398 protein-coding genes, 5 tRNA genes, 4 pseudogenes and 1 riboswitch (2 of these 408 running past the window's edge) are annotated in these 461373 nt (G+C 68.6%); of the genes and pseudogenes, 203 read left to right on the top strand and 204 right to left on the bottom strand.

Features of this window, described 5'->3' with window-relative positions:
• Window positions 1–10, bottom strand: the beginning of a protein-coding gene (locus CRP45_RS20985) for an NAD(P)-dependent oxidoreductase (protein ID WP_097246466.1). Its footprint begins 872 nt before the window's first position; 10 of the gene's 882 nt are visible here — the first part of the coding sequence; the start codon lies at window positions 8–10; its stop codon lies beyond the left edge, outside the window.
• A 138-nt stretch (window positions 11–148) separates the two neighbouring features.
• Here CRP45_RS20985 and CRP45_RS20980 point away from each other — a divergent pair, with 138 nt between their 5' ends.
• Window positions 149–502, top strand: a complete 354-nt coding sequence (locus CRP45_RS20980; protein WP_067786908.1) for a winged helix-turn-helix transcriptional regulator — start codon at window positions 149–151, stop codon at window positions 500–502.
• A 66-nt stretch (window positions 503–568) separates the two neighbouring features.
• Window positions 569–1666, top strand: coding sequence for a glycerate kinase (locus CRP45_RS20975; RefSeq protein WP_097246711.1), 1098 nt, complete (start codon window positions 569–571; stop codon window positions 1664–1666).
• Window positions 1667–1771: 105 nt separating this feature from the next.
• Here CRP45_RS20975 and CRP45_RS20970 read toward each other — a convergent pair whose 3' ends face one another.
• A complete protein-coding gene (locus CRP45_RS20970; protein ID WP_097246465.1) occupies window positions 1772–3358 on the bottom strand; it encodes an alpha/beta hydrolase in 1587 nt (528 codons plus the stop codon).
• A 160-nt stretch (window positions 3359–3518) separates the two neighbouring features.
• Between CRP45_RS20970 and CRP45_RS20965 the strand changes: the two genes are divergently transcribed.
• On the top strand, window positions 3519–3830 hold the full coding sequence (locus CRP45_RS20965; RefSeq protein WP_067786903.1) for a GNAT family N-acetyltransferase: 312 nt from the start codon (window positions 3519–3521) through the stop codon (window positions 3828–3830).
• A 91-nt stretch (window positions 3831–3921) separates the two neighbouring features.
• Here the strand turns inward: CRP45_RS20965 and CRP45_RS20960 are convergent, their stop codons facing one another.
• Window positions 3922–4683: a lysophospholipid acyltransferase family protein gene (locus CRP45_RS20960; protein WP_097246464.1), complete on the bottom strand. Its 762-nt coding sequence runs from the start codon at window positions 4681–4683 to the stop codon at window positions 3922–3924.
• Window positions 4684–4857: 174 nt separating this feature from the next.
• On the opposite strand from CRP45_RS20960, the gene CRP45_RS20955 reads away from it, so the two are divergent.
• From CRP45_RS20955 to CRP45_RS20945, 3 genes are all read left to right on the top strand, one after another.
• Window positions 4858–5502, top strand: coding sequence for a YqgE/AlgH family protein (locus tag CRP45_RS20955; RefSeq protein ID WP_097246463.1), 645 nt, complete (start codon window positions 4858–4860; stop codon window positions 5500–5502).
• A 66-nt stretch (window positions 5503–5568) separates the two neighbouring features.
• Entirely contained in the window at window positions 5569–6153 is a 585-nt protein-coding gene (locus CRP45_RS20950) for a sigma-70 family RNA polymerase sigma factor (protein WP_084483049.1), read from the top strand.
• Complete coding sequence (locus tag CRP45_RS20945) at window positions 6150–6854, top strand: anti-sigma factor family protein (RefSeq protein WP_097246462.1); 705 nt, start codon at window positions 6150–6152, stop codon at window positions 6852–6854. The genes CRP45_RS20950 and CRP45_RS20945 overlap by 4 nt, the downstream gene beginning before the upstream one ends.
• Here CRP45_RS20945 and CRP45_RS20940 read toward each other — a convergent pair.
• The 4 genes from CRP45_RS20940 to CRP45_RS20925 form a co-directional block, all read right to left on the bottom strand.
• Window positions 6838–8031 (bottom strand): Cmx/CmrA family chloramphenicol efflux MFS transporter, encoded by a 1194-nt coding sequence (locus tag CRP45_RS20940; protein WP_143861492.1) that lies wholly within the window; start codon window positions 8029–8031, stop codon window positions 6838–6840. The two genes, CRP45_RS20945 and CRP45_RS20940, sit on opposite strands and share 17 nt — an antisense overlap.
• A gap of 343 nt (window positions 8032–8374) precedes the next feature.
• Window positions 8375–9145 (bottom strand): ABC transporter permease, encoded by a 771-nt coding sequence (locus tag CRP45_RS20935; protein ID WP_067786896.1) that lies wholly within the window; start codon window positions 9143–9145, stop codon window positions 8375–8377.
• Window positions 9142–10119, bottom strand: coding sequence for an ATP-binding cassette domain-containing protein (locus CRP45_RS20930; protein ID WP_097246460.1), 978 nt, complete (start codon window positions 10117–10119; stop codon window positions 9142–9144). The genes CRP45_RS20935 and CRP45_RS20930 overlap by 4 nt, the downstream gene beginning before the upstream one ends.
• A gap of 132 nt (window positions 10120–10251) precedes the next feature.
• Window positions 10252–10767, bottom strand: a complete 516-nt coding sequence (locus CRP45_RS20925) for an EXLDI protein (RefSeq protein WP_097246459.1) — start codon at window positions 10765–10767, stop codon at window positions 10252–10254.
• Between the two features lie 152 nt (window positions 10768–10919).
• Here CRP45_RS20925 and CRP45_RS20920 point away from each other — a divergent pair, with 152 nt between their 5' ends.
• From CRP45_RS20920 to CRP45_RS20900, 5 genes are all read left to right on the top strand, one after another.
• On the top strand, window positions 10920–12587 hold the full coding sequence (locus CRP45_RS20920) for a thiamine pyrophosphate-binding protein (protein ID WP_097246458.1): 1668 nt from the start codon (window positions 10920–10922) through the stop codon (window positions 12585–12587).
• On the top strand, window positions 12584–13243 hold the full coding sequence (locus tag CRP45_RS20915) for an SRPBCC family protein (protein WP_097246457.1): 660 nt from the start codon (window positions 12584–12586) through the stop codon (window positions 13241–13243). The genes CRP45_RS20920 and CRP45_RS20915 overlap by 4 nt, the downstream gene beginning before the upstream one ends.
• A gap of 8 nt (window positions 13244–13251) precedes the next feature.
• On the top strand, window positions 13252–14295 hold the full coding sequence (locus CRP45_RS20910) for a 3-oxoacyl-[acyl-carrier-protein] synthase III C-terminal domain-containing protein (RefSeq protein ID WP_097246456.1): 1044 nt from the start codon (window positions 13252–13254) through the stop codon (window positions 14293–14295).
• Window positions 14292–15329 (top strand): aminotransferase class I/II-fold pyridoxal phosphate-dependent enzyme, encoded by a 1038-nt coding sequence (locus CRP45_RS20905; protein ID WP_097246455.1) that lies wholly within the window; start codon window positions 14292–14294, stop codon window positions 15327–15329. The genes CRP45_RS20910 and CRP45_RS20905 overlap by 4 nt, the downstream gene beginning before the upstream one ends.
• 234 nt (window positions 15330–15563) lie before the next feature.
• Window positions 15564–15950: a cupin domain-containing protein gene (locus CRP45_RS20900; RefSeq protein ID WP_097246454.1), complete on the top strand. Its 387-nt coding sequence runs from the start codon at window positions 15564–15566 to the stop codon at window positions 15948–15950.
• A 17-nt stretch (window positions 15951–15967) separates the two neighbouring features.
• Here CRP45_RS20900 and CRP45_RS20895 read toward each other — a convergent pair whose 3' ends face one another.
• Together CRP45_RS20895 and CRP45_RS20885 are read right to left on the bottom strand one after the other, a co-directional pair.
• On the bottom strand, window positions 15968–16306 hold the full coding sequence (locus tag CRP45_RS20895) for a hypothetical protein (RefSeq protein WP_097246453.1): 339 nt from the start codon (window positions 16304–16306) through the stop codon (window positions 15968–15970).
• 549 nt (window positions 16307–16855) lie between these two features.
• Window positions 16856–17263, bottom strand: coding sequence for an SdpI family protein (locus tag CRP45_RS20885; protein ID WP_097246452.1), 408 nt, complete (start codon window positions 17261–17263; stop codon window positions 16856–16858).
• A gap of 114 nt (window positions 17264–17377) precedes the next feature.
• Here CRP45_RS20885 and leuS point away from each other — a divergent pair, with 114 nt between their 5' ends.
• A complete protein-coding gene (gene leuS, locus CRP45_RS20880) occupies window positions 17378–20224 on the top strand; it encodes a leucine--tRNA ligase (protein ID WP_097246451.1) in 2847 nt (948 codons plus the stop codon).
• Window positions 20225–20266: 42 nt separating this feature from the next.
• On the opposite strand, the gene CRP45_RS20875 is transcribed toward leuS, so the two are convergent.
• Both CRP45_RS20875 and CRP45_RS20870 read right to left on the bottom strand, forming a co-directional pair.
• Complete coding sequence (locus tag CRP45_RS20875) at window positions 20267–20752, bottom strand: DUF4189 domain-containing protein (RefSeq protein WP_179830944.1); 486 nt, start codon at window positions 20750–20752, stop codon at window positions 20267–20269.
• 117 nt (window positions 20753–20869) lie between these two features.
• Window positions 20870–21571: an SDR family oxidoreductase gene (locus tag CRP45_RS20870; RefSeq protein ID WP_097246708.1), complete on the bottom strand. Its 702-nt coding sequence runs from the start codon at window positions 21569–21571 to the stop codon at window positions 20870–20872.
• Between the two features lie 207 nt (window positions 21572–21778).
• Here CRP45_RS20870 and ggh point away from each other — a divergent pair, with 207 nt between their 5' ends.
• Together ggh and CRP45_RS20860 are read left to right on the top strand one after the other, a co-directional pair.
• Window positions 21779–23116, top strand: coding sequence for a glucosylglycerate hydrolase (gene ggh, locus CRP45_RS20865; RefSeq protein WP_097246449.1), 1338 nt, complete (start codon window positions 21779–21781; stop codon window positions 23114–23116).
• Window positions 23117–23190: 74 nt separating this feature from the next.
• On the top strand, window positions 23191–23913 hold the full coding sequence (locus CRP45_RS20860) for a glycoside hydrolase family 25 protein (RefSeq protein WP_097246448.1): 723 nt from the start codon (window positions 23191–23193) through the stop codon (window positions 23911–23913).
• Between the two features lie 52 nt (window positions 23914–23965).
• Here CRP45_RS20860 and CRP45_RS20855 read toward each other — a convergent pair whose 3' ends face one another.
• The 3 genes from CRP45_RS20855 to CRP45_RS20845 all read right to left on the bottom strand — a co-directional run bounded on the left by CRP45_RS20855 (window position 23966) and on the right by CRP45_RS20845 (window position 27583).
• On the bottom strand, window positions 23966–26032 hold the full coding sequence (locus CRP45_RS20855) for a PhoX family protein (RefSeq protein ID WP_097246707.1): 2067 nt from the start codon (window positions 26030–26032) through the stop codon (window positions 23966–23968).
• Between the two features lie 86 nt (window positions 26033–26118).
• Window positions 26119–26922: a hypothetical protein gene (locus tag CRP45_RS20850; RefSeq protein WP_067786875.1), complete on the bottom strand. Its 804-nt coding sequence runs from the start codon at window positions 26920–26922 to the stop codon at window positions 26119–26121.
• Between the two features lie 124 nt (window positions 26923–27046).
• On the bottom strand, window positions 27047–27583 hold the full coding sequence (locus tag CRP45_RS20845; RefSeq protein WP_097246447.1) for a lipoprotein LpqH: 537 nt from the start codon (window positions 27581–27583) through the stop codon (window positions 27047–27049).
• Window positions 27584–27735: 152 nt separating this feature from the next.
• On the opposite strand from CRP45_RS20845, the pseudogene CRP45_RS20840 reads away from it, so the two are divergent.
• The 5 genes and pseudogenes from CRP45_RS20840 to CRP45_RS20820 all read left to right on the top strand — a co-directional run.
• A pseudogene (locus CRP45_RS20840) lies at window positions 27736–28674 on the top strand (hypothetical protein); the annotation flags it as partial.
• Between the two features lie 606 nt (window positions 28675–29280).
• Window positions 29281–29649, top strand: a pseudogene (locus CRP45_RS20835) (hypothetical protein); the annotation flags it as partial.
• Window positions 29649–30641, top strand: coding sequence for a hypothetical protein (locus tag CRP45_RS20830; RefSeq protein WP_097246446.1), 993 nt, complete (start codon window positions 29649–29651; stop codon window positions 30639–30641). The pseudogene CRP45_RS20835 and the gene CRP45_RS20830, both read left to right, overlap by 1 nt.
• Window positions 30641–32155: a tetratricopeptide repeat protein gene (locus CRP45_RS20825; RefSeq protein ID WP_097246445.1), complete on the top strand. Its 1515-nt coding sequence runs from the start codon at window positions 30641–30643 to the stop codon at window positions 32153–32155. The genes CRP45_RS20830 and CRP45_RS20825 overlap by 1 nt, the downstream gene beginning before the upstream one ends.
• Complete coding sequence (locus CRP45_RS20820) at window positions 32152–33423, top strand: CHAT domain-containing protein (protein WP_097246444.1); 1272 nt, start codon at window positions 32152–32154, stop codon at window positions 33421–33423. Before CRP45_RS20825 ends, CRP45_RS20820 begins: the two co-directional genes overlap by 4 nt.
• A 71-nt stretch (window positions 33424–33494) precedes the next feature.
• On the opposite strand, the gene CRP45_RS33940 is transcribed toward CRP45_RS20820, so the two are convergent.
• From CRP45_RS33940 to CRP45_RS20805, 3 genes are all read right to left on the bottom strand, one after another.
• Window positions 33495–33794, bottom strand: a complete 300-nt coding sequence (locus CRP45_RS33940; RefSeq protein ID WP_097246706.1) for a hypothetical protein — start codon at window positions 33792–33794, stop codon at window positions 33495–33497.
• A gap of 303 nt (window positions 33795–34097) precedes the next feature.
• Window positions 34098–34823 (bottom strand): amino acid ABC transporter ATP-binding protein, encoded by a 726-nt coding sequence (locus tag CRP45_RS20810; RefSeq protein WP_097246443.1) that lies wholly within the window; start codon window positions 34821–34823, stop codon window positions 34098–34100.
• Window positions 34824–34826: 3 nt separating this feature from the next.
• On the bottom strand, window positions 34827–36620 hold the full coding sequence (locus CRP45_RS20805) for an ABC transporter substrate-binding protein/permease (RefSeq protein WP_097246442.1): 1794 nt from the start codon (window positions 36618–36620) through the stop codon (window positions 34827–34829).
• 383 nt (window positions 36621–37003) lie between these two features.
• On the opposite strand from CRP45_RS20805, the gene CRP45_RS20800 reads away from it, so the two are divergent.
• Window positions 37004–38260 (top strand): cytochrome P450 family protein, encoded by a 1257-nt coding sequence (locus CRP45_RS20800; RefSeq protein WP_097246441.1) that lies wholly within the window; start codon window positions 37004–37006, stop codon window positions 38258–38260.
• An 18-nt stretch (window positions 38261–38278) separates the two neighbouring features.
• Here the strand turns inward: CRP45_RS20800 and CRP45_RS20795 are convergent, their stop codons facing one another.
• Window positions 38279–39073 carry an LLM class F420-dependent oxidoreductase gene (locus tag CRP45_RS20795; RefSeq protein WP_097246440.1) on the bottom strand — a complete coding sequence of 265 codons (795 nt, stop codon included), beginning with the start codon at window positions 39071–39073 and terminating at the stop codon, window positions 38279–38281.
• 217 nt (window positions 39074–39290) lie between these two features.
• Between CRP45_RS20795 and CRP45_RS20790 the strand changes: the two genes are divergently transcribed.
• Window positions 39291–40385: an ABC transporter ATP-binding protein gene (locus tag CRP45_RS20790; RefSeq protein WP_097246439.1), complete on the top strand. Its 1095-nt coding sequence runs from the start codon at window positions 39291–39293 to the stop codon at window positions 40383–40385.
• Window positions 40386–40585: 200 nt separating this feature from the next.
• Here CRP45_RS20790 and CRP45_RS20785 read toward each other — a convergent pair whose 3' ends face one another.
• The gene (locus CRP45_RS20785) at window positions 40586–41104 is read right to left on the bottom strand and encodes a winged helix-turn-helix transcriptional regulator (protein WP_179830942.1); all 519 of its coding nucleotides are present in this window, start codon (window positions 41102–41104) and stop codon (window positions 40586–40588) included.
• A 98-nt stretch (window positions 41105–41202) separates the two neighbouring features.
• Between CRP45_RS20785 and CRP45_RS20780 the strand changes: the two genes are divergently transcribed.
• Window positions 41203–42372 carry a thiolase family protein gene (locus CRP45_RS20780; RefSeq protein ID WP_097246437.1) on the top strand — a complete coding sequence of 390 codons (1170 nt, stop codon included), beginning with the start codon at window positions 41203–41205 and terminating at the stop codon, window positions 42370–42372.
• Window positions 42373–42476: 104 nt separating this feature from the next.
• Here the strand turns inward: CRP45_RS20780 and CRP45_RS20775 are convergent, their stop codons facing one another.
• Window positions 42477–42782: a hypothetical protein gene (locus CRP45_RS20775; protein WP_143861490.1), complete on the bottom strand. Its 306-nt coding sequence runs from the start codon at window positions 42780–42782 to the stop codon at window positions 42477–42479.
• Between the two features lie 482 nt (window positions 42783–43264).
• Here CRP45_RS20775 and CRP45_RS20770 point away from each other — a divergent pair, with 482 nt between their 5' ends.
• The gene (locus tag CRP45_RS20770) at window positions 43265–44236 is read left to right on the top strand and encodes an o-succinylbenzoate synthase (RefSeq protein WP_097246435.1); all 972 of its coding nucleotides are present in this window, start codon (window positions 43265–43267) and stop codon (window positions 44234–44236) included.
• 484 nt (window positions 44237–44720) lie between these two features.
• On the opposite strand, the gene CRP45_RS20765 is transcribed toward CRP45_RS20770, so the two are convergent.
• Both CRP45_RS20765 and CRP45_RS20760 read right to left on the bottom strand, forming a co-directional pair.
• A complete protein-coding gene (locus CRP45_RS20765) occupies window positions 44721–45233 on the bottom strand; it encodes a TIGR04338 family metallohydrolase (RefSeq protein ID WP_281256207.1) in 513 nt (170 codons plus the stop codon).
• A 311-nt stretch (window positions 45234–45544) separates the two neighbouring features.
• On the bottom strand, window positions 45545–46387 hold the full coding sequence (locus CRP45_RS20760) for a DUF2786 domain-containing protein (protein ID WP_097246433.1): 843 nt from the start codon (window positions 46385–46387) through the stop codon (window positions 45545–45547).
• 315 nt (window positions 46388–46702) lie between these two features.
• Between CRP45_RS20760 and CRP45_RS20755 the strand changes: the two genes are divergently transcribed.
• From CRP45_RS20755 to CRP45_RS20720, 8 genes are all read left to right on the top strand, one after another.
• Entirely contained in the window at window positions 46703–48004 is a 1302-nt protein-coding gene (locus CRP45_RS20755) for an ABC transporter substrate-binding protein (protein WP_097246705.1), read from the top strand.
• Window positions 48005–48049: 45 nt separating this feature from the next.
• Window positions 48050–49084 (top strand): carbohydrate ABC transporter permease, encoded by a 1035-nt coding sequence (locus tag CRP45_RS20750; RefSeq protein ID WP_097246432.1) that lies wholly within the window; start codon window positions 48050–48052, stop codon window positions 49082–49084.
• A gap of 44 nt (window positions 49085–49128) precedes the next feature.
• The gene (locus CRP45_RS20745; RefSeq protein ID WP_097246703.1) at window positions 49129–49998 is read left to right on the top strand and encodes a carbohydrate ABC transporter permease; all 870 of its coding nucleotides are present in this window, start codon (window positions 49129–49131) and stop codon (window positions 49996–49998) included.
• A gap of 183 nt (window positions 49999–50181) precedes the next feature.
• A complete protein-coding gene (locus CRP45_RS20740) occupies window positions 50182–52461 on the top strand; it encodes a transglycosylase domain-containing protein (protein ID WP_097246431.1) in 2280 nt (759 codons plus the stop codon).
• Window positions 52462–52760: 299 nt separating this feature from the next.
• Window positions 52761–53219: a GyrI-like domain-containing protein gene (locus tag CRP45_RS20735; protein ID WP_067786843.1), complete on the top strand. Its 459-nt coding sequence runs from the start codon at window positions 52761–52763 to the stop codon at window positions 53217–53219.
• Between the two features lie 10 nt (window positions 53220–53229).
• Window positions 53230–53655, top strand: a complete 426-nt coding sequence (locus tag CRP45_RS20730) for a GyrI-like domain-containing protein (RefSeq protein ID WP_067786841.1) — start codon at window positions 53230–53232, stop codon at window positions 53653–53655.
• Window positions 53656–53698: 43 nt separating this feature from the next.
• On the top strand, window positions 53699–53956 hold the full coding sequence (locus CRP45_RS20725; protein WP_097246430.1) for a type II toxin-antitoxin system Phd/YefM family antitoxin: 258 nt from the start codon (window positions 53699–53701) through the stop codon (window positions 53954–53956).
• Window positions 53953–54222 (top strand): type II toxin-antitoxin system RelE family toxin, encoded by a 270-nt coding sequence (locus CRP45_RS20720; protein ID WP_097246429.1) that lies wholly within the window; start codon window positions 53953–53955, stop codon window positions 54220–54222. The genes CRP45_RS20725 and CRP45_RS20720 overlap by 4 nt, the downstream gene beginning before the upstream one ends.
• A 71-nt stretch (window positions 54223–54293) precedes the next feature.
• On the opposite strand, the gene CRP45_RS20715 is transcribed toward CRP45_RS20720, so the two are convergent.
• From CRP45_RS20715 to CRP45_RS33935, 4 genes are all read right to left on the bottom strand, one after another.
• On the bottom strand, window positions 54294–55394 hold the full coding sequence (locus CRP45_RS20715) for an inositol-3-phosphate synthase (protein WP_067786839.1): 1101 nt from the start codon (window positions 55392–55394) through the stop codon (window positions 54294–54296).
• Window positions 55387–55944 carry a PadR family transcriptional regulator gene (locus tag CRP45_RS20710; protein ID WP_067786837.1) on the bottom strand — a complete coding sequence of 186 codons (558 nt, stop codon included), beginning with the start codon at window positions 55942–55944 and terminating at the stop codon, window positions 55387–55389. Before CRP45_RS20710 ends, CRP45_RS20715 begins: the two co-directional genes overlap by 8 nt.
• Window positions 55945–56058: 114 nt before the next feature.
• Window positions 56059–56832 carry a DUF1707 SHOCT-like domain-containing protein gene (locus CRP45_RS20705; RefSeq protein WP_097246428.1) on the bottom strand — a complete coding sequence of 258 codons (774 nt, stop codon included), beginning with the start codon at window positions 56830–56832 and terminating at the stop codon, window positions 56059–56061.
• A 16-nt stretch (window positions 56833–56848) separates the two neighbouring features.
• Complete coding sequence (locus tag CRP45_RS33935) at window positions 56849–57925, bottom strand: DUF1707 SHOCT-like domain-containing protein (protein ID WP_179830941.1); 1077 nt, start codon at window positions 57923–57925, stop codon at window positions 56849–56851.
• 100 nt (window positions 57926–58025) lie between these two features.
• Here CRP45_RS33935 and CRP45_RS20695 point away from each other — a divergent pair, with 100 nt between their 5' ends.
• From CRP45_RS20695 to CRP45_RS20685, 3 genes are all read left to right on the top strand, one after another.
• On the top strand, window positions 58026–58505 hold the full coding sequence (locus tag CRP45_RS20695) for a DUF5318 domain-containing protein (RefSeq protein WP_245910269.1): 480 nt from the start codon (window positions 58026–58028) through the stop codon (window positions 58503–58505).
• A 637-nt stretch (window positions 58506–59142) separates the two neighbouring features.
• Window positions 59143–61482, top strand: coding sequence for a transglycosylase domain-containing protein (locus CRP45_RS20690; protein ID WP_281256208.1), 2340 nt, complete (start codon window positions 59143–59145; stop codon window positions 61480–61482).
• A 106-nt stretch (window positions 61483–61588) separates the two neighbouring features.
• A complete protein-coding gene (locus tag CRP45_RS20685; RefSeq protein ID WP_245910303.1) occupies window positions 61589–63298 on the top strand; it encodes a glycosyltransferase family 87 protein in 1710 nt (569 codons plus the stop codon).
• Between the two features lie 86 nt (window positions 63299–63384).
• Here CRP45_RS20685 and CRP45_RS20680 read toward each other — a convergent pair whose 3' ends face one another.
• Both CRP45_RS20680 and CRP45_RS20675 read right to left on the bottom strand, forming a co-directional pair.
• Entirely contained in the window at window positions 63385–64959 is a 1575-nt protein-coding gene (locus CRP45_RS20680; protein WP_097246698.1) for a TerD family protein, read from the bottom strand.
• A gap of 43 nt (window positions 64960–65002) precedes the next feature.
• The gene (locus tag CRP45_RS20675) at window positions 65003–66295 is read right to left on the bottom strand and encodes a TerD family protein (RefSeq protein ID WP_097246426.1); all 1293 of its coding nucleotides are present in this window, start codon (window positions 66293–66295) and stop codon (window positions 65003–65005) included.
• A 180-nt stretch (window positions 66296–66475) separates the two neighbouring features.
• On the opposite strand from CRP45_RS20675, the gene CRP45_RS20670 reads away from it, so the two are divergent.
• The 3 genes from CRP45_RS20670 to CRP45_RS20660 are packed head-to-tail and all read left to right on the top strand — an operon-like array spanning window position 66476 to window position 68573.
• Entirely contained in the window at window positions 66476–67099 is a 624-nt protein-coding gene (locus CRP45_RS20670; RefSeq protein ID WP_097246425.1) for an AIM24 family protein, read from the top strand.
• Between the two features lie 11 nt (window positions 67100–67110).
• Window positions 67111–67806: an AIM24 family protein gene (locus tag CRP45_RS20665; protein WP_097246424.1), complete on the top strand. Its 696-nt coding sequence runs from the start codon at window positions 67111–67113 to the stop codon at window positions 67804–67806.
• Window positions 67807–67808: 2 nt separating this feature from the next.
• On the top strand, window positions 67809–68573 hold the full coding sequence (locus CRP45_RS20660; RefSeq protein ID WP_067786822.1) for an AIM24 family protein: 765 nt from the start codon (window positions 67809–67811) through the stop codon (window positions 68571–68573).
• Between the two features lie 124 nt (window positions 68574–68697).
• On the opposite strand, the gene CRP45_RS20655 is transcribed toward CRP45_RS20660, so the two are convergent.
• From CRP45_RS20655 to CRP45_RS20640, 4 genes are read right to left on the bottom strand one after another with little or no spacing between them, the layout of a single operon-like run.
• Window positions 68698–69540, bottom strand: coding sequence for an HAD family hydrolase (locus CRP45_RS20655; protein WP_097246423.1), 843 nt, complete (start codon window positions 69538–69540; stop codon window positions 68698–68700).
• Window positions 69541–72162, bottom strand: coding sequence for a phosphoribosyltransferase domain-containing protein (locus CRP45_RS20650; protein WP_097246422.1), 2622 nt, complete (start codon window positions 72160–72162; stop codon window positions 69541–69543).
• The gene (locus tag CRP45_RS20645) at window positions 72159–73370 is read right to left on the bottom strand and encodes an HpcH/HpaI aldolase/citrate lyase family protein (RefSeq protein ID WP_097246421.1); all 1212 of its coding nucleotides are present in this window, start codon (window positions 73368–73370) and stop codon (window positions 72159–72161) included. Before CRP45_RS20645 ends, CRP45_RS20650 begins: the two co-directional genes overlap by 4 nt.
• Before the next feature lie 13 nt (window positions 73371–73383).
• Window positions 73384–74601, bottom strand: coding sequence for a hypothetical protein (locus CRP45_RS20640; RefSeq protein WP_245910268.1), 1218 nt, complete (start codon window positions 74599–74601; stop codon window positions 73384–73386).
• A 144-nt stretch (window positions 74602–74745) separates the two neighbouring features.
• On the opposite strand from CRP45_RS20640, the gene CRP45_RS20635 reads away from it, so the two are divergent.
• The 3 genes from CRP45_RS20635 (at window position 74746) to CRP45_RS20625 (ending at window position 77302) form a co-directional block, all read left to right on the top strand.
• Entirely contained in the window at window positions 74746–75321 is a 576-nt protein-coding gene (locus CRP45_RS20635; protein ID WP_067786815.1) for a TerD family protein, read from the top strand.
• 160 nt (window positions 75322–75481) lie between these two features.
• Window positions 75482–76585, top strand: coding sequence for a DUF475 domain-containing protein (locus tag CRP45_RS20630; RefSeq protein ID WP_097246419.1), 1104 nt, complete (start codon window positions 75482–75484; stop codon window positions 76583–76585).
• Window positions 76586–76678: 93 nt separating this feature from the next.
• Window positions 76679–77302, top strand: coding sequence for a TerD family protein (locus CRP45_RS20625; RefSeq protein WP_097246418.1), 624 nt, complete (start codon window positions 76679–76681; stop codon window positions 77300–77302).
• Window positions 77303–77305: 3 nt separating this feature from the next.
• Here the strand turns inward: CRP45_RS20625 and CRP45_RS20620 are convergent, their stop codons facing one another.
• Window positions 77306–78268: a DUF389 domain-containing protein gene (locus CRP45_RS20620; RefSeq protein WP_097246417.1), complete on the bottom strand. Its 963-nt coding sequence runs from the start codon at window positions 78266–78268 to the stop codon at window positions 77306–77308.
• 361 nt (window positions 78269–78629) lie between these two features.
• Window positions 78630–80012 (bottom strand): glycosyltransferase family 87 protein, encoded by a 1383-nt coding sequence (locus CRP45_RS20615; protein WP_097246416.1) that lies wholly within the window; start codon window positions 80010–80012, stop codon window positions 78630–78632.
• Between the two features lie 366 nt (window positions 80013–80378).
• Between CRP45_RS20615 and rpsF the strand changes: the two genes are divergently transcribed.
• The 5 genes from rpsF to CRP45_RS20590 all read left to right on the top strand — a co-directional run bounded on the left by rpsF (window position 80379) and on the right by CRP45_RS20590 (window position 85860).
• Complete coding sequence (rpsF, locus tag CRP45_RS20610) at window positions 80379–80666, top strand: 30S ribosomal protein S6 (RefSeq protein WP_067786805.1); 288 nt, start codon at window positions 80379–80381, stop codon at window positions 80664–80666.
• 92 nt (window positions 80667–80758) lie between these two features.
• Window positions 80759–81310: a single-stranded DNA-binding protein gene (locus CRP45_RS20605; protein WP_097246415.1), complete on the top strand. Its 552-nt coding sequence runs from the start codon at window positions 80759–80761 to the stop codon at window positions 81308–81310.
• A 56-nt stretch (window positions 81311–81366) separates the two neighbouring features.
• Window positions 81367–81618: a 30S ribosomal protein S18 gene (gene rpsR / locus CRP45_RS20600; protein WP_067786801.1), complete on the top strand. Its 252-nt coding sequence runs from the start codon at window positions 81367–81369 to the stop codon at window positions 81616–81618.
• A gap of 17 nt (window positions 81619–81635) precedes the next feature.
• Window positions 81636–82091, top strand: coding sequence for a 50S ribosomal protein L9 (rplI, locus tag CRP45_RS20595; RefSeq protein ID WP_067786799.1), 456 nt, complete (start codon window positions 81636–81638; stop codon window positions 82089–82091).
• A gap of 673 nt (window positions 82092–82764) precedes the next feature.
• Complete coding sequence (locus CRP45_RS20590; RefSeq protein WP_179830939.1) at window positions 82765–85860, top strand: replicative DNA helicase; 3096 nt, start codon at window positions 82765–82767, stop codon at window positions 85858–85860.
• A gap of 217 nt (window positions 85861–86077) precedes the next feature.
• On the opposite strand, the gene CRP45_RS20585 is transcribed toward CRP45_RS20590, so the two are convergent.
• A complete protein-coding gene (locus CRP45_RS20585; RefSeq protein ID WP_097246414.1) occupies window positions 86078–87169 on the bottom strand; it encodes an alpha/beta fold hydrolase in 1092 nt (363 codons plus the stop codon).
• Window positions 87170–87256: 87 nt separating this feature from the next.
• On the opposite strand from CRP45_RS20585, the gene CRP45_RS20580 reads away from it, so the two are divergent.
• Window positions 87257–87877: a helix-turn-helix domain-containing protein gene (locus CRP45_RS20580; RefSeq protein ID WP_097246413.1), complete on the top strand. Its 621-nt coding sequence runs from the start codon at window positions 87257–87259 to the stop codon at window positions 87875–87877.
• A gap of 38 nt (window positions 87878–87915) precedes the next feature.
• On the opposite strand, the gene CRP45_RS20575 is transcribed toward CRP45_RS20580, so the two are convergent.
• Together CRP45_RS20575 and CRP45_RS20570 are read right to left on the bottom strand one after the other, a co-directional pair.
• Window positions 87916–88638 carry a MerR family transcriptional regulator gene (locus tag CRP45_RS20575; protein WP_097246695.1) on the bottom strand — a complete coding sequence of 241 codons (723 nt, stop codon included), beginning with the start codon at window positions 88636–88638 and terminating at the stop codon, window positions 87916–87918.
• 31 nt (window positions 88639–88669) lie between these two features.
• Entirely contained in the window at window positions 88670–90088 is a 1419-nt protein-coding gene (locus CRP45_RS20570) for a serine hydrolase domain-containing protein (RefSeq protein WP_245910267.1), read from the bottom strand.
• 178 nt (window positions 90089–90266) lie between these two features.
• Here CRP45_RS20570 and CRP45_RS20565 point away from each other — a divergent pair, with 178 nt between their 5' ends.
• Window positions 90267–90674: a YciI family protein gene (locus CRP45_RS20565; RefSeq protein ID WP_067786788.1), complete on the top strand. Its 408-nt coding sequence runs from the start codon at window positions 90267–90269 to the stop codon at window positions 90672–90674.
• A complete protein-coding gene (locus CRP45_RS20560) occupies window positions 90674–91840 on the top strand; it encodes an RNA polymerase sigma factor (protein WP_097246411.1) in 1167 nt (388 codons plus the stop codon). The genes CRP45_RS20565 and CRP45_RS20560 overlap by 1 nt, the downstream gene beginning before the upstream one ends.
• Before the next feature lie 14 nt (window positions 91841–91854).
• Here CRP45_RS20560 and CRP45_RS20555 read toward each other — a convergent pair whose 3' ends face one another.
• Genes CRP45_RS20555 through CRP45_RS20535 form a run of 5 tightly spaced genes read right to left on the bottom strand, consistent with a single transcriptional unit; the run spans window position 91855 to window position 97054 of the window.
• A complete protein-coding gene (locus CRP45_RS20555) occupies window positions 91855–92766 on the bottom strand; it encodes an STM4011 family radical SAM protein (protein WP_097246410.1) in 912 nt (303 codons plus the stop codon).
• Between the two features lie 6 nt (window positions 92767–92772).
• On the bottom strand, window positions 92773–94113 hold the full coding sequence (locus tag CRP45_RS20550; protein ID WP_097246409.1) for an STM4012 family radical SAM protein: 1341 nt from the start codon (window positions 94111–94113) through the stop codon (window positions 92773–92775).
• A complete protein-coding gene (locus CRP45_RS20545) occupies window positions 94110–94940 on the bottom strand; it encodes an STM4013/SEN3800 family hydrolase (RefSeq protein ID WP_245910266.1) in 831 nt (276 codons plus the stop codon). The genes CRP45_RS20550 and CRP45_RS20545 overlap by 4 nt, the downstream gene beginning before the upstream one ends.
• Entirely contained in the window at window positions 94937–96061 is a 1125-nt protein-coding gene (locus CRP45_RS20540) for an STM4014 family protein (RefSeq protein WP_097246408.1), read from the bottom strand. Before CRP45_RS20540 ends, CRP45_RS20545 begins: the two co-directional genes overlap by 4 nt.
• Window positions 96062–96064: 3 nt before the next feature.
• Window positions 96065–97054, bottom strand: coding sequence for an STM4015 family protein (locus tag CRP45_RS20535; protein WP_097246407.1), 990 nt, complete (start codon window positions 97052–97054; stop codon window positions 96065–96067).
• A 231-nt stretch (window positions 97055–97285) separates the two neighbouring features.
• Here CRP45_RS20535 and CRP45_RS20530 point away from each other — a divergent pair, with 231 nt between their 5' ends.
• From CRP45_RS20530 to CRP45_RS20520, 3 genes are all read left to right on the top strand, one after another.
• Window positions 97286–97534: a hypothetical protein gene (locus tag CRP45_RS20530; RefSeq protein WP_245910265.1), complete on the top strand. Its 249-nt coding sequence runs from the start codon at window positions 97286–97288 to the stop codon at window positions 97532–97534.
• A gap of 43 nt (window positions 97535–97577) precedes the next feature.
• Complete coding sequence (locus tag CRP45_RS20525) at window positions 97578–98582, top strand: DUF6745 domain-containing protein (RefSeq protein WP_097246405.1); 1005 nt, start codon at window positions 97578–97580, stop codon at window positions 98580–98582.
• A gap of 112 nt (window positions 98583–98694) precedes the next feature.
• Window positions 98695–99042, top strand: coding sequence for a DUF1330 domain-containing protein (locus tag CRP45_RS20520; RefSeq protein WP_097246404.1), 348 nt, complete (start codon window positions 98695–98697; stop codon window positions 99040–99042).
• 201 nt (window positions 99043–99243) lie between these two features.
• On the opposite strand, the gene CRP45_RS33930 is transcribed toward CRP45_RS20520, so the two are convergent.
• The gene (locus CRP45_RS33930; RefSeq protein WP_179830938.1) at window positions 99244–99447 is read right to left on the bottom strand and encodes an EF-hand domain-containing protein; all 204 of its coding nucleotides are present in this window, start codon (window positions 99445–99447) and stop codon (window positions 99244–99246) included.
• 272 nt (window positions 99448–99719) lie between these two features.
• On the opposite strand from CRP45_RS33930, the gene CRP45_RS20510 reads away from it, so the two are divergent.
• On the top strand, window positions 99720–101423 hold the full coding sequence (locus CRP45_RS20510) for a cutinase family protein (protein WP_097246402.1): 1704 nt from the start codon (window positions 99720–99722) through the stop codon (window positions 101421–101423).
• A gap of 189 nt (window positions 101424–101612) precedes the next feature.
• On the opposite strand, the gene CRP45_RS20505 is transcribed toward CRP45_RS20510, so the two are convergent.
• The 3 genes from CRP45_RS20505 to CRP45_RS20495 all read right to left on the bottom strand — a co-directional run bounded on the left by CRP45_RS20505 (window position 101613) and on the right by CRP45_RS20495 (window position 105353).
• Window positions 101613–102389 carry an acyl-CoA thioesterase domain-containing protein gene (locus CRP45_RS20505; RefSeq protein WP_245910264.1) on the bottom strand — a complete coding sequence of 259 codons (777 nt, stop codon included), beginning with the start codon at window positions 102387–102389 and terminating at the stop codon, window positions 101613–101615.
• Window positions 102390–102783: 394 nt separating this feature from the next.
• Complete coding sequence (locus tag CRP45_RS20500; RefSeq protein ID WP_097246400.1) at window positions 102784–104430, bottom strand: ABC transporter permease; 1647 nt, start codon at window positions 104428–104430, stop codon at window positions 102784–102786.
• Window positions 104431–104432: 2 nt separating this feature from the next.
• Window positions 104433–105353 (bottom strand): ABC transporter ATP-binding protein, encoded by a 921-nt coding sequence (locus tag CRP45_RS20495; protein WP_097246399.1) that lies wholly within the window; start codon window positions 105351–105353, stop codon window positions 104433–104435.
• 82 nt (window positions 105354–105435) lie between these two features.
• On the opposite strand from CRP45_RS20495, the gene CRP45_RS20490 reads away from it, so the two are divergent.
• The 5 genes from CRP45_RS20490 to CRP45_RS20470 all read left to right on the top strand — a co-directional run bounded on the left by CRP45_RS20490 (window position 105436) and on the right by CRP45_RS20470 (window position 110684).
• Window positions 105436–106017, top strand: a complete 582-nt coding sequence (locus CRP45_RS20490) for a TetR/AcrR family transcriptional regulator (RefSeq protein ID WP_097246398.1) — start codon at window positions 105436–105438, stop codon at window positions 106015–106017.
• Between the two features lie 256 nt (window positions 106018–106273).
• Window positions 106274–107164 carry a DMT family transporter gene (locus tag CRP45_RS20485; protein ID WP_097246397.1) on the top strand — a complete coding sequence of 297 codons (891 nt, stop codon included), beginning with the start codon at window positions 106274–106276 and terminating at the stop codon, window positions 107162–107164.
• A gap of 28 nt (window positions 107165–107192) precedes the next feature.
• Window positions 107193–107834 (top strand): class I SAM-dependent DNA methyltransferase, encoded by a 642-nt coding sequence (locus CRP45_RS20480; RefSeq protein ID WP_097246396.1) that lies wholly within the window; start codon window positions 107193–107195, stop codon window positions 107832–107834.
• Between the two features lie 134 nt (window positions 107835–107968).
• Window positions 107969–109318 carry a WS/DGAT/MGAT family O-acyltransferase gene (locus CRP45_RS20475; protein ID WP_097246395.1) on the top strand — a complete coding sequence of 450 codons (1350 nt, stop codon included), beginning with the start codon at window positions 107969–107971 and terminating at the stop codon, window positions 109316–109318.
• A 247-nt stretch (window positions 109319–109565) separates the two neighbouring features.
• Window positions 109566–110684, top strand: a complete 1119-nt coding sequence (locus tag CRP45_RS20470; RefSeq protein WP_067786751.1) for an NAD(P)H-dependent flavin oxidoreductase — start codon at window positions 109566–109568, stop codon at window positions 110682–110684.
• Here CRP45_RS20470 and CRP45_RS20465 read toward each other — a convergent pair whose 3' ends face one another.
• Both CRP45_RS20465 and CRP45_RS20460 read right to left on the bottom strand, forming a co-directional pair.
• Window positions 110685–111662, bottom strand: a complete 978-nt coding sequence (locus tag CRP45_RS20465) for a DUF5996 family protein (protein ID WP_097246394.1) — start codon at window positions 111660–111662, stop codon at window positions 110685–110687.
• Window positions 111663–112136: 474 nt separating this feature from the next.
• Window positions 112137–112913 (bottom strand): FadR/GntR family transcriptional regulator, encoded by a 777-nt coding sequence (locus CRP45_RS20460; protein WP_097246393.1) that lies wholly within the window; start codon window positions 112911–112913, stop codon window positions 112137–112139.
• A 251-nt stretch (window positions 112914–113164) separates the two neighbouring features.
• Here CRP45_RS20460 and CRP45_RS34675 point away from each other — a divergent pair.
• The 3 genes and pseudogenes from CRP45_RS34675 to CRP45_RS20450 form a co-directional block, all read left to right on the top strand.
• Window positions 113165–113380: pseudogene (locus tag CRP45_RS34675) on the top strand (AarF/UbiB family protein); the annotation flags it as partial.
• Between the two features lie 119 nt (window positions 113381–113499).
• Complete coding sequence (locus CRP45_RS34670; RefSeq protein ID WP_245910263.1) at window positions 113500–113778, top strand: hypothetical protein; 279 nt, start codon at window positions 113500–113502, stop codon at window positions 113776–113778.
• A gap of 155 nt (window positions 113779–113933) precedes the next feature.
• Window positions 113934–114560, top strand: coding sequence for an NAD(P)-binding protein (locus tag CRP45_RS20450; protein WP_143861488.1), 627 nt, complete (start codon window positions 113934–113936; stop codon window positions 114558–114560).
• Here CRP45_RS20450 and CRP45_RS20445 read toward each other — a convergent pair.
• Window positions 114526–115113, bottom strand: coding sequence for a DUF459 domain-containing protein (locus CRP45_RS20445; RefSeq protein WP_097246392.1), 588 nt, complete (start codon window positions 115111–115113; stop codon window positions 114526–114528). The genes CRP45_RS20450 and CRP45_RS20445 overlap by 35 nt on opposite strands.
• Before the next feature lie 118 nt (window positions 115114–115231).
• Between CRP45_RS20445 and CRP45_RS20440 the strand changes: the two genes are divergently transcribed.
• Genes CRP45_RS20440 through CRP45_RS20430 form a run of 3 tightly spaced genes read left to right on the top strand, consistent with a single transcriptional unit; the run spans window position 115232 to window position 119118 of the window.
• Window positions 115232–115990 carry a 2OG-Fe(II) oxygenase gene (locus CRP45_RS20440; protein ID WP_245910262.1) on the top strand — a complete coding sequence of 253 codons (759 nt, stop codon included), beginning with the start codon at window positions 115232–115234 and terminating at the stop codon, window positions 115988–115990.
• Window positions 115977–116702 carry an SDR family NAD(P)-dependent oxidoreductase gene (locus CRP45_RS20435; protein WP_067786739.1) on the top strand — a complete coding sequence of 242 codons (726 nt, stop codon included), beginning with the start codon at window positions 115977–115979 and terminating at the stop codon, window positions 116700–116702. Before CRP45_RS20440 ends, CRP45_RS20435 begins: the two co-directional genes overlap by 14 nt.
• A gap of 43 nt (window positions 116703–116745) precedes the next feature.
• A complete protein-coding gene (locus CRP45_RS20430; protein ID WP_097246390.1) occupies window positions 116746–119118 on the top strand; it encodes a lysylphosphatidylglycerol synthase transmembrane domain-containing protein in 2373 nt (790 codons plus the stop codon).
• 82 nt (window positions 119119–119200) lie between these two features.
• Here CRP45_RS20430 and CRP45_RS20425 read toward each other — a convergent pair whose 3' ends face one another.
• Window positions 119201–119887 (bottom strand): methyltransferase domain-containing protein, encoded by a 687-nt coding sequence (locus CRP45_RS20425; RefSeq protein WP_097246692.1) that lies wholly within the window; start codon window positions 119885–119887, stop codon window positions 119201–119203.
• Between the two features lie 107 nt (window positions 119888–119994).
• Here CRP45_RS20425 and CRP45_RS20420 point away from each other — a divergent pair, with 107 nt between their 5' ends.
• On the top strand, window positions 119995–120588 hold the full coding sequence (locus tag CRP45_RS20420) for a TetR/AcrR family transcriptional regulator (RefSeq protein WP_097246389.1): 594 nt from the start codon (window positions 119995–119997) through the stop codon (window positions 120586–120588).
• Window positions 120589–120671: 83 nt separating this feature from the next.
• Here the strand turns inward: CRP45_RS20420 and CRP45_RS20415 are convergent, their stop codons facing one another.
• Together CRP45_RS20415 and fadD5 are read right to left on the bottom strand one after the other, a co-directional pair.
• Window positions 120672–121274, bottom strand: coding sequence for a cysteine hydrolase family protein (locus CRP45_RS20415; RefSeq protein ID WP_097246388.1), 603 nt, complete (start codon window positions 121272–121274; stop codon window positions 120672–120674).
• An 81-nt stretch (window positions 121275–121355) separates the two neighbouring features.
• Window positions 121356–122927, bottom strand: coding sequence for a fatty-acid--CoA ligase FadD5 (gene fadD5 / locus CRP45_RS20410; RefSeq protein ID WP_097246387.1), 1572 nt, complete (start codon window positions 122925–122927; stop codon window positions 121356–121358).
• A gap of 408 nt (window positions 122928–123335) precedes the next feature.
• Between fadD5 and CRP45_RS20405 the strand changes: the two genes are divergently transcribed.
• A complete protein-coding gene (locus tag CRP45_RS20405; protein ID WP_179830937.1) occupies window positions 123336–124307 on the top strand; it encodes an NAD(P)H-dependent flavin oxidoreductase in 972 nt (323 codons plus the stop codon).
• A gap of 1114 nt (window positions 124308–125421) precedes the next feature.
• Here CRP45_RS20405 and CRP45_RS20400 read toward each other — a convergent pair.
• Complete coding sequence (locus CRP45_RS20400; RefSeq protein WP_245910261.1) at window positions 125422–126399, bottom strand: MBL fold metallo-hydrolase; 978 nt, start codon at window positions 126397–126399, stop codon at window positions 125422–125424.
• Between the two features lie 199 nt (window positions 126400–126598).
• Here CRP45_RS20400 and CRP45_RS20395 point away from each other — a divergent pair, with 199 nt between their 5' ends.
• From CRP45_RS20395 to CRP45_RS20385, 3 genes are all read left to right on the top strand, one after another.
• The gene (locus CRP45_RS20395; RefSeq protein WP_084483039.1) at window positions 126599–126895 is read left to right on the top strand and encodes an acyl carrier protein; all 297 of its coding nucleotides are present in this window, start codon (window positions 126599–126601) and stop codon (window positions 126893–126895) included.
• A complete protein-coding gene (locus CRP45_RS20390) occupies window positions 126892–133074 on the top strand; it encodes a type I polyketide synthase (protein ID WP_097246386.1) in 6183 nt (2060 codons plus the stop codon). Before CRP45_RS20395 ends, CRP45_RS20390 begins: the two co-directional genes overlap by 4 nt.
• A 120-nt stretch (window positions 133075–133194) precedes the next feature.
• A complete protein-coding gene (locus tag CRP45_RS20385) occupies window positions 133195–134907 on the top strand; it encodes a fatty acyl-AMP ligase (RefSeq protein WP_097246385.1) in 1713 nt (570 codons plus the stop codon).
• A 3-nt stretch (window positions 134908–134910) separates the two neighbouring features.
• Here the strand turns inward: CRP45_RS20385 and CRP45_RS20380 are convergent, their stop codons facing one another.
• From CRP45_RS20380 to CRP45_RS20370, 3 genes are all read right to left on the bottom strand, one after another.
• Window positions 134911–135282, bottom strand: coding sequence for an RNA-binding S4 domain-containing protein (locus tag CRP45_RS20380; protein ID WP_097246384.1), 372 nt, complete (start codon window positions 135280–135282; stop codon window positions 134911–134913).
• Between the two features lie 182 nt (window positions 135283–135464).
• On the bottom strand, window positions 135465–136121 hold the full coding sequence (locus CRP45_RS20375) for a C40 family peptidase (protein ID WP_245910260.1): 657 nt from the start codon (window positions 136119–136121) through the stop codon (window positions 135465–135467).
• Window positions 136122–136136: 15 nt separating this feature from the next.
• Window positions 136137–136306: riboswitch (cyclic di-AMP (ydaO/yuaA leader) on the bottom strand.
• A 204-nt stretch (window positions 136307–136510) separates the two neighbouring features.
• Complete coding sequence (locus CRP45_RS20370) at window positions 136511–136774, bottom strand: hypothetical protein (protein ID WP_097246383.1); 264 nt, start codon at window positions 136772–136774, stop codon at window positions 136511–136513.
• A 148-nt stretch (window positions 136775–136922) separates the two neighbouring features.
• On the opposite strand from CRP45_RS20370, the gene CRP45_RS20365 reads away from it, so the two are divergent.
• From CRP45_RS20365 to CRP45_RS20335, 7 genes are all read left to right on the top strand, one after another.
• Window positions 136923–138104: an AAA family ATPase gene (locus CRP45_RS20365; RefSeq protein WP_067792562.1), complete on the top strand. Its 1182-nt coding sequence runs from the start codon at window positions 136923–136925 to the stop codon at window positions 138102–138104.
• A 149-nt stretch (window positions 138105–138253) separates the two neighbouring features.
• Complete coding sequence (locus CRP45_RS20360) at window positions 138254–140209, top strand: acyl-CoA dehydrogenase family protein (RefSeq protein WP_097246687.1); 1956 nt, start codon at window positions 138254–138256, stop codon at window positions 140207–140209.
• A gap of 501 nt (window positions 140210–140710) precedes the next feature.
• Window positions 140711–141673, top strand: coding sequence for an alpha/beta fold hydrolase (locus tag CRP45_RS20355; RefSeq protein ID WP_097246382.1), 963 nt, complete (start codon window positions 140711–140713; stop codon window positions 141671–141673).
• A 265-nt stretch (window positions 141674–141938) separates the two neighbouring features.
• Window positions 141939–142226, top strand: a complete 288-nt coding sequence (locus CRP45_RS20350) for a hypothetical protein (protein ID WP_067792555.1) — start codon at window positions 141939–141941, stop codon at window positions 142224–142226.
• 422 nt (window positions 142227–142648) lie between these two features.
• Window positions 142649–143479, top strand: a complete 831-nt coding sequence (locus CRP45_RS20345; RefSeq protein WP_097246381.1) for a hypothetical protein — start codon at window positions 142649–142651, stop codon at window positions 143477–143479.
• Between the two features lie 27 nt (window positions 143480–143506).
• A complete protein-coding gene (locus tag CRP45_RS20340; protein ID WP_097246380.1) occupies window positions 143507–145447 on the top strand; it encodes a fumarate reductase/succinate dehydrogenase flavoprotein subunit in 1941 nt (646 codons plus the stop codon).
• A gap of 2 nt (window positions 145448–145449) precedes the next feature.
• Entirely contained in the window at window positions 145450–146196 is a 747-nt protein-coding gene (locus CRP45_RS20335) for a succinate dehydrogenase/fumarate reductase iron-sulfur subunit (RefSeq protein ID WP_097246379.1), read from the top strand.
• Window positions 146197–146270: 74 nt separating this feature from the next.
• Here CRP45_RS20335 and CRP45_RS20330 read toward each other — a convergent pair whose 3' ends face one another.
• The 4 genes from CRP45_RS20330 to CRP45_RS20315 form a co-directional block, all read right to left on the bottom strand.
• Window positions 146271–146468, bottom strand: a complete 198-nt coding sequence (locus CRP45_RS20330) for a hypothetical protein (RefSeq protein WP_067792544.1) — start codon at window positions 146466–146468, stop codon at window positions 146271–146273.
• Between the two features lie 175 nt (window positions 146469–146643).
• Entirely contained in the window at window positions 146644–146883 is a 240-nt protein-coding gene (locus tag CRP45_RS20325; RefSeq protein ID WP_245910259.1) for a DUF397 domain-containing protein, read from the bottom strand.
• Entirely contained in the window at window positions 146880–147083 is a 204-nt protein-coding gene (locus CRP45_RS20320) for a DUF397 domain-containing protein (protein WP_067792543.1), read from the bottom strand. Before CRP45_RS20320 ends, CRP45_RS20325 begins: the two co-directional genes overlap by 4 nt.
• Complete coding sequence (locus tag CRP45_RS20315) at window positions 147080–148009, bottom strand: helix-turn-helix domain-containing protein (RefSeq protein ID WP_097246378.1); 930 nt, start codon at window positions 148007–148009, stop codon at window positions 147080–147082. The genes CRP45_RS20320 and CRP45_RS20315 overlap by 4 nt, the downstream gene beginning before the upstream one ends.
• A 317-nt stretch (window positions 148010–148326) precedes the next feature.
• Here CRP45_RS20315 and CRP45_RS20310 point away from each other — a divergent pair, with 317 nt between their 5' ends.
• Together CRP45_RS20310 and CRP45_RS20305 are read left to right on the top strand one after the other, a co-directional pair.
• On the top strand, window positions 148327–148647 hold the full coding sequence (locus tag CRP45_RS20310; RefSeq protein WP_067792540.1) for a hypothetical protein: 321 nt from the start codon (window positions 148327–148329) through the stop codon (window positions 148645–148647).
• Window positions 148647–148853: a hypothetical protein gene (locus CRP45_RS20305; protein WP_067792538.1), complete on the top strand. Its 207-nt coding sequence runs from the start codon at window positions 148647–148649 to the stop codon at window positions 148851–148853. The genes CRP45_RS20310 and CRP45_RS20305 overlap by 1 nt, the downstream gene beginning before the upstream one ends.
• Before the next feature lie 49 nt (window positions 148854–148902).
• Here the strand turns inward: CRP45_RS20305 and CRP45_RS20300 are convergent, their stop codons facing one another.
• On the bottom strand, window positions 148903–149832 hold the full coding sequence (locus tag CRP45_RS20300) for a DNA-3-methyladenine glycosylase family protein (RefSeq protein WP_097246684.1): 930 nt from the start codon (window positions 149830–149832) through the stop codon (window positions 148903–148905).
• 357 nt (window positions 149833–150189) lie between these two features.
• On the opposite strand from CRP45_RS20300, the gene CRP45_RS20295 reads away from it, so the two are divergent.
• The gene (locus CRP45_RS20295; RefSeq protein ID WP_097246377.1) at window positions 150190–150630 is read left to right on the top strand and encodes a hypothetical protein; all 441 of its coding nucleotides are present in this window, start codon (window positions 150190–150192) and stop codon (window positions 150628–150630) included.
• Window positions 150631–150712: 82 nt separating this feature from the next.
• On the opposite strand, the gene CRP45_RS20290 is transcribed toward CRP45_RS20295, so the two are convergent.
• Complete coding sequence (locus CRP45_RS20290) at window positions 150713–153475, bottom strand: FAD-binding and (Fe-S)-binding domain-containing protein (protein ID WP_097246682.1); 2763 nt, start codon at window positions 153473–153475, stop codon at window positions 150713–150715.
• Between the two features lie 153 nt (window positions 153476–153628).
• Between CRP45_RS20290 and CRP45_RS20285 the strand changes: the two genes are divergently transcribed.
• The gene (locus CRP45_RS20285; RefSeq protein WP_097246376.1) at window positions 153629–155509 is read left to right on the top strand and encodes an ABC transporter ATP-binding protein; all 1881 of its coding nucleotides are present in this window, start codon (window positions 153629–153631) and stop codon (window positions 155507–155509) included.
• 57 nt (window positions 155510–155566) lie between these two features.
• On the opposite strand, the gene CRP45_RS20280 is transcribed toward CRP45_RS20285, so the two are convergent.
• On the bottom strand, window positions 155567–156562 hold the full coding sequence (locus CRP45_RS20280) for an oxidoreductase (protein ID WP_067792578.1): 996 nt from the start codon (window positions 156560–156562) through the stop codon (window positions 155567–155569).
• Window positions 156563–156704: 142 nt separating this feature from the next.
• Window positions 156705–157772 carry a DNA polymerase IV gene (locus CRP45_RS20275; protein WP_179830935.1) on the bottom strand — a complete coding sequence of 356 codons (1068 nt, stop codon included), beginning with the start codon at window positions 157770–157772 and terminating at the stop codon, window positions 156705–156707.
• Window positions 157773–157956: 184 nt separating this feature from the next.
• On the opposite strand from CRP45_RS20275, the gene CRP45_RS20270 reads away from it, so the two are divergent.
• Together CRP45_RS20270 and CRP45_RS20265 are read left to right on the top strand one after the other, a co-directional pair.
• Window positions 157957–158538, top strand: coding sequence for a TetR/AcrR family transcriptional regulator (locus tag CRP45_RS20270; RefSeq protein ID WP_097246375.1), 582 nt, complete (start codon window positions 157957–157959; stop codon window positions 158536–158538).
• On the top strand, window positions 158535–158978 hold the full coding sequence (locus CRP45_RS20265; RefSeq protein ID WP_067792526.1) for a PaaI family thioesterase: 444 nt from the start codon (window positions 158535–158537) through the stop codon (window positions 158976–158978). The genes CRP45_RS20270 and CRP45_RS20265 overlap by 4 nt, the downstream gene beginning before the upstream one ends.
• Window positions 158979–159475: 497 nt before the next feature.
• Here the strand turns inward: CRP45_RS20265 and lon are convergent, their stop codons facing one another.
• On the bottom strand, window positions 159476–161830 hold the full coding sequence (lon, locus tag CRP45_RS20260; protein WP_245910301.1) for an endopeptidase La: 2355 nt from the start codon (window positions 161828–161830) through the stop codon (window positions 159476–159478).
• A 267-nt stretch (window positions 161831–162097) separates the two neighbouring features.
• Here lon and CRP45_RS20255 point away from each other — a divergent pair, with 267 nt between their 5' ends.
• The 3 genes from CRP45_RS20255 to CRP45_RS33925 all read left to right on the top strand — a co-directional run bounded on the left by CRP45_RS20255 (window position 162098) and on the right by CRP45_RS33925 (window position 165393).
• Window positions 162098–163453 carry a DUF445 domain-containing protein gene (locus CRP45_RS20255; RefSeq protein WP_067786240.1) on the top strand — a complete coding sequence of 452 codons (1356 nt, stop codon included), beginning with the start codon at window positions 162098–162100 and terminating at the stop codon, window positions 163451–163453.
• A 107-nt stretch (window positions 163454–163560) separates the two neighbouring features.
• Window positions 163561–164352 carry a TIGR03084 family metal-binding protein gene (locus CRP45_RS20250; protein ID WP_097246373.1) on the top strand — a complete coding sequence of 264 codons (792 nt, stop codon included), beginning with the start codon at window positions 163561–163563 and terminating at the stop codon, window positions 164350–164352.
• Window positions 164353–164706: 354 nt separating this feature from the next.
• Window positions 164707–165393, top strand: coding sequence for a hypothetical protein (locus CRP45_RS33925; protein ID WP_179830934.1), 687 nt, complete (start codon window positions 164707–164709; stop codon window positions 165391–165393).
• A gap of 6 nt (window positions 165394–165399) precedes the next feature.
• Here CRP45_RS33925 and CRP45_RS20240 read toward each other — a convergent pair whose 3' ends face one another.
• On the bottom strand, window positions 165400–166137 hold the full coding sequence (locus CRP45_RS20240) for a PIN domain-containing protein (protein WP_097246371.1): 738 nt from the start codon (window positions 166135–166137) through the stop codon (window positions 165400–165402).
• 185 nt (window positions 166138–166322) lie between these two features.
• Here CRP45_RS20240 and lhgO point away from each other — a divergent pair, with 185 nt between their 5' ends.
• From lhgO to CRP45_RS20225, 3 genes are all read left to right on the top strand, one after another.
• Window positions 166323–167486 (top strand): L-2-hydroxyglutarate oxidase, encoded by a 1164-nt coding sequence (gene lhgO / locus CRP45_RS20235; protein WP_245910257.1) that lies wholly within the window; start codon window positions 166323–166325, stop codon window positions 167484–167486.
• A 160-nt stretch (window positions 167487–167646) separates the two neighbouring features.
• Window positions 167647–168117 carry an SRPBCC family protein gene (locus CRP45_RS20230; RefSeq protein WP_067786248.1) on the top strand — a complete coding sequence of 157 codons (471 nt, stop codon included), beginning with the start codon at window positions 167647–167649 and terminating at the stop codon, window positions 168115–168117.
• 10 nt (window positions 168118–168127) lie between these two features.
• Entirely contained in the window at window positions 168128–168778 is a 651-nt protein-coding gene (locus tag CRP45_RS20225) for a ribonuclease H family protein (RefSeq protein ID WP_097246370.1), read from the top strand.
• A gap of 94 nt (window positions 168779–168872) precedes the next feature.
• On the opposite strand, the gene CRP45_RS20220 is transcribed toward CRP45_RS20225, so the two are convergent.
• From CRP45_RS20220 to CRP45_RS20180, 9 genes are all read right to left on the bottom strand, one after another.
• The gene (locus tag CRP45_RS20220; protein ID WP_097246369.1) at window positions 168873–169640 is read right to left on the bottom strand and encodes a hypothetical protein; all 768 of its coding nucleotides are present in this window, start codon (window positions 169638–169640) and stop codon (window positions 168873–168875) included.
• Between the two features lie 126 nt (window positions 169641–169766).
• Window positions 169767–170945 carry an MlaD family protein gene (locus CRP45_RS20215; RefSeq protein WP_067786254.1) on the bottom strand — a complete coding sequence of 393 codons (1179 nt, stop codon included), beginning with the start codon at window positions 170943–170945 and terminating at the stop codon, window positions 169767–169769.
• Window positions 170942–172033 (bottom strand): MlaD family protein, encoded by a 1092-nt coding sequence (locus CRP45_RS20210; RefSeq protein ID WP_097246675.1) that lies wholly within the window; start codon window positions 172031–172033, stop codon window positions 170942–170944. Before CRP45_RS20210 ends, CRP45_RS20215 begins: the two co-directional genes overlap by 4 nt.
• An 8-nt stretch (window positions 172034–172041) precedes the next feature.
• A complete protein-coding gene (locus tag CRP45_RS20205; RefSeq protein WP_067786256.1) occupies window positions 172042–173151 on the bottom strand; it encodes an MlaD family protein in 1110 nt (369 codons plus the stop codon).
• On the bottom strand, window positions 173151–174137 hold the full coding sequence (locus CRP45_RS20200; RefSeq protein ID WP_301315501.1) for an MCE family protein: 987 nt from the start codon (window positions 174135–174137) through the stop codon (window positions 173151–173153). The genes CRP45_RS20205 and CRP45_RS20200 overlap by 1 nt, the downstream gene beginning before the upstream one ends.
• Window positions 174138–174145: 8 nt before the next feature.
• The gene (locus tag CRP45_RS20195) at window positions 174146–175189 is read right to left on the bottom strand and encodes an MCE family protein (RefSeq protein WP_067786259.1); all 1044 of its coding nucleotides are present in this window, start codon (window positions 175187–175189) and stop codon (window positions 174146–174148) included.
• A 73-nt stretch (window positions 175190–175262) separates the two neighbouring features.
• On the bottom strand, window positions 175263–176741 hold the full coding sequence (locus CRP45_RS20190) for an MCE family protein (protein ID WP_097246368.1): 1479 nt from the start codon (window positions 176739–176741) through the stop codon (window positions 175263–175265).
• A 7-nt stretch (window positions 176742–176748) separates the two neighbouring features.
• A complete protein-coding gene (locus CRP45_RS20185) occupies window positions 176749–177612 on the bottom strand; it encodes an ABC transporter permease (RefSeq protein ID WP_097246367.1) in 864 nt (287 codons plus the stop codon).
• 4 nt (window positions 177613–177616) lie between these two features.
• Window positions 177617–178435 carry an MlaE family ABC transporter permease gene (locus CRP45_RS20180; RefSeq protein ID WP_245910298.1) on the bottom strand — a complete coding sequence of 273 codons (819 nt, stop codon included), beginning with the start codon at window positions 178433–178435 and terminating at the stop codon, window positions 177617–177619.
• Between the two features lie 526 nt (window positions 178436–178961).
• On the opposite strand from CRP45_RS20180, the gene CRP45_RS20175 reads away from it, so the two are divergent.
• The gene (locus tag CRP45_RS20175; protein WP_097246671.1) at window positions 178962–179636 is read left to right on the top strand and encodes a S1 family peptidase; all 675 of its coding nucleotides are present in this window, start codon (window positions 178962–178964) and stop codon (window positions 179634–179636) included.
• Between the two features lie 52 nt (window positions 179637–179688).
• Here the strand turns inward: CRP45_RS20175 and CRP45_RS20170 are convergent, their stop codons facing one another.
• Window positions 179689–181146, bottom strand: a complete 1458-nt coding sequence (locus tag CRP45_RS20170; RefSeq protein WP_097246365.1) for an MFS transporter — start codon at window positions 181144–181146, stop codon at window positions 179689–179691.
• A gap of 16 nt (window positions 181147–181162) precedes the next feature.
• Window positions 181163–181780, bottom strand: a complete 618-nt coding sequence (gene lppU / locus CRP45_RS20165) for an LppU family putative lipoprotein (protein ID WP_179830933.1) — start codon at window positions 181778–181780, stop codon at window positions 181163–181165.
• Between the two features lie 210 nt (window positions 181781–181990).
• Here lppU and CRP45_RS33440 point away from each other — a divergent pair, with 210 nt between their 5' ends.
• From CRP45_RS33440 to CRP45_RS20145, 4 genes are all read left to right on the top strand, one after another.
• Window positions 181991–182509 carry a DUF6764 family protein gene (locus CRP45_RS33440; RefSeq protein ID WP_097246364.1) on the top strand — a complete coding sequence of 173 codons (519 nt, stop codon included), beginning with the start codon at window positions 181991–181993 and terminating at the stop codon, window positions 182507–182509.
• A 50-nt stretch (window positions 182510–182559) separates the two neighbouring features.
• A complete protein-coding gene (locus CRP45_RS20155; RefSeq protein WP_097246363.1) occupies window positions 182560–183903 on the top strand; it encodes a cytochrome P450 in 1344 nt (447 codons plus the stop codon).
• A 370-nt stretch (window positions 183904–184273) separates the two neighbouring features.
• Window positions 184274–185176: a L,D-transpeptidase gene (locus tag CRP45_RS20150; protein WP_097246362.1), complete on the top strand. Its 903-nt coding sequence runs from the start codon at window positions 184274–184276 to the stop codon at window positions 185174–185176.
• 236 nt (window positions 185177–185412) lie between these two features.
• Complete coding sequence (locus CRP45_RS20145; RefSeq protein WP_097246361.1) at window positions 185413–186495, top strand: ABC transporter ATP-binding protein; 1083 nt, start codon at window positions 185413–185415, stop codon at window positions 186493–186495.
• 13 nt (window positions 186496–186508) lie between these two features.
• Here the strand turns inward: CRP45_RS20145 and CRP45_RS20140 are convergent, their stop codons facing one another.
• The 3 genes from CRP45_RS20140 to CRP45_RS20130 all read right to left on the bottom strand — a co-directional run bounded on the left by CRP45_RS20140 (window position 186509) and on the right by CRP45_RS20130 (window position 189873).
• Window positions 186509–188533: a M13 family metallopeptidase gene (locus CRP45_RS20140; protein WP_425436954.1), complete on the bottom strand. Its 2025-nt coding sequence runs from the start codon at window positions 188531–188533 to the stop codon at window positions 186509–186511.
• Between the two features lie 100 nt (window positions 188534–188633).
• The gene (locus CRP45_RS20135; protein WP_067786283.1) at window positions 188634–189011 is read right to left on the bottom strand and encodes a DUF397 domain-containing protein; all 378 of its coding nucleotides are present in this window, start codon (window positions 189009–189011) and stop codon (window positions 188634–188636) included.
• 10 nt (window positions 189012–189021) lie between these two features.
• Window positions 189022–189873, bottom strand: a complete 852-nt coding sequence (locus CRP45_RS20130; protein ID WP_067786285.1) for a Scr1 family TA system antitoxin-like transcriptional regulator — start codon at window positions 189871–189873, stop codon at window positions 189022–189024.
• Window positions 189874–190002: 129 nt separating this feature from the next.
• Here CRP45_RS20130 and CRP45_RS20125 point away from each other — a divergent pair, with 129 nt between their 5' ends.
• Window positions 190003–190545 carry a hypothetical protein gene (locus CRP45_RS20125; RefSeq protein ID WP_067786287.1) on the top strand — a complete coding sequence of 181 codons (543 nt, stop codon included), beginning with the start codon at window positions 190003–190005 and terminating at the stop codon, window positions 190543–190545.
• A gap of 6 nt (window positions 190546–190551) precedes the next feature.
• On the opposite strand, the gene CRP45_RS20120 is transcribed toward CRP45_RS20125, so the two are convergent.
• Both CRP45_RS20120 and CRP45_RS20115 read right to left on the bottom strand, forming a co-directional pair.
• A complete protein-coding gene (locus CRP45_RS20120; protein WP_067786289.1) occupies window positions 190552–191043 on the bottom strand; it encodes a DUF4190 domain-containing protein in 492 nt (163 codons plus the stop codon).
• A 138-nt stretch (window positions 191044–191181) separates the two neighbouring features.
• A complete protein-coding gene (locus CRP45_RS20115) occupies window positions 191182–191970 on the bottom strand; it encodes a pirin family protein (protein ID WP_067786291.1) in 789 nt (262 codons plus the stop codon).
• Window positions 191971–192232: 262 nt separating this feature from the next.
• On the opposite strand from CRP45_RS20115, the gene CRP45_RS20110 reads away from it, so the two are divergent.
• Together CRP45_RS20110 and CRP45_RS20105 are read left to right on the top strand one after the other, a co-directional pair.
• Window positions 192233–192694 carry an NUDIX hydrolase gene (locus CRP45_RS20110; protein WP_097246359.1) on the top strand — a complete coding sequence of 154 codons (462 nt, stop codon included), beginning with the start codon at window positions 192233–192235 and terminating at the stop codon, window positions 192692–192694.
• A 24-nt stretch (window positions 192695–192718) separates the two neighbouring features.
• On the top strand, window positions 192719–194065 hold the full coding sequence (locus tag CRP45_RS20105; RefSeq protein WP_245910256.1) for an MFS transporter: 1347 nt from the start codon (window positions 192719–192721) through the stop codon (window positions 194063–194065).
• 171 nt (window positions 194066–194236) lie between these two features.
• Here the strand turns inward: CRP45_RS20105 and CRP45_RS20100 are convergent, their stop codons facing one another.
• Window positions 194237–194818 carry a hypothetical protein gene (locus CRP45_RS20100; protein WP_097246358.1) on the bottom strand — a complete coding sequence of 194 codons (582 nt, stop codon included), beginning with the start codon at window positions 194816–194818 and terminating at the stop codon, window positions 194237–194239.
• 134 nt (window positions 194819–194952) lie between these two features.
• Between CRP45_RS20100 and CRP45_RS20095 the strand changes: the two genes are divergently transcribed.
• Complete coding sequence (locus CRP45_RS20095; RefSeq protein ID WP_097246357.1) at window positions 194953–196587, top strand: glycoside hydrolase family 183 protein; 1635 nt, start codon at window positions 194953–194955, stop codon at window positions 196585–196587.
• Window position 196588: 1 nt separating this feature from the next.
• Here CRP45_RS20095 and CRP45_RS20090 read toward each other — a convergent pair whose 3' ends face one another.
• The 3 genes from CRP45_RS20090 to CRP45_RS20080 are packed head-to-tail and all read right to left on the bottom strand — an operon-like array spanning window position 196589 to window position 198885.
• On the bottom strand, window positions 196589–197446 hold the full coding sequence (locus CRP45_RS20090; RefSeq protein WP_097246356.1) for a 5-oxoprolinase subunit C family protein: 858 nt from the start codon (window positions 197444–197446) through the stop codon (window positions 196589–196591).
• A complete protein-coding gene (locus CRP45_RS20085; protein WP_097246355.1) occupies window positions 197443–198120 on the bottom strand; it encodes a 5-oxoprolinase subunit B family protein in 678 nt (225 codons plus the stop codon). The genes CRP45_RS20090 and CRP45_RS20085 overlap by 4 nt, the downstream gene beginning before the upstream one ends.
• 12 nt (window positions 198121–198132) lie before the next feature.
• Window positions 198133–198885 carry a LamB/YcsF family protein gene (locus CRP45_RS20080; RefSeq protein ID WP_097246354.1) on the bottom strand — a complete coding sequence of 251 codons (753 nt, stop codon included), beginning with the start codon at window positions 198883–198885 and terminating at the stop codon, window positions 198133–198135.
• Window positions 198886–199023: 138 nt separating this feature from the next.
• Between CRP45_RS20080 and CRP45_RS20075 the strand changes: the two genes are divergently transcribed.
• Window positions 199024–199839: a hypothetical protein gene (locus tag CRP45_RS20075; RefSeq protein WP_097246353.1), complete on the top strand. Its 816-nt coding sequence runs from the start codon at window positions 199024–199026 to the stop codon at window positions 199837–199839.
• A 15-nt stretch (window positions 199840–199854) separates the two neighbouring features.
• On the opposite strand, the gene CRP45_RS20070 is transcribed toward CRP45_RS20075, so the two are convergent.
• Window positions 199855–201312 (bottom strand): CCA tRNA nucleotidyltransferase, encoded by a 1458-nt coding sequence (locus tag CRP45_RS20070; protein ID WP_097246352.1) that lies wholly within the window; start codon window positions 201310–201312, stop codon window positions 199855–199857.
• A 501-nt stretch (window positions 201313–201813) separates the two neighbouring features.
• Here CRP45_RS20070 and CRP45_RS20065 point away from each other — a divergent pair.
• The 8 genes from CRP45_RS20065 to CRP45_RS20030 all read left to right on the top strand — a co-directional run bounded on the left by CRP45_RS20065 (window position 201814) and on the right by CRP45_RS20030 (window position 214096).
• Window positions 201814–202350, top strand: a complete 537-nt coding sequence (locus tag CRP45_RS20065; protein WP_067786306.1) for an NUDIX hydrolase — start codon at window positions 201814–201816, stop codon at window positions 202348–202350.
• Window positions 202347–204938, top strand: coding sequence for a DUF6049 family protein (locus CRP45_RS20060; RefSeq protein ID WP_245910255.1), 2592 nt, complete (start codon window positions 202347–202349; stop codon window positions 204936–204938). The genes CRP45_RS20065 and CRP45_RS20060 overlap by 4 nt, the downstream gene beginning before the upstream one ends.
• Before the next feature lie 288 nt (window positions 204939–205226).
• On the top strand, window positions 205227–209483 hold the full coding sequence (locus CRP45_RS20055; RefSeq protein ID WP_245910254.1) for a murein biosynthesis integral membrane protein MurJ: 4257 nt from the start codon (window positions 205227–205229) through the stop codon (window positions 209481–209483).
• Between the two features lie 316 nt (window positions 209484–209799).
• On the top strand, window positions 209800–210348 hold the full coding sequence (gene sigM, locus CRP45_RS20050) for an RNA polymerase sigma factor SigM (RefSeq protein WP_067786414.1): 549 nt from the start codon (window positions 209800–209802) through the stop codon (window positions 210346–210348).
• 119 nt (window positions 210349–210467) lie between these two features.
• Window positions 210468–211304 carry a hypothetical protein gene (locus CRP45_RS20045; protein WP_097246351.1) on the top strand — a complete coding sequence of 279 codons (837 nt, stop codon included), beginning with the start codon at window positions 210468–210470 and terminating at the stop codon, window positions 211302–211304.
• Window positions 211305–211392: 88 nt separating this feature from the next.
• Window positions 211393–212379: a thioredoxin-disulfide reductase gene (gene trxB / locus CRP45_RS20040; protein ID WP_067786315.1), complete on the top strand. Its 987-nt coding sequence runs from the start codon at window positions 211393–211395 to the stop codon at window positions 212377–212379.
• A gap of 32 nt (window positions 212380–212411) precedes the next feature.
• Window positions 212412–212738: a thioredoxin gene (gene trxA, locus CRP45_RS20035; protein WP_067786317.1), complete on the top strand. Its 327-nt coding sequence runs from the start codon at window positions 212412–212414 to the stop codon at window positions 212736–212738.
• A 161-nt stretch (window positions 212739–212899) separates the two neighbouring features.
• A complete protein-coding gene (locus tag CRP45_RS20030; protein ID WP_067786319.1) occupies window positions 212900–214096 on the top strand; it encodes an N-acetylmuramoyl-L-alanine amidase in 1197 nt (398 codons plus the stop codon).
• 58 nt (window positions 214097–214154) lie between these two features.
• Here the strand turns inward: CRP45_RS20030 and CRP45_RS20025 are convergent, their stop codons facing one another.
• From CRP45_RS20025 to rpmH, 10 genes are all read right to left on the bottom strand, one after another.
• Window positions 214155–214883, bottom strand: coding sequence for a hypothetical protein (locus CRP45_RS20025; protein ID WP_097246663.1), 729 nt, complete (start codon window positions 214881–214883; stop codon window positions 214155–214157).
• Between the two features lie 250 nt (window positions 214884–215133).
• Window positions 215134–216153, bottom strand: a complete 1020-nt coding sequence (locus tag CRP45_RS20020; RefSeq protein WP_097246350.1) for a ParB/RepB/Spo0J family partition protein — start codon at window positions 216151–216153, stop codon at window positions 215134–215136.
• A gap of 70 nt (window positions 216154–216223) precedes the next feature.
• Window positions 216224–217174 carry a ParA family protein gene (locus CRP45_RS20015; RefSeq protein WP_245910253.1) on the bottom strand — a complete coding sequence of 317 codons (951 nt, stop codon included), beginning with the start codon at window positions 217172–217174 and terminating at the stop codon, window positions 216224–216226.
• 1116 nt (window positions 217175–218290) lie between these two features.
• On the bottom strand, window positions 218291–219061 hold the full coding sequence (locus CRP45_RS20010; RefSeq protein WP_245910297.1) for a DUF5984 family protein: 771 nt from the start codon (window positions 219059–219061) through the stop codon (window positions 218291–218293).
• Between the two features lie 1441 nt (window positions 219062–220502).
• Window positions 220503–221297: a 16S rRNA (guanine(527)-N(7))-methyltransferase RsmG gene (rsmG, locus tag CRP45_RS20005; RefSeq protein ID WP_097246348.1), complete on the bottom strand. Its 795-nt coding sequence runs from the start codon at window positions 221295–221297 to the stop codon at window positions 220503–220505.
• A 232-nt stretch (window positions 221298–221529) separates the two neighbouring features.
• Window positions 221530–222036 carry a Jag family protein gene (locus tag CRP45_RS20000; RefSeq protein ID WP_245910296.1) on the bottom strand — a complete coding sequence of 169 codons (507 nt, stop codon included), beginning with the start codon at window positions 222034–222036 and terminating at the stop codon, window positions 221530–221532.
• Between the two features lie 124 nt (window positions 222037–222160).
• Window positions 222161–223237, bottom strand: a complete 1077-nt coding sequence (yidC, locus tag CRP45_RS19995; RefSeq protein WP_097246347.1) for a membrane protein insertase YidC — start codon at window positions 223235–223237, stop codon at window positions 222161–222163.
• 4 nt (window positions 223238–223241) lie between these two features.
• A complete protein-coding gene (yidD, locus tag CRP45_RS19990) occupies window positions 223242–223595 on the bottom strand; it encodes a membrane protein insertion efficiency factor YidD (protein WP_097246346.1) in 354 nt (117 codons plus the stop codon).
• Entirely contained in the window at window positions 223592–224056 is a 465-nt protein-coding gene (gene rnpA / locus CRP45_RS19985) for a ribonuclease P protein component (protein WP_097246345.1), read from the bottom strand. Before rnpA ends, yidD begins: the two co-directional genes overlap by 4 nt.
• Window positions 224057–224077: 21 nt before the next feature.
• Window positions 224078–224221, bottom strand: a complete 144-nt coding sequence (rpmH, locus tag CRP45_RS19980; RefSeq protein WP_006550910.1) for a 50S ribosomal protein L34 — start codon at window positions 224219–224221, stop codon at window positions 224078–224080.
• Between the two features lie 606 nt (window positions 224222–224827).
• Here rpmH and dnaA point away from each other — a divergent pair.
• From dnaA to CRP45_RS19930, 11 genes are all read left to right on the top strand, one after another.
• Window positions 224828–226831, top strand: a complete 2004-nt coding sequence (dnaA, locus tag CRP45_RS19975; RefSeq protein WP_097246344.1) for a chromosomal replication initiator protein DnaA — start codon at window positions 224828–224830, stop codon at window positions 226829–226831.
• A gap of 843 nt (window positions 226832–227674) precedes the next feature.
• Window positions 227675–228850 (top strand): DNA polymerase III subunit beta, encoded by a 1176-nt coding sequence (gene dnaN / locus CRP45_RS19970; RefSeq protein WP_067786332.1) that lies wholly within the window; start codon window positions 227675–227677, stop codon window positions 228848–228850.
• A gap of 54 nt (window positions 228851–228904) precedes the next feature.
• Entirely contained in the window at window positions 228905–230086 is a 1182-nt protein-coding gene (gene recF / locus CRP45_RS19965; protein ID WP_097246343.1) for a DNA replication/repair protein RecF, read from the top strand.
• A 365-nt stretch (window positions 230087–230451) separates the two neighbouring features.
• Complete coding sequence (locus CRP45_RS19960) at window positions 230452–231015, top strand: DUF721 family protein (RefSeq protein ID WP_097246342.1); 564 nt, start codon at window positions 230452–230454, stop codon at window positions 231013–231015.
• A gap of 185 nt (window positions 231016–231200) precedes the next feature.
• Window positions 231201–232106: an alpha/beta fold hydrolase gene (locus CRP45_RS19955; protein ID WP_097246341.1), complete on the top strand. Its 906-nt coding sequence runs from the start codon at window positions 231201–231203 to the stop codon at window positions 232104–232106.
• A 303-nt stretch (window positions 232107–232409) separates the two neighbouring features.
• Window positions 232410–234455: a DNA topoisomerase (ATP-hydrolyzing) subunit B gene (gene gyrB, locus CRP45_RS19950; protein ID WP_067786340.1), complete on the top strand. Its 2046-nt coding sequence runs from the start codon at window positions 232410–232412 to the stop codon at window positions 234453–234455.
• A 55-nt stretch (window positions 234456–234510) separates the two neighbouring features.
• Window positions 234511–237024: a DNA gyrase subunit A gene (gene gyrA, locus CRP45_RS19945; RefSeq protein ID WP_067786342.1), complete on the top strand. Its 2514-nt coding sequence runs from the start codon at window positions 234511–234513 to the stop codon at window positions 237022–237024.
• A 41-nt stretch (window positions 237025–237065) separates the two neighbouring features.
• Window positions 237066–238169 carry a DUF3566 domain-containing protein gene (locus CRP45_RS19940; protein WP_097246340.1) on the top strand — a complete coding sequence of 368 codons (1104 nt, stop codon included), beginning with the start codon at window positions 237066–237068 and terminating at the stop codon, window positions 238167–238169.
• Window positions 238170–238580: 411 nt separating this feature from the next.
• Window positions 238581–238654 (top strand) — tRNA-Ile (locus CRP45_RS19935).
• Between the two features lie 29 nt (window positions 238655–238683).
• Entirely contained in the window at window positions 238684–238791 is a 108-nt protein-coding gene (locus CRP45_RS34280) for a DLW-39 family protein (protein WP_218018413.1), read from the top strand.
• A gap of 24 nt (window positions 238792–238815) precedes the next feature.
• A tRNA-Ala gene (locus CRP45_RS19930) sits at window positions 238816–238888 on the top strand.
• A 50-nt stretch (window positions 238889–238938) separates the two neighbouring features.
• On the opposite strand, the gene CRP45_RS19925 is transcribed toward CRP45_RS19930, so the two are convergent.
• The 3 genes from CRP45_RS19925 to CRP45_RS19915 form a co-directional block, all read right to left on the bottom strand.
• A complete protein-coding gene (locus CRP45_RS19925; protein WP_097246339.1) occupies window positions 238939–240126 on the bottom strand; it encodes a DUF1444 domain-containing protein in 1188 nt (395 codons plus the stop codon).
• A gap of 45 nt (window positions 240127–240171) precedes the next feature.
• Window positions 240172–241485, bottom strand: coding sequence for a cryptochrome/photolyase family protein (locus CRP45_RS19920; protein ID WP_097246338.1), 1314 nt, complete (start codon window positions 241483–241485; stop codon window positions 240172–240174).
• A 103-nt stretch (window positions 241486–241588) separates the two neighbouring features.
• A complete protein-coding gene (locus CRP45_RS19915) occupies window positions 241589–242188 on the bottom strand; it encodes a lipocalin family protein (protein WP_097246337.1) in 600 nt (199 codons plus the stop codon).
• A 136-nt stretch (window positions 242189–242324) separates the two neighbouring features.
• Between CRP45_RS19915 and CRP45_RS19910 the strand changes: the two genes are divergently transcribed.
• The gene (locus tag CRP45_RS19910; RefSeq protein WP_097246336.1) at window positions 242325–243161 is read left to right on the top strand and encodes a MerR family transcriptional regulator; all 837 of its coding nucleotides are present in this window, start codon (window positions 242325–242327) and stop codon (window positions 243159–243161) included.
• A gap of 8 nt (window positions 243162–243169) precedes the next feature.
• Here CRP45_RS19910 and CRP45_RS19905 read toward each other — a convergent pair whose 3' ends face one another.
• The 3 genes from CRP45_RS19905 to CRP45_RS19895 all read right to left on the bottom strand — a co-directional run bounded on the left by CRP45_RS19905 (window position 243170) and on the right by CRP45_RS19895 (window position 245914).
• Window positions 243170–244522, bottom strand: coding sequence for a TIGR01777 family oxidoreductase (locus CRP45_RS19905; protein ID WP_097246335.1), 1353 nt, complete (start codon window positions 244520–244522; stop codon window positions 243170–243172).
• Window positions 244523–244559: 37 nt separating this feature from the next.
• Window positions 244560–245285, bottom strand: coding sequence for a YoaK family protein (locus CRP45_RS19900; RefSeq protein WP_097246334.1), 726 nt, complete (start codon window positions 245283–245285; stop codon window positions 244560–244562).
• Between the two features lie 203 nt (window positions 245286–245488).
• Window positions 245489–245914, bottom strand: coding sequence for a winged helix-turn-helix transcriptional regulator (locus CRP45_RS19895; RefSeq protein ID WP_097246333.1), 426 nt, complete (start codon window positions 245912–245914; stop codon window positions 245489–245491).
• 79 nt (window positions 245915–245993) lie between these two features.
• Here CRP45_RS19895 and CRP45_RS19890 point away from each other — a divergent pair, with 79 nt between their 5' ends.
• The 4 genes from CRP45_RS19890 (at window position 245994) to CRP45_RS19875 (ending at window position 250203) form a co-directional block, all read left to right on the top strand.
• Complete coding sequence (locus CRP45_RS19890) at window positions 245994–246491, top strand: pyridoxamine 5'-phosphate oxidase family protein (RefSeq protein ID WP_097246332.1); 498 nt, start codon at window positions 245994–245996, stop codon at window positions 246489–246491.
• A gap of 48 nt (window positions 246492–246539) precedes the next feature.
• Window positions 246540–247466 (top strand): acyl-CoA dehydrogenase family protein, encoded by a 927-nt coding sequence (locus tag CRP45_RS19885; RefSeq protein WP_097246331.1) that lies wholly within the window; start codon window positions 246540–246542, stop codon window positions 247464–247466.
• Window positions 247467–248296: 830 nt separating this feature from the next.
• Window positions 248297–249349, top strand: coding sequence for an ATP-binding cassette domain-containing protein (locus CRP45_RS19880; RefSeq protein ID WP_067786362.1), 1053 nt, complete (start codon window positions 248297–248299; stop codon window positions 249347–249349).
• A gap of 35 nt (window positions 249350–249384) precedes the next feature.
• Window positions 249385–250203, top strand: coding sequence for an ABC transporter permease (locus CRP45_RS19875; RefSeq protein ID WP_067786427.1), 819 nt, complete (start codon window positions 249385–249387; stop codon window positions 250201–250203).
• A gap of 6 nt (window positions 250204–250209) precedes the next feature.
• Here CRP45_RS19875 and CRP45_RS19870 read toward each other — a convergent pair whose 3' ends face one another.
• Window positions 250210–250422, bottom strand: a complete 213-nt coding sequence (locus CRP45_RS19870; RefSeq protein ID WP_097246330.1) for a hypothetical protein — start codon at window positions 250420–250422, stop codon at window positions 250210–250212.
• Window positions 250423–250591: 169 nt separating this feature from the next.
• On the opposite strand from CRP45_RS19870, the gene CRP45_RS19865 reads away from it, so the two are divergent.
• Together CRP45_RS19865 and CRP45_RS19860 are read left to right on the top strand one after the other, a co-directional pair.
• Window positions 250592–251119 carry a peptidylprolyl isomerase gene (locus tag CRP45_RS19865; protein ID WP_067786429.1) on the top strand — a complete coding sequence of 176 codons (528 nt, stop codon included), beginning with the start codon at window positions 250592–250594 and terminating at the stop codon, window positions 251117–251119.
• Window positions 251120–251123: 4 nt separating this feature from the next.
• Window positions 251124–251993, top strand: a complete 870-nt coding sequence (locus CRP45_RS19860; protein ID WP_097246329.1) for a rhomboid family intramembrane serine protease — start codon at window positions 251124–251126, stop codon at window positions 251991–251993.
• 260 nt (window positions 251994–252253) lie between these two features.
• Here the strand turns inward: CRP45_RS19860 and CRP45_RS19855 are convergent, their stop codons facing one another.
• Window positions 252254–252718 (bottom strand): PH domain-containing protein, encoded by a 465-nt coding sequence (locus tag CRP45_RS19855; RefSeq protein WP_067786369.1) that lies wholly within the window; start codon window positions 252716–252718, stop codon window positions 252254–252256.
• Window positions 252719–252809: 91 nt separating this feature from the next.
• The gene (gene crgA / locus CRP45_RS19850) at window positions 252810–253073 is read right to left on the bottom strand and encodes a cell division protein CrgA (RefSeq protein ID WP_067786371.1); all 264 of its coding nucleotides are present in this window, start codon (window positions 253071–253073) and stop codon (window positions 252810–252812) included.
• 198 nt (window positions 253074–253271) lie between these two features.
• Between crgA and CRP45_RS19845 the strand changes: the two genes are divergently transcribed.
• The 3 genes from CRP45_RS19845 to CRP45_RS19835 are packed head-to-tail and all read left to right on the top strand — an operon-like array spanning window position 253272 to window position 255106.
• Window positions 253272–253916, top strand: coding sequence for an aminodeoxychorismate/anthranilate synthase component II (locus tag CRP45_RS19845; RefSeq protein WP_097246328.1), 645 nt, complete (start codon window positions 253272–253274; stop codon window positions 253914–253916).
• Entirely contained in the window at window positions 253913–254602 is a 690-nt protein-coding gene (locus CRP45_RS19840; protein WP_097246327.1) for a RibD family protein, read from the top strand. Before CRP45_RS19845 ends, CRP45_RS19840 begins: the two co-directional genes overlap by 4 nt.
• Before the next feature lie 30 nt (window positions 254603–254632).
• Complete coding sequence (locus tag CRP45_RS19835) at window positions 254633–255106, top strand: deaminase (protein ID WP_245910252.1); 474 nt, start codon at window positions 254633–254635, stop codon at window positions 255104–255106.
• Between the two features lie 111 nt (window positions 255107–255217).
• Here the strand turns inward: CRP45_RS19835 and CRP45_RS19830 are convergent, their stop codons facing one another.
• From CRP45_RS19830 to CRP45_RS19795, 8 genes are all read right to left on the bottom strand, one after another.
• On the bottom strand, window positions 255218–255637 hold the full coding sequence (locus tag CRP45_RS19830; RefSeq protein WP_067786378.1) for a CBS domain-containing protein: 420 nt from the start codon (window positions 255635–255637) through the stop codon (window positions 255218–255220).
• A gap of 131 nt (window positions 255638–255768) precedes the next feature.
• Complete coding sequence (gene pknB / locus CRP45_RS19825) at window positions 255769–257673, bottom strand: Stk1 family PASTA domain-containing Ser/Thr kinase (RefSeq protein ID WP_097246326.1); 1905 nt, start codon at window positions 257671–257673, stop codon at window positions 255769–255771.
• On the bottom strand, window positions 257670–259178 hold the full coding sequence (locus CRP45_RS19820) for a protein kinase domain-containing protein (protein ID WP_097246325.1): 1509 nt from the start codon (window positions 259176–259178) through the stop codon (window positions 257670–257672). The genes pknB and CRP45_RS19820 overlap by 4 nt, the downstream gene beginning before the upstream one ends.
• Before the next feature lie 37 nt (window positions 259179–259215).
• Window positions 259216–260682 carry a peptidoglycan D,D-transpeptidase FtsI family protein gene (locus CRP45_RS19815; RefSeq protein WP_097246324.1) on the bottom strand — a complete coding sequence of 489 codons (1467 nt, stop codon included), beginning with the start codon at window positions 260680–260682 and terminating at the stop codon, window positions 259216–259218.
• Window positions 260679–262151, bottom strand: a complete 1473-nt coding sequence (locus CRP45_RS19810; RefSeq protein ID WP_097246323.1) for an FtsW/RodA/SpoVE family cell cycle protein — start codon at window positions 262149–262151, stop codon at window positions 260679–260681. Before CRP45_RS19810 ends, CRP45_RS19815 begins: the two co-directional genes overlap by 4 nt.
• On the bottom strand, window positions 262151–263653 hold the full coding sequence (locus CRP45_RS19805; protein ID WP_097246322.1) for a PP2C family protein-serine/threonine phosphatase: 1503 nt from the start codon (window positions 263651–263653) through the stop codon (window positions 262151–262153). Before CRP45_RS19805 ends, CRP45_RS19810 begins: the two co-directional genes overlap by 1 nt.
• Complete coding sequence (locus tag CRP45_RS19800; protein WP_067786390.1) at window positions 263650–264117, bottom strand: FHA domain-containing protein FhaB/FipA; 468 nt, start codon at window positions 264115–264117, stop codon at window positions 263650–263652. Before CRP45_RS19800 ends, CRP45_RS19805 begins: the two co-directional genes overlap by 4 nt.
• Window positions 264118–264321: 204 nt before the next feature.
• Window positions 264322–265737, bottom strand: coding sequence for an FHA domain-containing protein (locus CRP45_RS19795; RefSeq protein WP_097246321.1), 1416 nt, complete (start codon window positions 265735–265737; stop codon window positions 264322–264324).
• Between the two features lie 236 nt (window positions 265738–265973).
• Here CRP45_RS19795 and CRP45_RS19790 point away from each other — a divergent pair.
• Both CRP45_RS19790 and CRP45_RS19785 read left to right on the top strand, forming a co-directional pair.
• A tRNA-Leu gene (locus tag CRP45_RS19790) sits at window positions 265974–266056 on the top strand.
• A 483-nt stretch (window positions 266057–266539) separates the two neighbouring features.
• The gene (locus tag CRP45_RS19785) at window positions 266540–267307 is read left to right on the top strand and encodes an SDR family NAD(P)-dependent oxidoreductase (protein ID WP_067786394.1); all 768 of its coding nucleotides are present in this window, start codon (window positions 266540–266542) and stop codon (window positions 267305–267307) included.
• A gap of 324 nt (window positions 267308–267631) precedes the next feature.
• On the opposite strand, the gene CRP45_RS19780 is transcribed toward CRP45_RS19785, so the two are convergent.
• Entirely contained in the window at window positions 267632–268300 is a 669-nt protein-coding gene (locus tag CRP45_RS19780; protein WP_097246320.1) for a TetR/AcrR family transcriptional regulator, read from the bottom strand.
• A 67-nt stretch (window positions 268301–268367) separates the two neighbouring features.
• Between CRP45_RS19780 and CRP45_RS19775 the strand changes: the two genes are divergently transcribed.
• Window positions 268368–270548, top strand: coding sequence for an MMPL family transporter (locus CRP45_RS19775; RefSeq protein ID WP_245910251.1), 2181 nt, complete (start codon window positions 268368–268370; stop codon window positions 270546–270548).
• Window positions 270545–270973 (top strand): hypothetical protein, encoded by a 429-nt coding sequence (locus CRP45_RS33435; protein ID WP_143861487.1) that lies wholly within the window; start codon window positions 270545–270547, stop codon window positions 270971–270973. The genes CRP45_RS19775 and CRP45_RS33435 overlap by 4 nt, the downstream gene beginning before the upstream one ends.
• Before the next feature lie 330 nt (window positions 270974–271303).
• On the opposite strand, the gene CRP45_RS19770 is transcribed toward CRP45_RS33435, so the two are convergent.
• A complete protein-coding gene (locus tag CRP45_RS19770) occupies window positions 271304–272323 on the bottom strand; it encodes a stage II sporulation protein M (protein ID WP_067786400.1) in 1020 nt (339 codons plus the stop codon).
• A gap of 44 nt (window positions 272324–272367) precedes the next feature.
• Here CRP45_RS19770 and CRP45_RS19765 point away from each other — a divergent pair, with 44 nt between their 5' ends.
• A complete protein-coding gene (locus CRP45_RS19765; protein WP_067786402.1) occupies window positions 272368–273144 on the top strand; it encodes an RDD family protein in 777 nt (258 codons plus the stop codon).
• Window positions 273145–273546: 402 nt separating this feature from the next.
• Here the strand turns inward: CRP45_RS19765 and CRP45_RS19760 are convergent, their stop codons facing one another.
• The 5 genes from CRP45_RS19760 to CRP45_RS19740 all read right to left on the bottom strand — a co-directional run bounded on the left by CRP45_RS19760 (window position 273547) and on the right by CRP45_RS19740 (window position 278461).
• Window positions 273547–274833: a DUF58 domain-containing protein gene (locus tag CRP45_RS19760; protein ID WP_097246319.1), complete on the bottom strand. Its 1287-nt coding sequence runs from the start codon at window positions 274831–274833 to the stop codon at window positions 273547–273549.
• A gap of 2 nt (window positions 274834–274835) precedes the next feature.
• Window positions 274836–275816: an AAA family ATPase gene (locus CRP45_RS19755; RefSeq protein WP_097246318.1), complete on the bottom strand. Its 981-nt coding sequence runs from the start codon at window positions 275814–275816 to the stop codon at window positions 274836–274838.
• Window positions 275813–276835 (bottom strand): DUF4129 domain-containing protein, encoded by a 1023-nt coding sequence (locus tag CRP45_RS19750; RefSeq protein WP_097246317.1) that lies wholly within the window; start codon window positions 276833–276835, stop codon window positions 275813–275815. The genes CRP45_RS19755 and CRP45_RS19750 overlap by 4 nt, the downstream gene beginning before the upstream one ends.
• A complete protein-coding gene (locus CRP45_RS19745; protein WP_218841173.1) occupies window positions 276832–277770 on the bottom strand; it encodes a hypothetical protein in 939 nt (312 codons plus the stop codon). The genes CRP45_RS19750 and CRP45_RS19745 overlap by 4 nt, the downstream gene beginning before the upstream one ends.
• Before the next feature lie 145 nt (window positions 277771–277915).
• Window positions 277916–278461: a TetR/AcrR family transcriptional regulator gene (locus CRP45_RS19740; RefSeq protein ID WP_067786441.1), complete on the bottom strand. Its 546-nt coding sequence runs from the start codon at window positions 278459–278461 to the stop codon at window positions 277916–277918.
• Between the two features lie 90 nt (window positions 278462–278551).
• On the opposite strand from CRP45_RS19740, the gene CRP45_RS19735 reads away from it, so the two are divergent.
• On the top strand, window positions 278552–280087 hold the full coding sequence (locus tag CRP45_RS19735) for an MFS transporter (protein WP_097246316.1): 1536 nt from the start codon (window positions 278552–278554) through the stop codon (window positions 280085–280087).
• A 23-nt stretch (window positions 280088–280110) separates the two neighbouring features.
• Here CRP45_RS19735 and CRP45_RS19730 read toward each other — a convergent pair whose 3' ends face one another.
• Together CRP45_RS19730 and CRP45_RS19725 are read right to left on the bottom strand one after the other, a co-directional pair.
• Window positions 280111–281664, bottom strand: coding sequence for an adenylate/guanylate cyclase domain-containing protein (locus tag CRP45_RS19730; RefSeq protein ID WP_067786444.1), 1554 nt, complete (start codon window positions 281662–281664; stop codon window positions 280111–280113).
• 185 nt (window positions 281665–281849) lie between these two features.
• A complete protein-coding gene (locus tag CRP45_RS19725; RefSeq protein ID WP_097246315.1) occupies window positions 281850–283640 on the bottom strand; it encodes a DUF4407 domain-containing protein in 1791 nt (596 codons plus the stop codon).
• A 246-nt stretch (window positions 283641–283886) separates the two neighbouring features.
• On the opposite strand from CRP45_RS19725, the gene CRP45_RS19720 reads away from it, so the two are divergent.
• From CRP45_RS19720 to CRP45_RS19705, 4 genes are all read left to right on the top strand, one after another.
• Complete coding sequence (locus tag CRP45_RS19720) at window positions 283887–284534, top strand: chorismate mutase (protein WP_097246314.1); 648 nt, start codon at window positions 283887–283889, stop codon at window positions 284532–284534.
• A gap of 758 nt (window positions 284535–285292) precedes the next feature.
• The gene (gene gltB, locus CRP45_RS19715) at window positions 285293–289939 is read left to right on the top strand and encodes a glutamate synthase large subunit (RefSeq protein WP_097246313.1); all 4647 of its coding nucleotides are present in this window, start codon (window positions 285293–285295) and stop codon (window positions 289937–289939) included.
• Complete coding sequence (locus CRP45_RS19710; RefSeq protein ID WP_097246312.1) at window positions 289932–291401, top strand: glutamate synthase subunit beta; 1470 nt, start codon at window positions 289932–289934, stop codon at window positions 291399–291401. The genes gltB and CRP45_RS19710 overlap by 8 nt, the downstream gene beginning before the upstream one ends.
• Window positions 291402–291747: 346 nt before the next feature.
• The gene (locus tag CRP45_RS19705) at window positions 291748–292647 is read left to right on the top strand and encodes a cutinase family protein (protein WP_097246659.1); all 900 of its coding nucleotides are present in this window, start codon (window positions 291748–291750) and stop codon (window positions 292645–292647) included.
• Window positions 292648–293352: 705 nt separating this feature from the next.
• On the opposite strand, the gene CRP45_RS19695 is transcribed toward CRP45_RS19705, so the two are convergent.
• The 4 genes from CRP45_RS19695 to lysX all read right to left on the bottom strand — a co-directional run bounded on the left by CRP45_RS19695 (window position 293353) and on the right by lysX (window position 298533).
• The gene (locus CRP45_RS19695; RefSeq protein WP_097246310.1) at window positions 293353–293679 is read right to left on the bottom strand and encodes a hypothetical protein; all 327 of its coding nucleotides are present in this window, start codon (window positions 293677–293679) and stop codon (window positions 293353–293355) included.
• A 125-nt stretch (window positions 293680–293804) separates the two neighbouring features.
• Window positions 293805–294416 (bottom strand): histidine phosphatase family protein, encoded by a 612-nt coding sequence (locus CRP45_RS19690; RefSeq protein ID WP_097246309.1) that lies wholly within the window; start codon window positions 294414–294416, stop codon window positions 293805–293807.
• Window positions 294417–294771: 355 nt separating this feature from the next.
• Window positions 294772–295047: a hypothetical protein gene (locus CRP45_RS19685; protein WP_245910250.1), complete on the bottom strand. Its 276-nt coding sequence runs from the start codon at window positions 295045–295047 to the stop codon at window positions 294772–294774.
• A gap of 162 nt (window positions 295048–295209) precedes the next feature.
• Window positions 295210–298533 (bottom strand): bifunctional lysylphosphatidylglycerol synthetase/lysine--tRNA ligase LysX, encoded by a 3324-nt coding sequence (lysX, locus tag CRP45_RS19680; protein WP_097246307.1) that lies wholly within the window; start codon window positions 298531–298533, stop codon window positions 295210–295212.
• 116 nt (window positions 298534–298649) lie between these two features.
• On the opposite strand from lysX, the gene CRP45_RS19675 reads away from it, so the two are divergent.
• Window positions 298650–298871, top strand: coding sequence for an RNA-binding S4 domain-containing protein (locus tag CRP45_RS19675; RefSeq protein WP_068066219.1), 222 nt, complete (start codon window positions 298650–298652; stop codon window positions 298869–298871).
• Window positions 298872–298879: 8 nt separating this feature from the next.
• On the opposite strand, the gene rraA is transcribed toward CRP45_RS19675, so the two are convergent.
• The 8 genes from rraA to CRP45_RS19635 all read right to left on the bottom strand — a co-directional run bounded on the left by rraA (window position 298880) and on the right by CRP45_RS19635 (window position 303867).
• On the bottom strand, window positions 298880–299365 hold the full coding sequence (gene rraA, locus CRP45_RS19670; RefSeq protein ID WP_067786464.1) for a ribonuclease E activity regulator RraA: 486 nt from the start codon (window positions 299363–299365) through the stop codon (window positions 298880–298882).
• Window positions 299366–299520: 155 nt separating this feature from the next.
• Window positions 299521–299886 (bottom strand): DUF5313 family protein, encoded by a 366-nt coding sequence (locus CRP45_RS19665; protein ID WP_067786466.1) that lies wholly within the window; start codon window positions 299884–299886, stop codon window positions 299521–299523.
• 83 nt (window positions 299887–299969) lie between these two features.
• The gene (locus CRP45_RS19660) at window positions 299970–300425 is read right to left on the bottom strand and encodes an SRPBCC family protein (RefSeq protein ID WP_067786468.1); all 456 of its coding nucleotides are present in this window, start codon (window positions 300423–300425) and stop codon (window positions 299970–299972) included.
• Between the two features lie 38 nt (window positions 300426–300463).
• The gene (locus CRP45_RS19655) at window positions 300464–301393 is read right to left on the bottom strand and encodes a copper resistance D family protein (RefSeq protein ID WP_097246306.1); all 930 of its coding nucleotides are present in this window, start codon (window positions 301391–301393) and stop codon (window positions 300464–300466) included.
• A 7-nt stretch (window positions 301394–301400) separates the two neighbouring features.
• Window positions 301401–301970 (bottom strand): copper resistance CopC family protein, encoded by a 570-nt coding sequence (locus tag CRP45_RS19650; RefSeq protein ID WP_097246305.1) that lies wholly within the window; start codon window positions 301968–301970, stop codon window positions 301401–301403.
• On the bottom strand, window positions 301967–302617 hold the full coding sequence (locus CRP45_RS19645) for a YcnI family copper-binding membrane protein (protein WP_097246304.1): 651 nt from the start codon (window positions 302615–302617) through the stop codon (window positions 301967–301969). Before CRP45_RS19645 ends, CRP45_RS19650 begins: the two co-directional genes overlap by 4 nt.
• A 39-nt stretch (window positions 302618–302656) precedes the next feature.
• Window positions 302657–303220 (bottom strand): hypothetical protein, encoded by a 564-nt coding sequence (locus tag CRP45_RS19640; protein ID WP_097246303.1) that lies wholly within the window; start codon window positions 303218–303220, stop codon window positions 302657–302659.
• Between the two features lie 14 nt (window positions 303221–303234).
• Window positions 303235–303867 (bottom strand): DUF6474 family protein, encoded by a 633-nt coding sequence (locus CRP45_RS19635; RefSeq protein ID WP_067786476.1) that lies wholly within the window; start codon window positions 303865–303867, stop codon window positions 303235–303237.
• 324 nt (window positions 303868–304191) lie between these two features.
• On the opposite strand from CRP45_RS19635, the gene CRP45_RS19630 reads away from it, so the two are divergent.
• The 3 genes from CRP45_RS19630 to CRP45_RS19620 all read left to right on the top strand — a co-directional run bounded on the left by CRP45_RS19630 (window position 304192) and on the right by CRP45_RS19620 (window position 309040).
• On the top strand, window positions 304192–305874 hold the full coding sequence (locus CRP45_RS19630; protein WP_097246657.1) for a TM0106 family RecB-like putative nuclease: 1683 nt from the start codon (window positions 304192–304194) through the stop codon (window positions 305872–305874).
• A gap of 84 nt (window positions 305875–305958) precedes the next feature.
• Complete coding sequence (gene htpG, locus CRP45_RS19625) at window positions 305959–307917, top strand: molecular chaperone HtpG (protein WP_097246302.1); 1959 nt, start codon at window positions 305959–305961, stop codon at window positions 307915–307917.
• A 403-nt stretch (window positions 307918–308320) separates the two neighbouring features.
• Window positions 308321–309040 carry a TMEM165/GDT1 family protein gene (locus CRP45_RS19620; RefSeq protein ID WP_097246301.1) on the top strand — a complete coding sequence of 240 codons (720 nt, stop codon included), beginning with the start codon at window positions 308321–308323 and terminating at the stop codon, window positions 309038–309040.
• A 40-nt stretch (window positions 309041–309080) separates the two neighbouring features.
• Here the strand turns inward: CRP45_RS19620 and CRP45_RS19615 are convergent, their stop codons facing one another.
• Together CRP45_RS19615 and CRP45_RS19610 are read right to left on the bottom strand one after the other, a co-directional pair.
• Window positions 309081–309752, bottom strand: coding sequence for a TetR/AcrR family transcriptional regulator (locus CRP45_RS19615; RefSeq protein WP_067786482.1), 672 nt, complete (start codon window positions 309750–309752; stop codon window positions 309081–309083).
• Window positions 309753–309818: 66 nt separating this feature from the next.
• Window positions 309819–310697 (bottom strand): SDR family NAD(P)-dependent oxidoreductase, encoded by an 879-nt coding sequence (locus tag CRP45_RS19610; RefSeq protein WP_097246300.1) that lies wholly within the window; start codon window positions 310695–310697, stop codon window positions 309819–309821.
• 152 nt (window positions 310698–310849) lie between these two features.
• Between CRP45_RS19610 and CRP45_RS19605 the strand changes: the two genes are divergently transcribed.
• Window positions 310850–311617, top strand: coding sequence for an SDR family NAD(P)-dependent oxidoreductase (locus tag CRP45_RS19605; protein ID WP_067786688.1), 768 nt, complete (start codon window positions 310850–310852; stop codon window positions 311615–311617).
• Window positions 311618–311685: 68 nt separating this feature from the next.
• On the opposite strand, the gene CRP45_RS19600 is transcribed toward CRP45_RS19605, so the two are convergent.
• From CRP45_RS19600 to CRP45_RS19590, 3 genes are all read right to left on the bottom strand, one after another.
• Entirely contained in the window at window positions 311686–312504 is an 819-nt protein-coding gene (locus tag CRP45_RS19600; RefSeq protein ID WP_067786486.1) for a class I SAM-dependent methyltransferase, read from the bottom strand.
• A 209-nt stretch (window positions 312505–312713) separates the two neighbouring features.
• On the bottom strand, window positions 312714–313241 hold the full coding sequence (locus CRP45_RS19595) for a peptidase (RefSeq protein ID WP_067786690.1): 528 nt from the start codon (window positions 313239–313241) through the stop codon (window positions 312714–312716).
• Window positions 313242–313577: 336 nt separating this feature from the next.
• On the bottom strand, window positions 313578–314201 hold the full coding sequence (locus tag CRP45_RS19590; protein ID WP_067786488.1) for a superoxide dismutase: 624 nt from the start codon (window positions 314199–314201) through the stop codon (window positions 313578–313580).
• Between the two features lie 193 nt (window positions 314202–314394).
• On the opposite strand from CRP45_RS19590, the gene msrA reads away from it, so the two are divergent.
• A complete protein-coding gene (msrA, locus tag CRP45_RS19585; protein ID WP_097246299.1) occupies window positions 314395–315102 on the top strand; it encodes a peptide-methionine (S)-S-oxide reductase MsrA in 708 nt (235 codons plus the stop codon).
• Between the two features lie 148 nt (window positions 315103–315250).
• Here msrA and CRP45_RS19580 read toward each other — a convergent pair whose 3' ends face one another.
• Complete coding sequence (locus CRP45_RS19580; protein WP_097246298.1) at window positions 315251–315862, bottom strand: hypothetical protein; 612 nt, start codon at window positions 315860–315862, stop codon at window positions 315251–315253.
• Between the two features lie 455 nt (window positions 315863–316317).
• Here CRP45_RS19580 and CRP45_RS19575 point away from each other — a divergent pair, with 455 nt between their 5' ends.
• From CRP45_RS19575 to CRP45_RS19560, 4 genes are all read left to right on the top strand, one after another.
• Complete coding sequence (locus CRP45_RS19575) at window positions 316318–316683, top strand: rhodanese-like domain-containing protein (RefSeq protein WP_097246297.1); 366 nt, start codon at window positions 316318–316320, stop codon at window positions 316681–316683.
• 94 nt (window positions 316684–316777) lie between these two features.
• Window positions 316778–317827, top strand: a complete 1050-nt coding sequence (locus CRP45_RS19570) for a DUF4328 domain-containing protein (protein WP_245910292.1) — start codon at window positions 316778–316780, stop codon at window positions 317825–317827.
• The gene (locus CRP45_RS19565; RefSeq protein ID WP_067786493.1) at window positions 317824–318591 is read left to right on the top strand and encodes a glycerophosphodiester phosphodiesterase; all 768 of its coding nucleotides are present in this window, start codon (window positions 317824–317826) and stop codon (window positions 318589–318591) included. The genes CRP45_RS19570 and CRP45_RS19565 overlap by 4 nt, the downstream gene beginning before the upstream one ends.
• 65 nt (window positions 318592–318656) lie before the next feature.
• The gene (locus tag CRP45_RS19560; RefSeq protein WP_097246295.1) at window positions 318657–319577 is read left to right on the top strand and encodes a DUF5926 family protein; all 921 of its coding nucleotides are present in this window, start codon (window positions 318657–318659) and stop codon (window positions 319575–319577) included.
• Window positions 319578–319837: 260 nt separating this feature from the next.
• Here the strand turns inward: CRP45_RS19560 and CRP45_RS19555 are convergent, their stop codons facing one another.
• From CRP45_RS19555 to CRP45_RS19535, 5 genes are all read right to left on the bottom strand, one after another.
• A complete protein-coding gene (locus CRP45_RS19555) occupies window positions 319838–320386 on the bottom strand; it encodes a ferritin (RefSeq protein WP_067786497.1) in 549 nt (182 codons plus the stop codon).
• A 70-nt stretch (window positions 320387–320456) separates the two neighbouring features.
• On the bottom strand, window positions 320457–321002 hold the full coding sequence (locus CRP45_RS19550; RefSeq protein WP_097246294.1) for a ferritin: 546 nt from the start codon (window positions 321000–321002) through the stop codon (window positions 320457–320459).
• A 9-nt stretch (window positions 321003–321011) separates the two neighbouring features.
• Window positions 321012–322199 (bottom strand): LCP family protein, encoded by a 1188-nt coding sequence (locus CRP45_RS19545; RefSeq protein ID WP_097246656.1) that lies wholly within the window; start codon window positions 322197–322199, stop codon window positions 321012–321014.
• Between the two features lie 652 nt (window positions 322200–322851).
• Entirely contained in the window at window positions 322852–323640 is a 789-nt protein-coding gene (locus CRP45_RS19540) for a CPBP family intramembrane glutamic endopeptidase (protein WP_097246293.1), read from the bottom strand.
• Between the two features lie 60 nt (window positions 323641–323700).
• On the bottom strand, window positions 323701–324462 hold the full coding sequence (locus CRP45_RS19535; protein ID WP_097246292.1) for a DUF2470 domain-containing protein: 762 nt from the start codon (window positions 324460–324462) through the stop codon (window positions 323701–323703).
• Between the two features lie 122 nt (window positions 324463–324584).
• Here CRP45_RS19535 and CRP45_RS19530 point away from each other — a divergent pair, with 122 nt between their 5' ends.
• The 3 genes from CRP45_RS19530 (at window position 324585) to CRP45_RS19520 (ending at window position 326681) form a co-directional block, all read left to right on the top strand.
• Entirely contained in the window at window positions 324585–325010 is a 426-nt protein-coding gene (locus tag CRP45_RS19530; protein WP_097246291.1) for a hypothetical protein, read from the top strand.
• An 85-nt stretch (window positions 325011–325095) separates the two neighbouring features.
• Window positions 325096–326010 (top strand): prephenate dehydratase, encoded by a 915-nt coding sequence (gene pheA / locus CRP45_RS19525; RefSeq protein ID WP_097246290.1) that lies wholly within the window; start codon window positions 325096–325098, stop codon window positions 326008–326010.
• Between the two features lie 5 nt (window positions 326011–326015).
• Complete coding sequence (locus CRP45_RS19520) at window positions 326016–326681, top strand: histidine phosphatase family protein (protein ID WP_097246654.1); 666 nt, start codon at window positions 326016–326018, stop codon at window positions 326679–326681.
• 147 nt (window positions 326682–326828) lie between these two features.
• Here the strand turns inward: CRP45_RS19520 and CRP45_RS19515 are convergent, their stop codons facing one another.
• The 6 genes from CRP45_RS19515 to CRP45_RS19490 form a co-directional block, all read right to left on the bottom strand.
• On the bottom strand, window positions 326829–327656 hold the full coding sequence (locus CRP45_RS19515; protein WP_169810865.1) for an ESX secretion-associated protein EspG: 828 nt from the start codon (window positions 327654–327656) through the stop codon (window positions 326829–326831).
• Window positions 327653–328807 (bottom strand): PPE domain-containing protein, encoded by a 1155-nt coding sequence (locus CRP45_RS19510; protein WP_067786507.1) that lies wholly within the window; start codon window positions 328805–328807, stop codon window positions 327653–327655. Before CRP45_RS19510 ends, CRP45_RS19515 begins: the two co-directional genes overlap by 4 nt.
• 34 nt (window positions 328808–328841) lie before the next feature.
• Window positions 328842–329165: a PE domain-containing protein gene (locus tag CRP45_RS19505; RefSeq protein WP_067786509.1), complete on the bottom strand. Its 324-nt coding sequence runs from the start codon at window positions 329163–329165 to the stop codon at window positions 328842–328844.
• 192 nt (window positions 329166–329357) lie between these two features.
• Complete coding sequence (locus CRP45_RS19500; RefSeq protein ID WP_067786511.1) at window positions 329358–329708, bottom strand: metallopeptidase family protein; 351 nt, start codon at window positions 329706–329708, stop codon at window positions 329358–329360.
• Window positions 329709–329721: 13 nt separating this feature from the next.
• A complete protein-coding gene (locus CRP45_RS19495; protein ID WP_084483020.1) occupies window positions 329722–330864 on the bottom strand; it encodes a septum formation family protein in 1143 nt (380 codons plus the stop codon).
• 59 nt (window positions 330865–330923) lie between these two features.
• Window positions 330924–332672 carry an aldehyde dehydrogenase family protein gene (locus tag CRP45_RS19490; RefSeq protein WP_179830931.1) on the bottom strand — a complete coding sequence of 583 codons (1749 nt, stop codon included), beginning with the start codon at window positions 332670–332672 and terminating at the stop codon, window positions 330924–330926.
• Window positions 332673–332819: 147 nt separating this feature from the next.
• Here CRP45_RS19490 and serS point away from each other — a divergent pair, with 147 nt between their 5' ends.
• The 7 genes from serS (at window position 332820) to CRP45_RS19455 (ending at window position 342015) form a co-directional block, all read left to right on the top strand.
• On the top strand, window positions 332820–334082 hold the full coding sequence (serS, locus tag CRP45_RS19485; protein ID WP_067786517.1) for a serine--tRNA ligase: 1263 nt from the start codon (window positions 332820–332822) through the stop codon (window positions 334080–334082).
• A gap of 84 nt (window positions 334083–334166) precedes the next feature.
• Window positions 334167–336017, top strand: a complete 1851-nt coding sequence (locus tag CRP45_RS19480; RefSeq protein WP_245910249.1) for a putative bifunctional diguanylate cyclase/phosphodiesterase — start codon at window positions 334167–334169, stop codon at window positions 336015–336017.
• Window positions 336018–336162: 145 nt separating this feature from the next.
• The gene (locus CRP45_RS19475; RefSeq protein ID WP_097246288.1) at window positions 336163–337479 is read left to right on the top strand and encodes an MFS transporter; all 1317 of its coding nucleotides are present in this window, start codon (window positions 336163–336165) and stop codon (window positions 337477–337479) included.
• 170 nt (window positions 337480–337649) lie between these two features.
• Window positions 337650–338909 carry an oxygenase MpaB family protein gene (locus tag CRP45_RS19470; protein WP_097246287.1) on the top strand — a complete coding sequence of 420 codons (1260 nt, stop codon included), beginning with the start codon at window positions 337650–337652 and terminating at the stop codon, window positions 338907–338909.
• Between the two features lie 337 nt (window positions 338910–339246).
• Complete coding sequence (locus CRP45_RS19465; RefSeq protein ID WP_097246286.1) at window positions 339247–340242, top strand: DMT family transporter; 996 nt, start codon at window positions 339247–339249, stop codon at window positions 340240–340242.
• Between the two features lie 243 nt (window positions 340243–340485).
• Window positions 340486–341517, top strand: a complete 1032-nt coding sequence (locus CRP45_RS19460; protein WP_097246285.1) for a MauE/DoxX family redox-associated membrane protein — start codon at window positions 340486–340488, stop codon at window positions 341515–341517.
• Between the two features lie 162 nt (window positions 341518–341679).
• Entirely contained in the window at window positions 341680–342015 is a 336-nt protein-coding gene (locus CRP45_RS19455; protein WP_097246284.1) for a BP74-related protein, read from the top strand.
• A 66-nt stretch (window positions 342016–342081) separates the two neighbouring features.
• Here the strand turns inward: CRP45_RS19455 and CRP45_RS19450 are convergent, their stop codons facing one another.
• On the bottom strand, window positions 342082–343617 hold the full coding sequence (locus CRP45_RS19450; RefSeq protein ID WP_097246283.1) for a Rieske 2Fe-2S domain-containing protein: 1536 nt from the start codon (window positions 343615–343617) through the stop codon (window positions 342082–342084).
• A gap of 83 nt (window positions 343618–343700) precedes the next feature.
• A complete protein-coding gene (locus tag CRP45_RS19445; protein ID WP_245910248.1) occupies window positions 343701–344501 on the bottom strand; it encodes a hypothetical protein in 801 nt (266 codons plus the stop codon).
• 246 nt (window positions 344502–344747) lie between these two features.
• Between CRP45_RS19445 and CRP45_RS19440 the strand changes: the two genes are divergently transcribed.
• Window positions 344748–345497 carry a lysophospholipid acyltransferase family protein gene (locus CRP45_RS19440; RefSeq protein WP_097246282.1) on the top strand — a complete coding sequence of 250 codons (750 nt, stop codon included), beginning with the start codon at window positions 344748–344750 and terminating at the stop codon, window positions 345495–345497.
• Between the two features lie 10 nt (window positions 345498–345507).
• Here the strand turns inward: CRP45_RS19440 and CRP45_RS19435 are convergent, their stop codons facing one another.
• On the bottom strand, window positions 345508–346326 hold the full coding sequence (locus CRP45_RS19435) for an AraC family transcriptional regulator (protein ID WP_218841171.1): 819 nt from the start codon (window positions 346324–346326) through the stop codon (window positions 345508–345510).
• 86 nt (window positions 346327–346412) lie between these two features.
• Here CRP45_RS19435 and CRP45_RS19430 point away from each other — a divergent pair, with 86 nt between their 5' ends.
• From CRP45_RS19430 to CRP45_RS19410, 5 genes are all read left to right on the top strand, one after another.
• Entirely contained in the window at window positions 346413–347282 is an 870-nt protein-coding gene (locus CRP45_RS19430; RefSeq protein WP_097246649.1) for an NAD(P)H-binding protein, read from the top strand.
• 123 nt (window positions 347283–347405) lie between these two features.
• Window positions 347406–347478, top strand: a tRNA-Gly gene (locus tag CRP45_RS19425).
• A 248-nt stretch (window positions 347479–347726) separates the two neighbouring features.
• Window positions 347727–348887, top strand: coding sequence for a PP2C family protein-serine/threonine phosphatase (locus CRP45_RS19420; RefSeq protein ID WP_097246647.1), 1161 nt, complete (start codon window positions 347727–347729; stop codon window positions 348885–348887).
• Window positions 348884–350488 carry a sensor histidine kinase gene (locus tag CRP45_RS19415; protein ID WP_097246281.1) on the top strand — a complete coding sequence of 535 codons (1605 nt, stop codon included), beginning with the start codon at window positions 348884–348886 and terminating at the stop codon, window positions 350486–350488. The genes CRP45_RS19420 and CRP45_RS19415 overlap by 4 nt, the downstream gene beginning before the upstream one ends.
• On the top strand, window positions 350485–350928 hold the full coding sequence (locus CRP45_RS19410) for a response regulator (protein WP_097246280.1): 444 nt from the start codon (window positions 350485–350487) through the stop codon (window positions 350926–350928). Before CRP45_RS19415 ends, CRP45_RS19410 begins: the two co-directional genes overlap by 4 nt.
• 51 nt (window positions 350929–350979) lie before the next feature.
• Here the strand turns inward: CRP45_RS19410 and CRP45_RS19405 are convergent, their stop codons facing one another.
• On the bottom strand, window positions 350980–351342 hold the full coding sequence (locus tag CRP45_RS19405; RefSeq protein WP_097246279.1) for an STAS domain-containing protein: 363 nt from the start codon (window positions 351340–351342) through the stop codon (window positions 350980–350982).
• A 258-nt stretch (window positions 351343–351600) separates the two neighbouring features.
• Here CRP45_RS19405 and CRP45_RS19400 point away from each other — a divergent pair, with 258 nt between their 5' ends.
• Entirely contained in the window at window positions 351601–352020 is a 420-nt protein-coding gene (locus CRP45_RS19400) for an ATP-binding protein (RefSeq protein WP_179830930.1), read from the top strand.
• 50 nt (window positions 352021–352070) lie between these two features.
• A complete protein-coding gene (locus CRP45_RS19395; protein ID WP_097246277.1) occupies window positions 352071–352760 on the top strand; it encodes a PAS and ANTAR domain-containing protein in 690 nt (229 codons plus the stop codon).
• A gap of 163 nt (window positions 352761–352923) precedes the next feature.
• Here CRP45_RS19395 and CRP45_RS19390 read toward each other — a convergent pair whose 3' ends face one another.
• The 15 genes and pseudogenes from CRP45_RS19390 to CRP45_RS19320 form a co-directional block, all read right to left on the bottom strand.
• Window positions 352924–354357 carry a lipase maturation factor family protein gene (locus tag CRP45_RS19390; RefSeq protein WP_097246276.1) on the bottom strand — a complete coding sequence of 478 codons (1434 nt, stop codon included), beginning with the start codon at window positions 354355–354357 and terminating at the stop codon, window positions 352924–352926.
• Window positions 354358–354618: 261 nt separating this feature from the next.
• Window positions 354619–355800 carry an elongation factor Tu gene (tuf, locus tag CRP45_RS19385; protein ID WP_097246275.1) on the bottom strand — a complete coding sequence of 394 codons (1182 nt, stop codon included), beginning with the start codon at window positions 355798–355800 and terminating at the stop codon, window positions 354619–354621.
• Window positions 355801–356192: 392 nt separating this feature from the next.
• On the bottom strand, window positions 356193–358514 hold the full coding sequence (locus CRP45_RS19380) for a heavy metal translocating P-type ATPase (RefSeq protein WP_097246274.1): 2322 nt from the start codon (window positions 358512–358514) through the stop codon (window positions 356193–356195).
• A gap of 30 nt (window positions 358515–358544) precedes the next feature.
• Entirely contained in the window at window positions 358545–359474 is a 930-nt protein-coding gene (locus tag CRP45_RS19375) for a hypothetical protein (protein ID WP_097246273.1), read from the bottom strand.
• Between the two features lie 33 nt (window positions 359475–359507).
• Window positions 359508–359729 carry a heavy-metal-associated domain-containing protein gene (locus CRP45_RS19370; protein ID WP_097246272.1) on the bottom strand — a complete coding sequence of 74 codons (222 nt, stop codon included), beginning with the start codon at window positions 359727–359729 and terminating at the stop codon, window positions 359508–359510.
• 54 nt (window positions 359730–359783) lie between these two features.
• Window positions 359784–361082 (bottom strand): annotated as a pseudogene (locus CRP45_RS19365) (MFS transporter); the annotation flags it as partial.
• Between the two features lie 162 nt (window positions 361083–361244).
• Window positions 361245–361904: a sterol desaturase family protein gene (locus CRP45_RS19360; protein WP_097246271.1), complete on the bottom strand. Its 660-nt coding sequence runs from the start codon at window positions 361902–361904 to the stop codon at window positions 361245–361247.
• A gap of 24 nt (window positions 361905–361928) precedes the next feature.
• Window positions 361929–362897, bottom strand: a complete 969-nt coding sequence (locus CRP45_RS19355) for a FadR/GntR family transcriptional regulator (protein WP_097246270.1) — start codon at window positions 362895–362897, stop codon at window positions 361929–361931.
• Between the two features lie 249 nt (window positions 362898–363146).
• Entirely contained in the window at window positions 363147–363803 is a 657-nt protein-coding gene (locus CRP45_RS19350) for a hypothetical protein (RefSeq protein WP_245910247.1), read from the bottom strand.
• A complete protein-coding gene (locus CRP45_RS19345) occupies window positions 363800–365470 on the bottom strand; it encodes an ABC transporter family substrate-binding protein (RefSeq protein ID WP_097246268.1) in 1671 nt (556 codons plus the stop codon). Before CRP45_RS19345 ends, CRP45_RS19350 begins: the two co-directional genes overlap by 4 nt.
• A 35-nt stretch (window positions 365471–365505) precedes the next feature.
• Window positions 365506–367188, bottom strand: a complete 1683-nt coding sequence (locus CRP45_RS19340) for an ABC transporter family substrate-binding protein (protein ID WP_245910246.1) — start codon at window positions 367186–367188, stop codon at window positions 365506–365508.
• Window positions 367185–368852, bottom strand: a complete 1668-nt coding sequence (locus CRP45_RS19335; protein ID WP_097246266.1) for an ABC transporter family substrate-binding protein — start codon at window positions 368850–368852, stop codon at window positions 367185–367187. The genes CRP45_RS19340 and CRP45_RS19335 overlap by 4 nt, the downstream gene beginning before the upstream one ends.
• 13 nt (window positions 368853–368865) lie before the next feature.
• Complete coding sequence (locus CRP45_RS19330) at window positions 368866–370725, bottom strand: ABC transporter ATP-binding protein (RefSeq protein ID WP_097246265.1); 1860 nt, start codon at window positions 370723–370725, stop codon at window positions 368866–368868.
• Entirely contained in the window at window positions 370722–371648 is a 927-nt protein-coding gene (locus CRP45_RS19325) for an ABC transporter permease (protein ID WP_097246264.1), read from the bottom strand. The genes CRP45_RS19330 and CRP45_RS19325 overlap by 4 nt, the downstream gene beginning before the upstream one ends.
• A gap of 40 nt (window positions 371649–371688) precedes the next feature.
• The gene (locus tag CRP45_RS19320) at window positions 371689–372666 is read right to left on the bottom strand and encodes an ABC transporter permease (RefSeq protein WP_067786576.1); all 978 of its coding nucleotides are present in this window, start codon (window positions 372664–372666) and stop codon (window positions 371689–371691) included.
• Between the two features lie 153 nt (window positions 372667–372819).
• On the opposite strand from CRP45_RS19320, the gene CRP45_RS19315 reads away from it, so the two are divergent.
• Window positions 372820–373659, top strand: a complete 840-nt coding sequence (locus CRP45_RS19315) for a Cof-type HAD-IIB family hydrolase (RefSeq protein ID WP_067786578.1) — start codon at window positions 372820–372822, stop codon at window positions 373657–373659.
• A gap of 7 nt (window positions 373660–373666) precedes the next feature.
• Here the strand turns inward: CRP45_RS19315 and CRP45_RS19310 are convergent, their stop codons facing one another.
• Window positions 373667–376138 carry an N-acetylmuramoyl-L-alanine amidase gene (locus CRP45_RS19310; RefSeq protein ID WP_245910245.1) on the bottom strand — a complete coding sequence of 824 codons (2472 nt, stop codon included), beginning with the start codon at window positions 376136–376138 and terminating at the stop codon, window positions 373667–373669.
• A gap of 377 nt (window positions 376139–376515) precedes the next feature.
• Between CRP45_RS19310 and CRP45_RS19305 the strand changes: the two genes are divergently transcribed.
• Window positions 376516–377937 carry a SpoIID/LytB domain-containing protein gene (locus CRP45_RS19305; protein WP_245910244.1) on the top strand — a complete coding sequence of 474 codons (1422 nt, stop codon included), beginning with the start codon at window positions 376516–376518 and terminating at the stop codon, window positions 377935–377937.
• Between the two features lie 246 nt (window positions 377938–378183).
• Here CRP45_RS19305 and CRP45_RS19300 read toward each other — a convergent pair whose 3' ends face one another.
• Window positions 378184–378684 (bottom strand): MarR family winged helix-turn-helix transcriptional regulator, encoded by a 501-nt coding sequence (locus CRP45_RS19300; RefSeq protein WP_097246261.1) that lies wholly within the window; start codon window positions 378682–378684, stop codon window positions 378184–378186.
• 108 nt (window positions 378685–378792) lie between these two features.
• Between CRP45_RS19300 and CRP45_RS19295 the strand changes: the two genes are divergently transcribed.
• The 5 genes from CRP45_RS19295 to CRP45_RS19275 all read left to right on the top strand — a co-directional run bounded on the left by CRP45_RS19295 (window position 378793) and on the right by CRP45_RS19275 (window position 383184).
• Window positions 378793–379998 (top strand): DMT family transporter, encoded by a 1206-nt coding sequence (locus tag CRP45_RS19295; protein ID WP_245910243.1) that lies wholly within the window; start codon window positions 378793–378795, stop codon window positions 379996–379998.
• Window positions 379999–380073: 75 nt separating this feature from the next.
• Window positions 380074–380847, top strand: a complete 774-nt coding sequence (locus CRP45_RS19290; RefSeq protein WP_097246260.1) for a MerR family transcriptional regulator — start codon at window positions 380074–380076, stop codon at window positions 380845–380847.
• Between the two features lie 285 nt (window positions 380848–381132).
• Window positions 381133–381666: a hypothetical protein gene (locus CRP45_RS19285; protein WP_097246259.1), complete on the top strand. Its 534-nt coding sequence runs from the start codon at window positions 381133–381135 to the stop codon at window positions 381664–381666.
• 140 nt (window positions 381667–381806) lie between these two features.
• On the top strand, window positions 381807–382295 hold the full coding sequence (locus CRP45_RS19280) for a hypothetical protein (protein WP_097246258.1): 489 nt from the start codon (window positions 381807–381809) through the stop codon (window positions 382293–382295).
• A 109-nt stretch (window positions 382296–382404) separates the two neighbouring features.
• Window positions 382405–383184: a VOC family protein gene (locus CRP45_RS19275; protein WP_174554819.1), complete on the top strand. Its 780-nt coding sequence runs from the start codon at window positions 382405–382407 to the stop codon at window positions 383182–383184.
• A 112-nt stretch (window positions 383185–383296) separates the two neighbouring features.
• Here CRP45_RS19275 and CRP45_RS19270 read toward each other — a convergent pair whose 3' ends face one another.
• Window positions 383297–383923, bottom strand: a complete 627-nt coding sequence (locus tag CRP45_RS19270; protein ID WP_097246257.1) for a TetR/AcrR family transcriptional regulator — start codon at window positions 383921–383923, stop codon at window positions 383297–383299.
• A gap of 104 nt (window positions 383924–384027) precedes the next feature.
• Between CRP45_RS19270 and CRP45_RS19265 the strand changes: the two genes are divergently transcribed.
• Window positions 384028–384750, top strand: coding sequence for an SDR family NAD(P)-dependent oxidoreductase (locus CRP45_RS19265; protein WP_179830929.1), 723 nt, complete (start codon window positions 384028–384030; stop codon window positions 384748–384750).
• A gap of 98 nt (window positions 384751–384848) precedes the next feature.
• Here CRP45_RS19265 and CRP45_RS19260 read toward each other — a convergent pair whose 3' ends face one another.
• Window positions 384849–385073 carry a hypothetical protein gene (locus CRP45_RS19260; protein WP_097246255.1) on the bottom strand — a complete coding sequence of 75 codons (225 nt, stop codon included), beginning with the start codon at window positions 385071–385073 and terminating at the stop codon, window positions 384849–384851.
• Complete coding sequence (locus tag CRP45_RS19255) at window positions 385022–386014, bottom strand: hypothetical protein (protein WP_097246254.1); 993 nt, start codon at window positions 386012–386014, stop codon at window positions 385022–385024. Before CRP45_RS19255 ends, CRP45_RS19260 begins: the two co-directional genes overlap by 52 nt.
• A gap of 130 nt (window positions 386015–386144) precedes the next feature.
• On the opposite strand from CRP45_RS19255, the gene glf reads away from it, so the two are divergent.
• The 16 genes from glf to CRP45_RS19175 all read left to right on the top strand — a co-directional run bounded on the left by glf (window position 386145) and on the right by CRP45_RS19175 (window position 412229).
• Window positions 386145–387368 carry a UDP-galactopyranose mutase gene (gene glf / locus CRP45_RS19250; protein ID WP_067786599.1) on the top strand — a complete coding sequence of 408 codons (1224 nt, stop codon included), beginning with the start codon at window positions 386145–386147 and terminating at the stop codon, window positions 387366–387368.
• A complete protein-coding gene (locus tag CRP45_RS19245) occupies window positions 387365–389296 on the top strand; it encodes a glycosyltransferase (RefSeq protein ID WP_097246253.1) in 1932 nt (643 codons plus the stop codon). The genes glf and CRP45_RS19245 overlap by 4 nt, the downstream gene beginning before the upstream one ends.
• A gap of 8 nt (window positions 389297–389304) precedes the next feature.
• On the top strand, window positions 389305–389868 hold the full coding sequence (locus CRP45_RS19240; RefSeq protein WP_097246646.1) for a phosphatase PAP2 family protein: 564 nt from the start codon (window positions 389305–389307) through the stop codon (window positions 389866–389868).
• 77 nt (window positions 389869–389945) lie between these two features.
• Window positions 389946–390872, top strand: a complete 927-nt coding sequence (locus tag CRP45_RS19235; protein WP_097246252.1) for a decaprenyl-phosphate phosphoribosyltransferase — start codon at window positions 389946–389948, stop codon at window positions 390870–390872.
• A 4-nt stretch (window positions 390873–390876) separates the two neighbouring features.
• Window positions 390877–392799 (top strand): arabinofuranosyltransferase AftB family protein, encoded by a 1923-nt coding sequence (locus CRP45_RS19230; RefSeq protein WP_425436949.1) that lies wholly within the window; start codon window positions 390877–390879, stop codon window positions 392797–392799.
• 248 nt (window positions 392800–393047) lie between these two features.
• Window positions 393048–394121 carry an alpha/beta hydrolase gene (locus tag CRP45_RS19225; RefSeq protein WP_067786605.1) on the top strand — a complete coding sequence of 358 codons (1074 nt, stop codon included), beginning with the start codon at window positions 393048–393050 and terminating at the stop codon, window positions 394119–394121.
• A gap of 404 nt (window positions 394122–394525) precedes the next feature.
• Complete coding sequence (locus CRP45_RS19220; RefSeq protein ID WP_097246251.1) at window positions 394526–395578, top strand: alpha/beta hydrolase; 1053 nt, start codon at window positions 394526–394528, stop codon at window positions 395576–395578.
• Between the two features lie 431 nt (window positions 395579–396009).
• Complete coding sequence (locus CRP45_RS19215; RefSeq protein WP_097246250.1) at window positions 396010–396999, top strand: alpha/beta hydrolase; 990 nt, start codon at window positions 396010–396012, stop codon at window positions 396997–396999.
• A 298-nt stretch (window positions 397000–397297) separates the two neighbouring features.
• Window positions 397298–398335, top strand: a complete 1038-nt coding sequence (locus tag CRP45_RS19210) for an alpha/beta hydrolase (RefSeq protein ID WP_245910240.1) — start codon at window positions 397298–397300, stop codon at window positions 398333–398335.
• A gap of 161 nt (window positions 398336–398496) precedes the next feature.
• Window positions 398497–400371: an alpha/beta hydrolase-fold protein gene (locus CRP45_RS19205; protein WP_097246249.1), complete on the top strand. Its 1875-nt coding sequence runs from the start codon at window positions 398497–398499 to the stop codon at window positions 400369–400371.
• A 102-nt stretch (window positions 400372–400473) separates the two neighbouring features.
• Complete coding sequence (locus CRP45_RS19200) at window positions 400474–401022, top strand: DUF732 domain-containing protein (protein ID WP_067786611.1); 549 nt, start codon at window positions 400474–400476, stop codon at window positions 401020–401022.
• Window positions 401013–401999, top strand: coding sequence for a cutinase family protein (locus CRP45_RS19195; RefSeq protein ID WP_097246248.1), 987 nt, complete (start codon window positions 401013–401015; stop codon window positions 401997–401999). Before CRP45_RS19200 ends, CRP45_RS19195 begins: the two co-directional genes overlap by 10 nt.
• Window positions 402000–402167: 168 nt before the next feature.
• Complete coding sequence (locus tag CRP45_RS19190) at window positions 402168–403187, top strand: LLM class F420-dependent oxidoreductase (RefSeq protein WP_067786615.1); 1020 nt, start codon at window positions 402168–402170, stop codon at window positions 403185–403187.
• A 193-nt stretch (window positions 403188–403380) separates the two neighbouring features.
• The gene (gene fadD32, locus CRP45_RS19185; protein ID WP_097246247.1) at window positions 403381–405300 is read left to right on the top strand and encodes a long-chain-fatty-acid--AMP ligase FadD32; all 1920 of its coding nucleotides are present in this window, start codon (window positions 403381–403383) and stop codon (window positions 405298–405300) included.
• 111 nt (window positions 405301–405411) lie between these two features.
• Entirely contained in the window at window positions 405412–410688 is a 5277-nt protein-coding gene (gene pks13 / locus CRP45_RS19180; protein WP_097246246.1) for a polyketide synthase Pks13, read from the top strand.
• Window positions 410685–412229, top strand: coding sequence for an acyl-CoA carboxylase subunit beta (locus CRP45_RS19175; protein WP_067786621.1), 1545 nt, complete (start codon window positions 410685–410687; stop codon window positions 412227–412229). The genes pks13 and CRP45_RS19175 overlap by 4 nt, the downstream gene beginning before the upstream one ends.
• 71 nt (window positions 412230–412300) lie before the next feature.
• Here CRP45_RS19175 and CRP45_RS19170 read toward each other — a convergent pair whose 3' ends face one another.
• Window positions 412301–412798, bottom strand: coding sequence for a peptidylprolyl isomerase (locus CRP45_RS19170; RefSeq protein WP_067786623.1), 498 nt, complete (start codon window positions 412796–412798; stop codon window positions 412301–412303).
• A gap of 145 nt (window positions 412799–412943) precedes the next feature.
• Here CRP45_RS19170 and CRP45_RS19165 point away from each other — a divergent pair, with 145 nt between their 5' ends.
• Complete coding sequence (locus CRP45_RS19165) at window positions 412944–416273, top strand: arabinosyltransferase domain-containing protein (protein ID WP_097246245.1); 3330 nt, start codon at window positions 412944–412946, stop codon at window positions 416271–416273.
• Window positions 416274–416434: 161 nt separating this feature from the next.
• Here the strand turns inward: CRP45_RS19165 and CRP45_RS33920 are convergent, their stop codons facing one another.
• The 8 genes from CRP45_RS33920 to dprE1 all read right to left on the bottom strand — a co-directional run bounded on the left by CRP45_RS33920 (window position 416435) and on the right by dprE1 (window position 427842).
• Window positions 416435–416596 (bottom strand): hypothetical protein, encoded by a 162-nt coding sequence (locus tag CRP45_RS33920; RefSeq protein ID WP_169810867.1) that lies wholly within the window; start codon window positions 416594–416596, stop codon window positions 416435–416437.
• Window positions 416597–416847: 251 nt separating this feature from the next.
• Window positions 416848–420102, bottom strand: a complete 3255-nt coding sequence (locus CRP45_RS19160; RefSeq protein WP_097246244.1) for an arabinosyltransferase domain-containing protein — start codon at window positions 420100–420102, stop codon at window positions 416848–416850.
• 192 nt (window positions 420103–420294) lie between these two features.
• Window positions 420295–422241 (bottom strand): glycosyltransferase family protein, encoded by a 1947-nt coding sequence (locus CRP45_RS19155; protein ID WP_245910238.1) that lies wholly within the window; start codon window positions 422239–422241, stop codon window positions 420295–420297.
• Between the two features lie 167 nt (window positions 422242–422408).
• On the bottom strand, window positions 422409–424526 hold the full coding sequence (locus tag CRP45_RS19150) for a galactan 5-O-arabinofuranosyltransferase (protein WP_097246243.1): 2118 nt from the start codon (window positions 424524–424526) through the stop codon (window positions 422409–422411).
• A 268-nt stretch (window positions 424527–424794) separates the two neighbouring features.
• On the bottom strand, window positions 424795–425229 hold the full coding sequence (locus CRP45_RS19145; protein ID WP_097246242.1) for a PIN domain-containing protein: 435 nt from the start codon (window positions 425227–425229) through the stop codon (window positions 424795–424797).
• Entirely contained in the window at window positions 425226–425450 is a 225-nt protein-coding gene (locus CRP45_RS19140; RefSeq protein WP_097246241.1) for a type II toxin-antitoxin system VapB family antitoxin, read from the bottom strand. The genes CRP45_RS19145 and CRP45_RS19140 overlap by 4 nt, the downstream gene beginning before the upstream one ends.
• A 128-nt stretch (window positions 425451–425578) precedes the next feature.
• Complete coding sequence (gene dprE2, locus CRP45_RS19135) at window positions 425579–426358, bottom strand: decaprenylphospho-beta-D-erythro-pentofuranosid-2-ulose 2-reductase (protein ID WP_097246240.1); 780 nt, start codon at window positions 426356–426358, stop codon at window positions 425579–425581.
• Complete coding sequence (gene dprE1 / locus CRP45_RS19130; RefSeq protein ID WP_245910237.1) at window positions 426355–427842, bottom strand: decaprenylphosphoryl-beta-D-ribose oxidase; 1488 nt, start codon at window positions 427840–427842, stop codon at window positions 426355–426357. The genes dprE2 and dprE1 overlap by 4 nt, the downstream gene beginning before the upstream one ends.
• A gap of 184 nt (window positions 427843–428026) precedes the next feature.
• On the opposite strand from dprE1, the gene CRP45_RS19125 reads away from it, so the two are divergent.
• Window positions 428027–428482 (top strand): GtrA family protein, encoded by a 456-nt coding sequence (locus CRP45_RS19125; RefSeq protein WP_097246640.1) that lies wholly within the window; start codon window positions 428027–428029, stop codon window positions 428480–428482.
• A gap of 333 nt (window positions 428483–428815) precedes the next feature.
• On the opposite strand, the gene CRP45_RS19120 is transcribed toward CRP45_RS19125, so the two are convergent.
• From CRP45_RS19120 to CRP45_RS19110, 3 genes are all read right to left on the bottom strand, one after another.
• A complete protein-coding gene (locus tag CRP45_RS19120) occupies window positions 428816–429460 on the bottom strand; it encodes a pyridoxamine 5'-phosphate oxidase family protein (RefSeq protein ID WP_097246239.1) in 645 nt (214 codons plus the stop codon).
• A gap of 230 nt (window positions 429461–429690) precedes the next feature.
• Window positions 429691–431880 carry a molybdopterin oxidoreductase family protein gene (locus tag CRP45_RS19115; RefSeq protein ID WP_097246238.1) on the bottom strand — a complete coding sequence of 730 codons (2190 nt, stop codon included), beginning with the start codon at window positions 431878–431880 and terminating at the stop codon, window positions 429691–429693.
• A gap of 171 nt (window positions 431881–432051) precedes the next feature.
• Entirely contained in the window at window positions 432052–432534 is a 483-nt protein-coding gene (locus tag CRP45_RS19110; protein WP_067786722.1) for a hypothetical protein, read from the bottom strand.
• A 448-nt stretch (window positions 432535–432982) separates the two neighbouring features.
• Here CRP45_RS19110 and CRP45_RS19105 point away from each other — a divergent pair, with 448 nt between their 5' ends.
• Entirely contained in the window at window positions 432983–433345 is a 363-nt protein-coding gene (locus CRP45_RS19105) for a DUF4282 domain-containing protein (RefSeq protein WP_245910236.1), read from the top strand.
• Window positions 433346–433568: 223 nt separating this feature from the next.
• Window positions 433569–434447 carry a helix-turn-helix domain-containing protein gene (locus CRP45_RS19100; protein ID WP_097246237.1) on the top strand — a complete coding sequence of 293 codons (879 nt, stop codon included), beginning with the start codon at window positions 433569–433571 and terminating at the stop codon, window positions 434445–434447.
• Window positions 434448–434488: 41 nt separating this feature from the next.
• Here CRP45_RS19100 and CRP45_RS19095 read toward each other — a convergent pair whose 3' ends face one another.
• Window positions 434489–434893: a MarR family winged helix-turn-helix transcriptional regulator gene (locus tag CRP45_RS19095; protein WP_097246236.1), complete on the bottom strand. Its 405-nt coding sequence runs from the start codon at window positions 434891–434893 to the stop codon at window positions 434489–434491.
• Between the two features lie 85 nt (window positions 434894–434978).
• On the opposite strand from CRP45_RS19095, the gene CRP45_RS19090 reads away from it, so the two are divergent.
• On the top strand, window positions 434979–436442 hold the full coding sequence (locus tag CRP45_RS19090) for an MFS transporter (protein ID WP_097246235.1): 1464 nt from the start codon (window positions 434979–434981) through the stop codon (window positions 436440–436442).
• A 78-nt stretch (window positions 436443–436520) separates the two neighbouring features.
• Here the strand turns inward: CRP45_RS19090 and CRP45_RS19085 are convergent, their stop codons facing one another.
• Both CRP45_RS19085 and rfbA read right to left on the bottom strand, forming a co-directional pair.
• Window positions 436521–437069, bottom strand: a complete 549-nt coding sequence (locus CRP45_RS19085) for a dTDP-4-dehydrorhamnose 3,5-epimerase family protein (protein WP_097246234.1) — start codon at window positions 437067–437069, stop codon at window positions 436521–436523.
• A gap of 2 nt (window positions 437070–437071) precedes the next feature.
• On the bottom strand, window positions 437072–437944 hold the full coding sequence (gene rfbA / locus CRP45_RS19080; RefSeq protein WP_097246233.1) for a glucose-1-phosphate thymidylyltransferase RfbA: 873 nt from the start codon (window positions 437942–437944) through the stop codon (window positions 437072–437074).
• 241 nt (window positions 437945–438185) lie between these two features.
• Between rfbA and CRP45_RS19075 the strand changes: the two genes are divergently transcribed.
• Window positions 438186–439178, top strand: a complete 993-nt coding sequence (locus CRP45_RS19075; protein WP_097246232.1) for an alpha/beta hydrolase — start codon at window positions 438186–438188, stop codon at window positions 439176–439178.
• Window positions 439179–439292: 114 nt separating this feature from the next.
• On the top strand, window positions 439293–439703 hold the full coding sequence (locus CRP45_RS19070; protein ID WP_097246231.1) for a hypothetical protein: 411 nt from the start codon (window positions 439293–439295) through the stop codon (window positions 439701–439703).
• On the opposite strand, the gene CRP45_RS19065 is transcribed toward CRP45_RS19070, so the two are convergent.
• The gene (locus CRP45_RS19065) at window positions 439678–440532 is read right to left on the bottom strand and encodes a DUF8020 domain-containing protein (protein ID WP_342747029.1); all 855 of its coding nucleotides are present in this window, start codon (window positions 440530–440532) and stop codon (window positions 439678–439680) included. The genes CRP45_RS19070 and CRP45_RS19065 overlap by 26 nt on opposite strands.
• Before the next feature lie 364 nt (window positions 440533–440896).
• On the bottom strand, window positions 440897–441607 hold the full coding sequence (locus CRP45_RS19060) for a DUF8020 domain-containing protein (RefSeq protein ID WP_097246230.1): 711 nt from the start codon (window positions 441605–441607) through the stop codon (window positions 440897–440899).
• A 306-nt stretch (window positions 441608–441913) separates the two neighbouring features.
• Between CRP45_RS19060 and rfbB the strand changes: the two genes are divergently transcribed.
• On the top strand, window positions 441914–442924 hold the full coding sequence (gene rfbB / locus CRP45_RS19055; RefSeq protein ID WP_097246229.1) for a dTDP-glucose 4,6-dehydratase: 1011 nt from the start codon (window positions 441914–441916) through the stop codon (window positions 442922–442924).
• A 368-nt stretch (window positions 442925–443292) separates the two neighbouring features.
• Here rfbB and CRP45_RS19050 read toward each other — a convergent pair whose 3' ends face one another.
• Window positions 443293–445167, bottom strand: coding sequence for a DUF2142 domain-containing protein (locus CRP45_RS19050; RefSeq protein ID WP_245910235.1), 1875 nt, complete (start codon window positions 445165–445167; stop codon window positions 443293–443295).
• On the bottom strand, window positions 445164–446153 hold the full coding sequence (locus CRP45_RS19045; RefSeq protein ID WP_097246228.1) for a glycosyltransferase: 990 nt from the start codon (window positions 446151–446153) through the stop codon (window positions 445164–445166). Before CRP45_RS19045 ends, CRP45_RS19050 begins: the two co-directional genes overlap by 4 nt.
• Window positions 446154–446263: 110 nt before the next feature.
• On the opposite strand from CRP45_RS19045, the gene CRP45_RS19040 reads away from it, so the two are divergent.
• The gene (locus tag CRP45_RS19040; RefSeq protein ID WP_245910234.1) at window positions 446264–446797 is read left to right on the top strand and encodes a GtrA family protein; all 534 of its coding nucleotides are present in this window, start codon (window positions 446264–446266) and stop codon (window positions 446795–446797) included.
• Window positions 446798–446924: 127 nt separating this feature from the next.
• Window positions 446925–448823 (top strand): glycosyltransferase, encoded by a 1899-nt coding sequence (locus tag CRP45_RS19035; RefSeq protein ID WP_097246226.1) that lies wholly within the window; start codon window positions 446925–446927, stop codon window positions 448821–448823.
• 42 nt (window positions 448824–448865) lie between these two features.
• Here CRP45_RS19035 and CRP45_RS19030 read toward each other — a convergent pair whose 3' ends face one another.
• The 7 genes from CRP45_RS19030 to CRP45_RS19000 form a co-directional block, all read right to left on the bottom strand.
• Entirely contained in the window at window positions 448866–449486 is a 621-nt protein-coding gene (locus CRP45_RS19030; RefSeq protein WP_179830961.1) for an antibiotic biosynthesis monooxygenase, read from the bottom strand.
• Between the two features lie 250 nt (window positions 449487–449736).
• Window positions 449737–450588, bottom strand: coding sequence for an SDR family oxidoreductase (locus CRP45_RS19025; protein ID WP_067786674.1), 852 nt, complete (start codon window positions 450586–450588; stop codon window positions 449737–449739).
• A 188-nt stretch (window positions 450589–450776) separates the two neighbouring features.
• Entirely contained in the window at window positions 450777–451823 is a 1047-nt protein-coding gene (gene rsgA, locus CRP45_RS19020) for a ribosome small subunit-dependent GTPase A (protein WP_097246636.1), read from the bottom strand.
• 244 nt (window positions 451824–452067) lie between these two features.
• Window positions 452068–453063: a galactofuranosyltransferase GlfT1 gene (glfT1, locus tag CRP45_RS19015; RefSeq protein ID WP_245910233.1), complete on the bottom strand. Its 996-nt coding sequence runs from the start codon at window positions 453061–453063 to the stop codon at window positions 452068–452070.
• The gene (gene wzt / locus CRP45_RS19010) at window positions 453060–453911 is read right to left on the bottom strand and encodes a galactan export ABC transporter ATP-binding subunit Wzt/RfbE (protein WP_067789612.1); all 852 of its coding nucleotides are present in this window, start codon (window positions 453909–453911) and stop codon (window positions 453060–453062) included. The genes glfT1 and wzt overlap by 4 nt, the downstream gene beginning before the upstream one ends.
• A gap of 11 nt (window positions 453912–453922) precedes the next feature.
• The gene (wzm, locus tag CRP45_RS19005; RefSeq protein WP_067789851.1) at window positions 453923–454759 is read right to left on the bottom strand and encodes a galactan export ABC transporter permease subunit Wzm/RfbD; all 837 of its coding nucleotides are present in this window, start codon (window positions 454757–454759) and stop codon (window positions 453923–453925) included.
• A gap of 252 nt (window positions 454760–455011) precedes the next feature.
• Entirely contained in the window at window positions 455012–455614 is a 603-nt protein-coding gene (locus CRP45_RS19000) for a bacterial proteasome activator family protein (RefSeq protein WP_097246225.1), read from the bottom strand.
• 291 nt (window positions 455615–455905) lie between these two features.
• On the opposite strand from CRP45_RS19000, the gene CRP45_RS18995 reads away from it, so the two are divergent.
• Window positions 455906–457108 (top strand): cysteine desulfurase-like protein, encoded by a 1203-nt coding sequence (locus tag CRP45_RS18995; protein ID WP_067789854.1) that lies wholly within the window; start codon window positions 455906–455908, stop codon window positions 457106–457108.
• Between the two features lie 7 nt (window positions 457109–457115).
• On the opposite strand, the gene CRP45_RS18990 is transcribed toward CRP45_RS18995, so the two are convergent.
• On the bottom strand, window positions 457116–458126 hold the full coding sequence (locus CRP45_RS18990; protein WP_097246224.1) for a zinc-binding dehydrogenase: 1011 nt from the start codon (window positions 458124–458126) through the stop codon (window positions 457116–457118).
• 398 nt (window positions 458127–458524) lie between these two features.
• Here CRP45_RS18990 and CRP45_RS18985 point away from each other — a divergent pair, with 398 nt between their 5' ends.
• From CRP45_RS18985 to CRP45_RS18970, 4 genes are all read left to right on the top strand, one after another.
• Window positions 458525–459700: an alpha-hydroxy-acid oxidizing protein gene (locus tag CRP45_RS18985; protein WP_097246223.1), complete on the top strand. Its 1176-nt coding sequence runs from the start codon at window positions 458525–458527 to the stop codon at window positions 459698–459700.
• 123 nt (window positions 459701–459823) lie between these two features.
• Complete coding sequence (locus tag CRP45_RS18980) at window positions 459824–460234, top strand: MarR family winged helix-turn-helix transcriptional regulator (protein WP_084483304.1); 411 nt, start codon at window positions 459824–459826, stop codon at window positions 460232–460234.
• 24 nt (window positions 460235–460258) lie between these two features.
• Window positions 460259–460346, top strand: a tRNA-Ser gene (locus tag CRP45_RS18975).
• A gap of 77 nt (window positions 460347–460423) precedes the next feature.
• Window positions 460424–461365, top strand: coding sequence for an RDD family protein (locus CRP45_RS18970; protein ID WP_179830927.1), 942 nt, complete (start codon window positions 460424–460426; stop codon window positions 461363–461365).
• Here the strand turns inward: CRP45_RS18970 and CRP45_RS18965 are convergent.
• Window positions 461362–461373: the end of a phosphatase PAP2 family protein gene (locus tag CRP45_RS18965; protein WP_097246221.1), read on the bottom strand. It continues 825 nt past the right edge of the window; only the last 12 of its 837 coding nucleotides appear in the window; its start codon lies off the right edge, out of view — the gene reads right to left on this strand; it ends in the stop codon at window positions 461362–461364. The two genes, CRP45_RS18970 and CRP45_RS18965, sit on opposite strands and share 4 nt — an antisense overlap.

Raw genomic sequence — 461373 nt, 5'->3', positions numbered from 1 at the left:
GCTCGGACATTGTGTGCCCCTTCGGTTCTGGTTCTGCTGGTTCGCGGCGCCGGTACCGATGGTCGTCTGTGCAGGTAGAGTCGACAAGACCGTACGTCGAGGTGGGGATACTTACCTCGAGGTCCGAAATATGGTCAGGAGGTCGGCGATGAACGGCAACAGTGGCGTAGATCACGATGCGTGCGGCATGTCGGTCGCCATCGACGTCGTCGGCGGGAAGTGGAAGCTGCACCTGATGTGGGTGCTCGGCGCGGGACCGCAGCGCTTCGGCGAGATCAGGCGGCTGCTCCAGGGTGTGAGCGAGAAGGTCCTCGCCGAGAATCTGCGGCAGATGGAGGCCAGCGGTGTCGTGCATCGCGAGGTGTTCCCGGAGATTCCCCCGCGCGTCGAGTACTCGCTGACCCCGATCGGCCACGAGCTCGCGGTGGCGCTGCGGCCACTCGAGGAGTGGGGCGACAAGCACCGGGTGGAACTGCTGGGGAACCTGGCGTCGGTCGGGTGAGGGGTGAATCAGCCCGGCTTACCAGTGCGAACCGATATCGGTACCGGCAGCGGACGAAACGGCCACGTGCTGCTCGCGCCTGACAAGTTCAAGGGTTCGCTGACCGCGTCCGAGGTAGCGGCCGCGTTGGCCGCTGGGATCGCCTCGGTGCGGCCGGATGCGGAGATACGACGGGTTCCGGTCGCCGACGGTGGTGACGGAACCGTTGACGCGTTCGTCGCCGCGGGGTGGGAACGGGTCGAGACGATCGCGCCGGGGCCGACGGGAGTGCCCGCGGCCGCCGCCTACGCGAGGCGAGGGGATACGGCGGTCGTGGAGCTGGCCGAGGTCGTCGGACTGGTGAAACTTCCCGGCGGGCGATTCGATCCGCTCGGCGCGGGGACGGAGGGGCTCGGCGTCGTCATCGCGGACGCGCTCGACCGCGGTGCGACGCACATCGTGCTCGGCTTGGGCGGCAGCGCATCCACCGACGGCGGCGCGGGTCTGCTGCGCACTCTCGGCGTCCGGGTGCTCGATGGCGACGGACACGAATTACCCTCGGGCGGAGGCAGTTTGGTGCGCGCCGCGCATGTCGATCGCGCCGCCCTGCACCCGAAAGCCGCCGCGGCTCGATTCACACTCGCCTGCGACGTGGACAATCCGCTCCTCGGCCCGAAGGGCGCGGTCGCGGTATATGGCCCGCAAAAGGGCGCCGACGCGGATCAGCAGACGATTCTCGAAGCGGCGCTGACCAATTGGGCGAACCTCGTCGGCCCTGAGTTCGCCGAACTTCCGGGGGCGGGCGCGGCGGGCGGCACCGGCTTCGGCGCCCTCGCCGTACTCGGCGCCGAGGTGCGCAGCGGTATCGAGGTACTACTCGAACTCCTCGACTTCCCGGCCCTGCTCCGCGACGCGTCCCTAGTCGTGACGGGCGAAGGCTCCCTCGACGCCCAAAGCCTGCACGGCAAGGCGCCCATCGGCGTCTGCCGCGCGGCGCGCGCCGCTGGAGTGCCGGTCGTCGCGGTAGCCGGTCGCGTCGAACTGTCCCCGGAAGCCCTCCGGGCCGCGGGCTTCACCACCTGCTACCCGCTGAGCGACCTCCAACCCGACCCGGCGCGTTCCATAGCGGACGCCGCCCAGCTGCTCGAACGAATCGGCGCACGCATCGCAGAACACGAACTCTGAGATCGGCGATCGACCCCGGTCCTCACAGAGGGTCCACACGCTTCACAAGGCTCACAACCTCTCCGAAGCGTGTGGAGGGGTTGCGAAGGGGCGCTGCTCGGCGCGTCATCGGGTCGGCAACGGGGCTTGGTCGGCGTGGGTGACGGTGACCTGGCCGGTGCGCAAGTAGGTGAGCACCGCGTCGTCGACCGCGGGGTTTCCGCGGCCGAAGGTGCCGTGGTCGCCGCCCTCGACCGTGACCAGCGAACCCTGGAGCGCTCGCGCCATCGCCGGTCCGCCTTCGTACGGCGTGAGTGCGTCGTGGCGGCTTTGCAGCACAAGGGGTTTGGTGCGCAGGCCGATGCCGGTGAGCGGGACGGGGTCGGCGATCGGGCGCCACGATCCGCAGCTGAGGCCGGCGCGGACCAGGTCGGCGCGGGCGTCCATGGCGTTGCCGCCGGAGGCGATGGTGCCGATGGCGGCGCCGATCAGTTCCGGGCGGCCGGGCACCGCGTTCTCGTTGCAGGTGATGGCGGAGAAGACGAAGCGGCCGGTCGGGTCGGTGGCGGTGGCGCCCTCGATGGCGAGCAGCCGCTGCACGTTCGCCGGATCGCCGTTGGCGTCGGACATCGCCCGCGCGAAGGTCGGCCAGAAGGAGCGGGTGTAGGTAGCCACCGCGGTCGCACCGACCAGCGGAACCTGGGCGGAGCCGCCGCCGGATATCAAGGTGCGCACCAGGTTTTGCAGTTTGCCGCCCTGCTCCATCGTGCCGTTGTAACCGTCGCGGGCGAGCTCGGCCAGCGGTTCGGGCAGTTCGCCGGGCAGATCGGCCACACTCGCGGGCGGCGGTGTCAGGTTGGCGTACCAGCCGCCGCCCTGCGCGGAGACCAGCCGCACCCAGTTCTGGTAGACGCGCAAAGCCGTGTCACCGAGCCGGTATTCGCCGTTGTGCTCGGCGATCCAGGCGAACAGGTCGTCGAGGCGCTGCTTGCCCGCGGCTTGCTGCTGGGCGAACTCCTCGGTCCACACCCAGTCGGGGTGCACATTCGAGTCAAGCACCATCCGCTCCACGCGGTCCGGGAACAGCGAGGCGTAGACGGCGCCGAGATAGGTCCCGTACGAGGTGCCGAGGTAGCTGATCCGCTCGATGCCGAGCGCGGCGCGCACCGCCTCCATGTCGCGGGCGGTGTTCTCGGTGGTGATCGTGTCCAGATAGCCGGGCTGTGCCGCGTCGCAGGCCTTCTTGATTTCGTCGCGGCTGCCGCCGCCGATCGAAACCTGTTGGCCCTCTGCGTTTTCCGTTTTCGACACGCAGCGCAGCGGAGTAGCCCAGCGCAGGCCGCGCGGCTGCACCGCGATGCGGTCGTAGTGGGCGTTCAGCTCGGCGGGCATCACCTCGATCCGCTGCGCCCAGTAGGCGAGACTGTCCGCGCCGGGACCGCCGGGGTTGGTGAAGACGACGCCGTGTCGTTCACCGGTGGCGGCGATCCGGCTGACGGTGAGATCGATACGCGCGCCGTCGGGTTCGGCGTGGTTCATCGGCACACTGATCACCGCGCACTGCACACCGGCGCCTTCGGGCACCGAGCCGTCCGGGCAGGAGCCGAAAGCCGGTGTGGGAGCGGCGTCGGCGAGACCCGTCAGCACCGAACCGCCGAGCATGCCCGCCGCGGCGAGGGCCGTGGCCACCCGTGAAATACGCGTCCTCATCATGTTTTCGCACCTCCGCCGGGCCACGGCTCTCGGGGAGCGCGCGACGCGACCAAGAGCATTCTGCTCAGGCCGCGACCGGGTAGACAAGTCGAACAGGCTATTTCACACCGGGATCCGCTGCGATGTCTCGCTATGGGGCGCACCGGAGTAGCGTCGAACCATGTCGACCGAGGTCCGCAACAACACCGCCATGGAACGATTCGAGATCTACGTCGACGGTGCGATCGCCGGGTACGCCGAGTATCAGGACACCGCGTCCGAGCGCGCGTTCGTGCACACCGAGATCTACCCCAGCTACGAACGCCAGGGCTACGCCACGCAACTGGTCGGCACCGCGCTGGCGGGCACCCGCCGCGAGGGCTTCGGCGTACTGCCGATGTGCCCGCGGGTGCAGCACTTCGTGCAGACGCATCCCGAGTACATCGCTGCGGTACCGCACTGGGCCAGACAGCGCTTGGGCTTGCCGCAGTAGGCGAAGCGACTCCGGTCCAACGAACACGCAGGCAGCTAACCCCCGCACCGATGCGCGATGCAGGCCCCGGCCTCGCGCTCACACGGGCACGTCAGTAATTCGCGACCGCCCCATCGAGCGCCAGTTGCAGATCCGCGCGCACCAGCCGCGCGATGTCGGCGGGCTTGTTCGGCAGATCGGTGATCGGCGGCTGGAAGTAGAAGCTGGCCGACTTGGCCTCTTCCCTGGTCGGCTCGATCTTCGGATCGGGGCGGGGACCGTAGCTGAGGCCGAGGCTGACCAGCGTCGGATGCACGCCGAGCTTCATGGCGCGGAACGCGATGTGCCCGATGCCGCTGCCGACGGCCTGCACCTGGGTGGGGTCGACGTCGTTGCACGTGCCCTCGGGGAAGACGGCGATGTGGTCGCCGCGCGCCAGCCGTTCGGCGCAGATGTCCATCATCCGCTGACCCGCGGCGTTCACCGCCCTGATGCCGTGGTCCTTGCCGCGGAACACCGGGATGCCGCCCATCATGTCCACCTTGCGCCGCTGGTCGGGATCGATGAACAGCTCGTCCTTGGCCAGCACCCGCACCTTGCCGATGACCGAGCGCAGCGGACTACGCCAGGCCGCCGCCGCCACGGTGTACGGATCGTTCTGCGACAGGTGGTTGATCGCGAAGATGATCGGCTTTCCGCTCTTGGTCAGCGCCCGCACCGCGTCCTTCGCGCGCTCGGCGTAGCTGATCCTCGGATGGTAACGGCGTCCCAGAAGGGCGTACGCGGCCATCGCTTTCAGCCGGTTCTGCCGGTGATCGCGGTAGTAGTCGTAGACGCTGTCACAGTTCTCGAGGACGACCTCGGGCGGTTCCATACCGCCGACTCTACGACGTCGCCGGGTATGCGACACATCGGGCGGGAGAGAGATAGCGCACGCGGGCAAACCGACTCAGACAGTCGCATCGCCGAACGTCGCCGAGTGAACTTCGGCCGAAATCCAGGGGCCTGGAAACGAGCACTCGGGCGCACAAACTGCGATGATGTCCGGGTGGCACGCGGAGACGACCCGGATGATCGGAAAACTCACGGCGGGCACGGTGACCGTCGCCGGCGCGATTTCCGGCGCGGCGAGCAGGCGGTGCGCGCGGGCACCCTACTGCTGGCTGCGACGGACCTGGTCGAGCCGACCTTCCGAAGAACCGTCGTATACATCATCGAGCACAACGACTCCGGAAGTCTCGGGGTCGTGCTCAACCGCCCCACCGACACCGCGGTGCACGACGTGCTGCCGCGCTGGGCGGACCTGGCGACCACACCGCGCACGCTGTTCAGCGGCGGACCGGTGAAACGCGACGCCGCCCTGTGCCTCGGCACCCTGAAGGCGGGCGCCACCACCGCCGGGGTACCCGGTCTGCGCCGCATCGACGGCCGCGTGGTGCTCGTCGATCTCGACGCCGACCCCGATCGCATCGGACCGCTCGTCGAGGGCCTGCGCATCTTCGCGGGCTATTCCGGCTGGACCTTCGGACAGCTCGAGGGCGAACTGGAGAACGAGGACTGGATCGTCCTTTCGGCGCTCTCCTCCGACCCGATCAGCACCGGCCGCTCCGATCTCTGGGCGCACGTTCTGCGCCGCCAGCCGCTCCCGCTCTCGCTGCTGGCCACGCACCCGATTGAACTGGAACGCAACTGAGCACGTGTACTCCTCGAACGAGAAGGAGTCCGCACCGTGAAACGCACGAACTGACCCGGTGAGCGCATGGGTATCCCACCGGGCACGCCGGATCAGCCCCGGCCCACCGACGCGTCCGCCGCGCAGCGCGGCGCCGCGGGCGGGCCGGACGACCAGGCCGAGCTGATGCGCGTGCTGTATCAGGAGCACGCGCCCGCGCTCTGGCGCTACACCCTCGGCCTGGTGCACGACGCAGGACGCGCCGAGGACATCGTGCAGGAAACGCTGCTACGGGCGTGGCAGCGCCCGAACGTGCTCGATCAGCAGACGATGTCGGCGCGCGCGTGGCTGTTCACGGTCGCCCGCAACCTGGTCGTCGACGAGCACCGCAGCGCACGCAATCGCCGGGAGTTCCGCACCGACAACCCGCCCGAACAACCCGCACCCGATCAGGCCGATCGGACGCTGGACGGCTGGCTGGTCGCCGACGCGCTTGCTCGGCTGAGTACCGATCACCGCGAGGTGATCGTGCGGGCCTACTATCGCGGCCTTTCGACCCACCAGATCGCGGCCGAACTGGAGATTCCCCCCGGCACGGTGAAATCGCGCATGCATTACGGTATGCGGGCGCTGCGGCTTGCGTTGCACGAAATGGGGGTGACGAACCGATGATGGACATCGCCGACGACTACACGACGTGGGACGCGCCCTACGTGCTCGGCTCCCTCACCGGCAGCGAGCGCCGCGAATACGAGGAGCATCTGGCGCGCTGCGCCGACTGCCGCGCCTCCGTCGCCGAGCTCGCCGGACTGCCCGGCATGCTCGCGCTGGTGCCGACCGACACCGCGCTCGGCATGATCGGCGACGGTGCCGCACCCGAGGCGCCACCTTCGGTGCCCGACCTGCTGCCGAAACTGGCCGCCGCGGAACAGCGGCGCAGGCGACGCGGCCGGTGGGCGGCGTTCGGCGGAGCGGTCGCTGCCGCCGCCGCGGCCGTCGCGATCGCCATCCCGGTGCTCGACACCTCGACCGTGACGGAGCCGCCGGTGGCCGAGCAGGTGATCGCCGAGCGGTCGATGTCCCCGCTGGAGCCGACCCCGATCTCGGCCGATTTCAAGCTGATGGCCGACGGCGACCGCGCCCGCATCGTGATGAGCTGCACCTACGGACCGAGCGACCTGCGCTACACCTACAAGTACACGCTGCTCGTGACCGGCACCGACGGCAAGCAACTCGAGCTCGACGAGTGGCCCGCGGGGCCCGGCACCGTGCTGACCGTGGACCGCACCATCGACATGGCGCCCGAACAGGTGCAGCGGGTGGAGATCAAGTCGTCCGCGACCAACAAGGTGATTCTCACCGGGACGGTGTGAGCGCGTCGACCGAGGTTGCGCTTTCGCGGTTCCGGCCGACCGAGACAACGGCCGCCGCGGCGATGACGAAAGCCGTGCTGCACCACAGGGCCCCGGTCGGCTGCTCGGTGCGGTCGACGATCAGACCGGCCGTGACCGGCCCGAGTACCGCGCCCATGTTGAAGGCCGTCGTCGCCAGCGCGCCCGCTATGCGTGGCGCGCGCGGTGCGGCCGTCTGCACGATCGTCGCGATCAAGGTCGACCCGACACCGAACGCGACCGCGCCCGCCACGACCGACATGATCACGATGCCGGTCAGCGTGTGTGCGGTCAGGGCGGCGAGCAGCCAGACTCCCACGAGAACGACCGTGCCGGTGGTGACGATCCGCGTGCGGTGCCGGTCGCTGTAGCGGCCGGTGAGCGTCACCCCGGCGAACGAGCCGATGCCGAACAAGGCCAGCACGACCGGAATCCACCGCCCACCGGTCTCGGTGACATCGGCGGTGATCGTGCCCAAATAGGTGAATCCGGCGAAAGTGGCGGCGTTGACCAGGATTCCGGTCAGAACGGCCGCGCCGACCGTTCGGCTGCCCATCACCGTCCACTCGCGGCGCATGAACTGCCCTCGCACCTCGGACCGGTCGCCGTCCCGTACGTCGCGCGGGATCATCGCCCAGACCGGCGCGATCGTCGCCGCGCCGACGATGGCGACGGCCCAGAACGCCGAACGCCACCCCCACGCCTGGCCGAGCAGCGTGCCCGCGGGCACACCTGCGATGCAGGCCACCGTCACCCCCGACACCACCACCGAGGTCGCGCGCCCGATCATCGCCGGACCGACCCACCGCGGCAGCGCGGCCAGCACCACGGCCAGGAATCCCGCATTGGCGACCGCCGCGAGAACCCGCGTCACCAGCAGCACCGCGAAATCCGTCGTGACCGCACCGACGACATGGACGACACAGAACAGACCCACGAACGCGGTGACCGAGTACCGGACGGGCAACCGTCCGATCACCATCGCCATTGTCGGCGCCCCGAGCACCATCCCCGCGGCGTACAGCGAGGTCAGCAAGCCTGCGGAACCGAGCGAGACGCCGACGTCGGCGGCGATCTGCTCCAGCAACCCCGAAACCATGAACTCGGACGTGCCCTGCGCGAAAACCGCGACGGCCAGCACGAAAATCACAATCGGCATGAAGAGACAACTCCCCGGATACAGGGCGCCACAGCCACGGCGCCCGAGATGGTTGCCGAATCGGGCGACACCCGTCGGCAGGAAACCAACGTCATCCGGCGTCGCGAGATAACCGAATCCGCCGGTCGCCCAGCGGAACAACACTCACAACGCCGCCCAGCCCACAGGCCGGGCGGCTACCGTTCGGAGGCCTCCGGGGAATTCACGCCGTCACCATAACAATCGCGTTCGCTAGCGCACGAATGAATTTCCTCGCAGACGCGCACCACGCCTCGCGGAGGTGGCAACTCCGCGAGGCGTGGAGACGGTCTGTTCGAGTCGGCGACTTTGCCGCGCGGTCGGTTCAGGCGGACTGTTTGCGGAACAGCGACGTCGACCAGAGGTAGCCGACCAGGCCGAGGCCGACGCACCAGGCGAGCGCGATGATGCCGTTGTTGCCGATCTCGGTGCCCATCAGCAGGCCGCGCAGCGTCTCGGTCAGCGGGGTGAACGGCTGGTACTCGGCGAACTGGCGCATGCCGACCGGCATGGTGTCGGTGGCGACCAGACCGCTGCCCAGGAACGGCATCATCACCAGTGGGAACGGCAGGTTGCTCGCGCTCTCCGGATTGGGCGCGATCAGGCCGAGCGCCACCCCGAGCCAGGAGAACGCGAACATCACCAGCGCGAACAGGCCGAACACGGCCACCCATTCCACCGGGTTGGCGTTGGGCCGGAAACCGATGAGCAGCGCTACCGCGACCATGATCACGACGCCGATGAGCGCCTGGATCAGCGCGCCGATGACATGCCCCGCCAGCATCGAGGGCTGGAAGATCGCCATGGTGCGAAGGCGATTCACGATGCCCTTGGTTTTGTCGGATGCGACGGAGACAGACACCGCGACCGTCAGATACGCCGGGAGCATCAGCATCATGCCCGGGGTCAGGTAATCGATGTAGTTGCCGCCCGAGGACTTCTCCAGCGCGCCGCCGAACACGAAGTTGAACACCAGCATGAGGATCACCGGCATGACAACAACGCTGAAGGTCATGCTGGGATAGCGCTTGGCGTGCAGCAGGTTTCGGCGCAGCATGGTCACCGAATCGGTGAGCGCGAACGAGGTTGTGCTCATCGCACGATCTCCTTCTCGGCGGTCGGGTGCCCGGTGAGGGCGAGGAAGACGTCGTCCAGGTTGGGGGTGTGCACGGAGAGGCCTTCGACCTCGATGCGCGCGTCGTCGAGCAGATCCAGTACGGAGCGCAGCGATTTCACGCCGCCGTCGCTCGGCACGGCGAGGGTCAGCTCCTCGTCGCCGAGGCCGTCCAGCACGCGCGCGGTCTCGCCGAGCACGTCCGCCGCAGCGGAAAGCTCAGCGGCGGTGACGAATTCGAGACGGATGTGTCCGCCGGGCACCAGCTTCTTCAGTTCGGCGGCGGTGCCCTCGGCGACGATGCGGCCGCCGTCCAGCACGGCGATCCGGTCGGCGAGCTGATCGGCCTCCTCCAGGTACTGGGTGGTGAGGAAGACGGTCACGCTGTAGTCGTCGACCAGCGCGCGAATGATCTCCCACATCGAGCGCCTGCTGCGCGGGTCGAGACCGGTGGTCGGTTCGTCGAGGAAGATGACGCGCGGGTCGCCGACCAGCGTCATCGCCAGGTCGAGTCGCCGCACCATGCCGCCGGAGTAGGTCGCGGCCGTCTTGTCGGCGGCCTCCACCAGGTCGAAGCGAGCCAGCAGGTCGTCGGCGAGGCGCTTGCCGTCCCGCCGCGGCAGATGGTGCAGATCCGCCATGAGCAGCAGGTTCTCCCGGCCGGTCAGTAGTTCGTCCACCGCAGAGAACTGTCCGGTCACGCCGATCACCGACCGCACGTCGTCGCGCTCGGCGGCGAGATCGTGACCGCCGACCCGGATTTCACCGGAGTCGGCGCCGATCAGCGTGGTGAGGATCTGCACGGTCGTGGTCTTGCCCGCGCCGTTCGGCCCGAGCAGCGAGAAGATGGTCCCTTCCGGCACGGTGAGATCGATGCCGTCGAGCACCACGTGCTCACCGTACGATTTGCACAGGCCGAACGCCGAGATCGCCGGCGCACGATGACCGTTGATCATGGTGGTCCTTCCGTCCGTAACTAATTACTTGATGCGAATAAATGCATGTTTCACCCGCACCGCCGCCCAATAGCGGTGCGGTGTTGCTTTTGGAACGCTCTGTTCGGTTGTCGCTGAGCGCTTTTCGTGCGACTAGATGTCGAGGTCCTCGATCCGCGGACGGTCGGCAACGTAGGTCACACGCTCGTAGAGCTTGGGGGGCATCTTGTCCTTCAACTCTTCGAGCGAGTCGGCGACCTCCATGGTGAAATCACCCCAGTCCTGATCACCGAAGCCAGTGAGCCGCCGCCAGTGCCTCCAGTCCTTGAAAATGTTGGTGTCGGAGGGGAATTCGGACCAGTTCGAGTACTGCGCGTGCAGCACGAACTTGCCCTTGCGAGACCGGAAGACCCGCACGTGCTCGGTGCGCTCGTCGTTGAGGTCCCGCCATTCGCCGAGCAGAGCCCCGGCGAAACGCACCTGCCGGACGCCGTTGTGGCCGACCCGAAGGACCACTTCCTCGTACCCTTCCTGACGCCCCTCCTCCAGCTCGATGAAACGGCGCAACGCCGTGGTCACCGCGCCGGACAGATTGCCGCCCACCAGCTCCTGAGCACGCTGGAACAGCGGTAGATCGTCGTCGGCTACATAGATGGTCTTGTTGGGCATGAACTCACTATACGTAGATGTATACGTACACGCAAGCGACTCGACCATTCGAGGTTGAACCGCCGGGCGGGGCATCTCGTATTCCTCGTGTACGAGGTATGCGATCGGGCCGGGCGCACGCGCTGTCGGCGGTATCCGGGAAAGGAGCGTCCATGCCTGACAGGGTCGTGGATTATCTGGTTCGGGCGGTTTCGACACTCGGTGTGCGGCATATCTTCGGCGTCGACGGCGCCAATATCGAAGACCTCTACGACGCACTGTTCGATTCCGAGGTCACCGGTGTGGTGGCCAAGCACGAATTCTCCGCGGCCACCATGGCCGACGGCTACGCCAGGGTCACCGCAGGCCTCGGTGTCGTCGCCGCGACATCCGGCGGCGGGGCGATAAATCTCGTTGCCGGACTTGCCGAATCGTATACGTCCCGGGTGCCCGTGCTGGCGCTCGTCGGCCAGCCGCCGACGGCGCTGGAGGGGCGAGGGGCGTTCCAGGACTCCAGCGGGCGCGCGGGCTCGATCGATGCGGTCCGCCTGTTCGGCTCCGTCAGCCGGTACTGCGCCCGTGTGGAAACGGCGGCCCAACTGCCCGACAGCGTGGTCAGGGCAGTCGCCGCCGCCCGGCGCGGTGGGCCCGCGGTCCTGCTGCTGCCCAAGGATGTGCAGCAGGCCGGGGTCGACACGGTCCCGCCGTTCCGGTTGCCGCCACGCTCGCACCGTCGCGATGCGAGCGGGCTCACCGCGGTGCGCGCCGCGCTTTCCGCGGCGCGCAGCACGGGAAAGATCGTGATCATCGCGGGCGATCAGGTCGCCCGCGACGACGCGCGAGACGAATTGGCGCGTCTCGCAACGGCTCTGGACGCCGCTGTCGGCGTCGCGCCGGACGCCACGGACGTCTACGACAACTTCGACCCCGGCTTCTGCGGCGTCGCGGGCAGCATGGGGCATCCCGAACTCACCGCGGACCTCCGATCGGCCGCGCTCTGCCTGGTGATCGGCACCCGCCTGCCCGTCACCGCGCGCGCCGGGCTCGACGACCTGCTCGCCGAACTCTCCGTCGCCAGCATCGGCATCGCCCCGCCGTACCCGCCGACGATCCACGCGACGAGCACCGATCTGTCGATCACGCTCGGCGAGCTCGCCGACGAATTCGCGAGCACCGCAATCGAAACACGCGCGGCGCTCGCAGCGGCCCTGACACCGCTCCAGGTACCCGCCGCCGACGGGCCGGGACTGCGTTACCGAGAACTCGTCGAGACCATCGGCGCGGCGCTCCCCGACGGCACCGACGTCTTCGCCGACGCGGGCAACACAGGCGCCGCGGTGGTGCACCACCTGCGAGTGCCGCGCGGCGGACGGTTCGTCGTCGCCCTCGGCATGGGCGGAATGGGCTACGCCTTCGGCGCGGGCATCGGCGCCGCGTTCGCCCGGCGCGGGCCAGGTCGCACCGTGGTGATCGCGGGCGACGGTGCGTTCTACATGCACGGCATGGAGGTGCACACCGCCGTCGAACACCGGCTGCCGATCACCTTCGTCGTGCTGAACAACAACGCGCACGCCATGTGCGTCACGCGCGAACAGCTCTACTACCGAGATCGGTACAGCTTCAACAGGTTCCGGCCCGCGTTCCTCGGCGACGGTATCGCCGCCATGTTTCCCGACCTGCCCGCGTACACCGTGCGCACACCCACCGAGCTCGCCGACGCGCTCGGACGCTGCCTGGACACACCGGGTCCGTCGTTCCTCGCTGTCGACTGCGATCCCGACGAGATCCCCCCGTTCACACCGTTTCTCACCACCCTCGAGAGCTCCAGGAGGACCCCGTGACGACCAGCGCCCTGCCCGCGCTCAGCGACATCCCGGAAGACGTCGTACCCGGCGTGCTGCGGATCGAGAACTCCGACAAGGACGCGACCACCCCGATCATCATGGACATGCTGCGGTCGGTGTATCCGCACGACCAGATCTTCGGTGACTTCTGCCCGGTTCAGGGCTATGTCGCCGCGCCGCCCCGCGAGGTGTACGAGTACCTGGCCGATACCAGGTCGCTGGAGGAATGGACCTACAGCCTGCGCGGATTCACCGAAACCGAGGAACCTGGCCTGTGGCTGGCCCACGACCGGCTCGGCGACGCAACGAAGATCTACACCCGGACGGTGGCCAATCCGGACGCGATGACCGTCGACTACCACTGCGCGTGGGACCAGGGGCGGCACCTGTGGATGGTCTACCTGATGCGGGTCGTCGACGCGCAAGTGGTGCTGAACAAGCCGGGTTCGGTTGTGCTGTGGACGAATTGCCGTCACCCGTTCTACGACGAGAACCCCTATCCGGAGACCGCGCCCGCCGGGCGTCCGGTGTGGGTCGGCGACTTCTGGGAGATGTTCTCCGCCGGTCACCAGCTCGAGCTGGACAACCTCAGGGCGATCTGCGAATACCGTGCCGCGCACGGCTTGCCGATCAAGCCCGACTGGATGAAGTGAGGACGCGCATGTACGTGACCGATCCGGACGCCTCGCCGCTGCCCACCGTCAGCCTGGTCGACGTGTCGTCCTACCTGCCCGGCGCGCCCGTCGACACCGAGTACTTCACCCAGTTCGCGCGCTCGGACCGGATGGCGAAGAACGTGATGTTCCGCGCCCCGCGTGGTCGTCACCACGTGGCGCGAGACGAGACGGCCGTCGACATGATCGAGCGCGCGGTCGCGCCGATGCGGGAACGTCGAGGGGCACAGTTACTTTCGAGTGTCCACGTGCTGATCACGCACACGCAGCTGCCGGACAATCCGGTGCTCGGCAGCGGGCCCGAGGTCGCCAAGCGGCTCGGTATGCGGCCGCGCGTCGTCTACGACATCCACAACGGCGGCTGCGCGGCCTTCGTGCACATGATGGCGTTGGCCCGAATGATCTTGCAGACCACCGACGCTCGCACCGCGCTCATCGCGGTGGCGCAGAACTGCGCGGGACCGGTGTTCACCCAGACCGAGATTCGCAAACTCGCGCAGGCGCCGGTGCCCGGCGACGGTTGCGGCGTCGGACTGCTGGTGAAGGACGACAGCGCGCCGATCCTCGACATCGAATGCCGCACCTACCCGGAATTCGCCGGGGACATGGATTTCACGACCAACGGCGAGCGCAAGTACTGGGAACCCGGTTCCGGCCAGGCCTGTGTGAGCTTCACCGAATCCAAGGTCACCAAGGTGTTCGCGCGCGGCAACCGGCTGGTGCCGGAAGTGGCGCTCGCGGTGTGCGATCGGATCGGCGTGAAGGGGCGCGACATCGACACGTTCGTCACCAACCAGCCGAACCGGCTGTTCCTGCGCAACTGGCACGACGCGCTCGAGCTGCCAGCGGAACGACATCCCGACACCTTCGACCGGTGCGGAAACCTGTTCGCCGCGGGCATTCCGGTCACCTTGGACGTGGAGAATCAGGCCGGTCGGCTGCGCAACGGATCGGTGGTACTGATGTCCGCGTTCGCGCACGCGGGCGATTTCGCCGCCGCCGCCGCGGTGCGCTGGGGCGCGGCGGGATGAACATCGGGTCCGCCGAGGACACCCGGTCCTCGCGACACCACCGTCGGCGGGCTTCGCGGCCGATTCGGTTCGATCTGTCGCTGAGCGAGAATCCGTTTCCACCATTACCTTCCGTACTTCGTGCGGTGAATCAGGCGCTTGCGCAGGCGAATCGGTATCCCGAGTTCCTGCCTCGGCAGTTACCCGAGATCATCGCGCGACACGTCGGCGTGCGGGGCGACCAGGTGGTCGTCGGGTCAGGGGCGACCGGAGTCGCCATGCAGATCATCCAGGCCGTCACCGGCGGCGGCGCGGAGATCGTTACCGGCACACCGACCTTCGATGGATATCCGATCATCGCGGGGATGGTCGGGGTGAATCTGGTTCCGGTGCCGTTGGACGCCTCGGGCGATCAGGATCTTCCCGCGATGGGGCGGGCGATCGACAAGCGGACGGCGTTGGTCGTGGTGTGCCGTCCACACAATCCCACCGGAACCGTCGTGTCCGCCGGCGAGCTGAAATCCTTCCTCGGCGCCGTGCCGAACCGGGTGACCGTCGTACTCGACGAGGCGTACGCCGAGTTCCTCGGGCCCGCCGAACGGCTCGACACCCTCGCGCTGCTCCGGAGATATTCGAATCTCCTTGTGCTGCGGACTTTCTCGAAGGCATACGGACTCGCGGGGTTACGCATCGGATACGCGTTCGGTCGGAGCGAACTCGTCGAACGAGTGCGACGCCTGCAACTCCCCTTCGGCATCTCCACCTCCGCCGTCGCCGCCGTGTCCGCCTCCTACGCCGCCGAACCCGAACTCCAGACCCGAATCCGGCTGATCACCGCCGAACGCGAGGGTTTGCGCAATGCCCTACTCGCCTGCGGCCACCCCATCCCCCGCAGCCACGCCAACTTCCTCTACCTCCCCGGACCGGGGGTCGCGACGGCCCTGCGTCGGGCGGGTATCGCGGCGAAGTTCTACCCGGACGGGAGCGCACGCATCGCCGTCGGCGATCGAGCGGCGGGACGAGCGGTGCTGGCGGCCGTCGCGGGTTTGCGCTGAACCATCCACCCGATACTCGTGACAGCCCGGGAGCCAACAACGAGGACAGGCCACGCAAGTCGGCGGCGCTGCGACCTCCCGCCAATCCGGGAAGCCCGCAACTCGGACAGCGCCACACGAGTCGGCAGCGCTGCGAACTCCCGCCATCCGCACTACGCCAGTGGAGGCGGGCAGCGCATCGGCATCGAACCAAAGGGTTCGGAACGCCTCCCGAGCGGATGGTTCGATGGGTGGGTGCGAATCCCACGTCTGCCCGCTCTCGTGGCCAATGCCGCGCCCGCGTCGGGGACCGCGAGCCGAGTACTCGCGCGCTTCACCATCGCAGGGCGCGACATCCTGCTGCGCCAGACGGTTATCGATCCCGGCGGCACCAGCGGGTGGCACTTTCACGACGGCACCCTCTTCGTCTTGGTCGCACGCGGAACACTCGACCACCCCGGCCCCGACGGCGCCCCCGTCACCTACCACCGCGGCCGAGTGTTCCGCGAACCGAGCGGCCCGCGATACCCCCACGTCGCCCGCAACCTCGGCCCCGCCCCGGTCACCCTTTTCGTCCTCTACCTCAACCCGAAGGGCAGCCCGCTCTCCCGCAGCATCCCACCACCTCCGGGCACCGACTGACCCGCGTGGGCGGGATGTCAGCCGCCGCCGCAACCTCCGCCGCCGCAGCCGCCCCCTCCGCCACCGCTACAGCTGCTGCCGCCGCCACCGCAGCCGCCGTTCCGGCCGTCACTGCCGCCGCCATCGCCGAAGAAGGTGAAGCCGCCCGCGCTCGCGGCCGCGCCCCAACCGGCGGCTCCCCTGCCCTTGCCGCGGTGTCGCGGCGAGGTGGGTAAGGGTGCGCGGCCGAGCCGGACGAGCCCAACGACGAGCAGCACGGCGGTCAACGCGAAGAACACCGCGCTCACGCCGTATCCGAATGGCGCGCCCACGGCCAACCCCGCGACGAAGGCCACCAACGCGAACCCGAAGTACATCCGAACCTCCCCCGGATAGAGCCGCCGAGCGGCGAGCTTTCCCCAAGCCTACCGACGACCACCGACAAGAACCCGCCGTTTTCCAGGGGCGATGCCGAGGTGCCGCCGCAGCACCGCACTATCCGCGGCCACCCGAATCCCGTCGGGCAGCCCCACGCTCAACCACCACCGCCGCCACAGCCCCCGCCGCCCCCACAACCGCCGCCGCCACAACCGCCGCCCCCGCCACAGCCTCCGCCGCTGTCGGCCCCTTCGCCACCCTCGGACCCTCCCGCACCACCGGCGCCCCCGCCAGCACCGAGGGAGGTCCCCCACGCCGCACGCCGCGGGGGCACCGCCCCGCCGCTTTGTCTATGTGTGATGCCGTACCAGACGACACCCACCGCCGACGCGAAGACGGGAACGGACACTACGACGCCGTAGACGTCGAGGATGGCGGCGGCGAACATGGCGACGACCAACGCCATGACGAAAATCATGAGCCCCTCCGAAGGCGAATCGCCCACTGATGAACTCAGGGTACGCGCGGGGAGGGGCTCGGGAAGTGGATCAGTTCGCGGGCTGGCAGGCGTCGCGCAGGGAGCACGCGCCGCAGGACTGGCCGCAGCCGCCGATCTCTTTCGCCGGCACGAGCGCGGCGATCGCCTCGCCAGCGGCGTTCGCGCCCGCACCCAGGGTGAACAGGGCGATGACGGCGGCGGCGCCGCCCACGACGAGAGCAACGACACCGCCCGCGGCGAAGGCGACCAGACCACCGGCGAACAGCAGCGCACCGGCGGCGACCGAGGTCGGAGCGGCGACGCGGTTCGCGATGCGGAAGGTCTCTTCGGAGGTGAGGGCGGCTTCGGTGTGCACACCGACGAAGCGGTTGGGCGGGAGTTTGCCGATCAGTCCGAGCACGCCGGTCGCGATGGCTACGGCGGCCAACACGAAAAGGACGAGAGCGACTACGAACACCTATGCAGGCTAGCGCACGGACGCGCGCGGCCCGATTTTCGGTCCCTCGGACCGGACGTTCTACCCTGTAATACGAAGTTTGTCCAGGATCGGCGAGAACAAGAAGGCAGGACCGTGCAGGACAGTCGTGCAACCGAGAGCGATGTACCCCAGCACCGGTACAACGCTGACCTCGCGGGCCGCATCGAGCGCCGGTGGCAGCAGAACTGGGTGGAGCGTGGCACCTTCCACGCGCCGAACCCGACCGGCCCGCTCGCCGGGGACACTCCCGCGGACAAGCTGTTCGTCCAGGACATGTTCCCGTACCCGTCGGGCGCGGGCCTGCACGTCGGCCACCCGCTGGGCTACATCGCGACCGACGTGTTCGCCCGCTACCACCGCATGCACGGGCGCAACGTGCTGCACGCGCTGGGCTACGACGCCTTCGGCCTGCCCGCCGAGCAGTACGCGGTGCAGACCGGCGCGCACCCGCGCGACACCACCGAGTCCAACATCGCCACCATGCAGCGCCAGCTGGACCGGCTGGGTCTCGGCCACGACCGGCGTCGCTCGTTCGCGACCACCGACCCGGAGTACTACCGCTGGACGCAGTGGATCTTCCTGCGCATCTACAACGCCTGGTACGACCTGGAGACCGGTCGCGCCCGTCCGATCGCCGACCTGGAAGAGCAGTTCGCCTCCGGCGCGCGTCCCGCGCCCGACGGCAAGGACTGGAACACCATGTCGGCCGCCGAGCGCGCGGCGGTGATCGACTCGTATCGCCTGGTGTACCAGACCGATTCGATGGTCAACTGGTGCCCCGGTCTTGGCACCGTGCTGTCCAACGAGGAGGTCACCGCGGAGGGCCGCAGCGAGCGCGGCAACTTCCCGGTCTTCCGTAAGCGCCTGTGGCAGTGGATGATGCGCATCACCGCCTACTCGGACCGCCTGGTCGACGACCTGGATCTGCTGGACTGGCCGGAGAACGTGAAGGCCATGCAGCGCAACTGGATCGGGCGTTCGCGCGGCGCGCAGGTGAAGTTCGATTCGGGCGCGGGCCAGATCGAGGTGTTCACCACCCGTCCCGACACCCTGTTCGGCGCGACCTACATGGTGCTGGCCCCCGAACACGAGCTGGTCGACCGGCTGGCCGCGGCGCAGTGGCCGGAGGGCACCGACCCCCGCTGGACCTACGAGGGTTCGGCCTCGCCCACCGACGCCGTCGCCGCCTACCGCAAGGCCATCGCGGCCAAGTCGGATCTGGAGCGCCAGGAGAACAAGGAGAAGACCGGCGTCTTCCTCGGCGCGTACGCCACGAATCCGGTGAACGGACAACGGATTCCGATCTTCATCGCCGACTACGTGCTGATCGGCTACGGCACCGGCGCGATCATGGCGGTGCCCGGCCACGATCACCGCGACCACGAATTCGCCACCGCGTTCGGACTGCCGATCGTGGAGGTCATCTCCGGCGGCGACGTCGCCAACGGCGCCCATTCGGGCGAGGGCGAACTGGTGAATTCCGACTACCTGAACGGTCTTTCGGTCGAGGAGGCCAAGGCGACCGTCATCGGCAGGCTGGAGGCCGACGGGCACGGCACCGGAACCATCCAGTACAAGCTGCGCGACTGGCTGTTCGCCCGCCAGCGCTACTGGGGCGAGCCGTTCCCGATCGTCTACGACGAGCATGGCGCACCGCACGCGCTGCCGGAATCCATGCTGCCCGTGCGGCTTCCCGAGCTGGACGACTTCGCACCGGTGACCTTCGACCCGGACGACGCGAACTCCGAGCCCTCCCCGCCGCTGGCCAAGGCCACCGACTGGGTGCACGTCGAGCTGGATCTTGGCGACGGGCCGAAGAAGTACCGGCGCGACACCAACGTCATGCCGAACTGGGCGGGCAGCTCCTGGTACCAGCTGCGCTACGCCGACCCGACCAACCCGGATGCGTTCTGCGCCAAGGAGAACGAGCAGTACTGGCTGGGTCCGCGCACCGCGGAACACGGGCCGAACGATCCGGGCGGCGTCGATCTGTACGTCGGCGGCGTGGAGCACGCCGTGCTGCACCTGCTGTACGCGCGCTTCTGGCAGAAGGTGCTCTTCGACCTGGGCGACGTGAGCAGCAGCGAGCCGTACCGGCGGCTGTTCAACCAGGGCTACATCCAGGCGCACGCCTACACCGACGAGCGCGGCGCGTACGTGCCCGCGGCCGAGATCGTCGAGCGGGCGGGCAAGTTCTTCTGGACGGACGCGACCGGCGTCGAGATCGAGGTGTTCCAGGAGTACGGCAAGATCGGAAAGTCGTTGAAGAACGCCATCTCTCCGGACGAGATGTGCGATCTGTACGGCGCAGACACCTTCCGCTTCTACGAGATGTCGATGGGGCCGCTGGACACCTCGCGGCCGTGGGCGACCAAGGACGTCGTCGGCGCGCACCGCTTCCTGCAGCGGGTCTGGCGTCTGGTGGTCGACGAGGAGACGGGCGCGCTGCGCGTCACCGAGGACGCGCCGTCGGAGGAGACGCTGCGCCTGACGCACAAGACGATCGCGGGCGTCGACGAGGATTTCGCCGCGCTGCGTGACAACACGGCGGGCGCGAAGCTCATCGAGCTGACCAACCACCTGACCAAGAACTACCCGAACGGCGCACCGCGCTCGGTGGTGGAACCGCTGGTGCTGATGCTGGCCCCGCTCTCCCCGCACATCGCCGAGGAGCTGTGGGAACGGTTGGGCCACAGCGTTTCCCTGGCGCACGGACCGTTCCCGGTCGCGGATCCCGCGCTGCTCGTCGAGGACACGGTGGAGTACCCGATCCAGGTGAACGGCAAGGTGCGCAGCCGGATTCAGGTCCCCGCCGACGCCGACAACGCCGCCATCGAGGCAGCCGCGCTGGCCGACGAGAAGATCGCCGCTCTCCTGAACGGCGCCGCACCACGCAAGCTGATCGTGGTGCCGGGCCGTTTGGTCAACATCGTCGCCTGACAACGAGAAAGGCGCCCACCATTGTGGTGGGCGCCTTTTCGCTCAGTCCTGACAGACCGACTCCAGGATCTGGGTTCGGTACCCCGTGCCGATCTGGATGGCGTTGTAGGTGGCTTCCTCGCGGGTGCGCCCGCTGCCGGTGGTGTACTCGACCGAGCCCCAACTCTCGGTCTTGGCGTCATAGTTGGTCGATTGCACGAGCGCGACGCAATATCCGCTCGGCGTCCAGATCTGCCATGCGCAGTCACCTCCGGTGGTGTAGGGGCCGGAGGAGCCCGTCGGCGGGTGGTGCACCACGGGAACCCTGCTGTTGCAGGCGCCGACGGCGGCGTCGACGGCCTCCACGGCGGACGGATAGTTCCACGCGGCTCCGGTCTCGCCCGTCGACGCCGAGAGGGCGATCGCCGCGTAACGCGTGCTGTCCGCCGAGGCGGTGGCCTGCGAGAAGGTCAGGGCCACACCGAACGTCGCAGCGATGATGCCCAATCGAGCCAGCCGGGCGGCGGACCACGATGCCAAGTTCTTCATGGCCGCAACCTTGTCGGACGGCACTTGCCGAAAACTTAAGGAGCACTTGGGCATACCATCGCTCCGGAGCGGACTGCCGCCATCTACCTTTGGTGCAGACAGGACGTTCCACGAGCCTCAGCGGGCGATGGGCCGCAGCACGATCTCCGTCGGGTGCGCGTCGCGCGGCGTCTCGATGGCGTGCCGCACCGCCGCCGCGACCGTCTCGGGGGTCAGGAACTCCTCCGGCCGGTACTCGCGACCCTCGTTGGCGGTGATCTCCCGCTGCATGTCGGTATCGATGCGGCCGGGGAAGATCGAGGTCACGCGCAGCGCGGGTTCCTCGAGCCGCAGCGCGTCGGCGAAGGCGCGCAACCCGAACTTGCTCGCCGCGTAGGCGGCCCAGCCCGCGTTGGCCCGCAGCCCGGCGCCCGAATTGATCAGCACCACATGGCCGTTCGACGCGCGCAACGCGGGCAGCAGCAGCCTGGTCAGTTCGGCGACGGCGATGAGGTTGGCCTCCAACGTGTTTCGCCACTGGTCCACCGACGACTCCGCGATGGTGCCGAGATCGGCGATCCCGGCATTGTGCACGAGCACGTCAAGCCGCTCGACCGCGCCGATCGCCGCGGCGACTTCCGCGTAATCGGTGAGCTCCACCGGCCACGGCGTCGCCTCCGGCAGCTCGGCGCGGATGTCGCGCAGCGCGTCTTGCGAGCGCGCGCCGAGCAGCAGCTCGTGGCCGGGCGCGAGTTCGCGGGCGATGGCCGCGCCGAGCCCGCGGCTGGCTCCGGTGATCAACGCGGTCGGCTTCGGTGTGCTGGTGACGGCGGTGTTCATGCGCCCCACCGTAGTCGGCACGCCGGAAGCGACCTCGAATCCGTAGCACTGCGCCGATTCGTAGCGATGCACGCATACGTCGGTAACCAATCTCCACGGACGGGGCATGCGAGAGTGAGATCCGCCGAACACCTGGTGCGCCGCGCTGCGACGCAACCCACCGCCGCTGATCGGGCATATTTGCGCGTCGGATCGCAGAATAGGGGGATGGCACATCCGGGTTTCACCCCAACTCAGCTCGCGGCGCGCGCCGCCTACCTGCTGCGGGGCAACGACCTGGGCACCATGACCAGCGCAGCGCCTCGGCTGTATCCGCACATGTGGAGCTGGGACGCGGCGTTCGTGGCCGTCGGTCTCGCACCGCTCAGCGTGGAGCGCGCCGTCGTCGAGCTGGACACGCTGCTCTCGGCGCAGTGGAAGAACGGGATGATCCCGCACATCGTGTTCGCCAACGGCGTGGACGGCTACTTCCCCGGCCCGGCCCGCTGGGAGTGCCGCAAGCTGGCCGCCAACGCGCCCGACGGTCCGGACACCTCGGGCATCACCCAGCCGCCGGTGCACGCCATCGCCGTGCAGCGCATTCTCGATCACTCCCGCCGTCATGGGCGCAGCACCAGGGCCGTCGCCGAGGAGTTCCTGAATCGCCGCTGGCCGGACCTGGTGCGCTGGCATCGCTGGCTCGCGCACGCGCGAGATCCGAAGGAGAACGGCCGGATCACGCTCTACCACGGCTGGGAATCCGGCATGGACAACTCGCCACGCTGGGACCGCGCCTACGAGCACGTGATCCCCGGCGATCTGCCTCCGTACCGCCGCGAGGACGTGCTGGTCATCGATGATCCGACGCAGCGCCCCACCGACCGCGAGTACGACAGGTACCTCTGGCTGGTCGAGCAGATGCGGCGGGCCGGATACGACGACTACCAACTCGCCTCCACCATGAGCTTCGCCGTGCAGGACGTGTTCGTCACCGCGGTCTTCGCCCTGGCCTGCGAGGTGCTCGCCAACATCGGCGAGGAGTACAAGCAGCCGCACGCCGACGTGCGCGACCTCTACGCGTGGGCCGAGCGCTTCCGCGCGGGCGTCGTCGCTACCACCGACGCGCGGACCGGCGCGGCCCGCGACTACGACGTGCGTCTCCAGCGCTGGATCGATACCGAGACCCTCGCCGTCTTCGCCCCGCTGCTGTGCGGCGGCCTGCCCCGCGACACCGAACGCAGCCTGCTTCGCCTGTTCGAGGGCCCGCGCTACTGCGGCCACCCGGACCTGCGCTACGCGCTACCGCCCTCGACCTCCCCCGTCTCCAGGGACTTCCGCCAGCGCGAATACTGGCGCGGACCGGTGTGGCCGGTGATGAGCTGGCTGTTCTCCTGGGTCTTCGCCCGCCGCGGCTGGGCCGAACGCGCCTTCATGCTGCGCGCCGAGGGCTTGCGACAAGCCAGCGACGGCAGCTTCGCCGAGTACTACGAACCCTTCACCGGCGAACCCCTCGGCAGCATGCAGCAGTCCTGGACCGCCGCCTCGGTCCTCGACTGGCTCGGCTGACGACACCCGCGGCGCGCTTGGTGCTCGGCGCGGCGGGGGAGTGAAGGCGGGGCGGGGGCCTAAGGTCGAAGGGCATGGATAGCACTCGTTGGAGAGCGACTCGCAGTGTTGCGTTGTCCGCGATCGTGGTGGGCAGCATCCTTTCGGCGACCGGTCAGAGCTCGGCGGCGCCGGTCGGGCCGGACGTCTCGTCCTGGCAGCACATCGACGGCCGGTTGATCGACTGGTTCGCGGTCAAACGGTCCGGCCACGACTTCGCCATGGTCAAGGCCACCGAGGGCCTGAGCTACATCAATCCCTACTTCGTGCCGGACAGCCTGTTGATGCGCGCGGCGGGCATCGCGCGCGGCACGTACCACTACGCGCGCCCGCAGCTGCCGCCCGAACCACAGGCGGCGCTCTACGCCGCGACGGTGCTCGGCCAGAACGGTCCGCTGGACCTGCCGCCCGTGCTCGATCTGGAGCACTCCGGCGGTCTCGACCCTGCCGCGCTGATCAACTGGACGCACCGCTACCTGAACACGGTGCAAGCGCTGACCGGCCGGGTGCCGATCATCTACACGTACCCGAACTTCTGGAAGACGGCGATGGCGAACACCAGCGAGTTCACCCGCTATCCGCTGTGGATCGCCGACTACCGCGGCAACGCCCAACCGGAGGTGCCCGGCGGCTGGCCGACCTGGACGTTCTGGCAGACCACCGACAGCGGCAGCATCCCCGGCATCGCGGGCCGCACCGATCTCAACGTATACAGCGGCGCCCAAGGCGATTTCGCCACATTCGCCAATATGGGTTAGTTGAGCGAGCGCCCCCAGCCGGGCGAACCGGCTGGGGGCGAACGATCTTCAGCTACACGCCGATCCGCCCACCGTCCTTCTTCCACACCACCGCCACGGACGGCCTCGGCTGCGCGGAACCACCGTCGGGCCAGTGCGAGAACGGGTTGTCGGGAGTGGCGTCGTCGGTCTCACCCGGGTGCTGCACGCACACGATCACCCGCGACTCGGTGACGATCGGACCGCAGGTCTCCGCACCGCGCGGCACGGTCAAGAACTGTTTGGTCTCACCGCGATTCGCGCCGTCCAGCACCACCGAGAAGAGGCCGTCGTTGGACTTCAGCGCGTTGCCGTCGGTGGAGATCCACAGGTTGCCGTACGGGTCGAAGGCCAGGTTGTCCGGGCAGGAGATCGGGCTCACCTTGGTCTTGTCGAACCCGGCGTAGTAGGTGTCCGCCGCGTTCGGATCACCGCAGACCAGCAGCAGCGACCAGGTGAACTCGGTGCCGGTGTGGTCGTCGTCGATCTCCAGGACCTGGCCGTTCTTGTTGAGGTTGCGTGGGTTCGCCTCGTCGGCGCCCGCCTTTCCCTCCTTGCCGCGGTTGTCGTTGTTGGTCAGCGCCACGTACACCTTGCCGGTGTAGGGATTGGCCTCGAAGTCCTCCGGGCGGTCCATCTTCGTCGCGCCGACCTTGTCGGCCGCGAGCCGGGTGAACACCGCGACCTCTTCCGCGGTCATGCCGTCGACCAGCGACTTGCCCTTGCCCTCGGCGTTCGTCTCCAACAGCGGAATCCACTGTCCCTTACCGGTGAAGCCCTTGTCCGACGGCTTGGCTCCGGTGCCGTCGATCTTGTCCGCGTGGTCGCCGGTGAGCTTGGCGACGTACAGCGTGCCCGCGTCGAGGATGGTCATGTTGTGCCGCCTGCTCGCCGCGCCGGTACCGGACTGCACCTTGCGGGACGACACGAATTTGTACATGTAGTCGAACTTCTCGTCGTCGCCGGTGTAGGAGACGACGTCGCCGCCCTTGGTGACGTAGATGTTCGCGCCCTCGTGCTTGAGCCTGCCCATGGCCGAGTGCTTGACCGGCGTGGAGTTCGGGTCCCACGGGTCGACCTCGATGACATAGCCGAATCGGTTGGCCTCGTTGGGTTCCTGCGCCAGATCGAAGCGCTTGTCCGCGCGCTCCCAGAGGTTGGCCGTCGCGCCCGCGGTGAAGCCGTAGCGCTTGGCCCGCGCCACGGCCGTGTCACCGCCGACGGGCTTGTCGCCGTTGGCGAAGTAGCCGTGGAAGTTCTCCTCGCCGGAAAGCACGGTGCCCCACGGGGTTACGCCGCCCGCGCAGTTGGCGAAGGTGCCGAGCACCTTGGTGCCCGTCGGATCGGCGGAGGTCTTCACGAAGTCGCTGCCCGCCGCGGGACCGGTGAGGGTGAACTCGGTGGTGGCGGTGATGCGGCGGTTGTACTTGCCGAAGACGGGCGTCAGCTTGCCGGTGCCTGGCTCGCCCTTGACCTCGACGACGGTCAGGCCGTGCGCCGCCATGGTGATGGCGAGCTGCTCGGGCGTCGGGTTCGCTTTGTCGTAGCCGCGGAACATCTGTGGCGCGGTGGTGTACTCGTGGTTGACCACGAGCAGGTAACTGTTGGCCTGGCCCTCGATGGGCAGCAAGGCGGCGAAGTCGTTGTTGTAGCCGAACTGCTTGGCTTGCGCGGCGGCGGACTGCCGGTCGAAGTCGAAGGCCGGAGCGTCGGCGAAAAGCGGGTCGCCCCACCGGATCACGACCGACTGCTCGTAGCCCTCCGGGATGACGACGGCGTCTTCTTTGTTGGGCGCGACCGCGGTGAAGTTGGTTCCGGTTCCGGGCGGGCCCGCCGGGGTGCTTCCGGTGGAGCCGGTGGCCTCGTCGTCGCCGCAGGCCGCGAGCGCGGAGGCGGCGCCGACCGCGAGAACCGCGGCCGCGCCGCCCTTGATCAGTCCACGCCGGTTCAGGGAGCTGACGATGTCGCCGAAGTACTCGCCGCCCGAGGTGTTGGGCGTCTCGTGGAAGCACGCGTTGGCGCATTTGTATTCGCAGGTCACGGCGGCGCGCGCGGAGCGGCCGTCGTGCTGCACGAAGAGGGCGAGTGGTTTCAAGGTCACGATCACTCCTGCTTTGGGCTGTCGGCCGCACGCTAAACGCCGCAGGCTATTCCCAGGAAACACCCAGGTGAACAGCCGACCAAGTCTCAGGCGTTCACCGGAATCGCGATGACCACCTCCTGCTCGTTCTCCGGCAGGTAGTGCACCTGCACGATCCTGCCCACCTGCACGTTACCCACGCTCGCGGGCGGCAGGAACTTCTCGGCGCCGGTGCGGAAGGTGCTGCCGTCGGGCCGCGTGACGGCAAGCCCGATGACCACCTTGGAGTAGCCGTCGCGGATCTCCCCGGGCACCGACAGCGACTGCACCACAGCCTGCGCCGCGATGCCGCGCGCGGCGATGTCCAGCTTGGCCTTGGTGGTGAAGCCCTTGCGGATCATGGACTCGTTCATCACCCGCTGCGCCTCGACGCTGTCGCCGGAGAGGTCGACCTCCACCTTGTCGGTGCGATCCGGCAGGTAGCGCACGGGAAGCACCACGCCGGGACGCAGCAACGCCAGTTCGGTGAGCGGCACGATCATCTTCGCGGCGGAGTCGAAGACCTTGCCGTCCACGCCCTCGACGCTGAATTCGATGCGGATCTGCGGCTGGTCGTTGACGGTCAGCCCGGTCTGCCGGAACGACTTCACGGTGCCGATGCCGAGCAGGCCGCCGCGGAATTCCGTGGTGTTCAGTCCGGTGAAGGCGGACATGATGCCCTCGCCGGTGAAGGCGAAGACCAGCACCACCATGGTGAAGGCGACGATCGGCAGGGCCATGAAGCCGTTGAGCCAGGCGGTGAAGCCGGGCTCCCACGGGCTGCTCGGTTCGTAGGTGAGGCCGTTCCAGAGATAGAGGCCGATCGCGGCCAGGCCGAAGACGATCGCGGCGGCGCGCAGTTTGGTTGCCATGTTGTGCTCCTTGGGTTTTGTCGGTCGGACGTTCCGAGTTCCGGGCCACCCCGTCGTCCCGTCCTGGCGCACCCCTCGGTGGCGCCGGGCTCGCGGGACGACGGGGAGCCGAGCAGTCGGACCGTCAGGCGCCGACGATGGTCGAGCAGGCGAAGGTGATGTCGAAGGTCGAGGTCGAGGGGCCCGCCAGCGGGTTGCTCAGGTCGGGCGCGCCGACGCCCTCGCCGGTGACCTTGTAGGTGTTGCCGTCCTTCACGAGCTTCGCCGAGCCGCCCGGCTGGCCGTTGCCGTAGCCGACCGCGTAGGGCAGGCCCGAGGAGCCGCCCTGGCTGCCCGCGATGCCGACGGCCTGCACGGTGTCGCCGGTGATGGTGGCGCTGACCGACAGCTGGCCGTAGGTGGCGTTGTTGTTGTCGGTCAGCGCGAGGGCCAGGGTGTCGCCCTGCTTGGCGCAGGTGGTGTCGAACGTGCCGTTCAGCGCCTTGCCGTCGACCAGCGCCGCGGACTTGCCGGAGGCCGGGCCCGCGGGCGCGGCGGCGGTGGTCTGCTGCGAGGTCGCGGGGGAGCTCTTCGGGGAGTCGTCGCCGCAGGCGGTGAGGAAGCCGGTGAGCGCGACGGCGGCGAGGGCGGCGGTGCCGATGCGGAAGTGCTTGGCGTTCATGGTGATCTGTTCCTGTCTGTCTCGGTTGGTCCGGCCCCTGGTGGGCCGTTGTGAGAAAGGTAGGAATCGCGCGCCGCCTACCGATCCCAGGTTTCGGCGGCCCGAACCGGCCAAAGGTCCGTTAACCTGGTCGAATGCGACGACCGCGCGCCATGGTGCTCGACGAGGTGTGGCGCAAGCTCGACGGTGTCGAAGCACTCAGCGGCCCACAGGGCGGACCGCTGCGCCGGACCGTCAAACTCGTGCTCGACCCGCTGGTCATCCGGCCCGTGCAGCACCCGAGTTGTGCGGGCGCGATCCTCACCGCGGACGGCGCGACGCTGCTCGCCACCCGGATCTACGCCGCCGCAGACGTACTGCGCGCCACCGCGGCCTGGTTCACGCTGCTCAAACAGGTTCGTCGGGCGTTGCGCATCACCGAGGGAAATCCGCAGGATCTCTATTTCCAGCGCTGCTTCGAGCTCGCGACGACAGCGGGACACCCGGATCCGGTGCGGGACAAGCAGACCGCGGAGGCGGCGCTGCGCGATATCCACGAATTCGCCGCGGGCCGAACGACGCAGGCGCTCAAGGAACACCTGACCGACGCGGAGGTGGCGCGGAAGCTGGGCGGATTGATCGAGATCGCCTGGCGACGACGTCCTTCGGCGGTGCGCGGCGATCACACCGCGGGGTTCGAAAAGCTCCTCGACGCGTGCGCGAACAGTCGGGTGACCGGCGACGGGCAGCCCGAACTGGACCGGCTGGTCGCGGCGCACGCTGGCACGCATTCCGGTATCGACCTCTGGCACCGGGCATCCGGCGGCAGCGCGAACGAACTCGGGCTCACCGCACATCCCCTGCCGCACCCGCCCGCGCTCGGTACGTCGGCGTCCAAGGCGGACCTGGGACTGCCGTTCGACCGCACGATCTACGAACGGGTCTTCACGGTGTTGCAGGCATCGAGCGAACGCGCTGAGCTACCGCCGATTCCGGAGCTGGTCACCGACGAGATCGCCCGCAGTTGCGCGCCGTGGGCGCTGCTGGACGAGACGCTGCGGGTGGCCGCCGCTACCGGAGCCGCACTGGCCGTGGGTCTTTCGCCGTTCGGTGTGATGCGGGGCGAGAGCGTTGGTGTGGGGCGGGTGCGTCACCTGGCCGATGCGGGGCGGACGGATCGCGGTGGTACCGCGGGCAACGCACAGTCGGGGACCGGTGCGACGGACACCGGGCGGGCGGCACTCGACAGCGTCGCACCGGGGAATCGTGGCAGCGCCGTCCACATCCCGCACGCGGACCGCAGCGATGGCGCCAGCAGCGCACTTGGGGATCGCGGCGACACGGCGGAGGTTGGACGGTCGAATCGCTCTGGCGCGGCGGACGTCCTGCGGCCGGATCACGGAGGTGCAGGCGAGGTCCGGCAGACAGATCGCGGCGGCGCGGCGGGCGCCGCACGGGCGGACCGTGTCAGCGCGGCAGAGGGCGCAGCCGTAGAACGCGGCAGTGCTGCGAACCTCGCGCGGCCGGGTCGCGGCGGCGCGGCGGACGCGGATCGCCTCAGCGCGGCAGAGGCCGCAACGGCAGAACGCGGCAGCGCGGCGAACCTCACGCGGCCGGATCGCAGCGGCGCAGCGGACGCGGATCGCCTCAGCGCGGCGGACGGCGCCCGACCGCGTCGCGATGACGCGGCGGATACCACGTGGGCGGCTCGGCGAGCAGCCGCGCCGTACGGTGTCGCGCGCGAAACCGCTGCGCACCAGGCGATCAACAACCGATGGCGGCGCGAAGCCTATGTGCTGCAAGCGCGGCGGCTCGCGGTGCACGAGGCCGAGGAGGCGAGCGGTCCGCTCGCGCAGATCGCCGCGGAACTCCGCACACCATGGCGGCCCTACCTGCGGCGGCTCTGGGTTCGGTTGCACGGGCGCGATGTTCGCGCGGTCCCCGTCGGCGAGCCAGAGGAGCTGTGGGATCTGCTGGACGGTGTGGCCCGGTCGGTCATCCTCGATCACCGCACCAAGGTGAAGAACGCGCTCAGCGCGAGCGCGGTCGCGGGTGAGTTCGGTTCGACGGAATCGAGGGCGAGCTGATGAACGCGGTGCTCGTGCGCGAACACGCGGACGGACTCTGGACCGTCGTCCCCAGCGGCGCGCCAACGGTTTTGGATGACGCGCCCGCACTGGACACCCTGGTGTTGGAGGTGATCGGCGGTCATCTCAGCTGGAGTCTGTCTGCCGACGAACACGTTCCGGCCGCCGTGCTGCACGACCTCGACGACGCGCAGGAATGGTTGTGGGCCGTGTACGGCGAACGCGTCGCACTGGCCGTCGCCGACAAGCGAACCGGCGAATTCCCGACCGACCCCGCGCTACCCACTCTTGTGACGCGGGCCAGGCGGCTGGCCTACGCGCACTGGGCGGCCCGCTGGTGGCCCGCGTCCACCATCGACGGCATTCCGGCGCTGGATCAGAGCCTGCTCGACACCGAGATCGCCACGCTCACCGAGGAATGCGAGTCGCTGGTGGACGGCGTCGACGCGCACCTCGAGCCGATGACCGCGCCCTCCGCCGCACTCGGCCGGGCGGAGGATTACGCGCTGGCCGCCGGTCCCGGCGCAAGGCACGGCGAGCTGGTCTTGGGACGCGGCAGCGGCGGATGGGATTGGCGGCGTTGCCCGCCCGGGCTGGTCGACGCCTCCGAACGCGCGGTGTCCTGGGAGTTGACCAGGGCCGAGGGGGCAACGCTCGTGCGGGTGCGAGCGGTGGCCGCGCCCCAATTGGTCGCCGCGCCCGCGCATTTGCGACCACGTGCGCTACTCGACACCGCAGGTGGCGCTGTCGACACCGAACTCGAGCTGTTCGGCGATACCTGGCAGGGTGTGGCGTCGGTGTGGTCGGACGAAGTCGCCGCAGTGCGGGTTTACGTTCCCGGCGTGGGTCCGACCGAGCTGAACGCTGCTGAACGGGAAGAGCGGCAACGTATTCGGGATTTCGCGGTCGCTCGGCTCGGCCGTGCCGCTGCGGGCGACGACGACCTACTGCTCGCCGAGATCGCCGCCGCAGCGATGGATTCGGACTTCTGATGGTCGACGAAGCGCCACCCGGCCTGGAACTGCTCTACGAGGGGGCCGCCGCCTATCAGCGCGGCGAGGTCGCGGAGGCGCTGCGCATCTTCGAGCACGCGGTCGACACCACCTCCGGCGGCGTGCGGGTCAGCGCGCTGGTGAACGCGGCGAGCATGTGCGACGAACTCGGTGACCACGCGGGCGCTGTCGTCCGGTTCCGTTCGGCGCTGGCGGAGATCCCCGAGGACGCCGTCGAGAAGCGCGCGTCCACGCTCGTCAACTACTCGCAGGCACTCCAGCACCTCGGCGAACTCGACGACGCGCAAGCGGCGCTCGAGCAGGCCAGGGCGCTGCTCGCGGACAATCCCGAGTTCGGTGCGCTGCGCGTGCCGTGCCTGCTCTCGCTGACGGCGGTCGCGTTCCACCGCGCCCAATGGGTGCGCGTCATCGAACTCGCTACCGAAACACTGGACGTCGCACAGCGTTTCGCGCCACACCTGGCCGGTCATCCGCTGATGAACCTGGCGGGCGCCTACTTCGAGACCGGACGCAGGGAACTCGGCATCGACTTCGCCGAACAAGCACTGGCCGCGTTCGAGGCGGCGGGCGACCGCAACGCGGTGGCCGAAACCCAGCAGAATCTCGCGACGCTGTACACCAGGGTCGACCGGTTCGAGGCGGCGGAGGAACCGCTGCGGGCGAGTCAGGAGTACTTCGAACAGGCGGGACTCGAGTATCGCGCCGGAGTCGGGCTCAGGATCATGGGATTCGTCGCCGAGCACCGCGACGACGTCGAACAGGCCGAGGTGCTGTACCGGCGCAGCCTCTCCTACTTCGAAGCGTCCGGCGCGGCGCTGGACGTCGCCGCCGTGCAGACTCGCCTCGCGACGGTGGCCTTCAAAGGGTTTCGTGTCGAGGAGGGGCAGCAACTGCTCGCCGCCGCGTTCGACGCGTACGCCTCACGCGGTCTCGGATTGCACTGCGCGCAGGTCGATTTCTGGCACGCCGTGCTGCTGGAGGCGCTGATCGACACCATCGACTCGCCGACGCCCGAGCTGTTGGCGCTGGCCCGCGATGTCGCGGTGCCCGCGGCGATCGCCATCGACGCCGTGCGGTACACGCTGCCGAACGGCAACCAGCGCGCCCAGTGGAACCGCGAGATCGCCGACCCGGCCATGCGTTTGGCGTTCCGATTCGCCTACCTCTGCGGCGACGGGCCGCTCGTCGCCGACCTCATCGAAACGCAGTGCGCTGGAACTACGTTGGACGTCGACGCGACCGATCATCAACCGCTCCCGCAGCTGCCGCTCGAACCTCTGTCACCGATCGAGACGCCCGCCTCCGCCGGAGAATCCGCCCTACAACTCGGATCGGCGTTGGCCAAGGTCGCCGCCGCCGCGGGATTGCGAGTAGCGCCGCCGCCGCGCTTGGCGGTCGCGCCCGACGGGCACATCGCGCTGGCCGATTACATCGCCGCCGCCGAACGGCGTTATGGGCGCGCGGTGCGCGAGGAACGGGTGCTGACGGTATGAGCGAACACGCACCGTCCGAGCAACCGACGGTCGTCGTTCGGATGGCCGACGCCGGTGACCTCTACATATCCTGGCGGTGGGACGACGATCTAGCCCCGCGCGGCGCCGCCATGCTGCCGGGAGATCCGATCGAGGCGGCCGTGCGGGCGCTCGCCGACGCACTACCGAACCCCAATGTGCCCGGCGGGCTCGAGCGAGCGTTGACAACCGGTGCTTTCGCCTCGCCCGATGCGGAATACGCTCTGGCTCAGTCCCTTTCGCGCGCTCTGCTGCCTCACGGCCTTGCGGTGCAGTTGCACGATCTGTACACGCGCGGAATCCGTCCGCATATCAGGCTGCAACCCTCGCCGCGGGTGGCGCAGGTGCCGTGGGAGATCATCGCGCCCGACCCCGACTTGCGGCTCGTCGATTTCGCCGATGTCAGCCTGCTCGCGCCCGCGGGTGTCGTGCAGGCACCCGATCGTCGCGCGCGTTCCTGGGCAGCCGACCGTGAGCTGCCCGTTGTGGCGGTCCTCGATCCGCGGGTGCCGGGTTTTCGCGCCGACTCCGCCCTCGGTTCGGTCCTCGGGCGAATGGACGGCACCGGACCGCTCGCCGAACGAGTCGCCGAACTCATTGCGGGGCAACGCCTCCGGCCTGCCGTTGCCGATCCCGTCGAAGTCTTCCGCCGCACCGACCTGGATCGCACGTGGCTCTCCGAAACGCTCCGCGCGGGAGCATCGCGGCTGATCTACGTCGGTCACGTCACGGCCGCAGCCCCGGAATCCGGTCAGAGCGAGAACGCCGAACTACACCTGACCTGCACCGCCGACACCACCGGCTTCGCCGAACCGCTGCGCGCGCACCGCCCGCTCTCGGCCAAGGACCTCCTGCTCGGCACGCACACGCTTGCTCCCGAACCCATTGCGGGTCCGGACCTTTGGCCGATTCCGAGCCGCGTCGCCCTCATCGCCTGCGAAAGCGGCGGCGATCTCCGCTTCACCGAAGCACTCGGCCTCATCGCCGCCATGATCAACGGCGGCGCCGAACTCGTCACCGCCACCCGCTGGCCCCTCCCCACCGACCTGGCCTTCCAACGCCTCGCCAGCGCCACCACCGCCACGCCGCTGCAAGACCTCATCCACTCCATCGACACCGCCCACGACCACCCCACCCCCCTCCTCCCCCTCACCGCCTGGCACCGCACCCGCCTCACCACTTGGCGCGAAACCGGCGCCATCGAACACTCCCCCCTCCTCTGGTCCGCCATAGCCACCTTCCACACCTGACCTCGCCCGCCCGAAGCGATCTTCGAGCGGGTATGCGGAGGCGTTGGGGTTGCGGCTGAAGTGCGGAGGGCTCAGTGTTCGTCGTAGTGGCCGTCGTGGGCCGCGTGGCGGTGGCCGTCGTGGATGTAGTCGACGTGGTCGCCGTGTGGGACGGCGACGTGGCCGCAGCCCTCACCGTGCTTGTGGTCGTGTGCGGTGCACTCGGTGTGGCCGGAGGGCTCGCATTCGTCGAAGTGGCCTTCGTGGGCGCGGTGCAGGTGGCCGTCGTGGACGTAGTCGACGTGGTCGCCGTGCGGGACGGCGACATGGCCGCAGCCCTCGCCGTGGACGTGCTGCCCGTGGTCGGTGTGCTCGACGTGTGCTGTGGTCATCAGAATGCCTTCTTCCATGAGGATGGACAGGTGTATCTGTGAACAACAACACATTAACACTCACGCATGAATAGATTGCCAAAGATTCGCTTGCCGCTCGGGCGCCTGCTGTGGTTGCTGACCACCTCCGCGTCGGCGCCCGCGTCCACCAGGCGAGCGTCGTCGGGAGCGCGAGCGCCCGAATGACCCGTGGTGACGGAGGACGACGGCCCGGCGAGCGTCGAGAACGACAGCAGCGGGGGACTGGCAGGTTTCGGTGGCGGTGCCGAGCGCGCTGGTAACCGCAGCGGTGAAAATCCGTTCTCAGAGCACCTGCGACAAAAACTTCCGCAACCGCGGCGTCTCGGCCGCGTCGAACAGCGCCTCCGGCGTACCGGTCTCCACCACCTGCCCCTGGTCCATGAACACCACGTTGTCCGAGACGCTGCGCGCGAACCCCATCTCGTGCGTCACCACGATCATCGACATGCCGCCCGACGCCAGCTCGCTCATCAGCCCGAGCACGCCCTTCACCAGCTCGGGATCCAGCGCCGAGGTGGCCTCGTCGAAGAACATGATCTCGGGCCGCATGGCCAGCGCGCGGGCGATCGCGACCCGCTGCTGTTGGCCGCCGGAGAGATTGCCGGGACGCGCGTCGGCCTTGTCGGCCAGCCCGACGATCTCCAGCTGCTCGATCGCCAGCGCCCGCGCCGCGTCCTTCGACAGACCGCGCAGCTTGCGCGGCCCGAGCGCGATGTTGTCCGCGACGGTCTTGTGCGGGAACAGGTTGAAGTGCTGGAACACCATGCCGATGCGCTGACGCAGCCGGTCCGGGTCCTCGCGCAACACGGATTTTCCGTCCAACAGCACGTCACCGCGGTCGGGCTCGTGCAACCGGTTGAGCACCCGAAGCAGGGTCGATTTGCCGGAGCCCGACGGTCCGATGACGGTGGTGGTCGTACCCGCGTCGACGTGGATGTCGATACCGCGCAGCACGTGGTTGCGGCCGAGGGTCAGGTGCAGGCCGGTTCCGGTCAGAGATGCACTCATGGTTCAGCGCCCTTCGGTGATGGTGGCCTGCTCGAGCTCGTCGATCGGCTGGTCCGGCCGTCCGGTGCGCATCCGGTGGTCGATGTAGTTGACCAGGTGCGTGAGGGGGATGGTCAGCACCAGGTACATCAGGCCCGCGGCGACGAGCGGCGAGAGATTTCCGGTCTGCGCGTTGAGATCTCGGCCCACCGCGAACAGTTCACGCTGGCTGGCCAGCAGGCCGAGGAAGTAGATCAGCGAGGAATCCTTGATGAGCGCGATGAATTGGTTCATCAGCGCGGGCAGCACCCGGCGCACGCCCTGCGGGATCACCACCAGCGTCATCGCCTGCCGGTACCCGAAACCGATCGCGCGCGCCGCCTCCAGCTGCCCGGCTTCCACGGATTGGATTCCGGAACGGAAGATTTCGCCGATATAGGCCGAGGCGAGCAGCGCCAGCGCGACCGCGCCGAGCCAGTACGGATTGTTGCCGGTGATGTTGCGCGCCACCGGCCCGATGCCGAGACCGATGAGCAGGATGATCACCACGGCGGGCAGGCCGCGGAAGATATCGGTGTAAACCCGTGCGGGCCAACGCAACCAGCGCGTGCGGGAGATTCCGCCGACGGCGAGCAGCATGCCGATCACAGTGCCGAGCGCGCCCGAAACAAGCGCCAGGATCAGGGTATTCGGCAGACCGGTCTTGATCAGGTCGGGAAAAGCCTTGCGGTACAGCGACCAATCGAAGAACGTCTCCCGCAGCTGCTGCAGGGTCGACTTCGGCGCGTTCTGCTCCTGGCTCTCTTCTGTCCGGTTCTCGGCGGCGAGCGCGGCGAAGTCGGGCAGCTGCGGCGTCGGCGCGGCCTTGGAACCCGGCTTCCAACCCGGCGGCAGCTGCCTCGGCACCCAGTCGCCGTAGAGGCGGGCGTAGGTGCCGTCGGCGATCACCGCGTCGAGGCCGCTGTTGAGCGCGTCGGTCAGCGGTTTGTTGTTCTTGTTCACCGCCCAAGCCGCGAAATTGTCCAGGCTGAAAGCGTTCTGGACCACCGAGGTGCCGTCGCCCGGCTTGATCGCGCCTTCGGCCTGCGCCGAGGGCGCGACCCAGGCGTCGACCTGACCGGTCTTCAGATTGGCGTAGGCGGTGTTGTAGTCCGGGAACTTCACCGGGTCAAGGCGCAGGGTGTTGACCACGTAGTCGTCCTGCACCGTGCCCTGCACGACGGCGATCCGGGTGCCCGGCCCCAGATCCGCGAAGCCTTTGATCGGACTGCCGTTGGCCACCACGAGGGCGAAGTAGCCGAAGTCGTACCCGTTGGTGAAGCCGACCAGCTCACGGCGCGCGTCGGTGGTGGTGATGTTGGACGAGCCGACGTCGAAACGCCCGCCCGCCACTTGCGCGAGCAGTCCGGAGAACTCGGTGCCCGAGAACTGCACTTGCAGACCGAGTTTCGCGGCCACCGCGCGCAGCAGCTCGTTGTCGAATCCGGTGAAGGTGCCAGCCGAGTTCACGCAGATGCTCGGCGGCGCGTCCGAGAGGGTGCCGACGCTGAGCGTGCCCGGCGTGATCAGCCCGAGCTTGGTCACATCGATGGATTCCAGCGGGACCGTGTTCGCGGTGGTGTAGCGGTCCGGTCCCGCGGTGGCGGGTGAAGCGAGGTTCGTCGGCGCCGCGGACGCCGCGCTCAGTCCCGGCGGCGCGCACAGGTCTCTGGTGTCTGCGGAATCGTCGCCCGAACCACAGCCCGCCGCGGTGCAGCCGACGGCGAGCAGGAGCAAGAGGATCAGGGCACGACGCCGCGCGGCGGACAGACCAGCCATGTTCCCGACCCTAGCGGGGGAATGCCGCAAACCCACAGCTACGCGCGGCCGACGCGACGAGGGTCACTCCGAGCCGAGCGGCGCGGTTGTGCGAGAATCCCTCGGGAATTTGCCCCGGGTACGCGGACATTTCGTCGATGCACTTGGCCCCGTGGCTTGTTCAAGGTTCACACCGATCGAAACTGCTCGACGTTCCACCGATGCAGCAGGCGGCCGACTTCGCCTCGGCACCACCACGATCGGACAGCGAGCGATCACTGCTGTCACCGCTTCTCGAGACTGCGTCGGGACTGAATCAGAACCGTTCGACCTCGAAAGGACACAGGGCTAGTGACCTACCTGGATTCACGTTCGGCCTCCGCGTCGAGGACCGGGGGCGCTGCGTGACGGCCGCCAACGAGATCATCGAGCTGACCGACGACGACTTCTACCAGGATCCGCACGCCGTCTACCGGAGGTTGCGCGAACGCGGTCCCATCCATCGCGTCCGCTTGGACGGAGTGCTGAGCTGGCTGGTCGTCGATCAGGACGTGGCCAAACAGGCCTTCGTCGAGCCGAATATCAGCAAGCGGGTGACCTCGCCCGAAGGCCAGGCGGCCATCGCCAAGAACGGCGGAGCCGAGAAGTTCGCGGGCGCCGTCAACGAGAACATGCTCTTCGCCGATCCGCCGCAGCACACCCGGCTGCGCAGCCTGGTGGCCAAGGCGTTCGCCAGCCGCGCGGTGCGTGACCTCGGCCCCCGCATCACCGCGATCGCCGACTCGCTGCTCGACGAGTTGAGCGCCAAGGAGTCCGCCGACCTCCTCGACGACTACGCGTTCCCGTTGCCGATCATGGTGATCTGCGAGCTGCTCGGCGTCGCGGACGACGACAAGGACGACTTCCGCGCGTGGACGGAGATCGTGGTGAACGAGTCGGCCAGCGTCGAGGAACGCACCAGCGCCGGTATCAGCTTCTTCACCTACCTCACCGAACTGATCGCCGTGCGCACCGCCGACCCGCGCGAAGACCTGCTCTCGGCGCTGATCGTCGCCAAGGACGACGGCGATCGGCTCGATCAACAAGAGCTCATCTCGATGCTGTTCCTGCTGCTTGCCGCCGGACACGAGACCACCGTCAACCTGATCGGCAACGCGGTGCTCGAGCTGCTGCGCGATCCGGACAGCGCCGAGCGGCTGCGCGCGGACCCCACCGGCGTCCCCGCCTACGTCGAGGAGATCCTGCGCTGCCAGGGTCCGGTGCACCTGGCGACGGCCAGGTTCACCACCGCGCCGATCACGTTGGGCGGTCAGTACATCGACGCGGGCGAGTTCGTCATGATCTCCCTCGCGGCGGCCAACCGCGACCCGCAGCGGTACCCGGATCCGGACGGCGTCCAGCCCGCCCGCACCGACAACCGGCACATCGCCTTCGGCCACGGCATCCACTACTGCGTCGGCGCCGCGCTGGCCAGGATGGAGGCCACCATCGCGCTCACCCGGCTGCTCGACCGGATCCCCGCGATGTCGCTCGACGGCGATATAGATGGGCTCAGCTGGCGCAAGAGCCTGCTGATCCGCGGCCTCGCCGCACTGCCGGTCCGCCTGTCGCCGCCCGTCGAGGGGGCAGCGGCAGGCGAGCTTCAGTACTCGGCGAACTGATCGCGGTGGAACCCGGACTCAGGCCAGTCCGCTGACCTGTTCCGGGTTCACCTCGTCGCGCCAGCGGATGGCCTGCTCGAGCTCGCCGAGGTCGTAGCCGGGGCCGCTCACACCGACGGTGAACAACCCGACCCCGGCCTCGACGAACTTCGGCGCGAGCTCCGCGCCGGGCCACGGCACCGAGCGCTCGATGCGGGACGCGTCGGCACCGACGGCGGCGGCGTGCTGCGCGAGCACCTCGTTCTTGTGCCGGAGCCCCTCCAGGTCGGCGAAGCTGTGCCAGATGTCGGCGTACTCGGCGACCAAGCGCAACGTCTTCCGCTCGCCACCGCCGCCGATCAGAATCGGGATCTCCCGGACGGGCTGCGGGTTCAGCTTCTTCAGCCGCGCGGTGAGCCGGGCCATGCTCTCCTTCAGCAGATCCAAACGGCTTCCCGCCGTGCCGAATTCGTAGCCGTACTCGTCGTAGTCGTGCTGGAACCAGCCTGCGCCGATGCCGAGAATCAGCCTGCCGTCGCTGATGTGATCGACGGTCCGCGCCATATCCGCCAGCAGGTCCGGATTCCGGTACCCGCCGCCGGTGACCAGCGCGCCGATCTCCACCCGCTCGGTCTGCTCCGCGAACGCCGCCAGCATCGTCCAGCACTCGAAGTGCGCGCCGACCGGATCGCCGGTGAGCGGATAGAAATGATCCCAGTTGAACACGACGTCCACACCGGCGTCCTCGGCCCGCAGCACGGCGTCGCGAATCAACCCGTACTTGGGCGCGTGCTGCGGCTGCAGCTGAACTCCGATCCGAACCGCTCGACTCATCTCAGGCCCTCCTCGTCGCTCGCTGATCTCCGCGATCGAGGCTACCGGCGTCCGGAGAATCCGGCGTGGTTGAAACCGCGACCCGGCCGGCGGACTCAGCTGCGGTGTGATCGAGCGACCGATACCATCGTCCGGACCGTCCGCGCGCCGCGTGTGACGGTGACCCCTCTACTCGGATCGTCCGGCACGTTCCTGCCGGGAAGGGATGTGATCTGCCGTGGCTACGGTGACCTTCGAGCGGGCTACCCGCCTCTACCCCGGCGCGACCAAACCCGCCGTCGACGAGCTGAATCTGGAGATCGCCGATGGCGAGTTCCTTGTGCTGGTCGGTCCGTCCGGCTGCGGGAAGTCGACGTCGCTGCGGATGCTCGCCGGTCTGGAGGAGGTGAACGGCGGGCGCATTCTGATCGGCGCGAACGACGTCACCCACGCGGAGCCGAAGGAGCGGGACATCGCGATGGTGTTCCAGAACTACGCGCTCTACCCGCACATGACCGTCGCCGAGAACATGGGCTTCGCGCTCAAGCTCGCGAAGGTCGCCAAGGCGGAGAAGGACCAGCGTGTGCTGGAGGCGGCCAAGCTGCTCGACCTCGAGCCGTACCTGGATCGCAAGCCGAAGGCGCTGTCCGGTGGTCAGCGGCAGCGCGTGGCGATGGGCCGGGCGATCGTGCGCCAGCCGCAGGTGTTCCTGATGGACGAGCCGCTGTCGAACCTGGACGCCAAGCTGCGCGTGCAGACCCGCACCCAGATCGCGCAGTTGCAGCGGCGGCTCGGCACCACGACGGTGTACGTCACCCACGACCAGGTCGAGGCGATGACCATGGGCGATCGCGTCGCGGTGCTCAAGGACGGCCTGCTCCAGCAGTGCGCGACCCCGCGCGACTTGTACCGCGATCCGGCCAACGCGTTCGTCGCCGGTTTCATGGGCTCGCCCGCCATGAACATGTTCACGCTGCCGGTGTCCGACGGCGCGGTGGCGCTTGGCGGGCACGCGCTGCCGGTGCCGCGTTCGGTGTCCGACGCCGCCGAGGGCAAGGTCGTGGTCGGCATCCGTCCCGAACACTTCGAGCTCGGCAACGGACTCGGCAAAGAAGGCATCGAGATGGAAGTGGACGTGGTGGAAGAGCTCGGCTCCGACGCCTACATCTACGGCCGCACAATCTCCGAGGGCCAGATCAACGGTGCGGGGGAAACCATTGTGGCGCGGGCGGATTGGCGCAACCCGCCCGCCAAGGGCACCCGTCTGAAGCTGTCGACGTCGGCGGAGCACACGTACTTCTTCTCCGCGGCGGACGGGCGTCGTCTGAACTGAATGTCGTAGCAACCGCCGGTTCTCTTCCCTCGGTAGGGAAATGGCGGTTGTGCCGGGTCGACGGGCGTCGAACGGTGGCTCCAACAGCCGCTATTCGACGCCTGTCGACTGTTCCCGGGCCTTGGCATCCTGACCGCGCGCAGTCGAGTCCTCGACTTCGTGCGCCTCCGTCGGCTTCGCCGCGACCTCGGCGGAACATCTCACTCGGCGGCGCGCTCCCGCCGTTCGCGGAGGTAGTCCTCGTTTACTCGGATTCCGAGTTCCTCCAGTTCGACTTCCTTGCCTGTCGCGCTGCGCACCTCGACGCGGACCGGTGCGCCCGTCGCCTCCTCCACCAGCAGCAATGGGGCCGGACCCGGTTGTAAGTGGGCGTCGCCCCATTGCATCAGCGCCAAGATGGCGGGCAGCAGGTCGCGGCCCATGGGTGTGAGCACGTATTCGTGGCGGGTGCGTTTGCCTTCTTCCTGGTACGGCTGCTTCGCGAGGACACCGGCCGCGGTGAGTTTGCGCAGTTGAGCGGCGGCGGCCGCGTCGGTGATGCCGACCCGGGCGGCGAAACCGTCGAAGCGGCGGGTGCCGTAATAGGCCTCCCGCAGGATGAGGACGGCCGAGCGCGTGCCGATGAGGTCCATCGCCTTCGCGATCGAGCAGTCGTCGGCCCGCCACGAGCTGAGATCGGCCAAGGGTCCTTCCATCACGGCTGCCATGACGCACATCATAGCGACAACTGACTTGAGTCAGCTATATCCAGGCGTTAGCCTGACTATAAGATGATGGAGCCAGGGCGGAAACGCCCCGGTCACAGGAAGGATCCACCATGAGAGACGCGGTGATCGTCGAAGCGGTGCGCACGCCGATCGGCAAGGGGAAACCGAACGGAGCGCTGCACGACGTGCACGCGGTGGACCTGCTCGCGCACAGCCTGCGCGCGGTGGTCGAACGCAGCGGCATCGATCCCGCGCTGATCGATGACGTGATCGGCGGCGTGGTCACGCAGGTCGGCGAGCAGGGCGCGAATGTGACGCGACGGGCGGCGCTGGCCGCGGGCTACCCCGAATCGGTGCCCGCGACTACGGTGGACCGGCAGTGCGGCAGCAGCCAGCAGGCCATCCACTTCGCAGCGCAAGGCGTCATCGCGGGCGCGTACGACATCGTGGTCGCCGCGGGCGTCGAATCGATGGGCCGAACCCCGATGGGCGCCAACCTCGTCGGCTCCGAGGACGTCTCGGGCGTCGCGTTCGCCGAACGCTATCCGGAAGGACTTGTACCGCAAGGCATCAGCGCGGAACTCATCGCCGCGAAGTGGGGACTCACCCGCACACAGCTCGACGAGTTCGCGCTGACCAGCCACGAAAAGGCCGCGCGCGCAACGAAGAACGGCCTGTTCGCCGCCGAACTCGCGCCGATCAACGGACTGGAATCCGACGAGGGCATCCGCGTCGGCAGCACCCTCGACACCCTCGCCGGGCTGCGACCCGCCTACTACGACCCCGCCATGGCCGAGCGCTTCCCGCAGATCGGCTGGCAGATCACCGCCGCGAGCGCCAGCCAGGTCAGCGACGGCAGCGCCGCGGTGCTGATCATGACCAGCGAACGCGCCGCACAGCTCGGTCTGCGCCCGCTGGCCCGGCTGCACAGCTTCGCCGTCGCGGGCGACGACCCGCTCATGATGCTCACCGCGGTCATCCCGGCGACCCGAAAGGTGTTGCAGCGGGCTGGCCTTCAGCTCTCCGATATCGATCTTGTCGAGATCAACGAGGCGTTCTCTCCGGTCGTGCTCGCGTGGGCGCAGGACACCGGGGCGGATATGTCGAAGGTGAACGTCAACGGTGGGGCGATCGCGATCGGTCATCCGTTGGGGGCCTCCGGGGCGCGGCTGATGACGACCCTGGTGCACGCCATGCAGGACCGCGGGGCGCGGTACGGGTTGCAGACGATGTGTGAGGCGGGTGGGCTCGCGAACGCCACTATTCTCGAGCGGTTGTGAGCGAGTGGGCGCCCGGTTCCGCCGGGCGCCCATCAACGTCCATCGAATCAGGCGCATGGCGCTCGTGGTTCGCGGCGACACCTTCCAGTCGACTGGCCAGGGGCCTAGCCGAGCACGAGTGCGACGAGGCACCCTAGTAGCCAAGACTCGATTACCAACGGGACCGCCACCAGTGGCGTCCATCCGATTGGCCTGCGGCTACGCAACTTCGAGAAGGACATCACCGCGGCCGCCACACCCGCCGCGGCGATGCCCGCCCAGGCGATCGCATAGGGGATCGGTAGATACCGCTGTTCATCGTCTACGAGGAAGTCGTACAGCGGGACGAGAAGTGCTGCTGTCCAGCCGACTCCGAGGGCGATCAGGGTTGCGAGGGTGGCGCGCACCAAGTCTCCCAGTTGCCTCACCACCGCCGCGCTCATAGATCCAGAGTGCCCGCATAAGTGCTGGAACAATCGCGGCACCGAAGACCATTGATTGCCATGCCGATCGGCCTGCCGCGCCGATCCGCTGGCCGCGCCGATCCGCTGGCCGCACTGGTGCCACGTCCAGTTTGGGCGGCGCGGTAACCGACCAAAGGTCACCTCCATCCCGCCAGACCGACTGGACGCGACCTTCATTCACCCGAGCTGCGTGCCCTGGTGGGCCGGCTGAGGGTGACCTTTGGTGCGGTGGGGCCGACCGAGGGTGACATTTGGTCGGCGTTGCTTGGCCAACCTTTGTGGACGGGGCACTCGGCACCGATGTGCCTGCCATGCCAGCCCGCTCGCCGCACGTACCACCCCGCACCGATGGGTGCGCTGCACCAGCCCGCGAGCCGTATCAACCCCGCGGCGCCGATCCGCTTGCCGGTCGATACCCGCGACGCCGACGCATCGTAGGCTGACGAGCGATGACTGCCGACATCTCTCCCGAGCCCGTCGTCTACGCGATTCCGCTGCGCACGCGGTTTCGCGGGATCACCGTGCGGGAGGGGATGTTGATTCCCGGGCCGCTGGGCTGGGGTGAGTTCTGCCCGTTTCCCGAGTACGACGATCGGGAGGCGGCGGGCTGGCTGGCCACGGCATTGGAGCAGGTGACGACCGGATGGCCGGAACCGGTGCGGGAGCGGATTCCGATCAATTGCACGGTGCCCGCGGTCGATCCGGAGCGGGCGCATCGGATCGTCAGCACCTCTGGCTGCCGGACCGCGAAGGTGAAGGTCGCCGACCATCCGGATTCGCTCGCCGAGGACCTGGCGCGGGTCGAGGCGGTCCGCGACGCGCTCGGTCCGGACGGCGGGATTCGGGTGGATGCCAACGCGGTGTGGGACGTGGACACCGCGATCGCACACATCACGCAAATCGACCGCGCCGCAAGCGGTTTGGAATACGTCGAGCAACCGTGCCGCACCATCGAGGAACTCGCCGCGGTGCGCAGGAAGGTCGACGTGCGCATCGCAGCCGACGAATCCATCCGGCGCGCAGAGGATCCGCTGCGCGTCGCCGTGGCGGGCGCGGCCGACGTCGCGGTGCTGAAATGCACACCGCTGGGCGGCGTTCGGCGCGCGCTCGAGGTGGCGGCGGCTGCCGGGCTGCCCTGCGTGGTCTCCTCCGCGCTGGAGACCAGCGTCGGCCTCGGCGCGCAGCTTGCGCTGGCCGGTGCGCTGCCCGAACTCGACTTCGCCTGCGGACTCGGCACGATTTCCCTCTTCGAGGGCGATGTGGTCACCGAATCCTTGCGTCCGGTGGACGGTTTCCTTCCCGTCCCACGCACGCCATCAACGCCGGACCCCGACCTCTTGGCTCGCTACCGCCACCCCGACCCCGACCGCGTCGCCTGGTGGAACGCCCGCTACGAGCGCGTCCGCGCCTTGCTGGCCTGAAGGGGAACCGGCGTTACCGGACGTTCCGGAGCGCGCGCAGAGCGCATCCCCGCAACCGCGTGCTCTACCTCGCCCGCCACGTGGCACCGCGCTACGAGCGCGTCCGCGCTTTGCTCCCTGGTCGAAACCGACCTCTCTGCCAGCACCGCGCCTGCCCGAGCCCGCACCGCACCGTGCTCGACGCGCGGACCGCACCTTGCTGGAAAGCCCCACCGCGCCCTGCTCGAACTGCTCCCCTGCCGGCGCACTTCCCGAAGCCCGCACTGCGCCTGCTCGAAGCCTGCGCATGGCCGTCGGAGGTACGCCCACAGTGCGCTGCCGGGCGAAGTCTCGTCCGAGCCCTTGCACGAACATCACGCTGCACTTCCGTTGAACAGCCATTTCTCTATCGACCGTAGTCAAATGGATCTGGCGGTAGTCAAAGGGTGGTCCCGCCGCCACCGAAAGCAACCATTTCTCTCCCGTCGATTGCGGGACCGCCCGTTCAGCCGAGGCGGACGCCGCAGCCGAGCAACGCGCCGCGCAGCACGAGAGCCGCTTCCGGGCCGATGATGCCGTCCACCAATTCGAGGTAGCGGGTGCAGAACTCGGGGCCGTGAGGGGCGGCCTTCTCGGCAGCGGGTTCCAGATGGTGGGCCAGTTCGTGCAGTACGACCAGTTCGCGCAGAGCCCACGCGGTGCCGCCGGTGTGCAGCGGCACCGCGAGGACCGCGTCGGCCGCTTCGTAGTGAGCGGCGGTCGCTCCGGCACGCGACCGCACCCGAACCGGCACCTCGGCTCGATCCCATTGGGCCCGAACCCAATTGAGGGCGAGCACCTTCTCAGCATAGGTCTGGACCGACTCGACCGAAGCGAAACGGCGTTCGATGGGCAACGTGATCTGCGAGCCGTAGAGTTCGACGGTGCGGTTGCCGTGCTCGTCGGCCCGATCGAACATCCCGCGCACCAACTGCTCGGCGTCGTACACCTTGGCGCGCTGCACATCTCGCACACTCACCGTCGCAACATCCTTCGACTCCCAGTCGTCCGACAACCTCTCCACCCGCACCATGCATCCCGCGCGGGACCGAAATCGTTGCCGCCATCGGCATTCCAGTGCTCGCCCACCACCATCCGACGAATCACCCAGCCCACTCGAAGTCGACTGCCCACGCGCGCCGCCCAAATGGGAGAAAGTGCCCAGATCTGCCACTCGCCAGGCCCACGGCTTCCCCACTCACGCCGGAGGTCGATCGATTGGCTCTACCCAATTGGATGACTTGCCCAGCCGCTCCGATCGACCCGACCGCCGCCCGCACCACCCACAGCTCACCCGGCACCGGAGGTCAACTGCCCACGCGCACCGCCCAATTCGGGCGAAGTACCCAACCGCGCCGCTTGCCCAGCCCGATCACCCGCGCGCCGGGCGGCCGCCGAATGTCCGGCCGAGGCTTGCGGGCCGCGCCAGGTGCCGCGGGCTTCCGAGGTACGGCTGTAGAAGTCGGTCAGTTCCAGTTCCTTGTCGCGCAGTGCGAGCGCGGTTCCGGCGGCGGCCGTCTCGGGCGCCACCGCTTCGGCTTCCACTTCCGACTTCACCTCGGCCAGGCGGCGGCCGATGCGCGCGGCAAAGGCCATCTGGAAGTTCAGCCGGGCTGTCACCGGCGCCGCAGGGGCTTGCACGCGACGCTGTACCGTGCGGCCCCAGCGCTTTTCGCTGACGATCTTCTCGACGGTCGCCGAACGGTACTGCCCCGTCTTTATGTAGTGGTCGGAAGCGCGCACCATTTGGACGAGCAGGCTGGCGTAGAGCGCCTCGCAGGTGTCGATGTCGGTGTCGAAGCCGTAGGCGTAGACCTGGGTCGAGGTGCGGGCAACATCGCAGCGCACGTCGTTGGCGTGCGCGATCGCGACGAAAAGCTGCACGTAGGTGCGCAGCCCTTTCTTGCCCGGCTCGCCGATCGGGATCACCCGCTGCACCGGCGTCGGCCTGCACTCGCGCCCGGCGATGTGCGCCCGCGCCACCGCGAGATCGATCGAGGAGCGGGTGGCCAGCCGCTGCGCCGCCGCGAGGAACGCCTCGGCCTCGTGCTCGTTGTCGGTGGCCTCGGCCTTGCGCAGCAGACCGCCGATGCGTGTGAGCATCCGATCGGGAACCGCGTTCGGCGAAGTCATCGGCAGCCAGAGTAGCCGCGGGTCCCGACACCGTCCGCTCGCCGTCCATCCGTCGTGCGGGTCGGCCACCGAGCGGACGCGGCCGCGCTCGAGCCGCGGGGCCGTCTCCGCACCGCGAGCGCGGGCCGGCCAGCTTGTCCGAACCGCGCAACCGGACACGACGGCCACGCACCGCCTCGCAGCGCTGCCCCGACATCCTCCGCGACCTGGCCTTCTGGACCGCTCTTCGGGCGTGGCGGGTGAACACCATGTATCTTCCGTTGTGCAACCGGCAGGGTGTGCTGCTGCTCACGTCGTACCCATGGAGTGTTCGCGATGGCTTTGAAGAAGGTGTCGTCCCTACGTTCGTCGCTCGTGCCACGGGCCGCGCTGGCGGTCGCCTCGGCCGCGCTGCTGACGGCTACCTTCACCAGCGCCTGCACCAGCGACAACGGCGGCAGCCCGACCAGCCAGAACCTGACCGGGCGCGGCCCGATCACCTATGTCGAGGGCAAGGACACCACCGAGACCGGTGTGGTCAAGCAGCTCATCGAGCGCTGGAACGCCTCGCACCCCGACGAGCAGGTGACGTTCAAGGAGCAGTCGAACGACGCCTCGCAGCAGTACGACGACCTGGTCGAGCACATGCGCTCCAAGCAGTCCAACTACGACGTGGTCGCCCTCGACGTGCCGTGGACCGCCGAGTTCGCCGCCAAGGGCTGGATCCAGCCGCTGAAGGATTCCTTCGCCATCGACACCTCGACGCTGCTCTCCCCGCCGGTCGCCAGCGCCACCTACAACAACACGCTCTACGCCGCGCCGCGCAACACCAACGGCGGGCTGCTGTTCTACCGCAAGGACCTGGTCCCGAACCCGCCGAAGACGTGGGGCGAGATGCTCGGCCAGTGCCAGATCGCGCGCGACAACAACATCGGCTGCTACGCGGGCCAGTTCGCGCCCTACGAGGGCCTGACGGTGAACACCTCCGAGGTGATCAACGGTTTCGGCGGCACCTTCGTCGGCGCCGACGGCAAGACGCCGACGGTGGACAGCCCGCAGGCCCGCGCCGGTCTGAACACCCTGGTCAACGCCTACAACAACGGCGACATCCCGAAAGAGGCCATCACCTTCAAGGAGCCGGAATCGGCCAACGCCTTCACCCAGGGCAAGCTGATGTTCCTGCGCGCGTGGCCGTCCACCTTCGGTGACGCGGGCGCCGAATCCTCGCTGGTGAAGGACAAGTTCGCGGTCGCGCCGCTGCCCGGCGAGAACGGTGTCGGCGCCTCCACGCTCGGCGGCTACAACGCGGCCATCAGCGCGTTCTCCAAGAACAAGGCCACCGCGCTCGACTTCCTTCGCTTCCTGATCAGCGAGGACGCCCAGCACATCATCGCCTCGGGCGCCCTGCCCTCGGTGCGCGCCTCGATGTACGACGACCCGGCGCTGATCGCCAAGATGCCGTACCTGCCCGCGCTGAAGGAATCGATCGCCAGCGCGGTGCCGCGGCCGGTAACCCCGTTCTACCCGGCGGTGTCCAAGGCGATCCAGGACAACGCCTATGCTGCCCTGACCGGAAACAAGTCCGTCGACGACGCGATCGTGGGGATGCAGAAGGGCATCGAGACCGCGGGATCGTAATCGATTGCGCAGCGGACCCGACCAACCCGTAGGAGAGAGATAACGGTGTCGGATCCTTCGGGAGCGGCCACACGCGTGCCGAGCGACGAATTCCTTCCGCGCAAACGCGGTTTCGGCGCGAGCCTGGCCTGGGAGCTGCGCCGTTCCGGCAAAGCCTGGGTGTTCGTCTCGCCCGTGCTGATCGCGCTGGCGGTGGTCATCGGCTATCCGGTGTTCCGCGCGCTGTACATGTCCTTCCAGAAGGACTCCGGGCTCGACCCGAGCACGGGCATGTTCGTGGAAGGCGGCAACGCCGGGTTCTCGAACTACACGCACTGGCTGCTCCAGCAGTGCAGCCTGCCGACCGGTGAGACCATCGCCTGTCCCACGGGCAATCTGGGTTCGCAGTTCTGGATGGCCATCGGTGTCACGCTGTTCTTCACCGTGATCACGGTGGCGCTGGAGGCCGCCATCGGCCTCGCCATGGCGATCGTCATGGGCAAGAGCTTCAAGGGCAGGGCGCTGCTGCGCGCGGCGGTGCTGATCCCGTGGGCCATCCCGACCGCGGTCACGGCGCGGTTGTGGGAGTTCATGTTCCAGTACGACGGCGTGGTGAACCGGGTGCTCGGCACGCACATCCTGTGGACCTCGGACCCGTGGGCCGCGCGGTTCGCGGTGATCGCCGCCGACGTCTGGAAGACGACGCCGTTCATGGCGCTGCTGCTGCTCGCCGGTCTGCAAGTGATCCCGAACGACGTGTACGAGGCGGCCAAGGTCGACGGCGCCTCGGCCTGGCAGCGGTTCACCCAGATCACCCTGCCGCTGCTGAAACCCGCACTGCTGGTTGCGATTCTGTTCCGCACCATGGACGCGCTGCGCATGTACGACCTGCCCGCCATCATGACGCTGGGCAACCCGTCGACCCGCACGGTCTCGATCCTGGTCGTCGACCAGGTGCGGCAGGGACCGAACAGCGCGGCCGCCCTGTCCACCATCACCTTCCTGCTGATCTTCGCGGTGGCCTTCGTGCTGGTGAAGATCCTCGGCGCCAACGCCGTCCGCACCCAGGAGGCCCAGCGCGAGGGGAAGGTGCGCGCATGACGACGAGTGACCAGGTGCGCACGCGCGAGACAGGAGACGCGCCGATGGCGACCGAACCGACCACCGTTCAGCGCGCGCCGTGGGCCAAGCGGCTCGGGTCCGCGCGCATCTACCTCGGCGTGCTCGTCGTGCTGGTGTGGGGGCTCGGCCCGTTCTACTGGATGGCCGTCACCGCGTTCCGCGATCCGGTCTACCAGTTCGACAACACGCCGTGGCCGACGCACGTCACGCTGGAGAACTTCCGCAACGCGTTCGACACCAGCCGCGGCAACGACTTCGGCAAGGCGCTGATCAACAGCGTGATCATCGGCGCGTGCACCACGGCGATCGCGCTGGTGATCGGCATCTTCGCCGCGTACGCGCTGGCCAGGCTGACCTTCCGCGGCAAGTACGTGGTGGCCGGGCTGATCCTGAGCGCCTCGATGTTCCCGGTGGTCGTGCTGGTGACGCCGCTGTTCCAGCTGTTCACCAACCTGGGCTGGATCGGCGAATACCAGGCGATGATCATCCCGAACATCTCGTTCGTGCTGCCGATGACCGTCTACATCCTCGCCTCGTTCTTCACCGAACTGCCGTGGGAGTTGGAGGAGGCGGCCCGCATCGACGGCGCGAGCAAGATGCAGGCGTTCCGCCTCGTCATGCTGCCGCTTGCCGCGCCCGCCGTGTTCACCACCGCCATCCTGGCTTTCATCGCCGCGGTGAACGAGTACCTGCTCGCCAGGCTGCTCTCCAGCGACCAGACCGAGCCGGTGACCGTCGCGATCGCCCGTTTCTCCGGCAACAACCCGCTCGTGCAGCCCTACGCCGCGATCATGGCGGCGGGCACGATCGTCACGATTCCGCTGGTGATCATGGTGCTGCTGTTCCAGCGCCGCATCATCTCCGGCCTGACCGCGGGCGGCGTCAAGAGCTGAGTCTTCGGCGCCGGGGGTTCGCGGCCTGCGGTTGGCCTGTGGAATTCGGGTTACTTTGTCTAAGAAGCGGACTGCTGTGGATAGTCCTGGGCATCAACCGATCTCCGCGGGGTAAAGTCCGGTCATAGTTCGTTCGGCGATCGTTGTCAGGGCAGGTGGGTTCGACCGACGCTCCGGGAGGAGATGATCGTGAGCTCGTTCGGCAAGCGACGCGGCAAGCGCGGTGCCGGGGGCAAGCCATCGCGGGCGGCACACGCCTCCATCGCGGGTTTCCGGGAGCGGCGTAGACCACCGCAGCCACGTGAGCGGAAAGCGCTGGCGCCCAAACGATCCCGGCCGACCGCCGAAACTCCGCCCACGAATCCCGAACGGCCGCCGCGCAGCCGCGCCGAACGTCTCCGTCGGCTCGCGCTCGCCCTGTTCATCCTGTTCGTCGCGGTGCCCTCGCTGCTGTTCGTGCTGGTGTACTGGAGCGCCGAGATTCCCGATCCGGCCGCGGTACAGACCAATCAGATCGCCACCATCCTGGCTGCGGACGGCAGCACGGTGATCGCCAAAGTTGTTCCGCCGGACGGTAATCGGAGTCCGGTGCCGCTGTCCGAAGTACCCGAACCGGTACGCGACGCGGTACTCGCCGCGGAGGATCGCGATTTCTACACCAATCCCGGCTATTCGACGTCCGGCTTCCTGCGCGCGGTCCGGGACAATTTGTTGGGCAAGGACGACGCGGGCGGCGGCTCGACCATCACCCAGCAGTACGTGAAGAATGCCTTCCTCGGCTCGGAACGCACCCTGACCCGCAAGATGCGCGAGCTGATCATCGCGGCCAAGATGGCGCGGCAGTGGAGCAAGGACGACATCCTCGCCGCCTACCTCAACACCATCTACTACGGACGCGGTTCCTATGGCATCGCCGCGGCGTCCAGGGCGTACTTCGGCAAGCAGCCCGCGCAGCTGACGCTCGCCGAGGGCGCGGTGCTCGCCGCCGTCATCCGGACGCCGTCGATCCTCGATCCGGAGACGCACCTGCCGGAACTGAAGGCGCGCTGGCAGTACGTGCTCGACGGCATGGTCGAGATGGGTGTGCTCGCGCCTGGCCACCGGGACGCCACCGTCTTCCCGACGATCCTGCCGATCACCGACATCCCCGACGCCAACGCCGCCCGCGGTCCGGAGGGCCTGATCCGCACCCAGGTGCTTCGCGAACTGCGCGCGTCCGGCATCAGCGAGCGCGAGCTGAAGACCGGCGCGCTGCGGATCACCACCACCATCGACGCCAAGGCGCAGCAGGCCGCGCTCACCGCCGTGCACGACCGGCTCGGCCCCCAGCCGCCGCACCTGCGCGCGGCAGTGGTCTCGATCGATCCGCGGTCCGGCGCGGTGCGCGCCTACTACGGCGGCGAGGACGGCATCGGCTACGACTTCGCGCAGGCGCCGCTGCAGACGGGCTCGGCGTTCAAGGTGTTCGCCGTCATCGCCGCGCAACAGCAGAGCATCCCGCTGACCCGCGTGCTGGACAGCTCACCGGTGACCGACCGCGGCACCAGGATCACCAACGTGGACGGCGAATCCTGCGGCAAGTGCAGCATGGCCGAATCGTTGAAGCGCTCGCTGAACACCAGCTTCTACCGGCTGACCATGTCGATGATGGGCGGGCCGCAGGCGATCGCCGACGCGGCTCACCAGGCGGGCATCCCGGAGGAGATCCCCGGCGTGGCGGGCAAGACGCTCACCGAGGACGGCGGCCCTCCGCTCAACGGCATCGTGCTCGGGCAATACCTCGTGCGCCCGATCGACATGGCCTCGGCCTACGCGACCATCGCGGCCTCGGGCATGTACCACCAGCCCTACTTCGTGCAGCGCGTGGAGACCGGCGACGGGCGGGTGCTGCTCGATCGCGGCGCGCCCGAGCAGCAGGTCGGCGAGCAGCTGCCGCCCGGGGAGCAGCGAATCAAGCCGACCATCGCGGAGAACACCATCGCCGCGATGATGCCGATCGCCGCCTATTCGAACGGGCACGCGCTGGCGGGCAACCGGCCGTCGGCCGCGAAGACCGGCACGACCCAGTTGGGCCAGTCCGATCAGAACAAGGACGCCTGGATGATCGGATTCACGCCCTCGCTGTCCACCGCGGTCTGGATCGGCAGTGAGCAGTCGCAGCCGATTCACACCGCGCGCGGCGCGGACATCTACGGTTCGGGCCTGCCCGCCGACATCTGGAAGCAGATGATGGACGAGGCGCTGGCGGGCACCCCGATCGAGCAGTTCCCGACCGCACCGGTGGGCGGCCCTTCGGGTGGGAATCAGCAGCAGCGCTCGGGCAATCCCTACGACATCCTGAACCCGAATCCTCCTCAGCCGCAACAACAACCGCAGGAGCCGTCGATCGTCGTTCCGCCCGCGCCACCGGAACCGCGGCAGGTCGAGATCTTCCCCGGACTCAGCGTTCCGGTGCCCGGCTGATCTGCCTCCGGTGAGGTAACTGTGACCGAACCCATCTCGAGTCGATCTTGTGACCTACCGTGCCTCCGGGGAACGCATGACATGGCAGCATCGTTTTGCCAGAGTGAGAGCGCGACCGAGCGGCGCCGAGGTGAGCATGGGGCGACGCCCGCCCCACGGCGACGATGCGGAAGGATAGGCGCTCGAGCAACGACGGCAGCGGCGCGAGCGACCGGCCGAAAGGCGGTAGCCTGCGGACCAACTACAGGGGCCCGGAAGCGCCGCCAATTGAAAACAGACTAGACATAGGGGCTACGCCGGTGGATTTCAATGTCGTTGACCGTCCCGAGACGCTGGTGGCGGGCACAGTACTTCGCAGCCCGGCGCTCGCGGTCGAGGGGCCACGCCGCGCGAAGGTGGAGGAAGCGTGGAAACGCATCCTCTCGCGCCGCCTACCGGGACCCCCGACCACCGCCTATGTCGACCACGCGCCGGAGATCAACTCGTATCTGACCCACATCGTCGGCTACCGCTGCCGCAGCCTCGACGACCTGCTGCCCGGCGATGTGCTGGCCAGGGTGCCCGCAGGTCGCTTCGCCCGTTTCATCGCCAGCGGCGACGATCTCGGCGATACGATCGTCAGCATTTGGCGGGCGGTGTGGGATGCCGAGGCGGCGGGCCGTCTGGTGCGTTCCTATTCCGGCGATTGGGAGCACTATCCCGACGACCGCACCGCCGAGGTCTTCGTGGCGCTGGCCGACGAACCGAGCGACGGGTAGGGACAGAGCAGTGGATTTCGAGATCGTCACCCTGGACGAAGGTCTGGTCGCCGGACTGACCATCCCGCTGGCCGGCCGCGAGGTGGCCGCCCGCGACCTGGACCTGGTGAATTTCACCTGGGACCGCTACCTGGCCAGGGAGAAGAACGTGCCGCGCGTCGCGGCCTACATCGGCCAGAACGACCACGCCGTCGCCGTCCTCGGCTACGAGGTCGCTTCGCTGGACGACCTGGATCAAGGCGACGTCGTGACCCGCATCCCGCACGGCCGCTACGCGAAGTTCGTCGTCTCCGACAAGCCCTACGATCTGCTGCGCACCGCGTGGGCGCAGGTCGCCAAGGCCGAGAGCGCCGGCATCATCACCCGCTCCCACACCGCCGAGATCGAGCGCTACACCGGCCCGACCTCCGTCGAGGTCTACGTCTCCCTGGACTGAGAACGCCGAGTGGAGTGTACACGGCGACGTGTACACTCCACTCATGTCCGAGATCAGCATTCGTGAGCTACGAGCCAACTTGGCCGCCCATATCCGGGCGGCCGAATCCGGCGAGCAGGTGATCATCCTGCGCGACGGAGCACCGGCCGCAGCGCTCGTTCCGCTGTCGATGGTGGAGACGTTCGATGCCGCCGAGGACGAACTCCTTGCGCGAGAGGCCCGAGACAGGCTCGCGGCGAACGAGCCGACGGTGACCATGGCCGAGGTCTTGGCCGACCTGTTCACGGAAGACCCGGAGTGAAGTACCGCTTCCGCTTCCTGGAGTCCGCCCGTCGCGAGCTGCGCGCGATCGAGCGACAGGACGCGATGCGCATTCTCACCGCGCTGACGGTGCTCGGCAACGACCCGTACGCGCCCGGACTCGATGTGAAGAAGTTGTCCGGACACGACGATCTCTACCGGCTCCGGGTCGGCCGGTACCGGGTCGCCTACACCGTGGACAACAACGTGCTGGTGATCCTTGTCGTCAAGGTCGGCTGGCGCAAAGACATCTACCGCGGGCTATAGCCACCAGGAACACGAAAAGCCGGTCGGAGAGCGATTCTCCGACCGGCTTCCCTCATCGATGGGCGGAAGGACTACTCCGCGCCGATGATGAACGCTTCGAGCTGGGCGCGGGCGACGTCGTCCGCGAGCTGCTGCGGCGGGGACTTCATCAGGTAGGCCGAGGCCGGGATGACGGGGCCGCCGATGCCGCGGTCCTTGGCGATCTTGGCCGCGCGCACCGCGTCGATGATGATGCCCGCGGAGTTGGGCGAGTCCCACACCTCGAGCTTGTACTCCAGGTTCAGCGGCACGTCGCCGAAGGCGCGACCCTCGAGGCGCACGTAGGCCCACTTGCGGTCGTCGAGCCAGCCGACGTGGTCGGACGGGCCGATGTGCACGTCGTTGGCGCCGAGCTCCTTCTTCAGGTTGCTGGTGACGGCCTGGGTCTTGGAGATCTTCTTCGACTCCAGGCGCTCGCGCTCGAGCATGTTCTTGAAGTCCATGTTGCCGCCGACGTTGAGCTGCATCGTGCGGTCGAGCTGCACGCCGCGGTCCTCGAACAGCTTGGCCATCACGCGGTGGGTGATGGTCGCGCCGACCTGGCTCTTGATGTCGTCACCGACGATCGGGACGCCCGCGTCCACGAACTTCTGCGCCCACACCGGGTCGGAGGCGATGAACACCGGAAGCGCGTTGACGAAGGCGACGCCCGCGTCGAGGGCGCACTGGGCGTAGAACTTGTCCGCCTCTTCCGAGCCCACCGGCAGGTAGGACACCAGAACGTCGACCTTCGCGTCCTTCAGTGCCTGCACCACGTCGACCGGCTCGGCCTCGGAGAGCTCGATGGTCTGCGCGTAGTACTTGCCGATGCCGTCGAGCGTCGGCCCGCGCTGCACGACAACGTCGGACGGGGGTACGTCGGAGATCTTGATGGTGTTGTTCTCGCTGGCGAAGATCGCCTCGGCGAGGTCGAAACCGACTTTCTTGGCGTCCACGTCGAACGCGGCGACGAACTTGACGTCGCGGACGTGGTACGGACCGAACTTGACGTGCATCAGACCGGGCACGGTCGAGGTCTCGTCCGCGTCCTTGTAGTACTGCACGCCTTGGACCAAGGAGGAAGCGCAGTTGCCCACGCCCACGATGGCCACGCGAACTTCGGTGGCGTTCTCAGCCGTCTTGATGTCACTCATGGCCGATGGTTCCCTCTTTCTGTGGTGCCGCCTTCGTTGATTGCTCCGCCGCAATCAACTCGTTGAGCCAGCGCACTTCGCGCTCGCTTGATTCCAGACCGAGTTGGTGGAGCTGGCGGGTGTAGCGATCCAGCGACCCGCTGGCCCGTTTGATCGCCTCCCGCAATCCCTCTCGGCGCTCCTCGACCTGCCGGCGCCTGCCCTCCAGGATCCGCATCCGCGCTTCCGCGGGGGTGCGGCTGAAGAACGCCAGGTGGACGCCGAAGCCGTCGTCGGTGTAGTTCTGCGGTCCGGTGTCGGCGAGGAGCTCGGTGAAGCGCTCCCGCCCCGCCGGCGTCAGCTGATAGACCCGCCGCGCCCGGCGCATGGTGACGCCTGCGACGTTCTCCTCCGCGATCAGCCCGTCCGCCTGCATGCGCCGCAGCGTCGGATAGAGCGACCCGTAGGAGAAGGCGCGAAACGGCCCGAGCAGACCCGTCAGCCGCTTGCGCAGCTCGTAACCGTGCATGGGCGCTTCGAGGAGCAGCCCGAGAATTGCCAGCTCGAGCATCGGGCGTCACCCCCTGACTGTTGTGCAGACCTAACCGATGGATGCGACTTCCGAGTATATCGCGCCGATATAACCGGGCACAGCGATGGGCGATATATGGAGTGAGTGCGCAGGTCAGCGACCGGGCGGGCGGACTTCCAGCGGCTCGCCGTCGAACAGCACGGTCATGAACCCGCTCTCGTCGACCTCGTTGCGGACGAAGATCTGCAGGCGCGGTTGCGCGTTCTTCGCGGCTTCGCGCTCGATGCTCACGTGCGAGATCGGACTGCCCGGCAGCAGCAACGACTGCGGTGCGCCCGCGAGCAGCCGGAAGACGACCGGCAAGTCGATCGTGGCGAGATCGACGGTCGGGGTGTCGAGCTTGCGCGCCTGCGAACTGCTCGACGGGTCGAAATCACCGTCGAAGTGGAAGTACTGCGACCGGTTGTTCACGTTGCGGTAGAAGATCGCGTACCGCGGATACACGGTGAGATCGTCGACGACCGTGTCGCCGAACTCGGCGCGGTACCGATCGATGAAGTAGGCCAGGCCGGGACCGGTCGTCAGGTCCGGCAGCGGGTCGGCGGCGACGCGATCGACACCCCCGCGCCCGACGCATCCGGCGAGCGCGCCGAACAACGCGGCCGCGAGCAGAATCGCCGCGGGTAGCCACCATCCCCGGACGCGCCCGCCGCGTACGACGGGCGCGTCGACCAGATCGCCGGGAATTTGCAGATCGGCGATCAGCTTGTCCAGTTCCCCGAACGACTTCGCCCGCATGGCCGCCTGTGTGCGGGCGGTGTGCTCGCTTGCGGTGAGCTGTCCGTCGGCGAGTGCGGCATCGAGCAGTCCGCACACGTCGGCGCGATCGGTGTCGCGCGCCCGCAGCCGGGCCGTGTTCGACGCCATCACCGCACGCCCCGGTTCATCGGACCTCCCAGACCTTCAGCACCTCGCCCGTGGGCGTGAGCTGGACGCGGCCGTACTGGCCGCGCTCGTTGTGCACGCGAATCTCGACCAGCGGCCTGCCCTGCGCGGTGCCGGAATCGTCGACGGAGAAGTCGATCGAGTCGACGACGCCGTCGGGCACTTTCGTCAGCGCGGGCGCGTTTGCGAGCGCCTTGCCGATCGCCTCGACGTCGAGGATTGCCAGGTCCACCGTGCGGGTGTCGGCCCTTCGCGTCGTGATGATGTCGTTCGGCCGCTGGAATCCGCCCCAGTAGTTCCAGTCGGCGGACCACTGCGGGCCCTCCGGGGCGATTCGCCGTACCGAGGCGAAATTCCGGTGCAGCGCGAGCTCGTCGACGATGGTGTCACCGAACTTCTCGCGATACCGGTCGCGGAACAGCGTCATGCCCGCCACCGTGTTGAGCTCGGGCGTCGGCAGCACCAAGGGCTGCACCGGGTTCGGATCGATCGTCTGCCGAGACGTCGCCGCCACCCGCGCGTCGTCGCTGCCCGCCAGGAAGTAGCCCGCCCACACGCCGAGCACCGCGGTGACGCCGACGGCGGCGCGGAACAAGAGCCGACGACGGGAGCGCGGCGGAGTCGGCGACGGCTCGGCGGCGCGCTGCAAGTCCGAGACCAATTCCGCCAGCTCGCCGAGTGTTTTCGCCGCCGAGGCGAGTTCGGTCGCCGCCTCGTGTTCCTCGGCGGTGAGCTGGCCGTCGCCGAGCGCGTCGTCCAGGACTCGAACGGTGTTGGCGCGATCGACATTTCGCGCCCGTGTGTGACCGGCGTAACCCGCACGGGATCGGCCACGCCGCAACGGTTTCCGCGTCGCACCGCGCGGTGTCAGATCGCGGGCGGCCGCTGGAACCTGGAGATCGGCCGTCAACCTGGCCAGCTCACCGAGGGTTTTCGCCTTGGCGGCCTTAGCGGTCCGCTCGCGATACTCCTCGCCCCCGAGTTGCCCCTCCGCGTATGCGGCGTCCAATACCCCGCACGCATGGACACGATCGATGTCTCGCGCTCGCATGCGCCCGTCATTCCCGGTGGACACCACCGAATCGTAGACGGCCCCGACCCCCGCCGCGCCCCGTTCCACCGGCGGAATTCGAACCGGCGGAGGGCGGGGCACCGCATCGACGGACGGCATGTGAATGCGCGCGAAGCCGCACGGACCGAGACGTCCGCGCCCGCACCCCGCTACTCTGGTTGGCGTGCGAATTCAGCGGCAGGTGGTCGACTACGCGCTCCGGCGCCGGTCGCTGCTGGCTGACGTCTATGCGGGCCGGGTCGATGTCGCCGAGGTGTGTGATGCAAATCCCTATCTCCTGCGTGCGGCGAAGTTCCACGGTCGGGGGAGCGAGGTCACGTGCCCTATCTGCCGGAAAGAACAGCTCACCCTCGTATCCTGGGTCTACGGCGACGGCCTGGGACCGGTAGCTGGTTCGGCTCGCACACCCGAGGAGCTCACGCGCCTCGCCGAGACTCGCGAGGAGTTCTCGGTTCATGTCGTCGAGGTATGCCGGAGCTGCAGCTGGAATCATCTGGTGCAGTCCTACGTGCTCGGCAACGCCCCGGCGCCCACGCGTCGCCGTTCGGGTACCCGAGCGAACCGACGTACCGCCGCCGAGTGATGTGCCTGGTCATCTGCCAGTTGGGTGACACGCGGAGCCAACACGTGTCCGCTGCGGTGCCCGTGACCGCACCGAACCAGCCTGACCGATACGAGTTATGGAGATCTTGTCAGTGAATTCGCCTTACGAGACTTCCCCCTACGGCGATGAACCGCACGGCGGCCGCACTCAGCGAAGTTCACAACCGGCTCCGAACCCGTCACCAGGCCAGCGCCAGGCGCCGCCGCCAGGTTTCCGTCCGCTACCGCCCCCCGGCGGCCCGCGGCAGGGTGGCCCGCGTCCCGGTGGTCCGCAGGGTGGCCCCATTGGGGGCGCGCGCGGCCCGCAGCCGCCGCATCGTCCCGGACCGCCGCCGCAGGGTCGCCCCCCGCAAGGTCGTCCCCCGCAGGGCCGCCCGCCGGAGGGTCGTCCGCCGGAGGGTCGTCCGCAGCCGCCCGGCGGCGCGGCGGGCGCCACCCAGCGCATTCAACGGCCCGGCCAGAATCCGCAGGGCGCGCCCCGGCCGAGCTCGCTGAGCGAGGCGGTCGCCGAGCGCGACCGGCGGTCCGGTCCGAGCGCCGCCGTCCGTCCCGCGGGCGCGCGGCCGAACACCGGCCAGCGGCCCGCGATCGACCGCGATCGTCGGCCGAACGGTCCGATCACCGGCGAGCGCCGCGCCCAGTCGGGTCAGCCGCCCTCGGGTCCGCCGCCGCGCCGCAACGGCGGCGGTGACGGTGGTTCCGGCGGGGCCGGCAAGCGACCCGGCGCGAAGCGGATTCCGTGGAAGCTGATCCGCCGGACCCTCTACGTGTGCATGGCCCTCGCGATCGTGGTGCCGAGCGCCGTCTTCCTCGTCGCCTACACCACGGTGTCGGTGCCGCAGCCCGGCGACCTGAAGACCAATCAGGTCGCGATGATCTACGCCAGCGACGGCAGCACGGTGCTGAGCAAGGTGGTTCCGCCGCAGGGCAACCGCACCGACGTGACCATCGAGCAGATCCCGCCGCACGTGCGCAACGCCGTCATCGCGGCCGAGGACCGGGACTTCTACACCAACCCCGGTTTCTCGATCTCCGGTTTCGTGCGCGCGGCCCGCGACAACGTCATGGGCAAGGAGAGCGCGGGCGGTGGTTCGACGATCACCCAGCAGTACGTGAAGAACGCGCTGGTCGGTGACGAACGCTCGCTCACCCGAAAGATGCACGAGCTGGTCATCTCGGCGAAGATGGCGCGGCAGTGGAGCAAGGACGAGATCCTCGCCGCCTATCTGAACACCATCTACTTCGGTCGCGGCGCCTACGGCATCGACGCGGCGTCCAAGGCCTACTTCAGCAAGCCGGTGCAGGATCTGACCGTCGCCGAGGGCGCGGTGCTCGCCGCCACCATCCAGCTGCCGTCGCTGCTGGATCCGGAGAAGAACCCGGAGGGCGCCAAGACCCGCTGGAACTACGTGCTCGACGGCATGGTCGACGGTGGCAACCTGAAGCCCGCCGACCGGCAGGGCATGCAGTACCCGCAGGTGACCCCCGTCGCGCAAACCCAGGACAAGACGCTGGATTCCGGACCCGAGGGTCTGATCAAGACCCGGGTGCTCGAGGAGCTTTCGGCGGCGGGCATCAGCGAGCAGCAGCTCAACACCGCCGGTCTGCAGATCACCACGACCATCGATCCGAAGGCCCAGCAGGCCGCGGTCGACGCCGCGACGAGCAAGATGCAGGGCGAGCCCGAGCAGCTGCGGACCGCGGTGGTGTCGATCGATCCGCGCACCGGCGCGGTGCGCGCCTACTACGGCGGCACCGACGGCCAGGGCTACGACTTCGCCAACGCGCCGCTGCAGACCGGTTCCTCGTTCAAGGTGGTCGGCTTGGCCGCGAACCTCGAACAGGGCATCCCGCTCTCGCAGATGTACGACAGCTCGCCGCTGACGGTGAACGGCATCAAGATCACCAACGTGGAGGGCGAGTCCTGCGGCATGTGCACCATCGCCGAGTCGCTGAAGCGTTCGCTGAACACCAGCTTCTATCGCATGCAGCTGGACATGGGCAACGGTCCGAGGAAGATCGCGGACATGGGCCACAAGCTCGGCATCCCCGAGGAGCTGCCGGGCGTCGGCAAGACGCTGTCGGAACCGGACGGCTCCGGCCCGAACAACGGCATCGTGCTCGGCCAGTACCAGGCCCGTCCGCTGGACATGGCCTCCGCCTACGCCACGCTCGCCGCGTCCGGCGTGTACCACCAGCCGCACTTCGTGCAGCGGGTGGTGACCGCCGACGGTCAGGTGCTGCTCGATCGCGGTGACGTCGCTGGGGAACAGCGCGTCTCTGCCGCCGTCGCCGACAACGTGACCGCGGCGATGAAGCCGATCGCGGCGTACTCGCGCAACCACGGCTTGGCCGGTGGTCGCGAGTCGGCGTCCAAGACCGGTACCGCCCAGCTCGGTGACACCGGCGAGAACAAGGACGCCTGGATGGTCGGCTACACCCCGTCGCTGTCCACCGCGGTCTGGGTCGGCAGCGTCGACAACTCGCCGCTGCGCAACTACGCGGGCGCCATGATCTACGGTTCCAGCCTGCCTTCGGACATCTGGAAGGCGACCATGGACGGGGCGCTGCAGGGCACGCCGACCGAGACCTTCCCGAAGCCCGCGCCGATCAAGGGCCAGGCGGGTGTCCCGGAGTGGACCGCGCCGTACACCCCGCCGTCGACCGTCGACGCGCCGGTGCCGCCGGTGGTGATCGCGCCGACCCAGGTGGAGATCCTGCCCGGCATCACCATCCCGGTCCCCGGCGTTCAGCCAAACCCGCAGACACAGCAACGCCCGCAGCAGCGTGAGCAGGATCCGGGCCCGCTGCCCGGCCAGCCGGTCGCCCCGACCGGCGGCGGCTCACCGACACAAACGGGCACGCCGCGTCCTGGCGGAACCGGAAACGGCGGGGGCGGAGCAGGCGACAGCGGCGAGGAAGAGGGCTCGAGCCCCCAGCCCACCCGCAGCCGCTAGTCGAGAGCTCGAAACCGAAGAGGCCGCCCGGACATCCTCCGGGCGGCCTCGCTTTTTATCGGACCTATTAGGCTCGGGTTTCGTGACCGATCAGCAAGTGGTGGACGTGCGGACGGGAGAGGCCGCGCGCTCCGGCGGGGGCTCTGGTGGCGGGACACACTACGCGGCGCCCGCGCCGCTGGCACCGGACCTGCGCTCGGCCGACGCGCGGGATCGCCCGAGCCGCAACGATTCCCTCGCCGCGCAGTTGAGCACTGTCGTCGGCGGGCCGGTGGGCGATCACGCGCTGATCGGCCGGGTCCGGTTCTGGACACCGCTGCGGGTGATCTTCGCCTGCACGGTGATCTTCCTGGCGCTTGGCTGGGCGACCAAGGCGGGCTGCATCCAGCAGACCGACGCGGGCGACGGCACGCTGACGCTGGACTGGAACAACGGCCGCCAGTACGTGGCGATGTGCTACTCGGACACCGTGCCGCTGTACGGCGCCGAACGCCTGGACGAGGGCGCGTTCCCGTACAAGAAGGCCTGGGTCGAGCAGACACCTGACGGCGGCCGCGAGACGCGATACATGGAATACCCGGTGCTCTCGGGCCTATACCAGTACGTGTCCATGCAGATCGCCAAGACCTGGGACGCGCTGCCGCTGCCCGGTGCGCTGCAAGTGGTCATCTACTTCAATGTCGTCGCGTTCGGCCTCGCCCTCGGCTGGCTGGTCACCGTGTGGGCCTCTGCGCTGCTCGCCGGACGCCGGATCTGGGACGCGGCACTCATCGCGTGCTCGCCGCTGGTGATCGTGCACGCGTTCACCAACTTCGACGCGCTCGCGACCGCCTTCGCCGCCACCGGCCTGCTGGCTTGGGCGCGGCGCAGACCGGTGCTCGCCGGTGTGCTGCTCGGGCTCGGCGGCGCGGCGAAGCTCTATCCGCTACTGCTGCTCGGTCCGATCGTGGTGCTGTGTCTGCGGGTCGATCCGATGCACCGAGTGCCGAGCGCCCGGCTCGGGCTGCGGATGCGCGATATCGACGGGTGGCGCGCCGCGCTGACCTGGGTACGCGAAACGCCGTACCGCATCCAGTTCTTCGGCTTCCGTCCGCTCGGCGCGGCCATCGTGGCGGTGGTGGCCGCGGCGGGCACCTGGCTGGCGGTGAATCTGCCGATCGCGGTGCTGTATCCGAACGGCTGGCGCGAGTTCTTCCGGCTCAACACCACCAGGCACGCCGACCCGGACTCCATCTACAACGTGATCACCTCGTTCACCGGCTGGACCGGATTCGACGGCGAACTCGACCACGGCGAGGCGCCGACCGTGCTGAACGCGGTCTCGCTGCTGCTGTTCGTGCTCGCCTGCGCCGCGATCGCCTACATCGCGCTCACCGCACCGCGCCGCCCGCGCCTTGCCCAGCTCTGCTTCCTGGTGGTCGCGGCGTTCCTGCTCACCAACAAGGTGTGGAGCCCGCAGTACTCGCTGTGGCTGGTGCCGCTCGCCGTGCTCGCACTGCCGCACCGCCGAATCCTGTTGGCCTGGATGACGATCGACGCGCTCGTCTGGGTGCCGCGCATGTTCTACTACCTCGGCCTCGACCGCAAGGGTCTGCCCGAGCAGTGGTTCACCGGGACCGTCGTCCTGCGCGACCTGGCGGTGCTCGGGCTCTGCGCGCTGATCGTCTGGCAGATCTACCGGCCGGGCGAGGACCTGGTGCGCCGCGATTTCGTCGACGACCCGGCGGGCGGCGTCATCGACCGCAGCGCCGACCCGCTACTCCCCTGGCTGCCGGAACCATTACGCCCCAGAAGAGTTCCCGCCCGCACGGGCTGACCCACCCGCGCGATATTCGACCGAAGGTGACTTCGAGTCGGTCTGGGTTGCTGGTGGTCACCTTCGGTCGGTCGCGGGCGTGCGCCCTACTCCGAACGCAGCAGCTTGGCCGCGCGGTCCGGGTCGCGCGGCAGCAGATCCAACTCCAACTGCCAGGCGCTGCCGGTCCACGGATCGAACAGCGGGGTGTCCTCCACGGTCGGCAGATGGCGGCAGGCCTGTGACAGCGCCGCGACGGTGCCGTCCGGCGATTCGGATTCGTCGCTGCCGACGATCACGATGGACAGTCCGATCAGATCGCCGCGCAGGGTCAGCGCCGTGATGCGCTGGGCGTCGGAGGCCTGGTACCCGTGCGGGAAGTCGGCGGCGAGCAGTACCCGATGCTCGACGGGTGGCGTGAAAGCTCCACTGTTGTAAGCCATTTCGGCCAGTTCGGCTGCGTCGACGAGGGCTTGCAGCCGCGCCGAGATCTCGCCGTGGTCGGTGATCGGCGGGCCGTTCAGCACCGGTCCGAGCGGCGCGAGCAGCCCGGTGAACGCGCCGGTCAGGTCGATGGCATCGATGCGGGTGCGTTTGCCGGGATCGGACGCGAGGAGCCGGGCAAGCAGCGCGCCGACCACCGGGACGACCGCCGCCGAATGCTCGGTGTCGATCCACAGCGGCCTGGTCAGCGGCACCGGCACGCAGTACGGGATGCGCAGCGGTCCGCGTTCGATCGCGTACAGCTCACCCAGTCGGATGCCGTCGCTCGGCTTGGCGCGGCCTTCCCAGGCCGGTGACGACCAAGAGGCCAGCGCGGGCGGCAGCAACCGGTCGGCCTCGGCGAGTTCGCGCATCAGATGCTCGCTGTCGCGCCGATGATTGGCCTCGGCGACCCCGACGAGCTCGTCGCTGCGGCGTTGCGCCTCTTGGCGTTTGACCTCGGCGACCGGGGTGTTCCTGGTCGCGGGATCGGAGACCGCGGCCGAGAGTTCGTCGTCCAGCCGTTTCGCCGCGTAGTCCCGTGCCGAGATGAGCGCGGCGGCCGAGCGGGCCGCGTCCTCGAAGATCATCCACAGCCGTTCCAGGCCGTGCGACACCTCCAGCGCAGGGGCGCCGGTCGGATGCTGGGCCTGCTGCGGTCCGGCGATGGCGTCGCGGTCGCCCGCCGGGTGCGGTGCGTGTGCCGCGACATCCGGTCCGCCGGACACCTCGACGCCGTGCGCCGGCAGCAGCACCGGCAGCCCGCCCGCGTAGCCCTGGCCGACGGCGCGCACCTTCCACGCGTCCCCGCGCCGGTAGACCTCGAGGCAGATCAACGCCGCCTCCCCCGCCGCGGGCGCGATCGCGAATTCCGCTGTGACCGTGCCGTTCTCGGCGAGTGACGCGGTCACGGGCCCGAGCTCGCCGCCGCCGGGCGCGGCGGGATCGGCGCTCACCACCAGCAGGACCGCCTTGGCGTCAGCGCGCACCTCTTCGAGCGTGATGCGCACCTCGTCGCCGTCCAGCGCGACGCCGCCGGTGCTCGGCTGGTTGTAGAAGACGAAGTCCGACGCGTCGAACACGCGCAGGTTCTCCGCCACCACCAGCGCGGAAACATCCAGCGCCGCATCGGCTTTTGCCCCGAACCGAAGCACATCGCCGGTCAGCGGAATGTTCTGGCCCGCCTTCAGTTGAATCACGTTGTCCGCCATGCTCTTCGCGCGTGCCCCCGGTGAGCCCGCCTCAGAGGAAGCGGCCCAGCTGGGGAATCGCCTCGCCGGGATGTTTGGCCTGGAAGCCCTCGCCGAGCGCCTGCATCTTCCAGTCGGCGCCGACCCGGAACACCTTCGCCATCGCCATCGCGGTGAACGCCATGCCGCCCGCCATGGTGTAGCGAGCCAGCTCGGCGTTGTTGGAGCCGTCGACGAGGCGGCAGAACGCGTTGCGCACCTGCTCGAAGGTGTGGCCCTTGTAGGAGGTCACGATGAACACCAGCGAGGTGATGTGCGCCGGAATCCTGGTCAGGTCGACCAGGATGACCTCGTCGTCGCCCTCGCCCTCGCCGGTCAGGTTGTCGCCCTGGTGGCGCACCGAGCCGTCCTTGGAGGAGAGCTGACCGTAGTAGGCGTAGTCGGCCGGGTTGCCGTCGGCGAACATGATCACCGAGGCGTCCAGGTCGATGTCGACGGTGCGGTTGCCGAACATGCCGCGGGTCTGCACCGGATCCCAGCCGAGACCCATCTTCACGAAGGTCAGCGCCTGGCCGCCCTCCTTGCGCAGCGTGACGCGCTGACCCTTTTGCAGGCTGACCGGGCGGTCCTTGCTCAGGCTCACCTCGCCGGTCGGCTGCGCGGCGGGTTGCGGCGCGGCAGCCGGACCGGGCGGCGGCGGGTAGCCACCGCCGGTCGGCGGCGCGTACCCGGCGCCGGGCGGCGGGTACGACGAGCCGGTGGACGCGTACTGCGGCGACTGCTGGGCAGGGGCCGTCTGCTGCGGGTAATGCGTCGGCGGCGCCTGCTGGGTCGAGGGCGCCTCGTCGACGGTCACGCCGTGATCGGTGACCAGCGCCGCGAAACCACCGGCGTAGCCCTGCCCGACGGCGCGCACCTTCCAGGAGCCCTGGCGGCGGTACAGCTCGAGCGCGATGACGATGGACTCGGTGTCGAGTCCATCGATCCGGTACTCGTACAACGGATTACCGCCCGCGTCGGAGACGATGGCGACCGGCGGCGCGGTCCTGCCGAAGTTGCTGGACGCGTCGTCGAGGGTGATCACCGCGCGAATCTGGTCGATATCGGCGGGCACCGAGTTCAGCGACACGGCGAGCGAGGCGGGTTGCCCGGAAGGTGCGGGCTGCAGGTTGACGCCGGGGCCGTTGGGCTGGTTGAAGAAGACGAAGTCCGCGTCCGAGCGGACCTTGCCCCGCTCGGTCACCAGCAGTGCGGACAGGTCCGCCGGTGCCGACAGCTGGACGGAGATCACCACATCGTTGGTGGCCAGCGGGCCGTTCTGGCCCTTGGCGAGTGTTGCGGACAAGGTCGACCCTTCGCTTGTCGGTGCGTACGGTTGCCACTCTACGAGAAACGGCCCGGCCACCGCCGAAGTAAACGCCGCGCGGGGCGTTGCGAATCGCGCGTGTCCATTACAGTGACCGCTGGCAGCGGAACGTGACGACGACCCATGTTCCGATAACGCGACAGCAGGGCAAACTCCCAGATGGCACAACTTTTCGAACAGTCGAAGAAGGTGGTCGAGGCCCACCTCGCCGGAACGAGCGTCCGTGCGATCGCCGGGTCGATGATCGCCTACGAAGGAAACGTGCAGTTCAAGGCCGCCGGGTTCGGCGGAGGCGACGGCGTGCTCGCCGGCCTCAAGCGGCGCGCCACCGGCGAGAAGCTGTCGCTGATGGAGTGCGGCGGGAACGGCAGGGTCTTCTTCGCGGTGAACGGCCAGCACGTGTCGGTGGTGAACCTGAACGGCGAGACGCTGCAGGTGGAATCGCAGCAGCTGCTCGCCTTCGCCGGGAATCTGCGCACCGACGTGCGTTTCGCGGGCTTGCGCGGCGCGTCCACCGGAGCGGGGCTGTTCACCACCACCGTCACCGGACAGGGACAGGTCGCGCTGCTCTCCGCGGGCGGCCCGCTGATCCACCTGGAGGTGTCGCCGCAGTATCCACTGGTGGTCGATCCGGACGCGTTCGTCGCCGCGCAGGGCAATCTGAACCAGTCCTTCGTCACCGATGTCTCGTGGCGGACCATGGTGGGTCAGGATGCGGGCGAGGCGTTCTCGCTGCGCTGGGAAGGCCAAGGCGTCGTGTTGATCCAGCCTGCGGAACGGTAAGGGGCCCTGCGGTGTTCGAGAAAGTCAACAGCAAGGTCGTCAAGGTCGACGTCGGCATGGCGGGCGGCGTCGTCGCACGCAGCGGCGCGATGCTGTACTACAGCGGCGATGTTTCCTTTGCGCCGCACCAGATTCCGGGCGCGCAGGGCATGGGCGGCGGCGGGCTGATGGGCATGGCGGGCCGCATGATGGCGGGTGAGCACGAGCGGACCATGCTCGCGCAGGGCAACGGCCAGGTGCACTACGGCTTCGCGGGGCTCGAGGTGCACGTCGTGCAGATGCAGCCCGGCGCGTCGCTGCGGGTGGAAGCCTCACGGCTGCTTGCCAATACGGCCGGATTGCAGAGTTCGATCGTCTCCGTGGCGAGTTCCGGCGGCGGTGGTGGCGGTGGTGGTCTGATGGGCGCGCTGCGCGGTGCGGCCTCCGGTGCGCTGACCGGGCAGGGCATGTTCACCACCCAGCTGTCCGGGCACGGCGCGGCGGTGCTGCTCGCGCACGGCGGATTCCTGGAACTGCAAGTGGGCGGGCCGAATCCGATCGTGGTCGACCCGCAGGCGTTCGTCGCCGCGTACGGCAATGTGCAGACCGAACTGAAGACCGCGCTGAGCTGGCGTGACGCGGTCGGGCGCGGCTCCGGCGAGGCGATGCAATTGCATTGCGTCGGACAGGGTGTCGTCTACGTGCAGGCCTCCGAAGAGAAGTTGTGACCATGGCCCAGATCCTGAACCCGATGACGCTCGGCGAAAGCGACAACATCCCGGGCAACAGCTACGCCTACTGCATCGACCTCAACAAGCCGTGGTTCATGCGCAAGGGCGCGATGATCGCCTACTACGGCCAGATGAACTTCCAGCTGCTCACCCACGGCCTGCACGGCGGGCTGATGCACATGGTGTCGCAGCAGTTCTCGGCCCCGTTGTTCACCAACGACTACGTCGTCGCCGAGGGCCACGGCAAGCTGATCATCGGTGACCGCGGCTACGACATCAATTCCTTCGATCTCGACGACGGCAACCTCACCATCCGCGCGGCCAACCTGCTCGCCTTCGAGCCCGGTCTCGCGCTGAAGCAGTCGATCGTGCCCGGGTTCCTCACCCTGATCGGCACCGGCAAGTTCCTCGCCTCCTCCAACGGCCCGGTGATCTTCGCCGAACCGCCGCTGCGGGTCGACCCGGAATCGCTTGTCGGCTGGGCCGACTGCCCCTCCCCCAGCCACCACTACGACCACCAGTGGGTCTCCAGCTTCCTGGCGGCGGGCGCGGCGCGCTTCGGCGTGAACTCCGGCGAGGAGCGGCAATTCGACTTCACCGGCGCCGGAACGGTACTCATCCAGTCCAGCGAGAAGGTCATGAGCGACTCGGTGCTCGTGCGCACCATCGAGGGCCAGTTGCAGAGCGGCGTCACCGTCGGCGGCCTGCAACGCCTCCAGGGTGTGATCGCCCAGCAGCTCGCGGGTCAGCAGCAGCACTACTGAGGGCAGGCGACCGGCTCGACAACCGCGCCGGTCGCCAAGCCTGTCGACCGAAGGTGACCGTCAGCCATCCAGGCCGACCGAAAGTCACCTTCGGTCTAATTGGTTGGCGCGGGCGGGTCGGGGTTCAGGCGGTGAGTGGGGCCGACTTTATGAACCAGTTGATGATTTCTTCGCCTGCGAGGATGCCGGTGGCGCGGGTGATGGTGAGGTTGGGGCTGGTCCAGTTGAGTTGTTCGAGTTCGCCGTGCCGCGGGCGGATGGCGGAGTCGGCGGCGCGCAACATTTCTGCGTCGAGTGCGCCGTCGCCTGCGGCGAAAGTCTTGGCAGCGTCGGTGAGTTCGCCGGATTCCAGCAGGCGGCGGCGCACCTCGGCGACCGCGACGCTCTTGCACACCGACTGCGGCATCGTGTAGATCTTGCGGCCCTGCTGGGAGGCCGACCAGCCGCGCTCACGGCACCAGGCGTCCCATTCGGCGAGAAAGCCATCGGGCACCGCCTTGGGCTTGACCACCAGGTAGCAGAAGAGATGGTCGGCGACGCGGAACTTGGTCACCCAGGAGTCATCGATCCTGGCGCGTAGCTCCGCACTCACCTCCGAAAGGGTGGCGCCGCTCTGGCGCACTTTCACGTCGATGTCGATGCGCCAGCGCATATCCGGGACGCCGTCGACCAGGATGTTGCCGCCGTTGCTCGTGATCGCGTAGCGCCAGGGCGCCCCGGGTAGTCGAATCCGGTTGAACTGCTTGATGGTCCGGGTCGTCGTCGGGATGACGGCCGCCGGTTGGGTAAGCGTCTGCATGCGCAGCGCCGCGGCCGTCGTCATGAACGACAGCGGCGCGCCCTCCAGATGTTCGACGCACACCATCGGCACCTCCGAGGCGGTGCTGAAAGCGTTGCGCGAGTAGATCATCGTGCGGTCGAGATCGGTGGCGACTAGCGCTTGTCTTCGTGGTCTTACCAGTAGCATCTACTTCGGTACTTCCTTGATCAATCCCATGCACGAGTACGCCAGGTCGGGGACGACCTCGACGGGCACACCGCGCGCGGCGGCGAGCATCCGAATGTGCGCGTGCTCGGGGGCGTCGGCCTCGCGGACCAGCACCCGCCACGGCACGCGGCGCAGCAGCACCCGGGTGGTCTCACCGACCCCCGGCTTCACGAAATTCACACTGGCGATGCCGTATTCGGCACGCACTTTCTCCACCGAGGACCAGCCGGTCCAGGTGGGAGTCCGGTCCGAGCCGAGCACCGCGGCCAGCTCGGCGGGCACGCGCGGGCGTACGGCGTCGAAGGCGCCGGTGACGGCGTCGAGCAAGCGACCGGAGACGTCGTCGGCCGCCAGTTCGCGATAGAACTTCGCGCCGTGGAAGTCTCCGGGCCCGATGAGCGTGTCGTTCAGTACGGTGCGCGAGATCAGGCCCGACACCGTGGAATTGAGGCAGGCCGAGGCGATCAGGAAATCATCGCGGGTGCCGTAGGTGCGCACGCAGTGGCCGGGATCGGCTAGCACAGCGAGTTCGTCGTCGAATCGCGCGCCGCCCGCCGCGTGATAGGCGTCGAGCGCCTCGGTGAGCTCCTTGGTGATCGCGCCCTTGCCGGTCCAGCCGTCGACGAACACCACCGACGCCGGATCATGATGCTCGGCAAGGTAATCCAGCGCGACTGCATCGATGCCGCGATCGCGCACGATGGACACCGCGTAGTGCGGCACGTTCAGGCTGGGCAGCCCGTCGCCGCGGCCCGAGCGCAACCAACGCTTCATCAGGATGCCCACCGGCGTCCCCGCGCGCGCGAGCGACACCAACACGATGTCCTCGCCCCGCTCGGCGACCACGAGTTCGGCGACGGTGCCCACGGCCAGCGCAAGCCGCTCGGCGCTCTCGGCGAGCACCTCGTCGAACAGACTCCGGTAGGCGGCATCCGGCTGGTACTCGATCGGCAGCGATTCCGCGTAGTGCGCGACGCCCGCTTGGATGCGGCGCTCCCGCTCGGCGATGTCGGCCTCGAGGTCGGCGTCGGACAGATCCTTCAGCAGCCAGGAGACCTCGTCGGCCGCGTACGAACCGAACTCCGGTCCGTACAGCGGCGCGGGTAGCGGCAACTCCTCGGTCGCCACCGGCGTCGTCTCGGTTCGCATCACGCGGTTCGTCTCGACCTCCCTGTCCGTAGCCGCCGACGCATGGAGAACCGCGCGCCGCTCGCTGTCCAACTTACGCGGATCGGCGCCCGGCACGACCGCTACCAGCACGTCCGCGCCGGAAGCGGTGAGGACGTCGACCAAACCGCCGTCCGCGAGCAGCTCCGGCGTGTCGGCGGGCGGGTCGAGCACCACGACGAGGATCGGGTTGATTTCGCTCGGTCCGTCGCCCGCAGTCCGCGCATCGTCGCACGCAGCGAGCACATCGTCGGCCGAGCGCTGCGCCGTCAGCTCGCGCAGCTCGGCATCGAAATCCTGCGGCCAGCAGGCGTTGTAGAGATAGCGCGGCGCTTCCGCGTCGGGTTCCGGTGCGAGGAAACGGAATCCGCGCCGCAGCGGGTACCCCGGCTCGTCCAGCACGTAGGCGGGCGAGCGGGTGGTGGTCTGATACCTGGTCGGGATGCCCGACTCGGCCAGCGCTGCGGCCAACCGGAGCGGCAGGTACATCAGCTCCTCGTGCCCTAGCACGATGACCGGACGGTCCGGCGCGTCAACGGCCAGGCGGGCGGACAGCACCGTCGCCGCCGCGGCGACGGCGGATTCGAAAGCCGCGGTGTCGGAATCGAGTATCCCGTGCCGCCCGCCTTCGGGCACCGAGTCTGGCCAGGGCAGTTCGATGCGACCGAACGAACCCCGCTGCTCAGCAACGGGATTCAGCTCGGGATCGGGCATCGACGTGACGGCATCGGTGAGGCCGTCGGGCAGCTTCGTCAATCCCGAAGCCAGGCACACAGTGTCGATGCGAGCGCCGAGTTCGGCAGCGGCGCTCTCGAATCGAGCCCGGTCCTCCTCGGTACGCATGTCCACCAGCGAAGCGAGCACGTAGTGCGAACGCGGCGAGAACCCGTGCAGCGCGCGCACCGCGTCGATCGCCGTGGCGCCGGTGGAGATCTCGTCGTCGACCAGCACCAGCGGCAGGTCGTTGCGGAAGATCTCGGCGGGCGCGGGTTGCAGCAGGTGCGAGGTGGCGTGCGAGTGCCCTTCCTCGAAACCGGCCAGCGTCTCGGCCTCCGGCACGTCGCGGCGCGTCGAATGCAGGTAGCACCGCGCGCCGATCCGTGCCGCGACCGTGTGGCCGAGACCCGTTGCTGTCTCGGCGAATCCGAGCACGACCGCCTGCGCCGATCCGCCCGCACGCTCGTCGAGGACGGCACGCACCAGATCACCGAGCCGGTTGCCCGCGTCGAGCACCACCCGCGGATCGGTGGGCAGGTGCTTGCCGAGCACCGTCGAGACAAGCAGGTGCGCCCGGCGCGGATTGCGCCGCAGACCGGGTTCGATCAGCATCTCGATCGACAGCTCGGCGGGCAGCACGCCGTCGGAACTCGTGCCGTGACAAGACAGATGATGAAGTTCGATACCGAGTGTTCGCGTCGCCCAGGGCCCGCTCATACCTTCACCAACGCCGTGAGCAGATCCACGAAAGAAACTCCCTTGTTCGCCACACCGAACACCCGCGCCCGCAGCAGCGTCTGCCGAGCCCAACTGCGGTGTGGCCGCATCTCGTTCATCTTGTTGCGGTAACCCGAGGCCGCCACCCCGCCCACGTCGACCTGAAGGATGTCGAGCGCGTCGGAGTACTCCTCGTGCGACACCACCGACAGCGCGTGCACCGCCGCGACGTGCGAGGGGTGGATCACCGTCTTGCCCTGGATGCCGTTGGCACGGTCCAGGGTGATCTCGCGAAGCAGTCCGTCCAGATCCCGGCTGACCAGGTACTGCCGAAACGGCACCGCGTCGGACTCCTCGAACGGCGCCGTGCGCAGCAGCGGCCGGAACATACGCTCGTGATCGGCGAAGTACTCCCACACCGGTCCGGTGATCACGAAGCCGGTGCCGTCGGCCCGGCCGAGGTAGTTCACGATGTCGGCGATGACGTCGGCGACGACACGCACGTCGTAGATGGTCAGGTCGCGGTCGCGGCGGATGCCGAAGGTCGAGCACATGTCGGTGGCGCCGACCCGCACCGCGAGTACCCGTTCCCGGTGCTCGGCCAGCATGGCCGCGATGTTCGTCAGCTCCTGATCGCGGGTCTGACGGTGCACGAGGGCGGCCGACTCGAGCACCGGCATGCCGTAGAGCGGCCGAGCCAATCTTTCGGCCGCCGCTTCCAGCGCGTCCAGATAGGCGCGGCCGGTGGAGCTGTCGAACTTCGGGAAGACGAAGCCGGTCAGCGCGGGCGCGCCCGCCCCGAGTTGGTCGACGATCTCGCCGATGGCGCTCGCCTCGCGCACGCGAATGAACAGCAGCGGGTTGGGGGCCGAGCTGGCCGCCAGTTCCCCGAGCGCGTCGACGGCCTGTTTCTTCGCGAGCTCCACCTCGTCGTCGGCGACGGCGTCCTCGAGGTCGATCACCATCGAGCAGACGCCGCGGTCGGCGCGGCGCCGGATGGTCTCGGCGAGATCGGGTCTGGTGGCAGGCGCGTACAAGGTCGCGCCGAGTCCGTACGCGAGCAGATCCCGGTCGGTGTGCTCACCGAACGGTTCGGGCTGGCGGTGGAAGAGATGTCTGGCGTCGGGGCCTTGCAGCTGCCGAAAGTGGCGCAGCGGCAGTCGCTTCCGCAGGGATACTTCCTGCTGGACGGCGACGGGAGCGGTCATCGGTGCTCCGTCCTCATTCTCGTCGTGGTCCTGCTTGTTTTCTCATTCGATCCACTACCCCGGCTATGAATTCGGTGACGGCATCCAGTTCCGCCACATAGGCCCAGTAATCGGGGTGCCGCCCCGACAGTGTTTCGGTGATTCGTTCGATTCGTTCGGCCTGCGCGTCCAGCACAGATCCCCATTCGCCCGCGAGCCCCCGACTCACCGCGAGCATCTGTGCGTCCCGCAACCTGAATCGTACGGCCTTGGCCTTGTCTTGCGGGTCCTCGCGAACCGAACGCAACAGCTCGAGCCGCTTGGTGACGGCGTCGATCAGCTGCTCGGCGGCGCCGAGGCTCCCCCGCGCGGTAGCGGTCAATTCAAGGGCTGACTCCGGATTCTTCGCGTCCAATGCGGCGCGCGCCCTGGCGAGAGCGTCGGCGGCGGCATCGATGGCTTGCTGGCATTCCCGCCCATTGTTGGCCAGATCCGCCGAACTCGCAGCGTTGAACTCGCGCAGCAACGCCGAGTAGGCGGGCCCGACCCGCTCGGACCGGTTGCGTACGGCGGCCAGCCTGGTATCCACCGAGGTGAGCGCGGTATTCGCGGCGCCGCGTCGAGATGGGGCCTGCGCCAACGCTTCTGCCAGTTCCTTGGTGACCGCGTCCAGGCGGTTCGCGGCAGCGCGGACGGCGCCCGAACCACCGCTCACACCCACCGATTCCAGTGTGACCAGCGCCTCATCGACGGCGGCCGCGCGCAGCCGCACCGAAGGGTAGTCCGCGTACGCGGATTCGGCGGCCTGCCCGCGCACCGCGGCGGCAGCGACCTTCACCTGCTGCGCAAGCTGCGGCACGGACCGCACGATCGCGACGGCTTCCTCGAGCCGGGCCTGGTTACCTCGGTAGAACTCGTCCACGGCGCGTGCCGCGTCGGCCAACTGCCGCGTGACGACGTCGGCGCGCTGCCGGCCGTCGGCGACGCTCGTACCGTCGCGCTGGGCCGCCTCGAGTTCCTCGGTCAGCGCCAGATACGCCCCCGCCGCGTCGTAGCAGCGGCCGCGCACCGGATCCCATGCCGCCGAGAACCCCCGCTCGGAGAAGACTTCCTCCGAGGCGTGCACCGCGGCCTCCGCCGCGCTCTGCCGCCGATCCATGTCGAGGAACGCGTCCGCGAGCCGGGCTCGTGCCTGCTCGATCCATTCGCTGTTCCCGGACGACCGGAACCAGCTCCGCCTGCGCCCTACCACGCCCCGATGGTAGGAGATCTTCCTGTTCGCCGGGGGTTCCCCCAGTTCCTACGCAAGTTCGCCGAAACCTACTACTGTCGTAAGTCGTACCCGGCGATTCGGACATGCTGGGACCACAGACGGACTAATGAAAGGGATTCCCGCATGGGTGTCAGTTTGTCCAAGGGCGGCAACGTCTCGCTGACCAAGGAGGCGCCTAACCTGACTGCTGTTTCCGTCGGCCTGGGGTGGGATATTCGGACCACTACGGGTACCGACTTCGACCTGGACGCCAGCGCGATCGCGACCGGTGGCGACAAGAAGGTGCTGAGCGATCAGCACTTCGTGTTCTTCAACAACCTCCGCTCGCCGGAAGGCGCCATCGAGCACGCGGGCGACAACCGCACCGGTGAGGGCGAGGGCGACGACGAGGTCATCAACGTCGACCTGGCCAACACCCCGCCGACCATCGAGAGCATCTTCTTCCCCGTCTCGATCTACGACGCCGACACCCGTCAGCAGTCGTTCGGTCAGGTGCGCAACGCCTACATCCGCGTCGTGGACCGCAGCAACGGCACCGAGCTGGCCCGCTACGACCTGAGCGAGGACGCCTCGACCGAGACCGCCATGGTCTTCGGCGAGCTGTACCGCAACGGCGCCGAGTGGAAGTTCCGCGCCATCGGCCAGGGCTACGCCTCCGGCCTCGCGGGCATCGCCCGTGACTACGGCGTGAACGTCTGACCAAGACACGCGCAACACGAGGGGGCTCGGCCGCCGAGCCCCCTCGTCGCGCGACCGGGGGGAGTATCGCGCCGGTCGCATTCGTTGGACATCCGGCGGTTCAACGGCCACGCTGGTAGCAATCTCGCCGTTTCAGTTCCCATTCACGAAAGGTCCACGCGTGGTCCTGCGCATCTTCGGCCTGTCCGGCCTCGTCACCGTGGCGTCCCTGGTGGTGGCGTTCCTGTACGGTGGCCCCACCGCCCTGGCGCTGTGCGCGATCCTGGGCATCCTCGAGGTCTCCCTCTCGTTCGACAACGCCGTCATCAACGCCACCATCCTGCAGCGGATGAGCGATTTCTGGCAGCGCATCTTCCTCACCATCGGTGTGCTCATCGCCGTCTTCGGCATGCGCCTGGTGTTCCCGCTGGCGATCGTGTGGATCACCGCGGGCCTGGACCCGGTGCAAGCCCTCGACCTGGCACTCAACCCGCCGGCGGGTGACGCTCCTTACTTCCCCGACGGCAGCCCTAGCTACGAGACGTTGCTCACCGACGCGCACCCGCAGATCGCGGCGTTCGGCGGCATGTTCCTCGCGCTGCTGTTCCTGAACTTCATCTTCGAGGAGCGCGAGATCACCTGGCTCGGCTGGCTGGAGCGGCCGCTGGCGGCGGCGGGCAAGCTGGACATGCTCTCGGTCGTGGTGGCGGGCGCGGGCCTGGTCCTGACCGCGGAGCTCCTCGCCCCCGACGACAAGCGCGCCACCGTGATGGTCGCGGGCGTGCTCGGCATGATCGTCTACATCGCGGTCGACGGGCTCGGCTCGATGTTCCACACCGAGGAGCACACGGGCGGACCGTCGGAGCTGGCCAAGGCCACCGGTAAGGCGGGCTTCTTCCTGTTCCTCTACCTCGAGGTGCTCGACGCCTCGTTCTCCTTCGACGGCGTGATCGGCGCGTTCGCCATCACCTCCGACCCGATCATCATCGCGCTCGGCCTCGGCCTGATCGGCGCCATGTTCGTCCGGTCCATCACGGTGTACCTGGTGCGCAAGGGCACCCTCTCGGAGTACGTGTACCTGGAGCACGGCGCGCACTGGGCGATCGGCGCGCTCGCGGCGATCCTGCTGATCTCGATCGGCGTGCACGTCAACGAGCTGGTCACCGGCATGATCGGTGTGGCGTTCATCGGCGCCGCGTTCATCAGCAGCGTGCTTCGCAACAAGCGCGAGGGCGGTGACGAGGAGGAACTCGAGAGCGAGCGAGCTGTCACGCCGGTAGGCTGATTTTCGGCAGGCAGCCGACGAAACTCCATGCGGCAGCGGCCCCTCCGACGGAGGAAGCCGTTGCCGCTTCTCTTTTCCCGAGGGGGACCGCGCATGGCGTCCGAGCAGCAGTCCGGCGGTGTGAATTCGGCGAAGGTGACGCTGTCCAAGGCGACGCCGAGCATCAATCTCACCAAACCCGGTGAGCAGCAAGGGGTCTTGCGGGTCAATCTGAACTGGTCGCGGGCCGCCAAGGGCTTCTTCCGTAGGTCCAAGCCGGTCGATCTCGACCTCGGCTGCCTCTACGAATTGGCCGACGGCACCAAGGGTGTCGTGCAGGCGGTCGGCGAGAACTTCGGCTCGCTGGCGGGCGAGCCGTACATCCAGCTCGACGGCGACGACCGCAGCGGCGCCGTCACGTCGGGCGAGAACATGCACATCGATCTCGCCCGGCCCGAATTGTTCAAGCGCATCCTGATTTTCGCCTTCATCTACGAGGGCGTGCCGAACTGGGCGGCCGCCGACGGTGTCGTCACCCTCTACCCGAGCACCGGACCGCAGGTGGAAATGCGCCTCGACTCCCCGGTCGACGGCGCACGCTCCTGCGCCATCGCCCTGCTCCAGAACAACGGCCGCGGGATCACCGTGCACCGAGAAGTGCAGTACATCAACGGAACCCAGCGGCACATCGACGAGGCCTACCGCTGGGGAATGCAGTGGAGCAGCGCGAGCAAGTGACGGCTACAGCATCCGGCGCGGCCTGCTCATCGCCCTTGCCCGCCGCACCGAAACGCGCGACCACACGGCCTGCTGGAACGCCAGCGTCGCCCATCCCGCCAACGCCATGCCGGAGAGGTTGACCAGCAGCTGCAAGGTGCTCCCCCAGATCGCCTCGCCGACACCGAAAGCCACACCGAGCGCGATGTTTCCGGCGGCGGGCACCGTCGTCACCGAGATGAAGACACCGGCGAGACCGGACGCCTTCGACGAGGTCAGTGCGAGCACTCCGGCGGCAGCAGCGATCACCGCGACGATGAACGACCACTTGTCCGGCGTGTAGATGAACGCCGTGCCCGGCCGCGGACCGGTCACATCCTCGATGGTGATCCAACCGAGCCCGCGTCCGATCAGCACCAAAATGAACGTCACGACGATGGCCGCCGCGAAACCGAGGAACAACGTGCGCACCGCGAGGCCGAGCAGCACGAAACGGCGGCGCACCAGCGCGACGCCGAGCGCGGCGATGGCCCCGAACTCCGGGCCGAGCACCATGGCGCCGATGACCAGGATCTGCGAATCCAGCACGATCGCGATGGCGGCGATCACCGTCGCCATCGTCATGAAACTCAGATAGGTCCAGTTCAGCTCGGTTTCCTCGTACGAGCGCTGCGCGACGTCAGCCCACACGACCGCGTCCGCGCTACTGCCCGGCGTGCGCACTTCGGCGTCGAAACCGCTGCGCGACAGCCACGTTCGCACCTGGTCGAACTCGATGCTTCCGTGCTTGTGCACGCCGAGGGCGCGCAACTTGTCGACGATGTCGTTGCCCGCTTCCCGCGCGACGTCCACGAGCACCAGATCACCGGGCGGTCGCAGCGAGGCACCGCGCATCACGGCCAGCCCGCTCACCGCGGTGTCCCGGTCGAGGATGTCGAGCACGTCGTCGGTCAGCGCCGCCGGAGACATGATCCGCATATGCAGCATGCGGGCAAGTTTGCCGTGGGCGGGTGCGCTTGCCCAGAGGGGGTTCTCTGGGAGCGTGCCTGCCAACGGAAAAGACAGGGGCCGGTGTGCCTGCCCAACGGTGGTTCTCCGGGCGAATGCCTGCCAACGGAAAAGACACGGTCCGCTCGTGCGCCGTCTCCGCACAAGAACACCAGTTGGGGAGCACGGTCTGCTAGTGCGCCGTCGACTCACAAGTGCACCTGCCACCTGCCCGGGGTCGTTCTCTGGGTGAGTGCCTGCCGACGGAAAGACGTGGTCTGCCTGTGCACCGCCTCCGCACAAGTAGGCAACGTCCATCTGAGCATGTGCCTCGGGGTTGGGTTGGGTGTGCGGTTCGGGTTCAGGCGGCGACCAAGTCCCCTCGGTCCGGCGTAGTCCGCGCGGTCTTCGCGTCCGATCCGCGCGGATCGGCCCTGATGAACAGGAAGAACAGTGCGACGAGCAGGATCGCGCGCCCCCACACGCCGAACTGGACGATGGCTTCCTGGATCTCGAACGGCGCGCCGGAGCCCATGGCGTAGAAGTAGCGGAACACGCCGATACCGATGGCCGCGTCGGCGAGCAGATACGCGCCGATCACCTGCCACGGGACCGCGAGCAACACCAGAAACGGGATCAGCCACAGCGTGTACTGCGGTGAATGGACCTTGTGGAAAACCAGGAATCCACACAGCATCGCGCCGCTGACGCCGACCCACGGGAAGACACCGGTCGCTCGATAACGCTTCCAGCCCAGCCAGACCGCGAGCACGAACGCGGCGAGGATCAGGACCGGCGAGGCGATGGAGACGCCGTCGTGCCAGGACTGGCTGGTCTCGGTCTCGCGGCCGTACAGCAGGTGATGTCCCCAGTACCAGATGGAGTTGGTGGTGATGTCGGCTTGGCGCAGCTGCTGGAAGGTGATCGACGCCCGCCAGCCCTCGTATCCGATCAGAGCGAACGGCAGGTTCACCGCGACGACGGTGCCGATGGCCGCGCCCGCGGTAGCCAGCGCGCCGCGCCAGTCGAGACCGGAATCGTCGTCGGGATCGCGCTCGGCGCCGCCGGTCAGCACATAGATCATCAACGGCAGCACGAAGATTCCCGGATACAGCTTCAAACAGAAGCCGAGCCCGAGCAGCACCGCGGCCAGCACGGCGCGGGTGCGCAGCGAATACCTGGTCGCCATGGTGACCACGTAGACGGCCGCGACCGCCGTACAGACCACCGGCAGCTCCCAGTTGTGGAAGGCGTAGAGCACCAGCGGCGGACCGATCGCCCACAGCAGCGCGGCGCGGCCGGCGAGCCGGGCCAGGAACCAGGCGGTGAGCAGCGCGAACGGCGCGAGCAACAACGCGGACAGACGCAGGAAGTCGGCGTCGGTCTCCGCGCCGATCGCGCCGACCCACATGAGCGTGCCGCTGAGCACCGGATACTCGACGGCGCCGCCGGTGAGCAGTCCGTCGTCGGTGATGCCGCCGTCCACGTAGGGGAAGACGTGCCGATCGATGTCGCGGCCCAGCCACAGGAACTGGATGTCGGAATAGCAGACGTCCGAATCCTTGATCACGTCGAAGACCGTGCTTCGTCCGTTCTCGTAGAACGGCGCGCCCGCGCACCGGGCTTTGTTCGCGTAGGCCAGCGCCAACGTCAGCCCGCACAGCAGGACGATCACGGCAGCGAGCGCACCCCCGCGCGACGCGCGCCGGACCCGCACCTCGGTAGCGGCGGATCCGGTCGACATGCTGACCACCTTAGGTCCCGAACCCATGCCATGGGCAGGTACACCCGCCCCCTTGGGCGGGCACACCCCACGAGCACACCGTGCTTTCCCGTTGGCGGGCACGCCCCCGGAGAACCACCCCTGGGCAAGGCACACCCGCCCCCGACAGGTGCCCTTATGCCGAGACGCCACACAAGCAGACCGCGTTCTCCCATTGCAGGCACGCCCCCGGAGAACCACCGTATGGACAGGCACACCTGCCCCCACCACCCCCTGGGCAGGTAAACCCGCCCCCCTCATGTAGCCTTGTCGGGTTGCTGACGCAACGAACCCTCCTGCCACGGACCGTCCGTGGCCGTTTCTGAGTCCACAGGAGGTGATTGGTCCGTGCGTCATTACGAAGTGATGGTCATCCTCGATCCGAGCCTGGACGAGCGCACTGTTGGTCCGTCGCTGGACAACATGCTGAGCGTCGTCAAGACCGAAGGCGGCAAGATCGACAAGGTCGACATCTGGGGCCGTCGTCGGCTCGCCTACGAGATCCGCAAGCAGGCCGAGGGCATCTACGCGGTGGTCGATCTGACCGCGACCCCGGCCACGGTGAGCGAGCTCGACCGCCAGCTGGGGCTCAACGAGTCGGTGCTGCGCACCAAGGTTCTGCGCCACGACAAGTAGTTCGACCGCACTCGTCTGCGTCGGTGCCTGTCTCTAGGCTCTAGCGCAACGAAGCGAGTGCATGCGGACTGCACACCGAGCAGGAGGAACCCATGGCAGCAGGCGACACGGTCATCACCGTCATCGGAAACTTGACGGCCGACCCCGAACTGCGTTTCACGCCCGCGGGGCAGGCGGTGGCGAACTTCACCGTCGCGTCCACCCCCCGCGTGTTCGACCGTAATACCAATGAATGGAAAGACGGCGAAGCGCTTTTCCTGCGCTGCAACATCTGGCGCGAAGCCGCGGAAAATGTCGCCGAAAGCCTGACCCGAGGCGCTCGCGTCATCGTGAGCGGACGGCTCAAGCAGCGCTCCTACGAAACCCGCGAGGGTGAGAAGCGCACGGTCGTCGAGCTCGAGGTCGACGAGGTCGGCCCCTCGCTCCGCTACGCGACGGCGAAGGTCAACAAGGCCAGCCGCGGCGGCGGTGGGGGCGGCGGCTTCGGTGGTGGCGGTGGCGGTGGCTACGCCTCCTCCGGCAGCAGCAGCAGCGGTGGTGGCGGCGGTCGTTCCGGCGGCGCCGAGGACGACCCCTGGGGCAGCGCGCCCGCGGCAGGTTCCTTCGGGGGCAACAGCCGCATGGATGACGAACCGCCGTTCTGAGACGGCTTTCATAGGCCCGCATCACTTGGGCCACAATAATTTTGGAGTAAGAGACCATGCCCAAAGCGCCCGCGCGCGAAAAGGTGCTGAAGAAGAAGGCTTGCGCTTTCTGCAAGGAAGCCAAGTCCGGCACCGTTTCGATCGACTACAAGGACACGACGCTGCTGCGCAAGTACGTCAGCGACCGCGGCAAGATCCGCGCCCGCCGGGTGACCGGCAACTGCGTGCAGCACCAGCGCGACATCGCCGTTGCCGTGAAGAACTCGCGTGAGGTGGCCCTGCTGCCCTACGTGTCGACGGCTCGCTGAGTAAGGGAGGCACGCAAATGAAGTTGATTCTGACCGCTGATGTGGACAACCTCGGTGCCCCCGGCGACACCGTTGAGGTCAAGGACGGCTACGGCCGCAACTACCTGCTGCCGCGCGGCCTGGCCATCGTCGCCAGCCGTGGCGCGCAGAAGCAGGTCGAGGGCATCCGCCGGGCGCAGGACGCCCGCCGGGTTCGCGACCTGGACCACGCCAACGAGCTGAAGCAGGCCATCGAGGGCCTGGAGTCGGTCTCGCTGAGCGTGAAGACCGCGGGCACCGGCAAGCTGTTCGGCTCGGTGACCCAGGCGGACGTCGCCGCGGCCATCAAGACCGCAGGCGGCCCCGTGGTCGACAAGCGCAGCATCGAGCTGCCGAAGGCGCACATCAAGTCGACCGGCAAGCACGGCATCGTGGTGCACCTGCACCCGGACGTGGTCGCCAAGTTCGACCTGCAGGTCGCCGCGGCGAGCTGAGTCCGCACCGCTCTCGGGCGGTTCGCGTATTCACGTCGAAGACCACCCCTGTGATCGCACGGGGGTGGTCTTCGGCCTGCCCCTTCGCGCCTCCTTCTTTATTAGCCAGTTATTTGCTGGAACGTAAGGCAGTGAAGTGGGACACCACCGGCTCGCGTCGGCCATCGCGCTTCACCTCCGGTTATTCGGCCTGTGGATTACTGGGCAAACCGACCGATCGCAATGTGACTCAGCTCATAGCGTGCACACGCGCTGTTTACCCAACACGCCCGGCTGTTCATCTCGAGCGACACGCCGAGATGAGATCTATCCACACGTGGATGGATGCGGAAACGCGCATCCATCAGCGCCTTTCGCCGGAGTGACCTGGGTTTTCCCCAAGTTGTACACAGGGGGTGCACACGGTTTGGTAAACAGTCCCCAACTTATCCACAGTTGTGTGCACAGCTCGGTTTGGCGACGCCCCACCGAGTCGCCTAGGTTCGTCGCATTGCCCGGATCGGGCCGCACGGAATGGCGCGAATTCGAGCTGTCGCGAGAGTTGCTGGAACCGATCGACGGGGCTGTGGCACACGCGTCCGTGGCCGAGGCAAACGTGTCAGAGGCCCGGAGTAAGAACGAGTCATCGATACGGTGAAATCCGATCGTGGGGTAGAGAGGACGGTCGAGTCTGGTGACGACCACCGATGACCGCGGGCACACCGACTTCCCGCCCGAACCTCCCGGCGAAGACTTCGGCCGCCAGCCGCCGCACGACATGGCCGCCGAGCAGTCCGTCCTCGGCGGCATGCTGCTGAGCAAGGACGCCATCGCCGACGTCGTCGAAGTCATTCGGCCCGGCGACTTCTACCGCCCCGCGCACCAGGCGATCTACGACACCATCCTCGATCTCTACGGCCGCGGCGAACCCGCCGACCCCGTCACCGTCGCCGCGGGCCTCGACCGCCGCGGCGAACTCAAGCGCATCGGCGGCCCGCCGTACCTGGTCACCCTCACCCAGACCGTCCCCACCGCGGCCAACGCTGGCTACTACGCCGAAATCGTCGCCGAGAAGGCCATTCTGCGCCGCCTCGTCGAGGCGGGCACCCGCATCGTCCAGTACGGCTACGCGGGCGCCGACGGCCAAGACATCGCCGAGGTCGTCGACCGCGCCCAGGCCGAGGTCTACGAGGTCACCGAACGCCGCACCACCGAGGACTTCCTCCCCCTCGAGGAACTCCTGCAGCCCACGATGGACGAAATCGACTCCATCGCCTCCCGCGGCGGCATCTCCCTCGGCGTCCCCACCGGCTTCACCGAACTCGACGAGATCACCAACGGCCTGCACCCGGGCCAGATGATCATCGTCGCGGCGCGACCCGGTGTCGGAAAGGCGCTCGCCCTCGACACCCCGCTACCGACCCCCGGCGGCTGGACCACCATGGGCGAAGTTCAGGTCGGCGACGAACTCCTCGATGCCGAAGGGCGCCCCACCCGCGTCCTTGCTGCCACCGACGTCCTCACCGATCGGCCTTGCTACGAGGTCGAGTTCTCCGACGGAACAGTTGTCGTCGCGGATGAATCGCACCAATGGGTGACCCGATCGGCATTGGACGTAGCCAGCCCGGTCGCGATCCGCACCACCGGCGAGATCGCCCACACCTTGCGCGACCTCACGGGTGACCTCAACCACGCCGTGAGCGGCACGGCCCGTTCAGCGCCACGCCGCATCGTCGACGTCCGCAAGATCGACAGCGTCCCCGTGCGGTGCGTCGAGGTCGACAACGCCCAGCACCTCTACCTCGCTGGGCGATCGGGAGTGCCGACCCACAATTCGACCCTCGGCATGGATTTCATGCGGAGTTGCTCGATCAAGCATGGGCTTGCCAGCGTCATCTTCTCGCTCGAGATGAGCAGGACCGAGATCGTCATGCGTCTGCTTTCCGCGGAGGCGAAGATCAAGCTCGGTGATATGCGGTCGGGGCGGATGAGCGACGACGACTGGACCAAGCTGGCTCGGCGGATGAGCGAGATCAGTGAGGCCCCGCTGTTCGTCGACGACTCGCCCAACCTGACCATGATGGAGATCCGCGCGAAGGCGCGTCGCCTCAAGCAGCGCCACGACCTCAAACTCGTTGTGGTGGACTACCTCCAGCTGATGACCTCCGGCAAGAAGGTCGAATCCCGCCAGCAGGAAGTCTCGGACTTCTCCCGAAACCTCAAGCTGCTCGCCAAGGAACTCGAAGTACCGGTGGTCGCCATCAGTCAGCTGAACCGCGGTCCCGAACAGCGAACCGACAAGCGGCCCATGGTGTCCGACCTCCGCGAGTCGGGCTGTATGCCCGCCTCGACGCGGATCCTGCGCGCCGACAACGGCGGCGAGACCACGCTCGGTGAGCTGCTCGCCAGTGGTGAGCAACCCCTGGTGTGGTCGCTGGACGAACGAATGCGGATGGTCGCGCGTCCGATGGTGAAGGTGTTCCCCAGCGGACGCAAGGAAGTCTTCAAGCTGCGGCTCGCATCCGGCCGCGAAGTGGAAGCGACCGGCAACCACCCGTTCCTGACGGTGGACGGCTGGATCCCGTTGGAGAAGCTGACCATCGGCGACCGCCTGGCAACACCGCGGCAGGTCCCCGAACCGGTGCATACCACTCGCATGGCCGATGCGGAGGTGATCCTGCTTGCCCACATGATCGGTGACGGCTCTTGTGTGAAGCGTCAGCCGATCCGCTACGCGAGCATCGACGAGGAGAACCTCGCCGCGGTCACGACGGCGGCCGAGCACTTCGGTGTGGCAGCGGTGCGCGACGAGTACGCGGCGGCGCGGGTGACCACCCTGCGCCTGCCCGCGCCCTACCGACTGACGCATGGCAAGCGAAACCCAATCGCGGCGTGGCTCGACGAGCTGGGGCTCTTCGGCCTGCGCAGCTACGAGAAGTTCATTCCGCAGGCTGTTTTCGCCTTGCCGAACGATCAAATCGCGCTTTTTCTGCATCATCTGTGGGCAACCGATGGCTCGGTACGCTGGGACGAGAAGGCACACATGGGCCGTGTGTACTACGCATCCACTAGTCGACGCCTTGCCGACGATGTCGGACAGCTTCTGCTGCGCCTCGGGATTCACGCTCGCATCGCTCGTGTTCAGAAGTCCGGGTATCGGCCATGCTGGCACGTGACTATCGATCGCGTTGAGAACCAGACGCGATTCCTGCGCGACGTCAATGTCAACGGAGCCCGGGGCGAGTCTGCACGTGAACTCCTCCGGCAACTCGAGTCCATTGCTCCTCGGCCAGGCTCTGACACTGTCCCGAAGGAAGTCTGGACCAAGGTTAGCGATCTGCTGAGGACAAGGCAGATGACCCACAAGGAATTCGGCGCCGCACTCGGTTCCAGGTTCTGCGCATCCAAGTGGAAGCACGCTCCTGGGCGCGCGAAACTAGCTCGTGTAGCCGCCGTCCTCGACGACGCCGACATCGAAATGTTCGCGACCAACGACGTGTTCTGGGACAAGATCGTCGAAATCACCAGCCTCGGTGAACAAGACGTCTACGACGGTACCGTCCCCGACACGCATAATTATGTGGCCAACGGAATAACCTCGCATAACAGTCTCGAGCAGGACGCGGATATGGTCATCCTGTTGCACCGGCCCGACGCATTCGAACGCGACGACCCGCGCGGCGGCGAGGCCGACCTGATCCTCGGCAAGCACCGTAACGGTCCGACCGCCACGATCACCGTCGCCCACCAGCTGCACCTGAGCCGATTCGTGGACATGGCACGCGGCTGAGACGAAATTCGCCGACGTGCCGGTCTATCGCTTCGTATCCGACGGGTCGACAGGGCGGCAGCGGCGACGGTGCTCATGACGGCCGTGGCGTCCTCGACCGCACCGGCCGGATCGCCCGTGAAGACGCGATGGCCGGCGCCGTCGGCCAGGACTCCGCGCGGCGAAGTGCCGGTGAAAGTTCGAGGGCACGGTCCACATCGGCACGTGCGAACCGACGTCACCCGTCGAGGAAGCGCAGCAGTTCCGCGGTGACGAATTGGGGGTTCTCCTCGACCAGCCAGTGTCCCGCGTTCGGAACGTCCACCGCGCGGACGATGTTGGTGATGCGCGGGGCCGCGGTGGCGCGGACCGGGTCGAGTTGGCCTTGGGCGGTCATGAGCAGGGTCGGAGTGTTGACCGGTGCGGCCGCGGTGGTGTCGCGGACGTCCTCGTCGAGGGCGCGGTAGAGCTCGAAGCCGCCCGACAGGACCTCGGGTCGGCGGTAGGTGCGCGCGTACTCGTCGATCTCGGTGTCGGTGAACGGGGATCGGTCCGAGGTGCCGCCGAAAGCCGTTCCGCCGTAGGAGACTTGGGGGTAGAACAGGGCTAGGTACTCGCGGACGTCGTCGCCGACCACCGCCTCGGGGACCCGGCGCTGGGAGTGCAAGGCGATGTGCCAGCTCAGTGTTCGATATGTCGCCGCGTCTATTCCGGGACCGGGGAGCGGGAGGTCGAGGTAGCCGAGGCGCGCTGTGTCGGTGGGGAACTGGGCCGCGTACTGGAAAGCCACGGCGGCGCCGAAGTCGTGCCCGATCACCCGGGCGTCACGCACGCCGAGCTGCTCGGCGATCAGGGTGTGCACGTACCGCGCGAGGGTGGCCTTGTCGTAACCGGTTGGGGAGCCGGTGCTGTCGCCCAAGCCGGGAAGGTCGACGGCATAGACGGTGTAGTGCTCGGCGAGCGCGGGCATGATCGGCCACCAGCCGAACCAGGTCTGCGGCCAGCCGTGGATCAGCACCACCGGCGGGCCGCTTCCGCCGGTCACGTAGTGCATCCGGACGCCGTCGACGTCGGCGAATGCGTGCCGGAAGGTGCTGGTGAACCGCGGGTCGTCCTGGGTGACGGCGGCGTAGGCGGGGACATCGTCGGCGGCCGGTGCGGCGCACGCCGCGGTGCCGATCGTGAGCAGGAGGGCGAGTACGGCGGCCGCCACGGTCCGCGCGGGCCCCGAAATAGTCTCGGCAAGAGGGTAATTCGGCTTCGGATCGCTGGTTGCCGTTCGGGTCGCGCAGACGCCGTCCCTGAATGTGACCGCATCGGTGGTGCTCATCGTGGCTCCTTCTGTCGGGACGCCACGAGTCTCACCGGGCCGACCAGGATCTGGCACGCCTCCTTGCGGTTCCGGCAAGATTAGCGCGTGGACCGCGATACGGAAGACGTGCTCGACGCGGTGGGGCCCCGGCTCCGTGCGCTGCGCCGCGACCGCGGCATCACCCTGGCGGATCTCGCCGCCACGACGGGGGTTTCGGAGAGCACCCTGTCGCGACTGGAGAGCGGGCAGCGGAGGGCGACACTGGAATTGCTGCTGCCGCTGGCCCGCACCTACGACATTCCGCTGGACGACTTGGTCGGCGCACCGCGCACCGGCGACCCGCGAATCCACCTGAAGCCGATCCGGCGGTTCGGGATGACCTTCATTCCGCTGTCCCGGCGGCCGGGCGGCATCCAGGCGTTCAAGATGATCATCCCCGCCCGGCCGAAACCGCTGGAACCGACACCGCAGACGCACGAAGGCTACGAGTGGCTGTACGTGCTCAACGGTCGCCTGCGGCTGGTGCTCGGCGAGCGCGACCTGACGCTACCGGCCGGCGAGGCAGCCGAATTCGACACGTCGCTGCCGCATTGGCTGGGCAGTGCCGACGGCGGGGTGGTCGAACTCCTCATTCTGTTCGGCCCGCAGGGGATGCGCGCGCACGTGCGATCCGGCTCGCACAGCGGTATCGACCATGAGCCGAGCGGGCCGACCACCCGTCCCTGATCCTCAGTCCAGCACCGCGAACGCCTCCACCTCGACGACTAGAGCGCCCGGCCTTTCACCAGCTGGGCGAGCCGATTCCACGCCGGGGACGAGACTCCGGCTCGCGACAGCGCGGCCAACCGGGCGACGGTCGGGTTGTGGATGGTCTCGGAGGGGCTGTGGTGGTCGACGTACCAGTTCCTGGTGCGGTCCGCGAGGGCGGGGAGGCGGGGATCGTTCGGCGACCAGTCGAAGGCGGCGTCGTGTTCGAGGTAGAGGGCGCGCAGTTCGGGATCGGTGAGGAGCTCGCGCTTTTCGGCGATCCACGCGGCGGCGTCCGCGGGCGAGGCTGTTTGCATGAGGATCCAGCCGTCGCGTTCCAGACCCAGCTGCCGTTCGCTGACGCCGAGTTCGCGCAGCTCGTCGAGCAGGTCGGCGACTTCCGGGGAGACGAAAAGCCGGTCGCCGCCGCGCAACTGGGCGAGTTGCTCGCGGGTTCGCCGCAGCTGCGCCATGCGGTCTCGGAGGTCGCGGTCGATTTCGGTGATGGCTGCCGTCAGCGCGTCCGGGTCGGCATCGAGGAGGTCTTTGATGTGCGCGAGCGGGACGCCCGCGCTGGCCAGTGTCCTGATCTTGACGAGGGTGATGGCGTCTCGAGCGGTGTAGCGACGATAGCCGGACGAGTCGCGGTCGGGCTCGGCGAGCAGACCGCGCTCGTGATAGTGGCGGATGGCTTTGATGGTCACTCCGGCGTAGTCCGCGAGCTGGCCGATCGTGAGCATGGTCGACATCCTTCCAGGTCCTTCGAATCCGTCAGGCCCGCCGGGTCAGGCGGCCGCCCGCGTTGCGGAAGCGCGTTCGACCGTCGCGGACGTCGTGGTAGGAGACGAGCAGCAGCCGCAGGTATCCGTCGAACGCCTCCAGCGGATATCCGGCGGGCGCGAAGAGGCCGGGCCGGATCGGCACGTAGCGCTGCGGAGGTGCGGAGGTCGCACCGCCGGTGAACTCGGTGAAGATGCGCTCCTGCGAGGCGTCGGACGGTTCGTAGGTGACCCGTTCCTCGAGCTGACCGTCGACGATGTCGACGTCGATGCGGAGCTGATCGGAGCGGTAGGTGCCCGCATACGGCGTCAGGTCGACGTCCTGCGCGAATTCGGTGATCAGAGTGGGGATCTGGACGCGGAGGTACTCGCGCAGGAGCCACTGGAGCAGTTGGTCCTGCAACATGATCGCCCCGGGTGTGTTGCCGAAGGCGGTGAAGACCAAGTCGTGTTCGGGCACGACGCACAGGAGGGACACGCCGCCCGGCGACGCGCCCGACATGGCGAGGACGGTCGTGTCGCCGAACGGATACAGCACCCAGCCCAGCCCGATCGGCGGGACGTTCGGGCTGTCCATGTCGTAGGCGACTTGCCGCATCAGCGCGGTCGACTCGGTGGAGAGGACGCGTGCGCCGGTGGGCGACACACCGCCCGCGAGGTGGGTGCGTCCGAAGGCGAGCAGGTCGGCGATGGTGCCGATCGGTGTGCCGCCCGCCGGTCCCCAGGTTTCGGGCAGCGTGAACATGCGGGTGGGCGCGGCCGCCATGGTCTCGAGGTCGTTGAAGTGGCCGACAGCGGTGCTGCGCAGAATGGCCTGTTCGGCCGAGGTGCTGGAGTCCTTCATGCCGACGGGTCCGTAGATGTCGCGCGCGAGCAGGTCGGGGAAGGACAGCCCGGTGATCACTTCGAGGAGGCGGCCCGCGACGATCATGCCGCCGTTGGAGTAGCTGAGCTGTTCGCCGGGTTCGAACAGGGTGCCGCCGTTGGTCGCGAGGCCCTCGACGTAGGTCTTCAGTGCGTCGCGCCCCTTGGCATCGGGAAAGTACAGGTCGGCGTCGATGCCGTTGGTGTGCGAGATGAGGTGCCGCACCAGGATTTTGTCCGTCGCACCGGGAACGGTCAGTGCGAATTCCGGTAGGTACTTCACCACCGGCACGTCGAGGTCGAGGAGGCCGCGCTCGACCTGCTGAAGGACCAATGTGGTCGTCAGGACCTTGGTGACGGAGCCGAAAAGGAATCCGGTGTCCGCGAGCATCGGCGCGCCGGTAGCGACGTTCGCGGTGCCGTGCGCGACAACGATCTGCTCGCCCGCGTGATAGACGCCGGTGACGAAACCGGGGATGTTGTTGGATTCGCAGTAGGACGCGATCTGTTCGCGGATCTGGGCTTCGACGGTGTGGAGTGCGTTCATGCGAAGCATCGTCGAACCTTGACCCAGGGGCAAGGTCAAGCCCGTCGTCGAGCTGGTCGATTCGGGTGCCGTACAGCGAGTGCGAAAAAAGTTCCGCGGCGGATGTCGAGAACGCCGTGACAGTTCCGTCCCAGGGGTAAGCGACCAACTAGGGTCGCAAGTCCGAAGGGAGAATCTCATGGCCAAATACCTGCTCCTCAAGCACTACCGAGGCGCCCCGGCGGCCGTCAACGACGTGCCGATGGATCGGTGGACGCCCGCCGAGATCGAAGCGCACCTGAAGTACATGAACGACTTCGCGGCCCGCCTGGAGGAAAGCGGCGAGTACGTGGACGGTCAGGCCCTGGCACCGGAGGGCGCGTGGGTCCGCTACGACGGCGAGGGCAAGCCGCCGGTGACCGACGGCCCGTTCGCGGAGACCAAGGACCTGATCGCGGGCTGGATGATCATCGACGTCGACTCCTACGAGCGCGCCGTCGAGCTGGCGGGCGAGTTGTCCGCGGCGCCGGGCGCGGGCGGCAAGCCGATCCACGAGTGGCTCGAGGTTCGGCCGTTCCTGACCGCTCCGCCGACCGTCACCGAGTGATGGGCGCCGACGCGGTGGACGAGGCCGAGCTGCGAGACCTGATTCCGGGCGTCTTGGCGGCTCTCGTCCACCGCGGGGCGGATTTCGCGACCGCCGAGGACGCCGTCCAGGAGGCACTGGTCCGTGCCGTCGAGACGTGGCCGAACCGGCGCCCCGAAGATCCCAAGGGCTGGCTGGTCACCACGGCGTGGCGCTGCTTCCTCGATCTCGCCCGCTCCGACACCGCGCGGCGGCGCCGTGAGCTGCGGGTCTCCGAGGAGCCGCCGCCGGGACCGACCGCAACCGTTGACGAAACGTTGCGGCTCTACTTCCTGTGCGCGCACCCGAGCCTCACCCCCGCGTCGGCCGTCGCACTGACCTTGCGCGCCGTCGGCGGCCTGACCACCCGCCAGATCGCGCAGGCGTACCTCGTTCCGGAAGCGACGATGGCCCAGCGGATCAGCCGGGCCAAGCGCACCGTGAGCGAGGTCCGGCTGGATCGTCCCGGTGACCTGCGCACTGTGCTCCGGGTCTTGTACCTGGTGTTCAACGAGGGGTACAGCGGCGATGTCGACCTCGCCTCGGAGGCCATCCGGCTGGCCAGGCAGCTCGCGGCGACCACGGGCGATCCGGAGGTCGCGGGATTGCTCGCGCTGTTCCTGCTGCACCACGCGAGACGGCAGGCCAGGACGCGCGCCGACGGCAGCCTCGTGCCACTGGCGGAGCAGGACCGCGGCCTCTGGCGGCGCGATCTGATCGCCGAAGGCGTTGTGATACTCCAGGCGGCACTGGCCCGCGACCGGCTCGGGGAATACCAGGCGCAGGCCGCGATCGCCGCGCTGCACGCCGACGCGCAGACGGCCGAGGAGACCGACTGGGTGCAGATCGTCGAGTGGTACGACGAGCTCGTCCGTCTCACCGACAGTCCGGTGGTGCGGCTCAACCGCGCTGTCGCCGTCGGCGAGGCGGACGGACCGCGCGCCGGGCTCGCCGCGCTCGCCGACCTCGACCCGAGGCTTCCGCGGTACACCGCTTCCGCCGCTTACCTCCATGAGCAAGCAGGCGACATCGCCACGGCGGCAAAGCTTTACGTGGAGGCGGCGGCACAGGCGCAGAACCTCGCGGAGCGCAATCACCTCACGCTTCGCGCGGCGACCCTCCGGCAGCGCCTCTCGGGCGAGGGCTGAGCGCCCGCTCACGATCATCGACCAGTGGGAATCGAGGTGTGCCCGGGGATCGCCGGAAGGCCCAGCGAGGTTTCGACGCGGATGGGCCGAACAGGGATTCGTTCCAGCACTCCGCCCGCGAACACGTCGTAGAGCGGCAAAGTTTCCAGGTGGACGTAGCCGATGTGGCAGTCGCATTCGGTGCGTGGACAGGGCCGGGGAGCGAGGGCGGTTCGGTAGGAGCCGTCGTAGAGGTTGCCCAGGGTGGCCGGGACGAAATGGCAACGGCGGACGTCGCCGTCGCCGTTCACCGAGAGGACCGAGGAACCGGTGCGGCACGGGAGGCCGGCCGAGACGTGGGGATGGCGACTGAACGGAAAGAGGGGATCGAGAGCGGTCCAGTCGGCCGCGGCGGCATCGGTGTAGGTGTGGCCTTCGGCGGCATTGACCCAGAGGTAGACGTGCTCGGGCAGGTCGGCGCGCAGGCGGCGAGCTTGTTCGAGATGTTCTGGTAGTCCGACGATTCCGACGCTGAAACGGACGCCCGCCTTTGTCAACCGCGCGGTCTTGTCGAGAAAGCGGTCGTAGGGGGTCTGGCCGGGGTGGTAGGTGCACCAGAGGGCGACGGTATCGAGGTCCGCGTCGGCGAGCCATTCGGTGCGGCAGCTCAGGTTGGTCTGGATGGCGACGCGGTCGATGTGCGGCTGGTGCGACAGTTCGACCATGACGCGGCGGTACCAGGACCGCACGAGCCCTTCGCCCCACGGGGTGAACAGAATCGAGAGGCGGTCGTCGGTCTGCGCGCACGCCCACCGGGTGAATCGTTCGAGGGCGGCGCGGTCGGCGCGGAGCTGGGCGGTCGAGTCGCGGCGTTTGGCGAAAGGGCAGTACGGACAGTCGTAGTCGCAGGAGGCCAGCGGTCCGCGGTAGAGAATGGTGAGATCCACTGCGCCTCACCGATGTTCGTAGGCGGCCATGGCGGCGCGCACCGCCGGGGAGAAGAACTCGGGGCCGATGGCGTCGGAGTAGGCCAAACCCGTTGCGGTCAGCCGCAAGTGGCCCGATCGTGGGTCTGCTAGCCAGCCCCGCTCGGCGAGCATGTCCAGTTCGGACGCGAAGCTGTCGTATGGCTCGCGGCCGAAGCGCAGCCGGTAGTCGGCCACCGCGAACCCCTCGGCTTGGAGCAGCGATTGCAGCAGGTAGCGGCGCTCGGACTCGTCGCCGTCGATCACTCGTCCATAGGCGGCATGGGTGAAATCCGTTGTTGCCACATAGGTGTCGATGATCGCGCGCACTTCGCGCGGGCCGACGGCGTAATCGAAGGAGTAGTGCGTGCCGGAGGTGTAGGAGCGCGCTCCGCAGCCGAGGCCGATCATGCCGTCGGTCTGGCAGGCGTAGTCGTCCGGCCCTTGCGGCGGTGCGTCGACACGGCGGAACATACGCATGGAGACCTGCTCGTAGCCCTCCGCCAGCAGGTGGTCGCGGCCCTCGGCATAGCGTCGTAGCCGCTGTTCGTCCCAATCACGTTCGGCGACAGCGGGATCGGTGTGCCGTCCGAGCCCGGTCAGCGGGCGGACGTAGAGCGGATAGAGGTAGATCTCCTCGGGGCGCCACGCCAGTGCGGCGTCGAGCGATTCGCGCCAGGTCGCGGCGGTCTGACCGTCGATGCCGTAGATGAGGTCGATGTTCAGCACCGGGATCGCGGTGTCCCGGATTCGGCCGAGCGCAGCCTCGACATCGGCGCGGCGCTGCGGCCGAACGGCGGCGCGTGCCTCCTCCTCGACGAAACTCTGCACACCGAGACTCAGCCGGGTCGTCCCGCGTCCGGCCAGGACCGCGAGGCGGTCGGCGGTCGCGGTGCTCGGCGAGGCCTCCACCGAGAGCGGGATCGCGCGCAGGTCGGCGCCCATGATGTTTTCGGCGATGTCGCACAGCCGGGTCAGCTCTCCCGCTTCGAGGAAGGTGGGCGTGCCGCCGCCGATCGCCGCGGTGGCGAAACGTGGTGTCTCCGCATCCCCCAGTGCCGCACGAACGGCCTCGGCTTGGCGGGTGAGCGCGTCGAGGTAGCGACCGGTGAGGCCGTCGGGCGCGCCGACGCGGGTGAACAGATTGCAGAAACCGCAGCGCACCTCGCAGAACGGGATGTGCAGATACAGCGAGAGCGCTCGCCGCGACTGTCCGGCCCAGAGGTCGGTGAGCGCGGGTCGCGGAGCGAGCGGGCGATAGGCGGTCTTGTGCGGATAGGCGTAGACGTAGTTCTGATACGGCCGGGGCAAGGTGATCGTGCGGGTCATGCGGGTGGCTCCAGGAAGAAATGTCCGTAGGGGACGGTCCATACCGATTCGTGCCCGAGCCGGTGCCCGGTGAAGCCGTCGTCGCCGTACGCCGTGCCATGATCGGAACACACGATGGCGAAACACCGTCGGCGCGAACGCATCACGTCGAACAGTCGGCCGACGTGCTTGTCGATGTATTCCAGTGCCGCCGCGTGGGTGGCGCGGCTGTCGCCCGCCTCGCGGGTCGCGCCGGGCAGGTGGAACCAGTTCGGCTGATGCAGCGCGGAGGCGTTGACGAAAAGGAACAGTCGCCGCTCGAGAGGCAAGCCCGCTATCACCTGTTCGGCGCAGTCCACCTGCGCCTCGAAGGAGGTTGGCGAGGCGACGGAGAACTCCGGTTCCCAATGGCTCTCGGCGAACAGCCCCGGCAGGACGCTGCCGAGCGCGCCCTGCTTGTTGAAGAAGCCGACGCCGCCGATGCAGGCCGTGTGATAACCGCGCGCGGCCAGCGCGGAGACCAGATCGGGCTCATCGAAGACGAAGGTGCGCTCGGCGGTGGTCTCGCTGCCCGCGAAGCGCGCGGCGAACAGCCGGGGGTGCGGGCCCGGTGTCGCCGGTGTCGGCAGGAATCCGGCGAAGATGGCGTGATGCGCCGCGTAGGTGAAATTGCCTGGGGCGTGGCGTTTCTCCCAGCCGCCGCCGGGGAGGTGCGTGCTCAGGTTCGGTAACCGGCCCGCTGCCGCGAGTTCGGCCGCGACGTCGTAGCGCAGGGTGTCGAGGGTGAGCAGCAGCAGATCGTCTCGGCCGATGACGGTGTTCATATCCGGCTGCTGTGCGATCGTCACAGTGGGACTCCTGTCCGCGAATCGGATTGCCGGGCAGAGTGATAGCGAGTTGTCGCGGCGACGATCTGAGCCGTGTAGGTGTCCAGTCCGGCGGCCGGCCCCTCCGGGAGTCCGGAGAGCCGGGGCAGCAGATCCCCGAAGGCGTTGACCTCGCCGACCACGAACCGTCGCCACCCCACGGCGGGCAGCAGATCCACGCCGACACACAGCGTCGCCGGAAAACACGCGGCCGCCTGCTCGCAGATCGACAGCGCCGTCGCCCAGTACTCGCCCGCGGCGGCGCGGAAGTCCGCCAGATCGCCGCGGGCGCCGCCGAGGTGCAGGTTGGTCAGCGGCGTGCGGCTCGTCCGGACGACGGCGTGGGTCGCGCGCCCGCCGATGACCACGACCCGAAGGTCGGCGGATCGGCCACCTTGGGAAACCTTGGGAATCCAGCGTTCCAGGTGCAGTCCGTCCGGTGCGAGCCGGTCGACGATGTGCGCGATCTCGCGTTCGGCGGTGTAGCGGCGCACGCGCAGCGAGTTGTGCAGGCGCCCCTCGGGTGTGATCTCCACCGAGGTGGTCGCGCGCAGTCGTCCGTCGCGGGTGGATTCGATGGCCAGCACGCCGGAGGCCGACGAGCCGTGCGCGAGTTTGACGAACACGCGCGGCATTTCGGCCTCGCGCATGAGGCTGCGCACGTCCGCCCAGCCGCGCACCGTGGCACGTCCGCCGGAGGTGGGCGAGGACGGCACCGGTACCCCGGCTCGCGACAGCCTCGCATGACACCGCCGCTTGTCGAACAGCACGGCCAGGTCGTCGGTGTCGTCGAGCCGAAAACCGCCGCGCAACGAACGCGCCGCGTTCAGGAACCGCGCGTACCAGCGGGCCGAACCCTCCACCCGCGTCGGCTCGAAACTCCCCCGCAACAGCCGATCGACCTCGGGATTCTCGCCGGGCGAATCCAGCCGCACGATCTCGTCGTCGCTGAAATCGGCGCCGCCCGAACCGAGTACGTCACGCCATTCGACCACGCGGACTTCCGCCGATCCCGCGGCGCGGGCGGCATCGGTGAACATGCCGACGCGCCGGTTCTCGCCGTTGCCGACGATCACCCAGCGCGCCGGTGCCGGGGCGGACACGGGTCATTCACCGACGGAGACGAACCGCCAGACGGTTCCGTCGTCCTCGTCGCTGTCTTCCTCGGCGTCGTCGGAGTCGAGATCCAGGCGGACGCCGGCGGGCTCCAGGGTCTCGCGCAGCCGATTACGCATCTCGTCGGACAGGTAGTTGTAGTGCATGTCGAGCGAGTTCAGGTGGCTCAACGGCTGACCGGACAGCAGCGCCGCCGCGCCGTCGTCGGTGAGCACGCCCATCGAGACGTCCAGGCTCTCCAGCCGGGCCACCACGGGCGCCGCGGCGAGGGCGGAGCAGATGTCGTCCTGGGTCTCGCTGTTGCGCAGGGCGAGATGCTTCAGCGCGGGCAGGCGGTCACCCGACAGGATCGGTGCGAGGTCGGCCACCTCGCTATCTCCGCCGTACTCCGACGTGCCGAGCCACAGGTCCAGGTGCGTGAGCGCGGGAAAGTCGCAGGCCCCGATGCCGCGTACGACGTCGGCGGGCAGGCCGCCGCTCTCCACGACGAGAGTGTGCAGGCGTTCGTGCCGCACGGCCGGGAACTCCAGGTTCTGACCGCCGCGAACACCGAAAATCTCCAAGTCGGAGAAGGTTTGGAGCAGCGGGGTGACCAGGCCCTGGTTGATCCAGGAGACCTCGCATTCCTCCATGACGATGTCGCCGAGGAACAGGGCGCGCAGCGCGGGCAGCCGGTCCTTGGCGGCGCACAGAGCCTCGATCACCTCGCCGGGCCCGTTGTCGTACACGTCCTGCCACGTCCCGACGATCAACGCGGTGACCTTCGTCGTATCGACCGCACCGACGAAGCGCGCGAAGCACTCCGGCCATGTCTCCTGTGCGTCATAGGTTTCCACGCTCAGTCGCCACGCGACCGCATCCGGCTCCGGCAGCGCAACGCTTTTCGGCTTCTTTTTCCTCTTCGCGTCGGTTGCTGGGGCATCGGGGAAGGCGAAGGCGGGCAGGCCGCCGAACTCCTGCAAATGGTCGCCGATGGTCATGTGATGTCCCCGCCCCTTCTGGCAGTGCCGTGATCGTCACGAGGTTTCTACCAAGCCGCACCGACAGCGGGGCGAGCCGGGCGGTTTGTCGGTGGCCGTCGCTACGGTCTCGGGGCAACGGCGCCGAACTCACGCCGTGACGGGAGGAACTTCATGTACCGGCAAGGCGATGTCCTGATCGCACCTCTTGCGGAAAGTGCTGTACCGCAGGAACTTCTGCACGCACCTTCGGTGGCGCGTGATCCGCGCGGGCGGTTGGTGCTCGCACTCGGTGAGGTCACCGGACACGCGCACGCCGTGCAGGGTCCGGGCAGGCTGATCCGCGCAGCCGGTGCGACCGGACCGATGCTGCTGCATCTGCCGGAGGGTGGACGTGTCGTCCACGAGGAGCACGCGGCGATCACGTTGCCGAAGGGGTGGTTCCGGGTGGTGCGCCAGCGGGAGTACGTGCCCGGCTCGGTCCGTGTCGTTGCCGACTGACCGCGCTGAAAGGCGTTCGATGACAACCGAATCGAGAGAGCGTGTGACGAAGCGTGACGAATGGCGGTCGGTGTCGGCGGCCACCGGGCCCGGGGACCGGGCGGCGGCCGAGGACGCGGTGCGGGCGGCCTACCGACAGGCCGGGCTCGATACGCCGGAAACCATCGTGTGGGCACGCTCGCCCTTGGAGGCGGTGCGGATCTTGCGGGCCGCGCAGGACACCGGCGCATCGGTCCGCGAGGCGCTGCGCAACGCTCCGCTGGCGGCCGAACGCGCCCGCGTCAACGCCGAACTCGGCCACACGGGTTTCAGTGCGCACTGGAGGGAGACCGGCGCGGACCTCTGGGAGCTGACCGCCGCCGTGGTCGATCGAATCCGGGCCGGTGTCATCGACGAGGTGGGCGGTAACCGTAAGGAGCGGAACGCGATTCGCCTGCTACTGCTCGACGCCGTTCTCGGTCAGCACGATGCCGCGTGGCTGTCGGCGTTCGGCACCGAGGCAGGTGAGCCGTTGGCGGCGGCGGCGAGCGTCGCCCGCGAGGCGGGCTGGTGGTGGCCCTACGAGAAGATCGCGGTGATCAGCGAGCGGCCGACCGCACTGCACCGCGACGAAGCGGGGCGGCTCGACAACGGAGACGGCCCAGCCCTCGCCTACGCCGACGGATTCGCCCTGTTCGCCTGGCGCGGCATGCCGATCCCCGCCGAATTCCTCGACGACCTGCGCGCACTGACCCCCGAGCGGATCCGCGCCGAGGAGAACGCCGAACTGCGCCGAGTGATGCTCGAGTACTACGGCTACGACCGCTACCTCGACGAATCCGGCGCGCGACCGATCCACCGCGACGAGACCGGCGTGCTCTGGCGCATCGAACTCGACGGCGACGAGGACGTCGTGATGGTGGAGGTGATCAACTCGACCCCCGAACCAGACGGCACCAGCCGCACCTACTGGCTGCGGGTGCCGCCGGACACCGAGACCGCCCGCGCCGGCGTCGCGTGGACGTTCGGACTCGACGCCGGGGAATACCAGCCGCTACGACAGACCTGAGAACACCGGGATCGTTGGGGAGAAGAGCGCTTACCTGTCAGGTAATCGATCTCGGTCCGTTCTCGTGCCACGCTTGCGGTATCACGAAAGATGTTGGACCGGAAGGACGCCCATGCCCGCCTATGTCATCGCCCACCTGCAGGACGCGGCGCCGCATGCGGAGATCGCCGAATACATCGAACGCCTGCCCGGAACCTTCGAGCCGTACGGCGGACGCTACCTGGTGCACGCCACGCAGCACGAGGTGAAGGAGGGCAGTTGGCCAGGGGGCGTGGTGATGATCGGATTTCCCGGTATCGACGAGGCGCGGACCTGGTGGGACTCGGCCGCGTACCGGGAGATCGCGCCGCTCCGTTCGCGGCACATCGAGGGCGACATCATCATGGTCGAAGGGGTCCCCGAGGGCTACACCCCGACCGCGGCCGCACAGGCGATCCGGGAGGCCGCGGCCGCCGGGTAGTCCGCTGAGCTCATCGCGGACTCGAGGCGTGAGGTCGGTGGATGAGACCGGCTATCGCGGCGGCGTTTCCATCACCCGAGGCCACGGTCGGCGGGGAGATCCGGACACGGTGCGGCGCAGGCATCGCTCCGGCCGACCCGAAACCGACCGTGGCCAGGCGTTCTTCGCGATAGCCTTGAGCAGGCTTCGTTGCGATGCGGCCTAGCGACCGGCCAGGTAGGACTTCTCGAATTCCTCGAAGCTGATCTGGTCGTCCTTGTTCTTGTCGAGCAACCCGAAATACCTGGAGCTGGCCGCATCGCTGGTCGAGCGGGTGCGGTTGAGGTATTCCTTCAGCTCGGTGACGGAAATGTAGCCGTCATCATCGAGATCGATTTCGGCGAAGATCTGCGTGGCGTCGGCCATGGCAACTCTCCTTCGTAGCTGTCCGAATGGTGTCCCATCTTCTGGTCGAACTACGAGCCTCGAGCCTGTCGAATATACCGCCGCGATCGACCCGCGCGGACCGCTTCCGGAGGTGACCATGGATCTGCCCGAAGATGCTGTCGCCCCGGCTGGGTCGGCGTCCGTGCGGAATCGATCACAGTAACGCTCGCCGGTCGAAGCGCGACGTGCTTGGTGACACATGGCCCGTCGGGGGGCCTGTCCACCTGTCGGTACTGGAATGGGATCGGGACATGGCTTTTCGCGAGTTCTTCGCGCGGCATCGCATCGCTTCGGCCGTTGCCGCACCAGCAGTTCTCGGCGTGGCGGCGATAGTCGCCGCGTCGTTCGCCATCAATTCACCGCCGCACACGGCGGATACACAGCTCAGGGCTTCGGTCACGGAGTGCCACGACATGGTGACCATCTCGGTCGCCGGTCGCGGCGACACTCCCACGGCGGGGACCACGAAGTTGCTGGTCGACGCCAACGGCAACGAGTTGCCCGCCGCGCTGGCCGGTGACCACAACAGCCGCTGGGTCGACCCGGTCGTGAACGCTCCGGCCGACGACGTCGAGCCCGGCTCCTACGCCGCGGTCTACATCGCCTATCCGGCGAACATGGCCACCTACGAGGACGCCGTCAACGCGGGCGTCGCGAACACCCAGCAGGTGATGCGGGAGATCGCGCAGGCCTGCCCGGACACCAAGTTCTCGATCGTCGGTTACAGCGAGGGCGCCGACGTGGTCCGCCGCGTGGCGATGAACATCGGCCACCAGGAGGAGGGCGATCCGGCGATCGTCGATCCGGACGACGTGCTCGGTGTCGTCATCCTCGCCGACTCGGGCCGCTCGGCCGGCGACGGGCCGTTCCCCGGCTCGAAAGATCCGTTCAGCAACCCGGACGGCTTCGACCAGCAGTATCAGGACGGCAGGACGCCGGTCTCGGGCCAGGGCGCGCTGCCCGGCACCAGCGGTGACTTCGGCAAGCTGAACGGCAAGATCGCGTCGTTCTGCTCCGAGGGCGACCTGACCTGCGCGGCTCCGGAGAACATCTCGCTGTTGCAGCTCGTCGTGAACGTGGGCAGGCAGATCAACGTCGACCAGCTCGAGCGCGAGGGGCTCAACCCGACCACCGGCATGGACGTCGCCGTGGTCCTCGGACAGATCGCGATGGCGGCGTTCGCGGACATCGCGTCGCAGCCGAACTGGATGGCGAGCGACGAGACCTTCCTCGAGGTCCTGCTGCGCGTCTCCGACCCGGAGTACAAGCCGGGTCAGCAGCCGAAGGAGCCCGCGAAGGCGGACTCGATCTCGACCGAGCAGATGTCGCCGCTGGCCTACCTGCCGCAGAAGGTGCTGAACGAGATCATCGGTCTCGTCGTGACCAACCAGAACACCATCCCGGTGATCATGAGCGACCCGTACAAGCTGACGCTCGGACCGGACCACACCGGCCACCACTTCGACTACTGGCGCGACGCCAACCCGGGCGAAGGCAGGCCGCTGACCTCCGCCGAGTACGCGGCCGCGTGGCTGACCCATCTGGCGAAGCAGGCGCAGGCGGGCGAGACGATCGACAAGTCCTCCGAGCCCGACGCCACCGATTTCGCCGCCGCGCGGGAGGCGGTGGAGTCGGCCACGAAGCCGAAGTCCGCCTCGACCACGACGACGACCTCGGCCGCGCCGACCACTACCACCACCGCGCCGACCACCACGTCGACGACGAGCACCGTCGCACCGACGACCACTGCGCCGACCACAACGCCTCCGGCCACGTCCGAAACCTCCAGCACCACAACGGCTCCGGAGACCGCGAACCCGCAGGCGCGGACCTCGGTCGCGGCCCCCGCCCAAACCGTGGCACCGGCCGAGCCCGTGACCCCGACCACCACCCAGCCGACCACAACCCAACCCACCACCACGACCCCGGCGCCGACCACCACGGCCACCCGGTAGCCCGGCGATGTGGCGGCCACCGAACAGCCGCCCACATCTCCCGACAACGCCTTCACGATCGTCGATCGCGAAGGCGTTGTGCGTTGTGGGCCAATCGCTCAGCCCGCCACACAGGCATTCGACGTGTCACATAGGCACCGGCTGTGTGAGGCGTGTGAAAGGTGTGTGGGATGGCGCGCCCGACCGCGGTCAGCGCGGTCCCGGGGTGGGCTCGGCGGTTGCAGTGGCGAAGTCGATTTGGCGGCGTGCGTTGGACAGAGTGGTCACCACGCAGGTGCCGACCGCGCCGGTGCGGTCGTAGAGGGTGGCGCTGCCGACAGAGATGCCATCGGCGGCGATGGTGTTGTCGGCGCGAAGCCCGAGTTCGTAGCCGATCGGGAGACGAGACAGCGATACGGTGACATCGGCGTTGATGTAGCCGGCGCCTTCGGATCCCCAGTGGCACACGTGGTTGGTGGCGTCGCCGAGAATCGCGGCCCGCTGGAACGGGGTGATCGGCTCACCGGCAACCAGTGGCGGCAGGCTGTGCCAGGAGACCTTGCGTTCGGCGTTCTGATTCGCCGCGAAGTCGGAAGTCCATTCGCGCTCAACGCTTTTGAACAACGGCGGCGAACCCTCCGGGGACACGCAGCCCTCCGGAGGCATCGGCAGGTCTTGGATCGCACGCCACACCTGCCCTGGGGGCTCGGCGCCGGTGGCCAGGAAGACAACCGATGCCCGAGCACGCTCGTGGCCGTCTTGCACCATGGCGGCGTCGACGACGGCGATCCGTGAACCTCGCCGAACCACCCTGCTGCGCAGCTCGAACGGTGCGTTGGCGACAGGCTGGTACAGGTCCACTGTCAGCCGAGCCGGGACGAAGCCGTCGGGGCAGTGGGCTTCCACTTCACGAGCGAGCAGGCCACATACGCCGGTCCCGCTCAGCTTGGTCGGTGCCCACGGGCTGACCGCCAGCTTCGCAGCCACCAGCTGATCGCCTTGCCTGACAAAGAAACTCACCATTGCGCCGATACCCCTTCCGGACCGCTACCCGACCCCGAAGTGAAACACGTTACAGGTGCGAAGCCGACGCGGTCCGCACCAGCGGGTCCGCACGGCGGGTCGTCGTGATGGCGTCGCCGACCGGCGGGTGACGATCCGACTCGGCGGGCAGTATCGCTGCGCCACATAGGCATTCGACGCCTCGCATAGGCACCGGCTGTGTGAGGCGTGTGAAAGGTGTGTGGGACGCGCATGTGTGCCGCGGTTGTGGGTGGCGCGTGCAGGTCGGGTTCGCAGGGGGTTTGACGCCTCGCAGAGGTTGCAAGGTCTGCGAGGCGTGTAGCGGGGCTGCGAGGGTGGTGGTGGGTCGGGGCGCGGGTTAGGACGGGATATGGGTGGGCGCCGGGCGGGACAGGCGTACGGTTCGCAGCGTTCGGAGCAGGCCTGGGCCGCTGCGCGTTGGGATGTCGCGGGCGTTGAAGCCGTTGCGGCCCAGGGCGATCAAGATGGCGGCTAGCGTGGCGGAGGTGATCAGGGCCAAGGGGGAGACGGGTTCGGATGGAGTGCGGCCGACCCATTCCAGTGGGGAGAGGTTGCGGGTCCATTGGGGGAGGCGGAGGGTGTCGGCGAGGGTGGCGATCAGCGCTACGCCGATGAAGGCGGCCCAGCTCGCGGACAACGCGGCGGGGCGAATGCTGTAGAGCGCAACGGCGAGTCCCAGGAGTACGAAGACGGACGGTAGGTACGAGAGTGTGGCGAGGGTCAGGCGCAGCACGGCCGAGGAATCACCCACCGCCAGCGCGTCGCTCACGCCGAGTGCGAATCCGCTGACCGCGGCGACCACGACGGTGCCGCACGCGACGGTGAGCACGTCGGCGGACAACCATCGCGACCTCGAAACCGGCCCGGCCAGAACGGGTTCCAGCCGACCGCCCGGCTCGTCCTCCGCGATCCGGCCGACCCCTTGCACCGCGAATCCGGCGACGATCAAGGCCAGCAGCACAACGACGAACGACAGGTACGCATCCGGATCGGCACTGCCGCCGCCGAAGACGTCCTGGAGGGCGGCGTTGTCCGCCATCACGGTGCGGATCGCGTCGGCGAGCGCACCGAACGAAATGGCGACGAGCGCACCGATCACGCTCCACGCGACGATGCCGCCGCGATGCCTGCGCAGAGCGAAGCCCAACGGCCGCAGCAATATCGGTGCCGCCGATGTCGGTCCACGACGGGCGGCGAGCACACCGGCGCCGTGGTCGCGGCGCCCCGCGATCCAGCAGGCCGCGCCGAAAAGCACCGCGGCGAAACCCAGCGCCAGCAGCACCGGCCACCATCGCGCCGCGCCGAACGGGCGCGTCTGCTCCGCCCAGCCGATCGGCGAAAGCCACACCAGCCCGTTGCCGCGCACGTCGCCGATGCCGCGAAGCAGAAATGCCGCGATCAACACGGCGAGACAGATTCCGAGGACGTTTCGCGCCGACGCGACCACCTGCGCCGCCATAGCCGCGATCGCGGCGAAGCAACAGCCGAGCGACAACAGCGCCGCCGAATAGAGCAGGGCGCCAGGCAATTCCAGTCCCGCCACCAACAAGGCGACAACCATGGATACGGAAACCACCATCAGCGCGGAACCGGTCAGCACGACCGCCGCGGCGACTCCGGCGACCCGGCCGACGGATCCGGCCCGCAACAACTCCGCCCGCCCGGATTCCTCTTCGCGCCGCGTCATCCGCGTCACCAAATGAATTCCCATGAGCGGGAAGGCGAGTGCGCTCATGAACCCGAATTCGTACGCGATGACACCGCCGAGATCATCGAGTCCGTAAGGCCTGCCGTTGACCGCGAACAACGCCGTGCCCGATTCGGTGGCCGCCCGATAGCTCGCCAGCTCCTCCGGCGTGGAATACAGGCTGTCCAACGACCACACGGTCCCCGCGAAGACCGCCGCGAGTCCGAGAACCCAACAGAGAATCTGCCGACGGCTGCCGCGCAAGCCGACACCCGCCATCACCATGAATCCGCGCATCGCTAAACCGCCACCGTCTCGACGTCCCCGGCGGACGCGTAGTTGCGCAGGAACAACTCGTCCAGGCTCGGCGGATTCGCGGTGATCGACACCAACCCCGCCGCGTGCAGCGCGCCGACCGCCGTCCCGACGTGCCCGGCGTCGACGCCGAACGAGACCGCGTACCCGGCGCCGTCACGCTCGATGCGCACGGCACTCACCTCGGGCACGTCGTCCAATCCCGGCGGTGCTGTCGTGACGGCGTGCACGTGAGTCGTTGTGTGGCGGCGCAATTCGTCCAGCGTCCCCGTCGAGACCGTCCGTCCCTGCCGGATGATGCTGACCCGGTCGGCGAGCGCCTCGACCTCGGCGAGGATGTGACTCGACAGCAGCACGGTGCACCCCTCGCGCTTGCGTTCGGCCAGCGTCTGCTGGAACACCTGCTCCATCAGCGGGTCGAGGCCGGAGGTCGGCTCGTCCAGGATCAGCAGCTCGCTGTCGCAGGCGAACGCCGCGACCAGCGCGACCTTCTGCCGGTTGCCCTTGGAGTAGTCCTGGCTCTTCTTTCCCGGATCCAGCTCGAACCGTTCGACGAGGGCGTCGCGGCGGGCGCGGTCGAACCCGCCGTGCGCGGCGGCGAGCACGTCGAGGCATTCCCCGCCGGTGAGACCGGGCCACAGCGAGACGTCACCGGGGACGTAGGCGATGCGGTCGTGCAGCCGCACGGCGTCGCGCCACGGATCGCCGCCGAGCAGGCGCGCGGTGCCGCCGCTGGACCGGATCAACCCGAGCAGGATCCGGATCGTCGTCGATTTGCCCGCGCCGTTCGGCCCGAGGAATCCGTGCACCTCGCCCGCCTCGACCCGCAGGTCGAGCCCGTCGAGGGCGGTGAAGTCGCCGAACCGCTTGCGCAGTCCGATCGTTTCGATGACGGCGTCGGCCATAGCCGCTCCCACCTTTCAGAATGTCGGTGTGTACCGATGGTACACACTAGAGGTGCGAACGACTAGGTCCTAGGATGTGTGCATGCCGCTCCCCCGCTTCACCCGGCTACCCGCCGACGAACAACGCCGCATCCTCGATGTCGCGCAGCGGATCTTCGCGGAGGACGGCGTGGAAACCGCCTCCTACAACCAGATCATCGCGGCGGCGGGCATCTCGAAATCCTCGGCGTACAACTACTTCGACGGCCGCGAAGACCTGCTCTACACCGCACTCGACGACGTCGCCGCCCGCCTGGCGGAGGTGCTCGGCACGTGGCGGCAGGTCGCGGACAACGCCGAGTTCTGGGCGCAGTTGAAGACCGTCGAGCAGCGGCTGCGCGCCCACATCGAAACGCACCCCGCCGACCTCGCCCTGATCGATCCGGCCTTCCTGCTGCGCGAACAGGGCGCGTTCACGTCCTGGATCGCCGACTTCGTCGCGAACGGAATCGCCATCGGGCTCATCACCGTCGAGACCGACCGCAACCTCCTCGTCGCCGCCACCGCCGCCGTCCTCCGAGCGGTCGACGGCTGGGGCGCCGCCGAGATGAAAGCAGGCCGGACGCCCGACCCGGATCAGGCCTGGATCCTCCTGCGCAACCTGTGGGGCACCCCACGCACTTGACCCAACCGCGTACCGGTCAGGTTCGGCGCGATCCGCCTACTCGGTCGCTGATCGGCGGATGCTCGCGAAAGTCTTTGCCGCGCCGCCCTATTGCGCGATACACCGGCGTCGGAACCCAAAGGAATCGACGTACCGAAAAGACCGGTCGCCCAGCGAAATCGGATCTGTCGGATCATGGGATCACCCGCTAGGCTCCTCGTGGATCGAAAGCGAGCGAGAGCATGAAATCTGCGGCGACGGCTCGGGAGACGGCGCGATGAGCAAGCGCGGTTGGCTGCTGTTTCTGGCGATGGGCGTGATCTGGGGTGTGCCGTACGCGATGATCGCGGTCGCGGTCGAGGACTTCGACCCGGCGTTCGTCGCGTTCGGCCGGACGCTGATCGGCGGCCTGTTGCTGCTGCCGATCGCGCTGTACACCGACGCGCTGCGCCCGGTCTTCCGACGCTGGCGACCGCTGCTGCTCTACACACTGGTGGAGATCTCGGGTCCGTGGTTCCTCATCGGATACGCCGAGACGACGCTCAACAGTTCCACCGTCGGCCTGCTGATCGCTGCGGTGCCGTTGATCGCGGTGCTGATCGTGTCCCGCCTCGGCCACGAAACGATCGACGCGCGAAGGCTTTTGGGCCTGGTCGTCGGCTTCGCGGGCGTCGCCGCGTTGGTCGGCCTCGACGTGGACCTGTCGAATCCGGCGGCGATCGGCGCCATCGTGCTGACCACCATCGGCTATGCCGTCGGCCCGATCGTCATCAACCGTTCGCTCGCGGATCTACCGCCGATGGGCGTGGTCACCGCCTCGCTGCTGCTCGCGGCGGTGCTCTACGCACCGTTCGCCGCGCTGCGCAGGCCCGAGCACTTCCCCGCTGATGCCTCGCTGTCGGTGCTCGGCCTCGCGATCGTCTGCACGGCGGCGGCGTTCCTGCTGTTCTTCGCGCTGATCGGCGAGGTCGGTCCGGCGCGCGCCACGGTGATCACCTACATCAACCCGGCGGTCGCGATCGTGCTCGGCGTGACGCTGTTGAACGAGCCGCTGACCGCGGGGATGGCGATAGGATTCCCGCTGGTAGTGCTCGGATCGTTCCTCGGAACACGGCAGTCTCGCGCCGCCGCTCCGCAGGACGACCCCGCGCTCTCCGCGACGCCATGAGACACCTTTCGCGCAAAGGAGTTCCGGTTTGACCCATGCCGATGTCGACGCCACCCGCACGGCCTACGACGACATTGCCGAGCTCTACACCGGGCTCTTCCGTGGACATCTGGCGGCCCAGCCTTTCGACCGCGCGGTGCTCGGCGCGTTCGCGGAACGGCTGCGGGCCAATGGTTCCGGGCCGGTCGCCGACATCGGCTGCGGCCCCGGCCGAATCACCGGGCACCTCAAGTCACTCGGCGTCCCGGTCTTCGGCATGGATCTCTCGCCGCGCATGATCGAACTGGCGCGCAACGAGTTTCCGGGCCTGCGCTTCGAGGTGGGATCGATGGAGGAACTCACCATCGAGGACGGCGCGTTGGCCGGACTCGTCGCCTGGTATTCGATCATCCACCTGCCGCCGGAGCGGGTGCCGCACGTGTTGAACGAGTTCTACCGGGTACTCCGGCCTGGAGGGCACGCACTGCTGGCATTCCAGGCGGCGGATGCCGCGGCCACCGTACTCGCCTTCGATCACAAGGTGACTCGGGCCTACCGTTGGTCACCTGACCGGCTTGCCGGACTGGTGCGCGAAGCGGGCTTCACGGAGATCGCCAGAATGGTCCGCGCGCCGGACCCCGACGAGCGGTTCGATCAGGCATACCTGATGGTTGCGAAGCCGGTGCGCTGATTCGGCGCACGCTCCCGGGTACCGCCGGGTAGGTTTGGTACGGGTGCGTAGGTTTCTGTGGTGCGTCCCACCCGACAACGTGGTCGATTGTTCATTGCACAAGATCTCCACCGTCGTCAGGGGGCGACTCATACATGGAATTCATCGCACCGGTTGATGCCGTGTTTCTGCTGGCCGAATCCCGCGAGCACCCGATGCACGTCGGCTCGCTACAGCTGTTCGAACCGCCGGAGGGGGCCGGTCCGGAGTTCGCAAGGGAGACCCACGAAAAGCTGTTGTCCTGCCGCGAGATTCACCCCACCTTCCGCAAGCGCCCGGCCAATCTGCTCGGCTCGCCACAGCTGGCCTGGACGCTGGAGGACGAGGTGGAGCTGGACTACCACGTCCGCCGCATCGCGCTGCCCGCTCCCGGCACCCACGAGCAGCTGATCGAGCTGGCCTCCGGCCTGCACAGTTCGCTGCTCGACCGGCACCGTCCGCTGTGGGAAGTGCACCTGATCGAGGGTCTGAAGGACGGCCGCTTCGCACTCTATTCGAAGATGCACCACGGCTTGATCGACGGCGTCTCGGCACAGCGGCTGCTCCAGCGCACGTTGACCGACGACCCCACGTCGACCGAGGCGCGGGTGCCGTGGAACCTGCCCCGCTCGGGACGCAAGAAGGAGCCGTCGAATTCCGGATTGCTCGGCGCGGCAAGAACTCTCGTCTCCGCCGCCGCTTCCGCCTCGCCGCTGCTCCGTGCGGCGCGCACCGCGCTGCGCGAACAGCAGGTGACGCTGCCGTTCGAGGCGCCGAAGACCATGTTCAACGTGCCCATCGGCGGCGCTCGCCGCTCGGTCGTTCGCTCCTGGCCGATGGAGCGGATCAAACAGGTGCGCAAGGCGACCGGCACGACGATGAACGATGTCGTGCTCGCGATGTCGGCGGGCGCGCTGCGCACCTACCTCGCCGAGCGCGACGCGCTGCCGGACAAGCCGTTGATCGCCATGGTGCCGATGTCGCTGCGCACGCCGGACGACACCGAGACCAACGGCGTCAAGGTCGGCGCGCTGCTGTGCAACCTCGGCACCGATCTGGCGGACCCGATCGCCAGGCTGCGGACGGTGAGCGAGTCGATGCAGAAGAGCAAAGAGGTCTACAGCGAGCTCTCGCCGGTGCAGTCGATGGCGCTCTCGGCGCTGATGGTCAGCCCGATCGCGTTGAACCTGATCCCCGCGCTCATCCCGTGGACCAGCCCGCCGTTCAACATCGTCATCTCGAACGTGCCCGGTCCGCGCGAGCCGATGTATTGGAACGGCGCCCGGCTCGACGCCATCTACCCGCTCTCCATCCCGTTCGACGGCCAGGCCGTGAACATCACGCTCACCTCGAACGCCGACAATCTGGACTTCGGCCTGGTCGGCTGCCGCCGCAGCGTGCCGCAGTTGCACCGCATGCTCGACCACTTGGAGGGCGCGCTCGCGGAGCTGGAGAACGCGATCTAGCCCCGCCCGAGGAAGGGGTACCGCGACAAAACTAGAACGTGTTACTGTCGAGCTATGGTGCCCCCACCGGTCGATGACGACGCCGCCACGGCATGGCGATACCCGCGGTGTTCGGCGGATTCGGCCGGTCGGGGCGGCAGTCCGTCGCCCGCGAGGCGAAACCCGCGCGGCAACTATGTAACCCGTTCTAGAACGTCCGCGGCCGCTGCGATCCGGTCACGGCGTAGGTAAGGGAGACCAGCACCCGATGCGTACCGAAATCTGCGACCGGCTGGGGATCGAGTTCCCCATCTTCGCCTTCACCCACTGCCGCGACGTGGCGGCCGCGGTCAGCAATGCCGGTGGGCTCGGCGTCCTCGGCGCGGTGGGCTTCACCGCCGAGCAGCTCGAGGTCGAGCTCGCCTGGCTGGACGAGCACGTCAACGGCGTGTACGGCGTCGACCTGGTGATTCCCTCCAAGTACGAGGGCAAGGGCATCGACGACCTGACCCCCGAGCAGCTGGAAGCCAAGCTCGGTGAGATGGTGCCCCAGGGCCACCGCGACTTCGCGGAGAAGATCCTGGCCGATCACGGCGTCCCGCGCCTGCCCGCGGAGGAGCATCACAACCAGCTGCTCGGCTGGACCGCGACCACGGTGGCCCCGCAGATCGAGGTCATCCTGAAGCACCCCAAGGCCAAGCTGGTCGCCAACGCGCTCGGCACGCCGCCCGCGGACGTGATCGAGCAGATCCAGGGTTCCGGCAGGTTGATCGGCGCGCTGTGCGGTTCGGTCAAGCACGCGCTCAACCACAAGGCCGCAGGCCTGGACTTCGTGGTCTGCCAGGGCACCGAGGGCGGCGGGCACTGCGGCGAGATCTCGTCCATGGTGCTCTGGCCGCAGGTCATCGACGCGATCGGCGATATGCCGATGCTGGCCGCAGGCGGCATCGGCGACGGCCGTCAGGTCGCGGCTGCCATGGCCATGGGCGCGGCGGGCGCGTGGACCGGCTCGCTGTGGCTGACGGTCGAGGAGGCCAACGTGCCGCCCGCGCAGATGCAGACCTACATCGACGCGAGCAGCCACGACACCGTGCGCTCGCGCTCGTGGACCGGCAAGCCGTGCCGCATGCTGCGCAACGACTGGACCGACGCGTGGGAGTCGGCCGACACCCCGGACCCGCTGCCGATGCCGCTGCAGATGATGGTGGCGCTGGACGGCGTCAAGCGCGGCCACCGGTACCCGGAGGCCGCGAAGGACGTCAACTTCAACCCGGTCGGTCAGGTGGTCGGCATGATGACCAAGGTGGAGCGTTCCGCCGATGTGGTCCAGCGGCTGATCAACGAGTACGTCGAGGCGTGCGACCGCCTCAACAAGCTCAACGGCTGATCACGCGGGCCATTCCGGCCAGCGCGCCGCTTTCTGTTCGAGCACCGGATCGGTGATGCCGCCCCAGCAGGCCAGCCGGTCGGTATCCCATCCGGCGAGCTCGGCGCCGTTGGCGTAGACGGATTGGAAGAACTCCAGTGCCGCGCCCACCGGGTCGCCGGTGCGGCGCGCGTCGTCGTAGGCGTAGTACGCGGAATGGCCGGAGCCGGAGGCGACCCAGCGCGCGCCCGCGGGCTTCAGCGCCCGGTCCGCGAGCCCGTCGGGTTCCGGCGCGACGTAGGAGTAGAAGGTCGGCTCGGGCACCTTGTCGTCGCCGAACCAGAATCCGGCGCTGATCACCTCGCGCGAATAGGCCTCGCGGGTAACGGAATCGACCGTCGCGGGCATCTCGATCTGGCGCGGCGAGAACCGCTGCACCGCGATATCGAATGTGTGCCAGAACAATTGGACCGGGCTGATCTTGCCGGAGTAGGTGGCGCTGAACTCCTCCAGTATTCGCCCGACCTGGCTCTGCACGCGAAAAGCCCTGCGCGCCTTGTCCGGATCGTAGGCGGCGTGGTCGGTGTCCTCTTCGAACCACCGGTCGGAGTCGGGCAGGTCGAAGGGGTGCGGGTGCGGCATGACGACCTGGATGCCGAGGTCGCCGAGTCCGCCCATCACGTCGGTGTAGAAGGAGGCGACGGACTGCTGGAGCAGGTCGATCTCCACCTCGACGCCGCGATCGGTGGCGATGCGCAGCACGTGGTCGAAGAAGTCGAAGGAGCAGGTGAAGACCGGCCCGTTGCGTGCGGTGCCGAGCGGAACGGTGGTCCAGCCCCGGGCGGTCAGCCGGAAGGTCATGTGCCACCAGTGGTTGCGGCGGATGCCCTTCGCCAGGGCGACCTTGCCGACCACCTGGGCGAAACGGTGCAGCGTGTCCTTGGTAGGACGCCAGGATTCCAGCGGTATGGCGGGCAGCGATTCTGCTGGCTCGGTCATGACGAAAACGGTACGACCGACTCCGGCAATTCGCTGGCAAATCGTTCGGTCGGCCTGCCCGCTTCGGCAAGCAGTCACCGACACGTGCACTTGTGCGGGGCCGGCAGACCTGCAAGCCGTATTTTCCGTTGGTAGGCACTCCCCCGGAGATCCACACCACGAGTAGGCACACCCGCCCCCGCCAGTCCGATGACGGGACGGCCCGACGCCGTGCGCTGCGGCGCCGAGTCCGCGGGTCGCCGCGCGCCGTCGAGGATCCGGCCGCACCCATCACGCCTCCCCGTGATGGGACAGCGGCGGCGGTAGCCCCGAGCGCGTCGGCGACGCCGTCCAGCCAGACTCAGAATACCTGTCTCAGACGCAGTATGCCGAGATACGTAATGAACAAGTGACCAAGTCGCCGAAGAGCCGCGAATCGCGCGACCGCCCGGAAGGGCTGGACTCAGACAGTCTGATTTGTACGTTTTCCCCGAATCAGGCGGTCGCCGCGTGCGCGTCCTCGACTTCGGCTTCCCCGCCGCCGAGCAGTTCCTCGAATCGCGCGATGACCTTGTCGTGGTACATCCCGAACAGGTCCTCGAACAGCGCGAGCTGCGCCTCCGACGGGCCGGAGCCGGATTCCCAGACCGCGACGAGCGCTCGCCACACCAGGACGTGCAGGTCGGCGGCGCCCGCGAAGTACGCCTCGATCGCCTCGGGCACCTCGAGCACCATTTCGCCGATGGTGTTCATGATCGCCCGCTGCATGCTGAGCCCGAGGGCGGTCAGCAAACGCCGGACCAGAGCGACCTCGATCGCCAGGATCTGGCGATAGTCCGGAACCTCCAGGCGGGCAAGGGCTTCCAGTTCGTCGATGGCCGCCTTCAGCTCGGCCGGGTCGATCTCCTGTTCGCTCGCGGTGTAGGCGAGCAACGCTTCCATGACGATGCCGCGCTGAACGTCGACGATGTCGTGGAACATCTCGATCGCAACGTCGGGCATCGGCACCGAGAAGCGGAACAGATGGCGGTACACGTCGAGGCCGCCCGCCTCCCGCACATCGCGAATGGTGAAACCCTTACCGCGACGCGCCTCGACGAATCCATACGATTCCAGCCTGCCCAAGGTCAACTGCGCGGTCGCGCGATTCATATCGAATTCTTCGGCGACCTGGCGGACCGACGGCATCAAATCCCCCGGCTGATATTCCCCCGCGGCAACCCGGCGCGCCAACTCGTCGGCAACGTCGGCGACTACCGTTTGGGATCCCATCGGATGCCACCTTTCGACTGTTTTCCCGATACGTCCCAGACAGTCTAAGCCCTGCTGTGCGAGACTGCACCTGTGTAACACTGATCCGTGCACAGTGTGAGGTGATTCATGGCCATTCGCCGTCGGCCTGCGCCCCCGGGCACCGAATCCCGAGGTAGACGCCTTTTCGCGGTGCCGACGGATGGTGCGCACCGGAACTCGCCGAGCCCTACCGGATCGCGCTGAGCCGCCTCCAGGACGCCGCGCCCGCCATGCTCCCCGCCGCCGTGGACGCCGCCATGACGGCGAGCATGGGACCGGACTGGCGCTGGCATTTCCGGGAATTCGACGAGCGCCGCGCGGCGGCCGCCTCGATCGGCCAGGTGCACCGCGCGGTCTGGCGCGACGGGACGCCGGTCGCGGTGAAGGTGATGTATCCCGGCGGCCGCGCGGCGGTGGCGGGCGATCTCGGGCAGTTGCGCCGATTCTCCGCGCTTGCCAATGTCTTCCTGCCGGGCGCCGACGTCGAGGGCGTGCTCGCGGCGATCACCGAATGTAGCCGCGCAGCGGTCTGCTGTACGGCGATCCGCACCCCGGCAACTTCCGGGTGCTGCCCGACGGCAGGCTCGGCGTCGTCGATTTCGGGGCGTGCGCGGTCTGGCCGCCGGACGGGTTCGACGAGTTGGCGCAGGACTGCGTGCGCGCGGTCTTCCGCGGCGGGCCCCGCGAGCTGGAGGCGGCCCGGCGCCCGCCCCGCCGGTTGCTCCCGCCCCGATCTCCCTGCTTCGCGCGGCCGACTCGGCGCAGGTTTCCCTGGGTTGACCTGCACGAAGTCCGGAAAGATCGCGCTGGATTCCCGTCTGGGACACTGCTACTCTCGCGGTAGGCGTACCTCCGCCTTCGCTCCGGCCGTGCGCGGTCCAAGGACGGATTTCTCCGGCAGCGCTGGTTGTGCGTACCTCCGCGTCCGCTCCGGCCGTGCGCGGACTGTGGACGGACTTCGTCCGCAGCGGTGTTCAGCCCTACCAACGGAGGTAAGTCGTGTCGAGCGCAGCGAGCCCGCGTCCCGTCGAGCGACCGGAATTCGAGGTCGCGATCATCGGGGCGGGCCCGGGCGGTATCGCCGCGGGCGTGAAGCTGAAGAGGGCGGGCATCGATGATTTCGTCGTGCTCGAGCGCGCCGACGAGGTGGGCGGCAGCTGGCACGAGAACCACTACCCCGGCCTCGGCGTGGACATCCCGTGCTACGCCTACCAGAGTGTTTCGGTACCGGGTCTACCCAACCGCTGGACTCTCGTTGGGCCGTACTCGTGGACAGGAAGCGGCTGGCACGCCTTCGTCGAGATGACCGCCGACCACGCCGTCCGCGCGATCACCGAGGCCAAGCGGCGCGCGGCGACCGCGGTGGAGGTGAAGCGCTCCCGGCACGACGCCTACCACCGCGACATCCATCGCAGGGGTGCGGCGCTGCGGTACTACCTGGCCGAACTCAACGGACACGTGCCGACCTACTACCGGAACTCGCGCGGCGACACGACCTATGTGCGCCCGTCCGGATTCTTCGAGGCCCGGCGCGGCAATCGCCGCTTTCCGTTGGACGACTACGACTATCGGTCGCTGAACTCCGAAACGCTCAGCGGGACAACCACTTCAGCCAGACCGGCATGATCAGCTCCGCGACCGCGTCGTAACCGGCCGCGCCGGGATGCGCGCCGTCGCCTTCGCGTACCTCCCGCATCCACACCTGGTTCGCGCGCAGTTCGTGGTGCACGCGGGCGTACGGCGCTCCGGCCGCGGCGCAGATCTCGGCGAAACGCTCGTCGAGGTGGGCGGTCCTGGCGTTGTGGGCTTCGTCGTCGACGGGCGGTGGGGCGACGATCATTGTCTGCCAACCGCGTTCGGCTGCGTGCGCAAGCAGTCCGGTCAGGTTGTCCGCCGATTCGTCGGGATCCACCCGCGGCGAACCGTTTTCGAGCACGGTGTCGTTGACGCCGAACGAGAAGACCACCCTGGCGTCGGTTCCCTCGGGCAGCCGCGGCGTGCACTCGGCCTGCCAACGCGCGGCGATGTCGGCCGAGGTCTCGCGCCGCACGCCGAGGTTGTACCCGGTGAACGGCATGGCAGCGGCGCCGAGACGGCCGGCCCAGCCGAGGCAGCGGGGATCGCCGACACCCGCGACGAACGAGTCACCGACGAAGCAGATGCGAAGATCACGAGCCACCGGTCGATCCTCTCGCGACCGGTCCCGCTGTGGAATCCCGGCCGCTCGAAATTCGGCGGACGAAGGCAATAAGATCGGCGTGTTCGTCCGGGAGGGAGTGACGTTGTCAGGGGAAACGGTGAGTCAGGCGCCCGCGTGGTTCACGGAGTTGTTCGCGCATCGGCGCTGGATCCGGCGGTCGCAGCCGTTTCCGCACGTGTATGTGCGCGACGTCTTCGTCGAGGATTTCTACCAGCGACTCGCCGCCGAGTACGAACGGGTGCGCGCCGCGCGAGCGGAGGCGTTCTCGAAGGTGGCCACCAACTACAGCGCCAGCGGAATCCCGCTGGCCGAGTTGCGCAACGGACCGCTCGCGCTGTTCACCTCGCGGGAATGGCACGACCTCATCGCGTCGGTGGCCGGGGTGGAGGTCACCGGCGACGTGGAGGGGTCGATCCACCACCATCCGCCGGACAGCCCGGCGGGCTGGCCGCACAACGACCTGAATCCGGCGTGGTTCTCCGGTCCCGCCCCCGGCCCCGGCGAGGTGCGGTTACCGGACCCGAGCGTAGACACGAAGACGGGGGCGAAGTCCGACGGCGTCACCGCGCGGGAGACGGTGCGCGCGGTCGCGGTGCTGTTCTATCTGGGCAATCCGGGATGGCAGCCGGGCGACGGCGGCGAGACCGGCTTGTACGCCAACATCGCCGACCCGGCGCCGACGCTCGCGGTGCCGCCGCTGGACAACTCGATGGTGCTGTTCGAGTGCTCGCCGCGTTCCTGGCACACCTACCTCGGCTACAACCGAGCGGCGCGCAACAGCATCGTGATGTGGCTGCACCGGCCGAAGGACGACGCGATCCAGCGTTGGGGAGGAGACCGCATTGTCCAGTGGTAACCGGCGGGTCTGCCTGCTCACCGGCGCGGGCGGCCTCCTGGGCGACGCCTTCTGCCGCGCCCTCTACACCGCCTACGACATCGTCGCCGTCTGCGGCACCCGCATCCCGGCGACGCCCTCGCAGCACGAGTGGTTCGTCGATCCGTTCGACCCTCGGGGCACGGTGCCGGAGAACGAATCCAGGGTCTTCCTGATCCGTTCCGATCTCACCGCGCCGGGTGAGGTCGACCGGGTCATCGATCTGGCGCTCGCCAAGTTCGGCGGCGTCGACCTGCTCGTCAACAATGCCGCGAGCCTGCGGCTGCATCCGCAGGGCATCGTCGACGGCGACTCCGCCATCGACGACTTCGAACCTCAATTCGCGCTGAACGTCGGTGTGCCGCTGCGACTCTCGGCTCGACTGGCGCAGCGCGGCTGGATGCACGACATCGACGGCAACCGCGCGCGCAACCGGAACATCGTCAACGTCTCCAGCCTGTCCGGCTCCAACGTCTATCCCGGCGGCCAGGCGGTGTACGCCGCGTCCAAGGCGGCGCTGAACCATTTGACCAGGCACCTTGCCGCGGAGTTCGCCGAGTTCGGAGTCCGCGCCAACGCGGTGGCTCCCGACAGCTTCCCGGCCCGGGTGCCGACGGAGAAGGTGTTGCAGGCGATCCTCGAGCTGGACACCGGCGCGATGACCGGAGGCGTGTACAGCGTCGTCGCCAGCTGAGCCCGCCCTGCCGCCGCGGCACCGCCTCTGGCAGGGTGAACACATGCGAGTCGACGGGCGGGAGATCCCGGTAACGGGTAGTCTCCTGCAGCCGCTGATCCGGCGGACCACGGACATCGTCCGGGTCATGCTGGCGGCGCTGTGGCTCGGCGTGGTGATCGCGGCCTCGGTGATCACCCGGCCGGAATGGCTGGCGCTGGAACGGTCGGTCTCCGAGATCGTCGACTTCCTCACCCCGGACCAGTCCAACCTGGTCTACCTGATCTACGGCATCGCGATCCTCATCCTGCCGTTCGCGATCCTCATCGAGCTGATCATCGGGCGGGCGTGGAAGCTGCTCGCCGGCTACGCCGCGGCCGGGCTGGTCGCGGGGCTGCTGCTCTCCATCACCGGCACCGGCATCTCCGCGCCGCAGTGGCACCTGCAGGTGCCCGATCGGCTGGACACCTTCCTCTCCCAGTTCCTCGACGACCCGCGCTGGATCGCCATGCTCGCCGCGGTGCTGACGGTCTCCAGCCCGTGGCTGCCGACCAAGCCCCGGCGCTGGTGGTGGTTCCTGCTGCTGGCCTTCGCGCCGATCCATCTGGTGGTCAGCACCGTGGTGCCCGCGCGGGCGATGTTCGGGCTCGCGGTGGGGTGGCTGGTCGGCGCGGTGATCGTCTGGGTGGTCGGCACCCCGGCGCTGGAGGTGCCGTTGGACGCCGCGGTGCGGGTGCTCGCCAAACGCGGGCACACCGTCACCGGATTCACCGTGGTGCGACCGGCCGGGTCGGGTCCGCTGGTGCTCGCCACCGCCGTGACCGGTCCGGAGCGCGAGCTGACTGTCGAGATGTACGGCAAGAACCAGCGCAGCCACGGCGCGCTACGCATGCTCTGGCGCTGGCTGACCTTCCGCAGCAGCGAGACCGGTGCGCTGCATGGTTCCATGCACCGAGCCGTCGAGCATCGGGCGCTGATGACGATCGCCGCCGGCGATCTCGAGCTCGCCGGTCAGCAGGTGATCGCGGTGGCGGCGCTGGATCGCGGCTGGATGCTGTACGCGCATACCGACTCCGGCGGCGCCTCGATCGCCGAAACCCCGATCGACCGGTTGCCCACGGTGTGGAAGGCGCTCGACGCGCTGCACACCGGCCGGATCGCGCACGGCGACCTGCGTCCGGACGACATCCGGGTCACCGAGGACGCCGTGCTGTTCAGCGGTTTCGGCAACGCCGAGTTCGGGGCGTCGGACACCCAGATCCAGTCCGACATCGCGCAGCTGCTGGTCACCACAGCCGCGATCTACGGCAAGGAATCCGCGGTGCGCGCCGCCATCGACGCGCTCGGCGAGCAGACCGTGCTCACCGCGACCCGCCGCCTCACCAAGTCGGCCATGCCGTCCGGTATCCGGGTCTCGATTCCGGAGTGGGGTTCGATCGTCTCCGAGACCCGCGACGAGGTGCGCGAGCAGACCGGCAAGGATCGGATCGAGGCCGACCAGATCACCCGGTTCTCCCGCAACCAGATCATTCAGCTGGTGCTACTGATCGGGCTCGTCTACGTGGCGTACCCGTTCATCAGCCAGGTCCCGACCTTCTTCACCCAGCTGAGGACGGCCAACTGGTGGTGGGCGCTGCTGGGGCTCGCGGTCTCCAGCCTCACCTACATCGGCGCCGCGGCCGCGCTGTGGGCGTGCGCGTCCGGCATGGCGAGCTTCCGCAACCTGGTCGTCATGCAGATCGCCAACACCTTCGCCGCGACGACCACGCCCGCGCGCGTCGGCGGTCTCGCGTTGAGCGTGCGGTTCCTGCAGAAGAGCGGGCTCGGCGCGGTGCGGGCCACCGCGGCCGTCGCGTTGCAGCAGGCGGTGCAGGTGATCACCCACGTCAGCCTGTTGATCCTGTTCAGCATCGTGGCGGGGACCTCGGCGGACCTCTCGCATTTCGTGCCGGACCCGCTCGTCATCTATCTGGCCGCTGGTGTCGGCGTCGGCATCATCGGCACCTTCATGTTCGTGCCGAAACTGCGGCGCTGGCTGAACACTTCGGTCCGTCCCCAGCTGCAGGAAGTGCTCGGCGAACTGGGCCAGCTGGCACGGGACCCGAAGCGGTTCGCCACCATCGTGGCGGGATGCGCCGCCATCACGCTCGGCATGGCGGGTGCGCTGTGGGCCAGCGTGGAGGCGTTCGGCGGCGGCACCACGTTCGTCACCGTCACGATCGTCACCATGATCGGCGGCACGCTCGCCTCGGCCGCGCCGACCCCCGGCGGCGTCGGCGCCGTCGAGGCGGCACTGATCGGCGGTCTGGCCGCCTTCGGCCTACCCGCGAACATCGCCGTGCCCGCGGTGCTGCTCTACCGCGTGCTCACCTGCTGGCTGCCGGTGTTCTGCGGTTGGTTCACCATGCGCTGGATGACCGCGAAGAACATGATCTGAGCGATTCGCTCCGGCCGTGCGCGGGCTGCGTCCGTACTTCGCACTCCCGCTTTCGCCGTGGGTGGATCCGGCCGCGCCTGTATTACTTCGTGGCGAGTAGGACTCCGGCAATCGGTGCGACCGTCTCGAACTCGATCGAGCGGAACCCGGCCGCCGACAAGGGTTCTCGGTAGCGGCGGATGTCGATGGCGGCGAGCGGGTCGGCGTGCTGTCCGGCCGCGTCGCCGGTGCGGTGCGCCGCGAAGCGCGACATCGTGCGGATCACCGCGGGCAGGACCCGACCGGCCGGGTGGGTGTCGGCGAGCAGCAGACGGCCGCCGGGGCGCAGCACCCGGTACATGTGCGCGAGGGCGGCTCGGCGCTGGGTCTCCGGGATGTGGTGCATGACGAAGGTGCAGGTCACTAGGTCGAACGAGGCGTCGGGCTGGTCGAGGGTTTGCGCGGGGCCGAGCTCGAAACGGCAGTTCGGCTGTTTCGTGTGCGCGGTGGCGTAGGCGATCATCCGCGGTGACGGGTCGCGGCCGACGACCTCCCCCTGCGGGCCGACGCGGACTGCCAGCCTCCGAACGAAATCACCGGGGCCACAGCCGATATCGAGTACGCGATCGCCGGGGGCGGCGCCGCTGCGGGCAACGAGTGCGGCGTCGAGCGCGCGACCGCGGCCGAGCAGGAACGCGGAGCGGACCAAGCGGTAGCCGCGCGGGCGGGTGAGGAGCAGGCCGATCTCGGCGGCCTGATCGTTTGTGGACTGTTGTGCGTTTCCGGACATATGTTCATGATCGGAGGTGGTCGCCGCGGCGACCAGAGGCAGAAGCACGGAATCCGTCCGGTTCGGGACAACACCGCCCGATCCGTCCGGAAACGCGGGAATCGATGATGAACGAGACAACCGACCGCCGGGTGCGGCGGACAAGGGCGACGTTGCACAGGGCGCTGATCGAACTGTTGCTGGAACGCCCCTACGAGCGAATCACGGTGCGCGACATCCTCGATCGCGCGGACGTCGGACGCTCTACCTTCTACGCGCACTTCCGCGACAAGGACGATCTGCTGCTGGTGAGCAGCACCGAATACCTGCGCGCCGCCATCACCGCCGCCCGCCCGGAGGACCCCGCCGCGCCGCCGATCTCGGCTCCCCTCGCGCCGGTCTACACCCTCTTCCAGCTGGCCGAGGAGAATCCCGAGGTGTACCGCGCGCTGCTTGGCCGCAAGGCGGGCGGTCAGCTGCTCCGCGCCACCCGCGGCATGGTCGGCCGGGTGCTCACCGAACAACTGTCCGGGCGCTTCGCCATGGACGACGAGGAGTTCACGGCCATGGTGAACTTCCTGTCCTGGGGCGTGGCCGGCACGCTCGGCGCGATCGCCGACGCGGATCCGCCGATCCCGGCGGAGGTGGCCTATCGGCGCTTGGAAACGCTGCTCGGCCCCGGCCTGGCCACGCGCACTCCCTCGCAACGCACCGCGACGTAGGCCTGTCCAGCGCTCAATCCATCGAGTCTGTCGATGAGCATCGCGTACGGCGGAATGATTGTCGCTCAACGCATATCGCGTGTTCAGCGGCGGAGGAGGGCGAGGGCTTCGGTGGCGGTCAGGCAGCCGGCGGTGACGAGTTCGAGGTTGGCGAGGGCGGCTTCGTGGGCGGTGGGGTCGGCGGCGGTGACGCAGTCGGCGATCGGGTGCACTGTGAAGCCGAGATCCGTTGCGTGGCGGGCCGTTTGCTCAACCGTGAGGTTGGTGGCGACGCCGGTGAGAAACAAGGTGTCCAGGCCGCGCTCGGTCAGCCAGTCGGGCAGGGCGCTGCCCGCTAGCCCGGAGAGCTTCTGATTGTCGTAGACCGCGCTCGGCTGGTCCTTCATCTCCGTGATTACTTGCGCGCCAGGTGATCCCGGGCGGAATTCGGTCTGCGCCGCGCCCACCGACCGCATGAAACCGGTGTTGCGCACCAGCGCTCCCTCGCCGACGGGGATGGTGAAGCGGGTGAAGATCACCGGGAGATCGGCATTGGCGGCCGCGTCGTGGAAGTCCACCGCGCGCGGCACGACGCCGCTGGCCGCCACCGGCCCGGCCAGCATCGGACCGAAGAACCCTTCGGGCCGAACGATGTTCACCTGCCAATGCAGGGCCAACACGGCGGCGCGGACGCGGGGGATCGCCATGCCTCGATCCTCACGCATCCGCGCCGCGCGTGTGGCCGATTTCCACCACCCAGTTCGTGGAAATCGGCGGACGCGCACGGATCAGGACGAATAATCCTTGCGCAGCTCTACTTTCACGACCTTGCCGCTGGCGTTGCGCGGCAGTTCCGGCACGATCACCAGATCCTTGGGGTGCTTGTAGCGAGCCAGATTCTCGTTGAGGAACGGCTCCAACTCCGCGAGGGTGAGCTCGGCGTCCGGGTCGGTCAGCGCGACGACGGCGACCGGCACCTCACCCCACTTCTCGTGCGCACGAGCGATCACCGCGGCCTCGCGGATCTTGGGATGCCCGAAGAGCACGTTCTCCACCTCGGCGCAGTAGATGTTCTCGCCGCCGGAGATGATCATGTCCTTCTTGCGGTCGACCACCCAGACGAACCCCTCCTCGTCCGTGCGGACCAGGTCGCCGGAGTGGAACCAACCGCCAGCGAAGGCCTCGGCGGTCGCCTCGGGCTTGTTCCAGTAGCCCTGCATGAGAGTCGGTCCGCGGTAGACGATTTCGCCGACCTCGCCCGGCGCGACGTCGTTCATCTCGTCGTCCACGATGCGGGCCTGGATGGTGGGGATCGGCTTGCCAACCGAACCGAGCTTGCGCAGCGCGTCCTTGCCCTCCAGCACGCAGGTGATCGGCGACATCTCGGTCTGGCCGAACACCGCGACGTTGGCGGCGTTCGGGAAGCACTCCGCCATGGCGCGCAGCACCGAGTCCGAGGCGGGCGCGGCGCCCCAGCTGAGCATGGTGAGCGCGAGCTTGCGGTCCTTCACGGTGGGCTCGGCGCAGATGGCCTGCCACTGCGCGGGCACGCAGAACGCGGTGGTGGCCTGTTCCTTCTCGACAGCGTCGAGGAACTCGGTGGGATCGAAGGCGCCGAGCGGGTGCAGCACGGTCTTGCCGCCGAGCAGGAAATACGGTGCGAGACTGCCGAGTCCGGCGATGTGGAACAGCGGCGAGGTGCAGAAGCCGATGGACTCCGGACCGAGGTTCATGGCCCGGATACAGGTCAGCGCTTGCGAGTTCATGTTCGCGTGCGAGAGCACGGCGCCCTTCGGGCTGCCCGTGGTGCCCGAGGTGTACATGATCAGCGAAGGGGTGTCCTCCGGGATGTCCAGCGGCGTGTGGGGCGTCCCCTCCTCAGCCAACACGTCGTCGTATCCGAGGACGCCCTCCGCGCTCTTGCCGCCGATCACGACGCAGGTCTCCAGTACGGGCGACTGCGCGAGCACGGCGGAGGCCAGCGGCTGGAGGACGGTGTCGGTGACGATGGCCTTTGCCCCGCTGTCGCCGACGATGTAGGCGACCTCCGGCGGGGTGAGCCGGAAGTTCACCGGCACCGCGATGGCGCCGAGCGCGTTGATGCCGAAGACCGCTTCGATGTATTCGGGGTAGTTCAGCGCGAGGATGAGGACTCGATCGCCGAACCCGATGCCGCGCCTTGCGAGCGCGTCGGCGAACTTCTGCGAGCGCTCGTGCAGCTGCTGCCACGTCGTGTCCACACCACGGAACCGCAGGGCGACCGCGTCCGGGCGCATCTGCGCATGGGCGGCGATCTGGTTGTTCCAGTGGTTGCGCCGCGACCTGATCGGCTCGTCGAGCGCCTGTGCACCGGTGGTCATGCCACGTACTCCTCTCGGACCGCCTACAGCGTCCGCCGGGGTGGCCGACCGCACGGGCGGGCTGAATTGAGACGAGAATAACAACTAACTTAACCGGACGGCAAGAGATCAAGAGATGAATCATCGTTAATTGACTCAATGCTGTGGTCAAGATATTGAAAGTGCTTCTAGCTGCGCTTTCGGGTGTCGGTCGCGCGTTCGGAGCCGGTCCACCTGAGCCACGACCCTCGTTAGCTATGCGAACGGCGGCTCACTTACTGGTTGAACGTGAGCCGACCCTCGTGTCACGATCATGCGGTCGGGCGGACCGGCAGGCCGTCGCGGGCCTGCGGTGCGGCAAGCCGTCGCGACGAGACAGATCAGCGGTGCGCGATCCACGGACGCCGCCGTCACACGGAGGAGAGCGCAATGCTGCGGACCAGGTTCACCGAGGAGTTCGGGATCGAGCACCCGATCGTGCAGGGCGGCATGATGTGGGTCGGCCGGGCCGAGCTCGTCGCCGCGGTCGCCAACGCGGGCGGACTCGGTTTCATCACCGCGCTCACCCAGCCCACCCCCGACGATCTGCGCAAGGAGATCGAGCGCACCCGCGAGCTGACCGACAAGCCGTTCGGCGTGAACGTCACCATCCTGCCCTCGATCAACCCGCCGCCGTACGCCGAATACGTGCAGGCCATCATCGAGAGCGGCGTGAAGATCGTCGAGACGGCGGGCAGCAATCCGGAGCCGTTCCTGCCGTACTACAAAGAGGCAGGCATCAAGGTGCTGCACAAGTGCACCAGCGTGCGGCACGCGCTCAAGGCGCAGAAGATCGGTGTCGACGGCGTGAGCATCGACGGGTTCGAGTGCGCGGGTCATCCCGGCGAGGACGACATCCCCGGCCTGATCCTGATCCCCGCCGCTGCCCGCGTGCTCGACATCCCGATGATCGCCTCCGGCGGCATCGCCGACGCCCGCGGCCTGGTCGCGGCGCTCGCGCTCGGCGCGGACGGCGTCAACATGGGCACCCGTTTCCTGTGCACCGCGGAGTCGGCGATCGACCAGAAGGTCAAGGAACAGATCGTCGCCAACAGCGAACTCGACACCCAGCTGATCTTCCGCACCATGCGCAACACCGCGCGCGTCGCGGACAACGAGATCAGCCGCAAGGTGGTCGAAATCGAAAAAGCGGGCGGCACTTTCGAGGACGTGCGCGAGCTGGTCGCGGGCGCGCGCGGCCGCCGCGTCTTCGAAGAGGGCGACCTGGACGCGGGCATCTGGTCGGCGGGCCTGGCCCAGGGCCTCATCCACGACATCCCGACCTGCGGCGAACTCATCAGCCGCATGGTGTCGGAGGCGGAGCAACTCATCACCGCCCGCCTCGCCGACGTCGTCGCCTGAGGACGAAATCGACGGTAGTCGAATGGTTGCTTATCAAGATCAAAAATCCGCCATTCGACTACCGTCGAATCCATTTCACTATCGACGGTAGTCAAATGGTGGAAGCCCCCTAGACAACGCGACAGAACAAGCCCACGACCGCCCCGAAACGCAACCACAGCCGGTCGACCACGCCGGAACCCGAACCCGCGCCCGCCAACTGCGGGAGGTAAGCCGGGTACGGCACCCATCGGGCCCAGCACCGCTCAGAGGAAACCTGGGTAGGCCAAACTACTCGGAACCTCGACCGTCCCCCAACGCCGCCGAAATCCCAGCTCACCGTGTGTCGACCACCAAGCCCGCCCCTGGCGAGATTCGCCGGTGCCACCGCCTTCGGGAGCCGCTCAACATAACTCAAAGGCCATGCCGCAGCAATCGGTGCCACGCCAGCAGCCGCAGCATCGCTGCTCCGCTCGAACGCCTACGCCGGACGGCGGTGCCGCTCAACGCAAACCGAGGCCGTGCGATGCAGAGGCAGCCTGGCCACCGGGCGCGACGCCAGGCCTTGCACGGCAAGCGGCACCCGGTGGCCGACAGCATCGCTGCTCCGCTCGAACGCCTACGCCGGACGGCGGTGCCGCTCAACGTGAACGGAGGCCGTGCGATACAGAGGCATCCCTGGTCGCAGAGCGTCGACGTCAGGCCTTGCACGCCAGAGACACGCCGGGGCGATGCCAGCCGTTGCACAGCACGCGGCACCACCCACGCCTGCCGCACAGATCACGGCTCCGCTCGAACGCCTGCGCCGGAGGGCTGTGCCGCTCAACGCAATCCGAAGACGTGAGGCGCGGCAGGCGGGGGTGGTCCCGCGTGCTGCGCAAACGCCGGAGGGCTATGCCGCTCAATGCAATCCGAAGACGTGCGATGCAGTAGCACCCCGACCGGTTGGCGCGACGCCAGGCCGTTGCACAGCACGCGGCACCATCCCCGCCTGCCGTGCAAATCAGACTCCGCTCGAACGCCTACGCCGGAGGGCGGTGCCGCTCAGCGCACTTGGCGGCCCTGTGCGGCGGGCGGTACCAAGTCCACGCCGCGTGGATCGCGGCTCTGCTCTGACGCACGGCGGGCGGCAGGCTCAGCGCGATGGGTTGTGGGTGGCGCGGGCGGTGACTGCGGCGTGGTCGTGGCCCGCGACGATCTCGATGTCGTCGGGGAGGGCGTGTAGGCGGTGGATGACGGCGAAGGCGGCGTCGCGGTCGGAGTCGAACAATTGGCCTGGCATGGGGGCTTTTTCGCGCAGCAGGTCGATCTGGAGTTTGCTCCATACGGCGTCGCCGGCGAGCAGCACGCGGGTGCCGTCGTCCACCGCGAGCAGCACGCCGATGCTGCCGGGGGTGTGGCCCGCCAGGTCGAGCAGCAGGACCGAACCGTCGCCGAACAGGTCCTTGCTGCGCGGGAAGGTCAGCACCGGAGGGCCGTCGAGTTCGAAGGGGTCGAAGGTGCGACCGCGCAGTGGGCCGCGCGCCACGCCGACGGGTGCGTGCGCGCCGAGCATGCCCCACGCGTGTTCGGCGGCGGCCAGCCGGACCGGCACCTCGGCGGGCAGCTCGAGCAGACCCGACACGTGATCCCAGTGCAGGTGCGTGGCGATCACGAAATCGATGTCGCCGCCCGCCAGGTCGCGCGCCGCCAGCGCGTCGGACAGGCCGAGCACCGGTTTGTCCGGCGCGACGAGCAACGGCACCGGGAACGGCAGCTCCGGTATCACCCGCTCGTGCACGCCGGAGCACAGCGCCGGGTCGACGATGAACCTCGCCTTCGGGTGCTCGATCAGGAACGCCGACATGATCAACGGCAGTTCCCGCAGGCTGCGCACGCCCTCGGCGACGATGGTCTCCGGCGCGGTCATGTCGCCCTGTGCGAGGACCGTCAGCCGGACGGTCGCGGTGGGACGCGGCGGCTCGGCGACGGTCAGCCGGGCGAGCAGGTCGGTGTCCGGGCGGCGGGGGCGCAACAGCCTGCCCGGGGTCGCGGCGAGCGCGGCGCAACAGCGCAGCACGGTGGGCAGGGTCGGCGTCCGCTCGGCGCGCGTCGCACGGTCGGGTTCGGGCACGGTTGCCACCGTAGGGGATGGGCCGGTTTCCGGAAAGCATCCGGACGACACGCGGGGGCCGCGAGAACTCTTGGCGTGTCGCCAAACCCGCAGGCGAACAGCGGAAAACGGACGTTTTCCGGCCCCTTCCGGTACGGCATAATCGCGGGGGTACCGTTCCCGGGCCGCAGTCCGCCGGGAGACGGGGAGGGAGGACGAGATGCGGCCCAGTCAGCCGGACGGGCGAAGTGATACCACCGGAAACGGCCATACCGGCGTGCGCGATCGACGCGCCGCCCTCACCGACGCCGCCGTCACCGCGATCGCCGGGTTGCTCGGCGTCGCGCCCGCGGCGGTGTCCACCCGCACGCCGTTCGCCGAGCTCGGGCTGAGCTCGACGCAACTGGCGCGGCTGACCGCACAACTCGAGGACGCGATGGGCGTCGAGGTGTCGCTGGAAGCCGTGTACGACCACCCCGATATCGAGCAGTTGGCCGAGTTTCTCGCGATGCGATGACCGCACGCACTCCGTCCACGCAGCCATCGGTCGCCATCGTCGGCATGGCGTGCCGGGTGCCCGGCGCCGCGGACCTGGACGAATTCTGGCGGCTGCTGATGGCCGGACACGACGCCACCGGTGATCCGCCTCCCGGCAGGCAGGTGACCAGGCGGGCCGGCTATCTCGACGACATCGAGTGGTTCGACAACGACTGGTTCGCCATCTCCGCGCGCGAGGCGGCGATGATGGATCCGCAGCAACGTCTCGCGCTGGAAGTATCCGTCGAGGCGCTCGACGACGCCGGAATCGGCTATCGCACACGGGGTTCCGACGCCGCCGTGGTGTTCGGCGCGTGCGGATACGACCACGGCGTCACGGTGCTCGGCGGCGGTGAGCAGGACGCGCCGTACGCGGTGACGGGTGCCGCGCTCAGCATCATCGCCAACCGGCTGTCCTACGCGCTCGACCTGCACGGTCCCAGCCTGGTGGTGGACAGCGCGTGCTCGTCCTCGCTCGCTGCGGTCGACATCGCCCTGCGGCTGCTCGCGGACGAGACCGTGCCCTTCGCGATCGTCGGCGGCGTGAATCTGACGCTGCTGCCGCACACTTCGGACTACTTGGCCGAAAGCGGATTCCTTGCCGAGGACGGACGGTGCAAGCCGTTCTCCGCCGCGGCCGACGGCTACACGCGCAGCGACGGGTGCGGCGTGCTCGTCCTCCAGCGCACCGCGGACGCGCGACGCGAGGGCAACCGGGTGTACGCCGAAATACTCGGGGCGGCAGTCGGTTCGGACGGCCGCTCGAACGGTCTCTATGCACCGAACGGACGTGCGCAACGGGAGACCGTGCGCGCCGCGTGGTCCCGCGCCGGGCTCGACCCGCGCCGCGCGGGCTACCTTGAATGCCACGGCACCGGAACGGCTCTCGGCGACGCGGTCGAGGTCGGCGCGTTGGCCGCCGTGCTCGGCGCGGGCGCGGACACTTGGATCGGTTCGGTGAAGTCCAATCTCGGCCACCTCGAGGCCGCGGCGGGCGTGACCGGGTTGATCAAGACCGCGCTGTCGATCCACCGCGGCGTCATCGCGCCGACCATCCATGTCGACACCCCGAACCCGCTGCTGAAACTTGCCGAGCGCGGACTGCGGGTGCCGACGGAGCCGATCGACTGGACGACCGCGCCGGAGGAGCGGCTGGCCGGGGTCAGCTCGTTCGGATTCGGCGGGACCAACGCGCACGTCGTGCTGCGCGGGTATCCGCGGTCGGCGGCGGCGCGGGGTGACGAGCCGCCGGTGCTGATCCCGGTGACCGGGCGCGACGTTGCGGATTTGCAGATCCAGGCGCTGGCGTTGGCGCAGCGGTTGGATTCGGCGGGTGAGTTCGCGTCGAGTTGTCGCGGTGGGGCGGTGGATGATTCCGCTGGGGCTCGGATTGCGGAACCCGCTGGGACTGAGTTGGAGATGCCCGGCGCGATCGGTCAATTCGGCGAATCCCCCGCCACCGCGCGGCCTGTCCCCCGCGCGCCCGGCGCTGTTGCTGCGGCCGCCCTGGATCAGGGGAACTCCCCGGACCTTCTTGCGCAGTGCGGCGTCGACGGCATAGAGGTGACGACCGAACAGCCTGCGCGCGCGACGACACCCGGACGGGCAGCACGACCAGCGGCGACCGAACACACAGCGCACGCAAGAGCAACCGGCCAGCCGACGCACGGGACAGCAATCGGACGGCCAGCGCACACGGCAGCTACCGGCCAGCCAGCGCGACCAGCGGCAACCGAACACACAGCGCACGCAAGAGCAACCGGCCAGCCCACGCACGGGACAGCAATCGGACAGCCAGCGCGACAGGCGGCGACCGACCACACAGCGCAGGCGACCGCAACCGAACAGGCAGCGCGACCCGCGGCGACCGACCAAACAGCGCACGCGACAGCGAGCGAACAGGCAGGGCACGCGACCGCAACCCGCCCGACAGCAACCGGCTCGGCAGCGCACGCGACCGCAACCGAACACACAGCACGCGCGACGGCAACCGGGCAGGTGGGACGCGCGACGACGACCGGACAGACCGGGCGCGCGACGCCAACCGAACAAGGAATTCACGCGACCGCGACCGAACACACAGCGCGCACGACGACAGGCGAAAAGGCAGCGACGGCAAACGAACAAACAGCACGCACGACGGCGACCGGATGGTGCCGCTGTTCCGCGACCGCGATCGCGGAAACCGCGACACCCGGGCGGAATCGCGTTGGCGAGTCGACGGCGAACGCCGGAGGTGAAGGCACCACGGCGACAGGGCATTCCACCGAATCGCCCGCCCTTCGCCCACTCGCCGCGGCGGCGTCCCGGCTGCTTCCCGAGGACGCGCGCGCCAGCGTGATCGCGCACGACCGGGCGGAGGCGGTCGCCGGACTGCGAGCGTTGGCCAGGGGCGAGAGCGGTCCCGCGATCATCGGTCCCGGCACGGTCCGGCGACGCGGCGGAGTGCTGTTCCTGTTCTCGGGGCAGGGCGGGCAGCACGCGCGGATGGGTCGGGCGTTGGCGGCGCGCTATCCCGTGTTCGCCCGTGCCCTCGCCGAGGTCACGGACGCGATCGTGGCGCACGGCGGGCCGAAGGTGTGGACTCCGCGCTACGGCTTCGGTCTCGGCGAGGACGGGCGAGCGGCCACCGAACTGGTGCAGCCCGCGATCTTCGCCTACCAGGTGGCCTCGGCGAAGCTGTTGGCGTCCTGGGGGATTCGGCCGGACGCGGTCGCGGGGCACAGCCTCGGCGAGATCGCGGCGGCGACGGTCAGCGGCGCGTTGACGCTGGACGATGCGGCGCTGGTCGCGGTGCGCCGCAGCCGTGCCTTGGCGAGGCTCGACGGACAGGGCGCGATGGCGTTGCTGGAGGCGACGCCGGACGAGACGGCGCGGCTGGTCGCGCCGGTGCGGACCGAGGTGGCGATCGCCGCGGTGAACGGACCGCGCTCGGTGGTGGTGTCGGGAACGCCGCGCTACATCGACACCGTCGTGCGGCGGGCGAAGCGCCGCGGCATGTTCGCGCAGCGCATCGCCGTCGACTTCGCCGCGCACAGTCCGCAGGTCACCTCCGTGCTGCCCGAATTCATCAGCGGCCTCCGTGATTTGGCACCGCGAACGCCGCACACGCCCGTCTACTCCACGACCCGCCGCGGCGCGGCGCTGACAACTGCCGCGCTGGACCGGGGCTATTGGGCCGAGAACGCCTCGGGCACCGTGGAACTCGCGGCCGCCCTCGAGCGCGCCGCCGCGGACGGACTGGCGACGGTGCTCGAGATCGCGCCGCACTCGGTCCTCGCTCCGGCCGCCCGCGAGTATCCGGAATTCCTGGATGCGACGCACCCGATCGCCGATCGCGACGACGAAGCCGGGGCCTTCCTGCGCTGCCTGGCCGGTTTGTACGGCGAGGGCCGTACTCTCGACTGGTCCGCGAACGGACCTTTCGTCGTTCCGCCGCCCCGCAGGCGTTGGCGGCGCGGCCAATTCGAGCTCGTCACCCGAGACCGGAGCGGCCGAGCGGCACCCGCCTTCCGCACCGGCTCGCTGGAAGACCATGTGGTGCATGGCGTTCCCACCGTGCCCGCCGTGCACTGGGTCCGCAGGCTGCTGCACCAAGCGCACAGTGCGGCGGCCGGGATGATCGCGGACTTCGTCGTCCACGAACGCGCCGACCTGTCCGTGCTTCCCGAAGCCGTCTACCGCACCGACCACGCGGGCGTCCGGGCGCAGATGGGCGCGACGGTGCTCGCCTCGGCACGGCCCGCGCCGGGACCCACCCCCGCGGATATCGTCGCGTGGATGCGCGCCGTCGATGCCAATCGCGCCGCCCAGCACCGAATGCGGCCGCTTACGGCGGGTTCGTTCTACGACGCGCTGCGCAGGAGGGGACTCGAATACGGCCCGCGCTTTCGTTCGCTGCGCGCCCTCGCCGCCGTGCCAGGCAGCGCGATCGGGCACTTCGATGCGGCCGAATTGCACAGCGCCGCAACCTTGGACGGTTGCCTGCATCTGCTCGCCGCCGCGGACGGCGCGCTGCCCGACGGGCTCGTCCCGCTGCCCATCGCCATGGACACGGCGTGGGTGTCCACCGAGCCGGGGCGCGTGGTGGCCGAGGCGCACGCCGTCATCCGCGAGCGCACGGCGCGCGGGTTGATCGGCGACATCGTCGGCACCGATCAGCACGGCGTGCCCGTGCTGGCGTTCGGCGGCGTGCGGGTGCGTTTCGCGGACGCCGGGTCGATGGATCACATCCGACTCGATGAGGATTTCGGCGGTGCGGAGCGCCGCGTCTTCCGCGTGGAAACGTGGCAGCCGATCGGAAGCGCGGGCCAGGGCTCCGGTCCCTCACCCACCGACGCCGTGCTTCGACGGCACGATCCCGCGGGTCCGGCAAGCACGTCCGGTACCCCGCCCCTGAGCCGCGCGCTCGTGGTCGGGGAGTCCGATCTCGCCGTTCGACTCGCCCGCGCCCTGGAGCGCACGCTGCCGACCGAACGGATCGCGCGGGAACCCGACGCCGCGGATGCCATCCTTGCGTCGGTTCTGCTGGCGCGTGACGCCGCCGAGCGCACCGCGCTGGTCCTCGTCTGGCCGGGCGACGAATTCGCGGCGGGGACGAGCGCCGTCGCCCGCGTGCTCGACCTGCTGCAACGCGCGCAGTCCGATCCGGCGACCGGCTCGCTGACCGTCCTGCTTCCGCAACGAGCACGACACGGCAGCACAGCGAACGCCCTGGCCGGTCTGACCCGCACGCTCCAGCTCGAATCGGGTCGTCCGGTACGGCTCGTCTGGACCGACACCGATCCGCGCACGCTGCCCAAGCTCATCGAGCTGATCACCGAGGACGCGCACCCGGCCGAACTCGCCGTCACGGAAGGCGAACTGGCGGTGCGGCGCTTCGTCCCGGCCACGCCGGACGTCCCGCCCATCGTGATCGACCCGGACGGAACCTATGTGGTGACGGGCGGTCTCGGCGCGCTCGGCGCGGTCGCGGTGCGCTGGCTGCTGGACGCAGGAGCGCGCGACGTGGTGGTGCTGACGCGTTCACCGCGCCCGGTGCCCGCCGTGCTGGACGGCTCCGAGGACCACGTGGTCGTCGTCGGCTGCGACGTCGCCGATCGCAGCGACCTCGCGAACGCGCTCAACGACATTCGCGAATGCGGTTCCACCATCCGGGGCGTGGTGCACGCCGCGGGCGCGCTGGAGGACGCCGCCTTCGAGGCCGTCGACGCGGACCAGCTGGCCAGGATGTTCGCGCCGAAGGTCGGCGCGGCCGCCGACCTGGTGGCGCTGACGGCCGCCGACCCCGTCGACTTCGTACTCCTGTTCTCCTCTGCCACCGGCGCTTTCGGCGCACCGGGTCAGGCGGCGTACGCGGCGGCCAATGCCGCGATGGACGCCGTCGCCGCCGCCGCGGAAGACCGCAGGGTGCTCAGCATCGGCTGGGGAGTGTGGGCGACGGGCCTCGCCGCGACGGCGGGCGGCGCGGAGCACCTGCGCCGGGCGGGGATCAACGCCATCGTCGCGGATCGTGGCGCCGCGATGCTGGGCAAGGCTTTGCGGTACCGCGGACCGTATCTGCTCGCTCTGGACTACACGCCGACCGACGACCGGTCGCCGGTGGCGGCCCGGCTTCGCGAGCTCCTCGGCGAACCGTCCGCCTTCGAGCGATCGCGGACTACGACCGGCGCCTACGCGACGGCGGCGCGCGCTTCCGCTACGGCGACCGGCGCTTCCGCTACGGCGACCGGCGCTTCCGCTACGACGGCGGGCGCTTCCGCTACGACGGCGGGCGCTTCCGCTGCGGCGCTCGGCTCTTCCGCTAACGCGGTCGGCGCTTCCACTGCGACGGTCGGCGCTTCCGCTACAGGGGTCGGCGATACCGACAACCCGATCCGCCGACCCGGAGGCGCACCGACCGAACCCGAGCCGATCACCGCCGCGATCCGCCGCGTACTGGCGGCGACCCTGGATCTGCCCGCCGAAATGATCGGCCCGACCGACGATTTCAACGACCTCGGCCTCAGCTCCCTGCTCGCCATCGAGGTGCGCCGCACGCTGGAGGCGCGGCTGCGCATCGCGATCTCGACGGCCGAACTCTTCCAGCACCCCACCATCGCCGCCCTCGGCGCCGCGCTCGCCGACCGGGTCGCCGCGAACGACAGCGAGGCACCGTGACCGCCGAACTACCCAACCCGCTCGCCGCACGTGTCGCCACGAACGACAGCGAGGCACCGTGACCGCCGAACTACCCAACCCGCTCGCCGCACGTGTCGCCACGAACGACAGCGAGGCACCGTGACCACCGGATTCCCCAGCCCGCTCGCCGCACGTGTCGCGGCGTGGGCGGCGACCAAGCCCGATGCCGAGGCGTTCATCGAATTGCGTTATCGCGGAACGGCATGCGAGCCACGTGCGTTGACCTACGCGCAACTGCACCGCGCCGCAGGCGCACTCGCGCGGCGCCTCCGCGAGGCGACCGAGCCGGGTGACCGCGTGGCGATCCTGTGCGCGCACGGCTTGGACTACGTGGTGGCCTTCCTCGCCTGCCTCTACGCCGATCGCATCGCGGTGCCGCTCTTTCCGGTCTCCGGCACGCGCAATACCGCGCGGCTCGAGGGCGCGCTCGCAGACTCCTGTCCCGCGCTGAGCCTGCTCTCCCCTGGCGACACGGTGACCGAGGCGAGCGTCGGCACGTCGCTCGGCCGAATCCACTACCTACCCGACGAACTGGAGACCGCGGACCCGGTGCTCGATCCCGTCGGCGCCGGACCCGCGTATCTCCAGTACACCTCCGGATCGACCAAGGCGCCCGCCGGCGTCGAGGTGACGCACGCGAATCTCGGTGCGGCACTGGAACAACTCTGGACCGCAGTGCCCGCCGCGCGGCACAAACCGATCGTCACCTGGCTGCCGTTCTTCCACGACATGGGCTTGGTGCTGGCGCTGGCACTGCCGCTGTACTCCGGCGTGCTCGGCGTGACCATGGCCCCGACGGAATTCGTCAAACGCCCGATCCGCTGGTTGCGCGCCTGCGCCGATTATCGAGCCGGTACCACGGGCGGCCCGAATTTCGGTCTGGCCCTGGCTGTTTCGGGCACCACAGCGCAGGAACGTGAGCAACTGGATCTCTCCGCCCTCGACGCGCTGCTCAACGGCGCCGAACCGATCCGCTCCGAGGTGCTGGAGACGTTCTCGAAGACGTTCGCGGCCAACGGTTTCCGGCACTCGGCACACACTCCCGGCTACGGCCTCGCGGAGGCGACGCTCTCGGTGACCATCGGCGCTCAGGCCGCCGAACCCGTGACGCACCGCTTCGACCGGGTGGGACTCGCCGAAGGCAGGGCGCTCGTCGACGAGACCGACGCGGCGGGAGTCCCGCTCGTCGGCTGCGGCTTTCCCGCCGGACAGCGGGTCGCGGTGGTCGATCCAGCCGCCCGAACCGAGCTGCCAGCGGCAATGGTGGGTGAGATCTGGGTGGCGGGCCCGAACGTCTGCGGCGGCTACTTCGGCAATCCCACCGCGACCGAGGAGACGTTCGGCGCCAGGCTGGCGGGACGGGCCGAACACTGGCTGCGCACCGGCGATCTCGGCTTCACGTTCGACGGCCAGCTGTACATCGCGGGCAGGCTCAAGGACCTCATCGTGGTGGACGGCCGCAACCACTACCCGTCGGACATCGAATCGACGGTGGCCGACCACGCGCCGGAAGTGCGCCCCGGCCACGTGACCGCCTTCGGCCACGACGACGGGCGGCGCGAGGATCTCGTGGTTGTCGCGGAGCTCGCCGCGGCGGCCGCCGAGGCCGACGTGCTGGCGGATATCGCGCGGCGCATCAGGGCCGCGGTCGCCACGGCACATGAGGTGATGCCGGGTTCGGTGGTGCTCGTGGAGCCGGGCGGAATCCCCAAGACCTCCAGCGGAAAACTGCGGCGCGGCGAATGCCGCAGACTCTTCGGCGCGGGCCGGCTTCCGCACCTGGTGACGATCGGCAATCGGCCCACGCCGTGAAGGTCAGTCCTCGGTGCGGCCGAGGAGACGATCGGTCTCGCGCCGCTCCCGCTTGGTGGGGCGACCGGAGCCGCGGTCTCGGCGCGGCATGGTCGCGAGGATTTCGCGGGAGGGAGGCGGCGGGCTGCGGTCGATCAGACACTGCGCGGCGACGGGGGCACCGACGCGCTTGGTGATCACCCGCTCGACGATCACGATGCGTTCCACACCGCCCGCGCGGATGCGAATCTCATCGCCCGGCCGCACGGGCTGGGCGGGTTTCGCGGTGCTGCCGTTGACGCGGACGTGCCCGCCTCGGCAGGCTTCCGCAGCGGCGGACCGGGTTTTGAACAGGCGCACCGCCCAGGTCCAGGAATCGACCCTGGCCTGTGTCAAGGCAGTTTGCTCTCCCTGCGGCACTTGTCCAGCCTACGGCGTGCTTCCGACGCGACTCCAGCCGTGCGGTTGCTCATCGAAGCCGCGCTGGGCTTGATGGCGCTGGCCTGGATGAAGCTGCGCTGGGCTGGAATGGAGCTGCGCTCGCGCCCGCAGCCGCGCTCGGGTGTTCGGAGCTTCGCTCAGTCGACGATGCGACGCGCGGTGACGACCATGTCCGGACGCAGCGGGGTGTAGGACACCGGCTGGCCCGACTGAACCGCGTTGAGCAGCTTGCCGTCACCCGCGTACAGGCCGACGTGGCCGCCGCCGTTGGTCACGACGATGTCACCGGGCTGCAGGTCCTGGAAGGCGACGGGAGCGCCGACGTGGGACTGCTCGAAGCTGGTGCGGGGCAGCTCGATACCGGCCTGCCGGTAGGCCCACTTCACCAGGCCGGAGCAGTCGAAGCTGGACGGGCCCGCGGCGCCCCAGGAGTACATGGCGCCGACCTTGGTCTTGGCGGCGTCGAGAGCGATGTCACCCGGAGAGCTCTGCACCTCGAACGGGTTGGGCATCTGGAAATTCGGGAACTGCGGCGCGGCGAGCGGCGCCTGCTGCGGGGCACCGGCCTGCGGCGCGGCGAGCGCCTGCTGAAGCTGCTGGTTGAGCTGCTGGACCGGCTGTTCGAACTCTTGGGGTACCGGAACATCGAAACCACCGATGCCGGGGATGTTGATCGTGGCGGCCATCGCGGGCACCGCGGGCATCGCGCCGGTAGCGGCCACCGCGCCCATGACGAGAGCACCCTTCACGGAATTCGGCAGTCGCGATTCCCGCTGCAAGCTGTGTTTACCCACCGAGCTGAGTCTCCGATCTTCCTGCTCTTCCGCCGACCGGGTTAGCTGACGGGTTCGGGCCGGGAAGATCGGCCCTACCACTCCGGCCTCGCGGCCTTTGCGGATTCACCCCAGACGAACCTGTGGGTCCCCGGCACGGCAGGCGGATCCTGGTGGGCCGTCTGCCGTTTAGGCGGTGACTTCATGGCGCCACTCCACTTACGAAGCGACTCCCTCCACGAAGTCACGAAGAGATTACGATGTCGGCGCGGTGTTGTCCAGCGCACAGCAAGTGGTTTTCCAGTCCTTGTGAGAATTCACTGGACGACCGGGCGAAATGATGCCGAGGCGCTCAGGTCACGGCCAGGTCTCGGCGCGCGAGACAGTGTTACGAAGCGAGACGGGCGAGTTCAGGACCGTGCGTCGCGCTCGGCGAGCGCTCGCTCCAGCTCCTCGATGCGCCGCCTCGCCTCGGCGAGGCCGACCTCGAGTTTGCCGAGCGCCATGACCAGCGGACCGACCGCGAGATCGGCGACCAGCTGCGGATCGTCGTAGCCCTGCTCGATGGCGACGAGGATGTTGGACCGGATCAGCCCGGCCTGGGTCGCTCCGGCGGGCACGGTCCAGGACTCGACCACCTCGGCGGTGGTGTGGGGAGCTGGCTCCTCGGACATGACTCCTCCGTTTCCCACGCGGGCCGTTCACCGAACCGCCCCAAGCGTAAAGACTTCCACGCGGAAGACAAGGACGAAATACTCCTCTCTACGACATCGTCTAGAGATAGGAAGATTCTTCTGCCCGAACGCGCTACGGTGTGTCGGCATGGACCCCGTGCGCAATCCGTATGCACCCGGCGCGGGCCAGCGCCCGCCCGAACTCGCCGGGCGCGACAAGCAACTGAAGGCCTTCGACATCGTGCTCGAGCGCGTCGCGCGGGGCAGGCCGGAACGCAGCGTGATGCTCACCGGTCTGCGCGGCGTCGGAAAGACGGTGCTGCTCAATCAACTTCGCTCGGCCGCCATCTCGCGCGGCTGGGGCACCGGCAAGATCGAGGCGCGGCCGGATCAGGAGCTGCGCAGGCCGCTCTCCTCCGCGCTGCACATGGCCACCCGGGCCATCGCCATGGCACACCGCAATCCGGAGCGGGTCGACGACTTCCTCGGCATCCTCAAGGCCTTCGCGTTGCGGGCCACCGCGGACAAGGGCATGCGGGAGCGTTGGCAGCCCGGCATCGACGTGCCCGCGGTCTCGGGCCGCGCCGACTCCGGCGACATCGAGATCGACCTGGTGGAGCTGCTCAGGGAGGCGGCGGGGCTGGCAGGCGACATCGGCGTCGGCATGGCGATCTTCATCGACGAGATGCAGGACCTCGGCGCCGCCGACATCTCCGCGATCTGCGGCGCCTGCCACGAATTGAGCCAGGACGGCGCGCCTTTGATCGTCGTCGGCGCGGGTCTTCCGCATTTGCCCGCGGTGCTGTCCGCGTCGAAGAGCTACTCGGAGCGCCTTTTCAGCTACCACCGAATCGATCGACTGGACCGCGAGTCGGCCGACCAGGCGCTGATCGCGCCCGCCGAGCGCGAGGAGGTGAAGTTCACCGAGGAGGCATTGGACGCGCTGTACGAAAGGGCCGATGGCTACCCATATTTCGTGCAGGCGTACGGCAAGGCAGCCTGGGATCAGGCGCCGGAGAGCCCGATCACCGCCGAGGATGTCGAGGTGGCATCGCCGGCGGCCGAGGAGGAGTTGGCGGTCGGCTTCTTCGGCTCCCGCTATGAGCGGGCAACCCCGGCGGAGCGGGAGTACATGCGCGCCATGGCCGATCTGTCCGGCGACGACGGTCCGGTCGCGACCGCCGCGGTGGCGAGCGAACTCGGGCGCAAACCGGCCTCGCTCTCGCCTGCGCGGGACGGCCTGATCAAGAAGGGGCTGATCTACTCGGCCGAGCGCGGCACGATCGGTTTCACGGTCCCGCATTTCGGCCGCTATCTACGCAGTGTGTGATCACTCGGGGGCGCGCGGCCCGCGATACGACCTTGCTCTCTATCAAGATCATTAGAAATCAGTAGAAATCGATCGGGCCAATCCCTACCGGTGAGTAACCGACTTTCCTACACTCGAATGTGATTCTGATCACGTCCGAGGAGGACACCATGGCGACTGCCGCGAAAGTCGACGCCACCGAAGAACAGGCTCGCGCACTTGTCGAGGAATCCCGCGAAACCAGCTGGGCCAAACCGTCGTTCGCCAAGGAGATGTTTCTCGGACGGTTCCGGCTCGATCTGATTCACCCGTACCCGCGGCCGGGCGGGGAGGAGGCCGCGCGCACCGAGGCCTACCTGGCGCGGCTGCGACCGCTCTGCGAGAGCATCGACGGCTCGGTGATCGAGGCCGAGGGCCGCATCCCGGACGAATACGTCAAGGGTCTCGCCGAGCTCGGCTGCTTCGGCCTGAAGATCCCGGAGTCCTACGGCGGCCAGGGCCTGACGCAGTACGGCTACAACCGCGCGCTGATGCTCGTCGGTTCGGCGCATCCGAGCCTCGGCGTGCTGCTCTCGGCGCACCAGTCCATCGGCGTTCCTGAACCGCTGAAACTGGCGGGCACCCCCGAGCAGAAGGCCGAGTTCCTGCCCCGCTGCGCCGCGGGCGCGGTCAGCGCGTTCCTGCTCACCGAACCCGACGTCGGTTCCGACCCGGCCCGCATGGCGAGCACCGCGACGCCGACCGCCGACGGCGAGGCCTACGAGCTGAACGGCGTGAAGCTCTGGACCACCAACGGCGTCGTCGCCGAGCTGCTCGTGGTGATGGCGCGGGTGCCCAAGAGCGAAGGGCACCGCGGCGGCATCTCGGCGTTCGTCGTCGAGGCCGATACCCCGGGCATCACGGTCGAGCGCCGCAACGCGTTCATGGGTCTGCGCGGCATCGAGAACGGCGTCACCCGGATGCACAACGTGCGCGTACCGAAGCGCAACCTGATCGGCAGAGAAGGCGACGGCCTCAAGATCGCGCTGACGACGCTGAACGCAGGGCGGCTCGCCATTCCGGCGATGTGCACCGCGGCCGCGAAATGGTCGCTGAAGATCGCAAGGGAGTGGAGCGCACAGCGCGTGCAGTGGGGCAGGCCGGTCGGCGAGCACGCCGCCGTCGGCGAGAAGATCTCGTTCATCGCAGCGACCACCTACGCGCTGGAGGCGGCGCTCGACCTCTCGGCGACCATGTGCGACGAGGACCGCAACGACATCCGCATCGAGGCCGCGCTCGCCAAGCTGTGGGCCAGCGAGATGAGCTGCCGGATCGCCGACGAGCTGGTGCAGATCCGCGGCGGACGCGGCTACGAGACCGCCGCGTCGCTCGCCGCGCGTGGCGAGCGGGCGGTCGGCGCCGAACAGCTGCTGCGCGACCTGCGCATCAACCGGATCTTCGAGGGCTCCAGCGAGATCATGCGGCTGCTGATCGCCCGCGAGATGGCCGACGCGCACATGGCCGCCGCCGGCGCGCTCGTCGACCGCAAGGCCGAGTTCAAGGACAAGGCCAAGGCCGCCGTCGGCGCCACCGGCTTCTACGCCAAGTGGTTCCCACAGCTCGCGGTCGGCGCGGGCACCGTCACCGGCACCTACGCCGAATTCGGCACGCTGGCACGGCACCTCCGGTTCGTCGAACGCAGCTCGCGCAAGCAGGCACGCTCGCTGATGTACGGCATGGCGCGCTGGCAGGCCGGCCTCGAGTACCGGCAGAACTTCCTCGGGCGCATCGTCGACATCGGCGCCGAGCTGTTCGCCATGTCGGCGGCCTGCGTGCGGGCCGAAGCCCAGCGCGCCACCGGTGAGCCCGAGGGCCACGCGGCCGTCGAACTCGCCGACACGTTCTGCCGCCAGTCCCGCATCCGGGTGCGCGAACTCTTCGACGGGCTCTGGGAGAACACCGACGACGAGGACCGCACCCTCACCAGGGGCGTGCTGGACGGGCGGTACACGTGGTTGGAGGACGGCGTCATCGACCCGAGCGAGGGCACGGGGCCGTGGATCGCCGAGTGGCAGATCGGTCCGTCCACGGAGACCAATCTGCTGCGGCCGTTCCTGCCGTCGACGAAGGCGCAGGTGAGTCCGTAGCGAGTCGGGGCGTGCGCCCGGTGGGCCGTCCCACCGGGCGTCGCGCGGTGCACGATTGCCTCGTCGCCCCCGCCTCATGCGGGTGCACGACCGCTGTGTCGCACCGGCGTCATCCGAATCTGCCCATGTATGGCAGATCTGCTAGATCCAATTAGATTCCAATACACGTGCGGTAGAAAAATCTACCCAGCTCTAGGAGGTTCGATAGACCACCCGATACCGAGGTCGCGAGCGACCTATCGATCAAGATCTAGTCCTATCTAACAATTCGACTAGGTTTCCGTAGATTCTCCGGCGAAGCGGCCGCGAATCAGGCGAACATCCGCCTGCTCACCCGACGGACGCGGCCTTCGTCCGGCCGCACCGCCCGGCGTGATCGACCGGCGGCGTCGGTTGGACAACGTGTCCATAACGCCCGGTATGGGTGGTTAACGGCGCGGAAATGGATATCGACATCCTGGCAAGACGCTCCGACCAGGTGCCCCGCCGCAGGAGAATCTCATGTCGACCATCGCCCGCCGCGCCGCCGATTACGACGGCCATCGTGTGACGGTGTCGGCCGATGACGGTGTTCCGATCTCGGTCCGCACCTTCGGCGCCGACGACGCGCCGCTCACCGTCGTGTTCGTGCACGGGCACTGCCTGCGCACCGAATCCTGGACCTTCCTGCGCGAAGAGCTGACGCGTCAGTGGGGCGACAGCGTCCGGATGGTCTTCTACGACCACCGCGGCCACGGCGAGTCCGGCGTCGCCGACCCGTCCACCTACACCATCGACCAACTCGGCCACGATCTCGACGCGGTGCTGCGCACGATCGCCCCGACCGGCCCGGTGGTGCTTGTCGGGCACTCGATGGGCGCGATGGTGATACTCGCCTACGCCCGGCTGTTCCCCGAGGCCATCGGCACGAAGGTGCTCGGCGTCGGACTGATCGCGGGCATCGCCAACGGGCTCAACGAGGTGGGCATCGGCAGGCTCCTGCACCGGTATGCCGTCACCTCGCTACAGGCGGCGGTGGTGCGCGCGCCGCGGGTCATGCAGGCGTCGAAGCAGTTCTCCCGCCGCATCTTCGAGCCGATCATGCGCGAGGCGAGCTTCGGCACCAGAAAGATCAACCCGAGGATGATCGCCGTCGCGACGGCCATGCTCAACGAGACGCCGCTGCTGACCATGTCCAGCTTCCTCGGCTCGCTGATCACCTTCGACGAGACCGCCTCGCTGCACCGGCTCGGCGACATTCCGGCGCTGGTGCTGGCCGGCTCGGCCGACATCGTCGTGCCGTTCGCACACTCGGTGTTGCTCGCCTCCCAGCTCAGCAGCGCCGAGCTGGTGCGGATCGAGGGCGCCGGCCACAGCGTCATCCTGGAGCGCGCCGAGGAGGTCGCCTTGTCGATCGTCGCGCTGGTCAACCGCGCCTCGGGAACGATGACCACGCCCGGCCCCGAGTACGCCGCGGCCAGCTGACCCCCGCTCGAATGTCGCCCCTGCGGTTGCGAACCGCCGGGGAAGCACGCACGCTGGAACCATCCCCCGATGATGCGGGCTATCTATCCGCAAATCTGAGAACTCCCTAATCACACGAGCCTGTTCGGGATTCTTTCTGTACTGTGTTGTAAATCACGTTGTGTGGTGGGTCACACGACTCGGTGGTGTGCGGCCCTGGGGAGATCTCCGGAACCGCTGGTGCCGACCGGGCTCGCACGGCCACCGAGGAACACAGGAGGTAACGATGACACGCAGCGACATCGCGGAACTGCGCTACGCGGTCAACCAGCTCCGGCAATCCATCGGCGCACTGCGCTCCCACTATGGCGACGCGAATACGGTGCGGCGGCTGGAGAACGACCTCGAACGGCTCGTCATCGACGCCGACGAGTTCGAGCAGTCGCCTCCCCCCGAGGTGACCCGCCGACCGCAGGAGACCATCTACGTCCCGGACAGCAAGTCCGACGAGGCGGCCTGGATGGGCGCGCAGGACGAAGGCCTAGGTTTCCACTCCCGGCCGCGTACGAAGTAGCAAACCTACAGCGGTGCTCGTCCGCGAGTGCGGACGAGCACCGTTACCGTTCGGCCTCAAAGCCGATCTCACCCATCGCGGCGCGAGCTGATCCAAACCCCACGCGTGCTTCCAATGCGCCATGCTCGCTATGACGCGCGGACCCGATCGCATCGACGGAAATCCGGGGCAGGCGAATCCAGCACATCGAGCCGACGCGAAACTCGTTCTCCCCGAACGATGTTCGAATTGTTTACCGCACCGCCGAACTGGAGACGCGCGCGAGGCCGCTGTGTGGCGCAAATCATAGGCGGCCACACCGGTCGGGATTGCCGGGACCGCGCTCGAGCCATAGCTGGCGTGTCGTATGGTGCTCAGCATCACATTGGATCGCGGTCGGTATCGATCACCGTCCGCAGAGCAGATCAGCGAGGCATCCACCTGTGAGTGCCGCACCGACCGCCACCCCCGAGCAGGGGACCGGCGTTTTCAGCAAGACCAGGGCCCGCATCGCCGAGCGCACGCTACGCACCGACCGCTGGTGGGTGCCTCCGCTTCTCACCGTGCTCGGGCTGTCCGCCTTCATCATCTACGCGACGGTCAGATCGTTTGTGCGAACGGCGTATTGGGTGCCGGACTACCACTACCTGACACCGTTCTACTCGCCGTGCCTGAGCGTCTCGTGCGTCCCGGGCTCCAGCCACTTCGGCGAGCCCTTCCCAGAGTTGCCGATGTGGATACCGCTGGGCTTCGTTGTCCTGCCGTTCCTGCTCGGCTTCCGCTTGACCTGCTACTACTACCGCAAGGCCTACTACAGGTCGGTGTGGTTCTCCCCGCCCGCCTGCGCCGTCGCCGAACCGCACGCCAAGTACACCGGCGAGACCCGGCTGCCGCTGATCATCCAGAACGCGCACCGCTACTTCTTCTATGTGGCGCTGGTGGTTTCGCTGATCAACACCTACGACGCGGTGATCGCCTTCCACGGCAAGGACGGCGGGTTCGGCTTCGGCCTCGGCAACATCGTTCTACTCGGCAACGTGATCCTGCTGTGGGCCTACACGCTGTCGTGCCACTCGTGCAGGCACATCGCGGGCGGCAGGTTGAAGCACTTCTCGGCCCACCCGGTGCGGTACTGGTTCTGGACCCAGGTGTCCAAGCTGAACACCCGACACATGGCGCTGGCGTGGACCACGCTCGGCACCCTCGTGCTGACCGACTTCTACGTGATGTTGGTGGCCAGCAACACCATTTCGGACCTGCGGTTCATCAACTGACCGCTCGACTCAGGAGTACTCGCGGCAATGCCAGAAGTGGAACGGCACAAGTACGACGTCGTCGTTATCGGTGCCGGTGGCGCCGGACTGCGCGCGGTGATCGAGGCCCGCGAACACGGGCTCTCCGTCGCGGTGGTGTGCAAGTCCCTGTTCGGTAAGGCGCACACCGTCATGGCCGAGGGCGGCTGCGCCGCCTCGATGGGCAACGCCAACGAAAAGGACAGTTGGCAAACCCATTTCAAGGACACCATGCGCGGAGGAAAATTCCTCAACAACTGGCGCATGGCGGAACTACACGCCCAGGAGGCACCGGACCGGGTCTGGGAGCTGGAGAGCTACGGCGCGCTGTTCGACCGCACCGCCGACGGCCGGATCAGCCAGCGCAACTTCGGCGGCCACACCTACCCCCGGCTCGCGCACGTCGGCGACCGCACCGGACTCGAGATCATCCGCACCATGCAGCAGAAGATCGTCGCGCTGCAGCAGGAGGATCACGCGGAGACCGGCGACTACGAGTCGCGGATCAAGGTGTTCGCCGAGTGCACCATCACCGAGTTGCTCAAGGACGGCGACCGGATCTCCGGCGCGTTCGGCTACTGGCGCGAATCGGGCAAGTTCGTGCTCTTCGAAGCGCCCGCGGTGGTGCTGGCGACCGGCGGCATCGGCAAGTCCTACAAGGTCACCTCGAACTCCTGGGAGTACACCGGCGACGGTCACGCGCTCGCGCTGCGGGCCGGGGCGACGCTGATCAACATGGAGTTCCTGCAGTTCCACCCGACCGGCATGGTCTGGCCGCCCAGCGTGAAGGGCATTCTGGTCACCGAGGGCGTGCGCGGCGACGGCGGCGTGCTGAAGAACACCGAAGACAAGCGGTTCATGTTCGACTACATCCCGTCGGTGTTCAAGGGCCAGTACGCCGAGACCGAGGCCGAGGCCGATCAGTGGCTGAAGGACAACGACTCCGCCCGCCGCACACCGGACCTGCTCCCCCGCGACGAGGTGGCGCGCGCGATCAACTCCGAGGTCAAGGAGGGCCGCGGCACCCCGCACGGCGGCGTCTACCTCGACATCGCCTCGCGCCTGCCCGCCGAGGAGATCCGGCGCAGGCTGCCATCGATGTACCACCAGTTCAAGGAACTGGCCGACGTCGACATCACCAAGGAGCCGATGGAGGTCGGGCCGACCTGTCACTACGTGATGGGCGGCATCGAGGTCGATCCCGACACGGGTGCGGCGACGGTGCCGGGGCTGTTCGCCGCGGGTGAGTGCTCCGGCGGCATGCACGGTTCGAACCGGCTCGGCGGCAACTCGTTGTCGGACCTGCTGGTCTTCGGCCGCAGGGCCGGACTCGGCGCGGCGATGTACGTGGAACAGCTGACCGAGCACCCCGTCGTGGCCGACGCCGACATCGCCGCTGCGGCGAAAGCCGCTGTGGCGCCGTTCGATCCGCCCGTCGAGGGCGCGGGCGAGAACCCCTACACCCTGCACACCGATCTGCAGCAGGCGATGAACGATCTGGTCGGCATCATCCGCAAGGAGCACGAGCTGGAGCAGGCCATCGAACGGCTCGGCGCGCTGCGGGAACGCTTCGCGCACGTCACCGTGGAGGGGCACCGGCAGTTCAATCCCGGCTGGCACCTCGCGCTCGATCTGCGCAACATGCTGCTGGTCAGCGAGTGCGTGGCGCAGGCGGCGTTGCTGCGCACCGAGAGCCGCGGCGGGCACACCCGCGACGACTTCCCGTCGATGGACCCGGCCTGGCGCAACAAGTTGCTGGTCTGCGCGATCGACCCGGCCGACGCGGCGGCCGCCGTGCCGAGGGTGCGGGTGACACCGGAGGACCAGGAGCCGATGCGCGACGACCTGCTCGCGCTGTTCGACCTCGCCGAACTCGAAAAGTATTACAACTCCGCCGATCTCGCCCGGCACCCGGACGGTTCGGTCTTGGCCACGGAAGGTGAGGCGTAGCAATGGGTTACGACGCCAAATTCCGCGTGTGGCGCGGCGATCAGGACGGCGGCGCGCTCGAGGACTTCACCGTGGAGGTGAACGAGGGCGAGGTGGTGCTCGACATCATCCACCGGCTACAGGCCACCCAGGCGCCCGATCTAGCGGTGCGGTGGAACTGCAAGGCGGGTAAGTGCGGTTCCTGCTCGGCGGAGGTCAACGGGCGGCCGCGCCTGCTCTGTATGACCCGCATGTCCACCTTCGAGCCGGACGAGCTGATCACCGTGACGCCGATGCGCACCTTCCCGGTGATCCGCGACCTTGTCACGGATGTGTCGTTCAACTACGAGAAGGCCAGGGAGATCCCGTCGTTCACGCCGGCGCCCGACCTGAAACCCGGTGACTACCGGATGAAGCAGGTGGATGTGGAGCGGTCGCAGGAGTTCCGCAAGTGCATCGAATGCTTCCTGTGCCAGAACACTTGTCACGTGGTGCGCGACCACGAGGAGAACAAGCAGGCCTTCGCCGGTCCGCGTTTCCTGATGCGTATCGCGGAGCTGGAGATGCATCCGCTGGACGTCGCCGATCGCCGCGAATTGGCCCAGCAGGACCAGGGTCTCGGCCTGTGCAACATCACCAAGTGCTGCACCGAGGTGTGCCCGGAGCACATCAAGATCACCGACAACGCGCTGATCCCGCTGAAGGAGCGGGTCGCCGACAAGAAGTACGATCCGCTGGTCTGGTTGGGGAACAAGCTCTTCCGTCGCTGAGCTCTTTCGAGCGAGAGTTCTTCGAAGCCGATGTCAACCGGCCGGGTTCACACCCGGCCGGTCGGCGCACCCGTTCACAGCATCGCGACAACGCCGATGGCGACCAGCCACACCAGCACGCCGACGAACAAGGCCGACAGCAGTGAGCTGGTGAGTACATACACGCCCACCGATGACACCGCGAAAAGCAGCGCGACGATCAGCCATTCCACCCAATCGCCCGGCCGCAACTTCTTGTACCGAGGTGGGGGGTTCTTCAACCCGCGGTCCACGAGATATGGGCTACCCGTTCACATCCGAGGTAAACGTCATTCGTTGTCGAATCTGCTCCGTTTCGTGATCTTCGCGCCAGACATGATCACGGCGCGGGAATGAACACAGCGCGGAGACGGGCACAACGCGGCCCGGCCGACGGGCTTTCGCGCCGCCGAACCGGGCCGTCGGATCTCACGGTAGATCGAACTCGCCGTCGTGCACCCCCGCGGTGAAAGCCGCCCATTCCCCCGGGGTGAAGATCAGCACGTGACCGTCCGGGTCCGAGGCGCTGCGCAGTGCGACATGACCTGCCGCCAGCAATGCCACCTCCACGCCGTCGGGTCCCGCGCCGCCCGCCTTGCGCCACTCGGCGTCGGCCAATTCCACCGCCGCACCGAGCTTGTCGCCGACGGGGCCGCCAGAAATGTTCACGGGCGGGCGAATTCGCCGTCGGCGACGCCCGCCGAGAAGGCGTCCCACTCGCTGGGCGTGAAGATCAAGGCCGGACCCTCCGGGTTCTTGCTGTCGCGGACGCCGACCTGCCCACCGGGCAGGAAGGCCACTTCCACGCAGTCCCTGCTGCCGGAACGGGTGCTCTTGATCCAGGTCGCGCCGACGAGTTCCGTCCTCATACCGCACACTCCTTCGCTAACTGCCGAAGCAGATGTCTACTGGGTTGGATGTCCAGCGCAGAGCGCTGGAGGCACTCGTGTGCCAGGTGGTAACGCTCAACATCGGCCGGTCTTTCGAGGTAGAGGTCTCCGGTGAAACCCTCTACGTACACCACCGGTGGCTCTACCTGATGTCCCTTGCTGTCGGTGCCGAACCCTAGAACGGTGAACGGACCCGTGGAATCGCCGAGCGGGACGCCGGCCGCGAACGGCAGGATACGCAGGGAGACATTGGGTCTGGTGCTGAAATCGGCAAGATGACGTAGCTGCGCCGCCATCACTTTCGAGCCACCCACCGCGCGGTGCAAGACCGACTCGTGCAACACCACGTCCACGACGGCGGGGGAGGCCCTTCGGGTGACGAGAGCTTGGCGTTGTATGCGCAGCTGGACGCGCCGTTCGATCTCGTCCTCGGTGTCGTCGGGGTAGCAGAGCCGGCTGAGCGCCCTGGTGTACTCGGGGGTCTGGAGCAAACCAAGGACGAGTTCGGACTGGTAGGAGCGCAGCTCGCGGGCCGAGGCCTCCAAACCGACGTAGACGTCGAAGTTTTCGGGGATTAGGTCGCCGAAGGCGTGCCACCAACTCTTGACCGCCGCCTGCTGCGCCAGGCCCTTGAGTCCGTCGCAGAGCTCGTCGGGGATGCCGTAGATACGGCACAGCTCCTGGATGTCGATGGTGCGGATGCGGTCGGCCTGGCCCTTCTCCAGCCGTTGTAAAGTGCTGGCGCCCCACTCCATCAGGCGGGCGGCCTCGGCGATGGTGAGCCCGGCCTGGGTACGCCAGTCCCTGAGGTATCGCCCCAATTGGCGGCGCGGTAGAGTGGACGAGCCGTTGTCGGAGGCCGCGGGCGTGCGGTGCGTCTCCGCGGCCGCGCGCTCCGAATTCACTGCTGCTCTTGCCGAACTCGCTGACACAGTAACGCTCCGTTCTGTGCTCGGTCTCCTCACCCGAGGCGGTCAGGGGCGTACCCACAAGCTCGGTTCCCCGTGACTTCGCTTGGGCAATAAGGGCAATGGGCTTCGTGTGGCGCTGCTTCATCCACTATGGAGAATCCTGCCCTCCCGGCTGGTTTTCGTGCTGGGAATTCGCGCGAAATCTTTGGATATCCACGAAGGACGCCGTGTCGCGGCCGCCTCGGTGGTGTGCTGGGAGTGTGCTCGGATCGAGCGCGGCACCGTAAAACCGCACGCAGGAACGAGGAGTCATGGCCGTACAAGTCATAGGGTCGTCGTTGATGACCAGCGATCTGACACCGCATCGAGCGCGCAGCGTAGGGCAGGAAGGCTGGGTGGTCTCCTATTTGCCCGGGCGCACCCTCACGTGCGCGCAGGCGGTTGCGGCGCTGCGGGTTGCCGAGGTGGTGCCAAGCCTCCTCGACACCGTCGGTCAGCTCGCCGACGAGGTGGGGCTCACCGCGCTCGAGGCGGTCGGCATGGCGGCGCACCTCGCGCCGTGGGACGAACGGCCCGCGCCACGACGCTCCCGACTACTCGGTTCCGCCCGCGAGCGGGTTGGGGTCGCCTGATGCAACTGACGAATCTGAACATGCACGTCGCGGGTCTGCTGGTCTGCGGACGCGACCCCGGCGTGATGACCGACGAACAGGCGCACGCGGCAATGCAATTGCACATCGACTGCACCGTCGACCAGTGCCTGGTGCGCCGACGCGCCCGCACCACCCTCGTCGAATCGGGCAAATGCGTCCTGGACGAGCGCGCATTACAACTGTGAGCCCGACCGAATGTCACCGGCACAGCGTGTGACCGACCGAAGGTTACCTTCAGTGCCAGGTGTGATCGGTGAGTGGGGTGCGTGGGCCGAACTTCGGCTTGTGTGCCTGGCCGCTGATCTCCAGGAGGCGGATGGCCCGGTAGCGGTGGGGGCGTAGGGGTTCGAGGTATTCGACCATCGCGTCGTCGTCGATCGGGCGTCCGAGCAAGGTCCAGCCGACGACTGCCGCCAGGTGGTAGTCGCCGACCGAGAGCGCGTCGGCGTCGCCGTAGGCGCGCTGGGCGGTCTCGGCGGCCGTCCACACGCCGATGCCCGGCACCGAGCACAGCCGTCGCGCCGCCTCGGCCGGGTCCTGATCGGCGGTGCGCTCCAGCGATTCCGCGAGCCGCGCCGCGCGCACGATGGTCTGCGCGCGTTGCGGTCCGACGTTCGCGCGATGGTAGGTCCAGGACGGGATGCGCCGCCATGTCTCGGCGTCCGGTGGTAGGCGCAGCCCGTCCGGCGCGGGCCCCGGCGCGGGCTCGCCGAACTCGCGCAGCAGCTTTCGCCAGGAGGCGCGCGCCGAGATGGTGTGCACCTTCTGCTCGAGCACGGCGGGCACCAGCGATTCCAGGACCAAGCCGGTACGCAGCATGCGCAGGCCGGGGAAGCGGCGGTGCGCCTCGGCCAGCTTGGGGTGCTCGGGAGCGAAGCCGGACAGGTCCTCGTCCAGGCACAGCATGTGCTCGAGCCGGTCGAGGAACTCGGCCGCGCCCGCGCCCCATGCCTGTGCCAGCACCGAACACCGATCGCCCTGGACGAGCCGGTAGGTCACCGGACCGCTCGGCATCCGGGAAGCGCGCCAGTGCGCGCCGTCGGCGGTCACCCGATGGCAGGGGTCGCCGGTACCGCGGCGCAGCGGCGCGAGGGTGTGCGCGAGATCGATCGGCCGGTCGGACGTCACCGTTCGAGCCAGGCCGGACCGCGCGGCCGTTGCCATCTGTTCGCGCACGGACCCATTCTCCGCGACTCGGGTGCGGCTAGCGCACCCGGCCCGGTCGGCGACGGCATCACCTGGGGGCCCGGAACGAGCGGACCTCCGCGGCCCGAATCTGTAGGAACCAGGCTCGATGCGCCAATGATCTTGTCGTCGAACACAATTCCGCCGCGTGCGTACCGCACCAAGATTTGATCGGGCGACCAGGCTCGGATATAACCTTCCATAACTTTCATCGTTGTAATTCGCCCGTGAAACCTTCTGCACGCCAATCGGTTTGCTGCGTTCACGGGCCGGGAGGGTACGGAAATCACGCGTCTGGCCACCAGAAAATTCGGCCGTAAGGCTCTCGTCGCGGCATTGCCGCTCGCGGTCGCGGTGACCTTCGCGGGCGCGGGAGCGGCTTCCGCCGACGCCTCGGGCATCGCCCCGCAGTCGGCTGGCGTCGTGCAGGCGGTCGAGACTTCGGACACGGTTCAGCAGGTCATCCCGGTCGTCGCCCGGCCCGCCGCCGCGGATGTCGCACAGCCAGCCACCCCGGAGGTGGCGCAGCCGGTGGCGGCCACGGCTCCGCAGGACATCGCCACCAACCCGAACGCGGCCAACCACGATCCGCTGGCCAATGGCGCGGCGGCGGGCGCGATTGTCGGAGCCGTGTTCGGAGCCGTAGTCTGCGGCGCCACCATCGTCGGGATTCCCCTCATCCCGCTGTGTGTCCTCGGCCCCGCTTTCCAGGGCGCCTTGGTCGGTTTGATCGTCGGCGCGATCGCCCCGGACGTCATTCCGCAGGTTCTGCCCTGATCCCTCGGGATCGACGATTCTCGTTTTCGGACGATCCAGGTGCGCGGCACTGATCGCGACAGTGCCGTGGACCACCTGTTTGTCACTCGCCCATGAGGAATTGCGCCAGATGCAGGCCGGGGCGGCCGGTCAGCTGGGCGCTCTGGGTGCGACAGGAGAAACCGTCGGCGAGGAATATCGCGTCGTCGGGCGCCTCGCGCAGCGCGGGTAGCAGACCATTACCGGCCACCGCGACCGAAATGTCGTAGTGGCCTTTCTGCATGCCGAAATTGCCGGCGAGGCCGCAGCATCCGGCGATCTCCGTCACCCGCGCGCCGGTGCCCGCCAATATCCGGCGATCCGCGGCGAAGCCGACCACCGAATGCTGGTGACAATGCGGCTGGACGACCACTCGGCTGTTCGGCCGCCGCGGCGGCTGCCAGTCCGGGTGGTCCAGCAGGAACTCGGCCAGCGTGCGGACGGCCGCCGCGGTGGGTGCGGCGCGCGGGTCGTCGGCGAGGAGTTCGGGGAGGTCGGCGCGCAGGGTGGCGGTGCACGAAGGTTCCAGGCCGACGACGATGCCGCCCGCGCGAACGTGCTCGTCCAACTCGGCCAGGGTGGCGCGGAGTTTGGCTCGCGCGCCGTCGAGTTGTCCGGTGCTGATCCAGGTCAGGCCGCAGCACACGCGGCGGCGGGGGATTCGGACGCGGTGGCCGAGCGATTCGATCAAGGTGACGGCGGCGTGGGCGATGTCGGGGTCGAAGGCGTCGGTGAAGGTGTCGACCCAGAGGAGTACGTCGGGGGTCGGCGGTTCGGGGGACAGCAGCGCGCGGGCGCGGGCGGTGCGGCGGAACGGGCGGTCGGCCAGGCGGGGGATTTCGCGGCGCGGGTCGATGCCCGCCGCGCGTAGGCCGATCCGGCGTAACCAGTCGATTCCGGCTATCGCGTTGGCGGCGCGGGGGATTCGGCTCGCCGGGCGGAGCCAGCGCGGAAGCCAGCCGAGGGCGTAGTGGTCGAGCGGGCGTGGCCTGCGGCGGTAGCGGCGGTACATGGCCTCGGCCTTGTAGGTCGCCATGTCGACGTCGGCCGGGCAGTCGGAGCGGCAGGCTTTGCAGGAAAGACACAGGTCGAGCGATTCGGCGACGGCGGGCGCGGACCAGGGCAGTTCGCCGCGCACCACCTCTTGCAGGACGCGGGCGCGGCCTCGGGTGCTGTCCTTCTCGTCGGCGGTGGCCAGGTACGAGGGGCACATGAAACCGCCCGCGGCGGAGCTGTCGGCGCGGCACTTGCCGACACCGACGCAGCGATGCACCGCGGTGCCGATGTCGCCGTCGTCGTGCGGGAAGGCGAAGCCGGCGCCGGGAACCCGCGGCAGACCAGCGACGCGCAGGTCGGCGTCGACCGGGCGCGGCTCGACCAGAACGCCGGGGTTGAGCACGTCGTCGGGGTCGAACAGCGCCTTGTATCCGGCGAAAGCGGCGAGCGTCCCGGGGGAGTACATCACCGAGAGCAGTTCGGAGCGGGCCCGCCCGTCGCCGTGCTCGCCCGACAGCGAACCGCCGTAGCGCACCACGAGTTCGGCGGCGTCGAACACGAACGCGCGGAAGCGTTGCGGCGCTTCGGTGATCGGCAGGTCGAGGCGCACGTGGATACAGCCGTCGCCGAGGTGGCCGTAGAGCAAACCGTCCACTCCGTGCTGCGCGGTGAGTTCGGCGAAATCGCGCAGGTACGCGCCGAGGTGCTCGGGTGGGACGGCGGAATCCTCCCAGCCGGGCCAGGCCGGACTGCCGTCGGACGTGCGTCCGGCGAGGCCTGCGCCGTCGGCGCGGATCCGCCAGAGCGCCGCGACCGCCGCGATGTCGGTGACGATGCGGGCGTCCAGCGCGTGCGTGGTCCGGCACAGCGTTTCCGCCATCGCGAGCGCTTCGGCCGCGTTCGCGCCGGTGGTCTCGACGAACAGCCAACCGTTGCCACGCGGCAGTTCGGGCACCGTGCCGCGGTGCGTGCGAACCACGTCAACCAGGCGGGCGTCGATGCCCTCGACCGCGATCGGCGCGCACGCCATGACGGCGGCGACATCGTCGGCGGCGGTCGCGATGTCCGGGTAACCGAGCACCGTGAGCACGGTGGCGCGCGGCAATTCGACCAGTTCGACCTCCGCGTCGAGCAGCAGCCCGCAAGTGCCCTCGCTGCCGACGAACGACTTGGCGACGGCCGAACCGCGTTCGGGCAGTAGATGTTCCAGTCCGTAGCCCGACGCCTGCCGATCGAAACGGCCGAGTTCGGTGCGCAGTACGGCGAGGTTGGACCTGGTGAACTCGGACAGTCCGGGCACGGCGGCGAGATCGTTCCCGAGAACGCGCTCGGTTCCGGTTCCGTCGAGAATGCGCAGCTCGCGCACGGTATCGGAGGTGCGGCCCCACGCGACGGCGCGCGGACCGCAGGCGTTGTTGCCGATCATGCCGCCGAGGGTGCAGCGGTTCTGCGTGGACGGGTCGGGGCCGAGCCGCAACCCGTGCGGTCGAGCCGCGGCCTGCAATGCGGACAGCACCACGCCCGGCTGCACCCGCGCGGTTCGACTGTCGGGGTCGATGCGCACGATGCGGTTCATGTGCCTGCTGAAGTCGAGCACGAGCCCGGCGCCGATCGCATTGCCCGCCACCGATGTTCCGGCGCCGCGTGCGGTGACCGGCAGGCCGTGTTCGCGCGCGAAGTGCAGGGTTACGGCGACGTCGGAGTCGGTGCGCGGGAAGACCACCGCGGTCGGCGGCACGCGATAGTTCGACGCGTCGGAGGAGTACTCCGCGCGGCGGCGGGGTGACGCGTCGACCTCGCCGTCGACCCGTGTGCGCAGCGCTGCCAGCATCCGCTCCTCGGTCACGATGCCAGCCTAGGGCGTGCCTTCGGGTTCGCTCCGACCGTGCGCAGGCTGTGCGGGAATCGGCTTGATCTCAACCTTTGTTTAGGTCCTAGTGTCGGTGGCCAGTAGTTGGATGGCGGGGGTCGAGAGGGAGCGATCGTGAGTATCGAATCGGTGGCGTGGAGCCAGATGTATCGGCGGATGAACGCGCCCGACGAGCAGCGCCCGTTCAGTCTCGCCACCGCGAAGCGCATCCTGCGGTTCGCCGCGCCGCACCGGCGGCGGATCGCGGTGTTCCTGGTGTTCAGCGTGGTCTCGGCGCTGCTCGCGGTGGCGACGCCGGTGCTGGCCGGGCGGGTGGTGAACGACATCGTCGGCGGGGCCGCGCCGCGCGTTGTGGTGACGGTGGCGGCGATCATCGGAGTGCTCGCCGTGTTGGACGCGGCCCTCGGGCTCGGTATCCGCTGGCTGTCGTCGCGGATCGGCGAAGGTCTGATCCTTGACCTGCGCCGTGCGGTGTTCGACCACGTGCAGCGGATGCCGATCGCCTTCTTCACCCGCACCAGGACCGGCGCGCTGGTGAGCAGGCTGAACAACGATGTGATCGGCGCGCAGCGAGCCTTCAGCGACACGCTGTCCGGTGTCGTCGCGAACCTGGTGACGCTGGCGCTCACGCTCGCGGTGATGCTCGGCATCTCCTGGCGGATCACGCTGCTCGCGCTGGTGCTGCTTCCGGTGTTCGTCATCCCGGCGCGGCGAATGGGCAACCGGCTGGCCGGGTTGCAGCGCGAGGCCGCGCGGCTGAACGCGGCCATGAGCACGCAGATGACCGAGCGGTTCTCCGCGCCGGGCGCCACGCTGGTGAAGTTGTTCGGCCGCCCCGAGCAGGAGTCCGACGAGTTCGCGCTGCGGGCCCGGCGGGTGCGCGACATCGGCGTGCGCACCGCGATGTTGCAGACGGTGTTCGTGACCTCGCTGACGCTGGTCTCGGCCCTGGCGGTCGCCCTGGTCTACGGGCTCGGCGGCTGGTACGCGCTGCGCGGGCAGTTGGACGCGGGCGCGGTCGTCGCGCTCTCGCTGCTGCTGACCAGGCTGTACACGCCGCTGACCGCGCTGGCCAGCGCGCGGATGGAGATCATGGCCGCGCTGGTGAGCTTCGAGCGGGTCTTCGAGGTGCTCGATCTGCGTCCGCTGATCGAGGACGCGCCCGACGCGATCGCCGTGCCCGAGGGTCCGGTCGCGGTGGAGCTGGACGACGTGACCTTCGCGTACCCGTCGGCGGACAAGGTGTCGCTGGCCTCGCTGGAGGAAGTCGCGACGCTGGACACCAGGGGCGGGGTCGACGTGCTGCACAATGTGTCGCTGCGCGCCGAGCCCGGACAGCTGGTGGCGCTGGTGGGCTCGTCGGGAGCAGGGAAATCGACCATCGCCCAACTCGTTTCGCGCCTGTACGACGTGGACGGCGGCGCTGTCCGGCTCAACGGCGCCGACGTGCGGCAGATCGGCGCGCGCTCGCTGCACGAGACGGTCGGCCTCGTCACCCAGGACGGGCACCTGTTCCACGACACGATCCGCGCCAACCTGCTGCTCGCCCGCCCGGAGGCGACCGAGTCCGAGTTGTGGGACGCGCTGCGCAGGGCCCGCCTGCACGATCTGATCGCCGGGCTACCGGACGGCTTGGACACCGTGGTCGGCGAGCGCGGTTACCGCCTCTCCGGCGGCGAACGCCAGCGCCTGACCATCGCCCGCTTGCTGCTCAAGCAACCGCGCGTCGTCATCCTGGACGAGGCGACCGCCTCGCTCGACTCGACCTCCGAAGCGGCCGTGCAGGAAGCCCTTTCGGAAGCGCTGGAGGGCCGCACGGCCCTGGTGATCGCCCACCGCCTCTCCACCATCCGCGCCGCCGACCAAATCCTCGTCCTGGAAGAAGGCCGAGTCGTCGAACGCGGCACCCACACCCAACTCCTCGCCGCCGAAGGCCGCTACGCCGAGCTCTACCGCACCCAGTTCGCCGACGACCCGGTCACCATCGCCGCCTGACCCGCTCCCAGGAAAGGCCGCGCCGAACCAACCGGCGCGGCCCGCGGTCTGGTCGGCTCAGAATTCGCCGGCGACGCCGAGGACGGTTCGGCCGGTGTGGTTGCCGCTCTTGATGTCGCGGAGCACGGATTCGACCTCGGTGATCGGGGCGTAGTTCTCCAGGGTGGAGAGGTGGTGGGGGCGTAGGTCTTTGCCGAGGCGGGACCACAGTTCGCGGCGCTTCTCGATCGGGAGGTTGACCGAGTCGATGCCGAGCAGGGCGACGCCGCGCAGGATGAACGGCATGACGGTGGCGGGGAGGTCGTGGCCGCCGGTGAGGCCGCTGGCCGCGACCGCGCCGCCGTAGCCGATGCAGCTGAGCACGTAGGCCAGCGACTTGCCGCCGACGCTGTCGACCGCGCCCGCCCACTGCGCCTTTGCCAGCGGGCGCAGCTTCGCCTCGGGATCCTCGGGCAGACGGCCGATCACCTCGTTGGCGCCGAGTTCGGAGAGCAGGTCGCCCGCGTCCTTCTTGCCGGTGGAAGCGATGACCTCGAAGCCGAGGCCGGACAGGATGTCTACCGCCACGCTGCCGACGCCGCCGGTAGCGCCGGTCACCAGGATCGCGCCGTCGTCGGGGGTCAGGCCGCGGTCGAGCAGGGCCTGCACGCTCATCGCCGCGGTGAAACCGGCGGTGCCGAGGGCGGCGGCGTCGCGGGTGCTCAACCCGTCCAGCTTCACCACCCATTCGTCGGGCACCCTGGCGTATTCGGCGAAACCGCCGTTGCGCGAGACGCCGATCTCGTAGCCGTGCGCGACGACCAGGTCACCCGGCGCGAAATCGTCGGATTCGGAGGAGACGACCTCGCCGGTGATGTCGATGCCGGGCACGATCGGGTAGTTGCGGACCACACCGCCGCCCGGCGTGATGGCGAGTCCGTCCTTGAAGTTGGCGCTCGAGTAGTGCACCTTGATCGTCACGGTGCCCTGGCCGAGGAATCCCTCGTCGACCTGCTGCCGCGTCAACACGATCCCGCTGTCCGATTCGTGTGCCACCATCGCCCAGAACTCCATGCGGACGAGCATACGAGGATCGGCGGCCGCTCGAGGCGCTCCGCGACGGCCCGCGCGGTTGCCGCACCTCTCGGGCGACTGTCCGATTCTCCGGGCCACGATCCGCAGCACGTCAACGCCTGCGGATCGACACCAAGGGCCGTTACCCCTCGGGCACGAACTCCAACCGCACGCCGAGCAGACGAACGGGGCGGTCCAGGTCGAAGCGGTCGATGATGCGCAGCGCGGTCTCGGTGATGGTGGCGACGTCGGCGGTCGGCTCGGGGAGTTTGGCCTGTTTGCTGCTGGTGTAGAAGGTTTTGGTCCGCACTGTGACCGAGACCCGAATGCTGATCCGGCCCGCCTCGGCCATCTCCTCGGCGACCTCGGTCGCGATGCGCGCCACCTGCGCGCGGATCTCGGCCGGATCGGTGAGGTCGTGCGGGAAGGTCTCGGACTTGCTGCGGCCCACCGGGATTCGCGGCTCGGTGGTCACCTCGGTGTCGCCCTTGCCGTGGCCGAGCACCCACAGGTAAGGGCCGGTGGTCGGGCCGAACGCGTCGGCGAGGCGGTGGCGGTCGGCGGCCATCAGGTCGGCGACGCTGTCGATGCCGAGGTCGGCCAGCCGGGCGGCGATGCGGCTGCCGATGCCCCACAGCGCGTCGGTGGGGCGGTGTGCCATGACCTCGGTCCAGTTGGCGGCGGTCAGTCGGAACATGCCCGCGGCGGCGCCCGCGCCGGGTGCGTCGGAGGATTTGCCCGCGGACTTGGCGAAGCCGGTGGCGAGCTTGGCGGTGAGTTTGTTGTCGCCGATGCCGATGGAGCAGGTCAGGTCCAGCTCGGCGATGGCGCCGCGGATTTCCCTGGCGAGCAGTTCGGGATCGTCGGTGTCGGCCGCCAGGAACGCCTCGTCCCAGCCCCACACCTCGACCCGACCGGGGAATGTGCGCAGCAGCGCCATGACCTCCTCGGAAGCCTCTTCGTAGGCGGCCATGTCCAGCGGCAGGAAGATTCCGTCCGGGCATTTGCGCAGTGCGCTGCGCAGCGCCATGCCCGCGCGCACGCCGTACGCACGGGCGGGATACGACGCGCAGGTCACGACCTTGCGCGGCTCGTTCGGGTCGCCGTGGCCGCCGACGATGACCGGCTTGCCGCGCAGTTCCGGGTGGCGGCGGAACTCCACCGCCGCCTGGAATTGGTCGAGATCGACATGCAACAGCCATCTGGCCACGTCTCCGTAATACCGCACTGGTACGACAACCATGCGGGAGCGGGTGAACCTGCTCATGGGGTGGTTCTCTGCGTAAGAACCTGGCGGCGGGAAAAACAGGGTCCGGTGGTGCGTCTCCGCACAGGGGAGCCGGCCAGGGCATTGCCGCGTTGCGGCGGCGGGAAAACAGAACTAAATTCTGGTTATGAAGATCCGAGATCGGTTACTTCTGGCGGCCGAGCGCCAGTTCGCCGAGTACGGAGCGCTGGACGCGACGCTCGCGCAGATCCGCGAGGCGGCCGGAGCGAGCGTCGGCGCGCTCTACCACCACTTCCCAGACAAGGCGGATCTGTACCGGCAGGTGTGGGCGCACGCGCTGAGCGACTACCAGCAGCACTTCTGGGTGGTGGTCGGCCAGAGCACCGACGCGCGCGAGGGCATCACGGCGGGCGTGCGCGAGCACCTGCGCTGGGTGACCGAAAACCAGCACCGCGCAAAGGTTCTCACCTCAGCGCGCCCGCCCGGCGTGCGCGAGAGCGAAACCAACCGCACCTTCATGACCGACATCGCGCGCTGGTACCGCACCCACGCGGCCTACGGCGCGGTGCGCGCACTGGACCTGGATCTCGTCTACGCACTGTGGCTCGGCCCCGCGCAGGAGTACTCGCGGCAGTGGCTGGGCGGCAACATCCGCGTCGCGCCGACACAGGTCGGCGTGGAACTCGCCGAGGCGGCCTGGCTCGCCCTCGACGCCGGATCGACACCGAAAAGAACGGAGCGGCAATGACCGTCGACACCACAGCACTCGACCTCGACCTGGCCGAACAGATACTGACCGCGCAACCCTTCGCGAATCTGGTCGGCACCGAGATCACCCGATTCGGCGACGGCGCCGCCACCCTCGTCATCCCGATCCGGCAGGAACTCGGCCAGCAGTTCGGCTTCGTACACGGCGGAGTGCTCGCCTACGCGGCCGACAACGCCCTCACCTTCGCCGCAGGAACCGTGCTCGGCCCGAACGTGCTGACCGGCGGGTTCACCATCACCTACCTGCGCCCGGCCTCGGGGGTGCGATTGCGGGCCGAGGCCTCGGTGACGGGGTCCACGCGTCGGCAAGCCGTGGTGAGCTGCGAGATCTATGCCGAGTCCGAGGAGGGGGAGGCGGTGCTTTGTGCTGTGGCGCAGGGGACTACGCGCAGTGTCGAGAGGGAACTCGGGGGCGCTTGATCGCCTGCGGTGCTGTCCGGGCTGGTAGCTGCTGGCGGGTGGGTGGCGCCGTCCGCACGGGCTGATGGTTGCGTGCGGGTGGGTGCTTCGTCCGGATCGGTTGGTTGGTTGCGTTGGTGGACGTGGTTCCGGAGGTTGGGGCTACCTAGTTCACGCGCGCCTACCCGAGCACCCACAACAATGGGCGAAAGTACTGGTAGGCGCACCCCTTGGGTACCCCCAACACGGAAAACCGTCACCCCAACGCAACACCCACACCAAACCGAGCCCAGCTCCAAACAAGCTGCGGCAGGCACACCCCTTCAGCACCCGCGGCGTCGAAAGAGAACTCGGGGCGCTTGATCGGGTTCGCGGGGTGGTGGCACATAGGGTTCGCACGCCTCACATAGGCGGTGCCTATGTGAGGCGTGCAAAGCATGTGTGGCACTAGTCAGGGGTAGCGAAAGCCTGCCCGAACCGGAAGGGCCGGGCGCGGTTTCCCGCGCCCGGCCCGGAACTCATGCGGTGGCAGCGAAGGCGGGCCGATTCACCGCGGGCTCCACCACCGGCTCGATGGCGTAGGCCAGGATGTCCGCCACGTCGGCGACCGGTCGAACATCCAGCGCCGCAAGCACTTCGGCGGGCACCTCGTCCAGATCCGGCTCGTTGCGGGCCGGAATGAACACGGTCTTCAACCCGGCGCGCTGCGCGGCGAGCAGCTTCTGCTTCACGCCGCCGATCGGCAGGACCCGACCGTTCAGCGTGACCTCGCCGGTCATGCCGACGTCCGAGCGCACTTGGCGGCCGAGGGCCAGCGACACCAAGGCGGTGACCATGGTGACGCCCGCGGACGGACCGTCCTTGGGCACCGCGCCCGCCGGGAAGTGGATGTGGATGTTGCGGTCGAGCACCGACGGTTCGATGCCGATCTCCTCCAGGTGCGAGCGCACGTAGGTCAGCGCGATCTGCGCCGATTCCTTCATGACGTCGCCGAGCTGGCCGGTCAGGGTCAGCGAGCGCTCGCCCTCCGCGGCGTTGGCCTCGATGTAGAGGACGTCACCGCCCGCGCCGGTCACCGCGAGGCCGGTCGCCACGCCGGGGACCGCGGTCCGCTCCACCGAATCCGGGGTGAACCGGGGACGGCCGAGGTAATCCTTGAGGTCGCCGAGACCGATGGTCAGGTGACCGGAAGAGATCGTGTCGTAGCCGAGTTCGGGGTCGTAACCCAGACCGATGTCGGACACCGTTGCGCCGGAACCGACTTCGTCCTCCGCGAGCCGAGTCGCGGCCTTCCGCAACGCCTTCGCGATCAGGCGCTCCATCTGCCGCACGCCCGCTTCCCTGGTGTAGTTCGCCGCGATCTCGCGCAACGCCTCCTCGGTGATCGAAACCTCCTCGGCGGTCAGCGCATTGCGCTCGAGCTGGCGCGGAATCAGGAAGTCGCGGGCGATCGCGACCTTGTCGGCCTCGGTGTAGCCGTCGACCGTGATCAGCTCCATGCGGTCGAGCAGCGGACCGGGGATGGTCTCCATGACGTTCGCCGTCGCGATGAACAGCACGTCGGACAGGTCGAGATCCAGGTCCAGGTAGTGATCGCGGAAGGTGTGGTTCTGCGCCGGATCGAGCACCTCGAGTAGGGCCGCCGCCGGGTCGCCGCGGAAATCGGAACCGACCTTGTCGATCTCGTCGAGCAGCACGACCGGGTTCATCGAGCCCGCCTCCTTCATGGCGCGCACGATGCGGCCGGGCAGGGCGCCGACGTAGGTGCGGCGGTGGCCGCGGATCTCGGCCTCGTCGCGCACGCCACCCAGGGCGACGCGAACGAACTTGCGCCCCAAGGCCCGTGCGACGGACTCACCCAGCGAGGTCTTGCCGACACCGGGCGGACCGACCAGCACGAGCACCGCGCCGGAGCCGCGTCCGCCGACGACCTCCAGCCCGCGCTGCGCGCGCCGGGCCCGCACCGCCAGGTACTCGACCATCCGGTCCTTGACCTCGTCCAAGCCGTGGTGATCGGCGTCCAGCACCGCGCGTGCGGCGGAGACGTCGGTGGAATCGGTGGTCTTCTCGTTCCACGGCAGTTCGAGCACGGTGTCCAGCCAGGTCCGGATCCAGCCGGATTCCGGGCTCTGGTCGCTGGACCGCTCCAGCCTGCCGACCTCGCGCAGCGCCGCCTCGCGGACGGACTCGGGCAGGTCGGCCTGCTCCACGCGGGTGCGGTAGTCCTCGGCGCCGTCGGGCTCGTCCTCGCCGAGCTCCTTGCGAATGGCGTTGAGCTGCTGGCGAAGCAGGAACTCGCGCTGGCTCTTCTCCATATTCTCGCGGACCTCGTCACTGATCTTCTCGGTGACCTCGGCCTCGGCGATGTGCGCCTTTGTCCACTCGATGAGCGTGGTCAGGCGCTTGGCGACCTCGGGAGTCTCGAGCAGTTCGCGCTTCTGCTCGGGGGTCAGGTACGGCGCGTAGCCCGCGGTGTCGGCGATCGCGGACGGGTCGGTCAGCTGGTTGACCGCGTCGATGATCTGCCACGCCTCGCGACGCTGCAGCACCGAGACGACAAGCTTCTTGTATTCGGCGGCCAGCTCCTTGGTCCGGCCGTCCGGCGCCGGATTCTCGACCGGTTCGGCCTCGACCCACAGCGCGGCGCCCGGCCCGGTGACCCCGTGGCCGATCTTGGCGCGCCGCTCCGCCTTCAGGACCGCCGCGGGCGCGCCACCGCGCATCCGGCCGACCTGTTCGATGGTCGCGACGACGCCGTACGAGGCATAGCCCTCGGTCAGTCGCGGCGCGAGCAGCACCGCCTCGGACTTGGCTGCGCGCGCGGCGTCGATCGCGGCCTGCGCCGATTCGTCCAGTTCGATGGGCACGACCATGCCCGGCAGCACGATCGGATCGGTCAGGAACAGCACCGGCAGATTCTGAGGTGTAGTCACGTCTTCGACCCTTCCAAAAGTTGAGCGATGCCTACTCAACCCCACCCTTCCCGTCTTTGTTCCGCGCCCTCATGGACGTTCGCTCAGAGCGAAGACAGAACGGAACCTCGGCCGTCTGTGACAGTTCCCGCTCCCGCGTTGACACCCTCGCAATCGCAATGAGAATGTGGGGTCCTCTTCAGCTCGCGCCATTAGGGGGATCCCAGGATGACCACTCTCGCCTCAGGGGTGTTCATCGACTGGGAAGAGCTCACCGGCCAGACGAAGTTCGTCGTCGACCTGGTCACTTTCCCCATTTTCAGCGCACTCGCCGGCTGGCTGACCAACTGGACCGGCGTGCTGATGCTCTTCTGGCCGGTACAGTTCCGCGGCTTCCGCGTGCCGGGTCTGCACGTGCTGTACCCGTACCTGCCGCGGCGGGTGCAGGTGCTGCCGACCTTCTCGGGCGACGGCCGCCAACTCGGCTTCCAAGGCTTCATTCCGGCGCGCGCGGAGAAGATGGCGAGCATCTGCGTCGACAAGGCGCTGATGCGGATCGGCAGTCCAAGGGACTTCATCCACGAGCTCGATCTGTACGGCATCGCCGACTACATCGCCGAGCTGGCGCGTAAACAGGTGCAGCCGCTCGTCGACGAGGTGATGTACCGGGAGAACCCGGACCTGTGGCGCTCGGTGCCGCGGCAGATGCGACAGGTCATCTACCAGCGGGTGGACCGGCAGCTGCCGAAGCTGACGCGCCGGGCCTTCGATTCGCTCGGCGACAACATCGATCAGCTCATCGACATCAAGAGCTTCGTCATCCGCTACCTGCGCGAGAACCCCGACATCCTCAAGGACCTCACCACCACCATCGCCGCCCCCGAGCTGAAGTTCATGGTGCGCATCGGCTTCCTCGGCGCGCCGTTCGGCCTGCTGATGGCGCTGTATCTGCACGTGCACGACCGCATTCCGGTGCTCGGCTGGGTGCCCGCCTGGGTGATCGTGCTGCTCAGCGCGGCGGCGATCGGCGTCATCGTGAACGTCATCGCGGTGAAGATGGTCTTCGAGCCGGGCGATCCGCAGCCGCGGTACAAGTACCTGTGGCGCCAGGCACTGCTGGCCAAGCGCCAGCCGCAGGCCGCGACCGACCTCGCGCGCATCCTGGCGTACCAGGTGCTCACGCTGCCGAACCTGGCCTCGGAACTGCTCGACGGTCCGAACGGCGACAAGACCCGCCAGCTCGTCGAGCGGCTGATCTCCGAGGAGATCCACCGCCAGCTAGGGCCCACGCACTCGATGGTGCGCGCGGCGTTCGGCAAACGGCAGTTCGACAATCTCAAGGTCGGCGCGGCCGGTGCCGCTGTCGCGTTGGCGCCGAGCATGATCGAGGACGAGGAGTTCGCGCGCGAGCAGGCGAAGAAGATCGACGAGTTCGCCGCGCGCAAGCTGCAACAGCTGAGCCCCGGCGAGTTCATGGAGATGTTCTACGCCTCGGTGGAGCAGGACGCCTGGCTGCTGTACCTGCACGGCGCCGTGCTCGGGTTGGTCGTCGGCGCGGCCCACCTGGTGCTTTTCGGGTGGTAGACCACGCGGAAATACAAGCACGCGTGCTTGCATTTTTTCCGCGCCGCTGCGATGCTGGGTCACACCAGGCACACGCGGCGGTGTGCCCGCGATCGGCAAGGGAACTCATGGCTGACCTCGAGGCGCTGCTCGGCGATTTCGCCGACGAATGCGCGGACCTGGAACGACTTGTCGCCCCGCTGGCGCCCGCGGACTGGGCCCGGCCGACGCCCGCGCCCGGCTGGCGCATCGCCCACCAGATCGGGCACCTCACCTGGACCGACGAGGTCGCGACCATCGCCGCCTCCGATGCCGACGAGTTCGCGAAACAAGTCACCGCCGCCGCGCCCAAGGCGCTGACCTTCGTCGACGAGGCGGCCGAGGAAGCCGCCGCGGCCCCGCCCTCCGAGCTGCTCGAGCGCTGGCGCGCCGGACGCAAGACGCTGATCGAGGCGCTGCGCGCGGTACCTGCCGGGACCAAGTTGCCGTGGTTCGGCCCGCCGATGAGCCCGGCCTCGATGATCACCGCGCGGCTCATGGAGACGTGGGCGCACGGTCAGGACGTGGCCGACGCGCTCGGCGTGACGCGCGAGCCGACCGCGCGGTTGCGCAGCGTGGCCCATCTCGGCGTGCGGACCAGGAACTTCGCCTATTCGGTGCGGGGCAAGGCGGCGCCCGCCGAGGAATTCCGCGTCGAACTCACCGCGCCGGACGACTCGGTGTGGACCTGGGGTCCGGAGGACGCGGCGCAGCGGGTGAGCGGGCCCGCGTTGGACTTCTGCCTGCTCGTCACCCAGCGCCGCCACCCCGACGACCTGGCGGTGCGCGCCGAAGGCCCGGATGCGCAGGAGTGGTTGACGATCGCCCAGGTCTTCGCGGGACCGTCCGGGGAGGGCCGGGCCGCAGGGCAATTCGCCTGACCGCTGCCGAAATGGCAGGCAGCCCGGCCGGACAACGTCCGACCGGGCTTCACCCGACCCGATTTGAGAACTCGGGAGCGGGCGAGCGCCACACTTGGGTGCGCCGTTCGCGTCGACGGCCGGACGCCGTTGGCCGGGTGTCTAAGAGTGGCAGTCGAGAATGACGCTCGCCAGCTAACCGATTTTTACCCCCTCGTCAGATGCCGGAAACATCCGTAGCGCGGTCTATTGTGATCCTGCTCGCACGGATGCCGTCCAAGATCGCGAAGCGTCGTAACCTGGACAGGCGTTCGGCTTTCAACGATGCGGGCCGACGACGCGAGGGGAGTCGGGGCGGAGGGAAAGGAACGCATCGTGACGGCACACAAACCTGCTCAGATCATGCGTCATACCGCGATCGTGTTGGCCGGCGCGGCCAGCCTCAGCCTCACTTTTGTCGCAGGTGGGTACGTCGTGAACCAGATGGCCGACACCCACTCCGGCGCCGGACGAGCCGCGCCGCCGCCCGCGCCGATCGTCGAGCCCTTCGCGCCACACCCGGGTCCGCGACCCGTCGAAACCTTGCTCGCCGGTAAGGCGCACGTGCTGCCGACCTACCAAGCCTCCGTTTTTCCGGCGGAAGCTGTTGTGCCGCAACCAGATCCGGCCGCCGCTCCGGCGCGACCCACTGGACTCGGCGGGCGCCTCGGCCTCGGCACCGCCTACGTTGGCGCGCAAGTCGCCCCGGTCCGCACCGGCACCGTCGCGTTCACCGTCGACACCAACGCCTTCTCGACGCTCACCGGCCTCGTGCTCTCCGAGCCCGTGCGCGCCCACCTCGGCATCGACCTGGACCCCACCGGAATCACCCAGATCCGCGCCGAAATCGACACCCGCAGCGGCGAAATCGCCTTCGTCCTCTCGGACGCCAACCTCGGCGAACACACCATCGAACTCCAGCGCCACCCGGCCCCAACCAACCCGGCCGCCCCCGCCGCTCCGGACGCCCCCGCCGCTCCGGACGCTCCGGACGCTCCGGACGCCCACGCCACCACCATCTGACCCGACTCACCAGCCAGGAGGCTTACGCCACCGCCCGGCCACCGGATCCGGTAGCTGGTGCCGGTAGAAATGCCGAGCCGACAGATTCGCCCACCAATGGCCGCCGGGTCCTTCGGATTTCAGCCCCCGCAGCGCCCCGGCGAGTGGCTTCGATCCCGGGTTGACCGTGCCCACGGGCACCTGCCCGCGAGCGATTCGCAGCGGCAGCGCGAGGTCGGAACCATTCGAAATGACGAGCGCGCCGTCGATATCCCGTCGGTAGACATCGGCCAGCAGATGTGTCGCGACATTCACGTCCGATCCTTTCTCCTCCCGCATTCGCACGGTCGCGAGCAGGACGTCGTCGCCAGAGCCGTTCGTTTTGCGGCGGATCGGCAAGCCGGGCGACCACGACTCCGCACCTGTCGGTACGAACACCTCCGCTCGGCCGGTCTTAGAGGCCGTCGCGAGCGGCGCGACCTTCGGCCATGCCACGTAGCGTCCTAGTTCCAACGTGTCGATCGAACGGTGCGCGCGAAGCGCCTTGAGGTAGACATCCTGATCCGCGTAAGCGCTGGGATTGTCGCCTGCATCGACACGTGCTGTGCAGTACACGACGCGCGTGATCGCAGAGCCCTGCCAACCGCATAGAGATTCCGCCAACGCCCGAACATCCAGCCAGCGCCAACCTGCGGTACCGCGGCCACAAATGCCGCGCATGCCGTAGTACGGGTTGTAGGCGTCGACGTACACGCCAATCCTCATGCGGACCCCCTCGACTGCAAGCTCAGAGCAAGGCGACGTTCAGAAGACCCCGGGAAACCGGCAAAAAAAGACCCAGCCCTATCGAGAGGACTGGGTTGGTGACACCACCATAGGAAGTCCTCTTCCGAGTGTCAACGCATTATCGCCTCACCCCGGTACTGTCGGCTGACGTGTACGACTTTTGCGTGATCGGGGGTGGGATCGTCGGGGTGGCGACGGCTCGGCGGCTGGTGGAGCGGCATTCCGGGGCTCGGGTGGTGTTGGTCGAGAAGGCCGGGGCGTTGGGGGTGCATCAGACGGGGCACAACAGCGGGGTGATTCACTCCGGGATCTATTACGAGCCGGGGAGTCTGAAGGCCGAGTTGTGCAGGCGGGGTGCGCGGTGGACGAAGGATTTCGCCGCGGCGCAAGGGATTCCGTACGAGGTGTGCGGAAAACTGCTGGTGGCCACCGATGCCGACGAATACGAACGGATGCTGGCGCTGTACGAGCGCTCGGTCACCAACGGGGTGGAGGTCGAACTCGTCGACGCCGCCGAGCTCGTGCGGCGCGAGCCGCGGATCACCGGCGTCGGCGCGCTTTTCGTGCCGGGCACCGGCATCATCGACTACCGCGAGGTGACCGCGGCGCTCGCCGAACAGGTTCGCGCGGCGGGCGGTGAGATCGTGCTCGGCGCGGAGGTCACCGCCATCGAGGAGACCGACTCGGCGGTGACGATCACCGGCAAGACCGGCGCGTGGACCGCACGCACCCTGGTGGTCTGCGCCGGACTGCAAGCCGATCGGATGGCGCGACTCGCGGGTCTGCCGATCGACTTTCGCATCGTCCCGTTCCGCGGCGAGTACTACCAGCTGCCGCCCGAACGCGCCGGTCTGGTGCGCACGCTGATCTATCCGGTGCCCGACCCGAACCTGCCGTTCCTCGGCGTGCACCTGAGCCCGACCATCGACGGCGAACTCACCGTCGGCCCCAACGCGGTGCTCGGCCTCGCGCGCGAGGGCTATCGAAAGGGGAGCGTCGACCTGCGCGACGCCAAAGAGGTCGTGGGCTTTCCCGGCGTGCACCGGGTCGCCCGCGCGCACTTCAAGACGGGTCTGCGCGAACTGCGCAATTCGGTGTTCAAGCGCGGCTATCTGGCCGAATGTCGCCGCTACTGCCCGGAACTCACCGCCGCCGACCTGCGACCGCGCCCGGCAGGCATCCGCGCGCAGGCGGTGTTGCGCGACGGCACCCTGGTCCACGACTTCATGATCGAACGCACCGCGCGCTCGGTGCACGTGCTCAACGCGCCCTCGCCCGCGGCGACCTCGGCAATGCCCATCGCGGAGTACATCGTCGACCTGATCTGACGAAACGCCGACCGCGGAAACCGGACCGGAAGTACCCAGAGAACCAAGCAACCGGCCGGTCGCGATATGGAAAGGACCGCTACCCGAAATCCGCCCAACCCCTCGAATAAAGAGGAGAGCTGTAGTACTTTTGTCCGCAGCCGTGGATCAGGGAGGGCCTATGGGCCACATCAAGTACGCGAGTGACGTCGGGGCACCCGTCGAAGTGGCGTTCACGTACACGGACAACCACCTGTTCGTGCCGGATTGGATGTTCGGCGTCGCCTCCTTCGAGCCCACCGGCGAACTGGACCAAGGTCCCGGCGCCCGCTTCGCTACAACGGTCCGACTCGGTCTCTGGCGTCCGACGATCCCCTGCGAGATCACCGAATATCGCCGCAACGTGGTGATCGGGTATACGCTGCGTGGGCGGTTGTCGGGAACGCTGACGCTGCGTTTCGACCCGCTCGGCTATGGACGGTCGGTGCTGACCTCCGAAGCGGAGTACGCTGCACCTCGCGGCTTCCTCGGCCGCATGTGCGCGGGCTTGGTCGACAATGCCGTGCGATCGGCGTTACGTCGCACCGAGTCTCAATTGCGAAGGGAGATAGAGGAATTCCACGGTACCGATCTTGTCGGTCGGATTGCGTAGGGTGCCAGCCATGATCATCGTGAGCACCGACGGATCCTGCCTCCGAAATCCCGGCGGCGCTATCGGCTGGGCTTGGGTCAATCATCAGGGGGGCGCCTCGCGCAGCGGGGGAGCCGCGACGGGGACGAATCAGATCGCCGAGCTACGCGCGGTCCTGGAGGCCATCGAGGCACACCCCGGCGCCGAACCCCTTCTGATCGAAAGCGATTCGCTCTACGCGATCAAGTGCGCGTCGGAATGGATATCGAGCTGGCGGCTGAACGGCTGGCGCACGTCTACCGGCGGCGCCGTCAAGAACGTGGAGATCATCAAGCAGATCGACCGCGCCATCGCGAGCAGGCCGGGTCCGGTCCGATTCCGTTGGGTGCGCGGCCATGTCGGCAATTACTTCAACGAGATGGCCGACACCCTGGCGGGCGAAGCGGCGCGGAAGGCCGCCGCCTCGGCGTCCGCCGCCGAGGTCGACACCACCGAACTCGCGGCGGTGGATACGCCGAAAACCACGGTGCCGCTGGCGAAGACGACCGTGCCGCTGTCGGTGACGCTGGCGAAAAGCGCTGCACCGCAACAGCGAAATGCCGCACCGCAACAGAAGACCACCGGGCCGCGGGCCTCGGGGAAGGCGGTCGCGTCGGCTCCTCAGACTTTGACTCTGTTCTGAGCAGCTCCGCGACCGCAGGAGGACCGCCCGAAAGACCTCCGGCGGTGGTGACTGGGCCCACCGCCGGAGGCGCTTTCGGAGAACTGTCGAGCGATCAGTTGCCTGGCTGTGGCTGCGGCTGCTCGGTCGGGGCCGGAGCGGGCGCGGGCGCACCGCCGGGCAGGCCGGTGCCGCCGCCCTTCAGCATCGGCGAGTCGAGCTTGGCCACCTTCCACTTGCCGTCCTCGTTCTGCAGGTCGGCGACGATGACCACGAACTGTCGATCCGGCTGCTGCTGGGTGAAGTTGGTACGGAACTGGGTCAGCGTCACCAGCACCTTGGCTTCGCTGGTGTCACCGGACTGGTACCCGCACTGCACGTCGTCGGCCCAGGACTTGACCTGCGCCTGCACCATCGCGTCGGTGAGCGCGGTGGTGGCGTCGGTGAACTCCTTCAGGAACTCGCCGGTGGAGCCCTCCTTGACCTTGGTGAAGTAGCCCTCGAGGTCCTTGGAGTAGTCGTAGACCGAGACGTCGCGGCCGAAATCGCAGGCCGCCCGCGTCGCGTCGTTGACGGCGGCGAGCTCGTCCGACTTCTTCTGTGCCTGCAGGTAGAAGACCACCACCGCGGTGACGGCCGCGACGAGCAGAATGCCCGCCACGAAGGCCGCGATCACCGGCAGCAGATTCGAGCGGTCCTGGCTCGCCGCGGGTGTCGGCTTCGGCTTCGGCTCGCTCTTCGTCTGCTTCTCGCCCGCCTTCCCCAGGTCAAGCTTGGCCGTCGCCGCGTCGCTCGCCCCCGCCGCGTCGGTCGCGGCGCTCTCCTCGGCGGTCTTCTTCGTGGTCTCGGCGTCTTTATTGGTGTCGGCGTCGTCGGTGGACATCGATAAATCCTGCTCTTTCCCGGCGCGCGCACGCACCGATTCGGCTGGCTGGCCCGCATGGGCAAACCGTACGGGTTCTACCAGCGAGTATGCCGGGCCGACCGGACAGCCGGTGGCCCGGGTCACTCACCGCACCGGGGGAAGGGTCCGCTCGTTGGGATCCACACCCGGAGGCATCTGGGCGCCGTTGTTCGGCACGTTCGGCCGCGGCGCGTTCGCGGCGCCACGGATCTGCTGACCCGGCGGCGGGTTCACGCAGTAGTTCCACTTCGGGATGCTGCCGTCCTGGACGACCTCGTTGCGGATCTGCGGGGTGTTGTAGGTGCAGTACGGCCGGGGCCAGATATCGATCATCGCGTGGAACTCGTTGTCCCACGCCGGGACACCGAGCGCCTCGGCGCCGAGCGCGAGCGACGGGAACAGCGCGCGCAGCGCGGGCAGGCGCAACTGCGCTGCCTTGGTGATGGCGACGAAGTTGGTGACCAGGCTGGTGATCGGGTCCGCGGTCTTGTCCAGCACGGCGCCGAGGCTCTCCAGCTGTCCCGGGCCCGAGTCCAGCACGCCCTGCAGCTCCGCGTTGGCCGCGTTGAACTGTGCGAACAGTTCCCCGGAGTTGGCGGTGAGAATGGCGAGATCCGGCTGCGCCTGCGACGTGGTGTCGGCGATGGTGCGCAGGTTGGTGATCAGGCTGGTGGTTTGCGGGAGCAGCGAGTCGAGGCCGGACGTGGCCAGGCTGATGCCGTTGACCAGACCGCGCAGCTGATCCGGGCCGCCGCTGAGCGCGATGTCCAGCTCCGCGAGGATGACGCTGAACTTGTCCGGATCGACCTGCGCGATCAGCGCGCTGGTGTTGTCCAGCACCGACCACACCGGCGTCGGCGTCTTGACGGTCTCTGGATCGAACTGGACGACGGCGCCGTCGGCGAGGAACGGTCCGTCCTCGGTGCCGGGCCGGAAGTCGATGTACTGCTCACCGGCGGCAGACAGCGCCTGCACCGCCACGTCGGTGTCGACCGGGATCTTGTACCGGCTGTCGATCTCGGCGCGGGCGGCGATGGCCTGGCCGCGGTCGGTCAGCTCGATCGAGGTGACCTTGCCGACGCGGTAGCCGCGCAGGGTCACGTCGTTGCCCGGCTGCAGACCGCCGGAGCGGTCCAGGTTCACCGTCACGGTGTAGCTGGACCGCAGCGGATTGATCCGCATGACACTCACCAGCAGGTACGACGCGCCGACGAGCAGCACGAGCACCAGGCCGATCCCCGAGAGGATCAGCTTGTTCGACCAGATCTTCGAGACCGCGCTCACCGGTGGCCCCCCGTCACCCGCTGCTGCACGAGTTGCAGCACCTGGATCAGGCTGCCCGCGAAGTCCTGCAGGTCTTCCAGGTTCGGCAGCCTGCCGTGCTGCGGGTCGGTCAGCGCGCTGATATCGAGGTTCGTCGCGGTGGCGTAGACGGCGAAGCTGCGGCCGCGGAAGGTGGCGTCGACCTTCGGCCGGATCTCGTGCAGACGGTCCATCAGCAGGCCGAAGTCGTCGCCGGTTCGCGCGAGCGCGTCCATCAGTGCCTGGGTGTTGTCCAGCAGGCTGGCCAGCTGGTCACCCGTGGTGTCGGAGTAGTCGCCGAGCGCGGCGCTGGTCTCCGAGATCTTGGTCAGCAGTTCGCCGATCGCCCGGTTGTTCTCGGCGACAGCGCCGATCATCTGGGGCAGCGTGTCGGCGACCTGACCGAGTTCCGCGCGCCGCGACTCGAGGGTGGTCGCCAGCGTGCTGAACTGGTTCAGCACCGAGTCGACGCGGGCGGTGTTGTCGTTCAAACTGCCGACCACACCGGTCAATTCGTTGATCAGGTGCGCGACCTGCGGCCCGCGCCCGCCGACGATGGAATCCAGCTCCGAGGTCAGCTTGGTGAGCGAGGCGATGCCGCCGCCGTTGAACAGCATGGACACCGAGATGAGCAGCTGCTCGACGGAGGCGCCCGCCGAGGTGTCCTCGATCGTCAGTGTGTCGCCGTCGTGCAGCATCGGCGCGCCCGGCTCGGCCTTCGGCTTGGACAGCGCGACGAACACGTCACCGAGCGGGGTGGCCTGGCGCAGTTCGGCGGTGCTGCCCTTGGGCAACTCGATATCGCTGCGGATGCTCAGGTCGACGACGGCCTGGAAGTTCTTGGTCGTGATGTTGGTGACCACACCGACATCCGAACCGCCGATCTTCACCTTGGCCTGGTCGGGCAGGTTCAGCGCGTTCTCGAACACCGCCTGGACGGTGTAGGTCTCGCCCGCCTGTCCCGGCTTGGGCAGCGGCAGGTCTTCGACGGTGAACCCGCAGCCAGAGGTGATGCCCACCCCGGCCACCGCCGCGATGGCGACGAGCGCCCTGCGTGCCTTGATCGTCATGCGGTACGTCATTTCGTCAGTCCAAGCAGTGCGGCGGTGAGCCCGTAGTCGGGTCCGAAGTCCTGCATATTTCCGGTGCGGCACCCGTCGGCCTTCATCTGGATCCGCTCGCAGAACAGGGCGACGATCTCGCCGTTGAGCGCGGTGCCGATGATGGCGTGCAGCCGCACGAAGCGGCCCTCGCGGTTGATGATCCTGTCGATGTTCTGCATCGCCATCGGGGCCACGTCGGCGACCTCGGTGAGGCCGTAGGCGTTGTCCCGCAGCTGATTGGTGACGTTGGTCAGACCGGCGAGGCTGGCGGCCAGCTCGCCCTGGTAGTCACCGAGCGTCGTACTCGTGTTGGCCAGGAAGTCGTTGAGCTGGTCGAGCGTGGCCTGCAGACCCGGAGCCTGCTCGGCGAGCAGCCCGGTCATCTGGGTCACCCGGTTGCTGAAATCGCGCACGGACTGGTCGTTCTCGGCCAGCATCGTGGTCAGCTCGTTGAGCTGGATGATGATGTTGGAGATCGCGTCCTTGTTGTCGACGCCGACCTTCAGCGCGCCCGACAGCGCGTTGAGGGTGTCGCGCATCTTCTCGCCGTTGCCGTTCATCATCGGGTACAGCACCCGTCCGGAGAGCGGGCCCAGACCCTCGACGCCCTCCTGCGGCTTCAGCGCGGCCGCGAACTGATCGATGGTCTTGATCATCGTGTCCAGTTCGACGGGAGTCCTGGTGCGCGCCTTCGGCAGGTGGGTGCCGTCGGTCATCGTCTCGCCCTCGGTGTAGACGGGGGTGAGTTCGATGTGCCGATCGGTGACGATCGACGGCGAGACGATCGCCGCCTCGGCGTTCTTCGGAATCTTCACGCCGGAATCGACCGACAGGTGCACCTCGACGAGGGTGCCCTTCGGCACGATCTTGTCGACCTTGCCGACCTGGAGCCCGAGCACCGTGATCGGGTTGCCCTCGTAGATGCCCGCGATGTTCTCGAAGTCGGCGGTGATCTTCATCGTGCCGCCGAGCGCGTCGTTGACCGAGGTCGGCAGCAGCGAGCAGCTGCCGACGGTGAGGGCCGCGGCGCTGATCGCGACCAGCTTGGCGGCGGATCTCAGCTTGGCAGCGGTGGCGAATTTCATCACTGGCACCCCTCGATAGCTTGGGCGAAGCACAACCAGTTGTCCGGGAACAGCCACGGCAGACCCACGTCGCCGTACGGGCCGCTGCCACCCCACGAGTTGGCCAGGTAGCGCACGGTCGGCGGAAGCAACGACAGGATCCGGTCCAGATTGTCCTTGTTCTTCTGCAGACCCTCGGCCATCGTGTTCAGCTGCTGGATGGTCGGGCCGAGCTGACCTTCGTTCTGCGCGCCGATCTCCTGCAACTGCCTGGTCAGCGCCGCGATGTTGTCGAGCAGCTGGCGCAGCAGGTCCTGGCGCTCCATCACCCGGTTGGCGATGGCCTCGCCCTGGGTGATCACCAGCAGCACACTGTTGCGGTTCTCGCCGAGGATCGTGGTGACCCGGTCCAGGTCCTGGAGCAGCTTGTCGACCTCCTCGCGGCGGGTGTCGATCACCTTCGCCAGCGCGCCGACGCTGTCCAGCGCCTGCGCGGTCAGCTCGGGCGAGTCACCCATCGACTGATTGATCACGTTCAGCGATTCGGCCAGCTTCGCGGTGTCGAGCGCCTCGAACTTCGGCGTGCCGATCTGCACCACGTCGGCGAGGTTGTACGGAACCGCGGTGTTGGACACCGGGATTCGGCCGTCCTTCAGGCCGGAGCCGTCGCCGGGATCGAGGTCGACGTACCTGGCGCCGAGCAGGGTCGCCATCTTGATCGAGGCGCGGGCGTCGGGGCCGAGCTTGACGTTGTTGTCGACGTTCATGGTGAGCAGCACGTGGCTGCCCTCGAGCTTCGCGCCGGTCACGGTGCCGACCGGAACGCCCGCGGCGTTGACCTTGTCGCCGACCTTGATCCCGGCCGCCTGCACGAACTCGGCCTTGACCGTCTGATCGCCGACACCGAGCATCCGGATGATGCCCGAGGCCATCAGCAGCACCACGATCAGCACGGCGCCGATGATGCCGAGCCAGAAGTAGCGGTTGCTGTCGAAGCGGTTCCTCATCTTCGCGATCATGGGCGGCACACCGCCGAGTGCGCAGTGCCACCGATCTGCGAGAACAGACCGCGGGGGAACAGCACGCCGTAGAGCGAGACGTCCAAGCCGCAGAGGTAGGCGTTGGCGTAGGCGCCCTCCGAGGTGTGCCTGCCCGCCGCCGAGAGGACGTGCGGCAGGTCGATCGCGGCCTGGTCGAGCTTGGCGCCGTTGTCCAGCAGCAGCGTCAGCGCGGCGCTGGTGGAGTTCTGCGCCGTCTGCAGCCTCGGCTGGATGTTGCCGACCATGCCGACCAGCGACGTGGTCGCGCTCGCGATCTGCTCGGTGGAGGCGAGCAGGGACTGGCCCTGCTCGTACAGTCCGCCGATCAAGGCCCGGGTCTGCGTCACCAGGGTCTCCAATTCATCACCTCGTTTGGCCAAGCCCGCCATCACACCGGACAGGTTGGCGATCACGTCGGACAGGATCGCGTCGCGACGCTGGAAATCGGTGGCCAGCTGGGCGGCCTGCACGATGAACGAGCTCAGCGAGACGCCGTCGCCCTGCAGCGCCTGGATGAACGTCTCCGAGAGCCGGTTCACCTGTTCGGGCTGCAGCACCTGGAACAGCGGCTGGAACCCGTTGAGCAGACCCGACACGTCGAACGACGGCTCGGTCCGCTCCAGCGGAATCGAGGCCTTGTCCTTCAGCGGCGCCGGGTTGGACGCTTCGCCGGGGGCGAGCGCCACGTACCGCTGGCCGATCAGGTTCTGGTAGCGGACAAGGGCTTTGGTGTCGTCGTAGATGGTCTGGTCGCTCTGCACGATGAACGTCACGTTCGCGACCGACTTCTTCGTCCGATCGTCGCGGGCCAACTCGATCTTCTCGACCTTGCCCACTCGAACGCCCGCCATGCGCACGTCGTCGCCTTCGCGCAGACCGAGCACATCGGTGAACGTCGCGGAATAGGTCTTGGTATCGCCCGCGACGACTCGCGCGAGGGTGTTCCAGACGACCACCGTCACCAGGATGGAGACGATCGCGAAGATACCGAACCCGATCAGCGGCTTCTTGATACTCATGCCTGCGCCTCGCTGACGCTCGGCGCCGGCATGTGCATTGCACGCTGGCACATGATTCGCTCACTGCGTTCGCTCATCGAGCCCCACCTTCGGACACTTCCATCGTTCCGCCCTTCAGAATCGGACTCAGCAGCAAGTACTCCGCGGTGGTCGGCTTGCGGCCGAGCAGCTTCTCGATCGCCGCGTCACCCTGGTAGGAGATCGGCCTGCCGGCCGCGGGCGCGTCCGCCGGGGCCGCCGCGGGGGCGGGGGCGGGCGGCAGCAGGCCGGGCAGACCGGGCAGGACCGGGAACAGACCCTCGAGCGGCGTACCCGCGAACGGCTGCTGCGCGGTTCCCTGCAGGTCGGCGACGACTCGGCCCGGATCCGGCATGGTGACGCCGGGGATCAGCGGCAAGCCGGGCATCGGCACCACCGGCGGCAGTCCGGCGGCCGATTCCAGCGCGCGCGGCCGCAGGTTCTCCGGCAGCGGCGGCAGCTCGTTCACCTCGGGCGCGGTGGCGCAGCTCGGTCCGGCCATCTCGTCGTAGCGCGGGCAGTCCGCGACGGTGTACGGCTTGTACGGCGTGAGCGTGATGCCCGCGTTCCAGATCTGCTGCTGCTGCGGACCCCAGCGGAACGTGGTGTTCATCGCCCGGACCGACTCGCTCAGGTTCAGCAGCGTCCTGGTGATCGCGCTCGGGTCGGCGGTGAGCGCGCCGAACAGGTCGGAGGTGCCGACGGTGACTTCCTTGCCGACGTTCGGGTTGCGGGCGAACAGGTCGTTCACCCGGTCGACGGTGCCGCTTGTCCCGGTGATCAGCGCGACGAGCTCGTCGCGGCGTTCGGCGATGGTGCTCGCGGTCTGCACCGAGCTGCCGAGCACGTCGAGCAGTTCGGGGGCCGACTCGTTCAACGCGCGGAACGAGCTGGAGAAGTCGTTCAGGAAGACGCCGAGATCCGGGATGGACTCGTCGACGGCGAGCACCCAGCGGTCCAGCCGCTCGATGGTCGAGCCCGGCATCCGGCCGCTGCCGTCCAGCGCCTGCGAGAGGGTGCCGAGCACCCGGCCGAACTGCACGGGGTCGATCTTCTCCAGGATGTTGCGGACCGTGGTCAGCGTGTCCTGCAGCGCGATCGTGCCCTTGCTGCGGTCCTCCTCGATGACCGACCCTTCCTTCAGGTAGGTGTCGGACGGGCCGTTGAAGACCAGTTCGATGGAGGTGACGGCGAACAGGTTGCTCGGCACGACGCGCGCGGTCACGTTGGACGGAATGTCGCCCGCGTACTCCGGCTTCAGCTCGATCTGCACCTTCTGCAGTTCGCCCTTGGCCGCGACCTCGACCTCGTCGACCGCGCCGACCAGGACGCCGCGGAACTTCACGTCGGCTTCCGACGGCAGGCCGTCACCGGTGGTGGTCAGCTGCGCGACGACGTTCACCTTCGGTACGAAGTAGCCGGTGTAGCGCGCCATGAGGAAGCCGAGCACCAGCGCGAACACGATCAGTCCGCACACGCCCGCGATCAGCAACTGCCGCATCGTGGGCCCGCGCCCACTGGGATCGATGATCATCTGGCCCTTACCCCGAGATCCGGATTCCGGGGTTGACGCCCCAGATCGCCAACGTCATGAAGAGGTCCGCGAAGACGACCAGGATGATGCACATCTTGATCGCCCGCCCCGCCGCGACACCCACGCCTTCCGGCCCACCCGAGGCGAAGAAGCCGTAGTAGCACTGGATGAAGGTGGTGATCGCGACGAAAATGATCGCTTTGAGCAGCGAGTACAGCACGTCGGTCGGTATCAGGAACTGATAGAAGTAATGCGCGTAGGTGCCGCTCGCGGTGCCGCCGATCAGCTGCACGGTCAGCGAGCAGGAGATGTAGGCGGTCGCGAGACCGAGGCAGTACAGCGGGACGATCGCGATGATCGCCGCGAACATCCGGGTGCTGACCAGGTACGGCAGCGGCCGGATGGCCACCGACTCCAGCGCGTCGATCTCCTCGGAGATGCGCATCGCGCCGAGCTGCGCGGTGAACCGACAACCCGCCTGCGCCGCGAAGGCCAATGAGGCGAGCAACGGACCGAGTTCGCGGGTGGTCGCGAACGCCGAGATCGCGCCGGTGATCGGGCTCAGGCCGAGCAGGTTCAGCGAGGTGTAGCCCTGGATGCCGACGGTCATGCCGCCGAACGCGCTCAGGATCACGATGACGCCGATGGTGCCGCCACCGACGACCAGGTTGCCGTTGCCCCATGTGACGTCGGAGAGCAGCCGCCACACTTCCTTGGGGTACTGCTTGAGCGCCAGTGGAATGGAGCCGACGGAACGCAGGAAGAAGAAGCCCTGGTGGCCGAGCCGAGCGACGAGATCGACCGGCGCCTGCGCGGAACGCTTGAGTCCCTGGAGTGGCCGCAGCAGTGGCGGTACGTAGGTTGATGACACCGGCTCAGACCACCTGTGGGGGGAAGAGTGCGTTGTAGACCTGGGTGATGATGAGGTTCACGCCGAAGAGCATCAGCGCGGAACTCACCACCGCCGAGTTGACCGAGTTCGCGACGCCACCGGGTCCACCGCGCGTGTTCAGGCCGGTATCGCAGGCGATGATGGCGGCCAGCAGACCGAAGATCAGCGACTTCACCAGCGCGACGAGCAGATCGCGGGTCACGGCGAACGAGGAGAAGGTGCTGACGTACGAGCCCGGCGTGCCGCCCTGGGCGAAGATGTTGAAGATGTAGCCGGTCAGGAAGCCGACGAAGACGACGAAGCCGCAGAGCAGGACACTGACCAGCATCGCGGCGCCGAGCCGCGGCGCGACCAGGCGGCGCAGCGGGTCCACGCCCATCACCTTCATGGCGTCGATCTCCTCGCGGATGGTGCGCGAGCCGAGATCGGCGCAGATGGCCGAGCCGACCGCGCCCGCGATCATGATCGAGGTGACCAGCGGTGCGCCCTGCTGGATGATGCCGAGGCCGTTGGCCGCGCCGATGAACGACGTCGCGCCGACCTGTCCGGCCACCGCGCCGACCTGGATCGAGACGATGACGCCGATGGGAATCGCGACGAGCAGCGTGGGCGCCGCGGCCACATTGGCCATGAAGGCGCACTGACGCACGAATTCGCCGAAGGGGAACCGTCGCCGGAAGATGGCGAGGACGAGTTCCGCCACCGCGGCGATGCCCATCGTGATCTGTCGGCCGAAGGTCTCCAGTGACCGCTTGGGATGGTCTTCCCAGTACGACCTCGTCCAATCGACCGCTTCACTTATCCGTGATCCCGTGGGAGGACTCTTGGTCGACTGCACTGGCTAACCCCTCTCGACGCCGGTTGCTCACCCCGACGACTTGTTTGCTTGACGCACCTTACTACGGAGTAGTGCGGAACACACCATCGTCATGTGATTGCAGTCATAGATGCGAGTCACTGTCGGGAAAAGCCCTCGAGCACGTGCTCCAACCTTTGTCTTGCATCCCAAAATAAAGCGTACAAATTTTAGAACAGGTTACAGTTGAGGCCCCTCTATATGGGCGTCGTCCTCTATCACCGATCAATTACGCGGAAACTATTCATCTAAATTTGACGCCTTTTCGAAGGCCTTCCGAATGTGTTCGATCCCGATTGGAAACGCATTGGGCGTGTCGAACGACGACCTTTGTTATAGATCGTAGCTATCACTATTACGATTCGGCGGCACCCTCCGCCGGAGCACCCGTACGAGACGCGCCCGAGACCGAATACTGACACGATGTATGCGACAGATTGATATCGTGCGGGCTTCCGACGTCTGGAGGGACATGTTCAGCAAACTCGCCAAGGCGGCCAACGCCGTCTTCGCCGTCGCCCTCGGTGCGGCGCTGCTCGGGACGGGCGCAGGCCCCGCGGCCGCCGCGCCAGGTCCGCCGGTGATCGGGGGCGGATCCGGCATCGTCATCGACAACATGTTCGAGTGCACCGTCACCACGGTTGGTCACGACAACGCGGGCCGACTGGTCGGGCTCACGGCCGGACACTGCGGTGACCCTGGCGCGGAGGTGTACGCGGAGGTCGATCGCGAGGCGGGCGTGATCGGTCGCTTCGTCTACTCCAACTCGGAGCTCGACTACGCCGTCATCGAGTTCGAGCCGGGCGCGATCACCCCGGTCAACCGGATCGGCAACGTCACCATCACCGGCATCGGCGGACCGGCCCAGTTCCCGATGATCGTCTGCAAGGAAGGCCGGACCACCGGCAACACCTGTGGCATCACCTACGGCGACGTGTTCGGCACCAACATCGAGACCTGGACCCAGATGTGCGTCGTCGAAGGCGATTCCGGCGCACCCGTGGTCGCGGGCACGACCCTGGTCGGCATGGTGAACGCCTACCTGGCGATCGCGTGCTTCGGCCCCGAGGTCGGCACCAACATGAGCGCGATCATGAACGACCTGAACGCGCGCGGCGGCCCCGGCGCGGGTTACGTGCCGATCTGATCGGCCACAGCACAGACGACGAGGAGCGGGCGACATCGCCCGCTCCTTTCTTTTACGCGGGGTTCGTAGCCTTCGGCGCGACCGCAGGACCCGCGACCGCGCACTGCGGCAGGCACTCGACGCTCGCCGGGTCCGGCGCCCGGCGCGGCGGACGCAGCAGCACGGCGGCGATCAGTGCGCCGGCGGCCAACAGCCCGACGCAGATCCACATCGCGGTCTCGAACCCGTCGTCGAACGCGGCCGGGTCGGTGAGCGAGCCGGAGATGCCCGCGAGCCCGGGCAGCGCGGCGACCGCGAGCAGCTGAGCGGTCCTCGCCACGGCGTTGTTCACGCCGGAGGCGATCCCGGCCTCGGACGCGGGCACCGCGCCGAGTACGGCGCCGGTGAGCGGGGCGACGAGCACGGCGAGCCCGAGCCCGAAGACCACCACGCCCGGCAGCACATCGCCGACGTATCCGGCGGCCGGTCCGATGCGAAGTAGCAGGATCAATCCCGCCGCCGCCAGCAAGGGTCCGAGCGTCATCGGGACGCGCGGCCCGTGCGCCTGTGCCCACCGTCCCGCGGGCGCGGACAGCGCCAGCATGATCAGCGTGATCGGCACCGTGGCCAACCCGGAGAGCAACGGCGAGTAGCCCGCCACCAGCTGGAGCTCCATGACGAGCAGGAAGAAGACGCCGCCGAGCGCGGCGTAGACGGCCAGCGTCACCAGATTGGCCGCGGTGAACACCCGGGAACGGAACAGCGCGGGCGGCACCAACGGATGGTCGCTGCGTACCTCGATCACCACGAAGACAGCGAGCAGCAGCACGCCGGAGACGGCGAGCAGCGGCATCGCGTCGATCAGGCCGAAGGTCAGCGCGCCGAGGGCCAGCGCGACCACCACCGCGCCGGGGACGTCGAGCCGCGCGGCGGCGTTCGGGTCCGAGCTCTCCGGCACGTGGCGCAGCGCTACGCCAACGACCACGGCGACCAGCGGCACGTTGATCAGGAAGATGGACTGCCAGCCCACCCAGTCGATAAGCCAGCCGCCGAGGAACGGCCCGAGCGCGCCCGCCACGCCGCCGAAACCGGACCAGAGCCCGATCGCCGCGCCGCGGTCGCGTTCATCCAGCGACGAGGAGATCAGCGCGAGGCTGCCCGGCGTGAGCATCGCCCCAGCCACGCCCTGCAACACCCGCGCCGCGACCAGCATCTCGATGTTCACCGCCGCCGCGCACAGCACCGAGGTGACCGCGAAACCCACTGCGCCCCAGACGAAGACCTTGCGCCTGCCGAGCTTGTCGCCCAGCGAGCCGCCGAGCAGGATGAACGAGGCGAGGGTCAGGGTGTAGCCGTTGAGCGTCCATTGCAGCCCGGCCACATCGGTGTCCAGCGACTCCCCGATGCGCGGCAGCGCGATATTGACGACGGTGGCGTCCAGCGAGGCGACCGAGGAGCCGAGGATGGTGGCGAGCAGGATCCAGCGTCCGGTGGCCGAACGCAGCCGGGGTAGCTCCGAGACGGTGCTCACCGGTCCAACCTATCGGTCAGAGTTCCTCGACGCAGACCACGAAATCGCGTTCCCCGTACTCGAATCCGATGCCGGTGGCGCAGGCGCCCGAGTCGCTGACGCCTTGCTCGATGCTGGTCACCCGAACGCCCTGGGTGCCGCGCTCGGTGCAGTCGATCCGCTTCGGGTCGTCGCCGCCGACGTCCATGCAGCCGCCGACCACCCAGTCGATGTCCAGGCACAGCGCGCCCTGCTGCACGCCGTTGATGGTCTCGGCGTAGTAGTTGTCGCGATCCGACGGGCAGGCCGAGCTGGTCTCGGTCTTTCCGATGACCTTGTAGTTGGACGCGCGGCTGCCGCAGGACGCCTTCGCGATGGTTGCGTTGGTCGTGGTGCCGCCGAGGGTGACGCAGTCGCCGATGGACGCCTCGAAATCGGTGCTGCCGCCGGTCGGCGTCGGGCGGCCGGAGGTCGGCCTGCCACTGGATTTGGGCGCGGAGGTCTTCGGGGTGCTGGTGTTGACGGCGTCGACGGTCCCGCTGTCCAGCGCGGGCTGCGCGGTGCCGTCGATGGTCGAGCTACACGCCACCAGGGTGAGCGCGGTGGCGGCGGTTCCGAGCGCGAGCGCGAGACCGGATAGCAGTTGGCGAGACACGTACAGTCCTCCCGAGCTGTAACGCTCCGAACTCACACCCCCGTAAGAATCCGAAGTTGACGATCTGATCTTCAAATATCACGCCATGCATACACCATCACGGACGCGGTAGTCGAGTCGAAAGGGACACAGTCCGAGGCGTGCTGCGGAAAGGCCTCGCAGGCAATCGACCTGGGTATGGTGGGCCCTACGGTGTGAAAGGGGTAGACCGTGAAGCTGATCAGCGCGATCATCTGCTCGACCGCCGCGGTGGGATCCTCCTTCGCACTTCCGGCCCTCGCTTCGGCAACCGATGTGCATTGCGGTGCGGAGCACGGCGTGGACGTCACCGTCATCGATGGTCGCGCCGGGTGCCGGGCCACCACCGACCCGGACGGGCAGGCGCGATCGGCCGGTTTCGACGGGGTGGGTTACGCCCGCGCAACCGCGGGCGCGACGGCGCTCGGCGTCGGCGCGGCGGGCGGCGTCGGCGCAGGCGAGGGGGCGGGCGGGATCGCGATCGCGCTCGGTTTCGGCCCGGACGCACTGGCCATGACCTCGATCACCGATTCCGACGCGGCGGACGGCAGGACGATCGCCGTCACGATCGCCTTCGAAGGCTCGCGCGCCCAGGTGAGCAGCGAGGAACGCACCGTGGTGTGCCTCGGGTCCGCGGCCTTCGCGTGGAACGCGGCCACCGGTGCGTCCTGCCTCGCGACGCCGTTCGGCCGCTGGGCCGCGGCGCATTGAGCGAGCCCCCACGGTCGAACCGCCGCCATGGACTTCTCGTAGGTAAGGGCATGGCGACCGAGACCGCAGCACCCGCTCAGCCGCGGTTGTTCGCGCTGCACGCGCTCGCGGCGGGGTTGGACTTCGAGCGGTATTTCCGGTGGCGGCGGGCGCGCGAGGGTGACCCGTTCTACGTCAGGTTTCCCGGCTTCGGCGCGGTGCTGTTCACCGGAACGCCCGCGGGCGCGCGTGACCTGTTCCGCGCACCGATCGACCTGCTCGAACCACCGCGGCCGAATCCGATCGAGCCGCTGGTCGGACCGGCCTCACTGATCCTGACCTCGGGTGCCGCGCATCGACGGGACCGGACCTTGCTCGCGCCCTTGTTCCACGGCGCGCGGATCCGCGCCTACGGCGAGCTGATCCGGACCGCGACGCTCGACGAGATCGGCGGCGGTCCGGCGCCGTGGCGTCCGGGTGCGCGCGTCGATTCGCGCGCCGCGGCGCGGTCGATCACGCTGCGGGTGATCCTTGAGGCGGTCTTCGGTGTACGCGCCCACCGGCGACGGGCCGCGTACACCGCCGCGATCACCGAGTTCCTCTCCGCCTTCTCCGGCCCGCTGCTGCTCGTGCCCGCCCTGCGGCGCGGTGCGTTCGGCCGCGCGCCGTGGGACCGGTTCGTCGCGGCGCGCGCCCGCTTGGATCGGCTGATCCGCGAAGACCTCGCCGAGCGCGAAAGCACTGCGCGCCAAGACGACTCCGACATCCTCGGCCTGCTGCTGAGCGCGCGCTACGACGACGGAAGCGCGCCGACCGACGCCGACCTCGGTGACCAGCTGCGCACCCTGTTGGTCGCCGGACACGAGACCACGGCGACGAGCCTGGTCTGGGCGCTGTACCACCTGCACCGCGCGCCGGAGGCACTGCGCAAGCTGCGCGCGGAGCTGCGCGAGGCAGGCGATTCGCCCGCGGAAATCGCGGCGCTGCCCTACCTCGACGCCGTCTGCCAGGAGACTTTGCGGCTGCGTCCGCCGGTGCCGATCGTGCTGCGCCGGGTGACCGAACCGTACGAGCTGCGCGGCGTCCGACTGGCCGCGGGCGACACGATGGGGCTCGCGCTACCCTTGCTGCACAGCGATCCGGACATTTGGGACGATCCCGAGCGGTTCCGCCCCGAACGGTTCCTGGACCGTCGCTACGGCCCGTTCGAGTTCGCACCCTTCGGCGGCGGACATCGGCGCTGCGTCGGCGCGAGCCTGGCCGACTACGAGCTGCGCATCGTGCTCGCCACTCTGCTCGGCCGGGTGCGGCTCGCGCTGCCGCCGCGCTACGCGCGCGGGCGGGCGCCGCTCTCGGTGCCGCACAACATCGCGACGGGACCGCATCGGTCGATCCCCTTCGACGTCCTGGCGTGATTTCGGTCACGAAAGCGTTTTAGCTTGCGCAAAACCGGACGGACCGCAGGTTGCCGCACTCGAACCGGACTTGCCGACCTGACCGGGCCGTTTGCCCAAAGCTGGTGACCACCAATGGCTTATGTGTCCCAGGACACATCTGACCAGTAGGTCGAATAACCGAATATTGGCACTGGCTAGCCGTTGCATCCGGACGGTAGGAATGAACGGGGTCGGGCGTCAATACCCGTGGGGTGCTTCGCAGGCCCCCGTCAGTATCCGTGGCAGCTCCGAGGGACCCGTGACGTCCGCGCGCGGGCGCCGAGCACCACACCGATGAGCCATCTCGCCCGCGTACGCGCGCGCGAGAGCTGGAATGGACGAATAACCTATGCATGCCGCTTCGAACAACAGAACGCTGTCGACTTTCCGCGAGGAAGGACGGCTAGCCCGCCGGATCCGGCGGGGCGTTCTCTTGTCCGCGGCGATCGCGGCGGCCGGTGCCATGATCGTCGCTCCCGCTCAGGCCGAGCCGGGCCTCCCCGGAGTCGGTTCGGGATCGGCGGCCGCGGCCACCGATCCCGCCCCCCAGGCCAACTTCGCGCCGCCGAGCATCAATATCGCCGACGGCGAGACGGTCGGCGTCGCGCAGCCGATCATCATCACCTTCCAAGAGCCGGTGACCGACCACGCCACCGCCGAGAAGGCCATCAAGGTGACCTCTTCGAAGGACGCGCCCGGCCACTTCTACTGGTTCAGCGACAAGCAGGTGCGCTGGCGGCCGAACGACTTCTGGCCGGACAACACCGACGTGACGGTGGTGGCGGGCGGCACGACCAGCTCGTTCCGCATCGGCGACGCGCTGATCACCACCGCCGACGACACCACAAAGACCGTCACGGTCACCCGCAACGGCGAGGTCGTGATGGAGATGCCGGTCTCGATGGGCAAGCCCAAGTACGAGACCCCGAACGGCATCTACATCGTCGGCGAGCGCCAGCGCAAGATGATCATGGACTCGTCGACCTACGGCGTCCCGATCGACGCCCCCGAGGGCTACAAGCTCGAGGTCGAGTACGCCACCCGCATCTCCAACAGCGGCATCTTCGTGCACGCCGCCCCGTGGTCGGTCGGCCAGCAGGGCGTGTCGAACGTCAGCCACGGCTGCCTGAACGTGAGCACCGAGAACGCCCGCTGGTTCTTCGAGAACGCGCAGAAGGGCGACCCGGTCATCGTGCAGAACACCGACGGCGGGACGCTGAACTCGCGCGACGGGCTTGGCGACTGGAACTGATATCCGGGCGATAGCCACCGAAACGCCGACCGTGCACCCGCGCGGTCGGCTTTTCGTTTCTCCGGCTCGCTCCGCCGCGAAATTGCCGCGCGGGGTTCGTGATTCGACAACGCGCCGCCGGACTGGTCGCGCGTTCAACGCGCCGCCGGGCGATGTTCACCGATCATTAGCTGTTCAGGTCGTAAAGTTTCCGACGTGCGAATACGGCTGAAGCGCCGACACGAGGAGACGACAGCATGGCGACGGTGCATTTCGACCGGGTGACGCACCGATATTCCGGTGCGCCGAGGCCAACCGTCGAAGACCTGGATATCGAGATCGCCGACGGGGAATTCGTCGTGCTGGTCGGGCCATCGGGCTGCGGTAAGTCCACCGCTCTGCGCATGCTCGCCGGATTGGCGACGGTGGAGCGCGGGCGCGTTCTGATCGATGAGCGGGACGTCACCGACTTGCCGCCGCGCGACCGCGACGTGGCGATGGTTTTCGGAAACGACGCGCTCTACCCGAACATGACCGTCGCCGAGAACATGGGCTTCGCGCTCCGCGACGCTGGCGTGCGCGAGGCCGACGCTCAGGTTCGGGTCGACGAGGCCGCGAAGCTGCTCGAGCTCGAGGATCTGCTCGACCGCAAACCCGCGAAACTCTCCGACGGGGAACGCAGGCGCGTCGCGCTGGGACGGGTGGTCGTGCGCAGGCCGCAGGTCTTCTGCATGGACGAACCCCTGTCCAACCTGGTCGCCGGGCTGCGGGTGAACACATGGTCCCAGATCGCCTCCCTACAGAAGCGCCTCGGCACCACCACCGTCTACGCCACCCAGGATCAGATCGAGGCGATGACCATGGGGGACCGGGTCGCCGTGCTCCGCGAAGGCAAGCTCCAGCAGCTCGCCGCCCCGCGCGTTCTCTACGACGACCCGGTCAACACGTTCGTCGCCGGCTTCATCGGCTCACCGGGCATGAACCTGCTCGACGCCCCGGTGCGCGACGACGCCGCGGTACTCGACGACCTGCGTATCCCGCTGCCGCGTAGCGTGCGGGCTGGCGCTCGCGTCATCGTCGGCGTCCGCCCCGAAGCCTGGGAGATCACCACCGATTCCGCCGCGAGCCTGTCGATCGCCGCCGAGCTCGTCGACGAAGTCGGCGGCGAATCGTTCCTGTACGGCCACGCGCTCTCCGACGACTGGCGCAGCCGCACGGGCAGAGTGGTGGTCCGCGTCGACCACCACTTCCGCGCCGCCCTCGGCGCCCCGCTGCAGCTGCGGCCCAAGCCCGACGAAGTCTTCTTCTTCGACGCCGAGACCGAAAACCGCCTTCGCTGAATCCTTTTCGGCGCTACCAGATCTTCACGCGTTCGCCGGGTTCCAGGTAGAGGGCATCGCCGGGGCGAACGTCGAAGGCTTCGTGGAAGCTGTCGATATTGCGCACGACGGCGTTGCACCGGAATTCGGGCGGCGAGTGCGGATCGACGGCGAGGCGGCGGATGGCCTCCTCGGTGCGTGCCTTGGTCCGCCAGACCTGGGCCCAGCCGTAGAACACGCGCTGCAGTCCGGTGAGGCCGTCGATGACCGGGGGCTCGGCGCCGTTCAGCGAGATCTTGTACGCCTCGAGGGCGATGGACAGACCGCCGAGATCGCCGATGTTCTCGCCGATGGTGAATTCGCCGTTGACGGTGTGCTCGTCGGACAGGTCCTTCGGGGAGAGCACGTTGTACTGATCGATCAGCGCCTTGGTGCGCTTGGCGAACTCGGCACGATCGGCGTCGGTCCACCAGTCGATCATGTTGCCGTCGCCGTCGTACTTGGCGCCCTGATCGTCGAAGCCGTGGCCGATCTCGTGACCGATCACCGCGCCGATGCCGCCGTAGTTGGCCGCGTCGTCGGCGTTCATGTCGAAGAACGGCGGCTGCAGAATCGCCGCGGGGAAGACGATCTCGTTCATGCCGGGGTTGTAGTAGGCGTTGACCGTCTGCGGGGTCATGAACCACTCGTCCCGGTCGACCGGTCCGCCGAGCTTGTTCAGGTCGCGATCGTGCTCGGCCGCGTAGCCGCTGCGGTAGTTGCCGACCAGGTCCGCGGGATCGATGACGACGGCGGAGTAGTCGCGCCAGCGCTCCGGGTAGCCGATCTTCGGGGTGAACTTCTCCAGTTTGGCCAGCGCGGCCTTCCTGGTGTCCGGACCCATCCACTCCAACTCGGAGATGTTGCGGCGGTAGGCCTCCTGGAGATTGGCGACCAGCTCGACCATCCGAGCCTTCGCCTCCGGCGGAAAGTGCTCGGCCACATACAGTTTGCCGACCGCCTCGCCGAGCAGTTCCTGCACCAGGGAGACGCCGCGCTTCCAGCGCTCCCGATTCTCCTGGGCGCCGGTGAGCGTGCGTCCGTAGAAGTCGAAGTTCTCCTCGACCAACTCTTCGGTGAGATACGGTGCGCGCGAACGCAGCACACGCCACGCCGCCCACGCCCGCCAGTCGGCGAGATCCGCCTCGGCCCAGGTCTGCGCGAAGGTGCGCAGGTAGGAGGGCTGGCGCACGACCACCTCGGCGAACAACTCCGCGACCGGCTTGCCGACGCCCTCGGCGAGCGCCGAAGCCCAGGCGTGCCAATCGAATTCGGGGTTCTCGGCGACCAGCGCGTCGAACGTGACCAGGTTGTAGCTCAGTTCGGCGTCGCGGCGGCGGACCACGTCCCAGTGGCCCGCGGCCAGCTTGCGCTCCAGCTCGAACACCCGCTGCCCGATCGAGTCCAGGTCCTCCGGGAGCAGCGCGGCGATACGCGGATCGGCGGCGGCGAGGGCGAACATGCGGCCGATGTGCGCGATGTACTTGGTGCGGATCTCGGCGAATTCGTCCTGGCGGTAATAGGACTCGTCGGGCAGGCCGATGCCGGACTGGGTGGCGTGCACCAGGTAGCGGGTGGAGTCCTTGTCGTCGGTGTCGACGTAGAGGGCGACCGCGCCGCCGACACCGGTGCGCTGGAGCCGCCCGAGCAGCGCCGCGAAGGCGCCGCGGTCGGCGACCTCGTGTACGGCGGCGAGTTCGGCGGAGATCGGCGCGAGCCCGGCGGCGGCGACCGTCTCGGTGTCCATGAAGCTGGAATACAGGTCGCCGATCTTGCGCGCGTCGCTGCCCGGCTCGGCGCCGGCGGCGGCGTTCTGGATGATGGCCTGAACGTCCAGCTCGGCCTGGTCGTACAGTGCGCGGAACGCGCCGTCGACCGCGCGGTCGGCCGGAATCCGATATTCGTCCAGCCATTTGCCGTTGACATGCGCGAACAGGTCGTCCTGCACGCGCACGGCGTCGTCGAGGTGGGACAGGTCCAGGCCGGACGGGCTGATCGGTTCGGAAGTCACGATCTCCAGTATGCCGAGTTGGCGCGGCGCGGCGAGGTGCGAGTCGTCGGGGCCGGGGCACTTTCACGCAGAGTGAACCCCGGCCGCGCGGGGCGACCGGGGTGGGCGGTCAGGCAGGAAGGATGATGCGGTCGAATTCGCCGTCGTAGGCGCCTGCGAGGAAGGCTTCCCACTCTTCGGGGGTGTAGGTGAGGGCGACGTCGCCGTGGCGGAGCGTGGTGGTGCCGTCCGCGGCGGTGTGAACGACCAGGTCGGTGTGCGGTCGTCCACTGGTGAGCAAGGTCAGGAACGAGGTCCATGCGCTCGCGGTGACGGTGATGATGGGCTCTTCGGCGGGGCGGTTGGCCGGGTTGCGGCGGTATTTGCTGTCACGGATGAGCACCGCATCACCATCGAACCTGACCTCGACGCATTGGTTGCCGTTGTTCGATCGGGTCGACGTGAACCAGCCGGAGGATTCCGGCCGGTCGCTAGCGGTGGTGGCCATGGGCAGGATTTTACCCGAGCGCGTGCCGCCTGATCAGGGCCAATGACTCGTCACGGGTCAGCGATTGCTCGAGCGCCCGCAGGTAGGCGAAGCTCAGATCGCGCACCAGATCGGGGTCGTCGACCGCGCCGCCGAACACCGCGCTCTCGGCCCAGCCGAAGGTCGGCAACTGCTCGCCCGCGAAATCGATCAGGTGGAAGCTGCATCCGCCGAGGGTGGCGCCCGCGGTCGCGGCGAACGGGATGACGCGCACCTCGACGCTGTCCAGCTCTTCGATCAGCTTGGCCAGGTGCTCGAGCTGACCGCGCAGCACCGAGGGGCCGCCGGTCTGCTGCAACAACGCCGCCTCGCCGATGACGGCGGTGAGCTCGACGCGGTCGGGTCCACGCAACCGATCCTGCCGACGCATGCGAATGGCCACCAGCTGTTCGACCTGCACCGGGCGGATCATCACGTCGGCGCTGATGAGCGCGCGAGCGTAGGCCTCGGTCTGCAGCAAACCCGGAACGATGAGGCTGTCGTAGCTGCGGATGCTCTGCGCGCCGTGCTCCATGCCGTACAGCCGCTGCAACTCGGGGCCGATCAGCGCCGAGGACTTGGCCCACCAGCCGCGCTGCTTGCTCGCGTCCAGCAGGGCGAGCAACTCGGTGCGCTCCTCGGCGGTGACTTCCAGCAGCTCGAGCACGGGACCGATGGTGTTGCCGGTGAGTACGCGCCTGCCCTTCTCCACGTGCGACCAGTTCGCCGGGGTGAAGCCGACCCGCTTGGCGAAGGTCGCGGAGTCGAAGCCGCGCTGCTCGCGCAGTTCGCGAAGGCGCAGCACCAGTTCCCAACGCGCGACAGTAGGCGAGACGGGTGCCATGACACGCGATGCTACGCCTCGGCAACACGCCAGCGTGTGACTATTGTCAACCTAGTTGCGCCGGACTAGGGTCGACACCAGCGGCCGATTCACCCGTCACGTTCCCTCCGCATCGAGGCGAGGTTCGTCATGAGCACGTTCCGCACCGAATCAGGCAGTCACGGTCCGCTCGGGCAACCGGACGCCTCGCCATCCCACGCGGCCGCTCCGGAGTTCTCGGCCACCCAGGACGCGTTCGTCCGCTGCCGCCACTACCGCAAGGACAACGGGCTCTACGCGGTGGTCGACCCGGCGCTCGGCCGCATCATGCTTGAGGTCGGCGCCGTCGGCGCGGTCGTCATGCCCGCCTCGCTCGGCACGAAAGTGCGCGCGCTGCTCACCGCGGGCGGGCGACGCGGCGGACCGATCATCGGGCATCCGCGTTCCGGACGCTGGACCTTCCTGACCGGGCCGACCGACAACTCCTACCTGGACATGGCCCTGTTCGCCGACCTGTTCCGGGTCTGCGCCTCGGTCGCACTGCCAGGCAGCACGATCGTGCTGCCCTCGCCCGCCGACGAACACAGCGGCTACCGCACCTGGATCGCGCGGCCGGATATGGACTACCGGCCGGAGCTACCCGAGGTGATCGCCGCTACCAGGACCGCGGCGATCCCGTCCAAGGACAAGTGAGTTCGGCTACGGCGTCGGCCGCGGTGTCAGCGTGACGCTGAAGCGGTCCTCGATGTTCTGGTTCCACTTCCGCTCGCACTCGTCGATCTTGGCCTGATCGTTGCCCGCCTTGTCCAGGCAGTCGATGAAATCCTTGCCCCCGGAATCGACGAAGAAGCTCCAGCCGACGATGGCGATGAGGACCGCGCCGATCAGCGCGAGCACGCTCAAGATCAGACCGGTGACCGCCATGCCGGTGCCGCCCGCGGTTCCCTTGCGCGCCTTGACGAACGCGATGATGCCGAAGATGAGTCCGAACAGCCCGAACAGGAAGCCGCCGAGGATGGACCAGAAGGTGAGCAGCGCCAGGATGCCGAGCACCAACGCGGTGATGGCCAGGCCCTTGCCCTTCGGCGATTCCTGCCAGTAGCCACCCTGTCCCGGCGGTGGGTATCCGCCGGGTGGCGGCGGATACTGGCCCGGCGGCGGGTATTGGCCGGGCGGTGGATATTGCGACATGGACTTCCTCTCAGTCGGTGCCGCTGGGGGGACTCGCTGCGGGTCTCGCGGGTCCTGCGGGTGCGCTGCGCGGCGGTCGCCTACTGATCGCGCTCCCTACGCTCGGATGTTAATGGGGCGAACCGGACGGTGGACCGCTCATTGACCGCCGAGTCGCGCGTGCATCTCCCAGACCAAGATCTCGGCGGGACCGTGCGCGGTGATCCGCTGACCGCCGCTGCGCGTCAGCCGCACGGCGTCGCCCTCGTACAGCGGGCCGACGCCCTCCATCTCCACCTCGCCGCGGGCGACGAACAGGTGCAGGTACGGCGCGTCGGGCAGGTCGATCACCTGCGGCGCGGCGCCCGGCTCCGCGCCGGGCATGCGGGCAACGTGCAGTGCGGAGTGGCTGCTGTTGATGGCGATCGCGGCGCGTTCGCGGTAGCGCGGCAGGCCCGAGGCCACCGTGACGAGACCGCCGCCCGCCAGCTCGTCGTCGATTTCCAGCTGCTGGTAGCCGGGGGTCAGGCCCGGCTCGTCGGGCACGACCCACATCTGCACGAAATGCACGGGCTCCTGGTGCTCGGCGCTGTCGTCCAGCCGCCATGAGTCGTTCTTCTCCGAATGCAGGATGCCGGTGCCCGCGCTCATCCGCTGGGCGAGGCCGGGGTAGATGACGCCACTGTGACCGAGCGAGTCCTGGTGCACCAGGCTGCCGCCGAGCACCCAGGTGACGATCTCCATGTCACGGTGCGGATGGGTGTCGAAACCCTGCCCGGGCAGCACGATGTCCTCGTTGTTCACCAGCAGCAGGCCGTGATGGGTGTTCTCCGGGTCGTAGTGCTCACCGAACGAGAACGAATGCTTCGAATCCAACCAGGACACCCGCGTTTTCATGCGGTCGCCGCCACGGTGGATATCGATGTGAGGCGTCGTGAGTGTGGACATCAGGGTCCTCCTCTCTCCGACCGTGCACCGATCACCTTTCAGGGTAGGAGCACTCGAGGTCGCGGCACTCCTGATTCCTAGTAAATTGTCCAGCACTCGGCATTTTACGCGAGCGACCAGCGGGTGAACGGCAGGCGAGCAGTACCTACCGGTGCGGTGAAGCGGGGACGGGACACGTAGGGTTACCGGCGACGGAGCCCCTTCCCGACGGCACCGGGTTCGTAACACGAAGCGCCCCAACGGAACCGGAGGTGAGAGCCGAATGCGACCGGAAGCGCTCGATCGCATCGAGCGACAGCTCCGCGCCGAGGCGCGCCGCGACGGCATCAGCGACTTCGTGGTCGGCGTCGCGGTCTTCCGCGACCGGAAGCTGCTCGTTGTCCGGCGGGTGCCCGACGACTATCACGGGGGCATGTACGAACTGCCCGGCGGCGGCGTGGAATCGGGGGAGACCTTCGCCGAGTGCGTGGTGCGGGAGCTGTTCGAGGAGACCGGGCTGCGGGTGCGCACCATCACCGAGTTCCTCGGCGGCATCGATTACGCCACCCGCACCAAGCCGCGGGTGCGCAAGTTCAGCTTCCTGGTCGAGGTGGAGCCCGGCGAGGTGGCGCTCGCGCCCGGCGAACACGACGCCTTCGCCTGGATCGACGCGAGCGCGCTCGACGAACTGCCGATGACGACGGATATGCGGGCGGCGGTCAGTTCCCTGGTCAGCTCCGGCTGAGGAAAGCAGGGCACAATCAAGGCGGTGTCGATCGGTCGCCAGGAAGACAGCCCGCCCGCCGACGCGCCGCGCGTTCCGTTGCGCACGGCGCTTCGCGAGAGTCCAGGCGTGCTGCGGTTGGCGATCGTGCGCTTCGCCGGACAGTTCGGCGACGGGATGTTCCAGGCCGCGCTTTCCGGGGCGATCCTGTTCAACCCCGAGCGCGAGACCGACCCGCTGGCCATCGCCGCGGGCTTCGCCGTCCTGCTGCTGCCGTATTCGCTGATCGGGCCGTACGCCGGTGCGCTGCTGGACCGCTGGGACCGGCGCGCGGTGCTGCTGGTGGCCAACGTGCTGCGCGGCGTGCTGATCGGCGTGACGAGCGTCGGCCTGGTCGCCGGGATCGCCGAGCCGCCGCTGCTGTTGCTCGCGCTCGCCGTGGTCGGCATCAGCAGATTCGTGATGGCGGGTGTCTCGGCGGCGTTGCCGAAGGTGCTCGCGCAGCAGTGGCTGGTGCCGATGAATTCGGTGCTCGCCACCGTCGCCTCCGGCTGCGCGGGTGCGGGCGCTGCGATCGCGGTGGCCGTCATCGGAGTGATCGGGGCGGGCGATTTCGCCTCCGCCGTCGCCGTCGCGATCAGTGGCGTCGGCTCGGTGCTCGGTGCGTTGCTCGCGGCCGGCTTCCGGCACGGCGTGCTCGGACCGGAGGACGGGAGTGCGGTCCACGAGGGGACCGTGCACGCGATCCTCACCGGGTTGCGCACCGGGGCGCGGGCGGTGTGGCAGTCGGTCTCGGTGACGACGGCGATGGTCGGCATCGGCACGCACCGCGTGGTGTTCGGCGCGAACACGCTGATCATGGTGCTCGTACTGCGGCAGGCGCCCGAGGGTTCCGGTCTGAGCAGCGGGTTGATCGGGTTCGGCGTGGCGATCGCCGCGACGGCGGGCGGCATGCTGGTCGCCGCCGTGGTCGCGCCGCTGGTGATCCCGCGGTTGGGTCGTTCGCGCACGGTGGTCGCGGGGCTCGTCGCCGCGACGATCGTGCAGCTGACGCTGGTGACGCCGATCGCCGTCGCCGAGGCGGGCGCGGCGGCCCAGCGCGCCCATCATCTGCTGCTCGCGGGCGCCTTCCTGTTCGGGCTGGCCGGGCAGACGATCAAGCTCACCGGCGACGCCACCATGCAGATAGATATCGACGACGCCAGGCGCGGACAGGTGTTCGCCCTCCAGGACACGGTCTTCAACATCGCGTTCGTCCTGGCCATCGCGCTGGCCGCGCTGGTGGTCCCGGACGACGGGCGATCGCTGCCCGTGGTGGTCGCGGGCGCGGTCGGGTACGGGTTGGGGATTCTGGCGATCGCGTGGAACAGCAGGCGGCGAGCCAAGGCGTAGGACCGCGGCCGATGCCGGGCAGGTGCCGGGCAGGTGGTGGCACAGCACGCGATCGATCCTGCCCCGGACGCGGCTACCGTGCCGGTCGTCGGCGCGTGGCCTGCGGTAGGGCCTGGCGTTTCCGCCCGAGCGCAGCACCGTGGAGGAGCCGACCGATCAGAAGCGCGAACCCTAGAGATCCATTGTCGCGGCTGGTAATTCGGTGTCCGGCGCGGTCTCCGTCGTCGGCGGGACCGCGTCGGGCGGGCGGTTCGACCAGATCGGGTGCTCGCCCAGCGGCGCCGAATTGTACGGAGGCTCAAACCTATTGGGCGGAATCGGCTGGTCCACCGTGCCGCCGTGGGCGGTCGGCTCCGGTGCGATCGGGTAGTCTGCGAGCGCTTCGGTGACCGCTGGATCGGCGGCGTTCTGCGGGGCGGCGAGCGGGTCGGGGCCGGTGCGCACGATCCAGTCGAGCGGTTCGCTGTTCGCGTCGGCGGCCGAGCCGGTGATCTGGTGGTTCCAGGTGCCGAGGCCGGTGGGGTCGGTATAGAAGTGGTCGAGCACCCCGTCGTCGTCCAGGTCCAGCGCGGCGACGTCGGCGATGCCGGTGCCGTGCGAATCCCACAGGGCGTCGTCGGCGAGGCCGTCGCCGTCGAAATCCAGTTGGATGGCGTCGGCCGTGCCGGTGCGGGCCAGGTCGAGATCGGCGGGTGACGACCAGACGTGGACGGCGCCGTCGCCCGTCCCGAAGCCGTACTCGATGTCGTTCATATCTGCTTGGACGCGACCCGCCCGAATCCGGTTCCCTCCCGATTCCGATCGGCACCGCACGGCGCCCGGCCGCTGGCCATCGGTTCCGGTAAGTTGATCACGCTGCGACCGATTCGACCAGGGAGTCAACAGGTATGGGAGCGCTGCCGCGGAAGCTGGAATCCCCAGCGCTCTTCGGTGTGCTGCTCGCCGGCGTGCTCTCGGTCCCCGCGCCCGCGCAGGCCGCGCCGCACCCGTGGGCGCCGCCGCCGGTGAACATGTGCGGCGAAACGGGATTCGATCCGCTGGCCCGCGAGCCCGATCCGAGCCTGCCGCCGCCACCTCCGATCGTGATCCCGCCGCAGATCGACATCCCCGTGCCGATACCGGAGATCACGCCGGTGCCGGTGCCGGATCCGCCGCAGGACAAGACCAGGATCGTCCCGGAGCCGCTGCCCGAGGATCCGTGCCGGAACCCGTGCCCCGACATCCGGGACACGCCGAAGCCGGATATCGAAGCGGCGGACACGGAGACGCCCGAGGCCCCCGCTCCCGGCGGCACCGGATCGAGCTCCGGCAGCGGCAGCGGTTCCGGCTCGGGCAGTGCGGACACCGGCAGTGCGGGTTCGGGCAGCGGTTCCGGCGACGGCGGAATCCAGTTGCCGCGCATCGAGTTCCGACCCGAGATCGAGCCGATCCCGATTCCGGTGCCTGGCGGTCCCGGCGACGAGCCGCAGCCCGCGCCGCCGCCGGTCGTGCACCCGATCGAACCGGGACCGGTCGCCGAGGCCGTCGTCGCGCCGTGGGTCGGGGAGGTCGACCTGGTCGGCCAGGTCACCGGTCACGGCTCGAACAACCGCACCGATATGCGCTGGCAGGTCGACGGCACCGACCTCGGCCTGATGTGGGAGACCAAGCCAGGCGAGGTCGCCGTCGTCTTCGGCGACACTTTCGGCGAGGGCTGGGTGACCGGCGGAGCGGGCGGCCCGGACTGGCGAAGCAACGTGCTGGCCTACAGCACCGACCGCGACCTCTCCGACGGTCTCACGCTGGACACCATGGTGCAGGACAGCCGCTGCCACGCGGCGGAGATCCTGAGCAGCCGCAAGATCAAGAACTGGGAGACCACCGTCATCCCGACCTCCGGGTTCGCGATCGGGAATCGCCAGTACCTGAGCTATATGTCGGTGAACAAGTGGAGCCGCGTGCCAGGCATGTGGTTCACCAACTACGGCGGCATCGCCTACTCCGACGACAACGGAAGCACCTGGACCAAGGATCAGCACGCCAGGTGGGACAACCTCTTCGGCATGGGCCGCTTCCAGGTCGCGGCCATGGTCCCGCAGGGCGACTACGTCTACATGTTCGGCACGCCCAACGGCAGGGTCGGCGTTGTCGGCTTGGCAAGGGTGCCCAAGGATCAGGTGCTCAACAAGACCGCCTACCAGTACTGGGTGAACGGCGCATGGGCTCCCGCGATCGAAAACCACGCGACGCCATTGTTTCTCGGCATCGCGAGCGAGGTCTCGGTGCGCTACGACGCGGCCACCGAGAAGTGGCAGATGGTGTATCTGGATTCCGCGCAGGGCGCCATCGTGCTGCGCGAAGCCGCTGCGCCGCAGGGCATCTGGACCGACACGGTGCCGCTGGTCAACACCTCGGACTACCCGAAGGCCTACGGCGGCTTCATCCACCCGTGGTCCTCGGGCCGGGACCTGTACTTCACCATCTCGGCATGGGACACCTACAACGTGTACCTGATGCGCGCCGACGTCGGCACGCCCAAGTGATTCAGCCCGCGCGCCGAAACCGCAGTCGCTGACCGGGTCTGGCCTGCGCCACCGCGTCGACATCGGCGTCGAGCACCACCGCGATCACCGGATAGCCGCCGGTGATGGGGTGATCGGCGAGAAAGATCACCGGCTGGCCGCTCGGCGGCACCTGAATAGAGCCGAGCGCCATGCCCTCGGTGCGCAATTCGCCGGTGATCCGCCTGCGCAGCGCCGGGCCGCCGACGTGGTCGATGCGGGCGCCGACGCGGTCGGTGTCGGGGGAGACCGCCCACTCGGCCGCGAAAAGCGCTGCGGCGTCCTCGAACCAGTCGTCGCGCGGGCCGAGCAGCGCGCGCACCGTGACGACGTCGCCGGGTGGCGCGTCGACCGGCGCGACGTCGACGAGCGGCAACGCGCGCGGAACGGGCCCGATCGGCAGCCGATCACCCGGGCGCAGCGGTTCCGGTCCGATGCCGGAGAGGGTGTCGCGGCTGCGCGAGCCGAGCACCGGCGCGATGTCGATGCCGCCGCGCACGGCGACGTAGCTGCGCAACCCGTTCGCCGCGAAGCCGAGCCGAAGTGTCTGTCCCTCTTCGATTTCCAGCACGCTGGCATGGCCGACCGGGATGCCGTCCAGCACCGCCTGGGCCGGAGCGCCCGCGACCGCGACGGTGTGGTGCCGCTCCGCGCGCAGCACCAGCCCACCGAGCAGCACCTCGATCGCCGCGGCGTCCTCCGGATTGCCGACCAGTCGATTGGCCAGCCGCAACGACGCGCGGTCGGCCGCGCCCGAGACCCCGACACCGGAATCGAACCAGCCGGGCCGACCGAGATCCTGGATGGTGGCCAGCGGGCCGACCCATTCGACGAGAATCATTCGGCCACCTCGAAACGAACCAGTCCGCCCGCCCTGATCAGCGCGGGCGGATCGCGGTCGACGTCCCACATCGTCAGATCGGTGCGGCCGATCAACTGCCACCCGCCGGGTGTACTGCGCGGATACACTGCGGAGAAGCCGCCCGCGAGGGCGACCGCGCCTGCCGGTATGGACGTGCGGGCGGTATCCCGGCGCGGCACAGTGAGTCTCCCGTCGGGGGACTCGAGATAGCCGAAACCCGGTGCGAATCCGACGAACGCGCAGCGCCACACCGTGCCGGTGTGCGCGGCGATCACCTCGTCCTCGCTCATGTCGAGCAGCTCGGCGACGTCAGCCAGATCCGCGCCGTCATAGCGCACCGGGACGACCAGCGGTTCGGGAGAGACGTTGTGCGGCAATGTTCCACGGGAAACATCGCCCGAATCCTCCTGCTGCTGCGAGCTTTCCAGCAAGGCGCAGATCTCGCGGCGCGCCGCTTCGGCGTGGTCGCTGGAGGACAGTGTCACCAGAACGGTTTCCGCGGCGGGCAGCACGTCTTGCACACCCACCGGTGCGCTGACCCGCAGAGCCTCGGCCAACCATGCGGCGCGCACGGGTTCGTCGGGCGTGACGAGCAGCGCCCGGTCTCCGGCGGCACGAATGTATTGCAACCAGGGCGATTTCGGCTCCCTCATCTGGCGCTCCGATCACCCGAACGACGCGACCGGCACACCCGATTCCGCGAGCGCGGCGCGAATCCGCCGCGCCATCTCCACCGCGGCGGGCGTGTCACCGTGCACACACAAGCTCGCGGCGGACACCGCGACGTCGCCGCCGTCGACGGTCCGCGCCTTGCCCGTCGTCGCGATCGAAATCGCCTGGGCGACAGCCTCGTCGGCGTGCAACACCGCACCCGGCAGTCCGCGCGGAGCGAGCAATCCGGTCGGGGTGTACGCGCGGTCGGCGAAGCCCTCGCCGACGAACCGGACCTTCGCCTCGGTAGCGGCCGCCTCGAGCTCGGTTCCAGACGGGCCGAGCAGCGCGAGCTCGGTGTCGTACTCGGTCATCGCGGTGAGCAGCGCTTCGGCCAGCTCGCCATCCGCCGCGGCGGCGTGATACAGCGCGCCGTGCGGCTTCACATAGCGGACCCGATCGCCCGCGGCCTTGGCGAAGGCGTCGAGCGCCCCGATCTGGTACAGCACCTCGTCGCGCAGCTCGGCGGGCGCGACCGCGATCGCGCGCCTGCCGAAACCGGCCAGATCCCGGTACCCGACGTGCGCGCCGATCCGCACCCCCTTGCGCACCGCCGTCGCGCAGGTGGCCCGCATGATCGACGGATCGCCCGCGTGGAAGCCGCAGGCGATGTTGGCGCTGGTCACGATGTCGAGCATCGCCGCGTCGTCGCCCATCGTCCACGGGCCGAAGCCCTCGCCGAGATCGCTGTTGAGATCCAGCGCCATCGGTGTCCTCCCGCCGTCGAACCTGCGTGCCCGTGACATTCTCGTCCTCGCGCGGCGCGCGGGCCAAAGAATCGGCAGACCGGCGCCCGCCTGCGCGGATGGTCGCACCGCTCGACGGCAAGTACTCTCGGAGCAATCATGGCCACGTATTTCGATCCGAAGTCATGGTCACCGCTGCGGGCCGTCGACTTCGGCAAGCGCCTCTTCGATCAGTCCTGGCTGGAGCAGTGGATCGCGACGACCACCTCGTGGGTGGATCCCGTGGTCGACCTCGGCTCTGGCACGGTCACGGCGCTGATGCCGGACGTGCTGATGACGGTGCTGAGCGAAGGCATTCTGAGCCGGTTCGGCGGGCAAGAGGTGCACGCCACACTGCTCGGCCACGAGGTGAACGCGACCTTGCAGGTGCTGAAGGTGCGCAGGCGCGGCGCGCACTTCCAGACCAAGACGGTGTTGTCGCGGCTGAGCTGGGACGAGCATCCGATCGAAGCGGTCACGGTGATCGCGCACGGCGTGCGGCTGATCCCCGGTGTCCCCACCAAGTTGCGGGCCGCACAGCTGGACCTGGAGGGCACTGTCACCACGGCGGCCCTGGTCGGCTGGCTGAACACCCAGCCGCTGGACTGGCGGCTGAGCGTGCACGAGAGCGGCCTGATCCGTGCCGAGCACCGAAGACGCAGGCTGACCGCGCTGGTCGACGCCGAGGTCGAGAACAACCTGCTCACCATCGAGATCCACCGGGCCAACTGGCTCGGCCTGCGGATACCGCGGCGGATGATCACCGCGCCCGCGATCCTGCTGGAGAACCTGCCGCGGCACGCGCGCATCGTGCGGGCCGCAAGGGACGGTGATCTGGTCAGGTTCCGCGTCGACCTGCCCGAGACGACCGGCTCGTTCGATCTCGCGCAGATCCGCGACGCGATCGTCGCGGGCACCACGCTCATCGTCTTCTGAGCGCCGAAAACCTGGTCAGCTCTGTGTCTTCCACCATTCCAACAGCGCCGCCTCGGCCTCGTCGCGCGTCATCGGGCCGCGGTCCAGGCGCAGCTCCTTGAGATAGCGCCATGCCTTGCCGACCTCGGGGCCCGGCCGCAGGCCGAGCAGCTCCATGATCGCGTTGCCGTCCAGGTCGGGGCGGACCTTGGCCAGGTCCTCCTCCTGCTGGAGTCGTTCGATGCGCGTCTCGAGGTCGTCGTAGGTGGCGCGCAGGGCGGCGGCGCGGCGCTTGTTGCGGGTGGTGCAGTCCGCGCGCACCAGCTTGTGCAGCCTTGGCAGCAGCTCGGCGGCGTCGGTGACGTAGCGGCGCACCGCGGAGTCGGTCCACTGCCCCTTGCCGTAGCCGTGGAAACGCAGGTGCAGGAAGACCAGCCGGGCCACGTCCTCGGTGAACTGCTTCGGGTACTTCAGCGCGCGCATCCGCTTACGCACCATCTTGGCGCCGACCACCTCGTGGTGATGGAAGCTGACGCCGCCGCCCGGCTCGTTGCGCTTGGTGTCCGGCTTGCCGATGTCGTGCAGCAGCGCGGCCCAGCGCAGCACCAGGTCCGGATCGCCGTCCTCCAGGTCGATGGCCTGTTGGAGCACGGTCAGCGAGTGCCAGTAGACGTCCTTGTGCTGGTGGTGCTCGTCGATCTCCAGCTTCATGGCGGGCACCTCCGGCAGCACCCGCTGGGCCAGACCGGTCTCGCACATCACATTGATGCCGTCGATCGGATGCGCGCCACCGATCAGCTTGTCCAGTTCGACGCGCACCCGCTCGGCGGTGATGCGATCGATCTCACCCGCCATCGCCTCGATGGCCGTGCGCACCCGCGGGGCGAGTTCGAAACCGAGCTGGGAGACGAAGCGGGCCGCCCGCAGCATGCGCAGCGGATCGTCGTTGAACGAATCCTCCGGCGCCGCAGGCGTATCCAGCACACCCTCGAGCAGCGCGTCCATGCCGCCGAGCGGGTCGATGAACTCGAGCGAGCCGTCCGCGGCGATCTTCACGGCCATCGCGTTGACGGTGAAATCGCGGCGCACCAGGTCGCCTTGCAGGGTGTCGCCGAAGGTGACCTCGGGATTGCGCGAGACCCGGTCGTAGGTGTCGCTGCGGAAGGTGGTGATCTCCAGCTGCTGATCGTCCTTGGCCGCGCTGACCGTGCCGAACGCCAAGCCGCCGGTGTCCCACAGGTGATCGGCCCAGCCGCGCATCAACTCCTGCACCTGCTCGGGTCGCGCGTTGGTGGTGAAGTCCAGATCGGTGCCGAGCCGCCCGAGCACCGCGTCGCGCACGCTGCCGCCGACCAGGTACAGCTCGTGGCCGCGCGCCGCGAACAGTTCGCCGAGCGGCGTCAGCACATCGGCGAGTCCGCCGAGGGTGACCGCCGCCGCGGCAAGCAACCGGGTACGCCGATCCTCGGAAGGCAACGGGGCTGGATCGGTCACTTGCGCATCCTCGGACTTGGACGAAACCACGAAGCAGCAGCTTACCGAGGCGGGAAAAGCGGAATTCGGGCACGCGACCGAACGCAGGCATCGAACGGCCGGTGACGTACATCCCACCTGACAGGCAATGGTGATCCAGCTCCGGACAATCCCGCTGCGAACAGAGCATTCGCGCACTGCTGACCACCGCGGGGGCGAGTCTTACGAGCCCCGCTCGCGCCCGTCTCGCTGCCGCGTGGTCCAAGCGCATGCGACGCCGTCGCGAGTCTCGACCGCTAGCCAGTCAGTCGCAGGGATTGGAAACGAACGGAACGGAACATCACATCCCCACCCACCCACCACGGAGCGAGCCCGACGAGCGACCGTTCGCGGCCGTCTCGCTTCCCAGCGCTCGAAGCGCATGCGCCGCAGGCGCGAGTCTCGAGCGCTGGGAAGCGAGACATAAGGGCCGCGAACACGCCGCGCCGGAGGCGCGGCCATTCAACACAGTAGGATTGCTTGGTGTCTCCGGCCGATCGCGCGAACAGTCGACGCCGCCAGCCTCGGCGCCGCGGTTCGGCGGCCAACGCGGCGAAACCGCGCATGCGCACGGTACGGGAGACTTCCGCGGGGGGATTGGTCGTGGACGGTCTCGAGGGACCGAGCGATAAACGCAGCGCCGCCTTGATCGGTCGCACCGATCGTCGCGGGCGGTTGCTGTGGTCGTTGCCGAAGGGTCATATCGAGGAAGGCGAGACGGCGGAGCAGACCGCGATCCGTGAGGTGGCCGAGGAGACCGGCATCCACGGCGTGGTGGTGGCCGAGTTGGGCAGTATCGATTACTGGTTCGTCACCGAGGGCCGCCGGGTACACAAGACCGTGCATCATTATCTTTTGCGTTCCGTCGGCGGCGAGTTGTCCGACGCCGACGTGGAGGTCACCCAGGTCGCGTGGGTTCCGTTGAGCGAGCTCGACTCTCGATTGGCCTACGCCGACGAGCGCCGCTTGGCCGAGGTCGCGAACCGGTTGATCGACCGGATGGAGACCGGCAAGCGATGACCCAGACTTTTCGGCATCGCGCAGCGATTCCGTGGAGGGTGGTGGCCGGGCGACGGGCGGGCCTGTTCCGGATCATCGTGGCGGTCCTGACCCTGCTCGGTTCGGTGACGGCCGTGCCGGTGCTGCTCGCGGCGCCTGCGGGCGCGCAGCCGACCGGGTCGAACAATTCCACGACGCCCAAATTCTTGAAGTTGTCGCTGGATTCGGTGACGCCCTCGGCGGTGACCACCACCAGTGATCCGCTGCTCACCGTCTCCGGCACGGTGACCAACATCGGCGACCGCGTCGTCGACGACATCAGCGTCCGCATTCAGCGGGCGCCCGCGGTGTCGGCGCCGAGCGGGCTGCGCTCGGCGTTGCGGCTTGATCAGGTCAACTACGAGCTGACCGGTCCGTTCGAGGATGTGGTCGAGCGGCTCAGTCCCGGCCAGCGCAAGCAGTTCACGTTGAGCATTCCGCTGCGCTCCGGCGGCGACGCGTCGTTGCAGATCGATGAGCCGGGCGTGTATCCGCTGCTGCTGAACGTCAACGGTGAGCCCGCCTACGGCAGCCAGGCGCGGCTGGACGACGCCAGGTTCCTGCTGCCGGTGCTCGGTCTGCCGCCCGCGGGGCCGGACGCGACCGAGCCGGTGCCCGCGCCGACCGACGCGCCGGTGGCGACCACGTTGCTGTGGCCGTTGGCCGACCGGCCGCGGCTGGTGGCCGGCGTGCCTGGTTCGGTGAACGGGAACGTCGAGCTGACCGACGACGAGCTCGCGGCGTCGCTGGGCAAGGGCGGTCGGCTGGAACAGCTGCTCGGCGCGCTTGAGTCGGCGATCGGCACGGGGCCGAACCGGGATCGCGGGCTCGCCTCGGCGGTGTGCGTCGCCGTCGATCCGGATCTGCTGCTCACCGTGCAGGCGATGACCAGGGGTTATCGCGTGCTCGCCAGCCCGTCGGACCCGGACGGCGCGACCAGGGAGGGCACCGGCGCCGAACACGCGCAGACCTGGCTGGACCGGTTGCGCGCGCTCGCCTCGTCGGTGTGCACGGTGGCGTTGCCGTTCGCGCAGGTCGACGTGAACGCGCTGGCGGCGGTGAACGATCCCGAACTGTCCGCCCGCGCGTTGGACGCGCCAGCGGAGATCGTCGATTCGATCCTTGCCACCCGCTCGCAGCGCGGCGTCAGCCTGCCCGATTCCGGCAGCATCGACGCGAGCGGCGCAATGTTGTTGCGCAGCCGCGGTTTCGGTACCGCCGTGCTCGCCGACTCGGCCGCTGTGCCGGTCGGCCAGGCCGATTCGGTGGACTTCAGCAGCAGTCGCGGTTCCGCGCTCACGACGGCGGACGCCACGGAGACGGCGGCGCCGGAGCTCGTCCGGCTGCCGGGCGTCACCGCGCCGACGCCCGAGCAGGCGCCCCCGCCCGCCGCGCCCGCCGATCCTTCCGCGCCACCCGCTCCGCGACCCGATCCCGCGCTGCACGCGGCGACCTTCGACATCTGGTCGGCGACGGCGCTCGCGGCGGTCGGCTCGAATCCGCCGACGCCCTCGTTCACGCCGGACCGGGTGCGCTACGACGTGACCAACGACTCGCGCGCCGCCCGCCTGCAAGACGCGTTGGGCGCGATCTCGTGGAGCGCGCTGCACCCGGAGCCGGGCAAACCGCGTTCGCTGCTGCTCGTCCCGCCGCAGCAGTGGGGCGCCAACCGGGACGAGGCCGCCGCGCTGCTGAAACAGCTCGACCTGCTCATCCAGAGCAATCTCGCGACGCCGCGCCCGTTCGCGGACCTGCTCGCGCTGCCGCCGGACCCGCAGCCCTACGAACTCGACTATCTGCCGCAGGCCGCCGAGGACGCGGTGCCCGCGCGGTTCGTCCTGCCGACGCGCGAGCAGGGCCACCGGATCACCGAGCTGATGCGAGCCCTCGTCGACGTGCCGGAGATCGAGCCGACGCCGCGCCAGTTCCTCACCCCGCTACGCGACGACCTGATCCGGGTGCTCTCGCTCTCCGATCGCCGCACCGGCAACGCCACCCAGCCGGACACCTTCGCGCAGCGGCGGCTGGACCAGACGACACGCACGATGAACAACCTGTATCGGTCGGTGACGGTGCTTCCGCCGGGCGGCGTGTACACGCTGGCTTCCGAACAGAGCCCGTTGCTGCTGGTCGCGCGCAACGATCTGCCGGTCGCGATCCGCATCAGGTTCCGCATCGAGGCGCCCGCCGAGACGAACATCACCGACATCGGCGAACAGCAGCTGCCGCCGAATGGCACCCGGTCGTTCCAGATACCGACCGAGGTCAGTGACAGCCGCAACCTGGTGATTCCGATCTCGCTCAACACGCCGGACGGCGTCGCGCTGGGCAATGCGACATCGGTCTCGGTGCGTTCCAATGCCTACGGGCAGGCCTTGGCCATAATTACGGCATGTGCCGGACTGCTGCTGTTCCTGTTGGCCGGGCGTCGGCTGTGGCGGCGCTTCCGCGGCGAGCCCGATCCCGCCGACGAGGGCTTCGACCCAGGCATCCGGCGTCGGGTCAACCGGTACCGTCGTGCCCGCCAGCGAGTACTACGCGAACAGGCACAAGGGCACGATGAGGGATGATCGATCCGATGCCCTCACCGTGCGGGACAATCGGTGGACGTCCGCGCCCGCTTCGGAGCGCGGGCGGGTACCAGCACGACGGGGGAGGCTCGATGGGCGAAACGCCGATCGGGCATGCCGGATGCGCAGGTCCGGTACGACACAGGAGGCATGATGAGCGACGATGATTTATCCGCTCATCGGCCTCGACCTGATGAACGACCTGACGGGCCGCCCGCCCGTCGGGCTCCCGCCGCGCCTTGGGAACGGGGGATGCGGCCGCAGAGCGAACCGCAGGAGGATCCCGGCATGACGCACCGGGACCCCTACGGCGAGTATCCGAGGGTGCCTCGGGTCAGCCGCCCGTCCGGACCGCCGCAGGGCGGTCGGATGGCGCCCCCGTCGGGCCCGATGCCCGCCCAGCGCGGACCGCTTCCCGGACAGTCCGGCCCCATGCCCGCCCAGCGCGGACCGGCCGGTCGTCCGCCTGTGCCGCCACAGCGGCCCGGCGCCGCGCCGCATCCCGGTCAGCGCCAATATCCGCCGCAGCCGAGCCAAGGACCGCGTCCCGCACCGCCGGGACGTCCCCTACCGCCGGTGCCACCGGTCCCGCCGTCGCCGACGCAGCGCCCGCCCGCACCTCCGGAGGGCAGGCCGGCGCCGCCAAGGGTGCCGCACGGCCAAGGTGAGCCGATCCCGCGAACCCCGGCGCCGCCGCAGCGGTTCGCGCCGCCGCCCAAGTACGCGCCACAGGAGCCGAACCCCGCGCCGCTGCGTGGCAGGCCCGCGGCCGCGGTACGCGACACGCCGCCGCCCGCCAACCGGCCGCGCACACAGGAGTGGGCCGTCGCCGAGGCCGAGCCGGAGCCGACCGAGACCAAGGAGAGCGCGAGCTCCCGGCTGCTCAGGGACTCCGGTTCGATCGCGATCGCGACGCTGATCAGCCGCATCACCGGTTTCGGCAAGCAGCTGCTGCTCGCCGCGGTGCTCGGCCCCGCGATCGCCAGTGCGTTCACCTCGGCGAGCCTGATCCCGAACATGATCACCGAGCTGGTGCTCGGCGCGGTGCTGACCGCGATGGTCGTTCCGACGCTGGTGCGCGCGGAGAAGGAGGACGCAGACGGCGGGGCGGCCTTCGTCCGGCGCCTGGTCACGGCCGCGTTCGTGGTGCTGATGGGCGCCACCTTGCTGGCGACGGCCGCGGCGCCGCTGCTGGCGACGCACGTCTTCGTGTCCGCCGACGGCAAGGTCAACACCCAGTTGACCACCGCGCTGACCTTCCTGCTGCTGCCCGCGATCCTCTTCTACGGCATGTCGGCGCTGTTCACCGCGATATTGAACACGCGCCAGGTGTTCAAACCCGGTGCGTGGGCGCCCGTGCTGAACAACGTCGTGATGCTCGCGGTGCTCGGCCTCTACGCGGTGACGCCCGGCGAGATCACGCTCGACCCGGTGTCGATGAGCGATCCGAAGCTGCTCGTCCTCGGTATCGGCGTCACGCTCGGTGTCTTCACCCAGGCGGCCGCGCTGCTGCCCGCGATCCGCCGCGAGGGGATCGACCTGCGACCGCTCTGGGGCGTCGACACCCGACTCAAGCAGTTCGGCGTGATGGGCGCGGCCATCATCCTGTACGTGCTGATCAGCCAGGTCGGCCTGGTCTTCGCCAACCACGTCGCCTCGACGGCGGACGAGGCGGGCCCTGCCATCTATTCGCTGGCCTGGCTGCTGCTCCAGCTGCCCTACGGCGTACTCGGCGTCACGGTGCTCACCGCGATCATGCCGCGCCTGAGCCGCAACGCGGCCGAGGGCGACACCCCGGCCGTCGTCGACGATCTGTCCGTCGCGACCCGCCTGACCATGATCGCCCTCTTTCCGGTCGTCACCTTCCTGACGCTCGCGGGGCCGCAGCTCGGCGAGGCGCTGTTCGGGTACGCGCGCTTCACCGGCGACGCCGAACGGCTCGGCTACGCGGTGAGCTGGTCGGCCTTCGCGCTGATTCCCTACGCCCTCGTGCTGATCCACCTGCGGGTGTTCTACGCGCGCGAGCAGGCGTGGACGCCGACCTGGATCATCCTCGGCATCACGGCCGTCAAGATCGCCCTCTCGGCCCTCGCGCCGTTCATCGCCGACAACAGCGATCAGGTCGTCATCGTGCTCGGCGTCGCGAACGGACTCGGCTTCACGGCGGGCGCGATCATCGGCGGCTACCTGCTGCACCGCAGCCTCGGCGATCTGCGGATGGCCAACGTCGGCCGCACCGTCACCAGGGTCGTGCTCGCCTCGGTGGCGGGCGGCGCGGTGATGCTGATCGTGGACAAGGTGCTCGGCCTGGAACGGCTGTCGGAGTCCATGGGCGGTCCCGGTTCGCTGATCCGGGTGATGATCACGGCGATCGTCATGTTCGCGACGGCGTTCGGACTCATGCGGCTCGCGGGCATTCCAGAGATCGTCGCCATCACCGTGGCCATCTCCCGGCGCCTCGGCATCACGCCGCCCGCGCCGGATCTGGACCTCGAGGGACCGGTCGAGGACGACTACGCCACGCAGGTGTTCCGCAGGCCCGATCCGTACATGTACTCGGGCTTCGACCCCTACCTGGATTCGCAGGCCACGATGGTCTTGCCCGTGATCAGACCGGATGCTGTTGACCGCACCGGGCGGGGTGAGTTCCCGTACCCTGTTCGGCAGAGAAGCACAAGTGGCGAGTTCGCCGGAACTTCGACATATCAGGGCGAAGGAGGAAACAGGGTGAGCGACGACGCGGCGGTGGGCGGCGTCCCAGCCGCCGATCCTTCTGCGACCAAGGCCGGTGGCCTGTCCACCGACCACCCGCCCGCCGCGGAGAACCCGTCGGACCCCCAGCATCCGAACGCGGGCCCCGACACCCCGCCCTCCGCCGACGGGCAGCACTCCCCGCGCGAGACGCATCACCAGGCGCCGCAGCGCGACCCGATGTACGACACCGGAATGATCCCCATTCCGCAGCTGCCGCCCGCCGGGGCGGAAGCGACGGGTGCGCGGCGAACTCCGCGCGGCCCCAAGCTGATTCCGGGCGCGTCGGTCGCGGGCGGTCGCTACCGTCTGCTCGCCAGCCACGGCGGCGCGCGTGGACTCAAGTTCTGGCAGGCCCTCGACATCAAACTCGATCGCGAGGTCGCGCTGACCTTCGTCGACGCCGATCAGAAGGCCGCCGACAACTCCGGCCACGACGGTCCGCAGGCCATCCTCTCGCGCACCCTGCGGCTCGGCCGCATCAATTCGCCCGGTCTTGCCCGCGTTCTGGACGTGGTGCGCGGCAGCTCCGGCGGCATCGTGGTCGCCGAGTGGACCCCCGGTCGCTCGCTGCGCGAGATGGCCGAGACGGTGCCCTCGCCGATCGGCGCGGCCCGCGCGATCCGCGCGCTCGCCTCGGCCGCCGAATTGGCCCACCGCGGTGGCGGTTCGCTGTCCATCGACCACCCCGACCGCGTGCGCATCAGCGCCACCGGTGACGCCGTGCTCGCCTTCCCCGGCACGCTCGGCGATTCCGACGCCCAGTCCGACGTGCGCGGCCTCGGCGCGATGCTCTACGCGCTCATCACCGCGCGCTGGCCGATCCGCTCCGGCGGCCTGACCGGCACCGCGGCCACCGTCGGCGGACTGCGCCTCGCGGACTTCGGTCCGGACGGAACGCCGGTAGAGCCCAGACAGATTCGGCCCGAGGTGCCCTTCGAGATCTCCGCGGTCGCGGTGCGCTCGCTGGAGTCGAACAAGGGCGTGCGGACCGCCGCGACCGTCCAGCACGTGCTGGAGCAGGCCTCGGTCGTCGACCAGAAGACCGATTTCATCCCGGTGCTCCGGCTCGGGCAGCGCGCGCAGCCGGTCAACGCCGACGATTCGCTCGCCGATCCCGAATTGCTCGCCGCCGAACGCGAGCGGTCGCAGCGCATGATGTGGATCATGGTCGGCCTCGGCATCCTCGCGGCGCTCGTCGTCGGCATCGTGATCTGGTGGATGGTCAGCGTTTTCGCGCCCGGCGCGTCCGACGCACCGATCGACGAATCGCGCAACATCGGCCTGACCACCAACAGTTCCGTCTCGCCGACGACCCCGCCCGGCGCTGTCCCGAGCAACCCGGCGGCAGGCGGCGTGCCCGTCCCGGTGACCAACGCGACCGTGTTCTCGCCGGAGGGCACCCCGGACAACGTCAGCGGCGTCGGCGCGGTGCTTGACGACGACCCGGCCACGGTCTGGCGCTCCGATCAGTACTTCCAGCAGTTCCCGGCCCTCAAGAAGGGGGTCGGCCTGCTGGCCACGCTGCCGAGCCCGGCGAAGCTGACGAACGTCTCGATCACCTCGCCGAGCCCCGGTACGTCCGTGGAAATCCGTACCTCGCCGACGAATTCGCCGACGTTGGACCAGACCCAGCTGATCGGCGCGGCCCAGCTGGTCGACGGAGTCACCGAAATCCCCGTGAGCGCAGACCAATCCGCGCGCTACGTGCTCGTCTGGATCACCGGTCTCGGCAACTCGGGAAACCAGTTCCAGACGACGATCGCCGATCTGCGGTTCGACGCCGCACCCTGATCGCCCACGTCGAATTCTTCCCGCTCCCTGCCTGATCGGGCGTTGGCCTGCGAAGTCCGCCCTGATCGCTAGTGGTCTTGTTGCTGCCGCTTCGGCAGTCCCGATATGATCGGCTAGCGCTCTCAGCAGGGGAGCTTCCCGGGACCTGGGTTTTTCGATCCCGGATGCTGCGAAATATTTACGGCGATGGTCCTTTTGGGCTGTCGTGAGTTGAGCGCCGTCCAAGGGGTTGGTTTTGTCGTCGGAATTGAACGAGGATTCCCGCGGGGGAAGTTCGCGGGTCGCGTCCCGTGAGCGCTCGTTCGTGCCCGGCGAGCTGTCCGACCGGGAATTGCTCAGCGCCCACGCGCGCGGCGAGCGGCACGCCTTCGCCGAACTACTACGCAGGCACAACGATCACCTCTGGCAGACGGCCTTGCGCACGTCGTACACCCGCGAAGACGCCGCGGACTCGTTGCAGGACGCGCTGCTCTCCGCGCATCGCACCGCGGGATCGTTCCGCGCCGAGGCCGAGGTGCGCAGCTGGCTGCACGCGATCGTGGTGAACGCCTGCCTGGATCGGATCCGCCGCAACAAGACTCGTCGGGCGGTCTCGCTTTCGCCGGATACGCTGCCAGAACCGCGCGACGAGCGGGACGAGTTCGCCGAGGTCGAGATGTCGATCGTGGTCGACCGCGCCCTGTTCTCGCTGCCGCCCGATCAGCGCACCGCGCTGGTCGCGATCGACCTGGAGGGGTATAGCGTGTCGGAAGCGGCGGCGATGCTGGGGGTTCCGGAGGGGACGATCAAGAGCCGCTGCGCTCGGGGTCGACAACGCCTGCAAGAGCGTTTGGAATTTCTCCGCGATCCGGGGAACCGGAAGTAGTGGCGATGCGTCATTAATAGTGACGAACACCCGAGCGATGTAAAGATGGCGCCCGCGAGTTCCGCGGCGCGACCGCGGCAGACAAGACAGTTACGTCGGATGAGAACACTGGAGGTGCGATGGCGACCCGGTCCGTACCGCAGCCTCCATTTTCGCAGGAGCTGCTCGCCGACCTGCATGCCGACAATGTGGATCCCGAGCTCGGCGCTCAGCTGTGGCCCGCCGTCCGCGCCGACTCCGACGCGGTGCGCTACCTGCGCTCGCTGGACGAGGTGACCACGCGGCTGCGCACCCTGCGCGCCGACGAGCGCGTCGTCCATCCGATGCCCGAGGACGTCTCCGAGCGGCTCGCGGCCTTCGTCGCCGAACTGGAGCTGGGGGAGGAGCCGACCGAACGCATCGGCACCGTCCATCGGCTCGGTGCCACGTCATCCGACGACGACGCGGCGCTCCGAGATCAACGGGTCCTCGGAAACGGTAGCGAGCCAACGGCTTCCGAGGACTGGACCGAACGCATCGCCACGCCGATTCCGCTCGCCCAGCATCGGAGCAGACGCTTGCGCTGGATCGCCGCCGCGGCCGCCGTCCTCGCGGTGCTCGCAGGCACCGGCCTCGGCGTCCAGCTTTTCCGCGGCGGTGACGTGACGACCACCGCGAAGCCGACGCCGACCGACGATCAGCTCGGCGACGACCTGACTCCGACCGCCGCGCTGGCCGCCCTCGGCCGCAACGACGTCACCGGGCCGCTCGGCAGCCGTCCCGCGCTCACCCGCTGCGTCGCCGCCGCGGGGATGGACCGGGCCGTCCTCGGCTCGATGAACATGCGATATCAGGGGAAGGACGCGGTGCTCATCCTGCTGAGCGGCACCGCCCATGGCAAGATCACCGCGCTGGTCGTCGGCCCCGGCTGCACCACGGGCGACCCGCAAGTGCGCAAAGTCACCGACATCGGCTGACCGAGTACGGGCCCACCGGCGCGGGAACAACAGCGTTTAGGCTGTTGTTGACCGTCACGTTCCCCTCAGATCTTCTCGGAAGGGCCCTATGAGCACGCCAGTTCGCGACCTGATCATCGTCGGCTCCGGCCCCGCAGGCTATACCGCAGCCGTCTACGCCGCACGCGCCGAACTCGAGCCGCTGCTCTTCGAGGGCACCCAGTTCGGTGGCGCGCTGATGACCACCACCGAGGTCGAGAACTTTCCCGGCTTCCGCGACGGCATCATGGGCCCGGACCTGATGGACGAGATGCGCGAGCAGGCCAAGCGTTTCGGCGCGGACATCCGCACCGAGGACGTGGACGCCATCGACCTGAGCGGACCGGTGAAGACGGTCACGGTGGGCGATCAGACCTACCAGGCGTACGCGGTCATCCTGGCCATGGGCTCGGCCGCCCGCTACCTGAACGTGCCCGGTGAGCAGCGGCTGCTCGGCCGCGGCGTGAGCGCCTGCGCCACCTGCGACGGCTTCTTCTTCAAGGGCCAGGACATCGTGGTGGTCGGCGGTGGCGACTCGGCCATGGAGGAAGCCACCTTCCTCACCAAGTTCGCGTCGAGCGTCACCATCGTGCACCGCCGCGAGGAGTTCCGCGCGTCGCGCATCATGCTGGAGCGGGCCAAGGCCAACGAGAAGATCAAGTTCGTGCTGAACGCCGAAGTGATCGAGGTGCACGGCGAGAACGCGGTGACCAGTCTCACCCTGCGCGACACCCGCACCGGCGAGACCTCCGAGCTGGCCGCGACCGGCCTGTTCGTGGCGATCGGCCACGACCCGCGCAGCGAGCTGGTGCGCGGTCAGGTGGAGCTGGACGACGAAGGCTACGTGCAGGTCGAGCACCCCACGACGGCCACCAAGGTCCCCGGCGTCTTCGCCGCGGGCGACCTCGTCGACCACACCTACCGGCAGGCCATCACCGCCGCGGGCACCGGCTGCCGCGCCGCGATCGACGCCGAGCGCTGGCTGGCCGAACAGGGTGACATCACCGCGAACACCCTGGACGCCGCCGGTCAGCCCGTCGCCGTGAACGCCAACTGATCTCTCTCGAACAGATTCACAAGGAGATACCCATGTCCGAGAACACGGTCACCGTGACCGACAAGTCCTTCGCCGACGAGGTGCTGCTCAGCGAGAAGCCCGTGCTCGTCGACTTCTGGGCGGATTGGTGCGGTCCGTGCAAGATGGTCGCTCCCGTGCTGGAGGAGATCGCCGCCGCGAACAAGGACAAGCTGACCATCGCGAAACTGGACGTGGACGCCAACCCGGAGACGGCTCGCGAGTACCAGGTGCTCTCCCTGCCCACTATGATGCTTTTCCGCGGCGGCAAGCCGGTCAAGCAGATCGTCGGCGCCAAGGGCAAAGCGGCCCTCCTGCGCGAACTGGAAGGCGAGATCTGACGGCGCGAATCCACGACGCGCCGTAGGATGCCTGCACCACCCCCGTAATTGTCGGATTCCGGGGCAGGTCTGAGACAATCGACCGACGCTCCGGTCGTGCGAGGGTGTATGCCGTCGCATGAGTGGGTACCCGGGTTGACGGAAGGAAAGGGCTCTCACGCATGCACCGACTTCGTCACGGTGATACCGGTCCAGCCGTCGCAGAGGTTCGGAGCACCCTGGCAAGTCTCGGCTTCCTGCACGCACACGCCATCGGCGCCGATCACGGCGACGCGCGCGAGTACTGGAAGGACACCGAAGCCTCCTTCGACCACCACCTCGACTCCGCGGTCCGCGCGTTCCAGCAACATCGCGGACTGCTCGTCGACGGTGTGGTCGGTCCGGCCACGTACCGGGCCTTGAAGGAGGCGTCCTACCGCCTCGGTGCGCGCACGCTGATCTACCAGCTGTCCGCGCCGCTGTACGGCGACGATGTCGCCACGTTGCAACGCAAACTGCAGGACCTCGGCTTCTACGTTCATCGGGTGGACGGGTACTTCGGCCCGCACACCCACGAAGCGCTCACCGCGTTCCAGCGTGAGATCGGCCTGTCCGCCGACGGCATCTGCGGTCCGGACACGCTGCGATCGCTGGAGTTGCTCGGCGCGCGCGTCACCGGCGGCAATCCGCATCGCATCGCCGAGGAAGAGGTGGTGCACCGGGCGGGGCCGCAGCTCACCGGCAAGCGGATCGTCATCGATCCGGGTCTCGGCGGTCCCGACAAGGGATACGCGGTGCCGACCGAGTACGGCGACGTCTACGAGTCGGAGATCCTGTGGGATCTGGCCAGCAGGCTGGAAGGCCGGATGGCCGCCACCGGCATGGAGACGTTCCTGTCCCGGCCGTGGGGAGCGAACCCCACCGACGCCGAGCGCGCGGAGACCTCCAACGCTTTCGACGCCGACCTGATGATCTCGCTACGCTGTGCCACCAACCCGAGCCCGTCGGCGAACGGTGTGGCCAGCTTCCACTTCGGCAACTCACACGGCTCGGTCTCGATGATCGGGCAGGTGCTTGCCGGGTTCATCCAGCGCGAGGTGGTGGCCCGCACGTCGTTGCAGGACTGCCGTACGCATTCGCGCACCTGGGATCTGCTGCGGCTCACCAAGATGCCGACGGTTCAGGTCGACATCGGTTACCTCACCAACGAATACGACGCCTCGGTCCTCACCAACCCGCGGATGCGCGACGTCATCGCCGAGGCCATCTTGATCTCGGTCAAGCGCCTGTACCTGCTTGGTCAGGACGATCAGCCGACCGGCACGTACACGTTCGCCGAGCTGCTTGCCGAGGAACTGGCCGCCGCCGACCGGACCTGAGTCTCCGTCTCGAAAGAAAGCCCCCGCCGAAGCTGTGATCGGCGGGGGCTTTCTCGTCTCAGCGTGCGCCGGCCCGGGTGGGGGCCGTCATGGACGCGGCGGCGAGCAGCTGATCGAGCGCGCGCTCCACGTCTTCCTTCCAGCCGTGATCGGAATCCAGCTCCAGACGCAGCCGAGGGAAGCGGTGGTGCGGCGCGACCACCTCGAAGCCGAACTCCTCCAGCAGGTCCGCCTCGATCATGCAGGTCTGCGGTGAGCATTCGGTGGGGGCGGCCGCGGCGGAACCGCGGACCGGGGCGCCGATCCGTTCCATGAGCGTCATCGAACCGACCAAACGGTCCGAAAGTCGCTTGGTCGGCGGATCGTTACGGATGCCGAACGCCTCCAGCGCGCGAACACCGCGGCGCACGAGATCCGACACCACGGCCTGCACCAGGCGGTGGGCGATGTCCTCGTCCCGGTGCGGGAACTCGGTGCGGAGGGTGGTCAGCAAGATGGCGTCCGGGCTGACCGGGGAAGTGGGGAACAGCGTCGCACGCGGCACCGCGCTGGGCGGCGAGTACAGCGCGCAGCCCGCCACGCTTCCGTCCACGTGGGCCACCTGGCCGCAGGAACCCCATTCGAGCATGACCGTCGAAAGCCAGGCTTCCTTTTCGAAAACCGGATCACTGAACGCGCGCGAGTCCTCCGCGACGGCGGGATCGATCTCCCAGAAGACACAGCGCCGGGCATGCGCGGGCAGCTCGTCCAGTCCGTCGAGGGTAAGTGCTGTGACGCTGGTCGACACCGCTCTGCTCAGCCTCCAGCTGTCCGATTCGTCCACGCTCACGTCGCATCAATGTCTTCTCGCCAGCAAGAATAAGCGATCAAGCGAATCCGCCTCATTCCACGTCGCTGTGCTGTTGGTTGGAGCCCTCGTGCCGGGTCGTCCGCGCGCGCAATGTCGCTGTCGCGCCGCCCTTTTCGACGCCGTCACAGTGACGTTTCGACGCCGGGCCCGTATATACCGAGAACACGGGGCTATTTTGCCTCTTCTGTCACTGACCGATCTGCTCTTGTGCCATCAGACCGACGATGCGCTCCAGATCCTCCACGGACCCGAACTCGACGACGATCTTGCCCTTGCGTTTGCCGAGACTCACGGTCACCCGGGTGTCGAACGAATTCGACAGCCGCTCGGCCACGTCCTGCAGACCGGGCATGTGGATCGGCTTGCGCCGGGGAGCCGGGGGAGTGGCCGCGTCCGGATCACGGTTGGCCAGGGTGACGGCTTCCTCGGTGGCACGCACGGACAGGCCTTCCGCGACGATGCGGGCGGCCAGCACCTCCTGCGCGTCGGCGCCCGCTTCCAATCCGAGCAGGGCGCGCGCGTGACCGGCGGACAGCACGCCCGCCGCGACCCGCCGCTGCACCGGGATCGGCAGCTTCAGCAGACGGATCATGTTGGTGACGACCGGACGGGATCGACCGATCCGGGTGGCCAGTTCTTCGTGAGTGACGTCGAATTCCTCGAGCAGCTGCTGGTACGCGGCCGCCTCTTCCAACGGATTCAGCTGCACCCGGTGGATGTTCTCCAGGAGGGCGTCGCGCAGCATCGACTCGTCGGCGGTCTCCCGGACGATCGCCGGGATCGCTTCCAGGCCCGCCTCCTGGGCGGCCCGCCAGCGGCGCTCGCCCATGATCAGCTGATAGCGGTCCGCCTCGACGCGGCGTACCACGATCGGCTGCATGAGGCCGAATTCGCGGATGGAGTGGACGAGTTCGGCGAGCGCTTCTTCCTCGAAGACCTGGCGCGGCTGCTTGGGATTCGGCTCGATCTGGTCCGGCGGGATCTCGCGGTAGACCGCTCCGCCCGGGGTGGCGAGGTCGGCCTCGTCGGCGGTGTCGTCGGGGTCGGGGACGCGGTGCAGGTACGCCGAAGCGGGCTGCGGACCGACGGGATCGAGACCGATCACCACGTTGGCCGCGGCGCTGCCGAGTCCCTGCGTTGTCGCGGGCCCCGTCGGGATCAGCGCGGCCAGACCTCGTCCTAGCCCACCCTTCTTCGCCTGACTCATCGGCCCACCGATCCCTTCCCTCGTTCGCCACCAAACCGGGTCACGCCGACCCGGGTCACCAGTACCCGAATCACTCCGCGCCGTTCGCGGCCTGCCGGGCCATCGCCCGCTGAGCCATCTCACGCCCGGCGTCGAGGTAGCTCATCGCACCCCGGGAGCCTGGATCATAATCGAGCACGGTCATTCCGTAACCCGGCGCCTCGGAGACCTTCACGCTGCGGGGAATCACCGAGCGCAGCACCACATCGCCGAAGTGGCCGCGCACCTCCTCCGCGACCTGGTCGGCGAGCTTGGTGCGGCCGTCGTACATCGTGAGGATCACCGTGGACACGTGCAGCTCGGGATTCAGATGCGCCTGCACCAGACCGATATTGCGGAGCAGCTGGCCGACGCCCTCCAGCGCGTAGTACTCGCACTGGATGGGGATCAGCACCTCCTTGGCCGCGACCATCGCGTTGACCGTTAGGAGGCCGAGGGAAGGCGGGCAGTCGATCATCACGTAATCGATGTCGTAGCCCGCGATATTGGCCTCCTGGATGGCGCCCTTGAGGCGGCCCTCCCTGGCGACCATCGAGACGAGTTCGATCTCCGCACCCGCGAGATCGATCGTCGCCGGGATGCACAGCAGCCGCTCGTTGTGCGGGCTCTGCTGAATGGCGTCCTTGACGGAGACCTCGCCGATGAGTAGTTCGTAGGAGGACGGGACACCCGAGTGATGCTCGATGCCGAGGGCGGTGCTGGCGTTGCCCTGCGGATCGAGATCGATCACGAGCACCTTCATCCCCTGATGCGCAAGGGCCGCGGCAAGATTCACCGCCGTCGTCGTCTTACCGACGCCGCCCTTCTGATTCGCGATGGTGATGATGCGCTGCTCGCGAGGTTTCGGCACTGTCACCTTTCCTGGATGCAATATCTGACTGGCGCGCTGAGCTTCGGCCGCGATCGGGGTCTCGCTGGGGGAGATGTGCCCGAACGGTGTGCTACCGAATGCTTCCGCGTCGAAGTTGCTGGAGTCCAGCATCCCCGGCACGCGCGACGTAGTTTCCCGTGAAACATTCGCCGGACCGCTCGACATAGACAGCTCCTAACCCGAGAACTACAGACCACGTGCCCTCGGCCCACGCCGACGCCGTGTCTTCAACAGCCTGTGTCGGATCGAACATGATGCTCCGTCGGGACGGCGCCCGATCAACCGAGCGGAGCTGTCCCGCACACCCACATCCCACCGTGGCATCAACGCTCACGCCCGACGCACACTAGCTTGCCAGCACTGAGCGCTAGAAGAAAGTTGAATCGCGGCGACACGCAGATCCACGCGAATGAACATTGCGTGCCGCAGGATTTCCGGCGGGGAGGGTGATTTCCACTGGGCGGACGAGGGGTTCAGAGGTGCCTGGTTGGGGTGTGTTCGACGGGTTGGACTTTGCGCGCCCTCGCAGACTTCTTGCGTGGAGGAGGAATCGCGGGGCTTCATCGGGTTGTGCTGCTCGTGCGGGGACTGCCGCGGGCGGGCGATGTTTCACGTGAAGCATTGCGTGAACGGGCGGAATGCCGCGCTCCTGCGGAGAGTGGCGCTGCGCCTTCCATTCACGCATTCAAGACGCTGACACTCTCGATGACGCGGCGTCGGTCGTGTCTCGTTGCGGGATGCCGCACAACCAATGGCGGGCGCGCGGCGCGGCTGGAACGTCCGCTTCTCGCGGCCGACTCACAATGGAGCGCTGCCCACAATCGAGCTCGAATCCCCGGCGATGCTTCACGTGAAACATCGAGCCATCGCGGTACTCCAGCGGGGTGCGGGCTGCCCCGGCCGCGCGCCCGCCAGTCTCGCAACCGAGCCGCGCGATCCGGGGGAGCAATCCGCCCGCGCCATCGGGCCGAATATTCAGGCCGAGCCATCGGGCCGAGCGGTGGTCGAGTTGTCGGCGGCGCGCATCCTCCGGTCCGGCCATTCCCGACGCGCGCCAACGGAAGAGGTGGCCCAGCGCGGTCGCGCGATGCGGCAACGCCCCAGCCGCGCGAATAGCGGTGAGCGTCCCCGGTTTGGCGAACCGGACGAGCGGCCCTCAGGCACCGCCGAATTCGTACGTCGGGCGATGCTTCACGTGAAACATCCACGATCCCCAGTTCCGCGCGTTCACACCAGATGCGGAGTCAGGATGGCCGCCCCTGCGCGTACGGCGGCCCAGTCGGTGTCGTCTTGCCGCGCCAACGCCCGCGGCAACCATGTCTGGCGCTGCGCCTGTTCTCGAATCAGCGCAGGGATATCGAGTTCGATCTCCCGGATACCACCGGCCGCAGCCAGGTGGTCCACACGCTCCTGCATGGCTTGCAGCAGTCGGTGGTCGAAATCGGCTACCGCGGCTATGAATTCCTCTGTGCCGACCGTCCGAACACCCGACGGCGGTGCGGAGAACGTGATCTCACCGTCCGGATCGGATGTGAATTGCCACGCCATGGTGATCGTGTCCTCGGGGCCGAGAGTGCGCCACCAGCGAAACGCGGGGCCGAATCGCAGATACGAAGTGTCGGTCCAGCGCAGGCCGTACGCCTCGGAGGCGGCCTCGATCGCTGGATCGTCGAGTAGAGCCAGATCTCCGGTATCGACCCACCCCTCGGCGCCAGCGGCGAAGAACTTCGCCAGATCTTCCGGTACCGGCTCGAGGGCCGAGGGCAGAACAGCGAGCAGGTCCTCCCACAGCCGCACCACGTAATAGTCCACCCATGACGTCACGGCGGCGCCGCCATCGCCTGTCGAGTTCCTGGGCCGCTCTGCATATCTCAGCAACTCCACACCACCAACCTCCAGGCAGTACCACCCCTGGGTGAGCCCGAACCAATGCAGACGGCGATGCTCCCCCCACGGAACGACCTCCTCGAGGGGCGCCAACTCGAACCGGACACGCATCATGCCTCGATCCAACTGATCACCCCGCGCTTTGTCGACCACATTCGTGGGTCGCGGGTCGATCGCCCCGCGGACGTTCTGCACCGTTCACTGGTGGCACTGGCACGGAGATCGAACAGGACGCGATGTAATCGGCGTGAGCGCGGGTTCGGCACTGCCGTGAGTCACGGCTGAACCGGACAGGGTCGACGTTCAGCGGGACTCGACATCAGCGAGTTCGAGCGCCGGGCGATGCTTCACGTGAAACATCCGCCGAGCGATTCCAATCGGACCCGATTCGAGACACCTCTCGCCCACAGAGCGAACCGCACAACTGAGCCAGTCGCACGCGTCGACGGCGGCCGGACCCGACGGTGAAGCGGCCGAGCGATCCGATCCAGCTATCCGGCCGAGCATCGGAAGGCCGGCATCGGAGGTGCTCCCATCCCCGCGCCATCGGAAGCACCGTCTCGTCACGCTCTCTGGCCGCGCCACCGCACCGGGCAATCGGCGGCAGGTGATCGAGATAGCCGGCGCACCGCGCTGTCGAGCCGCACGGGCGCTGCGTCGGACCGAGCCAACCGGCCGCCCCTTCCAGTCGATTGCCTTCGGGCCGCGCGATCCGGGTGACCAACCGGCGCGTCATCCGGCCGACCGTTTCGCAGCGCCGTCGGACTGCCCATCCGCGCGCGCCATCGGACCGCCCATTCGCCCGCGCCATCGGACCGCGCCATCGGGGCGTCCCATCGGACTGCGCCGACCGTCGATCGAGAGCGCGCCACCCGTGAAGTCATCCCACCCAAGCTGGCTGGCTGGGCCAGAGGGAGCGCACCCAGCCAGTTGCGCCGCGGGGCGGAGCCACCCGGCTACAGATCGGGCGCACCTCCCGCCGCGGCGTCGGACCGCGCATCCGCTTGCGCCGCCAGACCGCGCCATCGGGGCGTGCTGTCGGACTGCGCCAGCCGCCGATCGGGAGCCCCACCATCCACGAGCCGTGGGCCGAGCCACTCGCCCTGCCACCGGGTCCACCGTCCCGCCGCACTGTGGACCGCGCCGTGCGGCAAGCGATCAAGGACGCGCACCAGGCTGAGCCATCATGGTGGCAATGGGGCAAGCTAGCCGCACGGCTGCCCGCCCTGTATGGCGCTCAGAGCCACGCTCGGCGGGCACGAGGCACCAGCCGGTTGAATCCACCGGTCCCGCCGTGCAGCGCACCCTCCGGCCAAGCTATCCACCAAGGATCGGGAGCCAGCCGTCAGGCCGCACCGTCAGGACATCGAAGCAACCGGCGGGGGAGCACAGCCAACCGACCTATGGCGCCGAGACGGTCTGCTGCGCTGGGGGCGAGAGTCCGGCCGAGTCGTCCGGTAGCGCCAACGGATCGATGGATCTGGATGGAGCGGCGGATCGTGACGCTGTTTCATGTGAAACAGCGCGCAGGCGTAGAAGAGGGCTCGCGGCCCTACTTCCCGCTCGAGCGACGACGTTCGGTGCTGCGGCGGAGAACCCCGCCCTCGGGGCGGCCGACCGCGCGGCGGCTTCCGACCTTCTCCGTGCGGCGGCGTGGTGTGCGTTCCGCTCGCGGGAGGCGTTCGGCGCTGATCACCACCGTGGGCGTATCGAGCACTCCCACACCGCATTCGAGGACCTCGAAGTTGCCGGCGCCCGCGCGGGTCAATGCTTCGCCGTCGCGTTCCAGTTCTTCGGTCGCGCTCACGCCCTTGAGGGCGAGCATGCGGCCGTGGTCGCGGAGGAGGGGGAGGGACCACTGGGCGAGTTTGGCGAGGGGGGCGACGGCGCGGGAGGTGACGACGTCGGCGCCGCCCGCTTCCTTCATCACGCCGGATTGTTCGGCGCGGCCGCGGACGACGGTGATGTCGAGTCCGGCCGACTCGATGAACTCGCTCAGGAAGACGGTGCGGCGCAGCAACGGCTCGACCAAGGTGATGCGTAGGTCGGGGCGGGCGATGGCCAACGGGATGCCGGGCAGACCCGCACCGCTACCGATGTCGACGACGGTCGCTCCTTCGGGCATGAGCTCCGCGACCACCGCGCAGTTGAGGATGTGCCGATCCCAGAGCCGCGGGACCTCGCGGGGTCCGATGAGACCGCGCTCGACGCCAGAGGTCGCGAGGGCGGCGCAGTAGCGGCGGGCGATGTCGAGCCGATCGCCGAAGACGGTGGCGGCCGCCGCGGGCGGCTCCAGCTCGGTCGGCAGCGCGGCGCTTCCACCGAGTTCTCGTTCCACGTGAAACATCCTTCCGAGCTCGAGGTCACCAATTGCAAGACAGCGGGATGTCCGCCTCGGCCACGGGCCGCGGCGCCCCCGGCATGGAGAAGGCCCCCGGTCCGAAGACCGGAGGCCTAGACGACACTATCGGACGGCCGTCCGCCCTCGGACCGCGCACGGAGCGAAGGCGGAGTACGCCCAATCCAAGCGTCAATCGTCAACGTGACGAAACGCGCGGTCCTCCGGCACAGTCGGCGGATCAGCCCGGCACGACCACCACGAAGCGGTTGGGCTCCACGCCCTCGCTCTCGCTGCTGACCCCTTCGATCGCGGCGACGGCGTCGTGCACGATCTTGCGCTCGAACGGCGTCATCGGGTCGAGCGATTCCGGGGCGCCGGATTCGAGCACCCGCTTGGCGGCGGCGGTGCCGAGCGCGCTCAGCTCGGAGCGACGCTTGGCCCGCCAGCCCGCCACGTCCAGCATCAGGCGACTGCGCACGCCGGTCGCCTGCTGCACCGCGAGCCGGGTCAGCTCCTGCAGCGCGTCGAGCACCTCGCCGTTGCGGCCCACCAACTTCGACAGGTCGCGGCCGCCGTCGATGCTCACGACGGCACGGTCGCCCTCCACGTCCAGGTCGATGTCGCCGTCGAAGTCGAGCACGTCGAGCAACTGCTCCAGGTAATCGCCCGCGATCTCGCCCTCTTCGATCAGGGCTTCCTCGGCATCGCTCACGACATCGCCGGCATCCGCTCCGGCGTTCACCATCGTCGTCGCCACGGTGGCGTCCCCTCCGTCGGTCTCAACAGTCATTTGGATTCCTTCATCTGTCCATCGCGGGCGCCGGGCGCTCGGCGCCGGGCGGTTGCGCGATCACGGGATTGCTCGGCGGTCAGCGGCGACGCTTCTGGTTGGCCCGACCGCGCTGACCCGAACGCTTCGGCCCACCGGGCTTGCGCTGTCCGGCGGCCTTGCTTGCCGCGGTCTTCTGGGTGCCGTTCGCCGACGGTTCGGCCTGCTCGGCGTCGACGGCGGTGGCCGCCGGCTTCTTCTTCGTGCTCACCGGCTTGGCGCCCGGCTTCGGCGCGTTCTGCGCGCGCTGCTCGAGCTTGGCCTGCTTCTTGGCCTCTTCTTCCTTCGCCATCCGGCCGAAGACGAGGTGCTGCTGGCCGTAGGTCCAGATGTTGTTGGAGACCCAGTAGATCAGGATGGCGATCGGCAGGAACGGACCACCGACGAGCACGCCGAGCGGGAAGACCCATAGCGCCAGCTTGTTCATCAGCGCGGCCTGCGGGTTGGCCGCGGCCTCCGGGGTCTGCCGCGCGACCGAGGCGCGGGCGTTGAAGTGGGTCGCCAGACCGGCGATCACCATCAGCGGGATGGCGACAAGGGCGATGCTCACCCGGCTCGGGATGCCGCCATAGTCGGCGAAGGCGAGCAGCTCGTTGGCCGGGGTGGTGATGAACGCGGAGATCGGCGCGCCGAAGATGCGGGCGCTCAGGAAGGACTGGACGTCGGCCGCGTTGAAGACGTAGTTCGCGGTGTTCGCGTTCTCCTCTGGCGTCATGCCCAGCTGACCGAACCCGTGACCGGTGCGGTTGAACGAACGCAGGACGTGGAACAGACCGAGGAAGACCGGCACCTGCGCCAGGATCGGCAGGCAGCCCATCAGCGGGTTGAAGCCGTGCTCCTTCTGGAGCTTCTGCATCTCCAGCGCCATCTTCTGGCGGTCGTTCTTGTACTTCTTCTGCAGCTCCTTGATCTGGGGCTGCAGCTCCTGCATCTGCTTGGTGGTGCGCACCTGCTTCACGAACGGCTTGTAGAGCACGACGCGCAGCGTGAAGACCAGGAACACCACCGCCAGCGCCCAGGCCAGGCCGTTGTCCTTGCCCAAGCCCGGGATGGCCGCGAAAGCACGGTGCCAGAACCACAAGATCCAGGACACCGGGTAGTAAATGAAGTCGAGCACGGCTCTATGCACTCCCGTCGTTCGTGTCGCCGATCGCCGCGTGCGGCGATCCTTTACAAGCGTGTGGCGCCGACGTGGAGGCGTCGGCCGCAGCCTCGTTCCGTGCGCGATGTTCGCGCTCGGGAACGGGGTCCCACCCACCAGGGTGCCAGGGCGCGCATTTGGCCAATCGCACGACCGTCAGTCCGAGGCCGACGAACAGTCCTCGGGTTCGCAACGCGGTGACCGCGTACTCGCTGCACGTCGGGGTGAAACGGCACACCGGCATGCGGGTGGGGGAGACATAGGTCCGGTAGAGCTCGATCAGGAAGATCAGCGTGCGGGTGGGCAGCCTGCCGAGGACGGCGACGAATCTCACGACGAAACGTCCGCGTCGACGGCGACGGGTCGGACCCGTGCGCCGGTTCGGGCGGGGGCCTGAGCGACGCCGAGCTTGCGCAACCCGCTGCGCAACTGCCGCAGCAGTTCGTCGGATTCCGCGGTCGCGGCGCCGGGCAGCGCCCGGATGACGATGTCGGCCTCGGCGGGCAGTTCGCCGACCACCTTGGCGCACATATGACGCAGGCGGCGGGCCACCCGGTGTCGAACCACCGCGGAGCCCACCGCCTTGCTGACAATCAATCCGAACCTCGGCCCACCGACGCGAACGAGCGCTCCGGTGGCTACCGGAGCACCGTGTCGTTCGTCAGTGCCCACGACTCCGTCATACCCGTGCACGAGCGCGTGTACGACCAGATCTCGCCTCCCGATTCGCTGGCCGCGGCGCACCGTCCGGGAGAAGTCGGCACGATGATGCAACCGATACGGCTCAGGCAACACCCGAGCGTCCGAGAGCGAGGATCAGGCAGTGAGGGAAGCGCGGCCCTTGCGGCGACGCGCCGAAACGATGGCGCGACCCGCACGGGTGCGCATCCGGAGGCGGAAGCCGTGAACCCGCGCCCGACGACGGTTGTTCGGCTGGAACGTCCGCTTGCCCTTGGCCACGGTCAACACTCCTCGAGTTGGTGGGCGCCGTGCGGCGCCCGAAGCTTGTCGGTGATACGTATGTGCGCGATGAATCGCGATGTCATCATCGGCGCGCGTCGGTCCTGGCGCACAACGGTCGTCAAACGACCTAACGCGGTCAGCACGGGACCGCCACCGCACCAAGGGGTGACTGTACGAGGGTACTGATCAGCTGGAGACGGGTCAAACTCGGCCCCCGGGGAGATCCTGTGCGCTGCCGGGCGACGCGCCCGGGCTTCTTCGTGACTTCGTCCACACCCCTAGGCGTGCCGAGCGGGCCGACGGGCGACGCGTTGCCAGATGGTTGCTACAGATCCGCAGGTCGGGGCGTGATCCCCGCGAACTTCGAGCCTGTTTCACATTTCCCCAGGGTTTTCCACATCTGTGGATAATTGTGTGGAAAGACCCCTGGAGTGGCATATTCGTAGGCCGACGGCGCCAACGCCGCTGCCTTGGTACGGGGGAATCCGAGCAGCGTCCACGCGGCTACGGACGTACGCGGGATCACAGGATAGCCCATCCACGAACCTGCTCGCGTACCCCGGCCGTCTGCTCCTATCGACCTACTTCCGGGGAGGAAACTGCATGGACGACGAGCAGAACGTGCTGGCCACCGTGTGGCCCGAGGTGATTGCCGAGCTCACCACCGGTTCCGACGACGGCTCGATCCCGGCGGTGACCCGAGCACAGCAGGCCTGGCTCAAACTCGTCAAGCCGATCACCGTCGCACAGGGTTTCGCCCTGCTGTCGGTGCCCTCGTCGCTGGCCCAGGAGGCCATCGAGCGCGATCTGCGCGAACCCATCCTGCGCTCCCTCGCCCGGCGGCTCGGTCCCCAGGTCGAGGGCCTCGGCGTACGCATCGCGGCGCCCGCGACGCCGAACACCGATCGGTCGGCCGCCAACCCACGGCACGCCAGGATGACCAGTCGTCCGGAGCGAACAAGGGAGGCCGCCCAGCGGAACCGGGACACGCAGCGCACCAGGGAGGCGTCGCGCGGCCCCGTCGGTTTCCCGGCCGATCCGCCGAGCCGCACCGACTACCCGGCCCCGCGCTACGCGCAGCAGGACTTCGCGCCCGCGCCGGAGTATCCGGGACCGTCCGACTATCCCCAGTCCGGCGACTACGCGCCCGCCGCCGAGTACACCCCCGCGCCCGACTACCCGCCGAGTTCGGACTACCCGGCCGACTACCAGTCCGGCGTCGACTACCCGGCCGACGACTATCCGACCGCGGCCTACCGCGCGCCGGGCGCGGGCGACTACCCCGACTCCGCCGCGGTGCCCGAGGTGTCGACGGCGCCGCGGCCGGGGATGGGTTCGCGAAGGGATTCCACCCCGCCCGGCCAGGAGTCGTTGTTCAACCCCGAGCCCGCTCCGATGCGCGGACCCGCGCGGATGCCGTTGCGCGAAGCCGCGCCCGCCGCCGCGCACGATTCGGTCCGCGAGTCCGGTGAGGCGCTGCGCACCGAGCAGCCCGACGACGAGCCGGTCGTCAACGTCCGCAACAACTGGCCGACCTACTTCACCAAGAGCCAGGAGACGCCCGCTCCGGCGAACTCGTCGGCGAGCCTGAACGCGAAGTACACCTTCGAGACCTTCGTGATCGGCGCCTCCAACCGCTTCGCGCACGCCGCGGCGGTCGCCATCGCCGAGGCGCCCGCCCGCGCCTACAACCCGCTGTTCGTCTGGGGCGCCTCCGGTCTCGGCAAGACGCACCTGCTGCACGCGGCGGGACACTACGCCCAGCGGCTGTTTCCCGGCATGCGGGTGAAGTACGTGTCGACCGAAGAGTTCACCAACGACTTCATCAACAGCCTGCGCGACGACCGGAAGGTCGCGTTCAAGCGGCGCTATCGCGAGACCGACATTCTGCTGGTCGACGACATCCAGTTCATCGAGGGCAAGGAAGGCATCCAGGAGGAGTTCTTCCACACCTTCAACACGCTGCACAACGCGAACAAACAGATCGTGGTCTCCTCCGACCGACCGCCCAAGCAGCTGGCCACCCTCGAGGAGCGGCTGCGGACCCGGTTCGAGTGGGGCCTGATCACCGACGTGCAGCCGCCGGAACTGGAGACCCGCATCGCCATCCTGCGCAAGAAGGCGCGGATGGATCGGCTCGACGTGCCGCACGACGTGCTGGAACTGATCGCGAGCCGGGTCGAGCGCAACATCCGCGAGTTGGAGGGCGCGCTGATCCGCGTCACCGCGTTCGCCTCGCTCAACGGTCAGCCGCTGGATCTGCCGCTCGCCGAGGTGGTGCTGCGCGATCTGATGCCGGACACCGCGGCGCTGGAGATCAACGCGGCGACGATCATGGCCGTCACCGCGGAGTACTTCAACACCACGCTCGAGGAGCTGACCGGGCCAGGCAAGGCGCGGCCGCTGGCGCAGGCCAGGCAGATCGCCATGTACCTGTGCCGTGAACTCACCGACCTATCGCTGCCCAAGATCGGTCAGGCGTTCGGCCGCGACCACACCACGGTCATGTACGCGGAGAAGAAGGTGCGCAAGGAGATGACCGAGCGCCGCCGTGTGTACGACCAGGTTCAAGAACTCACAGCCCGAATCAAACAGCGCTCGCGCTGAGCGTCCTCCACAACCCCGCACCGCCCCTGACCAGGGGCGGTGCTTTTTTGTGCGTTGTGGATTCCTCGAGGATTCCCTGTGGAGTCCTCGAGGAATCCCCTGGTTTGTCCACCGATTCGTGCACAGGCTCGCGGAAGAGTGGACCGGCCGTCGCTCACAGCCGGCTATCAACATCATCCCCATCGATTTCTGCCCACAGGGTCTGACCAGCCACGTCTCGGTCGGGGGCTTGTGGAATCCTCGAGGAGTCCGTGTGGAGTCCTCGAGGATTCCTCGAGCTGTCCACCGTTCGGTGCACACGTGTGAACAACAGGGTGAATCCGGTGGAACAACTCGAGGACGGCTCGAGGATGAACGTGGGACAGTTTTCGAACCTCCACAGACGCCTACGGTTCATCCTCGAGTCACCCGACGGCCATCCCCACGGCACCACACCCCCGGACCAGCGAAAACGGGCTCAGTCCACAGATTCCACAGTGCCTACTACTACTTCAGTTCTTCTTCTTATAGATCTCTCTTCAAAACAGGGTGTGTGGAAAGTCGGTCGGGGAGCGTCCGGTCAGGAGCCACTCGTCTACCCAGGCAAGGAGAAGAGGGGATGGGCACTCGCGGATACACGGACACCCGTTTCGGACACGCGAGCGCGAATCGAGGGTCGGACTAGGTACCCGGGCCACACACGGGTACGTTTTATGTCGGTCGCCTGTGCCAGACTGCTGGCGCGGCCGATCCAGCACCCCCTGACGAGAACCACACGTTGTCGAGCCAACATGCTGTCGAGCCAACAGTGCTCGGACGGACGCCACACACGGATCACGGAACCGGGAGAGGACAGATCGGGCGATGGAGCTTGCGAGCATGAAGTTTCGGGTCGCCCGAGAGGATTTCGCGGAGTCCGTCGCCTGGGTCGCGCGCAGCCTGCCGTCCCGGCCTCCGGTGCCGGTCCTCGGCGGCGTGCTGCTGGTGGCGAGCGAGGACGGACTGACCGTCTCGGGATTCGATTACGAGGTCTCCGCGCAGATGCGCGTCGCGGCCGAGGTCGCCGGTCCCGGCGAGGTCCTGGTCTCCGGCCGTCTGCTCGCCGACATCACCAAGGCGCTGTCCAACAAGCCGGTGGACGTCTCGGTCGACGGCACGCGCGTGCTGATCTCCTGCGGCAGTGCCAAGTTCTCGCTGCCCACCATGCCGGTCGAGGACTATCCCCAGCTGCCCGAGGTGCCGCAGCAGACCGGTGAACTGAGTGTGGACGTCTTCTCCGAGGCCGTCGGCCAGGTCGCCGTTGCGGCGGGCCGCGACGACACCCTGCCGATGCTCACCGGCATTCGCGTCGAGATCGAAGGCCCCCAGGTCGTTCTCGCGGCCACCGACCGCTTCCGGCTGGCCGTGCGCCACATCGAATGGCAGCCTGCCCGCACCGACATCGAGACCGCCGTGCTGATCCCGGCCCGTACGCTCTCCGAAGCCGCCAAGACGCTCGGCCCCTCGGACGCGCCCGTGCAGCTGTCGCTCGGCACCGGCGCAGGCTCGGACGGCCTGCTCGGCATCGTCAACGCGGGCCGCCGCACCACCACGCGGCTGCTCGACGCGGAATTCCCCAAGTTCCGCCAATTGCTCCCCAAGGAGCACACCTCCATCGCCACGCTCGAGGTCGCGGCGCTGACCGAGGCCATCAAGCGCGTCGCACTTGTCGCCGAGCGCGGTGCGCAGGTGCGCCTGGAGTTCTCCAGCGAGGGCCTGCTGCTGTCCGCGGGCGGTGACGACGCGGGCCGCGCCGAGGAATGGCTGCCCGCCGATTTCCGCGGCGAAGCGCTGACCATCGCCTTCAACCCCGGCTACCTGGTGGACGGCCTGTCCGCGCTGCACTCCGATCGGGTCACCTTCGGATTCACCACCCCCAGTCGTCCCGCGGTGCTGCTCCCGGCGAGCGAGGAGGAGCCCGAGGTGCTCGACTCCGGCGCTTTCGCCGCGCTGGCCAGCTCCTACATCTACCTGCTGATGCCGGTCCGGCTCCCGGGCTGAGCATCTGTGCGTGATCGGGTGCCGTCGCCCGCGGTGACCGGGACGGTGTAGCGAATGTTCATCCGAGCGCTGTCGCTGCGCGACTTCCGCTCCTGGGAGCACGCGGAACTCGAATTATCCCCAGGCCGAACGGTTTTCTTGGGATCGAACGGCAACGGCAAGACCAACCTGCTCGAGGCGATCGGCTACCTCGCCACGCTCGGTTCCCATCGGGTGGCCGCCGACGCGCCGCTGATCCGGATGGGCGCGCAGCGGGCGCGAATCGGTGCGACGGTGGTCAACACCGGCCGCGAACTGCGGATCGATGTCGAGCTGAATCAAGGCGCGGCCAATCGCGCGCAGATCAACCGGTCGCCGGTGCGCAGAACGCGCGAGATTCTCGGCATTCTGCAAACGGTGCTGTTCGCGCCGGAGGATCTCGCGCTCGTGCGCGGCGACCCGGGGGAGCGCCGCAGGTTTCTCGACGAGTTGTGCACAGCCCGGCTCCCCAGGTTGGCTGGTGTGCGCTCGGACTACGACCGGGTGCTGCGGCAGCGCTCCGCCCTGTTGAAAACCGCTGGGCGGCAAGCCAGATCGAAGACCGACCTGGGGACACTCGACGTGTGGGACGGGCATTTGGCCGCGCACGCCTCGGTGCTGCTCGCCGAGCGGTTACGGCTGGTGCACGACCTGTATCCCCATCTGGCACAGTCCTATCGGTCGATCGCGCCCGAATCCCGGCCCGCCGCAATCGGATACCGCAGCTCGTATCTTCCACCGGACTTCCTCGATCCGGCCAGGGAGCCGCAGGCCGACGACGTCGCCGCGCTGGAGGGGATCGTGTTGCGCGAGCTCGCCGCGGCGCGGTCCAAGGAGCTGGACCGCGGCGTCTGCCTGGTCGGCCCGCACCGCGACGACCTCGAGTTGATACTCGGTGACGCGCCCGCCAAGGGCTTCGCCAGTCACGGCGAGTCCTGGTCCTTCGCTCTCGCCCTTCGGCTCGGCGCGTTCGAGTTGCTCCGGACCACCGGAGCGGAGCCGGTGCTGTTGCTGGACGACGTCTTCGCCGAGCTGGACCGCCGCCGACGCACCGCGCTCGCGGAAGTGGCGGCGGGCGCCGAACAGGTGTTGATCACGGCCGCCGTCCCCGAGGACGTGCCCGCCGAGCTTGCCGCGGTGCCGTTGCGGGTGGAGACCAGCGGAGAGGCCGCGCACCGCACTTCCCGCATCGACGAGCCCGCGCCCGGCTTCGCCTGAATCGCACGGTCTCCACAGATGGCCAGCCGGGTTGTGCACAGGTGGGGAATGCCGACGCAGAAGGGCCGTCTGCGACGGTTCGTCGGCGGGCTCCCGTACAGTTGCCCTGCACCGGGGCCTGGTCGGAGCCGCCGATTCATCCCCAGTACCTGTGGAGAACCTTGCCCCCGAGGCGTTTCCCAAGGTGCTGCGGTGATCGTTCGACAGTCGCCGCCGTGGTTCCTGAAAACGCCACGAACAGGCGTTCGACACCGGTCCGGCGATCATGCCGACCGGGCGTTTCGGCGCCGAACCCGGCCGCGCACCGGCTGGGGACAACAGAGCAAGATCTGGGGACAAACCCGAGGGTCGAACGGAGCGGGACGATGACCGACCAGCCCGAACCGGGCGCACAGCAGCCCGGCGGCGAGCCGCAGCTGCGCGGCATCGATCTGGCAAGGCGCGCATTGGAGGAGGCTCGCGCCGCGGCGAAGGCCAGCGGAAAGTCGGTAGGCCAGGGTCGTGCCTCGCCGGTACGGAAGCTGCGCACCGGCGGCCGCAGGCGCACGGGCTGGTCCGGCGCGCGCCCGGACGATCGCGATCCCCAGCTGCTGTCCCAGCTCGCCACCCGCATCGCCAAGAGCAGGGGCTGGGACGGCAAGGTCGCCGAAGGCACAGTGCTCGGGCGCTGGGCGGGTGTCGTCGGCGAGGACATCGCCTCGCACGCCACTCCGATCGCGCTGAAGGACGGTGTGCTGAGCATCGCCGCCGAGTCCACCGCGTGGGCGACCCAGCTGCGCATGTTGCAGGGCCAGATCCTGGCGAAGATCAACGCCGCCGTCGGTCATGGTGTGGTGACGCAGTTGAAGATCTCCGGCCCAGCCGCGCCGAGTTGGCGTAAGGGGGAGCGGCACATCAAGGGCCGCGGTCCGCGCGACACCTACGGCTGATCGGCGAGGGCTGGTCGCGCCGGAGTCGGCGGCCACTCTGGCAACTACCCGATACTCGATGTTACGTTTATCCACATATCCACAGGTATCTCCACAGTCCCCAGCCTCGGGACCTGCGGATTCCCGTGGAACGTCCGATTCCGCGCCTGCGGCCCGGATCGAATATGCACAGGAGAAACGGATCGATGACGATCAGCACCGCGGGCCCGTTCCCCGCCACGGCCACCACCACCGTCCGCCGCGGCGACGTCGAGCTCGCGGTGTTCGAATGCGGCGATCCCACGGGCACGCCCGTCCTGCTCGTGCACGGCTGGCCCGACACCCACATCCTGTGGAATCGCGTCGCCGCCCGCCTGGCCGATCGCTATCGCGTCATCGCCTTCGACAACCGCGGCGCGGGTGACAGCACGGTGCCCGCCCAGGTCTCGGCCTATCGCATCGAGGAACTGGCCGCCGACGTCCGCGCGGTCGTCGACGCGGTGGCTCCCGGGCAGCGCGTGCACGTGCTCGGGCACGACTGGGGTTCGGTGATCGGCTGGGAGCTCGTCAGCGACCCCGACGCCGAATCCAGGATCGCGTCGTTCAGTTCCGTCTCCGGCCCGAACCTCGACTTCCTCGGCGCGTACCTGCGCGGCCCGTTCTCGGCGGCGCGGCTGCGCGGGGCGCTCGCGCAGGGCATCGCCTCGGCGTACACCGTCGCCTTCCAGATTCCCGGCCTGCCCAATCCGGTGCTGCGCGCGCTGTCCGGACGCTGGCCGCGCTTCCTCGCCTTCTTCGACGGGCTCGACCCCGAGCTGGTGCAGACCGCGCCGACGTTGCGCGCCGACATGATCAACAACCTCAAGCTCTACCGCGCGAATATCCGTGGGCGCCTGCGTAATCCGCGCCCGCGCCCGATCGGTGTCCCGGTGCAGCTGATCGTCTCGACCGGCGACCGCGCGGTGCGTCCGGTGGTGCACGCCGAGGCTGAGCAGTGGGTCGGCAACCTGACCCGCACCGAGATCGCGGCCCGGCACTGGTCGCCGATCTCGCACCCCGATGCGCTCGCCGACCGCACCGCCGAATTCGTCGAACGGGTCGCGGTCTCCTGATGATCGCGGCGACCGTTCGGCACGGCGTGCTGAGCACATCTGAGAGTCCCTGAAACGGTCGCGAGGAAGACCGGACTCGTCGCCGGTCGATTTCTCGCAGCCATGAAGCCGTCAGGGGTGTCGTAGGTGCATTGTGGCGCGGGTCTACCAGTAGGATGGTGACGTAACTAGCGGCGAACCCTTCGGTGCGTTCCGCACAGCCCCCGCGTGGGCCCGTGAATCTCGACCTGTCAAGACACGGGCCGCGCTTGCGCTGTGGCGATCGTTGCGCCGGGGTCAGCAAGTAAGGAGAGCTACCGACCAGTGGCTGCCAAGGACTCCAACGATTCGACCAAGGCGACATCGGGCAAGCAGGACTACGGTGCCTCCTCCATCACCGTCCTCGAGGGACTCGAGGCCGTCCGCAAGCGCCCGGGCATGTACATCGGCTCGACCGGTGAGCGCGGCCTGCACCACCTGATCTGGGAAGTCGTCGACAACTCCGTCGACGAGGCGATGGCGGGCTACGCCACGCGCGTCGATGTGAAGCTGCTTGCCGACGGTGGCGTCGAGGTGGTCGACGACGGCCGCGGCATCCCGACCGGCATGCACGCGCAGGGCATCCCCACCATCGAGGTGGTCATGACCCAGCTGCACGCGGGCGGCAAGTTCGACTCCGAGGCGTACTCGGTATCCGGCGGTCTGCACGGCGTCGGCATCTCGGTGGTGAACGCGCTGTCGACCCGGCTCGAGGCCGAGATCGACAACGACGGATACCACTGGACCCAGGAGTACAAGGACTCCAAGCCGGGCAAACTGGTGCAGGGCGAGGCGACCAAGCGCACCGGAACCACCATCCGGTTCTGGCCCGATCCGGAGATCTTCGAGACGACGACCTTCAACTTCGAGACGGTCGCGCGGCGTCTGCAGGAGATGGCGTTCCTGAACAAGGGCCTCACCATCACCCTCACCGACGAGCGGGTCTCCGAGAGCGAGGTGACCGACGAGGTCGTCAGCGACACCGCGGAGGCGCCCAAGCATCTCGACGAGAACGCGCCCGTCGCCGAGGAGCCGAAGGTCAAGGTCCGCACCTACCACTACCCGGGCGGGCTCGAGGACTTCGTCAAGCACCTCAACCGCACGAAGCAGCCGATCCACAACTCGGTCGTCGGCTTCACCGGCAAGGGCACCGGGCACGAGCTCGAGGTCGCGATGCAGTGGAATTCCGGCTATTCGGAATCTGTCCACACCTTTGCCAACACCATCAACACCCACGAGGGCGGTACCCACGAAGAGGGCTTCCGCGCCGCGCTCACCACGGTGGTGAACAAGTACGCCAAAGACAAGAAGCTGCTCAAGGAGAAGGACGGCAACCTCACCGGCGACGACATCCGCGAGGGTCTCGCCGCGATCGTGAGCGTGAAGATCTCCGACCCGCAGTTCGAGGGCCAGACCAAGACCAAGCTCGGCAACACCGAGGTCAAGTCGTTCGTGCAGCGGACATGCAACGAGCACCTCGCGCACTGGTTCGAGGCCAATCCGGCCGACGCGAAGACCATCGTGCAGAAGGCCGTCTCCTCGGCCCAGGCGCGCGTCGCGGCCCGCAAGGCGCGCGAGCTCGTCCGCCGCAAGTCCGCCACCGACCTGGGCGGTCTGCCCGGCAAGCTGGCCGACTGCCGTTCCAAGGACCCGAGCAAGTCCGAGATCTACATCGTGGAGGGCGACTCCGCCGGTGGCTCGGCCAAGTCCGGCCGCGACTCGATGTACCAGGCGATCCTCCCGCTGCGCGGCAAGATCATCAACGTCGAGAAGGCGCGCATCGACAGGGTCCTCAAGAACAACGAGGTCCAGTCGATCATCACCGCGTTCGGCACCGGTATCCACGACGAGTTCGACATCGCCAAGCTGCGCTATCACAAGATCGTGCTGATGGCCGACGCCGACGTGGACGGCCAGCACATCTCGACCCTGCTGCTGACGCTGCTGTTCCGCTTCATGCGCCCGCTGGTCGAGCACGGCCACGTCTACCTGGCGCAGCCGCCGCTGTACAAGCTCAAGTGGCAGCGCAGCGATCCGGAGTTCGCCTACTCCGACCGTGAGCGCGACGGCCTGCTCGAGGCGGGTCTCGCCGCGGGCAAGAAGATCAACAAGGACGACGGCGTCCAGCGCTACAAGGGTCTCGGCGAGATGAACGCCAAGGAGCTGTGGGAGACCACGATGGACCCGGCGGTGCGGGTGCTTCGTCAAGTGACGCTCGACGACGCGGCCGCGGCCGACGAGCTGTTCTCCGTTTTGATGGGCGAGGACGTCGAGGCGCGTCGCAGCTTCATCACCCGCAATGCCAAGGACGTTCGCTTCCTCGACGTGTAGCCGGCGTGAGAACCCGCTGTTATCGAGCCTTTTCACGCCCCGCTAAGGAGACCGCATGACTGAGACAACGCTGCCACCGAACGGCGGTGCAGGCGACCGGATCGAGCCGGTCGACATCCAGAACGAAATGCAGAGCAGCTACATCGATTACGCGATGAGCGTGATCGTCGGCCGCGCGCTCCCCGACGTGCGCGACGGCCTCAAGCCGGTGCACCGGCGCGTGCTCTACGCGATGTACGACAACGGGTACCGCCCGGACCGCGGCTACGTGAAGTCCGCGCGCCCGGTCGCGGAGACCATGGGTAACTACCACCCGCACGGTGACGCGTCGATCTACGACACCCTGGTCCGCATGGCGCAGCCGTGGTCGCTGCGCTACCCGCTGGTCGACGGCCAGGGCAACTTCGGTTCCCGCGGCAACGACGGCGCGGCCGCCATGCGATACACCGAGTGCCGCCTGACGCCGCTCGCGATGGAGCTGCTGCGCGAGATCGACCACGAGACGGTCGATTTCACGCCGAACTACGACGGTCGTTCGCAGGAGCCGGTGGTTCTCCCCAGCCGGGTGCCGAACCTGTTGATGAACGGCTCCAACGGCATCGCGGTCGGTATGGCGACCAACATCCCGCCGCACAACCTGAACGAGCTCGCCGAGGCGATCTACTGGGCGCTGGAGAACTACGACGCCGACGAGGAGAGCACCCTCGCCGCGTGCATGGAGCGGGTCAAGGGCCCGGACTTCCCGACCCACGGCCTGATCGTCGGCAACCAGGGCATCAACGACGCCTACACCACCGGTCGCGGCTCGATCCGCATGCGCGGTGTTGTGGAGATCGAAGAGGACAACCGCGGTCGCACCACGATCGTCATCACCGAGCTGCCGTACCAGGTCAACACCGACAACTTCATCAACTCGATCGCCGAGCAGGTGAAGGACGGCAAGATCGCGGGTATCTCGGATATCCACGACGAGTCCTCCGACCGCGCGGGCATGCGAATCGTGGTGACGGTCAAGCGCGATGCCGTCGCCAAGGTGGTGCTCAACAACCTGTACAAGCACACCCAGCTGCAGACCAGCTTCGGCGCCAACATGCTGTCCATCGTCGACGGCGTGCCGCGCACGCTGCGCCTGGACCAGATGATCCGGCTCTACGTCGATCACCAGTTGCAAGTCATCGTCCGGCGCACCCGCTACCTGCTGCGCAAGGCCGAGGAGCGGGCTCACATCCTGCGCGGTCTGGTCAAGGCGCTCGACGCGCTCGACGAAGTCATCGCGCTGATCCGGCGTTCGGCCAACACCGACACCGCGCGTACGGGCCTGATGCAGCTGCTCGAGATCGACGAGATCCAGGCCACCGCCATCCTCGACATGCAGCTGCGGCGTCTGTCCGCCTTGGAGCGGCAGAAGATCGTCGACGATCTGGCCAAGATCGAAAGCGAAATCGCCGATTACAAGGACATTCTGGACAAACCGGAACGTCAGCGCGCGATCGTGCGCGACGAGCTGGCCGAGATCGTCGAGAAGTACGGCGACGAGCGGCGCACCCGCATCATCGCCGCCGACGGCGACGTGGCCGACGAGGACCTGATCGCCCGCGAGGACGTGGTCGTCACCATCACCGAGACCGGTTACGCCAAGCGCACCAAGACCGACCTCTACCGCTCGCAGAAGCGCGGCGGCAAGGGCGTGCAGGGCGCGGGTCTCAAGCAGGACGACATCGTCAAGCACTTCTTCGTCACCTCGACGCACGACTGGCTTTTGTTCTTCACGAACAAGGGCCGGGTCTACCGCGCCAAGGCGTACGAGCTGCCCGAGGCGAACCGGACCGCCCGCGGTCAGCACGTGGCCAACCTGCTCGCCTTCCAGCCGGACGAGAAGATCGCACAGATCATTCAGATCAAATCCTACGAAGATGCCCCGTATCTGGTGCTGGCCACCAAGAATGGTCTGGTGAAGAAGTCGAGGCTCTCGGACTTCGATTCCAACCGCAGCGGCGGCATCGTCGCGGTGAACCTGCGCGACGAGGACGAGCTTGTCGGCGCGGTGCTCTGCTCCGCCGACGACGATCTGCTGCTCGTCTCGGCGCAGGGTCAGTCGATCCGCTTCTCGGCCACCGACGAGGCGCTGCGTCCGATGGGACGCGCCACCTCCGGCGTGCAGGGCATGCGGTTCAACGCCGAGGACGAACTGTTGTCGCTCAACGTCGTTCGGCCGGAAACGTATCTGCTGGTGGCGACCTCGGGCGGCTACGCGAAGCGCACCGCGATCGAGGAGTACACCGCGCAGGGACGCGGCGGTAAAGGTGTATTGACTATCCAGTTCGACGCCAGGCGTGGCACTCTGGTCGGTGCGCTCATCGTCGACGACGAGGATGAGCTCTACGCGATCACCTCCGTCGGTGGAGTCATCCGGACGGCGGCAAAGCAGGTTCGTAAGGCTGGGCGACAGACCAAGGGCGTGCGATTGATGAACCTCGCCGAGGGCGATACGTTGCTTGCTATCGCGCGCAACGCCGACGAGCCCGATCAGGTCGACGGTGGCGACGACACCGGTTCCTCTGAGCAGTAACCCTTCCAAGCGGCGGCAACGAACGGATCTAAGGATTCCCATTGACCACTCCGAATCAGCCGAATGACGGACACCAGACGAACGGTGTGACCGAACGGATCGCACCGTCTCCGATTCCGCCGCGGCCGATCCCCCGGCCCGGCGCGGGCGAAACCGGACAGCCGGGCGGGGGCCAGCAGGGTGGCCAGCCGCAGCAGAACGTCGGCCAGCAGGGCGATTTCGGGCCCAAGCAGGGCGCGCCCAACCAGGGAGCGCCCAAGGGCGCGCCGGAGTCCGGCGGCGGGCAGGAAGGGTTCGATCAGGAGACCGTTCGGATGGGTTCGCCCGGTGAATCCGGCGGTCCCGACGGTGCGAAATCCGCGCCGGGCGGCGGTCAGTCGCAGTACAAGGACGGTTGGTCGCAGCTGCCGCAGCGCGAGCCGCAGTCGAACCTGTACCGCCCCGGTCAGGCGCCGGTGGCGGGCAGGCCGCCCGCGGACGGTGGCGGCGGGCTCGGCGCCGGTTCGGGCGGCGCGGGCAATGTCGGTCTGAACGGCGGCGTCACCAACGCGCGCACCACGGCCGACCTCGCGGCCAAGGCGGCGCGCAAGGAAGCGGCGATGGTGAAGTCGGTCGGCATCGACGGACCCACACGCAGCATCGCGCGGCCGGAACTGATCAAGGACATGCCCGACCTGTCCGAGATCCGGCACCCGCTACCGCACCCCGAGCCGGTCGGCATGAGCCCGCAGGCGCACATCTCGCCCGCGGCGCCGGTCGCGGTCGCGGCGGCCGTCGCCTCCGGCGAGCCGCTGCGCGCCACCGTGCAGATCCGCCGCATCGACCCCTGGTCGACGCTGAAGATCTCGCTGGTGATCAGCGTGGCGCTGTTCTTCGTGTGGATGCTCGCCGTCGGCCTGCTCTACATCGTGCTCGAGGGCATGGGCGTGTGGGAGCGGCTGAACAACACCTTCACCGACATGGTGTCCCAGGACAGCGGCTCGGTGGGCCTGATCGACGCGGGCACGGTGTTCGGCTACGCGGGCGTCATCGGGCTGATCAACGTGGTGCTGTTCACCGCGCTCGGCACCGTCGGCACGTTCATCTACAACCAGTGCTGTGATCTGGTCGGCGGTATTCAGGTGACGCTGGCGGACCCGGACTAGTCCGTAAGCGGGCGTTCGTCGTCGGCTCCGCGCACGGCTGGAGCGAAGCCGGATCTACCCGGTCCGCGAAACTTCTCGGCCGCGGCCGGTACCTCCCTTGAGGGCGGTACCGGCCGTTGTCATTCGTAGGGGCTCACGCCAGGTCGACGCGGGCGTGGGGCGCGGGAGTTCCCGCCAGGTCGACGCCGACCGTCGCCGTTCGCGTGGTGGGAGACCGTGGCAGGTCGGCGCCGGCCGTTGTCGTTCGAGGGGCGGGAGGTACCCACGTCAGCACGACGGTCGTCGTGGTGGCGACGCTGCGGCAGGTGGTCGCGCTGAGCCCGCTACCAGCCGTTTTGGTTGATTACGGTGGCGTCGGGTAACCTTTCTCCTCGGCGGGTTCAGGTACTTGACATTGAACAGATGCCACACGGGCCTATAGCTCAGGCGGTTAGAGCGCTTCGCTGATAACGAAGAGGTCGGAGGTTCAAGTCCTCCTAGGCCCACTCCCAAACATGACAGTAGGGTGGGAACCATGAAGATTCTCCTCACGGTCGGCGTCGTGGTCGCGGTTCTCTTCGGAATCACCAAGCTGCGCAAGCGTGACGAAGCGGACCTGTGGCACGAGGTCACCACCCGCTGAAAATCATTCCACCCTCGGGGACTCGGGGCCTTAGCTCAATTGGCAGAGCACTGCCTTTGCAAGGCAGGGGTTAGGGGTTCGATTCCCCTAGGCTCCACTCAACCGGCGCGTGCTCGTTCAGAGCACGCGCCGATTCTCGTTTCCGGGCTAGAGGTCGACGGCGGCGGCGCGCAGGCGGGCCAAGGTGGGGGTGTCGGGCCAGGTTTTGGCCAGGTAGCGGGGTGGGGAGAGGGTGCGGACCGGGACGAGGTCGGCGTTGGCGGCGAGGGTGGCGAAGGGGATCGCGAGGGTTTCGATGATCTCGTCGTTGTCGTCGGTCAGGCAGAGGTCGATGTAATCGGCTTCAGGAAGCAGGGTATCGATCTCGGCGGCCCAGGGAGCGATGGTGTAGAAACCGCTGTCGCTGTGCGCGAAGAGGAGCTCGCAGGGGTACGCGGGATCGATGCCGAACGGCGCGAAGCCGTCTTCCTCCTCCAGCGCCTCCATGAGCTCCTGGTGCTGCGCCTGGTACTCGGTGGTGGCCAGGCCGCAGCGCGCCCGATTGGCGGCGGGCAGCTGCGGATGCGGGCCTGCCCGGTCGAACGGGACGACCACACCGCGCTCGTCGGTGGTGTAGGCCTGCGGGGAGAGGCGGCGCACCGCGTCGACGTACTGGTCCTCCACGGCGTCGAAGAGCTGCTCGAGGAGTTCTGGCTCGTCCAGCGTGAGGATGAGGGCGTCGTCTTCCGGGATGAAGGCGACCGCGCGGCGGCCCTCGGCGCCGAGCGAGGCGAGCCAGCCAGGGAGGAGCGGCCAGGACGTCGCGTAGAAGTCGCCGGTGTCGACGATGCGGGTGAGCCCGCCATCGGACAGGTCGATCGAAGGCGGTTTCGCGGCGAGGTTCTCCCGCGCGGTCTCGAACACCTCGAAAACGGTGACGCCCCAACCCGCCACGTGATCGGTGGTGACGAGGACGCGCTTTTCGGGCATATCGATCGCGATCAGCTCGTCGATGAAAGGAAAGGCCGGGCGCGAGAGCGGGCGCATGGCCTGCCCGCCGTAGGTAGACGGGCGCAGCACCGGAAACAACGTGGGCCGCGCGCTTTCCCAATCCGTCGGGACTTCCTCGTCGGCGCGCAACGCCGAGAGGAACCGCGTGACGCGCTCCGACCGGTCCTCGGCCGTCAGGTCGGCGGTATCGCGAAAGATGTTGTGCAGGTTGACGACCAGGCCATCGGGTAGTTCGAAGCAGAACTCCTCGGGTTGGTACTTCGCGCCATCGATGCCGAGGTCGTCGAGCTTGCGGCGCACCAACGCGGCGAACTCGCTCGGCGTCGGAGTTGGTGAATTGTCCACTCGGCCAACGTAATCACCGGGGCCGACAAGCGCAGCCCGGTGCGCTCACATGCCGACGCAGTCGATGATCGGGGCGGGGTAGTCGGCGTCCGCGCGCCACGGCAGATGGATACGCGGCCCCTCCAGGTGCGCGAGTTCGGGTATCCAACGGCGGACGTAATCGCCGTCGGGGTCGTAGCGCTTGGCTTGGCGCAGTGGGTTGAGCACGCGATTCGGCCTGGTGTCGGTGCCGGTGCCCGCCACCCACTGCCAGTTGAGCTGGTTGTTGGCGAGGTCGGCGTCGACGAGCAAGTGCAGGAAGTGGGCCGCGCCGATGCGCCAATGCACCCGAAGGGATTTGGTGAGGAAGCTGGCCGTGATGAGTCGTGCGCGATTGGGCATCCAGCCCTCGGCGCGCAGCTGGCGCATGCCCGCGTCGACGATCGGATAACCGGTGCGGCCATCCCGCCAGGCGTCGACCGCGCGCGGATCGTCGCGCCATCGGATCTGGCGCGCGCGGTAGTCGTGCCAGGCGGCCTCGGGCCGGGCGGCGAGGTGCTGGTGGTGGAAGTCGCGCCAAGCCAATTGCCTCGCGAAGGCCTGACCACCCTCGGTCGACATGTCGACGCGGTGCACAACCTCGGCGGGGGACAGGCAGCCGAAGTGCAGGTAGGGCGAGAGGTGGGAGGTGGCGTCGGCGGCCAGATCGTCGCCGAGCCGCGCGTAGTCGGCCAGCGGACCGGACAGCCAGTCACGCAGCAGTTTCCGGCCCGTCGTCTCGCCGCCGACGGCCAAGTGCGGCGAGGATTCACCCGTGCACAGATCCTCGGGCTTCGGCAGCGGGTCGCCCGCTATTCGCGGCAGGGTGAGGGCACGTGGTTTGCCGAGGGGCTTGCGCCGGTGCGCTTCGGTCCACCGCCGGAAGTAGGGAGTGAAGACCGAGAAGTGATCGCGACCGGTGGACGGCACGAGCAGCTCCGGGTCGACCGCGGTGACGGTGGCGGCGTGCTCGTCGACGCGACAGTCACGGTCCCGCAAGTGTTCTCGCAGTCTCCGCGCTCGCGATCGGCTGTACCCGCTCACGTCCTCGGCGAGATGCACGCCGGCGGCGCCGGTTTCGGCGACGACGCGATCGACCTCGTCCACCACGTCACCGCGGCGCAGTACCAGTCGTCCGCCGATCGCACGGAGTTCGTCGTCGAGTTCGGCGAGGGCGGCCGCGAGGAAGTGGGCGCGGTTGGGCGGGCAGCGATCCGGCACCAGCTCGCGGTCGACGACGAACAGCGGCACCACCGTGTCGCCCGTCCGGTGCGCCGCGGTGAGCACCGGATTGTCGTGCACCCGCAGGTCGCGGGTGAACAGCGCCACCGAGGTGGTCATCGGTCGGCCCCCGGGCCCCACGAGGGTCGCGCCGCGCGGGCACGGGCGGCTCTTCCGTACCGGCGCGAACGCGACCCTCGCGGGGTCCGCACGCTGTCGAACATCACGCTGTGCACAGCGGCTCGATCGTGGACAACCCGCCTGTCGTCGGCGAGGTGAGGTAGAAGCACGAGTCTTGGCCCGCCGCGACGATCGCCGCCCGCACGTCCGACCAGGATTGCTCATCCAGCGCGGGTTCGCGGGCGAGCACGAAGCCCGAGGTGCGGTCCGGGTCGGTCACGAGGGCCCACGAATAGTCCGGGCCGAGCGCGGTCACGATGTAGTTCGTCGGACCGTCCAATTGATCCTGGGTGAGGACGCCGGGAAAGCTGACGTGCAACTGCGCGTTCGTCGCTCGATCGTTCACCCGCGCGGTGCCGCGGATCTCGTTGACCGTACCGGTCCAAGTGATGCAGCGATTGTGCACGGCGATGTCGCCGCGCGGGTCCAGCGCGTAGTCGGCGGTGGTGTCGCGGGCGCAGGCCAGGTTGAAGTACTGCGGTATCGCGGCGAGCTGCCGCCACTGGCCGAGGTAGCGGTCGAGTTCCAAACTGGGCACCGGGGCGGGCGGCTCGGCCGTGGCCGTTCCGGTTGCCGCACCGGCGACCGCGACGACTGCGGTCGCGAGACGCGCACACCATCGTGTTGTTCGGCGCGAGTCCATGGGACCTCCTCGGATTGGCGACTCTGGCCATGATATCAGTCAACGATGCAGAAACGATGCAAGTTTTCCGTCGGGCCCGACGCGAATCCGGGCGTCCATGCGGAACTGGACGACACCGACCGGGCAGAATGAGACGATGACCGCCGGTTCCGCCTCCGTTCCCGACGCGGCCGGTTACACGGTGCGCGCGGTGGCCGAGCGTCTCGGCATCCCGACGGCGACGCTGCGCAGCTGGAACCGCCGCTACGAGATCGGGCCCGCCCAGGATCGCCCCGGTCGTCACCGCCTCTACACCGAATCCGACATCGCGCTGCTGGAGCGGATGCTCGAACTGATCCGCGGCGGCGCGAGCCCGGCGGGCGCCGCCGCGGCCGCACGCGGGCCCGTGCTGGCGCTCGGCGATCGGACCGCGCTGCTCGCCGCCGCGTTCGCCTTGGAGACGGGCACGGTCACCGCCTTCGTCGAATCGCACGTTCGCGCCCACGGCGTGGTCGACACCTGGGAACGCCTGTGCCGCCCGGCTTTTGCCGAGATCGTGGCGCGGCAAGGCAGCGGCGAGGGGTGCGTCGATGTCGAACACCTGCTGTCCTGGTGTGTCGCGGCCGCCATGCAACGAACGAATCCGCCGGTCGGCCCCGCGGGTACAGTGCTCGCCTGCACCAGCGGTGAAACACATTCGCTGCCACTCGATGTGCTGCGGGCCGCGCTGGCCGAACGCGGCGTCGGCGCGCGGATGCTCGGGCCCGATGTTCCGACCGCGGCGTTGGTGGACGCGCTTGCCAGGCAGCGGGATCCGGCCGCGGTGCTGCTCTGGTCGCAGCGCGAATCCACGGCGTTGACCTCGGCCGTTCGTGCGTGCCTCGCGGCGGGTGCGCGGGTGTTCCTCGGCGGTCCTGGTTGGGACGACGTGATCTTGCCGGAAGCCGCTGTGCGGGTGGCGAGTTTGGCGGACGCCGTCGATCGGCTGCGCTGAATTCCCTGTTAGTGCCTGGTCCGCCCGAGCAGGTGACGCAGCGCCGCGTCGAGGCCGGGAGTTCGGAATTCGTGCCCCGCCGCGACCAGCCGGGTCGGCAGTACACGCTGGCCCGCGGCGGCGAGTTCGCGCGCGCCCTGCTTGCCGAGCAGCAGGTTCGGGCCGAAGTCTGGCACTGGAAGGAGAGCCGGACGGTGCAGCACGCGGGCCAGCACCTCGGTGTATTCGCTGTTGCGTACCGGATACGGCGCGACGGCGTTGACCGCTCCCGCGAGGGATTCGTCCCACAGCGCGCGGTGGTAGACGTCGACCAGGTCGTCGAGCGCGATCCAGGACAGCCATTGGCTGCCGTCCCCGATCCGTCCGCCGAGGCCCGCGGTGAACAGCGGGCGCAGCAGCCGCAGGGTGCCGCCGCGCGGGGACTGCACGATGCCGGTGCGGATTCGGACCGTCCGCACTCCGGCCTTCTCGGCGGGGCGGGTCGCCGCCTCCCAGTTCGCGACCACGTCGGCTAGAAAGCCGTCGCCCCAGTCCGCCTCCTCGGTGAGCGTCTCGTCGCCGCGGTCGTAGCCGTAGTAGCCGATGGCGGAGGCGCTGACGAATGCCGAAAGTCCGGAGCGCGCGGCGAGTTCGGCCAGCTTGCGGGTCGGTTGGATCCGGCTGTCGGCGATCGCCCGCTTGTGCCCCTCGGTGAACCGTCCCGCGATCGACGCGCCCGCCAGGTGCACCACCGCGTCGACACCGTCGAACAGCGCGGGGTCGGGATGGGCGGGATTCCACTGGCGTTCTTCGGGCGTGCGGGCCGGATGACGCACCAGCCGCAGCACGCGGTGGCCGCCGGTACTCAGAAAGGCGCACAGCGCGGTGCCGACCAGGCCGGACGCGCCCGTCACCGCGATGGTCGCCGGACCGAAGCCGTGCTCGGCGGCGCGGTGGTGGGCGAGCAGGTCGTCGGCCAGCTGGCGGTACCGGTAGTCGAACATCGGGCGAAGCACGAACTCGGGAATCGGCGTCCGCACCCGATCGATCACGCGCGTGTGGCGGGCGTCGACCTCCTCGAATTCATGCACGTGCCGCCAGCGGAGCAGCCCCGCGGCGGGCAGCGAGGCGAGCCCGTTCGCGGCGACGGCGTCGACGAAGCGTTGCGGTGGGAGGTAGCCGTCGGGATCGTGCCGCGCCACCCAGCGCAACCCGCCGGGCAGGCCGAGCACGGCGCGTCCGCCCGCCAGCGAATCGGCCTCGGCGATCGGGGAGACCGGCTGCCACGGCGGCGCGAGCCTGGTGAACGCGCCTGGGCGCGCGTACCAGGCGAAGACTTCGGACCGGGGCGCGGCGACAACGCTCGAGCACTCGATGCCCATGTCTCGACTGTAGTCGCGTGCCGCTCGGATGAAGCGTTTATGCGTCGTTCGGCTTCTCGATCGGCAGCGGACCGTGCTTGTCCAGGTGCAGGTACGTGTAGCCGGTGACGAGCAGGCACACCACCGTCGCCGTGATCAGCATCGCCCAGCCCGCGACCAGCAAGCTCAGCAGACCGCCGATCAGCGCGCCGAGCCCGAAGGACAGGTACAGCAGGAAATAGCCGAGCCAGTCGGCGTAATCGCCGCCGCCGATGTGGCGTTCGATGCCCTGGCCCAACTTGACCAGCGTCCCGGTGACGTAGCTGAGCGGCACCGAGACCTCGCCGTCCTTGACGAACGAGGTGTTCAGCGCGCCGACGCCGAAGGCGACGAACAGGATCGGGACGAAATCGATCCGGGACGTATCGGTCACGTTGTAGAGAACCAGGTCGATGATCGAGGCCAGGGCGAGGCACACGGTCGTGAGCAGGGTGGGTCCGTGCGGATGACCCGACCAGTAGTGCCTGCGACACCAGGAGGCCACGACCACGCCGGACAGGAACGCGGTCAACAGCAGCGCGGCCGCGACGGCCAGGTCGGGTTCGTCGTGAAACGCGCCGAGTACCGCGCGCTCGGTGTTGCCGGTCATGAAGGTGACGAAGTAGCCGGCGGTGTGCATGAAGGCCGCGGCGCCGATCAAACCGGCCAGCGCGGCCAGTACCCAGGAGAGTCGGGCCTCGGCGTCGAAGAGTTCCTTTCTGCGGACCTCGTCCGGCTGTTTCACAGGTCAGACTCCTCACGCGGTGGATGCGACCTCCCCAGTGATACCCGCGCGTCCTGAGAATCAGCTGACCAGGCGCTGGGTGTGTCCAGGGGTTTGCCGGACTCACATCGGCGCTGTGCTGTCGACGCCGTCACCCGGCTGGGACTCGGCCTGCCGGATCACACCGGCACTGTGCTGCCGTCGCCCGGCCGCGGATCTGCGGATCACACCGGCGCCGCAGCGGCCGCGTCGTAGGCGGTGCGCGCCTCGGCGATCTCGCGCTGATGATCCTCGGTCCAGGCGACCAGCGCCTGGATGGTCTCGTGCAGGCTGCCGCCGAGCGGTGTCAGTTCGTACTCGACCCGCGGCGGGACGACCGGATACACGGTGCGTCGCACCAGGCCGTCGCGCTCCAGGTGACGCAGCGTACGGGTGAGCATGCGCTGGCTGACGCCGTCGATCTCGCGGCGCAGTTCGGTGAACCGCATGGTGCGTTCCGCGAGCAGCGCGATGGTCAGCAGCGACCACTTGTCGGCGATGCGGTCGAGGATCTGGCGCACATCGCAGTCCTCGCGGGTGTCCCACTGGCGTGCGGTGTAGTCCTCGGTATCCGCGCAGTAACCGAGTGACTCAGAAGTGCCGTCTTCCATAGCTCTTCATGGTGTCCGATGATGCCCTTGGTTACAAGAAGTAACCGACAGTCGCATCGGGAACCGAAAGGACTTCGGCATGACCCAGAAGGTCGAGGATTTCGACGAGATCGAGGCGGAGTTCAACGCCTACGTGGGGCGCATCGTGTACGCGACGATGGTGACTGTCGACAGCAAGAACCGCCCGCGCACCCGCGTGCTCATCCCGGTCTGGGAGCGGGTCGACGGGGCTCCGCTCGGCTGGCTCGCCACCTACAAGACGCCGGTCAAGGCGGCGCACATCGCGCGGAACCCGCACGTCAACTTCTCCTACTGGGCGCGCGGCAACAACTCCGTCGCGGTGGACGCGACGGCCGAGTGGGTGGACGACCTCGCAACGCGCCGACGGGTCTGGGACCTGTACGCGCAGACCAGCCCGCCGGGCGCCGGCTATCACCTCGGCCAGTTCTGGCGCGCGCCCGACGATCCGACGCTGCACATCATGCGGTTGGAACCGTGGCGCGTCCAGGTGATTCGCGGCGCCGATCTGCGCAGCCGGATCTGGCAGCCCGCCGTCGAGGTCGCGCGGACCGGGTAAGTGCCCGAGTCGGTCGGACGCGGCCTTCGATCGGGCTAGCGTGCAGGAGTGGATTCTGTGCTCGACTATCTCCTGACCGAACCGCCCGGCGCACCGGTCGACTCCGTGACGGCCGCCTGGGCCGGGCACCGCGCGGTCGCGGCCCGTTTCGCGTCGCCGGTGGATGCCGCGATCGCGGGCGGTTTCGCGGCCGACCGGCTCGGCTTCGCTTTCCTCTCCGGCTACCAGGAGGCGCTGCGCGCCCTGCTGCCTGAGTTGCCTGCCGAGGACGCCGTCGCGGTCTCGGCCACCGAGGCGGGCGGCGCGCATCCCTCGGCCATCCGCACCGTGCTGACCGAGCGCGACGGCGCGGCGACGATCAACGGCACCAAGACATTCACCACGCTGGGCAGTCTGGCGCGCAAACTCCTCGTCGTCGCCAGCGCGGGCGTCGCCGACGACGGCCGAAACATCCTGCGGGCCGCCCTCGTCGAGACCTCGGCGCCGGGCGTCGCGGTGACGGATCTGCCCGCCGCGCCGTTCGCACCCGAGATTCCGCACGCCACCGTCACTTTCACCGACGCGCCCGCGACCGTGCTTCCGGGCGACGGCTACACCGATTTCCTCAAGCCGTTCCGCACCATCGAGGACGTGCACGTGCTCGCCGCCGCGCTCGGCTGGTTGGTGCGCGTCGCGCGCGAGTCGTCCTGGCCGCGCCCCGTGCTTCAGCAACTGCTCGCGCTGGTGGCGGCGGTGCGCGGGTTGGATCTGGACCGGCCGGGATCGCCCGGTGCGCACGTCGCGCTCGGCGGCGTCTTCGAGGAGTTCGGCCGGGTGGTCGACGAGCTCGCGCCGCTCTGGCGGACCGCGGATCCGGTCGCGCGGGACCGTTGGGAGCGGGATCGCCCGCTGTTCGGCACAGCCGGCCGGGTGCGGGCGCAGCGGCTGGCAACCGCCTGGCGCGCGGTCGGCTTCGACACCGAGAGCACCGACTGAAGGCGAGCGAAAAGGGTCCGGAAATGGGGAGCGGGCCTCGGCGAAGGGGGGGAGTTAGCCGAGGCCCGCGTAAGGTCGGCCCGGGGGGGAGGGGCCGACGTGACTGATCCTACGCGAAGATTTGGGATTGTGTGCGCATGGGGGTAGCCACTTTCGAAGAAATTTGGCACGGCGGCACGCGGTGCGATTGCTCGGTCGCGGCGTCGACCGCGCGCCCCGTGCGAGTCGTGCGACAGGTCCGTGACCTGGTGTTTGTCAAATACGTTGCGGTGCAGCCCATTCCAGGACGATTCCGGAGCGGCGGCGCGAAAAGCGGTTCCGAGCGGAAACATTCCGAGTGGTCTCAGTGTGGCGCGAATCCCTCCGCCGACCCGCGAGCGGGCTTGATTCTGCCGGGTTTGTCGCGTGTCGCGGCGGTCTGGGCATGTCGGGCGGCCGCCGAAATCTGTCGTACCCCGGTGCGAGTATGTGCCGGTGGTCACTGGAACCGGTACGGCGGCCGCCGCGTGCGGAACGGCGCGGCGTGAGTACCGCGCGCGCGGGAAACGGGTAGTCGCCTACCCGCGACCCGGCTGGGTCGCGCGCGGGACCATCGAACCGGTCGCATCCCGTTCCGGTACCCCCGAGCACCGCCTGGACCGGGATGCGGCCTTTCGCCGTCCGGCCCGAGGTGAGCGGCCCCCGAACAAAGGGGATGCGCACAACCGGAGTCAGGACAATACTGACCCCCGTATCGGTCGGTCGTCCGATCCGTTGACAACGCCTCGACGCCCGGGCGGGAGGCGTCGAACGTCATTCGACATCGAGAATTCACGAACGTCAGGAGAATCATGCCCGACGCAATAGTCGCCGAGGGTCTGGTCAAACGCTACGGCCAGCTGGTTGCCCTCGATGGACTCGACCTGACGGTGCCGGAGGGCACCGTCACCGCCCTGCTCGGCCCCAACGGCGCGGGCAAGACCACCACGGTCCGGGTGCTCACCACCCTGCTCGTTCCCGACGCGGGCCGGGCGACCGTGGCGGGCATCGATGTCCTGCGGAATCCGCAGGCCCTGCGGTCCAGGATCGGTGCGTCGGGCCAGTACGCCGCCGTCGACGAATACCTCACCGGCTTCGAGAACCTCGAGATGGTGGGCAGGCTCTATCACATGGGCGTGCAGCGCAGTAAGGAGCGCGCCCGCGAACTGCTGGAACGCTTCCGGCTCAGCGACGCGGCCGATCGGCCGGTCCGCGGCTACTCCGGCGGCATGCGCCGCAGGCTCGACCTGGCGGGCGCGCTGGTGGCCAACCCGCCGGTGCTTTTCCTCGACGAGCCGACCACCGGTCTGGACCCGAGGGCCAGGCTGGACCTCTGGGACGTCATCGAGGAGCTGGTCGCGGGCGGCACCACGCTGCTGCTCACCACCCAGTACATGGAAGAGGCCGACCGGCTCGCCGACTCGATCGCCGTCATCGACCACGGCAAGGTCATCGCGCGCGGCACCGCCGACGAGCTGAAGACGCTGGTCGGCGGCGATCGCGTCGAACTCACCGTCGACCACGTGGACAAGCTCGCCATCGCGCAGCAGGCGCTGAAGGGCCTCGCCGACGGGGAGATCCACCTCGAACCAGGTCTGCGCCGGATCACGGTGCCGGTCAGCAACGGTTCCCAGGCGCTCGTCGACGCGATCGGCCTGCTCGCGGCCAGCGACGTGCAGGTGCACGATGTCGGCCTGCGTCGTCCGTCGCTCGACGACGTGTTCCTGACGCTCACCGGGCACGAGGCCGAGGAACTCGTCGGCGGCGATGCCGTGGACAAGCGTGCGGGAGACGCAGCGGCGAACGGCTCCGGCGGAGCGAAAGCCGCCGAACGACTCGAAGCTACGGAAGGAAAGTCCCGATGACCGCGACGACGACAGTTGTGGAGGCCCCGCCCAGCATGGGTCTCGGCGAACGCCTCTCCATCGTGGTCAGCGACAGCGTGACCATCGCCAAGCGCAACGTCATCAAGATCAAGCGCGTGCCCGACGTGCTGATCTTCTCGACGCTGTCGCCGATCATGTTCGTGCTGCTCTTCGCGTACGTGTTCGGGAACGCGATCCAGGTGCCCGGCATGGAGGGCGGCTACCGCGAGTTCCTGATCGCGGGCATCTTCGCGCAGACCGTGGTGTTCGGTTCCTCGTTCACCGGCGCGGGTCTCGCGGAGGACATGCAGAAGGGCATCATCGACCGGTTCCGCTCGTTGCCGATGGCGTCGTCGGCTGTGTTGGTCGGCCGGACCGTCAGCGATGTGGTGATCAACGTGGTCAGCCTGGTGGTCATGTCGCTGACCGGTCTGCTCGTCGGCTGGCGGATCCGCGGCTCGTTCTTCGACGCGGTGCTCGCCTACGTCCTGCTGCTGCTGTTCGCCTACGCGGTGTCCTGGATCATGGCCGTCGTCGGTTTGCTGGTGCGGGCGCCCGAGGTGTTCAACAACGCCAGCTTCATGGTCATGTTCCCGCTGACCTTCCTGGCCAACACCTTCGTGCCGATGGAAAACCTGCCGACCGTGTTGAAGGTGTTCGCCGAGTGGAACCCGGTCTCCGCGCTGACCCAGGCGACCCGCGAGTTGTTCGGCAACACCAGCCCGATGGTGCCGGTCTCGGACGCCTGGTCGATGCAGCATCCGGTGGCGACCACGCTGATCTGGGTGGTCGTGATCCTAGTGGTGTTCGTGCCGCTGGCCCTGCGCCAGTACAAGCGCACGGTCAGCCGCTGACCGAGGTCAGCGGCTGTTGTCCGCGCCGGCTCCCGCGACGGGGGTCGGCGCGGAGCCGTTTCGGGAGTAGCCGATGCGCGGCGGCTCCGGCGCGGGCTGCGGCGGCAGCGGTCGCTTGCTGCGGACCAGCCAGGCCACGCCGCCCGCCAGCGCGGCGAGACCCCCGGCGATCAGCCGGTTACGAGAACGTGCGGATACGCGTAGACGCCCCAAGCTCATTCGACCACTTTGGCACAGCCGGGTGAATAGCGCAGTAAGTGCCGACCGGTCTCGACGCGCCCCGAGCCCGCCCGGGCGGTGCGCCGGATCGCCCGGCGTACCTCCGCCATCGCTGCGGCCACGCGCGGCTACGGGCTTCGTCCTGCGGCGCTGATCTAGCATGGCGGTCGTGACCTCACCGATTCAGACCGCCGGTGTGACGCTCTGCACGGACCACGGCGATATCAAGCTCGCGCTCTTCGGATATCACGCGCCGAAGACGGTGCGGAACTTCCTCGGGCTGATCGACGGCTCGGCGGCGTACACCACCGAGAACGCGAGCGGAGGCACCACCGGCCCGTTCTACGACGGCACCGCCTTCCACCGGGTGATCGACGGCTTCATGATCCAGGGCGGCGATCCCGGTGACACCGGTCGCGGCGGCCCCGGCTACGACATCGCCGCCGAATTCCACCCCGAGCTGCGCTTCGACCGCGGCTACCTGCTGGCCATGGCGAACGTCGGCGCCCGCACCAGCGGCTCGCAGTTCTTCATCACGGTGAGCCCGCAGCCGCACCTGAATCGCAAGTACACGATCTTCGGCGAGGTCGTCGACCCGGATTCGCGCAAGGTCGTCGACGCCATCGCGGCGACGCCGACCGATCGCAACGACCGTCCCAAAGAGCCCGTCCGTATCTCCACCATCACGATCGATTGAAGCGATGAATCCTCAGCCGCCCGCACCGACGTGCGCCCGCCATCCGAATCGACCGACCGGCCTGGCGTGCACTCGCTGCGGGCGGCCCGCCTGCCCGGACTGCCTGCGGCCCGCCGCGGTCGGGCAGCGCTGCGTCGACTGCGTGCGTGCGGCGGGCACCCAGGTCCGTCCGGTCCGCACGGTCGCGGGCGCGCCGGTCGCCACCTCGACCGCCCCGCTCGTGACCTACGGGTTGATCGCTTTGAACGTGCTGTTCTACGCGATCACCGCGGTCCAGGCGAGCAGCCTGGCCGACAACTACCGGTCCAGCCTGTTCCTGCGCTGGGCGCTGGTCCCTCGGTTGGTGGCCGACGGCGAGTGGTTCCGGGTGATCGGCTCAGGCTTCCTGCACTGGGGGCCGCTGCACCTGGCGCTGAACATGTTCGCGCTCTACATCGTCGGCATCCAATTGGAGCCGTTCCTCGGGCGGGCACGGATGCTCGCCATCTATATGGTCGCGTTGGTCGGCGGCTCGGCGGGCGGCATGCTGCTCGAGCCGGTGAACACGATCGGGGCGGGCGCGTCCGGCGCGGTGTACGGGATGTTCGGCGCGGTCGCGGTGCTGTTGATCCGGCTGCGGATGAACGCCACCCAGATCCTGGTGATCATCGCGATCAACGTGCTGCTCAGCCTCTCGCTGCCAGGCGTGTCGCTGTGGGTGCACCTCGGCGGACTCGTCGCGGGCACGCTGGCGACGATGGGCGTGCTGTTCCTGCCGCAGTGGGTGCGCGCGAAGAGCCCCGAGTCGGCTCGCACCATCGGGTGGGCCGCCATCGGCGCGGTCGGCGCCGTCTCGCTCGCGGTCATCGGCGTCGCGGCGGCGATGGTGTCCTGAGTCCGTTTTCGGCTCGCTTCACGTGAAACATCCGCTGCCGCAGGTCTGATCGTGTGCGCCGAGCCGCTGTCGGCGAGAGTGCATCCGACCTCCGCGTATGGCCGGAGCGAATGCGGAGGTACGCAGAAAGGGCGCAGTCGGACGTAGTCCGTCCACAGACCGCGCATGGCCGGAGCGAAGGCGGAGGTACGCAGAAAGGGCGCAGTCGGACGTAGTCCGTCCACAGACCGCGCATGGCCGGAGCGAAGGCGGAGGTACGCCTAATCCGAGGGCAGGTACGCGAGCCGGTGCGCGACGAGCGCTTCGAAGACGTCCTGCGGCGCGGTGCCGAGATCCCAACGGCCGAAGATCAACAGCCGCTCCTGGCCCTCGTGCTCGACATCGATCTCGAGCATCGGCGACTTGCGCCCGAGGCGGCGGTAGCTCACCACCCGCGCCTTGACGATTTGCTCGGGCCGGTACTCGGCAGGTCCGAGCAGACCGCGCACCACCAGGCGCGGATCGGCGCCGGTATGGATGGACAGGCGCGGTCGCTGCCGAAAACCGAGCCCGGCCAGGGCGAGCAGACCCGCCGCGGCCAACCCGATGAGCAGCCGACTCGCGGCATCCGCTGCGAAGATCGCCGCACCCGCGAGGATCACACCGCCGACGGCCACCGCGACGAGCGCGGGGGTCGGCGTGGTCCACGCGAGACGCGGTTCCACAGAGGGGGATTCAGGGTTCACGCGGCACTCTCCCCAATCGGTCCTCGAGTTGTCCACAGGGTCATCCACAGGTGTGCATGAATGACACGTCTGTAATCCCGAAGGAGGTGGATCAGCGCCACCGCATGGTCATGATCAGGCCGACGACCATGAGCCCGAAGCCGATCAGGAAGTTCCAGGCGTTGAGGTCGTTCATCCAGCTGATCTGCTCGGCGGCCAGGTAGTAGACCAGCAGCCACACCAGACCGGCCAGCATGAAGCCGAGCATGATCGTTACGTACCAGACCGGCGACGGGCCCGCCTTCACCTTCACCGGGGTCCGGCTGGCGGGGTTGATCGTGTAGTCGGTCTTCTTACGGACCTTCGACTTGGGCATGACGTCCTCGTATTCGGCGTTCAGGTCGGTACCGGCGGCTGATTCAGTTGACTGTCTGCCGAGCGACTTCGCCGCGGCCGTTCCGGCGACAGCGCGAACGGGCCGGGCGAGGCTCGGAGGCCCTCCGGTGTTCTCCCTAGGCTATCCCAACTGGTAATGGATGCGACGGCCTCCCGCGTCGCCACGTAATCTCGAACCATGCGTGTACTGGTCGTCGACAATTACGACAGCTTCGTCTTCAATCTGGTGCAGTACCTGGGCCAGCTCGGGGCCGAGGCCGAGGTCTGGCGCAACGACGATCCGCAGCTCGCCGACGTGGACGCCGTGGCCGCCGATTACGACGGCATTCTGATCAGTCCCGGCCCCGGTACGCCCGATCGGGCGGGTGCGAGCATCGACCTCGTGCACGCCTGCGCCCGAAGCAGCACGCCGCTGCTCGGCGTCTGCCTCGGGCACCAGGCGATCGGCGAGGCCTTCGGCGCGACCGTCACCAGGGCGCCCGAACTGCTGCACGGCAAGACCAGCTCGGTGTTCCACGTCGGCGCCGGCGTGCTCGCCGGTCTGCCCGATCCGTTCACCGCGACCAGGTACCACTCGCTCACCGTGCTCGAGGACACCCTGCCCGAGGACATCGAGGTGCTCGGCCGCACCGAATCCGGGATCGTGATGGCCATGCGGCACCGCACCCTGCCGATCCACGGCGTGCAGTTCCATCCCGAATCGGTGCTCACCCAGGGCGGGCACCGGATGCTGGCGAACTGGCTCGAGGTCTGCGGCGAGCGGCCCGCCGAGGGTCTGGTGGAGATGCTCGAGGCGGAGGTCGCGGCACTGGTGTTGCAGTGACCAGGCCGTACGTGCTGCTGTCGGTGGCGGTCAGCCTGGACGGCTACATCGATGACGCCGGTCCGGAGCGGCTGTTGCTCTCCGACCCGGCGGATTTCGACCGCGTCGACCGGGTACGCGCCGAGTCCGACGCGATCCTGGTCGGGGCCGAGACGCTACGCCGCGACAATCCCCGGCTGCTGGTCAACAGTGCCGAGCGCCGGGCGGCGCGGGTGGCGGCGGGCAAGCCGGAGTTCCCGCTCAAGGTCACCGTCACCGCGCGCGGCGATCTGGACCGTGAGCTCAACTTCTGGCACCACGGCGGGGCGAAGGTCGTCTACACGACCGAGTCCGGCGCGGCGCGGCTCGCCGATCGGCTGGTCGGCATCGCCGACGTGGTCGCGCTCGGCGTGGAGCTCGACTTCGGGGCGCTGCTGGACGATCTCGGCCGCCGCGGTGTCGGCCGTCTGATGGTCGAGGGCGGCACCGGGATGCACACGGCGTTCCTGGCGGCGGATCTGGCAGATGAACTGCACTTGGCGGTCGCGCCGATCGTTGTCGGCGATTCGGCCGCGCCCAGGTTCCTCGCCGACGCTCGATTCCCCGGCGGTTCGACCCGCCGCAGGACGCTCGCCGGGGTCGAGAGGGTCGGCGATATGGCCGTGCTGCGCTACCTCCTCCGTCCAGGGAGCGGAGCCGCCTCGTGAACGGAGCTCGGTCATGAACGGAGCTGTGTCGTGAACGCCGACCACACCGATCGGTCCGAGGCCGACCGCCGCTTCATGCGCCGAGCGATCGAACTCGCGCGCCAGTGCCCGCCGAGCGACACCGCGTTCTCGGTCGGCGCGGTCGTCGTCGCCGACGGCGCGGAGATCGCGACGGGCTACTCGCGGGAGACCGACGAAAAGGTGCACGCCGAGGAATCCGCGCTGAACAAGCTGTCCGCCGACGATCCGCGGCTGGCGCGGGCGACGATCTACAGCACACTCGAGCCGTGTTCGCAGCGCGCGACGGCGAGCAGGCCGCCGTGCACCGATCGCATCCTGCGCGCCGGGATCGAGCGTGTCGTCATCGCCTGGCGGGAGCCGACGACCTTCGTGGTGAACTGCGTCGGCGTGGAGAAACTACGGCAGCACGGCGTCGAGGTGGTCGAACTGCCGGATCTGGCCGACGAGGCGATGTCGATGAATCGGCACCTGGATCTGTCGTGACAACAGCACCGTGCCGTTGGTGAGTCAGACGGGTTTTCCGAACCCGCCGCCCGGAAGTCTGCGGCTCCGGACGACGGGCGCACTTCCGCCTCCGCTGAGGCAGCTACCTGGTCACGGCCTGCCGTAGACCGCCGTCACGAATTCGCTGAGCTGGTTGTCGTCGAGGTGCCTGGCCAGATCGGCCTCGCTGATCATGCCGATCAGCTTCTTGTTGTCGATCACCGGCATGCGCTTGATGCGATGGCTCTCCATCTCCTCGAGCACTTCCTCGACATCGGCGTCGGCCGCGATCCACCGCGGGGTCGCCTCGCACAATTCGGCCGCGCGGGTGTTGGCCGGTGCGCGGCCCTGCGCCACGCATTTCACCACGATGTCGCGGTCGGTGATGATGCCGCACATCCGTTCGTTCTCGTCCGCGATGACGAGGGATCCGACGCCGAGCTCGGCCATCATGCGCGCCGCCTTGCCGACCGTCTCGTCCTTGGAAATCCACTGAGCGCCGGGCTTCATGATGTCCCTGGCAGTGGTCATGGGGCTGCCTCCTGTTCCATGCTGATTGCTGGGTTCGGATGGAGCAGCCACAATTCTCGCGCCGATCACACCGACCGGTCGCCTCTTTCCGATAACGATCGGGCCGGGCTCGGGTCAGGCCGGCCTCGGCATCACGGCGGACCGAGCACTCCGGTGGTGATGGTGATCGTGCCGTTGTTGGAGATCGACGAACCGGGCGACGGCTGCTGACTGATGATGCGGCCGACGCTGCCCGCGTCGAAGGTGCCGGTGGTGTTCTGGTTGATCTGGCTGGTGCTGCCGGTCCAGCCGCTCTGGCGCAGCTTCTCCACCGCCTGGGACGGCGTGAGGCCGACCAGGCTCGGCATGCTGATGTCGCCGCTGGACACCCGGACGGTCACCGTCGAGCCCTTGTCGGCGTTGGTGCCGCCCGCCGGGCTCGTTCCGATGACCTCGCCCTTGGGCCGCGGGGACTGCACCTCCTCGATGACGATCTTGAAACCGGCACTGTCCACCAGGTTCGGCTGGGCCACGCTGATGTCCTGCCCGACCAGGCTCGGCACCCGGACCTTCTCCGGCCCCTTGCCGAGCCAGACCACGATCGCCTGGTCCACGTCGACCCGCGCACCCGCCGAAGGCTCGGTGCCGATCACCTTGTCCAGATCCTGTGCGCTGGACTCCTTGCGCACCACGTTCGGATCCATCCGCAAGCCGAGGGCGTTGAGCTCCTGCTCGGCCTGCTGCACCGTCAGTCCGTCCAACCGCGGTACCTGCACCTGGTCGGGCCCGCTGGAGACCTGCAGCGTCACCGTGCTGCCTTTGTCGATGCGGGAACCGCCGAGCGGCTGCGTCGCGATGACGTTGCCGTCGGCCACCTTGCTGTCCGCCTTCTGGTGGATGGCCACCGTGAAGCCGAGCTTCTCCAGCGCGTCCTGCGCCTGCGACTGCGACTTGTTCGACAGATCGGGCACGGCCACCTGGTCCGGCTTGCTTCCCGGACCGATCAGCACCCAGAACAGCCCGAACACCACGGCGAGCGCGGCGGCCGCGCCGAGCGCGAGGTAGGCGGTGCGGCGCGAGTCGCCCGGGTCGGCGGGCTCCTGCTCGGCGGTGTCGTCGTTGCGTTCGACGGTGCGGAAGCTGCGCGGCGCCGGCTCGGTGTTGCCGAAGACGGTGGTGCGATCCTCGTCGGTCATCACCATGGGCGCGCTCGGCTTCTGGCCGCCGAGCACCCGGATCAGATCCGCGCGCATCTCGGCGGCGGTCTGGTACCGGTTGGCCGGGTTCTTGCTCATCGCCTTGAGCACAACGGAATCCAGCTCGCGCGGCACGCTCGCGTGCACGTGCGAGGGAAGCCGAGGATCCTCGCGCACGTGCTGATAGGCGACGGCGATCGGTGAGTCACCGGTGAAAGGCGGTTCGCCCGTGAGGATCTCGAAGAGCACGCAGCCCACCGAGTACACGTCCGAGCGGGCGTCGACGGTCTCGCCGCGGGCCTGCTCCGGCGAAAGGTATTGCGCGGTACCGATGACGGCCGCGGTCTGGGTCATCGGGTTGGAGCTGTCGGCCAGCGCGCGGGCGATGCCGAAGTCCATCACCTTCACCGCGCCCGCCCGGTTGATCATGATGTTCGCGGGCTTCATGTCGCGGTGCACGATCCCGGCCTTGTGGCTGAAATCCAGTGCGGCACAGACGTCCGCGATGATCTCCATCGCGCGCCGCGGCGGCAGCGGACCCTTGCCGCGCACGATGTCGCGCAGCGTCTCGCCGTCCACGTACTCCATCACGATGTAGGGCAGCGGACCGCCGTCCACCTCGGCCTCGCCGGTGTCGTAGACCGCGACGATGGCCGGATGGTTCAGTGCGGCGGCGTTCTGCGCCTCACGCTTGAAGCGCAGGTAGAACGTGGGGTCGCGGGCCAGATCGGCGCGCAGCACCTTGATCGCCACATCCCGGCTCAACCGCAGATCGCGCGCCTTGTGGACCTCCGACATACCGCCGAAGCCGATGATCTCGCCCAGCTCGTAGCGGGAAGAGAGATTCTTCGGGGTCGTCATCGTTGTCCTTGTGAAGGAGTAGCGGGCGCGCTGCGAGTGTTACCGGGACCCGAGGCACCGGGATTCTCCGGAAATGGTAAGTCGAAAGTCGGGAACAGGGTGCGGGTGGTGGTCGGACTCGTCGTCTTGGTCGTCTTCGTCGTGGTCGGCGCCGTAGTGCTCGGCGGCGCCGTCGTCGTGGGTTCCGGAGTCGCCGTCGGCGGCTCGGTGGTGGTCGGCGTCGGCTCGTCGGACGTGACCGGCGGCGGGGGCGGCACGAACCTGGTGGTGGTCTGCGGCACCGTCGTGGTGATCTGCGCGGGCGGCGGTGCCACCGACGAGGTGACCGGGTCGCGCACCGGATCCGGGTTGGTGTCGCCGCCGAACAGCAGCCAGATCGCCGCGCCGCCGAGCAGCACCGCGCCTGCGCCGAGACCGGCCAGCGCCTTCTGCGTCGTCGTCCACGGCCTCTTGCCGGGCGGCTGATCGTTCGATCCGCCCGGGTTCATCATGGTCGCGGGCCCGCTCGCCGCCGCGCCGCCGATGGCGGCGGCCGCGGGCGTGCTGTACCGCACGGTCGCCCCGTCGGCCTGACCCGCGGGCAGGATGACCGTCGGGCCGGGCGGCAGCACCCGGGTGGCGCCCGCGGTGAGCGGCCCGGCGGCCGAACCCGCGCTCAGCGGCGGCGGCGGACGGTGACCCGCGCGCACCGCGGCCACCGCGTCGGCGAACTCGCCGCCGGTGGCGTAGCGCATGTTCGGGTCCTTGGCCATCGTGATCTCGATGAGCTCGCGGACGTTGGGCGGCAGATCCTCCGGCATCGGCGGCGGATTCTCGCGGACGTGCTTCATCGCCACGGTGATCGCGCCGTCGCCGGTGAACGGCCGCTGCCCGGCCAGCGCCTCGTAACCGACGACGCCGAGCGAGTACACGTCACTGGCGGCGGTCGCGTCCTCGCCGACGGCCTGCTCCGGCGCGATGTACTGCGCGGTGCCCATCACCATGCCGGTCTTGGTCACCGGGCTCGCGTCGACCGCCTTGGCGATGCCGAAGTCGGTGATCTTCACCTGACCGGTCGGCGTCACCAGGATGTTGCCCGGCTTGACGTCCCGGTGCACCACGCCGGCGGCATGGGCGACGTCGAGCGCGCGGCCGGTCTGTTCGAGCATGTCGAGGCCCTGGAGCACCGAGAGCCTGCCCATGCGGTTGAGCACGGTGTTGAGCGGCTCGCCCTGCACCAGCTCCATGACCAGGTAGGCGGTCTCGCCCGCGCTCGGGTCGTAGGTCTCGCCGTAGTCGTAGATGCCCGCGATCCCGGAGTGGTTCAGCTGCGCGGTGGTCTTGGCCTCCGTGCGGAACCGGTGCCGGAAGGTCGGGTCGGCGGAGAACTCCGCCTTGAGCACCTTCACCGCGACCCGGCGGTCCAGGCGGGTGTCCAGCGCCTCCCACACCTGACCCATGCCGCCGGTGGCGATCAGACGTTGCAGGCGGTAGCGATCGGCGATCATCGCACCGTTGTTCAGCATCGGGGCCCCCGAACTTCAACTCGCTCGTTCATATCGTTCAGCCCCCCTGCAGACCGGCGTCGAGCACGGCCCTGGCAATGGGTGCGGCCACCGAACCGCCGGTGGCTGCCAGCGCCCGATCCCCGCCGTTCTCCACGATCACCGCGATGGCGATCTTGGGGTTCTGCGCGGGCGCGAAGGCGATGTACCAGGCATGCGGCGGCGTATTGCGCGGGTCGCTGCCGTGCTCGGCGGTTCCGGTCTTGGACGCGATCGTGTATCGGGACTGGCGTGATCCGACGGTGTTCTCCTCGGAGGCGACCATCAAGGAGGTCAGCTGAGACGCTACCTGGGCGCTCACCGCCTGTCCGACGGAGACCGGCTTCGTCTTGGACAACACGCTCAGATCCGGTCCCTGCGTCGCGTCGACCAGGTACGGCTCCATCCGAACCCCGCCGTTGGCGATGGTCGCGGCGATCACCGCGTTGTCCAGGGGGGTGAGCGCCACATCGCGCTGGCCGATGCTGCTCTGGCCGAGCGCGGCGTTGTCGGCGATGGTGCCGACCGTGCTCTCCGCCACCGGGATCGGGATGCCGCGGTGTGGGCCGATGCCGAACGCGGCGGCCTCGTCCTTCAGGTTCGCCGCGCCCACCTTGATGCCGAGCTCGACGAACGCGGTGTTGCAGGACAGCCGGAACGCCTCGGTCAACGAGGCCGTCGGGCCGGACCCGCAGTTCGAGCCGTTGTAGTTCTCCAGCGTGGTGCTCGTTCCTGGCAGGGTGATGTTGGGCGCGGCGGTGAACTGGTCGTCCGGCGTCGCGACGCCGTTGGCCAGCGCGGCCGCGGTGACCACCACCTTGAACGTCGAGCCAGGCGGGTAGGTCTGCGAGACGGCCCGGTTCAGCATCGGCTGGTCCGGATCACGGCTCAGCGACTCCCACGCCCGCGTGGTCGCGGCGCCGTCGTGCCCGGCCAGCAGGTTCGGGTCGTAGCTCGGGGTGGACACCATGGTCAGGATCTTGCCGGTGCTCGGCTCGATGGCCACCACCGAGCCGGTGTAACCCTTTGCGGTGAGCTGCTCGTAGGCGACCTGCTGCATCACCGGGTTCAAGGTGGTCAGCACGTTGCCGCCGCGCGGATCGCGGCCCGAGACCAGATCGATGAGGCGGCGACCGAACAGCTGGCTGTCCGAGCCGTTGAGCACCTGGTCTTCGGAGCGCTCGAGTCCGGCGCTTCCGTACTGGATCGAGTAGAAGCCGGTCGCCGGCGCGTACGCCTCCGGGTCGGTCGGGTAGGTGCGCAGGTACTTGTAGCGGTCGTCGGTCTCGACCGAGTTGGCCAGTACCGTGCCGCCCGCCGAGATCTGGCCGCGCTGGCGCGAGTACTCGTCGAGCAGCACGCGCGAGTTGCGCGGATCGCTTCGATAGTCGTCGGCCTTGATGACCTGTATGTAGGTGGCGTTGGCCAGCAGCGCGACGACCATCACCATCACCGCGACCGCGACCCGCCGTAGGGGAGTGTTCATTCCTGCGGCCTCGATTCCGAGCGGCGCAGCAGCTCGGTCGGTGCGTCCGCGATCGGCGCCGGGTCCTTCTTGCGCGCAGGCGCCGGTGCGCGGGCCGCGTCGGAGACCTTGATCAGCAGCGCGAGCAACGCGTAGTTGGCCAAGAGCGAGGAACCGCCGTACGACATGAACGGTGTGGTCAGACCGGTCAGCGGGATCAGCTTGGTGACGCCGCCGACCACGACGAACAGCTGGACGGCGATGGTGAACGAGAGCCCGGCCGCCAGCAGCTTGCCGAAGCTGTCGCGCACGGCGAGGGCGGTGCGCAGGCCGCGCATCACGAAGACGAGGAACAGGATCAGCACCGCGGTGAGCCCGATCAGGCCGAGCTCCTCACCGATGGTGGTGACGATGAAGTCGGTGTTGGCGAACGGCACCTGGTTCGGCCGTCCGCTGCCGAGGCCGGTGCCCGCGAGCCCGCCGGTGGCCAGGCCGAACAGCGACTGCGAGATCTGGTAACCGGTGTTGTGGTAATCCGCGAACGGGTCGAGCCAGGTGTTGGTGCGCACCCGCACGTGGCTGAACGCCTGGTAGGCGAAGACGAACCCGATGACGAGCAGGCTGCCGCCGATGATCAGCCAGCCGACCCGCTCGGTCGCGATGTAGAGCATCACAAGCACCGTGCTGAAGATCAGCAGCGAGGTGCCGAGGTCCTTCTCGAAGACGAGCACCGCGATGCACACCACCCAGACCACCAGGATCGGGCCGAGGTCGCGGGCGCGCGGGAACTCCATGCCGAGCATGTGCCGTCCGGCGGTGGTGAACAGGTCGCGCTTGGCGACGAGCACCGAGGCGAAGAAGATGATCAGCAGGATCTTGGCGAACTCGCCGGGCTGCACGCTGAAGCCGGGCAGCCTGATCCAGATCTTGGAGCCGTTGGTCTCCGAGTACGCGCTGGGCAGCAGGGCGGGAATCATCAGCGCGACCAGCCCGACCAGGCCGAGCGTGTAGCTGTAGCGGGCCAGCGTGCGGTAGTCGCGCAGCACGATCAGCAGCGTGACGAAGACGACCATGCCGAGCGCGGTCCACAGGATCTGCTGGTTGGCGTCGGGGGAGGGGATCGGGTCGGAGTTGAATTCCGCGTTCTGCGCCGCGCCGAGATCGAGGCGGTGGATGAGCACCAAGCCCAGACCGTTGAGCAGCGCGACGATCGGCAGCAGCAGCGGGTCGGCGAACGGCGCGAACCGGCGCACGGCCAAGTGCGCGATGCCGAAGAGGGCGAGGAAAGCGAGGCCGTACTTGGCGATGTCCCAGGTGACCGACTGTTCCTGGCTGGCCTCGACGAGGAAGAGCGAGACGGTCGTGATCAGCGCGGCGAACCCGAGCAGAAGCAGTTCGGCGTTGCGTCTGGTGGACGGAGGCGGTGCTGGAGCGAACCCGCCCGGGGGACTCGGGAAGGCCCCCGCGGACGGTGGTGCCGGTGCGGACATCAGTCCGTCACCCGGCAGTTCTCCCCCGAGATCTGGGGGTTCGGCGCCGGGGTCGTCGTCGGCGCCTGCTCCACCTTCGTGGGTGTCGCCGCGTCGGTGCCCCTGGTGTCACCCGGGTCGGTGGTCGGTGCGGGGTTCGGCGCAGGGGCCGGCGCGACCGGACCCGGCGCGGGCTCGCCGGGCGGCACGACACCGGGCTGCGGCACGCCGGGCTGCGGCGGCTGGGTCGTTTCCCGCGCCGGGCACGGCGGCAACAGCTCCTGCTGGGCGAGCAGCCGCATCTGTTCCTCGGCCTTGCCGAGGGAACCGGGCGGCAGGCCCGCGTTGACCTTGTCGCGACCGGTCTGCTCGAGATCGCTGACCCGCAGCTGGCGGCAGCCGGACGGCAGATCCGATCCGGACTTGACGATGGTCAGGTCGCCACCACGGTCGACGCAGCCGACCGTGTCCACGTCGTGGATCGAATACCCGAGCACCGAACCGGGCAGCCCGCGCATGATCACGACCTGGCCGTTGTCCGCGCCCACGTAGTAGTTGTTGCGGATCATCTTGTAGCCGACCAGCAGACCGACGGCGACGGCGACCACCAAGGCGACCGCGAGCATGATCCAGCGCAGCCGATGCGACTTGCTCGGCGGCGGCGGTTCCGGTGCGGCGGCCCGGCGCGGCGGTGCGGCGCGCGGCGGACGCATGGCCGCGGCGCGACCAGCGGCGGTGTTCGGCGGCGGAGTGTCCTCGTCCTGACCGGAGGCGGCGCCCGCGACGATCGGGTGGCTCTGGCCGTAGTCCAGATCGATGACGTCGGCCACCACCACGGTCACGTTGTCGGGACCGCCGCTGCGCAGCGCGAGTTCGATGAGTCGGTCGGCGCACTCGTCGGTGCTGCCCTCGCGCATGGTGTTGGCGATGGTCTCGTCGCTCACCACGTCCGAAAGACCGTCCGAGCACAGCAGGTAGCGATCGCCCGCACGGGCCTCGCGCATGATCAGCGTCGGCTCGATCTCGTTGCCGGTGAGGGCGCGCATGATCAGCGAACGTTGCGGGTGGGTGTGCGCCTGCTCGGGCGTGATCCGGCCCTCGTCGACCAGCGACTGGACGAAGGTGTCGTCGCGGGTGATCTGCGCCAGCTCGCCGCCGCGCAACAGATAGGCGCGCGAATCGCCGATGTGCACCAGCCCGAGTTTCTTGCCCGCGAACAGGATCGCGGTGAGCGTGGTGCCCATGCCGTCGAGCTCGGGCTCCTCCTCGACCTGATCGGCGATGGCGGCGTTGCCCGCCCGCGTCGCCGCGTCGAGCTTGCCGAGCAGATCGTCGCCGGGCTCGTCGTCGTCGAGATGCGCCAGCGCGGCGATCATCAACTGCGACGCGACCTCACCCGCCGCGTGTCCGCCCATGCCGTCGGCCAGTGCGAGCAGGCGGGCGCCCGCGTAGACGGAATCTTCGTTGTTGCCTCGGACCAGACCGCGGTCGCTGCGCGCTGCGTAGCGGAGAACGAGTGTCACGATCGGAGCTCGATCACTGTTTTGCCGACACGGACGGGAGTGCCGAGCGGAACCCGCACGGCGGTGGTGACTTTCGCACGGTCCAGGTAGGTGCCGTTGGTCGAGCCGAGGTCTTCGACGTACCAGTCGTCACCGCGCGGGGACAGTCGCGCGTGTCGGGTGGAGGCGTAATCATCGGTGAGCACCAGCGTCGAATCGTCCGCACGCCCGATCAGCACCGGTTGGGTGCCGAGTGAGATGCGAGTGCCGGCGAGTGAACCTTGAGTCACCACAAGATATTTGGCGCCCTTCTGGCCTCGGCTGAAGGAAGGCAGCACCGCGGAACCGCGTGCGGCCCTGGGCTGGATCCGTATGCCGGATGCCGCGTAGATGTCGCTGCGCAAGGTCCGCAGGACCGCCCACACGAACAGCCACAACAGCAGCAGGAACCCCGCACGGGTCAATTGCAGGATCAGTCCCTGCACGGCGTTCCACCTCCTGTTCGACCGTAGGTATGTCGGTGCCGTAGGTGCGGTTCGACCCACCCCCACGGCCTGCCGGGCTTGCCGGCCCCGGTTTCGGGGCCGCGCGCGTTGGCAGCATCATAGGGCTGTCAGTCGATTCCGATCACGATACGACCGACCAAACCGTGAGAGCCATGTCGTGACCTGCACCGCGAGCTTACGGGATCAGACGATACGGATGAGGATCTCGGAATGCCCGGCGCGGATCACATCACCGTCCGCGAGCTGCCAATCCTGGACCGGGGAGCCGTTGACCAGCGTGCCGTTCGTCGACCCGAGGTCGGACAGCATAGCGGTCTGGCCGTCCCAGCGGACCTCGATGTGGCGGCGCGAGACACCGGTGTCCGGCAGCCGGAAGTGCGCGTCCTGACCTCGGCCGATGATGTTGCTGCCCTCGCGAAGCTGGTAGGTGCGGCCGCTGCCGTCGTCCAACTGGAGGGTGGCCGAGTACCCGGAGCCCGCGGCGGCGGCGCCACCGCTGTACGACGGCGCGGCGTAACCCGCCTGCTGGCCGCCGTAGCCGGACTGTTGCGAGTAGGCCTGGCCGTAGCCCGCCTGCTCCTCGGAACCGTAGCTCTGGTCGGCGTAACCCGGCTCGCCGTAACCGGGCTCCGCGTAGCCCTGCTGGCCGTAACCCTGCTGGCCCGCGTAGCCCTGCTGGCCGTAGTTCTGGTCGGCGTAGCCCTGGTCACCGTAGCCCTGCTGCTGGCCGTAGCCCTGCTGACCGTAACCCGGTTCGCCGTAGCCGGCGCCCTGCTGGCCGTAGCCGGGCTCCTGGTAGCCCTGCGCGCCATAGCCCTGGTCGCCGAAACCTTGCTGGCCGTAGCCGCCGCGCTCGCCGTAGCCCTGCTGGCCGTACCCCTGATCGGCGTAACCGCCCTGCTGGCCGTAACCCTGGCCGCCCTGCTGGTAGTCGTAGCCGTTCTGGTAATCGCCGTATGCCTGCTGCGAATCCGGCGCCTGGTATTCCGAGGCGCCATAAGGCGCGGCGCCGCGCCCGTACTCGTCGCGGTACGCACCGTTCTGGGGACCACCGGCCCGCCCGCTTGGCGGAGGTGCGTACCCGCGATTGCGTGGATCGGACTCCGCGGGCTCACGGCTCGGGTCGTAGCCAGAGTTCTGCGTCATGGGGCCAGCTCCTGGTTGCGGGTTTGCAGGTCGTTGTGGCGTGGGTTCCGGGCTTCGAGCGGGTGCAGCTCGACGGCCGACGTCCGGATCGACGCGGCCGCTCGCCCTGAACTGTCCGGTGTGCAGCGTAGGTGATGCCTCGAACGCTACGTGTACTTCGCCATAGGTCTGCCACCCTTGATCGCGGATGTAGTCCTGGAGGTGCTTGGCGAACGCGCGGGTCGTGAGGTCGTGATCGGCGTCCAGTTGCTGGTGGTCGGAAGAGTTGATGGTGATCACATAGCTGTTCGGAGCCAGCAGGTGACCACCGCCCACGTCCTGGACGTGATCGGCGGCCTCTTGCTGCAGCGCCGCCTCCACCTCCTGGGGCACGACGCTGCCCCCGAAGACCCGGGCGAACACATCACCGACGGCGCCCTGCAGGCGACGCTCGAACCGCGAAACGATGCCCATCTCGGCCTCCCTTCGGTGAGCGTCTTCCTATGTCATTCCCAGCTTCATAACAACGACACACGCGCATGGCGTGTCGTCCGACGAACACGTTCATTGCATGATATCCACGATCCTCCACACCTGTAACTCTTGGAAATCCCAGGAGGTTCCCCTGATGCCCATTAGGCATCACAAGCCCCACTGAGCAGCCGATTTCGTTTCTCGACCGGCCGCGTGATAGTGTTCCGGAGTCGCTCGGGCGAGTGGCGGAATGGCAGACGCGCTGGCTTCAGGTGCCAGTGTCCTTCGGGACGTGGGGGTTCAAGTCCCCCTTCGCCCACGTCAACTCGATAAGAGGCTCATGCTCACTGAGAGCATGAGCCTCTTCTCGTTTCTGTGTGTTTTGTGGGGGTGCAACCCCCACACCCCGCCTGGGGGCTCTGCCCCCTAGCCCCCCGTTTGGTAGGTGCCGAGTGGGCGCTATTTGGTAGGTGCCGAGTGGGGCTTTGGTAGCCGGAGCGGCTCGACTCGATGGGTGCCGAGTAGGGCAGGGCTTTGGATCTGGTGGCCGCTGCTTTGTGGTGGGGCTTCGGCCGTTGGTCAGTGTTCCCGCAGGATTGGCGCGGCGAGTCCTCGGCGCTGAACGAGTGCGTTGCTTCGTGGTGCTCGCGGGTGGGGTCGAGGTGGATGGCCTTATCTATATGTGTGCGTCGCGGGCGTGCGTGGGGCTCGTGTGGTTTTGGAACCGGTTGCAGGGGGTTCGACCGGAAATATGGTGGTGGGATGGGTTGATTCCTTGTAGGAACCTGTTCTAATTTTGGGCATGCGTAGATACGAGGGTCGTCGGGTTGTCGTCACCGGAGCTGGGTCGGGGATCGGGCAGGGGATCGCCCTGCGGCTGCTCGACGAGGGGGCGCAGTTGGTGGGGGTGGACATCGATCGGGCGGGGTTGGATGTCACCGCGGAGAAGGCGGGGGAGGCGGGGGAGCGGTTTCGGGCCGTCGAGGTGAACATCGCCGATGTGGAGTCGGTGCGGGCGGGGACGGCGGCGGCGCTCGAGTTTCTCGGCGGGCTGGACGTGCTGGTGAACGCGGCGGGGATTCTGCGGCCCGCGCGGACGCATGAGATGCCGTTGGACGCGTGGAATCAGGTCATCACGGTCAACCTGACCGGGACCTTCCTGATGACGCAGGCCGCGCTGCCCGCGCTGGTGGAGTCCGGGCACGGGGTGGTGGTCAATCTGTCCTCGACCGCGGCCTACAGCGCGGCTCCCTATCTCGCGGCGTACGCCGCGTCGAAGGGCGGCGTCAGCGCGTTCACGCATTCGATCGCGCTCGAGTACGCCAAGCAGGGGTTGCGCGCGGTGAACATCGTGCCCGCGGGCATCACCAGCGGCATCACCACCAAGTCGATCCTGGACCAGCCGGAAGGTGTGGACTACAGCCTGTTCGCACGGCTGACCGGGTGGCTCAACGGCGGCGCGCTCGGCACGCCGGAGGACATCGCGGGCGTTGTCGCGATGGTCGCCTCCGACGACGGTCGCTACATGACCGGCACCGAGATCCGCATCGACGGCGGCGCGCTCATGTGAGCGAGTTCCCCGGGGCGCACTGCCGGCGTTTGTGGGTCAGCTGACAACCTGTGGATATCCCCGGCCTTCCTGTGGAAAACGTGTGCGGCGCAGGCGATGTGGGCGGGCTGTGGACAACTCGAACCGTCGCCTGTGAAAGTCCTTGCGCGCCAGCGTGAGTGCGTAGTCCACACCGGCGGCACGCCACATTTCTGCTGGTAGATCGAATATTCTCGAACCGCCGACCGCAGGCGCTGCCTGTGGATATCCCGGTGGGAACACGGAACCGCGCCCGCTCACAACGACCTACGCGCGTTTATCCACAGGTTGTGTGCGGCGCGGTGCTCAGCCCGCCGCTTCCGGCATCGCCGTGTGCCGCGTACCGCCGCGGATCTCAGCGGCCTTCGGGCCGGTCGCGAGTCCGCGCTCGACGACCGCCAGGGCACGCGCGATCGCCAGATCCCGCACCTCGGGATCCTGCTCGGGCAGGGCCCGCTCGATGAGCAGCGACGCGATGCCGTGCACCGCCGACCATGCCGCGAATTCGGCGTCCGGCCGGTGCTCGGGATCGGTGAAGCCGATCTCGACGAGTTCATCGAGCAGCTCAGAGAGCAGGTCGAAGGCGGGGGAGTTCCAGTTCTCCGAGCTCTCTTGCTCGCTGTTGCAGAACGCCGTGCGGAACAGGCCGGGTTCGCGCAGCGCGAAGACGATATAGCCGCGCCCGACCGCGAACAGGCGGGTCACCGCGTCGGCGTCGGGCGGAAATGTCTTGATGGTCTCGGCCATCGCGTCGAACAGGCTCTGCTGCGCCTGCTCCTGCGCGGCGCCGAGCAACTGCTCGTGATTGGTGAAGTGCCGATAGGCGGCGGTGGGCGTGACGCCGACCCGGCGCGCGGCGGCCCGCACGGTGACCGCCTCTGGTCCGCCGGTCTCGGCGAGTTCGGCGGCCGCGCGCACCAGGGCATTGCGCAGGTCACCGTGGTGATAGGGCCCTTCTCGCTCGGATCTCGTCATCTCCTCGATGTTGACACTCGCACACATCGATGGCAAGTTAACGCCCATAAAGTTTACGTATGCCAACATGCTCGACTGGAGGCTCGACATGTTCGAACGACTCGGCCGCTTCGTGGCCCGAAACGCCCGCTGGATACTCGTGGCGAGCGTTCTCGCCCTGATCGCGGGCGGCGCGCTCGGCGTCACCGCGTTCAGCAAGATGCAACCCGGCGGTCAGGAGGACCCGAACGCGGAATCCAGCACCGCCACAGCGCAACTCGCCGACAAGTTCGGCGCCGACACCGACTACGTCTTCCTGATCCGCGCCGAGCAGGGCGGCGTCGACGCCGAGGCGACCGCGGGCTTCGGCAGGGAACTCGCGCGCAGGCTGGCCGCCGACGACCGGCTCACCAACGTCGTCTCGTACTGGGACACCGGCTCGCCTGCGATGCGGTCCGCGGACGGAACGGCCGCGGTCGTCCTGGCTGGCGGCGCCGACCAGGACCCGACCAGGGCGACTGAGATCGCCGAGCATGTCGTCGCCGAATACCGCTCGGACGGGCCGATCGCCGACGTCCAGGTCGGCGGCAACAACGCGATCTTCCATGCCATCACCGAGCAGATCGGCAAGGATCTCGGCATCGCCGAAGGCATCGCGGTGCCGCTCATCCTCGCGCTGCTGGTTCTCGCCTTCGGCAATGTGGTCGCCGCGCTGCTCACGATGGTGGTCGGCGGCGTCGCGATCCTCGGCACCTTCACCGAGCTCTCGATCCTCGGCTCGGTGACCGACGTGTCGGTCTACGCGGTGAACCTGACGACCGCGCTCGGCCTCGGCCTCGCCGTCGACTACGGATTGCTCATGGTCAGCCGCTTCCGGGAACGGCGCGCGGCAGGCGCGTCGCCGGACGACGCGGTGGTCGGCGCGGTCGCCACGGCCGGGCGCACCATCGTGTTCAGCGCGGCGACCGTCGCGGCGGCGCTCTCCTCGCTGGTGATCTTCCCGCAGTACTTCCTGCGCTCGTTCGCCTACGCGGGCATCGGCGTGGTCGCCATCTCGGCGGCGGCCGCCGTGCTCACGCTGCCCGCCCTGCTCGTCGCGCTCGGCGCCAAGGCCGACGCGTGGAAAGTGCCCGGCGTGCGCGGCATTCGCGGTGACGCGGCACCGTTCTGGGCGGGAGTCGCGGGCTTCGCGATGCGGCGACCGCTGCTGACCGGCGTTCCGGTGGTGGCGGCGTTGCTGCTCGCGGCGGCTCCGCTGCTGAACGTGCAGTTCGGTACCCCCGACGATCGGGTGCTGCCGACGAGCACCGAGGTTCGCCAGGTCGGCGACGCGCTGCGCGAGGATTTCGGCGGCGGCGACAGCAACGCCCTTTCCGTGGTCACCACCTCCGGCGTCGAGGTGGGCCCGCTCGCCGAGTACGCGGCGGCGCTCTCCCGAGTGACCCACGTCACCCAGGTCGATTCCAGCGCGGGCACTTTCGTGCGCGGCGAGCGCACCGCGAGTTCGCCCGCGGACGCCAGGTTCGCCAAGCCGGACGCGCAGCGACTCACCGTGCTCACCGAGCTCGACCGCGATTCGGCCGACGCGCGCGAACTCGTCGACCGGGTGCGCGACGTGCCAGCGCCCGCGACGGCGCTGGTCGGCGGTCAGGTGGCCGAGCTGCGCGACAGCCTGGCCTCGATCGGGTCGCGATTGCCGGTGGCGGTGGCGTGGATCGTGCTCACCACCTTCGTGTTGCTCTTCCTGTTCACCGGCAGCATCGTGCAGCCGCTGCGGGCGCTGCTGTCGAACGTGCTGAGCCTCGCGGCCACGCTCGGGTTGATGGTCTTCGTCTTCCAGGACGGGCACCTGTCGGGTCTGCTCGGCTTCACGCCCGCGCCGCTCGACGTGTCGATGCTGTTGCTGTTGTTCTGCATCACCTTCGGGTTGTCCATGGACTACGAGGTTTTCGTGGTCAGCCGGATCAAGGAGATGCACGACAAGGGCGCGTCCACCCGGGACGCCGTCGTCGAGGGACTCGCGCGCACGGGCCGGCTGGTGACCACGGCGGCGGCGCTGATCTCGATCAGCTTCCTCGCGTTCGTCACCAGCGACGTTCGGTTCATCCAGTTCTTCGGGCTCGGCGCCGGTTTGGCCATCCTCATCGACGCCACCCTGGTGCGCGGTGTGCTGGTTCCGGTGGCGATGCGACTGCTCGGTCCGGCGGCCTGGTTCGCGCCGCGCCCGCTGCGGTTGGTGCACGCGCGGCTCGGCCTCGCGGAAGCGTGATCCAGGCCACTTTATTCCGCGCTGCCGAATGCGTCCGGCCGAGTTTTCGAGCTCGGCCGGACGTTGTCGTTTCATTACCGGAAACCGGCCCGGTCCTGGGCTTTCGCCCCGCTGAGCGAGATGGTGAGGCGAAGATCACACGGGCGGTTTCGGTTGCGGTTTCGGTGCTGGGGTATCGCTCGATGTTCGGCCGCTGGCGGCCAATTGCGCGTCTGGCAATCATCCGGATCGGCTTGATGCGTGTACACCGTATGCCGCCCCGGCGGGGTGGGAATCTTGTTTATTCGGCCATAAACAGACTTGGGGTCGCTTTTAGCTTCAAGAACGTATGGCAACCCGAAAACCAGTTGACAAACTACCTGGTAGATGCGCCGGGCGGGCTACATACCGATGTGCGCGAGCCGCTTCGGCTAACCATTACGTAGCCAATTGTTCGGTTCGTGGACAGGTTTCCGCAGTGGTTTTCAACTCCGCTTCGGAGGATCGTGGATGGGTCGAAATCCGACCGTCCGAGCGGCAGCCACGAGTTTGCTGCGAGTCTGAAAAACCGTGTGGTCAGAGGGGTTTGCTGGCGCGCTGCTTTATACGCTCGACACTGGCGTGGAGGGTTGCGCGGGCATAACGATTGTGTAGAGTTGACGGCAACGCTGGCCGCAGCTCGAGCACGACTCGCTGCGGCCAGCGGAACTCAAATGGGGGATATCGCAACCGATCCGTGACACGGCGTTGCTGCCGATTGTCCGAAGCGTTTCCAGTCAGCGTGTGCCCGGGGTTGTCTGCCAGCGTTCCGCCGGAGTGATCTCCTCGATCGCCGAACTCGCCGTCGCATCCTGTGCGAGTGCCGCGCGACGCCCCGCGCCGAACACGTACGCGAAGAACAGCGCCTCCGCCGCGAAGCCGATCCCGATCCGCACGGGTGCGGGAAGCGGGCTCGGCGTCACGAAACCCTCCAGCAGCCCCGAAACGAACAGCACGCCGACCAGACCCAGCGCGATCGTCGCCGTTGCCCTGCCCTGCCGGGCGACCGCCTCGATCCGGCTCAGCCGACCGGGGTCGACGAGCGTCCAGCCCAGCTTCAGTCCCGCACCGCCCGCGACGAAAACCGCGGTCAGCTCCAAGGTTCCGTGCGGGAGGATGAAACCGAAGAACGAATCGAGCCGATCGGCCTCGGCCATCAGACCGGCGGTGATGCCGACGTTCAGCGCGTTCATGAAGAGCAGATACACCGCAGGCAGGATCAGCACGCCGGTGAACAGCGCGATCGCCGCCACCCACGCGTTGTTGGTCCACACCTGCGCGGCGAACGCGTCGTTCGGGTGTTCGGTGTAGTACGTCTCGAAGGCCCCGCCCGGCGCGGTGATCGCGGAATTGTCTCCGCTGATGCCGAGCAGCTCGCGGGCGCGGCCCGACCCCTCGATCCAGATCGCCAGCCCGGCCGTGACGGCAACGAAGAGCGCGGCCACCGACGCCCACCACGGCCACGCGCGGTAGACGGCGGCCGGGAAGCGGTGGGTGAAGAAATGGGCGATCTCACCCCACGTGTCCGCTTTGGTGCCGAGCACCCGTCCGCGCGCCCTGGCCAGCAGGGCGCTGAGGCCCGCGATGAGTTCCGGGTCGGGGCTGTGCGACTGCAACCGGGCCAGCTGCTGGGAAGTCCGCCGGTACAGCGCCACAAGTTCGTCGGACTCGGCGCCGGTCAGCTTGCGCCTGCGCGACAGCTGGTCGAGCCGGTCCCAGGACCGTCGGTGCGCGTAACTGTATGCGTCTACGTCCATATCGGTTGCCTCCCACTACCGCCGGTCGCAAGAATGCTATCGAGATGGCTGAGTTCACCACCGGCGAAGCGGTCGCCCTCGAGCTTCCGATCGCGCGGATACCGACGCGCGCCACCGCGTTCCTCATCGACCTGGTGGCGCAACTGACGCTCGGCGTGCTGCTGATGGCGCTGGCGGGCGTCCTGGTCGTGCGCGCGGACGCCGACTCGGCGTGGGTGGACGCGATCATGCTGGCGACGGTCGTCGTGGTGCTCGTCGGCTATCCGGTGGCGTGGGAGACGCTCAGCCGCGGCCGGTCGCTCGGCAAGCTGGCGCTCGGGCTGCGGGTCGTGCGCACCGACGGCGGACCCATCGACTTCCGGCACGCCATGACGCGCGGACTGGCGGGCGCCATCGTCGATTTCTGGATGCTCGGCGGTTTCGGCGCGATCGCGGTGATCACCTCGATGTGTTCGCCGAACGCCCGCCGCGTCGGTGACGTGCTCGCGGGCACCGTCGTCGTGCACGCCCAGCGCGGCCTGCCCGCCCCCGCCCTGGCTTTCGCGCCCCCTTGGCTGGCGGGTTGGGCCGCCCGCCTCGACCTCTCCGGCATCCCGGAGGATCTGGCCCTCGCCATCCGCCAGTACCTGACGCGATTGCGCACCCTGACCCCCGCCGCCCAGGCGAGTCTCGGCCACGCGCTCGTCACCGCACTGTGCGCACAGCTGCGCGTGCCTCCTCCCCAGGGCTACCCGCCCGTGCAGATACTCGGCGCCATCGTCGCGGAACGCCAACGCCGCGCCCTCACCCCACCCGCGCCGGGCCTGGTCCGCGTGGCGTAGTCGCTCGCACGCGCCGCTTTACGCCGGGCTTCGTTCGTTGTCAGGCAGTCGCTCTCGCGCGCCGCTTGCGCTGGGCTTCGTTCGTGTCGCGTAGTCGCTCTCACGCGCCGCTTGCGCTGGGTCTCGTTCGTTGTCGGGCAGTCGCTTTCGCGCAGCCGCTTGCGCCGGGGCTCGTTCGTGTCGCGTAGTCGCTCTCACGCGCCGCTTGCGCTGGGCTTCGTTCGTGTCGCGCAGTCGCTCTCACGCGCCGCTTGTGCCGGGCTTCGTTCGTGTCGCGCAGTCGCTTTCACACAGTCGCTCGCGCTGGCGGATCGTCAGGCTCCGCACCACCCTCCTCGCAGGCTGATTCGACTCCTTCAGGCCGCCCCTGCGAGGCGTGTTCGCGGGTTGCGGACTCCGAACTCAGAGGGAGCCGGACTGTTTGAGTTCGAGGTATTCGTCGGCCAGGGCCTCGGGGAGGCGGTCCGGGGGTGCGGAGACCACCGCGATGCCCTTGCGGCGCAAGGATTCCTGGACGAGGGCGCGTTCGGCTAGGACGGTTTCCGCGGCAGCCGCGGCGTAGACGTCGTCGCGGCTGGTGGCGGCCGCGGCTATGTCGGGGTCGATCACCGAGACGATGAGGACGCGGTGGCGGTGCGCGAGCACGGGCAGGACCGGGAGCAGGTTCTCCTCTACGGCGGCGCCGTCCAGGCTGGTGAACCAGACCACCAGGCTGCGGCGGCGGGCGCGTTCGATGGTGGCGCGGACCAGGCCCGCGCTGTCGGTGTCGACCAGTGCCGGCGTCACGCCGGCCAGCGCGTGCATGAGCTGGAGCTGCAAGCGGTTGCCGCGCACGCCGCGCACCTCGGTGCGCACGGTCCGGTCGTAGGCGAGCAGGTCGACGCCGTCTCCGGCCGCCGAGGCCAATCCGCCGAGCAGCAGCGCGGCCTCGATCGCGGCGTCCAGACGGGTACCGTCGCCGACCCGCCCCGCGCTGACTCGACCGGTGTCCAGCAGCATCAGCACGTGCCGGTTGCGCTCCGGGCGCCAGGTGCGCACCAGCACGTCGGTGGCGCGGGCGGTGGCACGCCAGTCGATGGAACGCACGTCGTCGCCCGCGACGTACTCGCGGAACGAATCGAATTCGCTGCCTTGGCCGCGGGTGTTGGCGACATTGCGTCCCTCGAGGTGTTGCAGCCGCTTCACTTTCGAGCGCATCAGCCGCTCGCTGCGGAACGCGGGGAGCGCGCGCACCCGGGCGGGCACGGTGCGCCTGGTCTGCCTGCCCGCCATGCCTAGCGGTCCGAGCAGCCGCAGCGTCACCGGACCGGCGACCCGGTCGCCGCGATACACCGGACGCAGCGAGGTGCGCAGCCGCACCTTGGTGTTGGGCGCGAGTTCCAGGGTGTGCCTGCGGTTTTCGGTGCGCGCGCTGCGCGGCCAGTCGTCCCAGAGCAGACCGCGCACGGTCCGCGCACCGGTGTTCACGACGGTCAGCTCCACCTCGGCGGTGCGGCCTTGGCGCACGGTGGTCAATTCCGGCCTGGTCAAAGTCAGGTCGCGCGCCGCGCCCGCCGCGGCCAGGTCGACGAATACCGCGACCGCGAGCACGGAGCACGCCAGCGCGACCCCGTACCAGGACGGCAGCACGACCGCGACGAACAGCCCGAGCGCCGCTGCGGCGGCGACCAGACGACCGGTGACGACCACGGCTAGACCGGAACCGGGACCGAGCCGAGCAGCGCGGACATGACGCCTTCGGTGGTGACCCCGTCCAGCTCGGCCTCCGGCCGCAGGTGCAGCCGGTGGCGCAACACCGCCACCGCGACGAATTTCACGTCGTCGGGCGTGACGAAACCGCGCCCGTTCAGCCACGCGAAGGCCCGCGAGGCCGCCATCAGCGCGGTCGCGCCGCGCGTCGAGGCGCCGTGCTGCACGGCGGGCGCGGTGCGGGTCGCCCGGCACAGGTCGACGGTGTAAGCCAGCACCTCTGGGCTGATCGTCACCTCGGCGATGGCGGCCCGCGCGGCGGTGATGTGCGCGGGCCCGGCCACCGGTCGCAACCCGGCCGCCGCGAGATCACGCGGGTCGAAACCGGCGGCGTGCCGTTGCAGGACACGGAATTCGTCGTCGCGGCTGGGCAATTGGATGTCGACCTTGAAGAGGAACCGGTCCAGCTGCGCCTCCGGCAGCGGGTAGGTGCCCTCCTGCTCGATCGGGTTCTGGGTGGCGACGACGACGAACGGATCGGGCAGCGGCTGCGGTTTGCCGTCGACCGAGACCTGGCGCTCCTCCATCGATTCCAGCAGCGCCGACTGCGTTTTCGGCGGCGTCCGGTTGATCTCGTCGGCGAGCAGCAGATTGGTGAACACCGGGCCGTGCCGGAAGGTGAACTCGGCCGAATGCGGGTCGTAGATCTGCGATCCCGTGACGTCGCCGGGCATCAGGTCGGGGGTGAACTGCACCCGCGCGTAGTCCAGATCGAGTGCGGTCGCCAGCGCGCGCACGAGCAGCGTCTTCGCCACGCCAGGCACGCCTTCGAGCAGCACGTGGCCGCGGCACAGCAGCGCGAGCACGAGGTACATCACCGCGTTGTCGTTGCCGACGACCGCCTTGCCGATCTCGGCACGCAGCGCGCCGAACGCCGCACCGGCCTGCTCGGCGGTGACGGCCTTCGTGATGTCCGTGGTCATCCGACCTCCGTTTCGATCCATTCCAGTTGTGCGGCGACGATATGCAGCGCGCCCGCGTCGGGCACCGGCCCGAAGAACGCGCTTCCGACCAGATGCGAATCCACGCCGCTGCGGGCCGCGATGGCGGCGACGAGCGTTTCGGGCGGCGCGTCGGCACCGACCCCGAGCAGCGGCCGCAGCCTGCGCAGGGTCGCCGCGCGCAGTTTGGCGGCGATGTATTCGTGATCATGGGACTTGCGATACAGCGCGGCCTGACCCGCCAGCAGTTCGTTGGCCGCGACCTCCACCGGGCGCGGTTCGCCGACCAGCGCGCCGCGCCGCCGGGCCCGCCACCACATCAGCAGCGCGAGGGCGATCAGGAACTGCAACCCGCCGAAGGCCAGCGGCGCGGGCAATCGGGAGAAGATCGAGTCCTGGCCGACGATGTCGGGCCGGTCGATGTCGTTGTCGGAGGGCGGCGGGTCCGGCGGCGGGAGGTCGGGCGGCGGTTTCGGCGCCGTGGGCGCGCCGCAGGATTGCATGGCGCCGTAGAGCAGCAGTGCGAGCACGGCCACCGCGGCGAGCGTCGCCCAGAACTTCGGATTCCGCAGCAGATCCGGCAGCGGCGGCAGCTTCCTGCGGGTGCGCGGCGCGGCCTCCGCGACCTCCCGTTCGATGGGCTCGGCGGCGGGCGGTGGTGCGGCGGCCGAGAAGCGGTCGGCGTATTCGAGCCTGCGGTACTCGTCCTCGGTGGCCGCGCGGCCGCCGTAGACGACCTCGTCGAAACTGCGTGCGGCGGGCTGGAGTTCGGTGGTCACCTCCAGCGGCAGCACGGCCGAGACGTCGTCGACGGTCTCGTCGGCCGTCCTGGAGCGCCGGACTTCCAGCACTCCGTGCTGTTCCATGCCGCGCAGGACGGCGCGAAACCGTTCGCGCAGCGCGCGGTCGTAGTCGCGGCGCCTGGCGGCTTCCTCGGCGGCGGCGCGATGGTCGGCGGCGGGGCCGAGACGCGGGGGCGGCGGAGTCTCGGGGTGCGTCACCGCGCGTCCTCGCGCCCGAATGGCTCGGCGACCGCGCGCCCGGATGACGCGGCGACCGCATGCCCGTACGCGGCTCCGGACGGTATCCGGATGTCGAGTCCTTCACGGCGGCACCGCAGATCGATGTAGGACACCACGCGGGTACTCGCCTCCACGATCTCGCCGAACGCGACGAGCAGCAGGGCCGCGGAGGTGAGCAGCACGATCACCGGCCAGCGGTGGGTGCCGGAGAAATCCGAGACGAACCAGGGGATCGCCAGCAGCGGAACGGCGAGCAGCGTGAACAGGCAGCGCTGGCACAACCACAGCCCCGTCAGCGGCCATTCCGTCCCCGCCACAAGCAGATTCGTGCGGCGCACCGCGTCGCCGTGCGAGCCGTGCTCGGCGAACAGCACCGGCGCGACGAGGAACCGCTTGGCGCGCAGGTAGCCGAGCCAGACCACCGCGAAAGGAAGGGTGATGATCAGAATGCCGCCGCCGACCAACACCGCCACGCCGATCACCGAGAACAGCACCTGGGCGATCAGCAGCGCGGGCGCGACGCCGCGCAGCCGGACCAGCGCGGACCGCAACCCGATCCGCTCGCCCGCGATGCTCGCCAAGCCGATGGGCACGGTCACGCCGCGCAACAGCAGCCGAAGGAACCAGGCGCAGACGACGGTCGACAGGATCGCCGCCCACGCGGTGCCCGCGTCGGACCCGTCGGTCGCGTTGGAGACGCTTCCGGTGATCACCACGACGACGACCTCGGCCGCGACGAGTCCGCCCGCCGCCGTACCGGCCAGCGTGGCGATGTTGGCCTGGATCAGGGCGAACGGCAGGTCGAGCAGTTCGCGGAAGGTCAGCGGCCGGATCGGCACCGTCGTTCCAGGGGACCCTGGTACCGGATCGCTCCCCGCCCCGACGGCACCGGCCGGGTCAGCGGCTGGTAACACGCGGCCGAGTCTAATGCGCACCGCGGCCGGGCGTCAGGGCTGGAGGAGGCAGCGCAGCGTAACCACGTAAGGCCCGGCCGGTCGCGCGATCGAACACCGCGGCCGGGCGTCAGGGCTGGAGGAGGCGGCGCCGATCCGGTTCGCGTCAGCGTGGCAGCAGGCGTTCCAGCACGCGGCGGTATCGCTCCGGGTCGATCGGCGGAAACCCGAGCAGGGCGCGCAGATAAACCCCGTCGCCGACCAGGCGGACGATGTCCGCGTGCACCGGGTCGGCGATCTCGGTGTCCAACCCGTCCGACCAGGAGTTCATCATCTCGGTGAGCGCCCGTTGCACCTCACCTGCCTCGGGTCCGGGGCTGGCGTCGATGGTGCGCATGGCGGCGAGCATCGAACGGTAGAGCTCGAGTTCCACCGCGTCGGCGGCGTTGTCCGGGTTCGGCGTTTGCAGGAACCACTCGGCGACCGAGCTGCCTTTCGCGCGCGCGTCGGCGAGCTGCTGGGTGGCGCGATCACCGAGGCGGCGGACCAAACCGGCGAGCAGCGCGTCCTTGCTCTTGAAGTGATAGAGCAGCCCGCCCTTGGAGACGCCGGCCGCGGCGGCCACGTTCTCCAGCGTCACCTGGGACATGCCTTTTTCCAACAGCACCGTCTCGAGTGCGTCCAGGATCCGGTCGCGGGTGTTTGCCGTCACGGGTCTCGACTATACCGGCCGGACGGTAAGGTCCTGTACTATACCGTCTGGACGGTAAACATCCTTCAGCGACGAAAGTCGAGAAAGTACATGAACGCCCAAACCAAGACCGCCGCATCGGAAACAAGAACCGCCCCGCCGCGCGCCACCGCGCGCGAGTGGGCGGGCCTCGCCGTGCTCGCGCTCGCCCTGCTGCTGCTCGCGGTCGACGCCACGGTCCTCGACCTCGCGGTCCCCGCCATCAGCGCCGATCTCGCGCCGACCACGCCGCAGCTGCTGTGGATCATCGACGTGTACTCCTTCGTGCTCGCCGGTCTGCTCGTCGTGATGGGCAACCTCGGCGACCGCGTGGGGCGGCGCAGGCTGCTGCTCATCGGCGCGGCGGGCTTCGGCCTCGCGTCCGTGGTCGCCGCGTGGGCGGTCTCGCCCGCCATGCTCATCGCGGCCCGCGTGCTGCAGGGCGTCGCGGGCGCGACACTGATGCCCGCCACCCTCGGCCTGATCCGGGCGATGTTCCTCGATCCGCGCCAGCGCACCGTCGCGATCGCGGTGTGGAGCGCGATGGCGGGCGGCGGCGCCGCGGCGGGTCCGCTGATCGGCGGCTGGCTGCTCGAGCACTTCTGGTGGGGTTCGGTGTTCCTGGTGAACCTGCCGGTCATGCTGGTGCTGCTGGCTCTCGGCCCGGTGCTCGTCCCGGAATCGCGCGACCCGAACCCCGGCCGTTTCGACCTGCCGAGCGCGGCGCTGTCCATGCTGGCCCTGGTGCCGATCGTGTACGCGGTGAAGGAAGTCGCTGCGCACGGTCCGAGCACGAGGCTTGTCCTCGTCGGTGCGGTCGGTGTGCTCGCGGGCGCGCTGTTCGTGCGCAGGCAGCGCGAGCTGGCGCACCCGATGCTGGATCTGAAGCTGTTCGCGCTGCCCAGGTTTCGCACCGCGGTGGTGACCAACCTGCTCGCGGTGTTCGCGCTGGCCGGTGTGCTGTTCTTCGGTTCGCAGTATCTACAGCTGGTGCTCGGCAAGTCGCCGTTGCAGGCCGGGCTGCTGTTGCTGCCGGGTCTGGCGGCCAGCGTTGTCGCCTCGCTGGCGGCGGCCTGGCTGGTGCGGCGCTGGCGGCCGGGCGCGGTGCTGGCCGGCGCGCTGGTGACGGCGGCGTTCGGCGCGGTGCTGTTCCTCTGGCTCAGCCCCGACGTCGCGACGAGCACGCTTCCGTTCGTTCTCGGGTTCCTTGGCATCGGCGCGGGTGTCGGTGTCGCGCTGACGGTTTCGTCCGACCTGGTGGTCAGCTCCGCGCCGGTGGAGCGGGCCGGTGCGGCCGCGGCGGTCTCCGAGACCGCCTACGAGACCGGTATCGCCCTCGGTGTCGCGCTGCTCGGCAGCGTGGTCATGGCGATCTTCCGCAACGGCCTCGACCTGTCGCAGGCGCCCGGCGAATCCGCGGCCGCGGCGAGCGAATCCCTCGGCGCCGCCACCGAATTCGCCCGCCAGCTGCCCGATGCCGCGGCCGAGACGTTCCTGCTCTCGGTGCACGAGGCCTTCGTCTCCGGCATCCACCTGGCCGCGGTCGGCACCGCCGCGGTGCTGCTGGTCGCCGCCGTCGTGGCGTTCCGGTTGCGCGCGTCGCAGTAGTGACCGCTGCGGCGAGCGTCGGCTCAGTGGGGGCGGGCGAGGGTGGTCGGGGTGACTCGGCCGCGCAGGGTGATCGACTCGCCGAGTTTCCAGTGGTCGGCCTCGGTCGCCTCGGCGGCGTCGACCGTCGCGCCGGAGGCGAGCAGCAGCGCCGAATCCTGTTTGGCGAGTTCGCAAAGCCGCGCGGCCTCGTTGACGGCGTCGCCGATGACGGTGAACTCGTAGCGCTGGTGGGCGCCGACGTTGCCTGCGACCACGCGTCCGGCCGCCACGCCGAGACCGGCGGTCAGTTCGGGGATCTCGCCGAGGCGCGCGCGGATGGCGCGGGCGCAGGCCAGGGCGGCGCCCGCCGCGTCGGGCAGCGGGCTCGGCGTTCCGAAGACCGCGAGCGCCGCGTCGCCCTCGAACTTGTTGAGCAGCCCGCCGCAGCGCTCGACCTCGTCCACCACGATGCCGAAGAAGCGGTTCAGCAGCGCGACGGTCTCGGTGGGCGGGCGCGTCGCGGTCATCGTCGTCGAGCCGATGATGTCGATGAACAGCGCCGCCGCATCGGTCTCCACCCCGCCGAGCTCCGGCTCGGCCGCCAACGCGGCGTCCGCGACGTCTTGGCCGACGTGCCTGCCGAACAAATCGCGGATCTGTTCGCGCTCCCGCAGCCCCTGCACCATGTGGTTGAAACCGCTTTGCAGCTCGCCCAATTCGGTGCCGTCGTACACCGCGAGCGAGACGTCCAGATCGCCCTTTTCCACCTGACGCATCGCCTGCCGCACGCCCTGGATAGGTGCGACGGTGGCCGCCAGCGTCTGGGTCATCAGCAGCAGTCCGAACAGCAGCGTCGCCCCGCCCAGCGCGAGCACGCACACGGCGAGCCGCTCGACGCTCACATCCGAGCGGGCCAGCGCGAGCACCGCGATCACCATCAGCCCGCCGACCGGCACGCCGGAACCGAGGATCCAGGCCAACAGCGAACGCCCGAAGACGCCGATGCCACGGCGGCGATGGGCGGGCGCGGCCTCCAGCACCCGGGTGGTCACCGGCCGCAGCGCGAACTCGATGATCAGATAGCTGTTCGCGCACACCACGATCGCGCTGAAACCGACGGCGAACGCGATCTTCGCGATCAGCTCCGGCTCGGCAAGCCCGTACAGCGTCGTCAGCAGAATCAGGCCGCCGAGCCACAGCATGGCCTGGTGCACCACCAGCTTGCGCGGCACCGCCGCCGCGGCGGACTGCTCGGCCTCGGTGGGGACGTGCTCGGGATCGGTCGCCCAGCGCAGCGCGCGAAGTCCGCGTGTTGTGCCCCACCACACGCCGAACATCGTCGCCAGCCCGGCGTACACGGGCGCGGCGATCACGTCGAGCAGCAGCAGGTCGCGGGTGAACACCGAGGGGCCGGGCAGCACGAACCCGCCGAGGGCGATCGAGACCACCATGCCGGTGAAGTTGGCGAGCAGCAGCGGAATCGTGAGCAGCAACTGGATGCGGATGCGCCGCACACCAGAGGACTCCTGGGCCGAGCCGAGTAGCCGCGAACCCCACGGCGCGGGCGTACCGGCCGTCACATCACCCACCGACATGCGTGCAGAGTAGATCGCCGCGCGCGAACCCACGGTGAGATGTCACTCGGCTGGATGTCTCCCAACGGCTGCGCGGCCACGATCGGACCTCCGCACGACACCGCCTCGCGCGGGCGGGCGGGTCACCGCACGCATCCTTCGTTCGATCGGCGGACGGTCGGATCACCGCACCCACGTTCGGTCGGTCAGCGACCGGGCGGAAGTTCCCGCTGACCCCGCTGCCCCGGCAGTTCCCGCTGCTCGCGGGCGGCCAGCTCGTCGCGGTGTTCGACCGGCGGCAGGCCGTATCCCTGCTGCCCGTAGCCGGACGGCAGCGCGGAGTACCGCGGGTCGTGCGGCGACGGATAGTGCGGCGGGGGGTAGTGGGCGTCGACAACGGTCGACGCGATGCGATGCGCGTGCCACGCCTCGGGCGACCCGGGCGGCAGCTGGTAACCGACCGGCGGCGCGACCGCCTGCTGGGCCGGACCGTGCGAGTCCTGCGAGTCCACCGTCACCTTCCTGGTGCGGCGCAGCGTGAAGGTGATCTCCTCCACCTCTTCGAAGGCCTGCCGCGCCGTGCGCAGCGGGTGGGTCGCGGTGTCGATCGCGTTGGCGACGAAAGAGGGCACCAGCGGGCGGATCCAGCGCGCCGCGGTGTCGGTGAACGGCACCGTGCCGATGATCGGCAGCTCCAGGCCGCCGCCACCCTTGGGTTCCGCCGGGCTTGGAGCCGGGGCGAGTGCGCCGGCGTTCGCGGCGGGCGCCAACGCGCCCGCGCCGACGGTCGCGGGCAGGTTCGGTGTCACGATCCCGTCCTGAGACACGGAGCTGTCCTTTCGGTCGGCAGCCGGTGCGGCTGGCAGTGCGTGTGGCGTCGGCTCGTCAAGGCCGGTGATGCCGATCTCCAGCCCGCCGATGGCCGCGATGATCCTGGTGCGCTGACGCTCCCTGTCGATGGCGGTGTCGGCCTCCACGGCGAGCCTTGCGGCGGTGAGCTGCTGTTCGGCGCGCAGATTCTCCGCTTCGGCGCGAACCTCGGCGCGCTTGATCGCGATGGCCGCCTCGGCCTCGCGTTCGGCGCGATCGACCACGGCGCGCGCGGCGGCGTGCCGGTCGAACGAGGTCTCGCCGCGCCACCAGCGCAGCAGCAGCGGAAGCAGGGCGAGCAGCACGAAGGCGAGCAGTGTGGCGAGGCGCAGCAGCGCGCCGCCCGATGTCGCGGTGTGGTCGTTCATCGCCACCCAACGCGCGCCGAGACCGCGATCGCCGTCCGCGAAGGCGACGGATCGGGCTGCGGCCGTTGCGCTTTCGGCCTCGGCAAGGCGCTGATCCAGCTGCCCGGCGCGGTCGAGCGCTGCGGCGTGCCGGTCGCGGGCGTCCTGGAGCATCTCGTTGGCGGTCTGCGATTCGGGGCCGCGGCCCGGCACGCCGGTGATCCTGGTCTGCGGGCACTCCGGGGTCGGGTTGAACTCGCACCGGGCGATCACCAGCATGCGGTCGATATCGGCCTGCGCGGCGGCGATGGTCTGGTCGAGCGCGGTCCGGTCGGCGCGCGCACGGTCCAGTTCGGCGCGCGCGGCGGCCACCGCGGGGGCGGATTCGACGGCGGCGTGCGACTTTTCGTCGAGCACCCGGTCCACCGAGCCGTCGAACAGCGCCGTGCTCGCGAGTTCGGCGAGCAGCACGCCGGTGACCACGGCCACCGCGATCCGTCCGGCCAGCCCGAGCCGGTCGGGCATCCGCCCCGGCCGTGCGGTGGCGAGGGCACGGCCGACGGTGCCCGCGATCAGTGCGACGATCAGCGCGAGCGGCACGATGGCGAGCAGCGGCCAGCCGTCGGTCGCGGCCAGCGCCAGCGTCGTCACGACACCCGCTACCAGGGCGAACAGTGCGACGGCCGCTCCGGTGACGGCATAGCCTGCGTGTTCGTGGCGTTCGGTGAGTTCACCGCTCTGACCTCCGCCGAGCCAGGTGAACAAGCCGGTGACGGTCATGGGGATCTCACATCCTCGTCCCAGTCGTTTGGCAGCTTGGCGAAACTGTCACAGATTCGTTGTCCCAGCGTGACAGGCGTCGGCACGACACACCGAGTACGGCAGGGTGGATGTGTCGAGGCTCACAGAAAAGTGGTTTCCGGCGTGCCGTTTTCGGCTCAGAGGGGCCGGCGTGAGTCGGCGCGAGGGCCGTGGCTTCGCCTTAACCTGGCAGGGTGATGCGTTGTCGGACGAACGGGTGGGAGCATGCGCGCACTTGCGGTGGCACTGCTGTCCGCGGCACTGCTCGTGTGGGCCGCGGGTAGCGCGAGGGCGGTCCCCGGCGAGCCGGTGTCCGATCCGCTCGATCCGCTCGTCGCGCTGGTCGCGCAGCGGCTCGACACCGCCGACGCGGTCGCGGCCGCCAAATGGGCGTACCTCCGCCTTCGCTCCGGCCATGCGCGGGTTGTCGACGGACTTCGTCCGGCAGTGCCCGTTTTGGCCGATGCAGCGCGCGATAGATCGGCGCCGAAGGTCGATGACCCAGAGCGCGAGGCGGAGGTCTACGACGCCATGGCCCGCCTCGGCGCCGCGCACGGCCTGCCCGAAAACTGGGTCAGGAAGGTGTTTCTCGGCCAGATCGAGGCGAGCAAGACGGTGCAGTACGGCCTGATCGCGCGCTGGCGGTTCGATCCCGCCGCCGCCCCCGCCACGCCGCCGGACCTGACCGACGTCCGCCCGACCATCGATCGGCTGAACACGGCGATCATCGATCAGCTGGCCGAGCACCGCGTCGAGCTCGCCGCGCCGGACTGCATGGAACGGTTGGCGCACGGCGTTTTCGCGCACTTCGCGACCGCCGATCCGCTGCACCGGCTGGCCCTGATTCGCGCCGCGTCGGCGCTGTGTCGATAGGCGCTGGTGCGCTGTGCCGATAGGCGGCTGGTGCGCTGTGTGGATAGCGCCGGTGCGCTGTGTCGAAAATTACTGATCTTGTTTGCTGAAAATGTGCTGAAAGCCACAGGGGACAAAAGAACCCGGACGGTCGGATACCGTCCGAGGCTTGTCACACCCCTGTCGGAAATATCTCATCCAGGCCGCTGACGAGTTAGCCGCGGCACAACGGGTTTGCCGTCCTCCGGGCGGGGGAAATCATCTTCGATGCAGGTGAGCGCCTGTTCTCGGGGCTGAAGAGCCTTGTCGGACGCTCTGTCGGTGGCTCGTCGCCGCCGCCCGGCACCGAGTGCCGGGGGATCGATCCAGGTCCATCCGCTGCTTTACACTGGACGACGCGCACACGTGGAGGACCGTAATGAAGAATCCCAGCTAGACCAGGTTATTAGTGCTACCTAAGTTGGTTGGGCCCCGGACCTGACTTATCGTTTGCTCTTACGCCGAACACGAAATGTTCGGCACCATCGCCCGCTCGGGCTCACCAAGTAGGTGCCCAGAGTAGCGGGCGAGCACCCGCACGGAGGTAAGGAACACGTAAGCGTTCCGTTACCGACTAGCACCCACTACGTATCCATCGCGGGTGGACAACTGGAGACGTGACTGCACGCCGGAAGACCATCAGCGCGGCTGGATTCCGGAACGTACGGGCGCAGTCTTGACGGAGGCGTTCGACGAAAGGCCGTTTTTTCTTCGAAGGCCACTTTCTTGAAGGCAGAGGCATGACGCAACTTCCTGGCCACAGGTCACCTGGACCCATCGGTCTCTACGACCCGGCGAACGAACACGACGCCTGCGGTGTCGCGTTCGTCGTCGACATGCACGGCCGCCGCAGCCGCGACATCGTCGACAAGGCTATTACGGCCCTCTTGAATCTGGAGCACCGTGGTGCCGCCGGTGCCGAGCCGAATTCCGGCGACGGCGCGGGCGTCCTCATCCAGATCCCGGACCGTTTCTTCCGCGCGATCGTGGACTTCGAGCTGCCTGCCGAAGGTGCCTACGCGTCCGGCATCGCCTTCCTCCCGCAGGCCCGCCGCGAAGCCGCGCGCGCCGCCTACGGCGTGGAGAAGATCGTCAAGGAAGAGGGCCTCGAGGTTCTCGGCTGGCGCGAGGTGCCGATCGACGACTCGTCGCTCGGCGCGCTGTCGCGCGACGCCATGCCGACCTTCCGCCAGATCTTCATCGCCTCGCCGAAGGGCGCCGCCGAGCAGCTGTCCGGCATGGACCTGGAGCGTCGCGCCTACGTCATCCGCAAGCGCGTCGAGCACGAGCTCGGCTCGCAGGGCGCCGGCGAGGGCGCCGTCGGCAAGGAGTCGGTGTACTTCCCGAGCCTGTCCGGCCAGACCTTCGTCTACAAGGGCATGTTCACCACGCCCCAGCTGCGCGCTTTCTACCTGGACCTGCAGGACGACCGTGTCGAGTCCGCGCTTGGCATCGTGCACTCCCGCTTCTCCACCAACACCTTCCCCTCGTGGCCGCTCGCGCACCCGTTCCGCCGAGTGGCGCACAACGGTGAGATCAACACCGTCACCGGCAACGAGAACTGGATGCGGGCCCGCGAGGCGCTGCTGAACAGCGACGTCTTCGGCACCGACTCCGCGGGCAAGAACCGCCTGGAGAAGATCTTCCCCGTCTGTACGCCCGGCGCGAGCGACACGGCCCGCTTCGACGAGGTGCTGGAACTGCTGCACCTGGGCGGCCGCAGCCTGCCGCACGCGGTGCTGATGATGATTCCCGAGGCCTGGGAACGCAACGAGAACATGGACCCGCAGCGGCGGGCGTTCTACGAGTACCACTCGATGCTGATGGAGCCGTGGGACGGCCCCGCGTCGGTGTGCTTCTCCGACGGCACCGTCATCGGCGCCGTGCTCGACCGCAACGGCCTGCGGCCGAGCCGTATCTGGGTCACCGAGGACGGCCTCGTCGTGATGGCCTCCGAGGTCGGCGTGCTCGACATCGACCAGTCCAAGGTCGTCAAGAAGGCCCGACTACAGCCGGGCCGCATGTTCCTGGTCGACACCTCCAAGGGCCGCATCGTCACCGACGACGAGATCAAGTCCGAGCTCGCCGCCGAGCACCCCTACCAGCAGTGGCTGGACGAGGGCGTGACCCGGCTCGCCGATCTGCCCGATCGCCCGCACGTGCACATGTCGCACGACCGCGTGCTGATCCGCCAGCAGATCTTCGGATACACCAACGAAGAGCTGAACCTGCTGATCTCGCCGATGGCCAAGACCGGCCTCGAGGCGCTCGGCTCGATGGGCACCGACACCCCGATCGCGGTGCTGTCGTCGCGCCCGCGTCTGCTGTTCGACTACTTCTCGCAGCTGTTCGCGCAGGTGACCAACCCGCCGCTGGACGCGATCCGCGAAGAGGTCGTCACCAGCCTCAAGCGCAACATCGGTCCCGAGGCCGATCTGATGCACCCCGGCCCCGAGTCGTGCAAGCAGATCGCCATCGAGCAGCCGATCCTGGACAACGACGAGCTGGCCAAGCTCGTGCACATCAACGACGACGGCTCGCGTCCCGAGCTGCGCTCGGTGGTCGTGCGCGGCCTGTACCCGGTGAAGAAGGGTGGCAAGGGCCTGCGCAAGGCGCTCGAGGCCATCAACACCCAGGTCTCGGCGGCCATCGACGGCGGAGCGCGGATCATCGTGCTCTCCGACCGCGAGTCCAACGAGAAGCTGGCGCCGATCCCGTCGCTGCTGCTGACCTCCTCGGTGCACCACCACCTGGTGCGCGAGCGCACCCGCACCAAGGTCGGCCTGATCGTGGAGGCCGGTGACGCCCGCGAGGTGCATCACATGGCCATGCTGGTCGGCTTCGGCGCGGCCGCGATCAACCCGTACATGGCCTTCGAGACCATCGAGGACATGCTGGAGCGCGGCGCGCTCGACCTCGGCACCGGCAGCCTGGAGACCGACTTCCGCAAGGCGGTCGCGAACTTCAACAAGGCGGCGGGCAAGGGCGTGCTGAAGGTGATGTCCAAGATGGGCATCTCCACGCTGGCCTCCTACAACGGCGCGCAGCTCTTCCAGGTGATCGGTCTGTCGCAGGACCTGGTGGACGAGTACTTCACCGGTCTGCGCTCGCACCTGGGCGGCATCGGCCTCGACGAGATCGCCGACGAGGTCGCGGCCCGGCACCGGGTCGCGTTCCTGGAGAACCGCAACGAGCGCGCGCACCGCGAGCTCGAGGTGGGCGGTGAGTACCAGTGGCGTCGCGAGGGCGAATACCACCTGTTCAACCCGGACACCGTGTTCAAGCTGCAGCACGCGACCCGCTCGGGCCAGTACTCGATCTTCAAGGAGTACACCAAGCTGGTCGACGACCAGTCCGAGCGCTTGGCCTCGCTGCGTGGCCTGTTCAAGTTCAAGTCCGGTGAGCGCGCGCCGATCTCGATCGACGAGGTCGAGCCCGCCTCGGAGATCGTGAAGCGGTTCTCCACCGGCGCGATGAGCTACGGCTCCATCTCGGCCGAGGCGCACGAGACCCTCGCGATCGCGATGAACCGGCTCGGCGGCCGCTCGAACTCCGGTGAGGGCGGCGAGCACCCGGCTCGCTTCGAGGTCGAGGAGAACGGCGACTGGCGTCGTTCGGCGATCAAGCAGGTGGCCTCTGGCCGCTTCGGCGTGACCGCGCACTACCTGACCAACTGCACCGACATCCAGATCAAGATGGCCCAGGGCGCCAAGCCGGGCGAGGGCGGCCAGCTGCCCGCGCACAAGGTGTACCCGTGGGTCGCCGAGGTGCGGCACTCGACGCCGGGCGTCGGCCTGATCTCGCCGCCGCCGCACCACGACATCTACTCGATCGAGGATCTGGCGCAGCTGATCCACGACCTGAAGAACGCGAACCCGCAGGCGCGGATTCACGTGAAACTGGTCGCGGAGCCCGGCGTCGGCACCGTCGCCGCGGGTGTGTCGAAGGCGCACGCGGACGTCGTGCTGATCTCCGGCCACGACGGCGGCACCGGCGCGTCCCCGCTGACCTCGCTCAAGCACGCGGGCGGTCCCTGGGAGCTCGGCCTCGCCGAGACCCAGCAGACGCTGCTGCTGAACGGTCTGCGCGACCGCATCGTGGTGCAGGTCGACGGTCAGATGAAGACCGGCCGCGACGTCGTGATCGCCGCGCTGCTCGGCGCGGAGGAGTACGGCTTCGCGACCGCGCCGCTGGTGGTCTCGGGCTGCATCATGATGCGCGTCTGCCACCTCGACACCTGCCCCGTCGGCGTCGCGACGCAGAACCCCGTGCTGCGCGAACGCTTCACCGGCAAGCCGGAATTCGTCGAGAACTTCTTCATGTTCATCGCCGAAGAGGTCCGTGAACTGCTGGCCTCGCTCGGCTTCCGCACGCTGGACGAGGCCATCGGCCGGGTCGACATGCTCGACACCTCCAAGGCCAAGCAGCACTGGAAGGCCAGCAAGCTGGACCTGTCGCCGATCCTGGACGACGTCGAGACGGCGTTCATGTCCCAGGACCGCCGCTGCACCAAGTCGCAGGACCACGGCCTGGACAAGGCGCTGGACCAGCAGCTGATCACGCAGAGCCGGGACGCGCTGGAGCGCGGCAAGCCGGTGAAGTTCGAGACCAAGATCACGAACGTGAACCGCACGGTCGGCACCATGCTCGGCCACGAGGTGACCAAGCTGTACGGCGGCACCGGCCTGCCCGACGACACCATCGACATCACGTTCACCGGTTCCGCGGGCAACAGCTTCGGCGCCTTCGTTCCGGCGGGCATCACGCTGCGCGTGCAGGGTGACGCGAACGACTATGTCGGCAAGGGTCTTTCGGGTGGTCACATCGTCGTGCGCCCGTCGCAGAACGCGCCCGCCGATTTCGTCGCGGACCAGAACATCATCGCGGGCAACGTGATCCTGTTCGGCGCGACCAGCGGCAAGGCGTTCATCAGCGGCGTGGTCGGCGAGCGGTTCGCCGTGCGCAACTCGGGCGCCACCGCGGTGGTCGAGGGTGTCGGCGATCACGGCTGCGAGTACATGACCGGCGGCCGGGTGGTCATCCTCGGCGAGACCGGGCGCAACTTCGGCGCCGGTATGTCCGGCGGTGTGGCGTTCGTCTACGACCCGGAGGGCACGTTCGCCGCGCGGGTCAACCCCGAACAGAGCGACGCGATCGAGCAGCTGTCCGGTGACGACTTCACCTGGCTGCACGACATCGTCGCCGAGCACCGTGACCAGACGGGTTCGGCTGTCGCCGATCGCATCCTGAGCGATTGGTCGCAGCAGGTGAACCACTTCGTCAAGGTCATGCCGCGCGAATACAAGAAGGTTTTGCTCGCCATCTCCGAAGCTGAGAAGAGCGGCAAGGACGTGGACGAGGCGATCATGGAGGCCGCACGTGGCTGACCCACAAGGATTTCTGAAGCACACCTCGCGGGAACTGCCCAAGCGGCGTCCGGTTCCGCTGCGCCTGATGGACTGGAAAGAGGTCTACGAGGAGAACTTCTCCAAGGACACCTTGAAGACCCAGGCCAGCCGGTGCATGGACTGCGGTATCCCGTTCTGTCACAACGGCTGTCCGCTCGGGAACCTGATTCCCGAGTGGAACGACCTGGTGTACAAGGGCCAGTGGCGGGAGGGCATCGATCGCCTGCACGCGACCAACAACTTCCCGGAGTTCACCGGTCGCCTGTGCCCGGCGCCGTGTGAGGCGTCCTGCGTCCTCGGCATCAACCAGGACCCGGTGACGATCAAGCAGGTCGAGGTCGAGCTCATCGAGAACGCCTTCGACGAGGGCTGGGTGACCCCGGTCTACCCGACCCGCATCACCGGCAAGAAGGTCGCCGTCGTCGGTTCCGGCCCGGCCGGTCTGGCCGCGGCCCAGCAGCTGACCCGCGCCGGTCACACCGTGACCGTGTTCGAGCGCGCCGACCGCATCGGCGGCCTGCTGCGCTACGGCATCCCGGAATTCAAGATGGAGAAGCGCTTCATCGACCGCCGTCTCGCGCAGATGGAGGCCGAGGGCACCATCTTCAAGACCGGCGTGAACGTGGGCGTGGACATCACCGCCGAGCAGCTGCGCGAGCAGTTCGACGCGGTCGTGCTGGCCGGTGGCGCCACCCTGGCCCGCGACCTGCCGATCCCGGGTCGTGAGCTGCAGGGCATCCACCAGGCGATGGAGTTCCTGCCATGGGCCAACCGGGTGCAGCTGGGCGACGACGTCACCGACGCCGACGGCCTGCCGCCGATCCACGCCAAGGGCAAGAAGGTCGTCATCATCGGTGGCGGCGACACCGGCGCGGACTGCCTCGGCACCTCGCACCGCCAGGGCGCGGAGTCGGTGCACCAGTTCGAGATCATGCCGCGTCCGCCGGAGGAGCGCGCCGCGTCCACCCCGTGGCCGACCTACCCGCTGATGTACCGGGTCTCCTCGGCGCACGAGGAGGGCGGCGAGCGGGTGTTCTCCGTGAACACCGAGCGTTTCGTCGGCAAGGACGGCAAGGTGACCGGTCTCGAGGCGCACGAGGTCAAGATGGTCAACGGCCGTTTCGAGAAGGTCGACGGCACCGACTTCACCCTCGAGGCGGACCTGGTGCTGCTGGCCATGGGCTTCGTCGGACCCGAGAAGCCGGGCCTGCTCACCGATCTCGGTGTCGGCTACGACCAGCGTGGCAACGTCCAGCGCGACAAGAACTGGGCCACCAACATTCCCGGCGTCTTCGTCGCCGGTGATATGGGCCGTGGTCAGTCGCTGATCGTGTGGGCCATCGCCGAGGGTCGCGCCGCGGCCGCCGCCGTCGACCAGTTCCTCGAGGGCGAGACCGCGCTGCCCTCGCCGGTGACGCCGACGATGGTCGCCCAGCGCTGATCGAAACCGGCTCTGGTCGAAACCAGAGCTGATCGGCCCGGCGTCGATCGAACAACGCAAACGCGAGGCGCCCGTGGACAACTCGTCCACGGGCGCCTTCGTGCGTTTGCTCGCTGAAATCGGACATCGGCGTGGCCCGAATGGCATCTGGGGCGCGCGGGCCCTATTGTGATCTTCGGCGTGCGGCGGGCCGCGGGATCCGGGGGTCGTCGCGCACGTCGTAAACGGCGGGTAGCTCAAGTTAACCCTCCGTGCACTGGAACGACATTCGTGGAGTCCAGCATGTGAGCGGCAACTCGACGGGGACGCCCCACACAACCGGGGCCAGGGTGTGAACTGGAGCAGTATGCAGTTGAAGAAGCTTGTCGCGGCCCTCGGTGCGTCCGCGACGATTGCGTCCGGCTTGGTGATGGGCAGCAGTGGGACCGCCGCGGCGGACAACTGCCCCAGCCTCCACGTGGTGGCCATCCCCGGCACGTGGGAGACCGGCCACGACAAGACGCCGCAGCCAGGCATGCTGTCCGGCGTCACCCGCAACCTGCCGCGCTCGGTCGACGTCGACTACGTGACCTACGCCGCGACCGCCTTCCCTTGGGAGGGCGAGGTTTACGGCAACTCGAAGAAGGAAGCGGTCAGCGCCGCGCGCGGGTTGATCGGTGACATGGCCAGGCGTTGCGGTGCGACGGAGTTCGCGCTCGTCGGATACAGCCAGGGCGCCGACGCCGCGGGTGATCTCGCGGCCGAGATCGGCACCGGCCTCGGCGTGGTCCCGCCCCATCGCGTCGCGGGCGTCGGCCTGATCTCCGATCCGCGCCGCTCGCCGACCGACATCCAGGTCGGCCCCGTCGCGCAGGGCGCGGGCGCCGGTGGTCCCCGTGTCGGCGGCTTCGGCTGGCTGAGCGATCGCACGCGCACCATCTGCGCCGTCGACGACCTGTACTGCGCGACCGCGACCGACGACTTCGTCACCCGGTTCGCGGGCTTCCTCGCCCAGAGCTCGGATGCCAACCCCGCCAACATCTGGCGGTACCAGCTCGAGGCGGGCGCGATCATCAACGATCTGATGGCGCACGGCGGCGTGCCCGTCTTGCAGTCGCAGCTCACCGAGACGGCGAACCAGCAGCGGGCCAAGGATTTGGAGCGCTTCTACCGTTCGCAGGCGCACACCGTGTACGGCAGCTACTCGGTCGGCGGCGGGCAGACCGCCATCTCCTGGATGCACAACTGGATCGCGGGCATGGCCTGATCGGTCCGTAAGCCACGACGAAGGCCACCGTTCCGCTGCGGGATGGTGGCCTTCGTCGTCGCCGGATCAGCCGGTGTGTGACGTTGTCGGCGGCATCCCTTGCTGCTCGTGGCCCGGCCTCGCGCCGGGGGAGGTGACGGAATCCGACTCGCGGGAATCCGATCCGTTGTGGCCCGGCCGACCGGGGAACCCGTGATTTCCGAGGTGATCGGGTCTGCTGACGTCCGTGCGCTCCGGCGCTGAACCCTCCGGTGCCGGCTGAACGGTATCGGCAGTGGGCGCTTCCGCTGCGGCCGTCGCCGCCGCCACAGCGGCCGCCGGAATCATCACCATCGCGGCCGCGGCGGCGACCCGGAGCGCTCCTCGGCGCATGTTCGATGTGGAAAGCATTCGGAACTCCTTCGCTCAGAGTGTGAGTCGCGGTGACCCACGAACTCCCATCGAAGGCCGCGGTGCTATGACCCGCGTAGGGCGAGTCTTGTATTCGGCTGTGAGCCGAGGGCCGTTCCTTTGAATATGCGGCTGAATCCGCCGCCGTCGTTAACGGTGGTGTGTTGTCCCGCGATCCCGCGGGCGATATTGCCGAGCAACAAGTTTCGCTCGATTCGTCGCGATGGTTAACGGCGGCGGGCGACGCTGCGATTCGGGGGCCGCGGCGAAGGCCCCCTTCCCCGCGCGGGAGGGGGCCTTCGCCGTTCGGCCGCGCTAGCTGCTGCCGAACGAGCCGGTCGGCGGAAGCGCCTCGCGGAACAAGACGCGCGGGCCGTGGCCGGGGAAGTCGTGCTCGGGACCGCGGAACTCGACCCGCGGTCCGCCCGGGCCGGGCCTGGCGGGGAACCCGTCGCCCGGATGCGGACGGCTGACATCGGCGCCCTCGAGCGCGATGCCCTCGGACACCTGCTGCGCCTGGGCGGCCTCGGCGGGCGCTTCCGCGCTCGCGGTGGCGGCCACGGCGGCGAGCGGAATCGTCACCAGGGCGCCCGCCACGGCGACCCGGATCGCTCCTCGGCGCATGTTCGTCTTGGAAAGCACTCGGAATTCCCTTCTCTCGGAGCGTGAGTCGCGGTGACTCACGACTCCCATCGAAGGCGGCGGCGCTGTGACCGCGGTGCGACGAGTCTGGTAGTCGGCTGTGAACGGCGGGGCGTTCCTGTGAATCATCGGCCGATGTTGCGCGGCAACAGGTCCCACACGTGCCCGTTCTCGTTCACCGTGGCGGCGGTGCGGCGGCCGGTGCGGGAGAACAGGATTCGGGTGATCGAGCAGTAGTCGATCGGGAAGGTCAGCGGCCGAGGCAGGCCGAGCACTTCCTGGAGCAGCACGTTGATCACGCCGCCGTGCGCGAAGGCGAGCACGGTGTCGGCCGGGTCGGTGTTCGCGGCGATCTCCGTCGCGACCTCGCGCACCCGGTGCACGAACGCGGGACCGTCGATCTGCTCGGGCAGGTACCCGGCCTTGATCCGGTCGTAGGTGTCGCGGAACTCCAGCTTGGCGTCCTCGATCGGGATGTACGCGGGCAGGTCGCGGTCGTACTCGGCCAGGTCGTCCACGATCTCGACCGGCAGCCCCAGCTTGGCCGCCGTCGGCGCCGCGGTCTCCCGCGCCCGCCGCTGCGGACTGCTCAGCACCCGCGCGATCCGATGGTGGCTCAGCGCCCCCGGCACCCGCTCCGCCTGCTCCCGCCCCACCTCCGACAACTCCGGATCCGCGGGCCCGGCCGCATTCGACACCCGAACCGGCTGAGCATGACGAACGAGAATCAACTGCACCCACCCACTGTGCCGTATGCCCACGTGGCGGTTCGGGCCAGGTGGCGTTGTCAGACGAAAAGGCCTCGGGTCGCGGGCTAGGACCCGGGTTCGCGCACTGCATTTCTGTTGTTCACTTCAGGCGATGCCTTTCGGAAGCATCGCGTCGAAGTGCGATGACATACTCGTCGCCGTGACCGCCGAACCGTTCCCGCAGTGGTTGCGTCCGCCGCCAGGCGGGTTCGTCGCCGAGGACCTGGACCGCCTGCCGGGCAACCAACTCGGTCGCCGAATTATGGAGAACGAGCCGATTCCGCCCGCACGCGAAAGCCCGGGTCGCTCACGGCGGCCCGGGCTTTTCGAGTGGCGGAGCCGGTCAGGGCTGGCCGTACGGGGGCTGGCCGTAGGGCGGCTGGCCCGGCTGGCCGTACGGGGGCTGGCCGGCCGGGGGCTGCTGGTCGTTCTTCTTGCGCTTCTTGAGCAGGAGGTAGATGCCCACCGCGATGGCGATGACGACGAGCAGGCAGCAGATGCCGCCGAAGAGCAGGCCGTTGTTGCTCTTCTTCTTTTTCTTGGCCGAGTATTCCATCGCCGTTGTCCAGGTGTCCGGGCTCGCCCACACGGACGGATCCAGCAGGCTGGCATTGGTCAACAGGTCAACGTACATATGTCCCATCCCGATCGTCGAAGGTGTCCGGCCTCCTCCTCCCGAGGCCGAATCTCAAAGGCTATCTTCCCGATTCGTTCGCCGTTAACCCTTCGCCACTGCGATCCCTCATCGTGAGACATTCGCGCCGACGGGATTTCGGCATCCTCAGCGCGGCTTGACCAACGGGAACGGCAGCGTCTCGCGGATGCTGCGACCGGTGATCAACATGACGATCCGGTCCACGCCCATACCGAGGCCGCCGGTGGGCGGCATGGCGTGTTCGAGCGCCTGCAGGAAGTCCTCGTCCAGCTCCATCGCCTCCGGATCGCCGTTGGCGGCGAGCATCGATTGCTCGGTGAGCCTGCGCCGCTGTTCGATTGGATCGGTGAGTTCGCTGTAGGCCGTGCCGAGTTCGACGCCCCACGCCACCAGATCCCAGCGCTCGGTGACGCCGGGGATGCTGCGGTGCGCACGGGTCAGCGGCGACACGGAAGTGGGGAAGTCGATGTAGAACGTCGGCTCCTCGGTCTGCGATTCCACCAGGTGCTCATACATTTCCAGCACGACCTGCCCCGCGTCCCAGCCGTGCTGGTACGGGATGGCGGCCGCGTCGCACAGCTCGCGCAGGTCCTCCACCGAGGTCTCCGGCGTGATGGTGGACCCGATGGCCTCGGAGACCGCGCCGTGCACCGTCTTCACCGGCCAGTCGCCGGAGATGTCGACCGCCTCGAACGAGCCGTCGTCCGTGGGCCGCATCGCGACCATGGCGCCGTTGGCGGCCAGCGCGGCGTTCTGGATCAGGTGGCGGCAGGTGTGCATCATGCGCTCGTAGTCGCTGTGCGCCTCGTACGCCTCCAGGATGGTGAACTCGGGATTGTGGCTGAAGTCGACGCCCTCGTTGCGGAAGGTGCGGCCGAGCTCGAACACCTTCTCCATACCGCCGACGCACAGCCGCTTCAGGTAGAGCTCGGGGGCGATCCGCAGGTAGAGGTCCAGATCGTAGGCGTTGATGTGGGTGACGAACGGCGTCGCGTTGGCGCCGCCGTGCACCTGCTGCAGAATCGGCGTCTCGACTTCGAGATACCCCCACGAGTTCAGCGAGTCGCGTAGCGAGCGCACCACCGCGCTGCGCTTGGCCAGCACATCGCGGGATTCCTGACTGATGGCCATGTCGACGTAGCGCTGGCGCACCTTGGCCTCGGGATCGGCCAGGCCCTTCCACTTGTCCGGCAGCGGGTGCAGGCATTTGCCGTTCATCCGCCAGTCGGCCGCGAGCAGCGAGAGTTCACCGCGGCGGCTGCGCCCGATCTGCCCGCTCACCTCGATCAGGTCGCCGAGATCGAAGTACTCGCCGAACTCGGCGCTGCGCTCGACGCCGACCCGGTCGCGGTCGATCACCAGCTGGATGTCGTCGGTCCAGTCGCGCAGCACCGCGAAGATCACCCCGCCGTAGTCGCGGATGCGCAGCAGCCTGCCGCACACCCGGACCGTTGTGCCGCGCGGCGAGCGCCGGGCCGCCGCAACGGTGTGCGTCGGGGGATAGGCGACGGGGTACGGGTCGATGCCCGCCGCGTTCAACCGGTCCAGTTTGTCCATCCGCACCCGCACCTGCTCGGGGCGGCGCGGGAGCTGTTCGGCGACATCGGTTTCCGGCGCTTCCGGCGCGCTTCCGTCGGCGTGCAGCCCGGTGACGGTGTCCGGCACCGCGCTGTGCAGACCGGTGTGCACGGCGGTCTCGGGGTCCTTGCCGATGCGCGGAAGGAACCCTTCGGCCAGGCCGCTCGCCATCGCGACTCTCGGCAACTGCCTGCGCTCTTCGAAGAGGAAGAACCGCGGCACCCAGTGCGGCTGGTACTTCACATTGGACCGGTACAGCGCCTCCAGCTGCCACCAGCGGGAGAAGAACAGCAGCACTCCGCGCCAGAGCCGAAGTATCGGGCCCGCACCGATCCGCCCGCCCTCCTCGAACACCGAGCGGAACACCGCGAAGTTCAGCGACACCTTGGTGATGCCGTGCTGCTCCGAGGTCAGCGCCAGCTGCGAAATCATCAGTTCCATCACGCCGTTCGGGCTCTGCGGGTCGCGGCGCATCAGCTCCAGCGACGCGCCGGTGCGGCCCCACGGCACCAGCGACAGCATGCCGAGCACCCGGTCCTGCTGGTTCACCGCCTCGACGAGCAGGCAGTCGCCGTCCAGCGGATCGCCGAGCCGTCCGAGCGCCATGGAGAAGCCGCGCTCGGTCTCGGTGTCGCGCCAGGCGTCGGCGCGGGCGACGATCTGCGCGAACTCCTCGACGGGGATGTCCGAATGACGGCGGATGCGCACCGAGATGCCGTGTTTGCGCAGCCGATTCGCGGCCTGGCGGACCTGCTTGAGCTCCGGGCCCGCCAGCGAGAAGCTCCTGGTGTCGAGAACGGCTTCGTCGCCGAGACGCAGCGCGGAGAGCCCGGCCCTGCGGTAGGCGGTCGCTCCGAGTTCGCTGGCGCCCATGACGGCGGGCGCCCAGCCGAATTGGTCGGCCAGCCGCAGCCAGGCGTCGATCGCCTGCGGCCAGGCCTCTCTGAGGCCGATCGGGTCACCGCTGGCCAGGCAGACGCCCAGCTCCACCCGGTAGGTGACGGCGGCCTTTCCGCTCGGCGCGAAGACCACCGCTTTGTCGCGGCGGGTTGCGAAGTAGCCGAGCGAATCCTCCACGTCGGAGCGGTCGAGCAGACCGCGGATCGCGGACTCGTCCAGCCCGGTCATCGCGTTCTCGGCGCGCTGCGAACGCAGCAGGGTGATCACCGCCGCCAGCAACGCGAGCGCGCCGAACAGGCCGAGCAGGAAGTTGACGAACGGACGCGGATGACCGTCGAAGTGTTCGTTGTCCACCAGGATCGCCGCGGTCACCCGGTACACCGCCCAGCCGGGCCGCTGCCAGCCTGCGGGCAACGTGCCGGGGAACAGCTCGACGAGCGCCCAGCCGAGCAGACAGCCCACGGCCAGCCCGCCGAGCAGTACGCCTAGCGCCTTCCAGCCAGCGCCGCGGCGCACCCTGGTGTAGAACTCCCGCCACGAGGCGATCAGCACGCCGATCACGCCGAGTTGCACGATCATCGCGACGAGCGCGTCGATATTGCCCTCGGCGGCGAAGTCCAGTGCGTTGGTCACCGCGAAGAGCGCGAGATAGCCGACGAGCAACCACCAGGCGATTCGCTTACGGCTGGCGATCGCGCCGGCAAGCAGGCCGACGATCAGCGCCCACATGAGGTTGGTGTCTGGCGCGTCGAAGTAGTAGTCGTCGATGTAGCGGCGCGGCACGTGGGTCAGGAAGCGCAGGGTGGGCGAGAGGCTCCACAGGAAGCACAGCACCGCGAAGACACCGAGGACGGTGCCCGCGATGTGCGGGACCTGAGCGAACCGACCGTGCCCGCGGTGCGGGACCGGTGGTGTCGCTCTGTCCGCCGGTGTTTCTATCTCGGTGCGCGCACCGGCTTGCGTGGAAGTCACCGATCCAGTCTGTACGTTGGTGCGCCCGATGGCAGCGCCTTCGGCGCCGCGTGTTCGCGGCCCCGTTGCGGGAGGCGGTTTGGCGATCCGGGGTTTCTGGCGCGAGGATGTACGCCATGTCGGATCCAGTCGATGTGCCGATTGATGACGACGTCATTCGGCTCGGCCAGTTCCTCAAACTGGCGAACCTGATCGATTCCGGTTCGGAGGCCAAGACGGTGATCGCCGCGGGCCTGGTCCGGGTGAACGACGAGGTCGAACTACGCCGCGGACGTCAGTTGCACGTCGGCGACGTGGTCGCCCTCGCCGGTCACAAGGCGCGGGTCGCTCCGGACTAGCGAGCCGGTCAGGATTCGGCGCGCACCACGATGCCGTCGTGGTCGCTGTAGAGCATTTCGCCGGGCACGAAGGTGACGCCGCCGAACTCGACGGTCACGTCGCGCTCGCCGCTGCCGGTCTGGGTGCTCTTGCGGGGGTTGGTGCCCAGCGCCTTGATGCCGATGTCGAGGGTGCGCAGGATCGCCGAGTCGCGCACCGCGCCGTTGACGATCACGCCCGCCCAGCCGTTGTCCACGCCGCGGCCCGCGATGATGTCGCCGACCAGGGCGGTGTGCACGCTGGCGCCGCCGTCGACCACGAGCACCGCGCCGTTGCCCGGCTCGCTCAACGTCTGCTTGACAAGCAGGTTGTCCTGGAAGCAGCGGATGGTGGTGATGCGTCCGGAGAACACCTCGCGGCCGCCGAACTGGATGAACTGCGTGTCGCAGCTACGGATCTCGGGGCCGATCTCGTCGGCCAGATCGGCGGTGGCAATGTTCACTGATTCGGTCACGGGTGTCAGCTTAGGGGTGGCGGGCCGAGCGGTGGCCGCGGCCGGTTGCCCGATGTGAGCTCGGTCGCTACTCCCGCGGTGCGCCGCGACGGGTTGTTTCGCCGCCGACCGCCGACGCCGCGCTGTTCGGTGCGGCGTCGAGTGCTGTCGGGCCGCTAGTGATGGCGGTACCGCAGTTCGTACCGCTCCCGATCGCGGTCGCTGATCCTGTTGTGGTCGAGCAGGTCCGGGCTCAAGCCGTGTTGGACGAGGCGGAAGCGACGCCACACGTAGCTCAGTGCCACCGTGAAAATGACCAGCGGGACGATCATCATCACGATCATGCCGATCTTGAGCGGCATCGGCCCTGGGAACAACAGCACCAGCGCGAAGAACGGGATGATCGGCACCAGGAACCGGACGAGGTACCGCTCCATTGCCCCATGCCCGGTGAGATCGTGGACGACCCACTCGTGCATCTCCTCCGGGAGCTCGCGGCCCAAATCGTAGGTGATCCGTTGCCCGAATGTGGGTTTCTTCATGCATACAGGCTATGCCTGTGCTATAAGTCACCGCCAGCTTCGCATCTCGACCAATACGCCCCCGGCCAGGCGTTTTCCGGGTTTCAGGCGCGGCTGGCGTGGAATTCGGCGATGTGCTTCACGAGATTGTCGGTGGTGTGCTTGACCGCGATCTTCACGAACGGCTCGATGGTCTTGCCGAGCGCCTTGCCCGCGAGCCCGCCGGGCACGCGGTAATCGATGATCGCGTCGACGGTGCACAGCGCGTCGCCCTTGGCGTGGAACAGGAAGGTCGACACGATCTCGAAGCCCTTGATCGACTTGATGCCGATCGCGTAGTTCTCTTCCCACCGGATCACCTCGACGCGCGAGTGCAGCGAGGCGGGACCGAGCTTCATGTGCCCGTCGAACACGGCGCCGACGCCTTCGGTCTGCTCGCCGACCGGAGTGAAGGACTGGATGCCGTGCAGAAAGCTGGGCAGGTTCCGGTAATCGTTGACGTACTGGAACGCTGATTCGGCCGACGCGGCACAGTCTTCCACGATCTTCACTTCGGTCATGCGGGCAACTGTAACGGGTTTCCGCCAGCGGCAGCCGATCACGCCGTGACGGCAAGGGTCGCAGCCAAACCGAAGGCCACGGCCATGACGGTCACCTCGAGCACCGCCCGGCGCAGCGAACCCGCCGCGTCCATCCGGTGGTCGGCGGCCAACCGGACCCAGCCGCGCCGCCACCACCAGCCGAGCACGAGCAGACCGGCCAGCACCGCGGTCTTCGCCAGAAGGATGCGGCCGTACCCGGTGCTCAGCAGCGGTTCGAGGCCGCCGAGGCGGACGACGCCGTTCACCACGCCGGTCGCCGCGACCACCCCGATCAGTGGCAGCGCCAGCACCGAATACCTGGGCAGGGTCGCCGCCCACTCGCCGCGCGTGCGGACCACCATCGCCAGCGCCACAAGCACGCCGAACCAGGCCGCCGCCGCCAGCGCGTGCGCGGCGGCGAGGACCGAGCCGAACGGTTGCTGCGACATGTGCCCGGTGATCGGCCGCAGCGCAAGCGCCACCGCGGCGAAGACCAGCACCAGATCGGTGGAAGCCGTATCGGAACCGCGGAAGGCGAGCGCCGAATACCCGGCCACCGCGGCGGTCGCGATCAGGATGGCGATGCCGACCTGACCGCCGCTGATTTCGGTGAGGAAGGTGCCGAACCGGTCGGCGGACAACCGCCGCACCGGGACCCCGACCACCTCGGCGGCTTCGAAGACAAGCACCGCGAACTCGGTCACGCACCAGACTCCGGCCAGCGCGGCGAGCATGCGCCACGGGGGCGCAAGCCGTTCGTGCAACCGAGGCAGCGCGGCGAGCCCGAGCACCGTCGCGCCGAGACCGTCCGCGAGTACCCGCACGGCGCCCTCGGCGGGCGCCGTTCCCGCGGTGAGCAGCCAGGCCAATCCGACGCCGAGCAGCCCGGCCGGGACGATCAGCAGCAGTGCCCCCGCGTCCCGGCCGCCGGTCGCCCCGCCGCTCACCGTCTTCTCACCGTCGCTGCCCGCCGCGGAAGCCGATCAGAGCGACGGCCAGACCGCCGCCGACCAGCACGACCGCGCCGAGCACGAAGATCCACACCGGGATGCCGTCGGAGCCGTCGTCCTCGGTGGTCCTGCCCTTGGCGTCCGCGCGGGGGCCCGGCGTGCCCTTGCCGGGCTGGCTGAGCGTGAACGTCCGCTTGCCGGTGACCGGATGACCGTCGGCGGAGGTCACCCGGTAGGCGATGATGTACTCGCCGACCGGGCCGAGGTCGCCCACCTCGACGCTCACCGTCTTGCCGTCGACGAGCGGGTCGCCCTTCGACCACAGGTTTCCGTCCGGTCCGGTGAGCGTCAGCGACGGGAAGTTCGGCTGCAACTCCTCGTTGAAGGTGACGCTGATCCGGCCGGGGCTCGTCTCCACCGTCGAACCGTCCTCCGGCACGCTGCCGACGGCCGCGGAATGCGCGGTCGCGACGCCCGCGGTGGCCAGCCCGAAGCCGAACAACAGCAGCACGGCGGCGAGCGCGGCGCCGAGACGGCGAATCGTCTTGCCGGACGGTCGAATCGCGGTACTCATGAGCGCCTCCTGAGCAGGCTGCCGAGGCCGAGCGAGACACCGAGCAGGCCGAGGGCCAAGCCGATGCCTGCCAGCCAGCGGGCGGTGTCGTCGGTGTCGTCGTCCTGCTCCGCGGCGCCGCTGTCCACGCGGTGGTCGTCGGAGTGATCGTCGCCGCCCGCCGCGAGGGTCAGGGTGGGCGCGGGGTGCTCCGGCTCGGCGCCGTCGGGGCCGACGGGCTGGTTCCAGTCGACGACCTTGCCGTCGCTGTAGGTCTGCTTGGCCGGGAAGCTCACCGTGTCCGCGCTGGGTAGCGGGCCGAGCGAGACGACGAAACGCTGGAATTGGCCGGGGCCGACGCCGGGTGCGCCGGGGTCCGCGGTCCAGGTCACCGCGACGGCCTCGGATTTGTCGTTGCGCTCCACCCTGGCCGTCCAGCCCGGCATGGGTTCTGTTCGGGCGCTGCGCACGTTGGGCAGCGTCACGGTGAGCGCGGTGGTGGACGCGGTGTCCGATTCGGTCGGCACCCGGAAGGTGACGACGGAGTACTTGCCCTGCTGCGCGCCTGGCGCGTCGACGGTCACGTGCGCGGCGGCGACACCGCAGGAGAGCAGCACGAAACCCGCGGTCGCCACGGCGCCACAGGCGCGCGAAAGTGAACTTCGCATGGGGAGAGGCTTTCTGTCCGAAGGGGATTGGGGTGCGGATCAGGCGGGCGCCGGTGGCGCGCGCGGCCCGATGGGCCCATGCGAAGCGAAGCGATAGATCGTATTCGGCGGATCGGACCAGCGTTCGGCGGACGCGACGGCGACTTGCCCTGGTGCGCCGAGCGTGGCGCGGACCGCGCGAGAGACGACCGCGTGGAGACGTTCGGCGGCCAGGATCAGGATCGCGCAGCCGAGCGTCGCGAGGATGTGCGCGCCGAGCATCCAGCCGGTCGGCAGGAAACCGGCCGGCGGGACGTCACCGCGCGCGATGTGCGAATCGCGCTGCTCGTGCACGTGTCCGGCCAGCACCGCGTGCCCGGCGAGTTGCCCGGCCGCGAGCGCGCCGAGCAGCCGCGCGATGCCACGCCCAGCATCACGTCCAGGGAGGTGTGGCAATCCGGTCGCCGCGCACCCCGCCGCGGCCGAAACTGTCAGCAGCAGGGCGAATTCCGGTGAATCCGGGTAGCCCCCGCCCGCGACGCCGTGCGCGGCGACGCTGAGCAAGCCGACCAGCGCGCCGACCGCGCCGCCGCGCGGCAGGCCGGTGCTCGGGCCGGGATGCATGACGGGGACGGCGTTCAGTTCACACCGAGGCGGGCGAGCACGTCGGCCTCGATGCCGGACAGCTCGTGCGAGATCGAGGTGTGCACCGCGCGCCTGCGGGAGGCGGGCATCTGCTCGGCGGTGCGGACCGCCGCGCCGAGGCTGTCGAGCCGGGCGCGGGTCGCGGTGACGAACTTCTGCGTCTCGCCGCCCTTGTCGTCGATCTTGCCGAGCGCCGCCTCGGTGTTGGCGATGCGGGCCTGCAGCTTCGCGCCGTGCCCGGTGTAGTCGCCGAGCTGGTCGACGCCGATGCCGAGCTGCTGGGCGCGCCGGGTGTCGAGCTGGCCGCGGACGAACGTCGCGCCGCGGTAGGCCAGCGGCGCGAGCACCGGGACGAGCACCCTTGCCACGCCGAGGTACTTGCGCACCTGACCGGGGCTGAAGACGTCACGCTCGGCCTTCGCCGCCATCTTCAGCGCGGCCTTCTCCTCGGCCTGGAGCGTGGCGATCTGCGCCTTGGCGACCTTGGCCTGGGTGCGGGCTTCGGCTCGCTTGGCCTTGCGATCGTTCTTGGCGAAGAGCTTGGCCTCCATCGCGGCCTTGTGCTTGAGGGCTTTGGCCTCGGCCCGGCGACTCGGACGCCGCTTGCGCTTCGTGAACAACCCCATCGGAAGGCCCTCCGTCAATGCTGTGTGCCAGGGCAGCGCACTCGGCGCGAGGCCGTCTGCCGTCTACCACGCGGTTTGCGCCCACCTTATCGGGTCGACGGCGGCGGCAGCGAGGGCACACCGTGTCCTGTCGGGGGTCTGGACCATACTGCATACGTGTATTCGGGCAGCGGTGACCGCGAGGGTCGCAAGGAGGACGGCTCGGCCGCGGACCGGTCGGGCGAGGTCATCCCTGCGCCGATCGAGACCGCTGCGAGCGAGACCGCGGCGGCCGGAGGCGCGCTCGACGACGCCGCCACCGAGAACGGGTCGCCCCGGAACGCGATCGAGACCGCTGCGATCCAATCGACGCCCGTCGCGTTCATCGACGCGCGCGCGTTGATCGGGTGCAGGCACCGCCTGCACCTGGACGCCGCCCACCCGCAGCTGCTCACCGGCGTCGTGGAGGATCCCGGCGTGCGCCAGCGCCGCGAGGCCGCGACAGCGCACCGCAACCGGGTGCGCGACGCGCTCGTCGCCGCCGACCCGGACAACTGGGTGATCATCGACCCCTCGGCCCGCGCGTCGGATCGCGCCGCGGCCACCATGAGCGCGTGCGCCGCTGGGGCGCAACACATCTGGGGCGGGCTGCTGCCGCAGGAACCGGACACCGGAAGACGCGGCGGTTCGGAGATCCTGCTTCGCGACCGCGACCGCGGCGGTTACATCCCGATCATCGTGGTCAACCACAAGGTCACCGACCCGCGCAAACCGGAGCCGGCCGACTTCCACCCGACCACCTCGGACCTGTACCGCTGGGATCCGCGCCCCGATCCGTCCCGCAAACTGCGCCAGCAGCCGCGCGATCAGCAGCGCCTCGCCCACCTCTACCGGATGTTGCAGCGCCACGGGCTGGCCAGCCCCGCGCTGGTCGGCGGCGTCATCGGCTACCACTTCGACCGCATCCTGGTGCACGACCTCGGCCCGCTGCTCGACGACTACGACCGCCGCTACGCCGACCGCATCGCGGTGGTGCGCGGCGAATTGCCCACGGTGCCGTCCAAGGTGCCCGAGTGCAGGCAATGCCCTTGGTGGACAAGGGGAGTCGATGGCCCGAGCTGCGAGGGCTGGCTCGCCGAGCACCGCGACGTCAGCCTGGTCGCGCCCGGCTCGCGGGCCGACGTGCTGCGCGGGCACGGCGTGGAGACCATCGACGACCTGGCCGCCTGGACCGGCGACGACCCGGAGGACTGGCAGCACGGCCCGTTCGACGAGGCCGTCGTCACCGCGCGCGCCTGGCTGGCCGGCGCGCCGCTGGTCCGCCGCTTCGACCGGGTGCACGTGCGCCGCGCCGACGTCGAGGTGGATGTCGACCTGGAGAGTTTCCAGGAGCACGGCGCCTACCTGTGGGGCACGCTGCTGGACGGGCGCTACCGGCCGTTCGTCACCTGGGACCCGCTGCCCACCGAGGACGAGGGCCGCTCCTTCGGCGAGTTCTGGACCTGGCTGATGACGGTCCGCGCCGAGGCCGCGACGGCTGGGAAAACCTTTGCCGCGTACTGCTATTCGCGCACCGCCGAGGACAAGTGGCTGTACGAGTCGGCGCGCAGGTTCGCGGGCAGGCCCGGGGTCCCGACGGTGGAGCAGGTGCGCGCGTTCGTCGACGGGCCGGAGTGGGTTGACATGTTCCAGGCCGTCACCGATCAGTTCATCTGCCCGAACGGCAAGGGGCTCAAGAAGATCGCGCCGGTGGCGGGCTTCGCTTGGCGCGATCCGGAGGCGGGCGGCGAGGCGTCGATGAGCTGGTACCGCCAGGCCGTCGGCTACGACGGTGCGCCCGACCTGACCCAGCGCACCCGGTTGCTCGAGTACAACGAGGACGACGTGCGCGCCACCCAGGTGCTGCGCGAATGGATGATGCCGCGGGTGCCGAATCCGCACTGCGCCGAGCTGGAGGTGCCCGCGCTCGCCGACTTCGGGCGCGCGCCGGAGTCGTCCGCCACCCCCTCCCTCGGTCGCGGCGCCTGATCGGTCGGGCCGCAGTTCCGCCGGGGGTTGCGATCGACGCACCTCCTCCGGCCGCGACCACGCCCGCGGCGGTAACATCGCGACGTGACTCAGCACGTCGAACAACTCGAGTTCCAGGCAGAAACCCATCAGCTGCTCGAGCTGATGATCCATTCCGTCTACTCCAACAAGGACACGTTCCTTCGGGAGCTGATCTCGAACGCGTCCGACGCGCTGGACAAGCTGCGGCTGGCGTCTTTTCAGGACAAGGACCTGCACGTCGACACGTCCGACCTGCACATCGAGCTGGAGGTCGACAAGGACAACCGGGTCCTCACCGTCCGGGACAACGGCATCGGCATGTCCCGCGCCGAGGTCGTCGACTTGATCGGCACCCTGGCCAAGTCGGGCACCGCGGAGCTGCGCAGGCAGCTGAAGGACGCGAAGACCGACGCCGCGGCCGAGGAGCTGATCGGCCAGTTCGGCATCGGCTTCTACTCGACCTTCATGGTGGCCGACAAGGTCACCCTGACCACCCGTAAGGCGGGCGAGACCGAGGGCACCCGCTGGGAGGCCGGCGCGGGCAGCTCGACCTACACCATCGAGGCCGTCGACGACGCGCCGCAGGGCACGTCGGTCGCGCTGCAGCTGAAGCCCGCCGACGAGGAGGACCACCTCTTCGACTACACCCTGGAGTGGAAGCTCAGGGAGATCGTCAAGAAGTACTCCGACTTCATCGCTTGGCCGATCCGCATGCAGGTGGAGCGGACCGTCACCGAGGGCGAGGGCGAGGACAAGCAGGAGAAGACGATCCTCGAGGAGCAGACCCTCAACTCGCAGAAGGCGCTGTGGACGCGCCCGAAGAGCGAGGTCTCCGACGAGGAGTACAAGGAGTTCTACAAGCACGTCAGCCACGCGTGGGACGACCCGCTGGAGATCGTTCCGCTCAAGGCGGAGGGCACGTTCGAATACCAGGCGCTGCTGTTCATTCCGTCGCACGCGCCGTTCGACCTGTTCACCCGCGAGCACAAGCGCGGCGTGCAGCTCTACGTCAAGCGGGTGTTCATCATGGACAACTGCGAAGAGCTGATGCCGGAATACCTGCGCTTCGTCAAGGGTGTGGTGGACGCGCAGGATCTCTCGCTCAACGTCTCCCGCGAGATCCTGCAGCAGGACCGGCAGATCCAGATGATCCGCAAGCGCCTGGTGAAGAAGGTGCTCTCGACGGTCAAGGACATGCAGGGCGCCGAGGATCAGGAGAAGTACCAGACCTTCTGGAAGGAGTTCGGCCGCGTCCTCAAGGAGGGCCTGCTTTCGGACTTCGACAACCGCGAGACCATCCTGCAGGTCTCCTCGTTCTCCTCGACGAACTCCGAGACCGAGCTGACCACGCTCGCGCAGTACGTCGAGCGGATGAAGGACGGCCAGGACGCGATCTACTACATGACGGGCGAGTCCCGTCAGCAGGTGGAGAGCTCCCCGCACATGGAGGCCTTCAAGGCCAAGGGCCTCGAGGTGCTGATCCTGACCGATCCGGTCGACGAGATGTGGGTCGGCTCGGTGCCGGAGTTCGACGGCAAGCGGTTCCAGTCCATCGCCAAGGGCGAGGTGGACCTGGAGACCGAGGAGGAGAAGAAGGAGTCCGAGGCGCTGCGCGAGCAGCAGGACAAGGACTTCGCCGAGCTGCTGACCTGGCTGGGCAAGACCCTGGAGGAGAGCGTCAAGGAGGTGCGCCTGACCAACCGGCTCACCACCTCGCCCGCCTGCCTGGTCGGCGACGTCTTCGACTTCACGCCGATGCTGGAGCGGATGTACCGTGCCTCGGGCCAGATCCTTCCGGAGACCAAGCGCATCCTCGAGCTCAACCCGACCCACCCGCTGGTCACCGGCCTGCGCGACGCGTACGACACGCGCAAGCAGGACGCCGACGAGGGCAAGGTCCCCGAGCTCACCGAGACGGCCGAACTGCTCTACGGCACCGCGGTGCTCGCCGAGGGCGGTGAACTCAAGGACCCGGCGCGCTTCGCGCACATCCTGACGGACCGCCTCACCCGCACCCTGTAAACCCTGAACCCGAAGGCCCCCTCCCCGGAGGGGGCCTTCGTCGTCTCCGGATGCCTTCGTCCGAGAGCCCTGGTTCGCTGATGAGGGTTTGCTGAAGGGTGCTTACGGGTTACCAAAACCTGTGGGCAGGAGCGCCAAACTTATTGCGCGCATAGCGATTTGGCTTACAGCGGGTTGGCGTCACGGAGATTGCTGGGGTATGGTCGGCAGTAGCGAAGGGGAGTAGCCCCCAATCATGCAGTCGACATACTGACCCGCCGCCTCCCGAGGCTCGGGTCCGGTTGTGTGAACCGGGTTTTCATCCGGTGGGCGAGACCTTCGGCCTGAACAACCATTCGTTGTCGGCCGGAGGCGTACCCAGATCTCCGGCAGGCAGGCCGGAGACCCGGGAGTACGTCACACGATGATCGCCACCATCCTGCTGAGTATCGGCATCGTCTTCCTCGCCGAACTCGGAGACAAGTCCCAGCTCATGGCGCTGACGTTCGCGCTGCGCTATCGCTGGTGGGTGGTGCTCGGCGGCATCGCGACCGCCACCGCGGGCGTGCACCTGATCTCGGTCGCGGTCGGCTACTTCCTCGGTGCGGCACTGCCCACCCGCGCCATCTCCCTGGTCGCCGCCCTCACCTTCCTCGCGGTCGGCCTGTGGACGTTGCGCGAACACCTCGGCGCCCCCGACGAAGACGACGAGCCGCGACCGCCACGCTCCACCGCGGCGCCGTTCCTCGTCGTCCTCTCGGCCTTCCTGCTCGCCGAACTCGGCGACCGGACCATGTTCGCCACGGCCGCCCTCGCCACCGACAACAGCTGGTTCGGCGTGTGGCTCGGATCCACCGTCGGCATGGTCGCCGCCGACGCGCTCGCCATCGCGGTGGGCATCGCGGTGGGCAAGCACCTGCCGGAGCGGCTCATCGGCATCTGCTCGGGGCTGCTGTTCCTCTACTTCGGTAGCACCACGTTGCTCGGCGCTGCGGTCCCGTCGCTGGGCATGTGGGCGAGCGCGGGGATCGCGGCGGTCGTTCCCGTCGTGCTCGGCGCGGTGATCCTGATGCGGCGGGTTCGGGCGGCGTCGGTGGTCGAGGTCGAAGAAGTTGCCGCGGAGAGCGCTCGGCCCGGTCGGTGAGCTCTTCCGGTGGCTTCGCCGGGTCGGCCGGGAACCCGACTCAGGCGCGGATCTCGTCGGCGACCATCGCCGACCCGTAGAGATCCCCGCTGCGCCGGACCATGTCGAGCAGCGGCGCGCACAGACCGCGCAGACCGTCCAGGTCGTCGGCCGCGATGCGGGCGGTGACCATCGCGCTGACCGCCGCCGCGAAGGTCTGGCAGGCGAAGCGCTGTTGTTCGGTGTGCGCGCGTAGCACCTCGGCGATCAGGGCGACGAAGGATTCCTGGAGCTGGGCGCGGCGGGCCAGGGCGTCGTTACCCACCGCGTAGACCTCGACGAGGTAGAGCCTGGCGTAGGCGGGGTCTTCGATCAGGCCCTCGAAGTACGCCTCGAGCAGACGCTCCATGCGATCGAGATCCGGTCCGCCCGTGACGTTCTCGTCCCCGGGGGCGGATGCCTCCGCGATGCGGGCGACCAACCGCTCCACGGCGCGCTCGTAGGCGGCCGCGAAACAGTCTTCCTTGGAACGGAATTGCTCGTAGAAGGTCTCACGGGAGACGCCCGCCACCTTCAGCACGGCCGCCACGGAGGTACCGACGTAGCCGGTGACCGCCATGGTCTCGGCCATCGCGTCCAGTATCCGGTCCCGCTGGGACGCGATCACCTGCTCCCGAGGTAAACCGTGCCTGCCCCTTGGGAGTTGGCGGGCGGTGCCTGCGGTGTCGGTCATGCGGTGGCTCCGGGTGTTCGGTGGGGCAGGTGTTCGGTGGGCGGTGCCGCGGCAGCACCGCGCCGATCAGGCGGGCCGCTCCATTCTGCGGGGTCGGGTGGGTTGGTCGGTGGTCAAGGGTGCGTCCTCGGCGCGGGCGATCTCCAGGGCCTCGGCGACTCCGCGGCGCAGCGTGGCGTCCACCAGGCGCTGGGCGAGCGGGCGGAACGGCAGCGCGACCGCCACCCACCAGGGCGAAACGACTTGGCGGCGACGGCGGGCGATGGCCCGTTCGGTGGCGTCGATGGCGGGGCCGAGCGGTGCGACGCCCGAGACGGTGGCGCGGCCGAGAATGGCGCGCGCCGCCGCCGTGCCGAAACCGCGGGTGGTCATGTCGGTGTCCAGCTCGGCGAAATAGGCGACGCCGACCTTGGCGCCGGTGTGCCTGATCTCGTTGCGCAACGTGTGGCCGAGCGCCTCGACGCCCGCCTTGGACGCGCTGTAGGCGCCAGCCAGCGGCAGGTTCACCACGCCGGCCAGCGACGAGACGATGAGCGCGTACCCCCGCGGATGGCAGATGTGCGGACCCGCGGCGCGCAGCGTGTAGTAGACGCCGAGCACGTTCACCGCGAGCGTCTCCTCCATCACCGAAGGATCGCCGCCGATCAGCGCGAGCTGCTTGGCCACCCCGGCGTTGGCGACCACCACGTCCAGCCCGCCGAGCTCGCTCACCAGTGTCTTCACCACCCGCTCCACCTGGGCGGGATCGCCGATGTCGCAGTACCGCCAAGGCGCGTCGCCGCATTCGCGGGCCACCTCGGCCAGCAGATCGGGCTCGAGTCCGAGCAGCGCGACCGCAGCGCCGTGCGCGTGCAGCTGCCTGGCGAGCGCGGCCCCTATGCCCCGCGCCGCTCCCGTGATCAGCACCTTCCTACCGGCGACCACCGGGCCGGCGAACAGCTTCATGCGGCGACGATACCACCGATGAACAGCAATGTTCGCAAATATGTTCGCTTCCCGAAGGTCGTGAGAGGGAGCCGTCCTACATCTCTCACGCCCCACCGATTATGGTGCAATTGACGAAGGGCCAACTGCCTGTCACGAACGAGAGGACCATCGTGGAGATTTCGGGTTCCGCCGCCATCATCACCGGAGGCGCATCCGGCCTCGGCGCCGCCACCGCCAAGCGTTTCGCCGAGCTGGGCGCCACCGTCTTCGGCCTGGACGTGCCGCAGTCCATCGAGCGCGCCGGTGACAACGTGCCCGCCGGGGTCACCCTGATTCCGGCCGACGTGACCAGCAACGACGAGGTCGCGGCCGCGGTCGCGCAGGTGGTCGAGTCGGGCGCGCCGCTGCGCATCGTGGTCAACTGCGCCGGTGTCGGCTGGGCCGGTCGCATCCTGTCCAAGAACGGCCCGCACGATCTGGAGCTGTTCCGCACCGTCATCACCGTGAACCTGCTCGGCACCTTCAACGTCATGCGCCTGGCCGCCGACGCCATCGCCAAGACCGACCCGGTCGACGAGTACGGCCAGCGCGGCGTCGTCATCAACACCGCCTCGGTCGCCGCGTTCGAGGGCCAGGTCGGCCAGATCGCGTACTCCGCCTCCAAGGGCGGCGTGCACGGCATGACCGTTCCCGCCGCGCGCGACCTTGCGCAGTTCGGCATCCGCGTGAACACCATCGCCCCCGGCATCATCGACACCCCGATGCTGGCCGGCGTCACCGAGGAGTACCGCAAGGGTCTCGAGGCGGGCGTGCCCTTCCCGTCGCGCCTCGGTCGCCCGGACGAGTACGCGCAGCTGTCGCAGTACATCGTCGAGCACGACTACCTGAACGGCGAGACCATCCGCATGGACGGCGCGCTGCGCATGGCGCCGCGGTAACACCCGCGCGCGAGGCCGCCTCCGATTCGCTTCGGGGGCGGCTTTTTTCGTGCTCGGCTTCTTCGTACTCAGGGCAGCGGCTTGTGCCCGATGCCGAGGAACGCGGTGGTGGCCAGCGGGGTGTTCGGACGGTAGTTCTCGACGAGGTAGGCCCGCATGGCCTCGGAACGAGCGGCCCACTCGTCCTCGCCGATCGAGCGCCGCAGCACCGCCATCGGCGCACTGCCGCGCGACATCTGCTCCCAGAGCCGATCCGCGTCGGGGAACGACACCGTCGTGGTGTGGCGCTGGATGGACACACCGGCGAACCCCGCGCCGCGCATCTCGGTGGCGAACACCTCGGGATTCTCCAGGCTCAGGAAGTTCGGCTGCGGCTCCTGGATGTTCGGATCGCCCGCCGCCATCGCGCCGAACCGCATCCGCATCAAAGGGGATTCGGCGACCGGCGCCCAACTCGACACCACCGCGATCCCGCCCGGCTTCAGCACGCGGAACAGCTCGGCGAATCCCTTGATCCGGTCGGGGAAGAACATCAGGCCGAACATCGAGAACCCCGCGTCGAACCGATCGTCCTCGAACGGGAGTTGCTGGCCGTCGCCGACCTGTAGATCGATATTGGTCAGACCGGCTTCGCGCGCGGCGTTGCCGAGACGTTCGAGCATGTGCTCGGCGAAATCCACGGCCTGCACGCGGCGCACCCGCGCGGCCGCGGGCAGGCTCAGCGTGCCGGGGCCCGCCGCGACGTCGATGATGTGCGCGTCGGCGGGCAGGTCGGCCAGTTCGAGGGCGCGGTCGGAGAAAGGCGCCATGATCGCGAGCGCGGATTCGGCGTAGCCGTCGGCGACCAGATCCCACGGTTCGGCGGCGGCGAGGGGATTTCCGGACATGTGTTCCACGATCCTTTCGACCGACACAGGCTAACTGTGTAGCCCCCTCGCAAACCATCAACTCGGCCGAATGTCACTGTGCGCGTAGACGTTCGCTCGGGCTTTAGGCGCGGGACGAGTGTCCGCATCCGCCGAGCGGCGCACGCTCCCGAGCCGGGCGGCTGATTCCGGTCGCCGAGCAGCGGCGCGTGTTCGACGACCCGAGCGGTTCAAGCCGCGAGCAGCATCGCGAGCACGGCGGTGTCCGGATCGCAGATCGGATCGAGGCCGACCCGGCTGACCAGCGAGGTGACCGTGCCGTCGGATTCCGCCTCGGCCCAGGCCGCGCGGTGTTCGAGGCCGAGGTGCGGCACGCCGGGCAGCAGCACGCAGCCGGAGGCCGCGCCCGCGCATTCCGGCAGCGACGGCCGGGTCTCCGAAGGCGGGTGCAGCATGAGCAGCGCGGGCGGCACGTGGTCGGCGAACCGGCCCGGCTCCAGCGCCTCGTCGCCGAGCACCGTGCCCTCGGCGAGCACCAGCCCGACCGTGCCCGGCTCCGGATCGTCCGGCAAATCCTCGCGGACGCCGAAGACGGTCGAGGTGGCGAGCAGGCCGGGCAGACTCGCCACCCGCACAGCGAGCACGAGCACCTGCGCCCATTCTTTGGTGGTGTCCGGCCAGCGACCGGAGATGACGAACCCGCGCAGCGATCCGCGCGAGTGGAACGGCGTGACGCCGATCGGCCCGTTGGTCCGCATCGTGCCTCCCGAGGTGAAACCGGGGGCGGCCTTGCCCGTCCTCGAACTTGTTGGATTCAGAGGATGACTCACGGATCATCTGGCACACAAGTACCAATGAGTGCTAATCGGGCAGAGAACAGCAAAAAGCCCGCCGGGCGATCATCTGCCCGGCGGGCCAATCGGCCCAGCTCGCCGACCGCGCACTCCCAGCCACGTCGGGGCGAGTCTTACGAGCCCGTTCGCGGCCGTCTCGCTTCCGAGTGGTCGAAGCGCATGCGACGAAGTCGCGAGTCTCGACCGCTCGGAAGCGAGACATAAAGGCCGCGAACACGCGCGCGCCAGCGCGCCGAAGACTCAGCCGAAGATCAGGCCTTTGCCCTGGCTGACGGCGCGGGCGAAGCGCTCCTGCACGTCCTCCCAGTTGACGACGTTCCAGAACGCGGTCACGTAGTCGGCCTTGACGTTCTTGTACTGCAGGTAGAAGGCGTGCTCCCACATGTCGACCTGCAGCAGCGGGATGATGCCGAGCGGGACGTTGGCCTGCTGGTCGTAGAGCTGGAAGGTGAGCAGCTTCTGGCCGAGGGTGTCGTAGCCGAGCACCGCCCAGCCGGAGCCCTGCAGACCGTTGGCGGCCGCGGTGAACTGCGCGCGGAACTTGTCGAACGAACCGAACTGGTCGTCGATCGCGGCGGCCAGCTCGCCGACCGGCTTGTCGCCACCGTTCGGGGAAAGGTTCTTCCACCAGATGGAGTGGTTCACGTGGCCACCGAGGTGGAACGCGAGGTTCTTCTCGTAGAGGAAGATCGCGCCGTGATCGCCGGACTCACGAGCCGCCTCGAGCTTCTCGAGGGCGGTGTTCGCGCCAGCGACGTAGGCCGCGTGGTGCTTGGAATGATGCAGCTCGTTGATCTGCCCGGAGATGTGGGGCTCCAGGGCGCTGTAGTCGTAATCCAGATCTGGCAGCGTGTACTCAGCCACGATGTCCCTTTCTCAGTTGTCGGGCTGTTGCGCCCGGATCGAGCGCTTCCAACCATCATTCGTACACCCGCTCGGTTGCAACCGGGCCGTGTGCCCCCACATTCCATCGGAGATCGGATGATCATGCAGGGGTCGGACGGGGCATGAGCGGAAGGACAATTCGACCGCGAGCATTCGTGAGTAGCATCGAACCATGTCGTTCTTCGACGAACTGGTCGGACGGATCCGTCTCCCCGACCCGGTGATGGTGGCGCCCGATCAGGCGCTCCCCGGCCGGGAGGAACCAATTCTGGTGCCGGATACCCACTTCGTGAACGGACATCCCCTCCGTCCGCCCTTCCCGGAGGGCATGGGGGTGGCGGTCGTCGGTATGGGTTGTTTCTGGGGCGCGGAGAAGGGTTTCTGGGAACTCGACGGCGTCTTCACGACCGCGGTCGGTTACGCGGGCGGGTTCACGCCGAACCCGACCTACGAAGAGGTGTGCAGCGGACGCACCGGCCACACCGAGGCCGTGCTCGTCGTCTTCGACCCGGCGGTGCTCGGGTATCCGAACGTGTTGCGGCACTTCTGGGAGGACCACGATCCGACCCAAGGAATGCGCCAGGGCAACGATCGCGGAACGCAGTATCGGTCGGCGATCTTCACGCTGGACGACGAACAGGCCGAGCTGGCTCGGAGTACCGCGGAGAGCTACGGAAAGCGCCTGGCGGAGGCGGGATACGGGTCGATCACCACCGAGATCGCGCCGCTTCCGACGCCTGGCGCGGGCGGGCCGGGGCCGAATCTGTCCGGGTTCTACTACGCCGAGGGGTATCACCAGCAGTATCTGGCGAAGAATCCGGGCGGATACTGCCCCGTGCACGCCACCGGGGTGAGTTGCCCGGTCGGTCTCGGAGCCTGAAAGTCTTCGCGCCAAGGAGCTTCGCGTCGGCCGCGCTCGGCGGTCTCGACGCTCCGGGTCCCGCGGTGCGGCTCGGTGGTTGGGCGGCATTCCAGCTGCGTGAACGCGAACGCCGCGCGATCGGACGCGCGGCGTTCGCGGAATCTCTTTACAGCGGCGGAACGATGCCAGGGCGGATGGTGCGCGGATCGCCCGCGTCGTGCGCCTTCCACCAGCGCACGCCGCCCGCGATGAAGTCGGCGGGTGCGATCTCCTTGCCCTTGGCGTCGTGCACCGTGAGGCTGTCGAACCAGACCCGGACGTCGAGCTCGCGCGGGTCGATGCCCTCCTCCTGGGAGAACTCGAGTACGTGCGACGGGGTGTGGTCGTCGATCTTGGTGTCGAAGCTGAGCAGTTCGCGCCACAGCGACCACCCGCTGTCGTCGACGTCGATGAATTCCCAGCCGTGCAGGCGGCCGCCGCCGAAGCTGCGAATCGCCTCGTCGAGGCCGTCGAGATCCAACGGAAGGACTTCCGCCTCGATGTCGTCCCAGCGCTGGATGCGCAGCGAGGCCGCGACCCGGCTGACGCCGGTGAAGTTCAGGCGGACCTGGTGATCCTGCGGCGCTGTCTCGTCGGCGGGCACCGTCAACACGGTCAGATCGAGGCGCAGCGTCGCCGCCTCGGTATCGACCTCGAGCCCGAGGCAGGTCGCCTCCGAGATCGCGGTGTTGAATCCGCTGGAGTCCAATCCGTCGAGTAGCCCCCTGCTCACGTTCATGCCCCCAGGCTACCCAGAGCACCAGCTGGAACCCGGTATTTCATTTTTTCGCTAGTGTTCTCGTTTTTTCTGGAACCGAATCGTTCGCCGTGCCGTCCAAGTAAGTGTCGGGACCCGCTCGGCCGCGGTTCCGAGGCGGCGGCGAACGACCGCTCCGGGATGGACAAGGAGGGGAGTCCCGGATCGGTCGTTCGCGACGCGCGCTTCACTGCGGATCTGCCGAACCGGGCCGCGTGGGTCCCGATCCCGTCTCGACGAGGGTGGAACGGATTCGCGTGACGTTTGCTTATAGCCGCGGCCTGTGAGTGTCCACGGTCGCGATAGGCGCCGCCTGTGGATCAGCTTGTGGATTATGTGGATAACTCCCATGCCGCGGCAGGCTCCGCCCCGAACCCGCCCGTGACCGCTACGCGGGCGACGGCACGCACGTGCGCCGATCATGGCAGGATCGAATCGTGACGAGCTCCGAGATCCCGGCGGTGGGGGTGGAAGACCTGCCCGGCGAATTCGACCACAGCGAGCGACCGGACCAGGTCCGGGCCATCCTGCTCGATGTGCGCGAGGACGACGAGTGGCAGCTCGGGCACGCCCCAGGCGCGATCCACATCCCGATGGTCGACGTGCCCGCCCGCACCGACGAGCTGGACCCCGACGCCGAGGTCTACGTGGTGTGCAGGCAGGGCGGCCGGTCGATCGAGGTGGCGAAATACCTGGCCTACATCGGTTTCGAGGCCGTGCAAGTCAGCGGTGGCATGGTGGCCTGGCAGAAGTCGGGTCGCCCGCTGGTCGGCGAGAGCGACCAACCGGCGAAGATCTACTGACGAAAGAGCGAGGTGCCCAGGCAATGAGCGTCAGGCCGGGAAGCGGCTGCCCGCGGGACCACGTAGGGCGAGCGAAGGACACGCTGTGAGTACCATGCTGCAGCCCTGTGCGCGCTGCGGCGCGCGGTGGGCCGTACACGGCACCCCGATGCATTGGTGCCCGCGCTGCCACGGCGTGCTGCTCTCACCCGGGCCACTCGACGCTCCCGCGGAACGGCGCAACTACCGCTGGGTGGCCCGCCGTCCCGACCAGCGCAACGGCAGGCCCGTCGTGACGGCGGCTCGCAAGCCTGCCGCGCCGACTCCGCGCTATACGCAGATTCCGCGCTGGGGCCTACGTGACGAACCGGGCGCCGCGGCCGACGCGACCCCGCGCAGGCGCACCGCCGTGCTGGCTGGTCGGGTCACGCCGCTGTTGCTCGTCACCGCCGGGATGTTCGCGCTCGCCGCGGTCGGCGAGTTGGTGCGCTATGTCGTCCTGCTGGTCAACCGGACCCGTCTCATCGATCCGTGGGCGCTGCGTTTCTCGGATTGGCTGGTCACCGGGTCTTCGCTGCTCGCGCTGGCCTTCGCGCTCGCCAGCGGCGTCGCCCTGCTCGGCTGGCTCGTCGAGACCCGCCGCGCGGTGTTCGCGAAGGCGGGCCGCAGCGATCCCCGTTCCGCTCCCGCGCTCGTCCTCGGCTGCCTGATCCCGGTGGTGAATCTGGTCTGGCCTGGCGTGTTCCTCACCGAGATCGCCACCGAACGCGGCGATCCCAGGGCCCTGCGCGCGATCCGGATCTGGTGGTGCGCTTGGGTTTTCGGCGGGCTGATGGCCGCGGCCGCGCTGCTCTGGCGGACCGCGGATTCGTTGCAGGTCAAGGCGGACGGCGTGCTGTTCACGGCGTTGACCGACGCGGTCGCCGCGGCGGTGACGGTGCTGACGCTCTGGATGCTGCGGTTGCTGGACGGGCGCGACCTGTTCGGGCGGCTCCGGTTGGCGCGCCGCTGGGTGGTCGCCGTCGATCCGCCGGTGCCGGTCATCGAGCCGGTGCACCCCGCCCGCGCCGAGGCGCCGTCCCGGGATGCGGCCGACGCCGAGATCACCGAGGATCGGGATGCCGACAGCGGTGCCGTTCAGCACGAGGAGGTCATGGCCAAGTGAGCCAGAGCAGTCGCGCACCGTTCGTCGTCGCGCACCGCGGCGCTTCGGCGGCGCGTCCCGAGCACACGCTCGCCGCGTACGAACTCGCGCTCCAGGAGGGCGCGGACGGCGTGGAGTGCGACGTCCGGCTGACCAGGGACGGACATCTGGTCTGCGTGCACGACCGCACGGTCGACCGCACCTCGTCGGGCACCGGGCTGGTCAGCGAGATGACACTGGACGAGTTGCGCTCGCTCGATTTCGGCGGCGACGGCCAGCCCGCCTCGGTGCTCACCCTCAGCGAACTCATCGAGCTGGTGCTCGACTGGCGCAGCAGACCGACCAAGCTGTTCATCGAGACCAAGCACCCGGTCCGCTACGGCGCGCTGGTGGAGAACAAGCTGCTCGCCGAGCTCCAGCGCTTCGGCATTGCCACGCCCGCCTCGGCGGATCACTCGCGCGCCGTCGTCATGTCGTTCGCGGCGACCGCTGTGTGGCGGATCCGTCGCGCCGCGCCGCTGCTGCCCACGGTGCTGCTCGGCGAGTCCTCGCGCTACCTCGGCGGCGGCGCCGCGACCACCGTCGGCGCCACGGCCGTCGGGCCGTCGGTGAAGACGTTGCGCGAGCACCCGGATCTGGTGGACAAGGCCGCCGCGGCGGGGCGCGCCACCTACTGCTGGACCGTGGACGATCCCGAGGACGTGCTGCTGTGCGCCGACCTCGGCGTGAGCTGGGTCGCGACCAATCACCCCGGCCGCACGAAGACTTTGCTCACCGCCGCGTAATCGGTTCCGTCCCACGCCGTGGCGCGTTGCGGCGACGGTCACAGCACCCTGTAGTTTGAGCCCTCGTGGGTAAGAGCAAGCGCAACAGTCCGAAGCCCGGAGGGAACCGGGCGCAGCGTCTCGCCGAGCGCAAGGCGGCGCAGGAGCAGGCGGCCAACGCCGTCACCCGGCCATTCGAAGGGTTGGCCGCGGAATGCGATCTGGTCGCACTGCGGGAATTCGTGCCGTCGGCGACCGCGACGCTGAAGCTGTCGCCCGAGGTGGCCGCCGAGCGTTCGGTCGTGCTCGCCACGGTGCTGCCCGGCGCGGTGGCCGCGCTGGTCCGCGCTGGCGACGAGCCGACCGGTTACGTCGGCACCCAGGTGCAGTTCCAGGGCGCCGACCCGGCCGCCGATATCGCCGCCGCGATCCTGTGGACCCAATCCGCCGAGCCCGGCGACTCGCTGACCTCCGTCGAGAGCGTCGCGGGCGGTCCGAGGCTGGCCGACGTCATCGATCCAGGCGCCGACCTCGAACTCACCGTGCACCAGGACTTCGACTGGTGGGTCCCGGAGGGCGTGACACCCGATCCGCAGGTGGCCGCGACCATCGAGCAGGCCAAGCAGGCGATCATGCCGTCGGCGCGGCTGGAGCTCGGCGGCGACGCCGTCGGCGCGGCCTGGTGGGTCGACGCCGGTGAGAAGGCGCATGTGCGCTGGGTCCGCCCGGAGAACGAGGACGACCTGATGCTGGCGCTGGCCCGGCTGCACGCCTCGGGCGGGCTGCACATGGGCGAGGGTTCGCGCTTCGCGGGCTCGTTCCGCACGCACGGGCTGCTGGTGCCGGTGTTCGACCTGGATCCGGAGCGCCACCCCAGCGAATGGACCGAGCCCGCCGCCGAATTCGGCGTCCGCCTGCTCGGTGCGCTCGCCACGGACACGCCGCTGACCGCCGACGAGCGCCGCTCGCGCGATGGTCTGCGCTCGCGTCAGGTGACCCTGCGCTGACTCCGGAAATTTCCCGGAGCATTTTTGTGAAAAACCCTTCTTTCAGACCTGTCGCGGGATAAGTTCTCCCCATCACCGTTACTGGTGATGGTGCGGATTACCGCACCGCACAGATGAGGAAAGTAGGGAACACCATGGAAGCCATTCTTGCGCTGCTCAAGACGCTGCTCAGCTCGTTGAGCGCCAGCTGAGGCAACCATCTCGGTCCGAACAAGCCCAGCTCGTCGCGAAGAGCTGGGCTTGTTCTGCCGAAAGCCCTTTTAGATGTGGCCGCCCGCTGTCGAGGGCGCGCCCGAAGCATCGGACGGAGAACTCATCTCCCGCGCGATGAAATTCTCCAGATCGAACATGTTCGAACCGGCGCGGTCGGCGACGTTGAGCAGCGTCGTCATACGGGCGACCTCTTCGACCTGTTCCTTGAGGAACCACTGCATGAACTGCTCGCCGAGGTAGTCGCCCTCTTCGCGGGCCGTGCTCGCCAACCGGATGATCTGGTCGGTGACGGTCTTCTCCTGGTTGAGTGCCAGGGCGATCGGTTCCCGAACATCGTCGAAATGGGACTTCGCCGGATCTATGCCGGAAAGCTCGACGCTGATATCCCGGTCGAGGAAGTACTGCACGATCATCATCGCGTGATTGCGCTCTTCCACGGCCTGCGCGTAGAACCGCTTTGCCAGAATCGGCAGATCCGCATTGTCGAACCACACCGCGATCGCGATGTATTGGTGTTCGGCATTGAATTCGTGCCGGATCTGGTCGTGGAGCAGGCTGTGGAACTTGCTTTTCGGGGATTCCGGATGGCTGGACATGTCGCCACATTATCGCTGGTCAGGGCGCCTGTCATCCAAGTGCACCCTTATTGAGGCTAGTATTGCCTAATTAAATGTTCACTGCGCCAGCCATTTTCGGGGCCGAAATGTCTGGCTTTGTGGAAGCGCGTACCTCGCGCGCCACGAACTGCTCGACGTCGAACAGGTTGCCCTCCCGGTCGAGCACCGTCAGCAGCGTCGTCATCCGGGCGACGTTGTCCAGCTGCGCTTTAAGGAACCACTGGGTGAATCGCTCGCCGAGGTAGTCGCCGGTCTCCCGCGCGGCCTTCGCGAGCGCGGTCACCCGCGCGGTGTACTCGCGCTCCGCCTCGAGCAGGAAAGCCATTGCGGCGCGCGGGGATTCGAAGTCGGAGCGGATCGAGTCCAGACCGCCGACCCGGATCTCCAGATCCCGGTCGAGCAAATACTGCACCATGCGCAGCGCGTGGCCACGGTGCTCCTCCGAGCGGGCATAGCAATGTCGAGCCAACTGCGGGAGCCGGTGCGCGTCGAAGTAGACCGCACCGGCCAGATACTGCTGCGCGACGGTGAATCCGTGCCGGATCTGATCGCGCAGCAGGGCCGGGAACGACAGGGCGCCATCGGTGTCGGACATACTCCGACGCTACCGCGTGAGCAGCTCCTCCGGGATGGATCTGTCGTCCGCGAGCGCCTCGAAGAACGCGCCCGCCTTCGTCTTGTCCCAGAGCAGCACGTTACCGATGCCGGAGACGTCGTCGAAACCGCCGACCGGCACCGTGGTCGCGACCGTGTCGCCGCGCATCGCCCAGCCGAGGCGGCCGAGGTCCCAGATGTGATCGCCCTCGTCGACCTTCAGCGAGCGCGCCGTGTCACCCGCCAGCGGCCACAGTTTGAACGGGTTGGCCAGGGTCGCGCCGCTGGTCGCCTTCTGCAACAGCGCGGCCATGAAGAGGCGCTGGTTGTTCATCCGGTCGATATCGGCGAGCGCGGTCGCCCTCGACCGCACGAAGCCGAGCGAGTCGGGCCCGTTCAGCTTCTGGCAGCCCGCCTCCAGGTTGATCCCGGCGAGCGGGTCGTCGATGGGCTTGGGCACGCAGACGTCGATGCCGCCCAGCGTGTCGACGATGCCCGCGAAGCCGGCGAAGCCGATCTGGGCGTAGTGGTCGATGCGCAGGCCAGTCGCGACCTCGACCGTCTGCACGAGCAGCTGCGGCCCGCCGATCGCGAACGCGGCGTTGAGCTTGTCCTTGCCGTGGCCGGGGATGCCGACGTAGGAGTCGCGCGGCAGGCTGACCAGCGTGGTCGGGCCCGACTTCGGGATGTGCACCAGCATGATCGTGTCGGTGCGCTCCGGACCGACCTCGCCGCCGGTGGCCAGCTCCTGTTCCTGTTCGGGGGACAGCCCGCCGCGACCGTCGGAGCCCACGAGCAGCCAGTTGGTGCCGGGGGTGTTGCCGACCCGGTCGGTGTATCCGGCCAAGGCGTCGATACGGGTCAGCTTGCCGTCCAGGTTGATCACCGCCGCGACCGAGCCGACGACCAAGAGCAGCAGAAACACCAGGAACCACCGGAAAGGACGCCGCTTGCGCCGCGGGCGCGGGGCGCGATCGGCGCGCGGTGGCGCGGCAGGAGGCGGCGGTGGTGGAGTGCCGCGGCGTCCGCGCGGGCTGGGGGTGTGGGCGCGCGGGACGGGATCGTGGAACGGCTCCGGTTGTTGCGTCGGCGCGTACTCGGGTTCGGCTTTGCGCATTCGCGGGGGTGCTTCGTGCGACTCCTGGGGGACCTGTGAGTAGGCGAGTTGCTGCGGGTCGGCGCCGTCGCGGCGAAGGATCTTGGTGGTTCGTTCGATGCGGCCGGGTTGTCCGTACGGCGGGGGTCCTCCGTGGCCCGCGACGGGGTGGCCGGGAGCGGCGTGATCCTTGGGCGCGTCGGCGGCCCCGCCCGAGCGCGAGGCAGTGCCTCGGCCATGCGGTGGTGGCGGGACGGGGGCGCGGCCGTGCGGCGGCGCACCGGCGTGGCTCGATCGCGGGGTCGCTCGACCTCCCGGCGTTGCGGCACCGCCGTGCGGGGTTCGACCTGGCGGCGGCGCTGCGGCGTGGCCCGGCGGCGAGGGGTTGCCACCCTGTGGCGGTCGTGCGGAGTGGCGCTGTGGCGGGACGCCATCGCGGCCGCGCGGCGGGTTGGACCGGCCGTGTTCAGGGGGCTGGACGGGCTCGCGGCCGTGCGATGGATTCGCACGGCCGTGCTCAGGAGGCCGGACGTGCGGTGGGTTGGCTCCTCGACCGGAGTCCGGAGGTGGAACTGCGCCTCGGGGCGGGACGGCGCCGCCCGGTTGGGGTGGTCGCGGCACGCCGGGTCGGCCCTGCGGCGGCGGCACCCGGCGCGTCCGCGCATCGCGGGGGTCGTCGCCGTTCATCACACTGACTCTACTGATCGGGGGCGGCATGGGGTTTCTCCCATAATCACCCGGCCGGGTGATTCCGTTACGGCAGCCAGGAAACGTGTCCGCGCAGCGCCGTGTAGCCGATGTAGGCGACCGCGTCGATGGTCGCGTGCGCCAAGATCAGCGGCCACAGCCGGTTGGTGCGCTGCCAGTAGCGGCCGAAGATCAAACCCATCACGAGGTTTCCCAGACCGCCGCCGAGCCCCTGGTAGAGGTGATAGCTGCCGCGTAACAGCGCCGAGGCCACCAGCGCGGAATTCTCCGTCCAGCCCAGCCTGCGCAGCCGCGTGATCAGGTACGCGACCACGAGGATCTCCTCGGCGAACGAATTCGCGCAGGCGGACAGGATCAGCACGGGCAGCCGCCACCAGTGCTCGTCCAGCGAACTCGGCACGATCGTCACGCTGAACCCCATCGCGTGCGCGGCCAGATACAGACCGAGGCCGGGCAACCCGATGATCGCGGCCAATACCAGCCCGGGCAGCCCGTCCGACTTCGGACGGAACCGCGCGAGCCCGATCACTCGCGGCCCGATCCCGCTGCGCCACAACAGGTACAGACCAAGCGCCGCCCACCCGGCCAGCCGCAACACCCCGAGCAACTGGAACAGCAGATCGATCAGCGAGTGGTCGGAGCGCGAGGCGTTCAGCGCGACCGTCCGCCCACCGACGCCGCCCGGCCCGAGCGCGCTGTCCACCAGCGAGAGCGCCGCGCTGACCCCACTCAACCCGAAGGTCACGGTCAGCACGATCGCGATCTCGATCCGAATCCCGAGACGCTCCCGGTCGGTCAACTCGGATTCGCCGGGGGCATCCGACTCAGCACGCATGCGTCGAATCTAGCGACGGGTCCGCGTTCGAGGGCCGCGACAGCGATGTGCGGAGGGCGGTCACATGCGGCGGATGCCGTTGAGGAAGGGGCAACCCGCCAGGGTGCGGACGGCGCGGCTGAGGGATTCGACGTCGTTGGCCGGGGCGCTGAACGGGAGGCGGAAGTCGTGGTCGCCGTCGTGACCTTCGACGCGCAGGGTGACGCCGTAGCGGTCGATGGCGAGCGGGTGCACGGTGCCGGTCTGCAGGCGCGGCGGTAGATGCCGGGCGAGCTGGGCGATGACGTCGGCGTGGTCGGCGTCCATGTGCTGCAACCAGGCGGATTCCATCGTGCAGAACGGGTCCGGCTCAGCGAGCCGCAACTCCTCGACGCAGACCGCTTCGGCGCCGGTGGAGTCGGCCATGACGGCGCTGCTGATCACCAGGCGCAGCAGCGTGGCGGTGTGTCCGACGTCGAGCAGCGCGGGGTCCGGGTTGTCCTTGGCGACCTCGCCCGCCAGCACGCGCTGGGCCTGCGCGGGCACCGCGCGCACGGTCCCGCGCAACCACACCAGGGCGCGGACCGGCTCGCGCAGCGGCAGCGGCGCGTGATCGGTGAGTTCGAGCACCGCCGCCGCGCCACCTGGCCCGGAGTTACCGGTCAGCACCGCCGCGAGCGAGCCGTTCGGCACCGCGATCACCACATCCCCGCACTGGCGCAGGTGGTGCACCGACGTCGGGGTCGGGTCGATACCCGGCAGCGCGAGAACCGCCTGCTCCGCGTTGGCGCACGCGCTGCGCACCCGCTCGGCGGTGGTAGGCGCGACGGTCGGATTCGGCATGCGGACCTCCGTGGTGATGGCGGCGGCGTTGATTAGGTAAACCTAAGCTAAGTGAGCCGACCTCGATCTGCAAGCGTTACCTTCCGGCTGATTCCAGGATCTGGGCCCGCTACGGTGATCTCGTGGTAGATGCGACACCGACGGCAGGCAACGGCGCGAACGAACCGGTGCTGGTCGCGCTGTCCACCCCGGCCCGCCGCAGCCTGGTCGACGGGCTCGTCCGCCCCGTCGGCTCCGTACCCGAGGCCCCGACTCTGGACGCCGACGCTCCCGACTCCGACATCGCCGACTTCCTCGCCGCCATCGCGCATTCCGACACCGGATTCGTCGCGCGCACGGATGACGGTGAGCGCGCGGTCGCCATCGTCGCCGCGACCGCTGCGGCATTGTGCGGGGACGACATTCGGGATGCGCTCGTTCGGCCGGACATCGCGTTCTTGACCGGTTTGAAACCGCCCGCGGTCGAGGCCGTTCGGGGCGTTCTGCTCGCCGTGGAGACCGCCGAGCCGGAGCCGGTTCGTCGCGCGCTGGGAGTGCTCGCTCCGTGAGCGGTCGTCGGTTTCGGTGCTTCGCCGCAGACCCGCCCCCCACGATCCGGTTTGCTGTGTCGTCACCGCTTGTAATGTCGTAGGGGTGCCGCGCATCGCGTATTTCGGACCGTCCGGAACCTTCACCGAGATGGCCCTCGCCAAGCTCGAGTCCTCGGCGGTCTTCGACGGACCTGTCGAGCGGGTCGCCGCGCCCAGTCAGGGCGCGGCGCTGGAGCTGATCCGGTCCGGCGATGTCGACGGCGCGGTCGTTCCGATCGAGAGCTCCGTGGAGGGGTCGATCTCGGCCACGCTGGATTCGCTGGCGATCGGGCCGCGATTGCAGATCGTCGCGGAAACGGAGCTGGAGGTCAGCTTCACCATTCTGGCGCGGCCGGGCACCGAGCTGGCCGACGTGCGCACGCTCGCCGCGTACCCGGTGGCCGCCGCACAGGTGCGGATGTGGACCGCGCGGCGCTTGCCCGACGCGGAGATCTACACGTCGGCCTCGAATGCCGCCGCCGCCGAGGACGTCGCGGCCGGCCGCGCCGACGCCGCGGTCTCCACCGCGCTGGCGGGGGAGCGGCTCGGGCTGACCGCACTGGCTTCCGGGGTGGCCGATCACGAGCAGGCGATCACCCGCTTCGTGCTGGTCACCAGGCCGCGCGTGGCGCCGGCCCCGACCGGTGTCGACCGCACCTCGATCGTCTTGGAGCTGGCGAACGAGCCCGGCTCGCTGATGCGCGCGTTCGCCGAGTTCGCGACGCGCGGCATCGACCTGACCAGGATCGAATCCCGGCCCACCCGAACGGGAATGGGCACCTACCGGTTCTATCTCGACTGCGTCGGGCATATCGATGACACCGCGGTGGCCGAGGCGCTCAAGGCGCTGCACCGCACGGCTCGGATCCGCTTCCTCGGTTCCTGGCCCGCGACTTCGGCGACCGGGACGCCGCCGCCGTCCGACGAGGCGGCCGCGGAGTGGCTGACTCAGTTACGAAAGGGGGTGGCGGACTTATGAACGAGATCGCGGGCAAGCTGATCCTGGTCCGGCACGGCGAGACCGAAGGCAACGTCGCAAAGATTCTCGACACCAGGGTGCCCGGGCTGCCATTGACCGAACGCGGTGCGGCCCAAGCGAAGACGTTCGGTTCGAACCTGCTCGCGCCGCCGCGCGCGCTGCTCTCCTCGGCCGCCTTGCGCGCCAGGCAGACCGCGAGCTACATCGAAGCGGCGACGGGCGTGGCGGCCGACGTCCTCGACGACGTGCACGAGGTCCAGGTCGGCGAACTGGAAGGCCTGAACGACCCCGACGCGCACCGGACCTTCCAGCGCATCTACCGCGCCTGGCACGAGGGCGACCTGACCGAGCGGGTGCCCGGCGGTGAATCCGGCGAGGACGTCCTCGCGCGATTCCTCCCGGTCATCGAGACGCTGCGCACGTCCTTCCTGCTGCCCGAGGCGGGCGGCGGCGACGTGCTGCTGGTCAACCACGGCGCGGCGATGCGACTGGTCGCGCGCACCCTCAGCGGCGTTGCGCCGCCGTTCACCACGAACAACCACCTCGACAACACCGAAACCATCGAGCTGGTCCCGCGCCCCGACGGCGGCTGGGACTGCATCCGCTGGGGCCGCTTCGTCCCGCCCTTCGGCTACGAGGTCTCACCCACCGCCGACGACCCGATGGGCTGAGCGGTACCCCGCCTTCGCCGCAGTCTTTGCGCCGGGCGGTAAACCGCCGCGGCACCCCCCCGACTTTGCGGTCCGGCGCAGCACCCCGCCCTCGAATCGTCGCCGTTGCCATCCTCGTACCGCCGATCCTCGAGGATCGGCTCCGCACTACTTCGCCGCGGTCTGCGGGAAGTCCTCCCGCTCCGGCAGCGAATTCATCAGGTCCAGCAACGCCGTCCGCAGCCGCGCCGTCGTCCCGGAACTGATCGACGACCACTTCGTCCCGTCGTCGGCGACGCTGGCCGTGATCAGGAACCGCCCGCCGCGCGTGTTGAAGATCGCGATGTGGTTGTCCGAGATGTCCCGGGTCCCGTCGCCGTACGCGACGCCGGAAATCTGCGCGTGCGAATGGATTTCGACAAGCGCCGAAGCCAGCGCCTGCGCGTCGCGGTTCGGGTTGCACACCTTCGCCAACCGGTTGGCCGTCGCCGCGGCGTCGCCGGTCTCGTTGAAGATCGGTGCGAGCAACTCGGTCTCGGCGTTCATGCTTTCCAGCTCGAGCGGCTCGGCCGGACCGAGCGCCGCGACGATCGGTCCCGGCAGATCCTCTTCCACCTCGTCGATGACGTAGGACTCCGGCCCGCGGAGGGCGACGACCACCAGGTCGTCACCCTTCGCGAGACACAACCGGCTGACCTGCCCCTCGACGTTCCACCGCAGCGCGAGCACCCAGTGCGGCCGGTACAGCGTCCGCAGCCGGTCCTCGAGTTCCCGGTGGACGATGCCGTCGATCAGGAAGTCCCGCTCGACGAGCGACTGGGCGGCCACGTCCATCGCGGCGTCGTGGTCGGTCTGGTTGTCGTAGCGACCCATCGCTTGCAGCACGACGGGAAGCTCGTCGATCTCCAGTTTCTCCAGGAGGAACTGCATTTCGTCGAGCGACAACGTGACGCCCCCGAGCATCGACGGGCCGCGGCCCGCACCCAGAATCGTCACTTAGCCGTCCCGGCAGGGTCGGCGCCGATGACACCGTCGGCGGAGAAACGACCGTCGGTGAAGTGATCGCCACGCAGGTAGTCCGCGCCCTTGTGCTCCGACTCGTCGTCCTCGGCGCCGCGCGCGTTGCCGAGCAGCGGGCTGCCAGCCGGGTTGGTGGCGGCCGGACGGACCGGCGCGGCATCGACCCTGGCGACGACCTCGGCCATCGGAGCGGCGGCGGGCGCGTTGGTCGGCAGACCAGAACCCCAGCCGTCCGGCAGCTTCAGCGAGCCGTTGTTCAGGTTGACGCTCGGTCCGAAGGTCGCCGAGCGGGTCGAGGTGGTGGTCGCCGCGGCGCCCGCCATGCCGCCCGCCATCAACGTCATCGGCGCGGCGGGCGCGACGCTCGGCGCGCCAGCGCTGGTGACCGCCGCGATCGCGTTGGCGCCGATGTTGCCGACGGTGCTCACGCCACCGGTGGCGACGGTGCCCGCCACGTTGGCCACCTGGGTCGCCGCGCTGGCGACGGCCGGGTTGTTCACCACCGAGACGGCGGTCGCGATGGCCGACTGCACCGGGTCACCCTGGAAGGTGGCCTCGGCCGAGCCGGGGTCCGCGGTGCCCGCGCCGTTGGCGATCGGCGGCGGGTTGTAGAACTCGCCGGGGGTGGTGACGGTCGCGGTGGTCGCTGCCTCGTAGGTCTCCATGACCAGCGCGGCGCGAATGTCCATCGCGTGCTTGGCGAGTTCGGCCGCCTCCCACGCGCCCGACACCGCGCCCGCGGGGTTCGCGGAGACGAAGACGGCGGTGTTGGTGGCGATGATCTCGGGCGGGCTCGGCATGGTCAGCGCGGCAACGGTGTAGGCGGTGGCGTTCGCCGCGGCCTTCGCTCCCATCGAGGCGGCCATGACGCCCTGCTGCTCCGCCCAGCCGGTGAATCCGACAAGCCGGGACAGCGCCGCGATGCCGTTGACGCCCTGCATGCCGACGCCCAGCTCGGCCATCACGCGGGTGACGGTCGCGGTCGCGTCGACCCAGGCCGCGGTGAGACCGCCCCACGCGGTGGCGGCGGCCGAGATCGGTACGGCGTGCGCGCCCGAATGCAGCAGCGCGGAATTCACTTCGGCCATGCGGGGCAGCCAGAACACCCCGGTGATACCTGCGGTCATGTTTGTTTCTCCCCTTGTGTTTCGATGTCCGCGATCAGGCGCCGATGGTGCCCGCGACGCCGCGCATCACGCCCGCCTTGACGACGTCCTCGGCGACGTGGGTGGCGAGCTGCATACGCAGAACGGCTGCGGCATGGTGCAACTCGAGAATGCCCTGGGCGACGGAGCCGTCGTGCGTCGCGGCGGCCTTGTTGAAGTGGTGGGCGGCGAGCAGCGACACCTCGTCGGCGCCGGACGGGAGGACGTGCGTCGCCGGGGCGGTGACCGCCGCGGCGGCGGCCAGTCGTTCGGCCAGCAAGTCCAGCTCGGCAGCGGCGGCGAGGATGACCTCGGGCGAGATCGAAACGTGGCCAACCATTACTCGACTCCTTCTAGTGGCGGCTATGGGGCGGAACCACGAGAATTCCCCCTACGAGTGATAGGACGCGACAGCCACGCGATCGGTTCCATCGAATCCCCTACTTCTTTGCGATCTTGCCAGCCGCCCGCGCTCCCCTGCGCACCGTGTCCGTCCGGATGAACGCGGCTCGCACCGACGACTTGGTCAAGACTAGCCCCATCCCAGCTGATGCAACCGGTCTTCGTCAATGCCGAAATAGTGTGCGATCTCGTGGATCACAGTGATCGCGACCTCCTCGACGACCTCTTCGTCGTCGGCGCAGATCTCCAGAATCGCGTCGCGATAGATGGTGACCGTGTCGGGCAGCGAGCCGCCGTACTGACTGTCCCGCTCGGTCAACGCGATTCCGTGATAGAGCCCGAGCAAATGCGGGTCTTCCATATTGCGCGGTTCGATCAGCACGACCACATTGTCGATGGCACGCGCGAGCTCGTCCGGGATCAAATCCAGTGCGTCGGAGACCAGTTCCTCGAACCGGTCCTCGGACATGAAGACCGCCATGAATTCGCGCGCCCTACCTCGGCCGTGGTTGCGGCGGCAGCGGGGCGGCGCCGGGCAGCGGAGCGGGCGTGGAGCGACCCGAATTCGGCGGCGGCACAGGGGCTTGGCCGTTGATCAGGATCTCGCCCTTTGCCGAACCGGTGATGGGCGCGAAACCCTCGCGGTCGGTGCCCTTGCCGATCATGCAGTCCAGTTTGCGGCTGCCCGCGAGCCAGCTGCGCGCGTCGACGTAGTCGAAGAACAGCGTCAGCGTCTTGTCGCGGATCGCCTCGGGGGAGCCGAGGTACTCGGTGGCCGCGTTGGCGCACTGCTCCTCGACGTACTTGTCCTGCTCTTCCTTGGCGGGCGGACCGCCGGTGAAATGCGCGCCCAGATCGACGGTCGCGACGATCTCCACCGCGTGCGCCTGCGCGCAGTCCACCGGGTCGGTCGGCAGATTCTGGTTGATGCCGAGGCAGGTGCCCGCCTGGAAGACCCGAGACTGGTCGTGTTCCACCGCGCTGCCCTGGGACGGCAGCGGCGTCCCGGTGCTGCCGGAGAACTGGAGACCGCAGCGCAGGGTGCGGTCGCCGTTCTTCCAGCCCTCCGGGCTCGGGTACATCAGCCCGACGACGTAGCGCCCGCGCGGGTCGAACTTCCCGTTCATGTACTGCTGCACCGCGGGCACGCAGTGCTCTTCCTTGAGCTCGGTGAGCCGCAGCGAGTCGGGAAAGCGCGAGCCTGGGCCGAATTCCACGCCCGGGTACCTGCTCATGTCGATGTCGGCGGCGACCTCGAACAGATGCCTGCTGCCGCAGGACACCTTCACCAGGTCGCTGCGGTCGGGTTTGGTCCAGCTCAGGCAGTCGCCCTTGGCCGCGGTGCCGAACTCCTTGTCCAGCACGGTGTGCGCGGGCGCGCCAGGGTTGTGCGCTTCCAGGCCCGCCTCGTTCTCGAAGCCGGTCACGAACAGCGTGACCAGGGCCGCGGTGACGGCGCCCGCCGCGACGGCGAGCAGACCCCAGCGCAGCGTCGGCGCGGACAGGTGCAGCCCGCCGCCGTCGGCCAGCGCTTGGCGCGCGGACGCCAAGGATCGAGGGAACGAACCCGAGCGCGCCGATGCACCAGCCGGCGACTTCTCGGGCTGCGGAGTCTGGGACACATCATCGGAGGACATCGCGGTCCATCATGGCAGCGTCTGCCCTCCGGTGCCACGACCTGGCCGAATCCGCGCGTCTAGCCGCGGAACGCGGAGAGGAACAATCCGGGCAGCCGCGCCGGATTCCGGTCCGTGTAGAACTCGGTTAGCTTGCGCCCGGTCGTGGCGGCGGTGCTGTTGTCGACGAACCACGGCGGCTTGGGCGAGAGCGCGAGTTCGCCGCCGAGCAGCGAGCGCGGCGCGGGCCGGAACGGTCCGCGCACCACGGTGCGTTCGACGTCGTCGAGCAGGAAGGCGTTGTGCACCACGCCGATTCCGCTCTGCACGTCGTCGATGGTGTGCCCGGGGAAGGCGCCCCAGCTCGCGCGCGGTGACAGGAAGGCGAGGCCGGTCCAGGCGTTCACCGCGACGGTCCCGTAGCGAAGACGTTCCACCGCGCGCTCGAAGGCGATGCCGAGCCTGCCGATCGTCGCGGGATCGGCGAGTACGTTGGCGCCGAGCGTTCCGGTCAGCTCGTTGTTGGCGAAATCGACCGCACCCTGGAGGAATTCGCCGCCGCGCCCGGGCAGCTCGACAACGCCGAGCACCGGCGAGAAGTACTCGGTGCGCAGCAGGGGCGTTTCGGCCGACGGCAGACCGTCGATCAGCACCCGGCCCTGGCCGAGTCGCTCCGCCGTCGGATACGAGGCGAGCGCGTCGGCGACGCGGCTGTCGCTGCCCGGGTAGTAGGCCGTCCGTTGCGGCGCCAGCTCGAGCGCCGTGCGCAGTTCGTCGAGAAAGCGATCCTTCTGCGGCCAGTCCGCGCCGAGCACGACCGCCTGCGCCGCGACGCAGTTGTAGCCGCCGTTGTGCAGCCGCTGGGTCGCGATGTGCTGGGCCTGGTAGCTCAGGTCGGCGTCGGACCATTCGCCGGGGACGACGATGGTCGGGGAGACGCCGCCGAGCTCGCTGGTGATCGGCTTGTCCAGGAGCGGCGTGCCCGCGCGGCGGTTCGCCTCGGCCTCGGCCCCGCGTCCCCAGACGATCGCGTCGTGGGTGTTGGCGCTTCCCGTCATGTGCACGTGCGCGACATCGGGGTGGCGCACCAGATAGCCGCCCGCCTCCGCGCCGCCGACCAGGATGCGCAGCACGCCGAGCTCGATGAACGGCGCGAAGATCATCTCGAACACCGTGAACAGCGGATCGGTGATCGGGTTGAGCTTGAGCGCGACCACGCGGTTGTGCGCGTACAGCTCGTAGAGCGTGTCCAGCGGCGGGATCGAGGTGATGTTGCCCGCGCCGAGCACCGCTCCGATGCCGCCCGTGGCGGCGGGATCGAGCTGACCGAGTCCGGCCTTGCGGCGCGCCGTCGCGGCATCCACCCCGGGTCGCAGCCAGACCTCGCCGCGGAAGCCGCTGAGCAGCAGCCGGTCGTAGACGTCGAGGGGCATGATCGGCACCGCGACCCGGTCGCCGGGCGCGGTGGTCAGCCGGACGCCCTCCAGCGGACTGCGCCCGGTCTCCAGTTTCGCCAGGCTGGCAGACAGGGCGGCGGTGGCCTGCAAGAGCGTCAGCGGGCCGGACATCCACTCCTCGCCGACCAGCGGCGAGTCCGCGTCCAGGTCCTTGACGGTGCGCGCTGCCCGCACCCAGTCGCCCGCGAAGCGGCCGGTGCGTTTGTGGAGCTCGTCGAGCAGTTCCCTGCGCTTGCGCAGCGGGGTGGCCGCCCAGGTCTTCTCGCCCGCGGCCAGGTCGGCCATGGCGTTGTCGATGGTCGTCTCGTCGAAAGTCGTGCCCACAAGCCAACTATGCGCGCGCCGCGGCCCGAGCGGCCCGGAACTGGACATATCGGCGCAAACAGGTCGGGGGAGCACCCTGATCGGAGTCCATCGGCGGTCAGAGCGGAAGTCCGAGCCACGCCGATCGGACCCGCTGGACCCGCAGACCGATATCGGGGTGAAGTGCCGAGGGCCCGCCGACTAGGCTGATAGCCCATGATCGACCTCCGACTCCTGCGGGAAGACCCCGACGTGGTGCGCGCCTCGCAGCGCGCCCGCGGCGAAGACCCCGCCCTCGTCGACGCCCTCCTGGAGGCGGACGCCGCGCGCCGCGCCGCGGTCGCCACCGCCGACAACTTGCGCGCCGAGCACAAGGCGATGGGCAAGCTGGTCGGCAAGGCGTCCAAGGAGGAGCGCCCCACGCTGCTTGCGCAGGCGCAGGAGATGTCGGTGAAGGTCAAGGAGGCCGAGGCGGCCCAGCACGCCGCCGACGCCGACCTGGACGCCGCGCACCGCGCGATCTCGAACGTCGTGCAGGACGGCGCGCCAGCGGGCGGCGAGGACGACTACATCGTCCTCGAAACCATCGGCACGCCGCGCGAATTCGATTTCGAGCCGAAGGACCACCTGGAGCTCGGCGAGTCGCTCGGCCTGATCGACATGGAGCGCGGCGCCAAGGTGTCGGGCGCCCGGTTCTACTTCCTGACCGGTTACGGCGCGCTGTTGCAGCTCGGTCTGCTCCAGCTGGCCGCGCAGAAGGCCGTCGCCAACGGCTTCAGCATGATGATCCCGCCGGTGCTGGTTCGCCCGGAGATCATGGCGGGCACCGGCTTCCTCGGCAAGCACTCGGCGGAGGTCTACCACCTGGCCGACGACGACCTGTACCTGGTCGGCACCTCGGAGGTGCCGCTGGCCGGCTACCACTCGGGCGAGATCCTCGATCTCAGCGGCGGCCCCAAGCGGTACGCGGGCTGGTCGTCGTGCTTCCGCCGCGAGGCGGGCAGCTACGGCAAGGACACCCGCGGCATCATCCGGGTGCACCAGTTCGACAAGGTCGAGATGTTCGTCTACACCACGCCCGACCAGGCCGACGCCGAGCACCGGCGCCTGCTGGACTGGGAGCGCGAGATGCTCGCGGCCATCGAGGTGCCTTACCGCATCATCGATGTCGCGGCGGGCGACCTCGGCAGCTCGGCCGCGCGCAAGTTCGACTGCGAGGGCTGGGTGCCGAGCCAGCGGACCTACCGCGAGCTCACCTCGACCTCGAACTGCACCACCTTCCAGGCCCGTCGCCTCGCTGTGCGCTACCGCGACGAGAACGGAAAACCGCAGATCGCAGCCACTTTGAACGGAACGCTCGCGACAACGCGCTGGATCGTCGCGATGCTGGAGAACCACCAGCAGGCCGACGGTTCGGTGCGGGTGCCCGAGGCGTTGGTACCGTTCGTCGGCACCGAGGTGCTGCGCCCGGGGAGCTGACCACGGGCAATAGCCACTGGTTCGCCATGCCGGATTCCGGGGATGTGGCAACCAGTGAGATGCGTTGTGTCTAGGCTGTTCCCCGTGCGAGGAATCGGGGCGCGCGGCGATACCCGAACCCGGGTGCGGGCGGCATCGGCGCTGGCGACGGCAATGGTCATGGCTCGAACCACCGGGGCGTTCTACGTCATGGGTGGTGTGCTTGGCCTGGTGATCACGGCCATCGCACCGGGCGATGAGGGTAATCGGCCACTGGTCGGTACGGCGGCGGCGATCGCGCTGGTGCTGGGTCTGACGCTGCTCGCGTGGGGTCCGCGCCTTCCGCATTCCATCCACCACGGCTACGTGGCGATCGCGACCGTGCTGGTGACGATCGCGGTGCACTCGTTCCCGAACACGGTCGGCGGGATCAGCCTCGCCTCGTTCTACGTCTTCGTCGCCTGCGACGCGGCCCTGTTCTTCCGGTGGTCGCAGGCGGCCGCGCACATCGCCTTCGCCATGGCCTTGTGCCTGTGGGTGCTGCCCGCGCGCGACCTGCCGTGGTGGTCCGGTCTGATCCCGGCTGGGGTGACGTTCGGTGTCGGCGTGGTCGTGGGCATCCTGACCAGGATGGCTTCGGAAGCCGATATCGACGTGCTCACCGGTCTGTTGAACCGCCGCGGTTTCGACCGCGCGCTGAACACCGCGATCGAGCAGGCCACCCGCAACGGGCAAAGTCTGTCGCTGGTGCTCGTCGACCTCGACCGTTTCCAGAAGATCAACGATCACCTCGGCCACCGCGCGGGCGACGCGGTCTTGCAGCGCGTGGCCGACACCTGGTCCAAGCTGCTGTCCGAGGAACAGCGGCTGGCCCGCTACGGCGGCGACGCCTTCGCGCTGCTGCTGCCGAACACCACCGAACAGGCCGCGATCCTGCTCACCGAGCAGCTGCGTGCGGCCGTCACCACCGGCTGCTCGGCGGGTGTCACGTCGTGGCAGCCGGGCGAGTCCGGCTCGCTGCTGGTGAGCCGTGCCGACGTCGGTCTGTACCGGGCGAAGCAGGCGGGTCGCAACCGGACCGTGCTGGAGTCCTCCAGGCAGCTGCCGCTCGCCGTCGAACTGCGCGAGGCCATCGACCGCGGCGCGCTGGACGTGCACTACCAGCCGATCGTCAGCCTGACCGAGGGCGGCGGCAAGGCGGTCGGCGTCGAGGCGCTGCTTCGCTGGTCGTCCAGCGCGCAGCCGGACGTGACCACCGAGGGGCTGATCCGGGTCGCGGAGGAATACGACCTCATCTCCGATCTGGACGAACTCGTGCTGCGCCGCGCCTGCGCCGACGCGGCCCGGTTGCAGGAGACCTTCGCGCAGCTGGATCTGACGCTCAACGTCAACGTCAGCGGGCTGGAACTGGCCGAAACCGGTTACGCCGACCGGGTTTCCGACATCCTCGCCAGCACCGGATGGCCCGCCGACCAACTGGTGCTCGAGGTGACCGAGAGCGAACTGGCCGCCGAATCCCAGACCGCCATCGCGAATCTGCACACCCTGCGGGACCGGGGCGTGCGCATCGCCATCGACGACTTCGGCACCGGCTACTCCTCGCTCAGCCGCCTCGCCACCCTGCCGAGCGACATCATCAAGGTGGACCAGTCCTTCGTAGCGGCCATCCGCTCGGATTCCCCGGCCCCGCCGCTGCTCGGCGTGATCGCCGCGCTCAGCAGCGCGCTCGACCTCCAGGTCATCGCCGAGGGCGTGGAGACCGAATACCAGGCCGCGGTGCTGACCGAGCTCGGTTTCGCGCTCGCCCAGGGGTACCACTACAGCGATTCGCATCCGGTCGCGGAGCTGATCAACGACCTGAACGAGGGGCAGGGCCGGGTCGGTTCCGGTTTCGCCGGTCGGGAGATCGGCGACGATCCGATGCCCGCGGCGAACGGCTGGCTTCCGCTCGGCTGAGTCGGCGAAAATCGCTTGACGCGGACGCGGCCCGGCGTCGAAGCTGAAGGACATGCGCTTGATCATCAACGGTTATTGAGCTTCTCGCGCACCCTCGACGCGACGGGGTCGTGATCACGGTGTCCGTGGTCTCACCGCGCGTGCGGTGCTGTTCAAGGGATCGCGCGACCTCATCCCGCTCTACGCGCTGTACGCGCTGCTGTTCGCCGAACACGGCCTGAACACCGCGCAGATCTCCTCGCTGCTCGCACTGTGGTCGATCACCGCGTTCGTCCTGGAGGTGCCCTCGGGCGCCTGGGCCGACACGGTGTCCCGGCGCGGCTTGCTGATTCTCAGCGGCGTGCTGGTGCTCGGCGCGTTCACGTTGTGGACCGTCGCGCCGTCCTATCCGGGCTTCGCGATCGGCTTCGTGCTGTGGGGTGTGTCCAGCGCGCTGGAGTCGGGCACGTTCGAGGCGCTGATCTACGACGACCTGGTCGCCAGGGGTGAACCCGCCGTCTATCCACGCATCATGGGTTACGCCCGGGCGGCGGCGGAAGGCGCGGTTGTCGTGGCGATCCTGGCCGCAACGCCGCTGTACGCGGTGGGCGGGTACGCGCTGGTCGGCTGGTCCAGCGTGGCGATCGCGGCGTTGCACGTGCTCGTCGCGGTGTCGCTGCCGAGCGCGCCCAAGGCGGCGTCGGTCGAGGACATCGACGAGGACGCGGCCGACGTGGGCGCCACCGTGCCGGGCGTGGTCGCGGCGGTGCCGGGTCATCCCGTGGTGCCGGTCGACGGACGCGCGGCGGCCCGTGCCGGTGGCAGCCGCGGTGTTCTCGCCCGCTATCTCACGATGCTGCGCACCGGCGTCGGCGAGGCGGTCCGGGTGCGCCGGGTACGCAACGGCGTGCTGCTCGGTGCGCTGCTGTTCGGCATCACCGCCTACGACGAGTACTTCGCGCTGCTCGCCCAGTCCGCGGGCGCGCCGACCGTGGTTGTGCCGCTGTTGGTCGGGCTCACGGTGGTCGGTTCGCTCACCGGCTCGCTGCTCGCGGGTCGTACGGCGCGCTTGTCCGCACGCACCATCGCGCTGGCCGTCGGCGTGGGCGGTCTGCTGTTCATCGGCGGCTCCCTGGTCTCGGGGCTGGCCGCCGATCGTCCGGACGCCGTGTACCTGCTGACCGGCATCGGTTTCACCGCGATCGGCATCGGCTACGGCGTGGTGCTCAACGCGGAGGTGGTCGCCGAATCGCGGTTGCAGGACGCGATCGAGGGACCGGCTCGCGCGACCGTGACGTCGGTGTCCGGTCTGCTCTCTGAGGTGGTGTCGCTGGTGATCTTCGGGTTCGTCGCGCTGGCGACGATCCGGTTTTCGATGGCGACGACGCTGGCGCTGCTCGGCTTGGTGATGTTGGCGATCGCCGCACTGACCCCGGCCTGGTTGCCGCGTCGTACGGTGCGATCCGTCGCGGGACAGAGGTGATCGGTCGCTCTTCGAGTCGGGCCGTTCCGCATTCCGCTGCGGCATTGTGCCCCGACGCTCCGCGGCAAGCGATTCTGGCAGAGCGTATTGCCAGATATGCCGATTTGTGGGACGGTCTACTCAGAACGCGCTGCAAGCGGCGCGAACCTCGAAGTGATGGGTGCAATGCAATGGCGCATGACAACCGGAAGTTCCTGCCGACTCCGAAGCTGTTCACCGAGTTCCCCTTCAAGTACGCGGTGCCGGTGCTCGCCCCGGGCGATCTGCGCTGCACCGCGGCGCAGCGGGATTCCTTCCGCCGGTTCGCCCAGGTCGGCGATCCCCTCGCGGACGACGTGGTGGCGATGATCCAGCGGCTGCCGGTCGGCGAGGGGCGCCGGATGTTCGAGACCGCCCTCGTGCACGGCATCGCCTCGGTGCCCGACGCGCCGAAAGAGCTGCGCGCGTTCTTCGAGCAGGTGGAGGCCGAGCCGTACTGGCTGGACCGGACCAAGATCGAGCGCGGGGCGCGGGTCGTCGGCCGGACCAGCGTCTGGGGTGGCATCGCGATGGGGATGTTCGCGCTGATGGGCGGGTATCTCGCGTCCCGCGCGGACAAGACGCTGGTCGGCACAGGCGATCTGGACGCGATGGCGCCACGCAGGCTCGCCGAGACCACCCAGTGGTGGCTCGACGTCACGACGCCCGGCTCGTTGGAACGCAACGGGGTCGGCTATCAGAGCGTGCTGCGGGTGCGGCTGATGCACGCGCTGGTGCGCTCGGGCATGAACCGCCGTCCGGACTGGGATTACGTGGCCTGGGATCAGCCGGTCAACCAGGTGCTCACCGTCGGAACTCTCGGCCTGTTCTCGATGGCGAACCTGGTCGGCGCGCAGGCGCTCGGTCTGCGGTTCTCCGCTCAGGAGAAGGACGCAGTCTTCCAGCTGTGGCGCTACATCGGCTTCCTGCTCGGCATCGACCCGCAGATCCTGCCGACCTGCGAGACCGACACCTGGCGTTCCTTCTGGATCCTGGCCGACACCGAGTTCATCCCCGACGAGGACTCCCAGCGCCTGGCCCAGGCGCTGATCCCCGCCGCTGGCGGACTGTTCGTCGGCGACCGCACCCCGGCGCAACGCGCGATCCGCCACCTGCTCACCCGGTACATGGTCGCCTACAGCCGAATCGTGCTCGGCCGCACCAACGCCGACTTCCTCGGCCTGCCCGACAGCCGCTTCTTCCAGTCCGCCGTGCTGGCCACGGCCGTGCTCAACGGCGCGCTGGAAGTCCCGCGCCGAGTCATCCCCGGCGCCACCCGGCTGCACGAGAACGTCGGCGCCCGCGTCCGCACCCGCCTCGTCCGCGGCTCGATCGCCCGCAACGGCGGCGACCGCACCTACGCCAGACACGACCGCTTCGCCAACGACCGCGAGGCACTGCGCGCCGGGTGAGACCGGCGCCTCGCCCGCACCGGTCCAGCGGCGGTACTCGACGGGCCGCCCGCACGTTCGCGGGGCGCGTCGCCAGCGCGGGCGTCGCCGATCGCGCCGGCGTCGGGCACGCACGCGGGCTGACGCGACAGGCAACCGCCCGCAGCGGTCCAGGAAGCGGCGATCGATGAGGCGCGGCGCGCTGCTCGCAGTGTGACCCGCCGTCCGGATCCGCATGCCTCGGTCCCGCCCCGATTCGCAACCAGGTGCGGGACCACCTGGTTCGGAGTGCTCTCGCAGGCGCACCCGCACAGGTCGGCCCGGCGGCGGCTCGTGAGCCAGCGGGTACGGTGCGGAAATGAGTGGGCGGACGAGGCTGGGGTTGGGGTGCGGGTTCTGCATCGGGGCGGGGGTCGCGGTGCAGGCGCGGGTCAACGGGGCGCTCGGGGTCCGGCTGCACGATGGGATCGCCGCCGCCACGGTCAGTTTCGGTACCGGGTTGCTGCTGCTCGCCGTCGCGTTCCTGCTCAATGCCCGGCTGCGCGCGGGGCTCGGTGACGTGCGGGCGGCGCTCGGCGATCGGACGTTGCGCTGGTGGCAGCTGCTCGGCGGGTTGTTCGGCGCGTTCTTCGTGGCGTGCCAGGGTCTGACCGTGGCGGCGATCGGCGTCACCGCGTTCACCGTCGCCGTCGTCGCCGGGCAGTTGGCGAGCAGTCTGGTCGTCGACCGGCTCGGTCTGGCGCCCAGCGGCGCGACCCCGGTCACCGCGCTGCGGATCGGTGGCGCGGTGCTGGCCGTCGGCGCGGTCTTCGTCGCCGTCGCCGACCGTTCGGGTGCGACGCCGGGCGCCCTCGCCCTACCCGAGTCGCTGCGCGCGGTCCCGTCCGCGCTGCTCATCGCGCTGCCCGCGCTGGCGGGCATCGGCTTGGCCTGGCAGCAGGCCGTGAACGGACGGGTCGGCGCGGTCGGCGGATCGTTCTCGGCCGCCCTGGTGAATTTCGCCGTCGGCCTGCTCGCCCTGTTGGTCATCGAGTCCGCCCTGCTGATCGGCATCAGCGGCCTCGGCGAATTCCCCACCGAACCGTGGCTCTACCTCGGCGGCGCGATCGGCGTCGCCTTCATCGCCCTCGCCGCCCTCACGGTCCGCTGGATCGGCGTACTACTCCTCGGCCTCACCTCGGTCGCCGGCCAACTCGCCGCCGCCATCACCCTCGACCTCCTCACCCCCACCGGCCCGCCCCTCTCACCCTGGTCGATCCTCGGCTGCCTGCTCACCTTCGCGGCGGTCGCCCTCGCCGCGAGGCAGCGGCCGGGAGAACTGTCGGCCCCGGCGAAATCCAGGTCCACGGGCTGAAGGCGGCCGAAAGTTCATCGGCCAGTCGGCCCGCCCTCGTGACCGTGGTCGATCCTCACCAATGGACCGAAGGTGACCGCCACCGGGTCCGACGTGTCGAAGGTGACCTTCGATCGGCTCGCCGAGCTGTCCAGCCGAACCTGGGCGCCGTGATTCGGCGTTCGACCGACTCTCCGCAACACCTCGAACACTCTTCCGGCGATTCCGTTTTCGAATAACCGCTGATGTGGGAGGGTGCGGCCCATGCTGATCGAATACGGGGTGTGGGTTACGCGGTTGGCGCTCGCCGTGGTGTTCGGGTTGTCGGCCTGGGGAAAACTGACCGATCGCGCCGGGACGCGGCAGGCGGTGGGGGACTTCGGGGTGCCGGTGCGGTGGGTGCCCGCCGTGGCGTGGGGGCTGCCGGTCGTCGAGGCGGTGCTCGCGGTGGGCGTCGTCCTGCCGTGGACGGCCGCCGCGGCGGCGATCGGCGTGCTGCTCCTGCTGACGGTGTTCACCGCGGTCATCGTCCGCCTGCTGCGGCTCGGGAAACGTCCGGCGTGCTCGTGCTTCGGCGCGGCAAGCGCGACGCCGATCGGCGCCCGCAGCATCGTGCGCAACGGCGTGCTGATGCTGCTCGCCGCGCTGGTGCTGTGGGGCGCGATCGCCTATCCGTCGGTGCCGGAAGCACTGCCCGCCGATGCCGCGACCGGCCTCGCGCTCGTCGCGGTGCTGTGCGCTGCGATCGCGTGGCTGGTCGGCCAGGTCGGAGCGCTGCGCCGTCGGCTGGACGAGCAGGCGCTGTCCACGTTGGGCGCCGAGGGCCTGCCGGTCGGCTCGGTCGCGCCGGAGTTCGAGTTGCTCGACGTCGCGGGCGAGCGCACGAACCTCGCGGACCTGCTCGCGCCAGGGCGGCCGGTGCTCTTGGTCTTCGTGCATCCCGGCTGCGAGCTGTGCGCCGCCCTTGCGCGCGAGCTGCCGCGCTGGCAGGCGCGCACCGCGCTGACCATCGTGGTCGTCGGGAACGGTGACGCCGCCCAGCAGGCCGCATGGGGCGTCGAACAGGGCCTCGGCGACATCCCGTCGCTGGTCCAGCAGGGCAACGAGGCGGCGCTGCGATACCGCGTCCGCGGTACACCGTCGGCCGTGCTGATCGACGCCGACGGACGGGTCGCCGCGCCCGTCGCGCGCGGGGCTATCGCGACCCGCGAGCTGATTATCGCCAGGAAATCCGTCCGCGCTCAGCTTTCCTCTCGAAGCAACGGCCAGCGCGCCGCCGCCAACGGCCGGAGCTGACCCGGCCGGCAGGTTTCCCGCGAACGAAACCAACCGCAGGTCCAAATCGATTGTCGCGCACTGAATTTCGCGAACAACGCCCCTCGCCCATGGATAGGATCGGAGAGCATCGATGCAGAACCGCGCGCGACCCCCCATCCAATCAATCGGCAGGGAGATGTCATGGCGGACTTCGCATTCACCGATTACTCGGGCAAAGAGTTCATCATCCGGCTGACCAACGAACAGCGCATCGAAGAAGCGCGCCGGATCCTGTCCGGCGCCGAGCAGATGTCGGTCCACGTCATGGGCCGGATCAGGAAGCAGCCGGTCGACTACAACCCGGGCTGGACCTTCCACCTGGACCCCGACACGATCACCTTCTTCACCGTGGCGATCGAGGTCTGCGACGCGAGCATCATCTACGTGGAAGACCACCTGGACGAGGCGTGCGGCGCGTTCCTACCGGGTTGCATGTGGTGTCCGTGGTCGTCCAGGCTGACCCGAGAGATCCGCTGATCAGCGAAGTTGTTCGCAGCGGGCCCCGGTCGACGACCACCGGCCGGGGCCCGTCGAAAACCCGATTCAGAGCTTGCGCGACCGCAGCTCGTGCCCCTTGGACGTCTTGCACCGGCCCGACTCCAGATCCCACTGCCAGCCGTGCAGGTTGCAGGTGAGGGTGTTGCCCTCCACCACACCGAACTTCGACAGATCGGCCTTCAGGTGCGGGCAGCGCCGCTGCACTTCCCAGCCCGCGAGCTCGGTCGAGGCCGAATCGTCGTGCGCCTCGGCGAACCAGCCGTCGGCGTAGGCGATGCGCTCGTCGGTGAGGCACTTGAAGAAGGTGTAGAGGAACTCGTTGTAGCCGCCGATGCGCCACGCCTGGAAACGGGTGGACAGGAAGATGGTGTTCACCCAGTCGGGCTCGTTGTCGCGCAGCACAGTGCGCACCAGCTCCGGCGCGATGCGGAAACCGTAGCGGTACTTGCCCTCACCCTCGATGGGTGCGCGCACGGCCCGCTTGGGGAAGTCGAGCACCACGGTCTCGTCGCCGATCACCAGGCCGACGGGGTAGCCGATGCCGTCGCAGATCAGATCGCTCTGCGCCATGATCGGCTCGAACAGCTTTCGCAGCGGCTCGAGCAGCGAACCGTCGCCGGTCGCCCACGAGGCCTTCTCTGCCTCCAGCACCGGTGCGAGACGTTCGGCCATCCGCTCGATGTAGCCCGCCTTGTCGGCGTAGATCTCGGCGGGGTCGAACGGGTGGGTCAGCGACAGTTCCTTGCCGCGCACGTCGGCGACCGAGCCGGGGATCATCAGGATCCCGCCCTCGTTGCCGTGGATCTCCATCTGCTCCAGGAACACCATCTGGTCAGGGAAGATGTTGCCCTCGTCGCCGCGGTCGTCGTTGAGGTAGCGCAGCTCCGGATCGAGGAACACCGGCGGGCCCGCCGACGGCACCACCCAGGTCGCGCCGACCTGCTCGATGTAGCTGCGCGCCCGGTCCATGCCGCGCTGGCGCTTTTGCTTGCCGAAGTTGGACTTGGTGCGGGACGGAATGTCGTAGACCATCGGGTACCAGATGGCGCCCGAGTACTGGAGCAGGTGGATGTCGACGTGGCCGAACGCGTCGTGCAGCACGTCCATGTCCACCGGGCGGGCGTCGTTCATGTTGAAGCAGACCGTCTCACCGTCGGAGACGACCAGACCCGAGTCGCCGATCGGTCCGTCGGCGGGCGCGCGCAAGGCGATGATCATGATGTCCAGCTCGCCGCCGGGACCGGTCACCGTGTGCTTGACCGAGTCCTCGGTCTCGACGAACTTGTGAAAGCCCAGCTTCTCCAGCTCGCGGCGCAGGTCAGGCACGGGGTAGTCCGGCAGCAGCACGGTCGCGTCCTTGTTGACGTGCTCGGCCAGGTGCTTCGCGTCGAAGTGGTCGCGGTGCAGATGCGAGACATAGAGGAAGTCGCAATTGCCCAGCTCGGCCCAGTCGAGCTGGGTGTTGTCGGGAAACGGGACCCACGAAGCGAAGTACGCGGGGTTGACCCAGGGATCGCAAAGGATCGATCCCGCCGCGGTTCGAATGTGGAATCCGGCGTGTCCGACGCTGGTGATCTGCACTAGCTGTTCCTCCTACGCCTGCTGGGCGTTGCCAGCCACCCAGGTTAATAGCTGCATTCCCATGACGACGCTCACGGTGCCCGCTACGGCGAGACGTCGCCGATGCAGTAGCCCTCGTCACCCTCGGCCAGCGTGAATGTGCGCGTCTTGGTGACGCCGGAGGAGTTGGTGACCGGCACCTCCACGGTGAGGTAGCCGGAGCCGATGCGATCCGAGAAGATCTGCTGACCTGCGAAGTCGGTGACGCCGGTCAGCTTGCCCGGGTTGTTCGCCAGCGGCGGCGCCGTGGGGCTTCCTGTGCCGTTCGGATCCCATTCGGCGGGGGTGGCCTTGCAGATCAGCGGGTAGTCGCCTTCCTTGTCGGCCGGGTCGAGCGGTTCGCCGACGAAGCGGGCCAGGTAGCGGCGCACCGTGTGGCGAGCGTCTGCGTCGTTGGGGCCGATCTCGGTGCCCGCCGGGAACACGCGCGGGCAGGCGTAGCCGGTTTCGATCGCGCCGCGCTCGACGGTGACGGTGGCGGACCTGCCCTTCCAGGTGACGGTCTTCGCCGTGGCGGTGCCGGGCTGGGCGATGGTGGCGAGGATGGTCTGCTTGTCCTCGTACATGTCGGCCACGTTGCCCGGCGCCATGGTCCAGCACTTCTCCTGGAGTTCAGCGATGGTGCCGGACTCCAGGTCGGCGGCCCAGCGCCGCAGCGCGGTCGCCGCCTCCGGCACGCCGGGCACCGCGCCGACCTCGGGGGCGTCGGCGGGCGGCGGGGGGAGGGTGCTGGTCGCCGCGGTGCTGGGGGCGGCCGACGGGACGGCGGCGGGTGGGGTCGTCAGCGCTTTCGCGGGCGCGGGATCGTCGCCGGGGATGCCCGAGACGGAATCGCACGCGCTCAACAGAAGTGCGCCGCCGAGTGCGAGCGCGGCGAGGGATCGCGCGGTACTGGAGCGTCTGCCCGGGTCGGATGTTGTCGGGGAACTCTCGCTCGATGCTGTGTTCCTGATGGTCCGGTCGCCGCACGGCAGCGGTCGGGCGCGTTCCACTTCGACGATCCTCTTTCTAGGCGCGATCGGTGCGGATCCCGGATCCGGCGGGCGTCGCGGCTGCCGGATGGGAGAGTCTGCGACTACGCTAGCGGAATTGTGGAACCCGTCTACCGGACGATCATCGGGCTGGCCCGGACCGTCTTCTTCGTGCAAGGTCTGAAGTTCACCGTCAAGGGCGCTGAACACATTCCGCCGACCGGTGGTGCCGTCATCGCGGTCAACCACACCGGCTACATGGACTTCACCTACGCCGGTCTGCCGGTGCGCAAACCCAAGCGCTACGTCCGGTTCATGGCGAAGAAGGAAGTCTTCGACAACAACATCTCCGGCCCGATCATGCGGGCGCTCAAGCACATTCCGGTCGACCGGGCGGCGGGCGCCGACTCCTACAAGGCCGCGGTGGACTACCTGCGGCGCGGGGAACTGGTCGGCGTGTACCCCGAGGCGACCATCAGCCGCAGCTTCGAGATCAAGGAGTTCAAGTCGGGCGCGGCGCGGATGGCCATCGAGGCGGGCGTGCCGATCGTTCCGATCGTCATCTGGGGCGCGCAGCGCGTCTGGACCAAGGGTTTCCCGAAGCGCTTGGGCCGCACCAACACTCCCATCTCCATCATGGTCGGCGAGCCCATCCAGCCCTACGAACCCGCCGCCGACCTCACCGCCGAGCTCCGCGCCACCATGCAGCGGATGCTGCTCGAGGTGCAGGACGGCTACGAGCACGAGCCAGGCGCCTACTGGGTGCCCGCGCGCCTCGGCGGCAGCGCGCCGACCCTGGAGCAGGCCGACGCCATGGACGCCGCCGAAGCGGCGGAGAAAGCGGCCCGCCGCGCGAGTCGCGCCGACTGACCCGCGCCCGTCAGGCCGTCACCTGGCACGGGGTGGCGGCCGGGAGGCGGCCCCGGAAGAACTTGCCAGGCGGCACGCCCATCAGGGTCCGGAAGTCGGCCGTCAGATGGGACTGGTCGTAGTAGCCGTTGTCGGCCGCGACCCGCGACCACGGGGTGTTGCCCGCGTACGCGAGGATCTGGCGGACCCGGCCGATGCGCGCGAAATGCTTGGGCGAAAGACCGATTCCCGCGCTGAACAGGTTGCGCAGTTGGCGTTCGCTGACGGCGAGGTCGGCGGCCAGCGCCGGGATCGGCCGCCCGGTCGGCTCGGCGAGCGCGGCCGCGGCTTCGCTGAGCAGGACGCGGTGCGCGCGTTGCGTGGCGCTCTCGGAAAGGCGTTGCGGTAGTTCGTCTTCCAGGAAGGCGAGGATTTCGTCGTACGGCAGTTCGCCGAGGTCGTCGGCGAGCTCGCGCACCGGACCCGGCAGGTCGGCGAGCCGCACGACCCGATCGGTGAGTTCGCCTGCGGTGACGCCGAGCATCGGTTCGGCGGCGCCGGGAGCCAACCGTAGCCGCACGCAACTCGCGGGTGCTTCCGCAACGGAGTACGTCGCCCTGGTCCGCGGACCGAGCACCAGCGCTTCCCGCCGCCCACCCGCCTCCGCGCGCAGCACGATCGTGGTCGCGGTGTGCGGGACGTGTGTGAACGGCTCGGACAGGTCGCGCACCAACGGAATTCGCCCGAGTTCGGTCAGCCACGGGCGCAGCGAGTCGGGGACGGGTTCGGTGGATTCGGCCAGTTCGACGGTTCGAACGGCGGCTCGTTCTCGGTCGGGCGCGGTCTGCACGACATCGACTCTAGGCACTTTCGCGCCGCACGTTTGTGCCGAAAGTTCCTATGAATCGGTGGTTCGGAGGCGGCACCGTCGTATCCATGATTCTGGTTACCGGTGCCACGGGCACCATCGGCAGTGAGATCGTCCGTCAGCTGGTCAAGCGGGCGGTGCCGGTCCGCGCGGTGACGCGCGACCCGGAACGGGCGCGGACGCCCGAGGGCGCCGAAGTGGTGCACGGCGACTACAAGGACGCCGCATCGATGGCGGCGGCGATGACGGGGATCGAGTCGGCGTTCCTGGTCGGCGTTCTCGGTCCGGAGGACGCAGACACCGATCGCGCGCTCGTCGCCTCGGCCCGCACCGCGGGCGTGCGGCGCATCGTGAAGCTCTCGGCGATCGGCACCGGCGATGCGGACCTCGGCCGCGTCGGCACCTGGCACCTGCCCGGCGAACAGGCGGCCAGGGAGAGCGGACTCGAATGGACCGTCCTGCGGCCGAGTACCTTCGCCTCCAACACGCTCAGTTGGTCCGAGCCCGTCCGCGCCGGCCTGCCGGTGCCCAACCTCACGGGGGAGGGGGCGCAAGGCGTCATCGACCCACGCGATGTCGCCGCGGTCGCCGTCGAAGCCCTCCTCTCCGCCACACACTCCGGCCACACCTACACCCTCACCGGCCCCGAACTGCTCACCGCCGCCGACCAAGCCGCCGCACTCGCCGCGGCCCTCGGCCACCCGATCGAGGTCGTCGACGTCCCCGAAAAACAGGCGCGCGAGCACATGCTCGCCGCGGGTATGTCTGCCGAATACATCGACGGCGCACTCGCCGGACAGGCCTACGTCCGCGCGGGCCGCAACGCCATCCGCACCGACGACGTCCGAACCGTCCTCGGCCGCCCACCTCGCACTTACGCCGACTGGGCCGCCGTGCATATCGACGCGTTCCGCCGCGCACCGGAAGCGGTCGGCTGAAGGCGACCACCTCACGACCGCGACCCACCCCGGGTCAGGACGGCCGATTTTGAATCACGTGCACCCGCCGACTAAAGTTGCCCCTCGCACGGCAACGCACCCTCGGGTCGCCACGCGGTGCACGCGGATGTAGCGCAGCTGGTAGCGCATCACCTTGCCAAGGTGAGGGTCGCGGGTTCGAATCCCGTCATCCGCTCTTCCACTCCTTTCGGTCGTGCATATTCGACATCAATCCATCGCAGGGGCGTCCGGTGTGTGCCGCGTCACGTGCCCAAGATCGGCTACGATCACTCCTGCCTCTCGGTCCAGCAAACGGCCGCTGAGTATGTCGGCGTGCCCCGAGGGGTAGCGCCATGTTCGTCGTGATCGGAGGCCGTGGTGTCGTTGCGCACCCACGATGCTGATGTCGCTGTCGATTCGGGGCGGTTGGACCGGGAATCGACGATGCTGTTGGTCGAGGACGACCCCGGCGATGCCCTGCTCGTCGAGGAACTCGTCGCCGACGCGGCACAAGGTCTGCGCCTGGAGTGGGTTCGGACGCTGGCCGAAGCGGGTGAGCGGCTGCGCGTTTCGGTCCCCGATTGCGTACTGCTCGATCTGCACCTCCCCGACGCCCAGGGCCTGGAGGCGCTTGCCAGGATCCGCGCGTACAACGATCAGGTCGCCGTCGTGGTGATGACGGGCCTCGATCAGGAGCGCACCGGCTTGGACGCGGTCGCCTCCGGCGCGCAGGACTACCTGGTGAAGGGTCGCGTCGAACCCGAATTGTTCGTGCGCGCAGTGCGTTACGCGATCCAGCGCAAGCACGCCGAACGCACGAGCGCGGCTCTGCAGGCCAGCCAGATGCGGGCCCAGGAGAACGCCCGACTGGAGCGCGGCCTGCTGCCGACACCACTGCTCGGTCCGGACCGGACCGTCGAGGTGGTCTCGCGCTATCGCCCCGGTCGCGCCCATTCGCTGCTCGGCGGCGACTTCTACGACGTGGTCCAAGGCGAGGACGGCACGGTGCACGCCGTCATCGGCGACGTCTCCGGGCACGGTCCCGACGCCGCCGCCACCGGAGTCGCGTTGCGATTGGCATGGCGCACACTGGTTCTCAGCGGCGTCACCGGCCTGCGGCAGTTGCGACTGCTGGAGCGGGTACTGCTCGCCGAGCGCACCGACCGGCAGACCTTCGCGACCGCGACCAGCCTCGTCCTCGATCCGCGGACCCGCCGAGTGCACGTCTGGCGCGCCGGGCACCCAGGCATGCTGCGCCAGCGCGGCGAGGAGTTGCGTTGGCTCGAGGTGCCCGGCGGACCCGCGCTCGGCTTTCTGCCAGGGCGCGCCCAATGGTCGAGTCACGAGGTCGAACTGCCGGACGACGCCGGCTTGCTGCTGTTCACCGACGGCCTCTTCGAGGGCCGCGTCGGCGCTGGTGCGCAGCGACTCGGTGAACAGGGCCTGCTCGAATTGGCGGGCACGGTGCCCGCCGAACGGACCGAACCGTTCGTCGACGAGCTGATCCGCCGGGTCGAGGAATTGGCCGGCGCCGCAGGCGGTTTGGACGACGACGTGGCGATCTTGTATCTGCGCTGGGCAGCGGACGGGAGGCGAGACCGATGACGAGAACGACCGTGGGCAGACTGACCGCGCAGGGCTGGTTCCAGCTCGTTCTCGCCGTGATGGTCCTTGTGGTGATCGTCGGCGCGATCGCGGGCTGGCAGGTCATCGCGAACACCAACCGGGTCACCGACCGGCTGCTCAGCCAGACCATGCCAGCGGCCGCCGAGGCGTACCGCCTGGAAAGCGCGCTGGTGAACCAGGAAACCGGCCTGCGCGGTTACGCCATCGCCGCCGACCCGCGCTTCCTCGAACCGTTCGACGAAGGCAAACGGGAACAGGAGCGCGCGGCGGCCCGGCTGCGCGAGCTGCTCGCCGACCGACCGGACCGTATCGCCGATCTCGAAATGGTGGAGCGGGCGGCCGCGCGGTGGCGCGAGGAGTACGCCGACCCGCTCGCCGCGACGGTGACCTCCGGCGCCACGCGTCCGGTCGAGACCACGGCGGCATTGCGCGGCAAGACCATCTTCGATCAGGTGCGCGCCGCCTCCGCCACGCAGAGCGACAATATCGCGGGCGAGGTCGCGAAGGGCAACGAGGAACTCGCGCAGTCGCGCACGGTGCGCAACGCGGTGCTCGCCGGCTTGATCGCCACCTCCCTGCTGACCGGTGTGGTGCTGCTCGTGCTGATCCGGCGGCTGGTCGCGCGCCCGCTCGGCCAGCTCACCGAGTCGTCCAAGCGGGTCGCCGACGGCGAATTCGACCATCGCATCGACGCGCACGGTCCCGCCGACCTCGCCCTCGTCGCGGAGGCCGTCGAGGACATGCGCCGCAGGATCGTCGCCGAGCTGAGCGCCTCCCGTACCCAGCAGGCGCTGCTGGAGCAGCAGAAGGCCGACCTCGACCTCCATGCCGAGGAACTGCGCCGCTCGAACGCCGAGTTGGAGCAGTTCGCCTACGTCGCCTCGCACGACCTGCAAGAGCCGCTGCGCAAGGTCGCCTCGTTCTGCCAGCTGCTGGAGAAGCGCTACGGCTCGGAGCTGGACGAGCGCGGCAAGCAGTACATCGATTTCGCGGTCGACGGCGCCAAGCGCATGCAGGTGCTGATCAACGACCTGCTGACCTTCTCCCGCGTCGGCCGGATCAGCGAGGGCATCCAGCCGACCGGGCTCGACCAGCCGTTGCAGAAGGCGCTCACCAACCTGTCGTCGGCCATCGATGAGACCGGCGCGACCATCGAACTACCGGACGAACTACCCGAGATCCTCGGCGAGCCGACCCTGCTGACGATGTTGTGGCAGAACCTCGTCGGCAATGCCATCAAGTTCCGCAAGCCCGACGTCCCGCCGGTGGTGCGCATCGACTGCGAGCGCGCCGCGGAAGAGGCCGAGGGCTGGCAGTTCTCGGTGACCGACAACGGCATCGGCATCGCACCGGAATTCGCCGAGAAGGTGTTCGTCATCTTCCAGCGCCTGCACGGCCGTGACGAATACAGCGGCACCGGAATCGGTTTGGCCGTCTGCAAGAAGATCGTCGAATATCACGGCGGCAGAATCTGGATCGATACCGATCATCGCGACGGCACCCGCCTCTGCTTCACCCTCCAGGCCGTCGAACCCGCGAGCACGGAGTCCAGCCCGATCACCGAAGGAGCCAACGCATGACCTTTCCCGGCAGGCCGATCGACATCCTGCTCGTCGAGGACGATCCCGGCGACGAGTTGATGACCCGGGAGGCATTCGAGGACAACAAGATCGGCAACACGCTGCACGTCGCGCACGACGGGCAGGAGGCGCTCGACTTCCTGTACCGGCAGGGCGAGTTCGCCGACGCGCCGCGACCCGATCTGATCCTGCTCGACCTGAACCTGCCGAAGTACGACGGCAGGCAGGTGCTGGAGAAGATCAAGGCCGATCCGGACCTGACGCACATCCCGGTCGTCGTGCTGACCACCTCGGCCGCCGAGGAAGACATTCTGCGCAGCTACAAACTGCACGCCAGCGCGTACGTGACCAAGCCGGTGGACCTCGACCAGTTCGTGGCCGCGATCAAGCAGATCGATGAGTTCTTCGTGCAGGTCGTCCGGTTGCCGCGGCAGCGTTAGGCTTCGCGGCGGCCGGGACGGACTTCGTACGGCAGCGCCTTCGAGGCGAGCTCAGCTCGGGGTGCTGCTCTCGTCCGCGGCGAGCGCGGCGTCCAGCGAGGGGAACACCGAGAGCAGCTCGTCGAGCGCGGTGAGTTCGATCGGGCGGCGCACCGCGTCGGAGGCGACGACCCGCAGCCGGGCAGGCTGCGCCTCGGAGGCGACGAGCAGCACGCTCAATCCCGCCGAGCCGAGGAAACCGACCTCCAACATGTCGATGACCAGCGACTTTCCGCCGCGCTGAGCGTCTTCGAGGGCGGCCTGCAGCTGCGGCGCGGAAGCCATGTCGACCTCGCCGTGCACGGTGACGACGGCCACGTCGCCGTCCTCGCGCACCCGCACGTCGAGAACCTTGGACGCGCCCTCGCCGCTCACCGCCGACCTCCCAGCTCGCAATTCGCCACTTTCCCACCTCTGCAGCATCGAGCCTCGCCACGCGGGGCGTGACAAGGCTGTGAGCGTCTCTCGAGTCAACTTACCCGATCGCGGCTGTCGTAATCGCCGCGTCGAAATACCGAGACGGACACCACTATCGGCCACCTCATACCGGGTGATCGGGCTTGCCCGGTGCGCGAATGGGTATTGCTCTGGGCGAGAAGGCAATCGACATGGACGTTGCAGGGAGGCAGCGAGGTGACCACGTCCCGCTCACTTCGGCTTCGAACGCCGCCGAGACCGTTGGAGCTGGACTTTCCGGCGACCGCCGATCGTTTGGCCCAGGTCAGGCACACTCTTCAGGACTGGCTGGAGCAGTGCGGCATCGGCGCCGAGCGCGCCTACGACGTGCTGCTCGCGGTCGGGGAGGCCTGCACCAACGCGGTCGAGCACGGCCACCGCGGCGACGGCGGCACCGTGCGCGTGCGCGCCTTCTACACCGGCGCCGAGTTGAATGTCACAGTCGCCGATCACGGCCGCTGGAAGCCGCCCGACCCGCAGGCGAGGTCCGTGCGCGGCCGCGGGCTCGCCATCATCCGCGCGGTGATTCCCGAGGTAGATGTGACCACCGGGGAAGGTGGGACCACTGTGGCGATGCGGCTTCCGCTCACCGCCTGATTCCGGGGCTTAGTCCCGCGCTCGCTTGCTACCACCTGGATACTGGACAGGTGATAGAGGGCAGCGAACTGAGCCCGCGTGCGATCGGCGCGCTCGGCAGTGTGATCGGCGTCGAGTCGTGCGCGAACGCGGGGGAGTTCCGTTTCTTCTTCGCGGACCAGCGATGGGAGTGGTCCGACGAGGTCGCCCGCATGTACGGCTACAAGCCGGGCGCGGTGGAACCGACGACGGCGTTGCTGCTCTCGCACAAACATCCCGACGACCGCGAGCTGGTCGAATCGGCGATCGCCAAGGTGGTGGACACCGGCGAACCGTTCTGCAGCAGGCATCGCATCATCGATACCGAAGGCCGGGAGCATCCGGTCATCGTCATCGGCGATTACCAGACCGACGAGAACGGCGCCGTCATCGGCACGGCCGGGTATTACATCGATCTCACCGATGCGCTGGAGGGCGAGCGCAACGACGTCATCGAGGACGTGCTGCCCGAGCTGATCGAGTCGCGGGCGGCGATCGAACAGGCCAAAGGCGTGCTCTCCCTCGTCTACGCCGTCTCCGCCGACCAGGCCTTCGCGATCCTGCGCTGGCGTTCCCAGCACACCAACACCAAGCTCCGCGATCTCGCGCAGCAGCTGGTGCTCGACGCGCGGGACATCGACGCCGACCGGGCGGGTCTGCGCACCAGGTTCGATCACGTGCTGCTGACCGCGCACGAGCGGGTCGTCCCCGAAGCGGACTAAGGGCCTACCTCCGCCTTCGCTGTGGGCTATGAAGGCCGCACCCGAGCGGGGGCGTAGCTCCCCTGCGGGCGTGCGCGGAGCTCGGGCGGGACCCGAGGACGCACCTTCCTCGTCGGGGCGGCCATGCGCGGCCCGGGAAGGGGCTCCGGTCCGGCCCCGCCGATCAGGCGAATCCGCGAGCCTGGTGCAACGTCAGCGGTGGGAGGTACTCGTCGACGAGTTCGCGGCGCCAGCAGGCGCGGTCGCGTCGGAGTTCGCGCAGGCTGGTGTAGCGGTACTCGTACAGGCGGGCGCGGATGTAGCGGGGCGGGGCGTCCGGGAAGGGGCAGTGGCGCAGCAGGCGCAATGTCGCGGGGTCGTTCTGGAGCAGCCGCACGACGAAGGGGAGCAGCCAGGATCGCGCGTAGATCGGCGAGATGGCGGCGAACCACATCAGCCAGTCCAGGCGCAGGTGGTACGGCGCGTACTGGCGCGGCCAGCGGCGCAGGTCACCTGGCTTGCCCTTGAATTCGTATTCGCGCCAAACCGTTTCGTCGGAGATCGAGGTGTCGGCGGTGCCTTCGATCACCACCTCGTTGCGCACCCGGTCGATGCTCCCGAAGGCGCCGTAGGTGTTGACCAGGTGGTACGGGTTGAACGAGGTGTTCATCCGCTGGTTCTTGGACAACAGGTTGCGCACCGGCCAGTAGCTGAGGCCCACGGTGACCACGGTCAGCACGATCACCGCGCCCGCGAACCACAGCGGCGGTTCGGACAACGCGGGCGCGCCCGGCAGCGGGCCGAAGACGCGCGCGTCCAGAGCCGTCACCGCGAGCAGGATCGTCAGCCAGTTCAGCCAGGCGAAGTTGCCGGAGAGCACCAGCCACAGCTGCGTCACGATGACGAGTCCCGCCGCGATGCTCGCCACCGGCTGCGGCGCGAACAGCCCGACCGGCACCACGAGCTGCGCGAAGTGATTGGCCGCCACCTCCACCCGGTGCAGCGGCCGAGGCAGGTGGTGGAAGAACCAGCTCAGCGGGCCGGGCATCGGCTGGGTCTCGTGGTGGTAGTACAGGCAGGTCAGATCGCGCCAGCACGGATCGCCGCGCAGCTTGATCAGCCCCGCGCCGAACTCCACCCGGAAGAGCAGCCAGCGGGCGAGCAGCAGGACCAGCAGCGGCGGCGCCACGGTGTCGTTACCGAGGAAGATCGCCAGAAAACCCGTCTCGAGCAGCAGTGACTCCCAGCCGAAGGAGTACCACGCCTGGCCGATGTTGACGATCGACAGGTACAGCGCCCACAGCACCGTCCACAACGCCATGGCCGCCCACAGCGGCACCAGATCCCCGAGCCCCACGACCATCGCCGCCGACAGCGCCACCCCCGTCCACGCCACACCGGCGAAGAACCGGTCCGAATAGTGCAGGTGGAACAGACTCGGCGAGCGCCGCGGCGACACCCGCCGCAGGAACCGCGGCGCCGGCAGCATCCCGTGCTCACCGATCAGCGCGCGGAACTGCAACGCCGCCCCGAGGAAGGCGAGCAGGTACACGACCGCCAAGCCCCGCTGAAAGATCAGCCTGGCCTGCCAGTATTCGGGTGCCGTGAACCACTCCATGCCCGCAGCTCCTCGGACGGTGGAAGTCCATGGTGCTTCCGTACTACCCAACCGCCCAGCACGGAAACGCCGCCCTCGCAGCCCGTCCGCACTGGCCTGCCACAGACCGTGTGTACGCCTCACATAGGCACCGCCTGTGTGAGGCGTACACAGTGTGTGTGGGACCGCTCAGTCGCGGTGCTGCCCGTGGAGTTGGGGCGGCGCAGCCCGTTCGGATGGGGCCCGTCTCGGTCGGGGTGGCCGACCGAGACGGGCCCGGGTTCAGGCGACGGTGAGGACCGTGCCAGCGCCGACCGTGCGACCGCCCTCGCGGATGGCGAAGCCGAGGTTCGGCTCCAGCGGGAGCGCGCGGCCGAGCTCGACGGTGAGCTCGACCGTGTCGCCCGGGTGGGCGAGTGCGGTGTCGGCGGGCAGGGTGACGTCGCCGACCACGTCGCCGGTGCGCACGTAGAACTGCGGGCGGTAACCGGTGGTGATCGGCGTGCGCCTGCCACCCTCGGCGGCGCCGAGCAGGTACACGCGCGCGGTGAACCGGGTGCGCACCGCGATGCTGCCCGGTGCGGCGACGACCTGGCCGCGCCGGACCTGACCGCGCTGCACGCCGCGCAGCAGCAGCGCGACGTTGTCACCCGCCTCGGCGAATTCCATGGCCTTGCCGAAGGTTTCGACTCCCGTCACGACCGTCGTCAACGCCTCACCGCCGAGACCGAGCAACTCCACCCGGTCGCCGAGCCGGACCCGGCCGCGCTCGATCGCCCCCGTGACGACCGTTCCGCGCCCGGTGATCGTGAGGACGTTCTCCACAGGAAGCAGGAACGGCGCGTCGGTGTAGCGGACCGGTATCGGCACGTGCGCGTCCACCGCGTCGAGCAGGTCGAGCAGCGCCGCCGTCCAGCGCTCGTCGCCCGCCAGCGCGCGCAGCCCGGAGACCCGCACGATCGGCGCGGTGTCGCCCGGGTAGCCCTGGGCGCTGAGCAGCTCGCGGATCTCCAGCTCGATCAGCTCGAGCAGTTCCGGGTCGCCCGCGTCGGCCTTGTTGAGCGCCACCACGATGTGCTCGACGCCGACCTGCCTGGCGAGCAGCACGTGCTCGGCCGTCTGCGGCATCACGCCGTCCTGCGCGGAGACCACCAGGATCGCGCCGTCCAGCTGGGACGCGCCGGTGATCATGTTCTTCACGAAGTCGGCGTGGCCCGGCATGTCGACGTGCGCGTAATGCCGTGTGGCGGTCTCGTATTCGACGTGCGCGATGTTGATCGTGATGCCGCGCATCGCCTCCTCGGGGGCGCGGTCGATCCGGTCGAACGGCACGAACGCGGCGCCGCCCCGCTCGGCGAGCACCTTGGTGATCGCGGCGGTCAGCGTGGTCTTGCCGTGGTCGACGTGCCCCATGGTGCCGATGTTCAGGTGCGGCTTGGTGCGGACATAGGTTTGCTTCGACATGTGTATTCCTTGGTTTCCGGGCGAGCGCCCGAATGTCACGGGGGACCTCTGCGACGGGGGCACCTTCCCCGTCGGAGGTCCCGGGACATCCCGGGGAAGGTCAGCGTCGGGCGCCGTCGAGCAGCGCGGCCACTGCCGCCGCTGCCAGGGCAGCCGCCATCGAGCCCGCGACCGCGGACTCCAGAACGATGGCGAGCCAGAACATGTCGAGCAGAGTACGGCCGCGACGGGCAGCGCCGCGAGCGATTTTCCGAGGGGCGGGAGACATCCGACCGAAGGTCACCTTCAGCGGTGCAGCCGCGGTAGGGGTCACGTTCAGTCCCAGACCGATCGGTGCACGCGAAGGGCGGGACGGCCCCTTGGGGTGCCGTCCCGCCCGATCGGGGTGCGCGCTATAGCGCGGTGGAGCGAAAACCGCGCAGCCGCAGGCTGTTGCTGACGACGAACACCGAGGAGAACGCCATCGCCGCACCGGCGAGCATCGGGTTCAGCAGCCCCGCCATGGCCAGCGGGATCGCGGCGACGTTGTAGGCGAAGGCCCAGAACAGGTTGCCCTTGATGGTGCCGAGTGTCTTGCGGGACAACCGGATCGCGTCCGCCGCGGCGCGCAGGTCGCCGCGCACCAGGGTCAGGTCGCTCGCCTCGATGGCCACGTCGGTGCCGGTGCCCATGGCTAGGCCGAGATCGGCCTTGGCCAGCGCCGCCGCGTCGTTGACACCGTCGCCGACCATCGCGACGACCTTGCCCTCGGCCTGCAACCGCTCGACGGTGGCCACCTTGTCCTGCGGCAGCACCTCGGCGATCACCTCCTCGATGCCGACCTGATCGGCGATGGCCCGCGCCGCCGCCTTGTTGTCGCCGGTCAGCATGATCGGGGTCAAGCCGAGCGCCTTCAGCTGCGAGATCGCCTCGGCCGAGGTCGGTTTCACCGCGTCGGCGACAACGAGCACGCCGCGCGCCTTGCCGTCCCAGCCGACCGCGACGGGGGTCTTGCCCTCCGACTCGGCCGCGTGCATGGCCCGCTCCAGTTCGGCGTCCAGGTGCTGCGACCAGTCGGCGAGTAGCCGGGCCCGCCCGACGATCACCGCGTGCCCGTCCACCACGCCCTGTACGCCGAGGCCCTCGATATTGGCGAAGCCTTCGACCGCCGCCAGCTCGCCGACCTTCTCGCGGGCGCCCTTGGCGATCGCCTGCGCGATCGGGTGCTCCGACGAATCCTCCAGCGCGCCTGCCAAAGCCAGTACCTCGCTCACGTCCTCGCCGTCGGCGGCGATCACGTCGAGCAGGGTCATCTTGCCGGTGGTGACGGTGCCGGTCTTGTCCAGCACCACGGTGTCCACCCGGCGGGTCGACTCCAGCACCTCGGGACCCTTGATCAGGATGCCGAGCTGCGCGCCGCGTCCGGTGCCGACCATCAGCGCGGTCGGGGTGGCCAGGCCGAGGGCGCACGGGCAGGCGATGATCAGCACCGCGACCGCCGCGGTGAACGCCGCCGCCACCGAACCGCCGGTGCCGAGCCAGAATCCGAGCGTCGCGACCGCGAGCGCGATCACCACCGGCACGAAGATCCCGGAGATCTTGTCGGCCAGCCGCTGCGCCTGCGCCTTGCCGTTCTGCGCGTCCTCGACAAGCTTCGCCATCTGCGCGAGCTGGGTGTCTGCGCCGATCCTGGTGGCGCGCACCACGATCCGGCCGCCGACGTTGACCGTCGCGCCGACAACGGCGTCGTCCGCGGCCACCTCGACCGGCACCGATTCACCGGTCAGCATCGAGGCGTCGACCGCCGAGGAACCCTCCACGATCACACCGTCGGTGGCGATCTTCTCGCCGGGGCGGACCACGAATTCGTCACCGACACCGAGCTGTTCGATCGGAATCCGCCGCTCGACGAGGTCTCCATGGCGGCGCTCCCGGGTCCCTCCGTGGTTACGCTCGCTGCCTCCTCCGGGCCCGTCGCTCGCGCCGCGACGCAGCACCGAGACTTCCTTCGCGCCCAGCTCGAGCAGTGCGCGCAGCGCCGCGCCCGCCCGCCGCTTCGACCGTGCCTCGAAGAAGCGCCCCGCCAGGATGAACGTGGTGACGCCCGCCGCGGCCTCCAGGTAGATATTGCCGGTGCCGTCCATCCGGGAGATGGTGAACTCGAACGGGTGGGTCATGCCCGGCGTGCCCGCGGTGCCCCAGAACAGCGCGTAGAGCGACCAGCCGAGCGCGGCGAGGGTGCCCATCGAGACCAGCGTGTCCATGGTGGCGGTGCCGTGGCGCAGGTTGGTCCACGCCGCCCGGTGGAACGGCAGCGCGCCCCAGACCACCACCGGCGCGGCGAGCGTCAGTGAGAGCCACTGCCAGTTGGTGAACTGCAACGCGGGGATCATCGCCATGGCGATCACCGGAACGGTCAGCACCAGCGAGACCAGCAGTCGGGTCCGCAGGGCGGCCGTCGGATCCGCTTCGGCGGACTCTTCGGTCTCCTCGGTCGGCGGCGCGGGCAGTGCGGCGGTGTAGCCCGCCTGCTCGACGGTGGCGATCAGGTCCTCGGGGGAGACGTCACCGGTGAAGTCGACCCGCGCCTTCTCGGTCGCGTAGTTGACTGTGGCGGTGACGCCGTCCAGCTTGTTCAGCTTCTTCTCGATGCGGTTGGCGCAGGACGCGCAGGTCATGCCGCCGATCACCAATTCGACCTGGCCGGTGGCCGGTGATTGCGTCGCGGTCGTCATCGGAATTCCTTTCTCTGCGGCACGTGGTGATCAGTGGCCGTGGCCAGGCTCGGCGGGTGCGCCGTGTCCGGTCTGCGCGTTGCCCGACGGTACCGAGAGCGTGAACTCGGCCGTGCGGACCACCCCTTCGTGTTGGAAGTCGAGGAACAGGCGGTAGTCGCCCGCGCTAGGCGCGGTCACGGCGAAGGTGACGCCGGGACCCGCCGCGGTGACGCCGTCGCCGGGGTGGCCTTCGGGGTGAACGTGCAGGTACGCCAGGTCGGCGGCGCGCAGCGCGACCAAGTGGCCGTACGCGCCGAGATAGGGCTGGAGGTCGGTGACCGGCCTGCCACTCTTGCTCACCGAGAGGGTGACCGTCGAGGCCTGGCCGGGGGAGACCGCACCATCCAGCGTAACTGTGTAGTCGCCGACCGCCGCGGAGCGCGCGGGTGCGGGCAGCGGCCGCGGGTCGTAGGAGCCCGCGACCCGGAGGTCGGCGCCGAGCGTCAGGTTCGCGCCGCCCTCGGGGGTGAAGTCGGCGAACACGCGGTAATCGCCCGCGCGGGTGAGGTCGAGCGGGACGCTCCATGTCCCGTTGCCGTCCAGCGTGGGATGCACGTGCTGGAAGGCGGCCGTGTCGCGGCGGACCACGATCAGGTGCAGGTCCTTGTCGTGGCTGCGAACGTAGCGGGTGACCGGTGCGCCCTGCCGGTCCAGGACGCGGAACCGCAGCGTCGAGTTCGGCGCCGCGGTGGTCTGCGCGGTGTCCAGGCTCAGGGTGTAGCCGTCGGCGGTGACCAGCAGGCCGCCGGGCAGTTCCTCGGCGCCGGGCCCGCCGTCGGTGGTGGGCCCGGTCGCGTGGGTGTCGTGCGCGGCGGGCTCGGTGGGTTCCGGGCCGATCGCCGCTCCGGTCGCGAGAGCGATCCCGAAGACCGCCGCGAGTCCGAGGGTGAAGCCGGCGAACTTGGTCGTGGCGTTCATCGGGTGCTCCGTTCCGGTTCGTAGTTGCTGGGATCAGTCGGCGAGCTGGAAGCCCGCGCGGCCCACCGCGGCGGCGACCTCGTCGCGCCCGATCGGGGCGTCGGCCGCGACGGTGACCGTGCCGCCGTCGAGGTCGACAGCCACGTCGGTGACGCCGGGGATCGCGCCGACCTTGTCGCGGACCTTGTTGACGCAGCAGCCACAGGTCATGCCGGTGACGGCGTAGGTAGCTGTGGCGGATGCGGTGGTGCTCATGTCTGTCTCCTCTGCTGCGGGGTCTGTTCTACCATACCCCCCTAGGGTATTTTGTCAAACGGTTTCGGATACGGGCTCAGCGGCGGGGGTTCGCATGGTCACCGCCGCGATGCCCGCTCCGACGAGCGCGATCACCGCAGCGCCAAGGAAGGCGGCCGAGAAACCGCTGGTCAACTCGTCGATATCGGTCACCTGATCGGCGCCGAACGCCGCGGCGACGGCCGTCATCGCGGCCAGGCCGACGGCCGAGCCCACCTGATACGAGACGTTGACGATGCCCGAGGCGAGACCGCCCTCCTCCGGTCGTGCCGCCGAGATCGCAGTACCGAGGGAGGGTATGAAGGCCAGCGACATGCCGCCGGCGGCCACCAGCGAGGCGGGCAGCACGTCGACCCAGAAGTTCCCGGTGGGCCGAACCAGCGACATGATGCCGAGCCCGAGCCCGAGCGCGAGCACGAGCAGACCGGTGACGATCATCGGCTTGGCGCCGAAGCGCTGCATGGCGCGCGGTGCGAGCACGATCATGCCGAGCATGATCAGTGTGGTCATCGGAAGCAGCGCCGCGCCAGAGGGGAACGCGCTGTAGCCGAGCACCTGCTGCAAATACAGGTTCAGGAAGAACCACATCGGCACCCAGGCCGCGCCGAGCAAGAGCTGGGCGATGTTGGCGGCGGCCAGATTCGGCGCGCGGAAGACGCCGAGGCGCATGAGCGGTTCCCTGCTGCGGGACTGAAGAACCACGAAACCGGCGAGTAGTGCGCCCGCGATCGCGAGCACGCCCCAGGTCTGGCCCGAGGCCCAGCCCACTTCGGGCGCGCGGACGATGCCGTAGACGGCGGCGGCGAGACCGGCGGTCACCGTTGCCGCGCCGAGCAGGTCGACCAAACCCGAGCGGGCCGGTGCGCTCGGCATCAGCGCGGGCACCGCGACGAGGGCGAGCAGCGCGATCGGCACGTTGATGTAGAAAACCCAAGGCCAACTGATGTATTCGGTGATGACGCCGCCGAGGAAGACGCCCGCCGTTCCGCCCGCTGGCGCGGCCGCGCCGTAGACGGCGAGCGCTTTGGTCAGCTCCTGCGGCGAGGAGCCGAAGAGCATCATCAGCAGGGTCAGCGCCGAGGGCGCGATGAGCGCCGCGCCGCCGCCCTGGACCGCTCGGCCGATCAGCTCGGTCGCGACATTGCCCGCCGCGCCTGCGATCACCGAGCCGACGAGCAGCGTCAGCCAGCCCGCGGCGAACACCCGGCGCGCGCCGAGCAGGTCCGACAGCCGCCCGCCGAGCAGCAGCAGCCCGCCGAAGGCGATCACGTACGCGTTGAACACCCAGGTCAGATTCTCTTGAAGCGCACCCAGCGGTACGCGCCCGACCGCATAGGTGCTGCCACATAACGCGTGTACGCCTCACATAGGCGGTGCCTATGTGAGGCGTACACATGGTTTGTGGGATGGGGCCGTCGATCTCGGCGGTCCGGCCGACTCGGGGTCGTGGACGGTGAACCCGTCCGATCGGTGGAGCTAGACCTGGGCTCCGTGCAGGTTTCGGGCCGTTGGCGATGTGGGCACCTCGGCCGGATCGGGGTATGTCCCGAAAACGCGGTCCGCGGTTCCGGAGCTCGTCACCGTGAACCAGAAGTGCTCGTTCTTGTAGTGGTGGTGTCGGTGATTGCGCCAAACCGCCTTGTACAGCGCCCTTTTCGGCTTGTAGTCGGTGTGGATGAGGTAGTGCGTCCACTCGTAGCCGAGGCCGAGCACCGTGATGGTCAGCAGGAAGGTCAGGCCGAGGCCGAGGCGTGGGAACGCGAAGGCGGTGATCGCCAGCAACGCCACGATGACGAAGACCAGCGAGCGGGTCGGGATGAAGATCAGCGGAATATTGCGCGGATCGACGTGGTGCTGGCGGTGTTTGCGGGCCAGCTCGCTGTCCAAGGCGATCGGGCCGATGCGCTTCGGCCGCCAGTGCAGCACCATGACGTGCACGACCCACTCGAACGCGGGGAAGACCGCGAGCATCACCACCGGCAGCAGCGCGTCGCTGAGCTGCCAGTCGCCCACCAGGATTCGGGCAATCAGAGCGAGCGCCAGCGCGGTGCCGATCATCCAGGGCGAGGGGTGGCGGAGGAACTCGCGAAAGGCGTCGCCGAGCGTGAGACCTCGGCGCAGCTGGGTTTTGGACATGGTGTCACCTCGGATATTGCGTGATCAGCGGCCGCCGAGGGCCTCGATCAGGGCGGTGGTCGCCGGCTCGAGCAGGGCCCGAGCCTTGTCGGCGGCCTTCTTCGGCCGGCCCGCCACGATGGCGGCGGCCAGTTCGCGGTAGCCCTCGGCATTGCCCACCTCGGCGGACATGACGGGGGCCAGCGCCGCGAGCGCTGGTTCGTAAGCGGCGCGCAGCATGTTGAACATCAGGCGGAACACGATCGAGTCGGCCGCGTCGACGACGTGATTCCAGAACTCCAGCGCATGCCGTTGCAGGACAACCGGATCGGTTTCAGCGGTCAGCGCCGCCACGGCGCGCTCGAGATCGGCGCGCACGTGGTCGTACTCGGTACCGGGCTCCGCCGCGCGCGACCCGCCGTCCGCGCGATTGTCGCGGCTGGTGGTGACGGGCTGGGCGGCGTTCGGCTCGTCGTGCCCGCGGTTGTCGCGGCCGGTCATGCCCGGTTGGGTGGCGTTCGGCTCGTCGTGCCCGCGGTTGTCGCGGCCTGTCGCGCGTGACTCGCTGGCATTCGCCTCGCCGTCCGCCCGTTCCGGCAAACCCGACCGGCCGGTGGCGCGCGCGCTTTCCCGGTCCAACGCCGCCATCCGCGCCGCCGCCAGTTCGGCAACCTTCGGCCCGTTGTGCATGCGGACCTCAAGGATGCTGCGCGCGACAGCGGGTTCGAGCATGCCCTCGCGGATCAGCAACCGGGGCAGCACCTCCAGCCCGGCGCCGCGCCGATAGTCGAGCACGGTGGTCGCGTCGCCCTGCCGCACCGCGACGAGTCCCGCCGCGGCGAGGCGTTGCAGCGCCTCGCGCACCGCGGGCCGCGAGACGCCGAGCGCCTCCGCCAACTGTCGTTCGCTCGGCAAGGTCGACCCCGGCGCCAGTTCACCGCTGAGCACATCCGCGGCGATCTGCTCGAACACATCCGCCGACACCGACCGCTTGACCACAGGTTGCAACGCCATGCGTCCACTCTGCGCCAAGGTGGTCAGCTGGTCAAGTGGTCAGACCAATTCTGCGACTCGAACGCGCACACCTCCACAAACCCATTGCACGCCGCACACAGCCACCACCCATGTGCGGCGTACACAACCTGTGTGCCAGCCAGTGCCCGTCCGCACGCAGGTCCGGTGAATGAAGGTGACGTTCAGTCGGTCTGGCGTGATGGAGGTGGCCTTCGGTCGGCTACCGCGCCGACCATTCTGGACGCGGCACTAGCTCGGGTCGGACCCGCGGATGGCGGCGAGCCACGTCGCGGTCGCGGCGGCGACGCAGAGCGCGCCGACGAAGGTGACAAGGCCGCCACCATCGACATAGATCCAGAGCAGCGCCGCGAAGGGCGCGGCAACGGCGGGCTGAACGTCGAACAGCAGGCGGCGCGTCACCCGGCTCGCGGCGAGCACGGGCGCGTCCGGATCGGGCCGACTCGGATTGTCGACGAGCCGCCCGGGCGGTTCCGTATCCCGCGCCCGCCCCGAGGGATACAGCCGAAGATCCCCCGCGCGAAGGACGCGCCCGTCGAACTCGGCCGCCGACTCCGTGAACATGACAAGCGCCGGATCGAAGAACACCGGCAACCACCGCCGCGCACCGGCCGGACCGATGACCTCCAACCACGATCGGCTGACCAACCGGTGCTGCTGCCGAACCCGCGCGACCCGAAACCCCCCCGCCCCTGGCAACCCGCAGGACAGCACCCCGAAGGCCATCAGAAGCCGAATCCCGGTGTAGCCCGATATCCCCAGCGCCACCGTCGCCAACCCGGCCAACTGGTCGACCGTGGCGAACGGCGCCCACGCGGCACAGACCGCGAGGGCGCCGAGCGTCACTCCGATCGGATAGGCCAGCGGATGAGCCGACCTCGAACTCACTTCAGGAAGCCGACTTTCGTGTAATCCGGCGTTGCCAACCCGAACGCGCCGTAGTTGGCGAGATTGTCGCGCACCGCGTAGGTGCCCGAAGCCTGGTGCAGCGGAATCGAGTAGCCCTCGGCGAAGATCATCTGGTCGCACTGGTTGGCCAGCTCGATCGCCTTGTCCGGGTCGAGCTCCGCGATGGTCTTGTCGATGAGAGCGTTGAGCTCCGGCGAACCGATCCGGGCCTTGTTGCCCATCAGGTTGTTCGGGTCGTAGTAGTAGATTTGCTGCAACGCGCCGAGCGGCAGCGCGCTACCGCCCCAGCTGAATTGGGCGATGTCGAAGTTGCCCGGATCGATGACGTCCTTGAACAGGCCCGTGCCCGGCACGGTCTGAATCGTCAGCTTCACGCCGACCGCGGCCAGGTTCTGCTGCACGATCTGCGCGGTCTGCACCCAGGCGTCCTGCTGGTACATCACGTCGCGGAGCTCGAGCCTGCGGCCGTCCTTCTCGCGCACGTCGCCGTTCAGCTTCCAGCCCAGCTCGTCGAGCATCCGGGCCGCCTCGGCCGGGTCGTAGGAGATCGGCGCGGCGTTGTCCTGGTAGCCCTTCTGGCCGGCCATGAAGATGTGGTTGTTCAGCGGCTTCGGGTTCTCCACCACGCCGTTCTGCGACGCGGTCACGATGCCCTGCCGGTCGATGGCCTTGGAAATGGCGATCCGCAGTTGCGGGTCCTCCAGCAGCGAGCCGGGCGCGCCGTTGAAGGTCAGATGCGACCAGCTCGGCTCCGGCGCGCGCCGGATGACCACGTTCGCCGCGTTGCGCGCCGCCGTCACGTTCTCGATGCCGGACATGTAGGCGATGTCGAGCTCGTTGTTCTGGATGGCGGGCAGCCAGGCGGTGTGGTCGAGCACGCTGAAGGTGATGGTGTCCAGCTTCGGGGTGTCGCCCCACCATTGCGGGTTGCGGCTCAGCGTGATTCGCTGCTGCGCGCGATCGATGTTGCTGATCACGAAGGGGCCCGAGCTGAGCGTCAGGCCGTCCCGGTTGGCGGTGTTGAACGCCTCGGGCGTCGCGGTGACCGACTTCGGGTAGAGCGGGCTGAACTGGCCGCGCCATTCACCGTAGGGCTGGCTGAAGGTGACGATCGCCTGCCGGTCGTCGACGCCGCGCTCGACCTTCTCCACCCGGTCGAAGCCGCTCAGCGCCGAGACCAGGTACGCGTTGTCCTTCCCGCTCTGCGCGTTCGCCTGGGAACGCAGGTCCTCCCAGGTGATCGGGCTGCCGTCGGACCACACGGCCTTCGGATTGATGGTGTAGGTGACCTGCTGCGGGCTGGTGTTGGTGAGCTGCACGTCGGTGAAGAAGTTGTGATCCACCGAGAGCTCGCCCGCCGCGTTGCTGACGAACGGAGCGGGCATAGTCGGTCCCGCCACCATCGCGCCGCTCTCGGTGCCGCCGTCCACTTGGAGCACGTTGAAGTTCTCCGGGAACGAGCTCAGCACCAACCGCAGATTCCCACCGTCGCGCAACTGGCTCGGGTCCACCGGATTGATGTCGTTGGTGCTGCCGATCGTGCTGGTGCCGGGCGCGACGGCGCCGTTGTCGGAACAACCGGTGAGGATCAGGCCGAACGCGGCGAGTGGCACCGCCAATCTGGTGGTCAAGGAACGTATCCGCATCGAGCTGGTCCTTCCGCGTCGGCCTGATCGTCACATCACTGCGTGAACCCGACCTTAGTTGCGTCGGCGGAGGCCAACCCGAACGCGCCGTAATTGGCGAGGTTCTCGCGCACGGCGACGGTGCCCGGCGACTGCACGATCGGCACCGAGTGGCCGAGGTCGAAGATCATCTTGTCGGCGCGGTTGGCCAACTCGATCGCCTTGGCCGGGTCGAGTTCGGAGATGGTCTCCTCGATCAGCGCGTTCAATTCGGGGCTGCCGACGCGGCCCTTGTTGCTGAGCCGGTTGTTCGGGTCGTATGCGTAGATCTGCGGCAGCGCGCCGAGCGGCAGGATGCCGCCGGACCAGGTGAACTGGCAGATCTCGAAGTTGCCCGGATCGATCACGTCGGTGAAAAGGCCGTTGCCGGGGAAGGTTTGGATGGTCATCTTCACGCCGACGGCGGCGAGGTTCTGCTGCGCGATCTGCGCGATCTGCACCCAGGTGTCCTGCTGGTACATCACATTGCGCAGTTCCAGCCTGCGGCCGTCCTTCTCGCGCACGTCGCCGTTGAGCTTCCAGCCCAGTTCGTCGAGAATCCGCGCGGCGCCCTCGGGGTCGTAGGCCACCGACTGAGCGTTGTCCTGGTAGCCCTTCTGGCCGTTGAGGTAGATGTGGTTGTTCAGCGGCTTCGGGTTGTCGACGATGCCGTTCTGCGTCGCGGTGGCGATGCCCTGCCGGTCGATGGCCTTGGCGATCGCGACCCGCAGCCGCGCGTCCTCGAGCAGCGAGCCCGGCGCGCCGTTGAAGGTGAAGTGCGAGAACCGCGGCGCGGCGGCCCGGCGCACCTGGATGCCAGGCGAGTTGGTCGCCGTCTTCACCTCGTCGATGCCGGACACGGTCGCGTAGTCGAGCTCGTTGTTCTGCAGGGCCGAGATGCGGGCGGAGTAGTCGAGCACGCTGAAGGTGACGGTGTCGAGCTTCGGGGTGTCGCCCCACCACTTCGGGTTGCGCTTCAGCACGATGCGCTGCTGGGCGCGGTCGATCGAGTCGATGAGGAACGGACCGGACGAGATCGGCAGGGTGTTGCGCGCCCAGTTCTGGAAGGAGTCCGGCGATTCGGTGGATGCCTTCGGGTAGAGCGGGTTGAACAGGCCCTGCCATTCGGCGTAGTGCTTACCGAAGGTGACGATCGCCTGCCGGTCGTCGACGCCGCGCTCGACCTTCTCCACCCGGCTGTAGCCCTGCGTCGCGCGGACCTGGTAGGCCGTATCGCGGCCGTTCAGCGCGTTGACCTGCGAGCGGAGGTCCTCCCAAGTGATCGGGGCGCCGTCGGACCACACCGCTTTCGGGTTGATCGTGTAGGTGATCTGCTGCGGATTGGTGTTGGTCAGCTTTATCTCGGTGAAGTAGTTCGCGTCGGTCGTCAATTCACCTGCGGCGTCCGAGTTCACCGTGCCGGGCAGCATCCAGCCGACCACATCGCCGACGTCACCCGAGGCGTCCACGTGCGAGGAGTTGAAGGTCTCCGGGAAGGCGGTCAGCGCCAAGCGCAGGTTGCCGCCCTCGCGCAACTCGCTGCGATCGCGGGGGTTGATGTCGTTGCTGGTGCCGATCGAACTCGAGCCGGACTGCACATCGGCGCCCGCGCCACAGCCCGCGAGCAGCAGCGCGATGGCCAGCGCCGGCGCGGCCATCCCTAGGCCGAGGCGACGACGAGAATGAATTGCTGCGGTCATTTCACGAATCCGATCTTGGTGTAGTCGTAGGACGCCAGGCCGGGCGAGCCGAAGTTGGCCACCTCGGCGCGGACGCCCCAGCTGCCGTCCGACTGGGTGAGCGGCAGCGAGTGCCCCTCTTCGAACACTTTGCGGTCCACCTCGTTGGCCAGTTCGATGGCCTTGGCGGGATCCAGCTCGCGCAGGGTGCGCTCGATGAGCGCGTTCAGTTCCGGCGATCCGATGCGACCGAAGTTGCCCTGGAGGTCGTTCGGGTCGTAGTAGTAGATCTGCCGAATGCTGCTGAGCGGGAAGGCGTCACCCTGGAAGATGAACTGGGCGGCGTCGAAATCGCCCGGCTGGATGACGTCGGTGAAGTAGCCCGCGGCCGGTTTGGTGTCGATGACGAGGCCGACACCGATCTGCGCGAGGTTCTGCTGGATGATCTGCGCGATCTGCACCCACAGCGCGTCGTTGTACATCACGTCGCGGATGATCAGCTTGCGGCCGTCCTTCTCGCGGACGTCGCCGTTGAGTTTCCAGCCGAGCGCGTCGAGTTCGCGCGCCGCCGCGGCCGGATCGTAGGGCAGGCTGTTGTCCTGGTAGCCGCGCTGACCCTGCAGGTAGACGTGGTTGTTCAGCGGTCGCGGGTTCTCCACGAGGCCGTTCTGGGTGGCGGTCGCGATGCCCTGGCGATCGATCGCCTTCGAAATGGCCACGCGCACGGCCGGATCGGCGAGGATCGAACCGGGCGCGCCGTTGAACGTGATGTGCCGCCAGCGATTACCCGGCGCGCGCCGCACCACCAGGCCTTCGGTGCCGCGCACATTCTTCACATCGTCGATGGAATTGAGCATGACCGCGTCGATCTCGTTGTTCTGCAACGCGGCGACCCAGGCGCTGCGATCGAGCACGGAGTAGGTGATGGTGTCCAGCTTCGGTCGCTCGCCCCACCAGTTCGGATTGCGGCCCAACACGATCCGGCCCTGGCCGCGGTCGGTCGACTGCACCTGAAACGGGCCCGCGGTCGGACCCATCGCGTCGACCAGGCTGTTGTTGAACGACTCCGGGTCCTGCGTCACCGATTTCGGGAAGAGCACGCCGTTGCCCGCGAACTGGCCGCGCCATTCGGCGTAGGGATGGCTGAAGGTGAGGATCGCCTGGCGGTCGTCGACGCCGCGCTCGACCTTCTCGACGAACTCGAAACCATTGGTGATGCCGATCAGGAAGCGCTTGTCCCTTCCGCTGAGCGCGTTCGCCTGGGAACGGATGTCCTCCCAGGTGATCGGGGCGCCGTCGGACCAGAAGGCCTTCGGATTGATGGTGTAGGTGACCTGCTGCGGGTCGGTGCTGGTCAGCGCGACGTCGGTGAAGTAGTCGCGGTTGATCGACAATTCGCCCGCGGCGTCGGTGTTGAACGCGCGCGGCATCATCGGGCGCTCGATGTCGGCGATCTCGCCCTCGTTGCCGTCGTTGGACAGGGTGTTCCAGTTCGCCGGGAACGAGGTGGTGGCCAGCCGGAGATTGCCGCCCTCGCGGATCTCCTCGCGCGGCTTGGGGTTGATGTCGCTGGTGGTACCGAGCGCGTCGGACAGACCCTCTGCCGAGTCGTCGGCCGTACCGCACCCGGCGGTGATCAACCCGACCGCCACCGCGCCCGCGATCCATCGCATTCCACTCCGCATGCTGCCCTCCTGACTATCGACTGACGACCGGCACGGGCACCGCGTCGATCAGCCTGCGGGTGTACTCGTGGCTCGGCTCGGCGAAAATCCGCTCGGCGGGCCCGGATTCGACGATCTTGCCGCGATACATCACCGCGATGTCGTGCGCCAGGTTGCGCACCACCGAGAGATCGTGCGAGACGAACAGATACGACAGACCGCGCTCGGTCTGTAGATCGCGCAGCAGATTCAGCACACCGGCCTGGATCGAGACGTCCAGCGAGGACACCGGCTCGTCGAGCACCAGCAACTCCGGATCGAGCGCGAGGGCGCGCGCGATGCTGATGCGCTGCTTCTGGCCGCCGGAGAAATCGGCGGGATAGCGGTCGGCGTGCTCGGGACGCAGACCGACCTGCTCGAGCAGCTCCGGCACCCGGCGAGCGATCTCGGCGCGCGGGCGTCCGTCGATGCGCAGCGGTTCGGCAAGCGCGTCGAAGATCGGCAGGCGCGGGTCCAGCGAGGCGGTCGGATCCTGGAAGACGATCTGCATCGTGCGCCGGATCTCGCGCCGCTGGGCCTTGGTCAGGGTGGACACGTCGCGGCCCATGATCTCGATGGTGCCCGACTGCGGCCGCACCAGGTCCAGAATCTGGGTGAGCGTGGTGGATTTTCCGGACCCCGACTCGCCGACCAGCGCCAGCGTGCGCCCGGCCCGCACCTCGAAGCTGATCCCGTCGACCGCGCGCACCTCGCCCTTGCGGCGCTGGAACACCACACCCGAGGTGATCGGGAAGGTCTTGACCAGGTCGGTGACCCGCAGCACCACGCGAGAGTCGGTCTCGACCTCGACCTCGGCCTCGGGCTCCTCGATCTCGGAGCGGTACGCCTCGAACAGCCCCTGCGTGCCGACCTCCTCGGTGCGGATGCAGGCGGCGGCATGGCCGGGATCGGTCATCTCCAGCGGCGGCTCGGCGGCGCGGCAGTCGTCGATCGAGATCGGGCAGCGCGGCGCGAACGAGCAGCCGGGCGGCAGCGCGTGCATGGCGGGCGGCGCGCCGACGATCGGGATGAGCGGTCGGCGCGGCGGCCCGTCCATGCGCGGGATCGAGCCGAGCAGACCCACCGTGTACGGCATCCGCGGCGCGTTGAACAACGCGCTCGCCGTTGCGGTTTCGACGATGCGGCCCGCGTACATCACCGCGACGCGATCGGCGAGCGTCGCCGCGATGCCCATGTCGTGGGTGATCATGATGACGCCCGCGCCGGTGATGTCGCGCGCCTTGCGCAGCAGGTTCAGGATCTGCTTCTGCACCGTGACGTCCAGCGCGGTGGTCGGTTCGTCGCAGATGATCAGCGCCGGATCGTTGGCGATGGCCATCGCGATCACCACGCGCTGGCGCATGCCGCCGGAGAACTCGTGCGGAAACGCCTTGGCGCGCGTCTTCGCGTCGTCGATGCCGACCAGTTCCAGCAGATCGACCGCCTTCTCGGCGGCCTCCTTCCTGCCCATCGCGCCGTGCGCGAGCAGCGCCTCGGCGATCTGATCGCCAACCCGGTACACCGGGGTCAGCGCGGAGAGCGGGTCCTGGAACACCATGCTGATCGAGCTGCCGCGCAACCGCGACAACTCCCGGTCGCCGAGGCCGAGCAGTTCGCGGCCGCGCAGCCGGATCGAGCCGTTGATCCGCGCCTGCTCGGGCAGCAGACCCATCACCGCCAGCGACGACACCGACTTGCCTGACCCCGATTCGCCGACGATCGCGAGCACCTCGCCGTCGGCGACGCTGTAGTTCACCCCGCGCACGGCATCGATGCGGCCCTCCTCGCTGGGGAAGGAGACCCGCAGATCGGAGACTTCGAGCAGCGGGGCTGTCGAATTTGCGGTCGCGGTCATGCCTCTGTCTTCTCCTTCTTGCGCGACCGGGCCCGCTTGGCGCTCGGGTCGAACGCGTCGCGCAGGCCGTCACCGACCAGGTTCGCGCACAGCACGGTGATGATCAGCAGGCCACCGGAGAACATGAACAGCCACGGGTAGGTCAGCGCGGACTTGGTGCCCGCCGCGATCAGCGAGCCGAGCGAGACGTCGGGCGGCTGCACGCCGAAACCGAGGAAGCTCAGGCCGGTTTCGGCCATGATCGCCGAACCGACGGTGAGCGTGGTGTCGATGATCAGGATCGAGGCGATGTTCGGCACGATGTGGCTGACGATGACGGTGCGCGTCGGCGCGCCCATATACCGTGCGGCCTTGACGAATTCGCGGTCCCGCAGGCTCAATGTCAGACCGCGCACGATGCGCGCGCTGATCATCCAGCCGAACACCGCGAGCAGAACGATCAGCAGCGCGATCGAACCGCTGCCCTTCGTGCGCGGCGCGAACAGCGCGATGATGATGAAGCTGGGCACCACGAGCAGCAGGTCGACGAACCACATGATGGCCCGGTCGGTCCAGCCGCCGAGCAGACCGGCGAGCGCGCCCGCGGTCGCCGCGATGGTGGTCGAGATGATCGCCACGCACAGGCCGATGATCAGCGATTTCTGCAATCCACGCAGGGTCTGCGCGAGCACGTCCTGGCCGATCTGGGTGGTGCCGAAGGGATGTTCGGGGCTCGGCGGTTGCAGCAGCGCGGTGTAGTCCATCTGCTGGTAGTCCCATGGCAGGAAGGGCGGCAGCGCGAAACTCACGACGAACAGCAGCACCAGCACGACCGCGCCCGCGACCGCGGGCTTGTTGCGCAGGAAACGCCGCAGCACCAGCTTGCGTCGCCCGGCCGCGGCGACCTCGGGCGCGCCTTGGACGATGATCTCGGCTTCGGTCATGCCGTTCTCCCCCTGATGAGAACCCCGTGGTCACGCGGGTTCATCCCACACGCACCCGTGGATCGAGAATCGCGTAGACGATGTCGGAGAGCAGGCCAGACACCAGCACGACCAGACCGGCGAACGCCGTCACCGTCACCACCACGTACAGGTCCTGGGCGTTGATCGAATCGACCAGCCACTCGCCGACGCCGTGCCAGCCGAAGATCTTCTCGGTGAACGTCGCGCCGGTGATCAGGCCGCCGAGGCTGTAGGCGAACAGGGTGGCCATCGGGATGAGCGCGGTGCGCAGGCCGTGCTTGTACAGCGCCTTGTTCCTGGTCAGACCCTTGGCGCGGGCGGTGCGGATGAAATCGCTCGCCAGCACGTCGAGCATCGCGTTGCGTTGATAGCGGCTGTATCCGGCCATGCCGCCGAGCGCGAGCGCCGCCGTCGGCAGCACCAGGTGCTGGAGCCGGTCGACCAGCTGCGGCCAGAAGCCCTCGATCGCGCTTGCCGAGGTCTCTCCGGTGTAGAGGAATATCTGCGAGCCGGTCGCCGAATTGATCTCCAGCGCGCCGTATTTCAGCAGCGTGGCCAGCAGGAATATCGGTGTGCTGAGAATCAGCAGCGAGACCACCGTCGTGAAGTAATCGCTGAATTTGTATTGCCGAATCGCGCCCGCCGCGCCGATCAGCACACCGAGCACCGTGCCGACCAGCGAACCGATGATCAGCAGCCGCAGGCTCACCGCGACCCGGCGCGGCAATTCCTCGCTCACCGGCTGCCCGGCGAGCGTGGTGCCGAAATCGCCGCTCGGTATGCCCTTCAGCCAGGTGATATAGCGTTCCGGAATCGGATCGTTCAGATGCAATTCCTCGGCTTTGGCATCGATCACCGCCTGCGGCGGGCGGGGGTTGCGCTGTTCGAGACTGTCCAGCGGCCGAAATGTCAGCGACGCGAGGCTGAACGTCAGGAACGAAGCCAGCAGCAACAGCACGACATAATTGAGCGCGCGTCGTAGCAGGAAGCCGGTCATCAGTCCTCTGGTTCTCCAGCCGGCTCGGCCGGCATTCGAGTGTTAGCCCCTGATCATAAGGACGCCGCCGTCGACGCGCGTGCCATGCATCTTTCCGGCATGTCAGGCGAACCCGCGTAGACCGCGACCGCGCCGAGACGGTTTTCCGGCAGGATGGAAGAGGTGACACGCCTGCACCTGCCCAAACCGAAGATGGTTGCCACCGATGTGGACGGCACACTGATCGATCACGACGAGCGCGTGACCGCCCGCACCAAGGCCGCGGTCGCCGCGCTGATCGCCGACGGAGTGCCGTTCGTGCTGGCCACCGGCAGGCCGCCGCGCTGGATCGACCCGGTGGTCGACGGTCTCGGCTTCGCGCCGCTGTGCGTCTGCGGCAACGGGGCGGTGATCTACGACAGCGCATCGGACCGGGTGCTCGCGAGCCGCTCCCTCGATGTCGAGACGCTGACCTGGATCGCCGATCTCGCCGAACGAGCACTGCCCGGCTGCGGACTCGCCGCCGAACGCATCGGCGCCAGCGCGCACGACGCGGCGACGCCCCAGTTCGTCAGCTCGCCGGAGTACGAGCACGCCTGGTTGAACCCGGACGACACCGCCGTCGCCCGCCACGAGGTGATCGATACGCCCGCGATCAAGATGCTCATCCGGTTGCGCGGTGCGCTCAGCGGCGACATGCGCGCGGTGCTCGCCCCGCTCATCGGCGATCGCGCGGACATCACCTACTCCACCGACCACGGGCTGATCGAGCTCTCGGCGCCCGGCGTGACCAAGGCGTCCGGGCTGGCCACCGTCGCGCAGCGGCTCGGCGTGCAGCACTCGACGATCATCGCCTTCGGCGACATGCCCAACGACGTCCCGATGCTCGCCATGGCCGGGCACGGCGTCGCCATGGCCAACGCGCACCCTGAGGCGTTGGCCGCGGCCGACGAGGTGACCGCGACCAACGCCGAGGACGGCGTCGCGCAAGTGCTCGAACGTTGGTGGGTCTGAGCGGGTTTCAGTTTCCGGCGGCCGGGCCGGGAACGGGATCGGCGGCCGGTGCGGCGGGCAGCGGGGCGGCGACTTCGGAGCCCTCGTTGCGCCGCATCTCCTGCTGATACGTCTCGTTGTAGGTCTTCCACACCGTCGTGACGATGCCGGTCAGCTGGTTCAGGATCAGTGAGCCGTACTGGAAGTCCGAGCGAAGGCCGTCCGGCACCGGGTAGGCGTTGGTGAGCGGCAGGCCGAGAATGCCCGAGTCGGCGCCGAGTTGCAGGAAGCGATCCAGGATCGCGCCCATCACCTCGACGACCTGACCGTCCGGCGCGGTGTAGACGTAGCCGTTGGCGAACCTGGCGTACTGCTGACCCTGCGCGGCAGGCAGCGGTTCGGACAGCGCCTGGCCGAGCGGGCCGTCGGGACCGCCCTTCGCCGAGTAGTGCTTGGCGATGATGTTCTCGTTCACCATGCTCAGCAGCCTGGCCGTCAGCGCGGCGAGCGTCGCGAGATCGGACTGGGTGCGTTGCGGCGCCTGGGGACTCGGCTGTGCGGGCGAGCCTGCCGAGACGCCCGCGGCGATGTCGCGGATCCGGTCCATCAGTTCGTAGGCGGCGTCGCCGGGGCAGCTGGTGTTGCCGACGTCGCGGTGCGCGAACACGATCGGCAGGCGCACGGCCTCGCCCTGCGCGTACGGGGTGAACTCGGTGCCCTCGGAGTACATCGTGGTGTGGCCCTTGGGATCGAGGCCCGCGATCCTCGCCCGCCAGCCGATGAACTTGCCGACGGCGGTCACCGCTTGGTCGGACGGAATCTCCGACTCGTGATTGCCCATGAACGCCACGCCGGAGGTGTTCTCGTTGAACCCGCCCGCGTGCGCGCCCTGCACCGGGCGATCCAGCCCGCCGGCGCGGCCCTCGAAGATCTGGCCGTACTTGTCGACGAGGGCGTTGTAGCCGATGTCGCACCAGCCCAGCGTCTGCGCGTGATAGGTGTAGATCGCACGGACGATGCCCGCCGATTCGGCCTTGCTGTAGTCGTTGCGGCCCGCGGTGTGGTGCACGGTGACGCCACCGAGCCCGTCGTCGTAGGTGGGTTCGTCGCAGCGGATGGATTCGTCCGCGCCCCACTGGGATCGGGTGATCACGTTCGGTCCGCCACCAGGCAGCGCGTCGGCGACGTTGTTGAGCGCGCCGTCGATGGCGCCGCGACCGGGATCGATCAGGACCGCGGTGAGCGACGGCGGTGTGAACTGGGCCGGATCGTTCTCGCTCGGCGCGGCGGCCGGGGTCGGTTGCAGCGGACCGGCTCCCGGTGCGCCAATGGAAGTTTGCGGCGGCGTAGCAGCAGGTTTGCGGGTGACCAGAATCTGGACCGCGGTGGTGTTCCCGACGTAGATCGGCTCGGTGCCCGCGGTGCCGTCGGCCGGTGCGCGGTCGTTGCGCCGGGTGTCGATGGGTTCGGACTCGTACCAGGGTCCCCAGGTTCCGTTGGGCTGGCGTGCCCGGACCATCGCCCTGGTGTTCGCCAGATCGCGCGCGGTGAGCGCGACGACGCTGAACGGCGTTTCCCTGGACAGCTCCTTCACCTGCGCGCCAACCTGGTCGATCAGCTCGGGCGGAAGTGCGCCGGGCGTCAGCGCGGGTGTGTCGGGAGTGGTGCCTTCCGGCAGGTCGGCCGGATCGGCGATGAACCTCACGCCGGGCTGCGGCACCGGGCTCGGCGTCGCGGGCGCGGGGACGGATTGACCGGGGATCGGCTGCGCCGGCGCTTGGACCGGCTGGCCGGGGCTGGGCTGCGCGGGGGCGGTCTGGCCGGGTTCGGCCTGCGCTGGCGCTTGGACGGACTGGCCGGGCGCGGGGTGCGCGAGCGCGGGATCAGAATGGCCCGGTACCGGCTGCGCGGCCGCGGGCGCGGACTGGCCCGGTGTGGGCTGCGCTGGGGCCTGGCCCGTTTGGCCGGGGCTGGGCTGCGCGGGTGCCTGGATGGTTTGGCCGGGTGCGAGCTGCGCCGGTGCTTGGACCGTTTGGCCGGGGATGGGCTGCGCGGGGGCTTGGGGGGTATGGCCTGGCAGGGGCGCTGCGGGCTGGGGTTGACCCGGGAGGGGCGCTGCCTGTGCGGACTGACCAGGGAGCGGGGGATGGGTGGTCGGCGCGGTGAATCCGGGTTTCGGGGTGGCGGGAGATCCCTGGCCGAAGCGGGGGAGCGGGATTTCTTTCGGCAGCTGCACGCCCGGCGGCAACGGCAGGCCATCCGGTATCGGAATGCTCGAGGGGATCGGCAGCATTCGTAAATCGGATAGTCGCAGGTCGGGTAGGTCGAGGCCGGTCAGTTCGCGCAGCGGGAGGGTGATGTCGGGCGCCTGGGTGAGCATCACTTCCGCCAATTGCGCGGGAACGGCGGCCAGCTCGGCGTCGTTGGCCGTGCGGTAGTCGGTCGAATCGCCCTGCGCGAGCGTCGCGAGCGGGGCCGCAACCGCAAGTGTGGTCACCATCGGGAGCACGTAGGAACGCTTCGGTTTGCGGTACGGCACGAGCATCTCCAATCAGGTCGAACCGGTGATCAGGTGCGGAAAACCAGGCTTGCTTCCTGATGCATCAACGATCACACTAGTTCACATCTGTCACATATCTAAACCTCTTGTTGAGGATTAGAACACGTGATTGCTCGAATGTAGCTCTCTAAATGCGACCGGACGGCACGACATGCCGACAGGTATCCAACCGATCCGGTCCTGGAAAACCGTGGGAGATACGAATGCGACGCACTCAGCACCACAGTCGGAGAGCGCGGGGGGCCGAAAAAGTGCAGACCAGGCGGCATTTCAAAGTACGGAACAGAATTCGGCCCGCCCCGATTTCGCCGAGGCCGGTGCTCGTCACCGGGTGTGCCGCGGTGCTGGCGGGCACGGCCGTCGTGCTCGGCGGCTGGCCCGGCGACACGCCCATCCGACCGCTCGTCGGCCCCGGCCACGGCCGGGGCATGAGCCAGCACGGCGCCTTCGACAGCGCCCAGCAGGGCTGGCTCGCCGAACGAATACTCGAGCACTACTACCCGGGCGCGACACTCGGGACCATCCCGCCGACGAATCTGGCAGTGCGGCTCATGGAACAGGACGATTCCACCCTCGACGCCTACGCCGAGGCAGGCTTCCGGGTGGCGGGCCGCGCGGTGGCGCCGGGCCACGTCGCCCACCTCACCCCGCTGCCGGACGGCGGCGCGAACGTGGTGATCACCGCCGGGTGCGATGGCGAAGTGCTCTGGCAGACAGCCACTTCCGATCCGTGGGTCTATCCCCTCGATCCAAGGCCGAACCGGCCCGCGGCCGAACATCTCACGCTCTGCGGCGGCACGGCCTATCGCGGCTCGCTCGGCGTCGCCACCGAGAACGGGCAAGCGCGCACGGTCAACCGCGTCGACGTGGAGGACTATCTGCTCGGCGTCGTCCCTGCCGAGGTCCAGGCGAACTGGGTCGACAAGGGCGCGGGCGAGGCGCTGCGCGCGCAGGCCATCGCGGCCCGCTCCTACGCGCTCGCCGAGCGCAGGTATCCGTACGCGCAGACCTGCGACACCACCGACTGTCAGGTGTATCCCGGCACGGCGAAAGAGGATCCGCGCACCGCCGCGGCCATCGCGTCCACCGCGGGCACCGTCCTGCTGCGCGACGGCCACATCCTGCGCTCGGAGTATTCCGCCGCGCCGGACGGCGGCGAGCCCGCCGACATCTACGCCTTCGAAGTGGGTCCGACGCCCGCGGAACTCGCCATCGGCCGTCCGCCGACGGATCCGCGGACCGAGCCGCGCACCAGGGCCGCGTCGACCCCGTCGGCGATCGAGCTCGAGTACCAGCGCGTCGGCGGCGAGTCGGGCTCGCTCGGCGCGCCGCTCGGACCGGAGATGCTGCTTCCGCAGCGCGCGGGCACCTACCGGCTGTTCACCAACGGCGTCATCGTCGCGACGCCGACGCTCGGTGCGCAGGTGGTGGACTTCACGACGCTCATGCAGCTGGTGCCCGACACGGCGATTCCCGAAGGGGCGCCGACAGATTCGGGAACTCTCGCGCCGACCACCGCGTCCACCCCGACGCCACCGGAGCCGGGGGTCGTGCCATCGGATGGCGGCGCGCTGCCGGAGTCGGCGTTGCCCGGTGCGACGCCTGCCGGTGCGGCCGGGCTGCCGGGTGCGGCGGCGCAGCAAGTTCCTTCAGCGCAGCTGGGAACGCCGGAGTCGGGCCAGATTCCGAACTCGGGTGTCACGGTGCCGTCTCTCGAGGAGGTGTTCGGCGACCGCTGACCCTTCGGGTGCGTTGATCGGCCCGACGTTCGAGCTGACGTTCGAGCATGTTGTTGTGGCAGCGTTCCGACAGTCGGCCGGATCGATGAGTGTCCGCCAGCGGCCCGATGCGGTGTGTGCTGGATTGTGCCGCAATGGTTTACGAGCGCGGCCGAAGCTCCGCCCATCGGCCGATGCTGCCCGGGTTTCCGGCCCGGTGTTCAGCGCGGTACTCGCGTGCCGTTTCGAGGAGGCCTCCCGCCGGAATCAGTCCAGCGCGGTGTCGCCCAACGACTCGGCGAGGCGGCGCAGCAGGGCCGCCAGCTGGTCGCGATCCTGAGTGTCGAGGGCGTCGAGCAGGCGCTGTTCGTTGGCGACGTGCAGCGGCAGTAGTTCGTCGACGAGCTTCCTGCCCTCGACGGTGAGGCGAACCCGGACGGAGCGCCGGTCCTCGGGGCACGGCATCCGTTCGACGAGGCCCTTGGCCGCCAGCCGGTCGATGCGGTTGGTGATGGCGCCCGAGGTGACCATCGCGGCGCGGTTCAGCGCGCCCGCGGTGAGACCCTCCGTGCCACCGGAGCGGCGAAGCGTCGCGAGTACGTCGAATTCCCAGAATTCCAGGCCGTGACCGGCGAAGAAGCGCTTGAGGTCCTGCTCGAGGACCCGAGACAGGCGAGTGATTCGGCCGATGATGTGCATCGGCGAGACGTCCACGTCCGGCCGCTCGCGGTGCCAGGCCTCGGTGATCAGGTCGACTGCGTCGCCCATCGGCGACTCCTCTCTGCTCTAAGAATTTCAACGTTCATCTACTTGACGATGAGACACCGGCTGGAGTAGATATTTCAACGTTGAGATTATCAATGAGGAGCGACCGACATGTCCATCACCACCGCGGCGCGGAACCCCTACGCGGGCACCCTCGCGCTCACCGCCCTCACCCCGATCGTCTGGGGCTCCACCTACGCCGTCACCACCGAGTTCCTGCCGCCGGACCGTCCGCTCTTCACCGCGCTGATGCGCGCGCTGCCCGCCGGGCTCGTGCTGCTCGCCCTCACTCGCACGCTGCCCAGGGGAATGTGGGTGGGCCGTGCCGCTGCGCTCGGCGTGCTCAACATCGGCGCGTTCTTCCCGCTGCTGTTCCTCGCCGCCTACCGGCTGCCCGGTGGCGTCGCCGGGGTGCTCGGGGCGGTCGCGCCGATGTTCGCGCTGGTCTTCGCCACCGGGGTGCTGAACGAAAGGCCAACCGGCCGTAAAGTTCTCGCCGGTGTGATCGGCGTGTTCGGCGTCGCGCTCGTGGTGCTGCGAGCCACCGCGCAACTCGACACCATCGGCGTGATCGCCGGACTCGTCGGCGCGGCCTCGATGGCGCTCGGCACCGTGCTGACCAAGCGGTGGGGGCGGCCCGAAGGCGTCGGCCCGCTGGCCATGACGGGTTGGCAGCTCACCGCGGGTGGCCTGTTCATCCTCCCGCTCGCCGCGCTGATCGAGGGCGCACCGCCCGCCATGGACGGCCGCGCCGTCGGCGGCTACCTCTACCTCGGCGTGATCGGCACCGCGGCGGCCTACTGGCTGTGGTTGCGCGGTATCGCGAAGGTGCCCGCCACGTCGGTCGCGTTCCTCGGACTGCTCAGCCCCGTGTCGGCGGCGGTCATCGGGTGGGTCGCGCTGGGGGAGGCGCTCACCGGGTTGCAGATTCTCGGCATGGTGATCGCGCTGGGCGGGACGTTGCTCGGGCAGACCACCGCGCGGGTTCGGGCAGCGAAGATCTCGGTTCCGGCCGAGAGCGGTCCGACCGCTGAGTTGGGCGGCGCAGTTCCCGGCGACCGCGGGGTTTCCGAGGTCGGGCGGGCGGCGGAGGTCGGGGTCGACAAGGTCGATGTGTCGGTCGAGCTCGGCGCGGCGGATCAGCCAGTCGAGCTCGGCGCGGCGGATCAGCCAGTCGAGGTCGGCGCGGCGGATCAGCCAGGACTGGGGGCCGAGGTCGGCGGCGCTGAGACGGTGGGCGATGTCCTGACCGAGGACTCCGAAAAGGACGGGCGGACGACCGGCGATTCGCGCATGCTGGTGGGTGCGAAGAGCTGAGAAAGCGGGTTGACCTTGACGTAGCGTCAACTTGCAGACTGGTTTCACCGACGAGAGAAGGAAGGAGCCGAGGTCGTGACCGCGGGCACCAGGGCCGGCGAGTGGTCCATCCAGGATCTGGCGAAGGCGGCCGGTACCACCAGCCGCACGCTGCGCCACTACGGGCAGCTCGGGCTGTTGCCGCCCAGCCGGATCGGCGCCAACGGGTACCGCTACTACGACCAGGACTCCCTCGTGCGGCTGCAACGCATCCTGCTGCTGCGGGAACTCGGCCTCGGCCTTCCGGTCATCGCCGAAGTGCTCGCTGGCGAACAGGACACCGCCGCCGCGCTGCGTACGCACCTGGAACTGCTTCGGCAGGAACAGGATCGGATCCGACGCCAGATCGAATCGGTGCACACCACGCTGCAAAAGACGGAAAGAGGTGAACAGCTCGTGGCAGCAGAGGTTTTCGACGGGTTCGACCACACGCAGTACAAGGACGAGGTGATCGAACGCTGGGGCAAGGAGGCCTACGAAAACGGTGACCGCTGGTGGCGGTCGCTGACCGACCAGCAGAAGCAGGATTTCCAGCAGACCCAGCTGGACATCGCCGCGGACTTCGGTCGCGCACACGCCGCCGGGCTTCCGGTGGACAGCGACGAGGTCCAGGCCATCGTCACCCGGCACCACGCCTGGGTCGGCGACGGTTGGCAGGGGCGGCCGGTGACGGCAGACGCCTTCATCGGACTCGGCGAAATGTACGTCACCGACCCGCGATTCGCGGTCAACTACGACGTGCACGGCGAGGGCACCGCCGCCTTCGTCCGCGACGCGATGAAGGCGTACGCGGAGGCCAACCTGCGATGAGGCGCCTCCGCCTGTAGCGCCGGCCATGATCGGGGCCGTCGGCGGGCGAGTGTCCATTCGGCGGTGAAAACCCAGCGCCCGCACGCGGATTCGCGTGCGGGCGCTTTCGCGTGCATGATCATGGGTTCGCTCGAAGCGGGCGGGATTACGTACGCACGGTGCGATCTCGTGGCCCGCGCCCGGCGAGCGCACCGGCCGGTCGCGGCACTGACCGATCGCCGCGCGCGGAGCAGTCCGTGCGCATACTTTATGTGTTCGACCGACGAATTCGGAGGGACAAGACGCATGCTCCAGAGCCAGGAGAGTTCGGCCGCGCGGCGGTCCGAGCCCGTCGGGGCGCTCGCGACCGCAGTGGCGTTGTTCGCGGCCATCGGCGCGGCAGCGAACCTGGTCGGACTGCTCGTGCTGGCATTCGGTTTCTTCCCCGATCCGGGGCGATACGACAATTCGCTCGCGGTCTCGACCGCGCTCGGCACGCTGCTGCTGGTGTGCGCGCTCGGCTACGGCGCGGTGCTGACCGTCCGCGGCGACGAGGACGGCGGCTTCACGGTGCTCGTGTCCGCCGGCGTCTGGACGGTTGTCGGTGTCGCCGGAGTGTTCGCCGCGCTGGGCGGCTACCGGTCCGAGTACGGCATCCACTGGGCCGAGGAAGGCGGTCTCGCTGTGGACATCGCCACCTCGACCGCCGGTCTTGTCGGCACGGTGACAGCCATGGTGCACAGCGATTGGCTCACGAACCTCACCGGTCTGGCGCTCCCCGCCATCATCTCGATCCTCGCGATCCTGCTGAACCGCAATTCGCCGAGCCGTCCCACATAACTCGTTCACGTCTCACACAGGCGGTGCCTATGTGAAGCGTCCACACGGTCTGTGGCACAAGCGGTTTGGCGGAATTGGAGTCGAGTATCGGGGCTCCCGGGCGGTAGAGTTCACGGCGCAGCTACGAGGGGGGTTTCGACATGTATCCAGGTCCGGGTTATCCGGCGTATCCGCCGTACGGGTACACACCGCCGCCGAGCGGCGCGACCGCCATCACCGCCGCGGTGCTGTCGACGCTCGTCGGACTGCTCGGCTCGGTCGGCGTGTGCATCGGCCTGGTCGAGGCGCTCGACCCGGACAACGACGTGGAGCCTGCCGCGTTCATCGGCATCGGCGTCGGTGCGCTGATCGCGATGCTGTGGCTGCTCGGCGCGCTGCTGCTGTTCATGCGGCAGACCGCGGGGCGGGTCATCGTCATCGGGTTGTCATCGATCGCCCTGATCGGCGCGCTCGTTCTGGTCGCCATCGGTGGTATCGCGGGCACGCTGCCACTCGTGCTGTCCGGCAGCATCTTCGGCCTCTCGATCGCGAGCCCGACGGGCCGCTGGATCGCCGCCCGCCGCCAACCCGCCTACCCTCCCGCATATCCACCCCCGCCTTACGGTCAGCCGCCGTACCCGTACTACTGACGGCGATCTGCGGATCGCCCCATCGCGTGGCGCGGACTACGTAGGCTTTGCGGTGCCGGCTCCGCAGGCCGAGAGTCGGTCACCGTCGAGACTCGAGAGGAGCCGCGTCATGCCGCAGTTGAGCTCGTACGAACCAGGGGTACCTTGCTGGGTCGATCTCGCCACGACCGACCTGGAAGCCGCCAAAACCTTCTACGGAGACCTGTTCGGTTGGCAGGCGAACACCTCGCCGGATCCGCAGTACGGCGGCTACACCATGTTCACGCTGGGCGGCGCGGAAGGCCACGAGGTCGCCGCCGCGATGCCGACGACGGGGGACGACCAGCCGCCCGCGTGGAACAGCTACGTCAGCGTCACCGACGTCGATGCGACCGCCAAGGCCGTGCAGGCCGCGGGCGGGCAGGTGCTGATGGAGCCCATGGATATCCCCGATCAAGGCCGGATGGCTGTCTTCATCGATCCGATCGGCGCGGTGATCAGCGCCTGGCAGCCGCGCGCGTTCCAGGGCGCGGGGATGGTGAACGAGCCGAACACCTACTGCTGGAGCGAACTCAACTGCCGCGACATCGAGGCCGCCAAGAACTTCTACGGCGAGGTGTTCGGCTGGGAAGGCACGACGAGCGAATTCGGTGACACCACCTATACCGAATGGAAGGTCGGCGGCCGGTCCATCGCGGGCATGGTCGAGATGAACGAGCAGTGGCCTGCCGATCTACCGGCGCACTGGATGGTCTATTTCGCGGTGTCCGACTGCGACGAGTCCGCGGCCCGAGCATCCCGGCTGGGTGGGACGACCTCGGTTCCCCCGACCGACATCCCCGTGGGCCGCTTCGCGGTCTTGGGAGATCCACAGGGCGCGTACTTTTCGATCATCGGCCTCAAAGGCTGAGTCACCGAACCCAGCCCGCGCTCGACCCGAACGCGACGCCGACCTGACGGCAGTCGCTTGACCCTGGAATCACTCGCTACCGGCTTACGGCAGCGAGTGATTCTTTCGAACGTTATTTCCGAAGCGCCTGCATCAGTTGGGCTTCGGTGATCGGGGGGACCGGGAGGGGGTGGGCCGCGGGGGCGCGGAGGCCGTCGAGGGTGAGGGCGAGGTTGCGGCGCCAGGCGTCCGGTGCGATGTGGGCGGTGGCTTCCAGGACGCGGGTGTGCGACCAGGTAATGAAGGCGATGTCCTCGAGCACCCAGTCGGTGCGCAGGACACCCGCTCGCTGAGCGCGGCTGATGATTTCGCGCATCAGGCCGTGGCCGTACTCCTGGGCGCGGGCGACGGCCGGGCTCGGGGCGGCGCGCAGGGCGAGGTCGCTGAGCAGCCGGTCGGAAGCCTGGAGTTCGCAGACCTTTTCGACCAGGTAGGCGAAAGAGTCCCATGGGTCGGCGATTTCGCGCGCCTCTTCGGCGATGCGGCTGCCCGCCTCCAACCGATCTTCGACGGCGGCGGCGATGAGGTCGTCGCGGGTGGAGAAGCGGTTGTAGAGCGTGCCGATCGCGACACCGGCTCTGGCGGCGACCTCCTTGAGCGGCGCGTCGAGCCCGCGCTCCGTGAACACCTGCCGCGCCGCCGTCACCAGCGCGTCGCGGTTGCGGCGTGCGTCGCTGCGTAGCGGCTTGTTCTCGGGCACCGGCCGATCCTACAAATTCGGGAATATGTTGAGCATGGGTTCAAGTTATTGTGGTCGTTCCAATGAAACTTGAACCACTGCTCAACTTAGCCAGGACGGGTGAAATGACCAGGACCCTCGCGATATTCGGCTACGGACCGGGCCTCGGCGTCGGCACCGCGCGGCGCTTCGGCAAGGAGGGCTTCCGCGTCGCCGTCGTCGGCCGCGACGGGGAACGCGCGAATCGCAACGCCGAAAGGCTCCGCGCGGAGGGCATCGAGGCCGCCGCCTTCACCGCGGACATCACCGACGCGCGGCAACTACAGACCGCCGTCGACGACATCACCGCCACCCTCGGCCCGATCGATGTCGCGATGCACGGGGCGGCGGCCGATCCCTCCGCCCGCACCCCGTCCACCCTCGAAGTGGACGTGGCCGCCCTCGCCGTTCCGATCGCGCTGAAACTGCACTCGCCGATCCTGCTGACCCGCGCGCTGGCCCCCGCCATGATCGAGCGCGGCGACGGCGCACTGCTGTTCTCCTCTGGCTCCTCCGAACGCCACCTGCTGCCCTACCTGGCCAACTTCGGCATCGTCCTCGCCGCACAACGCGCCTACGTCCGTCAGCTGCATGCCGAGCTGGAAGGCACCGGCGTTTACGTCGGCCTGCTCAACATCGGCGCACTGATCGGCAACAGCAGAGCCGAACGGATGGTCGACGAACACCCCGAACTCGTACCGCCCGGCGTCGAAATCCCTCGCATCACCAATGACGAACTGGGCGAACACTACTGGCGCATGTACACCGAGCGCGTCCACGACGAACTCGACGTCGGTTTCCCCGCCTGACCACGCCCATCGTCGACCCCGGCCTCACAGACCTTCCGTACGCTTCGCAGCCCTTGCACCCTCTGCGAAGCGTATGAAGGCCCTGCGAGGAACCGACTTCAGACCGCGCACATCGACTGCATGACCCCTTTGAGGATCGGCGCGCCATAGGTCGCGGGCGAGAAGGCGAGCGTCTGGATGATCGACAGCGGTGTCGTCACGCTCGAACCGACGCCGGTGAAGCCGAGCGCCATATTGCCCGCGGTCAGCAGCAGGCTGGTGACGTCCAGGGTCAGCGTCGCCAGGTCGAAGGCGTGCTCGACGCGCACCTCCGCGAGCGGCACGGTGTCAGCGCGCGGCGCTCGTAGAGGCTGAAGCCGAGATTGGTCAGGAAGGTCAGCGGCCCGTAGTCGATGGCGTGCACCAGCGGGCCGAGTTCCTCGGTGCGGCGAAGCAGCGCCAGCTCGGCCACCCGGTTCTCGCCGAGGAAGGCCTGGAGCGAGTCGGCGGCGGCGTGCATCGCGGGCCGGTCCAGCGGCAGAGCGGCGGCGTCCAGGTAGGCCCTGGTGCGTTCGACCAGCGCGGCGGTGGTGAGCTCGGCCATCGGCGTGCAGGTCCCGTCGGCGCGTACCAGCGCGTTGGCCAGGTCGATCAGCGGCGCGGGCAGCTCGACTCGCTCGATCGGGAATTCGTCCAGCTCGAGCTTCGGGTAGGCGTTGGGCGCCGCGCAGTTGGCGGCGATGAACTCCTGCACCTTGCGGGTCACCGCCTTCACGCCGTTGAACATCGCGCCGACGATCGGCTTCAGGAAGAACCCGGCGGTGGGCACCAAGCTGGCGGCCAGCTGCGCCGGGATCTTCACGATCCTGGTCGCGAGCACGAACACCTCGATGGCGTCGTTCACCGTGAGGTGGGCGACCGACATGGTCTCGTGGACGCGTCCGGTGCGTATCGCGTCCAGCCCGTTGACCAGATAGGTGACGATCGGGTCGTCCAGGAAGTCGGGCCGCTCGCCCACCGCGGCAGGGTGCTTGGGCAGACCGTCGCGGTGCACCCGCACGGCGGCCAGGGTGGCGCGGAAGTCGGCGACCTGGCGGTCGTAGCCCGCGACCTGCTCGTGCGGGACCATCGTGCGCACGGCGGTGGCCGCCGCGGTGACGACATCGTCGAAGGTGGGAGCGCCGGTGACGCACAGCGCCGCGGCGTCGGTGATCGGCGTCGAGGCGAGGGAATCCTCCTCGGCGTGGGCGGTGGCGGGAATCAGGACGCTGCCGCCGAGGACCACGCAGGACTGTAATAGCGCCTCGATGGCCGCGACGTAGCCGTTTCGGCGAATGCGGGAAATTCCGGTTGCCGCCGCCGGGGGCCCGCCTTCCCCCCGGACCGCGCGCGGACTTCCGATACGCTGGGCTCCCGTGACCGTCGCATCGTCCCCCGGTAACTCCGCCAACCCCTCCGCCCCGTTCGATCTGATCGTCGTCGGCTCCGGCTTCTTCGGGCTGACCATTGCCGAACGCGCCGCCAACGTCCTCGGCAAACGGGTGCTAGTGCTCGATCGCCGCTATCACATCGGCGGCAACGCCTACTCGGAGCCGGAACCGGAAACCGGGATCGAGATCCACAAGTACGGTGCGCACCTGTTCCACACCTCGAACAAGAAGGTCTGGGACTACGTCACGCAGTTCACCGAGTTCACCGGCTACCAGCACCGCGTGTTCGCGATGCACAAGGGACAGGCCTACCAGTTCCCGATGGGCCTCGGCCTGATCTCGCAGTTCTTCGGCCGCTACTTCACCCCGGACGAGGCGAAGGCGCTGATCGCCGAGCAGGCCGCCGAGGTGGAGACCAAGGACGCGCAGAACCTCGAGGAGAAGGCCATCTCGCTGATCGGCCGCCCGCTCTACGAGGCGTTCGTCCGCGACTACACCGCCAAGCAGTGGCAGACCGACCCCAAGGAACTTCCCGCGGGCAACATCACCCGTCTCCCGGTGCGCTACAACTTCGACAACCGCTACTTCAACGACACCTTCGAGGGCCTGCCCGCGCAGGGGTACACGAAGTGGCTGGAGAACATGGCCGCCTCCGAGCTCATCGAGGTCCGGTTGAACACCGACTGGTTCGAGGTCCGCGACGAACTGCGCGCGCAGAACCCGGACGCCCCGGTCGTCTACACCGGCCCGCTGGACCGCTACTTCGACTACAGCGAGGGCGAACTCGGCTGGCGCACCATCGACTTCGAGACCGAAGTGCTCGAAACCGGTGACTTCCAGGGCACCTCGGTGATGAACTACAACGACGCGGACGTGCCGTTCACCCGCATCATCGAGCCCCGCCACTTCCACCCCGAGCGCGAATACCCCACCGACAAGACGGTGATCATGCGCGAGTACTCCCGCTTCGCGCAGACCGGCGACGAGCCGTACTACCCGATCAACACGCCGGAGGACCGCGCCAAGCTGCTCGCCTACCGCGAGCGTGCCAAGCAGGAAACCGCGTCGGCGAAGGTGCTTTTCGGCGGTCGCCTCGGCACCTATCAGTACCTGGACATGCACATGGCCATCGGCTCCGCGCTGAGCATGTTCGACAATGTGCTGCGACCGCATCTGGAGTCGGGCGCGCCGCTCGTGGATGCCGAATGACCTCCTCACCGATGTTGGAAGAGATGACGACCGAGACCCGCGCGAAATCGCTGCTGCAGCGCATCATCCTGCCGAGGCCGGGTGAGCCCCTCGACGTGCGCACCCTCTACCTGGAGGAATCGGCGACCAACGCCAAGCGCGCGCACGCGACGACCCGTACCTCGCTGTCCATCGGCGCGGAGTCCGAGGTCTCGTTCTGCACCTACTTCAACGCGCTGCCCGCCAGCTACTGGCGCCGCTGGAGCGTGCTGACCTCGGTGGTGCTGCGACTCGAGCTGGCCGGACACGGCCGGGTCGACATGTACCGCTCCAAGGCCGACGGCTCGCGAATCCACGTGCAAGGCAGCGAGTTCGCCGTCGCCGCGGGCGCTGACTCGACGACTGTGGAGTTCGAGACCGATCTCGCCCCGTTCGAGGACGGCGGCTGGATCTGGTTCGACATCACCACCGACACGGCGGTCACGCTGCTCTCCGGCGGCTGGTACGCCCCGATCGATGCGCCGGGCGACGGCAGCATCGCGGTCGGCATGCCCACCTTCAACCGGCCCACCGACGCGGTGAAGACCCTCGGCGCCCTCGGCTCCGACCCGCTGGTGCTGGAGAAGATCAAGGCCGTCATCATCCCGGACCAGGGCACCAAGAAGGTCGTCGACGAGCCCGGTTTCGCGGAGGCCGCCGCGGTGCTCGGCGACCGGCTCGCCATCCACGACCAGCCCAACCTCGGTGGCTCCGGCGGCTACAGCCGGGTCATGTACGAGGCGCTGAAGACCACCGACGCCCAGTACATCGTCTACATGGACGACGACATCGAGATCGAGCCGGACTCGATCCTGCGCGCGCTGGCCTTCTCCCGGTTCGCCAAGGCTCCGGTGCTGGTCGGCGGGCAGATGCTCAACCTCCAAGAGCGCTCGCACCTGCACGTCATGGGCGAGGTGGTCGACCGCAGCATCTTCATGTGGACGGCAGCCCCCAACGTCGAATACGACCACGACTTCGCCAAGTACCCGCTGCGCGACCGCGACAACTCCAAGCTGCTGCACCGGCGCATCGACGTCGACTTCAACGGCTGGTGGACCTGCGTGATCCCGCGCCAGGTCGCCGAGGAGCTCGGCCAGCCGCTGCCGCTGTTCCTGAAGTGGGACGACGTCGAGTACGGCCTGCGCGCCCGCGTCGCCGGCTACCCGACCGTCACCCTGCCCGGCGCGGCGGTCTGGCACATGGCGTGGAGCGACAAGGACGACGCCATCGACTGGCAGGCGTACTTCCACCTGCGCAACCGCCTGGTGGTCGCCTCGCTGCACATGCCGGGCGACGGGCGCGGCATGATCGTCAACACCGTCAAGGCCACGCTCAAACACCTGCTCTGCCTGGAGTACTCGACGGTCGCGATCCAGAACCTCGCCATCCGCGACTTCCTCGCTGGCCCGGAGCGGCTGTTCCAGCTGCTGCCGAGCGCGCTCGGCGCGGTGCACGAGCTGCGCAAGCAGTACCCGGACGCGGTCATCCTGCCCTCCTCGACGGAGCTGCCGCTGGCCAGCCACATCGGCGTCGGCGCGGTGGGCGAGCCGCCGAACCCGATCGCGAAGGTCGTCCGGCTGGTCAAGGGCGTGGTGCACAACTTCCGCCCGGCGCACACCGAACACCACAAGACCCCGCAGCTGAACGTGCCGACGCTGGACGCGCGCTGGTTCCTGCTCTCGCAGGTCGACGGCGTCACCGTCACCACGGCCGACGGCCGCGGCGTCGTCTACCGCAAGCGCGATCCGCGCCAGGCCCTCGGCCTGTTCAAGGAGGCCATGCGGCTGCGCAAGGAGCTCGCCGCCCGCTTCCCGGAGATGCAGCAGCGCTACCGTGCCGCGCACCCGCGGCTCACCAGCACCGCGGCCTGGGAGAACGCCTTCGGTATCGATCAGAACGGAAGCAAGTAGTGAGTGCGATCAACCCGAGCCTCCAGGATTCGGCCACCCGGCCGCCGGAGGTCGCGATCATCAACGCCGTGCAGGCGAGTATCGGCGCGAATCCGTCGGTCGTCTCGGCCGCAAGGGGTATGTCGCACTTCGGCGAGCACGCGCTCGGCTGGATCGGCATCGCGGCCGCCGGCTGGTTGGTCGACAAGCCGCGGCGGCGGCAGTGGGCCGGGGTCGCGGTGGGCGCGGTCGGCGCGCACGCGGCCTCCATCGTGATCAAGCGCGTTGTCCGGCGTCCGCGCCCGAACGACCCGTCGGTGCAGGTCAACGTGGGGACGCCGAGCAAGCTGAGCTTCCCCTCCTCGCACGCCACCTCCACCACGGCGGCTGCGGTGTTGCTCGGCAGGCTCACCGGGCTACCCTTGCCTGCGGTGCTCGTACCGCCGATGTTGCTCTCCCGAGTCGTACTCGGGGTGCACTATCCCTCCGACGTGCTCGCCGGATCCGCGCTCGGTGCCGCGTCCGCCGCCGCCCTGCTCGCCGCCGAAAAGAGGCTCGAGCCGCGGCGCGAGCGACGGACGCGGAGGCGGTAGCTTGCGTAACCATGCAGGGCACCGGGAGCGCCGCAACTTCAGACACAGTGACCGCACGAGAAAAGGCCTTGGTTGACATGAGTGAAGAGCCGACCGGCGCCGATCTGGCAGAGGCCGTTGTCAAGGGCCCGCCCAAGACGCTGGCAGGTGGTTTGATCAAGGCCGTCCGGCCGCGGCAGTGGGTCAAGAACGTCCTCGTGCTCGCCGCCCCGCTCGCCGCGGGCTCGGTGACCGAGATCGACGTGCTCGCTCACGTCGGTGTCGCCTTCGTGGTGTTCTGCATGGCGGCCTCTGGCATCTACCTGGTCAACGACGCGCTGGACGTGGAGGCCGACCGGGCCCACCCGACCAAGCGGTTCCGGCCCATCGCCGCTGGCATCGTCCCGGTGAACCTGGCCTACGGCCTTTCCGCGGTGCTGCTTGTCGGCTCGATCGTCGGCTCGTTCCTGGCGGCCTGGCAGCTCGCCGTGGTGATGGCGGTCTACATCGGCATCCAGCTGGCCTACTGCTTCGGGCTCAAGCACCAGGCGGTGCTGGACATCTGCATCGTGTCGAGCGGCTTCCTGCTGCGCGCCATCGCGGGCGGCGCGGCGGCGGCCATTCCGCTCTCGCAGTGGTTCCTGCTGGTCATGTCGTTCGGCTCGCTGTTCATGGCGGCGGGCAAGCGCTACGCCGAACTCCAGATCGCGCTCGGCACCGGCGCCAAGATCCGCAAGTCGCTGGAGTACTACACGCCCACCTACCTGCGTTTCATCTGGACGCTGGCGGCCACCGCCGTCGTTGTCTTCTACGGTCTGTGGGCCTTCGAGCAGGATCGGGACAACGACACCACCTGGTTCGCGATCTCGATGATTCCGTTTACCATCGCAATCCTGCGTTACGCGGTCGACGTCGACGGTGGCGAGGCCGGAGAACCCGAAGAGATCGCGCTGGGGGATCGCGTCCTCCAGTTCCTCGCAATCGCCTGGATCGGAGCGGTAGGTGTCGCTGTCTATCTCACCTGACGAGATGTTGGTAGAGGGAGCGGAGCGAACTGAAGACGAGGCGGAACGCACTGCCAACGCGCAGGCGCGGTCCGCCTCGTCGTTCCAGCGCCTATCCCGAGCCACGTTCGTCGGTGGGATCGCGCTCACCGCGGCGCTTTTCACGATCGGCGGCTGGCAGCGTCGCTGGATCGCCGACGACGGTCTGATCGTCCTGCGCACGGTGCGCAACCTGCTCGCGGGCAACGGCCCGGTGTTCAACATGGACGAGCGGGTCGAGACCAACACCAGCACGGCGTGGACCTACATCGTGTGGTTCTTCAGCTGGCTGACCCAGGCGCGGCTCGAGTACGTGGTGCTCGGCATCGCGCTGACGCTGTCGGTGGCCGCCATGGTGTTCGCCATGCTCGGCACGGCCCGGCTGTGGGGCGGCACCAAGTCGGCGCTGCTGCTGCCCGCGGGCGTGCTCGTCTACATCGCGGTGCCGCCCGCCCGCGACTACGCCACCTCCGGTTTGGAGAGCGGACTCGTTATCTGCTGGCTCGGCGCGCTGTGGTGGCTGATGCTGCGCTGGGCGCAGGCCGAGCGGGTGCGCCTCGCCGGGTTGTTCGGTCTGGTGTTCTTCGCCGGACTCGCCCCGCTGATCCGTCCGGAGATGACGCTCGTCGGCGCGCTGGCGCTGCTGATGATCTTCTTCGCGCCGCTGCCGGAGACCCGCTTCCGTCCGATCGTGCTGCGCGCGGTCATCGTCGGCGTGGCGGGCCTGGTGCCGCTGGGCTACCAGATCTGGCGGATGGGCTACTACGGCCTGCCCTACCCGAACACCGCTGTCGCGAAGGACGCGGGCGGCGCGAAGTGGAGCCAGGGCTTCACCTACCTGTGGGATCTGGTCGGACCGTACTACCTGTGGATTCCGCTGCTCGTGCTGCTGGTTCTCGGTGTCGTCGTGGCTCGGTCGGCAACGGCCGGTGCCAAGCCCGCCGCGACGGAGGGGCGCCTGCGCCGGTTCAGCGCGTGGCTGCGCTCGCCCGCCGCGGTGGTCACCCTGGTGCTGGTCAGCGGTTTCCTGCTGACGATCTACGCGCTGCGCGTCGGCGGCGACTTCATGCACGGCCGCATGCTGCTCCCGCAGCTGTTCCTGCTGTTGCTGCCGGTCGCGGTGATTCCGCTGCGGCTGCCCGAAGGCGGCCTGCGCGCGGTGAACTGGTCGTTCGCGGTGATCCTGATCGCCTGGCTCGGCACACTGGGCTGGGCGCTGTTCGCCTCGGGCACCACGGCCATCAAGACCGGCACCAAGATCAGCTCGTCCGGCATCGTCGACGAGCGCGTCTACTACGTGCTCAACACCGGCCACGACCACCCGATCCGGGCCGAGGACTACCTCGACTACCCGCGCATCCGGGCCATGGTGAACAACATCCAGGAGACGCCCAACGGCGGCCTGCTGCTGAACTCGCCCTCGTTCATGTTCTGGTACATCGCGCCCCCGCCGCAGCCCATCCCCGATGGCGGCGCAGGCCACACGGTGTACTTCCTGAATCTGGGCATGACCAGCATGAACGTCCCGCTCGACGTGCGCGTCATCGACCAGATGGGCTTGGCCTATCCGCTCGCCGCGCACACCGAACGGCTGGCCGACGGCCGCATCGGCCACGACAAGAACCTGTATCCGGACTGGGTCGTCGTGGACGCGGGCATGGTCGACAAGAAGCCGTGGATGCCCTGGTACCTGGACGAGAAGTGGGTCGCCCAGGCGCGCACGGCCATGTCCTGCCCGGAGACGCAAGCCCTGCTGATCTCCTCCCGCGATCCGCTGACCTTCGAGCGTTTCCGGCACAACCTGCGCAACGCGCTGTCGTTCGCCAAGTACCGGATCGAGCGGGTGCCGAAGTACGAGATCCAGCGCTGCGGGCTCGTCGACCCCTTCCCGCAGCAGCCGCCGAACTGAACCTCTGGAGTCACACTGGGCCCACGGATCACCGTGGGCCCAGTGGTTTCCGGTGAAGTTCGGATAAACGTGGTGTACGCCGCTTTATCTCTTTTTGATAACGCCCTTGCATCGATGGCGGGTTAGGCTCTCCCGGTACGCCCGCCGGGGTGTCCACTCGACGTGGACAGGGACCGGCGGTCTCCGTCGAGGCGCGGCCGTCTCCGGTCGCATGTAGCGAAAGGCCTAAAAAAATAATGCGAGGCGTGATGGGGCGCAGCGCGCAGGCTGGTCGCCTGCGTGCTCGAAGAGCCGGTGGATGGCTCAAGAAGTCGGTCTTGGTGTCGATGGCAGTCGTGCTACCGCTCGGGGCGTCGGTGGCAGGCCAGGGCGCCACCGCGTCCGCGGCGTTCAACCCGGAGGGCTTCGACTTCTGGGTCGACTCCAGCATGGGGCCGATCAAGTCGCGCATCTTCCGCGCGGCCGACGGCAACACCAACCGCGTTGTCTACGCGCTGGACGGCATGCGCGCCCGCGGTGACCTGAGCGGCTGGGAGATCGACACCGAGGTCGCCCGCGAGCTGACCAAGTGGAACATCAACGTGGTTATGCCGGTCGGCGGCCCGTCCAGCTTCTACGCGGACTGGAACGCGCCGAGCACCTTCCTCGGCATCCCGACCGGCTCGGGCCCCTCCGGCTCGTCCTCGGGGTCCTCGATGACCGGCTCGTCCGGCTGGAACGAGACCGTCGGCAAGGTCAGCACCTACAAGTGGGAGACCTTCCTGACCCAGAACCTGCGCTGGGCGCTGCGCGACCGGCTCGGTTTCAGCCCGAACCGCAACGGCGTGTTCGGTCTGTCGATGGGCGGCTCGGCCGCGCTGACGCTGTCGGCCTACCACCCGGATCAGTTCAGCTTCGCCGGTTCCTACTCCGGCTACCTGAACATCTCCGCGCCGGGCATGCGCGAGGCGCTGCGCGTCGCGATGCTGAGCGCCGGCGGCTACAACATCGACGCGATGGCGCCGCCGTGGGGCCCGCAGTGGCTGCGCATGGACCCGTTCGTGTTCGCGCCGCAGCTCAAGGCCAACAACACCCGCCTGTGGATCGCCGCAGGCAGTGGCCTGCCCGCCGCGGGTGACGTGCACTCGCCGATGGACGTCGTCCAGGGCGTGCCGCTGGAAGCGCTCGCGCTGGTCAACACCAGGGCCTTCCAGGTGCGGATGATGACGCTCGGCGCCAACAATGTCACGTACAGCTTCCCGCCCGTCGGTATCCACAACTGGCGCAACTGGGAGTCCGAGGTCTACCGGATGATTCCGGACCTCTCGGCCCACATCGGCTGATTCCAGGCTCGACCCGAAACCGCCCGGCGCGCCCCGCGCCGGGCGGTTTTTTCGGGTGAACGCTTCCATGTCGTGGTTCTCTGGATGAGTGCCTGCAACGGGAAGGTGTGGCCTGCTTGTGTGCCCGCCACGCACATGAGCGCCGTGCGGTTCTGATAGCGCCGCGCCGGGCATCCGTAATGGGGGTCGACAACGAATCCTCAGCCGGAAACCCGCGAATCCTTGTGGGCTGGATCACTTTCCAGCAACATAGAAGCATTCGTTGCCGATCGATACCCATAGAACATGCACAGAGGTCGAAAGGTCCGTTTTCAGCGCGGATGCGTGATCTTCGTGCCCGCTGAGGGGCCGGTCGAGTTGCTTGCTGTTTGCCTCCCCCGGTTGTCGAGGAAAGGTCGAGTCGAATGCGTACTGCCCGTGGGAAACACCGTCGCCATTCGTCCGGATCGTGGATGCGCAAGTGGGCGCTCGGCGTCGCGGTCGCGATGTTGGCGCCGCTGGGAGTTTCCGTTGCGGGCACCGGAGCGACGGCCTCGGCGGCGTTCAATCCGGCGGCCTTCGACTTCTGGGTCGATTCGGGCATGGGCCCGATCAAGTCCCGCGTCCTGCGCGCCGCGGACGGCAACACCAACCGCGTCGTCTACGTCCTCGACGGCATGCGCGCTCCCGAGACCCTCAACGGCTGGGAGATCGAGACGAATATCCCCGCGCTCCTGGCCAGCTGGAACATCAACGTCGTGATGCCGGTCGGCGGCATGTCCAGCTTCTACGCGGACTGGAACGCGCCGAGCGAACTCCTCGGCATCCCCGCGGGTTCCGGCTCCAGCTCCGGCTCCGGCGCGATGAACATCCTCGCGGGCGGTCCAGGTAAGAGCTACCGGTACCAGTGGGAGACCTTCCTGACCGAGAACCTGCGCTGGGCGCTGCGCGACCGGCTCGGTTTCAACCCGAATCGCAATGGCATCTTCGGCCTTTCGATGGGCGGCAGCGCCGCGCTGACCCTGGCCGCCTACCATCCGGACCAATTCAGCTTCGCCGGTTCCTATTCCGGCTACCTGAACATCTCCGCGCCCGGCATGCGCGAGGCGATCCGCATCGCCATGCTCGACGCGGGCGGTTACAACGTCGACTCGATGGCGCCGCCGTGGGGCCAGCAGTGGCTGCGGATGGACCCGTTCGTGTTCGCGCCCAATCTGATTCGCAACGGCACCCGCCTCTGGATCGCCGCGGCGAGCGGCCTGCCCGCTGCCACCGACCCGCCGAGCTTCAACACCCTCAACGGCATGGGGCTCGAGGCGCTCGCGCTCGCCAACACGCGGGCCTTCCAGGTGCGCATGGCGACGCTGGGCGGCGGCAACGCCGTGTACTCCTTCCCGGCCTACGGCATTCACGCCTGGAACAACTGGGCCGACGAGGCGACCCGCATGCTTCCTGACCTGTCCGCGAACATCGGCTGACCCAACCACCGAGGACCGCTCGGGGCCGCCAGGCTCCGGGCGGTCTTTCGCGTTGGCTGAACGATCGCTGGTGAACGAGCGACGACCGACCCCTATATAAGGAGACGCCCACCGGGGCCGGAACCGGCCGCCATCCGGTTTTGATCACGATCCGATATACGGGCGCGTCCCTCGGCTGTTTGCTTCGAATATGCACATATAGAAGAGCAGTACCGCTTCGGAACAGCAGTACCGCCGAAACCCGTGCTAGTCCGGTTCTCGGCATCAGTGGCGATCCTCATGCACGACGGTTGCGGTCGACGGAGACCGCGCGGGCGAAAGGTCTGGTCGATGCGAGTTGACGGGTTGAGCGAACGCAGTGAGCGAATCATGGTCCGGCGCGCACCGCGCATGGCGCCGCTGAGCGCAGGCGAGGTGCGGGCATGAGCGGAATGGTTGCCGGGGGACGTTCCCCGCGGCGGTGGTTGCGGCGTTCGGTCGCCGGTCTCGCGCTCGCGCTCGCGGTACCGTTCGGCGCCGCGTCCGCCGGGCTGACGGCACCGGCCACGGCGGCCTTCAATCCGGCCGGTTTCGATTTCTGGGTCGATTCCAGCATGGGCCCGATCAAGTCGCGCATCTTCCGCGCGGCCGACGGCAACACCAGCCGCGTCGTCTACGCGCTGGACGGCCTGCGCGCGCGCAACGACCTGAGCGGCTGGGAGATCGACACCGACATCTCCCGGACCCTGACGCAGTGGAACATCAACGTCGTGATGCCGGTCGGCGGTCAGTCCAGCTTCTATTCGGACTGGATCGCGCCGAGCAACACCAACGGCCAGACGGTCACCTACGCCTGGGAAACGTTCCTGACCGAGAATCTGCGCTGGGCGCTGCGCGACCGGCTCGGTTTCAATCCGAACGGCAACGGCGTATTCGGCCTGTCCATGGGCGGCAGCGCCGCGCTCGCGCTGGCCGCCTATCACCCCGATCAATTCCGTTACGCGGGTTCGTATTCGGGATATCTGAACATTTCCGCGCCCGGCATGCGCGAGGCTTTGCGGCTGGCGCTGCTCGACGCGGGCGGTTTCAACATCGACGCCATGTGGGGCCCGCCGTGGGACCCGCGCTGGCTGCGCCACGACCCGTTCATGTTCGCGCAATTGTTGCGGCAGAACGGGACGCGGCTCTGGATCTCCGCCGGCAGCGGCCAGAACGGACCGCGTGACGTGATCAACGCGCCGATCGACGTCTATCACCTCGGCAACGCCATGGCATTGGAGACGCTCGCGCTCGCCAACACGCGTGCGTTCCAGGCCAGGATGGACACCCTCGGCGGCGGGAACGCGATCTACAACTACCCGGCGGTCGGCGTGCACAACTGGCATTACTGGCAGGATCAGGTGCTCGCGATGCTGCCCGATATGAGCGCCCATCTTGGATGACGTAACAAAATGACCCTTCGGGGACGACATCACTGCTGAGACGCGGTAGGGTCACCGCACGATCACAGATTGTGCGCGGGCGGATTTCGGCCACCCGGTCGACCGCAGCCTTGCTAAGGATTCGGACGTCGAATATCCTCCTGCGAGCGTAAGTGTGACCATATCGTTGTAGCGCCGTCGATTGATGCCGGAATGTCGGGAACCGGTATCGGTGTGACGCGCGTCTCGTTGGCAGCACGGGTGTCGTCCCGCCGTTTCGGCGCGGCGGCACCGCAACAGCAGAAAGTGAGCAGGATTCATGCGTTTCGGCAGGGCCGCCGCGCCGAAGAGTGTCAAGTCGGGTCGGCGAGGCGCACCTCGTGGTTGGCGTAATCGAATTCTGGCTGTCGGTGCCGCTGCGCTAGCGCTGCCGATCGCCGCAGGACTGGCTTCCCCGACCGTCGCCACAGCCGCTCCCGTGCACGCCCCGGTGCTGCGCGCGCCGGCCGGCGGTTACGAGGAGTTGATGGTCCCGTCGCAGATGGGTCCGATCAAGGTTCAGGTGCAGTGGGCATCGCGCGGCGGCAACGCGGCGCTGTACATGCTCGACGGCCTGCGCGCTCGCGACGACCGCAACGCGTGGTCGTTCGAGACCAACGCGATGGACCAGTTCAAGAACGACAACATCACCCTGGTGATGCCGGTCGGCGGTCAGTCGAGCTTCTACACCGACTGGTATGCGCCGAGCAACACCAACGGTCAGAAGACCACCTACAAGTGGGAAAGCTTCCTGACCAACGAGCTGCCGAACTTCCTCGCGGGCTACGGCGTCTCCAAGACCAACAACGCGGTCATCGGCCTGTCCATGGGCGGTAGCGCCGCGCTGGCGCTGGCCGCCTACCACCGCGACCAGTTCAAGTTCGCCGCTTCCTACTCCGGTTACCTGAACATCTCGGCGCCGGGCATGCGCGAGGCGATCCGCATCGCGATGCTCGATGCGGGCCGCTACAACGTCGACTCGATGGCCGCGCCGTGGAGCCCGCAGTGGCTGCGCATGGACCCGTTCGTGTTCGCGCCGCAGCTGAAGGGCCTGCCGATGTACATCTCGGCGGCGTCGGGTCTGCCGGGTCAGTTCGACCGGCCCGCCTCGCCGGTCGGCCTGTTCAACACCGGTAACGCGATGGCGCTCGAGGCTCTGTCGCTGGTCAACACCCGCGCGTTCCAGGTCCGCCTGAACTCGCTCGGCATCCCGGCCTTCTTCGACTTCCCGGCCGCCGGCACCCACTCCTGGAAGTACTGGGAGGGCCAGCTGTGGAACTCGCGCAAGGGCATCCTGGACGCCACCGGCGCCTGGTGATCACCGCGCACTGAACAACCGCACGACGCCGTCGCTTCCTCGCGAAGCGGCGGCGTCGTCGTTTTCCCGGCCCCGACACGCCGTCGACCGCGCGAAAACACATCGGTTCGCTACGGGCGAGTCTCCCGGAAACTGGAGGTTTGCCGGAGTACAAAACTCATGTGGCTGGAGTTGCGTGTGGTAAATGGAGGAGAGGTCGTCGCCGCGGCGGACGCACGACGCGTGGCCGTTTCGCTCTGCTCGCCACCGTCCTGGTGCTACCTCTCGCCGCGGGCATCACTCCGCTGACCTCGCCCGTCGCCGCCCAGCCCGCGGCCGCCCTCGCCGAGGCCACCACGCAGAACGTGGTCTGGCTCGGTGACCGCCGGGTGGCGCTGTGGGTGCACTCGCCGTCGATGGGCACGCCGGTGCAGGTGCAGTTGCTGCTGGCCAGGGACTGGAACTCCCGGCCGGACGCCAGGTTCCCCGTGCTGTTCATGCTCGACGGTCTGCGCGCGACCGAGGACGAGAGCGGCTGGACCAAGGACGCGGGCGCGGCGGGCTTCTACGCCGACAAGAACGTCACCGTGGTGTTGCCGGTGGGCGGCCAGTCCAGCTTCTACTCCGACTGGTTGCAGCCGAACAACGGCAAGAACTACAAGTGGGAGACCTTCCTGACCAAGGAGTTGCCGCCGCTGCTGGAGAGCCAGTGGCGGGCCACGGCGGTGCGTGGCATGGGGGGCCTTTCGATGGGCGGTACGGCGGCCATGTTCCTCGCCGGGCGCAACCCCGGTTTCGTCAGGTACGCCGCCTCGTACTCGGGCTTCCTCACCACGACCACGCTCGGTATGCCGCAGGCCATCGAGTTCGCCATGCGCGACGCGGGCGGCTTCGACTCGGCCGCGATGTGGGGTCCGCCGACCAGTCCGGAGTGGGAGAACCACGACCCGTACGTGCTCGCCGACCGGTTGAAGGGCACAAGCATCTACGTCTCCAGCGGCAGCGGCGCCACCGGGCCGTTCGATCAGGCCTCCGGCATTCCCGGCGTGAGCACCAACTACGCGGGCATGGGCCTGGAGATCCTGTCCCGGCTGACCTCGCAGAACTTCGTCACCAAGCTGGCCGAGTTGTCCATTCCCGCGCAGGTCAACTACCGGCCCTCGGGCACTCACTCGTGGCCGTACTGGGACTTCGAGATGCGCCAGTCCTGGACCCAGGCGGCGGCAGCGCTCGGGGTGGAATCCGACAAGCCCGCCTGCGCGCCCGCCGATACGCTCGGCGCCGCGGTGGCCGCCAACGGTTGGCTCGGCGAATGCCTCACCGGGGAGTACCAGGTGGCGGGCGGCGTCGCGCAGGACTTCCATGGCGGCCGGGTCTTCCATTCGCCGGAGAGCGGCGCGCACGCGGTCGGCGGCATGATCGGCGGCGGCTACCAGGCCGCGCACGGACCCGCGGGCCCGCTCGGCCTGCCGACCGGCGGCGAACGCGCGCTGCCCGACGGTCGCGGCCGGTTCCAGCCATTCCAGCACGGCTCGCTGTATTGGACGCCACAGACCGGAGCGCAAGTGGTGCGAGGCGCGATCCTCGACGAATGGGGCGCGCAAGGCTTCGAACGCGGACCGGCGGGCTATCCGATCGCGCCGGAGATCAAGACGCCGAACAAGGACGGCGCCGTGCAGGCCTTCGAAGGCGGCCCGTTCTATTACAGCGCCAAGACCGGCGTGCACCGGGTGCACGGGCTGATCCTCGGCAAATTCGCCCAGCTGGGATTCGAGAACAGCTGGCTCGGTTTCCCTGCGGCGGAAGAACTTCCGCTCAAGGATCTCGGTCGCTACAGCCGATTCGAGGGCGGCAACATCTATTGGAGTCCGCTCTCCGGAGCCTGGGCGGTGCGCAACGGGCCGATGATGGACGCCTGGCAGAGCGTCGGCTTCGAGAACGGCAAACTCGGGTATCCGATCAGCGACGAGTTCGCGATTCCCGGCGGCGTGCGGCAGAACTTCCAAGCCGGGTTCATCACGGTGGTGAACGGCAAATCGGAGGTTCACGGCCTTTGATTCCGACCGGTCTGTTGGCTGACTGACGTCGCCCGGCCCGTCGTTGCCATTACCCTGGGGGCGACCGATCCCCCTTGCCCAATAGATCGAGGACAGAAATACATGCATCGGACCCGAGGAAAGGTACTCGGCGTCGCCGTGGCGATCGCCGCGACCGGCCTGCTCAGCGCCTGCGGTGACAACGACTCGACCGCGACGAGCACGCCGACGCTGAAGCCGACCACGACGACGTCGGCGCAGGCCGCAGCGCCGACCAGCCCGGCCGAAAGCGGCCACGAAGGCCACGAGACCACCCCGGCTCCCGCGCCCGAGCAGGCACCGCCGCCCGCCGAGACCGTCGCGCCGGAGCGCCCGGAGCCGGTGCCGACGAACGAGGTGCCGCCCGCCGACACCTCCAACCTCACCGAGAAGGACCGCAAGTTCCTCGACGCGCTGAAGGCGCAGGGCATCACCCCGTCCAGCCCGGACATCGCGCTGAGCATCGGTAGCTACGTCTGCCAGGGCGTCGCCGCGGGCGCGTCCGAGCAGGACCTGACCACGTTCGTCAACGCGATGGCCGGTTCCGACCCGTCCTTCGACCCGGCCAAGATGCCGGTCGAGCAGGCCGGTCAGATCTACATTCAGACGGCCAAGCAGAACTACTGCCAGTGAACGCGCGCGGTTCGAGACCCCGCCGGCTTCGGCCGGTGGGGTGCCTGATAGCGCTGGCGGTCATCGCGTTGATCGTCGTCGTGGTGATCCTGCTGTGGTTCCTGCTCGCCGGACGGCTGCGGGTGCCAGAGCCTGGCCCCGAACCGCCGAAGCCACCCGTCTCGCAGCCCGCCACCTGCCCGGACGTACAGATGATCTCGGTGCCGGGCACCTGGGAGTCGAACAGCAACGACGACCCGCACAACCCGGCGGCCAACCCGCTGTCGCTGATGCTCAACATCTCCGGGCCGATCCAGCAGCAGTTCCCCGCCGAGCGCGTCGACGTCTACACCGTGCCGTACGTCGCGCAGTTCTCGAACCCGATCGCCATCCCGCCGGACGGCCAGCAGTCCTACAACAACAGCCGTTCCGAGGGCACCCAGCGGATGGTCGACATGATGACCGAGCGGTCCCGTGAATGCCCCTTGACGACCTATGTGATCGCCGGGTTCTCCCAGGGCGCGGTGATCGCGGGCGACGTGGCCGCGCAGATCGGCGCGGGCAAGGGTCCGGTTCCCGCCGACCGGGTGCTCGGCGTGACGCTGATCGCCGACGGCCGACGCACCCTCGACACCGGCCAGGGACGCGCCATCCCGATCGGCACGCCGCCGCCCGGCGTCGGCGCGGAGGTCGCGCTGGCGGGTCTGAAGGTGCCAGGTATCACGATGACGGGTCCGCGCGACGGTTTCGGCGCACTCGCCGACCGCACCTACACGATCTGCGCACCGGGCGACATGATCTGCGACTCGCCGCCGCAGGCGCTGAATCCGGTGAACTGGATTCCCAGCGTGCTCGCGTTGGTGCGCGCGGTCGGAAATCCGGTGCACGCCTTGTACAACGGATACGTGGTGGACGGCAACGGCACCACGGCGACCCAGTGGACGGCGAGCTGGGCGAGCGGTCTGATCGAGGGCGCCCCTCGGCCCCCGCATTCGTGAGATGGCACAAACCACGCCGACGTCGTCGTGTGTTCGGCCAGCCGCTGCCGCAGCAACCGTACGGGAGTTCGTCGCAACGTTGTAAAGTGCGCTGATGATCGCGACTACCCCCGAGTATCAGGGGCGCGAGTCGCGCCGCATTTTCCTTACAGCCAGGAGCATGAGTTCATGACACAAGCCGCCGCCACGGCCGGTGAGCTGACCGCATTGGGCACCCCGTTGCGTCCTTTTCGCTTCGCGGCTGCGGGCGAGGGAAACAAGCAGGAGGGCGGCGCCCGCAAGTTCGTTCAGACGGCGCAGCAGGCCGAGGAGTACGGCTACGACACCTTCGTCGTGCCGGATCACCTCGGTGACCAGATCGGTCCGATCGCCGCGCTCGGCGCACTGACCCAGGCCACCGAGAAGATCCGTCTCGGTACGTCGGTGCTGGCCAACGGCTTCCGCCACCCCGTGGTGCTCGCCAAGGATCTGGCCACCATCGACGTGCTGTCGAAGGGCCGCCTCGAGGTGGGTCTCGGCGCGGGCTGGAAGCAGGACGAGTACCAGGCCGCGGGTCTGGTGTACGACTCCCCGGGTGTGCGTCTCGCCAAGCTGGACGAGGCGCTGACCATCCTGGACGTGCTGCTGCGCGGTCAGGAATGCACCTTCGAGGGCAAGTACTACCAGGTCAACGGCATCAAGGGCACCCCGCGTCCGCGGCAGGGCCCGCGCCCGCCGATCTGCACCGGCGGCGGCGGACCGAAGATGCTGCGCCTGGCCGCCAAGCACGCCGACATCATCTCCGTCGTTCCGGTCACCACCAAGAACGGTAAGGGTCTGCTCTCCGGCATCACCTTGGAGAAGACCATCGAGAAGGTGAATCTGATCAAGGAGGCCGCCGGCGAGCGGTTCGATCAGATCGAATTGAACTGGGCCATCACCGCGATCGTCATCACCGACGATCGGGAGAAGACCGCCGAAATGGCGCTGACGGCCATCGAACGCGGCCTGCACCCCGATCTCGAGGTCGACACCAAGCTCTCGGTCGAGGACATCCTGAATTCGCCGTACGTGGCGATCGGGACGTTCGAGGAGATCGCCGAACAGATCCGTCGTGTGCGGCAACTCACCTCGATGTCGTATGTCGGGGTGTTCCCCACCCAGATGGACGCGTTCGCGCCGGTTATCCCCCTGCTGAGGGATGAGTGACCCGGCCTTCTCTGTAACATGACTCTGGTTTGAGAACATTTAGCCGATAGCGGTCACCGCGCAGACCGCGTGAAAATCTGCAGGTTCGGCGCTAGGACGACGAGCACCCGCGGGCGAAAGCGAGTCGGGGCCTCACAGGTAACAGGCGGCGGGGCCGCCGTCTTGCTGCGTGTGCCTCGGAGGAGAAGAAGGAATGGAAGAGACTTTCGACGACTACCTGGACGAAACCGGGAACATCCGTATTCCCGAGGATCACACCCTGGTTGATCACGTCGAGAAGCACACCCGCAACGACGCGAACACGCTCGCGTACCGCTACATCGACTACTCGCGGGAACGCGATGGCGAGGTACACGAGCTGACGTGGCAGCAATTCGGTGTTCGGCTGCGCGCGGTGGCCGCCCGTCTGCAGCAGGTGACCAAGCCGGGCGACCGGGTTGCGATCCTTGCTCCGCAGGGCCTCGACTACGTGGTCTCCTTCTTCGCCGCCATCTACGCGGGCACCATCTCGGTGCCGCTGTTCGATCCGGACGAGCCAGGTCACACCGATCGCCTGCACGCGGTGCTCGGCGACTGTGAGCCCTCGGCCATCCTGACCGCGAGCTCCTCCGCGGCCGGGGTGCGTCAGTTCTTCCGTGCGCTACCCGCGGCGCAGCGCCCGCGCATCATCGCGGTCGACGCGATCCCGGACAGCGTCGGCGACACCTGGGTCCGTCCGGACATCAAGATCGACGACATCGCCTACCTGCAGTACACCTCGGGTTCGACCCGGGTTCCGGCCGGTGTGGAGATCACCCACCGCGCCGTCGGCACCAACCTGCTGCAGATGGTCCACTCCATCAACCTGGACTGGAACTCGCGCGGTGTCACCTGGCTGCCGCTGTTCCACGACATGGGCCTGCTGACGGTGATCCTGCCCGCGGTGGGCGGCAAGTACATCACCATCATGTCGCCGAGCGCGTTCGTGCGCCGCCCGTACCGCTGGATCAAGGAACTGGCCGCGGTCTCCGACGGCGCCGGGACCTTCGCCGCCGCACCGAACTTCGCGTTCGAGCACGCCGCGGCGCGCGGTCTGCCGAAGCCGGGCGAGTCGCTGGACCTGTCGAACGTCATCGGCCTGATCAACGGCAGCGAGCCGGTCACCACCTCCTCGATGCGGAAGTTCAACGAGGCCTTCGCGCCGTACGGTCTGCCGAAGACCGCCATCAAGCCCTGCTACGGCATGGCCGAGGCGACCCTGTTCGTCTCCGCGACCAAGGCCGAGGACGAGGCGAAGGTCGTCTACGTCGACCGCAACGAGCTCAACGCCGGTCGGATGGTGAAGGTCGACCAGAACGCGGAGAACGCCATCGCGCAGGTGTCCTGCGGTTACGTGGCGAAGTCGCAGTGGGCCGTGATCGTCGACCCGGAGACCGTGGAGAACGACGGCGGCGGCCACGAGCTGCCCGACGGCCGTGTCGGCGAGATCTGGTTGCACGGCAACAACATGGGCATCGGCTACTGGGGCCGTCCCGACGAGACCGCGAAGACCTTCCAGAACAAGGTCACCGAGCGGCTCGCCGAGGGCAGCCACGCCGAGGGCGCCGCGGCCGACGGCAACTGGATGCGCACCGGCGACTACGGCGTGTACTTCGAAGGCGAGCTCTACATCACCGGCCGGGTCAAGGACCTGGTGATCGTCGACGGCCGCAACCACTACCCGCAGGACCTCGAGTACTCGGCGCAGGAAGCGAGCAAGGCGCTGCGCCCCGGCTTCGTCGCCGCGTTCTCGGTGCCCGCCAACCAGCTGCCGCCCGAGGTGTTCGAGCAGGGCAGCCACTCCGGCCTGAAGACGTTCGACGCCGACGACGCCTCCGAGCAGCTCGTCATCGTCGCCGAGCGCGGCCCGGGCGCGGGCAAGGCCGATCCGCTGCCGATCGCCGACGCGGTGCGCGCGGCCGTCTCGCAGCGCCACGGCGTCACCGTGCGCGACGTGCTGCTGGTTCCCGCGGGCTCGATCCCGCGCACCTCCAGCGGCAAGATCGCCCGGCGCGCCTGCAAGACTGCTTATCTGGAGGGAACCTTGCGCGGTGGTTACACCCAGCAGGCCTTCCCCGATGCACCGGAAGAGTAATAGCCCAGGGTGAGCTAGAGGCCGACCAGCGACGCTCGGCGCGGATCTCATCCACGCCGAGCGTCAATTCACGGCGCGCCCGGTTACGCAGACAGGTAGCTTGAGGAATTGATGGCTGACAACGAGGGCACGCCCACCCAGACGACCGAAATCGCGTCCGCCGCCACGGAAGGCACGGCCGCGCCTGCCACCACGGACATTTCGGTGGCCGAACTGCGAGAATGGTTGCGCCGCTGGGTCGCCGACGCGACCGGGCAGCCGATCGAGCAGATCACGGTTGATCGGCCGATGGAGGAATTCGGGCTCGCCTCGCGCGACGCCCTCGCCCTCGGCGGCGACATCGAAGAGCTCACCGGCGTCGTGCTGAACGCGACCGTCGTCTACAAGCACCCGACCATCGCGTCGCTGGCCGAGGTCATCGTGCACGGTGAGCCCGAGGCGCCCGAGGAGTCGGCCGACGACGCTTTCTACACCGCCGGTTACACGCCGGGCGAGGCGCACGACATCGCGATCGTGGGTCTGTCCACTCGGCTGCCCGGTGCGGGGGATACACCGGAGTCGACGTGGGAGTTCCTGATCAACCGCGGTGACGGCATCCGGGAAGCACCCGAAGGCCGGTGGTCGGAGTTCCTGAGCGATCCCGAGGTCGCCAAGGCTGTCGCCGCGGGCAATACGCTCGGCGGTTACTTGGACCAGGATGTCGTCAAGGGCTTCGACGCGGAGTTCTTCGCGATGTCGCCCATCGAAGTCGAGCGCGTCGATCCGCAGCAGCGACTGATGATGGAGCTGACCTGGGAGGCGCTCGAGCACGCCAGGATTCCGGCGAGCGAGTTGCGCGGTGAGTCGGTCGGCGTCTTCATCGGTTCGTCCGCCAACGACTTCCAGTTGATCGCGGCGCTCGGCCTCGGCGGTGAGCGCGACGCCAACTTGCCCGCGACGGCCCAGGGCTACGCCATCATGGGCAGCGTCTCCAGCATCATCCCCAACCGGGTGTCCTACTTCTTCGACTTCCGCGGTCCGTCGGTCTCCGTCGATACGGCCTGCTCGTCGACGATCGTCGCGGTGCACCAGGCGGTGCGTGCGCTGCGCGACGGCGATGCCGATCTGGCGCTGGCCGGCGGCGTCAACATGATCCTGACGCCGATGGCCACGCTCGGCTTCGACATGGGCGGCGGCGTCGCGAAAGACGGCCACATCAAGGCCTTCTCCTCCGACGCCGACGGTATGGTCCGCTCCGAGGGCGGCGGCTTGGTCGTGCTGAAGCGTCTGGCCGACGCGGAGCGCGACGGCGACCGGATTCTCGCGGTGATCAAGGGTTCCGCGGTCAACAACGACGGCCGTTCCAACGGTCTGCTGGCGCCGAACCCGGACGCCCAGGCCGACGTACTGCGCGCCGCCTACCGCGACGCGGGCATCAAGCCCTCCTCCGTCGACTACATCGAGGCGCACGGCACCGGCACTCCGATCGGCGATCCCATCGAGGCCGACGCGCTCGGCCGGGTGATCGGTCGCGGTCGCGATGCCGACAAGCCCGCGCTGCTCGGCTCGGCCAAGACCAACTTCGGGCACCTGGAGTCCGGCGCCGGCGCGGCCAGCTTGGCCAAGGTGCTGATGGCGTTCCAGCACAACGTCATTCCGCCGAACATCAACTACGCGGGCCCGAGCCCGTTCATCCCGTTCGAGCAGGCGCGGCTGAAGGTCGTCGACGAGCCCACCGAGTTCCCGCGCTACAGCGGCGTCGCCACCGTCGGCATCTCCGGCTTCGGCTTCGGCGGCACCAACGCCCATGTCGTACTCCAGGAGTACGTGCCCGCCGCTGCCGCGCCCGCGCACGCCGAAGGTGACATCCAGTCCACCGAGACCATCTCGACCGAAGGTGCCCTCGAACCAGTCTCGCCCACCGAAGGTGACATTCAGTCGGCCACGACCGCGTCGACCGAAGGTGACCTCGAGCCGGTTGCGGCCGGTGGGGGTGACATTCGGTCGGAATGGTCGGCCGAGCGCGCGGAGCCGCTGCCGGTGATTCTGGCGGTGTCGGGTTACCTGCCGTCGCGGCGTAAGCGCGCCGCCGCCGTGCTCGCCGACTGGCTGGAGTCCGACGCGGGTCGCGACGTGCCGCTCGCGGACGTGGCCCGTTCGCTTGCCAAGCGCAGCCACTGGCGTTCGCGCGGCGTCGTGATCGCCAAGACGCACGAGGAGGCCGTCGCCGGTCTGCGCGCGATCGCCGCTGGCAAGCCGGGCAACGGCGTGTTCACCGCCGACGCCCCCGCCGCGCAGGGCCCGGTCTGGGTGCTCGCCGGATTCGGCGCGCAGCACCGCAAGATGGGCAAGCAGCTCTACCTGGAGAACGCGATCTTCCGCGCCACCGTCGACCAGGTCGACGAGCTGGTGCAGGACGAGGCCGGTTACTCGATTCGCGAGATGATCCTGGACGACGCCCAGGACTACAACGTCGGCACCTCGCAGGTCGGCATCTTCACCATCCAGATCGGTCTCGCCGCGCTGCTGCGCGCGCACGGAGCCGAGCCCACCGCCGTCGTCGGCCACTCGATGGGGGAGGTCGCGGGCGCCTACATCGCGGGCGGTCTCGCGCTCGAGGACGCGGTGCGGGTGATCTGCGCCCGTTCGCGCCTGATGGGCGAGGGCGAGGCGATGATCACCGACGCCGACGTGCGCAACATGGCGCTCGTCGAGCTGAGTGCCGCCGACGTCGAGGCCATGCTGCCGGAGTACCCGGACGTGGAGGTCGCGGTGTACGCCGCGCCGACCAACACGGTGATCGGCGGCCCGACCGAGCAGGTGCAGGCGATCGTCGCCAAGGTCGAGGAGGCTGGCAAGTTCGCCCGCGTGCTCCAGACCCGCGGCGCGGGCCACACCTCGCAGATGGACCCGCTGCTCGGCGAGCTGGCTGCCGAGCTGGCGGGCATCGAGCCGACCCGCATGAAGGCGGGCCTGTACTCGACGGTGAACAAGGAGCAGTTCTACCGTCCCGGCCACGACCCGATCCACGACGAGGACTACTGGGTCAGGAACATGCGCCACAGCGTGTACTTCACCAACGCGGTGAAGCTCGCGGTGGACTCCGGGCACACCACGTTCCTCGAGCTCGCGCCGAATTCCGTTGCGCTGATGCAGGTTCTGGGCACCACGTTCGCCGCAGGACTGCACGACGCGCAGCTCATCCCGACGCTCAAGCGCAAGGAAGACGAGTCGGCGGGCGTGATCTCCGCGCTTGCTCAGCTCTACGTGCACGGTCACGCCGTCGACCTGCCCTCGCTGCTGCCCGCCGGTGACTACGCCGACGTGCCGCGAACGGTGTTCGTGCGCAAGGAGTACTGGCCGAAGGCGCAGATCAACAGCGGCAGCGGCAATACCAAGGTGCCCGGCGCGCACGTCGCGCTGCCGGACGGCCGCCACGTCTGGGAGGTCCAGGCGGGTGTCGTCACGGATCTCCCCGCGCTGGTGAAGTCCGCCGCGGTGCAGGTGCTCAGCGATGTCGCGGTGGGCGCTTCGGTCACCCACGGCGCGCTGCCTGCCGCCGGAACGCTGACCACCACGCTGTCCCCGCACCTCGGTGGCGCGTCGGTGCAGGTGCACGCCAAGGAGGGCGACGCGTTCCGCCTGCTCTACGAGGCCGTCGTCAGCTCCGGCGCCGCGCTGCCGGAAACCGCTGTCGCGCAGCCGGTCACCGAAACCGCGGTCGCGACCGTCACCGAGCCCGAGGTCGTGGAGACCTTCGGCGACCGCTGGGACCCCAACGGCAGCCAGACCATCGAGGAGCGGCTCGCCATCATCGTCGCCGAGTCCATGGGCTACGCGGTCGAGGACCTGCCGATGGAGATCCCGCTCATGGAGCTGGGTCTGGACTCGCTGATGGCGATGCGCATCAAGAACCGCGTCGAGTACGAATTCGACATTCCGCAGTTGCAGATCCAGGCCGTGCGCGACGCCAACCTCAACGAGGTCGGCAAGGTGCTGCGCTACGCCATCGAGCACCGCGACGAGGTGCAGGCCATCGCCGAGAAGCAGGCCGCGGGTGAGGAGATCGCCGTCGACGGCGACTTCATCGCCGCTGCGCGCTCGGCGCTGGAGGCGGGCGAGGATCCGGCCGCCGCGGTGAAAGCCGCGGGCGCACCGGTGCCGGGGCTCGACGCCGAGAACACCACGATCGAGGCCGAGGCGGAAAAGATTGTCGCCGAAGCGGAATCGACCGCGGTCGCGGCTGCCGAGGCCACCCCGGCCGCCGCGCCTGTCGAGGCGGCGGCGATGTTCGGCGGTCAGCAGCAGAGCTCAGCCGTCGAGGACGATGTGCCGCCGCGCGACGCCGCCGAGCGGTTGACCTTCGCCAGCTGGGCGGTCGTCACCGGCAAGTCGGCGGGCGGCATCTTCAACACCCTTCCGATCCTGGAGGAAGAGGTCGCCGAGAAACTGGCGGCCCGCCTCACCGAGCGGGTCGGCGCCGAGATCACCGTCGACGACGTGCTCGACTGCGAGACGATCGAACAGCTGGCCGACGTGGTCCGCCAGCTCCAGGACAGCGGCGCCGACGTGGACGGCTTCGTCCGGCCACTGCGTGCGCGCGCCGAGGGTTCGAATGCCGTTCCGGTCTTCGTGTTCCACCCCGCCGGTGGCAACACCCTGGTGTACGAGCCGTTGCTCAAGCGACTGCCCGCCGACACCCCGATGTACGGCTTCGAGCGAGTCGACGGCTCGATCGAGGAGCGCGCCCGCCAGTACCTGCCCGAGCTGCGCAAGTTGCAGGGCAACGGACCGTACGTGCTGTACGGCTGGTCCCTCGGCGCGGTCCTGGCGCTGCAGGTCGCGCAGCTGCTGCGGGCCGAAGGCGCGGACGTTCGACTGGTCGGCCTGATCGACCTGGCGATTCCGGTCGAGAACGAGGACAACAGCCCCGCAGAGCGGGTGCGCCGGATCGAGCGTTTCCAGGTCTTCGCCAGGAAGACCTACAACGTCCCCGGTGAGCTGGATCGCGGACAGATCGAAGAGCTGGCCGCAGCCAGTGACGAAGAGCAGTACAAGATGATCACCGACCTCATCAAGATGAGCGGTGCGAAGATTCCGGGCGGCGTGCTCGAGCACCAGCGCACGTCGTGGATCGAACAGCGGGCACTGCAGCAGGTCCAGCCGAGTCGCTACGACGGCGACGTCGTGCTCTACCTCGCCGATCGCTACCACGACGGCGCGATCGAGCTGGAGCCCCGTTACGCGGACCGGCGCCCGAACGGCGGCTGGGACGAGTACATCGAGAACCTCGAGATCGTGCACATCCCCGGTGATCACTTGCAGATCGTCGACGAGCCGCGGATCGGCCGGATCGGTGCCGACCTGACCGCGAAGCTCGGGGAAATCGAGGCGAAAGGCGCACAGTGAGCACTACTGCCGAAAAACTCGCCGACCTGCGTAAGCGCCTCGAGCTGGCGCAGGAACCGGCGGGGGAAGCGGGAGTCGCGAAACGGGCCAAGAAAGGCATCCCCAGCGCCCGCGACCGGATCAACATGCTGCTCGATCCGGGAACGTTCGTGGAAATCGGCGCCCTGGTGCGCAAGCCGGGTGATCCCGCCGCGCTGTACGGTGACGGCGTCGTCACCGGCCACGGCCTCGTGGACGGTAGACCCGTGGCGGTGTTCTCCCACGACCAGACCGTGTACGGCGGGTCGGTCGGCGAGATGTTCGGCCGCAAGGTCGCCTACATCATGGAGTACGCCGCCAAGGTCGGCTGCCCGGTCGTCGGCATCAACGACTCGGGCGGCGCGCGCGTTCAGGAGGCGGTCACCTCGCTGGCCTGGTACGCCGAGCTCGGCAGGCGCCAGGAGCCGCTGTCCGGCCTCGTTCCGCAGATCTCGATGATTCTCGGCAAGTGCGCGGGCGGCGCGGTGTACGCCCCGATCAACACCGACGTGGTGGTGGCGACCGAAGAGGCGTACATGTTCGTCACCGGTCCCAAGGTGATCCGCGAGGTCACCGGCGAGGACGTCAGCCTGGAGGAACTCGGCGGCGCGCAGAGCCAGGCCGAGTACGGCAACATCCATCACGTCGCCAAGGACGAGCAGGCCGCGTTCCAGTGGGTGCGCGACTACCTGAGCTTCCTGCCGACCAGCTGCACCGAGCGGGCCCCGATCGTGAACCCCGGCCTGGAGCCGGAAATCACCGATTCCGACCGCGAACTGAACTCGATCGTGCCCGACTCCGACAACGCGGGCTACGACATGCACGAGATCCTGCTGCGCATCTTCGACGACGGCGATTTCCACGAGATCGGCGCGACCGCGGGACGCAACATCATCACCGGCTTCGCCAGGGTGGACGGTCGCAGCGTCGGCGTCGTCGCCAACCAGCCGATGGTGTACGCCGGAGCGCTGGACGCCCGCGCCTCGGACAAGGCGGCGCACTTCGTCCGCCTCTGCGACGCCTTCGAGATCCCGCTGATCTTCGTGGTGGACACGCCCGGCTTCCTGCCCGGCGTGGAGCAGGAGAAGATCGGCGTCATCAAGCGCGGCGGCCGCTTCCTGTTCTCCTTCGTAGAGGCGACCGTGCCCAAGGTGACGGTGGTGATCCGCAAGTCCTACGGCGGCGGTTACGCGGTGATGGGCTCCAAGCAGCTCGGCGCCGACGTGAACCTCGCCTGGCCGACCGCCCGCATCGCGGTGATGGGCGCGGAGAGCGCGGTGAGCCTGATCGGCGCGCGCCAGATCGAGGCCGCGCCGGAGGAGCAGCGCGCCGCGATGCGCCAGCAGATGATCGACTTCTACAACGCGACCGTGGCGACGCCGTGGGTGGCTGCCGAGCGCGGGTACATCGACGCCGTCATCGAGCCGGCGACCACCCGCCTGGAGCTACGCCGCGCCCTGCAGCTGCTGCAGGACAAGCAGCTCGAGCGCAACCCGCGCAAGCACCACCTGCTGCCGCTGTAATTTCCTCGCGAACCGGAATCGGGCCGTACTCCCTTCGGAGACGGCCCGATTCGCGTCCTTGCGGAAGGTGTTCAGCCGACGGTCGCGGACTTGATGGTGACGGCCTCGAGCGGCACGTCCTGGTGCATGCCCGCCGAGCCGGTCTTCACCCCCGCGATCTTGTCGACCACCTCGGTGCCGTCGACGACGGCGCCGAACACGGTGTAGCCCCAGCCGGACGGGGTCGGCGCCGAGTGGTTCAGGAAGTCGTTGTCGGCGACGTTGATGAAGAACTGCGCGGTGGCCGAGTGCGGGTCGTTGGTCCGCGCCATCGCGACGGTGTACTTGTTGTTCTTCAGGCCGTTGTTCGCCTCGTTCTGGATCGGGGCGTTGGTCTTCTTCTGGCTCATGTTGGGCTCGAAGCCGCCGCCCTGGATCATGAAGTTCGGGATCACGCGGTGGAAAATCGTGCCGTTGTAGTGGCCGGCGTTCACGTAGTCCACGAAGTTCTGCACCGTCTTCGGCGCCTTCTCCTCGTCCAGCTCCAGGACGATCGGACCGAAATTCGTCTCGAGATTCACCTTGGTCATACCCATACCTTTCCATTCGGCCGGTAATGGGTCAGCACGTCGGGTCGACTTTCGGGGTGAAAAGGACCCCGGCCCGGAATTCGGCGAACTCACAGCATGCTTCCGGGACCCGGTGCCGTCCCTTTACCCGCTAGCATTGCCAACCGTGCCCGACGCCGCAACCGCTGTCTTGACGAAGCCTCCCGCCGCACCCGAGATCCGACCGAAGGATTATCGGACGGCGCGAATAATCGCGCTGGTAGCCGGAGTGTTGGGAGCCCTGCTGGCACTGGCGACGCCGTTCCTGCCCGTCGAGCAGACCACCGCGGTGCTGAAGTGGCCGCAGGGCGGCACGCTCGGCAACGTGCAGGCGCCGCTGATGTCGCAGGTGCCGACCGACCTGCGGGCCAGCATTCCGTGTTCCGCCGTGGCGACGCTGCCCGAGCAGGGTGGCATGCTGCTGGCGACCGCGCCGCCGCAGGGCGACCGTGCGGCGCTGGAGGCCATGTTCGTGCGGGTCTCCGAGTCGTCCGTCGACGTCGTCGACCGCAACGCGGTCGTCGCGTCGGCCGAGCGCGAGCGGATGGGCGAGTGCTCCTCGATCGTCATCACCTCCGATCGTGAGCGCACCCACGCCGCGTTCGAGGGACTGACCAGGACGGTCGAGCAGCCGACCGACGACGGGCGCGGCGTCGAGACGGTCCAGGTCCCGGTCGAGGGACAGTTGCCGGGTGACCTGCGCCCGCAGGTGGTTGGCGTCTTCTCCGATCTGAAGGGCGCTGTCCCGGCCGGTCTGTCCTTCGACATGACCGTCGACACCCGGTTCAGCTCCAGCCCGACCCTCGTCAAGATGATCGCGATGATCGCCGCGGTGCTGTGCACCCTGATCGCGCTCGCGGCGCTGGCCCGCCTGGACAGCAGCGACGGCCGCGGGCATCGCCGCTTCCTGCCCGCCAACTGGCGGAAGCCGACCTGGGCCGACGGCGCGGTGATCGGCACCCTGTTGCTGTGGCACTTCGTCGGCGCCAACACCTCCGACGACGGCTACATCCTGAGCATGGTGCGGGTGGCCCCGGAGGCGGGCTACATGGCCAACTACTTCCGCTGGTACGGCGTGCCGGAGGCGCCGTTCGGCTGGTACTACTACGTCATCCAGGTGTTCGCCGAGATCTCCACGGCCAGCCCGTGGGTGCGTTTGCCCGCGCTGGCCTGCGCCATCCTCTGCTGGATGGTGATCAGCCGCGAGGTGGTTCCTCGCCTCGGGCGCGGCGTGCGCACCAGCAAGGTGGCGCTGTGGACCGGCGGCCTGGTGTTCCTCGCCTTCTGGCTGCCGTTCGACAACGGCCTGCGCTCGGAGCCGATCGTCGCCCTCGGCGCGCTGCTGACCTGGGTCTCCATCGAGCGCGCCATCGCGACCGGCCGCCTGCTGCCCGCCGCGGCGGCGGTGCTGATCGCCGCCTTCACGCTCGCGGCCGCGCCGACCGGTCTGATGTGCGTCGCGGCGCTGCTCGCCGGTATCCGGCCGCTGGTGCGGGTCGTGGTGCGTCGTCATCGCGAACACGGCACGCTGCCGCTGCTCGCGCCGATCGCGGCGGCGGGTGTACTCGTGCTGACGGTGGTCTACAGCGATCAGACCTTCGCGGGCATCCAGGAAGCGAACCGGGTGCGTCAGGCGACCGGCCCGAACCTGGCCTGGTACGAGGACTACCTGCGCTACTACTACCTGTTCGTCGAGACGGTGGACGGCTCGCTCTCGCGCCGTTTCGCCTTCCTCGTCATGCTGCTGTGCCTGTTCACCACCATGCTGGTGCTGCTGCGGCGCAGGCGGGTACCCGGCATCGCGAGCGGCCCGACCTGGCGGCTGATGGGCATCGTGCTCGGCACGATCTTCTTCATGATGTTCAACCCGACGAAGTGGACCCACCACTTCGGCGCGTACGCGGGCATCGCCGGTTCGCTCGCCGCGGTCACCGCCGTCGCGGTCTCGGCCAGCGCGCTGCGGGCGCGCAAGAACCGGGCCATCTTCCTCGCGGGTCTGCTGTTCGTGCTGGCGATCGCGTTCTCCGGCATCAACGGCTACTGGTACGTCTCCAGCTTCGGTGTGCCGTGGTTCGACAAGCAGATCTCGCTGAGCGGCTACCAGTCCAACACGCTGATGCTCATGCTGTTCGGCCTCGCGCTCGCGCTGGTCGCCTGGTTCGCGCTGCGCGAGGACTACACCAAGCCGCAGCCCTCGGCGAAGACGGTGCGCGGCAGGCGGATTCGCAAGTTCGCCGCGATCCCGCTGACCGTGGTCGCCGCCATGATGGTGCTGCTGGAAGTCGCGTCGCTGGCGAAGGGCGCCTACTCGCAGTACCCGGCGTACTCGCTGGCCCGCTCCAACTTCGACGCGCTCGGCGGCAACATGTGCGGCCTGGCAAGCGACGTGCTCGTGGAGTCCGACCCGAACGGCGGACGGTTGAACCCGATCATCGATCCGGCCGACCCGCCCGCCAACGGCGACCCGCTTGCGGGCGCCAAGCCGGTGGGCTTCGATCCCAACGGCGTGCCGGACGACCTGTCCGCCGACAGCGTCGAGGTGAAGCCGGGCACCGGCAACACCTCCACCCAGTCGGTCGGCGCGGCCTTCGCGGAAGGCGAGAGCGCGGGCACCGGCGGTGGTCAGGGCGCGCTCGGCGTCAACGGCAGCACCGTGGCCCTGCCCTTCGGTCTCGACCCGGCGACCACGCCGATCATGGGCAGCTACCAGGAGGGCGTGCAGCAGCCCGCCAACCTGACCTCGAGCTGGTACGAGCTGCCCGCGCGCTCGGCCGACCGGCCGCTGGTGGTGATCTCGGCCGCCGGACGCATCCTCTCCTTCGACGACACCGGGTCGATGAAGTACGGCCAGTCGCTGACGGTGGACTACGGCCGCCGCCAGCCCGACGGCAGCGTGCAGAAGCTGGGCACCTACCTGCCGCGCGACATCGGCCCCTTCCCGTCCTGGCGCAACCTGCGGGTGCCGCTCGACGAGCTCGCGCCGGACGCCGACGCGGTGCGCATCGTCGCCAACGACCCGATCCTGATCGGTGACCAGTGGCTGGCGTTCACCCCGCCGCGGATGCCGAAGCTGAACTCGCTCAACGACTTCCTCGGTTCCGAGCAGCCGATCCTGCTGGACTGGGCGGTCGGCCTGCAGTTCCCGTGCCAGCGGCCGTTCTACCACGAGAACGGCGTGGCCGAGGTGCCGAAGTACCGCATCCTGCCGGACCGGCCGCTGGCCATCAGCTCCACCAACACCTGGCAGGCCGAGGAATTCGGCGGCCCGCTCGGCTTCGCGCAGATGCTGGCCAAGTCGACCACCCTGCCGACCTACCTGAAGGACGACTGGGCGCGCGACTGGGGTTCGCTGGAGCGCTACGACCAGTACGACTCGAACGCCGTGCCCGCCCGCCTGGAGACCGGGACGGCGAACCGTTCCGGTCTGTGGTCACCGGGCGACATGCGGGTGTTCTGACCCCGAACGTAAGCAGGGCCGTGCCGCAGGTGAGAATTCACCGGCGCACGGCCCTGTGCGTTTTCGGGGGGACGTAGTAGGGATTTCGGACAGACTCGTAGACACGGCTTTTCGGCTTTCGCCGGGCTGCCGCGGGTGAGTTCGGGGGTCGGGGGTTCGGCTCAGACCTCGAGCATGCGGCGCCCGAGTTCCCGGCGCAGGACCTCCTGGGAAGGGAGGCGGCCGAGTACCCGCTGCACCGCAGGGCGTATTTCGCGCTTTTCCTCGTCGGTGAGCAGATCGACGAGATCGCGGAGATCCATGTCATCGAAGGCTGCTGTCATACCCACAAGATTACGGTCCAAACGCGGCGGCGTCTCGTATTCGAATCATCGGTTACGGAGGTGTCACCTCATCGAAACCGACAGTGCGTCAGGAGGTTTCGTGGGGGGCGCGGGACGCGGGGTCGCCGGGGGACGGCGGTTCGAAACCGACCGTCCGGCCTCCCGGTCGGTACGCGACCGGAGACCCGTTCGGGGTCGAACTCCCCGTCGTCCCGGCGGATTCGCGGCCGGGACGACGGCGGAGATATGCCCTACTTCACCCGTATCGGGTCGTCCTTCGCGATCCCGCTGCGGGTCACCGTGGTGACGCCGATCGACGCGGGCTGCGCCTCGGGATCATACGGCGTGAACTGCTCCAGCGAACCCCAATCGCGTGCCCAATCGTGGTCGAGATAGGTCGGCACCGTCTCGGCCTTCAGCAGCAGTCCGGTCCAGCCGAGCGGGCCGCCGCCGATGTCGTCCTGCCAGGCGTTGGAGGCGTCGGAGCCGACCCGGTCGGGCAGGATCCGCCACTTGGGCGCCTCGGCGACGCCGTTGTGGTGGTCGAAGGGCCGCTGGCACGGGAACGCCAGCCCGACGTGCCAGTCCAGCAGCACCGGATCCGATTCCCCGACAACCGAATTCAGGGTCGCAAGGCGCGGCAGGCGCGGCGGGGTGACGGCGAGCCACTGCCGCTGGGTGATGTCGTTGTCCACCGCGACCAAGCGCACGGCGTTCACCTCGCGGGGCAACTGATCCAGTGGCACCCGAAGATTGCGCCAGGACGGCGCCCCGCCGATGTCGAGCGGGTTCACCGAGCCCAGTGTGGTCACCGCGCCGTCGGCGCCGCGGGTGCCGTACTCCAGGCGCAGGTCCTGGCCGTAGGTGACCACGCCGTCGGCGTCGACCGACCTGATCCGGCCCGCCGCGGTGATGGCGAGGACACGGTAGGCGGGGTCGTCGCGCATGCTGTCGGTGAGGTCGAGGCGGTACCACTGCGAGGTCAGCGACGACTGCTTCTGCTCGCCTTCCTCGTAGGAGCCCAGCACCGGGGTGCGCGCCGGGTCGAGGCCGAACGGCAGCGCCACGGTGCTGCCGTTGACGCCCGCCTGCTCCGTGGAGCCGCCGCCGGTGCCCGCGCCGGTGGTGTTGGTGGTCTTGTTCTTCGCGTCCTTGTTCACCGTGTTCGCGCCGCCCGTGGTGGTCTCCTCCGCGTCGGCGGTCAGGTCGCTCGCGACGCCGTTGGGGGAGAAGCCCTTCGACTCGGCGTTCAGGCCGTCGGCGGGCGCGCCCTCGTAGGGCAGCAGGAGCGAGTCGGCCGTGTCGGTCTCGACGAGCACCTCGTCGGCCAGCGCGCACGGATTGCCGCGCAGCGACTCGACATTCGACTTGGCGATCGAGTACGCCGGGTACTGGGTCGCCGCGGCCTTGGCGAGCGAGGCGAACTCGAAGAGCACGAGCAGTGCGGCGGCGATGGTCAGCGGTGCGGACGCCAACCGGTCGAAACCGTTGGCGGGCCTGGTTTTTTCGCGCCGGTACGGCTCGCGGTAGTGGAACCAGAGCGCGAGCAGCAGCGCGACGCCGGTCAGGCCGAGGAACAACGTCGAGATGCCCTTGCCCGCCACCAATGGCGCCTTGTCCCACCACGGGACGCCGTAGCTGGAGACGTACCACCAGCCGTTGGAGCCGGTGAAGGTGATCGCGAGCAGGAAAAGCACGGCAGCCGCGAACAGCGCGCGGTTGCGCGCGGACCGAATCGCCGCGGTGCCGACGGCTACGGCGGCCAGCGCCGCCAGCGATCCGGCCAGACCCGCGTACACGCCGAAATGGTGCGTCCACTTGGTCGGGGTGAACATCATCAGGAACAGCGAGGCGAACACGATGCCGAGGATGCGCACCGAAGGACCGCGCGAGGTGCCGGGGATGCGGCTTTTGCGCAGCACCTGGAGCACGCAGACCAGCAGGCACAGCAGCATGAGCAGCACGCCGAAGCGCCGGGACAGCGAGCCGTCCGGCGCGAGCATGAGCAGCGAGTCCCAGCGAGTGCGCTCGTCGAACCAGGCCACGTTCGGGCCGACGACGGTGCGCACGCGGGTCGCTTCCATGACCGTCGACAGTGTCTGATCGGCGAAAACCGCGATCAGCACGAGTGTTCCGGCCGCGAGACCCGGAAGCACCAGTGCGCCGTGGCGGAAGACCTTGGTGCCGAAGGAATCCGTGGCCGAGCCGCGCGCCCGCTTCACGATGATCTCCAGCACCGGCCGCGATCCGGCGATCAACGCGGCGACGCAGATCAGGCCGGTCGGACCGGCCGCGAGCGAGAAGGCCGCGATGAGCACGGCGACGGCGGCGGGCAGCAGCCTGCCGGTGGCGATGGCGCGCTCGATCGAGCACCAGGTGAGCAGCGCGCCCGCCGCGATCAGCGGTTCCGGGCGAAGACCGTTGTCGTAGGGGAGCCAGAAGGCGAGGAAGACCAGTCCCGCCGTCCGCAGCGCGACCCGGTCGCGGCGCACCCGAGCGCCGAGGCGCGGCAGCACCTCTCGGCTGATCACCAGCCACGACACGATCCCGGCGAGCAGCGTCGGCAGTCGCATCCACGGGCTGGCGTCGGAGATCTTGGTCATCCAGGCGAGCACCTCGTAGGACCAGCCGAAGGGGGCCTCCGGCACCGCGAACCAGCGGTAGTAGTTGGCCATGTAGCCCGAATGCTCCGAGGCGCGAGCCATATTGAGGATGTAGCCGTCGTCGGAGGTGTTCGCGCCGATGACGTGCCAGCCGACCAGTGCGCCGAGCACCACGGCGTCGGCAGGGGAGAAGCGCCACCAGTGCGCGGGCAGGAAGCGGCGGGCCCGCCTGCCGTCGCCGGTGTCGAGCAGGTGCAGTGCGACGAGCGCGATGATCGTGCAGACCGCGGCCGCGATCATCGCGGCCAGTTTCAGTGCGCTCGGTGTGGAGGAGAACCGGGAGTCGATGTCGGCGTGCAGTTTCGCGGCGCCGAGCTGGTCGGCGGTCAGATCGGTGAAGACGCCGACCACCTGCGGACGGATGTCGCGGCCGATCGTGTTGCGGAACGCGGTGCCGTCTTCGCGTCGCACGCCGGTGAATTCGACGGTGGTCGCGGCCGCGGTCGAGACGATCTCGATCCCGCCGCAGGACCCGATCTCGGCCACCGGCGCGGACAACAGCGGGATATCGCGTTGCAGCACCGAGAGCGTGCCGTCGGCGATCGAGACCACCAGGCCCTTGCTGTTGGCCTGGCCGGAGGCGGCCGGGATGGTCGAAAGCAGCGTGGCGGCGCCGGACTGGAGCGTCGAACACGGCAGCGTGGCTTCCAGCCGCAGCGGGACGTACGACACCAACGGCGCCTCTACGTCGGCGGCGCCCGGCTGGGGCCAGTCCAGCGTCGCCCGGTCCTGCTCCACCGGCAGCAGCGGCGTGAGCAGCGCCAGCACGAATCCGAGAAGTCCGGAGACGAGGGCGATCAGGCGGTATCGGGTGAACGCTCGAGTAGATCGGTCCGGTCGCACGATCGTTCATGCTAGGCGTAACCTCCGCGTCCGCTCCGGCCGTGCGCGTTTTGCGTAACCTCGGTGCCCGCTCCGGCCGTGCGCGTTTTGCGTAACCTCGGTGCCCGCTCCGGCCGTGCGCGTTTTGCGTAACCTCGGTGCCCGCTCCGGCCGTGCGCGTTTTGCGTCGCGGGGCCGTGAATACGGCGGGCCTCAGTGCAGTGCGCGGACGTCCCAGATCCACACGTCCTCGACGTGCGTCGGGGCGAAGCCGAGCAGCTGGGTGACCGTGCTGGTCAGCACGTCGGAGTTCTTCGCGGTCGGCAGCACGAGCACGTCGGCCCGCCAGAACCGCAGATCCGCGAGCGCCGCGGCCCGCTCCTCGGCGCCGATCGGCGGCACCGTGCCGGTGTCCTGCGCTTTCACCAGGAGCATGGCGGTCTGTCGCGCTTCGGGTCCGTAGCTGCCCTTCTTCTCCGCTCCGGTGGGGCCGACGAAGTAGCCGTCGGCGAGTGGGAACACGAAGTTCGCGTCGGCCTGCCAGCGCAACGCCCGCGCGTCGGGCGGACGCGGCGGCGGGATCATGACGACCGAGCCGTCGTCCACGTACTGCCGCACCGCGCCGTCGGTGAAGAAGCGCGGCGCGGGCGCGCGTTCGGTCACGGGCAGGACGGTCGGCGTCAACGGCAGCAGCGCGCAGGTCAGTGCCGCGAACCAGGCCAGCGGCTTCCAGTCCGCCGCCGACTGTTTCCATGACGCGACGGCGCGATCGGAGGCCAGTGCGAACACCGCGGCGATCGCGGGCACGGCGGCCATCGTCAGCCGGGTCTCCAGCACCGAATTCAGCAGCGGGATCTTTTCGGCAAGCGCCCACGGCAGTTCGACGCCGGTCGGGCGCTTGCCGACGGTGGCGACAGAGCCGAGCGAGAGCACGCCGAACACCGCGATCACCGCGGCCGCCGCGCGCACCACCCGGTCGCGCCAGAGCAGCGCGACGGTGGCGGTCAGCACCAGCAGCAGCGGCCAACCGAAGTAGGCGTTCTGTTCGGTCTCGTTGATGGCGACGTACTGGCCAGGCGCCCACGCGCCGCCGAGGGATTCGGACGGGAACTGCACCAGGGTCTTCAGGTCGTTGCCCATCGGACCGTGATCGATCGAGCGATAGCTCTGCGGTCCGAAGAACTGCCACCACAGCGGGACCGCCGTGAGCAGCAGGGTGATTCCCGCGGCCGCGGCGACCGTCGGGGCGAGCGCACGAAGCACGCGCACACCCTGCCGCGCCTCGTGCAGGTGGTAGACCACCGCGAACAGCCCGAACGCGAGCGCGAAGATCAGCAGCGGTTCCTCGCCGAGCGCGATCTGCGCGGCGACGAGCAAGGCGAGCGTGATCGCGTCCCTGATCCGGTTGCGCGGTACGGCCACGCTGACCGCGCGCGCAATCCTGATCAGCAGTCCGGCGATGATCGGCAGCAGCGCCAGCGCGACGAAGTTCGGGTGCGCGTTGGCGTGCGAGATCATCGCGGGCGCGAAGCCGCAGAACAGACCGCCGATCGCCGCGGCCGCCCGCGAGCTCACCAGTTCGCGGGCGAACAGCCAGTACCAGGCGTAGGCCGTGGTGGCCAGGCCGAGGGTGAGCGCGAGCACGAACGTGACCGTCGGACCGAACAGCAGGGTGACCGGGGTGAGCGGGACGCCGACGCCGAACATGGCCGTGTTGGCCATCATGTTCACCCCGGACGGGAAGTTCTGGAGATTCGTGCCGAGGGGACTCTCCAGCTGGGCGACCGAATGCGCGGTCACCGCGAAGAACCACTCCCACATCGTCTGGTCCTGACCGCTCTTGATCAGGTAGCCGCTGTCGGTGTCGCGCCACTGTGCGGAGAGCACCGTCGCCGCCAGCGCGAGGTAGGCGAAGGCGACGAGGAGATCGGCCGGGCGGACGCGGTCCCGCATCCGCGCGAGCGACAGGCGGGCGATCGCCGGGATGCTGGGCGCTCGCTTGCGCCGGGGACCTGCGGGTTCGATCGCCGACGCCGGGCGATCGAGTGCGGCCGCCTGTTGGAGCGTTGTCGCGGGCCGTTCGTGCGAGGCTCTTGTGCCCGCCGAGCCGACCTCCGCCGATTCGTCCATCGTGTCCTGATCGGCGCTGTCCAAACGCACGCGCGAACTCTCCCTCTGCCCTGCCGGAAATCAGCCGCCAAAGGTATCGCCGGGCGCTCATCGAGCCCGGGCGCAACCTGGCACCAAGAGTTCGGTTGCCCAGAAATCGCCGTGCCGACACATTTGTCCGGCGGCCGAGGCTGTGACCTGCGGGTTCGGTTCGCTGATCAGCGCCGGACGGTGATCAGCGTGAAGGGACCGATGTCGGTGGTGGTGAAGGCCGGGTCCTCGAACAGTTCCTTCGGGAAGCTCACCGAGTAGCGCTTGACGTTCGGGTCGTTGGGGTAGACGTCCTCGGCCAGGCGCAGCGTGTAGGCGTCGCCGCCGCGGCGGAACAGGAAGGCGTCCGGCGCGCGCCACGGGCTGTTGTCCATCGCCTCCAGCAGCTTCGCGGGCGAATCCAGCTTGCTCCAGTCCTTGATCGTCGCCGCCCGGCCCGCGAAATCGGCGAGCGGGTTCGCGTAGTGCGAGGTGAGGGCCTGGAAACCCCAGTACGGATAGAAGGAAAGGAAGCTGGTGTCGGCGGTGAGGACGACCGACTCGTCGCGCGGGCGGCCGGTCTGCGCGAGCAGCGTCGCGTCGATCTCGTCGTAGTAGGAGACCGCCGAGGGCGGGCGCTTGTCGGCGCGGTTGCCGTCGCCGTCGGTGTCGGTGTAGGCGGTGGTGATCTCCGGGGTCAGCACATGCGGAATGTCCTGGACGAAGGCGAGCGCGCCGACGATCGCGAGGGCGACGACGGCGACCCGGAACCGCGCGGGCTCGTTGAACGCCTGGTACGTGGCCCGCGCGCCCTCGACGAAACCGAACGCTCCGGCCGCCGCGAGCAGCACGAGCAGCGGCGCCTCCAGCCGGAACGACAGCAGCGTGGTCCCGGCCGCCGTCGCCAGCATGGACAGCAGGCACCACAGGTAGATCGCCACAACACCGATGCCGAGCGCCTGCGCGCGCCGGGAGGAGCCCGCCCGCACGACCAGCCACACGGTTCCGATCAGGCACAGGCCGCCGAGCAGGGTGAACTCGGCCATGGGCAGGGGGAGTTCCGCGCCGGACTTGGGGAGGTAGTGCAGGGCGGTGCCGGAGCTGGGGGTGGTCGTGGTCAGCGACTCCAGCAGATACGGCAGCCAGACCACCGACGCGACCAGACCGGAGATCACCGCGATCGCCAGCAGGCGCACGAGTGGCGGCACGGCGGCGCGCCACGCCGGTCCGGCGGTCGCGCGGTTTGCGCTTGTGGTCGACGCCGCTGTCGTCCGCCCGCCCGTGCTTGCGTGCTGGGTGGAACCGCCCCTGCGTGCTGCCCTCGGGTGCTGCGCGGCCCGCCGCTGCCGGAACTCGAGTCCTGCGGCCAGCAGTCCCATCAGGCCGATCGCGAAGGCGGCCACCAGGAAGTACAGGGTGTAGAAGTTCGCGGCGACGCCGAGGAACAGACCCGCGCCGAGGACCGCGCCCCAACCACCGGCGGTCCGGTAGGGCCGCGCGGGCGCGACGACCGGCGCCGATTCCGCCCGAGCATCCGTCGCGACCTCGTCCGCGCGGATCGCACCGGGTCCGTTCGGCGGGTTCACGGCGCGTGCCGCATCCTCGACCGGCCGGTAGAGCGCACCCCAGGCCAGCACAAGCGCGGGCGGCAGCAGCACGACGATCACCGCGCTGTACGCCTCGGGCGACGCGTAGGTCACCGCGACCGCGGTGGTCGCCGCCGTCACCGCCACCGCCCAGTCGGCGCGAATCAGTCGCGTCCACAGCACCAGCGCAAGCACCGCCGCCACGGCCAGCGACCCGATCGCGTACGGCTTGAACGCCTCCCAACCATCCATGCCGAGCACATTCGCCACGCGCCCACCGACCCAGAACCACCCGGCCGGATAGAACGGCGGCACATCCACATACGTCATATCCCGCAGCGCCGCACTGTCGGTGAGCCGCGTCAGATACTCGGTCCGGAACTCCTGATCCACCGAAACGCCGAACAAATACAGCTTCGTCGCCGCCAACGGCATCCCGAGCGTCACCGTAACGAACGCCGAAACCCCCACCCACGAAAGCACTTTCGCCACCAGCGGCCACTTCCCTACCCGCAACAACCACACCGCGGCGACAACGAGCCCCGCCGCCCCCACCTGCCCCACCGTCGTCAACGCCCGAGTCACATTCGACGAATTGAACGCAGGCCACTCCACCAACGAAAACGCGAACAGACCCACGGCAGCAACCACCGCCGCCACCACCGCGGCAACCACCCCTTCCCCAACCCCGGCCCCAACCTGCCGCAGGAACAGCGACATCCGCCCCGATGCGGTCGCGGTGCTCTGTTCCGTGACAGGTGTGCTCATAGCGCCTCCGTTTTCACTAGTCGGCTCCGGGCTCGGTTACGCTCCGGCCGCCGCCGCGGATTCGCACCGCACGCTAACAAACTCCCCGCACGGAAGTTGGGCAGCGGTCTCACCGCCGCCGAGCGAGTTCCTCTTCCCAGGGACGCGAGTGGACCGATATCGCGAACGCTCACTTGTAACAGCCGAACTCGCGCCGGAGAACCTTCTGCGAGGATTACCGTCAGCTCGACCCTGAGTCGGGTTCGGGTCCTTCATGCACGTTCACCTGCCGAAGTTCGGTCGCCAGCCGCGCTGCGGTGACGAAGTCGGCATCATCGTGAACGATCACCAGCCCGTGATAAGCGGCGGTGGCGCAGATCTGCAGATCCACCGCGGACAGGCACTGATGGCTCCCGTTCTCGGCCGCGCGATGCTGCAGACCGGCGATCCATGTGCCAGCCGCCTTTGGCACCGACACATCACGGTAGAGCGTGTCGAACATGCCGCAGTAGTGGGAGTACTCCTTCAAGTTGCGCGCCGATACCAGGAACTCGGCACGTTGGGGATAGCAGGAGCGGACTTCGCCGTCAGCCAGGGAAGTGCGCCAGCGATCGACGACCGATCGATCTCGCAGGATTCGCCACAACGCCGAGGAGTCGATCAGGTATCCGATCACCGTGTGTAGCGCTCCTTTTCGGCGCGGTGGGCCGCCTCGGCACCTTCGATGTCCCAGTCTTTGGCCATATCGAAGTAGTAGTCGATGGCTGCGGCGCGTGAGAGCCGCTGATTGTATTCGCGCAGTGCAGCGGCAACAGCCGCAGTCTTGGTTCGGTGTCCGCCGAGCCTTTTCGCGGCCTCGAGGTCCTCATCATCGATCTCGATGTGGGTTAGAGACACTTACGCCTCCTGTACATAGAAGCCCTTCGCATGTGCGAATAATTGTACATGGTGCGCGCTCCATGGTGTCTGAACAGCGAGGGCCGCACATCGGGAGACGATGTGCGGCCCTCGCAGACGACCAACCTCTACAGGGGCAGTTTGCGGAAGAGGGGGCGGGGGATGTGGCGGAGGATGGACATGAGGTAGCGGACGGGGCCGGGGGCCCAGATGAGCTCCTTGCCCTTTTCGGAGGCCGCTACCGCGAGTGCCGCCACTTCTTCCTTGTCGACGGTGAAGGGGGCTTCCTTGGCGCCGGTGGCCTTCCAGTGGTCAAGGGTGGTCTTGGTGCGCACCTGGCCGGGGCGGATGACGAGGACGCGGGGCCCGAATGGGCGCAGCGCCTCGCCGAGGCCGAGGTAGAAGCCGTCCAGGCCGGCCTTGGTGGAGCCGTAGACGAAGTTGGAGCGGCGCACCCGCTCACCGGCCACCGAGGACATGGCGATGATGCGCCCGTACCCCTGCGCCTTCATCTTCTCGCCGACCAGCACGCCGACGGAAACCGCGGCGGTGTAGTTGATTCCGGCGATCTGCACGGCCTTGCGCTGGTCCTGCCACAGCTGTTCGGCGTCGCCGAGCATGCCGAAGGCCACGATGGCGACGTCCACGTCACCGCCGGACCAGGCCGCGTCGATCACCTTCGGGTGCGAGTCGGTGTCGAGCGCGTCGAAGTCGACGACCTCGACCTTGTTCGCACCGGCGGCCTCCATCTGAGCCACCGCGCCCGCGCGCAGCGGATCGTTGGGCAGGGTCGCGAGGACGATCCGCGCCGGCCCCTTCTTCAGGTACTCGGCACAGATCGCGAGCCCGATCTCCGAGGTACCGCCCAGCAGCAGGATGGTCTGCGGGTTGCCTACGGCATTGATCACTGAAGCTCCAGCCTTCTCGCCATATCGGACATGAAAACGCCTGTGGGATCGACACTTCGGCGGACCTTGATCCACTCGTCGATCCGCGGATACATCTTGTGGAAGGTCTCGGCGGTGGTGCGCGAGTCCTTGCCGGTGTAGAGCCGTCCGCCGAATTCGAGCACCCGGCGGTCCAGATCGGTGACGAACTCGTTGAGGCCCGCCGAGATCGGGAAGTCGACGCAGATGTTCCAGCCGGGCATCGGGAAGCTCAGCGGCGCTTGGTTACCCGGGCCGAAGAGCTTGAAAACATTGAGGAACGAGTAGAACCCGGACCGCTGGATGTCGATGATGATCCGCTTGAACTCGTCCACCGACTCCGGCGGCACCACGAACTGGTACTGCAGGAAGCCGTTCGAGCCGTAGCCGCGGTTCCATTCACCCAGCATGTCGAGCGGGTGGTAGAACTGCGTCAGGTTTTGCACCTTGCCGCGGTAGGTGCCCGACTTGCGGTACCAGAGCTCGCCGATCGGCGTGAAGGTGTACTTGTTGGCCAGCCCGTTCGGAAACACGTCCGGCAGCGTGAAGAACGTCTTGCCGTTGAACCGCAGCGGGTCCTTCTGCAACTTCTTCGGCAGCTGATCCAGCTTGGCCAGGTTGCCGCGCGAGATCGCGGCCCGGCCCAGCTTGGGTTCGGGGCTGATCGCGTCGAACCACGCGGAGCTGTACTCGTAGCGGTCCTCGGAACCGTCGCTGTGGAAGGCGATGGTGTCGTCCAGCGTCGGCGTCACATCACCGTCGGCGATGAAGTACGCGGTCTCCGTCGGCGTCATCTCGATGGTGGCGCGCAGGATGATGCCGGTCAGTCCGCAGCCGCCGACGGTGGCCCAGAACAGCTTGGCGTTCTTCTTCGGCGTGATGTGCTGGACGGTGCCGTCGGCGGTGAGCAGCTCCATCGAACGCACGTGGTTGCCGAAGCTGCCCGCGCTGTGATGATTCTTGCCGTGGATATCGGAGCCGATCGCGCCGCCGATGGTGACCTGCCTGGTGCCGGGCAGCACCGGGACCCACAGGCCGAACGGCAGCGCCGCCTTCATCAGCTGGTCGAGGTTCACGCCCGCGTCCACGTCGACCAGGCGGGTGTCGCGGTCGATGCGGTGGATCTTGTTCAGCGCGGTCATGTCGACGACGAGGCCGCCCGCGTTCTGGGCGTTGTCGCCGTAGGAACGGCCTAGCCCGCGCGCGATCACGCCGCGGCGTAGATGGGCGGGCTTGCCGTCGTTGTCCTCGGCGACCATGGCGACGGCCTTGGCGATCACTTCCGGATCGCTGGTCGAGAGCACTTCGGCGGACGTTGGCGCGGTGCGACCCCACCCGGTCAGTGCCTGGGTCCGGGTCGGCAGCGCGAAGCTGTCGGCGCTCGCAGCGCCGTTGGCGGTGCTACCTGCGGTCCCGCTGACACCGTTCGTCGTGGTGGCGGTCGAAGCTTTCGTGGACATCGGCATAGAGGCTACAGGCATGACGGCCGGACGGGTCGATGTCACCGTACTCGTGAGTATGGGCGTACCTCCGCCTGCGCTCCGGCCATGCGCGGGCTGAGGGCGGACTTCGTCCGGCAGCGCCTATTGGGCGTACCTCCACAACCCACTGGGATGGGTCTCCGAGGCCGTTCCCATTACGCTCGTGCCCGTGCACGCCGAACCCCACCTGCCGCTCCCGGCCGAACTGCCGCTGGTCGACGAGCCCGCCGGTACCGATGTCGATCTGAAGACGCAGATCATCCGGTTCACCCTGACCGGCGGCCTGTCGGCACTCGTGGACTTCGGGTTGTACGTCCTGCTGCTGAACGTGCTCGGCCTGCCGGTCTCGGTCGCCAAGTCCATCGGCTTCATCGCGGGCACCACCACGGCGTACCTGATCAACCGCAGGTGGACGTTCCAGGCGCCGCCGAGCCGCGCCCGCTTCGCCGCCGTCGTCGCGCTGTACGCCACGACCTTCGCCGTGCAGGTCGGCATCAACCAGGTGCTGTACTACGCGATCGGCGAGCAGTGGTGGCGGGTGCCGCTGGCGTTCGTCGTCGCGCAGGGCATCGCGACCGTCATCAACTTCGTCGTGCAGCGCCTGGTGATCTTCAAGATCCACTGACGCCGAGAACTGAGGCCGACCGGGCGCCCCGAGACGGAGACCTTCGTCAGCTACCGCCGGAGCGTAGGCGAAGGTTCGCCCAGCCGGACGGACCCCGTCGAGACCACTCGTGGCCGCGAAGGCAGAGGTTCCGCCAGGGGACGGGCCGCAAGCAGTCTCTCGTCAAGCTGCACGGCCAGCGAAGGCGGACGCATGCTGAATAACGCTGCTGGACTCAGTCCGTCATGAGCCCGCACGTGGGCCGAGCGGAGGCGGAGATACGCCAAGGAGGCGCCCGTCGGACGCAGTCCGTCCTCAGCCCCGCGCACGGCCGGAGCGGATACGGAGGTACGCCTACGCGAGCACCGGCGCCGACTCCGGCAGGTCCGCGAGTTCGGCTCGGGCTTGCGCCTTCACGCCGAAGTAGTCGCCGCCCTTGGCCCGCACGTTGTCGGTGCCCCACTCCCGCTGCTCGCGTTCCGCGGGTACCAGGTGCGGAATGTGCTTGCGGCAGTGGATGTATGCCTCTTCGACGTCGACCACGACCCAGAGTTCCGCGGTCCTTCCCTTGACGTTCGAGGGTAGGTCGGGCACTGTGCGCCGTAGCGTTTCGTCCTCCACGATGCGGGCCGACCCGTTGATGTGTAGGCCGATGAGATCGCGCACGAAATCGATTAGCAGGATGCCTACGTGCGGGTTCTCCAGAATATTGCCGAGACTGGCCATCACGCCGTTGCCGCGGTACTCGGGATAAGCGACCGTACGGTCGTCGATCACATGCAGAAATCCGGGTGGACCGGCGCGGAAACTGTTGTCGCACTCGCCGTGTTTGTCGGCGGTGGCGATGAACGCCATGTCCATCCTGCCGATGAATTCGATCATCGTCTCGTTGAGTCGATCGACCACCTGATCTGCGTAGAACCGTTCGGCTCTGCCCTGCGTACCGTGTCTTTCCTGTAGTTCGTGCTCGCCGTCGCTGCCACAACGTGTACCGGGCATCGAGCCCCCTCTGATCGCCGGAATCCGGGGTACCGCGCGACTCGACGCTGAACCGCGACTTGACCGAAATCCTGTCCATTTTAATGGGATCGGGCATGGCAAATCTACGAAACCGACAACGAGGATGCACTGAATACGGAGTTAGCGCAAGGCTTTCCACAAGTTTGCCGCATTCCGACCGACCGGAATTGTTTCCGATCGGTCGGCACCACCGGCGGCGGCGGGCGATTTCACGCGGGCGTCAGCGTCACCGGCACGCCGTTGAACACCGCGTTCCCCGAGGGCACGTCCACCACCGAATCGTCGGTCAGCGCATTGGCATTCACCCCGGCGTTGGCCTTGGCCACCGTCTGCGTGCTGCCGTCGTGGCCCCAGCCGTGCGGCAGGCTCACCACGCCGGGCATGATCGCCTCGGTCGGCTCGAGCGGCACGGTCAACGTCCCCGCCGCGGACTTCACCACGGCCTGATCGCCGAGTCCGAGCCTGCTCACGTCGTCGGGGTGAATCTGCAAGGTGCACCGGTTGGTACCGCTCACCAGGCTCGCGACGTTGTGCATCCAGCTGTTGTTGGAGCGCAGGTGCCGCCGCCCGATCAGGACGAAATCCGGTGCCTCCTCGGCCAGTTTGGCGCGCAACCGCGCCACGTCCGCGAGCAGCGGCGCAGGCGCGAGCTCCACCCGCTTCGAAGCGGTGCGCAGCGCCTCCGGCAGCCGAGGGCGCAGCGGCCCGAGATCGACGCCGTGCGGATTGTCCAGCAGCACGCGCAGATTCAGCGTGCCGCCGTTCCACTCGCCGTAGGGTCCGAGCCGCAGCATCAGATCGAGGCGCTGCTCGGTGCTTGTCTCCCCGTGCAATTCGGGCCGACGCTCCGGAATGCCCGCTTTGTGCAGCATGCCCGCGATGACCAGTTCGTCCACCATGGTCAGCGGATCTTGATCGCCGGTGCCGTTGTGCGGCCTGCCGGTGAGCGCGGCGCCGAGCCGGGCGAGCACCCCGCCCTCCGACGGGCGGTCGCCGAGTGGAACAAGCGGGCGCGAGTAGCGCGCGTAGTTGCGTACCGCGAATTGGAGCAGCGCGAAATCGTAGTGCGGTGACTGGAGCGGGCGCGGCGGCGGCAGGATGACATCGGCGTGCTTCGTCGTCTCGTTGACGTAGCGGTCCACGCTCACCATGAACTCCAGCCCGGCGAACGCCTCGTCCAGCCGTGCGCCGCTCGGCGCGGAGAGCACCGGATTGCCCGCGACCGTCACCATGGCGCGCACCTGACCCTCGCCCGGCGTGCGGATCTCGTCGGCGAGCGTGGCCACCGGAAGTTCGCCCATCGATTCGGGCAGCCCGCGCACCCGGCTGGCCCAGCGCCCGGTGCGGAACGGTTTGGTGCGGGTGATGCCGCCCGCCGCGGCGGTCGCGAACATGGCGCCGCCGGGGGCGTCCAGATTGCCGGTGAGCACGTTGATCACGTCGACGAGCCACTGGGTGAGGGTGCCGAATTCGGCCGTGCAGGTACCGATCCTGGCGTAGACCGCCGCGGTCGGGGCGGCGGCCAGCTCGCGGGCGATGCGGACGACGGTCTCGGCGGACACCCCCGTGCGCGCCGCGACGACGTCCGGCGTGAAATCGGCGGCGGCCTCGCGCACTTCGTCCAGGCCCGCTACCTCGACCCGCACGTCGGTCAGTCCCTCGGCGAAGAGCGTGTGCACGATGCCGAACAACAGGTACGCGTCGGTGCCCGGCCGGACGAAGAGGTGCTCGTCGGCCAGCTTCGCGGTGCGCGTCAGCCGCGGATCCACCACGACGAACTTTCCGCCCCTGCGGCGCAGCGCCTTCAGCCGACCGGGGAAATCGGGCGCGGTGCACAGCGATCCGTTGGATTCCAGCGGATTGGCCCCGAGCATCAGCAGATAGTCGGTGCGGTCCAGGTCCGGAACCGGAACGGTCAGCGGGTCACCGAACATCAGTCCGCTGGCCACCTGCTTGGGCATCTGATCGGCGGTGCTCGCGGAGAACAGATTCTTGGTGCCGAGCGCGCGGATCAGGACGGGCAGATACAGCGCGCCGGCCACGGTGTGCGCGTTCGGGTTGCCCAAATAGAGTGCGGCCGCCTGGTTCCCGTGCTCCGCGACGATCGGCGGAAAACGTTCGGCGATGTAGTCGAATGCCTCGTCCCAGGTCGCGGTGCGCCGCACGCCGGTCGCCCGGTCGCGGATCAGCGGTTCGGTGACGCGGTCCGGGTCCTCGTCGAGGTGTCCGAGGCTGGCGCCTTTGGGACAGATGAAGCCTTTGCTGAAGGGGTCCTGTTTGTCGCCGCGGATCGAGGTGACGTGATCGTCGCGGTCGAGGGTGATCTCCAGCCCGCACACCGCTTCGCACAGCGGGCAGGTGCGCAACAGGTTGCGGGAGAGCTCTGTGATCGGGGCCATACCCCATCTTGACCCGGCGGCCGTACGGAAGGGAAGGCTAATTTGCGACATTCTTGGTGAATGTCGCATAGCCGCGAGTGGCGATGGAAATGAGGACGACCGGCATCCGTCGGGCGGATGCCGGTCGTACAGGGTCGGTAGTGCGGGCCGTCCCCTACCTCGGGGAGCGGGTCAGCAGGCGACGCTGGTCAGCTGGGCCCGGCGGCGGATGCCCGCCGAACGGACCGCGGCGCTGATCGCGACCACCGGAGGCACCCAGCGGGCCTCGTGCGGGGCGACGCCCCAGCAAGCAGAACCGGCCGAGAGCTTGCTCGGCGGCAGCGGGATGCCCGCGCCGTCGGTGTACACGATGGCGCCCGCCTCGCGCAGCGCCTCGAGCGCCATGGCGGCCTTGCGCACGCCGGTGACGAGGTGGATCTCGCGACGGTCGGCGCCGGGGAACTCGATCACCGGCCCGGACAGGTTGTTGGCGCGCAGGAAGCGGCGGACCGCACCGGCCAGCTCGCCGCTGACCTCGATGCCGGAAATCTCGTCATCGGTGATCAGGCAGATCCCGTTGGCCGTTTCGGCGACCGTCCACCCGCGCTGGATGTAGTCCTGCGCCGCGGCGTCCATGTCGGCCGCGGAGACGGAAGTCGGAAACGAGGTGCGCACTGTTTTCTCCATTCCCCGATAGATCTGGGTCCTGCGTTCATGGTTCGTATCGAGGGGCGGTGGCCCCGGCGTTACGCGATTCGGCAAAGTTTCTTGAACTGTGGACTAGGTCTCATTCGGCGGAGGTTCGGTCGGGTTGTTCTGCTCGCTGCCACGGGGCCAACTTTCGGCGACCTCGCTGTGCCGCAGCCGAGTCCGGGCTGTGAGGTTCCTTGGGGCTGGTTCGGGGAGCGGAATACGGGGAAGATGCGCGACATGACCGACGAACCGACCACTCCCGTGGAGCTCGATCCCGCGGAGTACGAGACCGAATCTCGTTGGATCGCTTGGAAAGAGTCGGCCGCCAGGCGCTTCCGGGCGCAGGAGCGCGACGAGGAGCCCGCCGAGCCGTTCCGCAGCCCGCGCGCCTTCCGGCAGTGGAGTGTGGAGACCGCGCGCCCTGATCGATGTGCAGCTCCACCGCACCGCGACCACCACGCTGCTGCCGCTGGCCTACATGCTCGGCCTGATCTTCGCCGTGGCACTGCCGATCGCGATCACGGTGTGGATGTGGCAGATCTCGGCGGTGCTCGGCGTGCTCGCGGGCCTGGTCGCGGTGCCGCTCGGTCTCTCGATCGCCGCCGCCGTGCGCCTGATGCTGGAGTTCCTGGTCAACGCTTCGCGGCTGGCCACCCGGGTGGAGCACATCAGCGAGCTGGCCGACGATCTGTTCCAAGCGCTTTCGGATGTCGCCGAGCCGGTGAACCAGCTCTCCGAGGACGTGCGCGCGGTGCAGTTCTGGCGCTTCCGCAAGCGGGGTTCGCGCAAGTAAGCAACCGGACAGAGTTGCCACGTAGTGACCCTGCCGAACCTGATTGTCTCTCTTGCGACATAGACCTGCCTGTGACAGCAATCCTGCACTATGTCAGTTTTGCTGTGAAACAATGCTGTTCGAGCGTCCGGGAAGGCTCCGGGCACTGGGTAGGGAGCGTCGATTTCGGGTGACACGGGAGGTTTCGCCGTGTCTCGTCGGCGCATGGCGCGAGGGGGAAAGCATGGCTTTACCGCAGGCAACGACCGGATCGACCATGCCGCGTCGGCAACTCGGCCGACACCTGCGCGACCTGCGTAACCGAGCCAGGATGACCACCAGGATGGCCGCCAAGCAGCTGGAGTGGTCGGAGGCCAAGATCTGGCGGATCGAGACCGGCCAGACCTCGCTGCGCAGCTTGGACGTCGAGGCGATGTGCAAGATCTACGGCGCCCCCGGCGATCTCGTCGGCCCGCTCACCGCGCTGGCCAAGGAGACCAAGGCCAGGGGCTGGTGGACCGCCTACAGCGACGTGCTCGGCGAAGGCTTCGAGATCTACATCGGTCTCGAGGAGGCGGCGCGCCAGCTGTCCACCTACGAGAACGAGCTGGTGCCAGGGCTTTTGCAGACCGAGGAGTACGCGAGGGCGCTGCTGAGCGCGGCGCGGCCGGACGCGACGCCCGCCGAGATCGAGCGCCGGGTCCAGTTGCGCATGGCCAGGCAGGCTTTGGTGACCCGCGGTGAATCGCCGGTGCAGCTGGAGGCGGTGATCAGCGAGGCGGTGCTGTGGCGGCGCGTCGGTGGCGCAGAGGTGACGGCGGGTCAGCTCGAGCATCTGCGGCGCATGTGCGATCTGCCGAACGTGCGGATCAAGACCGTGCCGCCGGAGTCCGGGTATCACGCCGGGATGGAGTCCGGCCGGTTCGTGATGCTCGAATTCCCCGAGGGGCGCATGGGTGAGGCGCCCGAGCCGCCGGTTGTCTACGTCGAGGCCTTCACCGGCCCGGTCTACCTGGACAAAGACAACGAAATCGACCGGTACCGGAAGGCTTTCGCCGACATCAAGTCGGTCGCGGTCGACGCGCGCCAGGTGCTGGACGACGCCCGCGCCGCCATCGCCTGATTCCACTCGGGCTGCGCCGCCGACCGGCGTCCGTTTCGCCGCTACCGCCAGGTGCGACCGAGCACGTCGCGATGGGTCGGCAGCGCCTCGTCGTAGGCCCGCTTCCCCTTCTCGGTCATGCAGACGAAGATCGCGCGGCGGTCGTCGGAGCACATGCTGCGCTCGACGAGCCCGTCGCGTTCCAGTCGCGCCACCGCGCGGGAGAGCGCGCTCTGGCTCAGATAGATGTCGTTGGCCAGATCGCTCATTCGGTACTTGCCGCAGGCGGCGTCGACCAGCCGGTCCAGCGTCTCGAACTCGCTGAGGCCCATCTTGTGCTTGCCCTGCAGGGCTTTCTCCAAGGCACAGCTGACGGCGGCGTGCCGATCGAGCAGTTCGCGCCATTCGCCAACCAGCTCGGTGGGCGCGACGTTGCGCCGAGCGGTGTCTGTGGTCGGCTTCGACATGGCCCCATCTTAGTGGTCGCCGCTAGTCCATGCAACGACATTTAATGTGTTGGCATTTAATGCGTGTGCATGTAATGTCCTCCGCATGACTTCACCGGCAACGCTCTCGGCCGCCGCGACGGCGACCGATCCGACCAGGTGGTCCGCACGGCTCTGGGGCATGCTGATCACTCTCTGCATCGTGTTGTTCCTCGACGGTCTCGACGTCTCGATGATCGGTGTCGCGCTGCCGTCCATCGGCGCCGAACTCGATCTGTCCACCTCGACCCTGCAGTGGCTGGTGAGCGGCTACGTGCTCGGTTACGGCGGCCTGCTGCTGCTCGGCGGACGCACCGCCGACCTGCTCGGGCGGCGCAAGGTCTTCCTCATCGCACTGGCGGTCTTCGCCCTCGCCTCGCTCGCGGGCGCCCTGGTCAGCTCCGGTCCGCTGCTGATCCTGACCCGATTCATCAAGGGCCTCGCCGCCGCGTTCACCGCGCCGACCGGTCTGTCGATCATCACCACCAACTTCGCCGAGGGCCCGGCCCGCAACAAGGCGCTCTCCATTTACACCGTGTTCGGCGCGGGCGGCTACTCCTCCGGCCTGCTGTTCGGCGGACTGATGACCGGCGTCGGCTGGCGCTGGACCTTCCTGCTGCCGGTGCCGATCGCGGTGGCCGCCTTGGCCGCGGCGTGGGTGCTGGTGCCCAAGGACAAGCCCGCCGAAGAGGGCGGCCACGACATCCTCGGCGCCGTGTTCTCCACCGCCGCCATGCTGCTGCTGGTCTACACGGTGGTCACCGCGCCCGAGGTGGGTTGGGGTTCGGCGCGCACCATCGTTTCCTTCGTCGCGGTGATCGCGTTGTTCGCGGCCTTCCTCGCCGTCGAGCGGCGGGTCGCGCACCCGCTGGTCCGTCTCGGCATCCTGCGCAAGTCGTCGCTGGTGCGCGCCAGCCTCGCCATCGTCGCGGTCGCGGGTTCGTACTTCAGCTGGCAGTTCATCGTGACCATGTACATGCAGGACACCCTCGGCTGGTCGCCGCTGAAGCTGGCCATGGCCCTGCTGCCGGTCGGTCTGCTCGTCGCGCTCTCGGCGGTCTTCTCCGACAAGCTGGTCGACCGCTTCGGCACCGGCCCGATCATCGCCGTGACCATGGTCGTGATGGCCATCGGCTACCTGCTGTTCCTGCGGCTGAACACCGACCCGTCCTACCTGACGGTGATCCTGCCCGCGGTGCTGCTGATCGGCATCGGCTGGATCGGCTTCCCCGCCATCAACATCCAGGCGACCAACGGCATCGATGACGACGAGCAGGGTCTGGCCGCCGGTGTGTTGCAGACGTCGATGCAGGTCGGCGCGGCCATCGTGCTGGCAGTGACCACCGCGATCATCTCCTCCGGTGGGCACAGCACCTCGCCCGCGGACATGCTCGACACCTACCGTCCCGGTTTGGAATTCGCGGCGGGCGTCGCGATCGTCGGCGCGCTGGTCGCGCTGCTCGCCTTCGTTCCGAAGCGCGGCAAGAAGCCACAGGCTGCCGCCGAACCGGAACTCGAGCTCGTCGGCTGATCCGCAGCGGCCGACGAAAAATCGGAAGCCACGTCCGGCGGCACACTGCCGCCGGACGTGGCTTCCGGCTATGGGGATTCAGGAGAACGGCGGCGCGGCGGCGTCCTTGGGCGAGCGCAGGTAGGTCAGCGGGGTGCCGTCGCGGCCGACCTTCGGCCATTCGATGGCCAGCCGCGGATCGAAAGCGTCCAGGTCCCTGTCGAATTCGGGGGTGTATTCGATGGAGCACAGGTAGGTGACCGTGGACTCGTCCTCCAGCGAGAGGATGGCGTGCCCGAGCCCTTCGGACAGGAAGACCGAGCACCGGTCCACGTCGTCGAGCAGGACGCTGTCCCAGCGACCGTAGGTCGGCGAGCCCGGCCGCAGATCGACGACAACGTCCAAGAACGCGCCGCGCACGCAGGTCACGTATTTGGCCTGGCCGGGCGGGTCTTCGGTGTAGTGGATGCCGCGCAGCACGCCCGCCGCCGAGACCGAGCAGTTCACCTGGTGCAGCTCGAACGGACGTCCCGTCGCCTTCTCGAACTCGGAGGCCTTGAACGATTCGACGAAGGTGCCGCGTTCGTCCTCGAACCGGCGCGGCGTGATCACCCAGGCGCCGGGCACCGCGAGCTCGCGAATCTCCATGCTCACCAATCCCGTCCGCGTTCCAGCAGATCGAGCAGGTAGGCGCCGTAGCCGGAACGGACGAGCGGCTCGGCGCGGGCGCGCAACTGCTCGTCGTCGATGTACCCCATCCGCCAGGCGACTTCCTCGGGCACGCCGATTTTCAGTCCCTGCCGTTCCTCGATGGTGCGCACGTAGTTGGCGGCGTCGAGCAGCGAGTCGAAGGTGCCGGTGTCCAGCCAGGCGGTGCCGCGGGCGAGCACGTCGACGCGCAGCCGGTCCGCTTCCAGGTAGGCGCGGTTGATGTCGGTGATCTCGTATTCGCCCCGCGCCGAAGGCCGAAGGCCGCGGGCGATCTCCACGACGTCGTTGTCGTAGAAGTACAGCCCGGGGATGGCGTAGTTGGATCGAGGGACCTTCGGCTTCTCCTCGATCGACACCGCCCTGCCCTCGGTGAACTCGACGACGCCGTAGGCCGTCGGGTCCGAGACCCAGTAGGCGAACACCGCGCCGCCGTCGATACCGGCGAACCGGTTCAGGCTGGTGCCGAGGCCGGGGCCGTGGAAGATGTTGTCGCCGAGCACGAGCGCCGCGCACTCGCCGCCGATGTGGTCCGCGCCGAGCACGAAGGCGCGCGCGAGACCGTCCGGTTCGGGCTGCACGACATAGCTGATCGATATGCCGAACTGAGAACCGTCGCCGAGCAGCCTGGCGAACGCCTCGGCGTCCTCTGGCGTGGTGATCACCAGGATGTCCTTGATGCCCGCGAGCATCAGTGTGGACAGCGGGTAGTAGACCATCGGTTTGTCGTAGACCGGGACCAGCTGCTTGCTCACCCCGCGCGTGATGGGGTGCAGCCTCGACCCGGTGCCGCCCGCCAAGATGATTCCGCGCATGCCCTGGAGTCTGCCAGTTCGACCGCTCCCGGATTCGGGGAGGTTCCGACTCGTGCACGAATTCATCACGAACGTTTCGGCGCCCGGCGTGGCGGGCGATTGATGTTGCATAGATCACTTTCGCGTGGTGTTCTGAAAAGCGAATGTGTGAGATGTCAGCGCTGACTCTCGCCGGTGGCCTCGTCCGAATTGGGCTCGGTTCCGTGTGGTCGTCGGCGCGCCAGGATGAGGTAGGTGCGCTATGACAGCGACCACGGTCGACGGCTCCGCCATCGTGATGAATCCGGACGGCCCGAGCGCCGCGGCGCGGCTGCTGCTCGCGACCTGCCGCGGTGTGGTGCGACCGATGTTGCGGATGGCCCCGATCACCAGGGCCACCATTCCGGTCGGCGCCTTCGCCATCGACGGGCTGGCCCGGTTGCGCCCCGCCCCGCGCGGCATCGAACGCGAGCAGGTCACCCTCGGCGGTTTCCGGATGGAGATCGTGCGCCCGTCCGGCGCGGCGCGGGCGCTTCGCCACGGCGCGGTGCTGTACATGCACGGCGGCGGCTTCGCGGTGTGCGGGCTGGAGACACACCGGCCGGTCGCGGCCAGCCTGGCAAGGCGCATCGGTCTCCCGGTGGTCAATGTCGACTATCGCCAGCTGCCGGTCGGCAGCATCGGCGAGTCGGTCGAGGACTGCCTCACCGCCTACCGCTGGCTGCTGCGGCACGGCGCCGATCCGGGCCGGATCGTCTTCGCCGGTGATTCGGCGGGCGGGTACCTGACCTTCGCGACCGCGCTGCGCGCGGTGCAGGCCGGACTTCCGGTGCCTGCCGGGTTGATCGGACTGAGCCCGCTGCTGGACCTGGACTACGCCGCCAAGCGCGAGTACGTCAACGTCGCGCGCGACCCGTACATCCCGCTGTCGGCGCTGGAAGCCGTCGTGAAACTCGGCGCGGAGATCGACGGCGCGCTCGATCCGCTGCTCTCGCCGGTGAACGGCCCGCTCGCCGGTCTGCCTCCGGTGCTGATGGTCGCCGCCGAGGACGAGGTGCTGCGCTACGACTGCGAGCTGATGGCGCAGCGGCTCACCGCGGCGGGCGTGCCGCACGCGGTGGAGCTGTGGCGCGGACAGGTGCACGCGTTCATGAGCATCGCACCGAACCTGCCCGAATCCAGGGCGGCGCTCGGCCGGGTCGCGCGTTTCGCGCGCACCAGGTTCGAGCAGTTGGAGCAGGCTCGGACGGCCTGATCACGGTCGGCCGGACGAGTCTTGTCCCGCCCCGGGCCCGCGCCCGGGGCGGGATGCTGTCGCATTACCTCGCGCGTAATCGACTCCGGTGTCGGGTTTCGGCAGGCTGAGGCCATGGTGGCTACAGAGACGACCCCGACGACACTCGACCGGGCTCTTTCGGCGCTCGCCTACGGTCGCATCGCGCTCGGTGCGACCGCGTTGGCCGCGCCGCGCACGGCGGCGCGCTTGGCGCTGACCCGCCCGACTCCCGAACTCGGCTACATGACCAGGATCTTCGGCGCCCGCGCGCTCGCGCTCGGCCTCGGTTACCTGACCGCCGCGCCCGCCGATCGGCCGCGCTGGCAGCGCCTCGCGCTCATGGTCGACATCCTCGACACCGCCAGCGGGACGGCGCACGTGGTGCGCGGCGACATCCACCGCGGGGTCGCCGCCGCGCTGGTCGCCCTGACCGGCGGCTACGCGACCGTCGGCGCGCGCCGCTTCCTGCGGGACCTGCTCACTTCGCCGGGAACGGCGCGTTGATCGTGGTGAAGTACTGGGCGACCGCCGCGATGGCGATGGGAGCCGTCACGAACAGCTGACCGGCGACCGCGCCCAGCGGGCCGATCGCGGCGACCCCGCCGAGGCACCCGACGGCGGCCGCGGGCAGGAACGGCCCGAACAGTCCGGCGATGGTGGCCGCCGCCACGGTCGCGCCGACGATGCCGCCGAGGACGCAGCCGACGGCCGCGCCGCCGAGTCCGCCGAGCAGCGCGCCCATGCTCACGCCCAAGCCGATGGTGCTCGCCATCCGCGACCACGCGGCCTGCTCGCGCTCGTATTCGCTCTTCCACGGCGCCTTGTCCTCGAACGGGAGGGCGACGGGCCGGTAGCTGGCTTTGTCGAGGGCGAGCTGCGGGGTGAGGGTGGCGGTGCGGCCGGAGATCTCCGCGGCGATGGGGAACTCGAACTCGTCGACGCGGAACTTCAGCGGCGTTCCCGCGAGGACGGTGCCGTCGTCGGCTCGGATCTCGAGGACGTCGTCGGCGATCACGAGCGCGCCGGTGTCGATGCCGAGCACGGCGGTGCCGCCGGTGGTGCTCGCTGTGAAACCCACGGCATCGGTGTGGCCGCCCGTCGCGGCGATGCTGGTGGTGCTTCCTGTGAAGCCCAGCGCGTCGCTGTGTCCTGGCGCGGCGGTGCCGGTGCTGTTCGCTGTGGAGCCGATCGCTTCGCTGCGGCCCGGCGCGGCGGTGCCGGTGACGTTCGCCGTGAAGCCCGGCACCTCGGCGTCCGCGGCGGCGGTGCCCGCGGTGGTCGCCACCACGGCGACCAGCAGCCAGGTGGTTGCGGCGAATTTCCTCATCAGCATGTGTCCCGTATCCCTTATTCGCGATGTGCCGGGAATTGCGCGCGGAGTGGCAAACAATTGGTAACCATATGAATCGCCAATGTTAAGACTGTGTTCACTCGATTGCGTTCCGCTTCGACAATTCCCTGTTGGGAGCCGTTCGGTCCCCGGCTCGGGTTCGACGTTAAAACCTTGACCTTGGGTGAGGTCAAGTGCGCGGTGCCGCGGCCGCGCCCGGGTTGCGGAGAGTGTGCGCCCCGTCGTGACGGCCGCGCGTGAAGCAATCGTCGTCCGGCACGCGAAAGCCCCGCGCGGCCGAGCCGGGCGGGGCTTTCTATTCGCGACTTCAGTCGCGCGAATTCAGTTGTGTGACAAGCCGTTCGAATTACTTGGCCGGGGGCACGAACGGCTGGTTGATGGTGGTGAAGTACTGGATCGCGGCACCGATCGCCACCGGGGCGGTGACGAGGATCTGACCCGCGAGGGTACCGAGGGCCCCGACGGCCAGGATGCCGCCGATGCAGCCGATGGCCGCGGCCGGGATGAACGGACCGAACAGGCCGATGATGGTGGCCGACGCGACGGTCGCGCCCGCGATGCCGCCGAGGACGCAGCCGACGGCGGCGCCGCTCAGGCCGCCGACCAGGGTGCCGATGGTGGCGCCCATGCCGATGGTGTCCTTCAGGCGGTTGAAGGCGGCGAGCTCGCGGTCGTACTCGCTCTTCCAGGGAGCCTTGTCCTCGTAGGGCAGGGCGACCGGCTTGTACACGGCCTTGTCGAGGTCGAGCTGCGGGGTCAGCGTCGCGGTGCGGTCGGAGATCTCCGCGGCGATCGGGAACTCGAACTCGTCGACGCGGAAGGTCAGCGGGGTGCCCGCGACCACGCTGCCGTCGGCGGCCTTGACCTTCAGTGCGTTGTCCTCGACGACGAGCGAGCCCGAGTCGAGGGAGATGATCGACTGGGTGTCGGTGGACTTGGCGGTGAAGTTGATCGGAGCGTCGGCGGCCGGAGCGGGCGACGCGTTGACCGCACCGGCGGTGACGCCGAGCGCGGCGATCAGCAGCGCCGAGGTGGCGGCGAATTTCCTCATCAGCATTTTGTTTGGAACCTCGATGTGAAGCGTTCGGAGGGGACTAGATGATCGAAATCTAGAGCAGCTAACGCGTGGTGAACCGTTTGTGACCGTTAATTCAAATTTTGTTCACCATTGGGCCTCACGGCTTGGTGCGGTGCCGGAAACGTGCACCCAGAACCAGGGTTTTCGGCGGCGAAACGAACCGGTCGTCATTCTCCTAGCGAAACGTAAAGAGACGAAGGTCACAGTCGTCGGGTTCGGATTGTCGGCGCCCTTTCATAGCCCGCCGCCATAGATGTCGCGCGCGGGCCCACGTAAGGTCGTAGCGTGCGATTGCTCGTAACCGGCGGCGCCGGATTCATCGGTGCGAATTTCGTCCATCAGACCGTGGCCGGGCGGCCCGACACGAGGGTGACCGTGCTGGACGCCCTGACCTACGCGGGCAACAAGGCGTCGCTGGACCCGGTGGCCGACCGAATCGAATTCGTGCACGGCGACATCGCCGATCTCGACCTGGTCGACGAACTGGTCAGCGGGGTCGACGCGGTGGTCCACTTCGCCGCCGAATCGCACAACGACAACTCGCTCACCGAGCCGTGGCCCTTCGTGCAGACCAACATCGTCGGCACCTACTCGCTGCTCCAAGCCGTTCGCCGCCACGACGTGCGCTACCACCACGTGTCCACCGACGAGGTGTACGGCGATCTCACGCCCGACGAGCCCGCCTTCACCGAGTCCACCCCGTACAACCCGTCGAGCCCGTACTCCGCGACGAAGGCATCCAGCGATCTGCTGGTCCGCGCCTGGACGCGCTCCTTCGGTGTGCGCGCGACTCTCTCCAACTGCAGCAACAACTACGGGCCGTACCAGCACGTGGAGAAGTTCATCCCGCGCCAGATCACCAACCTGATCGACGGCGTGCGCCCCCGGCTCTACGGAGCGGGTCATCAGATCCGCGACTGGATCCACGTCGACGACCACAACCGCGCGGTGTGGGACATCCTGGAACGCGGCCGAATCGGGCAGACCTATCTGATCGGCGCGAACGGCGAACTCGACAACAAGACCGTGGTGCGGATGCTGCTGGAGGCGTTCGACCGCGAGCCCGACGATTTCGACCACGTCACCGACCGTCCAGGCCACGACCAGCGCTACGCGATCGACGCCACCCTGCTGCGCACCGAACTCGGCTGGACCCCGCGCTACGCCGACTTCCGCGCCGGCCTTGCGGCGACCATCCAGTGGTACCGCGACAACGAATCCTGGTGGCGCCCGGACAAAGCCGCGACCGAGCGGGCCTACGCGGCCGCGGGCGAACAAACCCTCAACGCCCGCTGAGCCCCGAATCCCACCTGCGGTCGCCCGGGTTCGACCGGATGTCACCTTCGGTCGTCCGGGTTCGACCGCATGCCGCCTTCGGTTGCCGGGTTCGACTGGATGTCACCCACGGTGGCCCGGCGCGACCGACTGCCACCTTCGGTCGCCGTGGTTCGACCGCATGCCGCCTTCGGTCGCCGGTTCGACTGGATGTCACTTTCGGTTGCCGGTTCGACTGGATGTCACTTTCGGTTGCCGGGTCCGACCGAATGTCACCCTCGATCGCCCGCGCGACCGGAGGCCACCTTCGGTCGGCCCACTCCGGCCGCCGATCGAGGTGACATTCAGTGGTTCGGACGGGCTGACTGTCAGCTTCGATCGGAATCCGGTCAGCCCCAGACGATCGTGCTGTACTTCGCGACCGAGGCGATCAGCGCGACCGAGCTCGCGATGACGATCGTGACCGCCGGTCCCCACGTCGGAGTCTTCCCGCGAGCGTCGGTGAGTCGCAACGGCATCCAGCGCAGCAGCGCCGCGAACGCGACCAGCGCCAGCGGGACGAAGTAGCGCCCCTGCACGCCGTCGATGATGTAGTAGCCGACCGGCGTGAACGACATGTACAGCGTCACGTAGATCATCGCGACGCTCGCCGCCACCGTCAGCGCGACGACCGACGTCCGCACGAAGGTGGCGGTGCGCGGGTTCATCCGGTCCGCGATGCCGACGCTCACCGCGAAGGCGAGCAGGCAGGCGAGCACCGCGACGGCGGGCACGTCGATGTAGGCGAAGCCGAGCTCACCGAAGAACTGGGTGAACCAGCGCTGGTCGCGGTAGGAGATGCTGTCGCCGAAGACGCTCAGGAAATGCAGTGGATCGCCGAGGATCTCGCCGAGCTGTTCACCGGGCTTGACGGTGCCCCACTGGTGCGGCGGCCGCATGAGGCTCATGCCGTCGCCCGTCGGCGCGGCGATCTTCATCCAGACCGCGAAGGCCAGCGCGCCTGCGGCCGCGAAGGCCCACGGCACGAGCCGACGCCAATGGAATCCGGAAACCGCCGCACCGCCGAAGAATCCGAAGCGGTCCACCGGGACGAGCACCACCAGCATGGCGAGCAGCACGTAGGTCGGCTTGCTGACCGGAAGTAGCAGCGTCGCGCCGAGCAGGGCGACGGTCTCGGTGCGGCTCAGTCCGTTGCCGAGGAACAACGCCTTGATCAGCAGCGCCGACACCATGATCGCCAGCGCGTTGGTGAGCGTGTCGGCGGTGACCGTGCCCGCTTGGAACACCGCGATCGGCAGCACAGCGACGGTGAACGCGAGCCACTGCACCCGGTGCGCGCGCAGCGCGTACAGACCGAACCCGACCACGATCAGGTAGGCGAGCAGGCCCGCGAGCCGGGTCAGCGTCACCATGCCGCCCACGTCGAGGTCGAACAGCGCCGCGGCCCGAATACCAACGGCGGCGGGCACATACGGCACGGGGGAGTAGGCGGCGGTGTTGGTGAACCAGACCGGCTTCATCGGCGAGTCGACCGGCGCGCTCTTCAACCGGTCGTACGCGCCGGGATCGGCCACCATGGCGCCCGGCTCTTCCGGGTTCTGCCGGTAGTCGTCGAACGCATAGCCCATCAGCGCGTCGACGTTGGCCGGCACGTCGCCGCCGTAGGCGATACCGCGATCGTCCTGGATCTTCTGCGGCAGGAAGCCGCCGTAGGCGACCTGATACGCGCGGCCGAACTGGGTGATCTCGTCGTGGCCCCAGAACGGCGGCGAGAGCACGGCGAACAGCGAGCCGAACAGCGCGGTGATCACCGCGAACGCGACCGTCGCCGCGCCGAATCGAGTGACGATGGCGCGCCCGGTCTTTCGCAGCGTGCCGACTGCGCGCGGAGATGGCGAATCCTCTTCGCGCTCGCCCTGCTTCGTCTTCGGCGCCTCTGTGTGCGGCGTGGAGTCCGTCGCATCCTCTTCGCGCGAGGCCACGGCCTGTTCCGCGCCGAACGCGACCTTCGTGCTGTCGGCCGACTCCGGTTCGCTCTCGGCCTGCTTCGCGTCCGGCGCGTCTGCGATCGTCGTGGAGTCGGCCGCGTCCTCTTCGCGCGTGGCCGCGGGCTGTTCGGTGCCGGGCGCTGCCGCGGACTCTTCCGCGCCGGGCGCGACCTTCGTGCCGTCGGCCGATTTCACGGACCCGTTCGCGTCCCTCTCGTGCCCGTTGGACTGCGCGTCGGCCCCCACTGTGCTGCCGCGATCGGCGGAGGTCGTCACCGCGCGTCTCCACGGGCCGGCGCGTCACCGCCGTTGCGGAACGGGTCGTCCTCCGCGACAACCGCCGAATAGCGCAGGTAGACCAGGCGTGCCGCCTCGTGGCGGGACCTGCGGATGCCGTCGAGGATCAACCCGGCGGTCCAGGCCAGGCTGCCGAGCAGCAGCAGCGTGAAGCCGAGGAAAAGGGTCGGGAAGCGCGGAACCTCGCCCGTCCTGGTGAATTCGATGACGATCGGGATGGTCAGCACGATCGAGACCAGCCAGCTCAGCGTGCCGAACAGGCCGTAGAACGCGACGGGCCGCTCGTGCCTGGCCAAGCCGATGATCAGCGCGAGGATCTTGAAACCGTCGTGGTAGGTGCGCAGTTTGGATTCGCTGCCCGCTGGGCGATCGCGGAAGCCGACCGGAACGGCGGTCTGCGGCACCCGCAGGTGCAGCGAGTGCACCGTCAGCTCGGTCTCGATCTCGAACTCGCGGGAGACCGCGGGGAAGCTCTTGACGAACCGGCGGGAGAACACGCGGAAACCGCTGAGCATGTCTTCGACGTTCTCGCCGAACACCTTTCCGACCACGCCGTTGAGCACCCGGTTGCCGGTCTCGTGGCCCGCGCGGTACGCGGTGCCCGAGGCGTCCTGCTTGCGCACGCCGAGCACGTGATCGTAGGGGCCGTCGAGCAGCGTCTTGATCATCACCGGGGCGTCGGCGGCCTCGTAGGTGTCGTCGCCGTCGATCATCAGGTAGACGTCGGCTTCGATGTCGGCGAACGCGCGCCGCACCACGTTGCCCTTGCCTTTGGTGTGTTCCTGGCGGACGATCGCGCCTGCTTGACGGGCGAGTTCGGCGGTCCGGTCGGTGCTCAGGTTGTCGTAGACGTAGACGACGATTCCCGGCACGGCGGCTTGGAGGTCGGCGACAACCTTGGCCACCGAGGCCTCTTCGTTGTGGCACGGGACCACGGCGGCAATACGAAGCTCGGTGGGGTCCACCCGGGGTCATTCCTCGATGTCGGCGTGAATGGGGAACACGGGGGAGGGTACATGGCTCGGGACCTCCGGCGCGCACCCGAGGCATTCGGGTGCTGGGGTACCGTCGCCCGGTGTCTTTCCCCGAGCAGCCCGTGTCGACGCCCGAGCGCTCCGTGTCCGACGAGCCGATTTCCGCCCCGGCGCGCGAGTCGCTGATCACGAAGCTGGTCGCGGCGCTGCGCAAGGGCGCGGCCTTCCTCGTGGTCGGCGCGATCGGGTTCCTCGTCGACGCGGGCACCTACAACGCGCTGGTGTTCTGGGGCGGCGAGGGCGTGCTGTACCACGCGCCGCTGCCCGCCAAGATCATCGCGATCGCGGTGGCGACGGTGGTGACCTACTTCGGCAACAAGTGGTGGACCTTCGGCGACAAGCAGACCGACAATCCGACGCGCGAGTACCTGCTCTACGCCGTGTTCAATGTCGTCGCGATCGGCCTGCAACTGGGCTGCCTCGGGTTCTCCCGTTACGTTCTCGACCTGTCGAGCCCGCTCTCGGACAACATCTCGGGAACGCTGGTCGGTCAGATCGTCGCGGTGGTCTTCCGGTATTGGGCGTACGACAAATTCGTCTTCACCGGCAAAGTGGCAAATAGTCAGCAACAATAACGGGTGTGATACCCCTGGTTGCTGGACGGGCGGGCTCCGACGTCGGTTGATATCCTCGCTCCCGCCGCGCACGGCATCCAGGGGCGTGTCTGTCCCGTCGGCAAAAAATGAGGATTTCGAGGACTTCATGGAGCAGTCGGCTACCCAGGCCGTTACCGAACCGAACGATCACGCTACGCCCGCCGCCGCGCCCGCCTCGCTGCGTGCCGATCATCGGGCGCCGGACCGGATGGTCCTGCAGCGTGGCATCTTCACCGGTCCATCGGCCAAGGTGAGCGACGAACTCTACGCGGTGGTCAAGGGCCGCGCGGCGCGCGAACGCCAGGCGCTGCACCTGGAGAAGGGCGCCACCGCCCACACCAACACCTACTTCGGCCGGTTCGCGGCCAGCTACTGGCAGCGCTGGACCACCGTCACCGAGGTGCGCGCCACGATGGTGCTCGACGTGGCGAAGAAGGCAAGGGTTCGCCTGGTCGCCTCGGACATCGCGGGCCACCGCAGGATCATCGACACCGCCAAGGTCGACGCGAGCGGCCCGCTCACCCTGACCGCGCCGCTCGATCAGTACGTCGACGGCGGCGCGGTGTGGCTGGAGTTCGACGCCGACGGCGGCGAGCTCGGCATCTCCGAACTGACCTGGACCGCCGACGCGCCCGAGCGGGTGCGTCCGGTGGCCATCGCCATCTGCACGTTCAACCGCGCCGCCGACTGCGCCGAGACGGTGGCCGCGCTGGCCTCCGACCCCACGGTGCTCGGCGCCATCGACGCGGTCTACGTGGTGGACCAGGGCACCGACCTGGTGCAGGACCGGCCGCGCTACCAGGAGGTGCGGCCCGTCTTCGGCGACAAGCTGCGCTACATCCGGCAGCCGAACCTCGGCGGCGCGGGCGGTTTCACGCGCGGTCTCTACGAAGTCTCCGCGGTCAACGAGCACGCGGACGTCATCCTGATGGACGACGACATCCTCTGCGAGCCCGAAACGGTGCTGCGGCTCAACGCTTTCGCCAACCTGACCGTGGAACCGACCCTGGTCGGCGCGCAGATGCTGTTCCTGCTCAACCCCGACTACCTCAACGTCGGCGCCGAAGAGGTGCACCTGCACGAGCTGCGGCACGGCCAGAAGGTGCCGAAGGCGCTGCGCAACACCAGCATGCTGAAGAAGAACCAGGAGCGCCGCGTCGACGCCGGCTACAACGCCTGGTGGACCTGCCTGATCCCGGCCGAGGTGGTCGCCAAGATCGGCCTGCCGATTCCGATCTTCTTCCAGTGGGACGACGTCGAGTACGGCGTGCGGGCGCGCGAGCACGGCTTCGTCACCGTCACGCTGCCCAACGCGGCGGTCTGGCACGCGGACTTCTACTGGAAGGACTACGACGACTGGGCGCGCTACTTCAGCACGCGCAACTCGCTCATCGTCGGAGCCATGCACGCCGACCTGGACGGCAAGAAGATCACCAAGCAGCTGTTCCGCAACATCGCCGAGCACCTGGTCGCCATGCAGTACGGGTTGGTGCACACGACGTTGCAGGGCATCGAGGACTTCCTCGAGGGCCCGAAGATCCTGCGCGACGGCGGTATCGCCGCGCTGGCCGCCGCCCGCACCAGCCGCGCCGACTACGGCGAGACGATCAAGCACCCGGCCGCGACGCCGCCGGTGCGCGCGGGCGACATCCACATGCGCAGGGCGGGCGGCGAGCCGAGCCGGGAAGCGCTGGTGCTGGTCAAGCGCGCGATCAACCAGTGGTTCGGCCGCACCCAGCACGGTCTGATCGGGGTCACCCGCGAGGACGCGCACTGGTGGCACGTCTCGCTGTTCGATCACGTGGTGGTCACCGACGCCTCGCAGTCCGGCGTCCGGGTGCGGCAGCGCGACAAGGCCCGCGCCCGCCAGCTGCTGCTGCGGACGTTCCGTGTGCTGCGCCGCCTGCGCCGCGAGCTGCCCGAACTGCAGGAGCGCTACCGCGCCGCCATGCCGGAACTCACCAGCCGCGCCAACTGGGAGCGCCTCTACGGCATCAACGACTGAGCCGGACCGCGGCGCCGTCTTCCCGGCGGCGCCGCGCTGGTGTCAGACCAATTCGGGTACGCGCAGGTGCGCGAGCGCCAGCTCGAATTCGGCGACTTCGGTGACTCGCAGGCCCATGTGCTTGGTGTTGGCCTCGCGAATCTCGGCGGCTTGCTGACGGTTGCGATCCATCGCGTCGGAGCTGTCGAACGTGGTGCAGGAAACGCCGCGTCCGGAGGCCCGGTGAACCATCAGGCTCGCGCTGCAGAAGCCCTCGAGCTGTTCCATCCCGGGCAGCGCACGGGTCTTGTAGGTCTCGATCGCCATGTCGGCCTTGTTCGGGTCGCCCTCCACCCAGACCGCGCGTACGCAGGCGCCCTCTCGCGAGCGATGGTCGCGGTGCAGCACCGCGATCTCCCATTCCTCGACTTCGGCGTTGCCGCGGAACGCTTCGGCGGCGCGTTCCCGGATCGGCCGCACCTTGACCGCGCTGTCGCGCATCGCCTGCTCGGTTTCCCATGCCGTCGTCACGATGCAGCGGCCGGATCCCCGGTCGACGAGCAACGACAACCCGATACAGCCCGGCATGCCTTCGACAGCGGGCATTACTTCGTCGCGCACGTGCGCAATCCCGGCCTCTATAGCGGTGGGTTGCGCGTGAATAGTGGTAGAACGTGCGAACACGATCCACCCCCTTTCTGCACGAGGCAGCGCCCGGTGGCGCCACCGGTACATCCCACACTTCTCCGCCAGCGACTTTCAGGCAATAGGCGACCGGTCGCCCGGCCGAACATTCCGACCAAAGGTCACCTCGACCTCGCCTGACCCGCTGAAGGCCACCTTCGATCGGCGAATGGGCCCACCGGGTCTTCCGACTGAAGGTGACCTCGACCTCGCCGGGGCCGCTGAAGGTCACCTTTAGTCGGCGTGACTTCTAGAGGAAGAGGTCGGTGGTGAGTTCGGCGTCGCCGGGGACGACGCGGTACTTGTCGAGGTCGGTGATGCCGTGGGCGGCGAGGACTTCGTCGTCGATGAAGAAGTTGCCGGTGGTCTTCTCGGCGGGGGAGGTGAGGACCAGGTAGGCGGAGTCGGCGTAGATGTCGGGGGTGCGGGACGTGGCGATCATCTGGTCGCCACCGAGCAGGTTGCGGACCGCGGCGGTGGCGATGGTGGTGCGCGGCCACAGCGAGTTCACGCCGATGCCGTCGTTTTTCAGCTCTTCGGCGAGGCCGAGGGTGGTGAGCGACATGCCGTACTTGGCGATGGTGTAGCCGAGCGAGGCGCCCGCCCACTTCGGGTCCAGGTTCAGCGGCGGGGAGAGGGTCAGGATGTGCGGGTTGCGCCCGGCCTTGGCCGACTCGCGCAGGTACGGCAGGCTCAGCTTGGACAGCAGGAAGCTGCCTCGGCAGTTGATGTCCTGCATCAGGTCGTACTTCTTCATCGACAGGGCGTCGGTGTTGGACAGGTCGATCGCCGAGGCGTTGTTCACCACGATGTCGATGCCGCCGAAGCGTTCGACGGTCTGGCGAACCGCTTCGGCCACCGACTCGTCGATGCGCACGTCGCCGACGAACGGCAGCACCTGCCCGCCCGCCTCCTCGAGCTCCGCCGCCGCGGTGTGGATCGTGCCGGGGAGCTTGGGATGCGGCTGGTCGGTCTTCGCGATCAGCGTGATGTTGGCGCCGTCGGCCGCGGCGCGCTTGGCGATCTCCAGACCGATGCCGCGGCTGCCGCCCGACATGATCAACGTCTTGCCCGCCAGCGGCTTCGAACCCGGTTCCGTCATGACCTGCTCCTGTCGTTCGTGCCGCGGACGAGACGCGCCCGCGACGCCACGTCTTGCAGGCTAAGCGTATCGCAGCGCCCTATGCAACCAGTTGCATAGGGATGAGGTCCGAGCGGTGACGCGTCCCAGTCGGAGAAGGGGTGACCCGTCGAGCAACCGGGTGGGCTCGGCGGGTCTCGCCAACTCGATCAGCGCCGAGAACCGCGTTCCCGGTACATCTGCCGCTGCTGCTTGCGGATGCCGCGCCAAGCGCGCTCGCGTTCGGCCTGCAGCCGCTTGTCGGCCCTGGCCTCCATCCACGCGTTCTCCTTGGCGAGCTTGCGATAGCTGTCGAACCGGCGCTGGGTGAGCGCGCCGGTCTCGATGGCCTCGCGCACCGCGCAGCCGGGTTCGCCCTCGTGCGAGCAGTCGCCGAAACGGCATCGCGCGGCGAAGGTTTCGATGTCGCTGAAGGTCTTCTCGATCCCTTCGGCGGCATCCCACAGGCCGATGCCGCGCAGACCGGGAGTGTCGATCAGCGTTCCGCCGTTGGGCAGCGGGCGCAGCTCCCGGTGCACGGTGGTGTGCCTGCCCTTCTTGTCCACCGCGCGAACGGCGTTGGTGGCGAACACTTCCGCGCCGAGCAGCGCGTTGGCCAGCGTCGACTTGCCCGCGCCGGACGGGCCGATCAGCGCGACAGTGCCGTCGAGCACGGCGGTGAGCACATCGATGCCGTATCCGCTGGTCGCGCTGACCGCGAGCACCGTAGCGCCGGGTGCCACGGCCTGCACCGCGTCGATCGGAACCTCTTCGGCCGCATCGGCTTTGGTGAGCACGACGACCGGTTGCGCGTTGCTCTCCCAGGCCAGGGCGAGCATCCGTTCGATCCGGCCGAGGTCGACATCGCCGTCCGCGGCCGTGCAGACCAGCACGGTGTCCACATTGGCGGCGAGCACTTGGCCCTCGGACCGCCGCGAGGCCGTTGAGCGCACGATCGCGGAGCGGCGCGGCAGCAGCGCGCACACGTTGCGTTGCGCGTCGAGGCTGACCCAGTCACCGGTGCACAAGCCGCTCGGCTCGGCATCCGAGCGCGGGCACTTCGCGCGTGCCCACCCTTCCGGCGTCGCCACATCGCATTCGCTGCGATCCATCCGGATCACCCGCGCGGGCACGCACCCGTCGTCGATGAGCGCGGCGTATTCACTGGCTACGGCTTCCGTCCAGCCGTAAGGAACGAGCAGGTCGTAGTCGACCATGATGGGAGAATCCATTCGTCGGGCGCCGAACCCGACTCGGGGTTCAGCGAGAGGAAACAGAGGTGGAGTGCGGTGCGGCGGCGCGCGTCAGCGCGGCGCACACGGGCACGACAACCCGAACGTTCGTCGTCACGATCTCCACCTCCCCACTTCCGTCTCGAACCGCCAACTCCCCGAAACCCTGCCAGACCCCGCCGCACCCCCGCAACCGATTTATCGCGGCTCGTTCTTTGCCGGGATCGCCCTACTTCTCCGGCTTCCCGAACTGCTCGTTCCGCCCGAGCGAGCGCAAATGGAACCACTCCTTCAGCCCCGCGGGATCGCGACGGGTGACGAGGAAGAACCAGGAGAATCGAATCCACTCCTGCGGCAACAGCTTTCGCATACCGGGCTGAGCCATCAGGTAGCCGCGGTTGCGGTAGGTGAAGTAGCGCTTCACCGGATCGTCGGGGTACTGGGTGTGCATCCGGCCGCCGAGGATCGGCTTGAACTCGGCGGCGCCGTTGGGATGCAGGTAGGCCGTCTGCAAGCAGGTGCCGAAGGGTAGGCCGGAGCGGACTAGCCGGCGGTGCACCTCGACCTCGTCGCCGCGCACGAAAAGGCGTAGGTCCGGCACGCCGATCAGGTCGACCGCCTTCGTGGCGATGAGCGCGCCGTTGAACAGCGACGCGATGCCCGGCAGGAAGTCCTCGTCGCCGAGTTCGGAGCGCAGCCGCCGCCACACCACGCCGCGGCGCAGCGGGAAGGCGAGCCGGTCCGGGTCGTCGATGTCGCAGACCACGGGGGAGACCTCGGCGAGGCCGTGCCGCTTCGCGCAGTCCAGCAGGGTGGCGAGCACCTCGGCGCCCTCGGGCCTGCCGTCGTCGTCGGCCAGCCACACCCAGTCCGCGCCCTGGGACAGCGCGTGCAGGATGCCGAGCGCGAAACCACCCGCGCCGCCGAGGTTGTGGGCCGAGCCGAGGTAGGTCGTCTCGACCGGCTGCTGCTGCACCAGTTCGGCGACCTCGGGCTCGTTGCCGTTGTCGATCACGATCAGGTGATCGACCGGCCGCGACTGCGAGGCGACGACCTTCAGCGATTCGGCGAGCAGCTCACGGCGCTTGTGGGTGACCACGACGGCGATGATGCGGGCGTCCGGCCCGGTGTCGGTGGGCGTGTAGACCACCTCCGGCGCGGCCGAGTCGACCGGGGCGTCGGCCCCAGCGCTGATCGGGGCGTTCTGCCCGGTCGGCTCGTTCATGCGTTGTTCCGCTCCAGTTCTCGTGCGCTGTCCTCGGTCTTTTCGGTCGCCGCCCGCTCCGCTGCCATTTCCTTCAGCACGGTCGCGACATGGTTTCCGGCGTCCGGACCCTCGTAGGCGCGCACCACCTCTTCGATGCCGCCGCGCAAACGGATCTGTCCGTGATCGATCCACAGCGCGGAATCGCAGAGTTGAGCGAGGAATTCATTGGAATGGCTGGCGAACACCAGGATGCCAGAACGTGCCACGAGTTCCTGTAACCGCAGCCGCGCTTTTTTCATGAATTCCGCGTCGACCGCGCCGATGCCCTCGTCGAGCAGCAGAATCTCCGGGTCGATGGAGGTGACGACGCCCATCGCCAGCCGCACCCGCATACCGGTCGAATAGGTGCGCAACGGCATCTGCAGATATTCGCCGAGCTCGGTGAACTCGGCGATCTCGTCGATCTTGGAAAGCATCTGCTTGCGGGTCTGTCCGAGGAAGAGCCCGCGAATGATGATGTTCTCGTAACCGGAGATCTCCGGGTCCATGCCGACGCCGAGATCGAACACCGGCGCCACCCGCCCGCGAATGCGCGCGCTGCCCCGCGACGGTTCGTAGATGCCCGAAAGCAGCCGCAGCAACGTGGATTTCCCGGCGCCGTTGTGGCCGACCAGTCCGACCCGGTCGCCCTCCTTCAGCGACAGCGAGATGTCGCGCAGCGCTTCGACCACCACCACGTCGGACTGGTTGCGCCCGATCGCGCCGCCCGCCTTGCCGAGGAACGCCTTTTTCAGAGACCGCGATTTGGCGTCGAAGATCGGGAACTCGACCCACGCCTGACGGGTTTCGATACTCACACGGCTCATCGCAGCGGCTCCTATACCCAGTACGGTACGCGCGAACGGTACTGCTTCATGGCGAAGGCGGCGACGATCCAGCCCACCACGGTGATCGCTCCGACGATCACCCAGTGCCGCGCCTCCTGCGGCTCACCGAGCAAGGGAGCGCGCACGATCTCCAGGTAGTGGAAGGTCGGGATGATCTCCACCAGCCGGGCCCGATCGCTCGCGCCGCCGATCTGCTCTTCCAAGGTCTTGGTCGTCCACATGACCGGCGTCAGCACGAAGAGCATCAGCGTGGTGCTGCTGAGAATCGGCGCGATATCGCGGTAGCGGGTGCTGAAGATGCCGAACACGATCGACACCCACATCGAGTTGAGGAAGATCAAGCCGATCGCGGGTATCGCGAGCAGGCTCGACCAGCGCAGGTTCTCCCATATACCGAACGCGCCGAGCAGCACCGCGTAGATGACCATGTTGTGGGCGAAGAACAGCAACTGCCGCCACACCAACCGGTAGACGTGCACGCTCAGCGCGGACGGAAGCTGTTTGATCAAGCCCTCGTTGGCGATGAACACCTCCGAGCCCTCGAGAATGCTCGCCTGGATCACATTCCAGACGATCAAACCGACGGTCACGTACGGCAGGTATTCGCGAAGCGGTTGATCGAGCAGCGTCGCGTACAGGACACCCATCGCGGCCGCCTGCACGCCGGTCGCGATGGTGATCCAGAACGGGCCGAGCACCGAGCGCCGGTAGCGCTGCTTGATGTCCTGCCAGCCGAGCGAGAGCCATAGTTCGCGCTGCCCGAAGCCGTCGCGCATGTCCTTGATCGCGCGCCGGAAGGTCTGCGAGTCGGAGACCAGCGGCGGCATCGCCTCGGCTCCGCCCGGCTGCGCCGGCGCGGTGCTCTCGGCACTCACCGGACCCTCGTCGGTCGTCTCGGGACTGTCTGAACGCAAGCTGTCATCTGAACGCACTGGGCTCTCTTCAGGACGCGCCGAACTCTCATCGGAGTCGGGGCGAGCGGCAGCGGCGGGCACGGTGCTCGACCCTACCCCTGCATCCTCGCACCGGGTCCGCTGGTACACGCGGGGCGCGCGAAACTCGTCACCCGCAAGGCGGGGTTACAGATACTGGCCGGAACCGCCCATCGCCTGGTCGCCGCGCCCGCCGCGCGGGTCGGCGGTGTGGATGCCGGGCGGCAGCGCGCCCTGGCGCATCTGCTCGAGCTGCGCGCGGGCGGCCATCTGCTGGGCGAACAGCGCGGTCTGGATGCCGTGGAACAGGCCCTCCAGCCAGCCGACCAGCTGGGCTTGGGCGATCCGCAGCTCGGCGTCGGACGGGACGGCGTCGTCGGTGAACGGCAAGGTCAGCCGCTCGAGCTCGTCGCGCAGCTCCGGCGCGAGACCCTGCTCGAGCTCGCGCACCGAGGACTTGTGGATCTCCCTGAGCCGGGTGCGGCTCGCGTCGTCGAGCGGAGCCGCGCGCACCTCCTCGAGCAGCTGCTTGATCATGGTGCCGATACGCATGACCTTGGCGGGCTGTTCCACCATGTCGGCGAGTGATTCGCCCGAGTCCTCGCGGTCGTTCGAGCCGTCGTTCTTCTTGTCGCTGTCGGTGACCACCTGTCCGGTCAGCGGGGTGCCCGCGTCGGCCGGGATGACCAGCGGCTGCCCGTCGGGTCCGACCACGACGATGGAATCGGGTGCCTCATCCGAATGCGTCATGTTCCCTATCATGTCGCGTCCTCGTCGAAGGCGCTAAACGGGGCTGAACGGACCAGGCGGGTCGGTGCCGCGGCAGGGCGGGGCCGACTATTCTGTGCGGGTCGTGTGGTTCGGATTTTGCTGAAAGTCGGTTGCCATGCTGATTCGAATGCCCAGCTCCGCGGCGCCCTCGAAGCCGCGGCCGGGTGCCGATGGCCGGTCCGGGCGGGGTCCCTCGCCGTCGCGTTCGCGAGCGACCGGGGAGGGGAAGGCGGTTACGCAGCCTCGCCCGCTGCCCTTAGAGTGGCCAACATGACTTACGACGTCGCGAGGGTTCGGGGCCTGATACCGTCCCTGGGCGACGGCTGGATCCATCTCGATCCGCAGGCGGGCATGCTTGTCCCCGACTCGGTATCTCGTGCCGTGTCAACGGGTTTCCGCACGTCGTCGTTCTCCCATATCGGCCGCAACGGCGCCGCGGTGCGCAGCGCGGCCATTCTCGATGCCGCCCGCGAGGCCGTCGCCGACCTGGTCGGCGGCGATCCGGCGGGCGTCGTGCTCGGCCCGGATCGGGCGGTGCTGCTCGCCTGGCTCGCGGAGTCGCTCAGCTCCCGGCTCGGCCTCGGCACCGGGATCGTGCTGTCCCGCTTGGACGACGAGGCCAACGTCGCGCCATGGCTGCGGATCGCCAATCGCTACGGCGCGCACGTGCGCTGGGCCGAGGTCGAGATCGAGACATGCGAGATGCCGTCCTGGCAGTTCGAGGAGCTGATCGGGCCGACGGCCCGACTGGTCGCGTTGACCGCGGCCTCGCCCATCGTCGGCTCCGCGCCCGCAGTGCGGGTGGCGGCCGACCGCGTGCACGAGGTGGGCGGTCTGCTCGTCGCCGACGCGTTCGGCGCGGCGCCGTACGCGCTCATCGATATCGACGAACTGAACGCCGACGTGGTCGCACTGAGCGCGCCCGCGTGGGGCGGGCCGCAGATCGGCGCGCTGGTGTTCCGAGATCCCGCCTTCCTGGACCGGATTCCGTCGATGTCGTTGAATCCGTACGCGAAAGGCGCCGAGCGGCTCGAGGTCGGCGGGCACCAGTACGCGCTGCTCGCCGGGCTCACCACGTCCATCGACTTCTTGGCCGGTCTCGACGAGCGGGCCACGGGCACCCGCCGCGAGCGGCTGGAAATCTCCATCACCTCGCTGCAGGACTACCACGACCAGCTGTTCGAGCACCTGATGGACGTGCTGGACAAGATCCCGAACCTGACCGTGATCGGCCGCGCCTCGACCCGCATCCCGACCGTCAGCTTCACCATGGCCGGGATGCAGGCGGAGAAGATCGCCGCCAAACTGGCCGACGCCCGCATCGGCACGCTCAGCGGCGTGCACGGCGGAAGCAGGCTGCTCGACGCGCTCGGCGTCAACGACGAGGGCGGCGCCGTGACCGTCGGACTCGCGCCCTACACAACCAAATTCGAGATCGACCAGCTCGGCCGCGCGCTCGCCGCGCTGGAGTGAGCCGGACTCAGCTCGCGTCCTCGCGGACCCGAAGGACGACCTTGCCGAAGGTGTCGGCGGCGTCCAGCATCCGGTGCGCCTCGGCGGCCTCCGCGATCGGCAGTTCGGCGTGGACCACCGGCACGATGGTGCCGTCGGCGATCAGCGGCCAGACGTGCCTGCGCACTTCGGCGATGATCTCGGCCTTGCTTCCCACACCGGTGGCCGGGCGGTTGCGAACGTTGGTGGCGTGCACCGAGCCCCATTTCGACAGCAGCGCACCGAGGTTGAGCTCGCCCTTCACCCCGCCCTGCATGCCGATCACCACCAGGTGGCCGTGCTTGGCCAGCGCCTCGACATTGCGGGACAGGTAGGCCGCGCCCATGTTGTCGAGGATGATGTCGGCGCCAGGCCCGTTCGCGCCGGATTGCTCGGCGCGGACCGCGGCGACGAAATCGTCCTCGCGATAGTTGATCAGCACGCTCGCGCCGAGTTCCGCGCAGCGCGCCAGCTTCTCGGCCGAACCGGCGGTGACCGCTACCCGCGCGCCCTTGTGCACGGCCAGCTGAATGGCGTGCGTGCCGATGCCGCTGCCGCCGCCGTGGATCAGCACCAGCTGACCAGCGTGCAGACCGGCCGTCATGACGAGGTTCGACCACACCGTCGCCGCAGCCTCGGGAAGCGCCGCCGCCGCGGCGAGGTCCAAGCCGTCCGGCACCGGAAGGACCTGACCCGCGGGGACGACCACGCGCTCGGCATAGCCGCCGCCGGACAGCAGCGCGCACACCCGGTCGCCGACCCGCCAGTCCCGCACGCCCTCGCCGACCTCGGCGACGACGCCCGAGCACTCCAGGCCGATGATCTCGCTGGCGCCCGCCGGCGGGTTGTACCTGCCTTGACGCTGGAGCAGATCCGCGCGGTTCACCCCCGCGGCCACCACATCGATCAGCACCTCGCCGTGAGCAGGCGCCGGGTCGGCGGCCTTGCCCCAGGTGAGTACTTCCGGTCCGCCGAATTCGGTCAACTCGATCGCACGCATCACCCCATACTGCCCCGCCGACCGCCCGGCCACCGCGCGACCCAGGACTCCGCGGACGGCCGACTCAGCGGCCACCGCGGGTTCGCGAGCGCTACAAGTCGAAAGGCTGGTCGTCGTGGCGATTCATGCCACGGGCGCTGAGCCGAGGCCGCCGCTGGTTCGTAAGTTCTCGGTCGGCGCGTGAGCGGCGCATTCGTGTGGTTGGCGATGCCGTCGGTTCGGCGAGTAGGCGGCACAACCGGGTTCTCGCAACCCGTTCTGGGGGTGCGCTTGTGCGTGGCTGGCGCACGAGCAGGTCGTGTCTTCCGTTGGTAGGCACTCACTCAGAGAACCACTTTTTCGGCCGGCACACCTGCCCCCGCCTGCGGGAACGCCCGCAACGGACTAGCGTTCCCCGCGTGAGCAGTTTCATCGACTTCCAGAACGAGATCTACCTGGGCGGATTGGGCGGCATCGTGCCCGAATTGCCCATGACCGCCGCGGGTTTGGAAAGACGCGCGAAGGAAGTCCTAGGACCTGCCGAATACGCCTACGTCGCGGGCAGCGCGTCGGCGGAACGCACCGCGGCGGCCAACCGCGCCGCCTTCGACAAGTACCGGATCATCCCCCGCATGCTGCGCGGCACCACCGGCCCCGGCGCGCGCGATCTCTCCGTCGAGGTGCTCGGCACCCGGCTGGCCGCGCCCGTGCTGACCGCGCCGATCGGCGTTCTGGAGTTGATGCACGAGGGCGGCGAGGTGATCGTCGCCGAGGTCACCAAGGAACTCGGGATCGGGTCGGTGCTGTCCACCGCGGCGTCGTCCACCATCGAGGAGGTCGGCGCGGTCGCGGGCGAATGGTGGTACCAGCTCTACTGGCCGAACGATCCCGAGCTGGCGCGGTCCTTCGTGCAGCGGGCCGAGCGCGCCGGAGCGAAGGCCATCGTGGTCACCGTCGACACCCCCACCCTCGGCTGGCGGCCGCAGGATCTGGAACTCGCGCACCTGCCGTTCCTGCACGGCAAGGGCATCGCCAACTATCTGTCCGACCCGGTGTTCCGCGCGAAGCTGCCGACGCCGCCCGAGGAGAGCGAGGACGCCATGCGGATCGCGATCCTCACCTGGGTCGGGCTGTTCGGCAACCACAATCTGCGCGCCGCCGACCTGGCGCACCTGCGCGAATGGACCGATCTGCCGATCGCGGTGAAGGGCATCCTGCATCCCGACGACGCGCGCCTCGTGGTGGACGCGGGCGCCGACGCGGTGGTGGTCAGCAACCACGGCGGCCGCCAGGTGGACGGCTCGATCGCGGCGCTCGACGCGCTGCCCGCGGTCGTCGCGTCCGTCGGCGACCGCGCCGACGTGCTGTTCGACTCCGGTGTGCGCAGCGGCTCCGACGTGCTGATCGCGCTGGCGCTCGGCGCCAAGGCGGTGCTGTACGGGCGGCCGTACGCCTACGGTCTCGGCATCGCGGGTCGCGACGGCGCCCGGCACGCGCTGCGGCTGCTGCTCGCCGACCTGGACTCCGCGCTCGGGCTCTCCGGATGCGCGAACGTCGCCGACCTGAATCGCGGCACGATCGCCGCCGTCCGGTGAACAGAACCGGGGTTTGCCCAGTTCAGGGCCGTTTAGAATAAGTCCGTGGATCCCGAACCGAGCGGTCGCACGGCCGAGCCCCGCTGGCTGAGCCCGACGGAGCAGCAATCGTGGCGCGCCTACATGGACGGCCATCAGCGGCTGATGACGGCGCTGAACAAGCAGTTGCAGCGCGACAGCGATCTCAGTCTCGCCGAATACCGAATCCTGGTGCTGCTCTCCGAGGCGCCTGGCCGCTCGCTACGCATGAGCGAGCTCGCCGACGGTGTGCTCTCCTCCCGCAGCAGGCTGACCCACCAGATCCGGCGCATGGAGGCGCAGGACATGGTGCGCAGGAACACCTGCGAGGAGGACGGCCGCGGCGTCGTCGCCGAGCTCACCGACGAGGGCATGCGCCGCCTCGAAGCGGCCGCCCCCGGCCACGTCGAAGCCGTCCGCACCGACTTCATCGACCTGCTCGCCCCCGAACACCTCGCGGTCATCGGCGAGGTGTTCGCCCGCGTCGACAAAACAATCGGCGAGCGAGCCGATTGAGCCGTCCGTTAGGATCGTGGGCCTGGAGACGTGGCAGAGCGGCCGAATGCACTCGCCTTGAAAGCGAGCGTCGCGAGAGCGACCGGGGGTTCAAATCCCTCCGTCTCCGCCAGTTCATCCGCAGGCGACGACCCCTTCGCAGGCCTCGATGGATGACTCCGCCCAGCGGTCGTGTGCCATGATTTCGCGGTGAGTTTCGGAGGGGGAACGCGCAGCGATGCAGCGGAATATCTTGGAGCCGAGGGGGATCCGTGGTTCCCGTCGCCGCGTCGGCTCCGCAGTATTGTCGCCAACGTCGCCGACCTGCTGTTGATACTCGTCGCGGTCGCCGGCGTGATGTGGCTGCTGTTCGGTGTGTTCGGCCTCGGCTCGACCGTCGTGATGTTCGGCGGCTACGCCGCCATCCTGTTCCTGGCATTCGCTCAGTACTTTCTGCTTCCGAGCATCGTCGGGGCCAGCGTCGGCCAGTTGATCTGCGGGCTGACCACCGTTCGCTGCGGTGACGCGGCGCGCCCGCGCATCCGCGACATCGCCCGAGCCATCGTCCGCCGCCCGACCATGCCATTCCGGATCCGCGGCATACACGCCCTCGCACCCCATCTCGTAGTAGTCCGGCGACGTGACCTCATTGCCTACCGAGCCGATCGCGCGACGCACCCCGACCAGTACGCGACCAAGCAACCCAGCGCGCCGGAATATCATGGCGCCGAAGGAGATCCGCGCTATCCGTCCCCGCGCGATCTGCGCAAAGCCATCTCCACCGTCGCCGACATCGTCCTGATCATGGTCATAACTCCCGTCGCGGGCGCAGCGGTGGCACTTCACCTCGACGTCGACCCCGAGCTCGCCGCCGTGATCTTCTTCTGGACCCTCATGCCCCTCCAGCTGGTGGCGCTCCCCGCCTGGATCGGATCCACTCTCGGCCAACTCGGGTGCGGCCTTGCTCAGATCCGCGGCGGTGACGGGATGCGCCCCAAGTTCCGAGACGTGATCGGCATGGGCAACAGTCTTCCCGCCGATATCCGCTCCAGAGGTGACCTCTACGTGACTTTCATCGGGCTTGTCGTGGTTCGCCGCCGCGACCTCCACAGCCCTGCGGTTACCCTGCCCGAGGTGGCCTCAGGCGGCTAGCTCGGGAT

Source organism: Nocardia amikacinitolerans (assembly GCF_900215415.1).
In the GTDB taxonomy this organism is placed as follows: domain Bacteria; phylum Actinomycetota; class Actinomycetes; order Mycobacteriales; family Mycobacteriaceae; genus Nocardia; species Nocardia amikacinitolerans.
Note: the sequence above shows the minus strand (reverse complement) of the source record. Positions and strands in the feature narration are given on the sequence as shown.

What these genes read in the sequence shown, in the direction of transcription:
- CRP45_RS20980 (WP_067786908.1), top strand. Translation starts at nt 149, where the DNA reads ATGAACGGCAACAGTGGCGTAGATCACGATGCGTGCGGCATGTCGGTC.
- CRP45_RS20970 (WP_097246465.1), bottom strand. Translation starts at nt 3,358, where the DNA reads ATGATGAGGACGCGTATTTCACGGGTGGCCACGGCCCTCGCCGCGGCG.
- CRP45_RS20965 (WP_067786903.1), top strand. Translation starts at nt 3,519, where the DNA reads ATGTCGACCGAGGTCCGCAACAACACCGCCATGGAACGATTCGAGATC.
- CRP45_RS20960 (WP_097246464.1), bottom strand. Translation starts at nt 4,683, where the DNA reads ATGGAACCGCCCGAGGTCGTCCTCGAGAACTGTGACAGCGTCTACGAC.
- CRP45_RS20950 (WP_084483049.1), top strand. Translation starts at nt 5,569, where the DNA reads ATGGGTATCCCACCGGGCACGCCGGATCAGCCCCGGCCCACCGACGCG.
- CRP45_RS20945 (WP_097246462.1), top strand. Translation starts at nt 6,150, where the DNA reads ATGATGGACATCGCCGACGACTACACGACGTGGGACGCGCCCTACGTG.
- CRP45_RS20940 (WP_143861492.1), bottom strand. Translation starts at nt 8,031, where the DNA reads ATGCCGATTGTGATTTTCGTGCTGGCCGTCGCGGTTTTCGCGCAGGGC.
- CRP45_RS20935 (WP_067786896.1), bottom strand. Translation starts at nt 9,145, where the DNA reads ATGAGCACAACCTCGTTCGCGCTCACCGATTCGGTGACCATGCTGCGC.
- CRP45_RS20930 (WP_097246460.1), bottom strand. Translation starts at nt 10,119, where the DNA reads ATGATCAACGGTCATCGTGCGCCGGCGATCTCGGCGTTCGGCCTGTGC.
- CRP45_RS20925 (WP_097246459.1), bottom strand. Translation starts at nt 10,767, where the DNA reads ATGCCCAACAAGACCATCTATGTAGCCGACGACGATCTACCGCTGTTC.
- CRP45_RS20920 (WP_097246458.1), top strand. Translation starts at nt 10,920, where the DNA reads ATGCCTGACAGGGTCGTGGATTATCTGGTTCGGGCGGTTTCGACACTC.
- CRP45_RS20910 (WP_097246456.1), top strand. Translation starts at nt 13,252, where the DNA reads ATGTACGTGACCGATCCGGACGCCTCGCCGCTGCCCACCGTCAGCCTG.
- CRP45_RS20905 (WP_097246455.1), top strand. Translation starts at nt 14,292, where the DNA reads ATGAACATCGGGTCCGCCGAGGACACCCGGTCCTCGCGACACCACCGT.
- CRP45_RS20895 (WP_097246453.1), bottom strand. Translation starts at nt 16,306, where the DNA reads ATGTACTTCGGGTTCGCGTTGGTGGCCTTCGTCGCGGGGTTGGCCGTG.
- CRP45_RS20875 (WP_179830944.1), bottom strand. Translation starts at nt 20,752, where the DNA reads ATGAAGAACTTGGCATCGTGGTCCGCCGCCCGGCTGGCTCGATTGGGC.
- CRP45_RS20870 (WP_097246708.1), bottom strand. Translation starts at nt 21,571, where the DNA reads ATGAACACCGCCGTCACCAGCACACCGAAGCCGACCGCGTTGATCACC.
- ggh (WP_097246449.1), top strand. Translation starts at nt 21,779, where the DNA reads ATGGCACATCCGGGTTTCACCCCAACTCAGCTCGCGGCGCGCGCCGCC.
- CRP45_RS20860 (WP_097246448.1), top strand. Translation starts at nt 23,191, where the DNA reads ATGGATAGCACTCGTTGGAGAGCGACTCGCAGTGTTGCGTTGTCCGCG.
- CRP45_RS20850 (WP_067786875.1), bottom strand. Translation starts at nt 26,922, where the DNA reads ATGGCAACCAAACTGCGCGCCGCCGCGATCGTCTTCGGCCTGGCCGCG.
- CRP45_RS20845 (WP_097246447.1), bottom strand. Translation starts at nt 27,583, where the DNA reads ATGAACGCCAAGCACTTCCGCATCGGCACCGCCGCCCTCGCCGCCGTC.
- CRP45_RS20830 (WP_097246446.1), top strand. Translation starts at nt 29,649, where the DNA reads ATGAACGCGGTGCTCGTGCGCGAACACGCGGACGGACTCTGGACCGTC.
- CRP45_RS20825 (WP_097246445.1), top strand. Translation starts at nt 30,641, where the DNA reads ATGGTCGACGAAGCGCCACCCGGCCTGGAACTGCTCTACGAGGGGGCC.
- CRP45_RS20820 (WP_097246444.1), top strand. Translation starts at nt 32,152, where the DNA reads ATGAGCGAACACGCACCGTCCGAGCAACCGACGGTCGTCGTTCGGATG.
- CRP45_RS33940 (WP_097246706.1), bottom strand. Translation starts at nt 33,794, where the DNA reads ATGACCACAGCACACGTCGAGCACACCGACCACGGGCAGCACGTCCAC.
- CRP45_RS20810 (WP_097246443.1), bottom strand. Translation starts at nt 34,823, where the DNA reads ATGAGTGCATCTCTGACCGGAACCGGCCTGCACCTGACCCTCGGCCGC.
- CRP45_RS20805 (WP_097246442.1), bottom strand. Translation starts at nt 36,620, where the DNA reads ATGGCTGGTCTGTCCGCCGCGCGGCGTCGTGCCCTGATCCTCTTGCTC.
- CRP45_RS20795 (WP_097246440.1), bottom strand. Translation starts at nt 39,073, where the DNA reads ATGAGTCGAGCGGTTCGGATCGGAGTTCAGCTGCAGCCGCAGCACGCG.
- CRP45_RS20785 (WP_179830942.1), bottom strand. Translation starts at nt 41,104, where the DNA reads ATGATGTGCGTCATGGCAGCCGTGATGGAAGGACCCTTGGCCGATCTC.
- CRP45_RS20780 (WP_097246437.1), top strand. Translation starts at nt 41,203, where the DNA reads ATGAGAGACGCGGTGATCGTCGAAGCGGTGCGCACGCCGATCGGCAAG.
- CRP45_RS20770 (WP_097246435.1), top strand. Translation starts at nt 43,265, where the DNA reads ATGACTGCCGACATCTCTCCCGAGCCCGTCGTCTACGCGATTCCGCTG.
- CRP45_RS20760 (WP_097246433.1), bottom strand. Translation starts at nt 46,387, where the DNA reads ATGACTTCGCCGAACGCGGTTCCCGATCGGATGCTCACACGCATCGGC.
- CRP45_RS20755 (WP_097246705.1), top strand. Translation starts at nt 46,703, where the DNA reads ATGGCTTTGAAGAAGGTGTCGTCCCTACGTTCGTCGCTCGTGCCACGG.
- CRP45_RS20745 (WP_097246703.1), top strand. Translation starts at nt 49,129, where the DNA reads ATGGCGACCGAACCGACCACCGTTCAGCGCGCGCCGTGGGCCAAGCGG.
- CRP45_RS20740 (WP_097246431.1), top strand. Translation starts at nt 50,182, where the DNA reads ATGATCGTGAGCTCGTTCGGCAAGCGACGCGGCAAGCGCGGTGCCGGG.
- CRP45_RS20725 (WP_097246430.1), top strand. Translation starts at nt 53,699, where the DNA reads ATGTCCGAGATCAGCATTCGTGAGCTACGAGCCAACTTGGCCGCCCAT.
- CRP45_RS20715 (WP_067786839.1), bottom strand. Translation starts at nt 55,394, where the DNA reads ATGAGTGACATCAAGACGGCTGAGAACGCCACCGAAGTTCGCGTGGCC.
- CRP45_RS20710 (WP_067786837.1), bottom strand. Translation starts at nt 55,944, where the DNA reads ATGCTCGAGCTGGCAATTCTCGGGCTGCTCCTCGAAGCGCCCATGCAC.
- CRP45_RS20705 (WP_097246428.1), bottom strand. Translation starts at nt 56,832, where the DNA reads ATGGCGTCGAACACGGCCCGGCTGCGGGCGCGCGACACCGATCGCGCC.
- CRP45_RS20695 (WP_245910269.1), top strand. Translation starts at nt 58,026, where the DNA reads ATGCGCGCGAAGCCGCACGGACCGAGACGTCCGCGCCCGCACCCCGCT.
- CRP45_RS20670 (WP_097246425.1), top strand. Translation starts at nt 66,476, where the DNA reads ATGGCACAACTTTTCGAACAGTCGAAGAAGGTGGTCGAGGCCCACCTC.
- CRP45_RS20660 (WP_067786822.1), top strand. Translation starts at nt 67,809, where the DNA reads ATGGCCCAGATCCTGAACCCGATGACGCTCGGCGAAAGCGACAACATC.
- CRP45_RS20655 (WP_097246423.1), bottom strand. Translation starts at nt 69,540, where the DNA reads ATGCTACTGGTAAGACCACGAAGACAAGCGCTAGTCGCCACCGATCTC.
- CRP45_RS20650 (WP_097246422.1), bottom strand. Translation starts at nt 72,162, where the DNA reads ATGAGCGGGCCCTGGGCGACGCGAACACTCGGTATCGAACTTCATCAT.
- CRP45_RS20645 (WP_097246421.1), bottom strand. Translation starts at nt 73,370, where the DNA reads ATGACCGCTCCCGTCGCCGTCCAGCAGGAAGTATCCCTGCGGAAGCGA.
- CRP45_RS20635 (WP_067786815.1), top strand. Translation starts at nt 74,746, where the DNA reads ATGGGTGTCAGTTTGTCCAAGGGCGGCAACGTCTCGCTGACCAAGGAG.
- CRP45_RS20625 (WP_097246418.1), top strand. Translation starts at nt 76,679, where the DNA reads ATGGCGTCCGAGCAGCAGTCCGGCGGTGTGAATTCGGCGAAGGTGACG.
- CRP45_RS20620 (WP_097246417.1), bottom strand. Translation starts at nt 78,268, where the DNA reads ATGCTGCATATGCGGATCATGTCTCCGGCGGCGCTGACCGACGACGTG.
- CRP45_RS20615 (WP_097246416.1), bottom strand. Translation starts at nt 80,012, where the DNA reads ATGTCGACCGGATCCGCCGCTACCGAGGTGCGGGTCCGGCGCGCGTCG.
- CRP45_RS20605 (WP_097246415.1), top strand. Translation starts at nt 80,759, where the DNA reads ATGGCAGCAGGCGACACGGTCATCACCGTCATCGGAAACTTGACGGCC.
- rpsR (WP_067786801.1), top strand. Translation starts at nt 81,367, where the DNA reads ATGCCCAAAGCGCCCGCGCGCGAAAAGGTGCTGAAGAAGAAGGCTTGC.
- rplI (WP_067786799.1), top strand. Translation starts at nt 81,636, where the DNA reads ATGAAGTTGATTCTGACCGCTGATGTGGACAACCTCGGTGCCCCCGGC.
- CRP45_RS20585 (WP_097246414.1), bottom strand. Translation starts at nt 87,169, where the DNA reads ATGAGCACCACCGATGCGGTCACATTCAGGGACGGCGTCTGCGCGACC.
- CRP45_RS20575 (WP_097246695.1), bottom strand. Translation starts at nt 88,638, where the DNA reads ATGCTCACGATCGGCCAGCTCGCGGACTACGCCGGAGTGACCATCAAA.
- CRP45_RS20570 (WP_245910267.1), bottom strand. Translation starts at nt 90,088, where the DNA reads ATGAACGCACTCCACACCGTCGAAGCCCAGATCCGCGAACAGATCGCG.
- CRP45_RS20565 (WP_067786788.1), top strand. Translation starts at nt 90,267, where the DNA reads ATGGCCAAATACCTGCTCCTCAAGCACTACCGAGGCGCCCCGGCGGCC.
- CRP45_RS20560 (WP_097246411.1), top strand. Translation starts at nt 90,674, where the DNA reads ATGGGCGCCGACGCGGTGGACGAGGCCGAGCTGCGAGACCTGATTCCG.
- CRP45_RS20550 (WP_097246409.1), bottom strand. Translation starts at nt 94,113, where the DNA reads ATGACCCGCACGATCACCTTGCCCCGGCCGTATCAGAACTACGTCTAC.
- CRP45_RS20535 (WP_097246407.1), bottom strand. Translation starts at nt 97,054, where the DNA reads ATGACCATCGGCGACCATTTGCAGGAGTTCGGCGGCCTGCCCGCCTTC.
- CRP45_RS20520 (WP_097246404.1), top strand. Translation starts at nt 98,695, where the DNA reads ATGCCCGCCTATGTCATCGCCCACCTGCAGGACGCGGCGCCGCATGCG.
- CRP45_RS33930 (WP_179830938.1), bottom strand. Translation starts at nt 99,447, where the DNA reads ATGGCCGACGCCACGCAGATCTTCGCCGAAATCGATCTCGATGATGAC.
- CRP45_RS20510 (WP_097246402.1), top strand. Translation starts at nt 99,720, where the DNA reads ATGGCTTTTCGCGAGTTCTTCGCGCGGCATCGCATCGCTTCGGCCGTT.
- CRP45_RS20500 (WP_097246400.1), bottom strand. Translation starts at nt 104,430, where the DNA reads ATGCGCGGATTCATGGTGATGGCGGGTGTCGGCTTGCGCGGCAGCCGT.
- CRP45_RS20495 (WP_097246399.1), bottom strand. Translation starts at nt 105,353, where the DNA reads ATGGCCGACGCCGTCATCGAAACGATCGGACTGCGCAAGCGGTTCGGC.
- CRP45_RS20490 (WP_097246398.1), top strand. Translation starts at nt 105,436, where the DNA reads ATGCCGCTCCCCCGCTTCACCCGGCTACCCGCCGACGAACAACGCCGC.
- CRP45_RS20485 (WP_097246397.1), top strand. Translation starts at nt 106,274, where the DNA reads ATGAGCAAGCGCGGTTGGCTGCTGTTTCTGGCGATGGGCGTGATCTGG.
- CRP45_RS20475 (WP_097246395.1), top strand. Translation starts at nt 107,969, where the DNA reads ATGGAATTCATCGCACCGGTTGATGCCGTGTTTCTGCTGGCCGAATCC.
- CRP45_RS20470 (WP_067786751.1), top strand. Translation starts at nt 109,566, where the DNA reads ATGCGTACCGAAATCTGCGACCGGCTGGGGATCGAGTTCCCCATCTTC.
- CRP45_RS20465 (WP_097246394.1), bottom strand. Translation starts at nt 111,662, where the DNA reads ATGACCGAGCCAGCAGAATCGCTGCCCGCCATACCGCTGGAATCCTGG.
- CRP45_RS20460 (WP_097246393.1), bottom strand. Translation starts at nt 112,913, where the DNA reads ATGGGATCCCAAACGGTAGTCGCCGACGTTGCCGACGAGTTGGCGCGC.
- CRP45_RS20430 (WP_097246390.1), top strand. Translation starts at nt 116,746, where the DNA reads ATGCGAGTCGACGGGCGGGAGATCCCGGTAACGGGTAGTCTCCTGCAG.
- CRP45_RS20425 (WP_097246692.1), bottom strand. Translation starts at nt 119,887, where the DNA reads ATGTCCGGAAACGCACAACAGTCCACAAACGATCAGGCCGCCGAGATC.
- CRP45_RS20420 (WP_097246389.1), top strand. Translation starts at nt 119,995, where the DNA reads ATGAACGAGACAACCGACCGCCGGGTGCGGCGGACAAGGGCGACGTTG.
- CRP45_RS20415 (WP_097246388.1), bottom strand. Translation starts at nt 121,274, where the DNA reads ATGGCGATCCCCCGCGTCCGCGCCGCCGTGTTGGCCCTGCATTGGCAG.
- fadD5 (WP_097246387.1), bottom strand. Translation starts at nt 122,927, where the DNA reads ATGACCACCGGTGCACAGGCGCTCGACGAGCCGATCAGGTCGCGGCGC.
- CRP45_RS20405 (WP_179830937.1), top strand. Translation starts at nt 123,336, where the DNA reads ATGCTGCGGACCAGGTTCACCGAGGAGTTCGGGATCGAGCACCCGATC.
- CRP45_RS20395 (WP_084483039.1), top strand. Translation starts at nt 126,599, where the DNA reads ATGCGGCCCAGTCAGCCGGACGGGCGAAGTGATACCACCGGAAACGGC.
- CRP45_RS20390 (WP_097246386.1), top strand. Translation starts at nt 126,892, where the DNA reads ATGACCGCACGCACTCCGTCCACGCAGCCATCGGTCGCCATCGTCGGC.
- CRP45_RS20370 (WP_097246383.1), bottom strand. Translation starts at nt 136,774, where the DNA reads ATGTCCGAGGAGCCAGCTCCCCACACCACCGCCGAGGTGGTCGAGTCC.
- CRP45_RS20365 (WP_067792562.1), top strand. Translation starts at nt 136,923, where the DNA reads ATGGACCCCGTGCGCAATCCGTATGCACCCGGCGCGGGCCAGCGCCCG.
- CRP45_RS20360 (WP_097246687.1), top strand. Translation starts at nt 138,254, where the DNA reads ATGGCGACTGCCGCGAAAGTCGACGCCACCGAAGAACAGGCTCGCGCA.
- CRP45_RS20355 (WP_097246382.1), top strand. Translation starts at nt 140,711, where the DNA reads ATGTCGACCATCGCCCGCCGCGCCGCCGATTACGACGGCCATCGTGTG.
- CRP45_RS20350 (WP_067792555.1), top strand. Translation starts at nt 141,939, where the DNA reads ATGACACGCAGCGACATCGCGGAACTGCGCTACGCGGTCAACCAGCTC.
- CRP45_RS20340 (WP_097246380.1), top strand. Translation starts at nt 143,507, where the DNA reads ATGCCAGAAGTGGAACGGCACAAGTACGACGTCGTCGTTATCGGTGCC.
- CRP45_RS20335 (WP_097246379.1), top strand. Translation starts at nt 145,450, where the DNA reads ATGGGTTACGACGCCAAATTCCGCGTGTGGCGCGGCGATCAGGACGGC.
- CRP45_RS20320 (WP_067792543.1), bottom strand. Translation starts at nt 147,083, where the DNA reads ATGAGGACGGAACTCGTCGGCGCGACCTGGATCAAGAGCACCCGTTCC.
- CRP45_RS20310 (WP_067792540.1), top strand. Translation starts at nt 148,327, where the DNA reads ATGGCCGTACAAGTCATAGGGTCGTCGTTGATGACCAGCGATCTGACA.
- CRP45_RS20305 (WP_067792538.1), top strand. Translation starts at nt 148,647, where the DNA reads ATGCAACTGACGAATCTGAACATGCACGTCGCGGGTCTGCTGGTCTGC.
- CRP45_RS20300 (WP_097246684.1), bottom strand. Translation starts at nt 149,832, where the DNA reads ATGGCAACGGCCGCGCGGTCCGGCCTGGCTCGAACGGTGACGTCCGAC.
- CRP45_RS20290 (WP_097246682.1), bottom strand. Translation starts at nt 153,475, where the DNA reads ATGCTGGCAGCGCTGCGCACACGGGTCGACGGCGAGGTCGACGCGTCA.
- CRP45_RS20280 (WP_067792578.1), bottom strand. Translation starts at nt 156,562, where the DNA reads ATGGAGTTCTGGGCGATGGTGGCACACGAATCGGACAGCGGGATCGTG.
- CRP45_RS20270 (WP_097246375.1), top strand. Translation starts at nt 157,957, where the DNA reads ATGAAGATCCGAGATCGGTTACTTCTGGCGGCCGAGCGCCAGTTCGCC.
- CRP45_RS20265 (WP_067792526.1), top strand. Translation starts at nt 158,535, where the DNA reads ATGACCGTCGACACCACAGCACTCGACCTCGACCTGGCCGAACAGATA.
- lon (WP_245910301.1), bottom strand. Translation starts at nt 161,830, where the DNA reads ATGGTCGTGCCCATCGAACTGGACGAATCGGCGCAGGCCGCGATCGAC.
- CRP45_RS20255 (WP_067786240.1), top strand. Translation starts at nt 162,098, where the DNA reads ATGACCACTCTCGCCTCAGGGGTGTTCATCGACTGGGAAGAGCTCACC.
- CRP45_RS20250 (WP_097246373.1), top strand. Translation starts at nt 163,561, where the DNA reads ATGGCTGACCTCGAGGCGCTGCTCGGCGATTTCGCCGACGAATGCGCG.
- CRP45_RS20240 (WP_097246371.1), bottom strand. Translation starts at nt 166,137, where the DNA reads ATGAGGATTGGCGTGTACGTCGACGCCTACAACCCGTACTACGGCATG.
- CRP45_RS20230 (WP_067786248.1), top strand. Translation starts at nt 167,647, where the DNA reads ATGGGCCACATCAAGTACGCGAGTGACGTCGGGGCACCCGTCGAAGTG.
- CRP45_RS20225 (WP_097246370.1), top strand. Translation starts at nt 168,128, where the DNA reads ATGATCATCGTGAGCACCGACGGATCCTGCCTCCGAAATCCCGGCGGC.
- CRP45_RS20220 (WP_097246369.1), bottom strand. Translation starts at nt 169,640, where the DNA reads ATGTCCACCGACGACGCCGACACCAATAAAGACGCCGAGACCACGAAG.
- CRP45_RS20210 (WP_097246675.1), bottom strand. Translation starts at nt 172,033, where the DNA reads ATGACGATCAAGGCACGCAGGGCGCTCGTCGCCATCGCGGCGGTGGCC.
- CRP45_RS20205 (WP_067786256.1), bottom strand. Translation starts at nt 173,151, where the DNA reads ATGAAATTCGCCACCGCTGCCAAGCTGAGATCCGCCGCCAAGCTGGTC.
- CRP45_RS20200 (WP_301315501.1), bottom strand. Translation starts at nt 174,137, where the DNA reads ATGAGGAACCGCTTCGACAGCAACCGCTACTTCTGGCTCGGCATCATC.
- CRP45_RS20195 (WP_067786259.1), bottom strand. Translation starts at nt 175,189, where the DNA reads ATGAGTATCAAGAAGCCGCTGATCGGGTTCGGTATCTTCGCGATCGTC.
- CRP45_RS20190 (WP_097246368.1), bottom strand. Translation starts at nt 176,741, where the DNA reads ATGATCATCGATCCCAGTGGGCGCGGGCCCACGATGCGGCAGTTGCTG.
- CRP45_RS20175 (WP_097246671.1), top strand. Translation starts at nt 178,962, where the DNA reads ATGTTCAGCAAACTCGCCAAGGCGGCCAACGCCGTCTTCGCCGTCGCC.
- CRP45_RS20155 (WP_097246363.1), top strand. Translation starts at nt 182,560, where the DNA reads ATGGCGACCGAGACCGCAGCACCCGCTCAGCCGCGGTTGTTCGCGCTG.
- CRP45_RS20150 (WP_097246362.1), top strand. Translation starts at nt 184,274, where the DNA reads ATGCATGCCGCTTCGAACAACAGAACGCTGTCGACTTTCCGCGAGGAA.
- CRP45_RS20145 (WP_097246361.1), top strand. Translation starts at nt 185,413, where the DNA reads ATGGCGACGGTGCATTTCGACCGGGTGACGCACCGATATTCCGGTGCG.
- CRP45_RS20135 (WP_067786283.1), bottom strand. Translation starts at nt 189,011, where the DNA reads ATGGCCACCACCGCTAGCGACCGGCCGGAATCCTCCGGCTGGTTCACG.
- CRP45_RS20130 (WP_067786285.1), bottom strand. Translation starts at nt 189,873, where the DNA reads ATGGCACCCGTCTCGCCTACTGTCGCGCGTTGGGAACTGGTGCTGCGC.
- CRP45_RS20125 (WP_067786287.1), top strand. Translation starts at nt 190,003, where the DNA reads ATGAGCACGTTCCGCACCGAATCAGGCAGTCACGGTCCGCTCGGGCAA.
- CRP45_RS20120 (WP_067786289.1), bottom strand. Translation starts at nt 191,043, where the DNA reads ATGTCGCAATATCCACCGCCCGGCCAATACCCGCCGCCGGGCCAGTAT.
- CRP45_RS20115 (WP_067786291.1), bottom strand. Translation starts at nt 191,970, where the DNA reads ATGTCCACACTCACGACGCCTCACATCGATATCCACCGTGGCGGCGAC.
- CRP45_RS20110 (WP_097246359.1), top strand. Translation starts at nt 192,233, where the DNA reads ATGCGACCGGAAGCGCTCGATCGCATCGAGCGACAGCTCCGCGCCGAG.
- CRP45_RS20100 (WP_097246358.1), bottom strand. Translation starts at nt 194,818, where the DNA reads ATGAACGACATCGAGTACGGCTTCGGGACGGGCGACGGCGCCGTCCAC.
- CRP45_RS20095 (WP_097246357.1), top strand. Translation starts at nt 194,953, where the DNA reads ATGGGAGCGCTGCCGCGGAAGCTGGAATCCCCAGCGCTCTTCGGTGTG.
- CRP45_RS20090 (WP_097246356.1), bottom strand. Translation starts at nt 197,446, where the DNA reads ATGATTCTCGTCGAATGGGTCGGCCCGCTGGCCACCATCCAGGATCTC.
- CRP45_RS20085 (WP_097246355.1), bottom strand. Translation starts at nt 198,120, where the DNA reads ATGAGGGAGCCGAAATCGCCCTGGTTGCAATACATTCGTGCCGCCGGA.
- CRP45_RS20080 (WP_097246354.1), bottom strand. Translation starts at nt 198,885, where the DNA reads ATGGCGCTGGATCTCAACAGCGATCTCGGCGAGGGCTTCGGCCCGTGG.
- CRP45_RS20075 (WP_097246353.1), top strand. Translation starts at nt 199,024, where the DNA reads ATGGCCACGTATTTCGATCCGAAGTCATGGTCACCGCTGCGGGCCGTC.
- CRP45_RS20060 (WP_245910255.1), top strand. Translation starts at nt 202,347, where the DNA reads ATGACCCAGACTTTTCGGCATCGCGCAGCGATTCCGTGGAGGGTGGTG.
- CRP45_RS20055 (WP_245910254.1), top strand. Translation starts at nt 205,227, where the DNA reads ATGACGCACCGGGACCCCTACGGCGAGTATCCGAGGGTGCCTCGGGTC.
- CRP45_RS20045 (WP_097246351.1), top strand. Translation starts at nt 210,468, where the DNA reads ATGGCGACCCGGTCCGTACCGCAGCCTCCATTTTCGCAGGAGCTGCTC.
- trxB (WP_067786315.1), top strand. Translation starts at nt 211,393, where the DNA reads ATGAGCACGCCAGTTCGCGACCTGATCATCGTCGGCTCCGGCCCCGCA.
- trxA (WP_067786317.1), top strand. Translation starts at nt 212,412, where the DNA reads ATGTCCGAGAACACGGTCACCGTGACCGACAAGTCCTTCGCCGACGAG.
- CRP45_RS20030 (WP_067786319.1), top strand. Translation starts at nt 212,900, where the DNA reads ATGCACCGACTTCGTCACGGTGATACCGGTCCAGCCGTCGCAGAGGTT.
- CRP45_RS20020 (WP_097246350.1), bottom strand. Translation starts at nt 216,153, where the DNA reads ATGAGTCAGGCGAAGAAGGGTGGGCTAGGACGAGGTCTGGCCGCGCTG.
- CRP45_RS20015 (WP_245910253.1), bottom strand. Translation starts at nt 217,174, where the DNA reads ATGCTGGACTCCAGCAACTTCGACGCGGAAGCATTCGGTAGCACACCG.
- CRP45_RS20010 (WP_245910297.1), bottom strand. Translation starts at nt 219,061, where the DNA reads ATGCGTGTCCGGTTCGAGTTGGCGCCCCTCGAGGAGGTCGTTCCGTGG.
- rsmG (WP_097246348.1), bottom strand. Translation starts at nt 221,297, where the DNA reads ATGTTTCACGTGGAACGAGAACTCGGTGGAAGCGCCGCGCTGCCGACC.
- CRP45_RS20000 (WP_245910296.1), bottom strand. Translation starts at nt 222,036, where the DNA reads ATGGTGAACGCCGGAGCGGATGCCGGCGATGTCGTGAGCGATGCCGAG.
- dnaA (WP_097246344.1), top strand. Translation starts at nt 224,828, where the DNA reads ATGGACGACGAGCAGAACGTGCTGGCCACCGTGTGGCCCGAGGTGATT.
- dnaN (WP_067786332.1), top strand. Translation starts at nt 227,675, where the DNA reads ATGGAGCTTGCGAGCATGAAGTTTCGGGTCGCCCGAGAGGATTTCGCG.
- recF (WP_097246343.1), top strand. Translation starts at nt 228,905, where the DNA reads ATGTTCATCCGAGCGCTGTCGCTGCGCGACTTCCGCTCCTGGGAGCAC.
- CRP45_RS19960 (WP_097246342.1), top strand. Translation starts at nt 230,452, where the DNA reads ATGACCGACCAGCCCGAACCGGGCGCACAGCAGCCCGGCGGCGAGCCG.
- CRP45_RS19955 (WP_097246341.1), top strand. Translation starts at nt 231,201, where the DNA reads ATGACGATCAGCACCGCGGGCCCGTTCCCCGCCACGGCCACCACCACC.
- gyrA (WP_067786342.1), top strand. Translation starts at nt 234,511, where the DNA reads ATGACTGAGACAACGCTGCCACCGAACGGCGGTGCAGGCGACCGGATC.
- CRP45_RS34280 (WP_218018413.1), top strand. Translation starts at nt 238,684, where the DNA reads ATGAAGATTCTCCTCACGGTCGGCGTCGTGGTCGCGGTTCTCTTCGGA.
- CRP45_RS19920 (WP_097246338.1), bottom strand. Translation starts at nt 241,485, where the DNA reads ATGACCACCTCGGTGGCGCTGTTCACCCGCGACCTGCGGGTGCACGAC.
- CRP45_RS19915 (WP_097246337.1), bottom strand. Translation starts at nt 242,188, where the DNA reads ATGGACTCGCGCCGAACAACACGATGGTGTGCGCGTCTCGCGACCGCA.
- CRP45_RS19910 (WP_097246336.1), top strand. Translation starts at nt 242,325, where the DNA reads ATGACCGCCGGTTCCGCCTCCGTTCCCGACGCGGCCGGTTACACGGTG.
- CRP45_RS19905 (WP_097246335.1), bottom strand. Translation starts at nt 244,522, where the DNA reads ATGGGCATCGAGTGCTCGAGCGTTGTCGCCGCGCCCCGGTCCGAAGTC.
- CRP45_RS19895 (WP_097246333.1), bottom strand. Translation starts at nt 245,914, where the DNA reads ATGGAAGACGGCACTTCTGAGTCACTCGGTTACTGCGCGGATACCGAG.
- CRP45_RS19890 (WP_097246332.1), top strand. Translation starts at nt 245,994, where the DNA reads ATGACCCAGAAGGTCGAGGATTTCGACGAGATCGAGGCGGAGTTCAAC.
- CRP45_RS19880 (WP_067786362.1), top strand. Translation starts at nt 248,297, where the DNA reads ATGCCCGACGCAATAGTCGCCGAGGGTCTGGTCAAACGCTACGGCCAG.
- CRP45_RS19875 (WP_067786427.1), top strand. Translation starts at nt 249,385, where the DNA reads ATGGGTCTCGGCGAACGCCTCTCCATCGTGGTCAGCGACAGCGTGACC.
- CRP45_RS19870 (WP_097246330.1), bottom strand. Translation starts at nt 250,422, where the DNA reads ATGAGCTTGGGGCGTCTACGCGTATCCGCACGTTCTCGTAACCGGCTG.
- CRP45_RS19860 (WP_097246329.1), top strand. Translation starts at nt 251,124, where the DNA reads ATGAATCCTCAGCCGCCCGCACCGACGTGCGCCCGCCATCCGAATCGA.
- crgA (WP_067786371.1), bottom strand. Translation starts at nt 253,073, where the DNA reads ATGCCCAAGTCGAAGGTCCGTAAGAAGACCGACTACACGATCAACCCC.
- CRP45_RS19845 (WP_097246328.1), top strand. Translation starts at nt 253,272, where the DNA reads ATGCGTGTACTGGTCGTCGACAATTACGACAGCTTCGTCTTCAATCTG.
- CRP45_RS19830 (WP_067786378.1), bottom strand. Translation starts at nt 255,637, where the DNA reads ATGACCACTGCCAGGGACATCATGAAGCCCGGCGCTCAGTGGATTTCC.
- pknB (WP_097246326.1), bottom strand. Translation starts at nt 257,673, where the DNA reads ATGACGACCCCGAAGAATCTCTCTTCCCGCTACGAGCTGGGCGAGATC.
- CRP45_RS19820 (WP_097246325.1), bottom strand. Translation starts at nt 259,178, where the DNA reads ATGCTGAACAACGGTGCGATGATCGCCGATCGCTACCGCCTGCAACGT.
- CRP45_RS19815 (WP_097246324.1), bottom strand. Translation starts at nt 260,682, where the DNA reads ATGAACACTCCCCTACGGCGGGTCGCGGTCGCGGTGATGGTGATGGTC.
- CRP45_RS19810 (WP_097246323.1), bottom strand. Translation starts at nt 262,151, where the DNA reads ATGTCCGCACCGGCACCACCGTCCGCGGGGGCCTTCCCGAGTCCCCCG.
- CRP45_RS19795 (WP_097246321.1), bottom strand. Translation starts at nt 265,737, where the DNA reads ATGGGCATCGTTTCGCGGTTCGAGCGTCGCCTGCAGGGCGCCGTCGGT.
- CRP45_RS19785 (WP_067786394.1), top strand. Translation starts at nt 266,540, where the DNA reads ATGCGTAGATACGAGGGTCGTCGGGTTGTCGTCACCGGAGCTGGGTCG.
- CRP45_RS19780 (WP_097246320.1), bottom strand. Translation starts at nt 268,300, where the DNA reads ATGACGAGATCCGAGCGAGAAGGGCCCTATCACCACGGTGACCTGCGC.
- CRP45_RS19775 (WP_245910251.1), top strand. Translation starts at nt 268,368, where the DNA reads ATGCTCGACTGGAGGCTCGACATGTTCGAACGACTCGGCCGCTTCGTG.
- CRP45_RS19770 (WP_067786400.1), bottom strand. Translation starts at nt 272,323, where the DNA reads ATGGACGTAGACGCATACAGTTACGCGCACCGACGGTCCTGGGACCGG.
- CRP45_RS19765 (WP_067786402.1), top strand. Translation starts at nt 272,368, where the DNA reads ATGGCTGAGTTCACCACCGGCGAAGCGGTCGCCCTCGAGCTTCCGATC.
- CRP45_RS19755 (WP_097246318.1), bottom strand. Translation starts at nt 275,816, where the DNA reads ATGACCACGGACATCACGAAGGCCGTCACCGCCGAGCAGGCCGGTGCG.
- CRP45_RS19735 (WP_097246316.1), top strand. Translation starts at nt 278,552, where the DNA reads ATGAACGCCCAAACCAAGACCGCCGCATCGGAAACAAGAACCGCCCCG.
- CRP45_RS19730 (WP_067786444.1), bottom strand. Translation starts at nt 281,664, where the DNA reads ATGTCGGTGGGTGATGTGACGGCCGGTACGCCCGCGCCGTGGGGTTCG.
- CRP45_RS19725 (WP_097246315.1), bottom strand. Translation starts at nt 283,640, where the DNA reads ATGACCGTCACCGGCTTGTTCACCTGGCTCGGCGGAGGTCAGAGCGGT.
- CRP45_RS19720 (WP_097246314.1), top strand. Translation starts at nt 283,887, where the DNA reads ATGCGCGCACTTGCGGTGGCACTGCTGTCCGCGGCACTGCTCGTGTGG.
- gltB (WP_097246313.1), top strand. Translation starts at nt 285,293, where the DNA reads ATGACGCAACTTCCTGGCCACAGGTCACCTGGACCCATCGGTCTCTAC.
- CRP45_RS19705 (WP_097246659.1), top strand. Translation starts at nt 291,748, where the DNA reads ATGCAGTTGAAGAAGCTTGTCGCGGCCCTCGGTGCGTCCGCGACGATT.
- CRP45_RS19675 (WP_068066219.1), top strand. Translation starts at nt 298,650, where the DNA reads ATGTCGGATCCAGTCGATGTGCCGATTGATGACGACGTCATTCGGCTC.
- CRP45_RS19665 (WP_067786466.1), bottom strand. Translation starts at nt 299,886, where the DNA reads ATGAAGAAACCCACATTCGGGCAACGGATCACCTACGATTTGGGCCGC.
- CRP45_RS19660 (WP_067786468.1), bottom strand. Translation starts at nt 300,425, where the DNA reads ATGACCGAAGTGAAGATCGTGGAAGACTGTGCCGCGTCGGCCGAATCA.
- CRP45_RS19650 (WP_097246305.1), bottom strand. Translation starts at nt 301,970, where the DNA reads ATGAGTACCGCGATTCGACCGTCCGGCAAGACGATTCGCCGTCTCGGC.
- CRP45_RS19645 (WP_097246304.1), bottom strand. Translation starts at nt 302,617, where the DNA reads ATGCGAAGTTCACTTTCGCGCGCCTGTGGCGCCGTGGCGACCGCGGGT.
- CRP45_RS19640 (WP_097246303.1), bottom strand. Translation starts at nt 303,220, where the DNA reads ATGCATCCCGGCCCGAGCACCGGCCTGCCGCGCGGCGGCGCGGTCGGC.
- CRP45_RS19635 (WP_067786476.1), bottom strand. Translation starts at nt 303,867, where the DNA reads ATGGGGTTGTTCACGAAGCGCAAGCGGCGTCCGAGTCGCCGGGCCGAG.
- CRP45_RS19620 (WP_097246301.1), top strand. Translation starts at nt 308,321, where the DNA reads ATGATCGCCACCATCCTGCTGAGTATCGGCATCGTCTTCCTCGCCGAA.
- CRP45_RS19615 (WP_067786482.1), bottom strand. Translation starts at nt 309,752, where the DNA reads ATGACCGACACCGCAGGCACCGCCCGCCAACTCCCAAGGGGCAGGCAC.
- CRP45_RS19610 (WP_097246300.1), bottom strand. Translation starts at nt 310,697, where the DNA reads ATGAAGCTGTTCGCCGGCCCGGTGGTCGCCGGTAGGAAGGTGCTGATC.
- CRP45_RS19600 (WP_067786486.1), bottom strand. Translation starts at nt 312,504, where the DNA reads ATGTCCGGAAATCCCCTCGCCGCCGCCGAACCGTGGGATCTGGTCGCC.
- CRP45_RS19595 (WP_067786690.1), bottom strand. Translation starts at nt 313,241, where the DNA reads ATGCGGACCAACGGGCCGATCGGCGTCACGCCGTTCCACTCGCGCGGA.
- msrA (WP_097246299.1), top strand. Translation starts at nt 314,395, where the DNA reads ATGTCGTTCTTCGACGAACTGGTCGGACGGATCCGTCTCCCCGACCCG.
- CRP45_RS19580 (WP_097246298.1), bottom strand. Translation starts at nt 315,862, where the DNA reads ATGAACGTGAGCAGGGGGCTACTCGACGGATTGGACTCCAGCGGATTC.
- CRP45_RS19570 (WP_245910292.1), top strand. Translation starts at nt 316,778, where the DNA reads ATGCTGCAGCCCTGTGCGCGCTGCGGCGCGCGGTGGGCCGTACACGGC.
- CRP45_RS19555 (WP_067786497.1), bottom strand. Translation starts at nt 320,386, where the DNA reads ATGTCCAGCCATCCGGAATCCCCGAAAAGCAAGTTCCACAGCCTGCTC.
- CRP45_RS19550 (WP_097246294.1), bottom strand. Translation starts at nt 321,002, where the DNA reads ATGTCCGACACCGATGGCGCCCTGTCGTTCCCGGCCCTGCTGCGCGAT.
- CRP45_RS19540 (WP_097246293.1), bottom strand. Translation starts at nt 323,640, where the DNA reads ATGCGTGCTGAGTCGGATGCCCCCGGCGAATCCGAGTTGACCGACCGG.
- CRP45_RS19535 (WP_097246292.1), bottom strand. Translation starts at nt 324,462, where the DNA reads ATGCCGAATCCGACCGTCGCGCCTACCACCGCCGAGCGGGTGCGCAGC.
- CRP45_RS19510 (WP_067786507.1), bottom strand. Translation starts at nt 328,807, where the DNA reads ATGACCGCAGGTATCACCGGGGTGTTCTGGCTGCCCCGCATGGCCGAA.
- CRP45_RS19505 (WP_067786509.1), bottom strand. Translation starts at nt 329,165, where the DNA reads ATGGTTGGCCACGTTTCGATCTCGCCCGAGGTCATCCTCGCCGCCGCT.
- CRP45_RS19500 (WP_067786511.1), bottom strand. Translation starts at nt 329,708, where the DNA reads ATGGCGGTCTTCATGTCCGAGGACCGGTTCGAGGAACTGGTCTCCGAC.
- CRP45_RS19495 (WP_084483020.1), bottom strand. Translation starts at nt 330,864, where the DNA reads ATGTCCTCCGATGATGTGTCCCAGACTCCGCAGCCCGAGAAGTCGCCG.
- CRP45_RS19490 (WP_179830931.1), bottom strand. Translation starts at nt 332,672, where the DNA reads ATGTCCAGTTCCGGGCCGCTCGGGCCGCGGCGCGCGCATAGTTGGCTT.
- serS (WP_067786517.1), top strand. Translation starts at nt 332,820, where the DNA reads ATGATCGACCTCCGACTCCTGCGGGAAGACCCCGACGTGGTGCGCGCC.
- CRP45_RS19470 (WP_097246287.1), top strand. Translation starts at nt 337,650, where the DNA reads ATGGCGCATGACAACCGGAAGTTCCTGCCGACTCCGAAGCTGTTCACC.
- CRP45_RS19465 (WP_097246286.1), top strand. Translation starts at nt 339,247, where the DNA reads ATGAGTGGGCGGACGAGGCTGGGGTTGGGGTGCGGGTTCTGCATCGGG.
- CRP45_RS19460 (WP_097246285.1), top strand. Translation starts at nt 340,486, where the DNA reads ATGCTGATCGAATACGGGGTGTGGGTTACGCGGTTGGCGCTCGCCGTG.
- CRP45_RS19455 (WP_097246284.1), top strand. Translation starts at nt 341,680, where the DNA reads ATGGCGGACTTCGCATTCACCGATTACTCGGGCAAAGAGTTCATCATC.
- CRP45_RS19430 (WP_097246649.1), top strand. Translation starts at nt 346,413, where the DNA reads ATGATTCTGGTTACCGGTGCCACGGGCACCATCGGCAGTGAGATCGTC.
- CRP45_RS19420 (WP_097246647.1), top strand. Translation starts at nt 347,727, where the DNA reads ATGCTGTTGGTCGAGGACGACCCCGGCGATGCCCTGCTCGTCGAGGAA.
- CRP45_RS19415 (WP_097246281.1), top strand. Translation starts at nt 348,884, where the DNA reads ATGACGAGAACGACCGTGGGCAGACTGACCGCGCAGGGCTGGTTCCAG.
- CRP45_RS19410 (WP_097246280.1), top strand. Translation starts at nt 350,485, where the DNA reads ATGACCTTTCCCGGCAGGCCGATCGACATCCTGCTCGTCGAGGACGAT.
- CRP45_RS19390 (WP_097246276.1), bottom strand. Translation starts at nt 354,357, where the DNA reads ATGGAGTGGTTCACGGCACCCGAATACTGGCAGGCCAGGCTGATCTTT.
- tuf (WP_097246275.1), bottom strand. Translation starts at nt 355,800, where the DNA reads ATGTCGAAGCAAACCTATGTCCGCACCAAGCCGCACCTGAACATCGGC.
- CRP45_RS19380 (WP_097246274.1), bottom strand. Translation starts at nt 358,514, where the DNA reads ATGACGACCGCGACGCAATCACCGGCCACCGGCCAGGTCGAATTGGTG.
- CRP45_RS19375 (WP_097246273.1), bottom strand. Translation starts at nt 359,474, where the DNA reads ATGAACGCCACGACCAAGTTCGCCGGCTTCACCCTCGGACTCGCGGCG.
- CRP45_RS19370 (WP_097246272.1), bottom strand. Translation starts at nt 359,729, where the DNA reads ATGAGCACCACCGCATCCGCCACAGCTACCTACGCCGTCACCGGCATG.
- CRP45_RS19360 (WP_097246271.1), bottom strand. Translation starts at nt 361,904, where the DNA reads ATGTCCAAAACCCAGCTGCGCCGAGGTCTCACGCTCGGCGACGCCTTT.
- CRP45_RS19355 (WP_097246270.1), bottom strand. Translation starts at nt 362,897, where the DNA reads ATGGCGTTGCAACCTGTGGTCAAGCGGTCGGTGTCGGCGGATGTGTTC.
- CRP45_RS19345 (WP_097246268.1), bottom strand. Translation starts at nt 365,470, where the DNA reads ATGCGGATACGTTCCTTGACCACCAGATTGGCGGTGCCACTCGCCGCG.
- CRP45_RS19340 (WP_245910246.1), bottom strand. Translation starts at nt 367,188, where the DNA reads ATGACCGCAGCAATTCATTCTCGTCGTCGCCTCGGCCTAGGGATGGCC.
- CRP45_RS19335 (WP_097246266.1), bottom strand. Translation starts at nt 368,852, where the DNA reads ATGCGGAGTGGAATGCGATGGATCGCGGGCGCGGTGGCGGTCGGGTTG.
- CRP45_RS19330 (WP_097246265.1), bottom strand. Translation starts at nt 370,725, where the DNA reads ATGACCGCGACCGCAAATTCGACAGCCCCGCTGCTCGAAGTCTCCGAT.
- CRP45_RS19325 (WP_097246264.1), bottom strand. Translation starts at nt 371,648, where the DNA reads ATGACCGAAGCCGAGATCATCGTCCAAGGCGCGCCCGAGGTCGCCGCG.
- CRP45_RS19320 (WP_067786576.1), bottom strand. Translation starts at nt 372,666, where the DNA reads ATGACCGGCTTCCTGCTACGACGCGCGCTCAATTATGTCGTGCTGTTG.
- CRP45_RS19315 (WP_067786578.1), top strand. Translation starts at nt 372,820, where the DNA reads ATGGAAGAGGTGACACGCCTGCACCTGCCCAAACCGAAGATGGTTGCC.
- CRP45_RS19310 (WP_245910245.1), bottom strand. Translation starts at nt 376,138, where the DNA reads ATGGTGACCACACTTGCGGTTGCGGCCCCGCTCGCGACGCTCGCGCAG.
- CRP45_RS19300 (WP_097246261.1), bottom strand. Translation starts at nt 378,684, where the DNA reads ATGGGCGACGCAGTCGACCTGATCACCGAGGCCTGGCACCGCGAGCGG.
- CRP45_RS19295 (WP_245910243.1), top strand. Translation starts at nt 378,793, where the DNA reads ATGTCCATCACCACCGCGGCGCGGAACCCCTACGCGGGCACCCTCGCG.
- CRP45_RS19285 (WP_097246259.1), top strand. Translation starts at nt 381,133, where the DNA reads ATGCTCCAGAGCCAGGAGAGTTCGGCCGCGCGGCGGTCCGAGCCCGTC.
- CRP45_RS19280 (WP_097246258.1), top strand. Translation starts at nt 381,807, where the DNA reads ATGTATCCAGGTCCGGGTTATCCGGCGTATCCGCCGTACGGGTACACA.
- CRP45_RS19275 (WP_174554819.1), top strand. Translation starts at nt 382,405, where the DNA reads ATGCCGCAGTTGAGCTCGTACGAACCAGGGGTACCTTGCTGGGTCGAT.
- CRP45_RS19265 (WP_179830929.1), top strand. Translation starts at nt 384,028, where the DNA reads ATGACCAGGACCCTCGCGATATTCGGCTACGGACCGGGCCTCGGCGTC.
- CRP45_RS19245 (WP_097246253.1), top strand. Translation starts at nt 387,365, where the DNA reads ATGACCTCCTCACCGATGTTGGAAGAGATGACGACCGAGACCCGCGCG.
- CRP45_RS19235 (WP_097246252.1), top strand. Translation starts at nt 389,946, where the DNA reads ATGAGTGAAGAGCCGACCGGCGCCGATCTGGCAGAGGCCGTTGTCAAG.
- CRP45_RS19230 (WP_425436949.1), top strand. Translation starts at nt 390,877, where the DNA reads ATGTTGGTAGAGGGAGCGGAGCGAACTGAAGACGAGGCGGAACGCACT.
- CRP45_RS19225 (WP_067786605.1), top strand. Translation starts at nt 393,048, where the DNA reads ATGGGGCGCAGCGCGCAGGCTGGTCGCCTGCGTGCTCGAAGAGCCGGT.
- CRP45_RS19220 (WP_097246251.1), top strand. Translation starts at nt 394,526, where the DNA reads ATGCGTACTGCCCGTGGGAAACACCGTCGCCATTCGTCCGGATCGTGG.
- CRP45_RS19215 (WP_097246250.1), top strand. Translation starts at nt 396,010, where the DNA reads ATGGTTGCCGGGGGACGTTCCCCGCGGCGGTGGTTGCGGCGTTCGGTC.
- CRP45_RS19210 (WP_245910240.1), top strand. Translation starts at nt 397,298, where the DNA reads ATGCGTTTCGGCAGGGCCGCCGCGCCGAAGAGTGTCAAGTCGGGTCGG.
- CRP45_RS19200 (WP_067786611.1), top strand. Translation starts at nt 400,474, where the DNA reads ATGCATCGGACCCGAGGAAAGGTACTCGGCGTCGCCGTGGCGATCGCC.
- CRP45_RS19190 (WP_067786615.1), top strand. Translation starts at nt 402,168, where the DNA reads ATGACACAAGCCGCCGCCACGGCCGGTGAGCTGACCGCATTGGGCACC.
- fadD32 (WP_097246247.1), top strand. Translation starts at nt 403,381, where the DNA reads ATGGAAGAGACTTTCGACGACTACCTGGACGAAACCGGGAACATCCGT.
- pks13 (WP_097246246.1), top strand. Translation starts at nt 405,412, where the DNA reads ATGGCTGACAACGAGGGCACGCCCACCCAGACGACCGAAATCGCGTCC.
- CRP45_RS19170 (WP_067786623.1), bottom strand. Translation starts at nt 412,798, where the DNA reads ATGACCAAGGTGAATCTCGAGACGAATTTCGGTCCGATCGTCCTGGAG.
- CRP45_RS33920 (WP_169810867.1), bottom strand. Translation starts at nt 416,596, where the DNA reads ATGACAGCAGCCTTCGATGACATGGATCTCCGCGATCTCGTCGATCTG.
- CRP45_RS19150 (WP_097246243.1), bottom strand. Translation starts at nt 424,526, where the DNA reads ATGTCGCTGTTCCTGCGGCAGGTTGGGGCCGGGGTTGGGGAAGGGGTG.
- dprE1 (WP_245910237.1), bottom strand. Translation starts at nt 427,842, where the DNA reads ATGCCGATGTCCACGAAAGCTTCGACCGCCACCACGACGAACGGTGTC.
- CRP45_RS19120 (WP_097246239.1), bottom strand. Translation starts at nt 429,460, where the DNA reads ATGCCCGGTACACGTTGTGGCAGCGACGGCGAGCACGAACTACAGGAA.
- CRP45_RS19115 (WP_097246238.1), bottom strand. Translation starts at nt 431,880, where the DNA reads ATGGCCCCGATCACAGAGCTCTCCCGCAACCTGTTGCGCACCTGCCCG.
- CRP45_RS19100 (WP_097246237.1), top strand. Translation starts at nt 433,569, where the DNA reads ATGGCTTTACCGCAGGCAACGACCGGATCGACCATGCCGCGTCGGCAA.
- CRP45_RS19095 (WP_097246236.1), bottom strand. Translation starts at nt 434,893, where the DNA reads ATGTCGAAGCCGACCACAGACACCGCTCGGCGCAACGTCGCGCCCACC.
- CRP45_RS19090 (WP_097246235.1), top strand. Translation starts at nt 434,979, where the DNA reads ATGACTTCACCGGCAACGCTCTCGGCCGCCGCGACGGCGACCGATCCG.
- CRP45_RS19085 (WP_097246234.1), bottom strand. Translation starts at nt 437,069, where the DNA reads ATGGAGATTCGCGAGCTCGCGGTGCCCGGCGCCTGGGTGATCACGCCG.
- rfbA (WP_097246233.1), bottom strand. Translation starts at nt 437,944, where the DNA reads ATGCGCGGAATCATCTTGGCGGGCGGCACCGGGTCGAGGCTGCACCCC.
- CRP45_RS19075 (WP_097246232.1), top strand. Translation starts at nt 438,186, where the DNA reads ATGACAGCGACCACGGTCGACGGCTCCGCCATCGTGATGAATCCGGAC.
- CRP45_RS19070 (WP_097246231.1), top strand. Translation starts at nt 439,293, where the DNA reads ATGGTGGCTACAGAGACGACCCCGACGACACTCGACCGGGCTCTTTCG.
- CRP45_RS19065 (WP_342747029.1), bottom strand. Translation starts at nt 440,532, where the DNA reads ATGCTGATGAGGAAATTCGCCGCAACCACCTGGCTGCTGGTCGCCGTG.
- CRP45_RS19060 (WP_097246230.1), bottom strand. Translation starts at nt 441,607, where the DNA reads ATGCTGATGAGGAAATTCGCCGCCACCTCGGCGCTGCTGATCGCCGCG.
- CRP45_RS19035 (WP_097246226.1), top strand. Translation starts at nt 446,925, where the DNA reads ATGGAGCAGTCGGCTACCCAGGCCGTTACCGAACCGAACGATCACGCT.
- CRP45_RS19025 (WP_067786674.1), bottom strand. Translation starts at nt 450,588, where the DNA reads ATGACGGAACCGGGTTCGAAGCCGCTGGCGGGCAAGACGTTGATCATG.
- rsgA (WP_097246636.1), bottom strand. Translation starts at nt 451,823, where the DNA reads ATGGTCGACTACGACCTGCTCGTTCCTTACGGCTGGACGGAAGCCGTA.
- glfT1 (WP_245910233.1), bottom strand. Translation starts at nt 453,063, where the DNA reads ATGAACGAGCCGACCGGGCAGAACGCCCCGATCAGCGCTGGGGCCGAC.
- wzt (WP_067789612.1), bottom strand. Translation starts at nt 453,911, where the DNA reads ATGAGCCGTGTGAGTATCGAAACCCGTCAGGCGTGGGTCGAGTTCCCG.
- wzm (WP_067789851.1), bottom strand. Translation starts at nt 454,759, where the DNA reads ATGCCGCCGCTGGTCTCCGACTCGCAGACCTTCCGGCGCGCGATCAAG.
- CRP45_RS19000 (WP_097246225.1), bottom strand. Translation starts at nt 455,614, where the DNA reads ATGACGCATTCGGATGAGGCACCCGATTCCATCGTCGTGGTCGGACCC.
- CRP45_RS18995 (WP_067789854.1), top strand. Translation starts at nt 455,906, where the DNA reads ATGACTTACGACGTCGCGAGGGTTCGGGGCCTGATACCGTCCCTGGGC.
- CRP45_RS18990 (WP_097246224.1), bottom strand. Translation starts at nt 458,126, where the DNA reads ATGCGTGCGATCGAGTTGACCGAATTCGGCGGACCGGAAGTACTCACC.
- CRP45_RS18980 (WP_084483304.1), top strand. Translation starts at nt 459,824, where the DNA reads ATGGACGGCCATCAGCGGCTGATGACGGCGCTGAACAAGCAGTTGCAG.